The organism is Pseudomonadota bacterium, assembly GCA_040752895.1.
Lineage (GTDB): Bacteria > Pseudomonadota > Alphaproteobacteria.
Window position 1 is genome coordinate 88286 of sequence record JBFMHN010000001.1, and the last position, 451304, is coordinate 539589.

General features: G+C 60.6%; 453 protein-coding genes, 16 tRNA genes, 3 pseudogenes and 2 riboswitches (1 of these 474 cut by a window edge). Of the genes and pseudogenes, 262 read left to right on the forward strand and 210 right to left on the reverse strand.

The features are described from left to right. From AB1781_00445 to AB1781_00690, 50 genes and pseudogenes are all read left to right on the forward strand, one after another. Window positions 1–104: hypothetical protein (locus AB1781_00445; GenBank protein MEW5703049.1), on the forward strand; the 104-nt coding region annotated here is incomplete at its 5' end. Window positions 105–116: 12 nt separating this feature from the next. Next, window positions 117–266 (forward strand): hypothetical protein, encoded by a 150-nt coding sequence (locus AB1781_00450; protein ID MEW5703050.1) that lies wholly within the window; start codon window positions 117–119, stop codon window positions 264–266. Continuing rightward, window positions 265–340, forward strand: a tRNA-Trp gene (locus AB1781_00455). The genes AB1781_00450 and AB1781_00455 overlap by 2 nt, the downstream gene beginning before the upstream one ends. A gap of 47 nt (window positions 341–387) precedes the next feature. Beyond that, window positions 388–585, forward strand: coding sequence for a preprotein translocase subunit SecE (gene secE, locus AB1781_00460; protein MEW5703051.1), 198 nt, complete (start codon window positions 388–390; stop codon window positions 583–585). Window positions 586–587: 2 nt separating this feature from the next. Then, window positions 588–1118, forward strand: a complete 531-nt coding sequence (gene nusG, locus AB1781_00465; GenBank protein ID MEW5703052.1) for a transcription termination/antitermination protein NusG — start codon at window positions 588–590, stop codon at window positions 1116–1118. An 87-nt stretch (window positions 1119–1205) separates the two neighbouring features. Beyond that, window positions 1206–1634, forward strand: a complete 429-nt coding sequence (rplK, locus tag AB1781_00470; protein ID MEW5703053.1) for a 50S ribosomal protein L11 — start codon at window positions 1206–1208, stop codon at window positions 1632–1634. A 3-nt stretch (window positions 1635–1637) separates the two neighbouring features. Next, on the forward strand, window positions 1638–2339 hold the full coding sequence (gene rplA, locus AB1781_00475) for a 50S ribosomal protein L1 (GenBank protein MEW5703054.1): 702 nt from the start codon (window positions 1638–1640) through the stop codon (window positions 2337–2339). 300 nt (window positions 2340–2639) lie between these two features. After that, window positions 2640–3155, forward strand: coding sequence for a 50S ribosomal protein L10 (rplJ, locus tag AB1781_00480; GenBank protein ID MEW5703055.1), 516 nt, complete (start codon window positions 2640–2642; stop codon window positions 3153–3155). A 42-nt stretch (window positions 3156–3197) separates the two neighbouring features. Further along, window positions 3198–3575 carry a 50S ribosomal protein L7/L12 gene (gene rplL / locus AB1781_00485; GenBank protein ID MEW5703056.1) on the forward strand — a complete coding sequence of 126 codons (378 nt, stop codon included), beginning with the start codon at window positions 3198–3200 and terminating at the stop codon, window positions 3573–3575. 206 nt (window positions 3576–3781) lie between these two features. After that, entirely contained in the window at window positions 3782–7936 is a 4155-nt protein-coding gene (gene rpoB, locus AB1781_00490; protein ID MEW5703057.1) for a DNA-directed RNA polymerase subunit beta, read from the forward strand. Between the two features lie 41 nt (window positions 7937–7977). Beyond that, entirely contained in the window at window positions 7978–12135 is a 4158-nt protein-coding gene (gene rpoC / locus AB1781_00495; protein MEW5703058.1) for a DNA-directed RNA polymerase subunit beta', read from the forward strand. Window positions 12136–12413: 278 nt separating this feature from the next. Continuing rightward, window positions 12414–12785: a 30S ribosomal protein S12 gene (gene rpsL / locus AB1781_00500; protein MEW5703059.1), complete on the forward strand. Its 372-nt coding sequence runs from the start codon at window positions 12414–12416 to the stop codon at window positions 12783–12785. A gap of 19 nt (window positions 12786–12804) precedes the next feature. After that, window positions 12805–13275 carry a 30S ribosomal protein S7 gene (gene rpsG / locus AB1781_00505; protein ID MEW5703060.1) on the forward strand — a complete coding sequence of 157 codons (471 nt, stop codon included), beginning with the start codon at window positions 12805–12807 and terminating at the stop codon, window positions 13273–13275. Window positions 13276–13299: 24 nt separating this feature from the next. Beyond that, window positions 13300–15375, forward strand: coding sequence for an elongation factor G (fusA, locus tag AB1781_00510; protein MEW5703061.1), 2076 nt, complete (start codon window positions 13300–13302; stop codon window positions 15373–15375). A gap of 9 nt (window positions 15376–15384) precedes the next feature. Next, window positions 15385–16575, forward strand: a complete 1191-nt coding sequence (tuf, locus tag AB1781_00515; protein MEW5703062.1) for an elongation factor Tu — start codon at window positions 15385–15387, stop codon at window positions 16573–16575. Between the two features lie 57 nt (window positions 16576–16632). Then, window positions 16633–16941: a 30S ribosomal protein S10 gene (rpsJ, locus tag AB1781_00520; GenBank protein MEW5703063.1), complete on the forward strand. Its 309-nt coding sequence runs from the start codon at window positions 16633–16635 to the stop codon at window positions 16939–16941. A gap of 11 nt (window positions 16942–16952) precedes the next feature. Then, window positions 16953–17594 (forward strand): annotated as a pseudogene (rplC, locus tag AB1781_00525) (50S ribosomal protein L3). Between the two features lie 109 nt (window positions 17595–17703). Continuing rightward, window positions 17704–18324, forward strand: coding sequence for a 50S ribosomal protein L4 (rplD, locus tag AB1781_00530; protein MEW5703064.1), 621 nt, complete (start codon window positions 17704–17706; stop codon window positions 18322–18324). Further along, complete coding sequence (locus AB1781_00535; GenBank protein MEW5703065.1) at window positions 18321–18698, forward strand: 50S ribosomal protein L23; 378 nt, start codon at window positions 18321–18323, stop codon at window positions 18696–18698. Before rplD ends, AB1781_00535 begins: the two co-directional genes overlap by 4 nt. 3 nt (window positions 18699–18701) lie before the next feature. Next, on the forward strand, window positions 18702–19532 hold the full coding sequence (gene rplB, locus AB1781_00540; GenBank protein MEW5703066.1) for a 50S ribosomal protein L2: 831 nt from the start codon (window positions 18702–18704) through the stop codon (window positions 19530–19532). 16 nt (window positions 19533–19548) lie between these two features. Then, entirely contained in the window at window positions 19549–19827 is a 279-nt protein-coding gene (rpsS, locus tag AB1781_00545) for a 30S ribosomal protein S19 (protein ID MEW5703067.1), read from the forward strand. Between the two features lie 2 nt (window positions 19828–19829). After that, on the forward strand, window positions 19830–20204 hold the full coding sequence (gene rplV / locus AB1781_00550; GenBank protein ID MEW5703068.1) for a 50S ribosomal protein L22: 375 nt from the start codon (window positions 19830–19832) through the stop codon (window positions 20202–20204). 3 nt (window positions 20205–20207) lie between these two features. Next, the gene (rpsC, locus tag AB1781_00555) at window positions 20208–20891 is read left to right on the forward strand and encodes a 30S ribosomal protein S3 (protein MEW5703069.1); all 684 of its coding nucleotides are present in this window, start codon (window positions 20208–20210) and stop codon (window positions 20889–20891) included. 9 nt (window positions 20892–20900) lie between these two features. Continuing rightward, window positions 20901–21323 (forward strand): 50S ribosomal protein L16, encoded by a 423-nt coding sequence (gene rplP, locus AB1781_00560; protein MEW5703070.1) that lies wholly within the window; start codon window positions 20901–20903, stop codon window positions 21321–21323. After that, complete coding sequence (rpmC, locus tag AB1781_00565; GenBank protein MEW5703071.1) at window positions 21320–21529, forward strand: 50S ribosomal protein L29; 210 nt, start codon at window positions 21320–21322, stop codon at window positions 21527–21529. The genes rplP and rpmC overlap by 4 nt, the downstream gene beginning before the upstream one ends. Beyond that, entirely contained in the window at window positions 21522–21758 is a 237-nt protein-coding gene (gene rpsQ / locus AB1781_00570) for a 30S ribosomal protein S17 (GenBank protein MEW5703072.1), read from the forward strand. The genes rpmC and rpsQ overlap by 8 nt, the downstream gene beginning before the upstream one ends. 32 nt (window positions 21759–21790) lie before the next feature. Further along, window positions 21791–22159, forward strand: coding sequence for a 50S ribosomal protein L14 (gene rplN / locus AB1781_00575; GenBank protein MEW5703073.1), 369 nt, complete (start codon window positions 21791–21793; stop codon window positions 22157–22159). Window positions 22160–22170: 11 nt separating this feature from the next. Then, window positions 22171–22482: a 50S ribosomal protein L24 gene (rplX, locus tag AB1781_00580; protein MEW5703074.1), complete on the forward strand. Its 312-nt coding sequence runs from the start codon at window positions 22171–22173 to the stop codon at window positions 22480–22482. An 11-nt stretch (window positions 22483–22493) separates the two neighbouring features. Beyond that, window positions 22494–23036, forward strand: a complete 543-nt coding sequence (gene rplE / locus AB1781_00585; protein MEW5703075.1) for a 50S ribosomal protein L5 — start codon at window positions 22494–22496, stop codon at window positions 23034–23036. Window positions 23037–23052: 16 nt separating this feature from the next. Beyond that, window positions 23053–23358 (forward strand): 30S ribosomal protein S14, encoded by a 306-nt coding sequence (gene rpsN / locus AB1781_00590; protein ID MEW5703076.1) that lies wholly within the window; start codon window positions 23053–23055, stop codon window positions 23356–23358. A 21-nt stretch (window positions 23359–23379) separates the two neighbouring features. Continuing rightward, window positions 23380–23778, forward strand: a complete 399-nt coding sequence (rpsH, locus tag AB1781_00595; protein ID MEW5703077.1) for a 30S ribosomal protein S8 — start codon at window positions 23380–23382, stop codon at window positions 23776–23778. A 9-nt stretch (window positions 23779–23787) separates the two neighbouring features. Next, window positions 23788–24321 carry a 50S ribosomal protein L6 gene (gene rplF, locus AB1781_00600; protein MEW5703078.1) on the forward strand — a complete coding sequence of 178 codons (534 nt, stop codon included), beginning with the start codon at window positions 23788–23790 and terminating at the stop codon, window positions 24319–24321. An 11-nt stretch (window positions 24322–24332) separates the two neighbouring features. After that, entirely contained in the window at window positions 24333–24695 is a 363-nt protein-coding gene (rplR, locus tag AB1781_00605) for a 50S ribosomal protein L18 (GenBank protein MEW5703079.1), read from the forward strand. Window positions 24696–24740: 45 nt separating this feature from the next. Continuing rightward, entirely contained in the window at window positions 24741–25277 is a 537-nt protein-coding gene (gene rpsE / locus AB1781_00610) for a 30S ribosomal protein S5 (GenBank protein MEW5703080.1), read from the forward strand. Between the two features lie 12 nt (window positions 25278–25289). Next, a complete protein-coding gene (rpmD, locus tag AB1781_00615) occupies window positions 25290–25484 on the forward strand; it encodes a 50S ribosomal protein L30 (GenBank protein MEW5703081.1) in 195 nt (64 codons plus the stop codon). 20 nt (window positions 25485–25504) lie between these two features. Then, on the forward strand, window positions 25505–26005 hold the full coding sequence (gene rplO / locus AB1781_00620) for a 50S ribosomal protein L15 (protein ID MEW5703082.1): 501 nt from the start codon (window positions 25505–25507) through the stop codon (window positions 26003–26005). Then, entirely contained in the window at window positions 26005–27351 is a 1347-nt protein-coding gene (gene secY, locus AB1781_00625; GenBank protein ID MEW5703083.1) for a preprotein translocase subunit SecY, read from the forward strand. The genes rplO and secY overlap by 1 nt, the downstream gene beginning before the upstream one ends. Next, complete coding sequence (locus AB1781_00630; protein MEW5703084.1) at window positions 27348–27992, forward strand: adenylate kinase; 645 nt, start codon at window positions 27348–27350, stop codon at window positions 27990–27992. Before secY ends, AB1781_00630 begins: the two co-directional genes overlap by 4 nt. A gap of 143 nt (window positions 27993–28135) precedes the next feature. Further along, window positions 28136–28504, forward strand: a complete 369-nt coding sequence (rpsM, locus tag AB1781_00635; protein MEW5703085.1) for a 30S ribosomal protein S13 — start codon at window positions 28136–28138, stop codon at window positions 28502–28504. A 17-nt stretch (window positions 28505–28521) separates the two neighbouring features. Beyond that, a complete protein-coding gene (gene rpsK, locus AB1781_00640; GenBank protein ID MEW5703086.1) occupies window positions 28522–28914 on the forward strand; it encodes a 30S ribosomal protein S11 in 393 nt (130 codons plus the stop codon). Window positions 28915–29020: 106 nt separating this feature from the next. Beyond that, entirely contained in the window at window positions 29021–30037 is a 1017-nt protein-coding gene (locus AB1781_00645) for a DNA-directed RNA polymerase subunit alpha (protein ID MEW5703087.1), read from the forward strand. Window positions 30038–30041: 4 nt separating this feature from the next. Beyond that, entirely contained in the window at window positions 30042–30473 is a 432-nt protein-coding gene (rplQ, locus tag AB1781_00650; protein ID MEW5703088.1) for a 50S ribosomal protein L17, read from the forward strand. A 92-nt stretch (window positions 30474–30565) separates the two neighbouring features. Beyond that, the gene (locus AB1781_00655; GenBank protein ID MEW5703089.1) at window positions 30566–31987 is read left to right on the forward strand and encodes a DegQ family serine endoprotease; all 1422 of its coding nucleotides are present in this window, start codon (window positions 30566–30568) and stop codon (window positions 31985–31987) included. Further along, window positions 31984–33297, forward strand: a complete 1314-nt coding sequence (locus AB1781_00660; protein ID MEW5703090.1) for a replication-associated recombination protein A — start codon at window positions 31984–31986, stop codon at window positions 33295–33297. Before AB1781_00655 ends, AB1781_00660 begins: the two co-directional genes overlap by 4 nt. Next, window positions 33297–34292, forward strand: a complete 996-nt coding sequence (locus tag AB1781_00665; protein MEW5703091.1) for an RluA family pseudouridine synthase — start codon at window positions 33297–33299, stop codon at window positions 34290–34292. Before AB1781_00660 ends, AB1781_00665 begins: the two co-directional genes overlap by 1 nt. Further along, on the forward strand, window positions 34289–35008 hold the full coding sequence (locus AB1781_00670) for an ATP12 family protein (protein MEW5703092.1): 720 nt from the start codon (window positions 34289–34291) through the stop codon (window positions 35006–35008). The genes AB1781_00665 and AB1781_00670 overlap by 4 nt, the downstream gene beginning before the upstream one ends. 119 nt (window positions 35009–35127) lie before the next feature. After that, the gene (locus AB1781_00675; protein MEW5703093.1) at window positions 35128–36660 is read left to right on the forward strand and encodes an acyl-CoA carboxylase subunit beta; all 1533 of its coding nucleotides are present in this window, start codon (window positions 35128–35130) and stop codon (window positions 36658–36660) included. A gap of 79 nt (window positions 36661–36739) precedes the next feature. Next, on the forward strand, window positions 36740–38725 hold the full coding sequence (gene accC / locus AB1781_00680) for an acetyl-CoA carboxylase biotin carboxylase subunit (protein ID MEW5703094.1): 1986 nt from the start codon (window positions 36740–36742) through the stop codon (window positions 38723–38725). An 18-nt stretch (window positions 38726–38743) separates the two neighbouring features. Further along, window positions 38744–39163: a hypothetical protein gene (locus AB1781_00685; protein MEW5703095.1), complete on the forward strand. Its 420-nt coding sequence runs from the start codon at window positions 38744–38746 to the stop codon at window positions 39161–39163. 4 nt (window positions 39164–39167) lie between these two features. Beyond that, window positions 39168–39443, forward strand: coding sequence for an acylphosphatase (locus tag AB1781_00690; protein MEW5703096.1), 276 nt, complete (start codon window positions 39168–39170; stop codon window positions 39441–39443). Between the two features lie 3 nt (window positions 39444–39446). On the opposite strand, the gene lipB is transcribed toward AB1781_00690, so the two are convergent. Next, window positions 39447–40097 (reverse strand): lipoyl(octanoyl) transferase LipB, encoded by a 651-nt coding sequence (lipB, locus tag AB1781_00695; protein MEW5703097.1) that lies wholly within the window; start codon window positions 40095–40097, stop codon window positions 39447–39449. Window positions 40098–40199: 102 nt separating this feature from the next. Between lipB and AB1781_00700 the strand changes: the two genes are divergently transcribed. The 8 genes from AB1781_00700 to AB1781_00735 all read left to right on the forward strand — a co-directional run bounded on the left by AB1781_00700 (window position 40200) and on the right by AB1781_00735 (window position 46071). After that, window positions 40200–40286: transfer RNA gene (locus AB1781_00700), tRNA-Leu, on the forward strand. A 147-nt stretch (window positions 40287–40433) separates the two neighbouring features. After that, window positions 40434–41624 (forward strand): acetyl-CoA C-acyltransferase, encoded by a 1191-nt coding sequence (locus AB1781_00705; protein MEW5703098.1) that lies wholly within the window; start codon window positions 40434–40436, stop codon window positions 41622–41624. Further along, on the forward strand, window positions 41625–42224 hold the full coding sequence (locus AB1781_00710; protein ID MEW5703099.1) for a 2-hydroxychromene-2-carboxylate isomerase: 600 nt from the start codon (window positions 41625–41627) through the stop codon (window positions 42222–42224). Between the two features lie 78 nt (window positions 42225–42302). After that, a complete protein-coding gene (locus tag AB1781_00715) occupies window positions 42303–43208 on the forward strand; it encodes a hydroxymethylglutaryl-CoA lyase (GenBank protein MEW5703100.1) in 906 nt (301 codons plus the stop codon). Window positions 43209–43333: 125 nt separating this feature from the next. Then, complete coding sequence (locus tag AB1781_00720; GenBank protein MEW5703101.1) at window positions 43334–43900, forward strand: response regulator; 567 nt, start codon at window positions 43334–43336, stop codon at window positions 43898–43900. A 44-nt stretch (window positions 43901–43944) separates the two neighbouring features. After that, window positions 43945–44442 carry an Hpt domain-containing protein gene (locus tag AB1781_00725; protein MEW5703102.1) on the forward strand — a complete coding sequence of 166 codons (498 nt, stop codon included), beginning with the start codon at window positions 43945–43947 and terminating at the stop codon, window positions 44440–44442. Between the two features lie 85 nt (window positions 44443–44527). Then, entirely contained in the window at window positions 44528–44950 is a 423-nt protein-coding gene (locus AB1781_00730) for a DUF1489 domain-containing protein (protein MEW5703103.1), read from the forward strand. 116 nt (window positions 44951–45066) lie between these two features. Next, window positions 45067–46071 (forward strand): M48 family metallopeptidase, encoded by a 1005-nt coding sequence (locus tag AB1781_00735; protein MEW5703104.1) that lies wholly within the window; start codon window positions 45067–45069, stop codon window positions 46069–46071. Here AB1781_00735 and AB1781_00740 read toward each other — a convergent pair. Then, window positions 46068–46691 (reverse strand): transferase hexapeptide repeat family protein, encoded by a 624-nt coding sequence (locus AB1781_00740; protein MEW5703105.1) that lies wholly within the window; start codon window positions 46689–46691, stop codon window positions 46068–46070. The genes AB1781_00735 and AB1781_00740 overlap by 4 nt on opposite strands. Window positions 46692–46877: 186 nt before the next feature. Here AB1781_00740 and AB1781_00745 point away from each other — a divergent pair, with 186 nt between their 5' ends. The 3 genes from AB1781_00745 to AB1781_00755 all read left to right on the forward strand — a co-directional run bounded on the left by AB1781_00745 (window position 46878) and on the right by AB1781_00755 (window position 50305). Continuing rightward, a complete protein-coding gene (locus tag AB1781_00745; GenBank protein MEW5703106.1) occupies window positions 46878–48359 on the forward strand; it encodes a pyridoxal-dependent decarboxylase in 1482 nt (493 codons plus the stop codon). Between the two features lie 223 nt (window positions 48360–48582). Continuing rightward, window positions 48583–49845 carry a peptidoglycan DD-metalloendopeptidase family protein gene (locus AB1781_00750; protein MEW5703107.1) on the forward strand — a complete coding sequence of 421 codons (1263 nt, stop codon included), beginning with the start codon at window positions 48583–48585 and terminating at the stop codon, window positions 49843–49845. 13 nt (window positions 49846–49858) lie between these two features. Next, complete coding sequence (locus AB1781_00755) at window positions 49859–50305, forward strand: polymer-forming cytoskeletal protein (protein MEW5703108.1); 447 nt, start codon at window positions 49859–49861, stop codon at window positions 50303–50305. Here the strand turns inward: AB1781_00755 and AB1781_00760 are convergent. Beyond that, on the reverse strand, window positions 50281–51174 hold the full coding sequence (locus AB1781_00760; protein MEW5703109.1) for an alpha/beta hydrolase: 894 nt from the start codon (window positions 51172–51174) through the stop codon (window positions 50281–50283). The two genes, AB1781_00755 and AB1781_00760, sit on opposite strands and share 25 nt — an antisense overlap. Before the next feature lie 114 nt (window positions 51175–51288). Here AB1781_00760 and AB1781_00765 point away from each other — a divergent pair, with 114 nt between their 5' ends. Continuing rightward, window positions 51289–51828 (forward strand): TRAP transporter small permease subunit, encoded by a 540-nt coding sequence (locus tag AB1781_00765; protein ID MEW5703110.1) that lies wholly within the window; start codon window positions 51289–51291, stop codon window positions 51826–51828. A 3-nt stretch (window positions 51829–51831) separates the two neighbouring features. Continuing rightward, window positions 51832–53400 (forward strand): TRAP transporter large permease subunit, encoded by a 1569-nt coding sequence (locus AB1781_00770; GenBank protein ID MEW5703111.1) that lies wholly within the window; start codon window positions 51832–51834, stop codon window positions 53398–53400. Between the two features lie 3 nt (window positions 53401–53403). On the opposite strand, the gene AB1781_00775 is transcribed toward AB1781_00770, so the two are convergent. Continuing rightward, on the reverse strand, window positions 53404–55416 hold the full coding sequence (locus AB1781_00775; GenBank protein MEW5703112.1) for a lytic transglycosylase domain-containing protein: 2013 nt from the start codon (window positions 55414–55416) through the stop codon (window positions 53404–53406). Between the two features lie 152 nt (window positions 55417–55568). Between AB1781_00775 and dapA the strand changes: the two genes are divergently transcribed. After that, entirely contained in the window at window positions 55569–56444 is an 876-nt protein-coding gene (gene dapA / locus AB1781_00780; GenBank protein MEW5703113.1) for a 4-hydroxy-tetrahydrodipicolinate synthase, read from the forward strand. A gap of 6 nt (window positions 56445–56450) precedes the next feature. Next, the gene (gene smpB, locus AB1781_00785; GenBank protein MEW5703114.1) at window positions 56451–56924 is read left to right on the forward strand and encodes an SsrA-binding protein SmpB; all 474 of its coding nucleotides are present in this window, start codon (window positions 56451–56453) and stop codon (window positions 56922–56924) included. On the opposite strand, the gene AB1781_00790 is transcribed toward smpB, so the two are convergent. Next, window positions 56925–57587: a uracil-DNA glycosylase gene (locus AB1781_00790; GenBank protein ID MEW5703115.1), complete on the reverse strand. Its 663-nt coding sequence runs from the start codon at window positions 57585–57587 to the stop codon at window positions 56925–56927. A gap of 124 nt (window positions 57588–57711) precedes the next feature. Between AB1781_00790 and folK the strand changes: the two genes are divergently transcribed. The 11 genes from folK to parC all read left to right on the forward strand — a co-directional run bounded on the left by folK (window position 57712) and on the right by parC (window position 68170). Next, the gene (gene folK / locus AB1781_00795; GenBank protein MEW5703116.1) at window positions 57712–58233 is read left to right on the forward strand and encodes a 2-amino-4-hydroxy-6-hydroxymethyldihydropteridine diphosphokinase; all 522 of its coding nucleotides are present in this window, start codon (window positions 57712–57714) and stop codon (window positions 58231–58233) included. A 103-nt stretch (window positions 58234–58336) separates the two neighbouring features. Beyond that, the gene (rpoZ, locus tag AB1781_00800) at window positions 58337–58747 is read left to right on the forward strand and encodes a DNA-directed RNA polymerase subunit omega (GenBank protein ID MEW5703117.1); all 411 of its coding nucleotides are present in this window, start codon (window positions 58337–58339) and stop codon (window positions 58745–58747) included. A gap of 118 nt (window positions 58748–58865) precedes the next feature. Next, window positions 58866–61016 carry a bifunctional (p)ppGpp synthetase/guanosine-3',5'-bis(diphosphate) 3'-pyrophosphohydrolase gene (locus AB1781_00805; protein ID MEW5703118.1) on the forward strand — a complete coding sequence of 717 codons (2151 nt, stop codon included), beginning with the start codon at window positions 58866–58868 and terminating at the stop codon, window positions 61014–61016. Window positions 61017–61085: 69 nt separating this feature from the next. After that, entirely contained in the window at window positions 61086–61667 is a 582-nt protein-coding gene (locus tag AB1781_00810) for a DUF2062 domain-containing protein (protein MEW5703119.1), read from the forward strand. Beyond that, window positions 61660–62427, forward strand: coding sequence for a pyridoxine 5'-phosphate synthase (locus AB1781_00815; GenBank protein MEW5703120.1), 768 nt, complete (start codon window positions 61660–61662; stop codon window positions 62425–62427). The genes AB1781_00810 and AB1781_00815 overlap by 8 nt, the downstream gene beginning before the upstream one ends. Then, complete coding sequence (acpS, locus tag AB1781_00820) at window positions 62424–62837, forward strand: holo-ACP synthase (protein ID MEW5703121.1); 414 nt, start codon at window positions 62424–62426, stop codon at window positions 62835–62837. Before AB1781_00815 ends, acpS begins: the two co-directional genes overlap by 4 nt. 11 nt (window positions 62838–62848) lie before the next feature. Further along, entirely contained in the window at window positions 62849–63607 is a 759-nt protein-coding gene (gene lepB, locus AB1781_00825; GenBank protein ID MEW5703122.1) for a signal peptidase I, read from the forward strand. Further along, a complete protein-coding gene (gene rnc / locus AB1781_00830) occupies window positions 63607–64305 on the forward strand; it encodes a ribonuclease III (protein ID MEW5703123.1) in 699 nt (232 codons plus the stop codon). The genes lepB and rnc overlap by 1 nt, the downstream gene beginning before the upstream one ends. Beyond that, window positions 64295–65200, forward strand: coding sequence for a GTPase Era (gene era, locus AB1781_00835; protein MEW5703124.1), 906 nt, complete (start codon window positions 64295–64297; stop codon window positions 65198–65200). The genes rnc and era overlap by 11 nt, the downstream gene beginning before the upstream one ends. Before the next feature lie 2 nt (window positions 65201–65202). After that, entirely contained in the window at window positions 65203–65973 is a 771-nt protein-coding gene (gene recO, locus AB1781_00840; GenBank protein ID MEW5703125.1) for a DNA repair protein RecO, read from the forward strand. Next, window positions 65948–68170 (forward strand): DNA topoisomerase IV subunit A, encoded by a 2223-nt coding sequence (parC, locus tag AB1781_00845; GenBank protein ID MEW5703126.1) that lies wholly within the window; start codon window positions 65948–65950, stop codon window positions 68168–68170. The genes recO and parC overlap by 26 nt, the downstream gene beginning before the upstream one ends. Window positions 68171–68191: 21 nt before the next feature. Here parC and AB1781_00850 read toward each other — a convergent pair whose 3' ends face one another. The 4 genes from AB1781_00850 to hemB form a co-directional block, all read right to left on the reverse strand. Continuing rightward, window positions 68192–69328: a TRAP transporter substrate-binding protein gene (locus AB1781_00850; GenBank protein ID MEW5703127.1), complete on the reverse strand. Its 1137-nt coding sequence runs from the start codon at window positions 69326–69328 to the stop codon at window positions 68192–68194. Between the two features lie 31 nt (window positions 69329–69359). Beyond that, window positions 69360–70109 carry an arginyltransferase gene (locus AB1781_00855; GenBank protein ID MEW5703128.1) on the reverse strand — a complete coding sequence of 250 codons (750 nt, stop codon included), beginning with the start codon at window positions 70107–70109 and terminating at the stop codon, window positions 69360–69362. A gap of 67 nt (window positions 70110–70176) precedes the next feature. Then, window positions 70177–71328 carry a CoA transferase gene (locus AB1781_00860; protein MEW5703129.1) on the reverse strand — a complete coding sequence of 384 codons (1152 nt, stop codon included), beginning with the start codon at window positions 71326–71328 and terminating at the stop codon, window positions 70177–70179. A 36-nt stretch (window positions 71329–71364) separates the two neighbouring features. Beyond that, window positions 71365–72381: a porphobilinogen synthase gene (hemB, locus tag AB1781_00865; protein MEW5703130.1), complete on the reverse strand. Its 1017-nt coding sequence runs from the start codon at window positions 72379–72381 to the stop codon at window positions 71365–71367. A gap of 161 nt (window positions 72382–72542) precedes the next feature. Here hemB and icmF point away from each other — a divergent pair, with 161 nt between their 5' ends. Both icmF and AB1781_00875 read left to right on the forward strand, forming a co-directional pair. Next, window positions 72543–75848, forward strand: coding sequence for a fused isobutyryl-CoA mutase/GTPase IcmF (gene icmF, locus AB1781_00870; GenBank protein ID MEW5703131.1), 3306 nt, complete (start codon window positions 72543–72545; stop codon window positions 75846–75848). Window positions 75849–76005: 157 nt separating this feature from the next. Then, the gene (locus AB1781_00875) at window positions 76006–76452 is read left to right on the forward strand and encodes a winged helix DNA-binding protein (GenBank protein MEW5703132.1); all 447 of its coding nucleotides are present in this window, start codon (window positions 76006–76008) and stop codon (window positions 76450–76452) included. A 30-nt stretch (window positions 76453–76482) separates the two neighbouring features. Here AB1781_00875 and AB1781_00880 read toward each other — a convergent pair whose 3' ends face one another. Further along, window positions 76483–77382 (reverse strand): hypothetical protein, encoded by a 900-nt coding sequence (locus tag AB1781_00880; GenBank protein MEW5703133.1) that lies wholly within the window; start codon window positions 77380–77382, stop codon window positions 76483–76485. Between the two features lie 167 nt (window positions 77383–77549). Between AB1781_00880 and AB1781_00885 the strand changes: the two genes are divergently transcribed. Both AB1781_00885 and AB1781_00890 read left to right on the forward strand, forming a co-directional pair. Then, window positions 77550–77759 carry a hypothetical protein gene (locus tag AB1781_00885; protein MEW5703134.1) on the forward strand — a complete coding sequence of 70 codons (210 nt, stop codon included), beginning with the start codon at window positions 77550–77552 and terminating at the stop codon, window positions 77757–77759. A gap of 31 nt (window positions 77760–77790) precedes the next feature. Beyond that, on the forward strand, window positions 77791–79350 hold the full coding sequence (locus AB1781_00890; GenBank protein MEW5703135.1) for an alanine/glycine:cation symporter family protein: 1560 nt from the start codon (window positions 77791–77793) through the stop codon (window positions 79348–79350). 13 nt (window positions 79351–79363) lie between these two features. Here AB1781_00890 and AB1781_00895 read toward each other — a convergent pair whose 3' ends face one another. Then, the gene (locus AB1781_00895) at window positions 79364–79759 is read right to left on the reverse strand and encodes a MucR family transcriptional regulator (GenBank protein ID MEW5703136.1); all 396 of its coding nucleotides are present in this window, start codon (window positions 79757–79759) and stop codon (window positions 79364–79366) included. 393 nt (window positions 79760–80152) lie between these two features. On the opposite strand from AB1781_00895, the gene rpiB reads away from it, so the two are divergent. The 10 genes from rpiB (at window position 80153) to AB1781_00945 (ending at window position 87806) form a co-directional block, all read left to right on the forward strand. Next, on the forward strand, window positions 80153–80599 hold the full coding sequence (rpiB, locus tag AB1781_00900; protein MEW5703137.1) for a ribose 5-phosphate isomerase B: 447 nt from the start codon (window positions 80153–80155) through the stop codon (window positions 80597–80599). Between the two features lie 29 nt (window positions 80600–80628). Next, window positions 80629–81936 carry a serine hydroxymethyltransferase gene (glyA, locus tag AB1781_00905; protein ID MEW5703138.1) on the forward strand — a complete coding sequence of 436 codons (1308 nt, stop codon included), beginning with the start codon at window positions 80629–80631 and terminating at the stop codon, window positions 81934–81936. Window positions 81937–81981: 45 nt separating this feature from the next. Beyond that, window positions 81982–82440 carry a transcriptional regulator NrdR gene (nrdR, locus tag AB1781_00910; GenBank protein MEW5703139.1) on the forward strand — a complete coding sequence of 153 codons (459 nt, stop codon included), beginning with the start codon at window positions 81982–81984 and terminating at the stop codon, window positions 82438–82440. Beyond that, a complete protein-coding gene (gene ribD, locus AB1781_00915) occupies window positions 82424–83539 on the forward strand; it encodes a bifunctional diaminohydroxyphosphoribosylaminopyrimidine deaminase/5-amino-6-(5-phosphoribosylamino)uracil reductase RibD (GenBank protein MEW5703140.1) in 1116 nt (371 codons plus the stop codon). The genes nrdR and ribD overlap by 17 nt, the downstream gene beginning before the upstream one ends. A 7-nt stretch (window positions 83540–83546) precedes the next feature. Further along, window positions 83547–84134 (forward strand): riboflavin synthase, encoded by a 588-nt coding sequence (locus AB1781_00920; protein ID MEW5703141.1) that lies wholly within the window; start codon window positions 83547–83549, stop codon window positions 84132–84134. 14 nt (window positions 84135–84148) lie between these two features. Further along, window positions 84149–85291, forward strand: coding sequence for a 3,4-dihydroxy-2-butanone-4-phosphate synthase (gene ribB, locus AB1781_00925; GenBank protein ID MEW5703142.1), 1143 nt, complete (start codon window positions 84149–84151; stop codon window positions 85289–85291). Between the two features lie 5 nt (window positions 85292–85296). Beyond that, window positions 85297–85761, forward strand: a complete 465-nt coding sequence (locus AB1781_00930) for a 6,7-dimethyl-8-ribityllumazine synthase (protein ID MEW5703143.1) — start codon at window positions 85297–85299, stop codon at window positions 85759–85761. Between the two features lie 56 nt (window positions 85762–85817). After that, the gene (nusB, locus tag AB1781_00935) at window positions 85818–86291 is read left to right on the forward strand and encodes a transcription antitermination factor NusB (protein ID MEW5703144.1); all 474 of its coding nucleotides are present in this window, start codon (window positions 85818–85820) and stop codon (window positions 86289–86291) included. Then, entirely contained in the window at window positions 86266–87255 is a 990-nt protein-coding gene (gene thiL, locus AB1781_00940; GenBank protein MEW5703145.1) for a thiamine-phosphate kinase, read from the forward strand. Before nusB ends, thiL begins: the two co-directional genes overlap by 26 nt. 107 nt (window positions 87256–87362) lie before the next feature. After that, window positions 87363–87806 carry a hypothetical protein gene (locus tag AB1781_00945; GenBank protein ID MEW5703146.1) on the forward strand — a complete coding sequence of 148 codons (444 nt, stop codon included), beginning with the start codon at window positions 87363–87365 and terminating at the stop codon, window positions 87804–87806. A 14-nt stretch (window positions 87807–87820) separates the two neighbouring features. Here AB1781_00945 and thiC read toward each other — a convergent pair whose 3' ends face one another. Then, entirely contained in the window at window positions 87821–89647 is a 1827-nt protein-coding gene (gene thiC, locus AB1781_00950; GenBank protein MEW5703147.1) for a phosphomethylpyrimidine synthase ThiC, read from the reverse strand. Between the two features lie 99 nt (window positions 89648–89746). Beyond that, window positions 89747–89855, reverse strand: a riboswitch (TPP riboswitch). Window positions 89856–90014: 159 nt separating this feature from the next. Between thiC and AB1781_00955 the strand changes: the two genes are divergently transcribed. Beyond that, complete coding sequence (locus tag AB1781_00955; protein ID MEW5703148.1) at window positions 90015–92093, forward strand: sodium-translocating pyrophosphatase; 2079 nt, start codon at window positions 90015–90017, stop codon at window positions 92091–92093. Between the two features lie 58 nt (window positions 92094–92151). Here AB1781_00955 and bamE read toward each other — a convergent pair whose 3' ends face one another. Continuing rightward, window positions 92152–92595, reverse strand: a complete 444-nt coding sequence (gene bamE, locus AB1781_00960; GenBank protein MEW5703149.1) for an outer membrane protein assembly factor BamE — start codon at window positions 92593–92595, stop codon at window positions 92152–92154. A gap of 147 nt (window positions 92596–92742) precedes the next feature. Here bamE and AB1781_00965 point away from each other — a divergent pair, with 147 nt between their 5' ends. The 10 genes from AB1781_00965 (at window position 92743) to AB1781_01010 (ending at window position 98100) form a co-directional block, all read left to right on the forward strand. Further along, the gene (locus tag AB1781_00965) at window positions 92743–93300 is read left to right on the forward strand and encodes a ubiquinol-cytochrome C chaperone family protein (protein MEW5703150.1); all 558 of its coding nucleotides are present in this window, start codon (window positions 92743–92745) and stop codon (window positions 93298–93300) included. After that, a complete protein-coding gene (locus tag AB1781_00970) occupies window positions 93297–93848 on the forward strand; it encodes a DUF177 domain-containing protein (protein MEW5703151.1) in 552 nt (183 codons plus the stop codon). The genes AB1781_00965 and AB1781_00970 overlap by 4 nt, the downstream gene beginning before the upstream one ends. 75 nt (window positions 93849–93923) lie before the next feature. Next, complete coding sequence (gene rpmF / locus AB1781_00975) at window positions 93924–94109, forward strand: 50S ribosomal protein L32 (protein ID MEW5703152.1); 186 nt, start codon at window positions 93924–93926, stop codon at window positions 94107–94109. Between the two features lie 32 nt (window positions 94110–94141). After that, window positions 94142–95194, forward strand: coding sequence for a phosphate acyltransferase PlsX (plsX, locus tag AB1781_00980; protein ID MEW5703153.1), 1053 nt, complete (start codon window positions 94142–94144; stop codon window positions 95192–95194). After that, a complete protein-coding gene (locus AB1781_00985; protein MEW5703154.1) occupies window positions 95191–96165 on the forward strand; it encodes a beta-ketoacyl-ACP synthase III in 975 nt (324 codons plus the stop codon). Before plsX ends, AB1781_00985 begins: the two co-directional genes overlap by 4 nt. An 89-nt stretch (window positions 96166–96254) precedes the next feature. Then, window positions 96255–96566: an integration host factor subunit alpha gene (locus tag AB1781_00990; GenBank protein ID MEW5703155.1), complete on the forward strand. Its 312-nt coding sequence runs from the start codon at window positions 96255–96257 to the stop codon at window positions 96564–96566. 18 nt (window positions 96567–96584) lie between these two features. Then, a complete protein-coding gene (locus tag AB1781_00995; GenBank protein MEW5703156.1) occupies window positions 96585–97001 on the forward strand; it encodes a MerR family transcriptional regulator in 417 nt (138 codons plus the stop codon). 62 nt (window positions 97002–97063) lie between these two features. Continuing rightward, a tRNA-Pro gene (locus AB1781_01000) sits at window positions 97064–97140 on the forward strand. Window positions 97141–97278: 138 nt separating this feature from the next. Beyond that, entirely contained in the window at window positions 97279–97821 is a 543-nt protein-coding gene (locus AB1781_01005) for a hypothetical protein (GenBank protein MEW5703157.1), read from the forward strand. A 30-nt stretch (window positions 97822–97851) separates the two neighbouring features. After that, window positions 97852–98100 (forward strand): hypothetical protein, encoded by a 249-nt coding sequence (locus AB1781_01010; protein MEW5703158.1) that lies wholly within the window; start codon window positions 97852–97854, stop codon window positions 98098–98100. 13 nt (window positions 98101–98113) lie between these two features. Here the strand turns inward: AB1781_01010 and AB1781_01015 are convergent, their stop codons facing one another. After that, a complete protein-coding gene (locus tag AB1781_01015) occupies window positions 98114–99106 on the reverse strand; it encodes a glycosyltransferase family 9 protein (GenBank protein ID MEW5703159.1) in 993 nt (330 codons plus the stop codon). Window positions 99107–99349: 243 nt separating this feature from the next. Here AB1781_01015 and cutA point away from each other — a divergent pair, with 243 nt between their 5' ends. From cutA to AB1781_01040, 5 genes are all read left to right on the forward strand, one after another. Continuing rightward, window positions 99350–99685 (forward strand): divalent-cation tolerance protein CutA, encoded by a 336-nt coding sequence (gene cutA / locus AB1781_01020; protein MEW5703160.1) that lies wholly within the window; start codon window positions 99350–99352, stop codon window positions 99683–99685. Between the two features lie 115 nt (window positions 99686–99800). Next, window positions 99801–100262, forward strand: a complete 462-nt coding sequence (gene rplM, locus AB1781_01025; GenBank protein ID MEW5703161.1) for a 50S ribosomal protein L13 — start codon at window positions 99801–99803, stop codon at window positions 100260–100262. Window positions 100263–100270: 8 nt separating this feature from the next. Beyond that, the gene (gene rpsI / locus AB1781_01030) at window positions 100271–100774 is read left to right on the forward strand and encodes a 30S ribosomal protein S9 (protein MEW5703162.1); all 504 of its coding nucleotides are present in this window, start codon (window positions 100271–100273) and stop codon (window positions 100772–100774) included. Window positions 100775–100857: 83 nt separating this feature from the next. Then, the gene (argC, locus tag AB1781_01035; protein ID MEW5703163.1) at window positions 100858–101910 is read left to right on the forward strand and encodes an N-acetyl-gamma-glutamyl-phosphate reductase; all 1053 of its coding nucleotides are present in this window, start codon (window positions 100858–100860) and stop codon (window positions 101908–101910) included. Window positions 101911–101941: 31 nt separating this feature from the next. Continuing rightward, window positions 101942–102469, forward strand: a complete 528-nt coding sequence (locus AB1781_01040) for a gamma carbonic anhydrase family protein (GenBank protein MEW5703164.1) — start codon at window positions 101942–101944, stop codon at window positions 102467–102469. Here the strand turns inward: AB1781_01040 and phaC are convergent, their stop codons facing one another. Next, on the reverse strand, window positions 102470–104266 hold the full coding sequence (gene phaC, locus AB1781_01045) for a class I poly(R)-hydroxyalkanoic acid synthase (GenBank protein MEW5703165.1): 1797 nt from the start codon (window positions 104264–104266) through the stop codon (window positions 102470–102472). A 172-nt stretch (window positions 104267–104438) separates the two neighbouring features. Here phaC and AB1781_01050 point away from each other — a divergent pair, with 172 nt between their 5' ends. The 7 genes from AB1781_01050 (at window position 104439) to AB1781_01080 (ending at window position 111793) form a co-directional block, all read left to right on the forward strand. Continuing rightward, complete coding sequence (locus AB1781_01050) at window positions 104439–105722, forward strand: OmpA family protein (GenBank protein ID MEW5703166.1); 1284 nt, start codon at window positions 104439–104441, stop codon at window positions 105720–105722. Between the two features lie 85 nt (window positions 105723–105807). Then, entirely contained in the window at window positions 105808–107031 is a 1224-nt protein-coding gene (locus AB1781_01055) for an LL-diaminopimelate aminotransferase (protein MEW5703167.1), read from the forward strand. Then, entirely contained in the window at window positions 107028–108332 is a 1305-nt protein-coding gene (locus AB1781_01060; protein MEW5703168.1) for a homoserine dehydrogenase, read from the forward strand. The genes AB1781_01055 and AB1781_01060 overlap by 4 nt, the downstream gene beginning before the upstream one ends. 21 nt (window positions 108333–108353) lie before the next feature. Further along, window positions 108354–109343 carry a class II fructose-bisphosphatase gene (gene glpX / locus AB1781_01065; GenBank protein MEW5703169.1) on the forward strand — a complete coding sequence of 330 codons (990 nt, stop codon included), beginning with the start codon at window positions 108354–108356 and terminating at the stop codon, window positions 109341–109343. A gap of 10 nt (window positions 109344–109353) precedes the next feature. Next, complete coding sequence (recJ, locus tag AB1781_01070) at window positions 109354–111144, forward strand: single-stranded-DNA-specific exonuclease RecJ (GenBank protein ID MEW5703170.1); 1791 nt, start codon at window positions 109354–109356, stop codon at window positions 111142–111144. Window positions 111145–111212: 68 nt separating this feature from the next. After that, window positions 111213–111288: transfer RNA gene (locus tag AB1781_01075), tRNA-Glu, on the forward strand. A gap of 67 nt (window positions 111289–111355) precedes the next feature. Beyond that, the gene (locus AB1781_01080; protein ID MEW5703171.1) at window positions 111356–111793 is read left to right on the forward strand and encodes a DUF411 domain-containing protein; all 438 of its coding nucleotides are present in this window, start codon (window positions 111356–111358) and stop codon (window positions 111791–111793) included. Window positions 111794–111891: 98 nt separating this feature from the next. Here AB1781_01080 and AB1781_01085 read toward each other — a convergent pair whose 3' ends face one another. Further along, window positions 111892–112242, reverse strand: coding sequence for a DUF3147 family protein (locus AB1781_01085; protein MEW5703172.1), 351 nt, complete (start codon window positions 112240–112242; stop codon window positions 111892–111894). Between the two features lie 168 nt (window positions 112243–112410). Between AB1781_01085 and AB1781_01090 the strand changes: the two genes are divergently transcribed. From AB1781_01090 to AB1781_01100, 3 genes are all read left to right on the forward strand, one after another. Next, window positions 112411–113253: a sterol desaturase family protein gene (locus AB1781_01090; GenBank protein ID MEW5703173.1), complete on the forward strand. Its 843-nt coding sequence runs from the start codon at window positions 112411–112413 to the stop codon at window positions 113251–113253. Then, the gene (locus tag AB1781_01095) at window positions 113250–113846 is read left to right on the forward strand and encodes a hypothetical protein (GenBank protein MEW5703174.1); all 597 of its coding nucleotides are present in this window, start codon (window positions 113250–113252) and stop codon (window positions 113844–113846) included. The genes AB1781_01090 and AB1781_01095 overlap by 4 nt, the downstream gene beginning before the upstream one ends. Window positions 113847–114213: 367 nt before the next feature. Next, window positions 114214–114753, forward strand: a complete 540-nt coding sequence (locus AB1781_01100; GenBank protein MEW5703175.1) for a hypothetical protein — start codon at window positions 114214–114216, stop codon at window positions 114751–114753. 26 nt (window positions 114754–114779) lie between these two features. Here AB1781_01100 and AB1781_01105 read toward each other — a convergent pair whose 3' ends face one another. The 3 genes from AB1781_01105 to AB1781_01115 all read right to left on the reverse strand — a co-directional run bounded on the left by AB1781_01105 (window position 114780) and on the right by AB1781_01115 (window position 119320). Next, window positions 114780–116465: an acyl-CoA dehydrogenase family protein gene (locus AB1781_01105; GenBank protein ID MEW5703176.1), complete on the reverse strand. Its 1686-nt coding sequence runs from the start codon at window positions 116463–116465 to the stop codon at window positions 114780–114782. Between the two features lie 21 nt (window positions 116466–116486). Next, a complete protein-coding gene (locus AB1781_01110; GenBank protein ID MEW5703177.1) occupies window positions 116487–117296 on the reverse strand; it encodes a YiiX/YebB-like N1pC/P60 family cysteine hydrolase in 810 nt (269 codons plus the stop codon). Window positions 117297–117364: 68 nt separating this feature from the next. Continuing rightward, window positions 117365–119320 (reverse strand): methyltransferase domain-containing protein, encoded by a 1956-nt coding sequence (locus AB1781_01115; protein ID MEW5703178.1) that lies wholly within the window; start codon window positions 119318–119320, stop codon window positions 117365–117367. A 308-nt stretch (window positions 119321–119628) separates the two neighbouring features. Between AB1781_01115 and AB1781_01120 the strand changes: the two genes are divergently transcribed. Then, complete coding sequence (locus AB1781_01120; GenBank protein MEW5703179.1) at window positions 119629–119958, forward strand: hypothetical protein; 330 nt, start codon at window positions 119629–119631, stop codon at window positions 119956–119958. A 9-nt stretch (window positions 119959–119967) separates the two neighbouring features. On the opposite strand, the gene AB1781_01125 is transcribed toward AB1781_01120, so the two are convergent. The 5 genes from AB1781_01125 to AB1781_01145 form a co-directional block, all read right to left on the reverse strand. Then, entirely contained in the window at window positions 119968–120801 is an 834-nt protein-coding gene (locus tag AB1781_01125; GenBank protein MEW5703180.1) for a helical backbone metal receptor, read from the reverse strand. Beyond that, complete coding sequence (locus AB1781_01130) at window positions 120792–121535, reverse strand: glycerophosphodiester phosphodiesterase family protein (GenBank protein MEW5703181.1); 744 nt, start codon at window positions 121533–121535, stop codon at window positions 120792–120794. Before AB1781_01130 ends, AB1781_01125 begins: the two co-directional genes overlap by 10 nt. 81 nt (window positions 121536–121616) lie before the next feature. Next, on the reverse strand, window positions 121617–122906 hold the full coding sequence (locus AB1781_01135; protein ID MEW5703182.1) for a pentapeptide repeat-containing protein: 1290 nt from the start codon (window positions 122904–122906) through the stop codon (window positions 121617–121619). 102 nt (window positions 122907–123008) lie between these two features. Beyond that, the gene (locus AB1781_01140; GenBank protein MEW5703183.1) at window positions 123009–124265 is read right to left on the reverse strand and encodes a pentapeptide repeat-containing protein; all 1257 of its coding nucleotides are present in this window, start codon (window positions 124263–124265) and stop codon (window positions 123009–123011) included. A 262-nt stretch (window positions 124266–124527) separates the two neighbouring features. Further along, complete coding sequence (locus AB1781_01145; GenBank protein MEW5703184.1) at window positions 124528–125853, reverse strand: pentapeptide repeat-containing protein; 1326 nt, start codon at window positions 125851–125853, stop codon at window positions 124528–124530. 197 nt (window positions 125854–126050) lie between these two features. Further along, a riboswitch (cobalamin riboswitch) is annotated at window positions 126051–126247 on the forward strand. Window positions 126248–126560: 313 nt separating this feature from the next. Here AB1781_01145 and AB1781_01150 point away from each other — a divergent pair. From AB1781_01150 to AB1781_01170, 5 genes are read left to right on the forward strand one after another with little or no spacing between them, the layout of a single operon-like run. Then, the gene (locus tag AB1781_01150; GenBank protein ID MEW5703185.1) at window positions 126561–128573 is read left to right on the forward strand and encodes a TonB-dependent receptor; all 2013 of its coding nucleotides are present in this window, start codon (window positions 126561–126563) and stop codon (window positions 128571–128573) included. Then, complete coding sequence (locus AB1781_01155; GenBank protein ID MEW5703186.1) at window positions 128573–129403, forward strand: ABC transporter substrate-binding protein; 831 nt, start codon at window positions 128573–128575, stop codon at window positions 129401–129403. Before AB1781_01150 ends, AB1781_01155 begins: the two co-directional genes overlap by 1 nt. Before the next feature lie 5 nt (window positions 129404–129408). Continuing rightward, window positions 129409–130431, forward strand: coding sequence for an iron ABC transporter permease (locus AB1781_01160; GenBank protein MEW5703187.1), 1023 nt, complete (start codon window positions 129409–129411; stop codon window positions 130429–130431). Next, on the forward strand, window positions 130428–131225 hold the full coding sequence (locus AB1781_01165; protein ID MEW5703188.1) for an ABC transporter ATP-binding protein: 798 nt from the start codon (window positions 130428–130430) through the stop codon (window positions 131223–131225). Before AB1781_01160 ends, AB1781_01165 begins: the two co-directional genes overlap by 4 nt. Before the next feature lie 5 nt (window positions 131226–131230). Then, window positions 131231–131938, forward strand: a complete 708-nt coding sequence (locus tag AB1781_01170; protein ID MEW5703189.1) for an energy transducer TonB — start codon at window positions 131231–131233, stop codon at window positions 131936–131938. A 3-nt stretch (window positions 131939–131941) separates the two neighbouring features. On the opposite strand, the gene AB1781_01175 is transcribed toward AB1781_01170, so the two are convergent. The 6 genes from AB1781_01175 to AB1781_01200 form a co-directional block, all read right to left on the reverse strand. Next, window positions 131942–132814, reverse strand: coding sequence for an NAD(P)-dependent oxidoreductase (locus AB1781_01175; protein ID MEW5703190.1), 873 nt, complete (start codon window positions 132812–132814; stop codon window positions 131942–131944). 11 nt (window positions 132815–132825) lie between these two features. Beyond that, window positions 132826–133386, reverse strand: a complete 561-nt coding sequence (locus AB1781_01180; GenBank protein ID MEW5703191.1) for an ACT domain-containing protein — start codon at window positions 133384–133386, stop codon at window positions 132826–132828. Between the two features lie 39 nt (window positions 133387–133425). Beyond that, window positions 133426–133779, reverse strand: coding sequence for a DUF952 domain-containing protein (locus AB1781_01185; GenBank protein MEW5703192.1), 354 nt, complete (start codon window positions 133777–133779; stop codon window positions 133426–133428). Between the two features lie 3 nt (window positions 133780–133782). Further along, window positions 133783–134478 (reverse strand): glutathione S-transferase family protein, encoded by a 696-nt coding sequence (locus AB1781_01190; GenBank protein MEW5703193.1) that lies wholly within the window; start codon window positions 134476–134478, stop codon window positions 133783–133785. 127 nt (window positions 134479–134605) lie between these two features. Beyond that, window positions 134606–135355, reverse strand: a complete 750-nt coding sequence (locus AB1781_01195) for an isoprenylcysteine carboxylmethyltransferase family protein (protein ID MEW5703194.1) — start codon at window positions 135353–135355, stop codon at window positions 134606–134608. Window positions 135356–135379: 24 nt separating this feature from the next. Beyond that, the gene (locus AB1781_01200) at window positions 135380–136786 is read right to left on the reverse strand and encodes a VWA domain-containing protein (GenBank protein MEW5703195.1); all 1407 of its coding nucleotides are present in this window, start codon (window positions 136784–136786) and stop codon (window positions 135380–135382) included. A gap of 294 nt (window positions 136787–137080) precedes the next feature. Between AB1781_01200 and AB1781_01205 the strand changes: the two genes are divergently transcribed. The 9 genes from AB1781_01205 to AB1781_01245 all read left to right on the forward strand — a co-directional run bounded on the left by AB1781_01205 (window position 137081) and on the right by AB1781_01245 (window position 145748). Further along, window positions 137081–137263, forward strand: coding sequence for a Flp family type IVb pilin (locus tag AB1781_01205; protein ID MEW5703196.1), 183 nt, complete (start codon window positions 137081–137083; stop codon window positions 137261–137263). Between the two features lie 128 nt (window positions 137264–137391). Next, on the forward strand, window positions 137392–137892 hold the full coding sequence (locus AB1781_01210; protein MEW5703197.1) for a prepilin peptidase: 501 nt from the start codon (window positions 137392–137394) through the stop codon (window positions 137890–137892). Between the two features lie 12 nt (window positions 137893–137904). After that, window positions 137905–138759, forward strand: a complete 855-nt coding sequence (cpaB, locus tag AB1781_01215) for a Flp pilus assembly protein CpaB (protein ID MEW5703198.1) — start codon at window positions 137905–137907, stop codon at window positions 138757–138759. 12 nt (window positions 138760–138771) lie between these two features. Continuing rightward, on the forward strand, window positions 138772–140211 hold the full coding sequence (locus AB1781_01220) for a type II and III secretion system protein family protein (GenBank protein ID MEW5703199.1): 1440 nt from the start codon (window positions 138772–138774) through the stop codon (window positions 140209–140211). A 9-nt stretch (window positions 140212–140220) separates the two neighbouring features. Next, a complete protein-coding gene (locus AB1781_01225) occupies window positions 140221–140868 on the forward strand; it encodes a CpaD family pilus assembly lipoprotein (protein MEW5703200.1) in 648 nt (215 codons plus the stop codon). Beyond that, window positions 140849–142066, forward strand: coding sequence for an AAA family ATPase (locus tag AB1781_01230; protein ID MEW5703201.1), 1218 nt, complete (start codon window positions 140849–140851; stop codon window positions 142064–142066). Before AB1781_01225 ends, AB1781_01230 begins: the two co-directional genes overlap by 20 nt. After that, entirely contained in the window at window positions 142063–143772 is a 1710-nt protein-coding gene (locus AB1781_01235) for a CpaF family protein (GenBank protein MEW5703202.1), read from the forward strand. The genes AB1781_01230 and AB1781_01235 overlap by 4 nt, the downstream gene beginning before the upstream one ends. Continuing rightward, window positions 143772–144770 carry a type II secretion system F family protein gene (locus AB1781_01240; GenBank protein MEW5703203.1) on the forward strand — a complete coding sequence of 333 codons (999 nt, stop codon included), beginning with the start codon at window positions 143772–143774 and terminating at the stop codon, window positions 144768–144770. Before AB1781_01235 ends, AB1781_01240 begins: the two co-directional genes overlap by 1 nt. Further along, window positions 144771–145748, forward strand: a complete 978-nt coding sequence (locus AB1781_01245; GenBank protein ID MEW5703204.1) for a type II secretion system F family protein — start codon at window positions 144771–144773, stop codon at window positions 145746–145748. Window positions 145749–145768: 20 nt separating this feature from the next. On the opposite strand, the gene AB1781_01250 is transcribed toward AB1781_01245, so the two are convergent. Then, complete coding sequence (locus AB1781_01250) at window positions 145769–146632, reverse strand: tetratricopeptide repeat protein (GenBank protein ID MEW5703205.1); 864 nt, start codon at window positions 146630–146632, stop codon at window positions 145769–145771. A 48-nt stretch (window positions 146633–146680) separates the two neighbouring features. Between AB1781_01250 and AB1781_01255 the strand changes: the two genes are divergently transcribed. From AB1781_01255 to AB1781_01270, 4 genes are all read left to right on the forward strand, one after another. Beyond that, the gene (locus AB1781_01255) at window positions 146681–147280 is read left to right on the forward strand and encodes a TadE family protein (GenBank protein ID MEW5703206.1); all 600 of its coding nucleotides are present in this window, start codon (window positions 146681–146683) and stop codon (window positions 147278–147280) included. After that, entirely contained in the window at window positions 147277–147828 is a 552-nt protein-coding gene (locus AB1781_01260; GenBank protein ID MEW5703207.1) for a TadE/TadG family type IV pilus assembly protein, read from the forward strand. Before AB1781_01255 ends, AB1781_01260 begins: the two co-directional genes overlap by 4 nt. 137 nt (window positions 147829–147965) lie before the next feature. Further along, window positions 147966–148466, forward strand: a complete 501-nt coding sequence (locus tag AB1781_01265; protein MEW5703208.1) for a hypothetical protein — start codon at window positions 147966–147968, stop codon at window positions 148464–148466. A 255-nt stretch (window positions 148467–148721) separates the two neighbouring features. Continuing rightward, window positions 148722–150068, forward strand: a complete 1347-nt coding sequence (locus tag AB1781_01270; protein MEW5703209.1) for a sodium:proton antiporter — start codon at window positions 148722–148724, stop codon at window positions 150066–150068. An 8-nt stretch (window positions 150069–150076) separates the two neighbouring features. Here the strand turns inward: AB1781_01270 and AB1781_01275 are convergent, their stop codons facing one another. Next, window positions 150077–150904 (reverse strand): universal stress protein, encoded by an 828-nt coding sequence (locus tag AB1781_01275; protein MEW5703210.1) that lies wholly within the window; start codon window positions 150902–150904, stop codon window positions 150077–150079. Window positions 150905–151016: 112 nt separating this feature from the next. On the opposite strand from AB1781_01275, the gene AB1781_01280 reads away from it, so the two are divergent. The 5 genes from AB1781_01280 (at window position 151017) to AB1781_01300 (ending at window position 152415) form a co-directional block, all read left to right on the forward strand. Further along, on the forward strand, window positions 151017–151475 hold the full coding sequence (locus tag AB1781_01280) for a DUF192 domain-containing protein (protein ID MEW5703211.1): 459 nt from the start codon (window positions 151017–151019) through the stop codon (window positions 151473–151475). Between the two features lie 46 nt (window positions 151476–151521). Beyond that, window positions 151522–151598: transfer RNA gene (locus tag AB1781_01285), tRNA-Pro, on the forward strand. Between the two features lie 31 nt (window positions 151599–151629). Then, on the forward strand, window positions 151630–151911 hold the full coding sequence (locus AB1781_01290; protein MEW5703212.1) for an ETC complex I subunit: 282 nt from the start codon (window positions 151630–151632) through the stop codon (window positions 151909–151911). Window positions 151912–151980: 69 nt separating this feature from the next. Beyond that, window positions 151981–152057: transfer RNA gene (locus AB1781_01295), tRNA-Arg, on the forward strand. Window positions 152058–152202: 145 nt separating this feature from the next. Further along, the gene (locus AB1781_01300; protein MEW5703213.1) at window positions 152203–152415 is read left to right on the forward strand and encodes a hypothetical protein; all 213 of its coding nucleotides are present in this window, start codon (window positions 152203–152205) and stop codon (window positions 152413–152415) included. 18 nt (window positions 152416–152433) lie between these two features. Here the strand turns inward: AB1781_01300 and AB1781_01305 are convergent, their stop codons facing one another. The 4 genes from AB1781_01305 to AB1781_01320 all read right to left on the reverse strand — a co-directional run bounded on the left by AB1781_01305 (window position 152434) and on the right by AB1781_01320 (window position 155338). Next, a complete protein-coding gene (locus AB1781_01305; GenBank protein ID MEW5703214.1) occupies window positions 152434–153114 on the reverse strand; it encodes a DUF6134 family protein in 681 nt (226 codons plus the stop codon). Further along, window positions 153107–153910 carry a molybdate ABC transporter substrate-binding protein gene (gene modA, locus AB1781_01310; GenBank protein ID MEW5703215.1) on the reverse strand — a complete coding sequence of 268 codons (804 nt, stop codon included), beginning with the start codon at window positions 153908–153910 and terminating at the stop codon, window positions 153107–153109. Before modA ends, AB1781_01305 begins: the two co-directional genes overlap by 8 nt. Continuing rightward, complete coding sequence (gene hisI / locus AB1781_01315; protein MEW5703216.1) at window positions 153879–154286, reverse strand: phosphoribosyl-AMP cyclohydrolase; 408 nt, start codon at window positions 154284–154286, stop codon at window positions 153879–153881. Before hisI ends, modA begins: the two co-directional genes overlap by 32 nt. A gap of 89 nt (window positions 154287–154375) precedes the next feature. Continuing rightward, window positions 154376–155338 carry a zinc ABC transporter substrate-binding protein gene (locus tag AB1781_01320; protein MEW5703217.1) on the reverse strand — a complete coding sequence of 321 codons (963 nt, stop codon included), beginning with the start codon at window positions 155336–155338 and terminating at the stop codon, window positions 154376–154378. A gap of 228 nt (window positions 155339–155566) precedes the next feature. On the opposite strand from AB1781_01320, the gene AB1781_01325 reads away from it, so the two are divergent. From AB1781_01325 to AB1781_01355, 7 genes are all read left to right on the forward strand, one after another. Continuing rightward, window positions 155567–156844 (forward strand): ATP-binding cassette domain-containing protein, encoded by a 1278-nt coding sequence (locus AB1781_01325; protein ID MEW5703218.1) that lies wholly within the window; start codon window positions 155567–155569, stop codon window positions 156842–156844. A 3-nt stretch (window positions 156845–156847) separates the two neighbouring features. Next, on the forward strand, window positions 156848–157663 hold the full coding sequence (locus AB1781_01330) for a metal ABC transporter permease (protein MEW5703219.1): 816 nt from the start codon (window positions 156848–156850) through the stop codon (window positions 157661–157663). Between the two features lie 403 nt (window positions 157664–158066). Continuing rightward, the gene (locus AB1781_01335) at window positions 158067–159416 is read left to right on the forward strand and encodes a hypothetical protein (protein MEW5703220.1); all 1350 of its coding nucleotides are present in this window, start codon (window positions 158067–158069) and stop codon (window positions 159414–159416) included. An 11-nt stretch (window positions 159417–159427) separates the two neighbouring features. After that, a complete protein-coding gene (locus AB1781_01340) occupies window positions 159428–160342 on the forward strand; it encodes a metal ABC transporter substrate-binding protein (protein ID MEW5703221.1) in 915 nt (304 codons plus the stop codon). Next, on the forward strand, window positions 160339–161154 hold the full coding sequence (locus AB1781_01345; protein MEW5703222.1) for a metal ABC transporter permease: 816 nt from the start codon (window positions 160339–160341) through the stop codon (window positions 161152–161154). The genes AB1781_01340 and AB1781_01345 overlap by 4 nt, the downstream gene beginning before the upstream one ends. Before the next feature lie 73 nt (window positions 161155–161227). After that, complete coding sequence (locus AB1781_01350; GenBank protein ID MEW5703223.1) at window positions 161228–161629, forward strand: DUF2946 family protein; 402 nt, start codon at window positions 161228–161230, stop codon at window positions 161627–161629. Window positions 161630–161836: 207 nt separating this feature from the next. Then, the gene (locus AB1781_01355; GenBank protein MEW5703224.1) at window positions 161837–162796 is read left to right on the forward strand and encodes a transporter; all 960 of its coding nucleotides are present in this window, start codon (window positions 161837–161839) and stop codon (window positions 162794–162796) included. A gap of 38 nt (window positions 162797–162834) precedes the next feature. Here AB1781_01355 and AB1781_01360 read toward each other — a convergent pair whose 3' ends face one another. From AB1781_01360 to AB1781_01390, 7 genes are all read right to left on the reverse strand, one after another. Further along, window positions 162835–163143: a DUF3240 family protein gene (locus AB1781_01360; protein ID MEW5703225.1), complete on the reverse strand. Its 309-nt coding sequence runs from the start codon at window positions 163141–163143 to the stop codon at window positions 162835–162837. Then, a complete protein-coding gene (locus AB1781_01365; protein MEW5703226.1) occupies window positions 163140–166229 on the reverse strand; it encodes a CusA/CzcA family heavy metal efflux RND transporter in 3090 nt (1029 codons plus the stop codon). Before AB1781_01365 ends, AB1781_01360 begins: the two co-directional genes overlap by 4 nt. A gap of 3 nt (window positions 166230–166232) precedes the next feature. Beyond that, window positions 166233–167342, reverse strand: a complete 1110-nt coding sequence (locus AB1781_01370) for an efflux RND transporter periplasmic adaptor subunit (GenBank protein MEW5703227.1) — start codon at window positions 167340–167342, stop codon at window positions 166233–166235. 139 nt (window positions 167343–167481) lie between these two features. Beyond that, window positions 167482–168720, reverse strand: coding sequence for a TolC family protein (locus tag AB1781_01375; protein MEW5703228.1), 1239 nt, complete (start codon window positions 168718–168720; stop codon window positions 167482–167484). Between the two features lie 87 nt (window positions 168721–168807). Beyond that, window positions 168808–169101, reverse strand: a complete 294-nt coding sequence (locus AB1781_01380) for a hypothetical protein (protein ID MEW5703229.1) — start codon at window positions 169099–169101, stop codon at window positions 168808–168810. A 221-nt stretch (window positions 169102–169322) separates the two neighbouring features. Then, on the reverse strand, window positions 169323–170486 hold the full coding sequence (gene metC, locus AB1781_01385) for a cystathionine beta-lyase (GenBank protein MEW5703230.1): 1164 nt from the start codon (window positions 170484–170486) through the stop codon (window positions 169323–169325). Window positions 170487–170547: 61 nt separating this feature from the next. Then, window positions 170548–171288 carry a TerC family protein gene (locus AB1781_01390; protein ID MEW5703231.1) on the reverse strand — a complete coding sequence of 247 codons (741 nt, stop codon included), beginning with the start codon at window positions 171286–171288 and terminating at the stop codon, window positions 170548–170550. 123 nt (window positions 171289–171411) lie between these two features. Between AB1781_01390 and AB1781_01395 the strand changes: the two genes are divergently transcribed. Continuing rightward, on the forward strand, window positions 171412–172629 hold the full coding sequence (locus tag AB1781_01395) for a dicarboxylate/amino acid:cation symporter (GenBank protein ID MEW5703232.1): 1218 nt from the start codon (window positions 171412–171414) through the stop codon (window positions 172627–172629). Here the strand turns inward: AB1781_01395 and sseA are convergent. The 4 genes from sseA to bioD are packed head-to-tail and all read right to left on the reverse strand — an operon-like array spanning window position 172626 to window position 175918. Continuing rightward, a complete protein-coding gene (sseA, locus tag AB1781_01400) occupies window positions 172626–173483 on the reverse strand; it encodes a 3-mercaptopyruvate sulfurtransferase (GenBank protein MEW5703233.1) in 858 nt (285 codons plus the stop codon). The genes AB1781_01395 and sseA overlap by 4 nt on opposite strands. 34 nt (window positions 173484–173517) lie before the next feature. Further along, window positions 173518–174516: a cysteine synthase A gene (locus tag AB1781_01405; protein MEW5703234.1), complete on the reverse strand. Its 999-nt coding sequence runs from the start codon at window positions 174514–174516 to the stop codon at window positions 173518–173520. Between the two features lie 35 nt (window positions 174517–174551). Then, complete coding sequence (locus AB1781_01410; protein MEW5703235.1) at window positions 174552–175208, reverse strand: NUDIX domain-containing protein; 657 nt, start codon at window positions 175206–175208, stop codon at window positions 174552–174554. Then, window positions 175205–175918, reverse strand: coding sequence for a dethiobiotin synthase (bioD, locus tag AB1781_01415; GenBank protein MEW5703236.1), 714 nt, complete (start codon window positions 175916–175918; stop codon window positions 175205–175207). The genes AB1781_01410 and bioD overlap by 4 nt, the downstream gene beginning before the upstream one ends. A gap of 154 nt (window positions 175919–176072) precedes the next feature. Here bioD and AB1781_01420 point away from each other — a divergent pair, with 154 nt between their 5' ends. The 5 genes and pseudogenes from AB1781_01420 to AB1781_01440 all read left to right on the forward strand — a co-directional run bounded on the left by AB1781_01420 (window position 176073) and on the right by AB1781_01440 (window position 181977). After that, the gene (locus AB1781_01420; GenBank protein ID MEW5703237.1) at window positions 176073–177113 is read left to right on the forward strand and encodes a Gfo/Idh/MocA family oxidoreductase; all 1041 of its coding nucleotides are present in this window, start codon (window positions 176073–176075) and stop codon (window positions 177111–177113) included. A gap of 74 nt (window positions 177114–177187) precedes the next feature. Then, window positions 177188–177727, forward strand: coding sequence for an ester cyclase (locus AB1781_01425; protein ID MEW5703238.1), 540 nt, complete (start codon window positions 177188–177190; stop codon window positions 177725–177727). A gap of 50 nt (window positions 177728–177777) precedes the next feature. Further along, complete coding sequence (locus AB1781_01430; protein ID MEW5703239.1) at window positions 177778–179583, forward strand: acyl-CoA dehydrogenase family protein; 1806 nt, start codon at window positions 177778–177780, stop codon at window positions 179581–179583. Between the two features lie 70 nt (window positions 179584–179653). After that, window positions 179654–180649 (forward strand): annotated as a pseudogene (bioB, locus tag AB1781_01435) (biotin synthase BioB). A gap of 53 nt (window positions 180650–180702) precedes the next feature. Continuing rightward, window positions 180703–181977 (forward strand): adenosylmethionine--8-amino-7-oxononanoate transaminase, encoded by a 1275-nt coding sequence (locus tag AB1781_01440; GenBank protein ID MEW5703240.1) that lies wholly within the window; start codon window positions 180703–180705, stop codon window positions 181975–181977. Between the two features lie 58 nt (window positions 181978–182035). On the opposite strand, the gene AB1781_01445 is transcribed toward AB1781_01440, so the two are convergent. Beyond that, the gene (locus tag AB1781_01445; protein MEW5703241.1) at window positions 182036–183136 is read right to left on the reverse strand and encodes an alpha/beta hydrolase; all 1101 of its coding nucleotides are present in this window, start codon (window positions 183134–183136) and stop codon (window positions 182036–182038) included. A gap of 208 nt (window positions 183137–183344) precedes the next feature. Between AB1781_01445 and purU the strand changes: the two genes are divergently transcribed. The 4 genes from purU to AB1781_01465 all read left to right on the forward strand — a co-directional run bounded on the left by purU (window position 183345) and on the right by AB1781_01465 (window position 186925). Next, window positions 183345–184214 (forward strand): formyltetrahydrofolate deformylase, encoded by an 870-nt coding sequence (gene purU, locus AB1781_01450; GenBank protein MEW5703242.1) that lies wholly within the window; start codon window positions 183345–183347, stop codon window positions 184212–184214. Window positions 184215–184293: 79 nt separating this feature from the next. Further along, entirely contained in the window at window positions 184294–185493 is a 1200-nt protein-coding gene (locus AB1781_01455; protein ID MEW5703243.1) for an acyl-CoA dehydrogenase family protein, read from the forward strand. Next, window positions 185484–186515 (forward strand): phosphotransferase family protein, encoded by a 1032-nt coding sequence (locus AB1781_01460; protein ID MEW5703244.1) that lies wholly within the window; start codon window positions 185484–185486, stop codon window positions 186513–186515. Before AB1781_01455 ends, AB1781_01460 begins: the two co-directional genes overlap by 10 nt. Further along, window positions 186515–186925, forward strand: a complete 411-nt coding sequence (locus AB1781_01465; protein ID MEW5703245.1) for a DUF6285 domain-containing protein — start codon at window positions 186515–186517, stop codon at window positions 186923–186925. Before AB1781_01460 ends, AB1781_01465 begins: the two co-directional genes overlap by 1 nt. A 247-nt stretch (window positions 186926–187172) precedes the next feature. On the opposite strand, the gene AB1781_01470 is transcribed toward AB1781_01465, so the two are convergent. From AB1781_01470 to AB1781_01505, 8 genes are all read right to left on the reverse strand, one after another. Further along, entirely contained in the window at window positions 187173–188873 is a 1701-nt protein-coding gene (locus AB1781_01470; protein ID MEW5703246.1) for a methylmalonyl-CoA mutase family protein, read from the reverse strand. A gap of 3 nt (window positions 188874–188876) precedes the next feature. Continuing rightward, window positions 188877–189842: a methylmalonyl Co-A mutase-associated GTPase MeaB gene (meaB, locus tag AB1781_01475; GenBank protein MEW5703247.1), complete on the reverse strand. Its 966-nt coding sequence runs from the start codon at window positions 189840–189842 to the stop codon at window positions 188877–188879. Window positions 189843–189846: 4 nt separating this feature from the next. Beyond that, entirely contained in the window at window positions 189847–191283 is a 1437-nt protein-coding gene (locus AB1781_01480; GenBank protein ID MEW5703248.1) for an AMP-binding protein, read from the reverse strand. A gap of 37 nt (window positions 191284–191320) precedes the next feature. After that, entirely contained in the window at window positions 191321–191740 is a 420-nt protein-coding gene (locus AB1781_01485) for a cobalamin B12-binding domain-containing protein (GenBank protein ID MEW5703249.1), read from the reverse strand. A gap of 34 nt (window positions 191741–191774) precedes the next feature. Further along, window positions 191775–192485: a GntR family transcriptional regulator gene (locus tag AB1781_01490; protein MEW5703250.1), complete on the reverse strand. Its 711-nt coding sequence runs from the start codon at window positions 192483–192485 to the stop codon at window positions 191775–191777. Between the two features lie 144 nt (window positions 192486–192629). Then, a complete protein-coding gene (locus tag AB1781_01495) occupies window positions 192630–193289 on the reverse strand; it encodes a carbonic anhydrase (GenBank protein MEW5703251.1) in 660 nt (219 codons plus the stop codon). Between the two features lie 152 nt (window positions 193290–193441). Beyond that, window positions 193442–195175, reverse strand: a complete 1734-nt coding sequence (locus tag AB1781_01500) for a thiamine pyrophosphate-binding protein (protein MEW5703252.1) — start codon at window positions 195173–195175, stop codon at window positions 193442–193444. A gap of 95 nt (window positions 195176–195270) precedes the next feature. Continuing rightward, on the reverse strand, window positions 195271–196044 hold the full coding sequence (locus AB1781_01505; GenBank protein MEW5703253.1) for a DUF3750 domain-containing protein: 774 nt from the start codon (window positions 196042–196044) through the stop codon (window positions 195271–195273). 155 nt (window positions 196045–196199) lie between these two features. On the opposite strand from AB1781_01505, the gene AB1781_01510 reads away from it, so the two are divergent. Then, window positions 196200–196949 (forward strand): protein-L-isoaspartate(D-aspartate) O-methyltransferase, encoded by a 750-nt coding sequence (locus tag AB1781_01510; protein ID MEW5703254.1) that lies wholly within the window; start codon window positions 196200–196202, stop codon window positions 196947–196949. On the opposite strand, the gene AB1781_01515 is transcribed toward AB1781_01510, so the two are convergent. From AB1781_01515 to AB1781_01525, 3 genes are all read right to left on the reverse strand, one after another. After that, window positions 196946–197902, reverse strand: a complete 957-nt coding sequence (locus AB1781_01515) for a hypothetical protein (GenBank protein ID MEW5703255.1) — start codon at window positions 197900–197902, stop codon at window positions 196946–196948. The genes AB1781_01510 and AB1781_01515 overlap by 4 nt on opposite strands. A gap of 103 nt (window positions 197903–198005) precedes the next feature. Next, window positions 198006–198081 (reverse strand) — tRNA-Asn (locus tag AB1781_01520). Between the two features lie 201 nt (window positions 198082–198282). Continuing rightward, window positions 198283–198356 (reverse strand) — tRNA-Cys (locus tag AB1781_01525). 209 nt (window positions 198357–198565) lie between these two features. Between AB1781_01525 and AB1781_01530 the strand changes: the two genes are divergently transcribed. From AB1781_01530 to ilvD, 5 genes are all read left to right on the forward strand, one after another. Next, window positions 198566–199192, forward strand: coding sequence for a protein-L-isoaspartate O-methyltransferase (locus tag AB1781_01530; GenBank protein ID MEW5703256.1), 627 nt, complete (start codon window positions 198566–198568; stop codon window positions 199190–199192). Window positions 199193–199273: 81 nt separating this feature from the next. After that, window positions 199274–200659 (forward strand): TolC family outer membrane protein, encoded by a 1386-nt coding sequence (locus tag AB1781_01535; GenBank protein ID MEW5703257.1) that lies wholly within the window; start codon window positions 199274–199276, stop codon window positions 200657–200659. Between the two features lie 123 nt (window positions 200660–200782). Continuing rightward, window positions 200783–201427: a DUF2497 domain-containing protein gene (locus AB1781_01540; protein MEW5703258.1), complete on the forward strand. Its 645-nt coding sequence runs from the start codon at window positions 200783–200785 to the stop codon at window positions 201425–201427. Between the two features lie 85 nt (window positions 201428–201512). Further along, window positions 201513–204146 (forward strand): valine--tRNA ligase, encoded by a 2634-nt coding sequence (locus AB1781_01545; protein ID MEW5703259.1) that lies wholly within the window; start codon window positions 201513–201515, stop codon window positions 204144–204146. 58 nt (window positions 204147–204204) lie between these two features. After that, the gene (gene ilvD / locus AB1781_01550) at window positions 204205–205929 is read left to right on the forward strand and encodes a dihydroxy-acid dehydratase (GenBank protein ID MEW5703260.1); all 1725 of its coding nucleotides are present in this window, start codon (window positions 204205–204207) and stop codon (window positions 205927–205929) included. On the opposite strand, the gene xth is transcribed toward ilvD, so the two are convergent. The 3 genes from xth to erpA form a co-directional block, all read right to left on the reverse strand. Next, window positions 205914–206696 carry an exodeoxyribonuclease III gene (xth, locus tag AB1781_01555; GenBank protein ID MEW5703261.1) on the reverse strand — a complete coding sequence of 261 codons (783 nt, stop codon included), beginning with the start codon at window positions 206694–206696 and terminating at the stop codon, window positions 205914–205916. The two genes, ilvD and xth, sit on opposite strands and share 16 nt — an antisense overlap. 83 nt (window positions 206697–206779) lie before the next feature. Then, window positions 206780–207481: a DUF1003 domain-containing protein gene (locus AB1781_01560; protein MEW5703262.1), complete on the reverse strand. Its 702-nt coding sequence runs from the start codon at window positions 207479–207481 to the stop codon at window positions 206780–206782. Window positions 207482–207660: 179 nt separating this feature from the next. Further along, window positions 207661–208002 (reverse strand): iron-sulfur cluster insertion protein ErpA, encoded by a 342-nt coding sequence (erpA, locus tag AB1781_01565; GenBank protein ID MEW5703263.1) that lies wholly within the window; start codon window positions 208000–208002, stop codon window positions 207661–207663. 179 nt (window positions 208003–208181) lie between these two features. Here erpA and AB1781_01570 point away from each other — a divergent pair, with 179 nt between their 5' ends. The 14 genes from AB1781_01570 (at window position 208182) to AB1781_01635 (ending at window position 220355) form a co-directional block, all read left to right on the forward strand. Next, window positions 208182–209360 carry a deoxyguanosinetriphosphate triphosphohydrolase gene (locus AB1781_01570; protein ID MEW5703264.1) on the forward strand — a complete coding sequence of 393 codons (1179 nt, stop codon included), beginning with the start codon at window positions 208182–208184 and terminating at the stop codon, window positions 209358–209360. Further along, entirely contained in the window at window positions 209357–211114 is a 1758-nt protein-coding gene (gene argS, locus AB1781_01575; protein MEW5703265.1) for an arginine--tRNA ligase, read from the forward strand. Before AB1781_01570 ends, argS begins: the two co-directional genes overlap by 4 nt. Beyond that, window positions 211114–211881 carry an SPOR domain-containing protein gene (locus AB1781_01580; GenBank protein MEW5703266.1) on the forward strand — a complete coding sequence of 256 codons (768 nt, stop codon included), beginning with the start codon at window positions 211114–211116 and terminating at the stop codon, window positions 211879–211881. Before argS ends, AB1781_01580 begins: the two co-directional genes overlap by 1 nt. Beyond that, window positions 211868–212908 carry a beta-N-acetylhexosaminidase gene (nagZ, locus tag AB1781_01585; GenBank protein ID MEW5703267.1) on the forward strand — a complete coding sequence of 347 codons (1041 nt, stop codon included), beginning with the start codon at window positions 211868–211870 and terminating at the stop codon, window positions 212906–212908. Before AB1781_01580 ends, nagZ begins: the two co-directional genes overlap by 14 nt. Continuing rightward, entirely contained in the window at window positions 212905–213591 is a 687-nt protein-coding gene (locus AB1781_01590) for a site-2 protease family protein (GenBank protein ID MEW5703268.1), read from the forward strand. Before nagZ ends, AB1781_01590 begins: the two co-directional genes overlap by 4 nt. A gap of 16 nt (window positions 213592–213607) precedes the next feature. Next, window positions 213608–214417, forward strand: coding sequence for a ScpA family protein (locus tag AB1781_01595; GenBank protein ID MEW5703269.1), 810 nt, complete (start codon window positions 213608–213610; stop codon window positions 214415–214417). Then, entirely contained in the window at window positions 214414–215112 is a 699-nt protein-coding gene (gene scpB / locus AB1781_01600) for an SMC-Scp complex subunit ScpB (protein MEW5703270.1), read from the forward strand. The genes AB1781_01595 and scpB overlap by 4 nt, the downstream gene beginning before the upstream one ends. A gap of 108 nt (window positions 215113–215220) precedes the next feature. Continuing rightward, entirely contained in the window at window positions 215221–215472 is a 252-nt protein-coding gene (gene tatA, locus AB1781_01605; GenBank protein ID MEW5703271.1) for a twin-arginine translocase TatA/TatE family subunit, read from the forward strand. A gap of 44 nt (window positions 215473–215516) precedes the next feature. After that, entirely contained in the window at window positions 215517–215810 is a 294-nt protein-coding gene (gene tatB / locus AB1781_01610) for a Sec-independent protein translocase protein TatB (protein ID MEW5703272.1), read from the forward strand. Beyond that, the gene (gene tatC, locus AB1781_01615) at window positions 215797–216579 is read left to right on the forward strand and encodes a twin-arginine translocase subunit TatC (protein MEW5703273.1); all 783 of its coding nucleotides are present in this window, start codon (window positions 215797–215799) and stop codon (window positions 216577–216579) included. Before tatB ends, tatC begins: the two co-directional genes overlap by 14 nt. 67 nt (window positions 216580–216646) lie before the next feature. Further along, the gene (gene serS / locus AB1781_01620) at window positions 216647–217924 is read left to right on the forward strand and encodes a serine--tRNA ligase (protein MEW5703274.1); all 1278 of its coding nucleotides are present in this window, start codon (window positions 216647–216649) and stop codon (window positions 217922–217924) included. Further along, entirely contained in the window at window positions 217917–218699 is a 783-nt protein-coding gene (gene surE, locus AB1781_01625) for a 5'/3'-nucleotidase SurE (GenBank protein MEW5703275.1), read from the forward strand. Before serS ends, surE begins: the two co-directional genes overlap by 8 nt. After that, window positions 218689–219327 carry a protein-L-isoaspartate(D-aspartate) O-methyltransferase gene (locus AB1781_01630; protein ID MEW5703276.1) on the forward strand — a complete coding sequence of 213 codons (639 nt, stop codon included), beginning with the start codon at window positions 218689–218691 and terminating at the stop codon, window positions 219325–219327. Before surE ends, AB1781_01630 begins: the two co-directional genes overlap by 11 nt. Before the next feature lie 68 nt (window positions 219328–219395). Beyond that, on the forward strand, window positions 219396–220355 hold the full coding sequence (locus tag AB1781_01635) for a M23 family metallopeptidase (GenBank protein MEW5703277.1): 960 nt from the start codon (window positions 219396–219398) through the stop codon (window positions 220353–220355). On the opposite strand, the gene AB1781_01640 is transcribed toward AB1781_01635, so the two are convergent. Then, the gene (locus AB1781_01640; GenBank protein MEW5703278.1) at window positions 220323–221177 is read right to left on the reverse strand and encodes an ATP-binding protein; all 855 of its coding nucleotides are present in this window, start codon (window positions 221175–221177) and stop codon (window positions 220323–220325) included. The two genes, AB1781_01635 and AB1781_01640, sit on opposite strands and share 33 nt — an antisense overlap. A 190-nt stretch (window positions 221178–221367) precedes the next feature. Between AB1781_01640 and yajC the strand changes: the two genes are divergently transcribed. From yajC to AB1781_01660, 4 genes are read left to right on the forward strand one after another with little or no spacing between them, the layout of a single operon-like run. Then, complete coding sequence (yajC, locus tag AB1781_01645; protein MEW5703279.1) at window positions 221368–221709, forward strand: preprotein translocase subunit YajC; 342 nt, start codon at window positions 221368–221370, stop codon at window positions 221707–221709. Between the two features lie 39 nt (window positions 221710–221748). Beyond that, window positions 221749–223326 carry a protein translocase subunit SecD gene (gene secD / locus AB1781_01650; protein ID MEW5703280.1) on the forward strand — a complete coding sequence of 526 codons (1578 nt, stop codon included), beginning with the start codon at window positions 221749–221751 and terminating at the stop codon, window positions 223324–223326. A gap of 13 nt (window positions 223327–223339) precedes the next feature. Beyond that, entirely contained in the window at window positions 223340–224266 is a 927-nt protein-coding gene (secF, locus tag AB1781_01655) for a protein translocase subunit SecF (GenBank protein MEW5703281.1), read from the forward strand. Between the two features lie 10 nt (window positions 224267–224276). After that, complete coding sequence (locus tag AB1781_01660; protein MEW5703282.1) at window positions 224277–224654, forward strand: Mth938-like domain-containing protein; 378 nt, start codon at window positions 224277–224279, stop codon at window positions 224652–224654. A 54-nt stretch (window positions 224655–224708) separates the two neighbouring features. Here the strand turns inward: AB1781_01660 and AB1781_01665 are convergent, their stop codons facing one another. Beyond that, window positions 224709–225221 carry a urate hydroxylase PuuD gene (locus tag AB1781_01665; protein MEW5703283.1) on the reverse strand — a complete coding sequence of 171 codons (513 nt, stop codon included), beginning with the start codon at window positions 225219–225221 and terminating at the stop codon, window positions 224709–224711. Between the two features lie 153 nt (window positions 225222–225374). Further along, window positions 225375–225923, reverse strand: a complete 549-nt coding sequence (locus AB1781_01670) for a DUF4399 domain-containing protein (GenBank protein MEW5703284.1) — start codon at window positions 225921–225923, stop codon at window positions 225375–225377. 68 nt (window positions 225924–225991) lie between these two features. Between AB1781_01670 and AB1781_01675 the strand changes: the two genes are divergently transcribed. Then, window positions 225992–226849, forward strand: coding sequence for a squalene/phytoene synthase family protein (locus tag AB1781_01675; GenBank protein MEW5703285.1), 858 nt, complete (start codon window positions 225992–225994; stop codon window positions 226847–226849). 13 nt (window positions 226850–226862) lie between these two features. Here the strand turns inward: AB1781_01675 and trmFO are convergent, their stop codons facing one another. Together trmFO and uvrA are read right to left on the reverse strand one after the other, a co-directional pair. Continuing rightward, window positions 226863–228194: a methylenetetrahydrofolate--tRNA-(uracil(54)-C(5))-methyltransferase (FADH(2)-oxidizing) TrmFO gene (gene trmFO, locus AB1781_01680; GenBank protein ID MEW5703286.1), complete on the reverse strand. Its 1332-nt coding sequence runs from the start codon at window positions 228192–228194 to the stop codon at window positions 226863–226865. Next, entirely contained in the window at window positions 228191–231064 is a 2874-nt protein-coding gene (gene uvrA, locus AB1781_01685; protein ID MEW5703287.1) for an excinuclease ABC subunit UvrA, read from the reverse strand. The genes trmFO and uvrA overlap by 4 nt, the downstream gene beginning before the upstream one ends. 171 nt (window positions 231065–231235) lie before the next feature. On the opposite strand from uvrA, the gene ssb reads away from it, so the two are divergent. The 4 genes from ssb (at window position 231236) to AB1781_01705 (ending at window position 235264) form a co-directional block, all read left to right on the forward strand. Beyond that, window positions 231236–231697 (forward strand): single-stranded DNA-binding protein, encoded by a 462-nt coding sequence (gene ssb / locus AB1781_01690; protein ID MEW5703288.1) that lies wholly within the window; start codon window positions 231236–231238, stop codon window positions 231695–231697. A gap of 140 nt (window positions 231698–231837) precedes the next feature. Continuing rightward, the gene (gene gyrA / locus AB1781_01695) at window positions 231838–234570 is read left to right on the forward strand and encodes a DNA gyrase subunit A (GenBank protein ID MEW5703289.1); all 2733 of its coding nucleotides are present in this window, start codon (window positions 231838–231840) and stop codon (window positions 234568–234570) included. Window positions 234571–234575: 5 nt separating this feature from the next. Then, window positions 234576–235109, forward strand: a complete 534-nt coding sequence (gene coaD, locus AB1781_01700) for a pantetheine-phosphate adenylyltransferase (GenBank protein ID MEW5703290.1) — start codon at window positions 234576–234578, stop codon at window positions 235107–235109. 79 nt (window positions 235110–235188) lie between these two features. Continuing rightward, window positions 235189–235264: transfer RNA gene (locus tag AB1781_01705), tRNA-Lys, on the forward strand. A 118-nt stretch (window positions 235265–235382) separates the two neighbouring features. Here the strand turns inward: AB1781_01705 and AB1781_01710 are convergent. Genes AB1781_01710 through AB1781_01720 form a run of 3 tightly spaced genes read right to left on the reverse strand, consistent with a single transcriptional unit; the run spans window position 235383 to window position 237676 of the window. After that, complete coding sequence (locus tag AB1781_01710; GenBank protein ID MEW5703291.1) at window positions 235383–236162, reverse strand: hypothetical protein; 780 nt, start codon at window positions 236160–236162, stop codon at window positions 235383–235385. A gap of 53 nt (window positions 236163–236215) precedes the next feature. After that, entirely contained in the window at window positions 236216–236521 is a 306-nt protein-coding gene (locus AB1781_01715) for a hypothetical protein (GenBank protein ID MEW5703292.1), read from the reverse strand. Between the two features lie 21 nt (window positions 236522–236542). Then, on the reverse strand, window positions 236543–237676 hold the full coding sequence (locus AB1781_01720; protein MEW5703293.1) for a hypothetical protein: 1134 nt from the start codon (window positions 237674–237676) through the stop codon (window positions 236543–236545). 447 nt (window positions 237677–238123) lie between these two features. Here AB1781_01720 and AB1781_01725 point away from each other — a divergent pair, with 447 nt between their 5' ends. Then, window positions 238124–239017 carry an aldo/keto reductase gene (locus tag AB1781_01725; GenBank protein MEW5703294.1) on the forward strand — a complete coding sequence of 298 codons (894 nt, stop codon included), beginning with the start codon at window positions 238124–238126 and terminating at the stop codon, window positions 239015–239017. Between the two features lie 16 nt (window positions 239018–239033). Beyond that, window positions 239034–239525, forward strand: coding sequence for a cytochrome c (locus AB1781_01730; protein MEW5703295.1), 492 nt, complete (start codon window positions 239034–239036; stop codon window positions 239523–239525). Here the strand turns inward: AB1781_01730 and mgtE are convergent. From mgtE to AB1781_01760, 6 genes are all read right to left on the reverse strand, one after another. Next, entirely contained in the window at window positions 239489–240832 is a 1344-nt protein-coding gene (gene mgtE, locus AB1781_01735) for a magnesium transporter (protein ID MEW5703296.1), read from the reverse strand. The genes AB1781_01730 and mgtE overlap by 37 nt on opposite strands. A gap of 172 nt (window positions 240833–241004) precedes the next feature. Then, window positions 241005–241301, reverse strand: coding sequence for a GYD domain-containing protein (locus AB1781_01740; GenBank protein MEW5703297.1), 297 nt, complete (start codon window positions 241299–241301; stop codon window positions 241005–241007). A 25-nt stretch (window positions 241302–241326) separates the two neighbouring features. Continuing rightward, window positions 241327–241626, reverse strand: a complete 300-nt coding sequence (locus AB1781_01745; protein ID MEW5703298.1) for a GYD domain-containing protein — start codon at window positions 241624–241626, stop codon at window positions 241327–241329. A 391-nt stretch (window positions 241627–242017) separates the two neighbouring features. Continuing rightward, entirely contained in the window at window positions 242018–242281 is a 264-nt protein-coding gene (locus AB1781_01750; protein MEW5703299.1) for a hypothetical protein, read from the reverse strand. Between the two features lie 70 nt (window positions 242282–242351). Then, entirely contained in the window at window positions 242352–243383 is a 1032-nt protein-coding gene (locus AB1781_01755; protein ID MEW5703300.1) for a hypothetical protein, read from the reverse strand. Window positions 243384–243497: 114 nt separating this feature from the next. After that, the gene (locus AB1781_01760; GenBank protein MEW5703301.1) at window positions 243498–244028 is read right to left on the reverse strand and encodes a tetratricopeptide repeat protein; all 531 of its coding nucleotides are present in this window, start codon (window positions 244026–244028) and stop codon (window positions 243498–243500) included. A 125-nt stretch (window positions 244029–244153) separates the two neighbouring features. Between AB1781_01760 and AB1781_01765 the strand changes: the two genes are divergently transcribed. The 3 genes from AB1781_01765 to AB1781_01775 are packed head-to-tail and all read left to right on the forward strand — an operon-like array spanning window position 244154 to window position 246485. Continuing rightward, entirely contained in the window at window positions 244154–244894 is a 741-nt protein-coding gene (locus AB1781_01765; GenBank protein ID MEW5703302.1) for an SDR family oxidoreductase, read from the forward strand. Window positions 244895–244899: 5 nt separating this feature from the next. Beyond that, a complete protein-coding gene (locus AB1781_01770) occupies window positions 244900–245877 on the forward strand; it encodes an NADPH:quinone reductase (protein ID MEW5703303.1) in 978 nt (325 codons plus the stop codon). Next, complete coding sequence (locus AB1781_01775) at window positions 245877–246485, forward strand: tetratricopeptide repeat protein (protein MEW5703304.1); 609 nt, start codon at window positions 245877–245879, stop codon at window positions 246483–246485. The genes AB1781_01770 and AB1781_01775 overlap by 1 nt, the downstream gene beginning before the upstream one ends. A 14-nt stretch (window positions 246486–246499) precedes the next feature. Here the strand turns inward: AB1781_01775 and AB1781_01780 are convergent, their stop codons facing one another. Together AB1781_01780 and AB1781_01785 are read right to left on the reverse strand one after the other, a co-directional pair. Next, on the reverse strand, window positions 246500–247210 hold the full coding sequence (locus AB1781_01780; GenBank protein MEW5703305.1) for a GDSL-type esterase/lipase family protein: 711 nt from the start codon (window positions 247208–247210) through the stop codon (window positions 246500–246502). 109 nt (window positions 247211–247319) lie between these two features. Further along, entirely contained in the window at window positions 247320–247637 is a 318-nt protein-coding gene (locus AB1781_01785; GenBank protein ID MEW5703306.1) for a hypothetical protein, read from the reverse strand. Window positions 247638–247834: 197 nt separating this feature from the next. Between AB1781_01785 and AB1781_01790 the strand changes: the two genes are divergently transcribed. Next, window positions 247835–248590, forward strand: coding sequence for a DUF502 domain-containing protein (locus tag AB1781_01790; GenBank protein MEW5703307.1), 756 nt, complete (start codon window positions 247835–247837; stop codon window positions 248588–248590). On the opposite strand, the gene recG is transcribed toward AB1781_01790, so the two are convergent. Then, complete coding sequence (recG, locus tag AB1781_01795) at window positions 248587–250668, reverse strand: ATP-dependent DNA helicase RecG (GenBank protein ID MEW5703308.1); 2082 nt, start codon at window positions 250666–250668, stop codon at window positions 248587–248589. The two genes, AB1781_01790 and recG, sit on opposite strands and share 4 nt — an antisense overlap. Before the next feature lie 97 nt (window positions 250669–250765). Here recG and AB1781_01800 point away from each other — a divergent pair, with 97 nt between their 5' ends. Genes AB1781_01800 through AB1781_01810 form a run of 3 tightly spaced genes read left to right on the forward strand, consistent with a single transcriptional unit; the run spans window position 250766 to window position 255323 of the window. Continuing rightward, entirely contained in the window at window positions 250766–251029 is a 264-nt protein-coding gene (locus tag AB1781_01800; protein MEW5703309.1) for a succinate dehydrogenase assembly factor 2, read from the forward strand. Window positions 251030–251033: 4 nt separating this feature from the next. Continuing rightward, window positions 251034–254486 (forward strand): transcription-repair coupling factor, encoded by a 3453-nt coding sequence (mfd, locus tag AB1781_01805; GenBank protein ID MEW5703310.1) that lies wholly within the window; start codon window positions 251034–251036, stop codon window positions 254484–254486. Window positions 254487–254546: 60 nt separating this feature from the next. Beyond that, complete coding sequence (locus AB1781_01810) at window positions 254547–255323, forward strand: glucose 1-dehydrogenase (GenBank protein ID MEW5703311.1); 777 nt, start codon at window positions 254547–254549, stop codon at window positions 255321–255323. Window positions 255324–255467: 144 nt separating this feature from the next. Here AB1781_01810 and arsB read toward each other — a convergent pair whose 3' ends face one another. From arsB to AB1781_01830, 4 genes are all read right to left on the reverse strand, one after another. After that, complete coding sequence (arsB, locus tag AB1781_01815) at window positions 255468–256562, reverse strand: ACR3 family arsenite efflux transporter (protein MEW5703312.1); 1095 nt, start codon at window positions 256560–256562, stop codon at window positions 255468–255470. Then, window positions 256559–257083, reverse strand: a complete 525-nt coding sequence (locus AB1781_01820; protein MEW5703313.1) for an arsenate reductase ArsC — start codon at window positions 257081–257083, stop codon at window positions 256559–256561. Before AB1781_01820 ends, arsB begins: the two co-directional genes overlap by 4 nt. Further along, window positions 257080–257448: a metalloregulator ArsR/SmtB family transcription factor gene (locus AB1781_01825; GenBank protein MEW5703314.1), complete on the reverse strand. Its 369-nt coding sequence runs from the start codon at window positions 257446–257448 to the stop codon at window positions 257080–257082. The genes AB1781_01820 and AB1781_01825 overlap by 4 nt, the downstream gene beginning before the upstream one ends. Before the next feature lie 75 nt (window positions 257449–257523). Beyond that, the gene (locus AB1781_01830; GenBank protein ID MEW5703315.1) at window positions 257524–257943 is read right to left on the reverse strand and encodes a helix-turn-helix domain-containing protein; all 420 of its coding nucleotides are present in this window, start codon (window positions 257941–257943) and stop codon (window positions 257524–257526) included. A gap of 206 nt (window positions 257944–258149) precedes the next feature. Here AB1781_01830 and merF point away from each other — a divergent pair, with 206 nt between their 5' ends. Continuing rightward, window positions 258150–258353 carry a mercury resistance system transport protein MerF gene (gene merF, locus AB1781_01835; GenBank protein MEW5703316.1) on the forward strand — a complete coding sequence of 68 codons (204 nt, stop codon included), beginning with the start codon at window positions 258150–258152 and terminating at the stop codon, window positions 258351–258353. Next, a complete protein-coding gene (locus AB1781_01840; protein MEW5703317.1) occupies window positions 258350–258574 on the forward strand; it encodes a GDCCVxC domain-containing (seleno)protein in 225 nt (74 codons plus the stop codon). Before merF ends, AB1781_01840 begins: the two co-directional genes overlap by 4 nt. Before the next feature lie 12 nt (window positions 258575–258586). Here the strand turns inward: AB1781_01840 and AB1781_01845 are convergent, their stop codons facing one another. The 6 genes from AB1781_01845 to AB1781_01870 all read right to left on the reverse strand — a co-directional run bounded on the left by AB1781_01845 (window position 258587) and on the right by AB1781_01870 (window position 265032). Next, entirely contained in the window at window positions 258587–261223 is a 2637-nt protein-coding gene (locus AB1781_01845; GenBank protein ID MEW5703318.1) for a glycosyltransferase, read from the reverse strand. 108 nt (window positions 261224–261331) lie between these two features. Beyond that, window positions 261332–261910 (reverse strand): hypothetical protein, encoded by a 579-nt coding sequence (locus tag AB1781_01850; GenBank protein ID MEW5703319.1) that lies wholly within the window; start codon window positions 261908–261910, stop codon window positions 261332–261334. Between the two features lie 122 nt (window positions 261911–262032). After that, window positions 262033–262122, reverse strand: a tRNA-Ser gene (locus AB1781_01855). A gap of 66 nt (window positions 262123–262188) precedes the next feature. Next, window positions 262189–262818, reverse strand: coding sequence for a MarC family protein (locus AB1781_01860; protein MEW5703320.1), 630 nt, complete (start codon window positions 262816–262818; stop codon window positions 262189–262191). Between the two features lie 112 nt (window positions 262819–262930). Then, window positions 262931–263920 (reverse strand): hypothetical protein, encoded by a 990-nt coding sequence (locus tag AB1781_01865; protein ID MEW5703321.1) that lies wholly within the window; start codon window positions 263918–263920, stop codon window positions 262931–262933. Between the two features lie 224 nt (window positions 263921–264144). After that, window positions 264145–265032, reverse strand: coding sequence for a tetratricopeptide repeat protein (locus AB1781_01870; protein ID MEW5703322.1), 888 nt, complete (start codon window positions 265030–265032; stop codon window positions 264145–264147). Window positions 265033–265118: 86 nt separating this feature from the next. Between AB1781_01870 and AB1781_01875 the strand changes: the two genes are divergently transcribed. The 9 genes from AB1781_01875 (at window position 265119) to mazG (ending at window position 274098) form a co-directional block, all read left to right on the forward strand. Further along, the gene (locus AB1781_01875) at window positions 265119–266105 is read left to right on the forward strand and encodes a lytic murein transglycosylase (GenBank protein MEW5703323.1); all 987 of its coding nucleotides are present in this window, start codon (window positions 265119–265121) and stop codon (window positions 266103–266105) included. Window positions 266106–266147: 42 nt separating this feature from the next. Continuing rightward, complete coding sequence (locus tag AB1781_01880) at window positions 266148–267020, forward strand: septal ring lytic transglycosylase RlpA family protein (protein ID MEW5703324.1); 873 nt, start codon at window positions 266148–266150, stop codon at window positions 267018–267020. Between the two features lie 39 nt (window positions 267021–267059). Continuing rightward, on the forward strand, window positions 267060–268235 hold the full coding sequence (locus AB1781_01885; GenBank protein MEW5703325.1) for a D-alanyl-D-alanine carboxypeptidase family protein: 1176 nt from the start codon (window positions 267060–267062) through the stop codon (window positions 268233–268235). 38 nt (window positions 268236–268273) lie between these two features. Beyond that, entirely contained in the window at window positions 268274–268909 is a 636-nt protein-coding gene (gene tmk, locus AB1781_01890) for a dTMP kinase (GenBank protein ID MEW5703326.1), read from the forward strand. Beyond that, window positions 268906–270003 carry a DNA polymerase III subunit delta' gene (locus tag AB1781_01895; protein ID MEW5703327.1) on the forward strand — a complete coding sequence of 366 codons (1098 nt, stop codon included), beginning with the start codon at window positions 268906–268908 and terminating at the stop codon, window positions 270001–270003. The genes tmk and AB1781_01895 overlap by 4 nt, the downstream gene beginning before the upstream one ends. A gap of 53 nt (window positions 270004–270056) precedes the next feature. Then, on the forward strand, window positions 270057–271583 hold the full coding sequence (metG, locus tag AB1781_01900; GenBank protein MEW5703328.1) for a methionine--tRNA ligase: 1527 nt from the start codon (window positions 270057–270059) through the stop codon (window positions 271581–271583). A gap of 8 nt (window positions 271584–271591) precedes the next feature. After that, on the forward strand, window positions 271592–272380 hold the full coding sequence (locus AB1781_01905) for a TatD family hydrolase (GenBank protein ID MEW5703329.1): 789 nt from the start codon (window positions 271592–271594) through the stop codon (window positions 272378–272380). 5 nt (window positions 272381–272385) lie between these two features. Then, window positions 272386–273156, forward strand: a complete 771-nt coding sequence (locus AB1781_01910; protein ID MEW5703330.1) for an MBL fold metallo-hydrolase — start codon at window positions 272386–272388, stop codon at window positions 273154–273156. Window positions 273157–273252: 96 nt separating this feature from the next. Next, window positions 273253–274098, forward strand: a complete 846-nt coding sequence (gene mazG, locus AB1781_01915; protein ID MEW5703331.1) for a nucleoside triphosphate pyrophosphohydrolase — start codon at window positions 273253–273255, stop codon at window positions 274096–274098. 10 nt (window positions 274099–274108) lie between these two features. Here mazG and hflX read toward each other — a convergent pair whose 3' ends face one another. From hflX to AB1781_01950, 7 genes are all read right to left on the reverse strand, one after another. Beyond that, window positions 274109–275428 (reverse strand): GTPase HflX, encoded by a 1320-nt coding sequence (gene hflX / locus AB1781_01920; GenBank protein MEW5703332.1) that lies wholly within the window; start codon window positions 275426–275428, stop codon window positions 274109–274111. Continuing rightward, the gene (gene hfq, locus AB1781_01925) at window positions 275418–275690 is read right to left on the reverse strand and encodes an RNA chaperone Hfq (GenBank protein MEW5703333.1); all 273 of its coding nucleotides are present in this window, start codon (window positions 275688–275690) and stop codon (window positions 275418–275420) included. Before hfq ends, hflX begins: the two co-directional genes overlap by 11 nt. Window positions 275691–275742: 52 nt before the next feature. Next, complete coding sequence (locus tag AB1781_01930) at window positions 275743–276414, reverse strand: HAD family hydrolase (GenBank protein MEW5703334.1); 672 nt, start codon at window positions 276412–276414, stop codon at window positions 275743–275745. Beyond that, the gene (locus tag AB1781_01935; protein ID MEW5703335.1) at window positions 276374–277285 is read right to left on the reverse strand and encodes a D-amino-acid transaminase; all 912 of its coding nucleotides are present in this window, start codon (window positions 277283–277285) and stop codon (window positions 276374–276376) included. Before AB1781_01935 ends, AB1781_01930 begins: the two co-directional genes overlap by 41 nt. A gap of 61 nt (window positions 277286–277346) precedes the next feature. After that, window positions 277347–278723 (reverse strand): Trk system potassium transporter TrkA, encoded by a 1377-nt coding sequence (gene trkA, locus AB1781_01940; protein ID MEW5703336.1) that lies wholly within the window; start codon window positions 278721–278723, stop codon window positions 277347–277349. Between the two features lie 76 nt (window positions 278724–278799). After that, on the reverse strand, window positions 278800–280239 hold the full coding sequence (ntrC, locus tag AB1781_01945; protein ID MEW5703337.1) for a nitrogen regulation protein NR(I): 1440 nt from the start codon (window positions 280237–280239) through the stop codon (window positions 278800–278802). After that, window positions 280236–281342 carry an ATP-binding protein gene (locus AB1781_01950; protein MEW5703338.1) on the reverse strand — a complete coding sequence of 369 codons (1107 nt, stop codon included), beginning with the start codon at window positions 281340–281342 and terminating at the stop codon, window positions 280236–280238. The genes ntrC and AB1781_01950 overlap by 4 nt, the downstream gene beginning before the upstream one ends. 198 nt (window positions 281343–281540) lie before the next feature. On the opposite strand from AB1781_01950, the gene AB1781_01955 reads away from it, so the two are divergent. From AB1781_01955 to AB1781_01965, 3 genes are read left to right on the forward strand one after another with little or no spacing between them, the layout of a single operon-like run. Then, window positions 281541–282698, forward strand: coding sequence for a bifunctional 2-C-methyl-D-erythritol 4-phosphate cytidylyltransferase/2-C-methyl-D-erythritol 2,4-cyclodiphosphate synthase (locus AB1781_01955; GenBank protein MEW5703339.1), 1158 nt, complete (start codon window positions 281541–281543; stop codon window positions 282696–282698). A gap of 6 nt (window positions 282699–282704) precedes the next feature. Beyond that, window positions 282705–283193: a phosphatidylglycerophosphatase A gene (locus AB1781_01960; GenBank protein MEW5703340.1), complete on the forward strand. Its 489-nt coding sequence runs from the start codon at window positions 282705–282707 to the stop codon at window positions 283191–283193. Between the two features lie 6 nt (window positions 283194–283199). Further along, on the forward strand, window positions 283200–283700 hold the full coding sequence (locus AB1781_01965) for a CinA family protein (protein MEW5703341.1): 501 nt from the start codon (window positions 283200–283202) through the stop codon (window positions 283698–283700). Here AB1781_01965 and AB1781_01970 read toward each other — a convergent pair. The 11 genes from AB1781_01970 to tpiA form a co-directional block, all read right to left on the reverse strand. Beyond that, on the reverse strand, window positions 283697–284149 hold the full coding sequence (locus AB1781_01970) for a type II toxin-antitoxin system RatA family toxin (GenBank protein MEW5703342.1): 453 nt from the start codon (window positions 284147–284149) through the stop codon (window positions 283697–283699). The two genes, AB1781_01965 and AB1781_01970, sit on opposite strands and share 4 nt — an antisense overlap. Window positions 284150–284157: 8 nt before the next feature. After that, entirely contained in the window at window positions 284158–285075 is a 918-nt protein-coding gene (lipA, locus tag AB1781_01975) for a lipoyl synthase (protein MEW5703343.1), read from the reverse strand. A 7-nt stretch (window positions 285076–285082) separates the two neighbouring features. Then, window positions 285083–286483, reverse strand: coding sequence for a dihydrolipoyl dehydrogenase (lpdA, locus tag AB1781_01980; GenBank protein ID MEW5703344.1), 1401 nt, complete (start codon window positions 286481–286483; stop codon window positions 285083–285085). Continuing rightward, the gene (locus AB1781_01985) at window positions 286476–287771 is read right to left on the reverse strand and encodes a pyruvate dehydrogenase complex dihydrolipoamide acetyltransferase (GenBank protein ID MEW5703345.1); all 1296 of its coding nucleotides are present in this window, start codon (window positions 287769–287771) and stop codon (window positions 286476–286478) included. Before AB1781_01985 ends, lpdA begins: the two co-directional genes overlap by 8 nt. Window positions 287772–287796: 25 nt before the next feature. After that, window positions 287797–288855, reverse strand: a complete 1059-nt coding sequence (pdhA, locus tag AB1781_01990) for a pyruvate dehydrogenase (acetyl-transferring) E1 component subunit alpha (GenBank protein ID MEW5703346.1) — start codon at window positions 288853–288855, stop codon at window positions 287797–287799. Window positions 288856–288978: 123 nt separating this feature from the next. Next, entirely contained in the window at window positions 288979–289359 is a 381-nt protein-coding gene (locus AB1781_01995; GenBank protein ID MEW5703347.1) for a septum formation initiator family protein, read from the reverse strand. A 110-nt stretch (window positions 289360–289469) separates the two neighbouring features. After that, a complete protein-coding gene (eno, locus tag AB1781_02000) occupies window positions 289470–290750 on the reverse strand; it encodes a phosphopyruvate hydratase (protein MEW5703348.1) in 1281 nt (426 codons plus the stop codon). 22 nt (window positions 290751–290772) lie between these two features. Continuing rightward, complete coding sequence (gene kdsA / locus AB1781_02005) at window positions 290773–291618, reverse strand: 3-deoxy-8-phosphooctulonate synthase (GenBank protein MEW5703349.1); 846 nt, start codon at window positions 291616–291618, stop codon at window positions 290773–290775. Window positions 291619–291631: 13 nt separating this feature from the next. Then, window positions 291632–293263 (reverse strand): CTP synthase, encoded by a 1632-nt coding sequence (locus tag AB1781_02010; protein MEW5703350.1) that lies wholly within the window; start codon window positions 293261–293263, stop codon window positions 291632–291634. Between the two features lie 99 nt (window positions 293264–293362). Next, the gene (secG, locus tag AB1781_02015; protein MEW5703351.1) at window positions 293363–293689 is read right to left on the reverse strand and encodes a preprotein translocase subunit SecG; all 327 of its coding nucleotides are present in this window, start codon (window positions 293687–293689) and stop codon (window positions 293363–293365) included. A gap of 77 nt (window positions 293690–293766) precedes the next feature. Beyond that, window positions 293767–294522: a triose-phosphate isomerase gene (tpiA, locus tag AB1781_02020; protein ID MEW5703352.1), complete on the reverse strand. Its 756-nt coding sequence runs from the start codon at window positions 294520–294522 to the stop codon at window positions 293767–293769. A gap of 203 nt (window positions 294523–294725) precedes the next feature. Here tpiA and AB1781_02025 point away from each other — a divergent pair, with 203 nt between their 5' ends. Together AB1781_02025 and trpE are read left to right on the forward strand one after the other, a co-directional pair. Continuing rightward, window positions 294726–296615 carry a peptidyl-prolyl cis-trans isomerase gene (locus AB1781_02025; protein ID MEW5703353.1) on the forward strand — a complete coding sequence of 630 codons (1890 nt, stop codon included), beginning with the start codon at window positions 294726–294728 and terminating at the stop codon, window positions 296613–296615. 9 nt (window positions 296616–296624) lie between these two features. Next, window positions 296625–298151: an anthranilate synthase component I gene (gene trpE, locus AB1781_02030; protein ID MEW5703354.1), complete on the forward strand. Its 1527-nt coding sequence runs from the start codon at window positions 296625–296627 to the stop codon at window positions 298149–298151. Here trpE and AB1781_02035 read toward each other — a convergent pair. Then, entirely contained in the window at window positions 298148–298843 is a 696-nt protein-coding gene (locus AB1781_02035; protein ID MEW5703355.1) for a divergent polysaccharide deacetylase family protein, read from the reverse strand. The two genes, trpE and AB1781_02035, sit on opposite strands and share 4 nt — an antisense overlap. Here AB1781_02035 and AB1781_02040 point away from each other — a divergent pair. The 7 genes from AB1781_02040 (at window position 298830) to lexA (ending at window position 304377) form a co-directional block, all read left to right on the forward strand. Further along, window positions 298830–299132, forward strand: coding sequence for a hypothetical protein (locus AB1781_02040; GenBank protein MEW5703356.1), 303 nt, complete (start codon window positions 298830–298832; stop codon window positions 299130–299132). The genes AB1781_02035 and AB1781_02040 overlap by 14 nt on opposite strands. Before the next feature lie 279 nt (window positions 299133–299411). After that, complete coding sequence (locus tag AB1781_02045) at window positions 299412–299987, forward strand: aminodeoxychorismate/anthranilate synthase component II (GenBank protein ID MEW5703357.1); 576 nt, start codon at window positions 299412–299414, stop codon at window positions 299985–299987. A gap of 1 nt (window position 299988) precedes the next feature. Further along, the gene (gene trpD, locus AB1781_02050; GenBank protein MEW5703358.1) at window positions 299989–301020 is read left to right on the forward strand and encodes an anthranilate phosphoribosyltransferase; all 1032 of its coding nucleotides are present in this window, start codon (window positions 299989–299991) and stop codon (window positions 301018–301020) included. Window positions 301021–301025: 5 nt separating this feature from the next. Next, entirely contained in the window at window positions 301026–301844 is an 819-nt protein-coding gene (gene trpC, locus AB1781_02055) for an indole-3-glycerol phosphate synthase TrpC (protein ID MEW5703359.1), read from the forward strand. 10 nt (window positions 301845–301854) lie between these two features. Continuing rightward, window positions 301855–302331 (forward strand): cyclic pyranopterin monophosphate synthase MoaC, encoded by a 477-nt coding sequence (moaC, locus tag AB1781_02060; GenBank protein ID MEW5703360.1) that lies wholly within the window; start codon window positions 301855–301857, stop codon window positions 302329–302331. Window positions 302332–302333: 2 nt separating this feature from the next. Then, window positions 302334–303545: a gephyrin-like molybdotransferase Glp gene (gene glp, locus AB1781_02065; protein MEW5703361.1), complete on the forward strand. Its 1212-nt coding sequence runs from the start codon at window positions 302334–302336 to the stop codon at window positions 303543–303545. 115 nt (window positions 303546–303660) lie between these two features. Further along, window positions 303661–304377 (forward strand): transcriptional repressor LexA, encoded by a 717-nt coding sequence (gene lexA, locus AB1781_02070; protein MEW5703362.1) that lies wholly within the window; start codon window positions 303661–303663, stop codon window positions 304375–304377. A gap of 27 nt (window positions 304378–304404) precedes the next feature. On the opposite strand, the gene AB1781_02075 is transcribed toward lexA, so the two are convergent. Then, complete coding sequence (locus tag AB1781_02075; protein ID MEW5703363.1) at window positions 304405–306570, reverse strand: ComEC/Rec2 family competence protein; 2166 nt, start codon at window positions 306568–306570, stop codon at window positions 304405–304407. A gap of 91 nt (window positions 306571–306661) precedes the next feature. Between AB1781_02075 and gltX the strand changes: the two genes are divergently transcribed. Continuing rightward, window positions 306662–308062 carry a glutamate--tRNA ligase gene (gene gltX / locus AB1781_02080; GenBank protein MEW5703364.1) on the forward strand — a complete coding sequence of 467 codons (1401 nt, stop codon included), beginning with the start codon at window positions 306662–306664 and terminating at the stop codon, window positions 308060–308062. 112 nt (window positions 308063–308174) lie between these two features. Beyond that, a complete protein-coding gene (locus tag AB1781_02085) occupies window positions 308175–309497 on the forward strand; it encodes a citrate synthase (protein ID MEW5703365.1) in 1323 nt (440 codons plus the stop codon). A 17-nt stretch (window positions 309498–309514) separates the two neighbouring features. On the opposite strand, the gene lpxB is transcribed toward AB1781_02085, so the two are convergent. The 50 genes from lpxB to AB1781_02335 all read right to left on the reverse strand — a co-directional run bounded on the left by lpxB (window position 309515) and on the right by AB1781_02335 (window position 359792). Continuing rightward, complete coding sequence (gene lpxB / locus AB1781_02090; GenBank protein MEW5703366.1) at window positions 309515–310708, reverse strand: lipid-A-disaccharide synthase; 1194 nt, start codon at window positions 310706–310708, stop codon at window positions 309515–309517. Next, window positions 310705–311526, reverse strand: a complete 822-nt coding sequence (gene lpxI, locus AB1781_02095) for a UDP-2,3-diacylglucosamine diphosphatase LpxI (GenBank protein ID MEW5703367.1) — start codon at window positions 311524–311526, stop codon at window positions 310705–310707. Before lpxI ends, lpxB begins: the two co-directional genes overlap by 4 nt. Next, window positions 311516–312319 carry an acyl-ACP--UDP-N-acetylglucosamine O-acyltransferase gene (gene lpxA, locus AB1781_02100; GenBank protein ID MEW5703368.1) on the reverse strand — a complete coding sequence of 268 codons (804 nt, stop codon included), beginning with the start codon at window positions 312317–312319 and terminating at the stop codon, window positions 311516–311518. Before lpxA ends, lpxI begins: the two co-directional genes overlap by 11 nt. Further along, on the reverse strand, window positions 312316–312789 hold the full coding sequence (gene fabZ / locus AB1781_02105; protein ID MEW5703369.1) for a 3-hydroxyacyl-ACP dehydratase FabZ: 474 nt from the start codon (window positions 312787–312789) through the stop codon (window positions 312316–312318). The genes lpxA and fabZ overlap by 4 nt, the downstream gene beginning before the upstream one ends. Further along, a complete protein-coding gene (gene lpxD / locus AB1781_02110; GenBank protein ID MEW5703370.1) occupies window positions 312777–313805 on the reverse strand; it encodes a UDP-3-O-(3-hydroxymyristoyl)glucosamine N-acyltransferase in 1029 nt (342 codons plus the stop codon). The genes fabZ and lpxD overlap by 13 nt, the downstream gene beginning before the upstream one ends. A gap of 13 nt (window positions 313806–313818) precedes the next feature. Further along, on the reverse strand, window positions 313819–314370 hold the full coding sequence (locus AB1781_02115) for an OmpH family outer membrane protein (GenBank protein ID MEW5703371.1): 552 nt from the start codon (window positions 314368–314370) through the stop codon (window positions 313819–313821). Window positions 314371–314424: 54 nt separating this feature from the next. After that, window positions 314425–316698: an outer membrane protein assembly factor BamA gene (gene bamA / locus AB1781_02120; GenBank protein ID MEW5703372.1), complete on the reverse strand. Its 2274-nt coding sequence runs from the start codon at window positions 316696–316698 to the stop codon at window positions 314425–314427. A 26-nt stretch (window positions 316699–316724) separates the two neighbouring features. Then, window positions 316725–317861 (reverse strand): RIP metalloprotease RseP, encoded by a 1137-nt coding sequence (gene rseP, locus AB1781_02125; GenBank protein MEW5703373.1) that lies wholly within the window; start codon window positions 317859–317861, stop codon window positions 316725–316727. 39 nt (window positions 317862–317900) lie between these two features. Next, on the reverse strand, window positions 317901–319079 hold the full coding sequence (locus tag AB1781_02130) for a 1-deoxy-D-xylulose-5-phosphate reductoisomerase (GenBank protein MEW5703374.1): 1179 nt from the start codon (window positions 319077–319079) through the stop codon (window positions 317901–317903). Beyond that, the gene (locus AB1781_02135) at window positions 319076–319885 is read right to left on the reverse strand and encodes a phosphatidate cytidylyltransferase (GenBank protein ID MEW5703375.1); all 810 of its coding nucleotides are present in this window, start codon (window positions 319883–319885) and stop codon (window positions 319076–319078) included. The genes AB1781_02130 and AB1781_02135 overlap by 4 nt, the downstream gene beginning before the upstream one ends. Next, window positions 319878–320612, reverse strand: a complete 735-nt coding sequence (locus AB1781_02140; protein MEW5703376.1) for an isoprenyl transferase — start codon at window positions 320610–320612, stop codon at window positions 319878–319880. Before AB1781_02140 ends, AB1781_02135 begins: the two co-directional genes overlap by 8 nt. A gap of 2 nt (window positions 320613–320614) precedes the next feature. Beyond that, window positions 320615–321172 (reverse strand): ribosome recycling factor, encoded by a 558-nt coding sequence (frr, locus tag AB1781_02145; GenBank protein ID MEW5703377.1) that lies wholly within the window; start codon window positions 321170–321172, stop codon window positions 320615–320617. Continuing rightward, a complete protein-coding gene (gene pyrH / locus AB1781_02150) occupies window positions 321169–321945 on the reverse strand; it encodes a UMP kinase (GenBank protein ID MEW5703378.1) in 777 nt (258 codons plus the stop codon). Before pyrH ends, frr begins: the two co-directional genes overlap by 4 nt. 118 nt (window positions 321946–322063) lie before the next feature. Continuing rightward, window positions 322064–322990 carry a translation elongation factor Ts gene (tsf, locus tag AB1781_02155; GenBank protein ID MEW5703379.1) on the reverse strand — a complete coding sequence of 309 codons (927 nt, stop codon included), beginning with the start codon at window positions 322988–322990 and terminating at the stop codon, window positions 322064–322066. A gap of 69 nt (window positions 322991–323059) precedes the next feature. Next, window positions 323060–323875, reverse strand: a complete 816-nt coding sequence (gene rpsB, locus AB1781_02160; GenBank protein MEW5703380.1) for a 30S ribosomal protein S2 — start codon at window positions 323873–323875, stop codon at window positions 323060–323062. A 212-nt stretch (window positions 323876–324087) separates the two neighbouring features. Continuing rightward, entirely contained in the window at window positions 324088–327561 is a 3474-nt protein-coding gene (dnaE, locus tag AB1781_02165) for a DNA polymerase III subunit alpha (protein ID MEW5703381.1), read from the reverse strand. A 112-nt stretch (window positions 327562–327673) separates the two neighbouring features. Beyond that, the gene (locus AB1781_02170) at window positions 327674–328354 is read right to left on the reverse strand and encodes an ABC transporter ATP-binding protein (protein ID MEW5703382.1); all 681 of its coding nucleotides are present in this window, start codon (window positions 328352–328354) and stop codon (window positions 327674–327676) included. Then, entirely contained in the window at window positions 328347–329594 is a 1248-nt protein-coding gene (locus tag AB1781_02175; protein ID MEW5703383.1) for a lipoprotein-releasing ABC transporter permease subunit, read from the reverse strand. Before AB1781_02175 ends, AB1781_02170 begins: the two co-directional genes overlap by 8 nt. A 2-nt stretch (window positions 329595–329596) precedes the next feature. Next, a complete protein-coding gene (gene proS / locus AB1781_02180) occupies window positions 329597–330874 on the reverse strand; it encodes a proline--tRNA ligase (GenBank protein MEW5703384.1) in 1278 nt (425 codons plus the stop codon). Between the two features lie 109 nt (window positions 330875–330983). Beyond that, window positions 330984–331469 carry a hypothetical protein gene (locus AB1781_02185; protein MEW5703385.1) on the reverse strand — a complete coding sequence of 162 codons (486 nt, stop codon included), beginning with the start codon at window positions 331467–331469 and terminating at the stop codon, window positions 330984–330986. Between the two features lie 194 nt (window positions 331470–331663). Continuing rightward, on the reverse strand, window positions 331664–332242 hold the full coding sequence (locus AB1781_02190) for a DNA-3-methyladenine glycosylase I (protein MEW5703386.1): 579 nt from the start codon (window positions 332240–332242) through the stop codon (window positions 331664–331666). 12 nt (window positions 332243–332254) lie between these two features. After that, window positions 332255–332494 (reverse strand): DUF1467 family protein, encoded by a 240-nt coding sequence (locus AB1781_02195; protein MEW5703387.1) that lies wholly within the window; start codon window positions 332492–332494, stop codon window positions 332255–332257. Window position 332495: 1 nt separating this feature from the next. Beyond that, window positions 332496–332900 carry a methylmalonyl-CoA epimerase gene (gene mce, locus AB1781_02200; protein ID MEW5703388.1) on the reverse strand — a complete coding sequence of 135 codons (405 nt, stop codon included), beginning with the start codon at window positions 332898–332900 and terminating at the stop codon, window positions 332496–332498. A gap of 27 nt (window positions 332901–332927) precedes the next feature. Continuing rightward, on the reverse strand, window positions 332928–334598 hold the full coding sequence (locus AB1781_02205; GenBank protein ID MEW5703389.1) for a ribonuclease J: 1671 nt from the start codon (window positions 334596–334598) through the stop codon (window positions 332928–332930). 19 nt (window positions 334599–334617) lie between these two features. Beyond that, complete coding sequence (locus AB1781_02210) at window positions 334618–335388, reverse strand: type III pantothenate kinase (GenBank protein ID MEW5703390.1); 771 nt, start codon at window positions 335386–335388, stop codon at window positions 334618–334620. Further along, entirely contained in the window at window positions 335389–336165 is a 777-nt protein-coding gene (locus AB1781_02215) for a biotin--[acetyl-CoA-carboxylase] ligase (protein ID MEW5703391.1), read from the reverse strand. Next, window positions 336162–337619: an NADH-quinone oxidoreductase subunit NuoN gene (gene nuoN, locus AB1781_02220; protein MEW5703392.1), complete on the reverse strand. Its 1458-nt coding sequence runs from the start codon at window positions 337617–337619 to the stop codon at window positions 336162–336164. Before nuoN ends, AB1781_02215 begins: the two co-directional genes overlap by 4 nt. Before the next feature lie 22 nt (window positions 337620–337641). Then, window positions 337642–339156: an NADH-quinone oxidoreductase subunit M gene (locus AB1781_02225; GenBank protein MEW5703393.1), complete on the reverse strand. Its 1515-nt coding sequence runs from the start codon at window positions 339154–339156 to the stop codon at window positions 337642–337644. Between the two features lie 3 nt (window positions 339157–339159). Then, window positions 339160–341091 (reverse strand): NADH-quinone oxidoreductase subunit L, encoded by a 1932-nt coding sequence (gene nuoL, locus AB1781_02230; GenBank protein MEW5703394.1) that lies wholly within the window; start codon window positions 341089–341091, stop codon window positions 339160–339162. A 6-nt stretch (window positions 341092–341097) separates the two neighbouring features. After that, complete coding sequence (gene nuoK, locus AB1781_02235) at window positions 341098–341409, reverse strand: NADH-quinone oxidoreductase subunit NuoK (protein ID MEW5703395.1); 312 nt, start codon at window positions 341407–341409, stop codon at window positions 341098–341100. Beyond that, window positions 341409–342017 (reverse strand): NADH-quinone oxidoreductase subunit J, encoded by a 609-nt coding sequence (locus AB1781_02240; GenBank protein MEW5703396.1) that lies wholly within the window; start codon window positions 342015–342017, stop codon window positions 341409–341411. The genes nuoK and AB1781_02240 overlap by 1 nt, the downstream gene beginning before the upstream one ends. 21 nt (window positions 342018–342038) lie before the next feature. Then, window positions 342039–342527, reverse strand: coding sequence for an NADH-quinone oxidoreductase subunit NuoI (gene nuoI, locus AB1781_02245; GenBank protein ID MEW5703397.1), 489 nt, complete (start codon window positions 342525–342527; stop codon window positions 342039–342041). A 15-nt stretch (window positions 342528–342542) separates the two neighbouring features. Continuing rightward, window positions 342543–343553 carry an NADH-quinone oxidoreductase subunit NuoH gene (gene nuoH / locus AB1781_02250; protein MEW5703398.1) on the reverse strand — a complete coding sequence of 337 codons (1011 nt, stop codon included), beginning with the start codon at window positions 343551–343553 and terminating at the stop codon, window positions 342543–342545. Continuing rightward, the gene (gene nuoG / locus AB1781_02255; protein MEW5703399.1) at window positions 343546–345609 is read right to left on the reverse strand and encodes an NADH-quinone oxidoreductase subunit NuoG; all 2064 of its coding nucleotides are present in this window, start codon (window positions 345607–345609) and stop codon (window positions 343546–343548) included. The genes nuoH and nuoG overlap by 8 nt, the downstream gene beginning before the upstream one ends. Before the next feature lie 5 nt (window positions 345610–345614). Beyond that, window positions 345615–346904, reverse strand: a complete 1290-nt coding sequence (nuoF, locus tag AB1781_02260) for an NADH-quinone oxidoreductase subunit NuoF (protein MEW5703400.1) — start codon at window positions 346902–346904, stop codon at window positions 345615–345617. Continuing rightward, window positions 346904–347527 carry an NADH-quinone oxidoreductase subunit NuoE gene (gene nuoE / locus AB1781_02265; protein MEW5703401.1) on the reverse strand — a complete coding sequence of 208 codons (624 nt, stop codon included), beginning with the start codon at window positions 347525–347527 and terminating at the stop codon, window positions 346904–346906. The genes nuoF and nuoE overlap by 1 nt, the downstream gene beginning before the upstream one ends. Continuing rightward, window positions 347524–348702 (reverse strand): NADH-quinone oxidoreductase subunit D, encoded by a 1179-nt coding sequence (locus AB1781_02270; GenBank protein MEW5703402.1) that lies wholly within the window; start codon window positions 348700–348702, stop codon window positions 347524–347526. Before AB1781_02270 ends, nuoE begins: the two co-directional genes overlap by 4 nt. Next, window positions 348702–349325 (reverse strand): NADH-quinone oxidoreductase subunit C, encoded by a 624-nt coding sequence (locus AB1781_02275; protein MEW5703403.1) that lies wholly within the window; start codon window positions 349323–349325, stop codon window positions 348702–348704. The genes AB1781_02270 and AB1781_02275 overlap by 1 nt, the downstream gene beginning before the upstream one ends. Before the next feature lie 20 nt (window positions 349326–349345). Continuing rightward, window positions 349346–349897: an NADH-quinone oxidoreductase subunit B family protein gene (locus AB1781_02280; protein MEW5703404.1), complete on the reverse strand. Its 552-nt coding sequence runs from the start codon at window positions 349895–349897 to the stop codon at window positions 349346–349348. After that, window positions 349894–350259 carry an NADH-quinone oxidoreductase subunit A gene (locus AB1781_02285; protein MEW5703405.1) on the reverse strand — a complete coding sequence of 122 codons (366 nt, stop codon included), beginning with the start codon at window positions 350257–350259 and terminating at the stop codon, window positions 349894–349896. The genes AB1781_02280 and AB1781_02285 overlap by 4 nt, the downstream gene beginning before the upstream one ends. A gap of 235 nt (window positions 350260–350494) precedes the next feature. Further along, window positions 350495–350571: transfer RNA gene (locus AB1781_02290), tRNA-Asp, on the reverse strand. Window positions 350572–350669: 98 nt separating this feature from the next. Continuing rightward, window positions 350670–350746 (reverse strand) — tRNA-Val (locus AB1781_02295). Window positions 350747–350868: 122 nt separating this feature from the next. Then, window positions 350869–351144: an HU family DNA-binding protein gene (locus AB1781_02300; GenBank protein ID MEW5703406.1), complete on the reverse strand. Its 276-nt coding sequence runs from the start codon at window positions 351142–351144 to the stop codon at window positions 350869–350871. Window positions 351145–351291: 147 nt separating this feature from the next. Beyond that, window positions 351292–353703: an endopeptidase La gene (gene lon, locus AB1781_02305; GenBank protein MEW5703407.1), complete on the reverse strand. Its 2412-nt coding sequence runs from the start codon at window positions 353701–353703 to the stop codon at window positions 351292–351294. A 120-nt stretch (window positions 353704–353823) separates the two neighbouring features. Further along, window positions 353824–355089 carry an ATP-dependent Clp protease ATP-binding subunit ClpX gene (clpX, locus tag AB1781_02310; protein MEW5703408.1) on the reverse strand — a complete coding sequence of 422 codons (1266 nt, stop codon included), beginning with the start codon at window positions 355087–355089 and terminating at the stop codon, window positions 353824–353826. 211 nt (window positions 355090–355300) lie between these two features. Continuing rightward, window positions 355301–355915, reverse strand: coding sequence for an ATP-dependent Clp protease proteolytic subunit (locus AB1781_02315; GenBank protein ID MEW5703409.1), 615 nt, complete (start codon window positions 355913–355915; stop codon window positions 355301–355303). Window positions 355916–355965: 50 nt separating this feature from the next. Next, complete coding sequence (tig, locus tag AB1781_02320) at window positions 355966–357486, reverse strand: trigger factor (GenBank protein ID MEW5703410.1); 1521 nt, start codon at window positions 357484–357486, stop codon at window positions 355966–355968. 64 nt (window positions 357487–357550) lie between these two features. Further along, window positions 357551–357635 (reverse strand) — tRNA-Leu (locus AB1781_02325). A 204-nt stretch (window positions 357636–357839) separates the two neighbouring features. Next, window positions 357840–358127 carry a hypothetical protein gene (locus tag AB1781_02330; GenBank protein ID MEW5703411.1) on the reverse strand — a complete coding sequence of 96 codons (288 nt, stop codon included), beginning with the start codon at window positions 358125–358127 and terminating at the stop codon, window positions 357840–357842. A 186-nt stretch (window positions 358128–358313) separates the two neighbouring features. Beyond that, complete coding sequence (locus AB1781_02335) at window positions 358314–359792, reverse strand: NAD(P)H-hydrate dehydratase (protein ID MEW5703412.1); 1479 nt, start codon at window positions 359790–359792, stop codon at window positions 358314–358316. A gap of 165 nt (window positions 359793–359957) precedes the next feature. Here AB1781_02335 and AB1781_02340 point away from each other — a divergent pair, with 165 nt between their 5' ends. Then, a complete protein-coding gene (locus tag AB1781_02340; GenBank protein ID MEW5703413.1) occupies window positions 359958–361208 on the forward strand; it encodes a D-amino acid dehydrogenase in 1251 nt (416 codons plus the stop codon). Between the two features lie 33 nt (window positions 361209–361241). On the opposite strand, the gene AB1781_02345 is transcribed toward AB1781_02340, so the two are convergent. Next, window positions 361242–361318: transfer RNA gene (locus AB1781_02345), tRNA-His, on the reverse strand. Between the two features lie 384 nt (window positions 361319–361702). On the opposite strand from AB1781_02345, the gene AB1781_02350 reads away from it, so the two are divergent. Beyond that, complete coding sequence (locus tag AB1781_02350) at window positions 361703–362041, forward strand: P-II family nitrogen regulator (GenBank protein ID MEW5703414.1); 339 nt, start codon at window positions 361703–361705, stop codon at window positions 362039–362041. Between the two features lie 62 nt (window positions 362042–362103). After that, window positions 362104–363513, forward strand: coding sequence for a type I glutamate--ammonia ligase (glnA, locus tag AB1781_02355; GenBank protein ID MEW5703415.1), 1410 nt, complete (start codon window positions 362104–362106; stop codon window positions 363511–363513). Between the two features lie 90 nt (window positions 363514–363603). Here the strand turns inward: glnA and AB1781_02360 are convergent, their stop codons facing one another. Further along, a complete protein-coding gene (locus AB1781_02360) occupies window positions 363604–363984 on the reverse strand; it encodes an acyl-CoA thioesterase (protein ID MEW5703416.1) in 381 nt (126 codons plus the stop codon). Between the two features lie 87 nt (window positions 363985–364071). Here AB1781_02360 and parE point away from each other — a divergent pair, with 87 nt between their 5' ends. Then, window positions 364072–366057, forward strand: coding sequence for a DNA topoisomerase IV subunit B (gene parE, locus AB1781_02365; protein ID MEW5703417.1), 1986 nt, complete (start codon window positions 364072–364074; stop codon window positions 366055–366057). A gap of 302 nt (window positions 366058–366359) precedes the next feature. Here parE and AB1781_02370 read toward each other — a convergent pair whose 3' ends face one another. Both AB1781_02370 and AB1781_02375 read right to left on the reverse strand, forming a co-directional pair. After that, window positions 366360–367058, reverse strand: a complete 699-nt coding sequence (locus tag AB1781_02370) for an alpha/beta fold hydrolase (GenBank protein ID MEW5703418.1) — start codon at window positions 367056–367058, stop codon at window positions 366360–366362. 23 nt (window positions 367059–367081) lie between these two features. Next, window positions 367082–367624, reverse strand: coding sequence for a hydrolase (locus AB1781_02375; protein ID MEW5703419.1), 543 nt, complete (start codon window positions 367622–367624; stop codon window positions 367082–367084). Between the two features lie 173 nt (window positions 367625–367797). On the opposite strand from AB1781_02375, the gene AB1781_02380 reads away from it, so the two are divergent. Next, a complete protein-coding gene (locus tag AB1781_02380) occupies window positions 367798–369180 on the forward strand; it encodes a DEAD/DEAH box helicase (protein MEW5703420.1) in 1383 nt (460 codons plus the stop codon). On the opposite strand, the gene AB1781_02385 is transcribed toward AB1781_02380, so the two are convergent. Then, window positions 369177–371009: an ABC transporter ATP-binding protein/permease gene (locus tag AB1781_02385; GenBank protein MEW5703421.1), complete on the reverse strand. Its 1833-nt coding sequence runs from the start codon at window positions 371007–371009 to the stop codon at window positions 369177–369179. The two genes, AB1781_02380 and AB1781_02385, sit on opposite strands and share 4 nt — an antisense overlap. Window positions 371010–371020: 11 nt before the next feature. After that, window positions 371021–371605 carry an NAD(P)H-dependent oxidoreductase gene (locus tag AB1781_02390; GenBank protein MEW5703422.1) on the reverse strand — a complete coding sequence of 195 codons (585 nt, stop codon included), beginning with the start codon at window positions 371603–371605 and terminating at the stop codon, window positions 371021–371023. A 167-nt stretch (window positions 371606–371772) separates the two neighbouring features. On the opposite strand from AB1781_02390, the gene AB1781_02395 reads away from it, so the two are divergent. Beyond that, window positions 371773–372225 (forward strand): hypothetical protein, encoded by a 453-nt coding sequence (locus tag AB1781_02395; protein MEW5703423.1) that lies wholly within the window; start codon window positions 371773–371775, stop codon window positions 372223–372225. Between the two features lie 15 nt (window positions 372226–372240). Continuing rightward, window positions 372241–372567, forward strand: coding sequence for a frataxin domain-containing protein (locus AB1781_02400; GenBank protein ID MEW5703424.1), 327 nt, complete (start codon window positions 372241–372243; stop codon window positions 372565–372567). 131 nt (window positions 372568–372698) lie between these two features. On the opposite strand, the gene AB1781_02405 is transcribed toward AB1781_02400, so the two are convergent. Then, window positions 372699–372929 (reverse strand): hypothetical protein, encoded by a 231-nt coding sequence (locus AB1781_02405; protein ID MEW5703425.1) that lies wholly within the window; start codon window positions 372927–372929, stop codon window positions 372699–372701. A 156-nt stretch (window positions 372930–373085) separates the two neighbouring features. On the opposite strand from AB1781_02405, the gene fumC reads away from it, so the two are divergent. Further along, entirely contained in the window at window positions 373086–374486 is a 1401-nt protein-coding gene (fumC, locus tag AB1781_02410) for a class II fumarate hydratase (protein MEW5703426.1), read from the forward strand. A 16-nt stretch (window positions 374487–374502) separates the two neighbouring features. Here the strand turns inward: fumC and AB1781_02415 are convergent, their stop codons facing one another. Next, window positions 374503–374937, reverse strand: a complete 435-nt coding sequence (locus AB1781_02415; GenBank protein ID MEW5703427.1) for a hypothetical protein — start codon at window positions 374935–374937, stop codon at window positions 374503–374505. A gap of 246 nt (window positions 374938–375183) precedes the next feature. On the opposite strand from AB1781_02415, the gene AB1781_02420 reads away from it, so the two are divergent. Together AB1781_02420 and AB1781_02425 are read left to right on the forward strand one after the other, a co-directional pair. Next, window positions 375184–375681 carry an RT0821/Lpp0805 family surface protein gene (locus AB1781_02420; GenBank protein MEW5703428.1) on the forward strand — a complete coding sequence of 166 codons (498 nt, stop codon included), beginning with the start codon at window positions 375184–375186 and terminating at the stop codon, window positions 375679–375681. A 111-nt stretch (window positions 375682–375792) separates the two neighbouring features. After that, entirely contained in the window at window positions 375793–376389 is a 597-nt protein-coding gene (locus AB1781_02425) for a DUF4202 domain-containing protein (protein MEW5703429.1), read from the forward strand. Here the strand turns inward: AB1781_02425 and AB1781_02430 are convergent. Together AB1781_02430 and AB1781_02435 are read right to left on the reverse strand one after the other, a co-directional pair. Further along, window positions 376386–376799 (reverse strand): VOC family protein, encoded by a 414-nt coding sequence (locus AB1781_02430; GenBank protein ID MEW5703430.1) that lies wholly within the window; start codon window positions 376797–376799, stop codon window positions 376386–376388. The two genes, AB1781_02425 and AB1781_02430, sit on opposite strands and share 4 nt — an antisense overlap. 1 nt (window position 376800) lies before the next feature. Next, window positions 376801–378015, reverse strand: a complete 1215-nt coding sequence (locus tag AB1781_02435) for a glycosyltransferase (protein MEW5703431.1) — start codon at window positions 378013–378015, stop codon at window positions 376801–376803. Window positions 378016–378092: 77 nt separating this feature from the next. Between AB1781_02435 and AB1781_02440 the strand changes: the two genes are divergently transcribed. Further along, complete coding sequence (locus AB1781_02440; protein ID MEW5703432.1) at window positions 378093–379439, forward strand: AarF/ABC1/UbiB kinase family protein; 1347 nt, start codon at window positions 378093–378095, stop codon at window positions 379437–379439. A 3-nt stretch (window positions 379440–379442) separates the two neighbouring features. On the opposite strand, the gene AB1781_02445 is transcribed toward AB1781_02440, so the two are convergent. Together AB1781_02445 and AB1781_02450 are read right to left on the reverse strand one after the other, a co-directional pair. Next, window positions 379443–380078, reverse strand: a complete 636-nt coding sequence (locus AB1781_02445) for a TetR/AcrR family transcriptional regulator (GenBank protein ID MEW5703433.1) — start codon at window positions 380076–380078, stop codon at window positions 379443–379445. Continuing rightward, entirely contained in the window at window positions 380068–380778 is a 711-nt protein-coding gene (locus AB1781_02450; GenBank protein MEW5703434.1) for a tetratricopeptide repeat protein, read from the reverse strand. The genes AB1781_02445 and AB1781_02450 overlap by 11 nt, the downstream gene beginning before the upstream one ends. A gap of 140 nt (window positions 380779–380918) precedes the next feature. On the opposite strand from AB1781_02450, the gene AB1781_02455 reads away from it, so the two are divergent. After that, complete coding sequence (locus tag AB1781_02455) at window positions 380919–381359, forward strand: hypothetical protein (protein MEW5703435.1); 441 nt, start codon at window positions 380919–380921, stop codon at window positions 381357–381359. Window positions 381360–381411: 52 nt separating this feature from the next. Here the strand turns inward: AB1781_02455 and AB1781_02460 are convergent, their stop codons facing one another. Both AB1781_02460 and AB1781_02465 read right to left on the reverse strand, forming a co-directional pair. After that, window positions 381412–381783, reverse strand: a complete 372-nt coding sequence (locus tag AB1781_02460) for a phasin family protein (GenBank protein ID MEW5703436.1) — start codon at window positions 381781–381783, stop codon at window positions 381412–381414. 53 nt (window positions 381784–381836) lie between these two features. Then, the gene (locus AB1781_02465; protein MEW5703437.1) at window positions 381837–382124 is read right to left on the reverse strand and encodes a hypothetical protein; all 288 of its coding nucleotides are present in this window, start codon (window positions 382122–382124) and stop codon (window positions 381837–381839) included. Between the two features lie 370 nt (window positions 382125–382494). Here AB1781_02465 and AB1781_02470 point away from each other — a divergent pair, with 370 nt between their 5' ends. Continuing rightward, window positions 382495–383307 carry a Crp/Fnr family transcriptional regulator gene (locus AB1781_02470; protein ID MEW5703438.1) on the forward strand — a complete coding sequence of 271 codons (813 nt, stop codon included), beginning with the start codon at window positions 382495–382497 and terminating at the stop codon, window positions 383305–383307. Between the two features lie 46 nt (window positions 383308–383353). On the opposite strand, the gene AB1781_02475 is transcribed toward AB1781_02470, so the two are convergent. After that, window positions 383354–383839 (reverse strand): YajQ family cyclic di-GMP-binding protein, encoded by a 486-nt coding sequence (locus AB1781_02475; GenBank protein MEW5703439.1) that lies wholly within the window; start codon window positions 383837–383839, stop codon window positions 383354–383356. Here AB1781_02475 and AB1781_02480 point away from each other — a divergent pair. Both AB1781_02480 and AB1781_02485 read left to right on the forward strand, forming a co-directional pair. Then, window positions 383838–384017, forward strand: a complete 180-nt coding sequence (locus AB1781_02480; GenBank protein MEW5703440.1) for a hypothetical protein — start codon at window positions 383838–383840, stop codon at window positions 384015–384017. The two genes, AB1781_02475 and AB1781_02480, sit on opposite strands and share 2 nt — an antisense overlap. 95 nt (window positions 384018–384112) lie before the next feature. After that, window positions 384113–384355, forward strand: a pseudogene (locus AB1781_02485) (aminotransferase class I/II-fold pyridoxal phosphate-dependent enzyme). A gap of 15 nt (window positions 384356–384370) precedes the next feature. On the opposite strand, the gene AB1781_02490 reads toward AB1781_02485, so the two are convergent. Beyond that, window positions 384371–386272, reverse strand: a complete 1902-nt coding sequence (locus tag AB1781_02490) for an ABC-F family ATP-binding cassette domain-containing protein (protein ID MEW5703441.1) — start codon at window positions 386270–386272, stop codon at window positions 384371–384373. Window positions 386273–386471: 199 nt separating this feature from the next. Continuing rightward, window positions 386472–387839, reverse strand: coding sequence for a porin (locus AB1781_02495; protein MEW5703442.1), 1368 nt, complete (start codon window positions 387837–387839; stop codon window positions 386472–386474). Between the two features lie 174 nt (window positions 387840–388013). Here AB1781_02495 and AB1781_02500 point away from each other — a divergent pair, with 174 nt between their 5' ends. Beyond that, window positions 388014–388886 carry an extracellular solute-binding protein gene (locus AB1781_02500; GenBank protein MEW5703443.1) on the forward strand — a complete coding sequence of 291 codons (873 nt, stop codon included), beginning with the start codon at window positions 388014–388016 and terminating at the stop codon, window positions 388884–388886. A 30-nt stretch (window positions 388887–388916) separates the two neighbouring features. Here the strand turns inward: AB1781_02500 and AB1781_02505 are convergent, their stop codons facing one another. The 8 genes from AB1781_02505 to cysE all read right to left on the reverse strand — a co-directional run bounded on the left by AB1781_02505 (window position 388917) and on the right by cysE (window position 394395). Next, window positions 388917–389039, reverse strand: coding sequence for a hypothetical protein (locus AB1781_02505; protein ID MEW5703444.1), 123 nt, complete (start codon window positions 389037–389039; stop codon window positions 388917–388919). A 34-nt stretch (window positions 389040–389073) separates the two neighbouring features. Next, window positions 389074–389149, reverse strand: a tRNA-Met gene (locus tag AB1781_02510). A 63-nt stretch (window positions 389150–389212) separates the two neighbouring features. Next, window positions 389213–390349, reverse strand: coding sequence for a tRNA 2-thiouridine(34) synthase MnmA (gene mnmA, locus AB1781_02515; protein MEW5703445.1), 1137 nt, complete (start codon window positions 390347–390349; stop codon window positions 389213–389215). Window positions 390350–390353: 4 nt separating this feature from the next. Then, window positions 390354–390686, reverse strand: a complete 333-nt coding sequence (locus AB1781_02520) for a 2Fe-2S iron-sulfur cluster-binding protein (GenBank protein MEW5703446.1) — start codon at window positions 390684–390686, stop codon at window positions 390354–390356. Window positions 390687–390760: 74 nt separating this feature from the next. Continuing rightward, window positions 390761–392035, reverse strand: coding sequence for an IscS subfamily cysteine desulfurase (locus AB1781_02525; GenBank protein MEW5703447.1), 1275 nt, complete (start codon window positions 392033–392035; stop codon window positions 390761–390763). After that, a complete protein-coding gene (locus AB1781_02530) occupies window positions 391984–393108 on the reverse strand; it encodes a cysteine desulfurase family protein (protein ID MEW5703448.1) in 1125 nt (374 codons plus the stop codon). The genes AB1781_02525 and AB1781_02530 overlap by 52 nt, the downstream gene beginning before the upstream one ends. Window positions 393109–393139: 31 nt before the next feature. Beyond that, on the reverse strand, window positions 393140–393649 hold the full coding sequence (locus AB1781_02535) for an Rrf2 family transcriptional regulator (GenBank protein ID MEW5703449.1): 510 nt from the start codon (window positions 393647–393649) through the stop codon (window positions 393140–393142). Further along, window positions 393646–394395, reverse strand: a complete 750-nt coding sequence (gene cysE / locus AB1781_02540; GenBank protein ID MEW5703450.1) for a serine O-acetyltransferase — start codon at window positions 394393–394395, stop codon at window positions 393646–393648. The genes AB1781_02535 and cysE overlap by 4 nt, the downstream gene beginning before the upstream one ends. 208 nt (window positions 394396–394603) lie before the next feature. Between cysE and AB1781_02545 the strand changes: the two genes are divergently transcribed. Further along, the gene (locus AB1781_02545) at window positions 394604–395248 is read left to right on the forward strand and encodes an alpha/beta hydrolase (GenBank protein MEW5703451.1); all 645 of its coding nucleotides are present in this window, start codon (window positions 394604–394606) and stop codon (window positions 395246–395248) included. Here AB1781_02545 and AB1781_02550 read toward each other — a convergent pair. Next, window positions 395245–396342, reverse strand: coding sequence for an anhydro-N-acetylmuramic acid kinase (locus AB1781_02550; GenBank protein ID MEW5703452.1), 1098 nt, complete (start codon window positions 396340–396342; stop codon window positions 395245–395247). The two genes, AB1781_02545 and AB1781_02550, sit on opposite strands and share 4 nt — an antisense overlap. Before the next feature lie 81 nt (window positions 396343–396423). Here AB1781_02550 and tyrS point away from each other — a divergent pair, with 81 nt between their 5' ends. After that, window positions 396424–397692 (forward strand): tyrosine--tRNA ligase, encoded by a 1269-nt coding sequence (tyrS, locus tag AB1781_02555; protein ID MEW5703453.1) that lies wholly within the window; start codon window positions 396424–396426, stop codon window positions 397690–397692. On the opposite strand, the gene AB1781_02560 is transcribed toward tyrS, so the two are convergent. After that, window positions 397689–400781 (reverse strand): AsmA-like C-terminal domain-containing protein, encoded by a 3093-nt coding sequence (locus AB1781_02560; protein MEW5703454.1) that lies wholly within the window; start codon window positions 400779–400781, stop codon window positions 397689–397691. The two genes, tyrS and AB1781_02560, sit on opposite strands and share 4 nt — an antisense overlap. A 50-nt stretch (window positions 400782–400831) precedes the next feature. On the opposite strand from AB1781_02560, the gene AB1781_02565 reads away from it, so the two are divergent. Next, complete coding sequence (locus tag AB1781_02565; protein MEW5703455.1) at window positions 400832–403828, forward strand: bifunctional [glutamine synthetase] adenylyltransferase/[glutamine synthetase]-adenylyl-L-tyrosine phosphorylase; 2997 nt, start codon at window positions 400832–400834, stop codon at window positions 403826–403828. Then, a complete protein-coding gene (gene bcp, locus AB1781_02570; protein ID MEW5703456.1) occupies window positions 403818–404282 on the forward strand; it encodes a thioredoxin-dependent thiol peroxidase in 465 nt (154 codons plus the stop codon). Before AB1781_02565 ends, bcp begins: the two co-directional genes overlap by 11 nt. On the opposite strand, the gene prfB is transcribed toward bcp, so the two are convergent. From prfB to AB1781_02585, 3 genes are all read right to left on the reverse strand, one after another. Further along, window positions 404279–405419 (reverse strand): peptide chain release factor 2 gene (gene prfB, locus AB1781_02575; GenBank protein ID MEW5703457.1). Its coding sequence is split into 2 segments (ribosomal slippage): window positions 404279–405349 and window positions 405351–405419, totalling 1140 coding nucleotides; the frame shifts between segments, so codons are not numbered across the junction. The genes bcp and prfB overlap by 4 nt on opposite strands. Window positions 405420–405452: 33 nt before the next feature. Then, the gene (locus AB1781_02580) at window positions 405453–407927 is read right to left on the reverse strand and encodes a penicillin-binding protein 1A (protein ID MEW5703458.1); all 2475 of its coding nucleotides are present in this window, start codon (window positions 407925–407927) and stop codon (window positions 405453–405455) included. A gap of 57 nt (window positions 407928–407984) precedes the next feature. Further along, window positions 407985–409190 (reverse strand): N-acetylmuramoyl-L-alanine amidase, encoded by a 1206-nt coding sequence (locus AB1781_02585; protein ID MEW5703459.1) that lies wholly within the window; start codon window positions 409188–409190, stop codon window positions 407985–407987. Between the two features lie 467 nt (window positions 409191–409657). Here AB1781_02585 and AB1781_02590 point away from each other — a divergent pair, with 467 nt between their 5' ends. Next, on the forward strand, window positions 409658–411757 hold the full coding sequence (locus AB1781_02590; GenBank protein ID MEW5703460.1) for a ribonuclease E/G: 2100 nt from the start codon (window positions 409658–409660) through the stop codon (window positions 411755–411757). 22 nt (window positions 411758–411779) lie between these two features. Here the strand turns inward: AB1781_02590 and AB1781_02595 are convergent, their stop codons facing one another. Together AB1781_02595 and AB1781_02600 are read right to left on the reverse strand one after the other, a co-directional pair. Continuing rightward, window positions 411780–412928 carry a pyridoxal phosphate-dependent aminotransferase gene (locus tag AB1781_02595; protein ID MEW5703461.1) on the reverse strand — a complete coding sequence of 383 codons (1149 nt, stop codon included), beginning with the start codon at window positions 412926–412928 and terminating at the stop codon, window positions 411780–411782. Window positions 412929–412940: 12 nt separating this feature from the next. Continuing rightward, a complete protein-coding gene (locus tag AB1781_02600) occupies window positions 412941–414632 on the reverse strand; it encodes a gamma-glutamyltransferase (protein ID MEW5703462.1) in 1692 nt (563 codons plus the stop codon). Between the two features lie 67 nt (window positions 414633–414699). Between AB1781_02600 and AB1781_02605 the strand changes: the two genes are divergently transcribed. Next, window positions 414700–416052 carry a M48 family metalloprotease gene (locus tag AB1781_02605; protein MEW5703463.1) on the forward strand — a complete coding sequence of 451 codons (1353 nt, stop codon included), beginning with the start codon at window positions 414700–414702 and terminating at the stop codon, window positions 416050–416052. Between the two features lie 188 nt (window positions 416053–416240). Next, a complete protein-coding gene (locus AB1781_02610) occupies window positions 416241–416831 on the forward strand; it encodes a hypothetical protein (protein MEW5703464.1) in 591 nt (196 codons plus the stop codon). Window positions 416832–416836: 5 nt separating this feature from the next. On the opposite strand, the gene AB1781_02615 is transcribed toward AB1781_02610, so the two are convergent. From AB1781_02615 to thiS, 4 genes are all read right to left on the reverse strand, one after another. After that, window positions 416837–417967 carry a type III PLP-dependent enzyme gene (locus AB1781_02615; GenBank protein ID MEW5703465.1) on the reverse strand — a complete coding sequence of 377 codons (1131 nt, stop codon included), beginning with the start codon at window positions 417965–417967 and terminating at the stop codon, window positions 416837–416839. 91 nt (window positions 417968–418058) lie between these two features. After that, complete coding sequence (locus AB1781_02620; GenBank protein MEW5703466.1) at window positions 418059–418496, reverse strand: hypothetical protein; 438 nt, start codon at window positions 418494–418496, stop codon at window positions 418059–418061. Window positions 418497–418517: 21 nt separating this feature from the next. Next, window positions 418518–419054 carry a PAS domain-containing protein gene (locus AB1781_02625; GenBank protein MEW5703467.1) on the reverse strand — a complete coding sequence of 179 codons (537 nt, stop codon included), beginning with the start codon at window positions 419052–419054 and terminating at the stop codon, window positions 418518–418520. A gap of 179 nt (window positions 419055–419233) precedes the next feature. Continuing rightward, window positions 419234–420259 (reverse strand): sulfur carrier protein ThiS, encoded by a 1026-nt coding sequence (gene thiS, locus AB1781_02630; GenBank protein ID MEW5703468.1) that lies wholly within the window; start codon window positions 420257–420259, stop codon window positions 419234–419236. A gap of 199 nt (window positions 420260–420458) precedes the next feature. Between thiS and aroQ the strand changes: the two genes are divergently transcribed. From aroQ to aat, 4 genes are read left to right on the forward strand one after another with little or no spacing between them, the layout of a single operon-like run. Further along, the gene (gene aroQ / locus AB1781_02635) at window positions 420459–420917 is read left to right on the forward strand and encodes a type II 3-dehydroquinate dehydratase (protein MEW5703469.1); all 459 of its coding nucleotides are present in this window, start codon (window positions 420459–420461) and stop codon (window positions 420915–420917) included. Further along, window positions 420898–421335, forward strand: coding sequence for a biotin/lipoyl-containing protein (locus AB1781_02640; GenBank protein MEW5703470.1), 438 nt, complete (start codon window positions 420898–420900; stop codon window positions 421333–421335). The genes aroQ and AB1781_02640 overlap by 20 nt, the downstream gene beginning before the upstream one ends. 10 nt (window positions 421336–421345) lie before the next feature. After that, entirely contained in the window at window positions 421346–422689 is a 1344-nt protein-coding gene (gene accC, locus AB1781_02645; GenBank protein MEW5703471.1) for an acetyl-CoA carboxylase biotin carboxylase subunit, read from the forward strand. 33 nt (window positions 422690–422722) lie between these two features. After that, on the forward strand, window positions 422723–423337 hold the full coding sequence (gene aat, locus AB1781_02650) for a leucyl/phenylalanyl-tRNA--protein transferase (protein ID MEW5703472.1): 615 nt from the start codon (window positions 422723–422725) through the stop codon (window positions 423335–423337). Here the strand turns inward: aat and AB1781_02655 are convergent. The 3 genes from AB1781_02655 to AB1781_02665 form a co-directional block, all read right to left on the reverse strand. Next, window positions 423334–423708 carry a DUF2155 domain-containing protein gene (locus AB1781_02655; GenBank protein ID MEW5703473.1) on the reverse strand — a complete coding sequence of 125 codons (375 nt, stop codon included), beginning with the start codon at window positions 423706–423708 and terminating at the stop codon, window positions 423334–423336. The two genes, aat and AB1781_02655, sit on opposite strands and share 4 nt — an antisense overlap. 80 nt (window positions 423709–423788) lie before the next feature. Further along, window positions 423789–424247 (reverse strand): outer membrane lipid asymmetry maintenance protein MlaD, encoded by a 459-nt coding sequence (gene mlaD / locus AB1781_02660; GenBank protein ID MEW5703474.1) that lies wholly within the window; start codon window positions 424245–424247, stop codon window positions 423789–423791. Between the two features lie 34 nt (window positions 424248–424281). Next, complete coding sequence (locus AB1781_02665; protein ID MEW5703475.1) at window positions 424282–424629, reverse strand: NADH-ubiquinone oxidoreductase subunit NDUFA12 family protein; 348 nt, start codon at window positions 424627–424629, stop codon at window positions 424282–424284. A 279-nt stretch (window positions 424630–424908) separates the two neighbouring features. On the opposite strand from AB1781_02665, the gene AB1781_02670 reads away from it, so the two are divergent. Together AB1781_02670 and AB1781_02675 are read left to right on the forward strand one after the other, a co-directional pair. After that, complete coding sequence (locus AB1781_02670) at window positions 424909–428622, forward strand: vitamin B12-dependent ribonucleotide reductase (GenBank protein ID MEW5703476.1); 3714 nt, start codon at window positions 424909–424911, stop codon at window positions 428620–428622. A gap of 138 nt (window positions 428623–428760) precedes the next feature. After that, window positions 428761–429240: a RidA family protein gene (locus AB1781_02675; protein MEW5703477.1), complete on the forward strand. Its 480-nt coding sequence runs from the start codon at window positions 428761–428763 to the stop codon at window positions 429238–429240. A gap of 78 nt (window positions 429241–429318) precedes the next feature. On the opposite strand, the gene clpA is transcribed toward AB1781_02675, so the two are convergent. Together clpA and clpS are read right to left on the reverse strand one after the other, a co-directional pair. Further along, complete coding sequence (gene clpA, locus AB1781_02680; GenBank protein ID MEW5703478.1) at window positions 429319–431613, reverse strand: ATP-dependent Clp protease ATP-binding subunit ClpA; 2295 nt, start codon at window positions 431611–431613, stop codon at window positions 429319–429321. A gap of 3 nt (window positions 431614–431616) precedes the next feature. After that, on the reverse strand, window positions 431617–431943 hold the full coding sequence (gene clpS, locus AB1781_02685; protein ID MEW5703479.1) for an ATP-dependent Clp protease adapter ClpS: 327 nt from the start codon (window positions 431941–431943) through the stop codon (window positions 431617–431619). Window positions 431944–432263: 320 nt separating this feature from the next. Here clpS and AB1781_02690 point away from each other — a divergent pair, with 320 nt between their 5' ends. Beyond that, window positions 432264–433310: a D-alanyl-D-alanine carboxypeptidase family protein gene (locus tag AB1781_02690; GenBank protein MEW5703480.1), complete on the forward strand. Its 1047-nt coding sequence runs from the start codon at window positions 432264–432266 to the stop codon at window positions 433308–433310. 23 nt (window positions 433311–433333) lie between these two features. Here AB1781_02690 and pgmG read toward each other — a convergent pair whose 3' ends face one another. Genes pgmG through AB1781_02710 form a run of 4 tightly spaced genes read right to left on the reverse strand, consistent with a single transcriptional unit; the run spans window position 433334 to window position 437910 of the window. Then, entirely contained in the window at window positions 433334–434725 is a 1392-nt protein-coding gene (gene pgmG, locus AB1781_02695) for a phosphoglucomutase/phosphomannomutase PgmG (protein MEW5703481.1), read from the reverse strand. Beyond that, the gene (locus tag AB1781_02700) at window positions 434722–436050 is read right to left on the reverse strand and encodes a UDP-glucose/GDP-mannose dehydrogenase family protein (GenBank protein ID MEW5703482.1); all 1329 of its coding nucleotides are present in this window, start codon (window positions 436048–436050) and stop codon (window positions 434722–434724) included. Before AB1781_02700 ends, pgmG begins: the two co-directional genes overlap by 4 nt. A gap of 46 nt (window positions 436051–436096) precedes the next feature. Then, on the reverse strand, window positions 436097–436975 hold the full coding sequence (locus AB1781_02705; protein MEW5703483.1) for a UTP--glucose-1-phosphate uridylyltransferase: 879 nt from the start codon (window positions 436973–436975) through the stop codon (window positions 436097–436099). Window positions 436976–436989: 14 nt separating this feature from the next. Beyond that, window positions 436990–437910: an SDR family oxidoreductase gene (locus AB1781_02710; GenBank protein ID MEW5703484.1), complete on the reverse strand. Its 921-nt coding sequence runs from the start codon at window positions 437908–437910 to the stop codon at window positions 436990–436992. 466 nt (window positions 437911–438376) lie between these two features. On the opposite strand from AB1781_02710, the gene AB1781_02715 reads away from it, so the two are divergent. The 9 genes from AB1781_02715 to AB1781_02755 all read left to right on the forward strand — a co-directional run bounded on the left by AB1781_02715 (window position 438377) and on the right by AB1781_02755 (window position 443565). Beyond that, complete coding sequence (locus AB1781_02715; protein ID MEW5703485.1) at window positions 438377–438796, forward strand: MaoC family dehydratase; 420 nt, start codon at window positions 438377–438379, stop codon at window positions 438794–438796. Continuing rightward, window positions 438793–439227, forward strand: coding sequence for a MaoC family dehydratase (locus AB1781_02720; protein MEW5703486.1), 435 nt, complete (start codon window positions 438793–438795; stop codon window positions 439225–439227). The genes AB1781_02715 and AB1781_02720 overlap by 4 nt, the downstream gene beginning before the upstream one ends. 12 nt (window positions 439228–439239) lie before the next feature. Continuing rightward, window positions 439240–440409 carry an acetyl-CoA acetyltransferase gene (locus AB1781_02725; protein ID MEW5703487.1) on the forward strand — a complete coding sequence of 390 codons (1170 nt, stop codon included), beginning with the start codon at window positions 439240–439242 and terminating at the stop codon, window positions 440407–440409. 6 nt (window positions 440410–440415) lie between these two features. Continuing rightward, on the forward strand, window positions 440416–440832 hold the full coding sequence (locus tag AB1781_02730) for a Zn-ribbon domain-containing OB-fold protein (protein MEW5703488.1): 417 nt from the start codon (window positions 440416–440418) through the stop codon (window positions 440830–440832). A gap of 46 nt (window positions 440833–440878) precedes the next feature. Next, the gene (locus tag AB1781_02735; GenBank protein ID MEW5703489.1) at window positions 440879–441559 is read left to right on the forward strand and encodes an orotate phosphoribosyltransferase; all 681 of its coding nucleotides are present in this window, start codon (window positions 440879–440881) and stop codon (window positions 441557–441559) included. 23 nt (window positions 441560–441582) lie between these two features. Then, complete coding sequence (locus tag AB1781_02740; GenBank protein ID MEW5703490.1) at window positions 441583–441807, forward strand: hypothetical protein; 225 nt, start codon at window positions 441583–441585, stop codon at window positions 441805–441807. Window positions 441808–441923: 116 nt separating this feature from the next. Then, on the forward strand, window positions 441924–442421 hold the full coding sequence (locus AB1781_02745; GenBank protein MEW5703491.1) for a tetratricopeptide repeat protein: 498 nt from the start codon (window positions 441924–441926) through the stop codon (window positions 442419–442421). Between the two features lie 224 nt (window positions 442422–442645). Beyond that, the gene (locus AB1781_02750) at window positions 442646–443104 is read left to right on the forward strand and encodes a tetratricopeptide repeat protein (GenBank protein ID MEW5703492.1); all 459 of its coding nucleotides are present in this window, start codon (window positions 442646–442648) and stop codon (window positions 443102–443104) included. A gap of 83 nt (window positions 443105–443187) precedes the next feature. Continuing rightward, window positions 443188–443565, forward strand: a complete 378-nt coding sequence (locus AB1781_02755; protein MEW5703493.1) for a hypothetical protein — start codon at window positions 443188–443190, stop codon at window positions 443563–443565. Between the two features lie 6 nt (window positions 443566–443571). On the opposite strand, the gene guaA is transcribed toward AB1781_02755, so the two are convergent. Continuing rightward, complete coding sequence (gene guaA, locus AB1781_02760; GenBank protein ID MEW5703494.1) at window positions 443572–445119, reverse strand: glutamine-hydrolyzing GMP synthase; 1548 nt, start codon at window positions 445117–445119, stop codon at window positions 443572–443574. Window positions 445120–445185: 66 nt separating this feature from the next. Next, window positions 445186–446649: an IMP dehydrogenase gene (guaB, locus tag AB1781_02765; protein ID MEW5703495.1), complete on the reverse strand. Its 1464-nt coding sequence runs from the start codon at window positions 446647–446649 to the stop codon at window positions 445186–445188. A gap of 124 nt (window positions 446650–446773) precedes the next feature. On the opposite strand from guaB, the gene AB1781_02770 reads away from it, so the two are divergent. Then, window positions 446774–447277: a host attachment protein gene (locus AB1781_02770; GenBank protein MEW5703496.1), complete on the forward strand. Its 504-nt coding sequence runs from the start codon at window positions 446774–446776 to the stop codon at window positions 447275–447277. Here AB1781_02770 and AB1781_02775 read toward each other — a convergent pair. Next, on the reverse strand, window positions 447246–447965 hold the full coding sequence (locus AB1781_02775) for an RlmE family RNA methyltransferase (protein ID MEW5703497.1): 720 nt from the start codon (window positions 447963–447965) through the stop codon (window positions 447246–447248). The two genes, AB1781_02770 and AB1781_02775, sit on opposite strands and share 32 nt — an antisense overlap. 4 nt (window positions 447966–447969) lie before the next feature. Beyond that, window positions 447970–449016, reverse strand: a complete 1047-nt coding sequence (locus tag AB1781_02780; GenBank protein MEW5703498.1) for a Ppx/GppA phosphatase family protein — start codon at window positions 449014–449016, stop codon at window positions 447970–447972. 151 nt (window positions 449017–449167) lie between these two features. Between AB1781_02780 and AB1781_02785 the strand changes: the two genes are divergently transcribed. Further along, window positions 449168–449241, forward strand: a tRNA-Gln gene (locus AB1781_02785). 99 nt (window positions 449242–449340) lie between these two features. Next, a complete protein-coding gene (locus tag AB1781_02790; GenBank protein MEW5703499.1) occupies window positions 449341–449721 on the forward strand; it encodes a Rap1a/Tai family immunity protein in 381 nt (126 codons plus the stop codon). Window positions 449722–449737: 16 nt separating this feature from the next. Here AB1781_02790 and AB1781_02795 read toward each other — a convergent pair whose 3' ends face one another. Together AB1781_02795 and pssA are read right to left on the reverse strand one after the other, a co-directional pair. Beyond that, the gene (locus AB1781_02795) at window positions 449738–450832 is read right to left on the reverse strand and encodes a HAMP domain-containing sensor histidine kinase (protein ID MEW5703500.1); all 1095 of its coding nucleotides are present in this window, start codon (window positions 450830–450832) and stop codon (window positions 449738–449740) included. Window positions 450833–450960: 128 nt separating this feature from the next. Further along, window positions 450961–451304, reverse strand: partial view of a CDP-diacylglycerol--serine O-phosphatidyltransferase gene (gene pssA / locus AB1781_02800; GenBank protein ID MEW5703501.1) — the end only. It continues 472 nt past the right edge of the window; the window shows 344 of its 816 coding nt (coding positions 473–816); its start codon lies off the right edge, out of view — the gene reads right to left on this strand; it ends in the stop codon at window positions 450961–450963.

Below are 451304 nucleotides of genomic sequence, written 5' to 3' on the forward strand. Positions count from 1 at the left end.
CGAACCTGATCGTGCCGATCGCCATGGACGAAGGTCTGCGTTTCGCCATCCGCGAAGGCGGCCACACCGTCGGTGCCGGTGTTGTCACCAAGATCCTAGAATAGAAAGAAAAACGCTTGGGCGGGGCGAGCGCGGGCAGGCGCATCAAGCAAAGGGTAACGGCGCTGGCGGAAAGCTGGCGGAAGCGGCTTCGCTCCGTCGGCGTGATCCGGCATTTCGGGAAAAGACCGGCGGCGATTTCGGAGAACGAGTTTGGCGGCATTTAGGAGTGTAGCTCAATTGGTAGAGCACCGGTCTCCAAAACCGGGGGTTGGGGGTTCGAGTCCCTCCACTCCTGCCACCCGGTTGCGCGCGGTTGCCGCAGACGCAAGGGAACTGGTGTAGCAACTGATGGCGACGAATCCGGCTCAATTCATCCGACAGGTCCGTCAGGAGATTGCAAAAGTCACCTGGCCATCGCGAAAGGAAACGGGCATTTCGACAGCCATGGTGTTCGTGATGGTATTTCTTGCGGCGATTTTTTTCTTTGTGGTGGATCAGCTTTTGGCTTTGGGCGTGCGTTTGATTTTTGGATTTGGGGGCTAACGATGACGGCCCACTGGTACGTCGTGCACGTCTATTCCGGTTTTGAACGCAAGGTCGCGCAGTCCATTCGCGAGCAGGCAAAACTGAAGGATATGGAAGACGTTATCGAGGAAGTCCTAGTGCCGACGGAGGAAGTCGTCGAGCTGCGAAAAGGCACAAAGGTGAGTGCCGAACGCAAATTCTTTCCCGGCTACGTCCTCGTCAAAATGGGGATGACCAACGAAACTTGGCACCTCGTTAAAAACACGCCCAAGGTGACCGGGTTTCTGGGCACGAAAGGGACGCCGGCACCTTTGAGCGAAGAAGAGGTGAACCGGATCCTGCACCAGGTGAAGGAAGGGGTCGAGCGGCCAAAGCCTTCCGTGACATTCGAGGTGGGCGAAGAAGTGCGTGTTTCCGACGGTCCTTTCACTTCCTTCAGCGGGTTGGTGGAAGAGGTCGATGAAGAAAAAGCCCGGATCAAGGTCGCGGTATCGATCTTCGGGCGGGCGACGCCGGTTGAGTTGGAGTATTCACAGGTCGAAAAAGTTTGATGCGATTGAATCGCGTCAAAAGCGTTCGGCCGATTGCGCGGGAGGCCAGCCATGGTCGCACCGCACCCTTGGAGATCGAGGTCATAAATGGCAAAGAAGATTAGCGGATATATCAAGCTGCAAATTCCAGCCGGGAAGGCGAATCCTTCGCCCCCGATCGGGCCCGCTCTTGGCCAGCGCGGCGTCAACATCATGGAATTCTGCAAGGCCTTTAATGCAGGAACGCAAAACGTTGAGCCGGGTATGCCGATTCCGACGGTCATTACGGTCTATGCCGACCGCAGTTTTTCTTTCGTCACGAAGACGCCGCCGGCGAGCTATTTCCTAAAACGGGCGGCGCAACTCACCAAGGGATCTTCGGAAACCGGCCGCGTTGTAGCCGGCTCGGTAACGATGGCTCAGGTGCGTGAGATTGCCGCGAAGAAGATGCAGGATCTGAACGCGAACGACATCGAGGCGGCGGCGCGAATGGTGGCTGGTTCGGCTCGCTCGATGGGGCTTGAGGTGACGGAGTAGGGGATGTCGGAAAAAAACGGTAAACGAATGCGCAAGGCGCTCGAATCCTTGGATCGCGACGCGGTTTACGCCATCGCGGAAGCGGTCAAAATAGTCCGTCAGAACGCGACGGCGAAATTCGACGAGACGATCGAGATCGCCTTGAATCTTGGCATTGATCCCCGGCATGCGGATCAGATGGTGCGCGGCGTCGTCGAGCTGCCGAACGGCACGGGGCGCTTTGTGCGCGTCGCCGTCTTTGCAAAGGGGGAAAAGGCGAAGGAAGCCACTTCCGCCGGCGCGGATATCGTTGGCGCCGATGACTTGGCGGAAAAGATTTTGGGTGGCGAGATCAACTTCGATCGCTGTCTTGCGACGCCAGACATGATGGCCGTCGTGGGCAAGCTTGGCAAAGTCTTGGGCCCCCGCGGCCTTATGCCCAATCCAAAAGTCGGGACGGTAGCGGAGAACATCGCGGAAGCAGTGCATGCGGCAAAATCAGGCCAGGTGGAATTTCGCGCCGAAAAAAACGGGCTTGTCCATGCCGGTATCGGCAAGGCAAGCTTTTCCGAGGAAGCCTTGCTGCAGAACGTGAAGGCTTTTTTTGATGCGATTATGCGCGCGAAACCAAGCGGCGCAAAAAGTCACTACGTAAAGAAAGTTACCTTAACTTCGACGATGGGGCCGGGGATCCGGCTCGATATCGCAAGCCTGGGGCAGGGATAATGCCAACCGGGCAACGGTGTTCTTCGTATCCGGCAGAGCCGGTGCGACGAATAGAAGGTGCGGAATTTTCGCACTTTCATGCCTGTCCAAGACTGCAGGTGCCGCCGCGGAGTCCGCGACGGCTTAAGGGGCAACCACCTGCACAGACGGGAGCAAGCCGAATTCGAACGTCCATCGCGGGCGTTTTTACGGCTTGAACTTCTGGGACGGGGTAAGCGGATCTGCCGAAATCCGGCGGATTTATAAGTGTGGCGACGGATTGGCCGGTGGGTCCGTCCGTTCAATATACGGAGGCAAAAGGTGAACCGATCGGAAAAAGAACAGTTGGTCAGTTCGCTTCACGACGTCTTGATCGAGGCTCAACTCGTGGTCGTTATGCATCAGAGTGGCATGACGGTCGCCGAGTCCACCGATTTAAGGCGGAAAGCCCGTGAAGTGGGCGCCGGCTTCAAAGTAACGAAGAACCGGGTCACCCGCATTGCCCTCAAAGGCACGCCCTACGAAACCCTGGATTCGCTCTTTACCGGGCCTACGGCGATTACCTATTCGACCGACCCCGTGTCGGCCGCGAAGGTGGTTGTCGATTACGCTAAGGCAAACGAGAAAATCACCATTCTTGGCGGTGGGTTCGGAAAGGAAGTGCTCGACGAAGGCGGCATCAAGGCTTTGGCTGTGTTGCCGTCCCTCGACGAATTGCACGCCAAGCTCGTCTACCTGTTGCAAGCACCGGCCACGCGCGTTGTGGGCGTCTTGCAAGCACCGGCGGGTCAACTGGCGCGAGTCATGGGGGCTTACGGGGCCAAGGATGCGGCCTAGATCTACCGAGAAAACCAGAGTTCAAGCCGAGGAGAGATTGAAATGACGGATTTGGTAAAAATCGTTGAGGACCTCTCGAAGTTGACCGTCCTCGAAGCAGCGGAGCTGAGTAAGCTTCTCGAAGAAAAATGGGGTGTTTCCGCGGCAGCGCCTGTTGCGATCGCGGCGCCCGCCGCAGCCGTGGCGGCTGGCGCGGATGCCGTGGAGAAGGAAGAGTTCAGCGTCATTCTTGCCGTTGTCGGCGACAAGAAGATCAACGTCATCAAGGAGGTCCGCACGATTACGGGCCTTGGCCTCAAGGAGGCGAAGGACCTCGTGGAATCGGCGCCGAAACCTGTGAAAGAGGGCGTCAAAAAAGAAGAGGCCGAAGCGATCAAGAAGAAACTCGAAGAAGCGGGCGCGAAAGTTGAACTTAAGTAGCAATGGCCGCATCGGCCGAAGATTGACGGAGACGGGGCGTTCGGCGTTTGCCCCGTTCTTCTACCGTTACCAGGTGGCGGCCCGGCACGGCGATTAGCCGTACCGGGAACGTGCCTTTTTGTCACGACGCCGACCATGCTGGCCGGCTTGTGTATCTGGGGGGATTGGCTCTTCCCGGAGACTTAAGAAGGGTTTGAGAGGAAAGTATGGCTAGGTCTTTTACTGTCCGGAAGCGCATTCGCAAGTACTTCGGTCACATCCGAACGGTCGCGCCGCTGCCAAACCTCATCGAGGTTCAGAGAAGTTCGTACGAGCAGTTTCTTCAGGCGGAAGTGCGGCCGGCCGACAGGGAAGACATTGGTCTTCAAAGCGTATTCAAGAGCGTTTTCCCGATTTCCGATTTCTCGGAGCACTCGACGCTTGAATTCGTGGCCTACGCGTTCGAGGAGCCGAAATACGACGAAGAAGAATGCCGCCAGCGCGGCATGACCTTTGCCGCACCCCTTCGGGTTACGCTCCGGCTTGTCGTCTGGGATGTCGACGAGGAAACCGGCTTGCGCTCGATTCACGACATCAAGGAACAGGACGTCTACATGGGCGACATGCCGCTCATGACGTACAGGGGAACCTTCATTGTCAATGGGACGGAACGCGTCATTGTTTCCCAGATGCATCGTTCGCCCGGCGTCTTTTTCGATCACGACAAGGGGAAGACCCATTCTTCGGGCAAGTTTTTGTTTACGGCCAGAGTCATCCCCTACCGTGGTTCCTGGCTTGACTTTGAATTCGACGCTAAGGACATCGTCCATGTACGGATCGATCGGCGCAGAAAGTTGCCGGTCACGACTCTTTTGCTGGCATTGTCGGGCACCGAGGGTGAAGAGAAAAGCGATGGCGGGAAGGACGCGGAATCCGGTAACGCTCACGGCATGAGCGTCGAGGAAATCCTCGGCTACTTCTACGACACGGTGGTCTTTGCCCGCGCCAAGCGCGGCTGGCGGACCGACTTCAACCCGGACCGGATGCGGGGCACGAAACTTACGCACGACCTCGTCAACGCGCGCAGTGGCAAAGTTGTTGTCGAGGCGGGCACGAAGATCACGCCGCGTCTCATCAAGAAACTGCAGGAAGGGGGCTTGAAGGAACAGCTCGTCCTGCCGGAAGAATTAATCGGCCGTTACGTCGCCAACGATATTGTCAACGAAAGTACCGGCGAGATTTATGTCGAGGCCGGCGAAGAACTTACAACGGAAACTCTGGAAAAGCTGGACGAGGCCGACGTAAAGGAGATCCCCGTCCTTGCGATCGATCATCTAAACGTCGGTCCGTACATCCGGAATACGTTGATGATCGACAAGAATCGGACCCGCGAAGAGGCGTTGATCGACATTTACCGGGTGATGCGGCCCGGCGAGCCGCCGACGTTGGATGCGGCCGAGACGCTGTTCCATGGCCTTTTCTTCGACTCGGAGCGTTACGATCTCTCCGCCGTCGGTCGCGTCAAGATGAACTCCAGACTTAGCTTCCAGACAGAGGATACGGTCCGCATTCTTCGCAAGGAAGATATCCTGAAAGTCGTGAAAATCCTGGTGTCCCTGAAGGACGGTCGGGGTGAAATCGACGACATCGATCATCTCGGTAACCGCCGCGTGCGTTCTGTCGGTGAATTGATGGAAAATCAGTACCGGATGGGCTTGCTGCGGATGGAGCGCGCCATCCGCGAGCGGATGAGTTCCGTCGAAATCGACACCGTCATGCCCCATGACCTTATCAACGCCAAGCCAGCGGCGGCGGCTGTCCGCGAATTCTTCGGGTCGTCCCAGCTGTCGCAGTTCATGGACCAGACGAACCCGCTCTCGGAAGTCACGCACAAACGCAGACTTTCGGCGTTGGGTCCGGGCGGGTTGACACGCGAGCGCGCAGGATTCGAGGTGCGAGACGTGCATCCGACCCACTATGGCCGAATCTGCCCGATCGAAACTCCTGAAGGGCCGAATATCGGGCTTATCAACTCGCTGGCAACCTACGCCAGGGTCAACAAATACGGCTTCATCGAGACGCCTTACCGGCAGGTCGTCAATAAGAAGGTAACGAACGAAGTTGTCTATCTTTCGGCAATGGAAGAATCGGGCCATGTCATCGCGCAGGCGAACGCGCCGCTCGACAAGCAGGGCCGCTTCGTCGAGGACCTGATCAGTTGCCGGATGGGCGGCGAATTCCACATGGCGTTGCCGGAACGCATCGATTTGATGGACGTTTCCCCGAAGCAGCTCGTTTCGGTGGCGGCCTCTCTCATTCCGTTCCTTGAGAACGACGACGCGAACCGCGCGCTCATGGGATCGAACATGCAGCGTCAAGCGGTGCCCTTGATTCGAACCGAAGCGCCGCGTGTGGGCACCGGCATGGAAGATGTCGTTGCGCGGGATTCAGGCGTCGCAGTGGCCGCCCGCCGCACCGGCATCGTTGACCAGGTGGACGCCACCCGCATCGTCGTGCGGGCGACGGCGGAAACGTCCAGCGCCGCGCCGGCGGTCGACATCTACAACCTGCAGAAGTTCCAGCGTTCAAACCAGAACACCTGCATTAATCAAAGGCCCTTAGTGAAGGTCGGGGATATCGTCACAAAAAGGGACATCGTTGCCGACGGGCCTTCGACGAATCTGGGCGAACTCGCCTTGGGTCGTGACGTCCTGGTCGCCTTCATGCCATGGAACGGCTACAACTTTGAGGATTCGATCCTGATTTCCGAGCGGATCGTACGCGACGATACGTTTACCTCCATTCACATCGAGGAATTCGAGGTGATGGCGCGTGATACGAAGCTTGGACAGGAAGATATCACCCGGGATATCCCGAATGTCGGCGAGGAAACGCTTCGGCATCTTGACGAAGCCGGCATCGTCTATATCGGGGCTGAGGTGCAGGCCGGCGACATTCTGGTTGGCAAGGTGACGCCAAAGGGCGAGTCGCCGATGACGCCAGAAGAAAAGCTGCTCCGCGCGATTTTTGGCGAGAAGGCTTCCGATGTTCGGGATACCTCGCTTCGCGTGCCACCGGGAGTTTCCGGAACCGTCGTCGAGGTTCGCGTCTTCTCGCGCCGTGGCGTCGAGAAAGACGAACGCGCGCTCGCGATCGAACGTCAGGAAATTGAGCGTTTGGCGAAGGACCGCGACGACGAAAAGGCGATTCTCGAACGCGGCTACTATGGCCGGCTTCGCGAAATGCTGCTGAGCAAGGTCGCGGACCGCGGTCTGCGCGGTTTGAAGTCCGGCACCCGGCTGACCGAGGCGTTGCTTGACGAATATACGCCCAGCCAATGGCGGCAGATCAATCTGAAGAACGAAAAAATGATGTCCGAGATTGAAGCGTTGAATCGTCAATTTGACGAAAGCATCGCTCACCTCGAAGCGCGGTTTCTAAGCAAGGTCGAAAAACTGCAACGGGGCGACGAGATGCCGCCGGGGGTGATGAAGATGGTCAAGGTCTTCGTCGCCGTGAAGCGAAAATTGCAGCCGGGGGACAAGATGGCCGGTCGGCACGGCAACAAAGGTGTCATCTCGAGGATCATGCCGATCGAGGACATGCCTTATCTCGAGGATGGAACTCCAGTGGATATCGTCCTTAACCCGCTGGGTGTGCCGTCCCGCATGAATGTCGGCCAGATTTTCGAAACCCATCTCGGCTGGGCTTCCGCCGGCCTTGGCCGGCAGCTCGGTGAATTGCTGGACAAGGTGCGCAAAGACGGCAAATACCAGGAACTGCGCAAGGAGCTCGTAGAGTTATATGGGCAAGAGTTAAAACAGGACCTCAGCGAACTACCCGACGATGAGTTGGACGAACTCGCGGAGAGTTTGCGCCGCGGCGTTCCGATGGCAACCCCCGTCTTCGACGGCGCGAAGGAAGACGATATTGTCGAGATGCTAAAACGCGGCGGCCTCGACACATCGGGTCAGGTTACCTTGGTCGACGGACGAACGGGTGAGTCTTTCGATCGCAAAGTGACCGTTGGTTACATCTACATGATGAAACTGGATCACCTTGTGGATGACAAGATCCATGCCCGATCGATCGGTCCTTATAGCCTGGTGACCCAACAGCCGCTTGGCGGCAAGGCGCAGTTCGGCGGACAACGTTTTGGAGAAATGGAAGTGTGGGCTCTCGAAGCCTATGGTGCCGCCTACACACTCCAGGAAATGCTGACCGTAAAATCCGATGACGTTTCTGGACGCACGAAAGTCTACGAGGCAATCGTACGCGGCGACGACACCTTCGAAGCGGGCATCCCCGAATCCTTCAACGTGTTAGTGAAGGAAATACGGTCGCTTTGCTTGAACGTCGAATTGATCCAGAAGGAATATTAATTGATCGACAGAGATTCGATTGAGGGCCTTGGGAGACCCATATGAATGAATTAATGAGAATCTTTGGTCAGACGAACGTCGCCCAAAGTTTTGACCAAATCCGGGTTTCGATTGCCAGCCCCGAGCAGATTCGCTCCTGGTCGTATGGCGAAATTCGCAAGCCGGAAACGATCAATTACCGAACGTTCAAGCCGGAGCGGGACGGGCTTTTCTGCGCCCGGATCTTCGGGCCCGTGAAAGATTATGAATGCCTTTGCGGCAAATACCGCCGGATGAAATATCGGGGGATTATTTGCGAAAAATGCGGCGTTGAGGTGACCTTGCAAAAGGTCCGTCGCGAGCGCATGGCGCATATCGAGCTGGCTTCTCCCGTTGCGCACATCTGGTTCTTGAAGTCGCTGCCAAGCCGCATCAGTTCGCTGCTCGACATAATGCTGAAAGAAGTCGAGCGGGTTCTCTATTTTGAAAATTATGTCGTCATTGAGCCCGGGTTGACCTCGCTCAAGCTTCATCAGTTGTTGACGGAAGAGGAATATCTAAAGGCGCGGGAAGAATTCGGGCCGGATTCCTTTACAGCCTCCATCGGCGCCGAGGCGCTGCGGACGATGCTGGCGGCAATCGACCTTAAGTCGACGCTGGATACGCTGAAAATCGATCTCAAGGAGACAAATTCCGAGGCAAAGCGGAAGAAGATCGTTAAGCGCCTTAAGCTTGTCGAAGCCTTTCTCGGATCGGGCGCCAGGCCGGAATGGATGATTCTCGAGGTGGTCCCGGTCATTCCGCCGGAACTTCGTCCCCTCGTGCCGCTCGATGGCGGTCGCTTCGCGACGTCGGATCTGAACGATCTGTATCGCCGCGTGATCAATCGGAACAACCGTCTGAAACGGCTCATCGAGCTTCGGGCACCCGATATCATCGTTCGGAACGAGAAGCGGATGTTGCAGGAGGCGGTGGACGCTCTCTTCGATAATGGAAGGCGCACCCGACCGCTTGCCGGCGCCAGCAAACGGCCGCTGAAATCCCTTTCGGATATGCTAAAGGGCAAGCAGGGGCGTTTTCGCCAGAATCTTCTCGGCAAGCGGGTCGATTATTCGGGGCGTTCCGTTATCGTCGTCGGCCCGGAGCTTCTGCTCCATCAATGCGGCTTGCCGAAGAAGATGGCGCTCGAGCTTTTCAAGCCGTTCATCTATTCGAAGCTTGAACTTTATGGCATGGCGACGACGATTAAGGCCGCCAAGCGAATGGTCGAGAAGGAGCGTCCGGAAGTCTGGGATATTTTGGAAGAGGTCATTCGCGAGCACCCCGTCCTGCTCAACCGTGCGCCGACCTTGCACCGTCTTGGCGTGCAGGCATTCGAGCCGGTTCTCATCGAGGGGAAAGCGATCCAACTTCATCCGCTCGTCTGCACCGCCTTCAACGCCGACTTCGACGGCGACCAGATGGCCGTTCATGTGCCGCTTTCTCTGGAAGCGCAGCTTGAGGCGCGCGTGCTCATGATGTCGACGAACAACATCCTAAGCCCGGCCAATGGCAAGCCGATCATCGTGCCGTCCCAGGACATCGTGCTCGGGCTCTACTACCTCACGATGGAGCTTCCGAATCAGCCCGGCGAAGGCATGACTTTTGCGACGGTGGGCGAAATTCAGCAGGCGTTGGATGCTGCCGCCGTCACGTTGCATAGCCGGATCAAGGCCCGCTACAAAGACGTCGATGCCGATGGCAACCCGATCACCACGCGGATCGAGACAACACCGGGCCGCATGCTCCTTTCGGAAATTCTTCCGCGTCATCCGGAAGTCAAGCTCGACCTCATCAATCGGTTGCTGACGAAACGTGAAATCAGCCACGTTATCGATATCGTCTATCGCCATTGCGGGCAGAAGAATCTCGTCATCTTCGCCGATCGCCTCATGCAGATGGGGTTTGCGCATGCCTGCAGGGCGGGAATTTCCTTCGGGAAGGACGACCTCGTCATTCCGAAGTCGAAGGAAAAGTTCGTCCAGGATACTCATGACAAGGTAAAGGAACACGAACAGCAATACCTGGACGGTCTGATCACCCAAGGCGAGAAATACAACAAGGTGATCGATGCGTGGTCTCGCTGCACCGATATGGTGGCAGACGCGATGATGAAGGAAATTTCTTCGCGCGGAGACGGTAAACAGGTGAACGCGGTGTACATGATGGCGGACTCCGGCGCCCGTGGTTCCGCCGCCCAGATGAAACAGCTTGCCGGCATGCGTGGTCTGATGGCGAAACCTTCCGGCGAGATTATCGAAACGCCGATCATCTCGAACTTCAAGGAAGGGTTGACCGTTCTTGAGTACTTCAATTCCACGCATGGGGCGCGGAAAGGGCTTGCTGACACCGCTTTGAAGACAGCGAATTCCGGTTATCTGACGCGGCGTCTGGTCGACGTTGCCCAGGACTGCATCATCGTGGCGGAAGACTGTGGCACGATGGAAGGCCTTACCATCCGCGCTGTCGTCGAGGCGGGGAACGAGATTGTCTCGCTTGCCGACCGGATTTTGGGCCGTATGGCCGCTGAGGATATTGTCGCCCCCTTGAGCGGGGACGTCATCGTGCCGGCTGGTCAGATGATTGATGAGATCAACATCGAAGCAATCGACGAAGCCGGCGTTGAAGCCGTAAAGATCCGTTCCGTCTTGACCTGCGAGCTGGATAACGGGGTCTGCGTGAGATGTTATGGCCGGGACTTGGCTCGCGGAACGCCCGTCAATATTGGCGAGGCGGTGGGCGTCATCGCGGCGCAGTCCATCGGCGAGCCGGGGACGCAGCTCACCATGCGTACCTTCCATATCGGCGGCGCCGCCCAAAGAGGCGCCGAGCAGTCCTCGATCGAATCGCCCTACGATGCGACCATCAAGATCAAGAACCGGAGCGTCGTGATCGACAGCACGGGCCGGCTGGTCGTCATGAGCCGTAATACGGAGCTTGTGCTGGTCGATACGGAAGGCCGGGAGCGGGCCAATTTCCGCGTGCCCTACGGTGCCCGGCTTCTCATGGATAACGATGCAAAGACGAAGAAGGGCGATCGGCTCGCGGAGTGGGACCCCTATACGATCCCGATCGTCACGGAAAAAGAGGGGACGGCCCATTACGTCGACCTTGTCGAGGGTGTTTCGATACGTGAAGTTCTTGACGAGGCAACCGGCATCGCTAGCCGGGCCGTGACGGAATGGAAGCAGCAGCCGCGTGGTTCGGATTTGAAACCGCAGATCACGGTTCACGACAAGGCGGGGAATGTCATCATTCTGGCCAATGGCAAAGAGGCCACGTATTTCATGTCCGTTGGCGCCATTCTGAACGTCGAGGCGGGGGCCAAGGTGCACGCCGGTGATGTGCTTGCCCGAATCCCGCGAGAATCCGCCAAGACGCGTGACATCACCGGCGGCTTGCCGCGGGTGGCCGAACTTTTCGAGGCGCGGAAACCAAAGGAATACGCGATCATCAGCGCCATCGACGGCCGGGTCGAGTTCGGTAAGGACTACAAGTCGAAACGCCGCGTCACCATCGTGTCGGAGGGTAGCGAGGAGAACCAGGCCGAATACCTTATTCCGAAAGGCAAGCACATTACCGTCCAGGAAGGCGATCATGTGCGCAAGGGGGACCCCCTCATGGACGGCAACCCCGTCCCGCATGACATTCTGAAAGTGATGGGGCTGGAGGCACTTGCCGCCTATCTCGTTAACGAGATCCAGGAGGTTTATCGGCTGCAGGGGGTACGGATAGACGACAAGCATATCGAAGTGATCGTCCGGCAGATGCTGCAGAAAGTGGAAATCGAAGACTCCGGAGACAGCACGATGCTGGTCGGCGAACAGGTGGACCGCCTGGAATTTGCTCGCGAGAACGAGCGGATCGAGGCAGAAGGCGGCAAGCCGGCGGTGGCAAGCCCTGTCCTTCAGGGCATCACGAAGGCTTCGTTGCAGACGGGGTCCTTTATTTCGGCCGCCTCTTTCCAGGAAACGACCCGTGTCCTGACCGAGGCCGCGGTTTCGGCCCGCGTAGACAACCTGTTGGGATTAAAGGAAAATGTCATCGTTGGGCGGTTAATTCCGGCGGGTACGGGCAGCGTCGTGAACCGCCTGAAGGCGCTTGCCGCCAAGCAAGATCGCGAAGTGACGGCTGGCACAAAGGAACCCAAGGAGGTGGCGGCGCTTCCACCGGAGGGCTAGGGGCGATCGTCCGTCCGTTCGCAAGACGGCAAAAAACGGCGGAAAATTACGGATTTTTCTTGACGCAAGAAGGGGGGCGCTCCTAAACTGCGCCCTCTTTTGCGGCTGGTGGTAGGGGACCACCCTAGACGCAGCCGTGCGTTGATTATGGAATAACTAGCTTAAGCCGTCCGGGTCGGCGAAAAGAACCCGGAAAGAACAAGCGCCACGTCGTGTTGCGCTTGTTCGAAAAGTTCTTTGCGCGCATACGGCGGCGCCAGACGAGGAAATTTTGACGGATGCCAACGGTTAATCAATTGGTTCGCAAGCCCCGCGCAAGTGCGGTCGTGCGTAACAAGGTGCCGGCGTTGCAAGCGTGCCCCCAGAAGCGGGGCGTGTGCACGCGCGTTTATACGACGACCCCGAAGAAACCGAATTCCGCTCTCCGCAAGGTGGCCCGTGTGCGCCTCACGAACGGTTTTGAGGTCACGACCTATATTCCGGGCGAAGGCCATAACCTTCAGGAGCATTCCGTTATTCTTTTGCGCGGGGGCCGCGTGAAAGACTTGCCGGGTGTTCGTTACCACATCATACGCGGCACGTTGGACACCCAAGGGGTGACGGATCGCCGCCAACGCCGCTCGAAGTACGGCGCCAAGCGTCCAAAGTAAGAAAGAGTAAGAGGAAGTCATGTCCCGCCGTCATGCCGCAGAACGACGCGAGGTTTTACCGGACGCAAAGTATGGCGATCCGATTGCGATGAAATTCATCAATGCCCTTATGTATTCTGGCAAGAAGTCTATCGCCGAGGCGACCGTTTATGGGGCGCTCGATCAGATTGCTGAACGCAGCGGCAAAGATCCCCTGAAAACGTTCCATGAAGCTCTCGACAAAGTGAAACCGGCGATCGAGGTGCGTTCCCGACGGGTTGGTGGCGCCACCTATCAGGTGCCGGTCGAGGTGCGGGCGGACCGTCGCCAAGCTCTCGCGATTCGCTGGCTGATTGACGCCAGCCGCAAGCGCAGCGAGTCAACGATGGTTGAGCGGCTTTCGAGGGAAATCCAGGAAGCGGCCGAAAATCGCGGCAACGCCGTCCGCAAACGTGAAGATGTGCATCGCATGGCTGAAGCCAACAAGGCCTTCGCACATTATCGCTGGTAACGCGCGTTTCTAGGTATTTTTCAAATGGCCCGCAAGACCCCTCTCGAACAGTATCGCAACATCGGCATCATGGCTCACATCGATGCCGGAAAGACGACGACGACCGAGCGCATTCTCTACTACACGGGCCGTTCCTATAAGATTGGCGAGGTCCATGAAGGCACGGCAATCATGGATTGGATGGAACAGGAACAGGAGCGCGGCATTACCATCACGTCGGCGGCCACCACCTGTTTCTGGAAGGACCACCGCATCAACGTCATCGATACGCCTGGCCATGTGGACTTCACGATCGAAGTGGAAAGAAGTCTGCGTGTTCTGGATGGCGCAATCGCCGTTTTTGACAGCGTTGCCGGGGTTGAGCCTCAGTCCGAAACGGTCTGGCGGCAGGCCGATAAATACAAGGTTCCTCGCATTTGTTTCGTGAATAAGATGGATCGTATCGGCGCCGACTTCTTCCGTTGCGTTGAAATGATCGAGGACCGTCTTGGCGCCACCCCCTTGGTGACGCAATTGCCGCTCGGTATGGAGGCGGATTACAAGGGCGTTGTCGATCTTTTGAAGATGAAGACAATTCGCTGGAAGGAAGAAACCCTCGGTGCCGAGTTCGTCGAGGAAGACATTCCCGCCAGCCTCGTCGAACAGGCGAAAAAGTATCGCGCGAAGCTGATCGAAACCGCCGTTGAGCAGGACGACGCCGCCCTCGAAGCTTACCTTGATGGAACCGAGCCTGATTTTGAAACGCTGAAGCGCTGCATTCGCAAGGGGACTATTGGGCTTGTCTTCGTGCCGGTGCTGAACGGATCTGCCTTCAAGAACAAGGGCGTGCAGCTCCTGCTGGATGGGGTGATTGATTACCTCCCGGCTCCGACGGAGGTCGTGGCGATCAAAGGCCACAAGATGAACAGCGATGAACTGGTTGAACGCCACAGCGCGGATACCGAGCCTTTTTCCGCCCTTGCCTTCAAGATCATGTCCGACCCCTATGTCGGAACGCTCACCTATATCCGCATCTACTCCGGCGTTCTCGAAAGCAGTTCCCAAGTTCTCAACACGGTGAAGAACAAAAAGGAACGCATCGGCCGGATGCTGGAGATGCATGCGAACGCACGGGAAGAAATCAAGGACGCCTGTGCCGGCGACATCGTGGCCCTTGTTGGTCTAAAGGACACGACGACGGGCGACACGCTGAGCGATGCCAGCCATCCGGTCGTGTTGGAACGGATGGAATTTCCCGACCCTGTCATCGAAGTGGCGGTTGAGCCGAAAACGAAGGCGGACCAGGAAAAAATGGGGGCGGCCCTCGTTCGTCTGGCCGCCGAGGATCCTTCTTTCCGGGTCAGTGGCGACGAGGAGAGCGGCCAGACGATCATCAAGGGAATGGGTGAACTTCACCTGGAAATCATTGTTGATCGCATGCGGCGCGAGTTTAAGGTGGATGCGAACGTTGGCGCACCGCAGGTTGCTTACCGTGAGACAATTACGAAGGCGGTGGATACCGACTACACGCACAAGAAACAGACCGGTGGCGCCGGACAATTTGCCCGTGTGAAAATTCACTTCGAACCGCTTGAGCCGGGTGCGGGATTCCAGTTCGAAAACGCCATCATCGGCGGGTCCGTGCCCAGGGAATACATTCCGGGCGTCAAGAAGGGGTTGGAATCGGCGTGCCAAGCCGGTGTCATCGCGGGTTATCCCACCATCGATTTTAAAGCAACCTTGACGGATGGCGCTTACCACGACGTCGATTCCAGCGTGCTTGCTTTCGAAATCGCCGCCCGCGCCGCCTTTCGCGAGGGTGTACGGCGGGCTACCCCGCGTTTGCTCGAGCCCGTCATGCGAGTTGAGGTCGTCACACCCGAGGAATACATGGGCGATGTCATTGGTGACCTGAATAGCCGACGCGGGCAGGTTTCCGGAATGGACGCACGTGGCAACGCGCGCGTGATTACGGCGACCGTGCCTCTCGCAAACATGTTTGGTTATGTGAACTCGTTGCGCTCGATGACGCAGGGTCGCGCTCAGTACACGATGCATTTCGATCACTATGCACAAGTTCCGCAAACCATCTCGGACGAGATCCGAGCAAAGACGGCTTAGGGGGAGGCAATGGCGAAAGCGAAATTTGAGCGGACGAAGCCGCATTGCAACGTTGGGACGATTGGGCACGTTGACCATGGGAAGACGACGCTGACGGCGGCGATCACGAAGGTTTTGGCGGAATCTGGGGGCGCGGAGTTTACGGCGTACGACCAGATTGACAAGGCGCCGGAGGAGAAGGCGCGCGGGATCACGATTTCGACGTCGCACGTTGAGTACGAGACGGCGAAGCGCCATTACGCGCATGTGGATTGCCCTGGGCACGCGGACTACGTGAAGAACATGATCACGGGCGCGGCGCAGATGGACGGAGCGATTTTGGTGGTTTCGGCGGCGGACGGCCCGATGCCGCAGACGCGGGAGCACATTCTTCTGGCGCGGCAGGTTGGGGTCCCGGCGGTTGTGGTTTACATGAACAAGATTGACCAGGTGGACGACCCGGAACTTCTGGAGCTGGTGGAGCTTGAGGTGCGGGAGCTTTTGAGCTCGTATGATTTTCCTGGGGATGAGATTCCGGTGGTGAAGGGCTCGGCGCTGTATGCGCTGGAGGGGAAGGACGACGCGCTTGGCAAGGAATCGATTCTCCAGTTGCTGGCGGCGGTGGACGACTATATCCCGCAGCCGGAGCGTCCGAAGGACAAGCCCTTTTTGATGCCGATTGAGGACGTGTTTTCGATTTCGGGCCGCGGCACGGTGGTGACGGGGCGGGTTGAGCGCGGGGTCGTGAAGGTTGGGGAAGAGGTAGAGATTGTCGGGCTTCGGCCGACGGTGAAGACGACGGTGACCGGGGTCGAGATGTTCCGGAAGCTGCTGGACCAGGGCGAGGCCGGGGACAACGTGGGTTGCCTTCTGCGTGGCACGAAGCGGGAAGACGTTGAGCGTGGGCAGGTTCTGTCGAAGCCGGGTGCGATTACGCCGCACACGAAGTTCGAGTGCGAGGCCTATATCCTGACCAAGGAGGAAGGGGGCCGTCACACGCCGTTTTTCTCGAACTACCGGCCGCAGTTTTACTTCCGGACGACGGACGTTACGGGGTCGATTGTGCTGCCGGAGGGGACGGAGATGGTGATGCCGGGGGATAACATCAAGATGACGGCGAACCTGATCGTGCCGATCGCCATGGACGAAGGTCTGCGTTTCGCCATCCGCGAAGGCGGCCACACCGTCGGTGCCGGTGTTGTCACCAAGATCCTAGAATAGAAAGAAAAACGCTTGGGCGGGGCCTTTTGTGGCGCCGCGGGCACAGGGAAAACGGCCATGGATAGTCAAAACATACGGATCAGCTTGAAGGCGTACGATCACCGGCTGCTGGACCAGTCGACGAGTGAGATCGTCAGCACGGCGCGGCGAACCGGTGCAAGCATTCGTGGTCCGATCCCATTGCCGACGAAGATTGAAAAGTTTACGGTGCTGCGTTCGCCGCATGTGGATAAGAAGTCACGCGAGCAATTCGAAATACGAACACACAAGCGGATTCTGGATATCGTCGAACCGACGACACAAACGGTGGATGCGCTCATGAAGCTCGATCTGCCGGCGGGTATCGATGTCGAGATCAAGTTATAGGAAAAGCGATGATGCGAACCGGCCTTCTTGCGCAAAAGCTTGGCATGACCCGTCTTCTGACGGAGGGCGGCGACCACGTGCCCGTTACCGTATTGTGGGTGGACGGCTGTGAGGTCGTGGCGACGAAAACGCAGGAGAGGGATGGCTACACGGCGGTGCAGCTTGGCGTCGGTAAGGCGAAGGTGAAGAACGTATCCAAGCCTCTTCTTGGCCATTACGCGAAGGCAAAGATTGCGCCAAAACGCAGACTGGCCGAATGCCGGATTAGCCCGGACGCCGCGCTCGAAATCGGGGCGAAGATTCGGGCCGATCATTTCATCGCCGGTCAGTATGTTGACGTGGTGGGGACCTCGATCGGAAAGGGGTTTGCGGGCGCTATGAAACGCCATAACTTCCGTGGGCTTGAAGCCAGCCACGGCGTTTCGGTCTCGCACCGTTCCCATGGTTCGACCGGCAACCGTCAGGATCCTGGTCGCGTCTTCAAGGGTAAGAAAATGGCCGGTCATTTGGGCCATGCCCGAGTGACCGTTCAGAACCTCGTCGTTGTTTCGACGGATGCTGACCGCGGCCTCCTCTTCGTCCGTGGCGCTGTGCCGGGTTCGGAAGGCAGTTACGTGATGGTCCGGGATGCCGTGAAGAAACGGTTGCCGAAGGAAGTGTCGCAAGGGTCGAAGCCGACCGGATCGGATGCTTCGGGGGCAGATCCCGCGGGGGAGACGCCAGCAGGGCAACAGAAAAACGAGCGTAAGGAATAGCGTCCGCATGAAGTGCAAAGTCGTCAGTCTGGAAGCCGAGGACGTCGGTGAGATCGATCTCGCCGACGAGGTCTTTGGTGTTGCCGTGCGGCCGGATCTTTTGCAGCGCGTCATTGCTTGGCAACTGGCGCGGCGTCGGGCTGGGACCCACAAGACGAAGGATGCAAGCGAGGTGAGCGGCACCGGACGGAAACCCTGGCGCCAAAAAGGAACCGGGCGGGCGCGGCAAGGTTCGCTCCGTTCGACGCAGTTCCGCGGCGGCGGCACAACTTTCGGCCCGTTGCCTCGTGATCACGGTTTCCAATTGCCGAAAAAGGTGCGGAAACTGGCGCTTAAAGCGGCGCTTTCCGCCAAACAAGCCGAGGGCAAGATCGTCGTGCTCGATTCGACGCAGATGAAAACCGCGCGAACAAAGGAACTGGCAACCAGCTTTGACAAACTTGGCTGGTCGTCCGTTCTGGTGATTGACGGCCCCGAGGTGAATGCAAACTTCCGTCGGGCGACGCAAAATCTGCCTGGCGTCGATGTCCTGCCGCAACAGGGAATGAACGTTTACGACATTCTGCGTCGGGACCTTCTCGTGTTGACGAAGGACGCCGTCCAGTATCTGGAGGCACGGTTAAGATGATCGGGCGTAAGAAAGCAAAAGATAAGGAAACGCAAGAGGCGAAGCGTAAGGACGGCAAGGGCAAGAAAGAAAAAAGCAAGCCGCCTTCCGAGGGAGTCTATTGCGTTCTGCTGTCGCCGGTAATCACGGAAAAGGCAACCCTTGGCTCGGAACATGGCCAGGTTACTTTCCGCGTATCCCTTACGGCGACGAAACCGGAAATCAAGCAGGCGGTCGAAAAATTGTTTGATGTCAAAGTGCTGGCGGTGAATACGCTGCGTCAGAAAGGCAAACGGAAATCCTTCCGGGGCCGGCCTGGCAAGCGCGCCGACAGCAAGAAAGCGATGGTCACCTTGGCCGAGGGCCAGGCGATTGACGTGACGACGGGAATTTAGACGATGGCACTGAAAACATTTAAGCCGGTAACGCCTTCCCTGCGGCAGCTTGTCATCATTGATCGCTCAAAGCTGTGGAAGGGTAGGCCGGTCAAGAAACTGACGGAGGGGCTTTCCGAGAGCGGTGGCCGCAACAACTTGGGGCGGATGACGTCCCGGCATCGTGGCGGCGGACACAAGCGGCGCTATCGGATTATCGATTTCAAGCGCCGCAAGTTCGATATACCGGCGGTCATCGAGCGTCTCGAGCACGACCCGAATCGCAGTGCCTTCATCGCACTTCTTCGTTATGAGGACGGCGAAATATCCTATATTCTGGCACCTCAGCGTGTGAAAGTCGGCGACAAGGTGATCGCTGGCGAGAAAGTGGATATCCGACCGGGAAACGCGCTGCCGATGAAGAATATTCCGGTCGGCACGATCGTTCACAACGTCGAGATGAAACCGGGGCGGGGTGGTCAGATCGCGCGTTCCGCCGGCTCTTACGCCCAGCTCGTCGGCAAGGACACAGGCAACGCTTTGCTTCGGTTGGCGTCCGGCGAGGTACGGATGGTGCGAGCCGAGGGGATGGCGACGATTGGCGCCGTCTCGAACCCGGATCAGAAGAACGTCAAGTTCGGCAAGGCCGGGCGGATGCGCTGGCTGGGCAAGCGGCCGTCCGTTCGCGGTGTGGCGATGAACCCGATCGATCATCCCCATGGCGGCGGCGAAGGAAAGTCGTCCGGTGGTCGGCACCCCGTGACGCCGTGGGGCAAGCCGACGAAGGGCAAGAAGACACGCAACAACAAGGCGACGGATTCAAAAATCCTCCGCCGCCGGAAGAGCAAAAAGTAGAGAGAAGAGGTATTCCGTGGCACGTTCGGTTTGGAAAGGCCCGTTTGTGGATGGCTATCTGCTGAAGAAAGTGGAAGCCCGCCGCGCATCCGGCCGGAACGAAGTGATCAAGATCTGGTCGCGCCGCTCGACGATTCTGCCCCAGTTCGTCGGCCTTACCTTCGGTGTATATAACGGCCGCAAGTTTCTTCCCGTGCTGGTGACGGAAGAAATGATCGGCCACAAATTTGGTGAATTTTCTCCGACGCGCGTTTTTCACGGGCACTCGGGGGACAAGAAGGCAAAGCGAGTATAGAAATGGGCAAGAAAGCAGCCGCCCGGCAGCGCATGGAAAACGAGGCAATGGCCGTCGTTCGCAATTTGCGCACGAGTCCGCGGAAACTAAACCTCGTCGCGGAATCGATTCGCGGCAAGGACGCTTCCACGGCTCTTACCGAGCTTGCTTTCTCGAAACGGCGGATAGCGAAAGCCGTGCGGAAGGCCGTGCAATCGGCAATCGCCAACGCCGAGAACAACCATCAGCTTGATGTTGACCGGTTGTATGTCGCGGAAGCGACGGTCGGCAAGGGGTTGGTCATGCGACGCTGGAGCCCCCGTGCGCGCGGGCGTTCTTTTACGATCGCAAAACCGTTTAGCCACCTCACCGTCGTCGTTCGTGAGCGCAAGGAGTAGCGAATGGGGCATAAAGTCAACCCGATAGGGCTTCGACTCGGCATCAACCGGACGTGGGATTCGCGCTGGTATGCCGAGGACGACTACGGCCGTCTTCTTCATGAAGATCTCGAAATTCGACGGTTTCTTGAGAAGCGCCTGGTGCAAGCCGGAATCAGTCGAATTGTTATCGAGCGGCCGGCGAAAAAGGCGCGGATCACGATTCATACGGCGCGCCCCGGCGTCGTGATTGGCAAGCGCGGCGCGGATATCGAGAAGTTGCAGGCCGATCTTGCAAAAATGACGAACGGAGAAGTGCACATCAACATCGTCGAAATTCGCAAGCCCGAACTGGACGCGAAGCTCGTGGCCGATAATATTGCTCAGCAGCTTGAGCGTCGCGTCGCCTTCCGCCGGACGATGAAGCGCGCCGTGCAATCGGCGATGCGCCTGGGGGCTAAAGGGATACGGATCAACTGCGCCGGGCGTCTCGGCGGGGCCGAAATCGCGCGGACGGAATGGTACCGCGAAGGCCAGGTGCCTCTGCATACCCTGCGCGCCGATGTCGATTATGCGGTGTCCACCGCCTTCACGACCTATGGCACGTGCGGCATCAAGGTATGGATATTCAAAGGCGAAATTCTGGAGCGCGACCCGATGGCGCAAGATAAGCGTCTTGAGGAACAACAAACGGGTCATTCCCACTAGAGGCAACCGATGCTGAGTCCAAAACGCACGAAATACCGCAAGCAGCACAAGGGCAGGATTCACGGTCTTGCCAAAGGCGGTGTCGAGCTCAACTTCGGCGCCTTTGGGCTGAGGGCGATGCGCCCTGGGCGCGTCACGGCGCGGGAACTCGAGGCTGCTCGACGGGCGATTACGCGGCATATGAAGCGCGCCGGTCGGCTCTGGATCCGGGTTTTTCCGGACGTTCCGGTTTCGAAGAAGCCAACGGAAGTGCGGATGGGTAAAGGCAAGGGAAACCCGGAATTTTGGGTTGCCCGTGTACATCCCGGCCGGATTCTTTTCGAGGTGGACGGCGTACCGTTGAGCATCGCTCGGCATGCGCTCGACCTCGGCGCGGCGAAGCTTTCTATTCGCACGCGCTTCATCAGCCGTATCGAGGGAGCGCCCGGATGAAGCCGGCAGATTTGCGGACAAAATCGCTGGACGAGCTTAAAGACGGCCTTCTCGCCCTGCGAAAGGAGATATTCAATCTGCGCTTTCAGCAGGCAAGCGGCCAGCTAGAGGGAACGGCGCGCATGCGCCAGGCGCGACGCGATATTGCGCGCATCAAGACAGTGTTACAGGGAAGAGGTCAAATGGCGGAGAAATCGGATGCCTAAACGTATCCTTTATGGAATGGTCATCCGCGATGCGGCGGAAAAAACGGTTGTCGTTCGTGTCGATCGCCAGTTCCGTCACCCCCTTTATAAAAAGTTTATTCGTCGGTCGAAGAAGTACGCCGTTCATGACGAAGACAACCGTTGCAAGACAGGCGATTCCGTCCGCATTCAGGAATGTCCTCCGATCTCGAAGCGCAAGCGCTGGATCCTTCTTTCGGAATCCGCCTAAGCGGCGAGATGGATAAAGAGTAAGCACACGCCATGATTCAAATGCAGACAAACCTGGAAGTTGCGGATAATTCCGGAGCCAAGCGCGTCCAGTGCATCAAGGTTCTCGGAGGCTCAAAGCGCAAGTCCGCTGGCGTGGGAGACGTCATCGTCGTTTCCATAAAAGATGCGATTCCACGCGGTCGCGTGAAAAAGGGTGAGGTGCACCGTGCGGTCATCGTACGGACGGCCCACGGTATTCGGCGCCCGGACGGTTCTTTAATTCGGTTTGATCGGAACGCCGCGGTGCTGATCACGAAGCAGGGCGAGCCTATCGGTACGCGTATCTTCGGTCCTGTGACGCGCGAGCTTAGAATAAAAAAATTCATGAAAATCATATCGTTAGCGCCGGAGGTTCTGTAATGGGCGCGGGCATGAAAATTCACAAAGGCGATACCGTCATCGTTCTTGCCGGCAGGGACAAGGGCAAGAAGGGCGAGGTGCTGCGTGCCATTCCGAAAGAGAACCGGGTCGTCGTGCGGGGCATCAACGTCGTCAAGCGGCATCAGCGGCCCACGGCAAACAACCCCGGTGGCATTCAGGAAAAGGAATTGCCGATCCACGCGTCGAACCTCGCCCTTATCGACCCGAAAAGCGGCGAGCCGACTCGCGCAGGCTATAAATTTTTGGATGATGGCCGGAAAGTTCGCTTCGCGAAGAAGTCCGGCGAAGTGATCGATCGTTGAGGGACCGGAAGATGACGCGCCTGCAAGAACTCTATAAGAACGTAATTCAGCCGGGTTTGCGGTCAAAGTTTGGATATCAGAACGTCATACAGGTCCCGAAACTTGACAGAATCGTGATCAACATGGGCGTAGGCGAGGCTGCCCGCGAGGGTAAAAAGATTGACGCGGCGTTGACGGAACTTACGACCATTAGCGGGCAAAAGGCCGTCGTAACGCGGGCGAGGAAGTCGATCGCCATCTTCAAGCTTCGCGAGGGAATGAAAATAGGTTGCAAGGTGACCCTGCGACGGGACCGTATGTACGAGTTTCTCGATCGGCTGGTTACGATTGCGCTGCCGCGCGTTCGCGATTTCCGGGGCCTTTCACCGAAAAGCTTCGATGGCGACGGCAATTATACGATTGGTCTACGGGAGCAGATTATTTTCCCGGAAATTGATTACGATAAGGTGGACAAAGTCCGTGGCATGGATATCACGATCGTGACAACGGCGAAAACCGACGAGGAGGCAAAAGCGCTTCTCGAAGGCTTCAACCTGCCGTTCAGCAACGGATAAGCACAGAGGGTCATACATGGCGAAAAAAAGTGCCATTGAGCGCAACAAGAATCGGGCGCATCTAGTGAAACGTTTTGCGGTGAAACGCGCAAAGTTGAAGGCCATCGCGTGCGATGCGTCCTTTTCCCCCGAGGAACGGTTTAACGCGCGGCTGCAACTTGCCGCGCTTCCTAGGAATTCGGCCGCAGGGCGTTTGCGGAACCGTTGCGCACTGACGGGGCGTTCGCGGTCGGTTTATCGGAAATTCAAATTGTCGCGCATCGCGCTTCGGGATCTCGCCTCAAAAGGGCAGATTCCAGGCATGGTAAAATCGAGCTGGTAGCAAAGGCAAAGGAACCGATCAATGGCGATCAGCGATCCCTTAAGCGACATGCTGACGCGTATCCGAAACGGCCAACGTGCGCACTTGGATTCTGTTTTGAGTCCGGCCTCTAGGCTGTTGGCGGGCGTCCTGGATGTCCTTCAGAAGGAAGGCTATATTCGCGGTTATACCAAGCGGGAACCAAAGCAGGGTATCCGCGAAATCGAGATTGAATTAAAGTACCATGAGGGCGAACCGGTTATTCGCGAAATTCGACGTATCTCGAAACCGGGCTGCCGCGTCTACTCCGGCATCCAAGATCTCGCAAAGGTGTACGGAGGACTGGGCATTTCCATCCTCTCGACTCCGAAAGGTGTCATGTCGGACCACGAGGCCCGCGTCGCCCATGTTGGTGGCGAAGTGCTGTGCAAGGTGTTTTAGGACAAAATAATGTCGCGCGTAGGTAAAAACCCAGTGCTCGTACCAAGCGGCGTCGAAGTCGCGATCAACGGGCAGAACGTGATGGCCAAGGGCAAGCTTGGCGAACTCCATATTCTTCTTGCCGACACTGTCGCGATCTCGAAGGAGGACGGCAAGGTCTGGGTGAAACCCCGTTACGCCACGAAAGAATCCCGCCAGATGTGGGGAACGGCAAGGAACCTTATTCATTGTCTGGTAACCGGTGTCTCGAAGGGTTACAACGTGCGTCTCGAAATCAACGGCGTGGGTTATCGGGCGCAGGTTCAGGGCAAGGAACTCGTTCTTCAGCTGGGTTACAGCCACGAGATTCGTCATCCGATTCCGAAAGGGGTCACGATCAAGTGCGAAAAGCCGACGCAGATCGAGGTTTCGGGCGCTGATAAGCAGTTGGTTGGCCAGATCGCGGCGGAGATTCGCGCCTATCGGAAGCCGGAACCCTATAAGGGGAAGGGCGTCAAATACGAAGGCGAGTTTATCGTTCGAAAAGAAGGAAAGAAGAAGTAGGGCCGCATTCGATGAAGCGTTTGAAAAGCCAGTTTTTACGCCGCCGGCGCCGGGTTCGCTCGAATCTCCGGAAGAAGGGGCATGGTCGTTTGCGGCTTTCGGTCTTCCGGTCGTCGCAGCATATCTATGCGCAGGTTATCGATGACGCGAAGGGGGCCACTCTGGCGACCGCCTCCACCCTCGATAAGGAGTTGCGCGGCAAGCTGAAATCGGGCGGCGACGTAGAGGCGGCGCGGGAAGTCGGTAAGTTGCTTTCCTCTCGCGCCAAGACCTTGGGCGTTTCGGAAGTTTATTTTGACCGCGGCGGGTATCTTTATCATGGGCGAGTCAAGGCCCTTGCCGAGGCCGCGCGCGAAGGTGGTCTGAATTTTTAGCTGAATTGGCATGGATCGAAGATGGCGATAAACAGAAAATCGAAGATGGGGGAAAACCCGAGAGGTGAGCGGGGAAACCGCGAGGAATTTGAACTCGTCGAACGGCTTATCGCCATCAACCGAGTCGCCAAGGTTGTGAAGGGCGGTCGGCGATTCGGTTTCGCGGCGCTGGTGATCGCCGGCGATCAGAAAGGTCGCGTCGGCTTTGGTGCCGGCAAGGCGCGCGAAGTGCCCGAAGCCATCCGCAAGGCGACGGAACGGGCGAAGCGCAATTTGGTCCAGGTCCCGCTTCGCGAGGGCCGCACCCTTCATCACGACACGCAGGGCCGCTATGGCGCCGGCCGCGTCGTCCTGCGCGCTGCGCAGCCGGGAACCGGCATCATTGCCGGCGGCCCGATGCGCGCCGTCTTTGAGGCCCTCGGCATTCAGGACATCGTTGCGAAGTCGATTGGCTCATCGAATCCCCACAACATGGTGCGCGCGACCTTCGCCGCCTTGGCGCAGGAGCATTCCCCCCGCGCCATTGCCAGCCGACGCGGCAAGAAGGTGAACGAAATCGTCGGTCACCGGGATAGCGCGTAAGGAGCTTAAGCGATGGCGGCAAACGAATCCGGACGTCTGCGCGTCACGCAGATTGCAAGCCCGATCGGGCGGCCGAGAGATCAGCGCGAGACGCTGGTTGGTCTCGGCCTGAACAAGCTCCACCGCGTGCGCACGTTGGAGGATACGCCGGCCATACGGGGTATGCTGAAAAAGATTTCCCACCTGGTTCGGGTGGAAAAGGCATAGGCCAGAGAATAGGATTTGGGATGAAACTGAACGAACTCTCTGACCGGTCCGGTGCACGCCGCCCGCGCAAGCGTATCGGCCGCGGGATTGGCTCCGGGTCCGGCAAGACCTCCGGGCATGGCCATAAGGGCCAGAAGGCACGCAGCGGCGTTGCGATCAAGGGATTCGAGGGCGGCCAGATGCCGATTTTTCGGCGGCTGCCGCGCCGGGGTTTCTGGAGTCCAAACCGGAAACGCTATCAAGTAGTAAACGTGGGCCGGTTGCAGCAGGCGATTGACGACGCAAAGCTCGATCCGTCGAAGCCGATCACCGAAAAAATCCTTTGCGAGGCTGGGATTGTCACCCACCCTCATGACGGGATCAGATTGCTAGCCAAGGGTCATATTAAGGCAAAAATCGCGGTCGAAGTCAGCGGCGCCTCGAAGGCGGCAATCGCCGCTGTCGAGAAGGCGGGCGGCAGGGTTACGGTAACGATGCCCGTCGCGAGCGGTGAAGAAACCGGCGCGTCCGGAGAGAATTAATGGCGTCAGCCGCGGAACAGCTTGCCGCAAATCTTAATTTTGGTGCTCTGGGCAAGGCGAAAGACCTTCGCCGTCGGATTTGGTTTACGCTCGGCGCCCTGATCGTTTACCGGCTCGGAACCTACATTCCTATCCCGGGCATAGACCCGACCATTCTTGCTGGGCTTTTCCAGCAGAATGCGGGTGGCATCCTTGGCATGTTCGACATGTTTTCGGGTGGGGCGCTGGGGCGCATGACGATCTTCGCCCTCAACATCATGCCTTACATCTCCTCCTCGATCATCGTTCAGTTGATGACGACCGTCTCGCCCCACCTCGCCCAATTGAAGAAGGAAGGCGAAGCGGGACGCAAAAAGATCAATCAGTACACGCGTTATGGGACCGTGTTGCTCGCGGCCGTCCAGGCATATGGGATTGCTATCGGTTTGGAAAGCATGGCCGGATCGCAAGGTTCGGCCGTTATCGACCCGGGAGCTTTCTTTCGGGCGACGACCGTGATCACGCTGGTTGGCGGCACGATTTTCCTTATGTGGCTGGGCGAGCAGATCACGGCGCGCGGGATTGGCAATGGCATTTCTTTGATCATTTTTTCCGGCATCGTCGCCAATTTGCCGTCGGCGATGGCGGGCACGATGGAACTTGGGCGAACGGGAGCGCTTTCGACGGTCTTTATCCTGCTGCTGCTCGTGCTGATCGTTGCCGTCATCACCTTCATCGTCTTTGTCGAACGCGCCCAGCGGCGGATCATCGTCCAGTACCCGAAGCGCCAGGCCGGCAATCGTATGTATGGGGGCGAGGCTTCACATATGCCGCTGAAGCTCAACACCGCCGGCGTGATTCCTCCGATTTTTGCGAGTTCGCTTCTTCTCATGCCGGCTACGCTCGCCGGTTTTTCGGCCAAGGAAGACAGTGGAGATTGGCTGACAACGGCCGCCGCCTTTCTCGGTCATGGGCAACCGCTCTATTTGATCGTTTTCACCAGCCTGATCATTTTCTTCGCCTTCTTCTATACGGCTGTCGTCTTTAATCCCGACGATACGGCGGACAATCTGAAGAAGTTCGGCGGCTTTATTCCGGGTATTCGGCCTGGCAAGAATACGTCGGAGTATCTAGATTATGTGCTGACCCGCCTGACGGTCGTCGGCGCTATCTATCTAGCGGTTATTTGCATTCTGCCGGAAATTCTGATCTCCGAATATTCCGTGCCCTTCTACTTCGGCGGTACGAGCCTGTTGATTGTCGTGACCGTAACTTTGGACACCGTCGGCCAGATCCAATCCCACTTGATTGCCCATCAATACGAAGGACTGATCAAAAAATCTCGGCTGAAGGGGCGTCCGCGATGAATATCATTCTGCTTGGCCCGCCGGGCGCTGGAAAAGGCACGCAAGCGAAGTTGCTCGAAGAGAAGCGTAGCCTCGTTCATCTTTCGACCGGCGATATGTTGCGCGAGGCGATCGCCTCCGGTTCATCTCTCGGCAAACAGGTGAAGGAGATCGTTGAATCGGGAGCCTTGGTGCCGGACGCGATTATTATTCAGATGATCGCGGAGCGCATTTCGGCCTCGGACTGCGCAAAAGGGTTTATTTTGGACGGCTTCCCCCGAACCGTGCGGCAGGCCGAGGCCTTGGATGCGATGCTGGCGAGAAAAAGCTGGAAAATCGATCATGTCGTCGAGCTTGCCGTTGACGACGAAGCGCTCGTTCAGCGCATCTCCGGGCGATTCAGTTGCGTAAAATGCGGGGCAGGCTACCACGATACGTTTAAGCAGCCGAAGGTGGATGGCGTTTGTGACGTCTGTGGCGGGCGGGAGTTTAGCCGGCGTAAGGACGACACGCCCGAGACAGTGAAGGCTAGGCTAGAGGCCTACCATGCCCAGACCGCCCCCATCTTACCATATTACCGCAAACAAGCCGTTCTCCGAATGGTGGACGGCATGGCCGATTTCGAAAGCGTCGCGACCCAGATCCAGACGGCATTGGGATAGGGTGATAATGGGTAGATTGATTGACTTGGGGCTTATTGTTCCTATAATCGCGCACCTTTCCTGACTATCTGCATGATTTTGGAACACCCTTTGTTTGGCTTACGCTTTCCTTAAAAAGCCAAGGGGTTGGAGGAAATTTCGGCGTGGCACGTATTGCGGGCGTAAATATTCCAACGAATAAGCGGGTTGCGATTGCGCTGACCTATATTCATGGAATTGGTCGGACAAAAGCGCAGGAAATCTGTGAGAAGGTCGGGATTCCGATCGAGATGCGTGTCGCGCAATTATCCGAAGACGAGGTCATCCGAATTCGCGAGGCGATTGACCATAGTTACATCGTCGAAGGGGATTTGCGTCGAGAAGTCGGCATGAACATTAAGCGCTTGATGGACCTCGGGTGCTACCGCGGGCTTCGGCATCGGAAAGGGTTACCGGTTCGTGGGCAACGAACCCATACGAACGCGCGTACGAGGAAAGGACCGTCCCGGGCTATTGCCGGGAAGAAAAAATAGTTTAAAACGAGGAAGGCATGGCTAAAGCTGCAGCGCAGCGCCCACGCCGCCGCGAACGGAAGAACATCGCTTCCGGTGTCGCGCACGTGAGTGCAAGCTTTAATAATACGACGATTACGATCACGGATGCCCAGGGCAATGCGATTGCTTGGGCGTCAGCGGGAAGCGAGGGGTTCAAGGGCTCGCGAAAATCGACTCCCTATGCCGCCCAGATCGCCGCAGAAGCCGCTGGTAACCGCGCGAAGGAACACGGTATGCATACCCTTGAAGTTGAAGTGAAAGGCCCTGGAGCGGGTCGTGAATCTGCACTTCGTTCGCTCCAGGCGGTTGGTTTCACGATCACGGCCATTCGTGATGTGACGCCGATCCCCCATAACGGTTGCCGCCCGCGGAAGCGTCGGCGGGTTTAGTGACGTTATCAGTCGGGCGGGGTTCGAGGAACGGCCCCCTTCGGCAGACGTCGCATGAGGCAACTGCGTGCTTACGGAAGACGTTCCGTCGTTAGAGGTTGTCCACGTGATCCAGAAGAATTGGCAAGGCCTGATTAAACCGAACAAAATCAACGTCCGAGAGGGCGTAGACCCACGGCGGGAAGCTTCCGTCATCATCGAACCCCTGGAAAGGGGTTTTGGGCTTACGCTGGGGAACGCGCTCCGGCGAATACTGCTCTCCTCTCTTCAAGGTTCCGCCGTCACCTCGATCCAGATCAACGGGGTTCTGCACGAATTCTCCTCCATCCCCGGTGTTCGTGAGGACGTGACGGATATCGTCCTGAACATCAAGTCGCTTGCCCTTATCCTGCACGGCGAAGGCCCCAAGCGGATGATTCTCAAGGCAACTGGACCGGGTGAGGTTACGGCCGCGCAGATCGAGGGCGGCCACGACATCGAAATCATGAATCCGGACCTTGTCCTCTTTACACTCGACAAGGGCGCCTCCGTGACGATGGAACTGACCGTCAACAGCGGGAAGGGCTACGTGCCGGCCACCCAGAACCGGCCGGAAGACGCGCCGATCGGCCTGATTCCGGTGGATGCGCTCTACAGCCCTGTGCGCAGGGTGACGTTCAAGGTTGAAAACGCGCGCGTTGGCCAGATCACGGACTACGACAAGCTTTCCCTGCAAGTCGAAACGGATGGAACCGTCAAGCCGGATGACGCCGTGGCGTACGCGGCGCGCATTCTGCAAGACCAGCTTAATCCTTTTGTCACTTTCGAGGAGCCGGTTAAGCGGCCGGTAGTGGAAGAAACGACGGAGCCCGAATTCAATCGCAACCTGCTTCGTAAGGTGGATGAATTGGAGCTTTCCGTTCGTTCCGCGAATTGTCTGAAGAACGACAATATTCTCTATATCGGCGATCTCGTTCAGAAGACCGAGGCGGAGATGCTGCGGACGCCAAACTTTGGCCGCAAATCGCTTAACGAAATCAAAGAGGTGCTTACCCAGATGGGGCTGCACCTGGGTATGGAGATTCCGAACTGGCCGCCGGAAAACATCGACGAACTGACGAAGCGCCTGGAGGAGCCGTACTAATCCCATGCGACATCGTTTGAAAGGCAGGAAGCTTAACCGCACCCGAAGCCATCGCAAGGCGATGTTTTCGAACATGGCTGTGGCGCTTATCAAGCACGAACAGATTCAGACGACTTTGCCGAAGGCAAAGGATCTCCGCCCCGTCGTCGAAAAGCTGATCACCTTGGGTAAGCGCGGCGATCTTCACGCGCGTCGTCAGGCGCTGTCGGCGCTTGGGGACAGCAAGATTGCGGACAAGCTTTTCACAACGCTGGCCGAACGCTATGCGGATCGGCCCGGCGGCTACACCCGGGTTATGAAATCGGGTTTTCGTTACGGTGACGCCGCGCCGATGGCGGTAATCGAGCTGGTCGATCGGGACCCGGAGGCCAAGGGTCAAGATTCCGGCCCGGTGCAGGAACGGTCGGAGGAGGCTGCCGAAAGCGCTGGCGCGTAAGCCTGGCTGCGTTGTCGGAGAGGGAGGGGGCGGTCGGATGGGCTGCCCCTTTTTTATTCGTTTCATCGGCCGCCGCCCGAAGGAGGCGAGGATTGAAAAAACGGGCCCTTGTTTGCGTTTTTGCCGCAATGCTGGGCATGCCATGGATCGCTTTTTGCCTGTCTGGTCAGGCTCTGGCGCAAACCCGCCTCGCGCCGGAATCAAAAGAGCAAATCCAGATTTCCTTTGCGCCGGTGGTGAAAAAAGCGGCGCCCGCCGTCGTCAATATCTACACTCGAAAAATTGTTGAAGGGCAGGGTCTCCCCTTTTTCGATGACCCCTTCTTCCAGCGCTTCTTCGGAGAAGGGCAGGGCCCAAGGCGAAAACGTGAACAAAGCTCGCTCGGCTCGGGCGTCATCGTCCGGCCGGACGGCTTGATTATGACCAGCAATCACGTGATTGCCGACAGCCGGGAAGTAATCGTGGCGCTGGCCGACCGGCGGGAATTCCCCGCCGAAATCGTCATGGCCGACAAACGGACGGACCTTGCGGTTCTCCGGATCAAGACAGGCAACGAGGCGCTTCCCTATCTGGAGATGGGGGATTCCGACGATCTCGAGGTCGGTGATCTTGTGCTGGCCATCGGTAACCCCTTCGGCGTTGGACAGACGGTGACGAATGGCATCGTCTCGGCGCTTGCCCGCACGACGGTAGGGGTAACCGACTACCACTTCTTCATCCAGACCGACGCGGCCATCAATCCGGGGAATTCGGGGGGCGCGTTGGTGACGCTGGATGGGCGCCTGATCGGCATCAATTCCGCGATATATTCGCGCACGGGCTCTTCGATCGGGATCGGCTTTGCGGTCCCGACAAACATGGCGCGCACGGTCCTTCACGCGGCCGAGGGCGGCGGCCTGGTTCGGCCTTGGCTCGGGGCTTCGGGCCAAGCCGTTACCCGGGAACTTGCGAATTCCCTAGGGTTAGACCGACCCGTCGGGGTTCTCGTGAACGCCGTTTATCCCGGAGGCCCGGCGGATCGGGCCGGGGTCAAGGTCGGGGACGTGATCACCCGGATTGAGGGCCATGAGATATATGATCTTGAGACCCTTCGCTATCGGATTGCGACGATGACGCCGAATGCGAAAATTGATGTCTCGATTGTGCGAACCCGCCGGAATCAAGAATTGACGACCACTTTGATGCCGCCGCCGGAAGACCCGCCCCGGAACGAGACTCAACTCGACGGGGCCCATCCGTTTGCCGGCGCCAAGGCCGCCAATCTTTCTCCCGCCTTGGCCGAAGAGCTTGGCGTCGACGGCATGCGTCCAGGCGTTGTCGTTCTCGAAATCGTTCGTGGCAGCCCGGCCAATCGGATCGGCCTCGAGGTCGGCGACGTCGTGCTGAAAATCAACGACCAGGACATCAAGCTGGTAAAGAATTTGATGGATTCTCTTGCCAAGCCGACAACCACCTGGCGCATCACTCTTCGTCGGGGGGAGGACGTCTTTACGACGACCCTACAACAAAGGTGACGACCCTTTTTGAATCGCAGGCGCCAAAACCGTTAGCGGATCGCCTTCGCCCCAAACGGATCGAGGACGTCGTGGGCCAGGACCATTTGCTGGGTCCGGACGCGCCTATTGGGCGCATGCTGGCATCGGGGCATTTGGTTTCGATGATCCTTTGGGGGCCGCCGGGTTGCGGCAAGACGACGATCGCCCGGTTGCTGGCCGACCGTACCTCGCTTGACTTCGTCTCCCTCTCCGCCGTTTTTTCCGGCGTGGCGGATCTGCGGCGGGTATTCGATGTGGCGAAGAAGCGCCGCGCGGCGGGAGAGGGGACCCTCCTCTTCGTCGATGAGATTCACCGCTTCAACCGGGCCCAGCAGGATGGCTTTCTGCCTTACGTCGAGGACGGCACCGTCACTTTGGTGGGGGCGACCACCGAAAACCCCTCCTTCGAGCTGAACGCGCCGCTTCTTTCCCGCTGCCAGGTGCTCGTTCTAAGGCGGCTCGACGAGCAGTCCCTCAAAACCCTGTTGGAGCGCGCCGAGGCGGCGGAAGGAAAGAAAACACCGCTCGACCCGGACGCCCGCCACGCGCTTCTTGCGATGGCGGACGGCGACGGGCGTTTTCTTCTCAATCTGGTCGAGGACCTTTTCCTGCAGCCGCCGAAGCTGCTGCTCGATACGGCAGGCCTTCTCGCCGCCGTGCAGCGGCGCGCGCCCATCTACGATAAAGGCCGGGAAGGCCATTACAACCTCATCAGCGCGCTCCACAAATCGCTTCGCGGTTCCGACGCGGATGCCGCCCTCTACTGGCTGGCGCGCATGCTGGCGGGTGGGGAAGATCCCCTTTACGTCGTGCGCCGCCTTGTCCGCTTCGCGGTCGAGGACATCGGCCTGGCCGATCCCGAAGCCATCCATCAGGCCTTGGCGGCAAAGGATGCCTATGATTTTCTCGGTTCGCCGGAAGGCGAGCTTGCCGTCGCCCAGGCCGTCATTTACCTGGCGACCGCGCCGAAGTCGAACGCCGCCTACAAGGCCTTCGGTGCCGCCAACCAGGCCGCGGTCGAGAGCGGTTCGCTCATGCCCCCCCAGCATATCCTGAACGCGCCGACCCGGATGATGCAGGAATTAGGCTATGGCAAGGGCTACGTCTATGATCACGACGTGGCGGAAGCGGTCTCCGGTCAGAACTATTTTCCCGACGGCATGGAACGCCCCGGCTTCTATCGCCCTTCCGATCGCGGGTATGAGCGCTCACTTCGTGAGCGTCTGACGCGCTGGCTGGAACTTCGCGAACGCCTGGCCGGAAACAGAACGGAAGAAGAAAAAAGATAATGCCCAAGGTGCACTCCCGCGGCGTGGCGGCGGACGAAGGTGGACTTCGTCTGGATCGCTGGTTTCGTCGGCACTTTCCGGAACTGCCCCATACCCACCTGGAGAGACTGCTTCGCAAGGGCGAAGTCCGGGTCGATGGCCGGCGCGCGAAAGCGGGCCTTCGTCTCGAATCCGGTCAAACGATTCGCATACCGCCCCTACGGACGGTGGAACGGCCGTCTCAGGAAGTGAGACCGGCACCCTCGGCGGCCGAAGCCAAGGCCTTGCGGGCGCGTGTCTTATATAAGGACGCCGACATCCTTGCCATTGACAAGCCGGCTGGCCTTGCCGTGCAGGGAGGCACGAAAACCCGCCACCATCTCGACGGTATGCTGGAGGCGCTCCGGTTCGAAAAAAAGGAGCGTCCGCGCCTCGTCCACCGCCTTGACCGGGAAACAAGCGGCGTTCTGGTTCTTGCCCGCACGCCGTCCGCCGCCGCCTGGCTTGCGGCGGCTTTTCGTGAGAAAACCGCCATGCGCAAGGTTTACTGGGCGCTCGTTCGCGGCGTGCCCAGGCCACCAAGGGGTGAGATTACGGCGCCGTTGGCTAAATTGGCCCATGGCAAGCATGAGCGCGTCGTTGCCAGCGCCGCGGAAGGCAAGGTGGCGCGAACCCGTTACGCGGTTCTCGACCAGGCTGGCCAGAAGGCGGCGTGGCTTGCGCTCCTACCGTTGACCGGGCGGACCCATCAGCTTCGTGTCCACTGCGCGACGCTCGGAGTTCCGATCCTGGGCGACTACAAATACGGTGGGTCAGCGGCGCGGATCGAGGGGGCCGGGCTTGCCAAGCGGCTTCACCTGCACGCCCGGGCGATCGAATTTCCGCACCCCAAGAAGGGAAAGGTGCGGATTCTTGCGCCCTTGCCCGAGGACCTGCTGGCAAGCTGGGCCTGTTTTGGTTTCGATCCAGCGTTCAAGGGCGACCCCTTCGCCGACTTTGCTTCGGGTGTGTTGTGAAACGTTTCTTTAAAACGGCCGGTGTCAGGCAGGAGACGGAAGGCTTCGCGGTGACCCTTGATGGCAAGACGGTCCGCACGCCCTTCGGGACGGCCGTCGTTCTTGTCTCGCGCCCGCTTGCCGAGGCAATCGCTGAAGAATGGGAAAGCCAGGAAGCGGAAATCCAACCGCATCGGATGCCGCTTATGCGTCTTGCGGCTATTACTCTCGATCACGTTGCGGCGGCGCGCGAGACGGTCGTCGCCGAGGTGGTGAAATACGTGACGACGGACCTTCTTTGCTACCGGGTCGCCGAACCGTTGGAACTTGCCGAGCGCCAGCTGGCAGTCTGGCAACCCCTGCTAGACTGGGTGGCCGGTCGCTTCGATGCGCCCCTTGCCGTGACGACGGATATCGTCGCCCTTGATCAACCGGCTGCTTCCCTTGCCGCTCTTGAGGCGGCCGTCTCCGGCATGAACAACCTCCGTCTGACGGCGTTGCGCGAATCCACGGCGATTTGCGGTTCCTTGGTCCTGGGGCTGGCGCTGCTCGAAGCAAAGATTGACGCGGAAACCGCCTGGCAGATTTCTCAGCTCGATGAAACTTTCCAAATCGAGAAATGGGGCAGGGTTCCGGAGGCGGAGGCGCGGCGCAACGACCTCCGTGAAAATCTCGCCGCGGCCGAACGCTTTCTTGTCCTTGGCAACGATTCGCTGGCCCCGCTTTCAGGCAGTTGACGGCGTCCCCCGCCTCAGGTAGCTTCCGTCACAAGGCCTTCATATTCTTGAATAATCGGGGGCAGAGACCCTCGAAACCATCAAGGGTCCGGGCCGGCCTTGGCGGGAAGGTAGCGTTCATGAAAAACATCCTGGAAGAGCTCGAGCGCAAACGCGCCGCGGCGCGCGCCGGCGGCGGCAAGAAACGTGTGGCGGCCCAGCACGCGAAAGGAAAACTCACCGCTCGTGAGCGTCTTGAGGTTCTGCTCGATCCGGATTCCTTCGAAGAATACGACATGTTCGTCGAGCATCGGTGCGGTGATTTCGGCATGGACCAGCAGAAAATTCCCGGCGACGGCGTCGTCACCGGCCACGGCACGATCAACGGCCGCCTCGTCTTCGTTTTCAGCCAGGACTTCACCGTCTTCGGCGGCTCCCTCAGCGAAACCCACGCCGAGAAGATCTGCAAAATTATGGACCAGGCCATGAAGGTGGGGGCGCCGGTTATCGGGATCAACGATTCCGGCGGCGCGCGCATCCAGGAAGGGATTGCTTCGCTCGCCGGCTACGCCGATGTCTTTCAGCGAAACGTGGACGCTTCCGGCGTTATTCCGCAGCTCTCGCTCATCATGGGTCCGTGCGCGGGCGGTGCGGTTTATTCGCCGGCGATGACGGATTTTATTTTCATGGTGAAGGACGCCTCCTACATGTTCGTCACCGGGCCCGACGTCGTAAAAACGGTTACCCATGAAACGGTGACCCAGGAAGAGCTCGGCGGCGCCATTACGCATACGACGCGCTCGGGGGTGGCGGACCTGGCTTTGGAAAACGATGTTGAAGCCTTGCTGCAGGCGCGTCGCCTGATGGATTTCCTGCCGTCTTCGAATCGGGAGCCGCCGCCGACCTACCCAACATCCGATGCGCCGGACCGGGCCGAGGAATCCCTCGACACCTTGGTGCCGGTGCATCCAAACAAGCCCTACGACATGAAAGAATTGATCCTGAAAGTCGTCGACGAAGGCGATTTTTTCGAGATTCAGCCGACCTATGCGCAAAACATCCTTATCGGCTTTGGACGCATCGACGGGACGACGGTCGGCATCGTGGCCAATCAGCCGATGGTGCTTGCCGGTTGCCTCGACATCGATTCCTCGCGCAAGGCGGCGCGCTTCGTGCGTTTTTGCGATTGCTTCAACATTCCCGTCGTCACTTTTGTGGACGTGCCTGGGTTCCTGCCGGGAACCGGCCAGGAATACGGCGGCATCATCAAGCACGGCGCGAAATTGCTCTTTGCCTTCGCCGAGGCGACGGTCCCGAAAGTAACCGTCATCACGCGGAAGGCCTATGGCGGCGCCTACGATGTGATGAGCTCGAAGCATCTGCGTGGGGATGTGAACTATGCGTGGCCGACGGCTGAAATTGCCGTCATGGGCCCCAAGGGGGCGGTTGAAATCATCTTCCGGCAGGACGCGGGAAATACGAAAAAAATCGAAGAGCGAACGGAAGAGTACCGGAAGAAATTCGCCAATCCCTTTATCGCCGGGCATCGGGGATTCGTTGACGATGTCATCATGCCGCATAACACACGGCGGCGGATCAGCCGGTCGTTAGCCATGCTGAAGAACAAGAAACTCGATAACCCCTGGAAGAAACACCCGAATATCCCTCTTTGAACGGAAAGACAATCCCGTCCGTCTGCCGTACTGGGGGTGGGGGCGGGGCGGAGGGAATGCGTCAGGAAAACCGATGGCGATGTTCAAGAAAATTTTGATTGCCAACCGAGGGGAAATCGCTTGCCGCGTCATCCGCACGGCTCGCAAGATGGGCATCCGCACCGTCGCCGTCTATTCCGAGGCAGACCAGGACGCCCCTCACGTTCAGATGGCGGACGAAGCGGTTTTCCTTGGGCCGGCGCCTTCCGCAGAAAGCTACCTCGCCATTCCGAAGATCGTGAAGGCGGTCCTGGACAGCGGCGCCGAGGCCGTGCACCCCGGTTACGGCTTTTTGTCCGAAAACCGCGCCTTCGCCATGGCGCTGGCCAAGGCGAAGGTCGCCTTCATCGGCCCGCCGCCGGAGGCGATCGCCGCGATGGGGGACAAGATCGAATCGAAGAAGCTTGCCAGCGAGGCCGGCGTCAACGTCATCCCGGGCCATATCGGCGTCATGAAGAACGCGGAAGAGGCGGTCCGGCTCGCCAAGCAAATCGGCTACCCCGTCATGCTGAAGGCGACGGCTGGGGGGGGTGGCAAGGGTATGCGGATCGCGCAGAACGAAAAAGAAGTTCACGACGGCTTCCGTTCGGCCCAGAACGAGGCGAAATCCAGCTTCGGAGACAACCGGCTTTTCATCGAAAAATACATTACCGAACCGCGCCATATCGAGATTCAGGTGTTGGCGGACGGCTTCGGAAACGTCATCCATTTGGGTGAGCGGGAATGTTCGATCCAGCGGCGGCACCAGAAGATCATCGAAGAATCGCCGAGCCCGGCGATCAAACCTGCGACCCGCGAGGCGATGGGGAAGCAGGCGGTGGCCCTGGCGAAGCGGGTCGGTTACCGTTCGGCCGGCACCGTTGAGTTCGTTCTCGACGGGAAGGGAAATTTCTACTTCCTGGAAATGAACACCCGTCTGCAGGTTGAGCACCCCGTCACCGAACTCGTGACCGGTATCGATCTCGTCGAACAGATGATCCGCGTCGCGGCGGGCGAGAAGCTTGCCATCAAGCAAAAAGACGTGAAGTGGAAAGGCTGGGCGGTCGAGGCGCGCATCTACGCGGAAGACCCGCTTCGGAACTTCCTGCCTTCCATCGGGCGTCTCGTTCGCTATCGCGAGCCGTCCGGCGAGGGAGTCCGTGTCGACAGCGGGGTAATAGAAGGAAGCGAGATCAGTCTTTTCTACGATCCGATGATCGCGAAGCTGTGCACATACGGGCCCGACCGTGCGGCGGCGATTCAGCGCATGCGTGCGGCGCTGGACGCCTACTATATCCGCGGAATCAACCAGAATATTCCTTTTCTCGCCGCCGTCATGGGGCATCCGCGCTTTATGGCAGGCAAGCTCACCACGCATTTCATCGCCGAAGAGTTTCCAGAGGGCTTTACCGGCACCGTCCTTTCGAAAAAAAATCAGGAAATGCTGATTGCCGTGGCGGCGATGGCGCACCAGCGCTTCGCCGAACGTGCGGCTGCCGTCAGCGGCCAGATGCCGCGCCACGGCGCGGGGGTGGGTACGGAATGGGTCGTAATCCTGAACGGCGAGCATTGTCCGGTTTTTCTCAAGCCGGAACTGGACGGCTTCGACGTAACAATCAACGGGAAGATCCATGCCGTCCGCAGCCAATGGTCGTTGGGGTCGCCGATTTTTCAAGGCACCGTCAACGCCGAAGCCGTCACGGTTCAGATCGATCGCAACGGGGTTGGATTTCGACTAAGCCACGCCGGCGCGACGAACGCTGTGCTGGTCGTAACGCGGCGCGGGGCGGAGCTCGTCTCCCTTATGCCGGAGAAGGAGCCGCCAGACCTCTCGGGCTTTCTTCTTTCTCCGATGCCCGGCCTTCTTGTCTCCGTGGCGGTAAAAAAAGGCCAGGAAGTGAAGGCGGGAGAAGAGCTTGCCGTCATCGAAGCGATGAAGATGGAAAACGTTCTTCGGGCGGGGGAGGATTGCAAGGTGGCGAAGGTTCACGCCAAGCCGGGGGACAGCCTGAACGTCGATCAGATGATTCTCGAATTCGAAGTGTAACCGCCGAAAGAGGGCCTGGTGATACAAGCGCACGCCTTTTTTCGAAACGCAGCCCTGGCGTTTAGCGCCGGCGCCCTCGGGGGGCTTGCGAACGGCTTGCTTCTTTGGTTGTTGGGGACGGCGGGAATTACGGCGGCGCTTGGTGTTGCGGTTGCGCCGGAGATCACGCCGGCTTGGCTTTACCCGCGCCTGGTATGGGGCGGGCTTTGGGGCGGGCTTCTGTTGCTGCCGCTCCTTTCCAGATCACCGGTGCGGCGGGGGTTGGTCTTCGGATGCGCGCCTGCGCTCGTCCAGCTTTTTATCGTCTTCCCGTATAAACTCGGGCAGGGAATGGGCGGGCTTGCCCTTGGCGAGATGACGCCGCTCCTTGCCGTGGTCGTGAACCTTGCTTGGGGCATCGTCGCCGCCACCGCCTACCATTCGATCCGATCGAAATAAGTGCATGCAGAAGGTATTGCTTCGCATTCACGGGCGCGTGCAGGGCGTCTGTTACCGGGCTTGGGCGGTGGCCGAGGCGAAGAAACGGGGGCTTGCCGGGTGGGTTCGGAACCGTCGCGACGGAACGGTCGAGGCATTGATCGCGGGTCCCGAGGCCGAGGTGACCGGTATGATCGCCGCCTGCGAGGCCGGACCCTTGGCCGCCCAGGTCACGGAAATCGAGGTTCGGGCAACGGACGAGGAAGCCGGCGACGATTTCGAGATGTACCCCACCATCTAACCTTCACTTTCCGAACACTTCTTCGAAAGTTTCCTTCAGGGCCGTATCGACGTCCGCCATCGGGGCCGTAACGCCGAGATCGGCAAGCGAAGTGACGCCATAATTGGCGTCCGCAATGCCACAGGGTACGATTCCGCGGAAATGGTCGAGATCGGGCGCAACGTTTAGCGCAACCCCGTGGTAGCTCACCCAACGACGGACCCGCACGCCGGTCGCGGCGATCTTGTCCTCCTGGCCGGGCCGTCCGCCAAAGGGGCTCCGGTCTATCCAGATACCGATCCGCCCTTCTCGCCGTTCGCCGCGCAGGTCGAAGCGGGCGAGCGCGCGGAGTACCCATTCCTCGAGGTTATGAACGTAGCAGCGGATATCGGTTCCGCGGCGTTGTAGGTCAAGCATCGCGTAGCCGATCCGCTGGCCGGGGCCGTGGTAGGTGAACCGGCCGCCGCGCCCGGTCGGGTAGACTGGAAATCGGCCGGCTTCTAGCAACTCCTCCGGCCGGGCGCTGGTGCCGGCCGTATAAATCGGCGGATGTTCGAGCAGCCAGACCATTTCCGGGGCCTCGCCCGAACGGATGGCGGCGACCCGGGTTTCCATCGCCGCGACCGCTTTTGGGTAGGGAACGGGCTCCCTGCTGACACGCCATTCGATGGACATGGCGGGGAGGCCCCGAGCCCCCTTTGATAGAGCGTCCTTGCACATCATTTTTCGATTTGGTATTCCCCCGGTTGGCGAAAGGCAAGTGTCCTGCGCTGGCGGGCGGTCGTGGCGGAATAGGTAGACGCGCAGCGTTGAGGTCGCTGTGGGGGAAACCCCGTGGAAGTTCGAGTCTTCTCGACCGCACCATTCTTGAAGAAAATGGCTCATTAAGGCGCTCCATCCGGGTAAGGCCCAGGTTATTGAAAAGGCGTGGCGGCAGCCATGCGGGTGAGCGTCCAGGAATCCAAGGTATTGGCATAGGGACCGCAACCTAGAAACTGGAGAAAATCGGAAATGGCTAGCGATCCGATCGTTATCGTCGGCGGGATGCGAACCCCGATGGGCGGCTTTCAGGGCGAATTGAAGGACGTTACCGCGCCGGAACTCGGTGCGATCGCCATCAAGGGCGCGATGGAACGGGCCGGTGTCTTGCCGGCGGATGTCAAAGAAGTCATTCTCGGCTGCGTACTGTCGGCGGGTTGCGGTCAGGTACCGGCACGCCAGGCGTCCTTGCGGGCCGGTATTCCGGAAAGTTCCGGCAGCACGACGATCAACAAAGCCTGCGGCTCCGCCATGAAAGCGATCATGCTGGCGCATGACCTGCTGCGGGCCGGCACGAACGACGTCATGGTCGCCGGCGGCATGGAAAGCATGACGAACGCCCCTTATCTCCTCACGAAGGCGCGCGGGGGGTACCGCATGGGCCATGGCGAAGTGTACGACCACATGTTCTACGACGGTCTTCAGGACCCCTTCAAAGGCGGCAATAACCTGATGGGCGTGTTCGCCGAGAATACGGCGGAGAAGTACCAGTTCACGCGCGAAGCACAGGATGCCTTTGCCATCACCTCGCTGAAGCGCGCCAAGACGGCCGGAGAGGATGGCACCTTCACCGACGAGGTGGTGCCGGTCACCGTGAAGACGAAGAAAGGCGAGACGGTCCTTACCCTCGACGAGCAGCCGCGGTCGGCAGACCTTGGCAAAATCCCGAATCTGAAACCCGCGTTCCGCAAAGACGGCACGGTGACGCCAGCCAATTCCAGCTCGATTTCCGATGGCGGGGCCGCCGTCGTGCTGATGCGGCTTTCGGAGGCCGAGAAACGCGGGCTCAAGCCGCGGGCGAAGATTATGGCCCACGCGACCCATTCCCAAGATCCGGCGTGGTTTACGACGGCACCCGTCTTCGCCATCCAGAAACTGCTCGAAACAATCGAATGGGATGCGAAGGACGTTGATCTATATGAAATCAACGAAGCCTTTGCCGTCGTGACGATGGTCGCGATGCGCGAGCTGGATCTGCCCCATGACAAGGTCAACGTTCATGGAGGTGCCTGTGCGCTTGGTCATCCGATCGGCGCTTCGGGCTGCCGGATTCTGGTCACGCTGCTGAACGCGCTTGAGAAGTACGACCTTAATCGCGGGGTGGCGTCCCTTTGCATCGGCGGCGGCGAAGCTACGGCCATGGCGGTTGAGCGGCTGCACTAGATGGCGCCGGTCTTCTTCTATTTCGATTTCGGTTCCCCTTACGGTTACTTGGCCAGCAAGCAAATCGATGCAATAGCGGCGCGGCATGGCCGCACCGTTGCGTGGCGGGCCTTCCTGGTTGGGGCTGCCGCCAAGCTTGCCGGCGTCCCCTCGATCTTCGATCAGCCTCTCCGTGGGCCCTACATGGTTCACGACATGCAACGCTTTGCGCGGCTTTTAGGGGTGCCGCTCAAGATTCCGCCCGTTCTGCCGATGCGTTCCCTGACGGCAAGCCGCGCCTATTACTGGCTGTTCGACCGGGACGAGGCGCTTGCAAAATCTTTCGCCACGGCCGTCTTCGATGCGGAATGGGGGGAGGGGCGCGACCTTTCCTTCGAAGCGGAAGTGGCGGCAGTGGCGGCGACCCTTGGCATCGAAGCACCCGCCCTTCTCGCCGCCGTCCACGCGCCGCCCGTCAAAGAGCGCCTGCGTCAGGAAGTCGAGGAAGCCATGGCGAAGGGGGTATTTGGTTCGCCCTTCTTTCTGGTGGACGGGGAAGGCTTTTGGGGGGTGGACCGGTTGGATCAGGTTGAGCGGTGGCTGGAAAAAGGCGGTTGGTAATTCCGTTTTGCGCTCTTTGCGGATAGAATCGCCGGACCGCCCGCCATACGATGCCGGGACAGCAAGGAGAAAAGGCGGATGACGCTTCCCAAGACGGTTCGCATGGTCGAAGTGGGTCCGCGCGACGGGCTGCAAAACGAACCCGGCGCGGTGCCGACCGCCGTCAAGATCGCGTTTATCCATCGCCTCGCTGAAACCGGCCTGCGCAGGATCGAAGTCGGCGCCTTTGTGTCCCCGAAGGCGATTCCCCAGATGGCGGACAGCGCCGAGGTTTTAGCAGAGCTTCGTCAAACGCCGGACCTGCGTTATGGGGTTCTGGTGCCGAATGTAAAAGGGCTCGAGCGCGCGCTCGCCGCCGGTGCCAAGGAAATCGAGATTTTCGGTGCCGTCTCCGAAAGTTTCTCGCAGCGAAACATCAATTGTTCGATCGCGGAAAGTCTCGACCGTTTCGCGCCGGTCTGCGAGGCCGCGAAGAAGCATGGCATTCTCGTGCGCGGGGCCGTTTCCTGCGTGCTGGGTTGTCCCTATGAGGGCGAGATCGCGCCTTCCGCCGTCGCCGACTATTCGGCTAAGCTTTACGAGATGGGCTGCTACGAAATTGCGCTCGGCGACACCATCGGAACCGGAACGCCGGCCAAGGCAAAACGCATGGTCGAGGCGGTTGCCGCCCGCGTACCGGTCGAAAGCCTCGCCGCCCATTTTCACGACACCTACGGTCAGGCGCTGGCCAATCTTTACGCCGTGCTGGAGGAAGGGATCGCCGTCGTTGATTCCTCGGTTGCCGGGCTTGGGGGGTGTCCCTACGCGAAAGGGGCGACCGGTAACGTTGCGAGCGAGGACGTCCTCTATATGCTGAACGGCCTCGGCATCGAAACCGGCGTTGATTTCGATCGTCTGGTCGATGCCGGCCAGTTCATCTGCGATGCCCTTGGGCGGGAAGTTAATTCGCGGGCAGGGATGGCGGCCTTCCGGAAGCGCAGTTAAGCGCCTTATTCACAACACCTATAGATTGTATAATACGCATGTTTACTAAATGTAAACGTGTGTACCCCAGGCTCCACTCCCAATACCGTTAGCAGCTTGCGGCGAGGATGGGAGGAAAGCTGGACGTGGACCTTGGACCGCTTAACGTGCTCGTTGTCGATGACAACAAGCACATGGTGCAGTTGCTGAAGGCGATTCTCTATTCGCTTGGCGTGAAGAATGTCCGCGAGGCTTATGACGGCGCCGACGCCTTCATGGAACTCCGGAATTTCCCGGCCGATATCGTCTTTACGGATCTCGCCATGTCGCCGCTGGATGGGCTTGAGTTCACACGGCTTGTGCGGAATGCCAAGGACAGCCCGAACCCCTATGTCCATATCATCATGTTAACGGGGCATACGGAGTTCGTCCGTTTGCGCGCCTCCATCGACGCCGGGATAACAGATTTTCTGGCAAAGCCGGTTTCAGCGAAATCCGTTTACCAGCGCATTCTTGGCGTCATTCGCAATCCGCCATCCTTTGTTCGCGAAAAGAATTATTTCGGACCCGACCGCCGACGGTTCCGCGAAGATCGGTTGAAAAGCAACTTCCTGCAGCGCTCCCGGAATAAAAAAACAAACCCTGGGAGCGAGCAACAGCTTAGTGCCGAAGGTCTGTCCCAGGACGAAGTCAGCAGGCTTCTGCAGGGCTAATATCGAAAAACACAAACGCCAAACCAAGGGGCTAGCGTGACGCCATGAAAAACGACCCGCGCGAAAATCTGGTCATCCCCTCTGCCAATCTTCTTCGCGTCCGGTTGGGCGTGAAGAGCGAGGCGGATTTTGAAATCGACCCGGAAAAACTCCAACAGGCCGAAGCCGCACTGGAGGCGCTTTATGAAAGTTATCCCGCATGGGTAACCCCGGACGTGGATCGGATGGCCAGGCTTTTGACGGAAATGACGGGCCTTTCCGCCAAGGCGCAGGCCTCTCATCTGGAAGAGATTTTCGATCTTGCCCACAATATCAAGGGGCAGGGCTTGAGTTTCGGGTATCCGCTCATGACGCGGATTGGCGAGTCGCTCTGCGGTTTTCTTCGCAAGAAGAGGACAATGGACGATGCAACATTTCGGCTGATCGAGGCGCATATACAGGCGATGCAGGTGGTCCTGCGGGAGCGGATCCAAGATGAGAAAGAGCCGCTTGCCATGCAGACGGTATCCGCGCTTCAGGCGGTCGGCGCCCGCCTCGCGTGATTTTCCTCGCGTTTGCCTGAAGGGCTGCCGGCGGGCGTTTGACGGGTGCTGGCTTTCGAGAGTGGCTTCCCTCTAATATGCGGTTATGCCCCTTCATCTCGTGAAGATGGCGGTGGGGATCGAAGACGTCGATCAGCTTGCCGTTGTTCAGAAAAAACGCATGGCCTCGGCCCGTGCGGGGCGCGTGTGCATCCATACGCGCAACACACCCAGCCGGAGGGACGAACTCCTCGACGGCGGGTCGATCTACTGGATCATCAAAGGCTATATTCGCGCTCGCCAGCGCCTATGCGGGCTTGACCGGAAGGCGGATGAGGAAGGGCGGCATTACTGTGAAATCTGGCTTGATTCGAAGCTGGTGAGGACCCAACTCTATCCGAGGAAACCGCAGCAGGGCTGGCGCTATCTCGAAAAGGGAGGGGCTCCCGCCGACTTGGATTCCGGTGGTCTGGACGACAGCCTTCCGCCGGAGATGGCGGCGGAGTTGCGCGGCCTTGGTCTTCTTTAAGCGAAAGCCTATGCATGCCCCAAAAAAATAAAGTCTTCCGTCTGGCGATGCGTGCGAGCATCCTTCTACCGTTCGCGGCCTTTTTCTTTTCGGCTTGCGCCCCGACAACCCAACGTATGGCGGTCGACCCGAAGCTGGCCGAGCAGGAAGCGGAAATACAACGCGAGATCGCGATCGAACTATTCCAGAGGCACGAACGCCGCCTGTTCAGCGTTGCCTACCCGGTTCTTGTCGGCGGCCGTTCTTTTTGCAAGGACAAGGTGGCCCCGCAAGTCGGCGCGCGCGTTTCTACGATCTACGCTTATCCCGAAGAATTTCGGAAGGCGGCCCGCAAGGTTTTTGGCGATAGCGAAAAGCTGCGCGTCTCTCTCATCGCCCCGGGATCCCCCGCCGAGAAGGCGGGTCTCCGGGAAGGGGACGTTCTGCTCCGGATCGATGGAAAGCCGCTGCCAACCGGGGAAAAGGCTTCGGCCGAACTCGCGAAACTTTACGATGAAGTCGCGCAAAAGAAAACCGCGTTCACCCTGGACGTTGAACGCGGCGCGGCGGCAATTTCGATCACGCTTACCCCGGAAACTGGATGCAACTATCCGGTCTTGCTGGCGAATGACGATTCGTTAAACGCCTTTGCGGACGGGGCGCGTATCGTAATCATGCGCGGCATGCTCCGCTTTGCGGAATCGGATACGGAGCTGGCAACCGTCATCGCCCACGAGCTTGCCCACAACGTGATGGAGCACATTTCCGCCAAGCAGGGGAACGTCATGCTTGGCACGCTGGCCGACATTCTGGCGGCGCTCGGCGGGGTGAACACGCAAGGGACTTTCGGGCGCCTGGGGTCGGCAGCGTACAGCCAGGACTTCGAGGCGGAGGCGGATTATGTCGGCCTCTATATCATGGTGCTGAGCGGATTGGAGATCGAAGGAACGGCGCATTTCTGGCGACGGATGGCGGCTGCCCATCCGCAAGCCATTCAGTCGGGAGGGTTCCTCGCCACCCATCCTTCAACGCCGGAACGTTTCCTTGCGCTCGAACAGACGGTCAAGGAAATCAAGGCGAAGCAGGCGGAGGGAAAGCGGCTCCGGCCGGAAATGAAGAAGAACACAAAAGTAGGAGGCTAGCGGCGCTTTTCCTTGAGCGGCTTGGTGTCGCTTACGGGGTGTCGCGGCCGGTTGGGCTCCGGTGCTGCGAGCGCCGTCGTTGCCCGGCAGGTGGCAAGGGATTTTGCGGCAAGGGCCTGGTATTCCCGGGTTCCTTGGCTCTTCCAGGCGATTTCCGCTTCGGTAAGGTCACGTAAGACTTTGGCCGGGATTCCCGCCACCAGGCTGCGGGGCGGGACTTGAAATTCGGATCGCACGAAGGCCATCGCGGCGACGAAGCTTTCCTCGCCTATGACGGCGCCGTCCATGACGACGGCGTTCATGCCGACCAGCGCGTCGCGCCGCACGATACAGCCGTGCAGAACGGCCCCATGGCCGATATGACCGTTCGTCTCGACGATCGTCTCGCGGCCTGGAAAGCAGTGGAGGACGCAATTGTCCTGGATGTTTGCTCCATCGCCAATCGTGATTCGGCCGATATCTCCCCGCAAGGCGGCGCCCGGACCGATATAACAGCCCCGGCCCACAATCACGTCGCCGATCAGGGTAGCCGTCGGGTGAACGAAGCTTCGAGGATCAATGACGGGGATAATCCCTTCGAAGGCATAGACATTTGGCGCCTCGGGGGGTGGTTTTGCCACGGCCTGTCTCCACGGTGCTGTCCGGAGCGAGCATAGTATCGGGGCCGATGCCTGTCATGGGGTTTCCATAAAAAGCGGCTGAAATCTTGGGCTTTTTTCCTTTGGCACCGCAAAATTCCGGCTTGTTCCCCATGGCCCTTCGGGGCATAGTCCGCTCGCTTATTCCGACCGAGGAGGAGGGCCCGTTTGGACCGTTCAAAACTTCCCACCTCCGCCTTCATTGACCCTTACGGCAAGAACCGGGCGGAGATCGATGCGCTGGCGCATGAGGTGCTGGATCTCGTGCTTTCCCACGCGACGGACGCGCTAGGCCGCCCGCCGGTGCCGGGTAAAGTAGACTTGCCTGCCTCGGTTGCCATTCCGGAAGAGCCGGTCGCGAAGGAACGCCTGCTGGAAATGCTACGAGCGATTGTGGTGGGTTCCATGAACGCGGCGCATCCGGGCTATGTCGGCCATATGGATCCCATGCCGACGACGATGTCGGTGCTTGCCGATTTTGTCGCCTCGACGCTGAACAACAACATGCTAAGCGTCGAGATGTCGCCGGTCTTTTCGCGCATGGAGCCGCTTCTCCTGAAGGCGATCGCGAAAGAGTTTGGTCTTGGCGACGACGCCGGCGGCGTGCTGCTCAGCGGGGGAAGCCTCGCCAACCTGCAGGCGCTTGCCGTTGCGCGGAACCTCGCCTTTGATGCCCATGGAAAGGGGATCGCCGGTCTCGACCGGCAACCGGTCCTGTTCGCATCCGAAGCGGCGCACACCTCGATCCAGAAGGCGGCCATGCTGCTGGGGCTCGGCACGTCGGCGGTAATTCCGGTCGCGACAGCTGCCAATTCCATCATGGATATCGCAAGCCTCGAACGGGGTATCCTGAAGGCCAAGGCGGAAGGCAAGGCGCCATTTTGCGTGGTTGCGACGGCTGGGACGACGGTGACCGGCAACATCGATCCGCTTGCCGATGTGCACCGTCTGGCCAAGGCCCATGGCCTCTGGTTCCATGTGGACGCCGTGTTCGGCGGCGCCCTTGTTCTCTCCAGGAATCAGCGTTGGCGCCTGCAAGGGGTCGAGCTTGCCGACTCGCTAGCCTTCAATCCCCAGAAGTGGCTCTACGTTTCAAAGACCTGCGCGATGATTCTGTTCCGGGACGCTCGCCATCTGAAGAACACTTTTCGAATTCAGGCTCCCTACATGCAGGATCCGGACGACATCCTCAACCTTGGCGAGATCAGCGTTCAGGGAACCCGCTATCCCGATATTCTGAAACTCTGGCTTTCGCTTCAGCATATCGGCCGGGAAGGCTACGCCCACCTCATCGACGAGGCGTACCGTTTGACGGAACGCTTCGTAAAAGAGGTTCTCGCGCGCCCCTATCTGGAACTTGCCGCGCGTCCGGAACTCAACGTTGTCTGCTTCCGTGCCGTTCCAGAATGGCTGCCGCCCGATTCCCGGGACGCCTGGAACGAAAGCTTGCAAATCCACTTGCTGAAGGAAGGAAACGCCTTCCTTTCGTTGCCGCGCTTTCGTGGGGGGCGGTGGCTGCGGGCGATCCTCCTCAACCCCTATCTTGAAGAGGACGCGATCGTAAAGCTGTTCCAGCGCATCGATGCCTATGAGGCAACGGCCCGCCGACGCCTGCCTTCGCCCTGCCTGGCTGCCGAGAGCGGCCGTTGATCCCTTGCCAGGGGTCAATTGCGGCGTTTTTCATAAAAAAAGCCGGTTTTCCAACAAATGCGTCCCGAGATGAGGCTTGAACAAGGCCGCTCCTGCGGGTAGGTTTTCTAGGCGCGAAATGGCTGCAATAAGGGAAAGAAGTCACTACCTTTTAACAGGTTGGACTTTCCCTGAGACACTCAGGCCCTTTCGAGCGCGGCTCGCGCAGGGGGTTGGCAAGGCGATGACGGAGTTTATCCGGGCATTCTGTGGTGCTGTTTGCGCGCGTGCGGCGCGCTGGTGCCTAGTGTATCGAACGAAAATTCGCTCCCACCCGCTGCGGACACGTGCGCGGCGCTGGCTTACCGTTAAACTTCCGGCCTTCTTCCACCAGCGGGTCTTTCCGCAACGGCAGATCCTGATGCGCTCGAACGGCAGGGTCCGTTACGTTAATCTTTCCTATGGCGTTCAAGCCCTCATCCTGATCGCTGCGGTTGGGCTGGTTGGCTGGGGCGGCTATGCGACGAATGCCCTTTTCGCAAAAGACCGTGTTCTGGCGGAAAAGAACCAACGGATCGCCGAGACGCTGGTCGCCTATCGCAACCTTCTGGATCAGTACGCGGAATCCCAGGCGCGTTTTGCCGTTGCCGCCCACAACCTGGAGGCTAATCACAGCTACCTGCTCGGCATCGTGAAGCCGGACGCGGTCACGAAGGTAGGAGCCGAACGGGAACCCATGGATTCAGCCGAGAAGGCGCACCGCGCCGGGTTGGAGATGATCTACCAGGCCAACCAACGGCTCAAAGGCTGGATGGAAGAAATTTACGCTTCCCAGCACGATTTGGTGCGCTCACTTACCGAAAAAACGCGCGACGATTTGAGTGAAACGAAGAAGCTGATCGCCGGGCTGGGAATCGATGTCGAGCGCGCCCTTTCCGAAGGACTGGCGACCGAGCTTGGCCAGGGCGGCCCCTTTGTGGCTTGGCGCCCGGATTCGGTGCCGGAGGAAACGTTCCGGACCGATCTGGCAACGCTTGACCGAAACATTGACCGCTGGGAAGGGATGCAGCAGTTGTTGCGCACCCTGCCGCTCACGACACCCTCCGACAATTTCTATGTTACAAGCAATTACGGCAGACGTGTGGATCCCGTAAATGACCGGCCGGCCATGCATTACGGGATTGATCTTGCCGGTGCGCACAAGTCCCCCGTCTTGAGCACTGCGCCCGGCGTTGTCGTTTTTACCGGATGGAATGGAAAATACGGTAAGGTGGTGGAGATTGATCATGGCCGTGGGATACGTACGCGCTACGGGCACCTTCATATAATTAGCGTGAAGAATGGCCAACGCGTCGGTTTCCGTGAACAGCTTGGCTTGATGGGCAGCACGGGTCGCAGCACGGGCACCCATGTTCATTACGAAATACGGGTGAATGGCACGCCATACAATCCGATAAATTTTTTCAAGGTGGGAAGTCATGTTTTCAAAAATTGGGAAAAATCCTAGGCAGCTGAATGGAATGACCTCTGGCCTTTCGGACCCTTCCATTCCTTCCATCATCAGTGCCAATCTGCACATTTCCGGTGACCTTATCAGCAACGGCGATTTGCAGATCGATGGAATCGTGGAGGGTAATGTTCGCAGTCAGACCTTGACGGTCGGCGAAAGCGCCAAGATCACCGGCAACGTGGACGCGGAAAGCGTCCAGGTCCGCGGAACGGTTACCGGCCAGATCAGTGCGCGGACCGTCACCTTGACAAAAACCTCGCACGTCGTCGGTGATGTCATCCATGAGACGCTCGCGATCGATGCCGGGGCTTATCTCGAAGGCGCTTGCCGTCATGTCGAATCGACCCGGCCCGCCGTTGAGATGATCGGCAGGAGTTCGGTGTCCGTCGAGCCCGAGAAGGAAGAAGCGCTGGCCCAATCCTCCTATACGGCCTATTCCGGCGGGCGCTCGGCCTGATCGCCGTCCACTCGGCTTAAGAAACTTTCGATGGCAGCGAAGGGAATGGGGTCATCGGGAAGCGGTACGTGACCGCAATCCGGGACCGTTACCCGTATCAGGTCCGGTTTTTCCGCCGCCATCTTCTTGAACGTCTCTTTCGTCAGAATGTCGGAAAGGTCGCCACGCAACGCGAGCGTCGGCACGCTGCGAAGCGATCGGTAGAACGGCCATAAATTGACCGGCGGTTCCCGACTTGCGAGCATCGGTTTTACGATATTGATGTCCCAATCGAAGTGCATCTGTCCGTTCTTGCCTTCACGGTATGTCCGCCGCGCCAGTTTTTCCCAGCCCGCCTCCGTTTTGATCGAGAGAGTCGGCATGATGGCCTGCAAATACTTGGCGGCGGCTTGCCAGGTCGGTTGCGGGCGGTCTTTGCGGATATAGGCCACGATGCGTGCCAGCCCTTCCGCCTTTATGTCCGGCCCGACATCGTTCAGGATGACGCCGGCCAGAGCCGTGGGTTTTGCAGCGCCCATCGCCATTCCGAGAATACCGCCGAGCGAGGTTCCGACGATCACGACATGGTGCACGCCGGTGACGGCAAGCAAATGATGAATATCGTTCAGATAGGTGCGCGGCTGATAGTTTTGCCAGTTCGGATCGTAAGCCGACCGGCCGCGGCCCCGGTAATCCGGCGCAAGGATGCGTCGCTCGCCAGCTAGAAGCTCGGCAAATTCGCTGAAGTCGCTGGAGTTTCGCGTCAGGCCGCCGAGGCACAGCAAGGGCGTTTTCTTTACAAGCTGGCCGCCGTAGTCACGAAAATAAAGGCGAAGCCCGTCCTCGGACGTAAAATACCTTTCACGATAGCTTGGCGGTCCCTGGTTCATGTGGCAATTTTATTGCTTTGTAGCAGGTGGCGGGAAGGCGGGTTGCCCGCTGGCGAGGAATGCCGGTTTCCCCTATACATGGGCCGAACTTGGTAGTGCGGCGAAGAGGTTCCCATGACCTTTCTGGTGTGGCTTGCACAAGGTATTGACCGTTTCAACGACGCGATCGGGCGTAAGGTCGCCTGGGTTGGACTGGTCATGGCGGTGGTTCAATTCAGTATTGTCCTGATGCGCTATGTCTTTGAGGCAAGCGAAATCTGGCTTCAGGAATCCATCCTCTATATGCATAGCGTTCTGTTCATGCTGGGGGCCGGCTACACCCTTCTGCATAACGGACACGTCCGCATTGATATTTTTTACCGTGACGCTTCGCCGGAACGCAAGGCGTGGGCAGATTTGATGGGTATTTTCTTTTTCTTGCTTCCGGTCTGTGGGGCTCTTTTCTATATCGCCTGGCCCTATGTTATCGACTCGTGGGCCGTACGGGAAGGCTCGCGCGAGACGAGCGGTATCGAGGCCATCTATCTCCTGAAGACGGTTATTCCCGTTTTTGCGGCACTCGTGGTCCTGCAAGGGATTTCGATGGCCATTCATGCCGCCGCCGTGTTGACGGGGCACGAAAAACTACGGTTGGAATCACCGAGAAAGCTCTGACGCATGGGAGACTTTCTGAACATTCTGATGTTTGTCGCGCTCTGCGGGTTTCTTTTGATGGGCTTCCCGGTGGCTTTTACGCTCGCCGGTACGGCGCTCTTTTTTGCGGGCCTTGGCACTCTGCTGGGGGCATTCGATCCGATCTTCCTGACGGCTTTTCCGCAGCGGATTTTCGGCATCATGACAAACGATGTTCTCGTTTCTGTGCCGCTTTTCGTCTTCATGGGGGTGATGCTTGAGCGTTCCCACGTCGCCGAGGAATTGCTCGATTCGATGGGAATGCTGTTTGGATCGCTGCGCGGCGGACTTGGGATCTCGGTCACGATCGTTGGTGCGCTGATGGCGGCCTCGACAGGAATCGTAGGGGCGACCGTCGTGACGATGGGGCTGCTTTCGCTTCCCACGATGCTTCGACGCGGGTATGACCCGAAATTGGCGGCCGGCTCGATTTGCGCGGCCGGCACCTTGGGTCAGATCATTCCCCCCTCCATCGTGCTGGTTCTGCTCGGGGATGTGCTGTCGTCCGCTTACCAACAGGCCCAGCTTTCCCTGGGCAATTTTTCGCCGAGGGCAGTGTCGGTTGGCGATCTCTTTGCGGGCGCGATTCTACCCGGCTTGCTGCTGGTCGGGCTTTACCTTGTCTATCAGATCGGGCAGGCCGTCTTTCACCCCAAAACGTCGCCGGCCATCCCGGAGGCCGAGCGCGCCGCGGTCAGTGGCCGGCAGCTGGTCAGGCAAATTCTGCGTTCCCTCATGCCGCCTCTCGTCCTCATTGTGGCCGTTCTGGGTTCCATCCTAACGGGTGTTGCGACACCTACCGAGGCGGCCGCCGTCGGCGCCATCGGTTCGATATTGCTGGCCGGGCTCCGACTCGACGAAAGGCATGCGACGGTGATCCACGTGGCGGGCCTTGCGTTGGCTGGTCTTGTGCTGGTGGGCCTGACTTCGGCCGCCGGTATCGAGAGGGCGGCGCCGGGTCTCAAGATGGCCCTTCCGGCCATCGCGGCAATGCTTTGCCTGCTGGTTGCCGTTGGCGTGTTCATCGGCCTCAAGCGCGTCTTTGCCACCGAAATCCTGCAGGAAGTTTTACGTTCGACCATGCAGATCAGCTCGATGGTTTTTGTGATTCTGATCGGGGCCGCGCTCCTTTCCCTCGTCTTCCTTGGGTATGGCGGCGACGACATGGTGCACGCGTTTCTAGCCACGCTTCCAGGAGGAGCGATAGGCGCGGTGCTTCTCGTGATGGTCGTGATGTTTTTTCTGGGCTTTTTCCTGGACTTTATCCAGATCATCTTTGTCGTCGTGCCGATCGTTGCTCCCGTTCTGCTGAAGATGGGACTGGATCCGGTTTGGCTGGGTGTGATGATAGCCGTTAACCTGCAGACGTCGTTTCTGACGCCGCCGTTCGGTTTTGCGCTCTTTTACTTGCGGGGCGTTGCGCCGGAAAGCGTCACGACACTGGACATATACCGTGGCGTGATGCCTTTCATCGCAATTCAACTGCTTGGGCTTGGGATTGTCGCCTTCTTTCCCGGGCTCGCGACGTGGCTGCCAAAGCTTCTCTATGGATAAAGCTTAGCGCCGCAAGTCGTCGGATATCCGCAGGGCTGGATTCCCGCCATTCAACTTCAGACGGTAGATTTGCAGATTTTCGAAAATGCGCTGCACATAATTCCGTGTCTCGTAGATAGGTATGGACTCGATCCAGTCGATCGTGTCGGTATCCGATTCGCCGCCGGGGCGTCCGTACTCTCGAATCCATCTGTGGACCCGCGCCGGTCCGGCGTTATAGGCGGCAAGAGCCAAAATGTAGGAGCCGTTGAATTCGGTCAGCATCTGGTCGAGATAGGCGCTGCCGATTTGCAGATTGTAGACGGGATCGTTGAGAAGCCGCGTTTGTGAATAGTGCAGCCGAAGCGAACGCGAAACGGATCGCGCCGTTTGCGGAAGAATTTGCATAAGCCCATGGGCGCCAGCCGAACTGATGGCCCCTTGGTTGAGCTCGCTCTCCTGGCGGGTCATGGCTAGGATGAGGGCGGGCTCCGGCTTTACGTCCGGCAGATCGAGGATCGGATAGCCTTGATCCAAAAGGGGAATATTCGCACGTTGAGCCTGCTTGGTTACGGCGATGGCAAGGTCCGGACGTGCCAGCGAATGGGCGAGATCCGCGATCCAGGCATAGGCCTCCTCGGTCGTCGCTTTCGAGGCCAACTGGAGGAGAAAGGGGCGTATATATTTTTTTTCGCCGAGTTCGTTAAGCAAGCGCACGACCTGCGTTAGCGGGTTTGCCTCCAGAGTCTGCGCGGTTTCCATTGTCGGCTTCGGCGTTGAAGCGGGCGGGAGGGGAAAATGGCCGGCAACCCGTTCAACCGCCAACTGCCCATAGTAGGTCGTAAGGTACTGCGAAGCGATTTGGTACCAGTGGGCCTGTGTGCTGCGCGCACCTATGACTTCGGCCGCCCGCGCCGCCCAATAGGCGCCGCGCGCGCGGCTGATGGGATAACGGCTGGCTTCATGAAGTTTTGTGAAATGGCCGAAAGCGACCTCGGCGTCTTTTAGAAAACGCAAAGCGATCCACCCCGACAGCCATTCCGCCTCGGCGAAGGCTTCGCCAGCTTCGAGGCCGTGATTGCTGGTCAGGCGATAGGCTTCCGAGTAGTAGCCTTTCTGGAAGAGGTGTCGAGAGACGGCGATGCGTTCAACCCACCAAAGGTCCGGCCGAATCAAATCCGTGGGGGGGTGCTCCAGAATCTCCTGGGCCGATTCCAGTTTTCCTTTCCGTCGCCGCCAGCGGAGGCGTTCATATTGAAGGCCCGCGTGCGATTGCAGATATTTAGGGACACGCTGGACGGCGCCGTCGACATCCCAATCCATCCGCATAAGGCTGATACGCGCCAGGGCAAGGCTCCGGATGTCCGGGTCGACGCGGTACAGCATGCGCTGCGCTTCGGCGGCGCGATCGTTCCACAACAGCCGGTCGAGCCGCGCCGCGTGGTCCGCCTTATCCAGCAGGTCGCGATGCTTGGCGAGAAATTGGCGCTCCTCTTGTCGGGTGAAATTGGCGTGAATCCAGGTTTCCCGAAGATGCTTCTCGGCGGCTTCCTGGTCCCCCCTCCGTAAAAGCGCTTCACCAAGCAGGACGCGCCCGCGGGTCGTCACCGGCGGCTGGTCGGAAAACCAGGTGCGGATGGCGTCGTCCGGAAGGTTGCCGGGCATCGCTTCCTCGGCCCGCTGCCGGAGTAGACGTTGGTTTGGCCAATCGGGATGCTCGCGAAGGAAGTTCGCAATCTCGTCGAAGGAAGCGCCCGTTCCAGGTTGCGTGTAGTAAAGCCAGCGGATGGCCTCCGCTGGCAACGGGTTGTGGGCGAGGGAGGCAAGCACAAGCGCCTTTTTCCAGCGCTTTTCTTTGACTTCCACGAAGGCACGGGTGTAGGTACCGAAATCGGCGACCGAAAGAGGGGTCGCCCCTTCCTTCGGGACGGTCGCCGCCACCGCGGCAGGCAGAGAAAAAGACAGCAGGATAAAGAAGAATATGCCCGAGGCGATCCAGCCAAGAAAACCGGACGCCGGACATGTCGGTCGAAGCATGCGAATAGGGACCGTGGGCATCCCCCTCTGAAAGACGTGGAACGCAAGGTTTTCCATAGTACGGTCCCGGTCCAATTTCAACAAGCGCGCTCGCCCTTGCCGCAGGGAATGGGTGAGGTTATGTTCCGCGGGTAATCGATTAACGGTCCAAAATGTTTAAAGGTTCCTTTGTTGCGCTCGTAACGCCCTTCCGCGCCGATACCATTGACGAGAAGGCGTATCAGTCTTTCATCGAGTGGCAGGTTTCCGAGGGCACGCACGGTCTCGTGCCGTGTGGAACGACGGGCGAGTCGCCGACCCTGAGCCACGCGGAACACCGGCGGGTTATCGAGCTTTGCATCGAGGCCGCGAACGGGCGGGTGCCGGTCATCGCCGGGACGGGATCGAATTCGACGGCGGAGGCGATCGCATTGACGCGCCACGCCAAAGAGGCGGGCGCCGACGCGGCGCTCGTCATCACGCCCTACTACAACAAGCCCTCTCAAGAAGGGTTGTATCGGCACTACGAGGCGATTCACAACGCCGTTGATCTGCCGATCGTCATCTACAATATCCCTGGTCGGTGCGTGGTGGATATGTCGGTCGCTACGATGGCGCGGCTGGCGGCGTTGCCGAACATCGTGGGTGTGAAGGATGCAACGACCGATCTTGCGCGCCCTTCAGCGACGCGCCGCGCGATCGGGAACGATTTTTGCCAGCTTTCCGGTGAGGACGCGACAGCGCTTGCGTTCTTGGCCGAAGGTGGGCATGGCTGCATTTCGGTGACAGCGAATGTGGCTCCGAAGCCACTTTCCGAAATGCACGAGGCCTGGTGGAGAGGCGATATTTCCGCCGCGCGAAAAATTCAGGATAGCCTGGTACCGGTTCATGAAGTCATGTTCGTTGATACGAACCCTTGCCCCGTGAAATACGCCGTCAGCCTGCGGGGGCATTGCGGCGGCGCGCTGCGTCTTCCATTGGTCGAGGTTTCGGAAACGAACAAGGAACGGATTCAAAAGGTGCTGGAAGCGGCGGGGCTGCTTGCCTGACGGGGAATGGCAAGAGAACTTATCTCCACCGATCGCACCGTGGCGCAGAACCGCAAGGCTCGCTACAACTATCACGTGGAAGAAACCCTTGAGGCCGGAATCGTGCTTACGGGCCCGGAAGTAAAATCCTTGCGGCTTGGCCGATGCTCCCTGAACGAAGCTTTTGCCGCAGAAAAAGGTGGGGAGCTGCATCTTTTCAACATGCACATTGCGGAATACGCGCCCGCGCGTCAGGAGGACTTTTCTCCCACGCGTCCACGAAAGCTTTTGATTCACCGTCGCGAAAGAAACCGTCTTTTTGGCGCTGTAAAGCGGGAAGGCATGGCCCTTGTGCCGCTCGCGGTCTATTTCAACGCCCGCGGGATTGCGAAAGTGTCCCTGGGCCTTGCCAAGGGCAAGCGCAAGGTGGATAAGCGCGCGGACGAGAAGCAGCGGGAATGGCGCCGCCAGAAAGACCGTCTTTTAAAGGCGAAGTCTTGATCAGGTCGGGGTCATCTGTTTCCGCATATCGCGCATCACCGTCTCGAACATTTCTTCCGTCAACCGGCCCGTGTTCGTGTTGTAGCGCGAGCAATGATAGCTGTCGGTAAGGGTCAGCCGGTTGGGAAGCCGATAGCAGGCGCCGTGACGAAAGGGATAGGCGCTTCGCTTTAGGTTTAAGGCGGTTAAAATCGCCTCGTGTGCCACCCGTCCGAGGGCAAGCAGGAAACGAAGCCGCGGCATGGCGGCGACCTCGGCCGCCAGGAACGACCGGCAGGTGGCGATCTCGGCCGGTGTCGGGCGGTTTTCCGGCGGCACGCAGCGGACCGCGTTCGTGATGCGGCATTTCACGAGCCTAAGCCCGTCTTCGGGGGCGGCCCGGTATTCGCCGCGGGTAAATCCATATTTTCCGAGCAAGCGGTAGAGAAGTTCACCCGCGTAGTCGCCCGTGAAGGGCCGGCCCGTCCGGTTTGCTCCCTTCAAGCCCGGCGCAAGCCCTATGATCAACACCTCCGCGCTTAGAAGTCCAAAGGAGGGGACGGGTGCGTTGTGCCAGTCGGGATGCGCCTTTCGGTTTGCGTTCCGGAAGGTGACAAGACGCGGGCAATAAGGGCAGTCGAGCGCCGGATCGAGGGCGGCGGAAGCCGTTTTTTTGGAACACATCTTCGAAAGCGTTTTTCGGGTGGCCAACGTTCTATCGCCTTCCACTGGTCCATGGCGGGCGGCTATTCTAAGGCGTCGGGCCCGTCGTTCAACCGGGCGTAATAGGGGGCGAAAGGGTTTTTAGGTGATTCTGCTCGGTCTGGGTTCAAACCTGCCAACCGCGGCTTACGGAGGCCCGCGGGAAAATTGCGAGGCGGCGCTTGCCGCGCTGGCGGCGGAAGGGGTTGCCATCCTTCGCCGTTCCCGCTGGTACGAGAGCGCTCCGGTGCCGCCCTCCGACCAGCCGTGGTTCGTGAACGGCGTGGCGGCGGTGGCGACCGGGCTTTCGCCGGAGGCCTGCCTTGCCTTGTGTCACCGGATCGAACGCCGATTCGGGCGGGAGCGGCGGCAAAGAAACGCCTCCCGGACGCTCGATCTCGACCTCTTGGCCTGGGACGATCGCCGGCTCGAAGGCGGGAGCGCGGGAGTTACCGTGCCTCATCCGCGCCTTCACGAGCGCGCCTTCGTCTTGCTTCCGCTGGCGGAGGTGGTGGCTCCCGACTGGCGGCACCCGACGCTCGGCCTCACCCTTGAGGCGTTAATCCGCCGCCTGGCGCAAGGCCAGGTCGCTTTTCCGCTGCCGGGGGAAGAGGGTGAGGTGCCCTAACGGGGGGGCTTTATCGTCCTGCCACCTTGCACCCGACGCGGTGCAGCAATATATTCCTTCTTGTCCCGGCTTGTTCCGGCTGCTCCTGCCAAAGAGGTGTTTTATGGCCCGCGTCACGGTCGAAGATTGCGTTACCAGGGTACCCAACCGCTTCGAGCTAGTGGTTCTCGCCGTTCAGCGAGCCCGCGAGATTTCTGCCGGTGCCTCTCTCACCGTGGACCGGGACCGGGACCGGAATCCGGTCGTCGCTCTTCGGGAAATTGCCGATGGGACGGTGGACCTGGATGGCCTGCGGGCTGAAAGAGTGCGCTCGCTGCAAAAGCACGCGAAGCTTGAGGAGCCGGAGGAGGACATCCTTGAACTCGTCGAGCAGGAACAGCGCCACGCCGCCGAGGTGGGGGAAGCCGTTCCCAGTGAAGAGGCTGAAGAGGACGTCCTTTCCATTGAGGGAGAACCCGACAACGAAATGCTTGCGGCGGAGGCGGAAGAAGCTCCCCGACCGGACGAGGCGTGATCGGAGACGGCGCCCGGTTCTTGATCGGATGCCGCCGATATTTCCAACCTTCCGTTTTTTTATTCGTACGGCGGATTCGTTTCTCCCGCCTGAGGTTTTGAGGGAGGCATGATCGCCGATGATTCGGCAGTTCGAATTGGTGGAAGCCATCCGGGCATACGACCCTTCCGTCGATGAGGAGATGCTGAATCGCGCTTACGTTTTTTCGATGAAAGCGCATGGCGCGCAGAAACGCGAATCTGGCGACCTTTATTTTTCACACCCTCTCGAAGTGGCCGGCATCCTGACCCGGCTTAAATTAGGCGGCTCCTCCATCGCGACAGCTCTGCTGCACGATACCGTCGAGGATACGCTGACAACCGTTGAAGAACTCGAACGTCAATTCGGCCAGGAAGTTGCGCGCCTTGTTAACGGCGTGACAAAGCTGTCACGGATCGAGCTTCAATCCGACCGCACGCAACAAGCGGAAAATTTTCGAAAGCTTGTACTTGCGATGTCGGACGATATTCGCGTCTTGCTTGTCAAGCTTGCCGATCGTCTGCACAACATGCGGACGCTGCATTACATTCAGGACCCGGAAAAACGCCGCCGCATTGCGCGGGAGACGATGGAAATATACGCGCCCCTCGCCAACCGGATCGGTCTTCATGAAATGAAGGACGAATTGGAAGACCTGGCGTTTTCCGAACTGAACCAGGATGCCAGAAACTCCGTTCTTGCCAGGCTTAGCTATCTGCGCGAGGAAGGAGGGGCGAAAGTTCCGAAGATCGCTCGGGAACTCGAAGAAACGTTTCGCGGGGCCGGGGTTGAGGCGGCCGTCTCCGGTCGCGAGAAAAAGCCTTATTCCATCTGGCAAAAGATGGAACGCAAGAATATCAACTTTGAACAATTGTCGGACGTGATGGCCTTTCGGGTCGTCGTGAACGAAGAAGAAACTTGCTACCGGGCGCTTGGCATCCTGCATCGGCGCTACCGCGTCGTGCCTGGCCGCTTTAAGGACTATATCAGCACACCGAAACCAAACGGCTACCGCTCGCTTCATACCGGTGTCATCGGGCCCGAACGGCAGCGGATCGAGATTCAAATCCGCACCCAGAGGATGCAAGACATCGCCGAGCGCGGCGTCGCCGCTCACTGGCAATACAAGGACGGTCCGACCAGCAGCATGGAAGGCCGCCAATATCGCTGGCTTCGGGAGCTTCTGGAGTTGCTGGAGAACGCTTCCGACCCGGAGGAATTCCTCGAGGAAACCAAGCTCGACATGTTCCAAGACCAGGTCTTTTGTTTCACGCCGAAGGGGGATTTAATCGCCTTGCCCAGAGGTGCGACGGCGGTGGATTTTGCCTACGCGGTCCATTCAGAGATCGGGAACACCTGCGTCGGCGCAAAAGTGAACGGACGGATGCTTCCATTGCGCAGCCAACTGCACAATGGGGACCAGGTGGAGGTCGTTACGTCGAAAGCGCAAACACCGTCGCCGACCTGGGAACGGTTTACCGTCACCAGCAAGGCGCGGATGTCCATTCGCCGCTTTGTGCGCCTAGAGAAGCGCGGCCAATATGTCCAACTTGGAAAATCAATCCTGGAACGGATGGTTCAGAGTGAAGGGGCGGAGCTTAACGACAAGCTTTTCAAGGAAGTCTGCAAAAGTTTTCATTGCGCTGCCCCGGATGACCTGTACGCCGCGATTGGGGAGGGAAGATACACGGCGGAAGAAGTTTTCAAGGCCGCGTTTCCCGGCGTAAAGTCCTCTCGTTTCCGTGCCGCCAACGTGATTACGATCGGCCTGCGCAAGCGCAAGAAAAAGATTGGCGAAAATCCCGTTCCAATCCGGGGGCTCATTCCCGGAATGGCTGTACACTATGCCGGTTGCTGTTCGCCGCTGCCGGGTGACCGAATCGTCGGTATCGTGACGAAAGGGAAAGGCGTGATCATCCATACGATTGATTGCGAGATATTGCCAAGCTTTGACGAGCTTGCGGACCGTTGGCTCGATGTCGCTTGGAACGTCGGCGAGGGGAACACACCCACCTATATCGGGCGGGTCCATCTCGTCGTGCTGAACGAACCGGGTACGCTTGGCAATCTCTCGACCGTCATCGCAAGCCATGGGGCGAACATCAATAACCTTAAGCTCACGAATCGCTCGGCGGATTTCTTCGAGCTTGTCATTGACCTCGAAGTGCAAGACGTCAAGCATTTGACCCGTATTATCGCAGCGCTTCGCGCATCGCCCGTGATCAATTCCGTTGAACGTGCGCGTGGTTAAAAGAGAATAGCCGCCGCTGTCCGGCGCTCATGTCTTCATCCGATTATTTAAGGTGCCGAACGTCCCGCGATGCTCTTCAAACGACACCATAAACCGCACCCCATTCGCCGCCTGTACAATTTCCTTTGGCCGCGCTCAGGGTGGCGCCGATCTTTTAAATACCTGTTTCATCGGGTGGGTCGGCTGCAGGATACCCCCCATGGTATTGCGGCCGGCTTTGCAAGTGGCGCCGCCATTTCCTTCACACCTTTCATGGGATTTCATTTTGTCGGCGCGGCGTTACTGGCGTGGTTGACGGGAGGCAATTTGCTGGCTTCGGCCATCGGAACGGTACTCGGCAACCCGTGGACCTTCCCCTTTATTTGGTACTGGATTTACCACTTTGGAAATTGGATCTTACAGAACACGCCCGCCCAAGGCGCCCCGGAGGCATTGACGATTCAGTTGATCTTTCAGCATCCGGGTTGGCTGCTGTGGCCGATGACGGTTGGCGGTATTCCAACGGCAATTGTTGCTTGGGTTGTCTTTTATTGGCCCATCAAGAAAACCGTTGCGAGTTATAAGCGCCACCGGCACCTCCGCCGCGAGAAGGGCCGGCATCGGCGGGCGGCGCACTCCAAAACAAAAAAGCAGACCCGCGCCGGTGAGTGAACGCATTCGACTTGGGGTGAACATCGATCATGTCGCGACGCTGCGGAACGCGCGCGGCGGCACGCACCCGGACCCGTTGCGCGCGGTTTCCATTGCAGCCCGAGCCGGGGCCGATGGGGTTACGGCCCATCTCCGGGAGGACCGTCGCCATATCCGCGATGCGGATATCGTGGCGTTGGCGAGACAGGCCGAACTGCCGCTCAACCTTGAGATGGCGGCAACTTCTGCCATGCTCGAGACGGCGCTTGCCAATCGGCCGCACGCTGTTTGCCTGGTTCCGGAGAAGCGGCAAGAGTTGACGACCGAAGGCGGTCTCAACGTTCTCGCAGAAAAAAGCGGGCTTGCTGCCTATATCCAGACGATGGCATCGGCCGGTATCGCGGTATCGGTTTTCATTGACCCGGAGCACGGCCAGGTCGAGGCGGCGAGCCAACTCGGCGTCGCCGCAATCGAATTCCACACGGGGCGTTATTGCAACGCGGACGGCGCGGCGCGGGTGGCGGAGTTTGGCCGGCTCGTCATGGCCGCGCGATACGCCGCCAAGCTGGGTCTCGAATGCCACGCCGGCCACGGGCTTACCTTCGATACGGTTGGTCCCGTCGCCGCTATCCCGGAAATCGTTGAATTGAACATCGGCCATTTTCTGATGGGAGAGGCGCTTTTTACCGGTCTGGAGGCCAGCGTCCGGCGCATGCGCGTTCTCATGGACACGGCGCGCAGTACCCCTGTTCCGAAATCGGCGCGGCACGGTTCCGCATGATTATCGGCTTCGGGAGTGACCTGGTTGATATCCGGCGGATCGCGCGCACTCTCGACCGCTTTGGCGATCGCTTTCTCAATCGCGTTTTTACCGAAACCGAACGCTGGAAAGCGACCCAGCGGCCGAGCCGGCTCGCCGCCACCTATGCAAAACGGTTTGCCGCCAAGGAGGCTTGTTCAAAGGCGCTTGGCACGGGTTTACGGCGCGGAGTCTTTTGGCGTGATATCGGAGTCCTGAACAGCCCTTCCGGAAAACCGGTGATCGAACTTACCGGCGGCGCCGCCCGGCGCATGGTCGAGATCACGCCGCCGGGGATGGCGGTCGGGATCGAGGTTTCCTTAAGCGACGAATACCCCTATGCCCAAGCCAGCGTTATCATCTTTGCCGTCACCGCGGCAGACAAAACTTAAGGAAAACCAAAATGTCGGACAGGACGGCAAGATCCAGAAGAACAAGAGACGGTATATGGGAAACCGTTCGCACGATTCTCTACGCGATTCTAATCGCGCTTGTGGCGCGCACGGTTGCCTTTGAGCCATTTAACATTCCGTCCAGCTCGATGGTGCCTACGCTGCTGGTTGGCGACTATCTCTTCGTTTCGAAATATGCCTATGGCTACAGCCGCTATTCGCTACCGTTCGGGCTTTCGTTAATCGAAGGCCGGCTCTTCTTCACGCCGCCGGAACGCGGCGACGTGGTGGTTTTCAAGCTGCCATCGGACAACCGCACGGATTACATCAAACGAATCATCGGGCTGCCGGGCGATACGATTCAAATGAAGGAAGGCCGCCTTTATATCAACGGTACGGTGGTCGAACGGGAAACGGCCGAAGACTTCATGGTATCGGATTTCAGCGGCGCGCCGGTTGCCATCCGGCAATATACCGAAACGCTTCCGAGCGGCCGGCGCCATCGTATCCTGGAAACGTCCGACGACGGTCAGTTCGACAACACATCGGTCCTCAGCGTTCCACCTGGCCACTATTTCATGATGGGGGATAACCGCGACAACTCGCTCGACAGCCGGGCGCCGCATGGCGTCGGCTTCGTTCCCGAAAAGAACCTTGTCGGGCGGGCCGAAATCCTCTTTTTCTCGGTGGACGGCGAAACGCGCTTCTGGGAATTCTGGAAGTGGCCGTCCGCCATCCGGTTTCATCGTTTCTTTCAGGCGGTTGATTGATGGGCGCCACCTTCGCCTCGCTTGACGTGCTTTCCAAGACGCTTGACCACGCCTTTTCAAATCCGGCCTTGCTGGAAGAGGCGCTCACCCACCCGAGCGCCGGTGGTGACCAGCGGCCGGATTACGAGCGGCTGGAGTTTCTGGGCGACCGGGTGCTGGGCCTTATCCTGGCGGACATTCTTCTTTGCCGCTTTCCGGCCGAGCCGGAAGGCGCCCTTGCCAAGCGCCACGCGGCTTTGGCCTGTCGCGAGGCGCTGGTACGGGTCGCCGAGGGAATTGCCCTTGGGCGGTATCTCCGCCTGGCCGAGGAAGACGAGGGGGGGAAAGCGCGCGAAAGCCCCAGCCGTTTGGCCGATTCGCTGGAAGCGGTGATCGCCGCGCTTTACTTGGATGGAGGTTTGGTTGCGGCGCGGCGCCTTGTGGAGCGCGGCTGGCGGCCGTTGCTGGAGGAAATGCCGGCACCCCCGCAGGACGCGAAAACCCGGCTTCAGGAATGGGCTCAAGGGCGCGGGTTGTCGCTTCCAAAATACGAAACCGTCGAACAAACAGGACCGGCGCATCGGCCAACCTTTACCGTGCGGGTCACGGTTGGGGCCTTCGCTCCGGCCGTCGCCAGCGGTTCGACAAAACGCGTAGCCGAAACCGCGGCCGCGGCCGGGTTTTTGGCGGGGATTGAGGGGCAAAGCAATGGGAACTGAAACCGAGCGCCGTTTCGGTTTCGTCGCGGTTGTTGGCGCCCCGAACACAGGCAAATCGACCCTCATCAACCAGTTGGTTGGCGAGAAAGTCACCATCGTTACGCCGAAGGTGCAAACGACGCGAACGCTGGTCCGCGGCATCTGCATCGAAGGCGGCGCCCAGATCGTTTTCGTGGATACCCCCGGCATCTTCGTGCCCAAGCGTCGGTTCGAACGCGCCATGGTGGCGGCTGCGTGGCGGGGTGCGGCGGACGCCGATCTCGTGCTTCTCCTGGTTGATACCGAACGGGGTATCACGGGTGAGGCCCGGCACATTCTCGAGGGTTTGCGGAAGGCTGGCCGGAAAGCGATTCTCATCCTCAACAAGATCGACCGGATCCAGCGGGAAAAACTGCTTGGCCTTGCGGCGGAACTGAACGCAACCGGTCTTTTCACGGACACCTTCATGATCTCGGCCCTGAAGGGCGATGGCATTGACGACGTCCGACGCCATCTGGCCGCAAGCGTTCCGAGCGGTCCCTGGATGTTCCCGGAGGATCAGGTTTCCGACCTTCCCTCACGGTTGCTCGCCGCCGAGATCACGCGCGAGAAACTCTTTCTGCAGCTCCGCCAGGAACTTCCCTATTCTCTTGCCGTGGTGACGGAAAGCTTCGAGGAGCGCGAGCAGGGCGATATCCGGATCGAACAGGAAATCCTGGTTCAGCGCGTAAGCCAGAAGGCGATCGTACTGGGCGAGGGGGGGGGCCGCATCAAGGAGGTCGGCACGGCGTCCCGCGAAGAGCTGGAGGAAATTTTCGGAAAGCGCATCCATCTTTTCCTTCGCGTCAAGGTGCGGAAGGATTGGCTTGAAGATCCGGAACGTTACCGCGACCTCGGCCTGGATTATGATGCCTAATCATGGAATGGACAGACGACGGCATCGTTCTTAAGGCGCGCAAGCATGGCGAGACCGACGCCATCGTGACGCTTTTTACACGCAGCCACGGCCGCCATCTCGGAATCGTCCACGGTGGCGCCGGCCGCCGGCGGCGGGGGACCCACCAACCGGGCAACCTGGTCCGGGCGCGCTGGCGGGCGCGCCTGAGCGAACAACTGGGGTGGTGGAGTGCGGAGCTGGAGCGGAGTTTTGCATGCCTTTCCCTCGACGATCCCACCTCTCTCGCCGCCTTGAGCTCGGCCTGCGCAGTGGCCGAAACGGCGCTGCCGGAGCGCGCCCCCCACCCCAGGGCCTATGCCGGCCTGCTCGCCTTTCTCGAATCCCTTTCCACCGGCGAATGGCCCGCGGCTTATGTGCGCTGGGAAGTGCAATTGCTGGCCGAACTTGGCTATGGCCTTGATTTGAGCGCCTGTGCGGCGACGGGACAGGCGACGGACCTGCGGTACGTCTCGCCGAAATCCGGCCGCGCGGTTTCCGCCGCCGCCGGCGAAGCCTACGCCGAGCGGCTCCTTCCCTTGCCGGCGTTCCTGACCCAGGGCGGCTCCAGCCGGGATTTCGGGGCGATCCGGGATGGGCTCCTGCTCACCGGTCACTTCCTCGCCAGTCACGTCTTCACCGGGGGTGCCCACCCCGAACCTGCCGCCCGATCCCGATTTATTGCGTGCCTGGTAGAAAAAACCCCCACATCTGGTATAAATGGCGGCCATGCCGAAGGCCATTACCGTCCCTGACATTCGCGACGTTGGCTTCGCCGAAGCCCTCGGCGAACGCTATCTGGCCTACGCCCTCTCGACGATCATGTCGCGCTCGCTTCCCGATGTCCGGGATGGGCTCAAGCCCGTCCACCGGCGTCTTCTCTATGCGATGCGCGAGCTGCATCTCGACCCGGCATCCGGCTACAAGAAATGCGCTCGTGTCGTTGGCGACGTCATCGGTAAATATCACCCGCACGGCGACATTGCCGTATACGACGCCCTCGTGCGGCTTGCCCAGTCCTTCGCCGTTCGCTATCCGCTGATCGACGGGCAGGGGAATTTCGGAAACGTGGACGGCGATAACGCGGCCGCCATGCGCTATACCGAAGCGCGCCTGACGGCGGTGGCCGAGCTTCTTCTGGAAGGGATTGACGAGGACGCCGTCGATTTTCGCACTACCTATGACGGCGAGCTGGTCGAGCCCGTCGTCCTGCCTGCAAAATTTCCGAATCTTTTGGCGAACGGCGCTTCCGGTATCGCCGTCGGTATGGCGACGAGCATTCCGCCCCACAACGTCGATGAAATCGCCGCCGCCCTTTTGCATCTGATCCGCTTTCCGAAGGCAACGATTCCGAAACTGGTTGAGTTCTTGCCGGGGCCTGATTTTCCATCCGGCGGCATCCTCGTCGAAGAAACAGCCAGCATCCTGGACGCCTATCGCACGGGTCGCGGCAGCTTCCGTCTACGCGCGCGCTGGCATACCGAAGAGGGGGGGCGGGGCACCTATCGTCTCGTCGTGACCGAGATCCCCTACCAGGTGCCGAAGGCGCGCCTCGTCCAGAAAATCGCCGATCTCCTGCAGATGAAGAAACTTTCGTTGCTTGAGGATATCCGCGACGAATCGACCGAGGAGATCCGCCTCGTTTTTGAGCCGAAAAGCCGCAACGTGGACCCTGCCCTCTTGATGGAATCCCTTTTCCGGCAGACCGACCTAGAGGTTCGGATCTCTTTGAATCTCAACGTTCTCGACGCTTCCGGCGTGCCGCGTGTCATGAACTTAAGGGAAGCCCTGCAGGCCTTTCTCGATCACCGGCACGAGGTGCTGCTTCGGCAAAGCCGGTTCCGCCTCCAGAAGATCGAGGAGCGCCTCGAAATTCTGGAGGGCTACCGCGCCGTCTATCTCAACCTCGACAAGGTGATCCGCATTCTGCGCAGGGAGGAGGAGCCGAAAAAACCCCTGATGCAGGCGTTCAAGTTGACCGAGTTGCAGGTCGAGGCGATCCTGAACATGCGCTTGCGGGCTTTGCGTAAGCTCGAGGAAAAGCGAATCCAGGAAGAGTTCGACCGTTTGACGAAGGAAGGGGGAATCCTTCGCGGGCTTATCAAGGACAAGAACAAACGCTGGAAGGCAATCGCCGACGAAACGACGGAGGTTCGGAAACGGTTTTCTAAAAAAACGCCACTGGGCCGCCGGCGAACGACCTTCGGGTCGGCGCCCGAAGCGGTGGATCTTTCCTTTGAGACGATGGTCGAAAAGGAGACGATCACGGTCCTTTGCTCGGAGAAAGGGTGGATTCGGGCCGTCAAGGGAGACTCAACCGGCGAAAACGGCGTCAAGTACAAGGAAGGGGACGGCCCCAAATTCGAGGTACTCGCCGAGACAACGGACAAGCTGCTTTTTTTTGCTTCGAATGGGCGTTTCTATACGCTGGCGGGCGATCGCCTGCCAAGCGGCCGTGGCCACGGCGAGCCGGTGCGGCTGCTCGTCGATCTTGGGGGCGAGGACGAAATCATCGCCCTCTTCGTTCACAAGCCCGGCCGGAAGCTATTGGTAGCTTCCTCCGATGGGCACGGTTTCGTGACGAAGGAAGATGGTGTCGTGGCCCAGACACGGGCCGGCAAACAGGTGCTGAACCTGGCCGAAGGGGCGCGCGGGCATATGGTAGCGCCGGTCGAGGGCGATCACGTCGCCGTCGTCGGCGCGAACCGGAAATTGCTGATCTTTCCCTTGCGCGAACTTCCGGAGATGGGACGCGGCCGGGGGGTTATCCTCCAGCGCTATCGGGAGGGGAAGCTTTCGGACGCGAAGGCTTTTTCGCTGAAGGAGGGCCTTGGCTGGCGCAGCGGGGATCGTTCGCAGACCGTAGCCGGCCTCAAGAACTGGATCGGCAAGCGGGGCGGGGCCGGCCGCATCGTACCCAAGGGGTTCCCAAGATCGAACCGGTTCGGCTGAGAAAGACCTCGAGCGCGTTACTCAGCCGGCGTTTTCATTCCGCATCCGCAGATACCCGCCCTCCGCGTATGGGCTGTACGCCATGGCGGCGTCCCGGAAGGCAAGGAAGGAACGGTAGGTCCGGCCGGTGATGTCGTCGACCTTCTCAAGCTCGGCCAGCACCTCGTTCGACGCTTTCCAAAGGGCCTTCACGACATCGTCCGGGAAGTGCTTGATCTCGACCTTGTATTCCTTCTTCAGCGTTTTCATCGCCTCGGCGTTGCGCACGGCGTACTCGGCAAGCATCTCGTCGTTTTCCATCTGGCAGGCGGCGACGACGATGTCTTTCAGATGCTGCGGAAGCGTTTCGTATTTGTCCAGGTTGACCAGCAATTCAAGCGTCGTGCCGGCCTCGTGGAAGCCGGGTCCGTAGTAGTATTTCGCGATCTTTGGAAAACCGAAGGCAAGGTCGTTCCAGGGCCCGATCCATTCCGTCGCGTCGATGGCGCCGATCTGCAGCGCCGAGAACAGCTCGCTTCCGGAAATGTTGACGGCGGCGGCGCCGACACGGCGCAGAACTTCCGCGCCAAGCCCGGGCATCCGCATTTTCAGGCCTTTGAAGTCCGCGATCGAGCGGATTTCCCGGTTGAACCAGCCGCCCATCTGGGTGCCGGAATTGCCGGCGATGAAGCCTTTGACGCCGAACCCTGCGTAAAGCTCGTCCCAAAGTTCCTGACCGCCTCCGTAACGGATCCATCCGGTTTGCTCCGCCGCCGTCAGGCCGAACGGAACGGCGGAAAAAAAATTCGCCGCCTTCGATTTTCCTTGCCAGTAATAAGCGGCGGCGTGTGCGAGTTCCGCCACGCCCCTTGAAACCGCGTCGAAGCACTCGAAGGGAGGAACCAGTTCGCCGGCCGAGAACACCTTCACCTTCAACTCGCCTTCGCTCAGGCGGGTGATACGTTCCGCGCAGCGTTCGGCGCCGACGCCAAGACCTGGCATGTTCTTCGGCCAGGCGGTCACCATCTTCCATTCGTAGGTTTTTCGCTTGGCGACGGGGCCCGAGGAAGTTGCGGGCTTGGTCGCCGTCGAAGATACGCCGCTTGTCAGCGCATAGACGCCCGCCGCCCCGGTGGCGAGGCCGAGGCCGGCCCCGGTTAGAAAATCACGCCGTTTCACAGCTTGCTCCAGACTAAAGTTAGGAAGGGCATTATGATTCGAGTCTCTGCCAGCCGTTCTGGCTGAATCCTTCGAGCGGCTGAAAGCGGGCCTTGTACGCCATGTTCGGGCAACCGGCAATCCGATAGCCGAGGTAGACGTGCGGCAACCCCCTCGCGCGCGTTTGCTCGATCAGCCAGAGAATGAAAAGGGTGCCCAAGCTGCGCTTCGATTCCTGCGGGTCGAAAAAACTGTAAACGGCGGAAGGCCCATCCTGGAGCCAGTCGATGAGTCCGGCAAGCACGAGCGTCCTGTCCGGTTTCCGGAACTCGATCAGCCGGGTTTCCGGCAGGCAATCCTCGACGATCGTGCGGTAGTCGGAAAAGACCATCGCCGCCATATCGCCGTCGGGGTGCCGGGCCGTTTGGTAATCGCGGAACAACCGGAACTGTTCAACCGTCGCCTTCGCCGGACATTTCCTGGCATCAAGATCGGCATTGGCGTTCTGGATGCGGCAAAAAGTGCGGCTTGGAACGAATTCCTTGGCGAGGACGCGGACGGAAACGCAAGCCGAACAACCCTGGCAATCCGGCCGATAGGCAAATCGTCCCGTGCGACGAAACCCGGCCAGCGAGAGTTGGTCATAGCGTTCGCTGGCGTTCGGATTTCCAAGGTCAACGGCGACGCGGCTTTCGATGCGATCGGCGAGATAGGGACAGGGCAAGAGGGGCGTCCGGAAAACATACGTCTTTTTCCACGGAGCCCTGGATTCAGATTCGGAAACGTGCGCGTTTCTGCCCATCGGTACACATGAATGACTTTCTTTTAGCAGTACCGCGATTGCAAGGGCAGGACAAGCGAAAGGCCGCCTAGCGGCCGAATTCGCGAGTTAACTCTTCGCGGTTGCCGTCCAGCTCGGGTGCCTTCTTCCGTGTTTTGCCGTCCGGGAAGGCGGAAAACTTGATCGGGTTGCCGGCGGCCTGCAGGCACCCCGTCTTCGGGTTTTGGATTTCGATTACCATGTTGCGCGCCAGCACCTGGGGGTCCCGCAGCACGTCCGCGACCGTGTGGATGGGGCTTGAAGGCACGCCCGCCTGCTCGAGGAGAATAAGCCAGGCATCTTTCGGGCGGGCGGCGAGGACCGCCTCGATCTCGCCCGTCAGCGTCTCGACGTTTTCGACCCGCAGGGCGTTGTCCTTGAAACGGGAATCCTCGAAAAGGTCCGGCCGCTCAAGCGCCCGGCAAAGCCGGCCGTAGGTTTCCTGGTTGGCGCAGGCGATGATGAGGTAGTCGTCCGCCGCCTTGAAGGCTGCGAAAGGCGCAATCGAAGGGTGACGCGCCCCGAGCGGTCCCGGCACCTCCTTCGTCACGACGTACCGCCCGATCGCGTTTTCCAGAATCGCCACCTGGCTGTCCAGCATGGCGACGTCCACCTTTATTCCTTCGCCGGTGCGCTCCCGGTGGAAAAGGGCAGCGTTGACGCCGATCGCCGTGAAAAGACCGGCGGTGATGTCGCCGATCGAGCTGCCCACCCGCGTCGGCGGTCCGCCGGGATGGCCGGTGAGGCTCATGACGCCGCCCATCGCCTGGGCGACCATGTCGTAGGCCGGGCGGTGGGCGTAAGGTCCGCTGTGGCCGAAACCGCTCGTCGCCGCATAGATCAGCCTGGGGAAGCGGGCGTGCAGTACGTCCCACCCCAACCCAAGTTTTTCCATCGTGCCGGCCCGGTAGTTCTCGGCCAACACGTCGGCACCTTCCGCCAGGTCGAGGAACGTCGCCTTGTCATCGGCGCGCTTCAAATCGAGAAGGATGCTTTCCTTGCCGCGGTTCAACGAGGCGAAATAGACGGAGTCTCCGTTCCGGAAGGGGCCGAACCGGCGGGCGTCGTCGCCGCCGTTCGGTGGCTCGACCTTGATGACCCTGGCGCCCAGCTCGGCCAGCACCATCGTGCAATAGGGGCCGGCTAGCACGCGGGTGAGGTCAAGGACGGTGATGCCGGTAAGCGGCCCCAGAACTGTCATCGCCTTTTTTTCCTCCCGGGGTCGGTGCGGACGCGCTTACCGGCCCCTCAGCAGACGCGCGGCTTCCATGGCGGCATAGGAAAGGATCGCGTCGGCGCCGGCGCGCTTGAAGGCGAGCAGGCTTTCAAGCAGGACCCGCTCCCAATCCAGCCAGCCCGCCTCGGCCGCCGCCTTCAGCATCGCGTATTCGCCGCTGACCTGGTAGGCGAGGGTCGGCACCCCGAAGATATCCTTCGCGCGCCGGATGACGTCGAGATAGGGAAGGCCCGGCTTCACCAGGATCATGTCGGCGCCTTCGGCGAGGTCGAGGGCGATTTCGCGCAGCGCCTCGTCGCCGTTGGCGGGGTCCATCTGGTAGCCGCTCTTGTCGGTGCCCTTCAGATTTGCCGCCGAACCAATAGCGTCCCGGAAGGGCCCATAGAAGGCGGACGCGAATTTTGCGGCGTAGGCCAGAATAAGGACGGATTGAAACCCTTTTCCGTCGAGGGCGTCCCGGACGGCGCCGATGCGTCCGTCCATCATGTCGGAAGGGGCTATAACGTCGCAGCCGGCCTCGGCCTGCACGATCGCCTGCCGGCAAAGCACTTCGATCGTCGCGTCGTTGTCAACCGCGCCGTCGCGTAACACGCCGTCGTGGCCATGGCTCGTGAAGGGGTCGAGGGCGACATCGCAAACGACGCCAAGATCGAGTTTTTCTTTCTTCACGGCGCGAATTGCCCGGCAGATGAGATTCTCCGGGTTCGTCGATTCCTCACCCTCCGGCGTTTTCCGTTGTGGGTCGATTGCCGGAAAAATGGCGATGGCCGGCAGCCCAAGTTCAGCGGCTTCTTTTGCCGCCTCCACCAGAAGGTCAACCGTCAAGCGCGCCACGCCGGGCATGGACGGCACTGCCGTTCGCGTCCCTTTTCCTTCCTGCACGAAGACTGGCCAAACGAGATCGTCCACCCCAAGGCGGTGCTCGCCGACCAGCCGGCGCACCCAACCAGCCTGCCGGGTCCGGCGCAATCGCACCCGGGGAAAGCCCGCCGCCGTTTGTGGAAAATGCCGTTTCAAGCGCCCGAATCCTCTTTGCCTACCGACCCGCCGGCGAGTGATCTTGTAGCAAACTCGCAGATATATCACAGAGTTGGTATAATAAAGGTCGGATGATAGAAACAAGCCGAACGCCTCTGCAACCGGATTCCCTTCCGACGTAAGGCCGCCGGAGAACGCCCATGCCGCTACGCGCAAGGACGAAAGCGAAGAAGCGCACGACACCGGCTTCCGATGCCGCGGCCGCCGATGGGTTGATTCGGCCCTACAAGTCGCGCCATCTGGTCCGCTTCGTTACCGCAACCAGCCTTTTCGATGGCCACGACGCGGCGATCAACGTGATGCGCCGTATTTTGCAGGCCTCCGGCGTCGAGGTGATCCATCTCGGCCACAACCGCGGGGTGGACGAAATCGTGACCGCCGCCCTGCAAGAAGATGCGCACGCCATCGCCGTAAGCTCGTACCAGGGCGGGCACATGGAATTCTTCAAATACATGCTCGACCTATTGAGAAAGCGGGGCGGCGAACACGTCAAGGTGTTTGGCGGCGGGGGCGGCGTCATCGTCGCGGACGAGATTGACGAACTCGTGGAGTACGGCGTTGCCGCCATCTATTCGCCGGAGGACGGGCGGAGCCTCGGCCTTCAGGGCATCATCAACGACATGATTGAGAAGGCGGACGTGGATTTGAGCGCCAATCTTCCGACCGGCCTCGACGGCGTGCGGGAAGGAAATTGGCTGGACCTGGCGCGCACCCTGACCGGCATCGAAAGCGGGGCGTTGAGAAAAGGCCTGCAGAAAGAACTCCGCACGCTGGCGGCGAAGCACGCGGAAACGCCGGTTCTCGGCGTCACCGGGACCGGCGGCGCAGGGAAATCCTCGCTCGTGGATGAAATCATCCGCCGGTTCCGGCTGGACAACCCGGGTAAGGCCATCGCCGTTCTTGCCATTGATCCCTCGAAACGGAAAACCGGTGGCGCGCTTCTCGGGGACCGCATTCGCATGAACGCGATCACCGAAGGCGACGTTTACATGCGTTCGCTCGCCACGCGAGCCTCGACCGCCGAAATTCCGGAGGGCCTCGACGACATGATCGCGGCGTGCAAGGTGGCCGGCTTCGATCTCGTGATCGTCGAAACTTCCGGTATCGGCCAGGGGAACGCGGCAATCGTCGATCACGCCGACGCCTCCCTTTACGTCATGACGCCGGAATTCGGCGCCGCCAGCCAGCTTGAAAAGATCGACATGCTGGATCTTGCAGATGTCGTCGCCATCAACAAGTTTGACCGCAAAGGGGCGAAGGATGCGCTGCGGGACGTGCGCAAGCAGGTCCAGCGCGCCCGCCAGGCCTTCACGGCAGCCCCGGAGGAAATGCCCGTTTACGGAACGATCGCCTCGAAGTTCAACGACGAAGGGGTCACCGCCCTTTACGAAGGCTGCCTCGATCTCTTCAACGCCCGTGGGCTCGGCATATGGGAAACCCATTTTCCCCGGATGGCGGAGAAGACCACCCAGCCCCGCACGGTCATCGTGCCGCCGGCCCGCCAGCATTACCTTTCGGAAATTATCGAGGCCGTCCGCGGCTACCACACGAAAATGGCGACCGAGGCAATCCTTGTCCGCGAGCTGCAGCAGCTGCGGGCGGCGAGGCGGCTGCTCGGCGAAGCCGGGCAAAATCCGGCGCCGCTCGATCCCCTTATTGCCGAACGCGAAGAGGTACTCACGCCGGAATTCCGTACGCTCCTTGAGGAGTGGCCAGAAGTGAAGGCAGCCTATGAGAAGGAAGAATTTGTGGAGAAGGTCCGTGACCGTGAAATCCGGACCCCCCTTCATACGTTCTCGCTTTCCGGCTCGAAGATTCCGCGCGTGTCGCTGCCCCGCTTCGAGGACCATGGCGAATTGCTCCGCTGGCTGGGCAAGGAGAACCTTCCCGGCCGCTTCCCCTATACGGCCGGTGTCTTTGCGATGAAGCGCATGGATGAAGACCCGACGCGCATGTTTGCCGGCGAGGGCGATCCTTCCCGCACGAACGCGCGGTTCAGGTTCCTCTCGAAGGATTCCGCCGCCAAGCGTCTTTCGACGGCGTTCGATTCGGTCACCCTTTACGGGGCCGACCCGGACGAGCGCCCGGACATATACGGCAAGATCGGAAATTCCGGCGTTTCGATCGCCACGCTCGACGACATGAAGGCGCTCTATGACGGCTTCGATCTATGCGACCCGAAGACGTCCGTCTCGATGACGATCAATGGCCCGGCGCCCGCCATCCTCGCCATGTTCCTCAACACGGCCATTGACCAGCGGCTGGAAGCCTTCCGGCAACGCGCGGGGCGCGCGCCCTCGGAGCAAGAAGCGGCGAAGATACGCACCGAAGCGCTTTCCGTCGTCCGCGGCACCGTGCAGGCCGACATCCTGAAAGAGGATCAGGGTCAGAACACCTGCATCTTCTCGACGGAATTTGCCCTGAAGATGATGGCGGACACCCAGGAATACTTCATCCGCCACAACGTTCGGAATTTCTATTCCGTCTCGATCTCCGGCTATCATATCGCGGAGGCCGGCGCCAACCCGATCACCCAGCTTGCCTTCACCCTTGCGAACGGCTTCACCTTTGTCGAGGCTTACCTGGCGAGGGGCATGTCCATCGACGATTTTGCGCCGAATCTTTCCTTCTTCTTTTCGAACGGAATGGATCCGGAATATTCCGTCCTCGGGCGCGTCGCCCGGCGCATTTGGGCGATGGCCATCAGGTACAAATATGGCGGCAACGAACGCAGCCAGAAGCTGAAATACCACGTCCAGACGTCCGGTCGCTCCCTGCATGCAAAGGAGATGACGTTCAACGACATTCGGACGACCCTGCAGGCCCTGATCGCGATCTACGACAACTGCAACAGCCTGCACACGAACGCCTACGACGAAGCGTTCACGACGCCGACGGCGGAATCCGTCCGCCGGGCGATGGCGATTCAGATGATCATCAACCGGGAATGGGGCTGCGCCAAGAACGAGAACCCGAACCAGGGCTCCTTCTTCTTCGAGGAGCTGACGGATCTTGTCGAGGAAGCCGTGTTGGGGGAGTTCGAGCGGCTTTCCGAGCGGGGCGGCGTGCTGGGGGCGATGGAGACCGGGTACCAGCGGGGCAAGATCCAGGACGAATCCCTGCTGTACGAGACCCGCAAGCACGACGGAAGCCTGCCCGTCGTCGGGGTGAACACCTTCCTTAACCGGGAAGCGGTGGGCGCTTTGCCGACGCCGGACCTACAGCGTTCGACCGAGGATGAAAAGCAAAACCAAATTCGCCGCCTTCGCGAATTCCAGACGCGTCACGGCAAGGAAGCGCAAGCCTCTCTCGCCCGCCTCAAGGAAACGGCGATGCAGGATGGAAACGTTTTTGCAGTCTTGATGGCGGCGGTTCGTTGTTGCTCGCTCGGGCAGATCAGCCAGGCGCTGTTCGAGGTTGGCGGTCGATATCGCAGAAATATGTAAGAACATCAGTCGATTACAGATAAATTTTTCTTAAACCCATAAACACAAATTTAACCTTTCTGCGGCAGGGTAGCAGCGGGGCCGCCTCAACCGTGCGGCGAAGCCTAATGAAACGGAAGGGGAAGTTGTGCAGTCGGAATATCTGAATATTTTTTCGATGATCGAGCGGCTTCACCGGCGATTCCTGGACGTCGTGAAGAACGAGTTGGACCGCATCGGAATCACGGACATCAACAACGTCCAGAGCCTGATCCTTTTCAACGTTTCCGAAGAAGAGATGACCGTGGGCGAACTCACGATCCGCGGTTTTTATCTGGGGTCGAATGTCTCTTACAACCTGAAGAAGATGGTTGAGAACGGCTACCTCGTCCAAGAACGTTCCGCCCACGACCGGCGATCCGTACGCGTGCGTTGCTCGGAAAAAGGGCTCAAGCTTTGTCACACCTTGCAGGGCGTCTTCGACAATCACATTGCCGCGCTTGGCAAAGGTTATCTCACGACGGAAGATCTGGCGGCGGCGAACAAGACCCTGAAGCGGCTCGAACGGTTCTGGACCGACGCGCTTCGCTTCACCGCCGATGTCACTCTTGAGGCAGCCTCCTGACACGCCGCTTGCCGGCCTTACCGAAGAAGCTCACGTCACGAACCAGTCCATCAGCGGGTCGATTTCCGGATAAGGGAAACTGTGCGGCGCGTCGGCGAGCTCCCGATAGGTGATGCCCTTCGTGCGGGCTCGCAATTTTTCGACCGTCTCTCGCGCCGGGCCGATCGGGAAGATCGGGTCTGCCGTTCCGTGAACGATATAAAGGGGAATTCTCGGCATCGCCTCCATGTCGAAGGGCTTGGTGCCAGCGAGAAGGGCCAGCTTTCGAAATGGAACGCGTTTGCGGCAACCGAGAAGGGTGGCCGCGATGGCGCCGTCCGAAAGCCCGGCAAGCAAGGTTTCTTCTTTCGGGAGACCATAGTTCTCGCCCAGCTTTTCGATCATCAATTCGACCGGCTCGAAATCCTCCGCCGCCCACGTGGCGCCGTGGGAAGAGGGCGCATAGACGGCAAGCCTTCGGCGCGCCGCCGCAAAGACCCACTTCCAGATGAAGTTGCGCCCCTTCATGAAGGCGCCGTGCAACACGACCAGCATCGCCTGCCGTGGCTTTGGCTTATCCGGCGGAAGGTAGAAGGCCTCGTCGCCTTCCTCGAAGATCTCGCCTTTGTACTCGCGCGCGAAGATTGTTTTTTTCAACAACACGTTTGCCGCGTCCACTTGCAGTTTTAGCCGCACCACGTCCTCGAAACCGCGGATGGCGTATTGGCTGAAAACGGTCATCGCCTCCTGAAGCTCGACGAAAACGCGAACCAGGTCGGCGTCCAGCAGACTATCGGCGTGTTTTTCCAGGATGCGGAGCGTCGGCACCCACTTCTCGTGTGCCTCGATCTGGAGGGCGGCCATCTTTTTTGGGTTGTGAAAGGCGAGGCGGAACAGAAAATCGTCGATATCCTGCGCGAGTTGGCCCAGCCCTTCGGCGTTTTTTGTCACCCGAAACCTCGATGCGATGCGTGGCTGAACGGTGGCGGTTAGCATAGATAGCTCATCGCCGATTGCAATTTTGTTTTTATTGGTTGGCAGTCGCTATAGGCCGCTACAATGAGACCGCTCAAGGGGAAGGTGTTGTCCGGAACCCCGATATGGTAGAAGGCCGATTGATGGTGAAAGACCCCGGTTCCGGTGATCGCGAGGTCCTGATCGAAATCCAGCGCGTCGGCAACTCGGTCAGGGTGACGGCCATGGATACGGCAACGCTGGTGGAAGTCACGATCGTCGGATCGCCCCGCGAGACGGAAGCGCGGCTTAAGCAGATGGCGGTGCAGAAGTTGCGTTACGTGCTTGGAAAACGTGGGCACAGCACCGACTGAAGCGAGGGAAGGCAAGCAGAAGGCAGGCAAAATGGCGGCTCGCGCGATCCAAAAAGTCCGGGTTTTTCTTCTTTTCACTTTTTTCTTCGTTCTTTGGACCACCTTTCCCGCGCTTGCCCAGGCACCCGGCAGTCTTGACGCCAGGATCGACGCCATCCTGTCGCCGCTGGCCGACACCGTTTCCAGTGCGATTTTTTACGCCATTCCCGTCGGCGAGGCGCAGGTCCGCCTCATCGTCGTTTGGTTGATTGTCGTGGCGGTCAGCTTCACCCTCTACCTCCGCTTCATCAATCTTTGGGGGTTTCGCCATGCCGTCGACATCATGCTGGGGAAGTATTCGGACGCTTCGCAACCCGGCGAAGTTTCCCACTTCCGGGCGCTCTCGGCCGCCCTCTCTGGCACCGTCGGCCTTGGCAACATCGCGGGCGTTGCGGTTGCGATCGCCGTGGGCGGGCCGGGGGCTACGCTCTGGATGATCGTCGCCGGCTTCTTCGGCATGGCCTCGAAATTCGCGGAATGCACGCTTGGCGTGAAATACCGCGTCCTGCACGCCGACGGCACCGTGTCGGGCGGGCCGATGTATTACCTGTCGCGGGGGTTGGCCGAGATCGGTCTCCCCAGGCTCGGGCGCGGCCTTGCGGTCTGTTTCGCGATGGCCTGCGTCGGCGGCGCCATTGGCGCCGGGAACATGTTCCAGGCCAACCAGGCATACCAGCAGTTCGTCATCGTAACCGGCGGCGAAGCCAGCCTTTTCCATGACCAAGGCTGGCTGTTTGGTCTAATCCTTGCCGTCGTCGTCGGCCTTGTCATCATCGGCGGAATCAAAAGCATCGCCCAAGTGACGGCGCGAATCGTGCCTTTCATGGGGATCACCTACCTGCTGGCCGGGTTTGTCATCGTGGCCACGCACGCCGAGCGCATCCCGGCGGCGATCCTCACCATCGTCGAAGGCGCCTTTACGCCGGCGGCGGGTTTTGGCGGGCTGATCGGTGTCCTTATGATGGGCTTCCAGCGGGCGACCTTCTCGAACGAGGCCGGCATCGGCTCCGCCCCCATCGCTTACGCTTCCATACGCACGTCCGAACCCGTTTCGGCGGGCTTCCTGTCGTTGCTCGAACCCTTTATCGACACCATTATCATCTGCACGATGACGGCTTTCGTGATCGTGCTTTCGGGCGTCTATCTCGAGAAGGAAATTTACCTGGACGGCAACGCGCTGGGCGGCGTCTTGATGACATCGGCCGCCTTTGCGCAAACCATCGACTGGTTTCCGTATGTACTGGCGCTTGTCGTGACGCTCTTTGCCGTTTCGACAATCATCACGTGGTCCTATTACGGCTTGAAATGCTGGACCTATCTTTTCGGCGAGACGCGCAGGGTGGATCAGGCCTTCAAGGTGCTTTTCCTCGCGTTCACGGTGATGGGATCGGCGATGTCGCTGCGATCCATCATCGATTTTTCGGACGCCATGATTTTTGCGATGGCGTTCCCGAACGCGATCGGTCTTTACCTGCTTTCCGGGAAGCTGCGGGCGGATTTGCAGTCGTATTGGAAACGGGTCAAGGCGGGCGAAATCGCCCCTCGCAAATAGCTTTCGGGCGGACCTACTTGCGGGGCTTGCGCCCGCGCCTTGCCATTCCTTTACGGCCCAGGCCGATCTTCTTGGCGAAGTCGGAGCGCTGGATGGCATAGTTCGGCGCCACCATCGGGTAGTCTGCCGCGAGGCCCCACTTTGCGCGGTATTGCTCCGGCATCATGCCGTAGGCTGTGCGCAGATGCCGTTTCAGCATCTTCAGTTTCTTGCCGTCCTCCAGACAAATGATGTAATCCGGCGTCACCGATTTGCGGATCGGCACGAAGGGACGGGGCGGGGCGGTGTCCCGCGCGCTGGCGGCGCCAAGCGAATCGAGCGACCGGTATACCGTCTGGATGAGTTCGGGAATTTGCCCGGCGCTGAGGTTATTGAAGCCGACATAGGCCGCGACGATCTCCGTCGCCATGCGCAGCAACTCTGTCCTTGGCGCTTTCTCGGCGGAGGTGCCGGCGACCGTCTTTCCGAAGGTGTTTTCCAGAATCTGTTTCAAGCCGTCTCGTCACCCGCTTTGTTAGATATAAGGATGTATAGTATGGTAAATGTTACAATATAATAAAGTAAATAAATAGCTAAACCCTTAAAACAATGAAAAAATTATACGATTTTCGATCATTCCCCTTGGCGCGTCCCTCTTTTCTCTCGCAGAAACCTATTTGTTAGATTTTATTGATTCGTCCTCGAATTGACTTTAGGGGAAAGCCGTCGTTTTCTGCCAATGACAGGGGCGGCGGGCTGGTATGGGCACACGACATATGGTAGTTTTTCGTCCTTTCCACTCAAGTGCTGCCCGTTTCCGGCGATGCCCGTAAAGCCGATAGCGATCGCTTCCGATCACGCAGGGTTTGAACTGAAGGCGGTTCTGCGTGAGGAAATCAGGAAGATGGGATACGGCGTTCTGGATTTAGGTACGGACAGCGCCGATTCGGTGGATTATCCGGATTTCGCCGATGCGCTTGCAAAAGCGATTGGCAAGGGAGACGCGGATCGAGGGGTGCTTATCTGCGGGAGCGGATTGGGTATCAGCATGGCGGCGAACCGTTACCCGGAAGTGCGCGCCGCGCCTTGCGCCGGGGCGGAGTGGGCGCGTCTTGCGCGGAAGCATAACGATGCCAACGTGCTGGCGCTGGGGGCGCGGCTGATCGGGGCCGATACCGCCAAGGCGTGCCTGAAGGCGTTTCTGGAGACCCCTTTCGAGGGTGGTCGTCACGAACGGCGCGTTCAAAAGCTATCCAAGCGATCGTCATAAGAGACACAGACAAAGAAAGGCCGGTCCGGATGTCCGTCGTCAACGCCGCCCCCTCAAGGTTCTCGAGCAAGGAATTTTTTCTGGAAAACCTGGCCCATGAGGACCCCGCTATCTTCGCGGCGATCGAAGGCGAGTTGCATCGCCAGCAGAACGGGATCGAGCTGATCGCCTCCGAGAACATCGTCTCGCCGGCCGTGCTCGAGGCGCAGGGCTCGGTGCTGACGAACAAATACGCGGAAGGATACCCATCGAAGCGCTACTACGGCGGCTGCGAATATATGGACGTGGTTGAGGGGCTCGCCATCGAACGCGCGAAACAGCTTTTCGACTGTCCCTTCGCGAACGTACAGCCGCATTCCGGCGCTCAGGCGAACGGGGCTGTCATGCTTGCCCTACTCGAACCGGGGGATCCGATCCTCGGCATGTCGCTGGCGGCGGGCGGGCATCTCACCCACGGGGCGAAGCCGGCGCTTTCCGGGAAATGGTTCAACGCCGCGCAGTACGGTGTGCGAAAGGAAGACGCTCGCATCGATTATGACGAAGTTCTGCGCTTGGCTCGCGCACATAAGCCAAAGCTCATCATCGCCGGCGGTTCCGCCTATCCTCGGATCATTGATTTCGCGCGTTTCCGCGAGATCGCCGACGAGGTCGGAGCCTATCTGATGGTGGACATGGCACACTTTGCCGGGCTCGTCGCCGGCGATGTGCATCCGAGCCCGCTCCCTTACGCGGACATCGTCACGACGACGACCCACAAGACTCTTCGCGGGCCGCGCGGCGGCATGATCCTGAGCCGGGACGAAGCGATCGGAAAAAAAATCAACACGGCGGTGTTTCCGGGTCTACAGGGCGGGCCGCTCATGCACGTCATCGCTGCCAAGGCGGTCGCCTTCGGCGAGGATCTCCGGCCCGCCTTCAAGGACTATGCGCGCGCGGTCGTTGCCAACGCGGCGACCCTGGCCGAGACCCTTCGCGCGCGGGGGTTCGACATCGTTTCCGGCGGCACCGACACGCACCTTCTTCTCGTCGATCTGCGTTCGAGGAAATTGTCGGGCAAGGCGGCCGAGGAAACCCTCGAGCGGGCCGGCATGACCTGCAATAAAAACGGCGTGCCTTTCGATCCGCAGCCGCCGACCGTCACCTCCGGCGTCCGCCTCGGCTCGCCGGCCGCCACGACGCGGGGCTTCGGCGTCGAAGAATTCCGCCTGGTGGGGGGGTGGATTGCCGACGTGCTGGAGGGGTTGGAGGCGCACGGAGAAAGCAATTCGGCCGCTGAAACCGCAGCAAGGCAACGCGTCGAGGAATTGTGCCGTCGTTTTCCGATCTATGTGCGGTAGGGAGTTCGTGCCGGCGCCGCGTGCGCCGGCGAGGGGGAGATCGCTATGCGTTGCCCGTTTTGCTTTCATGAAGATACCCAGGTCAAGGATTCACGGCCGACCGAGGACAACTCGGCCATCCGGCGTCGTCGTTTTTGTCCAGCCTGCGGTTCACGCTTTACGACGTTTGAGCGTATTCAGCTTCGGGAGCTGACCGTCCTTAAGAAAAGCGGAAGGCGGGCGCCCTTCGATCGCGACAAGCTCGCGCGCTCCATACAGATCGCCGTTCGCAAGCGGCCGATCGAACAGGAACGGGTGGAACGGCTCATCAACGGCATCGTCCGTCGGCTCGAAAGCTCGGGCGAAAGCGAAATTTCTTCCGAGATCATCGGCGAAATGGTCATGGACGCGTTGGCCAGCCTCGACCAGGTGGCCTATGTCCGGTTTGCCTCTGTCTACCGGAACTTCCACGAAGCCAAGGACTTCGAGGAATTCGTTGGGAGGCTGAGTGCCGACGACGAATAACGACGCGGATTTTTGTCATATGCGGGCCGCCCTCGGCCTCGCCGGTCGGGCGTTGGGGGCGGTTGCGCCGAATCCGGCGGTGGGGGCTATCCTCGTGCGTGGCGGCCGCGTGGTGGGTCGCGGCTGGACTCAAATCGGCGGCCGACCTCACGCGGAAACCGAAGCTCTCGGGCGCGCCGGCGAAAAGGCGCGGGGTTCGACCGCCTACGTCACGCTTGAGCCCTGCGCCCATTGGGGGGAGACACCGCCTTGTGCGGATGCCCTGATCGCGGCCGGCGTCAAGCGTGCCGTCGTTGCGGTCGAAGACCCCGATCCTCGGGTGGCCGGGCAAGGACTCGCACGGCTTCGCGAGGCCGGGATCGAGGTCGTGCTTGGCGTGGCCGGGACCAAGGCGGCCGAACTCAACGCCGGATTCTTCCTCCGCGTGAAGGCCGCCCGCCCGCTTCTTACCCTGAAGACGGCGACCACTCTCGATGGCCGCATCGCCACCCGCGACGGAAAAAGCGAATGGATTACCGGCGAACAGGCCCGATGGGCGTCCCATGCCTTGCGGGCCAGCCACGACGCGATCATGGTCGGCGTCGGCACGGTCAGCGCCGACGACCCGATGTTGACCTGCCGGCTTCCCGGCCTCGAAGGCCGAACCCCGACCCGCATTATCGTCGATTCCCGGCTGCGCACACAGCTTACGAACAAGCTCGTCGCCACGGCTGACCGCATTCCGACCTGGGTCGTGGCCCGCGAGGACGTGGATAGCGCTCGCCGGAACGCGTTCGAGGATTGCGGGGTCGAGGTGCTGGGCATGCCGGTGGACGCGAACGGCTACCCGGACCTGGACGAGATGATGCGGGAATTCGGCAGGCGCGGCCTGACGCGCGTCCTTCTGGAAGGTGGCGGGCATTTGACGGCGGCGCTTTTCGCACGCAACCTGATCGACCGGATTGCCTGGTTCCGCTCGCCGGCCGTCATGGGTGGCGACGGGGTGCCGGTGGCAAGCGCGTTCGGCGTTGACCGCCTTGCCGACATGCCTACCTTTATACGAAAGGAAGCGAGGGCCGTCGGAGAGGATTTTCTCGAAATCTACCACCGTCGGCCATAGAACCGACATGTTCACAGGCCTTATTACCGATATTGGGCGCGTTCGCGCCATTGCCGGGCAGGGAGAAATGCGGGTCGAGATCGAAACCGCGCTCGATCTTTCGAACCTTGCCATCGGCGCTTCGATCGCCTGCGCCGGTGTGTGCCTTAGCGTGGTGGAGAAAGGCGCGGGTTGGTTCGCGGTTCAGGCTTCGGGGGAAACGCTGGCCCATACGACGGTCGGCGAATGGCGGAAGGGCAGAGCGGTCAATCTCGAACGCCCCTTGCGTCTCGGCGACGAGCTTGGCGGTCATCTCGTCGCAGGTCATGTGGACGGGAAAGCCGAGATTCTTGCCCGCCAGCCGGAAGGTGCTAGCCTTCGGTTCCGGCTCCGGGCGCCTGAAGAACTCGCCCCTTATCTGGCGCGAAAAGGCTCCGTCACGCTGGACGGGGTTTCGTTGACGGTGAACGGCATCGAGGGAACGGTCTTCGATGTCAACGTCGTTCCGCATACCCAACGTGTAACGACCTTCGGAATCGCGCAACCGGGCGATCGTGTAAATATGGAAGTTGACCTTCTCGCCCGCCACCTTGCCCGTCTTTTGGAGAGGGATTAGCTCGCGTGTCCAGCATGCCGTCCACGCTTTCCTCCGTTGCGGAAATTATTGCCGAAGCCCGCGAGGGCCGAATGTTTATCCTGGTCGACGACGAAGACCGCGAGAACGAAGGCGATCTTGTCATCCCGGCCGAGAAGACAACGCCGGAAGCGATCAATTTCATGGCGAAGCACGGGCGCGGCCTGGTTTGCCTTGCCCTGTCGTCCGGCCGCATCCGGGAATTGCGTCTGCCCCTGATGGGGAATCGGAACCAGGCGCGCCTGGAAACGGCCTTCACCATCTCCATCGAGGCGCGGGAAGGGGTGACGACCGGCATTTCCGCGGCCGACCGGGCCCGCACGATTGCCGTTGCCATTGACCCCACGAAGGGCGCCGAAGACATCCTGTCCCCCGGCCACGTGTTCCCGCTCGTTGCCCGGGACGGCGGCGTCCTTGTCCGCGCCGGGCATACGGAAGCGGCCGTCGACATTGCAAGGCTTGCCGGTCTCAACCCTTCCGGCGTCATTTGCGAGGTCATGAACGATGACGGCACGATGGCGCGGCTTCCTGATCTGCTTCGATTTGCCAAAGCGCATGGTCTAAAGGTTGGCACGATTGCCGATCTTATCGCCTACCGCCGTCGCAACGAGGTGCTCGTCGAGCGTGCCGCGGAAACCGAGATCGTTAGCCGCCACGGCGGCAAACTGCGGATGATCGTTTATCGCAACAAGGTCTCTGGAGCCGAGCACGTGGCGCTGATCAAGGGGGACCCGGCGGAAGCGGGGCCGGTGCCGGTCCGGATGCACGCCCTCAACGTTTTCACGGACATTCTGGGCGAGGACAGTGAAGGGCGCGGCAGCGAGTTTCAGGCAGCTCTGCGCTTGATCCGCAAGCGTAGACGCGGGGTTGCCGTCCTCATCCGGGAAGCGCTGCCGTCGAGCCTTTCGGAACGCGTGAAGCTGCGCCAGCGGAAAACGCAAGGGGCGCCCTCAGCCCCCCCCATCTCGAAAGCCACCGGCGAGCTTCGCGATTATGGAATCGGCGCGCAGATTTTGCTCGATCTCGGCATTCGGGATATGGTTCTGCTTTCGAACACCCGGCACACGATCATCGGTCTTGACGGCTATGGGCTTCGGGTCGTCGGCCAAGAGCCAATTCCAGTGGACGACGTGGAATAAAACGCATGACCGAACCGCCTTACATCTTGATTGTCGAAAGCCGCTTTTACGCGGATATCGCAGACGAACTTGTCCATGGTGCGCTCGCGGCTTTGGAAAAGGCGGGTGCGGTTTATGAACGTGTCGCCGTGCCGGGCGCTTTCGAAATTCCGGCCGCCATCGGCATGGCGATCCGTTCGCGGGAATTTTATTCGGGCGGGCAGCGTTTCGACGGCTATCTGGCGCTTGGCTGCGTCATCCGCGGGGAAACTTCTCATTACGATCACGTCTGCCAGGAAAGCGCGCGGGGCTTACAGGACTTGGTCGGGAAATACGCCATCGCGCTTGGCTATGGCATCCTGACCGTGGACAACCGAGATCAGGCGTGGGTTCGCGCCGCCGTCGACCAGCGGAACAAGGGTGGCGACGCCGCCCGGGCTTGTCTTCGCATGATCGAGGTCAAGCGCCATTTCCACCTTTATCCGCGATGAATTCGGATCCCCACAAAACCGACCCGGACCTCGCCGCATCGGGACCGTCGCATGCGATGCGGCAAAGCGCTGCGCGCCTGGCCGCCGTGCAAGCCCTCTACCAGATCGAATTGACGGGGGTCTCTATCGAGACGGTCATCAGCGAATTTCGCACCTATCGCCGGGGCGGCGTGCTCGAAGAGGCGCTGGCGCGCGCGAATCTTACCAAGTTCGAGGCGCTCATCCGTGGTGTCGAAACGCATAGGGGCGATCTCGACGCCAAGATCACCGCCGCCCTGGCTGAGGATTGGGCGCTGGAAAGGCTGGGGTCCGTGCTTCTGTCCATCCTGCGTTCGGCCGCCTTCGAGCTTCTGACCAGCAGGGACGTTCCAGCGAAAGTCATCATCAATGAATACGTTGACCTCGCCCACGCTTTTTTTGAAAAAAGCGAAGCGGGCTTCGTGAACGGGATTCTCGACCGGCTCGCCCGCGAGCTTCGCAAATTGGAAATGGAGCAGATAACCCGTGAACGGCCGTCGTCTTCCGGATGAATTCACGCTGATTGATCGGTACTTTGCCCCTCTTGCGAAGGGTTTCCCGGGCGCCTTTGCGCTGACGGATGATGCGGCGGTGTTTCGCCCCGAAGCCGGATGCGACATCGTGGCAACAACGGATACGATGGTCGAGGGCGTTCATTTCTTTCCCGACGATCCGCCCGCGCTTGTTGCAAGAAAACTTTTGCGGGTCAACCTTTCCGACCTGGCCGCAATGGGCGCGCGGGCGAAGGCGTATCTGCTGACGGTGGTGTTTCGCGCCGATACGGAAGAGGCATGGGTCGCGGCCTTTGCCCAAGGCCTGGCCGAGGATCAAGCGGCGTTCGGTGTTCATCTTGTCGGCGGCGATACGGTCGCAAGCGAGGGGCCAAAGACCTTCACCGTGGCGGCCCTCGGCGAGGTGCCGTCGGGGAAGGCGCTCCGCCGCGCCGGAGCGAAAATCGGGGATGACGTCTATGTGACGGGCACCATCGGCGACGCCGCCTTGGGCTTGGCCTGGGGCAAGGGCGAGCTTTCCTTCCTGGCGGCAAAAGACGCCGCCCATCTCCTCGGGCGCTTGCGCTTGCCGACACCGCGTCTTGGCATCGGTGGGGACCTGCTGGGCCTCGCCCACGCCGCGATCGACATTTCCGACGGCCTGGCGGCGGATTTAGGTCACGTCGCGGAACAATCCGGCGTGCGCGCGGCAATCGAAGCGGCGCGCGTTCCCCTTTCGGCGGCGGCTAAGGCCGCGCTGGCGCGGGAGGCGGCGTTCCTTTCGACGGTTCTCACCGGCGGCGACGATTATGAGCTTCTTTTTACGGCGAGCGCGGAAAGCGGAAAAGAAATTGCCTCCTTTGCCGCGAAGCACGCGACCCCCATCACCCGGATCGGCAGGATCGAGGAAGGGACGGGTGTCGAGGTGCGGGACGCGGCCGGAGAGCGGATACCCTTGGCCGAGGCGGGCTACCGGCACTTTTGAACACCGCCTATCGCGGCAGGCGTTAAGTAAAATTTACCAAATTGGTGGCAGACTATTTTCCTTCTGGCCTTCCGGGAGAAGGCTTGCGGGCGAACGAAGGAAAGGCCATGAAGACGAAACCACTTCGGGCGGCGGGCCTGCTCGGTGCAATTGCGCTTGCTTTGGCCGTCTTCTTAGCTTCGGCTTTCGTCGCGCAGGCCGCCGACGCCGCGGCGGAAGCCACCGACCCGAAACCCCAGTTTGTCAAGGTTGGCGACTTCGTCCTGCCGGTAATCCGCGAAAATCAGGTGACGCATCACGTTTTTCTTGCAGTCTCGGTCGAAGTCACCGGTGACGAGAAGAAAGCGGAAGTGGAACGGATGATGCCACGCGTCAAGGACGCCATGTTGCGCGAGTTGTACAAGCACATGTCGCGGCGGCGTAACCCGGACGCCGTCGAAGAAATCCTGGAACTTAAGCAGAAGCTCAGGAAAGTCGGCAACGAAATGCTCGAAGCCGCGGCGATCAACGCCGTTCTCATCGAGAACATGCTCGAACGCAAGATCCTGTAACCGCGCCGATTTTTTTATGCGGATTTGCTGAGCTTTTTTTCCGCGCGCTTTTTCTCTTTATAGATTTCGCCGCCGCCCTCGCGGAATTTTTGGGACATTTCTTTCATGCCGGCTTCCGCATAGGCGCGGACTTCCTGCGAGATTTTCATCGAACAGAATTTCGGCCCACACATCGAGCAGAAATGCGCGAGCTTCGCCCCTTCGGCGGGCAGGGTCTGGTCGTGGAACGCCGCCGCCGTTTCCGGGTCCAGCGAAAGATTGAACTGGTCTCGCCAGCGGAACTCGAAACGCGCTTTGCTGAGCGCGTCGTCACGCGCCTGCGCGAGGGGGTGACCCTTTGCAAGATCGGCCGCATGTGCGGCGATCTTGTAGGCAATCACGCCGGTTTTCACGTCGTCCCGGTCGGGCAGGCCGAGATGCTCCTTGGGCGTGACGTAGCAAAGCATCGCGCAACCGTACCAGCCGATCATGGCGGCGCCGATGGCGCTCGTGATGTGGTCATAGCCGGGCGCGATATCCGTCGTAAGCGGCCCCAAGGTATAGAAGGGCGCCTCGTTGCACAGGCGAAGCTGCTCGTCCATGTTGAACTTGATCTTCTGCATCGGCACGTGCCCCGGTCCTTCGATCATCACCTGGACGTCGAAGCGATGGGCGATTTTGCAGAGTTCACCCAAGGTCCGCAGTTCCGCGAACTGGGCCTCGTCGTTAGCGTCCGCGATGGAGCCGGGGCGCAGCCCGTCGCCAAGCGAGAAGCTCACGTCATAGGCCGCCATGATCTCGCAGATTTCCTCGAAATGCGTGTAGAGGAAATTCTGTTGATGATGGGCTAGACACCATTTCGCCAGGATCGAGCCGCCGCGCGAGACGATTCCCGTCATGCGCTTTGCCGTCAGGGGAATGTATTCCAGCAGAACACCGGCGTGGATCGTGAAGTAGTCAACGCCTTGTTCGGCCTGTTCAATCAGCGTGTCACGGTAGATTTCCCAAGTCAGCGCTTCCGCCTCGCCGTTCACCTTCTCGAGGGCTTGATAAATCGGCACGGTGCCGATCGGGACGGGGGAATTGCGAAGAATCCACTCCCGGATGTTGTGGATGTTCCGCCCCGTGGAGAGATCCATAACGGTATCGGCGCCCCACCGCGTCGCCCACACCATCTTGTCCACTTCCTCGGCTGCCGTTGAGGTGATCGCGGAGTTGCCGATATTCGCGTTGATCTTCACGAGGAAGTTACGGCCGATCGCCATCGGCTCGCTTTCGGGATGGTTGACGTTGGCGGGCAGGATGGCGCGCCCGCGCGCGATCTCGTCGCGGACGAATTCCGGCGTTACCTCTTCCGGGATGGCGGCCCCGAAGGATTCGCCTTCCCCGCGCGGAGTTTCGCGCAATTTCTCGCGGCCAAGACTCTCGCGGACGGCAACGTATTCCATTTCCGGCGTGACGACGCCGGCGCGCGCATAGTGCAACTGGGTGACGCGCCGGCCCGGCTTCGCCCGAAGCGGGGAATGGGTTTTGCCTGGGAAAAGTTGGAAATCCGCCTTCTCGCCGCGCCCTTGCCCGTTGTCCTCCGGGCGAGGAGAACGACCGGTATAGGGTTCGACGTCGCCTCTCGCCTCGATCCAGGGCTGCCGCAACGGGGGCAGGCCCCGCCGAATGTCGATCGCGGCTTCGGGGTCCGTATAGGGGCCCGAGGGATCGTAGATGCGCAAGGAAGGTTCGCCCGTCGCAAGCGCAGCCTCCCGCATGGCGACCCGAACCGACCGGGAATATCGGCTTTCGACGTATACTTTTTTCGAGCCCGGCAAGGGCCCCGTGGTTACCGTGAAATTGGTTGGCTTCAGCATCGAAGGATCTCCCCTTGAAGTGGCGATTCCAGGAGATCCGGGATTTGCGCAGTCGCGAACCTAAGCACGGCGCGCGTTCCAGGCGGTGCGCTTGACCGTGCAAGCATATGTTCCGTTCCCTACGCCGGTTCATCCGGATCAGGTTCAAAGGGTTGCAGGACAAAGCGCCCCGCCTCTCAACCCGTCATGGGTACCCCTAGGAACTTAGATATATCGTGGCGGTTTGATGGGTCGGGGTCAAGGGGCGAGAGGATAGTTGCGCGGCTTGCCCTATTCTGTCATTTTCCGCGCGATTTTGGCCATCTACCATGGCGGCGCTGCCGCATGAAAATGGCCGCTTGAGGACGACCCATCCAGGGGGAGAACGATGGAGAATTTGCTTTACTACGTCATCGCTTGCGGGGCACTGGCGGTGCTCTATGGACTTGTGACAAGCCGCCAGATCTTAGGCGCATCGGCCGGTAACGACCGTATGCGCGAGATCGCCGCCAGTATTCAGGAGGGTGCCGGCGCCTATCTCAACCGCCAGTACAGCACAATCGCCATCGTCGGCGTCATTATCGGGGCATTTCTCTGGTGGCAGCTCGGCCTCTATAGCGGGGTCGGCTACTTTATCGGGGCTATTCTCTCGGGGGCCGCCGGTTACATCGGAATGTATATCTCCGTCCGGGCCAACGTGCGGACGGCCGAAGCCGCCCGCCGCGGCCTGAACCCGGCCCTTCAAATGGCTTTTCGCGCCGGCGCGGTGACCGGCCTTCTGGTCGTGGGCCTTGGTCTGCTTGGGGTCGCCATTTACTACCTTGTCCTTCTGCAAATTGGGCTTGGCGGGCGCGACCTGGTGGTTCCCTTGGTCGCCCTCAGTTTCGGCGCTTCCTTGATCTCGATTTTCGCGCGCCTCGGCGGCGGTATTTTTACGAAGGGGGCCGACGTCGGCGCCGACCTCGTCGGTAAGATCGAGGCCGGAATTCCGGAGGACGATCCCCGCAACCCGGCGGTGATCGCGGACAACGTCGGCGACAACGTCGGCGATTGCGCCGGCATGGCGGCGGATCTCTTCGAAACCTATGCCGTCACGATTGTTGCCACGATGCTGCTGGCCGCTCTCTTCTTTAGCGGTGAGACGCAAACGCAAATGATGTTCCTGCCGCTTGCCATCGGCGCGGCCTGTATCGTGGGGTCCGTGTTGGGGACGTTCTGCGTTCGCCTCGGCAAAAGCGGGCGCATCATGATGGCCCTTTACAAGGGCCTGATCGTCGCGGCGGTTTTGTCGGCGGTTTTCATCGGCATCATCTTTCAGGCGTTCGGCTTTTTCGGGCAGGAGTTTCAAATCGGAGAGCGGGTCTTTAGCGGGCACGCGCTTTACTATTCCGCGCTTACGGGTCTTGTCGTGACGGGACTGCTCGTCTGGATCACGGAATACTATACCTCGACCCATTTCCGCCCCGTTTTGAGCGTCGCGAAGGCTTCGACGACGGGTCATGCGACAAACATCATCCAGGGGCTTGCCGTTTCCATGGAATCGACGGCGCTTCCGGTGCTCGTCATCTGCGCGGCAATCATCTTCACCTTCCTTAACGCCGGTATCTTCGGCGTCGCCATCTCGGCGACCGCCATGCTGGCGCTGGCCGGAATGGTGGTGGCGCTTGATGCCTACGGCCCGGTTACGGACAACGCCGGCGGCATCGCCGAAATGGCGAACCTGCCGGAAGACGTCCGCAAGACGACGGACGCTCTCGACGCGGTGGGCAACACGACGAAGGCGGTGACGAAAGGCTATGCCATCGGTTCGGCTGGTCTGGCGGCGATCGTTCTCTTCTCGGCTTACGTGGAGGACCTTCGGCACTATTTCCCCGATCTGGAGACGCCCTTCCGTCTGCAGGACCCCTACGTCGTCGTCGGTCTCTTCCTTGGCGGGCTGCTCCCCTATCTCTTCGGGGCACTCGCCATGATGGCGGTCGGACGTGCCGCCAGCTCCGTCGTGGTCGAGGTTCGGCGTCAGTTCAAGGAAATTATCGGCATCATGGAGGGTACCGCGAAGCCGGACTACAGCCGCGCCGTCGATTTTCTGACGCGTTCCGCCATTAAGGAAATGATTGTGCCTTCACTGCTGCCGGTGCTGGCCCCGGTCGTTCTCTATTTCGTCATCACTTCCGTGGCGGGACAGGCGGCCGCCTTCACAGCGCTTGGTGCCATGCTGCTCGGCACGATCATTACCGGTATCTTCGTTGCCATCTCCATGACGTCCGGTGGGGGCGCTTGGGACAACGCGAAGAAATACATTGAGGAAGGGCATTACGGCGGCAAGAATTCCGAGGCCCATCACGCGGCGATTACCGGCGATACGGTCGGTGATCCTTACAAGGACACGGCGGGCCCCGCCATCAATCCGATGATCAAGATCATCAACATCGTGGCGCTTTTGTTGCTGGCTATGCTGGCGGCTTAAACGTTACCGGAGACTCGTAAAAAGCCCCGATTCTTCGGGGCTTTTTTTTGCCTGGGAGCTATTTGGAAAGGTCTCCCATGCCACCGAGAAAGCGCTCGATGGCCGGAGGCTCCAAGCCAGGCGTCGGGGTCTCGCGGCCGACCGACTTGACGATCCAGCCGTCCCTGGCCTGGTAATGCCGGATGCGTTGGACGACGCCTTTCGTGTCGAAATCAATGGCCACGATCTTCCGGTCGATGATTTCCGGGTCGTGAAAGGACACCTTCCGCACCCGCTCGCTGATGTAATACCACGTGCGGTTGTCGAATGTCGCCAAAGCGGTGGGGGTTCCGATGATTTCCGCTACGTCCTCGCGGGTCTGCGTTCCCGGGCGGATGGTGGCAAGCGCCTCCGAGTCCAGCAGGTGGCCGCGAGTCGAGATGGTTGGGCTGCAGGCAGCCGCACCCAAGGTGCAGAAAAGAACTCCAAAAATCCGGAAAGACCGGAGGCGGTTGTGATTCATTTCCTCTAATTCGTCACTGGCAAGATGGGCGCCGATCTCGCATAATTCACCCCGTTCGGGATCGGTCGCGGGTGTTAGAGAAAAGCACCGGAGCGTGCGACATGTCAATCACAGGCGGTCCATCAGTGGCGCTTTGAGGGGGCAGGGGTGCTCACCAGACTGGTTCATCCACTCAACGTCGAACGGTCGGCGCGCCTTTTATACACGCGAATCGTTCAGCAGGCCCGTCGGACGGAATTTTATACCGCTCACGACGTGCCGGACACCCTGGACGGTCGTTTCGAGATGATCGCCCTTCACACCTTTCTCGTCCTCCACCGTTTGAAGCGGATGGGCGCTGAACCATTGGCGCAGGCGCTGTTCGACGTCCTATTTCTGGATATGGACGAAAATTTGCGGGAAATGGGGGTCGGCGACCTTTCGGTGGGTAAGCGGGTAAAACAGATGATCCGCGCCTTCTATGGACGCATCGCGGCCTATGAGGCGGGTCTGGAAGCGGCACCCGGCGCGCTGGAAGCGGCACTCGAGCGCAACCTCTATGGAACGGTGTGCCCAGGCCCGGAAGCCCTTGCCGGCATGGCGGCCTATCTTCGAAGGGAAGCCGCTGCCCTTGCCGGGCAGAATGGGACGATGCTTTCGAACGGAATTCTTTCCTTCGGGGTTCCGTCTGGCGCGGAGGCCGGGCGCCAGGAGACAACACCATGACACCGGCGGGCAAAACCGAAACAATCGAATTTTCACGGCCGGTTTCGACGGCGGGCATCACCGAAAAAGAGGCCCACTTTACGATCGAAGCCACGCCGGCGGAGTGCGCCGCACTTGCCGAACGACTCGGTTTAAAAGCGCTCACCCGTCTTTCGGCCGATCTTACGCTGGTGCCGGAGCGCAATCGACGGTTGTACCTGGAAGGTCATTTGACGGCGGACGTTGTTCAGGTTTGCGTCGTCTCGCTGGCCGATATCGCGGCGACGATCGACGAACGCTTCACGTTGCATTTTTCACCGGATGCCGTGCCGGAGGCGACGCCGGGAGGCGAAGTCACCGTCCTGGTTAACGCGGAGGATCCGCCCGAACCCCTGATCGGCGAAACCATTGATCTCGGAGAAGCGGTGACCGAACATCTGGTGCTTGCCTTGGATCCTTACCCGCGGTTGCCGGACGCCACCTTCGCCTATGCCTTGCCGGAAGCCCCCGACACGGAAGAGGCGGCTTCGCCTTTTGCCAAGCTGGCGGCCTTGAAGCCCGAGAGGTAAGATTTTCCAGGCCCTTGCCGGAGGCTGGTTTTTTGTTTAATTAGACCTCTCCCAAATCATGAAAAGAGAAGAACGATGGCGGTTCCAAAGAAAAAAACGTCGCAATCACGCAAGAATATGCGCCGTTCGCACCACGCGCTGAAGCCGGTCAGCCATATGGAATGCCCAAACTGCGGTGAATCGAAGCTTCCCCATCATGTTTGTGCTGCCTGCGGCCATTACCGCGATCGGGGCGTGTTGAAAAATAAAGAGGCGATCTGACCCTCGCGCGACAATCCGGAGGGACTGGACCCATGACTACGGCGATGGCGATCGCGCTCGACGCGATGGGGGGCGACTATGCGCCTGGTGTCGTCGTCGAGGGCGCCAGATTGGCTCGCGAACGTTTCCCAAACGTCCATTTCATCCTGTTTGGCGATGAACGGCGTCTGCAGCCGTTGGTTGCGAAAGACGCGCAGCTTCTCGGCCATTCCGAAATCCGCCATACCGATCAGGCCATCGCAAACGACATGAAGCCCTCGATGGCGCTTCGTAATGGCCGTGATTCGAGTATGCGCCTGGCCATCAACGCCGTCCACGACGGCCAGGCGGCCGGCGTCGTTTCGGCCGGAAACACGGGCGCCCTGATGGTGATGGCAAAATTTGTCCTGAAGACCTTGCCTGGAATCGATCGGCCGGCGATCGCGGGCTATATCCCCAGCATGCGGGGCGATGTCGTCATGCTGGACCTTGGGGCGAACGTGGAATGCAGCGCCAATAACCTCGTGCAGTTCGCCGTCATGGGGAACGTTTTTGCGCGCGCCGTCCTCGGTCTGCCGGAGCCGGTTGTCGGCCTGCTCAACGTCGGCGAGGAGGAGATGAAAGGCCACGAATATTTGCGTGATGCGGCGACCATTCTGCGGACCGAGGGATTCCCGGTGAAGTTTTATGGCTTCATAGAAGGCAACGACATCCTCGAAGGAAAAGTGGACGTGGCCGTTACCGATGGCTTCACGGGCAACGTGGCGCTGAAGACCGCCGAAGGGGTCTCGAAGTTCTATACGCAGATTTTAAAAGAAGCCTTCCAGAGTTCGCCGATGGCTCGCCTTGGATATCTGTTGGCCCGTTCCAGCCTTCGCAAGGTCAAGCGAAAGATGGACCCCAGGCGATACAACGGCGCCATGATGTTGGGTTTGAACGGCATCGTCGTGAAATCGCACGGCGGGGCGGATGCGCTGGGTTTTGCCAACGCCATCGGGGTAGCGATCGACATGGCGACCTTCGGCTTTAACGAGAAGATCACCGGCGCATTCGAGAAATTCAGCGCCGACGGTCTGGCTCTGAAGAAAGCGGCGACTCCCGCATGATGCGGCACTCGCGAATTGCGGGCTGCGGCTCTTACCTGCCGGAGCGCGTTCTAACGAACGCCGACCTTGCAAAATTGGTTGATACGTCGGACGAATGGATCGTCGAACGGACGGGCATCCGGAAGCGTCATGTCGCGGCGGATGGCCAAACCACGTCCGATCTGGCGACGCGCGCGGCCCAAGCGGCACTCAAGCACGCCGGTGTGAGGGTCGAGGACGTTGACCTAATCGTGCTGGCGACCGCGACGCCGGATTTTACCTTTCCCTCGACGGCGACCCAGGTGCAGGAGCGCCTTGGCATGACGCGCGGAGCGGCCTTCGACGTCCATGCGGTTTGTTCGGGTTTTGTTTTCGGGCTGGCGGTCGCCGACAATTTCCTTCGGCTTGGACAGGCAAAGACCGCCCTCGTGATAGGGGCGGAGACTTTCTCGCGGATTCTAGACTGGACGGACCGGCGCACCTGCGTTCTCTTCGGGGATGGGGCCGGGGCCGTCGTGCTCCGCGCCGAAGAGGGGCCGCCAAGCCAGGAAAAAGCAGGGATTTTATCCACGCACCTTCACTCGGACGGCCGCTACCGCGATCTTCTCTATGTGGACGGCGGGCCATCTGCCACCCAAACGGTCGGCCACTTGCGGATGGCTGGGCGCGAGGTTTTTCGTCACGCCGTTGTCAACCTTTCCAATGTTGTCCATGAGGCGCTTGATGCCAATGGCCTCAAGGCGGAAAATATCGACTGGATCGTTCCCCATCAGGCAAACCGGCGCATCCTCTCCAGCACGGCCAGGAAACTCGGACTGCCGATCGAGCGCGTGATCGTCACCATCGAGGAGCACGCGAATACGTCGGCGGCTTCCATTCCGCTTGCGTTGACAAAGGCGGTCGAGGATGGCCGTATTCAGCCGGGCCATCTTTTGTTGCTGGAAGCGATGGGTGGTGGATTCACCTGGGGTGCCGCGTTAACGCGCTGGTAGCGGCGGCCTCCCGGAAAATTCTCCTATTCGGTAATGTTGACGGCCATTTTCGTCCGGAGTAGGGTTCTCGCGAAATCAGGGGGCCGCTTATGGGCGAAAGTACGGTTACACGCGCACATTTGACCGAGGCCGTTTATCAGGAAATCGGTCTTTCGCGAAACGAGTCGGCAGAACTGGTCGAGTCGGCGCTGAAGTTGATTTCGGATGCGTTGGTGCGCGGCGAGCCGGTAAAAGTTTCCTCGTTTGGAAGCTTTTCCATCCGTCAAAAAGGCCGGCGCATTGGCCGCAACCCGAAAACGGGCGAGGAGGTGCCAATCCTGCCCAGGCGCGTTCTTGTCTTCCGCGCGTCGCAGGTCCTTAAGAATAGGATAAATAAGACACTTTCTGGAATCTCGCGTTAGGATTCCCAGAGGTTTTGAATGGTTGAATCGCTGAACCTGATGCCCACGCGTCGTGTTGGCAAGTCGGCGTCCGCGTTCCGTACCATCAGCGAAGTTGCCTCCGAGCTTGACGTTCCCCAGCACGTGCTTCGTTTCTGGGAAGGGAAGTTCACACAGGTCAGCCCGCTGAAACGGGGCGGCGGCCGGCGTTACTATCGACCGGAAGACGTCGCCCTGCTTCGCCAGATCCGCGCCCTCCTTTACGAGGAAGGGTACACGATCATGGGCGTGCAGAAACTTCTGCGAAACGGCGTCTATAAAAATGGCAAGCCCCCGGAGGACGCGGAGGAAACGTCGATCGAAGGTAATAGCGATCCGGCGAAGCGGGCGGAACTTTGCGCCGTTCTCGGCGAACTCGAAGACCTTCGGAACACGCTACGGAAACTTTGCGATTGAGGGGCACCTCCGTTGCGAAAACGGCGGATCGTCCTTATAGTGCGCCCGCGGCTTGCCCCGGTCGGAGCGTAGCGCAGCCTGGTAGCGCATCACACTGGGGGTGTGGGGGTCGTGGGTTCGAATCCCGCCGCTCCGACCAATTTCTCTAAACGAAACCATGGTTAACGACCGCGGCATACGGCGGCCTTTCGTTTGCGAGGCTTTTTTTCCAGATTTCCTCTGATATTCTTGGATTTGAAAGCCCATATAAACAGGCCCCGCGATTGGGCGTAAGACGATGCATTCGATTCCGATTTGGGTATCTGTTCTGGCGGTGATCGCAACGGCGGCGATCGCCTGGCTCACGTTCCTCTTGGTGAGGATCAACCGAAGGCTGACAGCATTCACGGGCGCCCTCGAATCCCACTCCACGCTTAGGCTGCGGCTGGCGCTCAAGAAGGAAAACATCCCCGTCGTCTGGTGGGATAAGACGGTTGAGCCGTGGCCGGTCGAAAACCTGCGCCATCGCAATCGCAGTGAGCTTACCCACGTCGTTCTCGGCGTTCCGGAACGCCTGCGCTGGGGCTCGGCCATGCGCCGTTACGTGGGGTTGCTGCTTGTCGGCATCTTCGGCGCCCTTGCCAGCGCGGTTTGGCTTTTCGACTTGGCGCCCTCTCTCGTCGAATGGGCGGCGGCCTGGCGGCGGCATCTTCTTTTTGCCGCTCTCGTCTTGTTCGGCTTTCTTTTCTTTTACGCGCTTGGCCAATGTTTCCGTAAACTTCTTGAGCGGGAACGCCTGCGGCCGGGCGTCCCGCCGGAGCAATCGCCGGAGGGGCGCTAGACGCGCTTGCGGACCGAAAACGGGGACGGGATGGAAATCGAGCGCAACAGCGTTTCTTTCCGCATTCTGGAGGAATTGTGTGCGATACCGCCGCCCGTGCGCGGCATCAGCGCCGTTATGCTGAACCGCAAATTCAGCGCGCCGCAGGCGGTTGCCGAACTCGAACAGGAAGGCCTGATCGCAGAGAGGCGCTGGGACAAGGGGTCGGGTGGAGTTCTGGTCCCGACCGAGGCGGGCAAGCGGCTTTACACGGCACTTGCCGGCGAAACCATTCGCTAGAAAGCCGCCGCCTTCAAGAATTGTCCGCCCAGGAGGGGGAACCCTTCGACTTCTGGCAGGCACAGCGTGCCCAAAGGGCGCGGGCGGCGGCCTCGACGGTCTCAAGGGGGAGGCTTTCCATGAGCGTGCCGGTGCTGCGCCCAATCTGGGAGATAAGTTCCTCCGCCGGGACCGCCGTCTCAGCCACGCCGGTGCATTCCCCCCAAGGCCCATAGACTTCTTTGCGGCTCGGCCCGAAAAGGCCAAGTGTCGGCACACCGGCCGCGGCCGCCAGGTGCATGAGGCCGGTGTCGTTCGCAATGAAAAAATGGCAGCGCTGAAGACAGGCGGCGGCCGTCAGCAAATCTCCCTTGCCGATGATGTCCACGAAATCCTGCGGTGGGATGACGTCGATGATTGTCCGCAGGATTTCCCGTTCCGAGGCGGTTCCGAAAAGGGCGATCCGGGCGCCGGGTAGCATGCCGTCCGGCGCAATCAGGCGTTTTACGAGCTCGACGTAGCGCGGGATCGGCCATTGCTTGCCTTCCCAACTCGTTGTCGGACCGAAGCCGATGACGGGCTTGCCGGTGGGGACCAGCTTGCGCGCCTTTTCATGGTGTTCCGCCGTTGTCCAGACGCGGGGGTTCGGTGTCTCCTGCGGGTCCCTAAGAACCCGCCCATACTGCTCGACCTTGTGCCCGCCCTTGCTGCGATGCCAGCGCTGGTAGATGTGCCGTTCGCGGGCAAAGAGGCCGAAGCTTAAAAGGGAAGACCGCATGTCCACGACGACGTCCCAACGATGGGGGGCACATTTCGCCCATAACTCCAGCCAGTGAAGGTCATAGGGGCGCTTGTGGATCAGGAGGATCTGTTCCAGCCTTGGAAGGGCTGGAAAAAGAGGCGCGGCCAACGGTCCGCAGGCGACCGTGAAGGACGCCTGCGGGTATCGCTCGAGGAGGTAGGAAAGAACCCCCGTCGTCAGAATAGCGTCCCCGATCCGCGTCGAGGTTACGAAGAGAACCTTCATCGCCCGATCCTTCGACCCATTATCTTCCATGCGAGGCCACGGCGTTCAACGCAAGGTTCGCGGCACAGGACGGGCTTTCGGCATCGGCAGGGTGAGTCGCCCCACGGACTTTTTCCTCTATGTATTTGTTCTGCCGACATTCCATCTTCGTGCGGAGGTGACCGGATGGTTATCCTAGGCTAGATTATCATGGTCACCAAGGAGCATTGGAGACCCGATTTGGTTTAACTGGCGGGGCATGCCTTGGACGGAAAAGATACGAATACCTTCTTCTTTCTTTACATGACGGCGGGCTCGAAGGCCGAGGCCGAACGGCTTGCCCGCGATCTTGTCGAGCGCCGTCTCGTCGCGTGCGCGAACGTCCTCGATCCAATCCAATCCTTCTATTGGTGGGAGGGCAAGGTTGCGGACGAACGCGAATCCATCGTCATCGCCAAGACCCAAAAAGCCTGTGTCGATGCGGCCATCGCCCGCGTTAAGGAAATCCATAGCTACGCTTGCCCCTGCGTCGTCGCCTGGCCCTTGAGCCAGGGCAATCCGGATTTCTTCGCCTGGATCGCCCGCGAAACCAGCCCTTAAAATCATATAATACCGCGCATCTATCCTTCTAATTTTAAAGGAAATTTCGTTGACAGCGGCGATTTTTCTGGCATACTCCGCGCCGGTATTTCAAACATTTTGCGTATGCGAGCCCATGAAAACTTTTTCAGCAAAACCGACGGACGTGAACAGGAAATGGTACCTGGTCGATGCGGAGGGGCTTATCCTTGGCCGGCTGGCCAGCCGTCTCGCCATGCGCCTACGTGGCAAGCATAAGCCAATTTATACGCCGCACGTGGATTGTGGCGACAACATCGTCGTCATCAACGCCGAGAAGATCAAGCTGACCGGCCGCAAGCTGGAGCGCGAGTTTTTCTATTGGCACACGGGTTATCCGGGCGGTATCAAGGAAAAGAACTTTACCCAACGGCTTCAAGGCGCGCGTCCGGAACGGGTCATCCTGACCGCGGTTCAGCGGATGATTCCGAAGGGGCCGCTCGGACGGGCGCAACTCCGAAAGCTGCATGTCTATGCGGGCCCGGACCATCCCCATACGGCGCAACAGCCAGAAACGCTCGACATCGCCGGTATGAATCCAAAGAACAAACGGGCTTGAGATACGCTATGACGGAGGAAAAAAAGACGCTGGAAAATCTGACCGAGCTTAAAGCCGCGGGACAAACCCATGTCGCCCCTACCATGCTTGGCGGGGGGCCTGTCTATGAACAGAAGCTCGATGGGCAGGGTCGGGCCTATGCGACCGGAAGGCGGAAGGACGCCGTTGCCCGGGTCTGGCTGAAGCCGGGCTCCGGCAAGATCGAGGTCAACGGCAAGAACGTCGAGCTGTATTTTGCGCGGCCGGTGCTCCGCATGATCGTTCGCCAGCCTTTTTCCATCGTCAATCGGGTCGACCAATATGACATCGCCTGCACGGTGAAGGGGGGCGGGCTTTCCGGGCAGGCCGGCGCCGTACGGCACGGCATCAGCCGGGCGCTCACCTATTACGAGCCCACCTTGCGATCGCTCCTGAAAAAGGGAGGGTATCTCACGCGCGACAGCCGCACCGTGGAGCGCAAGAAGTATGGCCGGAGCAAGGCGCGACGCAGCTTCCAGTTCTCAAAACGCTAATTCCCGGGGGAACCTCCTGATCGGAAAAGGGACGCCCATGGGGCGTCCCTTTTGCTATAACGGGAGGTTATCGGAGAGAAGGCATGAACGAAAACCCGAAGGCGATACGGATCGCCGTTCTTGGCGCCAGCGGTTACACGGGCGCCGAGCTGCTGCGGATTCTTGTCCGGCATCCGCGGGCGAAGATTCAGACGCTGACGGCCGATCGCCACGCCGGCGAGACCGTGGAGGCCGTTTTCCCCCATCTTGGCGGGCTTGGTCTGCCGCGGTTGATTCGGATCGCGGACGCCGATTTTTCCGATGTTGACGTCGTCTTCTGCTGCCTGCCGCACGGCGCCACCCAAGAGACGGTGGCGGCCTTGCCCGGGCACCTCAAGATTTTCGATCTTTCGGCCGATTTCCGGCTCGCCGATTCGGCGGCGTACGCGGAATGGTACGGGCACCCGCATCGAGCCGAAACGTTGCAGAAGGAGGCGGTCTACGGCTTGACCGAGCTTGCCCGCGAGGCGATCGCGAAGGCGCGTCTGATTGCGTGCCCTGGCTGTTACCCGACGTCGGCTCTATTGCCGCTGATGCCGCTTCTGGCCGAAGGCCTTATCGAACCCCGGGATATCGTTATCGATGCGAAGTCCGGTGTCAGCGGTGCCGGGCGGGCGCTAAAGGAGCAAAGCCTTTTCGCCGAAGTGGCGGAAGGCATCCACGCCTACGGCGTCGGTCGGCACCGGCACGTCCCGGAAATCGAGCAGGGGCTGGCTCTTGCGGCGGGCCGGGACGTGACGGTATCGTTTACGCCCCATCTCGTGCCGATGAACCGGGGCATCCTCTCGACGATCTATGTCCGGCTCGGGAAGAACGCGGCCGCCGCGGACTTAAGGGCCGCCCTCGCGAAGCGGTACGAAAAGGAATTTTTTGTGCGCGTTTTGCCGGACGGCGTCGCGCCGGCCACGCGGCACGTGCGGGGGTCCAATTTTTGCCTGATCGGCGTTTTTCCGGACCGGCTGCCCGATCGCGCCATCGTGATCTCGGCCATCGACAATCTCGTAAAGGGCGCTTCCGGCCAGGCCGTGCAGAATTTCAACCTCGTTTTTGGCATTCCGGAACCGACCGGGCTCGAACAGAAGCCCCTTTTCCCGTGAACGCGGGAACACTCTCCGGAGACGGCGAACGATGACTGGAAATATTTTTCCCTACCGGAATTGTCTGCCAAAGATTGCGGGGGATGCTTTCATCGCGCCGACGGCAACGGTGATCGGCGACGTCGAGATCGGTGCGCGCTCCGGCATTTGGTTCGGGGTCGTGATCCGCGGCGACGTGAACGAAATTCGCATCGGCGAACGCACGAACATCCAGGACAACACGGTGATCCACGTGACGCGAAACGGTCTTGGCACCTATATCGGGAACGGGGTCACCGTCGGGCACCTTGCCGTCCTGCATGCCTGTACGTTGGAGGACGGCAGTTTTGTGGGCATGAAAGCAACGGTAATGGATGGCGTCGTCGTCGAAGGCGGGGCAATGGTGGGCGCCGGCGCCCTCGTGACCCAGGGTAGGCGTGTCAAGCGGGGCCAGCTATGGGCGGGGAGCCCGGCGTGCCACGTCCGCGACCTTACCCGGGAAGAGCGGGAATTCCTGCCGGATACGAATGCCCATTACGTGGACCTCGCGGCCGAGTACCTGGCGGCGCTCAAGAAGTAATCAATCCACGCGGACCTTTGCGTAACTGCCGGGAGCGTCCTCGACCGGCTTCAACGCGCCGTCGCCCGGCGTGCGCGCCTTGACCTTCGCCCCGCCCTTCGGCGCAAGCCACTTGCCGAAATCCAACCACCAGGAACCGTCCGTCGCCTTGGCGATGGCCAGCCACTCCTCCGGCGAAGGCGGATTTTTCTCGGCCGTCCAGAAATTGTATTTCTTCTTGGTAGGCGGGTTCACGATTCCCGCCACGTGACCGGAAGCCGCCAGCGTGAAGTGCACATCGCCCTTGTAGATCTGCGTCGCGGCATACACCGATTTCCAGGGCGCGATATGGTCCTCCCGGCAGGCAAGAATATAAATCGGCAGGTCAATCTTCCGCAGGTCGATCGGCACGCCGCCCAGGTGGATCGCACCCGGCTTCACGAGCTTGTTTTCCAGGTACATGCGCCGCAGGTAAAAGCTATGCATGGCGGCCGGCATTCGTGTCGAATCGGCATTCCAGTAGAGAAGATCAAACGGGAAAGGTTCTTTGCCGAGCAGGTAATTGTTTACGACGAAAGACCAGATCAGGTCGTTCGCGCGCAGCATATTGAAGGTCGCGTTCATTTCGTGACCTTCCAGATAGCCTTGTTTTTCCATCTTCTTTTCGAGGACGCCGATCTGGGCCTCGTCGATGAATACGGAAAGCTCGCCGGGGTCTTCGAAATCCACCATCGCGGTGAGAAAAATGGCGCTATGGACGCGACGATCCTTTTTTGCGGCGAGGTAGGAGAGGGTACAGGCCAGCAAGGTGCCGCCGATGCAATAGCCGAGAACGTTGAGCTCCTTCTCGCCGGTCGCCTTTGCGATGGCGTCCATGGCTTCCAGCGGTCCTTCGAGCATATAATCCTCGAAGGTTTTATTGGCGAGTTTTTCGTCCGGATTTACCCATGAGATGACGAAGACGGTATGCCCCTTGTCAAGGGCCCACCGGACGAAGGAATTCGATTCGCGCAGGTCGAGTATGTAATATTTGTTGATCCAGGGCGGGATGATTAGAAGCGGCCGCTTGTAGACGTTCTCCGTCGTCGGCGAAAATTGCAGCAATTGCATGAGTTCGTTCTGATAGATCACCTTGCCCGGCGTGCAGGCGATGTTCCCGCCAATTTTGAAAGCCTCTGGATCCGTGTGCAGGATGCGAAGTTTGCCCTTACCGTTTTCAAGGTCCTTCAAAAGGTTGTTCAATCCCCGGACCAGGTTGTTACCCTTGCTTTCAAGCGTCGCCCGGAGAACCTCCGGATTCGTGAGCAAAAAATTTGTCGGTGCTATCGCGTCGACGAACTGGCGGGAGTAAAAATCAAGCTTCCGGGCAGTGTCTTCGTCCAGATCTTCGGCCTTCGAGACAAGGGATTGCGTCCACCTTGCCGTTAGCAGGTAGGACTGCTTGATGAAATCGAATAGCGGATTTTCCTGCCATTCCGGGCTTTGGAAGCGGCGATCGGATTCTTCGGGTTCGATGATGGGAGACGTCTCGATACCCATGGCGCGCCGCGTCGCGTGCTGCCAAAGGTTGAGGTAGTTCTGCCAAAGTTCCGCCTGGGCCTCGAGCAATTTGGCGGGGTTTGCCATCATCTTGGCCGTCATTTCGAGAAAGGCCGTGCCTATGCTCATCGGGACGGCCATGCCCGTGTCCCCTTCCTGGGCCTGTTTTGTAAGGAAATCCTCAACGATTCTCTGGCTCTTTTCAGCAATCTGCCGCAGATTTTCGGATAGTCTGCTAGAATCCGAGGGTTGTTTAGTGGAGTTCGGTTGATCGTTCATCCTGGATTCCCTTATGATTTATAAGGCGCTTTGCGGCTTGTCCATTTTCCGAGGACAGGAAGAAGCCATGCGTGCTTCTCAGATTGCCTCGTCGAGGAGGGTGTTCCCTGTCATGGAGACGTGTTTATTTAAGTCGAAGCGGATTTTCTTGCAAGCAAGGGCTTGCCTCTCTTTGCGAATTGCTCTGGGGGTGTTCCTTTTCACCTTGGCCGGGTGCAGCCAGGTCCCCGACGCGGCGAACCCCATCGAATGGTACAAGGGCGTCGCTGGCTGGTTTGAAGACGACGAGGCTTATGCGGAAGGGTCCGGGGCGCTCGATCTCGCCTTGGAGCGGGAACGGCAAGCTGCCGAGGATGAGGCTTTCCCGAACTTGAGCGAGGTGCCGCCAAGGCCGCCGGTCTATGATCCGGGGCAGGCGGCCGAAGTCACGAAAGGCCTGGTGGCGGACCGTGCGCGCGCACAATATTCGGACGAGACGATTCGCCTGCAGTCCGAGATGGACAAGGCCCTGCCACCGCCCCGGCCGAGGCCCGTTCCGAAAGAGGCGCCGCCACCAGCCGCCGCGCCTCGTTCGCCGGTGACGGTCGCCGGCGAGCTTTCCGAGCCGCGCCCGATGCCGAACGATTCCCTTACCCCCCTCGGCGAACAAACCGGCACGTTGACGGCAAAGGCGCCGCCGCCGCCCGTTTTTTCGCAGGCGCCCCAGCCGGGCGTGCCGTCGCGGCAGTCGGTGATGGCGTCTCCGCGTCCGACGGCGATTGCGCCGCGCCCTATCGCCCCGCCGGAGATGGTGGCGGCGTCGCTGCAGATTCCGAATTCGGAAATCGTGCCTTCCTTGCCTTACTTTCCGGCTAGCGCGAACGAATTGAACCAAACAATGCAGCAATACCTTACGCAGTCGGCGGCACGCACCTTGCCGGCCAATATGCAGCAAGAAGCGTTTTCGCCGCTGCCCGCCGGTCAGGCTCTTCCCCCTCTCGAAGAGCTGCCCCGGAATGGCGTTGCGGGGGGTGGCCTTGCGGCGCCCTCGGCACTCATCGCTTCGACGGCGCCCGGCGCGCCGCAGCCGTTGGAGACGTTCGACCAGACCACCGTCGGCATGTCCATGCTGGTGGCGACGATTCCCTTCGAGATCGGGTCCAGTTCGCTTGACGCAAACGACCGCGCGGTGTTGAACGACGTCGTCGGTCTGTTCCGCCAGAACGGCAGGTCGGTTCGGGTCGTCGGCCATGCCAGCAGCCGAACGCGGGATTTGGACCCGACGACGCACCAGCTCACGAACCTCAACGTTTCCGTTGATCGTGCGAACCGGGTTGCCAAGGAGTTGATGCGCCTTGGGGTTCCGCCGGAAAAGATCTATGTCGGCGCGAAATCAGACTCCGAACCGCTTTACTACGAGGTAATGCCGTCCGGCGAGGCCGGCAACCGGCGGACGGAAGTTTATATCGATTACTAGATTTGAGACGCAAACTTCCCTCCGCCCGCCCACGGGCCCTCCAGATGTAGGGGCCGGGGTAGGAGAGAGGTGATATTGGATGGAAATGGAACAGGAATTTCATAGGATCCGGCGGCTTCCGCCTTATGTCTTTGCCGAAGTGAACGCGATGAAGGCGAAGGCGCGCGCGGCGGGCGAAGACATCATCGACTTCGGCATGGGCAATCCCGATCGGCCGACCCCGCGCCATATTGTTGAAAAACTGATTGAAACGGTGCAGGACCCGAAAACGCACCGCTACTCGAACTCACGCGGCATTCCCGGCCTTCGTAAGGCGCTCGCCAATTATTACGCCCGCCGCTTCGGTGTCTCGGTCGATCCCGAAATCGAAACGATCGTGACACTCGGATCGAAGGAGGGCTTGGCCAACCTTGCCCAGGCGATTACCTCGCCCGGCGATATCGTGCTGGTGCCGAACCCGAGCTACCCGATCCATCCTTACGGCTTCATCATCGCAGGGGCGTCAATCCGGCACATTCCCCTTGGCCCGGACATGGGCGAGTTCATGAAGGGGCTTGAGCGGGCGGTCCGTCACAGCGTGCCGCCGCCGAGTTTGCTCGTGCTCAACTTTCCATCCAACCCGACCACCCAGGTCGTTGATCTGGACTTTTACGGCCAAGTCGTGGATTTCTGCCGGCACCATCAGATTTACGTGCTTTCGGACCTGGCCTACGCGGAGATCTATTTCGAGTGCGCGCCGCCGCCCTCGATCCTGCAAATTCCCGGGGCCAAGGATGTCGCGGTGGAATTCACCTCCTTGAGCAAGACCTACAACATGCCAGGGTGGAGGATCGGCTTCGCTACCGGCAACCGGCAGCTCATCGGCGCGCTCGCCCGCATCAAGTCCTACTTGGACTATGGCGCCTTCACGCCCATTCAAGTGGCCGGCGCGGCGGCGCTCAACGGTCCGCAGAACTGTGTCGAGGACATTCGCCAGACCTACCGCAAGCGCCGGGACGTGCTCGTGCAGGGCCTGCGGGGTGCGGGGTGGCAGGTACCTTTGCCGCCCGCCACGATGTTCGTCTGGGCGCCGTTGCCGGCATCCTTTGCCCATCTCGGCTCGCTCGAGTTCTCGAAGCTTCTGCTGCAGGAGGCGAAGGTCGCCGTTTCGCCAGGCTTAGGCTTCGGCGAATACGGCGAGGGGTATGTTCGCTTGGCCGTCGTCGAAAACGAGCACCGGACCCGCCAGGCGGTGCGGAACATCCGGACATTTCTTGCGTCTTCCGACGCCGTGCTCGAAAAGCTGCAACGAAAGGTCGCCGCGTCTTGAGCAGGGAAGTGAAGATCGCGATCGCCGGGCTTGGCACGGTTGGGGCTGGCACCTGTCGCATTCTGCGCGAACACGGGGAATTGCTTACCGAACGGTGTGGCTGCTCGCTCGTTGTCTCGGCGGTTTCCGCGCGCGACCGCAGCCGCGAGCGTGGGATCGATCTTCGGAACGTGCCATGGTTCGACGACCCGGTCCAGATGGCGGCGGAAGCCGACGCCGACGTCGTCGTTGAGTTGATCGGCGGCGCTGAAGGGATCGCGAAAGCGATCTGCGAGACGGCGCTCGGTCGTGGCCGCCACGTCGTCACCGCGAACAAGGCGATGCTCGCCCATCACGGGCTTTCGCTCGCCCGCCAGGCGGAAGAAAAGGGGCTGACCCTGGCTTATGAGGCGGCGGTGGCGGGCGGCGTGCCGATCATCAAGGCCCTGCGCGAGGGGCTTGCCGGCAACAAACTCCGCCGTATCTACGGCATCTTGAACGGTACAAGTAACTTTATTCTGACGGAGATGCGCCGGTCCGGGCGTGAGTTCAAGGCCGTCCTGAAGGACGCCCAAAGGCTTGGCTACGCCGAGGCCGATCCCTCCTTCGACGTGGACGGGATAGACGCCGCTCATAAGCTCGCCATTCTTGCTTCCGTCGCCTTCGGCTGCGAGATGGATTTTGCGGGCGTTTATACGGAAGGCATCCGGCATGTGAGCGCCCTGGACATCGTCTACGCCGAAGAACTCGGCTACCGGATCAAGCTTCTCGGCATCGTGCGGATGACCGAGGACGGGATCGAGCAGCGCGTGCATCCCTGCATGGTGCCGCTATCGGTTCCTATCGCCTATGTCGAAGGAGTCGACAACGCCATCGTCGCCGAAGGCGACTTCGTCGGAAACACCATGTTCGAGGGGCGCGGCGCCGGCGCCGGCCCGACGGCATCGGCCATCGTGGCCGACCTCGTGGATATTGCGCGCGGGAGAAGGCTTCCCACTTTCTCGGTGCCGGTGGGCCGTCTGGTGAAGGTCTCGTCGGCCCCGATGGAACGCCACAAGGGTGCCTATTACGTGCGGCTCATGCTGCTGGATCGCCCGGGCGTGATCGCCGATGTAACGGCGATCCTGCGCGACGAGAACGTTTCGCTGGAGGCGATGCTTCAGCGCCAGCGCGCGCCCGGCTCGGCCGTCCCGATCGTGCTGACGACGCACGAGACTAGCGAGGCCGCTATGCGCCGCGCGCTCCAGAAAATCAAACGCTTGGATACGATTGCAGAATCGCCGAGAATGATCCGCGTCGAAGCCTTCGACGACCGGTCATAGCGGAACGAACCGAGGGGGGAAATGGATATCAAGGGAACGTTGGAGCGCAACCTCGCGCTCGAAGTGGTCCGGGTGACGGAAGCGGCGGCCCTTTCGGCCTCGCTCCTCATGGGGCGGGGTGACGAAAAGGCAGCCGACCAGGCGGCGGTGGACGCGATGCGGGCGGCGCTGAACGGCGTCGCGATCGACGGCACCGTCGTGATCGGCGAGGGCGAACGCGACGAAGCGCCCATGCTCTACATCGGCGAAAAGGTCGGCACCGGTTCGGGCCCCAAGGTGGACGTGGCGCTCGATCCCTTGGAAGGGACGACGATCACGGCGAAGGGCGGGCAGAACGCGCTCGCCGTCGTCGCTATGGCCGAACATGGCGGCTTTCTGAATTCCCCCGACGTCTATATGGACAAGATCGCCGTCGGCCCCGGCCTGCCCGAGGGCATCGTGGACCTCGACGTGAGCCCAAAGGAAAACCTGCAAGCCCTTGCCAAGGCGAAGAAACTGGACGTTGCGGATCTCGTCGTCTGCGTCCTCGACCGGCCCCGGCATCACGCCCTTATCGCTAGCGTCCGCGAAGCGGGCGCGCGCATCATGCTGATTTCGGATGGCGACGTGAGCGGCGTGATCGCGACCGCGACGAAGGACAGCGGCGTCGACATCTACATGGGGGTGGGCGGCGCGCCGGAAGGAGTCTTGGCGGCGGCGGCTTTGTGCTGCATCGGCGGCCAGATGCAGGGCAGGCTGCAGTTCCGCAATGACGACGAACGCGCCCGGGGCGAACGCTGCGGCATCACGAATTTTGATCGCAAATATGGCTTGAGCGAATTGGCCAGGGGCGACGTCATGTTCGCGGCGACCGGGGTGACGAACGGCTCGATGTTGAGGGGCGTGCGGCGCTTCGCTGGCGGGGCCTATACCTATTCGACGGTGATGCGCTCGAAGACGGGCACGGTGCGGATGATCGAGGCAAGGCACAATTTCAATCGCAAGTCCGGCTTCGAGCCGGTAGATCGCTAAGTCTCTCGCGATGGCGGAGCCCGAGCCGGGCGAAAGTTTCCTGGGGGTCGAACGCTCGCTTTCGGGCAAGCGCTGGCGGGCGAGGCTTGCGGACGCGCGGGCCGGCATGGCGTTTTCCCAGCGGCTCGACGTGCCCGAGATCATCGGCCGCGTCATCGCCGCCCGCGGCATCAAGCTGGAAGAGGCGGAAAGTTTTTTCGAGCCGACGCTCCGCAGGCTTCTTCCAGACCCTTCTCTATTCAAGGACATGGAGAAGGCCGCCCACCGCATCGCGGAGGCGATCGCCAAGGGGGAACGCGTTGCCGTCTTCGGCGATTACGACGTGGATGGCGCTACCTCCTCAGCCCTTCTGGAGCGCTTCTTCCGGGTAGTGGGGGCGGCGCTCCGTGTCTATATCCCGGACCGCCTGAAGGAAGGCTACGGGCCGAACGCGCCGGCCCTTCTTCGCCTGCGGGAGGAAGGGGTTTCCCTCGTGCTCACGGTCGATTGCGGAACGACGGCTTTTTCGGCCCTCGAGGCGGCGGCCGAGGCTTCCCTCGACGTCGTCGTGATCGACCACCATATCGGCGAGCCGAGGCTCCCGAAGGCGTTCGCCGTCGTCAACCCGAACCGGCTCGACGAAACCGGCCGGAACCGTGAACTTGCCGCGGTTGGGGTTGCCTATCTTCTGGTTGTTGCGGTGAACCGGCATCTGCGGAAGTCCGGCTGGTATGGGGCGCGGCCCGAGCCCGACCTTCTCCAATGGCTCGACCTCGTCGCCTTGGGCACGGTCGCCGACGTCGCCCCCTTGGTCGGCCTCAACCGCGCTCTCGTCACCCAAGGCTTGAAGATGGCCGCCCGGCGCGGCAATCCCGGCATCGCAGCACTCGCCGACGTGGCGAGGCTCGACCAGCCGCCTACCGCCTACCATTTCGGGTTCCTTCTGGGGCCTCGCGTGAACGCCGGCGGGCGCGTCGGCGAGGCAGACCTTGGCGCCAGGCTGCTGGCAACCGAAGACCCGATCGAAGCGCGCGAGCTTGCTGGCCGTCTCGACGCCTTGAACGTTGAGCGCCAGCGGATCGAAGCGGAGGTCCTGGAGCAGGCGATCGCAAGAGTCGAAGCCTCGGCTGGCGGCGCGATCGCCTTTGTCTATGGGGAAGGCTGGCATCCGGGCGTTGTCGGCATCGTCGCCAGCCGGCTTCGGGAACGCTACAACCGGCCCGCCTTCGTCGCCGCGGTGACCGGGGATCGTGCCGCCGGCTCGGGCCGTTCGGTGCCGGGCGTTGATCTCGGCAGCGCCGTCCTCGCCGCCCGCCAGGCCGGCCTTGTCGCAACCGGCGGCGGGCACGTCATGGCGGCGGGCTTCACAGGCACCGCCCAAAACCTGCCGAAGCTCCGGGAGTTCCTGAACGACCGCATCGGCGGGGCTCTTGCCAGGCTTGGCTTCGTCCCTTCCCTTGACTTCGACGGGGCGCTTTCGCCGGGGGCGGCGACGGCCGAGTTCGTCGGCCTCCTCGAACGTCTCGCCCCCTTCGGCTCCGGCAACGCCGAACCGCGGTTCGCCTTTGCCAATGCCCGCATTGCCTTTGCCGACGTCGTGGGCACCGACCACGTCCGCTGCGTGATCACGGACGCCGCCGGCAGCGCCCGGCTCAAGGGAATCGCCTTCCGCGCCGTGGCGACGCCGCTCGGCCAGGCCCTGCTCGAAAAGGGCGGGGTGGGGCTGCACGTGGCCGGCCACCTGCGGGCCAACCGCTGGCAGGGGCGGGACGAAGTCCAGCTTTTCATCGAGGACGCCGCGAAGGCCCGCCCGGATGCCTAGGGAAACCTTTGGAAGGGCTTGATTTTAGGCCCTTTCCAGTTTAGACGTGGCGCCCGATCATGTGCTTCGTCCCCATCGTCTAGAGGCCTAGGACTCCACTCTTTCAAGGTGGCAACACGGGTTCGAATCCCGTTGGGGACGCCAACAAAATTTAGAAGTTATAATCGGGCGGCGTGCTAAGCGGTTTCCATTGAAAGGGTAAGGATACCAGATGCGTATCTTGGCACTTTTTTTGTTGCTGGCAACTCTCCTGCATATGGATTCCGCATCGGCCGCGAATCCGTCGAAGGATGCTGTCCTATACAAGAACCCGGGCTGCGTCTGTTGCGACGACTACGCCACCTACCTGAGGAAAAGGGGCATTCGGGTCACCGTCGAGGCGACGGAGGACCTTGCGCTTATCAAGCGCCGACACGGCGTGCCGGAAGACCTTGAGGGCTGCCATACCGTACTGCTGGATGGCTACGTCATCGAGGGCCACGTTCCCATGAAAGCGCTGGACCGCCTTTTCGCCGAACGCCCCAAAATCACGGGTATCGCCCTGCCGGGCATGCCGGAAGGTTCTCCGGGCATGGGTGGGGATAAATCCGGACCTTTTGAGGTTTATGCGTTCTCGAAAGGCGGCTCGAAAATCTACGCTATCGAGTAAACACCGGAGATACAGCCGGCGGCCGGCAATTCCAGGCCGCATTCCGTATCGAAAACGGATGGACCCGGAAAGCCGTTCCCGGCGACGGCAGGGCTTGCCTACAGGCGGATTCCGAACCTGCCCAGGATCGTCATGTAGGACCAATAGCTTGCGGCCGTGACTGCGATGGCCAACGCCAGCGAGACGGCGAAGCCGAGGTTGAACCGCAAGGCCAAGGGCAGCGCCACGAAAAAAACCAGGGATGGCAGTATCATCAACAGGATACTCCAACAAAGTCGCGCGACTTCGCTCTCGCTTCCGGTGTCGGCGTAAAGCCATAGAATGGCTAGCACCGAAACCAATGGAAGCGACGCCACGAGGCCTGCGAAAAGGGGGGAGCGTTTTGCGACTTCACCGATGGCGACCACCAACGCGGCCGTTATGGCGGTCTTGATCATGAGGTAGAGCATGTGCGAACCCTTCGGCAGGAGAATGGAACATCTTCATTTTAGTCGCCGAACTTAAGAGCGCGAAAGCGGCGTTTCCGTTGGCCGTGGCCGTTTTAGGTTGTTTGGCCTTGCGATCCGCCTATAAGCTGAAAAGATGCTGGCAAGACCCCGAGCAAGGTCCAGAGACCAATGCCCGACTTCCTGCAGGCCAACGAGCCCCTGATCCGCCTGGCCGCCTTCTTTGGCGTCCTTGTCGTCATGGCGACGTGGGAAGCGCTCGCACCCCGCCGCCAGCAGGCCGTTCCCCGCCGGACGCGCTGGCCCAACAACCTCGGCATCGTCGTCCTCAACACGGTGGTGCTCCGGCTGGCCTTTCCAATCGCCGCCGTCGGTTTTGCCCTTCTCGCCGAGGCCAAGGGCTGGGGCTTGTTCCACGCGCTTGCCATGCCTTGGTGGGTTGCCGTCGTTGCTTCCGTGATCGTGCTCGACCTTGCGATCTATTTCCAGCACGTGCTGTTCCACGCGGTGCCCGCGCTGTGGCGGCTGCACCGCATGCACCACGCCGACCTCGAGTTCGACGTCACCACCGGCCTGCGCTTCCACCCCGTGGAGATCCTGCTCTCGATGGGCATCAAGCTTGCCGTGATCGCCGCCCTCGGGCCGCCCGCCGTCGCCGTGCTGGTCTTCGAGGTGCTGCTGAACGCGACTTCGATGTTCAACCACGGCAATGTCCGTATCCCGGCCGGTATTGATCGCGCGCTGCGCTGGTTCGTGGTCACGCCGGACATGCACCGCGTCCATCACTCGATCCTGCCCCACGAGACCAACAGCAATTTCGGCTTCAACCTGCCCTGGTGGGACCGCCTGTTCGAGACCTATCGCGCCCAACCGGCGACTGGGCATGAGGGCATGACCATCGGCATCGAACAGTTCCGCAAACCCCGCGACCTGTGGCTCGACCGGATGTTGATTCAGCCGCTTCTCGGCCCGGCCAGCGGTTACCCGATCAACCGGCGGGAAGGGCCGGGATGAAAAGCCGGGATACTGGCTGCCACACCCATAGCTTCTTGGCCGGCGTCGTTGCGACGATGCCAGGAGCGAGCGTGAAGCGGGAGGGTTTGATGCCTCCAACGGGCGAACAAAGCTTGATCTATCTCAAGGAGACGGCGACCAAAAACCCATACATTGGAAACTTTCTGTTCCCGATCGGCCTACCCATAGGCGATCCCGAATACCCACTTGATCAGAAAGGAATAAGACGAATGAAACAGACTTCCATGGAAAGGCTTATTTCCATCGCCACTGCGGCGGTTGTTGTAGTGGGGATGGCAATCGCGGCGTCTGGTCATGCGCAGGCAGAAGAAGGAGCTACACCTTCTCCGCGTGACGGGCAGGGTCAAGGCATGGCGCCGATGCAGCAGCAGATGATGCAGGGCATGATGCAGCAAATGCAGAATTGCATGGGGCAAATGGGTGCTATGGGTGGCGACGTATCGCAAGATCAGATGCGCGCCCAGATGATGCAGCGCATGCAGTCCTGTACGACACAAATGCAATCCGGCAAAGGACAAGCTCCGAAGGACTCCAGCTCGGACCAGAAAGGTGCTCCTGGCGACCGGCGTTGAGCGATCAACACTGGCCGGCGTTTCCCTTGCGCCTAGAAGTATCCTATGGGGAATGAAATAAGATGAAGCGTCTCTTCATCCTGGACGGTGCCCGCCGCAGTACCATGGATGAACTGGCGGTGGAAACACTTGCCGCCAATAAGGTTCTGGTGTTCTGATGCTTACAACGGAGGCATCCGGATGATGAACGGCATGGAGGGAATGGGGTGGGGCATGGGCTTGATTGGCATATTAGTGGCCGCTCTTCTCGTCCTTGGAATCGCGGCGCTCGTAAAATATCTCCTTGGGAGCCGCGAATGACGAGTGGGACGGCAGAGAAAGAATGAACGCACGTTACCATCGGAATGTTGCATGGAGAGCATCTGTCATGGGTAGAGCACCGTTAACCGTTAAACGCCTGATTGTGGTGGGCGTCGCCGTCGCCGCGGCCGTGGCGACACTCTTAGCAAATGACCCGTCCTACGCCCAAGGACGAGGCGGAGCGGATAAGGCGCAGGGCAAATCGGATGGCGTCAAGGCCCCTTCGGAGAAGCGGCCTGACTTCTCTGGCCGGCCTGAATGGGCAACCAAGCCCGAAGATCCGAAAGCCCTTAAAGAGCAACGCCGGGAACAAGCCAAGGAGCGACGCAAGGCCGTTAAGGACGAGCTTGAAAAGGAAGATTCGAAAGCCCTTAAGGAGCAAGGCCGGGAACAAGCCAAGGAGCGACGCAAGGCCGTTAAGGACGAGCTTGAAAAGGAAGATTCGAAAGCCCTTAAGGAGCAAGGCCGGGAACAAGCCAAGGAACGACGCAAGGCCGTTAAGGACGAGCTTGAAAAGGAAGATTCGAAAGCCCTTAAGGAGCAAGGCCGGGAACAAGCCAAGGAACGACGCAAGGCCGTTAAGGACGAGCTTGAAAAGTCGGACTAGACCAGGTCCGGCCCCTGCTTTTCTTTCTAAGCGGGCATTTCCTCGTAGCCGACGACCCGTTCGAAATCCCGTTGCAACAGCGGTTCCGTGTCGAGGAGCTGGCTAGCGGCGTCGAAGTCGAGGGTGCGCCGGATGAAGCGTTTCGCGAGGCAGGCTTTTCTTCCGTCTTTCTTTTCGGCGAGATCGGCAGCCGCCTCTTCCAGCAGCAAGCACGCGGCGAGCAAGACCGCCATGCGGTCCATCAGGCGCCGCGCGATCCGCGAGGCAACTTCCGGGCTTTTGGTGGCCTGTCGGACGCCATCCGCGCAGAGGGCAAGCGCGCTCCGCAAAGGCTTGGCGCATTCTTCTTCCAGGGGGCTCTTGACCCCACCCAGGACGCCTTCGATGCGCGCCATGAACGCGCCGAAGCCTTCGCCGTTCCCCGCGACCAGTCGCAGCACCTCGAGCGCCTGAATGTTCGCCGTTCCCTCCCACACGGTAAGCACCTGGGCGTCCCGGAGAAGCCTGGGCGTCACGTAGTCTTCCGTGTAGCCGACGCCGCCCAGAACCTCGATCGCGCTGCTCGCGGCGCGGATCGCCTTCTCCGCCGTCCAGTATTTTGCCAGCGCCGTCGTCAGCCGCCGCCAGGGAAGTCGTTTGGCGTTCTTCTCCGATTCATCAAACGCGACCGCGGCCTCGAAGGCGAGGGTGAGGGAGGCCTCGGCGTTCATCTGGAGATCGAGCAGCACGCTCTGCACCATGGGAAAGGCCAGGAGGATTTTTCCGAAGGCCTGGCGATGGGAGGCGTAGGCGATCGCCTCCAGGAAGGCCCGTCGGCCGACGGCGGCGGCGGCGAACGCGTTGTGGACGCGGCTGTAATCGAGCGCTTCGAGCATGAGCCGCAAGCCCCTGGGCGGCGGGCTCACCTCGAAGGCGAACGCCCCTTCGAGTTCGATCTCGCCGGAAGCAAGCCCGCGCGTGCCGAGCTTCGTCTTCAGCCGCCGAATGCGGTAGCGGTTCGGGCTTCCATCCGCCAGTGCCTTCGGCACCAGGTAAAGACCGAGGCCTTCCGTCCCTCCCGGTGCTTCTTCCGGCCTTGCGGTCGCCAGCGCCACATCTGAATCCGGGTTGCTCGCAAACCATTTGAAGCCGGTAAGCCGGAAATGTTCGCCATCTCGTTTCGCAACCGTAGCCGTTGCGGCAAGGTCGCTTCCGCCGTCGAGCTCGGTCGCCCATGTGCCGCCGGTCAGCGCCTTTCCGTCCAGCCGGAGGAGTCCTTCGAGATAGTGCTTCGCCGCGGCTTTTTCGGGAAGCTTACCGAGGATATAGGCCACGGCGCCGGTGAGCGTCGCCGGGCAGTGGATAGAGATATCCGCCTGCGACAGCAGATATCCCATGAGGAAACTCATGAGAAAAGGCTCCGCCTTCGGTCCGAAGTTTAGGCCCACGATGCCCCGCGCATAAACGTCGCGGTGGATTTCCGCGTAAAGCGGGTTGTGGCGGACGCGGTTCGTGAGCCGGCCGAAGCGGTCGTGGGCTTCGAGCACGGGGGGCGCGAAGCGGTCCGTGTATTCCGCCTCGCAGTCTACGTCGCTTCCGACCCAGGCGCCGAAGGCGTGGAGTCTTTCCCCGTTCCGCGCAAGAAGGTCGGGCGCGCGGCGAGCAAGCAGCGTCTTCAGGTTTGGATCTACCGCGAAGAAATTCTGGCCTCGGGTTTCTTGCTGGTAGCGCATGGGCGGAACTCTTTTGCAACCCTACTTCACGGGTGCGCGCTCTTTGGCGATCGCTAGGATTCGCTCGTCGTCTTCCCAGACGAGAGACGTGTAATCGAAGCCATGTTCGATCGTCGGTTTTACAATCTGAAAATAGGGCGAAAGGTCGAAGTCGCGCGGCGCGAACAGGCTGTGATGCCGGATATGCAGAATATCGCGCGCGAAGTATCCGCCCTGCCGATGGGAATAAACCCAGTCCGTACAGACGATGGGGAGGATCGGGTAGCGCACCTCTTGGAAGGCGCGTGCGATCAGGGTCGAGCAGATGGCCCGCGTCGGGTCGCCGCTGCCCAGCGCCAGCATTCGCCGCCGCCAGCGGACCGGCACCGGCGGCGTCGGCCACAGATAGCGCAAGAGGTCAATGACGTTCTTTAGGTCGTATGCATGCCCCAGATTGGCAAGGGCAGATTCGATGACGCGCCTGCAATCGGCTTCGCTCAACCCGATCGGGCGGCAGATTCGCGTATTCAATTCCCCATATTTCGAGATTGGCACGGCGGTGACACCATGCTTGAGGTCCGCTTCGATCAGCGTTTTTGGTTCTTCGTTGTTGCGGGGTGGACCCAGCGCTTCGCCGATATAAAGTGCGGCGTGCGACCAGGTGGATTGCGTGAGATATTTTATCGCAACGCTTAAGCGCTGGTTCCCCTCGACGAGAAGAATATCGCCGGGCCTTAAGGTCGCCTGCAGCTTCTCGATCGGAGTGACGGAAAAGGGTTCGTATTTGCGCAACGGCTGCGCAAGGTAGTCGGCGAGGACTTTGCCGATTTTCTCGACCAGGCGATTGAGCATGGCGCTCGATCCTTAAGGCTTTGGCCGACCCTCTCCAAAGACCGCCAGCATAACGTGCTTTGAGCGCCTTACGCGACTCCGGCAAGCGCCGAAACGGGCATGGCTTTCTCCCTCGTCTCGCGTAGCGTAAGGCGTTCGACCGCCGCTTCCAGAATCATGCGCAAAAGATCCGCATAGCGAATCCCGCCGAATTCCGCCATCAGGTTGAGTTTTCCGTCCCAGCACCAGCCGGGATTCGGGTTTACTTCCAAGAGCTTGATCGTGCCGTGCGCGTCGGCGCGGAAGTCGAAGCGGGCGTAGTCCCGGCAGCCCAAACGCTCGAAAAGTTGCATCGAAGCATCGACGATCAACCGCGCCTTTTCCGGTTTGAGTTTTGCCTCTTGGTAGCGAATATCCTTCCAGTAGGGCGAATCGGGAAGCCACTTCGATTCGTAACCAAGGATACGCGGCAGGTTTGGATCGAGGCGGCTATAATCGACTTCGAGAACGGGAAGTGCCTGCAACTCCTGCCCGCTGTTGCCGATGATGCCGACGCTGTATTCCGACCCGGTAAGGAACTCCTGGGCGAGAACCGAACGGCCGGGCAGCGTTTCCTTGAGGCGTATGAGATAGGAGACAAGCTGTTCCGGCGTATAGACGACGGAGTCCTGCACGATGCCGATGCTGCTATCACCCAAATTCGGCTTCAGGATCGCCGGGAAAACAGAAGGCATCGTCGCCGACTGGTCTTCCGGCCTCATGTAGGTCTCAAGCGGCACCGGGATGTCGAGCGCGGCGGCTATGCATCGGACGAGCGCCTTGTCGTAACACATGGCGAGGCAGGCCGGTCCGGCACCGGTGTAAGGGATATCGAGCATCTCGAGGAGCGCTGGTACGTGCAGCTCTTGCAGCGCGTCGTTGTTGAAGCCCTCGTCACAGAGATTGAAGACGAAGTTCGGCTGGTCCTTCTCGAGGTCCACGTGAAGGGTGGCGTGGTTGTTGATGTAGTTGAACGCATATCCATGAAGCTCGGAAAGAGCGTCTTTCAGGCGCTGAACCGTGTCCATGTCTTCCGGATTGAACTGGCCGGCCTTCTTTACGGAGTCCGGAAGGCGGTGGTCGCCCATCACGACGGTGACTTTTCGGATGATCTTGCCGCGAATGGGTTTTGGATCTTTTTGCGGCGCGCTCGCTATCAGGAAAAAGCGCTTGGCCATCATGCCGAGATCTTGGTTTTGGGTGGATTCCGCCTCAAGCGTGGCGTGGGTACGAACGTTCTGGAAGCCAACGCGTTTCAAGACTTCGAGAATGCGCTCCTGGGAATAGAGGCGTTCGGCATAGAATTGGTCGGCGATAACGCCGCGTTCGGCGTGGACGACGACTTCGCGGGAGACAAGTCGGTCGCCGTCGGCGGTCAACGACCGTTCGCGGCAAACGAAATGGTTGCCGTCAATCCATTCCCAGGATCGGCGTTCGAGGTTCTTGCGCATCCAGTCGCCGTCCGTCAGGTCGAGCGCAATCGTGCCGTGGGACCGCAGGGCCTCCTTCACGGTCTCCAGCACCCGGATGTCGTCTTCTTCGTTGTCGAAGTAGCCGAAGGAATTTCCCATCAGCATGACGGCGTCGAAATTGCCGTTCTTCGAGCGGAAGGTCCGGGCGTCGCCTTCGTGGAAGGTGACCTTGAGGCTCGTCTTCATCGCCCGTCGGCGGGCGAGGCGAATGAGGTAGCGCGAACGGTCCACACCGACGACGTTCTCAAAGCCGCGGCGGGCAAGCTCCAGCGAATGCCGGCCTTGGCCGCAGCAGAAATCCAGGATCCGATCGGTCGGGCGCAGGGCCGTTGCCCGCAGCAGAATGTCCACCTCGCGGATGGTGTTGGCGTCGTTCTCGACGACGTCGCCGTCCGTTCGCAAATAAAGCGAATCAAAAAGGTCGCGCCACCATTCCTGGGGAAGGTGGCTGGCTAGGTCGGCCACCGGGCCGAGAAAGGCCCTGGACCGTGGTTTGGGAGAATTGGCTTTCGTGGAGGCAGTCGGTTTCGTCATGGGTCAGGTATAGCCGTGGAAAGTTGGATTGTGGGCCAGCGGGGTGTTCGCCAAGAGTAAGATCATTTAGCCAATCGCGTAAGTACGCCAACCTTCGTCAAAGTCAATAGGGAACCTTGCAGCTTCCGTTTCTCCAGGTTGTCCGACACTTTTTTTCCAGCCGCCTCGGCCGGGATAGGGGCGCAATTTGAACCGTAATTCTATCAAATAATATTCGCTATTTTAAAATAAAAAATAATAATAAATCATAAATCGTAAGCATAGTTTAAATATTGATTAACATGATTACTGTAGCCTGATTTCGGGTTTTGGAGGAACAGGCGATGCAATCCATTATGGATCGGAAAAGTTTCCGCGTTGTCCGAGCTTTCCTGTTGGGGCTGGCATTTGCGGTTGTGATTACACTGGGGGATGTTCCTTTCGCCTCCGGGAAGCTGGACCCCCTGTGGTCGTTCGGCTTGAACCAAATGGAGGTTGCGCCGGCGCAAATGGGGCCTTCGGCGACGTCGCCGGAAAAACGCCAGCCGGCTTTTGCCGGGCGACCGCCGGCGTTCGAGGGGGATGCGGAGGTCCAAGCGCGTGCGCGCCGGCTGATGACCCTGCTGGTAATCGCTTTTTTGCAAGAGGCGGGTCATTAGACCTCCGGCCTAGCTCGCCTCGCGCTGGATCCGTTCCGCGAAGTCGCGGAGATAGCAAAGCCCCTGGATGGCGCGCGAGCCATACCAGGAAGTCATCTCGCCATCGATCCGGGCAAGCCTGACCCCTTCGCAGGCAAACCGTGCCCGGAAGGCTTCTACGTCCGCGGGTGTGAAGGCGTAAGGCTCGCTTGGGAAAAGAACAAGGTCGGTCTCCTTCAGGCAAACCCTGCTGATTTCGATGGTGGGGTAGCGTTCCGGTCCTTCGTTGCCGACCGTTTGCCAGTGGAGAAGGGCCAGGGTTGCCGCGATATAGGTGTCGCGGGCGACCGTCATCCAGGGGTCCTGCCAGATGAGGTAAAGAACCTTTCGGTTTGGCCAGTCTTCGGCCGCCGCCGCCAGTTCCGCATAGGCTTCGAGGAAGCGGGCGGACAACCTTTCCGCTTCCGCCTCCCGGTCGAAAAGGCTTCCCATCAGGCGATAGAGAGGAAGGTTGTCGAGGGGCGCAAGCGGGTGCGTCACGATTACCTCGATGCCGGCTTCTGCGATCGCCTCCGCCATTGCTCTGGGGTTTTCATCCACGTTGACGATCGCATGGCTCGGCCGCAGCTCCTGCAAACGTTCCATCCGGATTTTCTTCGTACCGCCAAGGCTCGGCACGCGTGCGACCCCTTCTTTCGGATGGATGCAGTAATGGGTGCGCCCGACGATATGGTTGCCTAAGCCCAGATCAAACAGCAATTCCGTGACGCTTGGCACCAGCGAAACGATGCGCGCGTTTCCCTTGGCCGGCGCGTGAATGACGCCGCCGGCGTCCCTCCGGGTTTCTTCGGCCGCTATCGCCATCGCTCCGGCTCCGGGTAGTCCGTGAAAATGGCGTTGACGCCCCAGCCGCGCAGCACCCTCGCGCGTTCCGGGTCGTTCACGGTGTAGGCGAGTACGGCGTAGCCGCCGGCAAGCAGAAATTCGGTTTTGGCCTTGGTCAGCAGGTCGGCGTTCGGATGGACGGAAACGCAGCCCGAGGCCCGTTCGGCCAGGACCACCTCGTTCGGCACGTCCCGCACGATGAGGCCGCGCGGAAAGTCCGGCACGACAAGGGCGGCTTTGCGAAGGATCCGTGGCTGGCTTGCCGAGATCAAGGGCGGTGGTTTCGCGTTTGGCCAGAGATCTTGGAGAAGGGTGACGACAGCCTCCGCAACGGCTTCTTCTCTCTCCGCTTCGGCCTTGATCTCGACGTTTGCGAACAGGCCTCGCTCGGTGCAAAGGGCGACGAACGCGGCCAGTGTCGGCACCCGTTCACCGGCGAACTCGGGCGCGAACCAGGCGCCGGCGTCGAGGGCCGCGACCGTTTCGTAGGAGGTTTCGGCGACCTTGCCGCGGCCGTTCGTCGTTCGATCGAGGGTGGCGTCGTGGAGAAGGACAAGCTCGCCTGTTGCCGTCTGTCGGACGTCCACCTCGACCCAATGTGCGCCAAGATCGGCGGCGCGGCGAATGGCGGCGAGCGTGTTTTCAGGCGCGCTTCCGCTGGCGCCGCGATGGGCAATCACCGGATTGAGCCAGGGCAGGGGGCCTTGGGGCATGTGTCTTCTCCGTCAGGCTTTGCATGGCAAGCCTGGACGGCTTTTCGGGAAGACTCAAGACGGCGTTTCAAAAAAACGGTGTTACGCCGAGGCCGCCTCGCGGCCCAGTTCACCGAAGAAAGCCCCCTCCAGGTTGGCGCCGGTGATCGTCGTCTTGACCAGAACGACGTTTCGCAAATCGGCACCGCGCAGATCGGCCTGGCTCAGGTTGGCGCCCGTTAAATCCGCTCCCTGTAGGCAGGCGTCGAGGAGGGAAGCGCGGCTCAAATTCGTTGGCCAGATGCGGCCCGTGGAAGTGCCGTTCGGGTCCCGAAGCTCGACCGGGAAAAGCCGGGCGCGGCGAAGATTGGTGCCGCTCAGATCCGTTTCCGAAAGATTGGCGCCGGCCAGCATGCACCCTTCCAGGTTAGCACCCTGCATGGCCGCACCGGAAAAATCGGTCAGCTCGAAAAGGCTGTCGCGCAGATTGGTTTCCGAAAGGTTGGCCCCCTTGAGGCTGGCGCCGCTTAGGTCCAGGCCGGAGAGGTTGAGCCAGCTCAAGTCATACCCGTCCAGCACGGCCTGCTCGCCTTTCGCCCCACGTGTCGCGATCCATTTCTTATGGGAGAGAAGAATGGCCTCGACCGTCTTTTGTCGCAGTTCTGGCGCCGAGGGAAGTTTTGCCTTGTGAAGCTTGGCGAGGGACAGCGGAACGTCCACAATTTTGGCCGTTTCGAGATTGGCGTTCGTGAAGTTTGTCCCCATCACGTGTGTCTTGACGAGTATGGCGTTGCTCAGGTTGCAATTCGCAAGGTTGGTGCTTTCGAGGTTCGCGCTGGAAAGGTTTGCCTGGGTCAGGTTGGCGCCTTGAAGATCCGCGTTTTGAAGCCGGACCCCGATCAGGTTGGCGCTTTGAAGGTCTGCGCCGACGGCCGAGCACCCCTTCATGTCGGCGCGCGTCAGATTGGCGCCTCTTAGAATGGCCTCGTCCAGAACGGAATGACCAAGATTGCTGCCGACGATCTGCCAGCTGCCTTTCTCGCCCACGACGGCGAGGCGGCCTTCTCTCAAGTCGGCCTTTTCCAGCGTGGCACCACTCAGGTCGGCCTTGTAAAGATTAACGCCGTGCATGTCGGCGCTTTTAAGATTTGCGTTTTTCAGGACCGAACCGGAAAATTCCGCCGCGTACAGATCCGCTCTTTCGAAATTGGCGTCGGTCAGGTTGCAGTTTTTCAGATTCGCGCCGTTCAGGCTGGCCCGGCTTAAATTCACGCTCGAAAGGTCAAGGCCGGAAAGGTCGACTTTCGACAACTCGGCTCGCTTGCCGTCCGTCTTGCCCTGCAGCCATTTCTCGTGTTTCTGGATAAGCCCCAGGATTTCATGCGGAGTCATGTTGGTCCCCCTTCGAGGGCGAGGCGGAAGGGTTTTTCCTTTGCCGTCCCCTTAAAATACGAATGATCTCCCGGCCGGAGATCGGGAAATTGGCTCTGCCGGTCATGGGGCAGTCCCGCCGATCGGGATAGCCGCCAGTGTCGTGCATTCAAGGATCGCCCGCGTGAAAATCGTGTTCTTCAGGTCCGCTCCGCGGAAATCGGCCTGGGTCAGATTCGCGGCCGTGAAATCGGTCTCGGTAAGACGGGCATCGGTCAACGTTGCCCGGGTAAGGTTGGAAGGCCAAAGCCGCCCGGTTCGTTCGCCCAGCGCGCTCCGGATCTCGACCGGGACAAGCCGGGCCTTGGCAAGGTTGGCCCCCTTCAGGTCGGCGCCCGTCAGATTGGCGCCGGCGAGAAGCGCGCCTTTCAGGTCCGCGTTCCGAAGGTTGGCGTAAGAGAGATCGGCCAGTTCGAAGACGCCACGCCGAAGGTCCGCCCCGGTGAAATTGGTTCCCTTGAGGCTGGCGCCGCTTAGCTTGACACCGGCAAGGTTTTGATTGCTGAGATCGAGGCCGTCGAGGATGGCCCGTTTGCCGGTTTTGCCATGGCTTTTGATCCACTGCAGATGGCTCTCAAAAATCGACTCGAGCGATCCGGCCCGTTTTGCGAGCGAAGGCGGTAATTTTGCCCCGTGCAGGCCCACGGATCCGAGTATCGTATTCCTGAGATCGGCGGTGTCGAGGACCGCGTTGGAAAAATCCGCACCCGTCGCATCTGTCTGCCGAAGGGACGCACCGGAGAAATTTCCGCCGGAAAAATTTCCGCCCGTCAGCCCGGCGTTGGTGAGATTTGCGTCGTTCAACTTGGCGCCCCGCCAGTCCGCGTTTTCGATCTGGGCGTTGACCAGGGTGGCGCCCGTGAAGTCGCCGTCTTTGGCCGAACTTCTCCGGAGGTCGGCGCCGGTCAGGTTGGCACCCATCAGCTCGGCCTCGTCCAGATTCGAATCCGAAAGGTCGACAGAAATAGCGATGGCCTTCCAATCGTCCGATTCGCCCCAGACGGCGACGCGGCCTTCCCGCAGGTTCGCGCCTACCAGCTTGGCCCGCTTCAAGGTGGCCTTGTGCAGGTTGGCGCCTTGCAGGTCGGCGCCGGTGAAGTCCGCGTGCACGAGGTTCGCAAGCGAGAGGTCCGCCGTTGCCAGGCGGGCATTCGATAGGTTGGCGCCGTTCAGGTTACTGCGTTGAAGGATGGCGCCGCTCATTTCGGCCTGGCTCAAATTCGTATAGGAAAGATCCGCGCCGATGAGGTTGAGCCTGGCCAGGTTCGCCTGCTGGCCGCCGCTCTTGCCCTCGAGCCACCGTTCGTGCTTTCGAAGCAACCTTAAAATATCCTTAGGCAACATGGCCGACTCTCTCGACAAGCGCTTTCGTTGCGCGGAGGTAATCGCTTTTTTCGAAATGCTATAAGATCAAATTGCCTAAGTATTTCAATAAGTTTCGATTCGGATTCGCCTGAAATTTTGTCAAATTTTGTCTAAAATTTTTCCGATCCAGCGCAGCCGCGAGATAGCGGCGCTTTATGTGAAAGCCGGTTCGGTCGTTAAGAAAGATTAGCGAGGTAGGGGAAGGGGCGGCTCTCGGTCAGGCGGGCCGTTTTGCGGTTTCCGCAACGCTTTCCTCGATGACGCCGTTGAAGGGCAGGACGCCTTTGAACAGGACGCCTTCCAAATTAGCGCCCTCGACGATGGCGTCGATCATAATGGCGTTCTGAAGGTCTGCCCAGCGCAGGTCCGCGTTGCTGAAGTTCGCCGACGTCAGGTCGGCGTCGGCCAGGCACGCATCCAGAAGGGTCGCCCGGGTAAGATTGGCCGGCCACCAGCGGCCCGTCGTCTTTCCTCTCTGATCGAGAAGTTCCACCGGCACGAGGCGGCTCTTGCAAAGATTGGCGCCGGTCAAATCCGCCTCCATGAAGTTCGTTCCGGCCAGATGGCTGCCCTCGAGGTTGGCGCCTTGAAGAATGGCGCCGCCGAGGTCGGCAAGTTCGAACCGGCACCCGTGGAGGTCCGCCTCGGTCAGGTCGGCCCCCTTCAGGCTGGCGCCGCTGAAATCCGTGCCGGCGAAGGTTTTGTTGCTGAGGTCATAGCCGTCCAGATTGGCCCGCTCGCCCTCGCGTCCACGGCTTTCGATCCAGCGCAGATGTTCCTCCAGAACCGTCTTAAGGGGCTTGCTCGCTTTCTGGGGTTCGGTCGGAAGCTTCGCCTCGGACATGTTTGCCAAGGCCATGGGAACGTCCGTCAGGTTCGTTGTCGTAAGGTTGGCGTTTGTAAAATTGGCCCCCGTCACATGTGCCTTGACGAGGTTGGCGCCGTCGAAATTGCAGCCGGAGAGATTGGTGTCTCCGAGATTGGAGCTGGCCATGTTCGCTTTCGTCAAATTTGCGCCCTGAAGGTTTGCGTTCTGAAGCTTGACGCCGATCAGCTTGGCACCGCTAAGATCGGCGCCGACGGCCGTGCAGCCCTTCATGTTGGCGCGTGTTAGATTAGCGCCCTTCAGGATCGCGTCGTTCAGGATGGATTGACCAAGATTGCTGCCGACGGTTTTCCAGGTGCCGCGTTGCCGCGCATCGATGAGGCGGCCTTCCCTTAAATCCGCCTTTTCAAGATCCGCACCCGTCAAATCCGCCTTGTAGAGATTGGCGCCATGCAAATCGGCGCTCTTGAGGTTGGCGTTCTTCAGGATCGACAGCGAAAGGTCCGATGCGTAGAGGTCCGCTTTTTCAAGGTTGGCGCCGCTCAGGTTGCAGTTCTTGAGAATGGCGCCGTTCATACGGGCCTTGGCGAGGTTGGCAAAGGAAAGATCCAGCCCGGAAAGGTCCAGCGCGGAAAGGTTGGCCCGCTCGCCATCCGCTTTGCCGGCTAGCCACCTCTCGTGCTTCCGAAGAAGCCGAATGATTTCATAAGGTGTCAAAAGAGCACCTGCCGATCCAAGCCTCGCGTGCCGTTTTTCATCCCACAGGGAAAAATGCACCAGCCTAGTTTGATACGCCATGGCCTGTTAAGGAAGGACTAAGAAAACCAAAGACGCAGAAACGCCGGGAAGGGGACCCCAATTCCCGCCGCCTTTGCTTCACCGCGTCTTTCCGGTTGAGCGTCGCCCGAAACTTCGCTAGGGTTTCCTTCGACGGTTCCCCCATTTGGGGATGAGAAAGGGAACACGGTGCGACCCGATGGGTTCATGCCGTGGCTGCCCCCGCAACTGTATGCGGAAGATGCGTCCAAGAAAGCCACTGGGAAACTGGGAAGGCTGGACGCGAACGCTAAATCCGCAAGCCAGGAGACCTGCCGTCGAATGTCACCACCGTTGGGCGGGGTTGTTCCGGCGGCTGCGGGTTTCCGTAGACGGTGACATGGCTTCGTAAGAAGGATGTTGTCGGCTGCGGAGGGTCCCATTCGATGTTTTTTTCCGACGGCTTAATCTCTCGCGGGCGAGGGCGGTTGCTCTTGCGCGCCATCTCTTCTTCGTCACAGTTCTTCGGGGGCAGCAAACCTACCGTCCGCTTGTCCGTCACGGCATCGATCGCCGGGCGGGTGGAAAGAAGCGGAAGAACCCGGGCGCCTGATCGGGCCGGGTTCTCCCGTGAACGGGAAATCCCATTCACACAGACGGAGTCTGCAATGCCCACTTCAGTAAAAAGTTTTCTTGCGCCGAACTTCTTCCTACGCCTGAAACGCGGGACGGTTTTATTTCTCCTTTCTTCTCTGACCTTCCTGCCGCTGCCCGCCTTTTCGGCGGAGGGCGAGGAGGGGAAAGAGCCGGCCACGTCGACGCTTCCCGAGGTCGTCGTTACCGCCACGCGCATTGCAACACCCAGGGAGCAGGTTGCCTCCTCGATCACCGTGATCACGGCGGACGAGATCGCGCGTCGGCAATACCGCGTGATTGAAGACGCCCTGCGCTCCGTGTCGAGCTTGAGCGTCGTTCGCAACGGCGGCCCCGGTAAGAACACGGCGGTCTTTAGCCGAGGCAGCAGCGCAAACCATACGCTCGTCCTGCTCGACGGGATTGAGATGAACGATCCCAGCACGCCGGACGGCCGGATGAATTTTGCCGGTCTTCCGATCGAGGATGTCGAGCGGATCGAGGTTCTGCATGGGCCACAGGGCACTCTCTATGGTTCGGACGCGATCGGTGCCGTCGTCAACATCATCACGAAAAAAGGCTCGGGCGCGCCGACAGCGACGCTGAGCCTGGAAGGCGGCTCCTTCGACACTTTCCGCCAGATGTTAAATCTGCGCGGCGGGGAAAAGCTCTTCGATTACTCCGTCACTTTCCAGGGCGTTACGACCGACGGCGTCTCCGTCGCGCCGGCCCGTTTTACGCCGGCCGGAAGCGTGAAGGACAAGGACGGCTATGACAATCAGACCGTTTCCGCCAATCTGGGCATCACGCCGAACGAGATCCTCGCGTTCCGCTTCACGGGCCGCTTCACGGATCTTCGGAATGACCTCGACCTCAACGTCTTTCCCATCCAGGCGGACAACGACAGCCACGACGAAGAGGATCGCCTTTTCCTGGGCGGGGAGGCTTCCCTCTCGCTTTTCGAGGGCCGCAGCGAGCACCGCCTCGCCGCGACCTACACGGACTATAACCGGATCGTTCGGGACGATCCGGACGCCTTCAACCCGTTCGATTTCTTGCGCAGCAAAGCGGTCGGCGAGAAGCTGAAATTCGAGATCCAGAACGACTTCCGCTTCGTCGAAAACCATGTCCTGACGCTTGGCCTGGAGACCGAGGAAGAAAAAATCAAAACAAGCACGGATTCCGATAGCCTGTTCGGTCCGTTTACGTCCGCGGCCAAGGCGGACGTGCAGACGAACGCGGTCTATCTTCAGGACCAGTTTGCTTATCGCGACCGTTTCTTCGGGACGCTTGGCGTCCGGTTGGACGATCCCGACAGCTTCGGCTCGGAAACCACCTATCGCATAGCGCCCGCCTACCTGCACCGCGAGACGGGCACGAAAGTTCGCGGCGCCTATGCGAAAGGCTTCAAGGCTCCCGCCTTGTTCCAGCTTTTCGGTTCCTCGATCTCCGGCTTCGGCGTCTTTTCCGGCAACCCGAATCTGAAGCCCGAAGTCAGCCGGGGCTGGGAGATAGGTTTTGACCAAGGTCTCTTCGACCGGCGTCTGACCGTCGGCGTCACCTATTACGAGAACGACATCAAGAACCTGATCGAAGGCACTGCCACGACAAACCTGAACATCGGCAAGGCCGAGACGAAGGGGGTTGAGGTAACCGCCACGGCAAAGCTTCTCGAAAACCTCGACCTCGATGCGCGCTATGCTTATACGCGGGCGGAGAACAGCACGACCGGACAGGAACTTCTGCGCCGGCCCTTGCACAAGGCGGGTTTTGACTTTGCTTACCGGCCGATCACGGAACTCCGGCTCAACCTTGGCGGAACCTATATCGGCCGCCGCCATGACATCGACGCCCTTACCTTCGGACGCGTCAAGGGCGCCGGCTACTTCCTGGCCGATGTCGCCGCCACATACGACGTGGCGGAAGGGTGGCAGGCTTTCGGCCGGCTCGAGAACGCCTTCAGCCACAAAGTCGAAGACCCGGACGGTTTCGGGCAGCCGGGCTTTGCTTTCTTCCTGGGGCTGAAGAGGTCTCTGGAGATTTTCTGATGTTTCGATGGGGCGGTGCGTTCCTGGTTGTCGCTTTTGTCGGGGGGTTCCTCGCTCATGCGGCGGAAGCGCGGCCGGAACGCATCGTCTCCATCAATCTTTGCGCGGATCAACTGCTGCTTCTTCTGGTCGAGCCTTCGCGTATTCGCTCCTTGAGTTACTACGCCCTCGACCCCGAAGAATCTTATTTTGCCGAGCGGGCGAAGCCCTTTCCCATCAACCATGTGACGGCGGACGAGGTGCTGGCGTTCGAGCCGGATATCGTCCTGGCCGGCTCCTATACGAGTCGTTCGACGGTTGATCTTTTGAAACGAAGAGGAGTTCACGTTGTCGAGCTTCCGGTGCCGACAACGCTTACCGAGGTGCGCGCGCAATTTCTGGAGGTGGCGGAACTTCTGGACGCCCGACCGAAAGCCGAGGGCTTGCTTGCCGAAATGACCGAACGGCTGGAGGCCGTTTCCGCCCGTGTCAAGAATACGCAAAAACCGTTGGCGGCGGTTTATTTCGCGAACGGGCTGACGGCCGGCAAAGGGACGCTCATGGACGACGTCATGCGCGTGGCTGGCATCGAAAACCTGGCCGGTCGTTTGGGTATCGAAGGCTATGGCAGTCTTTCCCTTGAACGCCTGCTGGTGAGCCAGCCGGACATGATCATTCTCGGCCAGCTCTCGCCGGAGAGTCCTTCCCTTGCCCGCTTGGTGCTGGAGCATCCCGCCTTCCGGCTGTTGCACGCGCACGCGAAGACGGTGGCGGTGCCGCGCCGCTTGTGGACGTGCTGGGGGCCCTTTACGGCGGAATGGGTCGAGCGCCTGGCGGAGGCGCGGCCATGATGGGTATGCCAGCACCCGGAAAAACGGTCGGCAAGGCCGCGTCGCTTTTTCCGCTGGCGGGCGGGCTTTTCCTTCTCCTCCTGGTTCTTGCCGCGCTCTCCCTTTCCCTCGGCAAGGTGGACGTACCGTTGCGGGAAGCGATCCAAGGGCTGTTCGCGGAGGACCCGCCGCTCACCTCCGTCCTGCTTTTCGAAATCCGTCTGCCGCGTACGATCCTTGCGATCCTTGTCGGCGGCAGCCTGGGCCTTTGCGGGGCGGCGTTGCAGGGGCTTCTTCGCAATCCGCTGGCCGAGCCGGGCCTGATCGGGATTTCCAGCAGCGCCGCCTTGGGTGCCGTCTGCATGCTTTATTTTGGGTATGCGCAAGTCTTTCCGTTGGCGTTGCCGATGGGCGGCATCGCGGGCGCGCTTGTCGTCGTCTTTCTTCTCTATGGGATAGCGGGCCGCGATGCCAGCATCCTGACTTTGATCCTCGCAGGGGTCGCCATCAGCAGTTTTGCCGCGGCATTGACGTCGCTTGCCTTGAATCTGGCGCCCAGCCCCTATGCCGCCTACGAGATCGTGTTCTGGCTTCTTGGCTCACTCGCTGACCGCAGTTTCGATCACGTGATGCTGGTGGCGCCTTTGATGTTCCTGGGGTGGGTCTTGCTGATGAGTACGGGCCGCGCGCTCGATGCGCTTTCGCTTGGCGAGGAAACGGCGTCGACGCTTGGCTTTCATCTTCCGCGGGTGCGCTTTGCCGTCATCGTCGGCACGGCGCTTGCCGTCGGCGCGGCCGTTGCCGTGACCGGCGGCATCGCTTTCATCGGCCTTGTCGTGCCGCATTTGCTGCGTCCACTCGTCGGTCATCAGCCGAGCCGGCTTTTGGGCATCAGCGCACTCGGGGGTGCGGTTCTTTTGCTGGCCGGCGATATTGCGGTGCGCGTTTTTTCGCCGGGGCTTGAACTCAAGCTCGGCGTGCTGACAGCGGTGATCGGGGCCCCCTTCTTCCTGTATCTCATCCTCAAGACCCGGAGGGAGATGCGATGAGCCTGGTCGAGGCAGAGGCGCTCACGGTTCGCTTCCGCGATCATACCGTTCTCGATGGGACTGGTTTGGCGGCGGCGAAAGGCGAATTGATCGGCCTCATCGGCGAGAACGGCGCCGGCAAGACAACGCTGCTGCGCGTTCTTGCCGACCTTCAGCCGACGGAGAAGGGCGAGGTACGCTTCGCCGGCGATCCGCTCGGCCGCATCCCGAAACGCGTCTATGCCCGCCAGATGGCCTATCTTCCCCAGGCCGCTTCCAGCCACTGGCCGCTCGAGGTTCGCCACCTCGTGGCCCTTGGCAGGCTTCCCCACCGGAACCCGTGGCAGCGGCTGGCCACCGCCGATTTCGAACGTGTCGAGGCAGTCCTTCGCTGGACGGATACGCTGCACCTTGCCGCCCGCACGGTGACGACGCTTTCAGGCGGCGAGCGCGTGCGCGTCATGCTGGCCCGGGCGCTTGCTTCCGAGCCGAAACTCTTGCTTGCCGATGAGCCGGTCGCCTCCCTCGATCCCTATCACCAACTTCAGGTCATGGAGCTTCTCCGCGAGGTTGCAAAACGGGGCGCCGCCGTCCTCGTCGTTCTTCACGACCTCACGCTTGCGGCACGCTTTTGCGACCGGCTTTTGCTGCTGCATGCGGGCAAGGTCTTGGCGGAAGGCTCGCCGGCAAACGTGCTGACGCCGGCGAATCTGGAAAGGGCTTATGCGATCACCGCCGAGTTCGGCGAGCGCGAAGGCGAGCGCTACCTGCTGCCCTGGCGGCGGCTGGATCGAAAGCCCGGCGCGGCGGAGTGAAGCCGATGACGATCCCGCCGGTGCGCCTCGCCGCTTACGTCTTTTCGGCGGCTGTTCATGCCAGCATCGTCGGTGCTGCGCTGCTGGTGTCTGGCGATGCCCCGCCACGGATGACCGACGTGGCGGGATTCGAAGTCGAGGTCGTGGTCGAACTGCCTGGAGGGCTTTTGGAAAACGCTGCCGAGGACGCCTTCGATTCGGCGCCGTCGGAGGTGCGGGAAACTTCTCCGGACCGCGAAACAGAGGCAAAAGCGGAAGCGCACCCGCCTTTACGGGCGGCACCATCGGCAGCGCCGGCGCCTTCGGTCGAAGCGCCACTTTCGGAGCCGCCCGCCGAGGGCGAGCAGGGAGTCGAAACCGCGTCCTTGCCGGCGGAGTTCGTCCAGCCGGCCAGCGCGGCGGCGGCGAAACCGGCCGAGAAGGGGCCGAGCCTTGCCCCGAGGCCGCTTGCCAATCCGCGGCCCATCTATCCGAGGGAAGCGCGGCGGAGGGGCGTCGAGGGCCATGTATTGCTTCGTGTCGTAGTCGGCGAGAAGGGGATGAGCGAAGCCGTCACCCTGCTTGAGACGAGCGGCTATTCCGTCCTCGACGAGGCGGCGATCGCGGCCATCCGGAAATGGCGATTTGAGCCCGCCCGCCGCGGCGGCACGCCGATGACGGCAGCGATCGACGTTCCGGTCACTTTCCGGATCAACCGGGAAGAAGAAGAATAGGACTCAAGCGCTCCGCCGGAGGCGGGCGATCAAGCTAGACGTATCCCACCCTGCGCCGCCCATCTTGACGACGTCGGCGTAGAAACGGTCCACCAGCAGGGTGACGGGAAGCTCGGCCCCGATTTCCCTCGCCTCCTCGAAACAGATCGCCAAATCCTTCCGCATCCACTTTACGGCAAAGCCGAAATCGAACTCACCGGCCAGCATGGTACGGGCGCGGTTGTCCATCTGCCAGGATTGGGCGGCGCCCTTGGAGATGACCGCGGCCACTCTCTCCATGTCGAGACCGGCCCGATGGCCGAAATTCAAGCCTTCGGCGAGCGCTTCGAGAAGGCCAGCGGCGCATATCTGGTTCACCATTTTCGTCAATTGGCCGGTGCCGACGTCGCCCATGCGCTGGACGAAACGCGCGTAAGCCTCGATGACGGGTCTTGTGCGCTCGAAATCGGCTTCCGCGCCGCCGGCCATCACCGTGAGCTTGCCTTCCTTCGCCCCCGCCTCGCCGCCGGAAACCGGGGCGTCGAGAAAGCCGACCCCGCACGCCTTTCCCTTTTCGGCAAGCGCACGGGCGACCTTGGCCGAGGCGGTCGTGTGGTCCGCCAGGACGGCCCCTTTCCCCATGCCGGCGAAGGCGCCGCTTTCTCCAAGGACAACACTTCGCAGATCGTCGTCGTTGCCGACGCAGGTGAAGACGAAATCGGCGCCCTCGGCCGCCTGCTTGGGCGTCGTCGCCAGTTTTCCCGAATGCTTGGCGCACCAGCTTTCCGCCTTTGCCAAGGTGCGATTCACAACCGTCACGTCGTGGCCGGCGCGGGCCAGATGGCCCGCCATCGGAAACCCCATCACCCCAAGTCCGATGAAAGCAACCCGTGCCATGCCCTCGCCGTTCAGACTTTTTGCCAGTGGCAGGTGAGGCGCAGCTCCTCCGTCGTATTGACGACGGTTGCGATACAGGCTTCGGCGCGTTCTTCCGGAATCCAAACGGCGAAGCGGATCAAGTACTGAACGCCCTCGGCACGCGGAATTCTTTCAGCATTCAGGCCTATGATGTTCGCGTCGTACTGAACGAAAACCTCGGAAAGGCGTGCGATCAGGCCGGGGCTGTCGCCTCCGGTGACGCGGATGTAGTGGGTAAGTTTTCCGGACGGTCCATGCACAGCGGGAAGCTTGAAGGGGCTTACGGTGACTTTACCTTCACCGATCTCCGGCAATGCCTTTACCTCTTCCGCGATCGTTTCCGGCGTCACCGAATCGGGGATTTCGACGATGGCCGTAAACTCCGCCGCCCCGCCGAGGACGGCGAAGCTCGCGTCGCCCAGATTGGCGCCAAGCTCGAAGAGAAGGCCGGTAACCGCTGAAACCAGCCCCGTGCGGTCGGGGCAAAGGATGGAAACGAGGATGGTCTGCATCGTAAAAGCAAGCCGTTGCTGTGAAAGGGATCTCATCATGGGCGAAAAGCCGGGAGATGGGAAGGGATGGTGCCGGCCTCACGCCTCGGGCAACGAAGGAAAAACGTGGCGGCCCTCCTTATCCAATGGCAGGTCCAGCACCTCGACGACTGCCGCGACCGGCAAGGAGGCGTAGAGGTGGGGGAAGAGGCGCCCACTTCGCGAGGGCTCCCAGCGGAGCGCGTCGCCCACGGCGTCCACCCGCACGACGAGGAGCACGAGGTCTTTCTCGCCGGCGTGGTGGGTTGCCGTGCTTTCGGCGATTTGGGTGAGGTCGGAAAAATGAAGAAAGCCGTCGCGCCGGTCGTCCGCCGACCCGCCGTAGCTTCCTTCCGCCTTTGCCTTCACCCAAGCGGCGCGCGTGCAGGCGTGGAAGATATAGCGCGCTACCATCGGTTAGCAGGGGTACGCTTCGACGCTGCGCGCAAAGCCGCCGAAAAGGTCGAGCAGGCGTTCCCGCCACGCCCGGATGGGGTCGTCCTCGGCAAGCAGAACGAAAGGGCTTACGCTTCGCACCCATTGAAAGGCGCCGAACACGATGTAGTCAGCGTAGGCCGGGTGTTCGCCACACAGAAACAGCTCCTTCTCCAGGGTGTGGCGAAGAACGTCGAGACGCGCGTGCAAAGACTCCAGGCGTTTCTCGCGCGTCGCTTGAACATCCTCAAGCGGTTCGCCAAAGCGCTTCTCGCGGGACTGGCGGTAATAGTCGCGATCTTCCGGCCGGACGTGATCGAAGATGTCCTTGGCGAACATCGGGGAAAGTTCGGCCAGCAGGACGCGGTCCGTCCACGCGTTGATGAAAAGCGCTTCCCCCCGGGCGATCGAATTTCCGAAAAGGGGCGGGCGGTCGGGATAGGCTTCTTCAAGGTAGCAGGCGATGCGCCAGGAATCGAAGACGGTTTTTCCGCGATCCACGAGGACGGGCACGCGGTCCTGCCCGCTGAACGCGATCTTTTCCTTCTCCATGAAGCCGACCGGCACGATCTCGTCCGGCTCCAACCCCTTGTGGGCAAGCGCCATCCGCGTTCGCCAGCAGAAGGGGGAGAACCGGCGATCTTCAGCGCCCTGCAATTCATAAAGAACGCGTGACATTTTTTCTCCAAGGGTTGGCGGGTCCCACCCTAAGTCGCCGGTGGTAAAGGCGCAATCCTTGCGCTTTTACAAAAAAACCCCGCCCTTAGGGGGGGCAGGGTGAGGAGGGAACTTGCGATGGAAGGGGTCAATAAACCCCAGGGATCACCCGGGCCGTGCGGGCCTTGTAGGCTTCGTATTCGGGGAAAGTTTGCCCGAGGACGCTTTCCTCGTTCCGCATGCGCTGGATCTGAAGCGCGATATGAATCAACAGCAACAGAATGGCCAGGGGTGAAAAATAAATCACGATGGCGCCGATAACGGCGACTTCTTCAGCCAGGTAGAGCGGATGCCGAATGTGCGAATAAACGCCGTGCGTAACCAGTTCACGCGCTTCCGCCATGATACTGAACGAACGGCCAAGATAGCCGATGGCCACGACGGAAAAAGCGCTTCCAATCGCCACCAGGCCAAGGCCAAGAAGGCTTTGCCAAAGCGTTGCTTCCGGCGTCGGCAGGAGCACGATCGCCATCAGCAGAAAAGTGCCGGCCATGGCCGTAAGGCGTGGCTGAACGCCGGGCGCTTTCCGGATCGGCGGTTTGCGGATCAGAAACAATACGGCGATCAGCGACATAAAAAGCATCTTGCCAATCGTCGAGGCGGCTGCCGCAAAAATATGCACTTCCGCTTCCGTGGTTGCGAGGGGTTTTTCAAGCAGCCGAAGCAAGTCATGGCCTTCGGTCATGACAAGCAGCAGAAAATAGCCGGCGGGTAAAAAACCGCTAAGCTGGTTGAAAAGCGGGTGGTTCGTAACCCGCTGGAAAACAAGCTGCACCTGGCCGGCGGCCGATAAAAACGTATTCGTGAGTGGCGGGCTCGGGGTTTGAACTTCTTGCATGCCGGCTCCGTTCCGTTGCGGGGGTTATTTTGACAGCCGAAGTTCGGAAAGATGATTAGCGATCTCCTGGAACACCCGCTCAAGGGTCGCAGCATCCGGGGCATAGTGGTAGTAGGGGGCGCCCGGTCCGGAGGCGACGCTCTTCAGCAAAGCCTCTATCGTTCCGCCGCTGTTTGCGAATTGAATCGTATAGATGATGACGCCGCTTGCCTTGATGTTGTTGGCAAGTTGCAGAAGTCTTGGGTCCATTTGCGTCCCAGCGCCAGTGCCCAGGCCGAAGACCGCCTTGTAGCCGTCTCCCGAGCCGCCGGTATTCTCGCCATCCGTCAGCAGCACGATCGCCTGCTGGCGGGTGAATGTCGGGTTCGGGTCCGCTTGAGCGAAGGGTTCCCCCGGCATCAGCGCGCGCCACGCCCAGGCAAGCCCCGCCGGAATGTTTGTCACTCCCGTAGGCGCCGTCAGGGCGTTGATGGCGTTCAATACCCCGGTTTTTGCGTTCTGCATGGGTGTGATCCCGTGCGTCAGGCATGGCGTGCATTCCGAGAAAGAAACGGCGAGCGTGCAACGTGCGGAGCCCGGCACCGGCTCGCCTTCCGGGCCGACCGGCTGCCATCCGAACCATTGGACGCCGTTCTTCGTGACTTCATAGAGATCCGGATCCGCGTCGTCGAGCGCGTTGCCGTTGTGGAGGTAGCGTTGGTAGACGCAGCCTTTCCAGTCCGCCGGTGGGGGGGAAAAAAACGGTACCGGTGAATTGTTTGCGCGGTAAATCACCGACTGCGATACGCCGGTCAACGGATTCGTGAAAGGCGTCACCGGCGTCGTCGTGGTCAGCGCGGCGTTGTAGGCCTCGCCATTCCGCATGACGTTCACCTTTCCGTTCCATGGCACGAGACCGATCTTTAAAAGGGCCTTCGTTTCATCGGCGCCGAACAAGATGTTGACGAGCGCGGTTGCCGCGTTGCGCGCGGCCTGAATGCGCGTGCCGCCGCCTGTGGCGCTGCTCGTCATCGAACCGGACATGTCGATGGCAAGAACGACGTCCAGCATCTGGGTCTGGCGCGTCACCTCCGTCTCGGCCGACACGTTCAGCGTGTTAAAGCCAAAAATGTGCATGAAGGTCGTCGGAATCGTTGCCGCGGCGCTTAAGGTGATTACCTCGTTGTTGGCGTCGATCGCAAAATTTGGCCCGGTGACGGCGGCGCCGAGATAGCCGGGGGGGAAATTCGCGTTGAAGTACATTTGGATGTCGGCGTCTCGGTTAGCCGAGAACATGACCCGGCCGCCGGCCAGAGCCGCAGCATCCAGCGCCCGCGAAAGCCTGGCCTTCACGAGAAAGCCACGCGCCGCGTCGGTCGCGATGCCCAGAAAGCCGAGGGTCGGAAAGATGGCGGCCGCCAGGAAGATTGCGATGACCCCGCGGCGGTCCACTCCGAAAAGATGGCAACCCCGCTTCAGCCTTTGCCAACACGCCCGCATCGCCGGAACCTCAAGCAAATAATATGGCTGCACTTTAGGCATAAGCTATTAATGGAATCTTAAATCGCTAGGTATCTGTCGATATAATAAATATAAAATTTTATAATATTTTTATTTAAAAGTATTTATAAGTTTTATTTATTTTAAATAAAACGCCATTACTATTTAATTCTATTATTTTTACTTTCGGTTAATGAATTTATCTTATAAAAATACGCATCGCTCTCAAAAAGGAGGAAAAGAGCAATGGGTACGTTACTCAAACTTCTAAAGGATGAATCCGGCGCCACCGCGATCGAGTACGGCCTGATCGCCGCGCTCGTGTCGGTCGCCGCGATCGGCGCTCTGACCGCGATGGGCGGTTCCCTGAACTCGATGTTCACGGCCGTTTCCACCGCGCTCAACAACGCCATTTCACCGCCCGCATAAGGCGCGCGGCTGTTTAGGGCATTGGAGGCGGGGATGCAGATGGCGATTCGGATCTGCCGCGGCGTTGCGATGGGGATTTTCCCCTGTCCCCGACCTCCGTTCCCTTTCCGGCTTGGGAGGGCTTCGAGATGCTTTCGATGATCTTTCTCGATCAGGTAACGGTCATTGCGTTTCTGGGGCTGCTCACCTGGGCGGCGATCAGCGACTTTTACAGTTACCTTATTCCGAACCGCGTTTCCGTGGCGGCGGCCATTCTATTTTGCGCGCATGTCTTGGCGGCACTGCCGACGATCGATTGGATCGGCGCGTTACTCACCGGCGGGACGGTGTTCCTGGTCGGTGCCGCCATGTTTGCCTTTCGGCTGATTGGCGGCGGCGACGTCAAGCTGTTGTCGGCCGCCGCGCTGTGGGCCGGGCCGGAGCAGATTATCGATTTCCTTCTTGTCACGGCGCTGGCCGGCGGCCTGATCTCGCTCGCCATGATGACGGCGCTTCGTCTCTATCGGCCGGGGCCGGTGGAAGCCGCCGTGTCCTCGCCGCGTTTTTCGATGCGCAAGCAATACATTCCTTACGGCGTCGCAATTGCAACCGGTGGCTTCTACGTCGGCTTGCGTCTGCTGGCAGGGTAGGGGCAACGTCCGATGGCAAATGTTTTTGGTTTCCTAAACGTGCGCACCTTCGTCTTAATCCTGCTTGCAATCGCCCTTTCGGTTGGAACGGCGCTTTTCGCGCGGGGTTGGATGCATGCCGAGCGCGCGGCCCTCGCCGCTCAGCCGCAAGGCGAGCCAAAATCAGCCGCTCTGGAAATTCTGATCGTAGCGGAAGACATGCCGGCCGGCTCTTTCGTCAAGCCGAACCATCTGCGTTGGCAACCTTGGCCAGAGAAAAATCTCCTGCCAGTCTACATTGTCAGGGAAAATGGCGCGCTTGAGAATTTCATCGACACGGTCGTTCGCAGCGGAATCACGGCTGGTGAACCGATAACGGAAGGACGCATCGTCCGTCCCGGCGATCGGGGATTTCTAGCCGCGGTGCTTTCGCCTGGCATGCGGGCCGTCACGGTGCCGATCAACGCGACTTCCGGTATCGCAGGCTTCATCTTTCCGGGCGATCGGGTGGATCTAATTCTGACCCACGCCATCCGGCTGGATAAAGAAGAAAACGGCCCGCTGAAGCGGGCCAGCGAGACCGTGCTTCGCGATATCCGCGTGTTGGCCGTCGATCAGAAGACGGACGATCAAAACAGCGAAGTGAAAATCGCGCAAACCACGACCCTTGAAGTCACAACGAAACAGGCGGAAATGATCGCCATGCTGACGGAAATGGGAAAGCTTTCTTTAAGTCTTCGAAGCCTGGCGGAAGAAGAAGAACCGGACGCCAACAAGCGCAGGCGCCGTACCTATACATGGGACAGCGAGGTCAGCCCCCTCATCAACGGAATAACGACGGCCGTCACGGTTACGCGAGGGTCGGAACAAAAAGAAATTCGGTTTTGAGGTGATGCCGCGATGATGCGCACCGTTCTCGCCACTTTTGTCGGGTTTCTCATCTTTGCGGCGACGCCATCGGCGTTGCCGGTCTTTGCGTCTGTTCACGCCGAATTTGTTCCGGCGATGGATCAACCGGTCGAGCTTGAAATAAATGAAGGACAGCTCGTCCGTTTGCAGACAAACGCGGCCTCCGTCTTCATTGCAAACCCCGACATTGCCGATATCCAGGTGAAGTCACCCCGGATCGTATATCTGTTCGGGAAGAAAACGGGCGAGACGACACTCTATGCCGTGGACGATCGCGGCAATTTGCTCATCAATTCGAAAGTTCACGTCAGTCACAGCCTCGAGCGTTTGCGCCGCGCCGTGCACGATCTTTTACCGGGTAGCCCGGTGCAAGTGGTGTCCGTGGACGGCGCTCTTGTCGTGAGCGGCGAGGTGAGTTCGCCGCTGGAGGCGGAGGAGCTGCGTCGCCTCGCGGCGCGCTTCGTCAAGGAAGACGGCGAGCTCATCAACCGTCTCCATGTAACGGGGCCGAATCAAGTCAACCTTCGGGTCCGTGTTACGGAAGTTCAGCGCGAGGTTATGAAGGAATTCGGCATCAACTGGGACATCATGGGCGCCGGCGGTGACCTTGCCTTCGGAATTGCGACCGGCAGCCCGATCGCCACCGGCGGGGCTTCGCTTATCGGTAACGCCTTGGCGAGGGCCCAGACCTTTGGGCTGCGGCAGAATGCGACGAACAGCCTGTTCGGCGCCATTTCCTCGGGCGGGCTCGACCTAAACGCGCTGATCGACGCGCTGGAGGAAGAAGGGCTGATCACGATACTTGCCGAACCGAATCTCACCGCCGTCACCGGCGAGACAGCAAGTTTTCTAGCCGGCGGCGAATTTCCCATTCTGGTGCCGCAAAATCAGAACACGATTACGATCGAGTTCAAGAAATTCGGCGTCAGCCTCGCATTTACACCGACCATTCTCGATAATTCCAGGATCAGTCTTCGTGTCCGGCCCGAGGTCAGCCAGCTTTCGGAGAACGGCGCCGTCGTATTCAATAACGTCAGCGTGCCGGCGTTGACGACGCGGCGGGCGGAAACGACGGTCGAACTCGCCAGCGGCCAGACTTTCGCGATCGCCGGTTTGCTGCAGAACAATCTGCAAAGCTCTGTCAGCAAGTTCCCGGGTCTTGGCGACATTCCAATATTGGGCAGTCTCTTTCGTTCGACGCGTTTTCTCCGGAACGAGACGGAACTTGCCATCATCGTGACGCCTTACCTCGTCCGGCCGGTGTCCAGCGGGCAGGTATTGGGGGCGACGGATGGGCTTGCGATGCCGTCCGATTTCGAGCGCATCTTCGAAGGCAGACTCTTCGAAGAGCGCCCGCCGGAAAAAGGCGACATCGTTTCCAAGCCGGAGAAACCGCGCCTTGTCGGTCCGGCCGGCTTCTCGCTCGATTAGGAGAGGAAAATGCACCCAATTCGAAAAGCCGTGCTGGCAATTCCTCTTTTGGCGGTGGGCGCTTGCGCCACCGCTTCGGAGCGGGACTTTGCGGTTGGCGAGACGCCGAAGCGACTTGAGGTCGAGTGGTCCCGGAAAACGCATCTCGCCACCTTCGAGCTACGCGAGGCGGCGCTGCCCGAAACCGCGAAGGCGGAACTCGCCGGTTTCGTGCGGCAGAATTATGCCGGACCGGACGATCGCATCCTCGTCAACCCTGGTGTGGCGTTGGAGGAACGGCGCGATCTCTTGGAGGCGCGGGGGAGGGCTGTCCAGAACTTTCTGGCTGATTTGGGGTACGCCTCGAACGTGGTGTCTTCGAACGCCGGGGTTGAAGGCACCGTCATCGTGGCGGTCGAGCGTTACGCCGTGCGGCTCCCGGATTGTCCGGACCGGCGCCGGGCGCCGCCGCTGACGAACGCCGTCTCAAGCAATTATGGTTGCGCGAACGTGGTCAATCTTGGGCAGATGATTGCCGACCCGCGGGATCTCGTAACCGGTCGCGACCTTGGCCCGATGGACGGTATCTATGCCGCCTCGGGGGTCGAGCGCTACCGGAAGGGCGAGATCAAGGAACTGAAAACGGAAGAGACGACGGATGAAAACGGCGGCCAGTAACACGGTGAGAAAACCCGTTGCGGATCCGACGGTCGAGCCTTTTCTCGGCTTCGTGTCCGACGAGATGACCCACGAGACGCTCGCCCTTTTGGCAAAGCACGAGAAGTGGTCCGGTCAACGGGTTTTTCAGGGCGGGATCGTGGCGGCGATCGAGAGTCTGGCTTCGCGGCCCTCGCCCAAGCTGCTAATCGTGGACCTCTCTGGGTCGGATCAGCCGCTGGCGGATATCCATCGCTTAGCTGAGGTCTGCGAGGTCGGAACGGCGGTTGTCGCGCTCGGTATGACGAACGACGTTCCCCTGTTCCGCTCGCTCCTGGAGGCGGGCGTCGCCGACTATCTGGTCAAGCCGGTTACCTTCGAAACGTTTCAAAACACGATTAAAAATCTTTCTGGAAAGAAAACCGAAACCGAAGAGGGAGCCCCAGGCCGTCTCGTCACCATCGTTGGCGCGCGCGGCGGCGTCGGGGCCAGCACGCTTGCCGTCAGCACGGCATGGCTGATCGCCCACGAACAGAAGCGGCGGGTAGCGCTTGTTGATGTCGACCTTCAATTCGGCACCGTCTCCTTGGCGCTGGATATCGAACCGAGCCGCGGGTTTCGCGAGGCGCTTGAAAATCCGGAGCGCGTGGACGATCTCTTCGTGGCCAGCGTTCTCGTGCACGAAAGCGAGAACCTTTATGTTCTCGGCGCGGAGGAGGCTTTGGACGAAGATCTTGCCTTCGATCCGCAGGGGCTTCACCAGATGGTTCGAGAGCTCCGGCGCAATTTCGAGTGCATCGTCCTCGATCTGCCAAGAGTGCATGTGCTTCGCTATCTAGAAGTGCTTGCCGAATCCGCCGTTATCACGGTGGTCACGGACTTTTCCCTCGCCAGCATGCGGGATACGGTGCGGCTTCGCGCGTTGATCCGCGGCGTAGCACCGCGGGCGAAGCTCTCGATCGTCGTCAATCGAACGCGACCGGAAGACGGAAGCGATGTGCCGAAGCGGGCCTTCGAAGAGGCGATCGAGGCTCCGGTTGACGCGATCATCCCATACGACCGCAAGGCGGTTGCGCTTGCCAACCGTTCGGGCAAGCCGTTGTCCGCCGTCCTCACCGGTAGCCAGGTTGCCAAGGCATACCGCAAACTGAGCAGAACCCTGTCGGGGATAGAACCTATGGAGGCGGCTTCTTCCTTCGTGAAGCTGTTGAAGCGATGAAACCGCGCGCCTTTGGCAGGCGAGGGCTGGCAACGGTTCATCCTCTGGCTCCGGGCGGTGCGCCCGCGACCAGTGCGGAACGCGGCCGCGTCACCGTCGTTTCCATGACGGCGAAGGAAAAAACCGGCGGCGACGTCGTCGAATCCTTTTCTCAGCAAGCCGAAGTCAACCTTGAAGAAGCGTTCCTCCGTTTAAGGCCAACCGTGCGAAAACAGTTGGCGGAGATGGCAAGGCAGGGGGCAACGCGCGGCGCTCTTGCCAAAAATGTCGAGAAAATCGTTCAGGAATCCAAAAAGACGGACGAAGAAAAAACGCTCGTCGAACGCGACCTTGTCACGCTCCTTCTGAATGATCTGATTTCCTTCGTCGGCGTTTCCACCTCCGGTTCCCCGGGCCAAAGGGGCGAGGGGGGGCAGACGCGGGAGGGTCCGCCGGCGCCCGCCTCGAGCCGCTCGAAAGTTGAAGAGGCGAATTTGCGGGTGCGCCCCATCCTGCTGGATCGCCTTGACGTGGCCGCCGCCGCCGAGCTTTCGCGGGAAGAGCTTGCGAAGCAAATCGCAGGCGTGCTCGGCGAAATCCTGCAAGCGCTGGATATTCGCCTGAACCAGCTCGAACAGCGCGACCTCGTGACCTCTCTCGTCAACGACATGATGGGGCTCGGCCCGCTGGAAAAACTGCTGGCCGATGAAAGCGTCACCGACATCATGGTGAACGGCCCGGATCAGGTCTTCGTGGAACGTCGCGGCAAGCTTGAACTCACGGACGTCGTCTTCCAGAACGCGGCGCATCTTATGAACATCGCGACACGGATCGTCACACGCGTCGGCCGACGGATTGACGAAACGACCCCTCTCGTGGATGCCCGTCTCGAAGACGGCAGCCGCGTCAACGTCATCGTTCCGCCGCTAGCGATAGACGGCGGTTCGATTTCAATCCGTAAGTTTGCGCGAAACCGATTGACCGTTGACGCGATGGTCGCTCAAAAGAATCTGTCCGCGGCAATGGCGACGGTTTTGAAAATTGCCTCGCGTTCGCGGCTGAATATCCTGATTTCCGGCGGAACGGGATCGGGGAAAACGACTCTCTTGAACGCGCTCTCCGCGACGATAGATCCCGGCGAGCGGATCGTCACGATCGAGGACGCCGCAGAATTGCAGCTTCAGCAGCCGCACGTGGTTCGCTTGGAGACGCGTCCTTCCAATCTGGAAGGCGCCGGTGAAATCACGATGCGCGATCTTGTTCGAAACGCGCTCCGCATGCGGCCGGACCGTATCATCCTCGGCGAAATTCGCGGGGCAGAGGCCCTCGATATGCTACAAGCGATGAACACCGGTCACGAAGGTTCCATGTGCACGGTTCACGCGAATCGCCCGCGCGAAGCGCTGACCCGTATCGAAAACATGGTCGCCATGGGCAACGTGAATTTACCGGCGCGTGCAGTGCGCAATCAAATTGTCGAGGCGGTCGATCTCGTCATCCAGGTTAGCCGGATGCGTGACGGCGTGCGTCGCATCGTCAGCATCATGGAAGTCGTTGGTATGGAGGGGGAGGTCGTCACGACTCAGGAATTGTTTCGCTTCGACTTCGAAGGGGAAGGGGACGACGGGTTCCTGCGCGGCGAATTCCGTTCGACGGGCACGCGTCCGCACTTCCTTCCCCGGGCCGAAGTATTCGGCCTTGGGCGGGCTCTGATGGAGGCGGTGTGATGAATACGGTGCCCGCCAGCGACGAATTCTTGATGTTGGTGGTGCTGTTTGGGGTTGGCGGCGCGCTTATGGTGATCCTTCTGGCGATCGCCGGGATTCGCACCCAGCGCCGGCTGGAACGCCGGATCCAGAAGATCAACCGACGCACCGAGACGAAACCGGGCAACGTTCCGAAACCCGGTCTCCGGCGGGCGCGCACCTATAGCTCGATCGGTACGCTCGACCGGCTGCTTCGGCGCTGGCTTCCCAACCCCGCCGTGCTGCAACTCCGGCTCGAACGCACGGGCAAGCCACTTGTCGTCGGGGAATACGTCCTCGTCTGCCTCGTGCTGATCGTCGGCATTTCCCTGCTGGCGGCGAAGCTGTTCGGATTTCCTTTCTTGCTTGCGGTTTCGGTGGGCATTCTCGCCGGCGCCGCACTGCCCCACCTCGCCGTTGGCCGGCTGATCGCCAAGCGGAAGGATCGTTTCACGGCCCTTTTTCCGGAAGCGATTGATCTCATCGTGCGCGGCTTGAAGTCCGGTATGCCGGTTTCCGATTCGATTGCGACGGTCGGCCGCGAGATGGCCGAGCCGGTGGGAAGCGAATTTTGCCGCATCGACGAGCATATGCGGATGGGGCAGAACATGGATGAGACCTTGCAAGGCGCCGCCCGGCGGATCGATACGGCCGAATTCAAGTTCTTCGTCATCAGCCTTGCCGTGCAGCGGGAAACCGGCGGCAACCTGACGGAGACGCTGGAAAATCTCTCCGACATACTTCGCCGCCGCCGACAGATGAAATTAAAGGTGCGGGCCATGTCGTCCGAGGCAAGGGCCAGCGCCTACATCATCGGTTCGCTGCCTTTTCTGATGTTTGGGATTCTTTACCTGATGAATCCCGACTATGCGACGAAGCTGTTTACAGACCCCCGCGGGAAATTTCTACTGGGCGCCGGCCTCGTCAGCATGGGGGTCGGCATCACCGTCATGATGAAAATGGTGAGGTTTCGAATCTAGATGCCGTTCGATCCGAAATCCTTGGGCATGGCACCGGAGGACATCGTCGCCATTCTGGCCGCCGCCGCCGCCCTGGTCAGCGTCCTCGCCGTTTGGGTCGGGCTGATCGCCCGCGACCCGATGGCGCTGCGCGCCCGCGGACTGCTCGCCCGTCGCGACGAGTTGCGCGCGGGGTTTCTGGCGGCACCCCGCCGGCAGCATAGACGGGAACTCGGCCTTGGCCTGATGCGCAAAGTCGTGGCCCGGCTCAACCTCATGCGCTCGAACCAGGTGGATCGGGTCACGCAACGGTTGGCCCAGGCCGGCTGGCGCCGCCGCGATGCCCTGACCGTCTATTTGTTCATGAAAGCGGTTTTGCCGATCGTTCTCGGGGCGGTCGCGCTTTTTCTGATCTACGGGCTCAAGATCTTGGGTTCCGCCAGCCCGATGCTGAATCTTTTCTTTGCGCTGGCTGCCGTTCTGGCGGGGGCCTATGCGCCGGAAATTTTCGTGCAAAATCAGATCCGTCGGCGACGGCAGCAGATTCGTCTCGGCCTTCCGGACGGTCTCGATCTCATGGTCATCTGTGCCGAGGCGGGCCTGAGCCTGGACGCCATGCTGGAACGCGTCGCGCGCGAGCTTTCGCTTTCCTGGCCCGAGCTTGCCGAAGAAATAGGCCTGACGGCCGTCGAGCTTGGTTTTCTGCCGGAGCGGAAGCAGGCAATGGAAAATCTATCCGCACGCATCGAGATGACGGAGGTTCGCGCGCTGACGAACACGTTTGCCCAGACCGAACGCTACGGGAGCCCGCTTTCCCAATCCTTGCGTGTGCTGGCGAAGGAGTTGCGGACCGAGCGGTTGACGCGGGCGGAAGAAAAAGCGGCGCGGTTGCCGGCCATTCTTACCGTTCCGATGATCACGTTCATTCTGCCGGCGCTGTTTATCGTCCTGATCGGGCCGGCGATCCTCAAGGTCATCGATGGGTTGGGGGGCTTATAAAGATGGCCGCGCGGTCGCCTTCAATCATGGGCTCCCTTCGCGGCCGCACTTTCGCCGGTCGGCTGGCCGGTCATGACGGCGTTTACCCTGGCCGTCTCCGAAAGGGTCCGCAGGTGGCGATAATAGGCGAGGTTGCTTTGAACCGCGCCCTCCTTGAGGTCGATCCGTCCGACCTTCGCCGCCGCCTCGAAATCGCCGGCAAGACCATAGGCAAGGGCGAGGTTCTGTCGTTCCCGCGGACTTGCCGCCGAGTCGACGGCGACTTCCTGCAAAAGGCGAATGGCTTCTTTGTGTTTTCCGTTCAAGGCCAGCGAAAGCCCAAGGTTGTTACGGACGGAAAGGTTTTCAGGAGTCATGGACAGCGCCTTCCGGTAATTGGCTTGGGCGCGCGCGTGGTCACCCAGGCGATCGAGGGCGACGCCCATGCCATTGAGGGTGGCGGCATCTTCGCCTTGCCGTTCGGAGACTTGCCGGAATTCCTCGTAGGCCGCTTGCGGCTCGCTGAGCGCGAGCAGCGTGTAAGCAAGCTCGCGGCGGGCGTTTGCGTTTTCCGGTTCCAGGGCGAGGGCCGTGCGCAGGGCCGTGGCGGCGTCGCGCTTGGCGCCCATCGCGCTCAGGGTGAAGCCGAGTTCGACCAGGGGCTCCGCGCGCTTCGGGTCGAGCAGGTGGGCGCGCTGGTAGAGACCGACGGCCGAAGCGAGATCGCCGCCCGCCCGGGTGCGCGCCGCGACCCGAAGCAGGGTATCCACCGTCGCCGTTTCCGCGTCCGGCGAGGCGGGGCGGTTGCCATCCGCCGCGCATCCCCCGGCCAGCAAGAACAGGCCGAAAAGCCCGCAACCGGCGGCCCGACGAAAGGACGGCCAAAAAAGTTTTATCCAAGGCATGCCGGGGAAAAGCCTAGTGCGACTTCCCTTGCCGAAAGGTAAACGCCGATGCGGGAAGCGATCAAAAACATCTGGAATATCGGCAAATTGCTTCGCAGCGAGGGTGGTGTAACCGCGATCGAATTCGCCTTTGCGATGCCGATTGTGGCGGTGGCGCTGATCGGCCTTATCGAGTTCGCCATGATCATGTTCGTCACCACGCTGATGGAAGGGGGGCTGCGTGAGGCCGCCCGTTTCGGGATCACCGGCTTCGCGCCGGCGGGTGTTAGCCGCGAGCAACGTATCCTCGATATTCTGGCCGACCGTACGCTCGGCCTAGTGGACGTGAACCAGGCCGAGATCACGACCTTGATCTACCCGGCCTTCGACGATATCGGAAAGCCCGAGCCCTATACGGACGATTCGCCCGCCAACGGCAGCTACGACGCCGGCGAAGCCTTCGTGGACATCAACGGCAACGGCCAGTGGGACGCCGACATGGCGGCGGCGGGGGCTGGCGGGCCCGGGGATATCGTCGTTTACCGGATTACCTACGATTGGGAGATGCTGACCGGCCTCCTCGATAACTTTATCGGTCAGGGCGGTGCGATCCGGCTGACGGCCAGCATCGCCGTTCAGAACGAACCCTTCGAGGTGGCTGGGCCATGATGAAATGCTTCCTGCACCGCTTCCGGCGCGATCACCGGGGATCGCTCCTCGTCGAGACGGCCTTCGTCATGCCGCTTCTGGTCGTCATGATTTTGGCCGGCGTCGAGCTTACCCGCTATATGCTGTTGCAGCAGAAACTGGATGCCGTCGCTGTCACGGTGGCTGATCTCGTGGCGCAGCGCAAAGAAATCTCGGCGGCGACCGTCGATCGGATATTCCAGGCGACCAATCACGTCATCACCCCCTTCACGTTTGGGGCGAACGGCGCCGTCGTCGTGACATCGGTCAGCGCAAACGGCGGCGGGCCGGTCGTGGATTGGCAGCGCATCGGCGGCGGCACGTTTTCGGTTGCCAGCGCCATCGGAACTCCGGGAAGCGCGGCGACGCTTCCGGCGGGCTTTTTGGTCCGGAACGGGGAGAACGCGATCGTCGCCGAGGTGTTCTACAATTATTCACCCCTGCTGCGGACGGATTTCCTGACGAACCTGCAGATGTATCACCGATCCTTCTTCCGGCCGCGTTTTGGCTCCCTGAGCATGCTGCAATGATTTGCCTCCGGCCGTCTAACGCTTGACCGCGGCTATTATGGGCAAGGCCCGCTTCCGGCGGGCTTAACGGCCTGTTTAGATTTTTCCTCAATCCTATGTAGGGAATATCCTCGGAAGTGGGGGGTAGCGGTTTCGCTATGGGTTTTGCCGTTCAATCCGTTTTCGACGTGGCGCTTTGGTTCCTCGACCGGGCAAGGGCCGAGGACGGCTACCTGCCGCCCCAGAAATTGCAACGGCTTCTTTTCCTCGCCCAGTCGCATTACGCGCTCGAACGGGATGGGGAGAACCTGATGCCTGCCGTGTTCGTGACGGGCCTGCACGGGCCCATGGAGCCAAACGTCGTCCGCGCCTTCGAGCACGGCCGCCCGAACGTTCTGCCATGCGAGATGGCGGAAGAAACGGACGAATTCCTTTACGGCGTCTGGCGCCGCTTCGCCCATTTGAACGTGGAGCATCTGAACCAGCTCGTCGCCGGTATTTCCGGGTGCGATCAAGTTCTTGTCGCAGGCGAGGGAAGTGAAATTCCGATGCAGACGATTTATCGGACGCTGAGAGGGAAAAAACCGATACGCCTTGGCGTTCACAACGGAAAACCGATCCGCAGGTGGGTTCCCGGCGTGAAACCGGCTACGCAATGAATTGCCCCCGCCGTCGAAGTCGGAAAAGCCGCTGGAATCACGCAACGACGGCCGCCCTTTTCCGGCTCTCCTCAAATCGTTATAGTCCGGTACCGTTCCTGGCTGCGATCGTGGAATTCCGGGGCGAGATAGGATGAAGTGGTGCGGACGCCCTGGAATCGAAAAAATATTCTGCTTTTTCCGGGATGGGTTGCCAGCCTCCTCGCGCTTCTTTGGACGGCAGGGGCCGCGGCAAGCCCGGTCGAGGGCCCGCTTCTGGACAAGGCGCCCGGCTTTGACGGGGCGACGCTTGGCCTTGTCTGGGCCATTCCCTTCATCGGCATTCTGCTTTCGATCGCCATCTTTCCGCTCATCCTGCCGCGCCTCTGGCATCATCACTTCGGCAAGGTAAGCGCGTTCTGGGCGCTCGCCTTTCTGGGGCCGCTTACCTTCAACTATGGGTTGGAAATCGCCGTTCACGAGGTCGCCCATACCTTTCTGCTGGAATATTTTCCCTTTATCATCCTGCTGCTGGCGCTTTTCACGGCGGCTGGCGGCGTGCGGCTGCGCGGCAGCCTGGCGGGTTCGCCCGCCGTGAACACGGGCCTTCTTGCCTTCGGCACGATGATCGCAAGCTGGATGGGAACGACCGGCGCCGCGATGCTCTTGATCCGCCCGCTCCTTCGGGCGAACGAATGGCGGAAATACCGGGTCCACACGGTTGTCTTCTTCATCTTTCTGGTGGCGAACATCGGCGGGTCCTTGACGCCGCTTGGCGATCCGCCGCTCTTTCTGGGCTTTCTGAAGGGCGTCCATTTCTTCTGGCCGACGACGCATCTCTTCCTGCCGATGCTGCTGACGGCGGGCGTGCTGCTCGTCGTCTACTTCCTGGTGGACAGCTACTTCTACCAGCGTGAACCGAGCGCCAAAGTCACGCCCGAGCACGAGCGCCTTCGCATCGAAGGCTGGGTCAACATCCTTTGCATCGCCGGTGTCGTCGGCGCCGTCCTTCTGAGCGGAATCTGGCGTTCCGGCATCGCCTTCGAGATTCTCGGCACGCCGGTTGCGCTCGAAGGGCTCATTCGCGACGCGCTGCTGCTTGGCATCACCTTGCTTTCCTGGCTGCTGACGGACAGGAAAAGCCGCGAGGCAAACGGCTTCACCTGGTTCCCCATTGTCGAGGTAGCGAAACTTTTCGCCGCCATTTTCCTTACTATCATTCCAGCTATTGCCATTTTGAAGGCGGGCACCTCCGGCGCGTTCGGTCCGCTCATCGCTCTCGTCAGCACGCCGGAAGGCCCCAACAACCCGGCCTATTTCTGGATGACGGGGACATTGTCGAGCTTCCTCGACAACGCGCCCACCTACCTCGTCTTCTTCAATACGGCGGGGGGGGATGCCGATTTCCTGATGAACGCGGGGGCGGCGACGCTGCTCGCCATTTCTGCCGGTGCGGTTTTCATGGGGGCGAACACCTATATCGGAAACGCGCCGAACTTCATGGTGCGCGCCATCGCCGAAGACAGCGGCGTCAAGATGCCGAGCTTCTTCGGCTATATGCTGTGGTCGGGGGTTTTTCTGCTGCCGCTTTTCGTCGTCGTCACGTACGTCTTTTTTCTGTAACGGCCCCTTTAGTGGGACAAAAGCAACGGCACGCGCGTATGGGTCAGCGCGTGGTGGGTGACGCCGCCCAGCAAAAGCTCGCGCAGGCGTGATTTCCCGTAAGCCCCCATCACGACGAGATCGCAATCGAGATCTATGGCCGTCTGGCAGATGATCTTGCCCGTCTGGCTGTCGTCGGCCAGGTCCGAGCGCGTCTCGACTTTCACCCCATGGCGGGCGAGACGTCTCGCGACGGCGGCCCCGGGCACGTAGTCGTGGTCCGGCGGGTCCACCGTCAGCACGGTGACGCTTTCGGCAGTTTTCAGGAAGGGAAGCGCGTAACCGACGGCGCGGCCACTCTCAGGCGAGGTCTTCCAGGCGACCAGAATGCGCTTGCCGATGGTCTTGGGCGCATTCTCATAGGGCACGACGAAAACCGGACAACCCGCCAGCATCGGCAGGTGGTCCGGCAAGTGGAGCCGGAGCTTGTCCTCGAAACTTTGAGTGGGGGACTGGCTGATGATGGCGAGGTCCGCGAAGGGCGCGTACTGTACCAGCAGCTTGAGATGGATACCCCTCTCCGTGAAACACTCGGCCGATACACGATTTGCCTTGCAGTGATCCAGAAATTCCCTCTCGATGCACTTGGCTTCCTTGTGGTGGATTTCCGTCTCTTCGGCGAGGAAGCCAAGTGCGGCTCCCCGGCCGGTGACGGCGTTTGGCATATGGGCGGGCTCTTCCGTGCAGAGGCCGACGAGATGGGCCTCGAAACGCTCGGCCAGCCGGACGGCCGTTTCGATTCGCGCCTGGCGCTTCGGATCGTTGGCAAGGTGCACGAGGATGGTCTTGAAGGGCATATCGGATTTCCGTTTTTTTCGTGGCCCCCTTCCGGCGCGCGGTTTCCCGAAGGGCAGGAGGAAGGCTAACCTTACGTTCGGTCTATTGCAATTCGACAAACGGGGGGCGAGGTTGCCGGCGTTAACCCTGCTTCTGCTTCTCCTCGTCTTTGGCGGCGTTTTTCCGGTCGCCGCCGGAGAGCTTGCGCGCGAGCCCCTTATGCTCGTTACCGAAAGCGGCCGCCACGCCTTCGCGGTCGAGCTTGCCGATACGCCGGCCCGCCGCGAGCTTGGCCTTATGCACCGGCGGGAACTCGACCCCGATCACGGCATGCTGTTCGATTTCGGAAGGCCCCGGCCGGGCGTGGCCATGTGGATGAAAAATACCTACGTATCCCTCGATATGTTCTTCCTGGGCCCGCAGGGCGAGGTGCTGAAGATCGCGACCTCTACGACGCCGGGTTCGCTGACGCCGATTGCCGCCCCCCGCCCGGTCCGTGCCGTGCTGGAATTGCTGGCTGGCACCGCCAAGCGGACGGGTGCCAGGGTCGGCGACCGGGTGGAACACGGTATTTTCGAGAGGGAAGAATAGGGCCGCTTGCCGCTGGCCGCCGAATGCGTATAGTTCCCTTCGCTTACGGGGTGTAGCGCAGTCTGGTAGCGCACCTGCTTTGGGAGCAGGGGGTCGGGAGTTCGAATCTCCCCACCCCGACCACGCGAAAGAGAGAGGCTGCGAAAGGGAAAACATGGCAAGGGTCCGCATCTACAAGCCGGCGAAAACGGCGATGCAATCGGGGCTCGCCCAGACGAAAACATGGGTGCTGGCCTTCGAGCCGGAAACGCCCCGCGAAACGGAACCGCTCATGGGCTGGACGAGTTCCCGCGACACCCGCGCCCAGGTGGCGCTTCGTTTCCCGACCAAGGCGGCGGCCATCCAGTATGCTGAAAAGCACGAACACGCTTACCGGGTGTTCGAATCGCAGGCAAGCCGGCCGCGCCCCAAGAGCTACGCCGCGAACTTCAGATAACTCAAGCGCCTCACCGACATTTCCGGAATACCTACCGCGGCGCTATAGTGCCGATGGGAAATGGGTTTTGCGCCCTTAGCTCAGTGGATTAGAGCAACGGCCTTCTAAGCCGTAGGTCCCAGGTTCGAATCCTGGAGGGCGCGCCAACCCCCTTCGCATACGCCGTTATGCCGCCTTCCGGACGGCGTTAATCCTAAATTTAGGCAAGGAGGCCATAGTGTAGGCAAGGCGTCGCCGACGCCTTGCCTTCGAACGGCGCGAACGGCCAAACGTCGCGGACAGGATTGAGGGATGGAATATTTTCTCGAATATCTGAGCGTGAAGACCAGCGTCTACCTTTTTGCCGGCGCGTTGATTGCCGAGGCGCAGGCGGTTTTCTTCCTGTTCGCCGCCCTGTCGAAAGCCGCTTACAACAATCCGCGCCTGTGGATGCTGTTTTTCGGTTCGAACAGCGCCGTCGTCCTCGTGCTTTTGCTTGCCATGGTGGTGGCTCCGGTCGAGTGATTCCCCGCAACGGACGCTTTACTGCAAGGCGAAAGTGACCGGCGTGTTTTGCTTCGAAGGAAACGTGGCGAGGACCACGATTCCGTCGGCGCCGTACCAGAGCTTGCCGAGCACCGGCTTTCCCTTCCGCATCTGGGTCACCTCGTAGGTCCGCGCCAGGGTGGTGCCGCGGCCCGTCCTCACTTGCTCCTCGCCCAGGTATCGGACTTTGACTTCCTTCAGACGGCCCTTGAGGGGGCTGAAAATCCGATCGCCGTGGAGCGCCTTTTCGCACCAGACGGCTTGCGAAAGCAGCGGGGCTTCCACCTCCGCCATCTCGCCGTTCGTGCGCGTCTTGAAGCCGTGGCCGTTCGGCTCGACCGTTACATCGTACCGGCGGCCGTTGTCGGTGGTCTTTCCCTCGAAGCGACGGAGGGCGTCCGCCTCCCAAATCTCCTTCGATTGATGGCGGTAGTCGAGGACGGGTATCAAAAGAAACCGCGCCTTTGCCTTGATCAGCGTTTCGACCCGCGTGCGCGTGCCCTCGTGGTGAAAATCGATCCATATGCCGCCGATCGGGTCCTTTTCGTTGAAGACCTGGTAATGCAGCGGCGCTTGGGGGAGCGTGCAGGCCAAGGCAGGGGAAGGTGCCAGGGAAAGGCCGGCCCAGGCGAGCAGGAAAAGCGGCAAGCCTTTGCGGAAAGGGCCTCGCTTAGTCATCGCGGAAACCGAAAGTTTTGAAGATTTCCCGCACTTCCGGTTCGCGGAGGAAGCGGTAGAAATTCGTCACAGTCGGTTCTTCGCGCGTACCCACGGGCAAGACATGGTAGCGGATCGGCGCATGCATGGTTTCCGGAATGGTGGCAATTACCTTGACCTGGGTGCTGATGAGCGCGTCCATAGCATAGACGATACCGACGTCCGCTTCGCCCCGCTCGACCTGGGTTAACGCGTCCCGGGCGTCGCGTGCAAAAAGGAAATTCGGCGTCAGCTTTTCCCACAGGCCCAGTTGGCTTAGCGCTTCCTTCGCGTAAGCACCCGCCGGTACGGTCGCCGGATCGCCGATCGCGATGACGCGCCCGGCAAGGTTCCGCGTGATGTGCAATCCAAGCGGGATGCCAAGCGTGATCGGGCTGTTTTTCCTGGCAATAAAGACAAGGCCGCTGCCCCGGATGGCCGTCGCCTCGCCGGTTGTCCGGATGCCTCGGGTGGCAAGCGCCTCCTCCCATTGCGGCTGGTCAGTGATCAACGCATCGACCGGGGCTCCTTCCGCAATGCGTTTTTCGAGTTCGGTGATGGGGGCGAAGGTGATGATGACGGAGCCCAACCCCTTCGCCGCGAAGCGGTCGGAAACGACCTGAAGCACGTTCGTAAGACTGGTTGGCGCGTAAACGGTGACGGGCGTGGTCACCGTCTTGGCGAGGGAGGGGAACGCCCCGCCCATGGCCGCCAGGGCCAGAAGAAGGACAAGCCACCGGCGCGTCCTAGTCTTTGTAAAGTTCCTTCGGATCGACAAGGACGTCTTCCACGGTTTCGAGTTTGTCGCCGCGCCAGGCGCGGAAGAAGCAGCGCCGCCGCCCAGTGTGGCAAGCCACCCCTTTCTGATCGACGGTCAGTAACACAGCATCCCCGTCGCAATCGAGATGTAAATCCACCAGTTCCTGTGTCTGCCCGGAACTTTCCCCCTTCCGCCAGAGCTTTCTCCGCGAACGGGACCAGTAATGCACATGGCCGGTCGTAAGCGTCTTTTCAATCGCCTCCCGGTTCATCCAGGCCGTCATCAGGACCTCTTGCGTGCCGACCTGCTGGGCGATCGCGGGCACCAGGCCCTTCTCGTCGAAGACGATCGCTTCCAGAAGCTTCGGCAGGGCGGCGGCGGATGGTTTCGGCACCTTAAAAGGTCTCCAGGACCGGGTCTTTGGTCGGGTTTTCAGAGAGCCCCGATTTAGCCTTTGAGCCATGCGCCAAGGGAAAGGCCATGTCAACCGCTCCCTGCCGGGCGGAGGCATCGCGCGAGGTGGCTCGCGTTCTTCCGCATCATCTCGAAGTAAAGCTTGGGCCCGGGGACAAACCCGCTGCCTAACGGATCAAGCTCGTCCACGCGAAGGTCGGTACCCTCGGCCAGCCGATCGACGAGGGCCGAGACGAATTGCGGCTCGTGGAAGAGGCAGCGAAACCCGCCTTTCGCGATCGTTTTCCGAAGCTCGATGAGGCGGCGGGTGCCGGCGCGCTGTTCCGGATCGATGGCGATGGCTTCGGACGGGCCCAAGCTATAGCGGCGGTCGAGATAGGCGTAGGCGTCGTGAAAAGCGAGGTAGGGGATGCCGGCGATCGGTCTGAATTTTTCGGTCAATTCCGAATCGAGCGTCCGGAGCGCCAAGCCGAGCTTCGTCAGGTTCCGCCGGTAGATTTCTTCCCGGGCCGGGTCGGCCTCGGCAAGACGGTTGGCGATGACGGTGGCGGCGAGTAGGGCGTTTTCCGGGTCGAGCCAGAAATGGGGGTCTATCCGCATTTCCCCTCCGCGGTCTTCCTGGCTTCCTTCGCTCTCCCCGTCTTCCTCCGGCACCGCGTTCTCTTTGTGGCTGGCACGCGCCTTCAGGCGGTAGATTTCGGGCGCGTGCAGCAGGGCGTGAACCTTGCCCCCTTTCTCGGCCTCCAGCGCTTTGAGAAACTTCTCCAGAAAGGTCTCGAGCTCGGGCCCTGCCCAGAAGACAAGATCGGCCTTGGCCAGACGTCGTGCGCTGGAAGGCTTTAACGCATAGGCGTGCGGCGAAAATCCGGCTTCGAGGAGAAGGGTGGGCTCGCCAACGCCTTCCAGAAGGGCGGCGGCGAGGGAATGCAGGGGCGGGATGCTGACGACGACGTTGGGTGGCGCTTCCGCCCGCACCGGGAGAGTAAAACCGATAACATATACTAAAATATAAATAGCTCTTGATAAGTACATGTAAAATAATACTTTTTTGAAAAATTTCCTATAGTAGATCCTAGGGTGGAATCGAATTCTAAATCCTTTTTACTTTCGCAACTAAATACGTTACATTATATCATATATTAATTTAATGCATTGAAAATACGTAATTTATTATGTTTGGATAAAAAAACGCAAGAAATCGAAAAAAACACGATTTTTCCCGCCCCACCACCCGGCAAGGGGCATGATCACGGTCGTTGCATGACCGATGCCTTGGCCGTGGCGGCCAGGCTTTGTCAGGAACGGGGGGTGCGCTTCACCCCATTGCGGCGCCGTGTGCTGGAACTAATTTGGGGTAGTCATATACCGCTTGGCGCCTATGCGATCCTTGATCACCTGCAGGCAGAAGGGAAGCGCATCCGGCCGGCCACGGTTTACCGCGCCCTCGATTTTCTTAAGGATCAAGGCCTGGTCCATCGGATCGAGTCCAAAAATGCCTATATCGGTTGCGTTGATCCCGCCCGGTCCCATGCCGGGCAGCATCTGATTTGCCGGCGTTGCGGCAAAGTCACCGAACTCGACGACCGGGCGGTCGTGCTTACGCTGGCGAGCGGGGCCAGGGCGAAGGACTTCGAGCTTGAGGGGACGGCGGCCATCGAGGCACAGGGTTTTTGTCGGGATTGCCGGCCTGAAGAAGCCGTTCAAAAACCGACCTTTCCGTCGCTCGAAACGCCGTCTGCTGGGCCGGTCGCGGAGACTCCTCTCAAGCATGTCAGGCCGGCCGGCCGGCCTCTGATTGCGGCAAGGGGGATCACCGTCCGCCACGCCGGGGTGGACATTCTCGATCGCGTCGATCTTGCCGTGCACGCGGGCGAGATCCTGACGATCATCGGTCCGAACGGCTCCGGCAAGACGACGCTCGTGCGCGCGCTGCTAGGTCTCGTCGCGCCGGCGGCGGGCACGGTCTGGAAGGCGGCGGGCTTGCGCGTCGGCTACGTGCCCCAAAGCTTCGCGGTGGAGCCGAACCTGCCGCTTACCGTGCGGCGTTTTCTGAAGTTCGCCGACCGAAAAGAATCGGCGATCGAAGCGGCCCTCGACCGGATGGGGGCCGGGGATACCCTCGACCGTCCGATCCAGGGCCTTTCCGGCGGTGAGCTTCGCCGTGTCCTGTTGGCCCGGGCGATGCTGCGGAAGCCCGACCTTCTGGTTCTGGATGAGCCGGTACAGGGTGTCGACATCCTGGGCCAGGCCGACCTCTATCGCCGGATCAACGAATTGCGCGAGAAAGACGGCACCGCCATCCTAATGATCTCGCACGACCTTCGCCTGGTCATGGGGGCGACCGATGAGGTCGTTTGCCTCAACCATCACGTTTGCTGTGCCGGCTACCCGGAAGCTGTGAGCCGGCATCCGGAATACCTCGCCCTTTTCGGCGGTGCCGTGGATGCGAAGAACTTCGCCGTCTACACCCACCGCCACGACCACGTGCACGACGCGGCGGGGAACGTACTGCCGATTGCGGGCGCGGAGGAGAGCTAGAGAATGGACGAAATTTTGCTACGCGCGGTTCTCGCTGGCATCGGGGTCGCCTTTGTCACAGGCCCCTTGGGCGCTTTCGTCGTCTGGCGACGGATGGCTTATTTCGGGGACACGATGGCCCATTCCGCCTTTCTCGGGATCGCGCTCGGCTTTCTGCTCCATTTCGACGTGCTCATCGGCATCTTCGCAGCGGCGGTCGCCATCGCGCTCTCGCTGGCGTTCGCCGGCCGCCAGAAAGTATTGGCCACCGACACGCTGCTCGGTCTTTTCGCCCATGGCTCGCTTGCCTTCGGTCTTGTTGGGCTCGCCTTTCTTCAAGGGGTGCGCATCGATCTGATGGGCTATCTCTTCGGCGACATTCTGGCCGTGAGCGAAACGGATCTCATCTGGATATATGGCGGGGGCCTGATCGCGCTAGGCGTTCTTGCCGCCATCTGGCGTTCCCTTCTCGCCATGACCATCCACGAAGAGCTCGCCCGCGTCGAAGGCGTGCCGGTCCAGGCGACGCAAATCCTTTTCATGCTGCTGATCGCGTTGGTCATCGTCGTCGCGCTCAAGATCGTCGGCATTCTGTTGATCACCTCGCTTCTGATCATTCCGGCGGCGACCGCGCGCCGCTTCGTCTACAATCCCGAACCGATGGCGGTACTCGCCGCACTGATCGGCGTGGTTTCCGTCGCGGGCGGCGTCTTGGGCTCCTTCCAGTGGGACACGCCCTCCGGCCCCTCGATCGTGGTGATGGCGTTCCTGATTTTCGCGGCAAGCCTGCTCATCCCGATGCGTGGCCATTCGCAAGGCCGCTCAAAGGAAGCGGTGTGAGATGCCGGTAACCCGCCTCCATCAAGGACGAAAGACCTGGCCCGCCCTTTTCATGGCCGTGGTTTTGCTTCTGGGCGTGGCGCATGCGGGTTTGCACCTGGCCCTCGACAACGACGGGCATTTTAAAGATTCCGCCAAACATTTTTGCCCCCTTTCCACGATCGCGGCAGGGGACATGCCGAGCGTCCCGGAGTTGGGTTTGCCCGTTTCCGGCGATAGCAATCACCTGCGGCCGCCGTTTGAGCTTGCTGGCGGATTGACCGCCATTTCCTGGTCCCCGCGCGCGCCACCCACCGCCTGAGTTTCCTGTTGCCGCTTTGAACCGGAGCGCCTCGCCTCGGCCGCCGTCGAAGGCCGGGCGGGCGTTCCCTGTCATTCGCATACGAGAACTCAGGAGGGGGTCATGATTCCCAAACTTAAACTTATCCCGGCGGCGGGCCTGGCTTTTGCCCTCGCGTCGATGCCCGCCCTTGGCCAGACGCCGGACCTCAATCAAGAACAAGAAATTGCAAGCATCAAGAAGCAAATGGATGCCATGCGCAGTCTGTACGAACAGCAGATCCAGGCGCTCGAAACGCGGATCCAGACACTTGAGAAGCAGAAAACCGTCGAAAAATCTCCGTCGCAACCGGCGGTGCTGGCGGCGCGCCCTCAAGGGCTCGGCCGGGAATTTCAGATCGGGCTTTCCGTATCCACGGCGGCCGGCGGGTCGAGCGAGAACAACGAGGTCCTGTCAAACCTCCAGCGCGGCGAGCACGACCCGAACAAGAACGGTTTCACCCTGCAGAGCGGTGAGCTTTTCCTGGGCGGCAGCGTCAGTCCCGACTTTGATGCCCAGGCAAACATTATTTTCAAGATCGACGCCGAAGGCGAAACCTTGGTTGAGCTTGAGGAAATGTTTTTCGTGACGCGAACGCTGCCCTATGGCTTTCAAGTAAAGGGCGGGCAGTATTTCACGGAGTTCGGTCGCGCGAACGCCATGCATCTGCACCAGTGGGATTTCGTCGATCAGCCGGTCATTCTGTCGCGGCTGTTCGGACCCGATGGCTTGAGGAGCCAGGGCGTCCGCGTCTCCTGGCTGCCAAGGCTGCCGTGGTATTCCGAGTTTTTCCTCGGCGCGCAGAACGCGAAAGGGGAAACCGCCGTCAGCTTTTTGGGGAATGCGGGCGAGGAAATCGCAGGCTTCACGCTTGGCGACCGGCAAAGCCGCAATTTAAGCGACCTTCTTTACGCTGCTCGATGGCTGAATGGCTTCGATGTTTCCGACCGGTTGAGCGTGAATCTGGGCTTTTCCGGCCTCTATGGCCCGAACGCGACGGGAAGCGACACGAAAACCTACGTCGTTGGCGGTGATTTGTATGCCAAGTGGCAACCCGAAAGCACGCAGCGCGGTTTCCCGTTCGTGGCGTTTCATGCGGAAGCGCTCTATCGCAACTATGAAGCCGGCGACCCCGCACGGATACGTCTCGATGACTGGGGCGCCTTCGGCCAGGTCATTTACGGGTTTTCCCCTGGTTTGGCGTCCGGCCTGCGGCTCGATTTCGCGGGCAGCGACGGCAACGATCCAACGGATCCCTTCCGCGACACGCGCTGGCGGCTTTCCCCGAACCTGACTTGGTTCCCAACCGAATTCACCAAAGTGCGGCTTCAGTACAATCGGGATTGGGCCCAGTTCCTGCCAAACGATTCAGCCGACACGATCTGGCTGCAGTTCCAATTCTCGTTGGGCAGTCATTTTGCCCATACGTTCTAAGGGGGTGCCATATGTTGCGATTCCTTTGCATGTTTTTTCTGGTGTGGGGCGGCTTGATCGGTTCGGCTTGGTCGGCGACGGTCAACGTCGTCACGACGACGACCGATCTCGCCGCGATTGCCCGCGCGGTTGGAGGGAAAGACGTCGCCGTGCGGAGCCTGACCAGCGGCGCCAGCGACCCCCATTACCTAGCGGCCAAACCCAGCATGATTCGCGCCATCTACGAGGCGGACCTCCTGCTGCTCAACGGTGCCGAGCTCGAAAGCGGTTGGTTGCCGGCCGCCGTGCAGGCGGGCCGGAACCCGCGTGTTCAGCCGGGCCGGCCGGGCTATCTCGATCTTTCGGAGGCTGTGCGGCTGTTGAAAGTGCCGGAGGGGCCCATCACCCGCGCGATGGGCGACGTACACCCCTCCGGCAATCCGCACTACATGCTGGATCCTCGCAATGGGGCGCGGGTTGCAACCGCGGTCGCCGAGCGGTTGAAGGCGATCGACCCTACCCACGCCGACGCCTACCAGGCGCGGCTGGAAACGTTTCTTGATGCCTTGAACCGCCGCTTCGCGGACTGGCGGGACCGGCTTGCTTTCCTGCAAGGCCGCAAGGCGATCTCCTATCACAAGAGTTTGAGCTACCTTGCGGATGCTTTCGGCTTCGAAATCGTGGATCAAGTCGAGCCGCTGCCGGGGATTTCACCCACCGTTTCCCACCTTCAGGGGCTTATCGCCCGTATTCAGGCCGAGCAAATCGGGCTTTTGGTCATGGAAGCCTTTTACGAGCGCAGGTCTTCCGATTTTCTGAACAAGCAAACGGGGATTCGTGCCGTTGTTCTGCCAACCATGGTGGGGGCGACGCCCGGGATCGAAACCTATTTTGATCTTTTCGAGGCCATCGTCGACGCGCTGAAAGAATCGGGAGGTAAGACATGAGCATGTGGCAATTTCTGGCACCGGCCTTTCTCTTCAGCGTATTGCTGATCGTCACGCACACCTATTTCGGCCTGCACGTTCTGGCGCGCGGTATTGTCTTCATCGACCTTGCTCTGGCGCAGTTCGCGGCGCTTGGCGTCAGCCTCGTGTTCCTGGCCGGCGGGGATACCCATGGCGAGCTGGCGCTGCTGTCCAGCTTTGCTGTGGCGCTGGCGGCGGCCCTCGGTTTTTCCTTGTTGCGTCGCGTGCCTTCCAAAACGACCCGGGAAGTCGTCATCGGGATCGCTTATGTGGGAGCGACGGCACTCTCGGTGCTTGTGCTGAGCCGCTCCGTTCACGGCATGGAAGAATTGAAGGCGATCTTCAACGGCAACATCTTGTGGGTGAGCTGGCCGGAGGTCGGCATGGTTGCCACTTTTTACGCCGTCCTCGTGGTCTTGCATTTTGTTTTCCGGCGTCGGTTCCTTGTTCTCTCTTTTTCCTCGGGCCGGGAAGGGGAACCTTCGCTGGCATGGGAGTTCGCCTTCTTTGCTTCCTTCGCCGCCGTCATCGCGCTGGCCGTGAACGTCGCGGGTGTGCTCTTGGTCTTTGCCTTCCTGATCATGCCGGCGTTCGCGGCGTCCCTGCTGGTATCTTCCTTTGGCGTTCGCCTTGCGGTTGGTTGGGCGGCGGGCGCGGTGGGCAGCGTGCTGGGGCTTGGCCTCGCTTATGAAGCGGATCTTCCGGTCGGCGCGACGGTGGTCTCGATTCTAACCCTTTTGCCGGTGGCGGCAGCGTTGCTGGGCGTGATCCACCGGCGCCTGGCCGCCTGATTTAGCACCGAGCTTGCTTGCGCCGGTCGGGGGAGGGCTATAAAAATGTCGCGTAAAGACAAGCAGGTTCCGCATGCGAGGTTCTCTCTTCCGCAAAGTCGGCGGCACGCTCGGCCTTCTCGGTATCGTCTACCTCGTGTTGTCGGGCGCCGCGCAGGCGTCTCTGTTGTTGGCCGCTGCAAAGACGAACGCGACCAGCGATCTTGTGCAGGCACTTCAGGAAATCTGCGCAGCCTCCGGCCTTTGGCACGAAGGCGGGGAGGGGCCTGCCTCTCCCCACAAGCCGGCGTCGGCTGCCTGCACGCTTTGCTGCACGTTCGGCCATGCGTCACTTGGCCTTGGTCCGATTGTCCTTGGCCTACTTCCCGCCTTCGCGCCAGTTGCCTTCCTTCCGCTTAAGACGGACCGGCAAGCCGGCACCCTTTCCCCAAACCTTCCCCCCAGCCGCGCGCCACCTCTCTCCCGCGCATTCTGAGACGGCTGCTCGTCCAAGCCTTTTCTCGTTTTTACAAAATCTTTTTAGCGTCCCCGAGCGATGAGGGATGCTGGAGTTCGTGCAATGCGATTCGAACAATTATCTTCTTTCACCGCCAGTTCTTCCGGGTGTAGCCTTCGCCCCCCGAAATTCTTTGCGGGTTTTCTCACGCCAGCGGTAGCCTTTTGCGTCTGCTTCGGCATGGCCGTGCCGGCCTTTGCCCACCACCCGACGGTCGCACCCAGCGGCACGTCGCAGAACGCCGCCGGTCCGATCCTGACCATTCCGGCGACGACGCTGCCGGAAAACGGCTGGGGAGCCTCCATCAGCCTCGATTACCGGGATATCGACAACTTTTCGTCGGGCAGTCTTGAAGCGCTGGGCAACCGTGACATCGAGGCGCATGGCCTGAACGCCATCTGGCTTACCACCCTTGCCGTTGCCTATGGCGTGACCGACGACGTCATGGTAAGCGCCAGCCTGCCTTATATCCGGCGCACCAATGTCCGGGAGGTGCATAACCACATGGGCGTCCCGGAAATCCATGAGAACGGCGACGCCGGCGGCATTGGAGACCTCGCTTTGTTCGCGCAATGGCGGTTCCTGAATCTCCCGGTGGATGGATTCTCGGCCGCCGGCATTCTCGGCTTCAAGACGCCGACCGGAGAGACCGACGAAAAGACCGCCGGTGGCGATAGGTTCGAGACGGAATTCCAGCCCGGTTCCGGGTCGTGGGACCCGATCTTGGGTTTCGCCGTTACCCAGGAGATGGGGTCGTTCGCCGTGTCGTCGAACGTTATCTACCGGATCGCAACGGAAGGCAGCCATGCGACCAACCTTGGCGACGGTATGGAGGCGAACGTGGCGGTCGTCCGCCGTCTTGCCGGGGGTTGGCATGCCCATGCCGACGGTGCGCGCGAATTCCATTCCGCGTGGAGCGCCATTCTGGAACTGAACGGCGAATGGCGCGATCGCCAGGAAACGGCGGGGGTTGAGGATGCGCATAGCGGTGGCTACACGCTTTACCTTACCCCCGGCGTTCGCTACTCGGACGAAGGCGGTTGGTCGGCGTGGGCGGCGGTCGGCTATCCCGTTGCGGAAGGCCTCAATGGCGCGCAGGCGGGCAGCGGCGTGCGGCTGCTTTTCGGCGCGTCCAGGTCGTTCTGAATTTGCGGAAGCGCCGCGCGTTCAGGCGGTGCGGTCCACTATAATCGCCCGTGCTGCTCGACAGGCGTTACCCAGTAAATTCCTTGGCCGGCAACACCACTTCCATTCATGCGAAGGGCGGCAAGAACCAGCTCCACATCCGCATCCTCAAGCAGAATGTCCACACGCACACGCGGTGTGTAACCCACCACTTTGTCACGCACTGAAAGCAAGGGATCATGTTCCACTTGAGCGCCGTGGCCTTCAACATAACTGAAGGTGAAACCCTGCACTTGTTCAAGACTGCGCAACAGATCGGCCAGGTACTCCTGTGCGTTGGCATGTGTGATCATAGCCAGGTTTTTCATGATGTCTCTCCCGCCGCCTTCTGCAAGCGTTGCTCTATCCGTCCTTCCAACCAAGCGTACAAAGTCGGCAAGAGCAGCAGGGTGAGCAGCGTCGAGGTGAACAGACCGCCGATAACCACGACTGCCAACGGCCGTTGCAACTCAGAACCAGGCCCCGTGGCAACCAGCAATGGCATCAGACCTAGACTGGCAATCAGCGCCGTCATCAGCACCGGCCGCAAGCGACGTTCGGCGCCCTCTTGCACGGCTTGCAAGACGCTACGCCCGGCTTTGCGCAACTGATTGAAGTAAGCGACCATCACCACGCCGTTGAGCACGGCCACACCAAACAAAGTGATGAAACCCACCGATGCCGGCACAGATAGGTATAAGCCGGATAAGAACAAAGCTATCACGCCCCCAATCATGGCAAAGGGAATGTTGAGAATGATTAGCCCCGCCTGAGATAAGGAGCGGAAGGTGGTGAACAGCAGGAGAAAAATTAACGCGATGGAGATAGGCACGACCACGCTCAGACGAGCGGCGGCGCGCTGTTGATTCTCGAATTGACCGCCAAAGGTAACAAAGTAATTCGGCGGTAGTTCGACCTCGCGTTCAAGAGTGGCGCGAACCTCATTCACGAAGCCCACCACATCGCGATCTTCGACATTAGCCTGAACAACAATTTGGCGCCGGGCTGATTCGCGGATGATTGCTACCGGCCCGTCCACTTCCTTGATATCGGCTAGACTGCCCAAAGGAATTTTTTCTCCACTGGCGGTCTTCACCCGCAGCGCGCCGATTGCCTGGGGCGAGTCACGCGCCGACGCCGGGTAGCGCAACAGCACGCCGATGCGCTGATTACCCTGGATCACTTCGGTGACCACACGCCCGCCGATCGCCGTTTCCACAAGTTGGTTGATATCTTCGGCGTTAACGCCGAAACGAGCGATCGCCTGGGGTCGAATTTCTATTTGCAGATAAATCTGCCCGGATAGCTGGCTACGAAACACGTCCACTGCGCCGGGCACTTGGTTGACCAATGCTTCAATCTGCTTGGATTTTTCTTCCAGCACTTTGAGGTCATCACCATAGAGCTTGATGGCCATCGCCGCCCGCACGCCTGTAAGCATCTCGGAGACGCGCATGTCGATAGGCTGCGTGAAGGCATAATTGATACCGACGAAAAGATCGAGTTTTTCGCGCAATTGCTGTTCGAATTCCTCCACACTTACCGTCCACTGATCGCGCGGTTTAGTGACTAAAAAATTATCGGTTTGGTATAGGCCCATGGGATCTAGACGCAATTCATCGGCACCGGTGCGCGATACCACGCCAAGGACTTCGGGTATCTCCATCATGGCCTTCTGATACGGCTCATCCAATGCCAACGAGCGCTCAAGAGAAATACTGGGCAACTTCTCAATGATCACCACGGTGGTGCCTTCGTCCATCACCGGCATGAATTCCTCGCCGATAAAAGGAAAGAGGGCGGCCGCCAGCGCCAACATCGCCAACGCGCCACCAACGGCGACCTTCCGGTTTCCCAACGCCCAGCGCATCGTCGGCAGATAGACGAGCTTCATTGCCGCCAATGTTCGGCCATCGCCTTTGTGGCCGCCCTGCATCAACAGGCTTGCGAGCACCGGGATCACCGTCAGGGAAAGAATCAACGAGCCGATCAGGGCGAAAGAGATGGTTATCGCCAGCGGCCCGAACATTTTTCCCTCTAGCCCGGTAAGACTAAACAGCGGCAGGAACACAACGATAATTATGAGAATACCGGAGATCACCGGTGTGCTTACTTCTGCCACCGCACGGTAAACCATGTGCAAGCGGCTCACCCCTTTAGGCGCATGACTAAGACGAGTATGGATGTTCTCCACGACGACCACGGCGGCGTCCACCAGGATACCGACGGCGATAGCCAGCCCGCCGAGCGACATGAGGTTTGCACTCACGCCGAATAGTCGCATCAGGATGAACGTGAACAGTACCGACAGTGGTAATATTAAGGCCACGGTCAGGGCGGCGCGCAGGTTGCCAAGCATAACGATCAGCACCAGCAACACTAAAACGACCGCTTCGCCGAGAGCTTTTTCAACCGTCCACACTGCCGCGGTTACCAGTTCGGTGCGGTCGTAAAACGGCACGATGCGCACGCCCTCTGGCAACGCCGGTTTAAGTGTCTCCAGTTCGAGCCTGACCCCCTCGATGGTGCTGCGGCTGTTGGCGCCAAGACGCAGCAACACCAAACCGGTAACCACCTCGCCCTGTCCATCAGCGGTAACGGCGCCATACCGGGTCATGGAACTTATACGTACCTTGGCCACATCGCGCACATGCACAGGGATCCCGTCTTTGCTGGCGATGGTAATTGCTTGAATATTCTCCACACCGCGCAGCTGGCCCACCGTGCGCACCAGTAGGATTTCGTCATTGCGATTGATGCGATCGCCGCCGGCGTTCCGGTTGTTGGCTGCCAGCGCCATCTCCAAATCGTCAATGCCGAGCCCATGGGCCAGCAGAGCTTCTGGATCGGCTGCGACCTCAAACACTTTGACCTCGCCGCCGAGAGAATTGACGTCAGCCACGCCGTCGACAGTACGCAGGCGCGGGCGGATCACCCAATCCTGAATACGGCGCAGTTCCCGGTTGCTGTACCCGTCACCCTCCACGCGGTACATGTACCCCTCGCCAAGTGGCGTCGTAATAGGACCCAAGCCTCCTTCCGCTTCGGCAGGCAGATTTCCCCACACCTGATTAAGACGTTCGGCCACCTGCTGGCGCGCCCAGTAGATGTCCGTACCATCTTCAAAATCGATGATAATGACACTAAGTGCATATTTAGTTGTGGATCGCAGCACCGTCTGGCGTGGCAGACCTTGCATCTCGACCTCAATGGGGAAAGTAATGCGGCTTTCCACTTCCGTCGGCGACATGCCCGGCGCTTTGATGATTACCTGCACTTGAGGGGCTGAGATATCGGGGAAGGCGTCAATCGGTAGGCTGCGAAATGCCCACAGCCCGCCGATAGTAAAGGCGATTGCCGACAGCAGAACCATCAGGCGTTGCGTTAAAGAAAAACGAATCAGGAAAGCGATCATGGCCTATTTGTCTCCCTGATATTGCCAATGGGATTTCAGTTCCGCCACACCGCTGCTGACAATCTTGGTGCCTACCGCAACGCCTGTCAGGATAAAAACCCATCCATCCGACTCCATACCGGTTTCGACCGCCACCGGTTCAAAGCGTCCGTCCCCCAAGGCCTTGAATAAGTAAGTTTGATCACCGACCATAAACCTAGCGCTGGCCGGAACCATAAGGCCTGTCTTTGATGCGCCTGATAAAACAACCTCGGCAAACATACCCGGACGGAGCAACCCGTCGGGATTACCAAGCACAATGCGCCCGGCCAAAGTCTGACTTTTCTGATCCACTTCACCCCCCAGGGATTCCAGGCGACCTTGATACGGCTGACCGGGACGGGCCTGCACTTGGACCAGGGCCTCCGCCTCCAGCGCAATCTGGGGCAAGTTGGCCACCGGTATACGCACCTCGGCCCACAAAAGGGAAAGATCATCCACGTGAAAGGCAACTTCACCAGCGGAGAGAAATTGACCGGGTTCGATCTCGACGCCGGTGACCAGGCCATCAATGGGACTGGTCAGATCGAACTCCGCCAAACGGTCGGGAGCTTTGGCAAGCTGTTTAACCTGCTCATCCGAGAGTCCCGCAAGTGACAGAAGACGCCGGCGCGCCTCAAAGGTTGCGTGCGCCGCTTTGTATTCACTGTCCACCTTGAGCCAACGGCTTTCCGCCACAACGCCGTCTTTCCACAAACTTTCGATGCGCTTGCGTTCCGCCAGAGCCAATTCATACCGCGCCAGCGCCTCCAGATAGTCGGCCTGTGCTTGTCCGAGGTTGTTGCTGCGCAATCTGGCCAGCACTTGCCCCTTGCGCACATTGTCATGCGCCACAACCTGTAATGCGGTCACCATGCCGTCCACCACCGGCGCGACGCGATAGCTTTTACGCTGGTCTGCGCTTAGGCTTCCACTGAGACGAAGACGCGTATGACTCTCACGGACAGTCACGGCGTAGATGGCCAGATTCACGTTGGCCAATTGTTCCTTGGAAAGCTCCAGTACTTCGGCTTGCGCCATCGACGGGATTAGCATGAGAAACAAAAGCATCAATCGCGAGCTGAATTGGTTCATGACCATTTTTCCTGCTGGGCTAACATAAGAGAATGTCCGGCCGCCAAACGCAGTTCCGCAGCCTCAAGCGACGCTTCTTGGCGGGACTTTTTTTCGCCTTTAGGTTCGTCCGTGTGGGTATGCAATGGTTTCCTGCGCATCACAGCGTCTCCGCCCATGCCCCGAGACGACCGGCGGCGGCCAGCGCGAGGAACCACCTCCGCCACAGCTGGCCGCGAAGCGCGATGACGGCGGTCTCCGTGTCAAAGGTCTGGTTGAGTTGCACGAGATAGTCGATGGTGCCGATTTCACCGACCTGCAACAGCCGTTGCAGAAGTTCGGTCTGCCGCTGGAGGTCGGCGGTGCCGGTCGCTTCCCATTCTCGCCACGCCACTTGGGTTACTTCGTAGCTGCGGTAGGCGGAGCCCAGCCTGGCGGTCACCTGGCGGCGGATGTTGTTCAGCTCCCCTTCCGATGCTTGGGCGTCTTCCGAGGCAGCCGTCACCTCGGCGCGCCGTGAGTTCCGGATAGGAAGTGGAATCGAAAGGCGCAGACCGATGAGCGTTTCGTCATTGTCTCTGCCACCCCGGACGCCGATAGTCGGGTCTGGAAGCTGGTTCTTGCGCGCTACGCGCACGCCCGCTTGGGCGCGAAAGAGGGTGGCTTCCGCCTGACGAACCTCCGGCAGGTCGTTAAAGGTGATCGTGCCCAAGGCGGGCAGGCTTCCCGGTATGTCGTCCAGCCTGGGCCAAAGTGCGCCACGCTGGCCGGTGGCGGCAACCAGCTGTTCTTCGGTTTCCAACAGGTTCGTCTTTGTCTGCGCCGATTCGACGTTTGCCCGCTGCAGTTCCAGCCGGCTCGCCAGCAGTTCCGACCTTGGAAGGTCTCCCGCCGCATGCCGCCGGTCGGCCAGCGCGGCAAGTTCGGTGGCAAGTTTTTGCCGCCGGTCGGCCAGCGCGGCAAGTTCGCGACGCTGGTTATACTCGGCAAGGGCCGTCAGGAGTTCTGCCAGCAGATCACGGCGGGCCGCGTCCAACGCCGCTTCGGCTTCCATCAGCGCATAGCTTTCCGTCTTGGCCTGGGCGTTCCGTTTGCCGGACCAGTCAAGCGTCTGCGAAATACCGACATCCCTTGTTTCACTCTCGCCGTTCTCGTATCCGACTTCCAGTTCGGGATTGTAAAGCGGCGCCTCCGCGGCCTGTAGGCGCGCCCGCGCGGCTTGTACCCTGGCCGTGGCGGCGGCAAGCGTTGGGTGTTCGGCGAGTGTGCGCTGAATGAATTCGCGAAGGACGGGGCGTTGTCCTTCGGCGCGCGCGGACTGTATAAAAACATTTGGCAAAAGGACGCCAAGCAGAATCGCGGCGATCCACGTAATCCAACACGATTTCCATCGGTTCATCGGTCCGACTCCCACGGAAAAAAACGGCAGGGTCCGCGTCCGGTTATTCCGGGCGCGGCAGCCTATGGCACGTTGTTAAGGCGGGAGTTAGACGAGAGGCGGCGGTATGGAAGGCGCGTCGTTCCTGCCGTCGAGCAATATTTCAGCCGGCAGGAAGGCAGACTCAGGTGAAGGGTTTTGGCCAAATTCCACCGTTGCGGCGGCGATGGACCAATGCTGGGAAAGGTGATTTTCCGGATGGCCGATATTATCCAGCGGCGGCGCGTCCGGTCCGCTGATCATAGACTTGGCATGCGTTGCCGCAGGATCCAGATGCGCGATATCGAGGAAGGAAACATCGGCAAATCGAGCCACCAGCATGGCCAGAAGGAGCACAGCCACTCCCATTTGTTTCGGCCACCTTGAAAAGCCCAACACGGTCCGCATCGTTCCTTACGTTGCTTGTCGCCCCTTGCGGGCAACCTCGCCACCGAAGGCAAAAAAAGATGTAGGCCCCGATAAATAGCCGCTTTTCCCCAAACTTTCAACAGGCTGGTCGAATCTCCAGCCTCAGCTCGGCATTTTCTTGCCGCCTTTTCCGCCATCTGTAACCGCTTTGATTTTCATCTGGCGGCGTTCATCCGCTTGAACCCTTCGTTCAAGTCCTGGATCAAGTCGTCCGGGTCTTCGAGGCCGGCATGGATGCGGAGGGTGGGCCCGGCCTTCCACGTCGTCGCCGTCCGGATTTTTTCCGGGTGGATGGGCAGGATCAAGCTTTCATAACCGCCCCAGCTGTAGCCCATGGCGAAAAGCTTCATGTGGTCGAGCATGGCGGCGATCGCCTTCTTCGGAAACTCCTTCAACGCGAAGGAAAAAAGACCAGGTGCGCCGGTAAAGTCGCGTTGCCAGATGGCGTGGCCGGGGTCGCCCGCGAGGGCGGGGTAGAGAATGCGCGCCACCTCCGGCCGTTCTTGCAGCCACGCGCAGAGCTTGAGCGCGGTTTCCCGGTGGCGGTCGAGACGGACCCGAAGCGTGCGCAGGCCGCGAAGGGCCAGGAAACATTCCTCCGGGCCCGAGCAAGCGCCGAGATTCGCCGTCGTTTGCCGGATCGTCGCGTAGTGTTCTTTGCTTACCGTGATGACGCCGAGCATGGCGTCGGCGTGGCCGACGATGTATTTCGTCGCCGCCTGGATCGAGACGTCCACCCCGTGCGCGAAGGGCTTGAAATAAAGCGGCGTCGCCCAGCTGTTGTCCAGAATGACGACGGCCCCTTTTTCATGGGCCGCGCGCGCGATGGCGGGGATGTCCTGGACCTCGAAGGTAAGCGAGCCCGGTGATTCGACGAAGACGACCTTCGTGTTCGGTTTCAGAAAGTTTTTGATGCTTGCCCCGATGCCAGGGTCGTAATAGGTCGTCTCGACGCCATAGCGCTTCAACAACATGTCGCAAAAGTGTCGGGTCGGGCCGTAGACGCTGTCGGTGACCAGGACGTGATCGCCCGCCTTGAGGAAAGCCAGCAGCGACGCGGCAATCGCCGCCAGGCCGGAGGCCATGGCGATGGCGCGGTCGCCGCCTTCGATCTCGGCCACCGCTTCTTCCAGCGCAAACGTCGTCGGCGTGCCGTGCCGGCCGTAAAAAACGCCTTCGAAGGGGTGCTTGTCGAAGCGCTCAAGGGCCTCGACGGAAGGGAAGGTGACGGTCGAGGCACGGTAGATCGGTGGGTTGACGATCCCGAAGTTTTCCTCCGGTTTCCGTCCGGCGTTGACGATCCGCGTGTCTTCTCTCATCGGAAAGCCCCGTCCGTTCTTCCAGCAACAGGCTTAAAGAGTGCAGCGGGCAGGGTCAAGGTCATGGCTTTTTTATCCCGGCAAGTCGCCGCCGGCGTCGCTGCGCGGCTACCAGGTTCAGAGTCTCGACGGAAAGCGAGAAGGCAACGGCGAAATAGAGATAGCCCTTTGGAATCTCGAAATGCATGGCATCCGCCACCAGGGTCATGCCGATCAGCAGCAGGAAACTCATCGCCAGCATCTTGATCGTCGGGAAGCGGCGGACGAACTCGCTGACGGTGTTGGCAAGCAGAATCATTACGCCGATCGCGATGACGACAGCCGCAACGATCACCGCGAGATGCTTGGTCAGGCCGATGGCGGTGAGGATCGAATCGAAGGAGAAAACCAGGTCGAGCAGCGCGATTTGCCCGATGACGGCGAAGAAGTTTGGTTTTGCCGAGGCGCGTCCCATTTCTTCTGTCTCATCGCCTTCGACGGTTGCGTGAATTTCCCGCGTGCCCTTCTGCAGCAGAAAGAGGCCGCCGGCCAGGAGAATTAGGTCGCGCCAGGAAACCACGTGACCGTAAAGTTCAAAGAGCGGCTTTGTTAAACCGATGATCCACACCACGCCGATCAAAAGCGCAATCCGTAGAGCCAACGCCAGCCCGAGGCCAAGCAGGCGCGCCTTGGGGCGCTGGTCTTCCGGAAGCCGTTCCGTGATGACGCTTAAGAAAATCAGGTTATCGATCCCGAGGATGATCTCGAGAAAGGTAAGCGTCAAAAATCCGATCCAGAGATGCGGGTCCATTACCCATTCCATGGCTTAACCTCCTTTGCCTCCTTTGCGGAACGGCGCGATGCTAGCACACTTGGTCCGAAGCGTTGCCGGGTGATAGGGTTTATGCCCTCAAAAGGAGGCCCCCTCAAATTGAGGAAAACCCCCATGCCGCATTCCCACGCCATCGTCTTGCTGCTTTTGATCGTGCTCGGTGTTGTCGCGGGCGGTGTCGGCGGCTGGGTCTGGGGGGAGGCAATGCTTGGCGTCGCCTGGATCGGCGAGCTTTTTCTCAACGCGCTTAAGATGCTGATCATTCCCTTGATCATCGCCGCCGTGATCAGCGGCGTCGCATCCTTGGGCGACATCCGAAAATTGGGCCGCCTCGGTGGGATCACGGTCTTTTACTTCTTTTGCACGACGGGGATTGCCGTAGCGATCGGCCTTCTTCTCGTCAATCTCATCCAACCCGGCGCCGGTCTTGCCTTCACGGCGCCGGAACTGCCCGCGGCGATCGCGGCAAAAACGGAAGTGGGCCTTACGGACATTCTGCTTTCCCTCGTCTCGCCCAATTTGATTGCATCCGCCGCCGAGACCCAGCTTCTTCCCCTTATCCTTTTTTCGGTCTTGCTTTCCGCGGCGCTGACGACGCTGGGGCCGGCCGGCGAGCATGTCATCGGGCTTTTCAACGGGTTGAATGAGGCGTTGATGAAGCTCGTGGTCTGGCTCATGTACCTGGCGCCGGTCGGCATCTTCGCGCTGGTCGCCTCGCGGCTCGGACAGGCCGGGGGCGGGGAGGCCTTCCTCGGCCAGATTGCGGCTGTCGGCCTCTATGTAGCGACGGTCTTGAGCGGTCTTACCCTGCACTTTTTCGTACTGGTCGGCGTTCTCGTCGTTTTGGGCGGACGTGGCGGGGCTTATCTGGTCGGTCTGTTGCGGGCCCTTTTCACGGCCTTCGGCACGGCGAGTTCGTCGGCGACGCTGCCGCTCACGATGGAAGGCGCCCGCGAGCAGGGGGTGAACGAAAAGGCCGTCCGTTTCGTGCTGCCCCTGGGCAGCACGGTGAACATGAACGGCACCGCTCTTTACGAAGCCGCCGCCGCCCTCTTTATCGCCCAGGCCTATGGCATCGAGCTCGGCCTCGGGGCCCAGGCCGTCGTCTTCATTACGGCGACGCTGGCCGCCATCGGGGCAGCCGGAATCCCGGAAGCGGGGCTTGTCACCATGGTGATCGTGCTAACGGCGGTGGGCTTGCCGATCGAAGGGGTGGGCCTTCTGCTGACCGTCGATTGGTTTCTCGACCGTTTCCGCACGGCCGTGAACGTCTGGGGGGATGCGGTGGGTGCTGCCGTCGTGCACCGCTTCTTGCCTGATCACGGCCCTTAAGCCGAGATCTCGATCGGCAGATCGTCCCGGCTTCCCCATTCGGACCACGAACCGTCATAGACGGGCACGTTCTCGATTCCGAGCAGATAGAGCCCAAGCGCCACGACGCCGGCCGTTACCCCGGACCCGCAGCTTGTCACGATGGGCCTCGAGAGATCGATCCCGGCCTCGGCGAATTTCTGCCGGAGGCGTTCGGGTGGCAGCACCGTTTTTTCCTTGGGGTCTAGGATGTCCGGGTAGGGCAGGTTGATGCTTTTCGGGATATGGCCGGCGCGCAGGCCGGGCCGCGCCTCCGGTACCTGGCCCGCGTAACGTGCGGCGCTGCGGGTGTCTACAAGCTGCTCGCGCCCGCTTTCGATGTTGGCGAGAACTTGCTCGGTGTTTCGCACCAGGAAATTGTTCACCCGCGGCGTGAAGTGCCGCTTGTTTGGCTCGACCGGACGGTCGTCGACCGGACGGCCCTCACGGATCCATTTCGGCAAGCCGCCATCCAGCACGGCGACGTCCCGGTGACCGAAGACGCGGAACATCCACCACACGCGGGCGACGCTGACCAGGCCGGCGGCGTCGTAGACGATGATGCGGCTGCCATCACCAAGGCCGAGCGCGCCGACGCGGCTTGCGAATTTTTCCGGCGAAGGCAGCATGTTCGGGTAGGGGCTTCCGGTGTCCGCGATCTCGCCGATATCGAAGAAGACGGCGCCCGGGATATGCCTCTTGCGGTAGGCCTCTTTCGGGTCGAGGTTGGCGTCGGGAAGCTGGTTGGTGCCGTCCACGATCCGGATATCGGGGGCGTGGAGATGCTCGGCCAGCCAGGCCGTGCTAACCAAGGCGTCCGACTTGACGTAACTCATGAAAAATACCTCTCAACCATCTGATTCAAATAAATTATAACCAATATGGAGCCGGCAGCTTCTTGGCCCGCAGGAAGTCGGGGTTGAAGAGCTTGCTTTGATAGCGCGCCCCAGAATCCGTGATCAAGGTTACAATTCGATGGCCGGGGCCAAGTTTTCTCGCCACCTTCATCGCCGCCACGATGTTGATGCCCGAGGAGCCTCCAATCAAGAGTCCTTCCTTTTTGACGAGGTCGAAGATCAGGGGAAGCGCTTCCTGGTCGGTGACGCGAAGCCAGTCGTCGATCGGCGCCCCTTCGAGATTTTTCGTGATCCGGCCCTGGCCTATGCCTTCCGTGATCGATTCGCCCTCCGATTTGAGTTCGCCATGGTCATAGTAGCTGAATAGGGCGGACCCCATGGGGTCCGCCAGCACGATCCGGATCTTTTTGTCGCGTTCCTTCAGCGCCAGGCCGACCCCGGCCAGCGTGCCGCCGGTACCGACCGCGCAGGTAAAGGCATCGATCCGGCCTTCCGTCTGCTCCCAGATTTCCAGTCCGGTCGTCCGATAGTGGCCGTCCCGGTTGGCTATGTTGTCGAATTGGTTCGCCCAGATCGCTCCGTTCGGCTCCTTCTCGGCCAGTACCCTGGCCAGCCGCTCGGAGGCGGGCACGTAGTTATTCTGGTTCGCGTAAGGCACGGCCGGGGCCAGGTGGACTTCCGCCCCGCACATCCGCAGCATCTCGATCTTTTCCTTGCTTTGGGTCTCGGGCATGACGATGACCGTGCGGTAGCCAAGGGCGTTGCCGACCAGCGCCAGCCCGATCCCGGTGTTGCCGGCCGTGCCCTCGACGATGACGCCACCCGGTTTTAGAAGGCCGCGCGTCTCGGCGTCCCGCACGATGAAAAGCGCCGTCCGGTCCTTGACCGAGCCGCCGGGGTTGAGAAATTCCGCCTTGGCCAGGATTTCACAGCCGGTTGCCTCCGACGGGCCCCTGAGACGGAGAAGTGGCGTGTTTCCGATGGTGTTGAGCAATCCGTCCCGGATATCCATGCTGTGTCCACGCTTTTCCAGAATTCGGGCCTAGACTATCGGCCGGGCTTGCCCGGAATCAAGACGTTGTCCTCGATCCGCCGTGGTGCCCAAAGCGCGCGCACGGCATCCAGGTGAAGGGCCAGCCATTGCAGGGCGATGATCGTCATCGAGTTCCGTATACACCGCGCTTCCAGGCGCCGCATCGCCTCTTCGCGGGGTAGCACGAGAACGCGAATGTCTTCGTTCTCGTCGGCCAGCCCATGAATGCCGCCGGCATCCTCGAGGTCCATCCGCCCGCAGAAAAGCGTCATCGTCTCCGAGGTGCCGCCGGGGCTTACCAGGTAATCGGCGATCGGGATCAGGTCCTTGACCTCGCAGCCGGCTTCCTCGACCGCCTCGCGGCGGACGACGGCTTCGGGCGTCTCATCCTCCTCGATGATGCCGGCGACGATTTCGGTGACCCAGGAAGGGTAGCCGGCGACATGGGCGCCGATACGGAATTGCTCGATCAGCAGCACTTCGTCGCGGTCGGGGTCGAAGCCGAGTACGCCGGCGGCGTGTCCGCGCTCGAAAACTTCCCGCTTGATCTCGCCGCTCCAGCCGCCTTCGTGAAGCTCGTGGCGAAGGGAATAGGAATCGACGCGGAAATAGCCCTGAAAGACGATCGCCTTTTTCCGGATCTCGACTCGTGGCTTCTTCTCTTCGGTCATTGGCGGTCCGGCTTCGGTGTCTGTAGAAACAGCGGCGTCACAAGGTCGGGCGCTTCCCGCCAGGCCGCCAGGCCCTCGGCCAAGCGGGGAAGGGCCAGCACGGGCTGGCGGGGAAGGAAGCTCGCCAGGGTTTCGATGGTGTCCGAGAGCGCCACCGGCTGGTGGGCCGATTCGCTGACGACGACGGCGGCGATCTTCGCGCCGCCCCGTTCAAGCGCCAGCGCCGCCGTCAACGCATGGTTGAGACTGCCCAAATAGCTGCCGACGACGAGAATAACCGGGTAGCCGAGGGCCTGGATCCAGTCGAGGACGGTCTTCTTGTCCGTCAATGGCACCATGACGCCGCCGATTCCTTCGACAAAGAGGAAATCCGGCGGCTGGTCGCCGGAAAGCGGCGTGGTTTTGGAAAAATCGACCAATTTTTCGAAATCGATCGCCCGCTCTTCGCGTTTTGCCGCGAGGTGGGGTGAAATGGGATCCCGGAACCGCCACGGCGAGATGGCCACGATCCGTTCGGCTGCCGCGGCCACCCCAAGACTTTCGAGAAGAATGGCGCTGTCGCAGTTCTTGTCCCCGACGGAAAAGCCGGTGACGATCGGTTTCAGAAGCTCGACCCGGAACCCGTGTTCGCGCAGTTGTCGGGCGAAAAGGGCGGCGATGAAGGTTTTGCCGACGTCGGTGCCGGAAGAGGTGATAAAAAAAGATTGCATGGGAAATATTTCCGCCCATCTGATCCGGCCACCGGGGTCGCTGCCTGATGTAGCCAGCGATGGGTAAGGGAGTCAACGTGGCGCGGTGGGCGCGCTTTCGCTATGGCGCCGATACGCCACGGGATATAGGCTGGAAAAAACGCAAAGGAATTACATGGAAAAACTGCGAACCGCGGTCATCGGGGTTGGGTATTTTGGCAAGTTTCACGCCGAGAAATATTCGCGTCTTGCGCGATCGGCGTTTACGGCCGTCGCCGACGTCGAACACGATCGCGCCAAGGGTCTCGCCGGGAAATACGGCGTCGAGGCCGTTTCCGATTACAAAGACCTGCTGGGGCGGGTGGACGCCGTCAGCGTCGCCGTTCCGACGCCGCTCCATTACGAGGTCGCGAAGGCGTTTCTTTCGCACGGCGCCCACGTTCTGCTGGAAAAGCCGATTACGCAAAGTCTCGCGCAGGCCGATGAGCTGATCCGGCTGGCGTCGGAAAAGAAGCGGGTTCTTCAAGTCGGGCATCTCGAACGGTTTTCGGCAAGCCGTCTCGGGCTCGAAGGGGCTATCCGCGACCCGCTCTTTATCGAATGCAACCGCATCGCGTCTTTCAAATCGCGGGGGACCGACGTCAGCGTCACGCTCGATCTGATGATCCATGACATCGACATGATCCAATGTTTTGTGAAGGCGCCGGTGGTGGCCGTCGATGCGGCAGGCGCGCCGGTTTTTTCTTCCGAGGAGGACATCGCGAATGCCCGTCTGCATTTCGAGAACGGTTGCATCGCGAACGTGACGGCCAGCCGCATCAGCATGAAAAACGAACGCAAGATGCGCATCTTTCAGCACGACGCCTATATCATGATCGACTTCGTGAATAAAAAGGTGCTGATCGCCCGCAAGGGAAAAGGGGAAATGCTGCCCGGCGTCCCCAAAATTGACGTGGAGGAGCACACCTACGAAGAGGACGATATCCTCGAGCGGGAGATCGATGCCTTCCTGCAATCGGCGGCGGAAGGAAAACCGCCGCTTGTCAGTGGCGAAGATGGCCGGCGGGCGCTGGAAACGGCGCTGATGATCAACGAAAGCCTCCGGCAGCATTCCGGCCGAAACCCAGCCTTTGCGCTGGGCGCACCCGAAGCGAACGAGAAACGCCGCGAAACCGCCGGTTTTTCAGGGCTTGGCAAGGGTGCCGGGCGGCTTTGACATCGGCCGCCGCCGCCGCCAGAATAAAATCCGGTTTACGCGAAAATCTATAAAACAGGGGGGAGATAGGGGAAATGATCCGAACCCAGACCCGAGCGGTCCGCAAAGGCATGCCAACGATTTTTCTTGTCGCGCTACTTGCGATTTCGGCCATGGTTTTGGCGGGGTGCGAGCCGGGCACGGACGCTGCCGCGGTGAAGAAAGCGGAAGCAGCCTTCGATAAATGGCAGGGGGGCTGGAACACCCATAACCTTGACCTTCTCATGGAAGCGGTTGGTAGCCTGGAGGAATACCGGGACGTCACCCTTGCTCAGCCAATCGGCAAGGAAGATTTCCGGAAGCACGCCGAGGGCTTTCTCGTGGCGATGCCGGACGTGAATTTCAGCCTCGATGAAGTCACCATCACGCCGGACGGCAAGAAGATTTTCTGGCGCTGGACATGGACAGGCACGTTTACGGGCCCCTTGGGCGAAACGCCGCCGACCGGCAACAAAGTGGAAAAACTCACGGGCATTGATCTGCTCTACCTTGAAGACGGCAAGATCAAGAAGGTCAATATTTACTGGGATCAGCTCAACCTTTTGACCCAGATGGGATTGATGCCGGCACAGTAAGCTTCGTCCGGCGGGCGGAGAAGCCGGCGTATGTCCGAACGCAGGTGAACATGGCCAAAACAGGCGCCGCATCGCCAGGCGCAAGTTCCGAACATGCCATCGGCAAGGTGGAGATCCCAGACCTTGACGCGACCGGCTATGGGCTCGGCGCCGAACGCGTGCCTGGGTCCTTGCGGAACGCCAATTACTTTCGCCTCGATCCCGGCATGCGCAGAAGACTTAGGCTTTATCTAAGTCCGGAGGAGGGCGCTTGGGCCGAGCCTTTGCTGGACGAATTCGGTGCCCTTTGCGGCGGGCCGCTGGCCGAGCTGGCGGCGACCGCCAACAAGAACCCGCCCGTTCTCCAACAATACAACGAGCGCGGCGAGCGCGTGGACGCGATTGTCCTTCACCCCAGCTACGCGGAGATGTGCCGGCTTGCGTACGGCTTCGGGCTTTCGCAGATGAATCACCTGCCGGCCTTCCGGGGTCGGAAGGCAACGCCTAGCCGGCTGGTCAAGGCGATGGCGGGGACGCTTTTCGCCACGGCCGAGCAGGGGCTTTACTGCCCGATCTTCATGACGGACTGCCTGATCGGCATGCTTCGCGCCCACGCCTCGCAGGAAATACAGGCGAAGTTCCTGCCCAAATTCCTTTCCCTCGATCCGGACCACCTTTACCAGGGCGCCATCCTGATGACGGAAAAGTTCGGCGGCTCCGACGTCGGCGCCACCAAGACGAAAGCCGTCCAGGTGGATGGCGTGTGGCGGCTTTACGGAGACAAATGGTTCTGCAGCAACGCGAACGCCGATCTTTTCAGCACGCTTGCGCGCTATGACGATTCCGTTTCCGGCACGAAGGGTCTCGGCCTGTTCATCGTTCCGAAAATGCTGGACGACGGCCGCCGCAACGCTATCCGGGTGAACCGACTCAAGGACAAGCTCGGTACCCGCTCGATGGCGTCGGGCGAGTTCACCTTCGACGGCGCCGTCGCTTACCCGGTCGGTTCCCTGGAGAAGGGCTTCAAGATTCTCTGCACCATGCTGAACACCTCGCGCCTCGGCACGGCGACGATGGCGACCGGCGCCATGCGCCGCGCGCTGATCGAAGCGCTTCATTTTGCGCGAAGCCGCAAGACCTTCGGCCAGGCGCTTCATTGCCACGGCATGGTGCGGCGGGCGATCGTGGACGCTTGCGTCGAGACGGAAGGGGCGTCGGCCCTTCTCGCTTTTGCCTATTCGTTGTTCGACCGTTGCGACCGCGCCTCGTCGAATGCTCGTCTCGCGAAGCTATTGCGGATAGTGACGACCCTGGCCAAGCTCAACAATTCGGCAAAGGGGGTCGAGGTCGCCTCCGAGTGTCTGCAGGTTCTGGGCGGCGTCGGTTATATCGAGGACCGCGAGTCGGCGCGCATTTACCGGGACGCGCTTGTCCATCCGATCTGGGAGGGGACGACGAACATGCTGGCGCTCGACGTGCTGCGCGCGATCGAGAAGGAAGGGGCGGACGGCGCGCTTTCGGCGGAAATGGAAAAGATGGCGGGCAACCTCTCCCGGAACGAGACGCGTTCCATCTTCGAGCCGCTGCGGAAGGGCATGGACGAAACGCTGGCAGCTCTTCGCGAAAGCCTGCAGGGGGAAAAGGTGGCGCGGGAATACCACACCTATGGGCGTGCCTTCGAGCTTGCCGCCGAGGTTTCGGGCCTTGTCCTGCTGAACGAGGCCGAAGCCCGCCTGGTCGAGGAAAACGACGCCGGCGGCCTCGACCTTGCCAAAGCCTATCTCTGGAAACGGCGCCCCGCTTTCATGGCGCGGCTTTATGGAGAGGACGATCGCTTCGCGGTGGCGGACGGGCTGGTCCGGCGCCTATTTTCGTGAGCTTTGTGAAAAAATTGGTATAGTCGGCCCACTTGCGTTACCGGCGTTTTGTCATACGGATGATCCAAGAATGAGCGTGCATTCCTCTCAAGCCCTTGTGGAAAAGGTGGCGGAACGGTCCGACCGCGACGCCCTTCGGCACGACTGGAAAGTCGAGGAAATCCTTTCTTTTTTTGATCTTCCCTTCAACGATCTCCTGTTCGAGGCCCATCAAGTGCACCGGCGCCATTTCAACCCGAACACGGTGCAGATCAGCACGCTTCTCAGCATCAAGACCGGCGGCTGCCCGGAGGATTGCAAGTATTGTTCGCAAAGCGCGCGCTACCACACCGGGCTTGAAGCGGAAAAACTTCTGAAGGTAGATGAGGTCATTGCCGAGGCTAAAAAAGCGAAGGCGGCCGGCGCGACGCGCTTTTGCATGGGGGCGGCGTGGCGCAACCCGAAGGATCGCGACCTTCCCATCGTTCTAGACATGATCGGCGCCGTGAAGAAGATGGGCCTCGAGACTTGCGCGACGCTCGGCATGCTGACGGCGGAGCAGGCGACGGCGCTGAAAGAAGGCGGTCTCGATTACTACAACCACAACGTGGACACCTCGGAAGAATTCTACGGCGAGGTTATCACCACGCGGACCTATGGGGATCGCCTCGACACCCTGACGAGCGTGCGGGCCGCCGGCCTCAAGGTGTGCGCCGGGGGCATCGTTGGCATGGGCGAGGCAAGGCGGGACCGCGTCGGCATGTTGATGACGCTGGCGAACCTCCCGGAGCACCCGGAAAGCGTGCCGATCAATCTCCTGATCCGAATTCCCGGCACGCCGCTTGAAGCCTCCGGGAATTTTGACGCCGTCGAATTCGTGCGCACGATCGCCGTCGCCCGTCTTCTCATGCCGCGTTCCGTTGTTCGCCTGTCGGCCGGCCGCGAGCACATGGCGGACGAGATGCAGGCCCTTTGTTTCTTCGCGGGCGCGAACTCGATCTTCTACGGCGAAAAATTACTCACCGCCGGAAACCCGGAAACGGCCGACGATCGTGCCCTTTTCGAACGCCTCGGCCTGAAGGGCGAAGCGCCACCTGCGTGTCTTCGCGAACATTCCAATTGATAACGGACACGCCGCCGGTGGAAGCGGGGCGGCATCCGGAACATCTCTGGCTGCCATACACGCAAATGGCTTTGGCGCCACCGCCCCTTATGGCGGTGGCGACGGAAGGGGTGCGCATCCGCCTGCGGGACGGCCGCGAGCTTATCGACGGCACTTCCTCTTGGTGGACGGCCTGTCACGGCTATAACCATCCCCATATCCGCGACGCCCTCGTCCACCAACTGGGGACCCTGCCGCACGTCATGTTCGGCGGGTTGATTCACGAACCGGCCGCCCGCCTTGCCGACCGCCTGGTCAACGTCCTGCCGGCCGGGCTCGAGCGCGTCTTTTTTTCCGACTCGGGCTCCGTCGCCATCGAGGTCGCGCTCAAGCTTGCCGTTCAGTACTGGACGAACCGGGGCGAGAAGGGGCGGTCACGCTTCCTGGCCTTCCGGCGCGGCTATCATGGCGACACGCTGGGCGCGATGGCGGTTTCGGACCCGGCAACCGGCTTTCATGACCGCAGCCGCTTCGGCAGTTATGTTCCAGAGCATTTCTTCCTAGACGTTCCCGGCAACGGGGAAGAGAAGGCTGGCTTCGAGGCGTTTCTGGGCGCGCACGCAAGCGAGATCGCCGGTGTCATTCTCGAGCCGCTGGTCCAGGCGGCCGGCGGCATGAAATTCCATACCGGCGAAAGCGTGCGGTGGATAGCTAAGGCCTGCGCCCGCTTCGGCGTTCTTTTCATTGCCGACGAGATCGCAACGGGGTTCGGCCGCACCGGGCGGCTTTTTGCCTGCCAGGAGGCGGGCGTCACGCCGGATATCCTGTGCCTCTCGAAGGCGCTTACCGGCGGTACGCTGGCGCTGGCGGCAACCGTTGCAAGTGGGGCCGTGTTCGAGGCGTTCGCCGGGACGGACGTTGGGCACGCCTTCCATCACGGGCCGACCTTCATGGCGAACCCCTTGGCGTGCGCGGCGGCGAACGCCTCCCTCGACCTTTTCGAGCGCGAGCCGAGACTCGAACAGGTGGCGGCGATCGAAAAACAGCTCAAGAAGGAGCTTGCCCCCTGTCGCGCGCTTCCCGGCGTCGTCGATGTTCGGGTGAAAGGTGCTATCGGCGTCGTTCAGCTTGAACGGATCGAGGACGCCTATGGGTTGTGCCACCGTTTCGTCGAGGAAGGGGTTTGGGTCCGTCCCTTTGGCGACATGATCTACCTCATGCCCCCCTTCGTGATCGGGCCGGAAGACTTGCACCGTCTGACCGGCGCCGTCGTGAAGGTGGCGGGGGAATGGGCGGAAGGGAACGAAGCTTAAAAAAACCCCCGGCAGCGAACGCCGCCGGGGGCTCTCGAAGCGTCGCCTTAAGCGGCTCTTAAGCGGTCAGGAAGGCCTTCTTCAGGCGGTCGTTGACGAGGTCGGGCTTCTCCCACATCAGGAAGTGGCCACCATCCGGCACGTATTCCATTGTGTAATTGTTGTACCAAAGTGGCACGTCGTCCGACCAGACGGACGGCACGACCGGGTCACCCATGCCCCAGAGGAAGGTCGTCCGCAGGTCCGAGATCGTGTGGTCCAGCGGTGTCCACGGGTTGCTCGTGATGGAAAGATTCGCCCGGTAAAAGTTGAAGCCGCCGTGGATATTCCCCGGCTTCACGAAGTTGTCCGTGAGAATTTCCATCTCCTCGTCCGTTATCAGGTTCTTGTTGTAGGACCAGTGCGAGAAGAAGTGCTTGAAGTAAAGCTTGGTCGCCTTACGGCTGGAGGAGACGACGTCAACCGCCATGTCGAGTTGGTGGAACTGCGAATACCACGATTCCGGGAAGTGCGGGACGCTTAAGTAGCGCGGACCGAAGCCGGGAACGATGGGGTCGATGATGCAGGCTTTCTCCACCCGGTTCCGGTACTTGCGGACGAATTTATGGGCGACGACGGAAGCGTAGTCGTGGCCGACGATGAAAGCCTTGTCGATCTTCAGAGCGTCCATCAACTGGGCGTAATCTTCGACGACGTTGTTCAGATGGTAGAGCTGGACGTTCTTGAGATCGGGCTTTTCCGTGTCGCCATAGCCCCGCATGTCGGGCACGATGACGTCGAAATGCTTGGCGAGTTCGCCGATGTTCTTGTGCCATTCCCACCAGAAGCCCGGCCAGCCGTGCCACAGCATCAGCACCGGCCCCTTGCCCTCGCGGACGTAATGCATCTTGATGTTTTTCAACTGTACGGTGTGGTGCTTGAAGTCCGCCGGTTTTCGGATCGACGAAGCGGCGTACGCCTTTGAAATAAGACCATCCCCCTTAAGCCCTTGGAAAGGAAGGTTGGCACCGATAAAGGCGCCGGCGGTGGCGAGACCGGCGCGCTGGAGAAAGTGGCGGCGGCCGGCGTTCGAGATGCGGTCGAGCAAGCTGGCGTCTGCGAGGTCGCTGGCGGGCGCCCCCCCTTCGGCCAACCCGCGTGTGCGCTTCGTCTTGTGCATGGTGTTCCTCCCCTAGGGACATCGGGTTGCGAGGGAGGCCGGTCGGTTTCATTCTTCTTGCCCCCTCCGAGATGAAAATAACCAATTTTCTCCATCCTGAGAACCAGATTCCATACTTGGTGGTTCTGGCTTTAAAAGTTGACAATCAGAGCCTTAGCAGCGTTCCTTGATGAAGTTTAAATGCCCGAGTCACGGCAGGGGAAATGGCATGGCCGCCGATATCGGTAAAGAACGCTATATTCTCACAATTACCTGCCCGGATCGTACCGGCATCGTTGCGGCCGTCGCCGGCTTTCTCGCCAAGCAGGATTGCTTCATTGCCGAATCCTCCCACTTCGGCGACATGGTGACCGGCCAGTTCTTCATGCGCACGGTGTACTTGCGCGGGTCGGAAAGCCCGCCGCAGGCGACATTGATCGAGCAATTTTCCGCAATCGCCGGTCCCTTCCGGATGGATTGGGCCGTCTATGATGAAAAAGTGCGCCCGCGCGTCCTCATTCTGGTCTCGAAGCTTGACCACTGTTTAAACGACCTTCTCTACCGTTATCGAATCGGCGCCCTGCGAATGGAAATCGCAGCGATCGTCTCGAATCATCCGGACTTGGCCGATCTTGTGGCATGGCACCGGCTTCCCTTTCATCACCTTCCGGTCACGCGGGAGACGAAGTCCGAGCAGGAAGCGAAGATTCTGGCGCTGGTTGACAGCCATCAGGCGGAGCTCGTCATCCTTGCCCGCTACATGCAGGTCCTAAGCCCGGCGTTCTGCGAAAAACTGCCGGGGCGCATCATCAACATCCACCATTCCTTCCTGCCGGGGTTCAAAGGCGCAAAGCCCTACCGCCAGGCCCACGCCCGCGGCGTGAAGCTGATTGGCGCCACCGCCCATTACGTGACGGCCGACCTTGATGAAGGGCCGATCATCGAGCAGGAAGTCGAACGCGTTGATCACGCCGACACGATCGAGGAATTCGTCCATATCGGCCGCGACATCGAGTGCGTCGTGCTGGCGCGCGCTGTCCGCCACCACCTCGAGCGGCGTGTTCTCCTTTATGGGAAGAAGACCGTCGTCTTCCGCTGACGGCGAGAGGAAACGCCATCCCGCTCCCATAAAGCCGCAAGATAAGGTAGGTTTTCCGCATCATCCGAAGGGGCTGTCAGTGGTCGATTTCACCCTCTCCCCGGAAGTCCGGGATTTTCAGGCACGCGTTCGCCGCTTCGTCGCGGAACGGGTTCTGCCGCTCGAGACGGACCCGGCCTCCTTCGACGCGCACGAAAACATCGCCGAGGGCCCGCTCGAACGGTTGCGCCGGGAAGCCAAGCGCGAGGGTCTTTGGGCGCTCCAGATGCCGAAGGAAAGGGGTGGCCAGGGCTTTGGCATGGTCGGCTTGGCCATCCTTTATGAAGAAATGGCGCGCTCAATCTTTGGGCCGGTCATCTTCAATGCGGCCGCTCCCGACGACGGTAACATGCTTCTTTTGAACAAGGTTGGAACAGAGGCGCAAAAGGCGCGCTGGTTGCAACCGATCGTGGACGGCGAGGCGCGTTCGGCCTTCGCGATGACGGAACCGACCCCGGGCGCCGGCTCCGACCCCGGCGCCATGCAAACCCGGGCGACGAAGGAAGGCGCGAAATGGGTCGTCCGCGGGCGGAAGTGGTTCATAACAGGGGCGGGGGTCGCCAAGCATTTTATCCTTGTTGCCCGCACCTCGGACGATTCGAAAAAGGGGCTCACCGCCTTTCTCTTTCATGGCGATCAGCCGGGCTGGGAGATCGTCCGCCGGATTCCCATTCTGGGACCGGAGGAACATGGCGGGCATTGCGAGCTTCGCTTCGACGGACTCAAAATTGCCGACGAGGACCGCCTGCTCGCAGTGGGCGATGGGCTGAAAGTCACGCAAATCCGTTTGGGCCGGGCGCGGCTTACGCACTGTATGCGCTGGCTTGGGATGGCGAAGCGGGCGATGGAGATCGCCAGTGCGCACGTTCAGGCGCGCGAAAGTTTCGGTTCGAAATTGGCCGATCACGAAGGGGTGCAGTGGATGATGGGCGAGGCGGCGAAGGAGATCGCCGTCGGCCGGCTGTTGACGCTTCACGCCGCCTGGAAGCTGGACCAGGGGGATTTTGCCCGCAAGGAAGTCTCGATGGCGAAGATCCAGGTGGCGGATACCCTACACAAGGCGGTGGATACAGCGCTTCAGCTTTGTGGCGCGAAGGGCTATTCGAAGGATCTGCCGCTGGAGTGGATGTACCGCTATGCCCGTCAGGCGCGTCTCGTTGACGGCGCCTCCGAGGTGCACAAGATGGTGCTGGCCCGGTTCCTTTTCCGTGAGGGGGCGGCGTTCTGGTCGTGGGAGTGACGGCGGACGCCAACCACCGGCGGCTGGAAGATTTTCTGGCCTCGGCCGCCGATGCCGCCGCGGTCACGGTCCTGGCGTTGACGCCGCTTGCGGGTGGTGCCATCCAGGAAAACTGGCGCCTCGACGTCCGGCTTACGGGCGGTCCTTATGAAGGCGAGCGGGCCTGGGTGCTGCGCGCCACGGCACCCGCCAGGCTTCCCGACAGTCATTCCCGGGCAGAGGAATTCGCCCTTCTCAAGGCGGCCAAGGCGGCCGGCGTCACGGTGCCGGCGCCGCTTTTCCTGTGCCGGGATGCCGGCGTGTTCGGGCGGGATTTCTTCGTTATGGAACGCCTGCCGGGGGTGGCGGCTGGCTACCGCCTGGTGCGGGAGACCTCCCTCGACGGCGAGGGGCTTCTCCAGCAGTTGGGCACGGAACTCGGGCGCCTTCATGCCATCCGCCCGCCGCGCGAAGATCTTGCCTTCCTCGGCGCGCCGGACCCTTGGCCGGCGCGGGCGACGGCCCGCCGCATGGGGGAAGCGCTTAAAGCGCTTCCCGGCCTCCATCCCGTCCTCGAATGGGCGCTCCGTTGGCTTGACCTCGAAGCGCCGTCGCCGCAGGCCCTTGTCCTCGGCCATCGCGATTTCCGCACCGGCAATTACCTGGTGGCGGAAGGGGCGCTGACCGGTCTTCTCGACTGGGAATTCGCGAATTGGAGCGATCCCATGGAGGATATCGGCTGGCTCTGCGCCAAGTGTTGGCGGTTTGGCGCCGATGCGCGCGAAGCGGGCGGCATTGGCCCGCGCGAGCCCTTCTATCGCGCCTATGAGGAGGCTTCCGGCTTTCGTATCGATGCCGCCGCCGTTCCTTACTGGGAGGTCATGGCCCATGTGCGCTGGGCGGTCATCGCGTTGCAGCAGTGCGAGCGGCATTTGAGCGGTGAACTGCCCTCTCTTGAGCTTGCGCTCACCGGCCGGCTTGCGGCAGAGATGGAGTTGGAGATACTGGCGCTCATCGAGCGGCGGGAAAAGGGGGTGGCTTGATGCAGGACCGTCCCGACTCGGCCGGGCTTCTGGAAGCGGCGCTCGCGATCTATCGGCGCGAGCTTCTGCCGGAAATCCCGCCAGCCAAGCGTTACCTTGCCCTCATGGTGGCGAACGCTATGGGGATCGTGGCCCGCGATCTGGCGACGGAAGAGGAATCGCTTCGTGAAGAATGCAGGCGACTTCAAGGACTTGTTGGAATTTCTTTACCTGAAATTCAAGATTGCAAAACGCCCCGTCAGGAAGCGGAGGCGCTGAATCGCCGCCTGGTAGCGGCGATTCGCGAAGGGACATACGATGCCCCGAGCGCCGATCGCGAGAAACTGAAAGCCCACCTTCTTGCGACGACCCGTGAGAAGCTCCGCGCCAGCAACCCGAAATGCGTGACGGGAGAAGGGAAAAGCGAGTAGCGGGGGAAAATGCCAGGCCGAACGTCAACCGCGGGATCGTCCCTCGTTCAGAATCCGACCGGGAACTTAGCGCCCGGCGACTTCAAGATTCGGCAAATGCCGATTCCGCGGCCTAAAAAAGGCCGGTTTCTCGTTCGCAACCTCTGTCTTTTGTGAAACGCCGCCTAAGCAAGAAAAGGCGGCGACGAAAAACCGGCCGGGAAGAAATCCCCGGCCGGTTGGTTGTTTTTGCGCGGCAGTAGGTTGCCTAAAAGACCGGAGTTTCCCGGTAGGTTCCCCAAAGCTTCTTCAGGGTTTCGACGATGTCGCCCATCGAAGCCCCCGCCTTCACAAGCTCGATCGTGACTGGCATGATGTTCTTCGATTCGTCCTTGGCGATCTCAACGAGTTCCTTCAGCAACTTTTCAACCTTCGCGTTGTCCCGCGTCTTGCGGACGTGGTTGAGCCGCCCGATTTGCCGTTCGGCGGTCGATGGATCGTGAGGGTGCAACTCAATGTCGAACTTCTCGTCCTTTTCGGCGAATCGGTTGACGCCGATCAAGGGGTATTCGCCGCTTGCCTTCTTTATCGCCGTTTCGTAAGCGAAATCGGCAATCTGGCGCTGGAACCAGCCTTCCTCGATCAGTTTGACCGTCCCGCCGCGCTCCTCCACGTCGTCGAGGATGCGGAAAATTTCCTTTTCGAACTTGGTGGTCAGGTTTTCGACGAAATAGGACCCGCCCAAGGGATCGATGACTTGAGTCACGTTGGATTCCTCGGCGATGATCTGCTGGGTGCGGAGCGCGATCTTCATCGCCTCTTCCGTGGGGATGGCGAAAGCCTCGTCCATGCCGTTCGTGTGCAGGCTTTGGGCGCCGCCCAGGACGGCGGACAAGGCCTGCAACGCAGTGCGGATGACATTGACTTTGTATTGGGGTTTCGTCAGCGTCGCCGCCGCCGTTTGGCAGTGGAAGCGCAGCCGCATCGACTCCGGCTTTTTGGCGCCGAAGCGTTCCTTCATGATCTTTGCATAAACCCGGCGCGCTGCCCGGAACTTGGCAATTTCCTCGAAGAAGTCCCGCTGGCAGACGAAGAAGAACGCAAGCCTCGGCGCGAACTCGTCCACATCCAAGCCGGTTTTCGTCACTTCCTCCACGTAGGAAATCGTGTTCGCCATCGTGAAGGCGATCTCTTGAAGCGGCGAGGAGCCGGCTTCCGAGATGTGATAGCCGGAAATGTTGATCGGATTGAAGCGCTTCATGTTTTCGGCGCAGAAGGTGATGCAATCGCGGACAAGGCGCACGCTGGGGCGGATCGGGTAAATCCATTCCTTCTGAGCCATGTATTCCTTGAGAATGTCCGCCTGGACCGTGCCGGAAAGCCGGTGCGGATCATAGCCCCGCTTCTCGCCGAGCGCGTAATACATGGCGAGCAGTATCCACGCCGAGGGGTTGATCGTCATGGAGACGGAGATGTTTTCGAGGTCGATGTCGGCGTAAAGCGCCTCCATGTCGGCGAGCGTGTCGATGGCGACGCCCTCGCGGCCGACCTCGCCGATGCTCATCGGGTGGTCCGAGTCGTAACCCATGAGGGTCGGCATATCGAAGTCGGTCGAAATGCCGGTCTGGCCCTGGGCGATCAGGTATTTGAATCGCTTGTTGGTGTCCTCGGCGATGCCGAAGCCGGCGATCTGACGCATCGTCCAGGTGCGGCCACGGTACATGGTGGGGTAGGGGCCGCGGGTAAAGGGGTACTGGCCGGGAAGGCCGATGTCCTCGAGCGGGGTGTCCTGCACGTCGAGCGCCGTGTAGACGCGTTGCACCGGCAGGTTCCCGAAGGTGTAAAACTCTTCCTTCTGCTCCGGCTGGCGCTTGAGGAAGGACGCCAGTTCTTCCTTCTCCCACTCCTTTACTTGCTGCTCGAGCTGCTCGCGCGCCATGTTGTCCAAGGCCTGCTTTTCGTTAATCATGTCCTATTCCTCCATGCGGATCTCGGTGAGGAGATCTTGTGCCGCTGCGTACGGGGTCGTTTCATGCGCCATCATCCGTTTTATCAAGGCCGAAACTTTGCCGTCCCGGTGTTTCTGGAACTCGTCGCGTAAAAGTTCTTCGGCTGTCTTCAGCATGCGCCGTTCGGCGATTTGCCGCTTCCGTTCGGTGATCTCGCCCGACGATTCAAGGGCTTGTCGATGGCGTTTGATTGCCTTGACCAATTCGTCGATGCCTTCGATCTTCAGGGCGCTCGTCGCGATCACCGGAACCTGCCAGTTCGAAGCCTTCGCAACCGACAGGCCCAAGGTCATCATGCCTTTCAAATCGGAAATCGTCTTATTCGCGTCCGACCGGTCGCACTTGCTGACGACGTGAATGTCCGCGATTTCAAGGACACCGGCTTTGATCGCCTGGATGTCGTCGCCAAGGCCGGGGGCGGAGACGACGATCGTCGTATGCGCCGCCTGCACGATGTCCACCTCGTCCTGGCCCACCCCCACCGTCTCGATCAGGATGAGATCGAAGCCGGCGGCGTCCAGAATGTCGACCGCGTCCATCGTGGCCCGTGCCAGCCCGCCGAGATTGCCTCGCGTCGCCATGCTGCGAATAAAGACTCCCTTGTCGCCGGCAAGTTCGCTCATCCGGATGCGGTCACCAAGGATGGCGCCGCCGGAGAAGGGGCTGGAGGGATCGATGGCGATGACGGCGACCTTGCTGCCGGATTGGCGGATGGTTGCAATAAGCTTTCCCATGAGGGTCGACTTGCCGCTGCCGGGAACGCCGGTAATGCCGACGATGTGGGCCTTGCCGGTGTGGCGATAGATTTTGGCCAGAGCCGGCCGGCATTCCTCCTGACCGGCTTCCGCGCGCGTGATCATGCGGGCGACCGCCACGGTGTCGGCGGCCAGCACCTTTTCGACAAGCTCTTGGGAGGGGACAGCGCTCATCGGTTCATGATCCGCCCGATATTTTCTGCTGCATTTCCTGGAAGACCTTGCGGTCGTCGATCACTCGGCGGGCCTTGAAGTCCGTCCGCGGAATCGAATTCAGGGGCACGACCTCGACCTTCGTGCGCACGCCGAGGGTGCGCTGCAAGTTTTCGGCGATCTTGGTTCGGAAGGCGCCGAGGGCTTGTTCGCCGCGGTCGTGGACTTCCGGCAGGGCTTCCACGCGGACGAGCAGCTCGTCCATGGAGCCTTCGCGGCTTACGATGATGCGGTGTTCGCCGCCATAGCCTGCGGTCTTGTTGAGAATGGCATCGATTTCGCTTGGGTAGATGTTCTCTCCGCGAATCGTGAACTGATCGTCGATGCGGCCGAAAATGCCGTGCGGCAGGTGCGGGTAGGTCCGGCCGCAAGGTGCCGGGCCGTCGTACCGCCATTCCGTCAGATCGCCGGACAGCAGGCGGATCATCGGCTGCGAGGTGCGTTCGAGGTGCGTGTAGACGGGCGTTCCCTTCTGGCCGAAAGGCACCCGCCGGAAGGTGTTCGGATCGCACACTTCGCTATAGACGATGTCCTGCCACAACAGCATGCCTTCCGGGGTGCCCGCCGTGCCGGCGCAGTTCATCCACGGCGACATTTCCGCCATCGAGCCGGAGTCATAGACGTTTGCCCCATACAGCTCTTTGATCCTGTCGCGCACCCCCGGAATGGAAGCGCCCGGTTCGCCGGAAAAGAACAGGCACTTCAAGCCGAATTGTCTCGGGTCGAGCCCTTCGTCATGGGCAACCTCGGCCAGGTGCAGCGCGAAGGAAGGCGTGCCGTAAAAGGCGCTTGGCTTCATCTGGTTGAGCCAGTGGGCGGCGCGCGCGCTCATGCCGGCTGCCCCGGCGCCGAAGGGGAAGGCCTTCGCCCGCAGCCGCTCGGCCCCGATCAAGGCGCCCCACGAACCCAGGTAAAGGCTGAAGATGGCGGCGACGAAAATCATGTCGCCGGGGCGCATGCCCATGCCGTACATGATCCGCGCGTGGGCGTTTGCGATGGCGTCCCAGTCGCCGCGGCTGATGGCAAAGACAGTGGGCGTGCCGGTGGTTCCGGAGGTGCCGTGGATGTGGTGGATATCGGATTCCGGGATGCACAAATAATCGCCGAATTTCGGCGCCCGCGCCTGCGCTTCGCGCAGGTCCTTTTTCGTCACCACCGGCACCTTGTCCTCGAAGTCCTCGAGGGATTTCAGTTGATCGGGATGAAAGCCAGCCTCGTCCCACTTCCGTTTGTAGAAGGGGGATTTTTCATAGGCGTAGCGGGTGACGGCCTTGAGGCGTTCGAGGATCGCCTTCTCGCGGTCTCCGGGCGGCATCGTCTCGCGCTTCGGAAACCAGTAGGGGGAAGACGAATCCGGCAAATAGTCGGGATCGAATTTCGGTGGAAACGACCAGTATTCCATGTCCATGACGGCTTCTCCTCCCATCGCGCAGGGCCCGTCAGCGCGGGCCGCGCTCCTTGACCAGGCGGTGCATCGTTTCGATGATCGTTTGCGGGGGGGTATCCTGAAGCAGGATTTCCTTGACCCCGATTTTCTTGAGCGCCTCGATTTCCTCATCCGGGATGACGCCGCCGCCAGTCACGATGATGTCCTCGGCCTTGTTCTCTTTCAGCAGTTGAATGATACGCGGGAACACCGTCATATGGGCGCCCGACAGGATGCTGACGCCCAGGATATCCACGTCTTCCTGGATAGCGGCGCGAACGACATCTTCCGGTGTGCGATGAAGGCCGGTGTAGATAACGTCCATTCCGGCATCGCGCAGTGCGCGGGCCACGATTTTCACACCGCGATCGTGGCCGTCCAGTCCGACCTTCGCGATCAACACGCGGATGATATTTTTTGAATCCTTACTCATGGTTGGGTGCTCCCAGATTTCCTCGTTCGGTTTCTTATCGGATGGCTAGGGCCACGGCAACCTTGTCGGTGCCGGCGGCGTCTTTCTGTTCCTGCTTGCGCAGCACATGCCTTAGGGAAGTAGAGGCTTCTTCCACGTGCCGCTGGGCAAGGGTCTCCGCCTTCTCCGCATCGCCTTCGGCGATGGCGTTCAGGATGGCGTCGTGTTCCATCCAGACGTTCTCGCCATAGCCTTCGATGCGAAGCACGGCGCTCATGACGCGCCGGAGATGGTTGAGATAGAGACTCATCGTATCGGCGATGATTGCGTTGCCGGAAAGTTCGTAAATCAGGCGATGGAATTCCATGTCGGCGGCAATCAGCTTCGCGATCGAGCCGTTGGCGATCGCCTTCTGACCCTGGGCAACGATCCGCTTGCCGTGGGCGATGTCCGCCTCAGACGCCCGGCTGGCCGCTAGCCGCGCCGCCAGCCGATCAAGCGCGCCGCGGAATTCGTAGAGGGAGCGGACGAAGTCTTCCTCAAGCGGTGAAACCATCAGACCGCGGCGGCCGGAACGGCAGACGAAGCCCTGGCTTTTCAACAGCATCAAGGCTTGTCCTACCGGCTGGCGGGAGACGTTCAACTGTTCGGCGATGTTTTCCTGGGCGAGACGCTCGCCGGGGGCGAGTCGGCCGTCGCAAATGGCGTCCAACATGGTGGAGTAGACCTGTTCCATCATATGGGGCCGGACGTGAAGCTTGCGCAAGGAACCCCCGGTTACTGAATACAGTATACAAATAAACGACCTGTTCCGTCATGGCAAGAAATATTAATAATGTTTATTATTCAATGTACTAGACATCTATATGAAGGCCACCAGAACCGTTGTGTCAGGTCGCGTTGAACAAGCTCAGACCGGCGTATGGCGGTTCGGTCCCGGGGGCGCCACGGGGCCAAATGCCTTGGTTTCCGGGTCGCGGACCAGCAGCCGGCCGGTGGCGATGCCGAAATAGGCGCCGTGAAGCTCCAGGCTGCCTTCGGCAACCCGGCGGCGAATGGCGCCGAAGGTCATTAGGTTTGCCAGGCTCTGCTCGATCGCCGCGAGTTCGAGTTTTGTGAGGTAGTCGGAGCTCGGTTCTTCGCCCGGGTCCTCCAGCGTATCGGCGGCAGGCGCGATGATCGACATCCACTTGCCGATGAAGTCACCCGAGGAGAGCGGCGCGCTTTTTTCGGCGAAGGAGCGGATGCCGCCGCAGCGGGCATGGCCGAGCACGACGATATGCTTCACGCCCAGCGCCTGCACGGCAAATTCGAGAGCCGCGCTGGTGCCATGGAACTGGCCGTTGATCTCATAGGGCGGCACAAGATTGGCGACGTTACGCACCACGAACAGCTCGCCCGGCCGTGTGTCGAAGATCACCTCAGGTGAAACGCGGGAATCGCAGCAGCCAATCAGCAGGATTTCCGGGCTCTGCCCACCCTCCGCCAGCGCCTCGTAATGCTGGTGCTCTCGGGCGAAGCGGTCTCCGAGGAAGCTCTTGTAACCGTCAATTAACCGGTCGGGAAACATATGGCACTCCGTCTTGTTCAAGGTGCATCTCATTCAAGGTGCATCTCAGGCCGTTCGGATCGCGAAGCACGAAGGTGTCCGGGGCGACCGGTGCATCCTGGTGGAACCTGGACCCCAAGAAAATTTCTTTTAACGCGCTAACTATTTTTATCTTAGGCGCCGCGCTCTCGCCAGTCGCGTTCCACCTTGTCCCACGCCTCGAGGGCTTGGGTGTCCGGCACCCAGGCGAGACCCGCCTTGGCGTCGCCCGAGATCGCCTCGCGACTGACCAGCACGTCGAGGACGGCCGGCGCGTTCTTCAGGGCGCGGTCGATCGCATCGCCCAAGTCCTCGGGCCGTTCGACGCGTTCGCCATGGGCGCCCAAGGCGCGGGCGAGGGCGGCGTAGTCCGAGAAGCGCAGCTCGGTGCCGACGATATGGCCGTCATAGGTGACGCGCTGGTCGTAGCATTCGATGTTCCATGCCCCGTTGTTGGCGATGACGAAGACGACCTTCGCCCCATGACGGACGGCGGTATCGATCTCGATCGCGTTGAAGCCGAACGCGCCGTCGCCGGTGACGACAAAAACCTGGCGATCGGGAAGGGCAAGTGCTGCGGCGATCCCGAAAGGCACGCCCACGCCAAGGCAGCCGAGCGCACCCGGGTCCATGTAGGGGCCGGCCGAAAGGGCGACGCGGGCGAAGCTCAGGATATCGCCGCCGTCCGCGATGGTGATGGCGTCGGGGGCGATCTTTTCCTGAAGAATGCCGAGCAGGCGGTTCGGATGCATGCGGCCGTCGCTTCCCGGCTCGGCCGTTGCCAGCAGGCGGGCGAATTTTTCCCGTTTCTCGGCGTGCTTGGCACGCAGGCCTTCCAGCCATTTGCGGTCAACGGCGGATTTGCGGTTGCCGGCCGCCGCAACGATGGCGTTGAGCGCCAAGGCGGGCGAGGCAAGGATTTCCGCAATGCCCCGCCGGTTGTCGCGGAGTTCGGCGGCGTGTTCGGCCAAGCGCACGAAAGCGGCGTGCGGAAAAATAGCGGGCGAGCCATAGGCCAACTGGAAGTCGAGCTTGCGTCCGATGGTGAACACAAGATCGGCCTCGTTCATCACCTGTCCGCGCAGCGAGGAGACGACGGCGGGATGGTCGTCCGGCACCAGCCCCCGGCTTTCCGAAGTATCCAGGTAGACGGCGTCCAAGGCGTCGAGCAGGGCGATGACTTCACGCCCGGCCCCTCGCGCCCCCCGTCCGGAGATGACAAGCGGCCGTTTCGCGCCCCACAGCGCCGCGACCGCCCTTTCGACGGCGGCCGGGTCGGGGGGAAGAACCGGTTTCGGCTTGGCGCGCAGGTGTTCCTCGAAGACAAGATGGTCCGGCAGCGTCTCGCGGAGGAGATCGGTCGGGAAATCGAGATAGGCCGGACCCGGCTCGCCGCCATCGCCGGCGGCGCGCGCGAAAGCTTCGTCGAGAGCGGGAAGGACATGGGTCGCTTCGCGCACCGTTCGCGTATAGCGCGTGATCGAACGCAGGAGATCGATATGCACGAGGTCTTGCAGAGCGCCCATTTGCTCCTGGGGGCGAGGCGGCACGCCGGAAATGACGACGACGGCGGCGCGCGCGACATGGGCGTTCACGATACCGGTGATCGCGTTTGTCAGCCCGGGACCCGCCGTGACGAGGGCGACTGCCGTCTTGCCGGTCAGTTCGGCGTGGGCGTGGGCCATGTGCAGGGCGGCGCGTTCGTCGCGAACGTCGATGATGCGGATGCCCTGCCGCGCGGCTTGGTCCCAGATCGGCATGATGTGGCCGCCGCAAAGGCCGAAAACGCGGTCGACCCCGCGCGCGAGAAGGAATTCGACGATGCGGGCGGTAACGCTATCGCGTTGCCCGGGCTTCGGCGGCGCCATGCCGGTCTCCTCTCCCTGAATTATCCATATCTATTTGAATAGCTTGTATATTTTTACAATAGGACTCTAGGCGAATTTTTACGTCGTCTCAACGGCTATTCGTTTTTTGCCTGTACCTGCACGCCAGCCAGCGCGATGCGGCCCATGCCCGGTAACAGAAGGGCGGGATGGAAGGGATCGAAGCCGGCGCTTAAACCCAGAAGGTTCATCTCGAATCCTTCCCCTTCGGCGAACAGGACACCCACCATCCCGAACAGGGAAAACTGGTAGCCGGTTCCGCTGGGAGCGGCGGCGAGGAAGGCGCTATTGCCCAAATAGTCCTTGCCGATGGCGGTGGGCGGCAGACGCAGGCCGAGTTCCGGCACGGCCCTTCCGACATAGGCCGTGAAGGTGTTGCTGTTCGGCCCCGGCCACATACGGTAGTCGTCGGAGTAGGGATAGGCCGCGATCGCGGCTTTTACCTTCTCCAGCACCACCTCGGCCGGCTTGCCGCGCAGATCAAGCAGGATTTCTGGCGCCTGGCCGTACCAACGCCGGTCGGGCAAGTCCTTCTTCACAAACAGGACGGGCTTGTCGAAAAACCGATGCCAGCCAATCACCTGATAAACGGTAAAGGCCCCGGCCTCCGGCGGTTTGATGGCGATCCAGCTGTGGACTCCGAAAATACCCCGCCACGAAAAGGCGCGTGCTGCGTAAACCTGGAGAACGGCTTCCGGCGTTTTGGCGGGGTCCGGCGCGATGCCGACGCTTTCCCGGTTCGTCGCCCGCCAATTCGTTTCGAAGCCGAGATCCAGGGTCGCCCAGGCAAGCAATGGCCCCGCCGTGTAAAGAAGGGCGAAAAACAGAAAAATCCAATGCCAACCGCGCATGTGGGGATGCTAACATTCGCGTTGGCGTTGGCTCCACTGCTCATACGGCGGCTGCAAGCTGCCGCCGATTTATTTCTAAATTAATATATTAGAAAATCTTATTATTATATTGATATCGCTTGTTTTTATTTAACATTTTTCAATAAAGAACACCGATGGCGAAGGTAGGCTTCCGAACAAACAACCTTGCCGCGCTTTTGTTTTTGATGACGCTGGCCCTTGGGGCGGACACCGCGGACTATTATCTGGCGTTTCGCCAGGCGTTGACCTTGCGCATCGACGAGCGGGCCTTTCTCGCGGCGCCGGAAACCGGCGTTTCCATCCTCGATCGGCGGGTGATGGCGGCCATCGCCAACGTGCCGCGCCATCTCTACGTGCCGCCGCAACTTCAGGCTGTTGCCTACCACGACGTGCCGATACCCTTGGGCCACGGCCAGAACATCTCGACCCCCTTTCTCGTGGCCCTGATGACGGATTTAGCGGAGGTGACCCCCGACGACGTCGTTTTCGAGACCGGCACGGGTGCCGGTTACCACGCGGCGATCCTGGGCGAGCTTTGCCGCCAGGTTTACAGCGTCGAGGTCATTGAACCGCTTGCCGAGAAGGCGGCCGCCATCCTGAAAAACCAGGGCGTTCGGAACGTTGAAATTCGGGCTGGGGACGGCTATTTCGGCTGGCCGGAACGGGGGCCGTTCGATGCCATTCTCGTCAAGGAAGCGGTAGATCATCTGCCGCTGCCGTTGTTGGCGCAATTAAAGCCCGGCGGCCGCATGGTGATCCCCCTCGGTCCTTCGAACGGCATGCAGCAATTGACCATCGTCGAGAAAGACCTGACCGGCGCCATGCGCAAGCGGGCCGTGCTGGAGGTGCGTTTTTTACCTTTGCAGGGCGGCCGCCGGATCTAGCCGTTGACGGCCTTGCGCTCGATAAGCCAACGGCGACTTATGTCCACGATCCTATCCATCAGGGCTTGGTTGCCGGGCATCATGTGATCGGAATCGAGCGTGACGATGGTTTTTTGCTGCGGCGTCAACCGTTGCAGCCGCTCGACCGTCTCCGCCGGCATGCGCCGGTCGCCGTTGCCGTTGATCAGCAGGAATTCGCCCTTGAGTTTCGGCAAATGATAGGCGGGTTCGAGGTCGCGAAGGAAGAAAAGGGCAAGCGCGGTAAGCGGAACCCGCTTCCAGCCGGGCTCGCCGGCGAGGGCGACGCCCAGGATGGGGGCAAGGTCGGCACCGCCATAGGCGATGACCGAGGGGCCGACGGCCTCGCCGTGCAAGGCGGCCATGTGGTGGGCGGCCGGCAGAAAAAGCGCGCCGAGGCTAAAGCCCAGCAAGCTTGCCCGTCCGTCCGACCAGGCCTGCGCGCGGGTCCAGCGCAGGATGGAAAGGACATGGGCCGGTACCTCGCGGACGGCGGTGCGGGCGACAAAGACGCGCTTGAGCCAGCCGGCTTCGTACCAAAGATCGCGATCGAGAGGATAGTCGTAGCCGATGACCGCGTTGGCGCCGGCGTTTGGCACCTCGTAAATGCTCCGCATGCCGATATCGAAGCCGCCGAGCAGAACGACGCTTGGCACGCCGCCTTCGGGGATCGTCGCTGGCAGACTGAGCGAGATTCGTACCTGCGCGTGGCCGGGAACGACGAGTGTAATTTCCCGACAGTTGCGCCGGGGCTCGCAAGGCAAGGCGTCTTCGTGAACAAGGACGGGCGTGGCAACGTCGCGTTGAACAAGCGCGGCGCGGTCTTTCACGGCCTCGAAGCCAAGCCGGCCGATCAAAAGAAGAAAACCGGCCCCGCCAAGCAGCAGAACGCCCAACAGGACGGTCTTCGACTGTGGATTTTTCCTCCGACGCATGGTTTTGTCCGTTGCGCAGGGCCACGGGGCAGGGTCAAGGGATTGTCGCAGCTTTTGATGGAAAAGGAAGGGCCAGCCGGCTCAGCCGGCCCTTCCGGAAAATTGGCTCCCCGGGTCGGACTCGAACCAACGACCTAGCGGTTAACAGCCGCTTGCTCTACCAACTGAGCTACCGGGGATCACGCGGCCGGCCGAACGAAAGGCCTCACCGTATCAAGGCGCTATATAGCAGAGCTGCCTTCGCCTTGCCAGCGTCCGATCAGCCTTGTCGTTTGGCTAAGATAGACGTTTTGGCAGGCTGACTTATCTGGTGCCTTATGGGGTTTCGTCCTACGGCCAGGTTTTTGTGAGCGCCTGATCTTCCCTTTGTCATCGAGCGCTGGAGGCGCGGGCCGGGATCGAACCGGCGTACGCAGATTTGCAGTCTGCTGGATAACCACTCTCCCACCGCGCCAGTCCCCGGCCTCGAACGTCTTGGCTTGAACGTCTTGGAGAGGGGCAGAGATATAGGCCCTGGCCAAAGGACGGTCAAGCAAGGGGCCTTCTCCGGGAAGGCCCGTTTTCGAGCGCCGTTGTGCGATGGACGGCCGGAAAGTATAACCATTTTCCCAACCTCGTGGATCGAGAGCAGAAACGATGGATTTTTCCACAGCACGAAGGAACATGGTGGATTGCCAACTGCGGCCAAACCAGGTCGCCGATCCCGCCATTCTTGCGGCCATGCTTGAGCTGCCGCGCGAGCGTTTCGTTCCACCCAACTATCAGAGCGTCGCCTATATCGACGAAGATCTGCCGCTGGGCGGCGGGCGATACTTGATGGAGCCGATGGTGCTGGGCCGGCTCCTGCAGATCGCCGAGATCGGCCCTGAAGACGTCGTGCTCGCTATCGGGTGCGGCGCCGGCTATTCCGCCGCCGTCCTCTCGCGACTTGCCGGCACCGTTGTGGCGGTGGAAGCGAACCCGACCCTCGTGGCTACGGCGGGCGAACTTCTGGCCAAGCTCGGTTGCGACAACGTGGCCGTCATCGAAGGCCCCCTTGGAGAGGGCTGTCCGACCGAAGCCCCCTTCGACGTTATTTTTCTCGACGGCGCCGTCGCTGCCGTGCCGGATGCGATCCAGGCACAGCTGAAGGAAGGCGGGCGGCTGGTTAGCGTTCTGGCCGAGAAGGGCGGGGTTGGCCGCGGCATCGTCATGACCCGAAGCAAGGGCGGCATCGGCTGTCGGGCGATTTTCGATGCGGCAACCCCTTTCTTGCCCGGATTCGAAGCCAAGGAAGAGTTTGTTTTCTAGCGCTATTTATGTTTATATTTACTTGTAAATTTACATAGATCACTCTTTGCCGGCGACGATTCGAAATCTAGGGAGCGGAAATTGATCGGGGCAGTCCAAAGAATCTTAAGGGCTTATGCCTTTTTTCTTATTCTGTTTCTGATTTTCAGCGATGGAACTTCGGTTGCCGCCCAAACGATAGAACAGGCGCTTGCCGCTGCCTATCAGAACAACCCGACCTTGCAGGCAAAACGCGTTCAGTTGCGGGCGACCGACGAAGCCGTGCCGCAGGCCGAGGCGGGGTGGCGTCCGACCATCATGGCCAATGGGGAGATCGGGCGGACGCGGGTGGAAGGCAATCTCTTTGCCCAGTCGCAGGGCACGCAGTACCGCACACCGTCAAGCGTTGGCGTCACGGTTTCGCAGCCGCTTTTCCGTGGGGGACGCACGATCTATGGCACACGCGAAGCCGAGAACCGGGTGCAGGCCGAGCGCGCGCGCCTTCGGGTCGTCGAGGCGGAGGTGCTGCTCGACGCGGCCACGGCTTTCCTGGATGTCGAGCGGGACCAAGCGGTCGTCGAGTTGAATATTAACAACGAGCAGATCCTCCGTCGCCAGATGGAAGCGGCGAACGATCGCTTTGCGGTCGGCGAGATTACGCGAACCGACGTCGCTCAGGCCGAAGCCAGACTTGCCGGGGCCCGCGCCGACCGCATCCGGGCGGAAGGGAATCTGGCGGCTTCGCGGGCGGTCTATATGCGCGTGATCGGCGCCCCACCGGGCAAGCTGGTTGAACCGGTACCCTTGGGTAACCTACCGAAATCCCAGGACGAGGCGATTCGCTACGCTTCCGTTCAATTTCCGGGCGTCGTGGCGGCCGAGTTTGACGAAAAATCGGCCCAGCAAAGTGTTAACCTGGTGGAAGGCGAGCTGCTGCCGACGGTCTCGCTAAACAGCGAATTCAACAAATCCAAGGAACAGTTTTCAACCGTCGACGATACGGAGCGGGCAACGGTGAGCGCCCGCCTCACCATCCCCATCTACCAGGCCGGCTCGGTCTATTCGCGCCTGCGCGAAGCGCGCGAAGTGGCAAGCCAGCGGCGGACCCAGGTTGAAGAGGCCCGCCGCACCGCGACGGAAAATGCCACCCGCGCCTGGTCCGACCTGCAAGCTACGCGTGCCTCGATTATTTCCCGCCAGGCCCAGATCGAAGCATCGGCCATTGCGCTTGAAGGGGTGCATCAGGAAGCGCTGGTTGGTTCGCGCACCGTGCTCGACGTTCTGGATGCCGAGCAGGAACTTTTGGACGCGAAGGTATCCTTGGCTCGGTCTCGACGGGATGCCTTCGTGGCGGATTTTCGGCTCCGGTCCGCCATGGGTACGCTGACGGCGCAGGCCCTCAATCTTCCGGTTAAAATCTATGACGTAAACCAGCATTACGACGCGGTGCGCGGGCAGTGGATAGGCTTCGGCGGCGGTTCCGATTAGGCCGCCGCCCCCTCTTAGTGGCTTCTTATTCTGGCGTTTTTTCCGGAACTGGCTTAGGGTTAACCTATTCTTTTCCAGGATCGGTTATGGCTTGGCCGGTCGTGGACGGTTAGGTATGGGTGGATGACGAAAAATCCGGAAAACGAACTCGCCGCCGTAGAACATGAAGAACCCTCGATGGAGGAGATTCTCTCTTCCATCCGGAGAATCATTTCCGAGGATGAAGAAGGCGCGCCAGAAGCACCCTTGGCAAAGGCACCCCCTGCCTTGGCCGTGGAAGCCGGGGAGGCGGGTAGAGACGCTCCGGAGGCGGAGGACGCCGACGTCTTGGAACTGACCCAGATGGTTGCAGACGACGGTAAAGTTGTGAACCTTGCGGAAGGAAAAGAACCGAAGGTGGAGATGACGGCAAAGGCAGACGAACACGAAGAACGCCGAGAAAAAGCGCCGGTGGATAATACCGAGCTTGAGCTTCGAGATACGGAAGCGGCCCCATCGCCGGCTGCCGCCGCTGCCGATTCACTGCTTTCCGATGCGACGGTAACCGCCGCCACCCAATCCTTCAGCGCGCTCACAAAGGCCGTTACGAGAGAAGGCGGACCGGGAACCCGGCTATACGCCACCGCCGACAAGACCCTCGAGGATATCGTCAAGGAACTGCTGCGCCCGATGCTCAAGGAATGGCTCGACCAGAACTTGCCGACGATTACCGAAAAACTGGTGCGCAAAGAAGTTGAGCGCGCCGCTCGCCGGGCCGAAGAACTCTGACTTTAGGCAATTTGGACTACCTTGGTCGCGGCGTCCCGTGGCATACCCTCGTTTTGCTTGAGCCGCGAGGAAACGCACCGGAAAAATGAGCGAGCTGGACAAAACCTATCACCCCAAGGCGGTCGAAGACCGGCGCTATCGGGAATGGGAAGAGGCTGGCGCCTTTGCGGCTCATACGGACTCGACGAAGCCCCCCTTCACAATCGTGATGCCGCCGCCGAACGTGACCGGCAGCCTGCACATGGGGCACGCTCTCAACCATACGCTTCAGGACATCCTCACGCGCTACCACCGGATGAAAGGGTTCGATGCCCTGTGGCAACCGGGCACCGACCATGCCGGGATTGCAACCCAGATTGTCGTCGAGCGGCAACTGGCCAAGCAAGGGCGCACCCGCCACGACTTGGGGCGCGAGGCTTTTGTCGAACGCGTCTGGGAATGGAAGAAGGAATCCGGCGGCACCATCACGCGCCAGCTGCGCCGCCTCGGCGCCTCGCCGGATTGGGCGAAGGAACGCTTCACGATGGACGAAGGGCTTTCGGCCGCCGTGACAAAGGTTTTCGTGGCGCTTCATCGGGAAGGCCTCCTTTACCGGGACAAGCGCCTCGTCAATTGGGATTGCGAGCTTTTGACCGCGATCTCCGATCTCGAAGTGGTGCAAAAGGAAACCAAGGGCCATCTCTGGCATTTCCGTTATCCCCTGGAGGACGGCTCCGGCCATATCGTCGTCGCGACCACCCGGCCCGAGACGATGCTGGGCGACACCGCCGTCGCCGTGCATCCCGAGGACGACCGCTACCGCCATCTGGTTGGTAAGCGCGTCCTTCTGCCGATCGCCGACCGCCCGATCCCGATCGTGGCTGATGCCTACGCGGACCCTGGGATGGGAAGCGGTGCGGTCAAGATCACGCCGGCCCACGACTTCAACGATTTTGAAGTCGGCCGCCGCCACGACCTGCCGAGGATCAATATTTTCGATCCTCACGCCCGCCTGAACGAAGAAGCGCCTCCGGCCTACCGCGGCCTCGACCGCTTTGCGGCCCGCGAGAAAATCCTAACCGAGATAGAAAAGCTCGGCCTCCTGGAGCGCATCGAGGACCATACCCACGTCGTCCCACATGGCGACCGCTCCGGCACGGTCATCGAGCCCTACCTCACGGACCAGTGGTTCGTGGATGCGGCGAAGCTTGCGAAGCCCGCGATAGAGGCGGTCGAGCAAGGCAAGACCGTCTTCGTTCCGAAGCATTGGGAGAACACCTATTTCGAGTGGATGCGGAATATCCAGCCGTGGTGCGTCTCGCGCCAGATCTGGTGGGGACACCAAGTGCCGGCCTGGTACGGGCCGGACGGCGAAATCTTCGTCGAGGAAACGGAAGCCTTGGCCAAGGCTGATGCGGCGAAGCGTTACGGAAAGGAAACCGCGCTCACCCGCGACCCCGACGTGCTGGATACGTGGTTCTCTTCCGCGCTGTGGCCGTTCTCGACGCTCGGTTGGCCTCAAACGACGCCCGAGCTTCGGCGCTATTACCCGACGGATGTCCTCGTCACCGGCTTCGACATCATTTTCTTCTGGGTCGCGCGGATGATGATGATGGGTCTGCACTTCATGGGAGAGGTGCCGTTCCGCACCGTCTGCATCCACGCCCTTGTCCGCGACGCGTCGGGCCAGAAGATGTCGAAGTCGAAGGGCAACATCATCGACCCCCTGGAGTTGATCGAAAAATACGGCTGCGACGCGCTTCGCTTCACGCTGACGGCGCTTGCTTCGCCCGGCCGCGACGTCAAACTTTCGGAAGGGCGCGTCGAGAGCTCCCGCAACTTCGCGACGAAGCTCTGGAACGCGGCGCGCTATTGCCAATTGGCGGAATGCCGCCCCGATCCGGCCTTCGATCCGAAAGACGCCAGGCTCACCGTCAACCGCTGGATCATCGGCGGCGTCGTGGGGTTGAGCGAAACCATCGAGAAGGCGCTTGCGGCCTTTCGCTTCAACGAGGCGGCGGCGGCGCTCTACCAGTTTATCTGGGGCACCTTCTGTGACTGGTATCTCGAATTCACCAAGCCGCTGCTGAACGGGAAGGACGAAGCGGCGATAAGGGAAACCCGCGCTACGACCGCCTGGGCGTTCGACCAGTTGCTGCACCTCCTGCACCCGATCATGCCCTTCATCACCGAAGAGCTCTGGCAGAAGACGGGAAAACGGGAACGCCTGCTGATCCTCGAGGGCTGGCCAGACCTGGACCGTGGTTTGGTTGACCCGGTGGCGGTGGCGGAGATCGATTGGGTCCTGCGGCTGGTGACGGAGATCCGTTCGATCCGGTCGGGATTTCGCGTGCCGCCGAAGGAGAAGATATCGGTTGGCATCGAAGGGGCAAACGCAACCACACAGGCTCGCATGCAGGCGCACGAAGCTATCATCCAGACCCTTGCCGGCCTGAACGTGTTCAGCCGGGTAGAAGCGGGGGCGGGTGGCGCCATTTCCTTCGTGCTCGACGAGGCGACGGTCCGCGTCTATCCGGGCCAGGCCATTGAGGTGGACACCGAGAAGAAACGTATCGCAGAGGAACTTCGGGCGCTGGACGGCGAGGTGGCAAAAATCGAGAAGAAACTTCGGAATCCGGAATTTCTTGAAAAAGCGCCGGAGGAAGTTGTGGCCGAGCAACGCGAGCGCTTGGCCGAAGCCGCAAGCCAGCGCGCCAAGAAGCGAAGCTGGCTCGCATGAACGCCATCCCGGGGCTAGAATGCCGCGAGGCAAGCTCGGGCAGGGGAGGGACGCAACCATGACCCGCACATTCGATACGAAAAAGGAATTGCCAAGCCGTTACGTTTCGGTCGGGCCGGAAAGCGCGCCGCACCGCGCCTTCTATTACGCGATGGGCTTGACGGAGGAGGAAATCGCGCAGCCTTTCGTCGGCGTCGTGACGAGCTGGAACGAGGCGGCGCCATGCAACATCACGCTGCATCGCCAGGCCGAAGCCGTGAAGAAAGGCGTCAAGGCCGCCGGCGGCACGCCCAGGGAATTCACGACGATCACGGTGACCGACGGCATCGCGATGGGGCACGAGGGAATGAAGTCCTCTCTTATCAGCCGCGAGGTGATCGCCGATTCCTGCGAGCTTACGATGCGCGGGCATTGCTACGACGCGATGGTCGGGCTTGCCGGCTGCGACAAGTCGCTGCCCGGCATCATGATGGGAATGTTAAGGCTCAACGTGCCGTCCGTTTTCATGTACGGCGGCACGATTCTGCCGGGGCATTTCCATGGCCGCGACGTCACCATTCAGGACGTCTTCGAGGCGGTCGGCTCCTTCAGCGCGGGCAATATGTCGGCAGAAGACCTCCACGCGCTGGAATGCGTCGCCTGCCCCTCGGCCGGCTCCTGCGGCGGCCAGTTCACAGCCAACACGATGGCCTGCGTGTCGGAGGCGATCGGCCTCGCGCTGCCCGGCTCGGCCGGAATGCCGGCGTCTTACGATTCCCGCGACGCCTTTGCCGAGAAAAGCGGCGAGGTCGTCATGCGCTTGCTGCGGGAGAAAATCCGTCCGCGCGACATCGTGACCAGGAAGGCGCTCGAGAACGCCGCCCGGGTCGTCGCCGCTTCCGGCGGTTCGACGAATGCCGGGCTTCACCTTCCGGCGATGGCGAACGAAGCCGGTATTGATTTTAACCTGGAAGACGTCACCGAAATTTTCCGCAAGACGCCCTACATCGCGGACTTGAAACCCGCCGGCAAGTACGTCGCGAAAGACCTTTATGAAATCGGCGGCGTGCCGGTCCTGATGAAGGCGCTGCTCGAAGGCGGCTTCCTCCACGGCGAGTGCCTGACGGTCACCGGCAAGACGGTCGCCGAAAACCTGAAGGACGTCGTCTTCCCGACGGATCAGGACGTCGTACGGCCGACCGCGAAGCCACTGTCGCCGACCGGCGGTGTGGTCGGCCTCAAGGGCAACCTCGCGCCGCAAGGCGCCATCGTGAAGATTGCCGGCATGACGAAGCTGGAATTCCGGGGGCCGGCCCGTTGCTTCGACTGCGAGGAGGACGCCTTCGCGGCCGTTGAAAGGCGCGATTACAAGGAAGGCGAGGTTTTCGTCATTCGCTACGAAGGCCCGCGCGGCGGCCCTGGCATGCGCGAGATGCTGGCGACCACGGCGGCTATTTACGGGCAAGGCATGGGGAACAAGGTCGCCCTCGTCACGGACGGCCGTTTCTCGGGCGCGACGCGGGGGTTCTGCATCGGCCATGTCGGGCCGGAGGCCGCCATAGGCGGGCCGATAGCACTTCTCAAGGACGGTGACGTGATCGCCATCGACGCCGAAAAAGGGACGATCGATGTCGCGCTTTCGGACGCCGAACTTGCCAAGCGCCGCGAGGCGTGGAAACCCAGGGCGCCGAATCTCGGATCCGGCGCGCTCTGGCGCTACGCGCAAACGGTGGGCGACGCGGTAAAGGGGGCGGTGACACATCCCGGCGCCAAGGCGGAAAAACGCGCCTACGCCGACATCTGATCTTCAAGCTCGCACCAGATCGGCGTGTGGTCCGAGGGCTTTTCCTTGGCCCTTGGCCGCTTGTCGATGTCGCAGGCGAGAAGGCGGTCGGCGGCCTGGGGCGAAAGCAGCAGGTGGTCGATGCGAAGGCCCAAGTCCCGGTCGAAGGCGCGGCCCTGGTAGTCCCAATAGGTGAAGGCGAGTTTCTCCGGGTGCAGCCCCCGGAAGGCGTCGGTCAGCCCTGAAAAAAGAAGGGTGCGGAATTTGGCGCGCGAACGGGTGTGGTAAAGCGCGTCCCCCTCCCAGCCCTTGGGGTCGAACACGTCTTCCCCAGCCGGGATCACATTGAAATCGCCGGCCAGCACGAAGGCCTCCTCGGTTTTTAAAAGCGCGTCGGCGTGGCGCTTCAGGCGGTCGAGCCAACGCAGCTTGTAATCGAATTTCTCGGAACCGACCGGGTTGCCGTTCGGAAGGTAGAGGCAAGCGATGCGCACGCCCTTGATCCGCGCTTCGAGATAGCGGGCCTGGTCGTCCGCCTTGTCGCCGGGCAGCCGCCGTTCCAGCACCTCGATGGGGTGCGGGGAAAGGATGGCGACGCCGTTATAGGCCTTCTGGCCGACCACGGCGGCCTGGTAGCCGGCCGCCTCGATCTCGAGGCGGGGGAAGTTTTCTTCGACGGTCTTGATTTCCTGGAGGCAAACGACGTCCGGCTTCACGGCCTTCAGCCAGTCGAGGAGGTGAGGCAGCCGCGACTTGACGGAATTGACGTTCCAGGAGGCGATCTTCATTTTGAATCTATCATATTCTTTTTATTTAAATTTCGCTGGCGGTCCATCCAAGGACCCCATGCCGATTCGTTCCTCCGGCCATCTCACGGGCGGCGTTTCGCCACCTCGTCCATGAGTTCGATCTGAATCTGCTGAATCTCTACCAGCCGCTCCCATTGGCTTGACAGGAGATGGTCGATTTTTTCGTGGAGTTGCCGGATCTCGAGTTCCGCCTTGAGATTCACTTGATAGTCGTTCACCGACCGCATGCGATCCTTCGCCTCCTGACGGTTCTGGCTCATCATGATGATCGGCGCCTGGACAGCAGCCAAGCATGAAAGAAGCAGGTTGAGGAGAATGAAAGGATAAGGATCGAAGGGGCGCGCCAAGAGGACGATGCTGTTGATTGTCACCCATAGCAGCATGACGCCGAAAAATATGAGAATAAACCGCCAGCTTCCGCCAAAGGAAGCGAGCCGGTCGGACCAAATTTCGCCCGTGGTCCGATTCTTCTGAAAATCGTCGGCGACGTTGGTGGACAGAAGCTCGTGCTGCCTGAGGCTTTCGACCACGTCGCGTTCGATGACGGAGAGTTCACCTTTCTCCTGCTCTAGAAGCGATCGGATGGCGGCCGCCCGGAACTGGTTAAGGTCGGTTCGGCAAATATAACCGCCAGCCGACCAGTCGGGATGGTTCGGGCGAATCTGCGCGACGATGGCTTCCCGAATCAATTCTGCGGGAATCATCTCGGCGGCGCGCTTCGACTTTCCACATATTTGGCAGACAAAATAGCTAGTTTTTGTCATCGTGCACCGGCTTTCCCCATACGATCCTTCGACTGGCCCGCATGATATCGGAAGATAACCGGGCGGCGAATGATGCTGCCAAGGTTGTTCTGGGCGGAGGCGTTTTTTGGCCGGCCAGCGCCCATCCGCCCCGGACCATTTCCCGGTTGGATCGGCGAGTCTCGGTGGGGAAGCCGGGCCTAGCCGACCGAGAAGGAATTGCCGCAGCCGCAGGAGGTAGTCGCGTTGGGGTTGCGGATCGCGAAGGCCGAGCCGACCAGGTCTTCGACGAAGTCCACCTCGGCGCCGGCCAGGTATTCGCGGCTGATGCTGTCGATCACGACCCGGATTCCGTTTTGCGCGATCACGGTGTCGTCGTCGCTGGTGACGTTGTCGAAGGTGAAATTGTATTGGAAGCCCGAGCAGCCGCCGCCGGTGACGGCGATGCGGAGCATATAGCCGTCACCCGCTTCCTTGGTGACGAGCTCGGCTATGCGGCGGGCGGCGTTTCCTGAAATCGTCATCGGGGCTTGGTTTTCCATGGCGTCCATCTTAAGGCATCTTCTCGGCGGCGGTCCATAAAGCCGGTGGCCAGCTTTGGATGTGGGGGGCTTTCCGGATTTAATCAATGTTTTTAATCGGTTCCCCAGAGCGGCTTGGCGACGGGAAACGGCAAGCCGCCCGTTGCGCGGTGGTGTTGCTTCCGAGTAGTGTCCCGGCCATGGGAACGCTTGCCCCTTACGCCTGCGATCCGAACGCGAGCCGTGGCCGGCTTTACGCGGAGCCGGAAAGCACCATGCGGACGGTCTTTCAACGCGACCGCGACCGGGTCATCCATTCCACGGCCTTCCGCCGCCTCAAATACAAGACGCAAGTCTTCGTTTACCACGAGGGCGACAACTACCGGACCCGTCTCACCCATACCCTCGAAGTGGCCCAGATCGCCCGCGCCATCGCGCGCGCGCTTTCCCTGAACGAGGATATGGCCGAGGCGCTGGCGCTCGCCCATGACCTTGGCCATCCCCCCTTCGGCCATGCCGGCGAAACCGGACTGAACGATGCGATGGCGGAATTCGGCGGTTTCGATCACAACGCCCATACGCTTCGCATCCTGACCAAGCTCGAGCGGCGCTACGCGGAATTCGATGGCCTCAATCTCACTTGGGAGACCCTGGAAGGGGTCGTCAAGCACAACGGTCCGCTTACCGGGCCGCAGGTGGCGTCGTCGAAGAAGGTGCCGGCCGGCATTCTTGAATACGTCCTTCGCCACGACCTCGGGATCGGAAGTTTTCCTTCCACGGAAGCCCAGGTCGCATCCCTTTCCGACGACATCGCCTATCACAGCCACGACCTCGATGATGGCCTGCGGGCGGGCTTCTTCACGGTGGAAGAGGTGGCGGCACTTCCCCTCGTCGGCCCTCTGGTCGCCGAGGTGCGGGCGCGCTATCCGGCGATCGAGATCCGCCGGCTGATCCCCGAGACGATCCGCCGTCTGATCAACCACATGGTGCAGGACCTGATCCGCGAGACGGAAGGCCGCCTTGCCCAGGCGAAGCCGGAAAGCGCCGGGGCTGTCCGGGCGCTTGGTTTCCCGGTCGTCGCTTTCTCCGAGAAGGTCGCCAACGAGAACCGGAAGCTCAAGGAATTCCTGATGCGACGGATGTACCGCCACTACAAGGTAAACCGTATGGCGAGCAAGGCCCGCCGTGTCGTGAAGGAGCTGTTCGGCCATCTCCTCGACGAGCCGGAATGCCTGCCTACGGAATGGGAGGCGGAGGCGAAGCCCCTCGACCGGACAGGTCGTGCCCAGCTTGTCCTTGATTACGTGGCCGGCATGACGGACCGCTATGCGCTGGAGGAGCACCGCCGGCTCTTCGATATCTACGCGAATCCATTATGAATCTTTTCAAATATTTTCAGGCAGAAGTTCTCAATATAGTTGAGGAATTGGCGGTGGCGGGCGAGCTGCCGCCCGACCTTGATGCGACGAAGGTTGTCATCGAGCCGCCGCGCGAGGCCGCCCATGGCGACGTCTCGACCAACGCGGCCCTCGTGCTGGCCAAGCTGGTGGGAAAGAAGCCCCGGGAACTTGCCGAACGCCTGGCGAAGCTTTTGGCGGAGCACCCGGCGGTCGTAACGGCCGAGGCTGCCGGCCCCGGCTTCATCAATTTACGCTTGAGCGACGCCTTCTGGTGCGCCCGCCTGGCGGATGTCCTGGAAGCCGGCACGGCCTATGGGGATTCGAACCTGGGGCAGGCCGGGAAGGTGAACGTCGAGTTCGTTTCGGCAAACCCGACCGGACCCCTGCATATCGGCCACGGGCGGGGGGCCGTCATCGGCGACGTGCTGGCCACTCTCCTCGAAAAGGTCGGCTATCACGTCACCCGCGAGTATTACATCAACGACGCCGGCGCCCAGGTCGAAAAACTGGGGCGGGCGGCCTATGACCGCTACCGCGAGGCCTTGGGCGTCGCGGTAGCGCCGGACGCCTTCGACGCCACCTACCCCGGCGAGTATCTGAAGCCGGTCGGCAAGAAACTGGCCGAAAAATACGGCCGCGCATGGGTGAACGCGGCGCCGGAAGACCGCCTTCCCGTCTTCCGCGACTTCGCCGTCGCGGAGATGCTGGCGTTGATCCGGGAGGACTTGAAGGCGCTCGGCATTGTGTTCGATGTCTTTTCGTCCGAACGCGCCCTGGTGGAAGAAGGCGGCGTTGCGGCCGCCTTCGAGACGCTCTCGGCGAACGGCCTCATCTACGAGGGCATCCTGCAGCCCCCGAAAGGTATGGTGCCCGAGGACTGGGAACCCAGGCCGCAAATGCTGTTCCGCTCGAGAGATTTCGGCGACGATGTGGATCGGCCACTCCGCAAATCCGACGGCAGCTGGACCTATTTCGCCTCCGACATCGCTTACCACCTGGACAAGTTCCAGCGCGGCTTTGCCGCCATGATCGACGTCTGGGGCGCGGACCACGCCGGCTACATCAAGCGCATGCAGGCGGCGGTGAAGGCGATCACCGACGGCAAGGGCGACCTCGACGTCAAGGTGTGCCAGCTCGTCAACCTGTTCGAAGGCGGGGCTCCGGTGAAGATGTCGAAACGGTCCGGCGTCTTCGTCACGCTTGCCGACGTCGTGAACGAAGTCGGCAAGGACGTCGTCCGCTTCATCATGCTGACCCGCAAGAACGACGTGACTCTCGACTTCGATACCGAGAAAGTGCTGGAACAGACCCGGGACAACCCGGTTTTTTATGTGCAATACGCCTACGCCCGGGCCCATTCCGTGCTTCGTCATGCCAGGGAGGCGTTTCCCTCGCTCGACCTTTCGCCGATCGCGCTGGCGCGGGCCGCTTTTGGCCGGTTGACCGAACCCGGCGAGCTTGCTCTCATTCGCAAAATGGCGGACTGGCCGCGCCAGGTGGAGACGGCGGCGCGCTTCCATGAACCGCACCGGCTGGCCTTCTACCTTTACGAACTGGCCGGTGAATTTCACGGCCAGTGGAACCGGGGGAACGAGGATTCGGATTTGCGATTCCTAAGATTGGACGATCTCGAACTTTCCGCCGCCCGCCTCGGTCTCGTTTCGGCGCTGGCGATCGTGATCGCCTCGGGCCTTGAAATTTTCGGGGTCGAGCCGGTGGAGGAGATGCGCTGATGCCGCGGAGAGAGCCTTACGAACCAACCACGGCCCGCCGGTCCATTTTCCTGCGCGGCGGGTTCCTGGGCTTTCTTCTGGTCGTCGTCGCGTTTGGCGCGTTCGCCGCCGTCGTCTGGATTGCCTACGAGGAAGGGGTGAAATCCGGGGCGAAGACCGTCATTCCCATCGTCCGCGCCGAAAAGGAACCGGTCAAGGTGCGCCCCGAACAGCCCGGCGGCATGGATGTCCCGTTTCAGGACAAGCTTGTCTACGAAGGCATTTCGGAAGGGGTTGGCAGACAGGAGACGACCCATATGACACCGCCGCCGGAGGCGCCCGTAGCGCCACCCGCGGCGGCGGTGGAAACGGAAGCGGCCGTGGCGGCAGCCCCACCTAAGACCGAGGTTCTGCAGCTTCTGGAATCGGAAAAGAAAGCCGCCCCTGAGGTCGTTGCCATTGAGCCCTCCCAGCCGCCGCAGGAAACGGCGCCGCAGGCGGCCGAGAAGGCGGTCGAGAAGGCGGTCGAGCCGGCCGGGAAGCCTTTCCGCGTCCAGCTCGTCGCCCTGCGGTCGGAGGCGGAGGCGCAAGCCTTCTGGAGCCAGCATCAAAAATCGGAAAACGACCTTCTGGGCGCGCTCACCCTTCATGTCGAGCGGGCGGAGCTCGGCGAAAGGGGCACCTTCTTCCGCGTGCAGGCCGGTCCGCTGGCGGACGAGGCGGCGGCGACCGCGCTTTGCACCCGGCTGCAACAACGCAAGATAGGCTGTCTGGTTGTCCGGCCCTGACCGAAACCCCCCGAAGGCGCTTATCCTCGGCTGCCGGGGAACCGTCCTTAGCGAAGAAGAGCGCCGCTTCTTCCGGGAGGCGAACCCCTTGGGTTTCATCCTTTTCGAACGCAACTGCGCCGAGCCTGGGCAGGTCCGCGCTCTGGTTTCAGCGCTGCGCCTTTGCGTGGGGCGCGAAACCGCCCCCGTCTTGATCGATCAGGAAGGAGGGAGGGTGCAAAGGCTGCGGCCTCCCCATTGGCGGGAGGCGCCCGCCATGGCGCGGTTCGGCAGGCTTGCGGAAACGAAGCCCGAGGCCGCGCGGAAAGCCGTCTGGCTGAACGGCCGGCTGCTTGCCGGCGAACTGGCCGAGCTTGGGATTTCGGTCGACTGCGCGCCGGTGCTGGACCTGCTGGCCGAGGGCGCGGATCCCGTCATCGGCGATCGCGCCTTCGGGAACGATGCGAGCCTGATTTCCAGTCTGGGCCGGGCCTTGTGTGAAGGCTTGCTGGCCGGCGGCGTGCTGCCGGTCCTGAAGCATATTCCCGGCCATGGCCGCGCCCAGGCCGACAGCCACAAGGCGCTTCCCCGCGTCGAGGCTTCCGAGGCGGAGCTCGTGGCGACCGACTTTCTTCCCTTCCGGGAACTGGCCGATATGCCGCTCGCGATGACCGCCCATATTGTCTATGCCGCCTTCGACCGCGAAAGACCGGCAACGCTTTCCCCCGCCGTCGTAAGCGAAGTTATCCGCCGGCGGATCGGCTTCGATGGCTTCCTGATGACGGACGATATCGCGATGGGGGCGTTGGGGGGCCCGCTGGCGGTGCGCGCCGGGGCAGCCATAGCCGCCGGTTGCGATGCCATACTTCACTGCAACGGGCGGCTCGACGAAATGGCGGAGATCGCGGCTGCTGTCGGTCCCCTCGATCTGGCGGCGGCTGCCCGGCTTGCCCGCGCCGAAAGGCGGCGGAGCGCGGGAAGGGAAGGGATAAATTTGGATAGGGCGCGAAGCGAGTTTGCCGAACTCATGGGCGGGGTATCGGGATGAACACGGCGGAGATTCTCTACACGGCGTCCGTCTGGGTGGTGCCAGTCCTGCTTGCCATCACGCTGCACGAGGCGGCCCATGGCTTTGTGGCGCTTCGCTTCGGCGACGATACAGCGCTGCGCGCCGGCCGCGTCACGCTCAACCCGTTCCGTCACGTGGATGGCTTCGGAACGATCCTGCTGCCGGCGCTGCTCCTGCTTGTCCGCTCGCCCATTCTGTTCGGCTACGCGAAGCCGGTGCCGGTCAATTTTGCCAATCTCCGCACCCCGAAGCGGGACATGATCTGGGTGGCGGTGGCCGGGCCGGGGATGAATCTTCTGCTCGCCCTTTTCTCGGCGCTCGGCTTCCACCTCGTGCCACTGTTTCCGGAAGGGGGCCAGGGATGGCTTTCCGATAATCTTGAAAATTCTATTTTTATCAATTTGGTATTGGCAGTCTTTAATATGTTGCCTTTGCCGCCGTTGGATGGCGGCCGGGTCGTCATGGGTCTGCTTCCCTATGGGCTTGCCGTCCATTTTGCCAAGCTCGAAAGATGGGGGATGCCCCTGCTTCTTGGGCTGCTTTTCATTTTGCCGATGCTTGGCACGCTGATCGGCGTTAATCTAAACGTATTCACATGGCTCGTGCGCGTTCCCGCCGAAGCGGTATTCCGCATGATTCTCACCCTTGCCGGGCTGAATTGAGTATCAAAGAAGCTTGATGGAACTGGATAGCATCCTAGACAGTGCCGACAGCGCCTTCGAAGCGCCACCGATCGTCAATCGGGATGGCCAATTCGTCCTCAATCTGACGGGCTTCGAGGGCCCTATCGACGTTCTGCTTGCGCTGGCGCGGGAACAGAAGCTCGACCTTGCCCAGATTTCCATCCTGGAACTCGCCGACCAGTACCTCGACTTTATTATGCGAGTTCGCAAGGAACATCTTGAAATAGCTGCTGATTACCTAGTTATGGCGGCGTGGCTTGCCTACCTCAAGTCGAAGCTTCTCCTGCCGGAACCCGAGGAGGGCGAGGAAGGGCCGACCGCCGCCGAGATGGCTGAGGCGCTGGCCTTCCAGCTTCGCCGTCTCGAGGCGATGCAGGAGGCGAGCCGGCAGCTCTTTGGGCTGCCGCAGTTGGGTCGGGACGTTTTCGGCCGCGGCGATCCGGAAGGGATCACGGTGATCGGAAAGTCCGTTTACGACTTTTCGCTGTACGACCTTCTGAAAAGTTATGGCGAGACCCGCGATCGCAGTCAGCTCGGGATGCTGCAGATCGAACCGTCGAAGCTGATGACGATGGAAGAAGCGCTCCAGCGTCTTTCCACCATGCTTGGCGGCATGCCAGACTGGCAGACGCTTTCAAGCTACCTTCCGGAAATTCTGGAAGGCGACAGCACCCTGCGGCGGCGTTCGGCCATTGCCGCGACCTTCGCGGCGAGCTTGGAGCTTGTCCGCACCGGCAAGGCCGAGATTCGTCAGGAACGGAATTTTGGGCCCATCTACATCCGAAAGGCACCGGACGCGAAATGACTGACGGCTTAAGCCAGAATTTGCGAATCCTCGAAGCGGTTTTGTTCGCTGCCGCCGAGCCGCTCGACGATAAGACGCTTGCCGCCCGCCTGCCGGACGGCGTGGATCTCGATGGGCTGCTGGAGACGCTGCGCCGGGCCTATGCGAATCGCGGCGTGATGCTTGTCCAGGTGGGGGGCAACTGGGCTTTCCGCACGGCGCCCGATCTCGCGCCGATGTTGCAGGTGGAAAAAATCGTAAAACGCCGGCTGTCGCGGGCGGCGATGGAAACGCTGGCGATCGTTGCCTACCATGCACCGGTGACGCGCGCCGAAATCGAGGAAATTCGCGGGGTCGCCTTGGGTCGCGGTACGTTGGATCAGTTGCTGGAGGCGGGCTGGGTCCGTCCGATGGGGCGCCGCCGCACACCGGGCCGGCCGATGACCTGGGGGGTTGCCGACGCCTTCTACAGCCATTTCAACTTGGGCGGCCGGGACGATCTTCCCGGCGTTGAGGAACTTAAGGCAGCCGGCCTTCTCGACCGGCGGTCGGCCATTTCGATCTACGCCGGCCAGGCATCGGAGGAAAGCCTGCTGCCGCCGGACGAAGAGACCGACGCCGACATGACCGACATGGAAGAAGAACTCCTTGAGGAAGAAGGGGAGGCCGAGGAAAAGACGGCCGCCGCCGTCGCGCCGCTCGACGAGGCGGACTAGGCTTTGCCGCCCGGTCCGGGTGGCGTTGCGGGGGGTGCGCGTTTCTGACATGATCGGGAGCGGCCTTCAGGCGAAAGCCCTTTACCGCTTCAATCGGGAGCTTTTTGGATGAGCATCGGTGTTTGGCAGGTTGTTCTCATTCTGGTGATCGTTCTGATCATTTTCGGAGCCGGCAAGCTGCCGAAAGTGATGGGCGACCTTGCGAAGGGGGTGAAGACCTTCCGTTCCGGCCTTAAGGACGAAGAAGAAGGCGAGGGGAAATCCGGCGATGCCGGGGCGGCCATCGGGCAAAACAAGTCCTCGAGCGCGAGATCTTCCACCAAGGCCGGCACCAACAAGAACGGCGCCTCCAAGTCCTGAGCCCTTTCCCCGGAACGGCAAGCCATTAAACCGGGATAACTGGAATGTTTGACATCGGCTGGCCGGAATTGGCGGTGATCGCAATTCTGGCGGTCATCGTGATCGGACCCAAGGATCTGCCGATCGTGCTGCGGGCGCTTGGACGGTGGGCGGGCAAGGCGCGTGCGATGGTGCGCGAGTTCCGAAACGGCATCGAAGAAATGGCCAAGGAAGCCGAGCTGGACGCGTTGCGGAAAACCGCCTCCGGCGAGGCGGATAAGCCGCGCCTTGAGCCGAACGCCCCCGAAGACGTTCCTGGAACCACCCCGAAGGACTTTTCCGGCGATGAGCGCGGATGACGAGAAGAAGATGTCGTTGTTTGATCATTTGATCGAGCTTCGCAACCGTCTCATTCTGTCGGTGGCGGTCCTTCTGATCGCCTTCGTGGTCTGTTACGCCTTCGCCGAGCAGATCTTTGGCTTTCTCGTGCAGCCTCTGGCAAAAATCTACGACGAGCAAACCGGACGCCGGCTGATATACACCGGCCTGACGGAGGTTTTCCTCACCTATGTGAAGGTCGCCTTCTTCGCCGCTCTTTGCCTTTCCTTTCCTGTCATCGCCGGGCAAATCTGGGCCTTCGTGGCGCCAGGTCTTTATCGCCACGAAAAAAAAGTATTTCTGCCGTTCCTGACTGCTAGTCCGATCCTGTTCCTGGCCGGGGCGATGCTCGCCTATTACGGCGTTATTCCATTGGCTTGGCAGTTTTTTCTCAGCTTCGAAACGCCGAACGCGGTTAACGGCCTGCCGATCCAGCTTGAGGCGAAGGTGAGTGAATATCTCTCGCTCGTCATGAAGCTGATGTTCGCCTTCGGGCTTTGCTTTCAGCTTCCCATTGTTCTTACCCTTCTGGCTAGGGTCGGAGCCGTTAGCGCGGCCGGGCTGGCGGCGAAGCGGAAATACGCCATGATCGGCATCTTCATCATGGCTGCCATTCTCACGCCTCCCGACGTGATCAGCCAGGTGGCGCTGGCGCTGCCGATGCTGGCCCTATACGAGCTTTCGATCGTCGCCGTTCGTCTGGTTGAAAGGCGACGCCGCCAGCGCGATTCCAAAGCCGCGGCCGATTGAGCCTGGCGGTGGACGGCGAGGGCTTCTCCTCCTATAAAGTGGGCGCTTCTATGCGCGGCGGCCTTTCATGTTCGACCTAGCTTGGATCCGGGAACATCCCGACGCCTTCGACCGGGGGTTGACCCGCCGCGGTCTTGCGCCGCAGGCGAAAGACATCCTCGCCCTGGACGCCAAGCACCGCGCTGCTCAAACCGCGCTGCAGGAGCTTCGGGAAAGGCGAAACGCTGCTTCCAAGACCATCGGGCAGGCCAAGGGGAAGGGGGCGGATACCCGGGCGCTCGAGGCCGAGATGACTGCGCTTAAGGCGGACATGCAGAAAAAAGAAGCGGAAGAACGCGAGCTTGTTCAGCGAGTGATGGCCGCCCTTGAGGGTTTGCCGAACCTGCCGGCCGGGGACGTGCCGGACGGGCCGGACGCCAGCGCCAATCTGGAAGTCAGAGCTTGGGGGAAAAAACCGGAATTTCCCTTTGAAGCGAAAGAACATTTTGAACTTGGCGAAGCACTTGGCCAGATGGATTTCGAGCGCGCCGCCAAGATTTCAGGGGCGCGTTTCGTTGTGCTGAAAGGGGCGCTCGCCCGCCTCGAACGCGCGCTCGGCGCCTTCATGCTAGACCTTCATACGAAGGAGTTCGGCTACCGCGAGGTGAGCCCGCCCGTCCTTGTCCGCGAAGAAGCTCTCTTCGGCACCGGGCAGCTGCCGAAATTCGGTGAGGACCTTTTCCGGACGACGGACGGTCGCTGGCTGATCCCGACCGCCGAGGTGCCGCTGACCAATCTCGCGGCGGACGCCATCCTCGACGAGGAAAACCTGCCCATGCGCTATGTGGCGCTCACCCCCTGTTTCCGGTCGGAGGCGGGAGCGGCGGGGAAGGACACCCGCGGCATGATCCGCCAGCACCAGTTCGCGAAGGTCGAGCTGGTCAGCATCACCCGCCCGGACAGCTCGGCGGACGAACACGAGCGGATGACGCAAGCCGCGGAAGAGGTGCTGAAACGGCTGGAATTGCCCTACCGGGTAGTTGTTCTTGCGACCGGCGACATGGGCTTTTCGGCGCAGAAAACCTACGATATCGAGGTCTGGTTGCCGGGCCAGGGGCGTTACCGCGAGATTTCGAGCTGTTCGAACTGCGGCGACTTCCAGGCCCGGCGGATGAAGGCGCGGTTTCGCCCAAGGGTGGGGAAGGGCACCCGCTTCCTGCACACGTTGAACGGTTCCGGCGTCGCCGTCGGCCGCGCCCTGATCGCCCTGCTCGAGAACGGTCAGCAGGCCGACGGCAGCGTCCGGATCCCGAAGGCGCTTCGCCCTTACATGAATGGGATGGAGGAAATTACACCCGATGTTTAAATCGCCTCTCGATCTCAAGAAGGCCCGCATCCTCATCACGAACGACGACGGCATCGAAGCACCGGGCATTAAAACCTTGGAACGGGTGGCGCTGGGCCTTTCGGACGACGTTTGGGTGGTGGCTCCCGACCGCGACAAGACCGGCGCCGGCCATTCCGTCACCATCCGGACCCCGATCCATGTGAGGGAGGTTTCGCCCCGTCACTTCGCGGTCGAGGGGACGCCGACGGACTGCGTGCTGCTGGGCTACAAGGAACTGCTCGCCGACCGCAAGCCGGACCTTATCCTTTCTGGCATCAATCCCGGCAACAACATGGCCGAGAACATCACCTATTCCGGCACGATCTCGGCGGCGATCGAGGGGACGCTGTTGGGTATGCGGTCGATCGCATGGAGCCTGGCAAGGAGCAAGCCCATCCATTGGGAAACGGCGGAACGCTTCGCGCCGGATATCATTCGCAAGGTCGTTTCCATCCCATGGTCTTCCCACGTCTTGATCAACGTCAACATTCCCGGCCTGGCTCCGGACGCGATCACGGGCGTAAGGGCGACCCGTCAGGGACGCAGCAAGTTCGGGGAAGCGATTCGCAAGGACGTCGATCCCTTTGGGGAAGATATCTACTGGATTTTGGAAACTTATCGGCCAGCCGAGAACACACCCGGCACGGACCTCGAAGCGATTCGGGAAGGGGCGATTTCGGTCTGCCCCTTGAGCCTTAATCTCACGCATGAGCCGACGGTCGAAAAACTGAAGGAGCGCCTGGTTGAGGGTTGATCCGCGGCAGGTTCGTCTGATCATGGAACTCCGCCAGGCCGGAATCCAGGATACGGTCGTGCTTTCGGCCATCGAGCAGACGCCGCGCGACCTTTTCGTGCCGCCGACCTTTCAGGAAGACGCCTACGAAAACACGGCACTTCCCATCGCCTGCGGCCAGACGATCAGCCAGCCCCTGGTCGTCGCCATGATGACGGTGGCGCTGCGGCCCGGAAAACGCCTGCGGGTCCTTGAGGTCGGCACCGGATCTGGTTATCAGACGGCCGTGCTCGCGCGGCTGTTTCGGCGGGTCTATACGATCGAACGTTTTGCGGAGCTTCTGAAGGGGGCCAAGGCCAGGTTTGATTTGCTCGGCCTTCACAACGTCACGACGCGGCTTGGCGACGGCGCAAAAGGCTGGCCCGAACAGGCTCCCTTCGACTGCATCCTCGTGACGGCGGGGGCGACGGCGGTGCCGCCGGCGCTGCTCGAACAGCTGCGCCCGGAGGGCGTGCTCGTCATTCCGATCGGGACTTCCGGTGCGGACCAGCAGCTTCTCCGTATACGCAAGACGGAAACCGGCCTCGAACGGGAAGACCTCGGGCCCGTACGCTTCGTTCCGCTCGTCGCCGAGCCGCCGGTCCGCTAGCAAGCGGGCGGCTTTGGGTTGAAGCCATCGGCACCGCTACCTAGTATGGGAACGAACGGGGGAAGCAGATGCTCCGCAACCGTATGCGAAAAAGTTTTTTGCCGGGTGCGATGCTCGCGACGGTCTTCTTGATTGCCGGCTGCAGCGAACCCTGGATTACCGGCAAGGCGGTTGATTCTCGGCCGGTGGCCGTTTCCGGGCCGGGCACCGTCGTCGTTCAGAAGGGCGACACCGTTTACGGGATCGCCCGCAGCCACGACCTTGAAATTCGCGCCCTCATCGAGACCAACGGTCTTCACCCTCCCTATGCGTTGCAGGTCGGCCAGAAACTGCGGTTGCCCGGGCAGCGCAGCTATACCGTCCAGAAGGGGGACACGATTTACGGCATTTCGCGCCAATTCGGTGTCGACATGCGGGAACTCGTGCAACGAAACGGGATCGGCTCGCCCTATACGATCGCCGTCGGCCAGAAGTTGACGTTGCCGGATGGCGTTCGTCCCGTGCAAACCGCGCGGGCAAGGAAAGAAACGACATCGGGAACAAGTCAGGCGGTGGCCACCAAGCATGTGCCGCAACCGCCGCCGCGGGGACAAAGAAATTTCCTGATGCCGGTGGAGGGGAAGCTGATCGCCGGGTTTGGCCCGAAACCGGGTGGGCTCCACAACGACGGCATCAACATTGCGGCACCGGCGGGTACGCCGGTCCGGGCGGCGGAAAACGGGGTCGTCGTCTATGCCGGTAACGAGTTGCGCGGATTCGGGAACCTTCTGCTCATCAAGCACGCGGATAGCTGGATGACGGCTTATGGCCACGCCGACGCCTTGCTCGTCAAGCGCGGCGATGTCGTAAAGCGCGGCGAGAAGGTGGCAACGGTGGGGAAGTCGGGCAATGTCGATGTGACGCAACTGCACTTCGAGCTCAGGCAGGGTGCCCGGGCGGTGGACCCGTCGCGCTACCTCGCCGTCCGCAGCCTTCGGGAAGCGCCGAAGCAGGATTTAGCGGAGCGACTTGCCGAGACGCCCGGCTAAATCCTGGATGAATTGCCAAGCCACCCGGCCGGAGCGCGCCCCGCGCGTGACGGACCATTCCAGGGCCTCGCGGTGAAGTTTCTCGCGGGCAATGCTTAGGGCGTACCGATTCGCATAGGTCTCGACGATTTCGAGATAGGTGGGTTGGTCGCAGTTGTGGAACCCGATCCACAGTCCGAAACGGTCGGACAGGGAAATTTTTTCGTCCACGGATTCCCCGCCGTGAATCTCGATCGAACGCTCGTTCTCGATCATTTCCCTTGGCATCAGGTGGCGTCGATTCGATGTCGCGTAAAAGACGACATTCTCCGGCCGGCCTTCGACCCCGCCTTCCAGCACCGCCTTGAGCGACTTGTAGGCCGTGTCCTTGCCGTCGAAGGAAAGGTCATCGCAGAAAAGAATGAAACGCCGTCCGCTCTGGCGGAGAAGCTTCAAGAGGCGCGGCAGGGAAGCGATTTCCTCCCGGTGAACCTCGACCAGCGCGATCGCGCCTTTCTCCTCCGCGTTCACCGCCGCATGCACCGCCTTCACCAGCGAGCTTTTTCCGGTTCCTCTTGCTCCCCACAGAAGCGCGTTATTTGCTGGAAACCCTTGCGCGAAACGCCGCGTGTTCTCCAGCAACGCCTTTTTCTGGCTGTCGATTCCGCGCAAGAGATCGATGGCTACCCGGTTAACGGCCGCCACCCCCTCCATTTCGCCGGAATCGGCATGCCAGATAAAGGCATCGGCGGTGTTTCGCGGCGGCGTCGCGTCCTTGGCCGGCGCTATGCGATCCAGCGTATCGGCGATCTTCCGAAGAAGGGATTCGAAGCGATCTTCCATTCCCGAACCTTTCAATCCGACCGAATTCGGCCGGGTTCGAAATTTGTGCGATCATAGACGATCGGCAAGCGGCTGGGAAAGCTTCGATCCCGGGGGTTTTTGCCAAGTCTAAAGACCGGCCTCTTCTGCTTTGCAAGGCGGGGGCGGCACCGTTATGATCCGCGCAAACCGCAGAAGGAAGGAAGGTTCGATGCTGATTTCGCCCGCTTTTGCCCAAACCGGGGCCACGCCCAGCGGCCTCGAGATGTTCCTGCCGCTTATTCTGATTTTCGTGGTCTTTTATTTTCTTCTCATCCGGCCACAGCAGAAGAAAGCGAAACGGCATCGCGAGATGGTCGGCGCCCTCCGGCGAGGGGACAAGATCATCACGGCGGGCGGCATCCTCGGCACGATTGCAAAGATCGTTGACGAGAACGAGGTTCTGGTTGAAATCGCAGACAACGTACGCGTCCGCGTGGCCAAGGCGACGATTGGGGAGGTGCTTTCGAAACCGGAACCCGTGGCCAACGACGACAAGGCAAAATCGGATTAAAAAGCTTCCTGCAAGCCCGCCCCCTATTTCGGTGACCGGATGATCTATTTCGCAAAGTGGAAGATCGCGCTGATTCTCGGGATTTGTTTTCTCGGTTTCGTGTTCGCGTCGCCGAACGTCATCCGGGAAGGTGCGCTCGACGCTTTGCCCGACTGGCTGCCCCATAAGCGCATCAACCTTGGGCTTGACCTGCAGGGGGGCTCCCACCTTCTGCTTGAAGTGGACGTCGCGGCCGTCATACGGGAACGCCTCGAATTGCTTGTGGATAGCGTGCGCGTGGAACTGCGGAAGGCGCGCGTCGGTTATAAAAATCTGGGTGTCGAAGGTACGGCCGTCCGATTCGACCTGGTGGACTCCGCCCAATTACCGGCGGCGCAAAAAGCGGTCGAGTCGCTGGATTCCGACACCACGTTCCGCGAAGAGGCGAGCGGGCGCGTGTGGCTCAACTATACGGACAAAGCAATCCAGGAGCGCCGCCTGGCGGCCGTCGAGCAGTCCATCGAAATCGTCCGTCGCCGCATTGACGAGACGGGCACTCGCGAGCCGACGATTCAACGCCAGGGGACGGACCGCATTCTTGTTCAGCTTCCGGGCGTGAAAGACCCGGAGCGAATCAAGGCGCTGCTTGGCAAGACCGCCAAACTGAATTTTCATCTGGTTGATCTGTCAACCAACGTAGAAGAGGCCTTGGCCGGACGAATCCCGGCGGGCTCGCAATTGCTGCCTGCCGATGGTGCCGGCCCGGATGGAAAACCCATCTATTACGTCATCCGCAAGCGGGTCATGGTGTCTGGCGACACACTGGTGGACGCCCAGCCGACTTTCGAGGATGCCCAGCCGGTCGTTTTCTTCAAATTCGATTCGGTGGGGGCGAGGAAATTCGGGGAGGTGACGAAGGAAAATATCGGCAAGCCCTTTGCCATCGTGCTGGATAACAAGGTCATCAGTGCCCCGGTGATCCGTTCGGCGATCCTGGGCGGCAGCGGCATCATCAGCGGCCGCTTCACGGTGGAAGAAGTGAAGGATCTGGCGCTGTTGCTGCGCGCCGGCGCCCTTCCGGCACCCCTCGTGATTCTGGAGGAACGCACCGTAGGGCCGGGGCTTGGGGCCGACTCGATCCGCGCCGGCGAAATTGCTTGCGTGCTTGGTTTCGTGTTTGTCGTGCTTCTCATGTGGGGGATTTACGGCCGCTTCGGCCTCATGGCGGACCTGGCGCTCGTTGTAAACGTGGTGCTGCTCTTGGCCCTTCTCTCTCTTTTGCAGGCGACGCTGACGCTTCCGGGTATCGCCGGCATCGTGCTTACGATGGGGATGGCGGTGGATGCCAACGTGCTGATCTTCGAACGCATCCGGGAGGAGAGCCGAGCGGGGCGGACACCGATCTCGGCAATCGATGCCGGCTTCCGGCGCGCGATCATGACGATTATCGACTCGAATCTGACGACCTTCTTTGCCACGTTCCTTTTGTTCCTTTTCGGGTCCGGGCCCGTCAAGGGCTTTGCGGTGACGCTTTCCATCGGGCTTGTGACCTCGATGTTCACGGCCATCACCGTGACGCGGTTGATGATGATTGTATGGCTTCGCGCTACCAAACCGAAGACGTTGCCGCTGTTGTAGGACGAGGATAGAGATGTTGAACCTTCTTTCGAAGACGCCGAATTTCAAATTCATGCGCTGGCGCCTGGTTTTCTTCGCCTTCTCGGTGACGCTCATGCTGGGTTCGATTGGTTCCTATTTCGCGCGAGGCTTGAACTTCGGAATCGATTTCGAAGGCGGCATTCTTGTCGAAGTGCGGACACCAAAACCCGCTGACCTGGCCGCGATGCGCGGCACGCTTAACGGCTTGGGTCTAGGCGAGGTGGAGCTTCAGGAATTCGGCGCGCCGACGGATGTTCTCATTCGCCTGCAAATGCAGGAAGGCGGCGAGGAGGCTCAGCAGCGCGTCGTCGAGGCGGTGCGGGGCGTCCTCGGCAAGGACGTCGAATACCGGCGGGTCGAGTTCGTCGGTCCGAAAGTGGGCAGTGAGCTGATCCGGGCGGGGGTCATCTCCGTCCTTCTCGCGATGGCGTCGATAATGATCTATGTCTGGTTCCGGTTCGAATGGCAATTCGGCGTCTGTGCCGTGATTGCCCTTCTGCACGACGTTACCGCGACGGCCGGGATTTTTTCTCTCTTTCAGATGGAGTTCAACCTGACGACGGTGGCCGCTCTTCTTACGATCGCCGGCTATTCCATCAACGACACCGTGGTCATTTATGACCGGGTTCGCGAGAATCTGCGAAAATACAAGCGGATGCCGTTGGAGGAACTTTTCAACCTCAGCATCAATGAGACTCTGTCCCGCACCTTGCGGACCAGCACGACGACGCTGGTGGCCGTCTTGGCTCTTTACCTCTTCGGCGGCAAGGTCATTTCCGGCTTCAGCTTTGCAATGCTCTTTGGCATTATTGTTGGGACCTATTCGTCCATTTGCGTCGCGCTGCCAATGGTGCTCCACCTGAATATTCGCCGGGATGGCGAAGGTAGCGCGCAGGCGGTGGAGAAGGCGCCGGTCTGAGGAGGGCGCTTTGAATATCACGCCTCTCCTGCCGGAAGGCACGAAGATCATCCAGGCCTATGGCGACGGCCGTTTCCGTGTAAGCGGCAATGTTCACGAGGGTTCCGTTTTCGTCTTTTCACGCCACGTCCTCGCCTGGGAAGTAACACGGCCCGAGGCCGTCACGTGGGAAAGCTTCGGGCCGGTCATCGAGGCCGAAGAGGCGGTTGAGATTTTGCTGTTTGGATCTGGAAAGGAGACTTACCTCTTGCCGAAAGAGATACGCGCCCGCCTCCGCGAGCATGGCATCGCGGTCGAGACGATGGACACGGGCGCTGCCTGCCGGACTTACAACGTGCTGGCGGCCGAGGAACGCCGCGTGGCGGCCGCATTGATCGCGGTGGATTGATGAAAAAAAGGGGTGCCGCGATGGCACCCCCTTCGAAGGCGTGAAGCGCGTTTCCTAATAAAGGTTCTGCGCCGAAACCATTGCATAGAGCATCGGGATGGAAAGCGCGGTGTTCAACCGCGATGTCAGCATCGCGGTGCGGGCGGAAGCGGCTTTTTCCTGGTCGCTTGCCGACACCATGCCAAGCGCCCGTTTCTGGTTCGGCCAAATGATAAACCAGACGTTGAAGGCCATGATCAGGCCCAGCCACATGCCGATGCCGATCGCGGTTTGCTGGGTATCCCCGCTCTCCGTCAATCCAAGGGCCAAGGCGTTGGCGAGATAGCCGCTTCGCCAGGCCAGCAGCAGCCCGAAGACGATTGTCGCCAGCGCCGCCCAGCGAAACCAGAAAAGCGCCTTGGGCGCGATGTGCTTGCCGATGGCCGGTTTCAGTTCGGCCGGCAATGCCTTTGCCACGGGAATCTGGACGAAGTTGAAGTACCAAAGAAGGCCAATCCACATAAAGCCGCTCAGCACGTGCAAGTAGCGGATGAAAAAATCCGCCCACGTGGCGTTGAAGTATTCCATTTCGTTCCCCTTGCGCGCCGACTAAAGATTGGTGACGACGACCACCATCAGAATCGTCAGAACGACCCCGAGGGCAATTGTCCCGGTTAGTGATTCTAAAATTTTCATGGTTTTATCTCTCTCAAGCTTGGGTCCGGCCTCTCGGGCAATGTTCTATTCAAGACCGCGCGAGACGTCGGGGCGTTCTCCCCCGCTGCCTTTCGGAATTTTTGTGATGACTTCTTCTCTTTCCGGTTTCACCGTGATCGTGATCTTCTCCGAGAAAACCGGCGGATCGTGCGGTACGTGGTTGTGGTCGCCCAGCAGCAGCTGCAGGGTGTGCTCGCCCGGGTCGAGAGTCACGCGGATGTCCGATGCGCCGGAAGCGATGTGCAGGAACTGCTGGCCGCCCTGCATGTCTGCGTGGCCGGTTCTGTCAATCGCGGGTCCGGGTGGGATCGGCTTATCGAGCGGGGGCAGATCGGTATCAATCAAAAGATGAAGATGCCCGCCTTTCTCATTGACGGTGCCGGCCGGCGTCAGTTTCAGGCTTTCAAAGCCTCCGACAATGGCAAAGGTCTGCCGGACGGTTGTTCCATTTTTCGGCGTTACGAAGAAAACTTTCCCGATAGGCGTTTTCGGTTCACATCCCGTGAGTGTTATGGCCATCCCGACCATCACGCTCAAGCCCAATAGAACTATGAAATTCTTCATGATTTGCATTCTCATCAAATTCTGCCATTTCCGCTCACAATACATGCTAGCGTAAACGATCCATGTCCCTCGGGCAAATGGCAAGAAGCAGCCGATTTTCCTATTCTTACTGCGCGGGACAAGTTCGCCGCTTCGACCCGGACCGCTATCTCACCACGCTTTTCGCCCCGCAGGACCGCCGCGAGGGCCTGCACGCCCTTTATGCCTTCAACCTGGAAATCGCCCGCATCCCGGAAGTGGTGACGGAGCCTTTGATCGGCGCGATTCGCCTGCAATGGTGGCGGGAGACGATTGCGGACGTTTATGCGGGCACCCCGCAGCGGCACGCCGTCGTCGAATCGCTTGCCAAGGCCGTCACCGAGTGCGGTCTCACGCGGAGTTATTTTGATCGCCTGCTGGAAGCGCGTTCCTTCGATCAGGACCGCCACCAGCCCGCGAACCTCGCGGAGTTGAAGACTTATGCCGAGGCGACCTCGGTCAGCCTCGTTCACCTTGCGCTCGAAATTCTGGGCGTGGCGGCCAGCGCGGCGGTGGATCAGGCGGCCAGCGGAGTGGGTCTTAGCTGGGCGCTGGTTGGCTTGCTGAGGGCGGTGCCTTTCCATGGGCGCGCGGGCCGCCTTTATCTGCCGGCCGACTTGCTCGAAGCGAACAGGGTTGCGGCGCGGGATATTCAACTCGGGAAAGCCTCGGATCGCCTGGCCGGGGTCGCGCAAACGCTGGCTGGCGAGGCAAGGGCCGCGCTCGGCCGGGCGCGCGCCGTGAAGGCGGCCATTCCCCGGCACGCCTTGCCGGCCCTGCTGCTCGGCGCGTTGGCCGATTCCCATCTGCGTGTCCTTGAGAGGGCGGGGCATAACCTTTTCGACCCGCGCGTGCAGCGGCCTGCGCTCTTTCACGAAGCCGGGCTTTGGCTGCGCGCGCGAAAGGGCGACTACTGAACGCCGGTTCCGCCTATTCGGCAACGAGGGAAGAAAAAAGCCAGGCCTCGAGATCGCGAAGCGCCCGCGCCGCGGTTGCCTGCCGGCGTTCCTTCCGCGGCGCATCGGAAACAATCGGCGGAAAGAGACCGAAATTCACGTTCATCGGTTGGAAAGTCGCGGCATCGGCGTCTTTGGTGATGTGGTTGAGCAAGGCACCCAGCGCCGTCGTCGGAGGCGGCGGAATGGGTCGTTCGCCTTTTGCTTCCGCTGCGGCGAAGCGGCCGGCTAGCAAGCCGATGGCGGCGCTTTCGACATAACCCTCAACGCCGGTCACCTGGCCTGCGAAGCGCAAATAAGGCGCCTTTTTCAGCCGCAAGGCGCCATCCAAAAGCTTCGGGCTGTTCAGGAAGGTGTTGCGGTGCAGGCCGCCCAAGCGGGCGAACTCAGCTTTTTCGAGCCCCGGGATTTGCCGGAAAACCCGCGTTTGCTCGCCGTGCTTGAGCTTGGTCTGGAAGCCGACGAGGTTGTAGAGCGTGCCAAGGGCGTTGTCCTGGCGCAGCTGGACGACGGCGTATGGCCTCTGCCCGGTGCGCGGTTCCCGAAGGCCGACCGGCTTCATGGGGCCGAAGCGGAGGGTGTCGATTCCGCGGGACGCCAGCACCTCGATCGGCAGACAGCCTTCGAAATAAGGCGTCGTCTTCTCCCAGCCGTGGAATTCAGTTTTTTCACCAGCCAACAGCCCGGCGACGAAGGCCTCGTAATCGGCCTTCGTGAAGGGGCAGTTGATGTAATCGGCACCGTCTCCCTTGTCGTAGCGGGACTGGAACCAGGTCTTTTTGAAATCAATCGTCTCCCGATAGACGATGGGGGCGAGCGCGTCGAAGAAGGCAAGCGCTTCCTCGCCGGTTACTTCGCGGATCGCCTGCGCCAAAGAATCCGAGGTAAGCGGTCCGGTCGCCACGATGACGGCGCCCCAGTCCTTGGGCGGCAGGCCCGAAACCTCGCCGCGTTCCAGCGTGATCTTGGGGTGTTCCCCGATCGCCGCCGTGACGGCTTTCGCGAAGCCCTCGCGATCGACGGCCAAGGCGCCGCCGGCGGGCAGGCGGTGCCGATCGGCGGTGGCGAGGATGAGGGAGTCGCACCGCCGCATCTCCTCGTGCAAAAGGCCGACGGCATTGGCGGCGGCGTCGTCTGAGCGGAAGGAGTTCGAGCAGACGAGCTCGGCCAGGTTTGCCGTCACGTGGGCGGCGGTCGCCACCGCGGGCCGCATTTCATGAAGGACGACGGCAACGCCGGCCTTGGCGAGTTGCCAGGCGGCCTCGCTTCCGGCCAAGCCTCCACCGACGACATGGACGGCCCTCATGCGCGCTTCCGGGCCCGTTTCCGGGGCGGCTCGACCGGCTCTCCGCGCCGTCGGAGATAGGCTTTCAGGTAGTGGCCGGTATAGCTTTCCGGTGCTTCCGCCACCATCTCCGGCGTGCCTTCGGCGACGACGCGCCCGCCGCCGTCACCGCCTTCCGGGCCAAGATCGACGATCCAGTCCGCGGTTTTGATGACTTCGAGGTTGTGTTCGATGACGACTACCGTGTTGCCGGCATCGACCAGGGCATGGAGCACTTCGAGGAGCTTACGGACATCTTCGAAATGCAGGCCGGTCGTCGGCTCGTCGAGGATGTAGAGGGTGCGTCCCGTCGCCCGCTTGGCGAGTTCCTTCGCCAGCTTCACACGCTGGGCCTCGCCACCGGAAAGGGTGGTCGCCGACTGGCCGAGATGGACATAGCCAAGCCCGACGCGCTTTAAGGTCTCGAGCTTGTCGCGGATCGCCGGAACCGCCTTGAAGAAAATGGCCGATTCATCAACCGTTAGATCAAGAATATCTGCTATCGATTTGTTTTTAAATTTAATTTCTAGAGTCTCTCGGTTGTAACGCCGGCCCTTGCAAGTGTCGCATTGAACATAGACGTCGGGCAGAAAATGCATCTCGATCTTGAGGACGCCGTCGCCCTGGCAGGCTTCGCAACGGCCGCCCTTCACGTTGAAGGAGAAACGCCCCGGCTTGTAGCCGCGGGCGATCGATTCAGGCAAGTTCGCGAGCCAATCCCGGATCGGCGCGAAGGCGCCCGTATAGGTGGCCGGATTCGAGCGCGGCGTGCGGCCGATCGGCGACTGATCGATGTCGATGATCTTGTCCAGGAATTCCAAGCCTTCGATGCGGTCGTGCTCGCCGGGATGTTCGCGGGCCCCGTTCAGGCGGCGGGCGATTGCCTTGTAGAGGGTCTCGATTAGAAGCGTGGATTTGCCACCACCCGAAACACCGGTCACGCAAACGAAGGTGCCGAGAGGAAAGCGGGCGGTGATTCGCTTGAGGTTGTGGGCCCGCGCCCCGACGACACGGATCGTTTGACCGCTTCTTGCCGCCCGCCGCCGTTCGGGCAGGGGGATCCAGCGTTTGCCGGTGAGGTACTGGGCGGTCAAGCTGGCCGGGTTCGCAAACACCTTCTCGGGCAGGCCGGCCGCCACGACCCGGCCGCCGTGGACGCCGGCGCCCGGGCCCAAATCCACCAGGTAGTCGGCACTGCGGATTGCTTCCTCGTCGTGTTCGACAACGATGACCGTATTCCCAAGGTCGCGAAGCCGCTTGAGCGTTTCGAGCAGGCGCGCGTTGTCGCGCTGGTGTAGCCCGATCGAGGGCTCGTCCAGCACATAGAGAACGCCGGTCAGGCCGGAGCCAATTTGGGAGGCGAGCCGGATGCGCTGGCTTTCGCCGCCGGAAAGGCTGGCCGAGGCGCGCGAGAGCGTCAGGTATTCGAGCCCCACGTTCACGAGGAAACCCAGGCGTTCCTTGATTTCCTTAAGTATTCTGGCGGCGATCTCGCGCTTCTGCTTGGGCAGCTTCACTTCAAGCTCGGCGAACCAGCGCTGGGCCGCGAGGATGGACATCGCCGCCACTTCTCCGATGTGAAGGTCGGCCACCTTGACGGCAAGGGATTCCGGTTTCAGGCGATAGCCGCGGCAGGTCTCGCAAGGCCGCGCGCTTTGATAGCGGGCGAGGTCTTCCCGAAGCCAGCCGTCGTCCGTTTCGTTGAACCGCCGCTCGGTGTTCGGCACGACGCCCTCGAACGGCTTCCGCGTCTTGTAGGTCCGGAAGCCGTCGTCGTACTCCATGGTGACGGCTTCCTCGCCGCTGCCGAAGAGGAGGATATCGCGGATCGCCTGCCGGATTTCGACGAATGGGGTTTCCAGGCTGAACTTATAGTGCCTGGCAAGGCTAGAGAGCGTCTGGTTGTAGTACTGGGAGGAAGCGCCCATCCACGGGGCAATCGCCCCCTGGCGAAGGCTTTTCGTCTCGTCCGGCACGATGAGGAGGGGGTCGAAATAGAGGCTGTCGCCAAGTCCGTCGCAGGCCGGGCAGGCGCCGAAAGGATTATTGAAGGAGAAAAGCCTGGGCTCGATCTCTTCGATCGTGAAGCCGGAGACCGGGCAGGCGAACTTGGCCGAGAAAATCGCCGTCTCGCCCGACTTCTGTTCCTCGACGAAGAGAAGCCCATCGGCAAGCTCGAGCGCGGTTTCGATGCTGTCGGCTAGGCGCTGCGCGAGCCCCTCGCGCAGGATAAGCCGGTCCACGACGACGGAGATGTCGTGCTTCCGCTTCTTGTCGAGGGCGGGCACCGCGTCGATCTCGTGGAAGGCGCCGTCAATTTTCACGCGCTGGAAGCCGCGCTTGCGAAGCTCGTTGATTTCCTTCCGGTATTCGCCCTTCCGGCCGCGCACGATGGGGGCCAGCAGGAAAAGGCGGCTTTCCTTTGGCATTTCGAGGATGCGGTCGACCATCTGGGAGACCGTCTGGCTTTCGATCGGCAGCCCGGTGGCGGGCGAATAGGGCACGCCGACGCGGGCATAGAGAAGCCGCAGGTAGTCGTAAACCTCGGTCACCGTGCCGACCGTCGAGCGGGGATTGCGCGAGGTCGCCTTCTGTTCGATGGAAATGGCCGGCGACAAACCCTCGATCGTATCCACGTCCGGTTTTTGCATCAGTTCCAGGAACTGGCGGGCGTACGCCGACAGGCTTTCAACGTAGCGGCGCTGGCCTTCAGCGTAGATCGTATCGAAGGCGAGCGAGGACTTGCCCGAGCCCGAAAGGCCGGTGAACACGATCAGCCGGTCGCGGGGCAGGTCGAGATCGACGTTTTTGAGGTTGTGTTCCCGCGCGCCGCGGATGACGATTTCCGACATCATGCCGGGGCCACCAATGGTTGTAGGGTAATTTTCCAAGGAATATAAGGTGTTTGGGCCGGTCTTGCGACCCCCGAAAAGAGACGGTCGCGGATTCATTGCGGGCCGGGACGGAAGCCCCTATTTTCGCATTCGGCCGGCAGCGCCGGCGGCAACGGAGGGAGGAACGGTATGGCAGGCAGCGTAAACAAGGTGATCCTCATCGGAAATCTTGGGCGAGATCCGGAGGTTCGCACGACTCAAGACGGTACTGCGATCGTCCATCTTTCCGTCGCCACGTCGGATAACTGGAAAGACAAGGCGACGGGTGAGCGCCGCGAGCGGACGGAATGGCACCGTGTCGTCATCTTTAACGAAAAGCTTGGCGAGATTGCCCAGAAATACCTGCGCAAAGGCTCGAAGGTGTACCTGGAGGGCCAGGTCCAGAGCCGGAAATGGACCGGCCAGGACGGTAACGAGCGTTACACGACGGAAATCGTGCTGCCGCGTTTTCGCGGCGAGCTTACGATGCTGGACGCAAAGGGCGGGGAGGCGGTGCCGGCCCTCGAATCGGAGAGCGCCAGCATGGGCGGCGACAACCCGCGGGAGAAGGGCGGCGGGCGCGCCGATTTCGACGACGAGATCCCCTTCTGACCGGGGTCGGTTTCCGGCCCGCTTCGGCCATCGCGTCCGGTGGACCGGAGGGCATGAAATCTGTTATAATTTTCGTTTGGAGACGGCCCGGAAGCGGCTGCGAAGATTCTTTGTAACTATTTGAAAGAACTTTCTTTTTCGTGACAGCACCGGAACAGGCCCCCCTCGACATCGTGCCGATTGCGATCGAAGAGGAGATGAAGCGCTCCTACCTCGATTACGCGATGAGCGTGATCGTCTCGCGCGCCATCCCCGACGTCCGCGACGGCTTGAAGCCCGTCCACCGGCGGATCCTTTATGCGATGAAGGAGGCCGGCTACGACTGGAACCGACCGTACCGCAAATCCGCCCGCGTCGTCGGCGAGGTGATGGGTAAATACCACCCGCACGGCGACGCGGCGATCTACGATGCGATGGTGCGGATGGCGCAGACTTTCTCGATGCGGCTTATGCTGCTGGACGGGCAGGGGAACTTCGGTTCGATGGACGGCGATCCGCCGGCCGCCATGCGCTACACGGAAATCCGTCTCGCCCAGTCTGCCCATACGATGCTGGAGGACATCGACAAGCAAACGGTCGATTTCCAGCCGAGCTACGACGATTCCTCCGTTGAACCCATCGTTCTGCCGTCCCGTTTCCCCAACCTTCTCGTGAACGGTGCTGGCGGTATTGCCGTCGGCATGGCGACGAACATCCCGACCCACAATCTGGGCGAGGTGATCGACGCGGCCTGCGCGCTGATCAAGAACCCTAACCTCTCGATTGAAGAATTGATGGAGATCGTGCCGGCGCCGGACTTTCCCACCGGCGGCATCATCTTGGGCAGGACCGGCGTGCGCTCGGCCTATCACACGGGCCGGGGCTCCATCGTCATGCGCGGCCGCACCGCGGTCGAGGAGATCCGCAAGGACCGCGAGGCGATCGTCATTACGGAGGTGCCCTATCAGGTCAACAAGGCGCGGATGGTCGAACGCATCGCCGAGATGGCGCGCGACAAGCAGATCGAGGGCATCGCGGACCTTCGCGACGAATCGGACCGTCACGGCGTGCGGGTCGTTGTCGAATTGAAACGCGACGCCCAGGCCGAAGTCGTCTTGAACCAGCTTTTCCGCTTCACGCCGCTGCAGACGACGTTCGGCGTCAACATGCTGGCGCTGAACGAAGGCCGCCCGGAATTGATGAGCCTCAAGGTCGTGCTCGAGGCTTTCCTTCTTTTCCGCGAGAAGGTCATCACCCGGCGCACGGTCTTCGAGCTCGGCAAGGCGCGCGAGCGGGCCCACATCCTGGTCGGGCTGGCGATCGCGGTGGCCAATATCGACCCCATCATCGCCCTTATCCGTCAGGCGAAAGACCCCAACGTTGCCCGCGAACAACTGACCAAGAAAACCTGGCAGGTAAAAGACGTCGAACCGATCATCAAGCTGATCGACGAGCCGGGTCACCGGGTGAAGGACGGCTACTACAAGCTTTCCGAGGAACAGGCCAAAGCCATTCTCGAACTGCGCCTGCAACGGCTAACCGGGCTTGAACGCGACAAGATCGCCGGGGAACTGAAGGACCTCGTCGCCCAGATTTCCGAACACCTTGAGGTGCTGCGCTCGCGCGAGAAGCTTTTGAAAATTCTGCGTGACGAACTGCTCGACATCCGCAAGCGCTTCGCGACGCCCAGGCTTACGACGATCGAAGAAGGGGAGTTCGAGCAGGACATCGAGGACCTGATCCCACGCGAGGAGATGGTCGTCACGGTGAGCCAGAACGGCTACGTGAAGCGCGTTCCCTTAAGCACCTACCGCGCCCAGCGCCGCGGCGGCAAGGGCCGCGCCGGCATGGCGACCCGCGAGGAGGACTTCGTTACCCAGGTTTTTGTCGTCAACACGCACACCTCGGTCCTGTTCTTCTCCTCGACCGGCAAGGTCTACAAGCTCAAGGTTTACAAGTTGCCTCTGGGTTCCCCGCAGTCGCTCGGCAAGGCGATGGTGAACCTGCTGCCGCTCGGGCCGGGCGAGACGATTTCGACCCTGATGCCGCTGCCCGAAGACGAGGCGGACGTCGAAAGCCTGACCGTCCTGTTCGCGACGGCGAGCGGTTACGTCCGCCGCAACCGGCTTTCCGACTTCGTTCACGTCATGGCGAACGGCAAGATCGCGATGAAGCTTGAAGAGGGCGATCGCCTGGTCGGCGTGCGCACCTGCACGGAAGACGGCGACGTGCTTCTCTCGACGCGCTCCGGCAAATGCATCCGCTTTCAGGTCACCGACGTCCGCATCTTCAGCGGCCGCGCCTCGATCGGGGTAAGGGGCATCAAGCTTGCGAAGGAAGACCGGGTCATCGATATGTCGGTCCTTTACCACACGGCTGCCGAGACGGCCGAGCGCGAAGAATATTTGCGCGTCGCCGCTTTCCGGCGGCGGACCGCCGGCGAGCCGTCGGCGGAGGGCGAAGCGGTCGAGCCGTCGGACCCGGCACTTTTCGAGAAGATGGCGGCGGCGGAGGAATTTCTCCTCAGCGTCACGGAGAACGGCTACGGCAAGCGAAGCTCGGCCTACGAGTACCGGATCACGAAGCGCGGCGGCGTCGGCATCGTCGGCATTGACACCTCGGAACGTAACGGCCCGGTCGTCGCCACCTTCCCGGTCGCCGACGAGGACCAGATTTTGCTGATGACGGACAAGGGTAAGCTCATCCGCTGCCCGGTCAACGATATCCGCCGGGCCGGGCGTGCGACGCAAGGAGTGACGCTCTTCAAGGTGGCGAAGGGGGAGCACGTCGTCTCCGTGACCCGCCTCGGCGAGCAGGAGGGCGAAGTCGAAGCAGGCGAGAACCCGGATGCCGAGGCAGCCGATACCGACGCGCTTGCGGAAGGGGAGGCGTAACAGGCATGCACCGCATCGGCATCTACCCGGGTACCTTCGACCCGATCACGAACGGGCATTTCGACATCATCACGCGGGCGATGAAATTCCTCGACGAAGTCGTCGTCGCCGTTGCCGAAAACGCCGGCAAGGACCCGGTGTTCGCGCTGGCCGAGCGCGTCGAAATGGTTGAGGAGGAAATCGCCGTCCTCAACCACGCCGGCAACCGCATTCGGGTGAAGCCGTTCAGCAACCTTCTGATGCACTTCGCGATCGAGAACGATGCCTCCGTCATTCTGCGGGGCCTTCGCGCCGTCTCCGATTTCGAATACGAATTCCAGATGGCGGGCATGAACGCCCGCATCCACCCGCCGATCGAGACGGTCTTCTTGATGGCCTCCGAGCGCCACCAGTTCATCTCGTCGCGCTTCGTGAAGGAGGTAAGCCGCCTGGGCGGCGACGTGAGCCAGTTCGTGCCGCCTCGGGTGTTCGAGCGCCTGAAGGCGAAATCCGCCAAACGCGATCCGAAGAAGCTGGTTCAGACTTTCGAAGACAAATAGTGCAACTTCTCTTGCCTTTGGCGGCAAGATGGATTGAGTTAGCCGCCGGGGAGGGATATTCCTAGCGCCCAAGCTTCGTGAGCCCGTAGCTCAGTTGGCAGAGCATCTGACTTTTAATCAGAGGGTCGATGGTTCGAATCCATCCGGGCTCACCAGTTTTATAAATAGCATCAAGTAGTTATATAGACTTGAACCGACAGCGGTAGATCGAAAAATCCTTGTGTTCGCACTATGTCCGCAAAGTGGGGCCGACGGACATGGCCGCCCTAACGATCAGGGGCTAGAATTTAACGACACGTCATTCGATTTCAAAATAGGGAAACCTTCTTCATCCAACTTTTCCTGATTTCTATCCAAGAAAATAATAAACCGATCTACAATTTTCCATATAAGGCACACCGCTTTTGCGCGCTCCTTACCTGTTAGTGCACCCCATTTGCCATGCCGCTCATGCTTTGCTTGTTTGTACAAGAAAGTATGACAGCTATGGTCGAGTCGAAGCTTATCTTCTGCTTCCCGCAAAGCATGGTTTTTTTCTTTTGGGTAATTCGGCTGAACATGAATTCGTATCCTCTCTAATGTGCGAAAACAAAAGAAGCTCGTATCTTCTAATGATCTAATGGCCTCTCGGAGATCAGCCAATGCATTTCGAAGAGCCGCGTGTCGAATAGCAAGAGCGCCAACTGTTGCATCATCTAATGATCTTTCTGATTCTTTGTTTTCTACCTCCTTTACGCTAGGTCCATATATTTGCATTGTGCCGTGGTCGTTAATACACATGCCGCCAGTTATTTCTACGTCCCACCCGATTCCTTTGCGATATCCGAGAGCATCCACCTGTGATTTCATCACTTGGCCGACAATTAGATAAAGATCGTCAATGAATTCGGGGCTGTGTGAAGTTTCAACCTCAACAAGGATCTGACCCTTTCCAGAGAAGACCGTAATATGTGGAGATGTACCATCACTAAGAGAAATTGGATAAGTCCTCCGTGGAATAGTCACCCAGCTCCTTTCAGGGTGAACCCTGCCCGTGAAAATGAATTTGATCATTGTCGCCTCCAAGAGGCCGGGATCACTTGCAATTCAGCCAGCAGAGTTCGAAATCAGGCGCGCCCCTCTCTCAGAAATGTATCGACGCGATCTGCAAAACTCAAAATTCGGATGGCGATCTCGCTAAGATCGGTTTCCGATAGCTCATCAATTGTGCTGGCTACGTCACCTTCTCCGACGTTCAGGCGGTCCTCGATGTAGATCCAATCGCTCCGTAAGTCGTCCGGGAGCTTTTTCGACTCAACGGGCCACATTTCAGCATAGGCCGACTTCATGCGGTCGGCGATGCGCCCTGGGTGCGACACGAGAGATGAGATCGCTTTCGTCAATGCCTGAGAAACGTAATCGAGTCTGGCCATCTGATTCTCTGATTCTCGCGCTCAAACGAACAATGAAATCAACAAGATGATGGTCAATATCCATATGGCAACTTTAATGTGCCCGAATGCATTGCTTAGATCGGAAACAGCCCCCAATATTCTCTCGCGAAATTGTGATTCAGGATCTGGTACTTCCTCTTGCGCTTCGTCATATAAATCGTTTTCAAGTTCAAGGGAATTATCAGCCCATTTTGGCTCTGGCTTTTCTCCAACGGTAATGGAATCTAAAATTATTGAGCATGGTGGTGAATCTCGCTCGGTGGGAATGTAGGGTATGTAGTGGGTGTCAGGACGTAGTTCGCGTACATAAGAAATCATATTTTTTTCGAATAAGTGAGCCTGAACCACGACCTCTAAGGGAACATTCCCACCGCGCTGCCTAACTTCGTTTTCGAGCTCAGCTAGAGTTCCTTCTTTCACGTACATTTCGGCAAGTAAATAATCCTCATCCGGATCATGTTCGTCATATTTACGTAATTCATAATCTTGGAGCATCAATAGTCCAGCCAGATCATTCTTATACTCGCGGATATAGAGGTAGATTCGATCGAAAGATTGATCAGACTCGATCTCGTCCGGATCAGCTTCAATCGCAGATTCTATTTTCTTATTATCTGCTTCCCCTTTTTTAGCTACCAAGAATGTTTTGATTGAAGCTCTGCGTTTAATTTCAGCCCAACAAACTAGCCTAAGTTCTCGACGCTCTTCATATGGGCGTACTTCTCTCCGATGTGCCCATCGAAATTCGGATTGTTCTTTCTCGCTTAGCCCATCGAAATTTTCTCTTGCCCGCTTAGCCAAGTGCCGAAATTCGCGACGATTTCGACCTTTTTCTTTTTCCTCATCGTTTTCTCCATCTGGTTCTAGATTTTGTTCCTCTCTTTGCTCATCGAGTATGTCTTGAAGTGCGCCCCATTCATCTGTCTTTAGAACTTTATAGGTTCGTAAAAATTCATAGTCACTTACATGTAAGTATAAGTCGCACCACTCCTTAAAATAGGTGTGAGTCTTTTTACCTGTACCAGTGTATTCTTCGATGATTAAAGGATTGACGAAGACTCTTTTTACTTTTGACGAATCATCCTCGTTACGGGTTTCTTTCTGCTCGGTCTTGGATGTTTTGTCCTCGGTCATGTTTTCCCCGGCGAATTTCCTACCCAAAGACTAACTTCTTTTAAGCAACCCGGTCATCCTAAGCTAGGCTTAGGGTTTAAGAAATGTTTCCAATAGCCTGAACAGCTCGGAATCGTTGAAACATGGGGTAGGGAGCTGCAAGGTTATGGCAAGGTCACGCTCGCAGATACCGCACGTATGCGTCGGCTTCGGCCCTGATTGTTGCCGCTCTGTTGCTCACCGCTCGACGCACTCCGCTCCCCGCCCGCTTCGCATGCGCGAGCTCGCCGCGACCTTTTCCGTTATCTGCGCCGCCGGTCTGTGGTGGTTTTGGCCGGTCCCTCGGGGTGGTGCTACTTGCCGGAACTCGGTTACCATGGCCTTTGTGCCGAAGGGCAGGGCCCTTCCCGACAAACTTGGGCGGGGTGATCCGAAGGCCGTTCGAAAGCGGCGCGGAGAAGGAAACGCATGAACCGGAACCTTGACGGGACGGGGTGGCGGGTAAGGCCGATCGGCCTCGGCGCCATGCAGCTTTCCATCGCGGGGCGGCCGGATGAATCCCAGGCCTTCGCGGTCATCACCGCGTTCGTCGAAGCGGGCGGCAATTTCATCGACACCGCCAACGTCTACTGCCTGGACGATTCGGACATCGGCCACAACGAGCGCCTTCTCCACAAGGTGCTTACGCGGATCGGCGCGCAAGACGCCGTGCTGGTCGCCACAAAGGGTGGCCTGCGGCGGCCGAAAGGGGCGTGGGTAACGGATGGGAACCCGGAATGGCTGCGCGCCTCGTGCGAGAAGAGCCTTAAGGACCTGCAACGCAACGCGCTTCCCCTCTACCACCTCCACGCGGTGGACCCGGACGTGCCCTTCGAGGAATCGCTCGGGGAATTGATCCGACTTAAAGAGGAAGGAAAAATCCTGAACATCGGGTTGTCGAACGTCGATCGGGCGGAACTTAAGTTTGCGCTTGGCCGGACGGCGATCGCATCGGTTCAAAATCGCTGCAACCCGTTCTTCAAAAGGGATTTCGGCAGCGGCCTTATTGGTTTTTGCCAGGAACAAGGTGTTGCCTATATTCCCTTCGGTCCCGTGGGGGGCCATGGGGGCCATGTGCGATTGCCGAAGCATCCGCTCTTCCAGCGTCTCGCCAAGAAGCATGCGACGTCGCCCTATGGCGTCGCCCTGGCGTGGCTTCTGGAGAAAGGGAACCATATCTTCCCGATCCCGGGGGCGAGCAAGGTGTCGAGCGTGCGCGATTCGGCGCGCGCCATCCACCTGCGGCTCGAACCCGACGACGTTGCCGAAATCGACCGCCTGCCGGATCAGGAAGCCCATTCGTCCCGCACCTCTCGTGTCTAGGGCCGGCCGCCGGCGCTTGCCGTGGGTCGCGGCTCTTGCCGTGGCCGTGGCCGTCGCTTGCGCCGCCGGTCTGTGGTGGTTTTGGCCGGCCTCTCCGGAGCCGTGGGCCGATCCCGACGACGATCGCTTGGTCGCGCTCGGCAAGGTCGTTTATGAGGAGCGCTGCGCCGTTTGCCACGGCACACGGCTGGAAGGCGAGCCCGATTGGCAGACCCGCAAGCCGGACGGCTTGCTGCCGGCGCCGCCGCACGACGCGACCGGGCATAGCTGGCACCACCCGGACGCCCAGCTTTTCGCCATCACGAAATACGGCATCGGGCGGTTTGCGCCGCCGGGCTACCGCAGTGCCATGCCGGCCTTTGAAGAGGTTCTCACCGACGCGGAAATCTGGGCGGCGCTGGCCTATATCAAAAGCCATTGGCCGGCCCGCGAGCGCGCCTTTCAGGCGCAGATGAACCCGCCCGGCGCCGATCAGGGAAACAGGAAAAAGCCCGCCACCGTGAAATAGACGACCACGCCGATGGCGTCGAGGATCGAGGTGATCAACGGCGCGCTGGCCGTGGCCGGATCGAGGCGGAAGCGGCTGAGCAGGAAGGGCAGGGACATGCCGATGATGCTGCCGGCCAGGACGACGATCACCATGGTGAGCGCCACAACCAGGGCGATCTCCGGCGTTGCCCGGAAAACCCCGATCGGCGCGACGGCCACCGCCATGGTCAGGCCTAAGCCCAAGGCCACCAGCAGTTCGCGGCCAAGCATCCGTCCCCAGTCCCGGAGCACGACATCGCCCGTCGCCAGCGCGCGAACCATCAAGGTCGCTGTCTGGGAGCCCGCGTTGCCGCCGCTGCCGATCAGAAGGGGCAGGAAGAACACCAGCCCCACATAGGCGACGATGGTGTTCTCGAAATAGGCAATCCCCGCACCCGAGAACAGGTTCCCGAACACCAGGAGCGTCAGCCACATTACGCGCTTGCGGTAAAGCAGGCCGACATTCGCGTCCCGGACGCTCTGGTCCAGCTTGCCCACGGTGCCGACCTTGTAAAAGTCTTCCGTCGCCTCTTCCTGCAGGGTATCGAGGGCGTCGTCGTGGGTGACGATGCCGACCAGCCGGCCATCGCCGTCCACAACCGGAAGGGCTAGCACGTCGTAACGGGCGATCTTGTTGGCGACCTCCTCCTGGTCTTCGTTCACGCCGACGGCCAAGGTCTCGCGCTCCATGAGGTCGGCGATCTTGGTTTCCGGCGCCGCGAGAATGAGGTTCTGAAGACGGACCGATCCAATCAGCCGCCGGCCGGGATCCATGACGTAGGTGCGGTAGATCGTCTCCTTGTCCGGTGCCTCCCGGCGCAGCGCCTCCAGAGCCTGGCGCGCGGTCAGCTCGGGCAGGAGCGTCGCGTAATCGGAAGTCATGATGGCGCCGGCGGTTCCTTCTTCGTAGGCCACGAGTCGCCGTATATCTTCCCGCTCGGCCTGGGCGAGGGCGGGCAGAAGGGTTTCCTGCTGGTCCGGAGAAAGACGGTTGAAGAGGTCGGCCCGATCGTCCGCATCCATCTCGGTGACGATCTCGGCCAATTGGCGGCGGTCGAGGGAACGCGCCAGCGCCATCTGCGGTTCGGGCCGCAGATAGCCGAACACCTCGGCGCGGCGCGCAAGGGGAACCGAAAGCAAGAGATCGCGCGCCGTCTCTGGCGGCGTTTCTTCCAGAAACGCGGCCAGATCGACCGGGTGGGCGGTTTCCACGAAGGCACGGACGGCCTCGGGATTGTCCCGGTCGAGAAGCTCGATCGGATCCTTGGTGCGAATCTCTTCCGTCATGGTCCGCCTCCTTCGTGGGCTGCCGAAGCGCAACAGCCGGAAGCGGACCCCTGGGCGAAACCCTATGGGTCCTTATCTAGACCGGCCTGCCGAACCTGGCAGCGGGCGGAAGCCCGCGCTTCCGTCATGCTTGGTTTTATTGCTTCTTCCGCAAGGGGACTGTCCCCCGCCGTCAGGTTCCCTGGACGCCGATGCGTTGACCGGCTTTCTCGATATCGTCGCGCGTGAAGGCGCGCATCGTGATGAAAGAGCCAAAGCCGTTCATTCGGTACCAGATCGAGAAGGCGAGCATCGCCTCTTCGTCCTTCGCTTCAAGGAAGCCGACGAAATCGTATGGCCCCTGGACGTAGTTCGAGTATTCCATCCTGATGCCCAGTTTTTCGAACTGTTCATAGACGGTCTTCGTCCGATCGAGCTGTTTTCCGATCCAGTCGGGGCTGTGCTTTCCAAGCATGACGTATCTCGGCATGGCCGCTTCCTTTCCCCGTGGCGGGTTATTTCGTTTCCTGAACGCCGATGCGCCTTCCAATCGCCTCGAATTGGGGGCGCTGGAAAACCGGCAACGTCATCATCTCGCCGAAGCCGCTCTTCTTGTACCAGATCGAGAGCGCAAGCATGGTCTCGGCATCCGGCGCCTCGGCGACGTCGGCGAAGTCGAAGGGGCCTTGTGTGTAATTCGAGGACAAAATCTTGATGCCAAGCTTGGCAACTTGGGCGGCGACGATATTCGACCGTTCCGGCTGGCGGGACAGCCATTCCGAATTATGGGTGCCTAGAAGGACATATCGCAGCATGTTTTTTCCTCAATCTCCGTTTACTTTTCTGGAACTTCTTGTTTTTTCGGAACTTCACGCGGGCCCGAGTGCGGCCTCATGAAGTTTGGGATGTCGTACTGAGCCTTGTCGGTATGCAGCGGGGTGCAGGGGACTGCTTGGCCGACGTTCGGATCGAAGCAAAGCGTTGCCTGGGCCGGCTCTTTCGGCGCCGACGGATCGGCGGTTTGGGCTGGGACGTTGACGGCGGCGTCTTGGGCTGGCGTCCTCGGGCTTGCGTTTGGCGAATCCGCGTAGGCGAGGGGTGCGATCAAGAGGGCCGCGCCAAGGCTCAACGCCAGCGCCATTCGGGAAGATGGCCGGATTCTCGTCGTTTCCTTCCGCATTCTTCGCACCATACGAGATTTAGGCTTCAAAATAGCAAACCATCCTTCTTTAATGAAGAGGCTTTGGCCGACATCTTAAGCTTTTCGGTTTTTATGGCGGGCCTATATTTTGGATCATGGAAAGGAAAAAACCAGAGATGTCTGGAAAGACCATGCCGGAAAAACACCGCCGCAACCCAGTCGCCAAGAAGCTTCAAAGCCGCCGATACCGTCCAAAGGTTGCCGCGGATCGGACAAAATACAGCCGGAAGCGGAGACACAAGAAGCAGGAAGAAAATTCGAAATAGCACGTCGATCGTCCGCCGCGCCGCCTTTCTTCCGGCCCGGTTCCCCGTCTTGGGGAAGCGCGTATTCCCAAGCTTAGAGAGGCTTGCCGGCCAGACGTTCGATTTCGCGAATTCGTTCGACTCCCGAGTTCATTTCCGTCGTGATGAACGCCGCCCGCTCCATGGGCCCGCCGGTCCCGGCGTTCGGAAAAAGTGCGCGCCAGGCGTTCATCTTCACGGTAAGCGCGCAGAGCGACCCGCCGATAACGGTGTGGCTGCTTTTGATGAGCGCTTCGACCTCGCGAAAACGTTTGCCCGTGATTTCCCGCCACATGCCCTTCGTTTGATGGTCAAATTCTTCAAAGCGGGTCGTCACCGCGCGCATGAGTTTGCGGATTGCCCGTTCGGTCTGATCGCAAGCGTGCTGCAAGGTGCTGTCGCTCTGGAATTGCCGTTGCTTCCGGACCTTCTCCATCGCGACCAGAAAATCCTCGACCGTCGGCTGGATTTGGCTCAGGCATTCGCGGAAGTACGAGAGGGAAAGAAAAATGTCGCTGTAATCTTCGAGAAAATCCGGCACCTCCGAAAGCGCGATGTCCAGTTTCTGCGCCATGACTTTCAGTTTCTCGCGGGCCCGTTCGACCGAAGGCTTGCGGAAAAGCAGAATGACGTCCTGGTAGTTTTGAAACGCCATGTCGCCCTCGCCGTAGGTCTGTACGATCAGCGGGTGCGTGAAGGCGCGCATGTATTCCGTAAGTTCCTCTTTCTTCTTTTCCGAGAGCCTGAGTTCGGTGTAGTCCGTCACCGGAATGTTGCGCTCGCGAAAAAGGATTCGCAGGCTGTAGACGTCGTAACTGGGCAGGTCGGCCAGCCGGTTCAACAGGGCAAGGTCGGGATGGGCGGAGTCCGCCGGCCAGCCAAACGCCTTGGCAACCGATGCGATCGGGAGCTGACCGCTGCCGATGCGTTTTCCCTTGTAGATTTCAACGACGCTTTGGAGGCGCACGTTCTTGATCAGCCGCGCGCCCCGTATGGCGGGCGTTTGGAAGGGAACCACCGAAAGAGGAAGGATGAAAAGCGAATCCCGATCGAGGTCCGATGGAAGATTTGTATCTTGTTCCGGCATTCTGTGAAAATTCCGTAAGACCGAATGCGCGTGAAACGGTGAACCGTCACGTGGTGGTGATAACGGCCTTCTAGATGGCGTTTGGCACTGGCTTCTAACTGGCGGAAATATCGCTTATTCCCTGCCGTCCTCTTTTTTTGATCGCCATTCGGCGACCGCTTGCCTGGCTTGTTCCATTTCTTCCGGTTGCAGCTGTTGGGCGATGATATCGCGGGTGGTCTCGGCCTGGGTCCGCCCATCGCTTTTTGGGAAGCTGTCGCTTGCAAGGCTCATCCACTTATAGGCCTCGATGAGGTCCCGCTCGACTCCCTCTCCCAGTTGGTACATGCGTCCCAAGTTCAGCTGCGCCGCCGGGTGTCCTTGTTCGGCGGCGCGCCGGAACCATTTCGCGGCCTTCGCTAAATCCTGGGGAGCGTCTTCCCCGTTCAGATAAACGAGGCCGAGGAACCACTGGGAACGCACGTCTCCTCGCTCCGCCGCGGGGAGCAGGGAGACTTCAATATTTTCACCGGCAAGTTCCGTGGGATCGCTTTCGAAAGACAGGCTCGGCCAGAACCCCATTTCAAAAAAACCCCATAAAAGAATGGCGCCAAGCGTGGCGATCAGGCCGATCAGGCCGGCTTTTTGCAGCGAGGAGCTATCCATTTTCGTCTTTCCCAATTCTTCGTCCGACCGCAAGCCCCCGTTGGCCGGATTATGCTATCACAGCTTGTCCGGGGCCGTAACCGGCGAAGGCCGAAACCGAAGCGGGAAGCAAAGGGGGTTAAGGGATGAAAATCCGGGGATCGATCGTGCTTGTCACTGGGGCGAACCAGGGCATCGGTCAGGCCTATGTCCGTTCGCTTCTAGCGGCCGGTGCCGCGCGGGTGTATGGGGCGGATGTGCGTCTGGACTGGCTGGAGGAAGCGGCAAAGGCGGAAGAGAAACGCCTTGTTCCCATTTGCCTCGATATCCGGGACGGGGAAAAAGTCGCGGCGACGGCGTCGCGCTGCAAGGACGTCAATCTTCTCATCAACAACGCCGCTATCACTCAGCACACCGGCCTTATCCGCGCCGCCTCGCTCGATCGCGCGCACGCCATCATGGACACCAATTATTTCGGCACTCTTCAAATGTGCCGTGCCTTCGCGCCCGTGCTGAAGGCGAACGGCGGCGGCATGATCGTGAACGTGCTTTCAATCGCGGCCCTTGCCCATATCCCGCGCGTCGGCCCCTACAGCGCCTCGAAAGCGGCTGAACTCTCCATGACCCAAGGGGTGCGCGCCGAGCTTGCCGCCCAAGGTACAAAAGTGCTGGCGGTTCTGCCGGGCCCGGTGGATACCCCTATCTCCGCCCATCGGCCACTGCCCAAAGCGCCACCTTCCGAGATCGCCGAAGCCACGCTCGGGGCGGTCGAGGCGGAACGCGAAGAACTTTACCCGGACGCCATTGCACGGGAAGTTTACGAAAGCTTTCGGAAGGACCCGAAGGCGCTTGAGCGGCGCTTTGCCGCCCAGCTACCCGAGGCATGAACGCGATGCGCGCCGCCTGGTACGAAACGAACGGCCCCGCCAGGGAAGTCCTGAAAGTCGGCGAACTGCCAACGCCAAGCCCGGCCCCCGGCGAGGTGCGGGTCCGCGTTCATGCCTCGGGCGTCAATCCCTATGACGTCAAGGCGCGCAGCGGCCTTCGCCAGAAAATGACCGAGCCCCGGATCGTTCCCCATTGCGACGGAGCGGGCGTCATTGACGCGGTGGGCGAAGGGGTTTCGCAATCGCGCCTTGGCGAGCGGGTCTGGCTCTTCAACGCCCAATGGCAACGCGCCTTCGGAACGGCGGCCGAATGGGTCGCGCTTCCCGAGGCCCAGGCGGTGCCCCTTCACGAAGGGACGAGCTTTGCGGAAGGCGCCTGCCTTGGCATTCCTGCGATGACCGCCCACCGTTGCGTCTTTTCGGATGGCCTGGTGAACGGCCTGACGGTTTTGGTGACGGGTGGCGCCGGCGGCGTCGGCCGGTACGCCGTACAGTTTGCGAAGTGGGGGGGCGCAAGAGTGATCGCCACGGTGAGCGGCGCGGAAAAGGCAAAAATCGCCGAGGCGGCCGGGGCAGACCATGTGCTCAACTACCGAACGGAGGATATTGTCGGGCGGGTTGCCGACATCACGGGCGGCGGTGTCGACCGGATCGTCGACGTGGATTTCGGGGCCAACCTCGAAACCTCGTGCCGCGTCCTGAAGACGAACGGCGTCCTTGCGGCCTATGCCTCGATGGGGGCGCCGGAACCGAAAATACCCTTCTACCCCTTGATGTTCGGAAACGCGACCCTTCGCCTGGTTGCCGTTTTTCTGATCCCTTATGCCGCGAAACGGCAAGCGGTCGCCGACATTTCCCGTTGTTGCGCGGAAGGGGTGCTTGCCCACCGGGTAAAACGGTTCCCGCTCGATCGGATCGTTGAGGCGCACGAGGCGGTGGAATCGGGGAGGGAACTCGAACACGTCGTGGTGGAAACAACGTGATGCGTCGCGGCTTAAGCGGCTTGTTTTTAACCGCGGTGCTGCTGATCGGGCCCGTGGCGCCGGCATCGGCCGATATTGCGGAGGCCTACGCTGCTTACAATCGGGGGGAGTTCAAAAAAGCCTTCGCGGAATTTAGCGCCCTTGCCGAGAAGGGAAACTCCATTGCTCAAGCCAATCTTGGTTTCATGTACTACCGCGGCCAAGGCGTCGAGCAGAACTACGCCGAGGCTATCAAATGGTATCGGCGTGCCGCCGAGCGGGGCCGTTCCTGGGCTCAGTACAACCTCGCCGTGATCTACCATTTTGGCGAAGCCAACACCCCGGCCGATATTGCCGAAGCCGTGAAATGGTATCGCCTGGCTGCCGCGCAGGGCGACCCGGATGCCCGTTTCAACCTGGGCGGGCTTTACGAATTGGGTCAGGGTGTCGACCGTGATCTGGTGCTGGCCTATATGTGGTATGCGCTTTCGGTGGCGGTTTCTTTGCCCGGCGCAGATCAGGATGCGGCGGTTGAGAGCCGCGACGCCGTGGCGAAACAGCTGTCGCCGGCCGACCTAGAGCAGGCGAAAAAGCTTGTCACAGAATGGAAGCCGGCAAGCGCACCATGACGGGCGCGCCCTTATCAATGGCCTAAAGCCGTCAGTGCCACCGGGTAAATCTTGCGGGCCCATAGCTGGTGCATATGCTCCGACAGTGCTTTTCTGTCTTCGGTCAGCAACGAAAGGTCATGGGCTGCCATCCGCGACAGGTTTGTCACGCTGACATAACGCACGCCGGTTTGGTGGCTTACTTCATCGTTAATTTCGTTGAAACGGTTGATTTTTTGTCTGACGGATTCACGATCCGCCAGGTCATTTGCTTGAATAGCGGTCCAATCCGGTATGGAAAGCACGATCACGTGAGCCGGGTCGCCCTCGACAAGGGAAATGGCTTTTATCAGAAGATTGGAAAACTTTACACGGTAGTCTTCCGCCGTCACCCCGGCAACGATGTCGGCCGCGCCAATCTGCAAGAGAACAAGATTGTAGGGATACTGGAACTCGGGGCGATCGATTTCCGACACCAACCGTTCGGTTTTCATCCCTTCCTCGGCAAGATACTGTGGATCGCGGACCGAGAACCGCTCCTCTCGGAAAATGGTGACGACCTGCTGCGCCCAGCGTTGCGACGGGTTGATGGTCTTTGGTGCGGTATAGGCATCGCCCAAGACGAGAAAGCCGTATTCCGGCGGTGGCGGCGGCGATTTCGTGGCCTCGATCGAATCGCGAACGGCGAAATAGCCGAGAACAAGAACGGCAGCGAGAGCCAGGGCACGCAGAATTTTTTTGAGCATAATAAAATTTCTTCGCCGATTCCTAGGCGCTTAACCGGACCGGACGCTTTCTCTTTCTGGAAAAGTATATAATAAAAAGTAGAATGGTCCCGGGAATTCAAGCGAAATGTTATGGTTTCAAAGCGCCCGCCGGTGGCGTTCCGCTCTGCGCCGCTGTGACTGGGGGGCGCTGGGGGGAGATGGCCTGCGGGTAGCATTCGACGTCGCCCAAGGTTCGGTAACAATAGGTTTCACCCACGGCCTCCGAGTAGCAGGCTGGCTGGCCGGCCAGCACACGGGTAGGGTCGCAGTTTTTGTAAACGGCGACGGGCTGACCGGCCGCGTCGGTCGTTTGCGTTTGCGTGACGGTGGGTTTGAATACGTGCGAACAGCCGGCAAGAACGAAGATGAGCGTTAGCGCGACGAGGCGTTTTATGGACGCTGACATGGCCGAACCTTGAAATCCGCGGTACTCCGGGTTTTTTAGCGCGTGAAAGGTCAAGAAAGCGTTAACCCACGGTGCCCGTTGGGGTGGGCCGCCAAACCTTTCCTGGAAGGATCGGTGTTTCTGGCGCGGCGCTGGTTGCGATATTTGGAAGAACCAAGCACATTAACTACAAGCGAGAACATGCGACTAGGAAGGCAATGACAGAAAATCCACCCGCCGACAATTCGCCTGAGGCGCCGGCCGCTTCGCCCGAACCGGCGAAGGAGTCAAAGCGGCACCGTCTAATTGGCCGTCTTCGGACATATTTCTTTGCCGGGCTTCTGGTCACGGCGCCGATCGGCCTTACGGCATATATCGTCTGGATCTTCGTAAACTTCGTGGATAGCCGCGTCACGCCGCTGATCCCGGTGAAGTACAACCCGGAAACTTATCTTCCCATCAACCTTCCTGGCCTCGGCCTTCTTATTGTCCTGCTGATGATCACCTTGATCGGCGCCTTGACGGCCGGGTTCGCAGGCGACATCGTCCTTAAGACGAGCGAACGGTTGCTTGCCCGGATGCCGGTGGTGCGCGGCATCTACGGCGCCTTGAAGCAGATTTTCGAAGCGCTCCTTACGCACAAGTCCACGGCGTTCCGCAAGGTCGTCCTGATCGAATATCCGCGCCGCGGCATGTGGGCTCTCGGCTTTATCACCGGCAGCACGAAAGGCGAAGTCCAGAACGTTACCAAAGAAAGGGTCATCAACGTGTTTATGCCGACGACTCCGAATCCCACGTCCGGCTTTCTGTTGTTTGTGCCGTCGGAAGACGTGCACGAACTGACGATGTCGGTGGAGGATGGAATCAAGATGGTCGTTTCCGGGGGCATCGTGACCCCGCCGGATCGCCGGCCTTCCGAACTTCAGAAAAAGCCCATCCTTGCGAGTGGCGAAGCGGCCGGACCGCAGACCTAGCCGGACCGCAGATATTTTGCCGCCGCGTCCCGTTCGAAGAGATAGAGCAGAGTGCGAAGCGCCTTGCCGCGCGGCGTCTTGAGCTCGGGGTCTCGTTCGAGGAAAAGACGGACATCGTCGTAGGCCATCACCATCAGACCTTCGTGTAGCGCAAGGTCGGCGAGGCGGAAGAGGGGAAGCCCGCTTTGCCGCGTACCCAGCACTTCGCCGCTTCCGCGCAGGCGTAAATCTTCCTCGGCGATGCGAAAGCCGTCGTTCGTTTCGCGTAGTATCCGCAGGCGCGCCTTCGCCGTTTTCCCAAGCGGCGCGGCGAAAAGGAGAAGGCAGATCGATGCCTGGCACCCGCGCCCGATCCGGCCGCGCAGCTGGTGCAATTGGGCAAGGCCGAACCGCTCCGCATGTTCGATCACCATGACGGTCGCTTCCGGCACGTCGACGCCGACCTCGACGACCGTCGTCGCAACGAGAAGGCGCACCTCGCCTTCGAGGAACGCCGCCATGGCGGCGTCCTTCTCTTTTCCCTTCATCCGGCCATGGACTAGGCCGACGCGCGAACCGAAGGCGGCCTTGAGCGCCGCATGGCGTTCTTCGGCGGCGGCAAGGTCGAGAACTTCGGACTCCTCGACCAAGGGGCAAATCCAGAAGACTTTTTGTCCCTTTTGGACCGCCCGCCCGACGGCGGCGATAACTTCGTCCAGCCGTTCCAGGGGAAGGACCCGCGTGTCCACCGGCGGCCGTCCGGCTGGTTTTTCGGTAAGACGCGAAACCTCGAGGTCGCCGTAGACCGTCAGCGTCAGCGTGCGCGGGATGGGTGTTGCCGTCATGACGAGGGTGTCTACGGCGCGTCCTTTCGAGGCGAGAGTCAGGCGCTGATGGACGCCGAAGCGGTGCTGTTCGTCGATGACGGCGAAGGCAAGGTCGTGAAACGCGACTTCCTCCTGGAAAAGGGCATGGGTTCCAACCGCGATCGCCGTTTCGCCGGAGGCGAGGCCTTCGAAAATTTGCTGGCGCTGGGCACCTTTTTCGCGGCCCGTGAGGAGGGTGACCGGGACCCCGGTCTCGCCAAGCAGGGCCTGGATGGTGGCGAAGTGCTGGCGTGCGAGAATATCGGTCGGCGCCATCAGCACGGCCTGACCGCCCGCTTCGACCGCGTTCAGCATGGCGAGCAGCGCCACCACGGTCTTGCCGCTGCCGACATCGCCTTGAAGAAGCCGCAGCATGCGCTTGCTAGAAGCCATGTCCCGGTCGATCTCTTGAAGCGCCGTTTTTTGCGCGACCGTCAGTTGGAAGGGGAGGTCCGCGATCACCCGCTTGCGGAGAGACCGGTCGCCCTCGATCCGGCGGCCCTTGCCGCGGTGCTGATGCAGGCGCAGCAGGCCAAGCGCCAGCTGATTGGCGAGCAGTTCATCGTAAGCAAGCCGTCTCCGGGCCGATGTCATCGGCGCAAGATCGGCTTCGGATTGCGGACGGTGGGCAGCGAGGAGGGATTCCCGCCAGCCTTGCCAGCCTTCGCGTTCGCGCAGGCTTGCTTCCAGCCATTCCGGCAGTTCGGGCAGCTTTTCTAGGGCGGCCGCAATCGCCTTCGCCAGCGGCCTGCGGGTGAGGCCCGCCGTCAACGGGTAGACGGGCTCGACCTCGGGAAGTCTTGCTATCTCTTCCGGTTTGACGATGAGATCGGGGTGGACGATCTGCATGGCGTTGCGGAAGGCTTCGATGCGGCCGCTTACGATCCGCTTTTCCCCTTCCGGTAACTCGCGGCGAAGGTAGTCCGGTCGGGGGTGGAAAAAGACGAGCGTGAGCGTTCCGGTCTCGTCCGAGCAGCGAATCCGGTAGGGAAGGCGGCGGGTCGGCGGCGGTTCGTGGGCGTCGATCCGAAGCGTAAGCGTGGCGATCCGCCCCGGCGTCGCTTCCGCCACCTTCGGCGCATAGCGCCGGTCAACGATTGCGGTCGGAAGCAGCCACAAAAGATCAACAATATAGGGACCGGCGATTTGCTCGATCGCCTTGCCGATGCGCGGGCCGACGCCGGGAAGCCGCGTCACCGGGGCAAAAAGGGGAAACAGAATTTCCGGCCGCATCGTGCCTCAGGTAGAATGGCTGACAGAAAGCGGGTCTCGCTTTATACCCTAGTGCCAATCGAAACGCGCACCCAACGCCCGCCCAACGTCCACCACCATGGCCAATTTTTCCGATTTCCGCCTCAAACGGCTTCTTTTCTTGAGCCAGCGTCGGGGCACCCAGGAGAACGACCTCCTGCTCGGCCGGTTCGCCGAGCGAAACCTCGGCACCCTTGGGCCGGAGGAACTCGATCAGTTCGAAGCGCTCCTCGCCGTCGAGGACGCCAAGCTCTTCCGCTGGATCACTGGGCAAAGCCCCACCCCGCCGGAGCACGCGACACCGGTGATGCAGATGATTATCCGCTTTAATGAAGAGAACTAATAATTTGAAAAATATAAGTTTATCCGGTCGCCAAACGGTGGCCGCGCTGCCCGAGGGCGCCGACGCGCGACTGCTTACCGAACTCGCGGCATCGGGTCGGGCGAAGGCCATCCTTCACGTGGCGCGCGACGAGACCCGGATGATGGCCATGGCGGGTGCGATCCGTTTCTTCGCGTCCGATCTCGAAATCCGCCTTTTTCCGGCCTGGGATTGCCTGCCCTACGATCGCTCGCCCCCTCATGCCGCCGTCGAAAGCCGGCGGATCGAGGTGCTGACCGGGCTTGCCGCCAAGAACGGGGAAGCGTCGGGCATCCTTTTAACGACGGTGAACGCCTTGCTCCAGCGCGTGCCGCCGCGGGCGTCCTTCGCGAGCGCCACCCTTGAGGCGCGGGCCGGCGATCGGCTCAACCGGGAAGAATTCGTCCATTACCTTGAAAAGAAAGGTTATGGGCGCGCGGAAACCGTTATGGAGCCCGGCGAGTTCGCCATTCGCGGAGGCATTCTCGACGTCTACCCGCCGGGAACCGAGGAGCCGCTCCGCCTCGATTTCTTCGGAGATGAACTTGAAGGCATTCGCTTCTTCGATCCCATGACCCAGCGAAGCGGCGGCACGCTTGCCGGCTTCGTCTTTCGACCGATGAGTGAGTTTCTTCTGGATGAGGAAAGCGTTGCCCGCTTCCGCACGCGGTACCGCGAGGCCTTCGGCGCGGTGATGGGAACCGACCGGCTCTACGAATCCGTCTCGGAAGGGGTTCATTACCCCGGCATGGAACATTGGCTGCCGCTTTTCCACGACCGGCTCGAAACCCTCTTCGATTACCTGCCCGACGCCCTTGTCACGCTGGATCATCAGGTCGAGTCGTTGGCCACAGCGCGGCTGGAACAGATCGCCGAGTACTACGAAACCCGAAAGGCCCTGATGGAGGAGGGGGTCCGTGAAGGGGGCGATATCTATCACCCGCTTCCCCCTGCCGCCCTCTATTTGCGCGAGGACGAATGGCGGCAGGCTCTTTCGGCGCGGCCGCTTCTCGCCTTCACGCCCTTCGCTCAAGGGGTGGAAGGCGCAATCGAGGCGGACGGTCGGCCGCCCTTCGACTTCGCCGCTGCCCGTCGCGACCCGAAGGCGGATGTCTTCGCCGAGGTGCGGAAGCTGCTCGGCAAGGCGCGGGAGGAAGGCCGGCGCGCCATCATCACCGGCTTCAGCGTCGGTTCCAGGGAACGGCTGAAGGCGTTGCTCGAAGGTCACGGCATCGAAGGTCTGACACTTGCCGGAAGCTGGTCCGAGGTCGAGGCTTTGCCCCCGGATAGCGTGGCGCTCGTCGTGCTCGGACTCGAACAAGGCTTCCTCGCTTCCGACCTTGTTGTCCTAACGGAACAGGACATTCTCGGCGAGCGGATCGGCCGGCCTGCGAAACGGCGCGCTAAGGACGTGCTTAGCCAGGCTTCGAGCCTTGCGCCCGGTGATCTCGTCGTCCACGCCGAACACGGGGTTGGCCGCTACGAAGGCCTCGTGACCCTCAACGTGCAAGGCGCTTCCCACGATTTTCTCCGCCTTCTCTATGCGGGCGACGACAAGCTTTTCCTGCCGGTGGAAAATATCGAGCTGCTCTCGCGCTACGGTTCGGAAGAAGGGCTCGTGCCCCTCGACCGCCTTGGCGGGGTCGCCTGGCAGGCTCGGAAATCCCGGATGAAGCGCCGTATCCAGGACATGACGGCGGAATTGATCCGGGTGGCGGCGGACCGCGCCCTCAAGCCGGGGTTCGCGATGACGCCGCCGGAGGGCTATGACGAGTTCTGCGCCCGCTTTCCCTACCCGGAGACGGAAGACCAGGAGACCGCGATCGAGGAAACCCTCCGCGACCTTGCGGCCGGGCAGCCCATGGATCGGCTGATCTGCGGCGACGTCGGATTTGGCAAGACGGAAGTGGCGCTCCGCGCCGCCTTCATCGCGGCCAGGTCGGGGCACCAGGTCGCGGTCGTTGTGCCGACGACCTTGCTGGCGCGCCAGCATTTCGCGACTTTTCAAGCGCGCTTCGCCGGGTTTCCGGTGCGAATTGAACAGATCTCCCGCCTGGTGCCTCCCCGCAAGCAGGCGGAGATCAAGGAAAGGCTTAGCCGTGGCGGCTGCGACATCGTCATCGGGACCCATGCCCTTCTCGGAAAAGCGATCCGCTTCGCCGACCTTGGCCTCTTGATCGTGGACGAGGAGCAGCATTTCGGCGTTGCCCACAAGGAGCGGCTGAAGAAACTCTGCGCCAACGTCCATGTCCTCACCCTGACGGCGACACCCATTCCGCGAACACTTCAGCTTGCCCTTTCCGGCGTCCGGGAGATGAGCGTGATCGCAACCCCGCCGCTCGACCGTCTGGCGGTGCGGAGCTTCGTGCTGCCTTACGACTCCGTCATCGTGCGTGAGGCGATTTTGCGCGAGCGGCTGCGCGGCGGGCAAGTTTTCTATGTCTGCCCGCGCATCGAAGACTTGGCCGAGGTCGCGGAAAAATTGGAACGCCTGGTGCCGGAGATGCGTCTCGCGGTGGCCCACGGCCAGATGGCTTCCCACCATCTCGAGAAAGTGATGATCGACTTCTATGAAGGAAATACGGACGTGCTGCTTTGCACGAACATCATCGAATCCGGACTCGACGTTGCGACCGCGAACACGCTTATCGTCCATCGGGCAGACATGTTCGGCCTTGCCCAGCTTTATCAACTGCGCGGGCGCGTCGGCCGCTCGAAAAGCCGGGCTTACGCCTATCTTACCATCCCCCCCAACCGGATCCTGACGGAAGCCGCGACGAAACGCCTGCAGACGATGGAGGCGCTAGATTCCCTGGGCGCCGGCTTCCAGCTGGCGAGCTACGATCTCGACATTCGCGGCGCCGGCAATTTGCTCGGCGAGGAACAGTCCGGCCATATCCGGGAGGTCGGCATCGAGCTTTATCAGAATCTCTTGGAAGAGGCGGTCGCCGAGGCCCGGGGCGAGCGCGCGCCGGCTACGGCCGAGGAAGCCTGGACGCCGGAAATCCATCTCGGCATGCCGGTTCTGATTCCGGAAGCCTACGTCGCCGACCTTGGCCTTCGGCTCGAACTTTACCGCCGGATCGCCCGCCTTGGGAATCGAACCGAGATCGAGACCTTCGCGGCCGAGCTGATTGATCGCTTTGGACTCATCCCGGAAGAAGTCGAAAACCTGCTTGATACCATCGCCCTCAAGCAACTTTGCCGCGCGGCCGGGGTGGGAAGCCTGGAAGCCGGTCCCAAGGGGGCCGTCGTCACCTTCCATGAGAACCGCTTCGCACACCCCGAACGCCTTGCCGCCTTTCTCATGAGCGCGGTCGGGGACGTCAAGCTGCGGCCTGATCACAAACTGGTTTATCGCCGCGGCTGGGAAGACCTGAAGGAGCGTATGGCGGGCGTGCGCCATCTCGTCGAGAAGCTGGCGAAGCTTGCGGCGTGAACCGATGGTTGTCGGCTCGGAAGGGCCGTGAAAGAATGCGCGTTTGAAAGAGGGGCGGGGATGGCGTGCAACCTACCTTATGACTTGAGCGGTCAGTGCGCCTTTGTCAGCGGCGCCTCCAGTGGTTTGGGGAGGCATTTTGCGCTTGTGCTCGCCCGGGCCGGGGCGAAGGTTGCCGCCGCCGCCCGCCGGACGGAAAAACTGAAAGAACTCAAGGCGGAAATAGAAGCTTTCGACGGCCGCGCGATTCCGATCGCGCTCGATGTACAGGATGCGAAAAGCGTACGCCGGGCGGTCGCCACCGCCGAGACCGAACTTGGCCCCATCACCATCCTCGTCAACAACGCCGGCATCGCCATTCCGAAGGCCTTTCTCGACGTTACGGAGGCGGATTGGGATGCGGTCGTGGGGACAAACCTGAAAGGGGCCTGGCTTCTGGCTCGGGAGGTTGCCGCCCACATGGCCCGCTTAGGCCACGGCGGTTCGATCATCAACATCACCTCGATCATTGCCGAGCGCGTCGTCGGCCACAATGCGGCCTACGGGGCGGCGAAGGCGGGTCTTGTTCACCTCACCAAGGCGATGGCGGTCGAGCTTGCCAGGTATGACATTCGCGTGAACGCGATCGCGCCGGGCTACATCGCGACGGAGATGAACCGGGACTTCCTGAAGAGCGAGGCCGAAGCCGAAAAGCTGAAGAAACGCATTCCTTTGCGCCGGTTGGGCTCGCCCGAAGACCTGGACGGCGCGTTGCTGCTGCTGGCGTCCAAGGCATCCGCCTTCATGACGGGCACCGTCGTTACCGTGGACGGCGGCCAAAGCGTCAATTCGCTTTAATAGGGTCGCCTTAGGGGATCACGCCTCCTCCGGCATCTCGAAACCCAGGGAGCGGAGCTTGTTGATCGCTTCCGCCGGGGCCTGGCGCATGCGGCGGCCGTCTTTGCAGGCTTCCTTCAGAAGGGATAGGCCGGAAAGCGGGCCTCAAGGAACGGCGGGGGAGGCCTTCTCGTACCAGCCCCGGGTCGCCTTCGTGAAGCGTACGACCGAGAGCATGACCGGCACCTCGACGAGGACGCCGACGACGGTGGCGAGTGCCGCCCCCGATTCGAAGCCGAAAAGCCCGATGGCGGTGGCCACCGCAAGCTCGAAGAAATTGCTGGCGCCGATCAGGGCGGAAGGGGCGGCGACGCAGTGCTTGACGCCGAACAGACGGTTGAGCCCATAGGCCAGCCCGGCGTTGAAATAGACCTGGATCAGGATCGGCACGGCCAGCAGCAGTATGACGAGCGGTTGTTCGACAATGCGGTCACCCTGAAAGCCGAAGAGAAGGACAAGGGTGGCGAGCAAGGCGGTTAACGACACCGGGTGAAGGCGTTCGATGGTCCGTTGCAACGCTACCTCGCCATTCTTGGCCAGCAGCCTCCGCCGCCAGGCTTGGGCGAAGATGACCGGAATCACGATGTAGAGAACCACGGAAAGGAACAGCGTTTCCCACGGCACGACGATCGAGGAAAGACCGAGCAGCAGCCCCACGATCGGCGCGAAGGCGAAAATCATGATGGTGTCGTTCAGCGCGATCTGGCTAAGCGTGAAGTGCGGCTCGCCTTTCGACAGATGGCTCCAGACGAAGACCATCGCCGTGCACGGGGCGGCGGCCAGGATGATGAGGCCGGCGATGTAGGATTCGATCTGGTCGGCGGGCAAGTAGGGCAGGAAGATCCAGCCCACGAAGAACCAGCCCAGGGCCGCCATCGAGAAGGGCTTCACCGCCCAATTGATGAAGAGCGTCACCGAAATGCCGCGCCAATGAGCACCGACTTCGTGAAGGGCCGCAAAATCGATCTTGAGCAGCATCGGGACGATCATCAGCCATACGAGAAGGGCGACCGGCAGGTTGATCTGGGCGAGTTCCATGCGGCCGAAGGCGTGGAAGGCCTCTGGAAGAACGCTGCCGAGCCCGATGCCGCCCGCGATGCAGAGGGCGACCCAGAGGCTCAGGTAACGCTCGAAGAAACCGAGGGAGGCTTTCTCGAGCGCGATCTCGGCGGCGTCGGCCTGGCCCGTCGGGTCCGTCATGTGGCGCTTTCCTTGTTCGGTCCGGCTGCCGTCTTGCCGATGCGGTCGAGTTCTTTTTGAAGGGAAAGCGTGTCGAGGGAGGCAATCGGCAGGCTCACGAAGACCGAGATGCGGTTCCGGAGCATCCGGAAAACATCGTGAAAAGCGACGCGCGTTTCAGCCGTCGTGCCTTTGAAAGCGGCCGGGTCCGGCAGGCCCCAGTGAGCGGTCATCGGCTGGCCGGGCCAGATCGGGCAGACTTCGCCGGCCGCCTTGTCGCAGACCGTGAAGACGAAGTCGAGCTTGGGCGCCTCGGGTCCGGCGAATTCCGCCCAGTCCTTCGAGCGGAGCCCTTCCGTTCGATAATTCGCGAGCTTCAGCAGGTCTAGGGCGTAGGGGTTCACGCTGCCGGTGGGGTGGCTTCCGGCGCTGAAGGCGTGAAAACGCCCGCGCCCTTCCCGATCGAGGATGGCTTCGGCCAGGATGCTGCGGGCCGAATTACCGGTGCAGAGGAAAAGGACGTTGTAGGTTTTTTCGTTCACCGGCGTACGGTCCGCTTGGCGGAACGCCGCGGGGGGACGGCTTCGTTGGCGGGTCCGCACGCCTCTGGCGCGCCGCAGATTTCGCCCTGACAGCAGTTCTCGGTCAGGTAGCCGATCAGCGCGTTCATCGAGTCGAAATTCGCGCGGTAGAGAACGTTCCGCCCCTCGCGCTTGCTGGCGAGAAGACCGGCGCGGCGGAGCTGCGTCGCGTGGAAAGTCAGCATCGCCGGTGCTAGCTTGAGACGGCTTGCGATCTCGCCGGCGGCAAGGCCGGCCGGGCCCGCCTGGACGAGCAGGCGGAAAACACGAAGCCGCGTTTCCTGGGCGAGGGCCGCGAGCGAGGCAATGGCTACAGTTGTTTTCATATTTCTATAATTATTAAAATATTAGCGGCCGTCAAGCGGGAAGATCTGGAGGAGGCGGGCGGGGGCAGACTCGGTTCAGGGGCCCGTCTCGAACAAGGCATCGAAAATCGCGCAATCTTTCCCGGTCCCTCCGTTGCAGCGGGTCGCGATGGCGTCAAGCGCCGCGTCCAGCCGTTTCAGCTCGGCAATTTTTCGGCGCACGTCGGCGCGATGCCGGAGGGTCTCGGCTTTTACTTCGGTGCAGGTAAAATCTCCGCTGTCCGCCAATCCAAGCAGACGGCGCACCTCGTTCAGGGTGAAGCCAAGTTTCCTGGCACGGCGGATGAAAGTCATCCGCTTCATGTGCTGGCGGCCGTAGAGCCGATGTCCGCCGGGGCTGCGGGGCGGGGCCGGCATCAAGCCGGCACGTTCGTAGAAACGGATCGTTTCGACGCGGCAGTCGGCACGCTTCGCCAGAGAGCCAATGGTCAGTTCGACGGCGGAATTATCGGCCATCGCATTTCTCCTTGAATCGGTACCTGCTACAGGATCCATCCTACCAGACGAGCCGCGTTCGGGACCAAGATTCCTGGTATTTTAGGGGGATAAACGATGCCGAATTTGCGCCGCGTCGGAATCTTTAATGCCGACTGGCTGAAAGGCCGCAGAAGCAAGCCGGACATGGCGACGCCGCGTGCCGCGGGTCTTGGTCGGCCATCGCCATGAATTGGGACGCCTTGTTCAAGACCGGGGTGGTCGGCGGCGTGCTGGCGGGCGTTTGCTGCTTCACGCCTATTCTTGTTCTGCTTTTAGGCGCCGTCGGGCTCACGGCATGGGTAGGATGGGTGGATTGGGTGCTTCTGCCAAGCCTTGGCTTTTTTGTCGGGCTTACGGGCTATGCGTTTTACCGGAAGAGGCTGGAATGACGGAGTTGCGGTCCACCATTACTTGTCCCAAATGCGGCCATCGCGAAACCGAGGTCATGCCGACCGACGCCTGCCAGTTTTTCTACGACTGCAAGGGGTGCGGGGAATTGCTGCGCCCCAAGGCGGGGGATTGCTGCGTATTCTGTTCCTACGGGAACACGCCATGCCCGTCCGTTCAGGCCAGGCTGGGCGGAAAAGACAAGGGCTGCTGCGCGGAATGAGGGCGGCAGGCTTTAGGCGGCGCGCTTGGTTTCTGGGTACGCCGCGGCGGGTCCGGCGGCTACCAGGCCTGGCGAATTCACCGGGCGGTTGAACCGGCGCTGGGCTATTCGTTCCAGTCCATAGACCAGGGGCGCGCAAAGGAACGGCAGGCTCTGCACCAATAGCGTCGCAGCGAACACGTTGATCACGACCGCCTCGGTTCGGTTGGTGACGAACAGCGCGCTCGCTCCAAGCAGCAGCGCAAGTCCGGTGAGCGCCTCGGGCAGGGCCGGCCAATTGGTCCCCGTCCGTTTGACGCTTTTGGCGATGCCGCCTTTGTCCGTGCGTAGGAAAGGCAGGCTTATGTTGCGAAAGCCCTTGGCCACGCCGCGGGCGACCGTCATCTGGAGACTCATCGCCGCCAGCGCTGCGCCGAGAATCTGCTGCGGCGGCAGTTTGACCCGCACGCCATAGAGCAAACCGCAGTGGAGGAGGTTGACCGCAAACATCGCGAGGATCGGCAGCGTGAAAGGCAGGGTGGGGATCAGTACCCCAACGAACAGGATCATCGGTACCCACAGCAAGTTCATATAGGCCGCGAGCACGCCGAAGGCGTCCGACAGCCAGATGCTCCAGCCGGTGATGAACTGGAATTTTTGCGCCGGAGTCAGTTCACGGCAGCCCGGCAGCATCGCTCGCCAGTTCTTCCGGATGATCTGGACCGCGCCATAGACCCAGCGTTCGCGCTGGGTCTTGAATGCGGCGAAACTATCGGGAAGCATCCCCCGCCCATAGCGCCGGGCGGTGTATAGCGCGTGCCAGCCGGTCCGGTAGAGCCGGAGGCCAAGCTCGGTATCCTCGGTGATGGTATCGGTCGACCAGCCGTCCACCGCCTCGAACGCCCGACGGCGGATCAGCAGCATCGTGCCGTGGACGATGATGGCATTGTCCTCGTTGCGCTGGACCATGCCGATATCGAAGAAGCCGGCGTACTCGCTGTTCATTACCGATTTGAATACCGATTCCCCGCCGTCGCGGTGATCCTGCGGAGCCTGCACGAGAGCGATGCTAGGATCGGCAAAAGCCGGCACCAGGTCCTTGAGCCAGCTTGGATCGACGACGTAGTCGGCGTCGATCAGCGCGATCACTTCGGCATCGGTTGCGGTCTGGGTCATCGCCGCATTGAGGGCGCCGGCCTTGTAGCCCGCGATCTTCGGTAGATTTAGGAACTTGAACCGGCCGCCGAGATGCGCGCAATGCGCCTCGACGGGCTTCCAATACGCCTCTTCCGGGGTATTGTTGACGATGACGAGAACCTCGTAATCGGGGTAGTCGAGCGCGGCCAGGCTGTTCAGCGTCGCAATCAGCATCTCCGGCTTTTCGCGGTAGGCGGGCACGTGGACCGATACCTTCGGCGGCTGGTGGCCGGCCGGCGCCACGACCGGTCCGCGAAGGAGCCGCGTCGGTTGCCGGCCGAGCGTGATCTCGGCCACCTCGTGCACCTTGATCAAGGTCATCGCGGTGAGTGGGATCATCAGCAGGAAGCCGATGCCCCAGGCGATCGCCGAGCCGACATTCAGGTAGTTCTCGAAGGGGTAAAGCACGGCCATCGAGACACCGACCGCCAAGCCTTGCGCGGCCACGCTGACCGCCAGCGCGTGCGCGAAAGTTGGCCGCCGATGCGTTAGGGCAAAAGCGAGTATGCTGATGGCAAAGCCGATGGCGATAGCCATGGCTGCGCGCATGCGGTAGGGGTTTTCATGAGGGATCCCTTTGAGGGAGAACTTGGCGTTCCGATTGTCATCGAGAATTCCCCAATAGGCGCCGACGCTGCCTTCGGCTCCCTTCCAGGGCTGATCGATCGCCTCGACCACGTTGTAGGGAACGCCCCGGTGATTGGCTTCGCTGGCGAAACTGCTCAGCACCGTTGCTTGCAGCGCCCTCCCGGCGTTGGCCGCCTTGTTGTTGAATCCCTGGCTCGGCCAGCCGAACTCGGCGATGACGATCTTTTTGCCGGGGAAAGCCTTGCGCAGGTCTTCGTAGCGGTCCATCGCATAAGCGACGGCATCCTCCTCGGCGATGCCCTCCCAGTAGGGCAGGATGTGGGCGGCGATGAAATCAACTTCGGAGGCCAATTCGGGGTACTTCAGCCAGATGTCCCAGGTCTCGCCGGTGGTCACCGGCACGCGCACCTGTCGGCGCGTCTGGCGCAGAATCTGGATCAGATCCTCGACCGCCAGTTCCTTGCGTAGAATAGTTTCGTTGCCGACCACCAGCGCCCGGACGTTGGAATTGCGGTTGACCATTCGAACTGCGGCTTCCACCTCTTGGCGGGTAAACTCAGGGTCCTTGGAGACCCACGCGCCGGCGATGATCGAAAAGCCTTTCTGACGCGCCACCGCGGGGACTTTCTCGAAAATACCCGAGGAGGCGTATAGACGGATGCGTCGGGTCAGCCCGGACAGCGCGTCGAGGTCAGTGCCGACGCGTTGCAGGATGCGCTCGGCTTCGGCGTCGTCCGGGTTGCTCTTCCCGGGCGGAATAAAATTATAGGAGAGCGATTCAAAGCCACCCTCTATGTTCGGCGGCAAAATCGGCGTGTGGACCGCGTACGAGAGGAGTGCAGCGACCGCGGCGGCGATGCTGGCGGCCAGGAAAATTCTTTTCATCGGTAACTGCGCTCCATTTTACATCTGACCCTTGAGGGTGCTCATGCGGCGCCATATCGCCACCCTCTCAAACCGGGTGTCTCAGCGGTGCAAAATTTGATGCGTAATTTACGGTTTTGGGTAGGCGGTGTCCGGCTCAAGGTCTATTGGTTTGGGCGCCGCCGCCTTCGGCGCGGCCTGCTGCGGTTGCGGCTTCTGGGGCTGGGCGGTCGCCTTGGCCGATGGGTTTTTCCAACAGGTTTCGATACGTGCTTCCACCTCGCGCGCCGGCGCGCCGTCGGTTTCGACGAGAGAACAGCCGAAGGCTTCACCCAGGAACTTGGTGGAGCATCCGAAGGCGCCGTAAAATTTCAGGAACCCATCGGCGGCGATCAGGTCATCTCGCATCAGGACCTGGATAGTGCGCTTGCCGACCCAAGCGCACTCGGCGGAAGATGCGCGCGAGTCGCGGGGTGTTTGGCGCAGCGGCTGGGATGCCGGCTTTAGGATAGGGGCCTGGACGTCCGCCGCCGGAGTGGCGGGGGTTTGCTCGGACGATGCCGGCGAATCGGACGTTGGCGCGCCGGGCAACGTAGCCTGGGCAAGCGACTCCTCTGTCCTTGCGGCGCTTTTTTCGGCATAGAGAGCGACTGTCGCAGCGGCGGCGACACCAACAAGGGCGACCGCTGCGAATGAAATTCGAAACATCAGCCTTGGAAATCCTTGATCTTAGGGGCCAATATGTAAGCCAGCCTGAGCCGGCCTGCAAGTGCCGCCCGGACCGGGGTTCACCCTATTTTCAAGGGCCATTTTCAAGGGTAAGGGGAAACTGGCGGATGGGGTGGGATTCGAACCCACGAGACCCTTGCGGGTCTGCCGGTTTTCAAGACCGGTGCCTTCAACCGCTCGGCCACCCATCCGGGCAGAAAGGTAGGGGAGAACGCTTGGGTTGGAAACCGCTAGATGCAAGGGGGGCGGCATCCCTTTCAGCCGAAGATTCCGCTCGAACGCAGCCCGTCGAAGATGAACTGGACGGCCAAGGCCGCCAGCAAGATGCCGACCACCCGGCTGATGACGTTGAGGCCGGTCACGCCGAGAAGCTTGTAGACCTGGGTCGCGACCAGGAGCAGAAGAAGCGCGATCGCCAGCACCGCCAGCAGGGCGCCGATGACGATCATCTCCATCCAGAAATCCTTCCCGGCCTCGGCGCTGAGAAGCACGGCCGCGCCAAGCGCGCCGGGGCCGGCGAGCAGGGGGGTTGCCAGCGGAAAAACGGAGATGTCTTGCTTTTGGGCGGCCTCCTTGTGTTCGGCCTCCGTCGTCGAGGCGATGCCGGAGTGACGGGCGAAGACCATGTCGATGGCCAGCAGCAGAAGAAGAACCCCGCCCGCCGTCTTGAACGCCGGCAGCGTGATTCCAAGCGTCACCAGCACCGCATTTCCGAAAATGACGAAGATCATCAGCAAGAGCGTCGCGAGGGCGACTCCCTTGACGGCCATGGCGCGCCGTTCCTGTGCGCTGGCCCGCGGCGTCAGCGCCGCGAAAAGCGCCGCCACGTCGACCGGCCCGATCGTCGCAAAGAAGGTCGTGAAGGCAACCAGCGCCATTTCCAGCATGCCATCAGTCTATCGAAAGCCCGGGGCAGCGAATAGCCGGACCTCTTAAATGCGAAACCGGGGGAAGTTTCCTTCCCCCGGTGCAGAGTTTGCCTTTTTCTTGGTGCGATCGTCAGGCTGCCGCTTTGCCAGCCAATTCCCGATTCACCTTGCAGACGTAGCGTACGCTGAGGCAGTCCTGGGTTTCGCCCCAGCCGGTCTTGCCGTCGCACTCCCATTGCAGGAGCGCGCTATGGACGATGATGCCCGGCCAGGCTGACCAGTGCCAGGTGGAGACCGACTTGCCTTGGATACGGAACGTCTTGCCGCGAACGTCCTTGACCGTCACCTCGATCGCCAGCGGCAGAAGGCGGTCATCCCGTTCCGCGGACCCCGTGCCTTCGGCCAAGCCGTAGAGCTTACCGTTCTCGACGACATAACCGTGGAGAAGGGGGCCGACCTTCTTCGTGTTGAGGGGGTCGAAATAGGCAATGCAATGAATGGCGAGGTCTTTCCCGAAATGGGCGTGGAACCACATCATGTTGGGGATTTCCATCTCCGCGCGAATGCCCCAGCTGTGGTCCATCGTGGTGATGCAGTCCACCTTGTAGGACTTGCCGTAGAATTTCGCCTCACCGGTCACGTGCATGGATTGGTCGAAATGTCCCTTGTACGCCGACCGGCCCCAGCTATCGGGCGATTCTTCCTGCTGCTTGGCCGTAATGGGATCTTGTTTCGGGTCTTGAATGTCATACGGCTCCGTCAACCCCTTATAATGGATGTGAAACTCGGTGTCGTCGTAGCCGACGTAATCCACCTGGTATTCCATTGGGGCGTTGACCGCCTTCAGCGAGTAACCGTTTGGCAGTTGATAGTTGGAGAGATCCTTCTGGATCGGGAGATGTACGTGCTTGTCGTAATAGAACGCCTGACTCGCACTCTTGTTGAATCCCTTGTAGGCAAAGACTTCCGCTGACACGACCCCCAGATTTGGCCGGGCCAATATGTAGGCAGCCACCTGAAGCCCTTCTTTTTCAACGTGAAAGGGCAAATAGTTCGTTTCCGCCCATTGCGGATCCTCGGTGGTTGGTTTGTGGAACTGCATGTCTTTAGCGGTAATCATTCGGTCTCCCCTTCTTTCGGATCTTTCGGGCACACGCCTTGGATTTGGATGAACTGAATCTGAACTTGATTCATGCCATTATTTTAGCACGACCTTGTTTGCAGGATCTTCTCCTTATGATCACGGCATGATCACGGCGCCATCGTCGGCGACCGGTCTCGATCTATGACACCGCTTGCCAGTTTTTCAAGTAAAATCAAGCCTTGCAGGCCATTGCCTCGGCTTCAGGGCGCGGCCTGATTTTTTGAATGGGGGGTATCTAAATTTTTCGCCACGCTTTTCTTCGCTTCCTCGGGCTTCACTTCATTGGAAAGAGTCTTTTGCCAAGCGCGCGCCTCTTTCTTCGCCGCAACGATCTCGGCCAAGGACATCCGTTTTTCCAGATTGCGGCGTGCCGCATCGGCCTCCTTATGGCCGCGCGCCGCCGCGAGGTCGAACCAGCGATAGGCGCGGATGCGATTTGCTTTCTTGTCTCCCTTCGCGGCGTAGATTTTTCCAATCCGGTAACGTGCCTCTTTCGCTACGTCCGAAACTTTTACGTGCTTTGCGGCGTTGTCGTACCAGTGGATAGCCGCTTTCGCGTCGGGTGCGACCCCAATACCCTTTTCATAGGCCTCGCCCAGACGCAACTGGGCGAAGGCGTCGTCTTCGCCCGCCATCCCGCGGTAAAGACGTAGCGCTTCGGTCGGATTCTCCACGCCCTTTTCACCGTCGAAATAAAGATCGGCCAACCGTCTGCGCGCCGTCCCATGACCCTGGTCGGCGGCTTCGGCGAGAGAGGCGTTGCGGCCGGCGGCCGGGGGCATCAGCTCTTCCAGTTTTGCCTGCCGCTGCAGCTTTTCGGCCAGGCGGAACTGGGCTTCCGGGTCGCCTTTCTCGGCCTGGCGCTGGAGTTGTCGAACCTTTTCTTTTTCTTCCTTTGTGGTCGGCTCGACGCCTAAAAGGGTGGAGGATTTGAAGAAGTGTTGCCGCTTTGTGCCTTCTCCCTCTTTCGTTTTTTCTGCCACGAAATGCAGCGCCGGCAAGGGTAGCGCACGCGGGTCGGAAAAGCCGGTGGCCAAGGCCGGCCCCGCCAGAAGGATCGCGATCGCGAAAAGGCCAAATGGGCGCATGCGCTTTTCCTTAAGTTGCGTCAAGCATCGGCCGTGTGGCACAAACGTCTGACCCTCGGCCAAAAAACGCAAGGTAACTGCCTGGCATGACAAGGTTCTTCCAGATTCGTTTAGGAATCGTTGCCGCGATTCTCATGGCTTTCCTGGGCGGTTTCGCACCGCGCCCGGCGGTTGCGGAAGAGTTTTCCGCTTGGCTTTCCGCGCTTCGGGCGGAGGCGCTGGAAAAGGGGATTCGCGCCGAAATTCTCGATGCGGCCCTTAAGGACGCAGCGCCGATCGAACGCGTCATCGAACTGGATCGCAGCCAGCCGGAATTCACGCTCACTTTCGATGAATATTTGGCGCGCGTGGTGCCCGCCGCGCGGATCGAAAAGGGACGGGAAAAGCTGCGGGAAAACCGCGACATACTGACGGCCATCTCCAAGCGGTATGGCGTGCAGCCGCGTTTTCTGGTGGCGTTTTGGGGAATCGAGACGGATTTTGGGCGCCTGACCGGCGGTTTTTCCGTCATCCGGGCGCTTGTGACGCTGGCCTATGATGGTCGCAGAAGCGCTTTCTTTCGCAAAGAATTAATCGCGGCTCTTCATATTTTAAATGAAGGACATATCGCGCCAGACGCCATGACCGGATCGTGGGCGGGCGCCATGGGGCAGACCCAGTTCATGCCGACGACGTTCCGGCAGGCGGCGGTCGATTACGACGGAGACGGCAGGCGGGACGTCTGGACCTCGTGGGCGGACGCGCTGGCTTCGGCCGCCAACTACCTGGCGCAGTCCGGCTGGCGCGGGGATGAAACGTGGGGAAGGCGGGTCCGTTTGCCGGAAGGCTTCGATGCCTCGCTGGTCGGCCTTGGGGTGACGAAGTCGGTTGAGGCATGGCAGGCCATGGGCGTGCGTCGGGCGAACGGCGCAGATCTTCCGAAGGCGGAGATTTCCGGCTCGATCGTCCTCGCCAAAGACGGTCGCGGCCCCGCCTTTCTCGTCTACAGCAACTACCGGGCAATCCTGACCTGGAATCGGTCTACCTTCTTCGCCGTGGCGGTTGGCACGCTTGCTGACCGAATCGGCGATTGATAGAATACTAGATAACCTGTGGAAAACGAGGCGAAACACCAGATGAAGGAGCCGCGGCGTCCATATTTTTTCACCTACGGTATTGTTCTGGCCTTTGCTTTTGTGCTCGCGGCGTGCTCGGAGACGGAGCTTGCCTTCAACACCGCGAAGAAATTGGGCGATCAGACCAGCCAGCCGCTCTACAAGATCGGCAACCCTTATCAGATCGACGGCGTGTGGTATTACCCGGCCGTGGACCACACCTATACGGAGACGGGGATTGCCTCCTGGTACGGCGCCGATTTTCATCGGCGGCTGACGGCGAATGGCGAACTCTATGACATGAATCTTGTTTCAGCCGCCCATCGCACGCTACCGCTTCCCAGCATCGTGCGGGTTACGAACCTTGAAAACGGCCGCTCCTTGAAGGTGCGGGTGAATGATCGCGGTCCCTTTGCGCGGGGGCGTATTCTCGATCTGTCGCGCCGCAGCGCGGAACTCCTTGGTTTCCTTGAGAAGGGTACGGCAAAGGTGCGGGTTGAGATTCTGAAGGAAGAAAGCGTCCAGGTTGCCGACGCCATGCGAAGCGGCGTATCCATGCCGCCGCCTGGGGAATCGATCGTCTTTGCCGCCGCCCATGCGGAACCGGCGCCACCTATCGCCGCAATCCCGCTAGAACCCATCGTGACGACAGAAAACGTGAAGCCGACCCATATGTTTGTGCAGGCTGGCGCCTTTGCACAGCATGAAAACGCGACGACCGTCAGCACCCGCCTTCAAAAGTTTGGTGAGGCGAAAATCGTATCGGTTACCGTTGGGGATCAGGCGTTATATCGGGTTCGCGTGGGTCCCCTTGCCAGCGTCGAGGAAGCCGACACCATGCTAGATCAGGTGGTAAAAGCCGGTTACCCGGAAGCCCGGCTCATCGTGGATTAGCAATTTCGCCCCTCCCGCTTAAAACGACATAACAGGCTCATGCGCAAGACATCCTTCTCACGGTTTTTTTTCTTTCTCTCCGGCGGCATGGCCGGCATCGGCCTTCTCTTTTTCACCGGCTTGGCCGACGCCAAGGCGCAAACCATCCAGACGGAAGCAAAGGCGGCCATTCTGCTGGATGCCACGACGGGCACGGTTCTTTTCGAGAAAAACGCGGACGAGGCGTTGCCGCCATCCTCGATGAGCAAGATGATGACGGTTTATCTTGTCTTTCAGCGATTGAAGGACGGCCGTCTTTCCTTGGACGATAAATTCCACGTCAGCGAGTACGCTTGGCGAAAGGGCGGCTCCAAGATGTTCATCGAAGTCGGAAAGGAAATACGGGTCGAGGACTTGCTGCGCGGCGTCATCGTTCAGTCCGGAAACGACGCCGCGATCGTTCTTGCGGAAGGGGTGGCCGGCAGCGAGGAGGCGTTTGCGGCCGAGATGAACGAGGAAGGCCGCAGGATGGGCCTGACAAACAGCGTCTTCATGAACGCGACCGGCTGGCCGGCCGAAGGGCAGCACGTAAGTGTTCGCGACCTCGCGACGATCGCCCTCCACACGATCCGGGATTTCCCAGAATACTATGCCTATTACTCCGAGCGGGAGTTCATCTACAACGGCATCCACCAGCCGAACCGCAATCCGATTTTAAACGGCTCGCCGGGGGCGGATGGATTAAAAACCGGTCACACCGAAGAAATCGGATACGGGCTGACGGGTTCTGCCGAACGCGACGGCCGCCGCCTGATTCTGGCGGTGAACGGCCTGCCGAGCGAGCGGGCGCGTGCCCAGGAGACCCGCAATATTCTCGAATGGGGATTCCGCGAATTCAACAACTACGCGCTGTTCCAGGCAAACGAGGAAGTGGAGCAGGCTCGCGTCTGGTTAGGCGAGGAAAGCACGGTGCCGCTTGTCATTCAGGAGCCGCTCGTTCTCACCATGCCGCGAAAATCCCGTAACGCCATGCGGGTTTCCGTCGTTTATACCGAACCGGTACCGGCACCAATCGTGCAGGGGGCGAAGATCGCGAAGCTCGTCGTCCGGCTTTCCGAGGATGAGGATAACGTCATTACCGTGCCGTTGGTGGCCGGAAAGAACGTCGAGCAGCTTGGTTTCTTCGGGCGCCTCAGCGCGGCCACCAGCTACCTTCTCTGGGGCGTTTCCCGTTGACGCGGCAAAAGCCGTGGAATCTTTCGGGGTAGCGGCATATGGCGCCTGCAAAGTTCCTTACCTTTGAAGGCGGGGAGGGAAGCGGTAAAACGACGCAGATTATGCGGCTCTCCGACGCCTTGAAGGAAACCGGTCTCAAGGTCGTGACGACACGTGAGCCGGGCGGCTCGGCCGCGGGCGAGCGTATTCGTGAATTGCTTTTTGCCGCCGACGCCGACTGGGACCCCGTCGCGGAAAGTCTCCTGCTCAGCGCGGCGCGGCGCGACCATCTCCTGCAGACGATCTGGCCGGCCCTGGAAGGCGGAACTTGGGTGCTGTCCGACCGTTTTGCCGATTCGACCCTTGCTTATCAGGGCCATGGGAAAGGGGTGGACCCGGCCTGGCTTGAATCGCTTTACCGAACGGTGGCTGGAAATTTCGAGCCGGCGCTGACCTTCCTCCTGGATATTCCGGTCGCCGAAGGGCTCAAGCGGGCAGGGCGCCGGCAGGAAGGTAACAACCGTTATGAGAAAATGGATATCGCTTTCCACGACCGGCTGCGGCAAGGCTATCTTGCTCTTGCCGAGGCAAACCCGGCGCGCTTCGCCGTGATCGATGCGAGGGGCGATGTCGTGGCCGTTCAGGCCAGGATTCAAACCGTGGCCGCCGAACGCTTGGGAGTCCGGTTCCGTTGAGCAAATTGTTGCAACCGCTACCATCACCCTTGCCGCGGGCAAATCCGGAACTGCTCGGCCATGAGGGGGCCGAACGCCTGCTCGCGGACGCTTGGCGGTCGGGCCGCCTTCCACATGCCTGGCTGATTTCGGGCCGGCGCGGGGTGGGGAAGGCGACGCTGGCCTATCGCTTCGCCCGCTTTGTGTTGGCGGGCGGCGTGGCGGTGGACGCCAAGCCCTCTCTCGAACTTTTGGCGGACCATCCCGTGTTTCGGCGAACGGCTGCCGGTACCCATGCGGACCTTCTCACCGTCGAAAGCGAGTCCGAAGAAGGAAAGGCCCGCAAGCGGCGCGAGATCAATGTTGAGGAAAGCCGGCGCATCGCCTCTTTTCTTACGAAGACGGCGGCGGAAGGCGGCTGGCGGGTTGTCGTCGTCGACAGCGCGGATGAACTCAACCGGGCCGCCGGCAACGCCATCCTGAAGCTGCTGGAGGAACCGCCTGCTAAGACGCTCCTGCTGCTCGTCAGCCATAGCCCCGGCCGCGTGCTGCCGACCATCCGCTCGCGGTGCCGGCATTTGGCGCTGCGTCCGCTGGAAGAGGCGACGCTGGAGCGGCTTTTGCGCGGCTTCTGTCCGGAGCTGGAGACGGAAAACTGCGCTGCCCTTGTTCGCCTGGCCGAGGGTAGCATCGGACAAGCGCTTCGCCTGGCCGAGCTTGGCGGACTGGATCTCTATCGGGAATTAATGGCGCTTCTTAAGACCCTGCCCGAGATGGACGTGCCGGCGCTTCACGATTTTGCCGGCCGGTTAAGCGGTCCGCGGGGCGGGGAAGGCTGGTTCGTCGCGACGGACCTGTTGAGCCACTGGTTCGCGGAGCTCATCAAGCGCAACGCCCTTGGCCGCGAGATGCCGGAAATCATGGGCGGCGAGAACGCCCTTGGCCGGCGCCTGCAGGCCAGGGCGAACCTTGCGGAATGGGCGGAGGTATGGGAAAAGATGAACCGCCTCTCGGCCGAGGCGGAACGCAGCAATCTGGATCGCAAGCAGGTTCTGTTGAACATCTTTCACACGTTGGAAGGTGCCGTGCGGCAACCGGCCGGGCCGACCGGCTGAGGCAAGCCTTCGCGCCTGGCCCAGGGCCGAACCAGTCAGGAGGAGGGTGAAGGATGGCCGCGCCCAAAACCTTCTATGTCACGACGCCGATCTACTACGTCAACGACGTTCCCCATATCGGGCACGCCTATACGACGTTAGCTTGCGACGTGCTGGCACGTTTCCTGCGGCTCGACGGCTGGCAGGTCAAATTCCTGACCGGCACCGACGAACACGGCCAGAAAGTTGAGAAATCCGCCGCCGCTGCCGGCCTGGCGCCGCAGCCCTTCGTGGATAAGGTTTCCGGTAATTTCCGCGAACTCGCCAAGGCGATGAATTTCACGAACGACGACTTTATTCGAACGACGGAGCCTCGCCACAAAGAAGCCGTTCAGGCGTTGTGGAAAGAGCTGGAGAGGCGTGGGCAGATTTACCTCGGCAGCTATGCGGGCTGGTATTCCGTCCGGGACGAAGCGTTCTACGCTGAAGGCGAGCTCGTGAACGGCAAGGCGCCGACCGGCGCCGACGTCGAGTGGGTGGAGGAGCCTAGCTATTTCTTCCGCCTTTCCAACTGGCAGGGGAAGCTCTTGGAATTCTATGAGGCGAATCCGGGCTTTGTGGCGCCTTCCAGCCGTTTCAACGAGGTCGTGAGCTTCGTGAAGGGGGGGCTTCATGACCTTTCCGTCTCGCGTACCAGCTTTCAGTGGGGCATTCCGGTACCGGGGCACCCGGGCCACGTAACCTATGTGTGGCTGGATGCGCTTACGAACTACCTCACCTCCGTCGGCTATCCGGATACAGAATGTGTAGAATTTTCAACATTTTGGCCTGCAGATGTTCATATAGTAGGCAAGGACATCCTACGCTTTCACGCTGTTTATTGGCCGGCCTTTCTGATGGCGGCGGGGCTTGCCCCTCCAAGGCGCGTCTTCGCCCATGGCTGGTGGACGAACGAAGGGCAGAAAATCTCGAAATCCGTGGGCAACATCATTGACCCTTTGACGCTGATCGAGAAATACGGCCTCGATCCGGTGCGCTATTTCCTGGCTCGCGAAGTGCCGTTCGGCAACGACGGCGATTTCTCCCACCAGGCCATCGTGCACCGGATGAACGGGGACCTTGCGAACGATTTTGGCAATCTTGTCCAGCGCGTGCTTTCAATGGTGCACCGGAACTGCGAGGCGAAGATTCCATTCCCCGCGGAGTTGACGACGGCGGACGCGGCGCTGCTTGCGGCCTTATGCGAAACCCTTCCCGCCATGCGGGCGGAAATGCTGGATCAGGCATTCCATAAGGCGGTGATCTTGCTTTGGGAGCGGGTAGGGGAAGCAAACCGCTACGTGGACACGGCTGCACCGTGGGGGCTTAAGAAGAAGGATCCGGCCCGGATGCAGACGGTTCTTTACGTACTGGCAGAAGCGATCCGCCATCTCGCCATTCTCGTCCAACCCATTATGCCGGATGCGGGCGCGAAGATTCTGGACCAGCTCTCCGTATCCGAAAAGACGCGGAGCTTCGCCCATCTCGGGGCCGAGTACGCGCTTAAGCCGGGCGTGGCCATTGCCAAGCCCGAAGCCGTTTTCCCCCGATACGTGGACTAAGACGCCCGATGCTGGTCGACAGCCATTGCCATTTGAGCTTTCCCGACTACCGGGAAGACTTGTCCCAAGTGATGGCCAGGGCGGCAGCGGCCGGGGTCGGGTACATGCTCACGATTTCGACCAAGCTAAGCGAATTTCCGAACGTCCTGCGCGTCGCCGAGGCGCACGGAAACGTCTGGTGCACGGCGGGCGTGCATCCCCATGAGGCGGAGAAGGAAGGCGGAGAGGCAAGTATTGAGAGGCTGGTCGAACTTACCCGCCACCCGAAGGCCGTCGGCATTGGGGAAACCGGCCTCGATTACTACTACGTGCACAGCCCGAAGGCCCTTCAACAGGCTTCCTTCCGGGCCCATATCGGGGCGGCGCGCGAAGTCGGGCTTCCTCTTATCGTCCACACCAGGGACGCTGAGGAAGACACCCTTGCGATCCTTGGGGAGGAGATGAGAAAGGGACCATTTACCGGCCTTCTTCACTGCTTCACCGGCTCAGACAAGCTGGCCGAAGGGGCGCTTGCGCTCGGTTTCTACATCTCCTTTTCCGGCATCCTTACCTTCAAGAAGACGGAGGCGCTCAAGGCCACCGCGCAGAAGGTGCCGCTTGACCGGCTTCTGGTGGAAACGGACGCGCCCTATCTGGCGCCGGCACCTTACCGGGGCAAGCGGAACGAGCCCGCCTACATGGCCGAGACGGCGAAATTTGCGGCGAATTTACGCGGCCTCGACGCGACGGCCTTCGAAGAGGCGACGACGGCGAATTTTTTTCGCCTTTTCACGAAGGCCGCACGGCCGGAAGCGTAGACGCGATGCAGGTTCGGATACTAGGTTGCGGGGGTTCCGGCGGGGTGCCCTTGATCGGCGGCGAATGGGGTGCCTGCGATCCCGGGAACCCGAAAAACCGCCGGCTGCGAGCCTCAATCCTGGTCGAGAATCTGGGTACGGCCTTGCTTGTCGACACCTCGCCAGATTTGCGCGAACAGCTCCTTGCCGCCGGCGTCGGCCGGCTCGACGCCGTCCTCTATACCCATGCCCACGCCGATCATGTCCACGGAATCGACGACCTTCGCCCGATCAACCGCCGGATGCGGGCCTGGTTGCCAGCCTATGGCGACGCCGAGACGGTAGCGGAGTTAAAAGAGCGCTTTTCCTATGTTTTCGAGAAAAGTACAGAAGAGTTCAGGTCTTACAAGCCATGTCTTATTCCACATATCATTACAGGGCATTTTTCTATTGGAAATATTGATATTTTACCGTTTGAACAAGACCATGGCTTCGGTCGGACGAGCCTGGGCTTCCGGTTTGGGCCAATCGCGTATTCGACGGACGCCGTGGGCCTGACCGAGGCCGCTTTCGAAGCACTTCACGGCGTCAAGGTCTGGATCGTGGATTGCCTGCGCGAAGCGGATCATCCGACCCATGCCCACATCGAGCGAAGCTTGGACTGGATCAAGCGCGTGAAGCCGGAAAGGGCGGTGCTGACGCACATGAACCAGTCGCTGGACTATGCCATGCTGCGAAAAAGGCTGCCCGACGGCGTTGAGCCGGCCTATGACGGCATGGTTCTCGACGTTGCCTAATGTTACCTATTAATTTGTCATAATATCTATTATGCGATCTTTTCATCCCAGCCAGGCCAGCCTTCCCCTCGATCGGCTCCGCGATCGGACGGCGCCATGAGCAAGGCCCAAAAAACCGCCGACGGCGGCATCGGCCGCCTTCTCGACGTCATGCGCTGTCTTCGCGATCCCGAACGTGGTTGCCCCTGGGACCTTGAGCAGGACTTCACCTCGATCGCGCCACATACGATCGAGGAAGCCTACGAGGTTGCCCAGACGATCGCAGACGGTGATCTGGAGGCGCTTCGGGAAGAACTCGGCGATCTCCTCTTTCAGGTTGTCTACCACGCCCAGATGGCGGCGGAACTGGGCCGCTTTGGCTTCGAAGACGTGGTTGGCGCCATTTCCGAGAAGATGATCCGCCGCCACCCGCACGTCTTCGGCGAGGACCGGATCACTAACGCCCAGGCCCAAGTTCGTGCCTGGGAAACCTTCAAGGAGGCGGAGCGGGAAGAAAAAAAGGGCGGAGAAGGAGGAGGGCGAGCAGGCGCGCTGGAAGGTATTGCACACGCTCTTCCTGCCCTGCTGCGGGCCAGAAAATTACAGAAACGCGCCGCCCGGATCGGCTTCGATTGGGATTCGGTGGATGGCGTCTTTGCGAAGCTGGCCGAGGAGATCGCCGAAATCAAGGCGGAGCTGCCGCCGGCCGGGTCGGATAAACAGCCCGATTCCACGCGCCTTTCGGAAGAGGTCGGCGACCTGCTCTTCGCTTGCGTCAACTTGGCCCGCCATCTCGATGTCGAACCGGAATCAGCCCTGCGGGCCGCCAACGCGAAGTTCGAACGGCGGTTCGGACGGGTGGAGACGCTTCTGGCGGAGGTTGGTCTTGCCGTGGAAGGCGTCAGCTTGGAAAAGCTCGAGGAATTCTGGACGCAGGCGAAGGCGGAGGAAAGAAAAGCCTAAGTCCAAGAGCTCAGGCCTTGCCCTGATTCGCGAAGCGGGCGGCGTCCTTCGGTTCGAGCCGAACCCGGAAATGGGCAAGGTTTTCATCGTCGCGACGGCCCATCACTTCGCCGTGGCGGTAAAGCCAGGCGATGCGGGCGCCGTCGGAAAGCGGCACGGAGACCTCAAGCACGGCGAGCCTCTCCGCCAGCCGCTCGTCGAGCAGGGCGCGCAGGTCCTCGACCCCTTCCCCGCTGACGGCCGAAAGAAGAACCTGGTTCGGCGCGCGAGCGGCCCGGTTGCGGAGCGTTTCCCGCTGCGAAAGCTCTAACAGGTCGGCCTTGTTCAGAACCTCGATGACGTCTTGCTCGATGCGGTCTGCCATCCCAAGCTCCCGCAGCACGCGATAGACGTCCTCGCGTTGGGCAGCGTTGTCCGGGTGGGCGATGTCGGAAACGTGCAGGATGAGATCCGCCTCCCGCACCTCTTCGAGGGTGGCGCGAAAGGCGGCGACGAGTTGTGTCGGCAGCTCCGAGACGAAGCCGACTGTGTCCGAAACGATCACCCGCCGCCCCGAGGGGAGCGTTACCCCCCGCAGCGTGGGGTCGAGGGTGGCGAACAGCATGTCGGCGACGAAAACCCCGGCGCCGGTTAGCCGATTGAACAGGGTTGATTTGCCGGCGTTTGTATAGCCGACCAAGGCCAGGGTCGGGTATGGCACGCGCTTGCGGGCCTCGCGATGCAATCTCCGGGTGCGGGTGACCTTGGAAAGCTCCTCCTTTAGCCGCGTGATCCGCTCGCCAAGAATCCGGCGGTCGGTTTCGATTTGGGTTTCACCTGGCCCGCCCAGGAAGCCGAACCCACCCCGCTGCCGCTCCAGGTGAGTCCAGGAACGGACGAGGCGGCTTCGCTGATAGGAAAGATGGGCGAGTTCCACTTGCAAGCGGCCTTCCCGCGTGCGTGCCCGTTCGCCGAAGATTTCGAGAATCAGACCGGTGCGGTCGATGACCTTGCAACGCCATGCTTGTTCCAGGTTGCGCTGTTGAACCGGGCTTAAGGGGTGGTCGATGACGGCAAGGCCGATCGCGTCTTCTTTCACCCGTTCGCCCAGACGCTCAACGGTGCCGCGACCGAAAAGCGTGGCGGGTGTGGGACGGCCGAGGGAGATTATCTCTGCGTCAACAACCGTAAGGGAAATCGCTTGGGCAAGGCTTACGGCTTCTTCGAGACGGGCCTCGGCATGGCGCAAAAGACCATCGCCGTTTCCCTTCGGAAAAGGGTAGAGGACAGCGACGCGTTCGCCGGTCCCGGCTGGCCGGACGGGCTCTCCCCGCGATCCGTTACTCGGCATCCGTTTCGGCGGAGGTCTCGACGTTTTCCTTGCTTTCTTCAAAGAGCTGGAGCGGCCCCGCCGGCATGATCGTCGAAATAGCGTGCTTGTAGATCAACTGCACGTGGTTGTTCCGACGAAGAAGTACACAAAAATTATCGAACCAGGTAACGACCCCCTGAAGCTTGACGCCATTGATCAGAAAGACGGTAACGTAAACCTTGTTTTTCCGAATGTTGTTTAAGAAGACATCCTGAACATTTTGTGATTTTTCTGCCGTCATTTTTCGTCCCCGTTCTTCTTATTGTTTATTATTTTTACTATGCGCCCCTTCGCTACCGGTTATCGGCGCATGCGCTGATAAAGGGCGGAAGGTCCTTGCAGGTATCCACGACCCAGTCGGGCGCAAGGTCCCCGTATTCCTTGATATCAGGCAAGGAATTGTTCATCACGACGGCGGTCGCACCCGTGTTGCGGGCGAACTCGACATCGATCGGAAGGTCGCCAACCACCCATAGGTCGGGTCCCAAGGTAAGGCTTGTGTTGCGGACGGCATAGAGGGCGGCTTCTTTTGCCGGCTTGTCTTTTTTCGCCTCCCCTGCCCCGACGACGCCGGGCAAATATTTTTCCCAGCCGAGATGAGCGATCTCTTTCCTCAGCATCGGTCCCAGCTTGCTGCTCGCCACCCCCATGAAAATACGCATTTCATGAAGTGTTTCGAGCATCTCGCAGGCGCCCGGCATGCTTTTCAGCGTCTCGATGTGGCTTTCCGTGAACGCTTCGTAGAAAACGTCGTGGGCCTCGTGCCAGCGGTCGCCGAACAATTGGGGAAAGGCGTTTCGGAGAGAGCGGTTCATTCGACGCTGTGCCTGCGCCATCGTCCATGGCTCGTGGCCCATGGCGACCAGGGTGGCGTTCATCGCCCGGTGCATTCCCCCCCAACTGTCCACCAAGGTGTTGTCCCAATCAAAGAGAATTCCCCGTGGATAAGGCGGCTTTTTTTTCATGGGCGCCGGTTCTCCTTTTTTTGTTCGCAGTTAGTTTCTTTACATACCGGTGGAAGAGGCAGCCCGTCGTCTTCCCCGGTTTACCGCCGCCGATTACTTTATCATCAATTTTGAGAACCGGAAGCAGGAACGCGGTCGTGCTGGTCAGGAAGGCTTCCGCCGCGGCTTTGGCCTCGTCCAGATGGAAAGGACGCTCCTCGACCGGGATACCTTCCTCCATGGCGGCTTCGAGGACGCCGAGCCGCGTGATGCCGCTCAGGATGGATGGGTTGGCCGGCCGGGTGATCAGAATGCCTGCCGGCGTTACGATCCAGGCGTTGGTGGAGCTTCCCTCCGTGACGAAGCCTTCGGCGTCAACGAACCAGGCTTCATAGGCGCCCGCCTCGCGCGCTTTTTGTTTGGCGAGGACGTTGGGAAGCAGCGCGATCGTTTTAATGTCGCAGCGTTTCCAGCGAATATCCGGCACCGTGATCACGCGAACGCCCTCGCGTAACGTTTCCGTCGGCGGTAGGGCCGCCGGCCGGGCCGTCACGATCAGCGAGATCGCCGGACGCGAAGGGAAAACGTGATCGCGGCGAGCCACCCCGCGGGTTATCTGAAGGTAAAGAATTCCGTCACGGATTCGATTGCGCCGGATCACTTCGTGCAGAACGACCTTCAACGCCGGCCGCGCCATGGGGCCCTGCATCCGGAGTTCCGAGAGCGACCGTTCCAGACGGTCGAGATGGGGGTCTTCTTCCACCGGCTTCCCGTCGAGGATGGCGATAACCTCGTAAACCCCGTCGGCGAACTGGTAGCCGCGATCCTCGATGTGGACACCGGCCTGACGATGGGGCACGTAGCGGCCGTTTACATAAGCGATGCGGGACATGGATTCATACGTTGGTGGGGTTGCAGTCCAATTTTCGTGCCGCGCGCGCAGTTGCCATGGCTTAGAAAAATTCCAGGCCGACGGTAAACAGCTTCTCGACTTTTTTCACGGCGGCGGCGGCGGCAAAAAGGATGACACGGTCGCCGGCCAGGATCGTCGTGCCGCCGCGCGGGATGATGACCTGGTCCCCACGCACGATTACACCAATGAGAATCGAGTCTGGAAGGTCAATTTCGCGCAGAGGCTTGCCAACCAGGCTGGAGGTTTCCAGCGCGTCCGCCTCGATGATCTCGCCGCTTCCCTCGTAGATGGTGTAAACGCCGCGGATGCGCCCGCGCCGGACATGTTGGAGAATAGAGGAAACGGTGATGACGCGGGGGCTCACGACGGCGTCGATGCCGAGCCAGCCGACAAGGTTTACGTAAGCCTGGTTGTTGATCAGCGCGATCACCCGTGGACACCCCTGCCGCTTCGCCAGCAACGCGCTCAGGATATTCACCTCGTCGTCGTTCGTGACTGCGACGACCGCTTCGGCCGACCGCACGTTGATTTCTTCGAGAATTTCAAGATCTAGGGCGCCGCCCTGCAGAACCACCGTCCGGGTAAGTTGTTCGGCAACCTCCTCGGCGCGGGCGCGGTTGGACTCGACGAGTTTCGCGTGCACGGTGGGGTGGTTCTCTTCAATTTTCTGGGCCAGGAACAGGCCGACATTGCCGCCGCCCAGGATGGCCACCCGTCGCGCTTCCGGTTTTTCATGGCCGAACGCCTGCATGGCGCGGGCCACGTGCTCGGTTTCGACGATGAAATAGACGTCGTCGTCGGCAAGCATTTGATCTTCATCCGAGGGAACGATCAATTGCTCGTTTCGAATGATTCCGACGATGGTGATGGAAAGATTTGGGAAAAGTTCCGTCAATTGTCGCAAGGGCGTGTTGACAACCGGACAATCTTCGAGGCAACGAAGTCCGATCAGTTTTACTTTCCCTTCCGCCAACGGTGTCACGTCGAAAGCGCCGGGCACCTCCAGGCGACGCGCGATCGCATGCGCGACTTCGATTTCCGGCGAAATGATCACGTCAATGGGTAAGTGGTCGCGGCTGAACAAATCGGCCCACATGGGCTTTAGGTATTCCTGCTCGCGGATGCGCGCAATTTTCGTCGGCACCTTGAAAAGGGAGTGCGCAATCTGGCATGCGACCATGTTGATTTCGTCCTCGCGCGTCACCGCGATCAACATGTCGGCGTCTTTGAGGCCGGCCTGAACCAGAACGTCCGGGTGCGAGGCGAAGCCGACGATTGCTTGGACGTCGAGGGCGGACGCGGCGCGGTTGATGCGGTCCGGATCGCGATCGATGACCGTTACATCGTTGCCTTCCGCCGACAACTGGCGGGCGAGATTAAAACCCACCTGCCCGGCGCCACATATGACGATTTTCATGTTTCGAGGGGCGTTCTATTTTTCCAAGGGCGCGACGTGCAAAAAAACGAAGCCGGAGATCGGCCTTTCGCCAACGTTATTTTAGGCCGCGAACGACCGGAATGTCCAACTCGCGGATTTTCTTGCGAAGCGTGTTCCGGTTAAGACCAAGAATCTCGGCTGCCTTGACCTGATTTCCCCGGGTCGCGACGAGGGTAAAGGCGAGCAGCGGCTTTTCCACTTCGCGGACCACGCGCCCATACAGGTCGGGCGGCAGTTCCTCCATGCTTTCTCCGAAGGCGTTTTTCAGGTGCCGTTCGACGGCGGCGCCCAGACTTTCCGCCTCGGGCGGCGGCGGGACGGCCGGCGGGCGGAAATCGGCCAGTTCGGATTCAATGATGTCGAGACCGATGATCTCCTGGGAATAAAGGGCAACGAGCCGGCGAACGAGATTTTCCAACTCGCGCACATTTCCGGGCCAGCCGTGTTGTTTCAGCCGTTCCATCGCCGGCGCCTCCAACGCTTTCAGCGGTAACCCTTCGGTTGCCGCCTCCGCAAAAAAGTGTTGCACAAGCGCCGGAATGTCATCGGTACGTTCGCGAAGCGGCGGCAGGCGGATCGGAACGACGTTGAGGCGATAGAAAAGGTCTTCGCGGAAAAGCCCCTGGTTGACGAGCTGTTGCAGGTTACGGTGAGTCGCGGCGATGATGCGTACGTTTGCGCGGATCGGCGTTCGTCCGCCGACCGTCGTAAATTCGCCCTCCTGCAGGACCCGGAGAAGCCGCGTCTGCGCTTCGACCGGCATATCGCCAATCTCGTCCAGGAAAAGAGTGCCGCCTTCCGCTTGCTCGAAGCGTCCGACGTGGCGGTTGGCCGCCCCCGTGAAGGCACCTTTTTCGTGACCGAAAAGTTCGCTTTCGATCAACTCGCGGGGAATAGCCGCCATGTTGATTGCGACGAAGGGCGCGTTCCTGCGTTTGCCGAAGTCATGAAGGGCGCGGGCGACGAGTTCTTTTCCGGTTCCCGATTCGCCCGAGATCATGACGGTCAGGTCAGTCGCCATCAGGCGCGCCAGGATCCGGTAGATTTCCTGCATGGCAGGCGAACGCCCGATGAGGGGGAGTTGCTCTTCCGTCTCTCCATTCCCCGGTTCGGTCCCACGCGGCCGTTCGCGTACTGTGAGCGCACGTTCGACGACGTGCACGAGTTCGTTGAGATCGAAAGGCTTCGGCAGGTATTCGAACGCACCCCGTTCCGTTGCCCGCACGGCGGTCAGCAGCGTATTTTGGGCGCTCATGACGATGATTCGAAGATCGCTCCGCAGTTTTTTGATCCGCGGGATTAGATCGAGACCGTTCTCGTCCGGCAGAATGACGTCCGTGATGACAAGCTGGCCGTCGCCCTCGCTGATCCATTTCCAAAGGGTCGCAGCGTTGCCGGTCGAGCGCACTTGATAGCCCTTGCGGTTCAGGGCTTGTTCGATCACGATGCGGATCGCGCGGTCGTCGTCTGCCAGAAGAATGGTGGCCGCCGTCATTTGCTTTCCTTACCCCCCTCGTCCATCGGAAGCATGATGCGAAAGACCGTCCGATGCGGCGCGCTGTCGAACTCGATCACCCCGCCATGGCCGTCTATGATCTTTGCCACCAGCGCGAGCCCTAGGCCCGTCCCGTTCACCTTTGCCGTCACGAAGGGGTCGAAGAGATGCGGGCGAATCTCTTCCGGGATACCCAAACCGTTGTCGCGGACACTGACGGCGATCGGCAGCAAAACACGGTGGCTTCCGTTCGGGCTGCTTAAGCGCATGCCGTGCTGGTAGGAAGTCAGGAGAGCGATTTCCCCATTGGTTTCCGGTACCGCCTCAGCGGCGTTCTTCACCAGGTTGAGGAAGACCTGAATCAACTGATCCCGGTTGCCGGAAACCGGGGGCAAGGATGGGTCGTACACCTCAACGAAGCGGACGTGCCGGGCGAAGCCGTTCTGGGCGATCTGCCGAACGCGTTCGAGCACTTCGTGAATGTTGACCGGCCCGCGGCGAAGGGGAAGGCTTTCGGAGAAAGTCTCCATCCGGTTCACGAGCGTGCAGATGCGGTCCGTCTCGTCGCAGATGAGGCGCGTAAGCGCCCTGTCCTCGGGGCCAAGGCCCTGCTCTAAAAGCTGTGCTGCGCCGCGGATTCCGGAAAGCGGATTCTTCACCTCATGCGCCAGCATGGCGGCCATCGCCGCGACGGAGCGGGCGGCCCCTTTATGGGTGAGTTGGCGGTCGATCTTCTGGGTGACGGAACGTTCGTGGATGGCCAGTAAGAGATGGCCTTTCCAGTCAATGACGGGGGCGACTTGGATCGCAACGAGGCGGGACGCGAAACGCGGACCGCTCAAGTGGAGGTCGTATTCGAAAATGCTGCTTCCCTCTTCGCGCACCTGCTGGATCAGCACGAAGAGCGGGCTGTCGGCTGGCACGAGCCCTTCCAGGGGTCGCCCGAAAAGGTGGATTTCGCTGGCCTCGAAAAGCTGTTCGGCCGCTTGGTTTGCATACCGGATTTCGTTTTCCGGCCCGATTACGACGAGAGGGTTTGGCAGGCTGGCCAGGATGTTCTCGATCCCAAGCCGCCCCCCAGCCGCCGTTTCCATTCGTTCCATATGTGAAGGGCGCATTTTGTTATATACTTGATATAGATGAGTTTTTTATATAATCCGGCAAAGAATATGAGTATTTTTTAGGCAGTATATATAGTGCATAATTTTTATGCAATCCGGGCAATTTTTCCATCTCTTGGCAAATTGCTTGCCCCACGGCTAGGTTGACCCGGTCTTTTGTAGAGAGCCCATGAAAAAAATATGTCTGGTTGCATTGCGTTAATCGTTGCCGGTGGCCGCGGCCACCGGCTTGGCGGCGAGCGGCCGAAGCAGTACTTACCGCTGGGCGGCAAGGAAGTCCTGCGCCACACCGCCGAGACGTTCGCGACGCATCCGAAAGTGGTGGCGACGCGGGTCGTCATCCACCCCGACGATCGCGAGCTTTACGCGCACGCGACGTCCGGCCTTCCTCTGCTCGACCCGGTGCCTGGCGGCAAAACCCGACAGGAATCCGTGCGTCTTGGCTTGGAGAGTCTGGAACCGCGTCTCCCCGATTATGTCCTCATTCACGACGCCGCCCGGCCGTTCGTCCAGGCGGTGACGATCGAGCGTGTCCTCGAAGCGCTTGCCTCGGGCCCGGCGGCGATTGCCGCCATCCCCGTTTCGGACACGCTGAAACGCCAGACAGAAGGCCAGATCATTGGCGATACGGTCGACCGGACCGGCCTATGGCGGGCACAAACTCCGCAAGGGTTTCATTTCGCAGCCATCCTCGAGGCGCATCGGAAGGCAATGGGCAAGGACTTGACGGACGACGCCGCCGTAGCCGAAGCCGCCGGGATGCCGGTCCGGCTGGTCGCTGGATCGGAGGAAAACTTCAAGGTGACGACGCCGGAGGATTTTGCCCGCGCCGAGCGGATACTGCGTGGCGAGGCTGGCCTTCTTCGCGTCGGCCAGGGCTTCGACCTTCATCGCTTCGGTGTCGGCGATCATGTCATGATCTGCGGTGTTCCCATCCCCCACAGCCACGGGATCGATGCCCATTCGGACGGCGACGTCGGTTTGCACGCGCTGACGGACGCGATCCTGGGCACCCTTGGCGAGGGTGACATCGGCACCCATTTTCCGCCTTCGGATCCGAAGTGGCGGGGCGTCGATTCGGCTATCTTTCTGCAAGGCGCGCTCGCCCGGCTCTCGAAGCGAGGCGGCAGGCTTCGCAACCTCGACGTCACGCTCATTTGCGAGACGCCAAAGATCGGCCCTCACCGCGGCGCCATGGTCGCGCGCCTTGCCGTCCTCACCGGGCTTTCGGAAAACGCAATCAGCGTGAAGGCGACGACGATGGAGGGCCTCGGATTCATCGGGCGGCAGGAAGCCATCGCCGCCCAGGCCATCGCAACCGTCGTGCTTCCGGAATAGACGCCCTTGGAAACTTCACACAAAGCCCCTTCCCTGCCCTTTTGGCATCCGGCGTTCTGGATAGGGACGGCGTTCGGCATCGGCCGCCTCCCGTTCGCGCCCGGCAGTTGGGCGTCGCTTGCCGCTCTTCCCCTTGCCTGGGGCGTGACGGGCGCTTTCGGGCAGGCCGGGCTTGCGGTCCTCGCCATTCTTTTCGTACCGGTCGGGATCTGGGCGGCCGGCGTTTATGCCAGCGCCTACGAAAAGACCGACCCGCCCGCCGTCGTCATAGACGAGGTCGTCGCCCAATGGCTCGTGCTCAGCATGGTGCCGAGGGAAGTGCTTTTTTACGGTCTTGGCTTTTTTTTCTTCCGCCTCGCCGACATCCTGAAACCTTGGCCTATTCGCGCCATCGAGCGGGGCTTGCCCGGCGGTTTCGGCATTATGGCCGACGACGGGATGGCTGCGGTTTATGCAATCGCCGGGCTTCTGCTCGTGCGCTTCCTTCTCGGCTGACGGCACATGTTTTCAAGGGAATTGCTGGAAGAGACGCGGACACTTCTTCTGCTGTGCCACCGCCATGGGCTTCGCCTCGTCACGGCCGAATCCTGCACTGGCGGTCTCGTTACCGGCTGCTTGACGGAAATTCCGGGTGCTTCGAACGTGCTTGAACGCGGCTTTATCGTTTATGCGAATGAAGCAAAGGAAGCCCTGCTCGGCGTTTCGAAAAGATTGATCGAAACCCACGGCGCCGTCAGCGAGGCGGTTGCCCGCGCCATGGCGGAAGGCGCCCTTGCATCTGCCGGTGTGGATCTTTCCATCGCCACAACGGGGATCGCAGGCCCAGGCGGCGGGACGCAGGATAAGCCGGTCGGCCTCGTGCATCTGGCCACCGCCGCCCGCGGGCGCCCCACCCTTCACGCGCGCCACGTCTTTTCGGGCGACCGCACGGCGATCCGGCTGCACGCCGTGCAGGCGGCGATCGGACTTTTGAGGCGGCAAGCGGAAGGCCTCGTCTCTTAGGTCCCTTTTCCTTTTGGGACGCCGTAAATCGTATGCGCGCGGGCCTCGAAGGCCGCGACCAGCCGCCGCACCGCCTCATCGAAAAGGGGACCGGCTATTTTCTGGAAGAGGCGCGCGTGGAACTCGAAGTCGATGTAGAAGTCCAGGATGGAGCCGCCGTCCGGCGCCCTTTCGAAAACCCAGTGGTTGTTCAGGTGGCGCAGCGGGCCCTTCGTGTAGCGGACGTCGATCCGGTGCGGACGGTCGAAAACGTCAACGGAAGAAAAATGCTCGCGGAACATCTTGAAGCCGATGACAAGGTCCGCGTAGACCGTGTTTCCCTCGCGTCTTTCGATGCGCGCGGCCAGGCACCATGGAAGAAATTCCGGGTAGCGCTCGATATCGGCCACAAGGTCGAACAGCTGTTCCGGCGTGTAGGGCAGATGGCGCTTTTCGGCGTGGGTCGGCATGCGGCCGGTCAGTCGCCGGCAAGGCGTGCCTCGCGCGCCGTGCGCAGCGCTTCGAAGTCCTTGTCGGCGTGGTAGGAGGAGCGCGTCAACGGCGAGGAGGCGACCATCTCGAATCCCTTGGCCAGGGCGATCTTGCGGTAATCCGCGAAGATTTCCGGCGTGATGTAGGCGACGACGGGCGCGTGGCGCGGGGTCGGCTGCAAGTATTGGCCGATGGTGAGGAAGTCCACGTCCGCCGTACGCAGATCGTCCATGACCTGCAGCACCTCTTCCTTCGTCTCGCCCAGACCCACCATGATCCCGGACTTCGTGAAGATCGAAGGGTCGAGCCTTTTGGCCCGCTCAAGCAGGCGAAGGGAATGGTAATATCTGGCCCCCGGACGAATCCGCCGGTAAAGGCCCGGCACCGTTTCGAGGTTGTGGTTGAAAACGTCCGGCCTTGCCGCAATGACCGCCTCGATCGCGCCTTCTTTTCGCAGGAAATCGGGCGTCAGCACTTCGATTGTCGTTTGGGGGGCGCGCTTCCGGATTTCCCCGATGCAGCGAACGAAGTGGCTGGCGCCGCCGTCCGCCAGGTCGTCCCGGTCCACGGACGTGACGACGACGTGATGAAGCCCGAGTTCCGCTACGGCCAGGGCGACGTTCTCCGGCTCGTGCGGATCGAGAAGATCGGGCTTGCCGGTGGCGACGTTGCAGAAGGCGCAGGCCCGCGTGCACACGTTTCCCAGGATCATGACGGTCGCGTGCTTGTTGGCCCAGCATTCCCCGATATTCGGGCAGGCCGCTTCCTCGCACACCGTGTTCAGGCGAAGCCGGCGCATCAGGTTGCGGGTTTCGGCATAGGCGTGCGAGGTCGGTGCCTTCACGCGGATCCACGGCGGCTTCCGGAGCGGTTCGTGCGGGTGCAGGTTTTCGACGTCGCCCATCTTGCTCCTAGAAATGAATGGCCCGGCCATAGGCGTCAAGGACGGCCTCGTGCAGGGTCTCCGAAAGGGTGGGATGCGGGAAGATCGCGGCGATCAGCTCGGCTTCCGTCGCCTCCAGCGTGCGTGCGATCATATAGCCCTGGATCAACTCGGTCGCCTCCGCCCCGAGGATATGGGCGCCAAGCAATTCGCCGGTCTTCGTGTCGAACACCGTCTTTACTAAACCCTCCAGGGCTCCCATGGCGACCGCCTTGCCGTTTCCCCGGTATGGGAAGCGCCCGACCCGCACCTCATGTCCCGCCGCCTTCGCCGCCTTCTCGGTGAGGCCTACGCTTGCCACCTGCGGCATCGAATAGGTGCAACCCGGGATCCGCGTCACGTCGAGGGGATGGACGCCTTTCACGCCGGCGATCTTTTCGACACAGAGTACCCCTTCATGGCTCGCCTTGTGGGCAAGCCAGGGCGGGCCGACGAGATCGCCGATCGCAAACACCCCCGGTTCGCCGGTCTCGAGCCATTCGTTGACTAAAACGTGCCCTTTTTCGACCCGCACCTTTGTCCCTTCGAGGCCCAGGTCTTCGGTGTTTCCGGTGATGCCGACCGCGAGGATGGCGCGCGCCGCTTCGATCGTTTCTTCCTTGCCGTTTGCCTTTACCTTCGCCGTCAGGCGATCGTTGCCCTTCTTGATATCCACCACCTCGGCCTTCGTCAGAATGCGAATTCCCTGCTTCGTAAAAGCCTTGCGGGCAAGGTCGGAGATTTCCTCGTCCTCCGCAGGCAGGATGCGATCGAGAACCTCGACGACCGTGACCTCGGCGCCCAGGTTCCGGTAGAAGCTTGCGAATTCGATCCCGATGGCGCCGGAGCCGATGACCAGAAGCGATTTCGGAAACGCGGCGGGCACCATCGCTTCCCGATAGGTCCAGACGAGCTTGCCGTCCGGCTCTAGGCCGGGGAGCGTTTTCGCCCGGGCGCCGGTCGCCAGCAGGATATGCTTCGCCGCGACGGCGCGGGTTTCCGCCTTGGCTTTTGTAATCTCGATCTTCCCCTTGCCTTGAAGTCGGGCGCGGCCTTCGATGACGTCCACTTTGTTTTTCTTCAGAAGGTAAGCGACCCCCTTCGCAAGTTGATCAGCGACCGCCCGCGAACGCTTAACTATTTTCTGAATATCGAATTGTATCTCCTTGGCAGAGAAGCCGTAATCGTCAAGGTGCCGAAGAAGGTGGTGAATCTCCGAACAATGCAGAAGCGCCTTCGTCGGAATGCAGCCCCAGTTGAGGCAGATGCCGCCGAGATGCTTCTCCTCGATCACCGCCACTTTGAGACCGAGCTGGGCCGCCCGGATTGCCGCTACATAGCCGCCCGGCCCGCCGCCCACGATGGCGATGTCGTAATTCGGATCAGCCATAGCCGGCTTCCTTGAGAAGCATGCGGGCGGGCTCCTCGACATAACGCTTGAAGGCGGCCAGGAATTCCGCACCTTTTGCGCCGTCCACGACGCGATGGTCGCAGGTGAGCGTGGAGATCATCACCGTTGCGATTGCAACCGCGCCGTCCCGCACGACTGGCCGCTTCTCGCCGGCGCCCATCGCCAGGATACATGCCTGCGGCGGATTCAAGATGGCGTCGAACTGGCGGATTCCGAGCATGCCGAGATTCGAAACCGTGAACGTGCCGCCCTGGAATTCCTCGGGCCGCAATTTGCCGGCCCGCGCCTTCTCGGCAAGCACCTTCGCCTCACGGGCGATTTCCCGGACGGTTTTTGCCTCCGCCCCTCGGAGGACCGGTGTGATAAGCCCGCGCTCGGTTGCCACCGCCATCGCGATGTCCGCCCCTTCGTACTGGCGAATCGCTTTCCCTTCCCAGCTCGAATTCACTACCGGCACCTCCATCAGCGCCAGCGCCGCCGCGCGGATCAGGAAATCGTTCACCGACAACTTTTCCCTTTCTTCCAGCATATCGTTGGCTTGTTGCCGGATGGAAAGAAGCGCATCGATCGCGCAGTCGATTGAAAGGAAGAAGGTGGGAACCTCCTGGTGGACCTTTGTCAGGCGCTCGGCGAGCACGGTGCGAATATTCGTGTTCGGGATTTCCTTGGAAGACGGCATGGTGCCGGGGGCGCGCGGGATGGGCCGCCCTGGCAGAGGCATAACGGCCCGTCTCGACACGCTTTCGACGTCGGCCTTGACGATTCGGCCGTGGGGGCCGGTCCCCCGAACGGCGTGCAGGTCGAACCCGGCCTCCTTCGCCAGCCGCCTCGCCAGCGGACTCGCGAAGACCCGCGTGCCCGGCTTGGCGCTTTCCTGTCGGGGTTGGGCTTCCACCGTCCTTGGTGCGGCCGGTTTGGCTTCGGTGGGGGTTTGTGGCTTCGGCGCTTCCCGCGCCGCCGGCTTTTCTTCCGCCTTTTTCGGCGCGGCTGGCACGACGGGCACGGGTGCGGGTTCCGCCCCGGCAAGGGCGCCGGCGTCCTCGCCTTCCTCGAGAATCCAGGCGATCGGCGCGTTCACCCGAACCCCTTCGGTTCCTTCGGCAACCAAAATCTTTCCCAGGACCCCCTCGTCCGTCGCCTCAAGCTCAAGCGTCGCCTTGTCGGTCTCGATCTCCGCCAGCACGTCGCCCGCGGCGATTTTCTCCCCTTCCCGCTTTACCCAGCGCGCAAGCTTCCCCTCCTCCATCGTCGGGCTCAGCGCGGGCATCAAAACTTGCTTCGGCATGGCGTTACTAAGTTCGGACTTCGATCAGGATGTCGGTCAGGAGTTCTTCGCCGGCCGGTTCGGGACTCTTCTGGCTGAATTCGGCGGCTTCCGAGACGACCGCCTTTACTTCGCGATCGATTTCCTTCAGGCCCTCTTCCTTCACCTTGCCGGTGGCAAGCAATGTCTTGCTCAAGTGATCGATGGGGTCTCGTTTTTCTCGTATTTTTGCGACCTCCTCGCGGCTCCGGTACTTTGCCGGGTCCGACATCGAATGGCCGCGGTAGCGATAGGTTCGCATTTCGAGAAGCGTTGGCCCCTTGCCGGCGCGCGCATGGGCCGCCGCCTTTTTCACCGCTTTTTCGACCGCGAGAACGTCCATGCCGTCCACCCGTTCGCCCGGAATGCCGACGCTGTCGCCATGCTTGTACATATCGGTGATCGCCGAGGCCCGTTCGACGGCGGTTCCCATGCCGTAGCGGTTGTTCTCGATGATATAGACGACGGGAAGCTTCCAGAGAGAGGCCATGTTGAAGGCTTCGTAAACCTGTCCCTGGTTGGCAGCGCCCTCGCCAAAGAAGGTCAGCACGACGCCGCCGTCGTCTCGGTATTTGTGAGCGAAAGCGATGCCGGTGCCGAGCGGGGCCGTGGCGCCGACGATTCCGTGCCCGCCATAGAACCCTTTGTCGGGCGCGAAGAGATGCATAGAGCCGCCCTTGCCCTTGCATACCCCGTCGCGCCGGCCGGTGAGTTCCGCCAGGATGGTCTTGGCGTCGAGGCCGGCCCCCAGGGCGTGGCCGTGGCAGCGATAGGCGGTGACGTAGGAATCCTTCGGTGGCTCGATCGCCGCCAGCGCGCCTACGACGACGGCTTCCTGTCCGATATAGAGATGGCAAAAGCCGCCGATCAGGCCCATGCCATAAAGCTGCCCCGCCTTTTCCTCGAAGCGGCGTATGAGCAGCATCTGGCGGTAGAAGCCGAGCAGCTTCCCAGGTTCCGAAGGGGTTCCCCGACGGGCGCGACGGCGCCTCGCCAGTGCTTGCGCGACGTCTGCCTTTACCTTTTTCGTGGATTTTTTCGCGGCCATGCAACCCCAACCATGGGTGCTTTCTTAAGGCTAGAACTACGCGCCTGCGGCCGGAATTGCAAGGAAAACCGCGCTACAACATATTCATATTACAGAAAAAAATTAATATAAACTGAATTCAGGTTAATCTTTTTGCGCCGGAAGGCTGGCGGGTTGGTCGGCTTTCGCTTTCGCCGACGGCAACAGAAAGAGAATTTCATCCTCCCGGCCGACACTCAAGAGCCGGCGGGCTTGTTCGTCCAGCATATCGAGATCGAGATGATCCGGGTGCAAAAGGCGGACGCGGCTGGCAAGGGTGTTCCGTTCGAATTCCAGCGTATGAAGGGTCTCCTTCGCCTGTTCTAGCTGATTCGTGAGTTGCAGCCAGGCGAGAATCCCGCGTTCGCCTTGAATCGTGTGATAGCTGAAGTAAGAAACCGCCACGATCCCGAAAACGGGAACGACGATCTGTTTGGCGCGTGCGCGCAACTCGATCAAAAGCGACATGGAAATTAAGGGAATCATGCTGCTTTCGCGCCGTCAACACTTTTTCTTCATCGACGCCCCGCCTGCGGAGGCGACGCGGGTGTTTGCCCAGCGTCATGGATCGAAGGGGTAATTTACATCGGTGAAAGTCAAGTTGCCGTGCGCAGAACGGTTTGGCCGGCATAACGGCCGTTCGGCGTGAGTTCTTCTTCGATGCGGACAAGCTGATTGTATTTGGCAAGCCGGTCGGTGCGGGAAAGCGAACCGGCCTTGATCTGACCGCAATTCGTCGCCACCGCAAGGTCGGCGATCGTGGTGTCCTCCGTTTCGCCGGAACGGTGGGAAAGCACGGCCTTGTAACCGGCCTTGTGGGCAGTCTCGACCGTCTCCAGCGTTTCGGAAAGGGTGCCGATTTGGTTGGGCTTGATGAGAACGGCGTTGGCAACCTTGCGGGCGATTCCTTCCTGCACACGCAGCCGGTTCGTCACGAAAAGATCATCCCCGACGAGTTGAATCTCTGCACCCAGCGCCTTTGTCAGAATTTCCCAGCCTTCCCAGTCGTCTTCCGCCATGCCGTCCTCAATGGAAACGATCGGATGGCGCTTGACTAGATTCCGGTAGAAATCCACGAGACCATTCCGGTCGAATCGCTTCCCCTCGCCCCGAAATTCATAGACGCCGTTCTTGAAAAAGTCGTTTGCCGCCACGTCGAGGGCAAGCCCTATGTCCTCGCCCGGCCGATAGCCGGCCTTCTCGATAGCCTGGACAATGAAGCCGAGCGCTTCGTCGGCGCTTTTTAAATTTGGCGCGAATCCCCCTTCGTCGCCGACATTCGTATTGTGGCCCGCCTTCTTCAACTGCGCCTTCAGCGCGTGGAAAATTTCCGCGCCCATGCGAAGGCCGTCGGCGAAACTCGGCGCGCCGATCGGCATCAGCATGAATTCCTGAATGTCGAGGGGGTTGTCGGCGTGGGCGCCACCGTTCAGGATGTTCATGAGCGGCACGGGAAGAATCCGCGCATGGGCGCCCCCGATATAGCGAAAAAGCGGCAGACCCGCCCCGATCGCCGCCGCCTTGGCGACCGCCAAGCTCACGCCAAGAATGGCGTTGGCGCCTAGGCGCGACTTGTTCGGCGTACCGTCGAGTTCGACGAGGATGCGGTCGAGCGCCACCTGGTCTTCGGCGTCCATGCCGGAAAGGGCGTCGAAAATCTCGCCGTTCACGGCATCAACGGCCTTTTGCACCCCCTTTCCGCCATAGCGACTGCCGCCGTCGCGAAGTTCGACCGCTTCGTGGGTGCCGGTCGAAGCCCCCGACGGCACGGCGGCGCGGGCCATGATCTCGTTTTCAAGGCTAACCTCCACCTCGACGGTCGGGTTGCCGCGGCTGTCCAGGATTTCGCGAGCGTGGATATCGGTAATCGCCATCATGGAACGCTTCTCCCTGGGGAATTTAGGAAAACAAGATCGGTCGCGCCTTTGCGATCCGATCGAATTCGATCAGTTCCTCCAGCAGGGCCGGCAGCCTTGCCATCGGCACCATGTTCGGCCCGTCGGAGGGGGCGTTGTCCGGGTCGGGGTGGGTTTCCAGAAAGACGGCCGCCACCCCCACCGCCACCGCGGCGCGGGCGAGGACGGGCACGAATTCGCGCTGGCCGCCGCTTACGGTTCCCTGGCCGCCGGGCTGCTGGACGGAATGGGTGGCGTCGAACACGACGGGGAAGCCGTCGCGTGCCAGGATCGGCAGGGCGCGCATGTCGGAGACCAGCGTGTTGTACCCAAAGCTTGCACCGCGTTCGCAGACGAGGACGTTAGGGTTTCCCGCCGCCACAATCTTGTGGACGACGTTTGCCATGTCCCAAGGTGCCAGGAACTGCCCCTTCTTGACGTTGATGGCTTTTCCGGTCTTGGCGGCCGCCTCCAGAAGGTCCGTTTGCCGGCAAAGAAAGGCCGGTATCTGCAGCACATCGACGACCTCGGCAACGGGCCTGCATTGATCGGGCGCGTGAACATCCGTCAGCACCGGGCAGCCCAGGCGGGCGCGCACCTCGGCCAGGATGGCAAGCCCCTTGCCGATCCCGACGCCCCGCGGGCTTTTCCCGCTCGTCCGGTTCGCCTTGTCGTAAGAAGACTTGTAAACGAGGCCGATGCCCAGCTTGCCCGTGATCTTGACGAGCGCTTCGGCCGTCTCCAGCGCGTGGCTTTCGCTTTCGATCGCGCAAGGGCCGGCGATCAACGTCAGCGGCAGGTCGTTGCCGACCTTGACCTTTCCGATGGTGACATGGGCATGGCGTGTCATTGGCGGCGTCCGTTTACACCAGTCGCGACTGTTTTACAGCCGCTTCGATAAAGGAAGTAAATAAAGGGTGCGGTTCGAAGGGCCTGGATTTCAGCTCGGGGTGGAACTGCACGCCAATGAACCATGGGTGATCCGCGATCTCGATGATTTCCGGCAACCTGCCGTCCGGAGACATGCCGGAGAAGCGAAGGCCGACGGCGGCAAGCTGGTTGGTGTAGTTGATGTTCACCTCGTAGCGATGACGGTGACGCTCGTGGATCAGTTTCTCGCCCTTGTAGATTTCGGATACCCGGCTTCCAGGTTCGAGATGGCACGGATAGGCGCCAAGCCGCATGGTGCCGCCCAACTCGTCCTTCGCCGTTCGGTGAACGGTCGCCTCGCCCTGGGCCCATTCCGTCATGAGCCCGATGACCGGTTCCTTCGTCGGTCCGAACTCCGTCGAATTCGCTTCCCGAAGCCCCGCGAGGTGCCGGGCAATCTCGACGACGGCCATTTGCATTCCAAAGCAGATGCCGAAATAAGGCACGCGCCGTTCACGGGCGAATTCGACGGCGGCAATCTTGCCTTCCGAGCCGCGCTCGCCGAAACCGCCCGGCACGAGAATCCCATGCACGTCTTCGAGTTTTTGGACGGCGTTGCCGTTTTCGAAGATCTCGGAATCGATCCAGTCCAGGCTCACCCGGACATGATTCGCGATGGCGCCGTGATCGAGCGCTTCGATAAGGGATTTGTAACTGTCCAACAAGTTGACGTATTTGCCGACGATGGCGATCTTCACCTCGCCTTCGGGCGAATGGATTCGCGCGACGATGTCCCGCCAGCGGTTTAAGTCCGGTTGGCGGTCACGAGCGACGTTGAAATGACGGCAAACCTGCTCGTCGAATCCTTCCGCGTGGTAGCTTAAGGGAACCTCGTAAATCGATCCCACGTCTTTGGCGGGAATGACTGCCTCCTCGCGGACGTTGCAAAAGAGCGCAATTTTTCGCCGCTCGGAGGCGGGGATTTCGCGATCGCTCCGGCAAAGCAGGATGTCCGGCTGAATTCCGACGCTCAAGAGTTCCTTTACGGAGTGCTGCGTCGGCTTTGTCTTTAATTCGCCGGAGGACGGGATATATGGCAGCAGCGTGAGATGCACGTACATGGTGCGCTCGCTGCCAAGTTCGTTGCCAAGCTGGCGGATTGCTTCGAGGAAAGGCAACCCTTCGATGTCGCCGACCGTGCCGCCGATTTCGCATAGGACGAAATCCTCGTCCTTAAGATCGGCCAGGATGAATTCCTTGATGGCGTCGGTGACGTGGGGGATGACCTGAATGGTGGCTCCGAGATAGTCACCCCGGCGTTCCTTCGCGATGACGGAGGAATAAATCTTGCCGGTCGTGACGTTATCCGTCCGCCGGGAAGAAACGCCGATAAAGCGCTCGTAGTGGCCAAGGTCGAGATCGGTTTCCGCCCCGTCGTCGGTGACGTAGACCTCGCCGTGCTGATAAGGGCTCATCGTGCCCGGGTCTACGTTCAAATAGGGATCGAGCTTGCGAAGGCGGACCTTGAATCCGCGCGCCTGCAGTAGCGCGCCGAGCGCCGCGGAGGCGATTCCTTTTCCAAGTGAGGAGACCACGCCGCCGGTGATGAAAATGAACCGCGTCATGGAATTACAGCTTACCCGAAAAAGGGGGCCTGCCAAAAGCACCAAAAACAAAAGAGGCGGCAAAAACGCCGTTTCGGTTTTTGGAGCCTAAGCCCCGCGTCATTCGCCCAAGGGAGCGTTTGGTTCGGCCGCCGGTGCAATGGGCGCCACTTCAAGGGGAACCGCGGCGGGTTCCTTGATATCGAGAATCGACTGCGGTTTCGATGATTGGTTGGCGAGGATGGCCAGCGTAAGGCTTGTCACCATGAAAAGGGCGGCCAGGATCGCCGTCGTGCGGGTCAGCAAATTGGCCGTTTCCTTGGTCGTAAACAGGCTGCCGCCGCTGCCGCCAATTCCCAGGCCGCCGCCTTCGCTCTGCTGCAGCAGCACGACGCTCACGAGCGCAATCGCAAGTAAAAGATGAACGACGAGAAGGACCGTGGTCATTCGACTGGTTTTTCGCTGCTTTCTGCCATTTTTCGGCGGGCCGTCCCACGCCTTTTACTGAATTTTGCCTAGGAATGCTAGCCACAACTCGCAATTCGGCAGAATTCTTCGGCATCGAGACTGGCGCCGCCGACCAGAGCGCCATTCACCTCGGGCATTGGCAAAATATCTGGCGCGTTCTTCGACGTTACGGAACCGCCATAGAGGATACGCAAAGCGTCCGCCCCGCCGAAACGTTTGCCAAGGCGTGCCCGGATCCATGCATGCATGGCGCGGATATCGTCCGCCGCCGGCGTTTTTCCGCTGCCGATCGCCCAGACCGGCTCGTAGGCGATGACGGTGTTTTTGTCCGAAGCCCCATCTGGCAGGGAACCGTCAAGCTGCGCACCGACGATCGCCTCTGCCCTGCCCGCCTGCCGTTCCGCCGCGCTTTCGCCTACGCACAGGATGACGGTAAGGCCCGCGGTATGGGCCGCCCGCACTTTCGCCCGCACAAGGGCGTCGGTCTCCCGGTGAGCCTGGCGGCGTTCGGAATGGCCGAGGACGACGAAGCGGCATCCAATATCGGCCAGCATAACGGCGGCAATATCGCCGGTGTGGGCGCCCGGTTTTTCGGAATGGCAATCTTGTGCACCGAGAAGAATTCCGCTTCCCTTAAGCGCTTCGCCGACCATGCCGAGAAGGGTTGCCGGCGGGCAAAGGAGAAGGTCAACCTTCCCACGGTCCGCCGCCCGCCAGCGTTTGACGACGGCTTGGGTCAGTGCGCGCCCGGTTTCGCAAAGCCCATTCATTTTCCAATTGCCGGCGATTAACGGGCGTGGTGCATCAGCCATGTTGGTTTCCGGTGTCCCTGTTTCCCGCCAAATCGTTGAGGCGCCTGCGTAGCATAGGGCAAGCCCCCTTTCCAGTCTCGAAGGTGAACGTAAAACGCTCCATTCTGTGGTTGCGGGGGATTGGCGCCCTCTTTATCATGCGGCTGGCAACGGCTTGAATTCATGCCTTTTTTTTAACCCAACACCTCACCTCACGATTTCATATGCTGGCTTCGATCCGTAAACGCACAGCCTCCTGGGTTGTCAAAGGACTTCTCCTTCTCCTCGTCCTGAGTTTCGCGGCGTGGGGGATCGGCGATATTTTTCGCGGCGGACGCGAAAGCACGGTTGCAGAGGTCGGTGGCATCCGCATCACCGGCACCCAGTTTATGCGTGAATTTCAACGGGAAATTGACCGCATTCAGTATGTCTTCGAAGGCACCCTAACGACCGAACGGGCTCGCGAAATGGGCCTCGTGGACAATGCGCTCGACCGCCTGATTTCAGGCCTCGTCTTCGAGCTTGAAGCGCAAGCCCTCAGGCTCGCTACCTCGGACGCGCTGGTAGCTGTGCAAATTCGGGCCAACCCTTCCTTCCGTGACGGGTTCGGGGAATTCAGCGAGGAAGTCTTCTATCGCCTTCTGGCCGATAACCGGTTGACGGAAGAGGAATTCGTAAAGCTGGTTCGCTCTGGAATCCTGCGCAACCAGCTGACCGAAGCCGTCACCCACGGGACGGTCCTTCCGGAACGCTTGGGTGTGGCGCTTTTCAAGTTCCTGAAAGAAAAACGGGTGGCGGAGGTCGTCGAGATTCCAGCGAGTAAGGTGAAAGAGATTGGAAGCCCCGACGCGAACGCGTTGACAGACTATTATGAGGCCCATATCGGCACATATATGGCGCCGGAATACCGCGCTATCACGGGGATCATCCTTACCCCCGCCCACTTCATGGGCGAAGTCGATATCCCCGAAAAGGAACTTCGGGAAGAATACGAGAACGAGGCGCGCATCGGCGAACTCGGCATCCCGGAACACCGCGAAATCGAACAAATTCTTCTTTCCGATCAGGAAAGCGCCACGCAGGCGGAGGCGATGTTGGCTGCCGGCAAGACCTTCGAGGAAGTGGCAAGGGAAGCTGGAAAAATCAAAGAGGGCGTCAGTCTTTCTCTCGGCAACCACCCGCGCCAGAACCTAATTCCGGAGATAGCCGACACGGCCTTCCAGTTGCCGGAGGGCGCGATCAGCAAGCCCATCCGCAGCCCCTTTGGCTGGCACATCCTGCGCGTGAAAAAAATCGAGCCCAGTTCGACCCCTTCTTTCGAAGATGTGCGGGCCCAGATTGCCGAAGGGATTGCCCAGGACCGGGCGATCAACAGCCTGTATGCGGTTTCGACGCAGCTTGAGGACCTTCTCGCCGGCGGGGCTTCTCTCGATGCGGCTGGAAAGACGTTAAACCTTCCCATCTCTCATTTCGACAAAGTGACCGCCAAGGGGAAAGACGCAGCCGGGAAGCCGATAGCAAGCTTTCCCGACATCCAAGACTTTCTCGCGGTCGCCTTCAAAACGGCGGAAGGCGAAAACAGCGCACTTACGGAAACCAAAGAAGGTGGTTTTTTTCTACTGCGAGTCGACTCCATTACACCTTCGACGGCCCGTCCGCTGGAGGAGATTCGCGCCCAGGTGATCGCCGACTGGCAGGCGAAGGAACGGATGGGCAAGGCTAAAGAGACAGCGGCCTTGCTTGTTGCAGAGGCCGGGAACAAGGAAAGCCTCAAGACGCTTGCCCGCAATCGCGGCCTGGCCTTTACGGTATCCCGCCCCCTGGCCCGGGACGAAGAGGACGATGGTTCTGGCGTTACCGCCGAACTCGTTCGCGAGATTTTTGCGGCTAAGCCCGGCGCTGTGGTGATGGCACCGTCCAAAAACGGCTATGCCGTTGCCGAAGTGAAGAAAATTCTGGAAGCCGATATCGAAAAGGATACGAAAGCGCTTGAGGAAGTCCGGCAGGAAGCGCTAGAAGCGATGGCCGGCGACGTCCTCGATCAATACGCGGCCGCGTTAAGAAAAAAATACGGGGTAAAAGTGAATCGCTCCGCGATAGAAGCCGCGTTCTGACCGCGGGCGATGCGCATTCAGCCTGCCTTTTCCGATTTTGTGAAGAGCTACCAAGACAACCGCGCCCAGGTCGTGTGGACGGAACGGGTGGCCGATCTGGAAACGCCCGTTTCGGCCATGCAGAAGCTTGCCAAGGACGCACCGAACGGTTTTCTCCTTGAATCCGTCGAGGGTGGCGCCGTCCGCGGGCGTTACTCGTTCATCGGCATTCGTCCGGACGTTGTTTGGCGCTGTTTCGGAGACCGGGCGGAAATCAACGAGAACGCTGAAGCCGGCGGCGGTGATTTCGTTCCGGTTTCGGACGGCGCGCTGCGCTCGTTCCGCGCACTTCTGGCAAAATCCGCGATCGATTTACCCGAGGCATTGCCGCCGATGGCGGCCGGCCTTGTCGGGTACATGGGCTATGACATGGTCCGGTTGATGGAACGCCTGCCGGCCAAGAACCCGGACGGTATTGCCGGCCTACCGGACGGCATGTTCGTTCGCCCGACGATGATGGCGATCTTTGACAACATCGCCGATACGGCAACCCTGGTTACGCCGGTGCGCCCGAAGCAAGGGGTGACGGCGGAAGAAGCCTACGCGGCGGCGGAGAAACGCCTTCGTCAATGTCTCGGCACCCTTGAAGCAGGGCTTGCGCACGAAACCGTGGCGTCATCCGCCACCGGAGAAGCGCCCCCAATCACCTCGAACATGACGCGCGAGGCCTATCATGGGATGGTCGAACGGGCGAAGGAATACATCCGGGCGGGCGATGTCTTCCAGGTCGTGCCTTCGCAACGCTTCCAGCTTCCTTTTTCCTTGCCGCCCCTCGCCCTTTACCGGGCGCTTCGCCGGTTAAACCCCTCGCCTTTTCTTTTTCTGCTCGATTTCCAGGGCTTCGCGGTCGTTGGTTCCAGCCCCGAGATTATGGTGCGGGTACGCGACGGCAAGATCACGATCCGGCCCATCGCCGGCACCCGACGGCGCGGCGCCAACGCGGAAGAGGATCGCCGGTTGGCGGAGAACCTGCTGAACGACCCGAAGGAGCGGGCCGAGCACCTCATGCTGCTCGATCTTGGCCGGAACGACGTCGGCCGTGTGGCCAAGGTCGGCACGGTTCGCGTCACGGAAGAGATGGCCGTCGAACACTACTCCCACGTTATGCATCTGGTTTCGAACGTCGAGGGCGAACTCGACCCCAAATTCGATGCGACCGACGCGCTAATCGCGGGCTTCCCCGCCGGCACCGTTTCCGGCGCACCGAAGGTGCGGGCGATGGAAATTATCGAGCAACTTGAACCGGATCGCCGGCGTATTTACGGCGGCTGCGTCGGTTACTTCGCGGCGAACGGCGCGATGGACAGCTGCATCGCGCTTCGCACCGCCGTCGTCAAGGACGGAACAATGTATATTCAGGCGGGTGGCGGGGTGGTCGCGGACAGCGACCCGGAGGCGGAATATCAGGAGAGCCGCAACAAGGCGATGGCGCTTCTGCGCGCCGCGGAGGAAGCCCTGCGTTACGCCGCCCGCGGCAAGGAAAAGGCCTCTTCCTAGTTGGCGCTAGACCGCCGGTCCGGATCTTCGAGATGCCGGCGGACAATCGCGCTGACCGGTACCAGCGCGAAGCCTTTTCCTTCAAGGCTAGGCAGCCATTCCCGCAACGCCTTCAAGGTGATCCCATGGGGATGGCCGATCGCAATGGCCGACCCTCCTTTCCGGGCGAGCGCTTCGAGCTCGGCGAGGCTCTCTCGCAGATTTTCGATCGAGCGTATATTGTCGAGAAAAACCTGACGCTCGGCGAAAGGCACCCCGATTTCCTCGGCCACTCTCCTGGCCGCGGTTTCTGCCGTCGTCCTCGAATCGATGAACAGAAGGCCGCGTTTTTTCAGTTCTTTGAAGACGATGGCGAGGCGTGCCGGGTCTTTCGTGAACTTGCTGCCCATGTGGTTGTTGATCCCGACATAGTGATCGAAACGGTCGAGATCCCACCGCAGCCGTTTCAGCACCTCGTCCGGCCCCAACCGCGTGAGGAGCACTTGCGGACCCGGGTCTTCTCCCCCTTCCCCATCCGGCTCCATCGGGACATGGACCAGCAACTCGTGCCCGGCCGCCCGCGCCTTCGCCGTCAGTTTCGGCAAATTCTCCGCGTAAGGAAGAAAGGCAAGGGTAATAGGCGGCGGCAGGTCGATAGCGGCTTCCGTGCCCGCTTGATTGGGGCCGAGATCATCAAGGATGACGGCGATCATCGGCTTCGCCCCTGCCTCTGGCGCGGGCATGGCGTTTCGCATCCATTGCGGCACTGGCATTGGCGCTGGCACCGGCGCGGGTAGGGTCTCGACCCGGTTCGCGGGCTTGGGTAAAGCTTTACTCGGTGCGGGAACACTGGCCAAGATTTTAGGCGCCGCCGGCTTCTCCGCGAAAAAGAGCGCCACGCCGGCACCGAGCCCCAGCCCCAGCCCAAGGAAAAGAAAGGCGATGAAGATCGTTTTCCAAGGCCCCGCCAATTGTTTTTGCCACTTATGCATGTCGAAATGAACGGAGCATGAAGGAGGGTCCCTTCCCTTTATATATTTCTATATCTCACTTTTCGGCGTAAGTTTTCGGCCCTTGCCGAGACGGCCTTTTTGCTGGATGAGAAGGCGCGGTTGGCATCGGGAGTTTAAGTGACAATCATACTGACTTAAATATGCATTTATTAATATGGTTAACTTGATGTATACCATAAAATTAAAACTTTATATCTAATTATTTGTTATTTATAGAAATTAAATTATTTTAAGTTAATAATTAATATTATATATATAATGTATTGAAATGTTTCTATTAATTGATAATTACGACAGCTTTGTTTACAATTTATACCACTATTTTTGCGAACTTGGCGCCAAAATGGAAGTAAGGCGAAATGATGCCCTGACCGTCGAGGAAGCCCTCGCCCTTAACCCGGAGGGAATCGTCATCTCGCCCGGCCCCTGCGATCCGGATCGCGCCGGGATCTGCCTCGACCTGATCACCGCCGCGGCCGGCACCTACCCCATTCTCGGCGTCTGCCTGGGCCATCAGGCGATCGGCCAGGCCATGGGCGGCAAGGTCGTCCGGGCGCCGGTCCCGATGCACGGCAAGGTAAGCGAGATCCATCATACCGGCACCGACGTCTTCGCGGGCCTGCCCAACCCCTTCCCGGCGACCCGCTATCATTCCCTCGTCGTCGAGCGCAAGAGCCTGCCGGACTGCCTGACCGTAACGGCGGAAACCGAGGATGGTCTGGTCATGGGTCTCGCCCATAAAGAGCTGCCGCTTTACGGCGTCCAGTTCCACCCGGAAAGCATCGCCTCCGAGCATGGGCATGCCTTGCTCCGGAACTTCCTGAAACTGGCTTCCGGGGCCTGAAATGGTGCAGGAAAAAATCACCCTCCGGCCCTTTCTCATCAAGGTCGTCGGCGGCCAGACACTCGACGAGGCCGAAGCGGAGGCAGCCTTTCGCATCCTGATGGCGGGCCAGGCAACGCCGGCCCAGATGGGGGGCCTTTTGATGGCCTTTCGCATGCGCGGCGAGACGGTGGCCGAAATCACCGGCGCCGCCCGCGTGCTGAGGGCCGAGGCGCTCGCCATCCGGGCCCCGGAAGGCGCCATCGACACCTGCGGCACCGGCGGCGACGCCTCCGGCACCCAGAACATCTCTACGGCAACCGCGCTGGTGGTGGCCGGGGCCGGCGTGCCCGTCGCCAAACATGGCAATCGCGCTATTTCCTCGAAATCCGGCTCGGCCGACGTGCTGGAAGCCCTCGGCGTCAATCTGGCGGCCGATTTGAAGCAGGTGAAGCGCGCGCTTGGGCAAGCCAAGATTGGCTTTCTATTCGCGCCCCGCCACCACGAGGCGATGCGCCACGTGGCCGAGGTGCGCGAGGAACTCGGCACCCGGACGATCTTCAACCTGTTGGGTCCCTTAGCCAACCCGGCCGGTGCCAGGCGTCAGCTTCTGGGCGTCTATTCCAAGGCCTGGGTCGAGCCGATGGCCCGCGTGCTGAAAAATCTGGGGGCGACCCGGGCCTGGGTCGTTCATGGGAAAGATGGCCTCGACGAACTCACGACGACAACGACGAGCTACGTCGCCGCCCTGGCCGCGGGCCGCGTGCGAACCTTCGAGGTGACGCCCGAGGACGCCGGCCTGCCCCGGGCCAAACCCGAGGCGCTCAAGGGCAAGGACGCCCGGACCAACGCGAAGGCGATCCGCGATCTCCTTGATGGCCAAGAAGGGCCTTTCCGCGACATCGTTCTCCTGAACGCGGCGGCCGCCCTGATCGTTGCGCAGAAAGCAAAAAACCTGCGCGAAGGGGTCGCCCTGGCCGGGCAAGCGATCGCTAGCGGACGGGCGAAACGGGCGCTCGCCAAGCTTGTGGCGATCACCAACGGAAAGGGATGAGGCCGTTGCGCGGAACCCTGGGCCGCATCTGTCTCGAAAAACGCGAGCGTGTCGCCCGTCTGCGCGAGGTGCGGCCTCTGCCGGAGATGATCGTGCTGGCAGAAGCCGCGCCACCTGCCCGCGGCTTTCTCGCTTCCCTCGAAAAGGCTCGCGCCGCCGGCCGGTACGGCCTTATCGCCGAGATCAAGCGTGCCTCGCCCAGCCGGGGCGTCATCCGCGAGGATTTTGACCCGGTCGCCTTGGCCAGGGCTTACGAGGCAGGCGGTGCGACCTGCCTTTCCGTGCTCACCGACGAGCCCTGGTTCCAGGGTCGCGACGCCTATCTCACGGCGGCGAGGGAAGCCACCGGCTTGCCTGTCCTGCGGAAGGATTTTCTGCTCGACCCCTATCAGATATATGAATCCCGCGCTCTCGGCACCGATTGCGTGCTTCTGATCCTGGCCGCCCTTGGGGAGGAAGAGGCGCTCGGGCTCGAAAAGATCGCGCAGGAACTTGGCATGAGCGTCCTCATCGAAGCCCATACGGAAGCCGAACTCGAACAGGCGCTGACCATGAAATCACGGCTGATCGGCATCAACAACCGCAACCTGGAGACCCTAGAGGTCAATCTCGAGACGACGGAACGCCTGGCGCCGAGGGCATCAAAAAGCCGGCTTGTGGTATGCGAAAGCGGCCTTTCGACGCCGGCTGATCTCGCCAAAATGGCGAAGGCGGGGGTGACGACCTTCCTGATCGGGGAAGCCCTCTTGCGCGAAACCGACGTTGAGGCCGCGACCCGGGCGCTCCTCGCCGGGACCGCCGCTGAAGTGGCAGGAAAGGCCTAGGCTCGTATTTATGACCAAGGACTTCACGCATTTCGACGCCAAGGGAAACGCCGCCATGGTGGACGTCACGGCCAAGGACGAGACGGAACGGATCGCCACCGCCAAAGGTGCCGTTCTCATGCAGCCGGAAACCCTGCGGAAAATCCAGGAAGGCACCCTGAAGAAGGGCGACGTGCTCGCCGTCGCCAGGCTTGCCGGAATCCAGGGAGCAAAACGGACGGCGGAGCTCATTCCGCTTTGCCACCCCTTGGCGCTCACCGCCATCGAGGTCGAGTTAGCCTGCGACGCAGCCCGAAGCGCCGTCGAGATTACCGCCACCTGTCGGGTCAAGGCCCGCACCGGCGTCGAGATGGAGGCGCTGACGGCAGTCGCCGCGGCGGCGCTCACCGTTTATGACATGTGCAAGGCGGTGGACCGGGGTATCCGCCTGACGGACATCCGGCTTGTCTATAAATCAGGTGGAAAATCTGGAACTTATGAATCCTAGCAATGATATCTGTTGAAGAAGCTGTCGCCAGAATTCGGGCCGCCCTCGAGCCTCTGCCCATCGAGAGGATAGCCCTCGGCGAGGCCCTAGGCCGCGTCCTGGCGGAAGACCTGACGGCCGAACGGATGCAGCCGCCGCTCGCCGTCTCGGCGATGGACGGCTATGCGTTACGCGCTGCTGATATCGCTGTCGTGCCGGCGACCCTGGTCGTGATCGGTGAAAGCCGGGCCGGACAATCCTTCGAAGGTGAGGTCGGTACCGGGCAAGCGGTTCGGATCTTTACCGGGGCGGCCCTGCCGAAAGGAGCCGACATAGTCATCATCCAAGAAGTTACGAAAATGGCGAATGGCTCTGTTATTGTTAATGAAAACGCTCGTAATAGGCATTTTGTACGCTCCGCCGGCCTCGATTTCCAAAAAGGCGACGTGCTGCTCAAGGCGGGCCTGCGCCTGACCCCCCGCGCCCTTGGTCTGGCCGCGGCAATGAACCGCGCCCATCTGCGGGTGCGGCGCAAGCCAAGGATCGCCGTTCTCTCGACCGGCGACGAGCTAGTGGAACCGGGGTCGGCCCTCGCCTCCACCCAGAACGTCAACTCGAACGCCTATACGCTTGCCGCCCTCATTCAGAGCCTTGGCGGCGAGGCGACCGACCTTGGTATCGCCCGGGACAGCCGGGAATCCCTGCTCACCCTGGTGGCGAAGGCCAAGGAGGCGGATCTTCTCGTCACCTCGGGCGGCGCTTCCGTCGGCGATCACGATCTCGTACGCAGCGCGCTCGGCGAAGAAGGTCTCGAGCTTGCCTTTTCGGGGGTGGCAGCACGGCCCGGCAAACCAACGTTTTTTGGGCATCTCAAGGGAACCCCAATGCTTGGCCTGCCCGGCAACCCGGTTTCGGTCGCCGTCGGCGGCCTGATCTATCTGCGCCCGGCTATCGAAGCCCTGCTTGGCATGCACCCCGCCGGCGCGCCGCGCGAGACCGCCCGGCTGGCCGTGGCCCTTGAAGCAAACGGCCCGCGGGAAGCCTATTTAAGCGCAACCAGCGAATGGGCGGCCGACGGCGCGCGTCTCGTCACCCCCTTCTCCGAGCAGGACAGTTCCATGCTGGCCCAGACCGTTCGCGCCGATTGCCTGGTTATTCGGCGGCCCTACGCGGCTTCGGCCGAAGCCGGAGAAACCATTGAAATCCTCCGCTTTGACGGGCCGGGCTGCGGCTGACTGCCGGTCGGCTTCGCAAGCCCCCTCTTGACGCTTATCAAGAACTAAACTAGAACATGGAAAAAAGTTTTCCTTTTGTTCCATATTTAGAAACCCAAGTGTTGAGAGGCCTCGGATGTTGACGAAGAAGCAGCATGAGCTTTTGGCTTTCATTCGTCGGCGGCTTAAGGAAACTGGGGTGGCGCCCTCTTTTGACGAGATGAAGGTGGCCCTCGACCTCAAATCGAAATCCGGGATTCATCGCCTGATTACGGCGCTTGAGGAACGCGGCTTCATTCGCCGCCTGCCCCATCGGGCTCGCGCGCTCGAAGTGCTGAAATTTCCTGAGGCCAGTGGCGGCCCACGCCTTCTGGCCGACAGGGAAGAACGCGACGGCGGCATGGTTATCCAAGGTAATTTCCGCCCCCTGCACGCGGAACCGGACGAAATGGCGGATGCCGGCGTCATCGAACTGCCCTTGCTTGGCCGAATTGCCGCCGGTACCCCGATCGAGGCGCTGCGCGACCCGACGGCGGCAATCGGCGTGCCGGCCAGCCTGCTGGGCCCCGGCAATCACTATGCGTTGGAAGTGACCGGCGATTCGATGATCGAAGCCGGCATCTACGACGGCGATACGGCCATTATCCAGGAGTGCGATACAGCGGACAGCGGCAGCATCATCGTTGCCCTGATCGACGGCGAGGAAGTCACCCTAAAACGGCTGCGTCGGAAAGGCGCCTCCTCCATCGCGCTGGAGCCCGCCAACGCGCATTACGAAACGCGGATTTTCGGCAAGAACCGCGTGCGCATACAGGGCAAACTGGTCGGGCTTTACCGCCGGTATTTCGAATAGACCTCCAGGTATTTCCCTTAATTTCCCTTATTTTTCACGTTGCTTCGGGGCCAGCACCCAAGGCCGGTTTCCCCGCGCCGCCCGCACGCTTCGCACCCGCACCCCTTTTTTTCCGATCCAAACGGCATGCCCCCCGTCGCGCCAGAGGTCGAAGCGGTCGATCACTACCTTAGGCTCTGGGCAACTCCTTTTCGAGACCGGCTCACGGCTGACGAGAACGACGGCGACCGCGCAATCCTCGGCCAGCGTCCCGGCCTCGAAGACGAGGGCGACCATCTGCCCGGCGGCCTCGGCCCGGTAAAGGCACCCAAGCCCGTCACAGGCAAGCCGGCCGTCCTCACTCACGCCTTCCTTCGGCCATGGCAAAGGGACCGTTTCCCCTGTCATGCGAAGCCAGTTTTGGCCCGCAAAACGGGCCGCCTGGCGCGAGGAAAAACGGTAACCGCCACCCTCGGCCCGGACGGCGAACAGCTTGCCGTCGCCGGAAACCAGAACATCGGGTGGCGAGGAGAACGCAACCGTAAGAAGGCCGGCGGCAATTCCAAGAAAACCAAGGTAACGCCAGCGCCTTCGCCAAAGGCAGAGCCAAAGGCCGCCAAGGGTGAGGGCAAGGAAACCCGGCCCCGTCATGGCAGGCAGGAGCGCGACCGAGCCGGGCCAGCCGGCAACCGTTTTCGCCGTCCAAATGACGCCTTCCACCCCCCACCCCATCGGGACAAGGGCAAACGAATCGAAGCCAAACGGCATCAGCAGAAAAGCTATGACCGCCCAGGGCATGATCCAGAGGGCGGTCAGCGGCACGGCGACCAGGTTGGCGGCAAGCCCGTATTCGGTAAAACGGTTGAAATGCTGGATGGCATAAGGTGCCGTGGCCAAGCCTGCAACCAGGGTCGTGAGCCCTACCCCCATCAGGTAATAGCCGGTGCGCCGGAAGACGCCCCTTTTCGCCCTTTCCCCGATCCAGAACGCCCCCAGGCCCTCATAGACCGCAACGAGCGCCACGACGGCGGCGAAGGAAAGCTGGAAGGAAGCGCCAAGCAGGGCTTCCGGCTGGACAAGCAGGACGATGAAAGCCGCCCAGGCGATCAGGCGCATGGAAATTCCCGAACGATCCAGCAGCACGGCAAGCATAACGAGGCTCAGCATCACGAAGGCCCGCTGAGTCGGCACCGTCGCTCCGGCGATCTCGAGATAGGCGAAAGCGCCGAGAAGGGCGGCGACGGCGGCCCATTTCTTGATGTGAAAACGCAGGGCAATCGGCTCAACCAAGGCCAACAGGGCGCGGAGCGTGAAGAACAGAACGCCAGCCACGAGGCTGATATGCAGGCCGGAAATCGCCAGCAAGTGCGCAAGACCCGAATCCCGCATGGCCGCCAGCACGTCGTCGGAGATGGCGTCGCGCTTGCCGGTCATCAGGGCGGCGGTGATGGCACCTTCCGCACTGGGAAGAACCGCTAGGACGCGATCGAAGATTCGTTGGCGAACCTTTTCGACCGCCTCTCCCAACCCGCCGCGCTCTGCGGCCACTTCGCCTTCGGCTCCGCCGAGCGGCCCGACCGCAAAACCGACCGCGCCCAGGCCTTGGAAGAAGGCATAACGCTGAAAATCGAAATGGCCGGGGGCGGTCGGTGGCCGCGGCGGCGACAGCTTGGCTCGGACACGCACCGATTCGCCGATCTTCAAGCGGTCGCGTTCCTGATCCCGACGGAGACGGATGCGCACGCGCTCGGGTGTTGCTGCCGGCTCGATCCCTTCGATACGCGGCGAGGAGAGGGTGACTCGAAAAGCTTCGGGAAGGACTTCAAAAGAATGAATGCGCCCTTCGACGGTCACGAACCCGGTCTCTATTTCCAGCACGGGAGCGGCGACGAGGAGGGTTCGAATCTTGGCGGTGGCAAAGCCGATTCCCATCATCGCCAAAGCAAAAAAGAGAAGGCGCCAACCAGCGGATTTCCGGAATCCCACGACGGCGGCCAGAGGCCCCGCCGCCAGGAAAAACGCCAGCCAAAGCGGCGGCTCCACGGGCGAGAAGAAATAGATCGCGATTCCGAAACCAAGCGCAACCGGCAGCCACAATGGCCAGTTTGGGCGTTCCGCCGCCAGGTTGGCGAGGAAGGCTTCGAACGGCCCGCCCCCGGCCCGCCCCGTCTTTTCCGAAAGGCTCAAAGACCGGTCATCCACGAACGGGTCCATCCTCGGCTGTCCTGCTGCAAGTGCGGCTCGAATATGCTAAACACGCAACCTGATCAGCTTATGAGTTCCTCCACGCGTCGAAAAGCATAGCATGTCTGTTGTTACCCGCTTCGCGCCCAGCCCGACCGGCTATCTCCATATCGGAGGCGCCCGCACGGCCCTTTTCAACTGGCTTTATGCCCGTCATCACGGGGGCACCTTTCTGCTCCGGATCGAGGACACCGACCGCCTGCGTTCCACAAAGGAAGCGATCGACGCTATTTTTGAAGGCCTCCACTGGTTGGAACTGGATCCCGACGAAGAACCTGTTTACCAGTCGTCGCGGATGGACCGGCACGTGGCGGTCGCGCAGCAACTGCTGGAAACCGGACTCGCCTATTACTGCTATTGCACGGAGGCAGAGCTCACCGAAATGCGAGCGGCGGCAAAACAGGGCGGAAGGCCGGTCCGCTACGACGGGCGCTGGCGCGACCGCGATCCGTCGGAAGCGCCGCCCACGATCAAGCCGACCGTTCGTTTCAAGGCGCCGCTCGACGGCACAACCGTCCTCCACGACCTCGTCCAAGGAGAAGTAAAGGTCGAGAACGCGCAACTCGACGACATGGTGCTTTTGCGGGCGGACGGAACGCCGACCTATATGCTGTCCGCCGTCGTCGACGACCACGACATGGAAATCACGCATGTCATCCGCGGCGACGACCATTTGACGAACGCCTTCCGCCAAACCCATCTCTACCGCGCACTCGCCTGGCCGGTGCCGCAATTCGCCCATCTACCGCTCATTCATGCGCCGGACGGCGCCAAACTTTCCAAGCGCCATGGCGCCATCGGGGTCGCCGCCTACCGCGAGATGGGTATGCTTCCGGAAACGCTCCGCAACTACTTGCTCCGGCTTGGCTGGAGTCACGGGGATGACGAGATTATCTCAACCGCCCGCGCCATCGAATGGTTTGATCTTGCAGCCGTCGGCCGTTCCTCGGCACGCATGGATATGCAGAAACTCGAAAATTTGAACGGCCATTACATCCGCGAGGCCAAAGACAAACGACTCGTCGGACTCATTGCCCCGAAAATCGAAGACATCTTGGATCGGAATTTCACGAAGCAGGAAGAAGAACGCCTTTTGCGGGCGATGCCCGGCCTGAAGGCGCGGGCCAAGAACATCAATGAGCTTGCCGAGCACGCCGTTTTCTATGTGCGGCAACGACCCATTCCACTCGACCAAAAAGCGGCCGGCCTGCTGGACGCGGGAAGCCGGAGCCTTCTCGCCCGGGCAACGGGGCCGCTTATGGCGGCTGATCCTTGGACGGAAACGGCGCTTGAGGCTGCTATTCAGGCCTTCGCGGCGGCCGAAGATATCAAACTCGGCAAGGTTGCCCAGCCGCTTCGGGCGGCGCTGACCGGGACGACGGTTTCGCCGGGGATATTCGAAGTCATGGCGGTCCTTGGAAAAACCGAGACTCTAGATCGTTTGCGCGATGTAACCCCCTAGGATACCTTAAAGGGCCTGAAAAACCGGCTATTCGCCGGAAGCTTTTTCTCGGCACCTCAAAGGGTGTGGCAGGGTATGGAGACAGGCAGGCCAAGGGTAAGGAAGGATTGGAATGAATAAAAAAGACGCCGAGTCGAAAACGGGAAACACGTTCACCCTCATCGACAACCGGACAAATGAGAAGTACGAATTCCCGGTCCTCGACGGAACGGACGGACCCTCCGTCATCGATGTCCGCAAGATTTACTCCGAGACTGGCTGTTTTACCTACGACCCCGGGTTTACTTCGACCGCCAGTTGCGATTCGAAGATCACCTATATCGATGGGGACGCGGGCATCCTTCACTACCGCGGCTATCCGATCCAGGAACTGGCCGAACACAGTGACTATCTGGAAGTTTGCTATCTCTTGTTAAACGGCGATCTTCCAAATGCCGCGCAGAAAAAAGAATTTGTCTACAACATCACCTACCACACGATGCTGGACGAACGAATCCACTTTTTTCTGCGGGGATTTCCCCGTGCCGCGCACCCGATGGCCGTTATCTGCGGCGTCGTCGGCGGCCTTTCGGCTTTTTACCACGACAACCTCAATATCAAGGACCCGCACCAGCGGATGATCGCCTCCCATCGGCTGATCGCAAAGCTGCCGACGATCGCGGCGATGGCCTATAAATATTCGATCGGGCAACCCTTCATTTACCCGCGAAACGACCTCACCTATTGCGAGAATTTTTTGCGGATGATGTTCGCGGTTCCTTGCGAGGACTATAAAAAGAATCCCACGATTGCCCGCGCTCTGGATAAGCTCTTCATCCTTCATGCCGACCACGAACAGAATGCCTCGACTTCGACCGTCCGCCTGGCCGGATCAAGCGGCGCCAATCCGTTTGCCTGTGTGGCGGCCGGCATCGCTTCTCTTTGGGGGCCGGCACATGGGGGCGCCAACGAAGCCGTGCTCCGGATGCTGCAAAAGATCGAGACGAAGGATCGCGTGCCGGAATTCATCAAGCGCGCAAAAGATAAGGACGACCCCTTCCGCCTGATGGGCTTCGGTCACCGGGTTTACAAGAATTACGATCCGCGCGCAGCGGTCATCCGCCAGTCGACTTACGAAGTTCTGGACGAGCTTGGCATCCGCAACGAGCCGCTTCTGGAATTGGCGATGGAACTCGAACGCATTGCGTTGGAAGACGAATATTTCGTCGAGAAGAAGTTGTATCCGAACGTTGATTTCTATTCGGGGATCATTCTGAAGGCGATCGGGATTCCAACCACCATGTTTACCGTCATGTTCGCGCTGGGACGTTCCGTCGGCTGGATTGCCCAGTGGAACGAGATGATCGAGGACCCTGACCGGAAGATCGGTCGTCCGCGTCAACTCTATACGGGTGCGACGGAACGCCGCTACGTTCCACTCGAAAAACGAAAATAAGGCGATAATAAGGCGATTTAGCTTTCGGTTTTTTCGGCGCGTTTCTTCAGGAAACCCAGGATCGCCTTCGCCGCCCGATGGGAAGGCGGCTCGCCTCCCCCCCCCATCTGCAGCAGCGCTTGCCGAATCTCGTTTTTTTGCGTTTCCCGGGCGGTTGGGCTCTGCAAAAGGTGAACGAGCGTTTCGGCAAGCTTTTGCGGGTTGCAGTTCTCCTGCAAAAGTTCCGGAATAGCGGCGCGGCCCAAGATAACGTTGACAAGCGCCACATGGCGGATGCGCAGCATGCGCCGCAACAGCCAGGCCGTAACCGGGTTCACCCGATAGGCGACCACCATCGGAAGACCGGCTTGCGCCACCTCGACGGTCGCCGTGCCGGAAGCGACAACGGCGATCTCACTGGCGGCCAGCGCGTCCCATTTTTCCTGCTGATCCATCACAACGATAGCCGGGACTGCCCAGGCCGCCACCGCCGCCCGCACATCCTCGGCCACCGCCTCAACGGTGGGCACGGCGGCGCGCAGGCCCGGATAGCGTGCCTTCAGAAGGCTCAAGGTCTTACCGAACACCGGCAACAGACGAGAGGTTTCGGCGGGGCGGCTGCCGGGGAGCATGGCGATCATTGGCGCAAGTTGCGGGATTCCATGACGGTCCCGGAAGGACGGCCCGTCGCCCGAACCCGCACCGGATTCGATGGCGGGATGGCCGACGGCCACGCTCGGCAACCCCTCCTTCTCGAAAAGGCCAGGTTCGAAAGGAAGCAGCGTCAGCAAAAAATCGGTCACCTTCGCCAGCTTCTTCGCCCGACCAGGCTTCCATGCCCAGACCTGGGGCGCCACATAATGGATGACAGGAATACCCGAGCCCTTCAATCGGCGGGCAAGGTGGTAGCTGAAGGTCGGCGTATCGATTGTGATGACGGCGACGGGCTTGGCCTTCCGGATGGCGGCGACCGTTTCGCGGAGGCGCCGCAGGATGGCCGGCAGGTGCGGAAGGATCTCCATGATCCCAATCAAGGCGATGTCACGCATGGGGAAAAGCGGTTCGAGATCTTCGGCAAGCATGGCGCTGCCGCCAACGCCTTGAAACCTGACCTTGCCGTCCAGCAACTCCCGCATGGCTGCCATCAGGCGGCCACCGAGAAGATCGCCCGAAGGTTCGCCGGCAATCAGGAAGAAAGACGGCTCGACGGCCATGGCTCGTTCTTTGGTCATGAAGACACGGCAACACCGACCAGAAAAAGCCCGGCGGCGTCGGATGCTTGGACAATTTCATTTCTATCGATGATAAGCGAGCCGCCCGCCTCGACGGCGATACCGCGAAGGCCGGCCTTTACCGCCGCCCGCACGGTGACGAGGCCGATCGTCGGCAAATCCGCCCGGGCTTCCTGCTGAGGTTTTTTGATTTTTACCAGGACGCCGCCCGGCCCTGGACGTTGCAGTTGGCCGGCGCGCGCGATCAAGGCGTCCGTTCCTTCGATCGCTTCGACGCCAAGCACGATTCCCTGTTGGACGACGACGGCTTGCCCGACGTCGAAGGCGCCGATGGCGCGCGCCACCTCGATGCCGTGGGCTATATCGGTCTTGGCTTGCTTGTCCGGGACCCATTTGCCGAGCACGCCTTTCGGTGTGAGCAGCTCGTCGAGCACCTCTTCGGCGCCTACCACCCGAAACCCTTCTTCTTCCAGCTCCGCTATGATCGCCCGGAGAAGGCCATCGTCGCTAAACGATGCAACCCCTACTTTGGCCAACAATCTGGCGCCGCGAAAATCCGGCCTCAAAGAAGCAAGCGACGGCCGGCCGACCGGCCCGGCAAGTACGAGCTCCTCGACGCCGGCCTCGTGCAAGAGGCGTATCGCCGCACCGACGGCGCCGAGCCGCACCCAGGCATGGGAAACGTTCTCGACAGCCTTCGGGTCCGTGTGGCCCTTCAGTGCGAGAACGAAACACGCTCTCCCTTTTGCCCGGCACGCTTCGATAACCCGCACCGGAAGCGCCCCCCCGCCAGCGATGATCCCAAGTTTACTCGGCATGCCCCGCCTTGGGCTGACAAATGGACCGCGACGAATCCGCCTTGATGAAGTTAACGATGTCCTGAACCGCTTCGTGATCCTTAAAAAGCGTCGAAACATCGGCCAAGCGCTCAGCCATTGTGCCTTCCTCGGCAAACAGCAGGCGGTAGGCGTTGCGCAACGTGTGAATCGCGTCGCGCGAGAAGCTGCGACGCTTGAGGCCGATAATATTCAGCCCGGACAGATGCGCGCGATTGCCCATTACGGAACCGTACGGAATGATGTCATTCTCGACACCGGACATGCCGCCCACCATGACGTGCTTGCCGATCCGGACATACTGATGCACCGCCGAAAGCCCGCCAATGATGGCGTACTCGCCAACCTTTACATGTCCGCCCAACGTCGCGTTATTTGCCATGACGACGTGGTCGTCGACTTTGCAATCGTGAGCAACATGGGTCGCAATCATGAACAGGCAATGGCTACCAACGCGGGTCACCATCCCGCCGGCCTCGGTGCCGGGATTCATCGTTACATGCTCACGGATGATATTATGGCTGCCGATGATGAGCTCGCTCGGTTCACCCTTATATTTCATGTCCTGCGGGGGGTGGCCCAGCGAAGCGTATGGGTAGACCTGCGTTTTCTCGCCGATTTTCGTGCGACCGGCTACGACAACATGAGCGATGAGTTGGACGCCGTTGCCAAGCTCGACATCGGGGCCTATGCAGCAATAGGGACCGATCGTGACATCCTCGCCCAGTCTGGCTTTTGGATCCACAAGCGCGGTCGGGTGTGCAGAAATCGTCATTTGCGATCCAAAAGCATTGCCGAATAGGTCGCCTCGGCCATTACTTGATCGTTCACCTTGGCGACACCGCGAAATTTCCAAACGTTCGCCCGGCTATGCCGCTTTTCCACGTAAACCAGCAACCGATCTCCGGGAGTCACGGGACGGCGGAAACGGGCATTTTCAATCGACATGAAGAAAACCAGTTTGCCTTCCGCTTCCGAGCCCAAGCTGTGAACAACCAGCGAAGCCGCCGTTTGCGCCATCGATTCGATAATGAGGACACCCGGCATAATGGGTTGATTCGGAAAATGACCTTGAAAGCATGGCTCGTTCGCCGACACGTTCTTGATACCGACAGCGCTTTTTCCTGGCACGATATCCACCAAACGATCAATCATAAGAAATGGGTAGCGATGCGGCAGCATCTGCATGATGCGCTGAATATCGAGTTCGGTCGCTTCCTTCTTCTCTTCACTCACCGTTCGGATTCCTTTTTCTTTGCGAGCTTGCCCAGGATTGCCGTTTGGCGATGGTATTGAACAACCGGTACGGCGGGGCTGCCGCCGACGGTTTCACCCGGACCAACGTCCCGCATGACCCCGGCTTGCGCACCGATGCGCGCGCCGGCGCCGATTGTTAGATGCCCGGTCAAACCAGCCTGACCGCCCAGAAAAACATAGTTTCCGAGTTTCGAGCTGCCGGAAATTCCGACTTGCGCGACGACAACGCAGCCTTCCCCCAACCGCACGTTATGGGCGATTTGCACGAGATTGTCGATCATACACCCCTTGCCGATGACGGTATCCGCGCTGGCGCCGCGGTCAATCGTTGCATTGGCGCCGATCTCGACATTGTCTCCGATAAGGACGCGGCCCAATTGCGGAACCCGCAAATGCCCCTCGGGATCCGGCGCAAAACCAAAACCGTCCTGGCCGATCCGCGCGCCGGCATAGACCGTCACGCGAGAACCGACAAGGCAATGGCTGAGGGAAGCGCCGGCGCCGATTCGGCAATCGCTGCCAAGCCGTACGTTCGCTCCGATGACGGCGTTCGGCTCAATCCAACAACGCGGTCCGATTTCCGCGTTTGCGCCAATGACCACCCCTGCCTCCACGCAACATGTCGAATCCACCTTGGCCGTGGCGTGGACGCTTGCCGTAGCGGCAGTCCCGGCGACCAGAGGTGGCGACGGATAGAAGGCCGCCGCCACGCGCGCATAGGCGTGATACGGTTTTTTCGTCAACAGCAAGAGCATGCCGGTCGGCGCCCGATCCGCCATATCGGGGGGAGCAAGACAAAGACCGGCCCGGCTCTTTTCAAAAATCGGGACGTATTTGCGGTTGTCCAGGAAGCTCACATCGTTCGCTTCGGCTTCGTCCAGAGGCGCCACGTCCTCGAATTTCCGGTTTTTATCCGATCCCTTCGGCAGGGAAAGGCCGGCAACCTCGGCAACCTGCGCGAGGGTTAGAGGGCCTGCGGACGAAAAGAAACGAGGATCGGGCAAGCGAGGGTCTCCTTTATTTTGGAACCGTCACTTTCGGAAGCCTCTCGTCCAGGCGCTTCAACATTTCGTCAGTCATGTCGAAGACCTTGATGGCATAAAAAACGGCGGTGCTCGCCATTACCATGTTGAATCCCCGTTCCTGGGCGATTTCCGCCGAAAGTTCAGCGATCTTTTTCTGAATTTCCAGGTTGGCCTTCTCATGGGCTTCCCGGATTCCCGCGTCCTGTTTTTCAAAACTCTGGACCGCGGTCATGTATTTCTGCTGGAAAGCCTCTTGGCGCTGCTTGAAGACCTCCGGCGAGAGAAGCGTTTTCTGACGGGCGAGGTCGTCCCGCTCCTTCGTCAGATCGTCTTGTTTCTTGTCAAGCTCAGTCCGAAGCGATTCCTGCCGTTTTTGAAGCTCACCCCGAAGCTGATTGTAAACTTTTGCCTTGGAAACAATGGTCCCCATGTCGACGAGACCGATCAACGTTGGCGGCATCGTCTGCTGGGCATTGGCGGTTGGGATGCAGACGGCCAAGAACAGGAACGCGACGGCAACAAATAACGACCTGAGTATTTTCATAAAAAGACTTTCCTTGTTTTGCGATGTGTTCCCATTTCAGAGAATAGCTGTTTTCTAGAACGTTTGCCCAAAACTGAACCGGAAAAGTTGGGTTTGGTCGAAGCCTTCTTTGAGAATTGCGAAGCCAAGGTCGCCCCGCACCGGCCCAAAAGGCGAATCCCATAAGACTCCGAACCCGGCCGACATCCTCAAGCCCCCCTTGTCCCGTACCTCCGGACCGGTCGCATCGACAGCCGTCAAGCCACCTAAATCGACGAAAAGGTTGGTGCCAATTCCCGCTTTCTCAAAACCCAACGGTACCTTCAACTCGATCGAGGACGTGTACATGAACTCCCCGCCAAGGGCGTCGTCCGCCACGATATCACGTGGGCCTATGCCGCTGTTTCTGAAACCGCGGAGATTGGACCCGCCCAGGAAAAAACGATCGTTTATTCGTACTATCTTGCTGCTGGTCCGAAAAATGTACCCGACTTGGCTTCGTATGCTCGTAACCCATTTTTTATCGTCATCCAACGGCTGAAAATAACCGCCGCCCAATATATTGCGGAGGTAATCAACGTTGCCGCCAAGGCCAGCCAAACTGCTTACCAGGCTTACGTAATACCCTTCCGTCGTTTTTGCGACGCTGTCGCGGCGATCGTAGTTCAGGGTATGAATGATGGAGGACGTCGTGAAATTTCCCTGCTGGTCGATCACAAAACGGGAGGCATTGGAAGGTACGCCTCGAAGGTCATCGAGTTGGAGCGTGTATTGCCATCTTTCCCGCAAATGCTCGCTCAAGGCATAGCCGGCAGAGAAAGAGAACCCGACTTGATCCAATTCGAAGGAACTGAAATCCGTCTCGTCGAATTTACGTCGGAAGACTTCAAACCCCGTTTCGAGTTCCTTGCCAAGAAAATAGGGCTCTGAAAAACTTAAAGTCTGCTCTTCCCGTCTTTCCGCAAAGCTAATCTTCAGATCGACAAATTGCCCGGTACCGAGGAGGTTGCGCTCCTTAACGCCAAATTCCAGAAGCCCGCCCACCGATGTGGAAAAACCCACACCGATGCTGAAATCGCCGGTTGATTTTTCTTCGACCGCAACCTTGATGTTTGTCTGGTCGGATTCGTCCCCAGGTTCCGGAGTCACCTCAACCGTTTCGAAGTACTGCAGATTCTGAATGCGCTGTTTCGAGCGGCGCATTTTTGCGGTGTTGAAGGCTTCTCCCTCGCTAAAGCGCATCTCTCTACGTATTACCCGGTCAAGGGTGCGTTCATTGCCAACGATATTGATGCGGTTAATGTACGTCCGCGGTCCTTCCTTGATTTGATAGGTGACTTTGACTTTTCTGGCCTCGCGGTCCCGATCGACGAGTGGCTTCACATCGATGAAGGCGAAGCCATGCCCGCCCAAAGCATCCGTTATTTCATCAACCGTTCGATCTATTTTATCCGCGTTGTACCACTCGTCTTCGAGCGTTTTAACGCTTTCGCGCAACACGTTCGCATCAAAATTTTTCAACTCGCTTCGAATGCCGACGCGGCCAAAACGAAAACGCTTTCCTTCTTCCACTGTAAACGTGACGAAGAAAGCCTCTCGATCCGGTGTGATCTCGGCCACGGCAGAAACAACCCGAAAGTCCGCGTAACCGTTTCGCAAATAGAACCGGCGAAGCAATTCGCGGTCGAAGGTCAGCCGGTCCGGATCGTAGGTATCGTCCTGCGCCCAAAAACGATACCACGCCCACTCGTGCGTAAGAATGACGTCGCGTAGATCTTTGTTGGAAAAAAGTTTATTTCCAACAAAACTGATACGCCGGACTCCGGCGATGGACCCTTCCGTAATTTCATAAACCAGGGTAATCCGATTTTCCGAATGCTGGATAAGCTTTGGAACAACGGCCGCTGCAAAATAACCGCGCCGCCGGTAAAGTGTAAGTATGCGCTGGACCTCGCTTTGAACTTTTGTTCGTGAATAAACAGAGAGGCTTTTTAGTTGGATTTCCTTCTCAAGATCCTCATCTTTGATATTCTCGTTTCCCTCGAAGGCGACGTCACTGAGGATGGGGTTCTCCACCACATGGACGATCAGCGTGTTCCCCTGCCGCCGGATCGTGATGTCGGCAAAAAGCCCTGTCGCGAACAACCCCTTCAGGGATTGGTCCACCCGCACGTTGTCATAGGAGTCGCCGGCCCGGACCAGCATGTAGGAAAGCACCGTTTCCGGCTCGATCCGTTGCATGCCTTCGATACGGACCTGGTCGATGATTTCGCCCGCTTGAAATTCCTGTGCGTTTCCCTCCCCGCAAAGGAAAAAAATCAGCAGGGCTAGGGAAAAACCGCGCCGCATCCAGCAAGCGATAGCCTGCCAGCCAGTCAAGAGAAGAGTCCCCGCACGTAATCCGCCACCGGAAGACGGACGAGGTCGTTCCAGGTGGCGAAGATCATCAGCGTCAACACGAAAGCGAGGCCGAGGCGAGAACCGATCTCGCGCACCCTGGCGCTTGGCGGGCGGCGTAACATTGCCTCGATCCCGTAAAAGAAGAGGTGCCCTCCGTCCAGAAGCGGAATCGGAAGGATGTTGATGATCCCCAAATTGATGGAAAGGATCGCCATGAACCAAACCATGGTGGCGAGTCCCCCCCGCGCCGCCTCGCCGGACATTTGCGCGATTCCGATCGGGCCACTCAGATCTTCCGCCGTGCGGGTGCCGACGATCATCTGGGTGACGGCCTTGAGAGTCAGAAACGTGAAAGACACCGTTTCCTTTGCCCCTTCCCAGAGCGCCATGCCGGGGCCTTGGCGAACAAACACCACCCCGGCGCGGCTGATGCCAAGCTGGGGAATCAACCGCACGGCCCCGAACCGATCCTTCACCTCGACCATACGCGGCGTGACCGTAACGGTGACTTCTTCCCGGCCATTCCGTTCAACCACGAGCTCAAGTGGCGTGCCGGTATTCAGGCGAACGACACGTTGAATATCCTCGAAGCGGTTGATGGCGGTGCCGTCGATCCGCCGCATAATATCTCCGGGCTTGAGGCCGGCATCTTCGGCCGCGCTGCCCGGCTGTACGGTCCCGATGTCGGGCGGCGTATAGGGTTGGCCGACCAGCGCGAAAAGAAGCGCAAAGACAACGATAGCAAACAGAAAATTCGCGGCCGGCCCGGCTACTACGATCGCGGCCCGTTGGCTAAGCCGTTTATGGCTGAAGGAAACGGCCTTTTCTTCGGGCGTCAGAGCGTTTTCTTTTTCGCTCTCTTCCGGGGTTTCCATCTCGCCGAACATCTTGACGTAGCCGCCGAGCGGAAAAGCGCTGAATTTCCATCGCGTGCCAAGACGGTCGTGCCACCCGAAAAGTTCCGGCCCGAAGCCAATCGAGAACGTTTCGATCCGCACGCGGTTGCGTCGGGCAACCAAGTAGTGCCCCATCTCGTGGACGAAGACGAGTACGGTGAGGATAATCAGAAATGGGATTACATAATCCCAGATTCCGACGAGCAACTCGATCACGGCATTCGGTTCCCGATTGAGGCCCGTTGAAGTTCGAGCCTAGGTCAATCCCGAGGCATACCGACGAGCGGCTGCATCGATCTCGAAGACGTCTTCCAACGCACGAAGCTCTGGCATCACCAGATGCTCCAACGTCTGTTCAACAACCCGCGCAATATCTAGGAAGCCAATCTTGCCGGACAAGAATCCGGCGACGGCCACCTCGTTCGCAGCGTTCAGGATTGTAGGTGCGGCCCCTCCGCTTTGCAAGGACTGGCGGGCCAGGCGAAGGGCTGGAAAGCGTTCCGAATCAGGGTCTTCAAAAGTAAGTTGCTTGATCTTCCCGAGATCCAGTCGCGGCGACGGCGCGGAGATCCGTTCCGGCCACCCCAAGGCATAGGCAATCGGCGTACGCATATCCGGCATGCCCAGCTGGGCCAACACGGAACCATCCGCGTAGGAAACCATGCTGTGAATAACGGATTGCGGGTGAACGAGAATGTCAATCTGGTCTTTTTCGACCGGAAACAAATGGTAAGCCTCGATCAGCTCAAGCCCCTTGTTCATCATCGTTGCTGAATCCACCGAAATCTTGGCGCCCATGTCCCAGTTCGGATGCGCCACCGCCTGGGCCGGCGTTACCTTCGCCATCGCTTCGCGATCAAGCTGGCGGAAGGGTCCGCCCGAAGCCGTGAGCGTGATCCGTTCGACGGCGGCACTTTGCCGCATATCGAAGACCTGGAAGATGGCGTTGTGTTCCGAATCGACAGGCAGGAGCGTCGCCCTGCTCTTGCGGACTTCGGCAATCATCAGCTCGCCCGCGCAGACAAGGCACTCCTTGTTGGCGAGGCCGACAATGCCGCCGCGACGGATCGCCGTTAGGGTAGGTTTCAATCCGGCCGCGCCGACAATCGCCGCCATGACCCAATCCGCCGGGCGCATGGCCGCCTCGATGAGGGCTTCCTCGCCGGCCGCCACCTCGATGCCGGTGCCGGCCAGAGCCTCTTTCAATTCGCCATAGCGTTTCGGATCCGCGATGACGGCAAGCTTGGCTTTTAGTTGACGGGCCTGTTGGGCAAGACGACATACGTTGGTCTGTGCGGTCAACGCCTCAACCTTATAGACCGCCGGCGTCGCCCCGATCAGTTCGACCGTGTTGCAGCCGACCGAGCCGGTTGAGCCCAGAATCGTGATCCGCTTCGGCGCGAGGCGCGGCTTCGGCGCTTGTTGCAAGGTCATGGGAACACCCAACTTCCAGTCAGCCACTTGGCGAGCATGACAACCGGGGCTGCCGCCATCAAGCCGTCCAGGCGATCCAGCAGTCCGCCGTGGCCGGGAATGAGCGTCCCCGTGTCCTTTACCCCAAAATGCCGCTTTATGGCGGATTCGGCAAGGTCGCCGGTTTGGGCGACGATGGCTAGCACCGCCCCGAAACCGCCGAGAAGGACGGCCTTGGGCAAACCCAGTCCGCGCGCGACCCCCCATCCGGCTAAGCCTGCGCAAAAGATGGCGCCGAGAAGCCCCGCCCAGGTTTTGTTTGGGCTGATCGCTGGCGCAAGTTTGGCGCCTCCGATCGTGCGGCCGAAGACATAAGCCGCGACGTCGGTTGTCCAGACAACACTCAAGAGCCAGAAAAAAAGCGTCATGCCGGCGTTCGAATCGGCCCGCAGCCAGAGGCAGGCGATGGATGGAACGGCAACGTAGAAGACACCCCCGGCCAGCCAAACGGCATGCCCGCCCTCGCCGGAGCGGGCGGTGAGATAGAGGCCGGCCGCGCCCACCGCCAAAAGACCGACCGCCACCCGATCCGGACCGGCAATGGCGGCAGCCAGGATCAGGAGGACGAGCGCCAGAAGCATCCAGCCCATCGGCCGCACTTCTCCGCCGCCGCAAAGCCTCGCCCATTCATAGCTCATGCCGGCCGCCGCGAGAACGATCAGAAGCTCAAAATAAGGCGAGCCCAAGTAAACGATTGCAAGGACCGGCGGGACAAGAACGACGGCCGAGACAATCCGATGCAGGAGCGACGCGTTTTTTTTAGGCACCGGATGTGCCGTAGCGCCGCTCGCGGCATGCGAATTCCCGAATGGCATATTCCAGGTCCTCTTCCGTAAAGTCCGGCCAGAACTTATCGAGAAACACAAATTCCGTATAAGCAGACTGCCAGAGCAGGAAATTGCTGATGCGTTTCTCGCCGCTCGTCCGGATAAGAAGGTCGGGATCCGGTATGCCCGCCGTTTCCAGGTGGTCGGCGAAGAAGGATTCCGTGATCTCTTCAAGAGCGATCTCCCCGCGAACGGCTTTTTCCGCGATCTTCCGCGCCGCCGTGACGATTTCGCTGCGCCCGCCATAGCTAAGCGCAATGGTCAGGTTGACCGTCGTGTTCGCTTTTGTTTGCGCTTCGACGTCTTCGATAAGCTCAATGATGTCGGGTTCGAGCCGGTCGCGGTTTCCGATGATGCGCAAACGCACGCCGTTCTCCATCATCTCTGCCAGCTCGTTGCGGAGATAGAAGCAAAGCAGTCGCATCAGATCGCGGATTTCCTTGTGCGGGCGTTTCCAGTTTTCCGAAGAAAACCCAAAGAGCGTGAGATGGGAAATACCAAGTTTTCCCGCGGCCGTAACGGCGCGCCGCACGGCTTCAGCGCCGCGCTTGTGCCCTACCGTGCGCGGCAAATGGCGCGCCGCCGCCCATCGTCCATTGCCATCCATGATGATGGCGACGTGTTTCGGCACCGGGGTTATGTCGCCAATGGCGGGAAGCGGTTTCATGACTAGACGTGCGATATTTCCTTTGTCTTAAGCTCAAGGGCCTCGTCGATCTTTTTAATATAGTCGTCGGTCAAAGACTGGATTTCCTGGGAACGTCCGCGATGTTCGTCTTTGGAAATTTCGTGATCTTTTTCCAACTGTTTCAGCAGATCCATCCCGTCTCGCCGAATATTGCGGACCGCGATCTTCGCATGCTCGGAATATTTACCGGCAATTTTTGCGAGTTCCTCCCGACGCTCTTCGGTAAGCTCTGGAATGGGTATCCGCACGAGTTGGCCGTCCACGACCGGATTAAGACCGAGCCCGGATTCGCGGATCGCCTTCTCGACGGCCTTCACGTTCAGCTTGTCCCAAACCTGGACGGACAGCATGCGCGGTTCCGGCACGCCAATCGTGCTCAACTGGGTGATCGGCATCGGGTTGCCGTAGGCTTCGACAACGATCGGCTCCAGCAGGTTCGCCGAGGCCCGACCCGTACGCAGGCCGGTAAACTCCTTGCGAAGTGCCGTTAGCGCCCCTTCCATGCGGCGCTTGAGGTCTTCAGTGTGTGCTTCCGTCATGGGTTGCCCCTCTTTCCCTCGCCGTTATCGATGACCGTGAAATGCCCCTTGCCCTGAAGTACCTGCGCAAAGTTTCCCGGCTCATGAATCGAAAACACCACAATCGGAATCCCGTTATCACGGGCCAGAGAAACCGCCGAAGTGTCCATCACCGCAAGCTCACGCGAAATCACGTCAAGATAGGTCAGATGGTCATGGCGAACGGCATCCAGCACCTTATGGGGATCGTCGCTGTAGACGCCGTCCACCTGTGTTCCCTTGAAGATCGCGCCGCAGCCCATCTCCACGGCGCGTAAAGCCGCCGCGGTATCCGTCGTGAAGAAAGGGTTGCCGGTCCCGGCGGCGAAGATGACGACACGACCCTTTTCCATATGACGGGTGGCACGCCGACGGATATAGGGCTCGCAAATGCTTTCCATCGGGATTGCCGATTGCACGCGCGTCGGGACGCCAATTCGTTCCAGCGCGTTCTGGACGGCAAGGGCGTTGATGACCGTGGCCAGCATACCCATGTGGTCGGCGCTCGTGCGGTCCAACCCTTTCGCCGCTCCGGAAACGCCGCGAAAAATATTGCCCCCGCCGATCACGAGACAGGTCTCGATCCCCATGTGATGGACCTCGGCGATGTCCCTGGCGATACGGTCGAGCATCTGCGGCGCAATCCCATAGGACGTCGGCCCCATCAGGGCCTCGCCCGAGACCTTCAACAGCACGCGTTGGTATAGAGCGGACGTCGCGGCGGATTTTGCGGGTTCGGATTTTGCGGGTTCCATGGGCGCCAACCTATGCCGGTTTCTTCCGCTTGCCGGTGTTATTCGAGGACCGGTATTATTCGAGGGAAGGAAGGCCCCGGCATGATGGCACAAGCGCCAAAGGGACGCTAGCCATGCCTCAACGGCCGAGTTGCGCTGCGACTTCAGCGGCAAAATCGCTTTCCCGCCGCTCGATCCCTTCCCCAAGCACGAACCGGATGAAGCCCGCGACCCGGATTGGCGCGCCGATTTCTCTTTCGGCCGCCTGGATCGTCTTTCCCACCTTCGATTCGCCGTCGAGGATGAAGGTCTGCTCGAGCAGCACGGCCTCTTCGTAGAACTTACGAAGGCGTCCCTCGACCATTTTGGCAACGATCTCTTCGGATTTTCCGCTGGTTCGCGCTTGTTCCGCAAGCACTCCCCGCTCCCTTTCCAAGGTAGCCGGGTCGATACCCTCGATCGTGACGGACTGTGGGTTCGCCGCCGCCACGTGCATGGCAAGCTGCTTGCCGAAGGCCTGCAGCTTGGCTGCCTCGCCGGTCGATTCAAGGGCGACGAGAACGCCGATCTTGCCGAGATTTGGCGCCGCTGCGTTGTGAACATAAGCCACTACCACGCCGGGTTCCACTTTCAGCATCCCTTCGCGGCGGAGCGTCATGTTCTCCCCGATCGTGGCGACAAGTTCGATCAGCTTGTCGCCGACGGTCTTTCCCTCCGGCAGGCGCGTTTTCTGCAGCGTCTCGATGCCGACGCCACCCGTTGCAAGGGCAAGTTCGGCAACGGAACGGACGAAATCCTGAAACGTTTCGTTGCGAGCGACGAAGTCGGTTTCGGCGTTGACCTCGACCATGGCGCCACCACCAGGGCCGGTCGCGATCCCGATCAGCCCTTCGGCCGCGACACGGCCGGCCTTTTTCGCAGCCGCCGCGATCCCTTTTTTCCGCAACCAGTCGATGGCCGCTTCCAGATCGCCGCTTACCTCGGCCAGCGCCTTCTTGCAATCCATCATGCCGGCGCCGGTGCGGTCGCGAAGGGTCTTGACGAGTTGGGCGGAAATTTCGGGCATGGCGAAAGCCAAATTTGTTTCTAAAGAAATTCTTTTAACTATTTAATTTTTATTGTTTTTTTACAAGAATCAGTCAACCGGAGAGGCCTTTTCGACCGAGCCTTCCGGCAGGCCCGAAGTCGCTGGCGCCGGTTCCGCCAGGCTGGCGACCGGTTGCGTGGAGGCGTCGGCGCCAATGTCGTCACCGGATGCCCGCCGCTCCTGTTGCAGCCCATCGATGACGGCTGCCGCCATCAGGTCGCAATAGATGCTGATTGCCCGAAGGGCGTCGTCGTTGCCAGGGATCGGATGCGTGATCCCCTCCGGGTTGCTGTTGCTGTCGAGGACGGCGACGATCGGGATTCCCAGCTTGACGGCTTCTTTCACCGCGATTTCTTCACGGTTTGTATCAATGACGAAGAGGACATCGGGAAGACCGGCCATCTCCTTGATACCGCCCAGGGCGCGTTCCAGCTTTTCTTTCTCGCGGGTCAACTGAAGGGTTTCCTTCTTGGTCAGCAGCGTATTTTCGCTCGCCAATCGTTCCTCAAGGTCGCGAAGGCGCTTGATCGAACGCGAAATCGTCTGCCAGTTCGTCAGCATGCCTCCCAGCCAGCGGTGATTCACGTAGTACTGGCCGCAACGTGTGGCCGCTTCGGCGATCTTGTCCGTCGCCTGGCGTTTCGTGCCGACGAAGAGAACTCGGCCGCCCTCGGCGACGACGTCGCGGGTTGCCTTCATCGCCTGGTAGAGAAGCGGGACGGTCTCATCGAGGTTGATGACGTGAATGCCATTGCGGACCCCGAAGAGATAGGGCGCCATCTTGGGATTCCAGCGTCGAACGACGTGACCGAAGTGAACGCCCGCTTCCAGGAGCTGGCGCATCGTAAAGGTTGGGATCGTCATCAAAATCCTTCTCTTTTCCGGTTAAGCCTCCGCGGGGAAAACATCCGGGAAGAGCCATAAAAAGCCCATCCCCGACACCGGATCGGCCCTCATGGGTTTCGAAAAACCCTTGGGAGCCGTCTCCCGCGTGCGTAATTGACCGCGAGCTACATAGCCCGGCGGCGCCTTCATTTCAAGCAAAAAGGTTGAAAATACGGGAGGTTGGCTGGAGTCTAGCCGTCGCGGACCTCGACCACGCCGGGCAATCGGCGGATGGCCTCGCGGGTGGCGACGGAAAGTACGAATTTGCCGGGGATCCGCATTTCGACTTCTTCCGTTTGGCCGACCGGAAGGATCAGCTGAACGACGCCCCTTCCTTTCGCTTCCTTCGCCATCAGCGCCTTCAGGCCCGCAATCGGACGGTCATCCCGAAGTAGGATTTGAATCCTGCTCTCCGATTCGGCCGCCGTCTTGTCCAATGCCTCAATTCTGTGCGCCGCCATGCGGACGGCCTCCCCTTCCATCCGGGCATCCGCCGTCACCAGAAGCGGCGTGCCGGATTCCAGGAGTTCGCTCGCGTTCGCCAACAATTCCGAAAAGACGATGATCTCGTAAACGCCGCTCGAATCGGAAAGCTGAACGAAGGCAAAACGATTGCCCTTGGCTGAAGTCCGTTCCTGCTTGCCGATCACGGTGCCGGCCAGCCGCACGCGTTCCGTCGCGCCATTCGCAAGCCGGTCAAAAAGGTCCGCCGCCGACGTCACCTGCAGGCGCTGGAGCAGCTCCGCATAGGAGTCCAACGGATGGGCCGAAAGATAGAAACCAATCGCTTCGTATTCGCGGCGGAGGCGATCCATGGCATCCCATTCCGGCATCTCGGGCAGGGAAAAACCCGGCAGATCGTCGGCCGCTTCGCCGAACAGGCTCGCCTGGTTGGCCAGACGCGCCTGCTGGGTTGCGTTCGCATGGGCCATTAGACGGTCGATGGCGGCGAACAACTGGGCCCGGTTGGGATTCAACCCGTCGAAGGCGCCGGCCTGAACGAGGCTTTCAAGTTGCCGCTTATTCATCGTCCGAGGATCCAGCCGCGAGGCAAAATCGAAGATATTCCGGAAGGGGCCGTGGGCTTTTCGCTCTTCGATCACGTGCGCCATCGCATGGGCACCGACATTCTTGAGAGCGGCCAGCGCATAGCGGATGGCGGCCGCCCCTTCCGTCGCTCGCTCGACCGTAAAGACGACGCTGGAGCGGTTGACGTCGGGCGGCAGCAGCGAGATGTCAAGCCGCGCCAGCTCCTGCCGGAACCCGTTCAGCTTGTCCGTGTTGTTCAAGTCGAGAGACATCAGCGCCGCCATGAATTCGAGCGGATAGTTCGCCTTGAGATAGGCCGTCTGGTAAGCGACAAGCGCGTAAGCTGCGGCGTGTGACTTGTTGAAACCATAGCCCGCGAATTTATCGACCTGTTCGAAGATATGGGCGGCCTGCGTCTCGGGAACGCCCTTCGCGACGGCACCTTCGACAAAGTTTTGGCGCTGTGCCTCCATTTCGGCCTTGATCTTCTTGCCCATCGCCCGGCGTAGGAGATCGGCGGCGCCTAAACTGAAGCCAGAGAGCACCTGGGCGATCTGCATGACTTGTTCTTGGTAGATAATGACGCCGAAGGTTTCTTTCAGGATGCCTTCGAGAAGCGCGTGCAAGTAGTCGGGTTTTTCCAGCCCGTGCTTGCAGGCAACGTAACGCGGGATGTTGTCCATCGGGCCGGGGCGGAAAAGGGCGACGAGGGCGATGATGTCCTCGAAGCAGTCTGGTTGCAGCCGCTTGAGCACGTCCCGCATGCCGGAGCTTTCCAGCTGGAAGACACCGACCGTGTCGCCTTGGCCCAGCGCGGCGTATGTTTTGGCATCGTCCAGCGGCAACAGGGAAAGATCGAGCGCGATCCCCTGGTCCTTCAGAAAGTCAAGCGTGCGCGCAATCACGGTCAGAGTCTTGAGGCCGAGGAAGTCGAATTTCACGAGGCCGGCGGATTCGATGTATTTCATCGAAAACTGCGTCACCGGCATGTTCGAGCGTGGGTCGCGGTAAAGCGGGACCAGTTCTTCGAGGGGCCGGTCCCCGATGACGACGCCCGCCGCATGGGTCGAAGCATGGCGGTAAAGGCCTTCGAGCTTCATCCCGATATCGAGCAGCTTGGCGACGGTTGAATCCTCTTCCCGCATCGCCTGAAGACGCGGCTCGTGTTCGATCGCCTCTTCGAGGCTGACCGGGTTCGCCGGGTTGTAGGGAATGAGCTTGCAGATGCGATCCACTTGCCCGTACGGCATGCCGAGGACACGGCCGACGTCGCGCAACACGGCGCGCGCCTGGAGCGTTCCGAAGGTGATGATCTGGGCAACGCGATCCTGGCCGTATTTTTCCTGGACGTAGCGGATCACTTCGTCCCGCCGTTCCTGGCAGAAGTCGATGTCGAAGTCGGGCATCGAGATGCGTTCCGGGTTAAGGAAACGCTCGAAGAGAAGCCCAAAACGCAAGGGATCGAGGTCCGTGATCGTGAGCGACCAGGCGACGACAGAGCCGGCGCCCGAGCCTCGACCGGGCCCGACGGGGATGCCTTGGCCCTTCGCCCACTGGATGAAATCGGCGACGATCAGGAAATAGCCCGGGTAACCCATCCGGCTGATGACATCGATCTCGTAATCCAGGCGTTCCCGGTAATGTTTGCCCACGCGTTCCCGCTCGGCCGCCTCCATCCCTTCCGTAAAAACCTGGGTCGTCAGGCGTCTTTCGAGCCCCGCCGTCGCCTGACGGCGCAGCATGGCCGCCTCGCTTTCCTCCGCCGCCGTCGGAAAGGCCGGCAGGATCGGATCGCGGGTTTCCAAGAGAAAGGCACAGCGTTTCGCGATGACAAGGGTATTGGCGGCAGCCTCCGGCAGGTCCGCGTAAAGGGTCAACATTTCCTCGGCCGACTTGAAACGGTGATCGGGCGTGAGACGGCGACGGTCGCGGTCGGCGACGTGAACACCTTCGGCGACGCATAGCAGGGTGTCGTGGGCCTCAAACATCGCCGCGTCCGCAAAGAAGGCTTCGTTCGTGGCCACCAGCGGCAAATCGTAGCGATAGGCAAGCTCAAGGAAACCGGACTCCGTCGTTTCTTCCTCCGGCAGACCGTGGCGTTGGATCTCGATGTATAGACGGCCCGGGAAAATCTCGGCCAGACGCTGCACAAGCACCGCAGCCGCTTCCGCTTGGCCATCCAAGAGCAGCCGCCCGACCGGGCCCTTCGCCCCACCGGTCAACGCGACCAGGCCCTCGCTTGTCGAGGCGAGGTCCTCCAGGCTTACGTAAGGATCCGCCTCTTGCGCTGTTTCCAGATAGGCCCGGCTTACCAGCCGGGAAAGATTCCGGTAACCGGCTTTGCTTTGCACAAGAAGGACGACCGCGTCGGTATCGGCTTTTTTTCGCTCGCTCCTTTCGGAGCCGCCCTTGCCGTTCGCGAGACGGAGCTGGCAACCCAGGATTGGCTGCACACCGGCCTGGGCCGCGGCCAGCGAGAATTCCAGCGCGCCAAAAAGATTGTTCGTGTCCGTAACCGCAACGGCCGGCATCCGCTCTTTCCGGCAGCGCCGGATGATCTCCGGGATTTTCAGCGCCCCCTCCAGCAAGGAGTAGGCGCTATGCACGCGCAGATGAACGAAATTGGCCGGCGGCATTGTCTTCCTTTACGCGAAAATCCGGCTAAAAGGATTCCACAAAGCGCTATCCTTTGTCAGCGGCTGCCGAGGACGCCCGCCGACTTATCCACAAGAAACTTTTTGGCTCACCTCAATCGGTTGCAACGATACCGTCCCGCAGGAAAAGCTTGCGGTCCATCCGCTCCGCCAATTCCAGATTGTGGGTAGCGACAAGTGCGGCGAGTCCCGCCCCGCGCACCAGGCGGACGATCTCCCCGAAGACGGCGGACGCCGTCTTATGGTCGAGGTTACCGGTCGGCTCGTCCGCCAGAAGAACGGCCGGCTGGTTGGCGAAGGCGCGCGCGATGGCGACGCGCTGCTGCTCGCCGCCGGAAAGTTCGGCCGGCCGATGGGTGGTGCGCGCTTGAAGCCCGACGGCAGCCAGAAGCTCCGCCGCGCGCGTTTCCGCTTCCTCTCTGGAGGTGCCGTCGATCATCTGGGGAAGCATGACGTTCTCGAGGGCGGTGAATTCCGGAAGCAGGTGGTGAAACTGGTAGATGAAGCCGAGGTCCCGCCGCCGCGCCGCCGTACGTTCCCCATCGGAAAGGCGGCCGCAGGCGCGGTTGCGGATCCATACCTCACCCGCGTTCGGTCGTTCAAGCAGGCCCGCAATATGAAGCAAGGTTGACTTCCCGGCCCCGGACGGTCCCAGCAAGCCGACGATTTCGCCCGGCTGCACCTCGAGCGAGGCCCCTTGCAGCACAGGAAGGCGCACGCCGCCTTGTTTGAAGCTTCGTTCGATCTTTTCCAAGCGAAGAAGCGGGTCACTCATAGCGGAGCGCCTCGACCGGGTCCAACCGAGCGGCCCGCCAAGACGGGTAAAGCGTGGCGAGGAAGGAAAGAGCGAGACCCATGGCAACGATGCCGGTCACTTCCACCCAACTGATCCTTGCCGGCAAATGGGCGAGGAAATAGATTTCCGCCGCGAACAGCTCGGTGCCCGTCAACTTCTCGATCAAGCCGCGGATCCTCTCGATGTTGGTCGAGAAGGCGAGCCCAAGCGCCAGGCCAGCCAGCGTACCGGTCACCCCGACACTCGCCCCGCACAGAAAAAAGATACGCATGATCATGCCGCGCGTCGCTCCCATCGTCCTCAAAATAGCGATGGCCTGGCCTTTATCTTTCACCAGCATGATGAGACTTGAGACGATGTTGAAAGCGGCGACCAGGACGATGAGAGTCAGGATGAGGAACATGACATTCCGTTCAACCTGGATTGCATTGAAGAAGCTCGCGTTCGCCTGCTGCCAGTCGTAAATCCGTTTGCCGCTGCCAGCCGCGGCCACGATCTTCAAGCGAAGCGCGTCCACCTTGTCGGGATCGTCGGTCATGATCTCGAGTCCGGAAACCTGATCCTTCATCTTAAAGAAAAGTTGGGCCGCCTTGAGCGGCACGAAGACGAAGGAGCTGTCGTACTCGAACATGCCGACCTCGAAGGTGGCCACCACCGTATAGGACCGCATGCGCGGCACGGTGCCGAAGGCGGTGACGTTGCCCTGGGGCGAAATGAGGGTGAGCGAGTCGCCAATCCGGATGCCGAGCTTTTCCGCCAGGCGTCCGCCAAGCACGACGGAATCCTCCCCGCCAAAGTCCTCGAGGCTCCCTTCCTTGATGTTGGCGGCCACGATCTTGCGTGCGCGCAGATCCTCGGGCCGGATGCCGTGGATCATGGCGCCGTGGGCGGCGTTGTTGGCGGTCGCCATCACCTGCTCCTGGACGATGGGAGCGACCTCGATAATGCCCTCGATGACGAGGAGCTTTTCCTTGAGCGCATCGAAGTCTTCGAGAGGCGCCCCTATCCCATAGACAGTGAGGTGGCCGTTGAGCCCCAGGATTCGTTTCAGAAGTTCCTCGCGGAAACCGCCCATGACGGCCATCACGATGATAAGAGTGGCGATCCCAAGCGCTATCCCGAGAAGCGAAAAGCCGGCAATGATCGAGATGAACCCTTCCTGCCGCCGCGAGCGCAGGTAACGGCCCGCCATCATCCGTTCGAATGCCGAAAACGCCATGCTCAACCCGCGAGCCGCTGAAGCGCGGATTCGATCGAAAGCTCTTCGCTTTCGCCGTTCGCCCGCCGCTTGAGCTCGACAACGCCCCCCTTGACCCCGCGCGGACCCACGATGAGCTGCCAGGGAAGGCCGATCAGGTCCATCGTCGCGAACTTGACGCCGGGGCGTTCCTCGCGGTCATCATAGAGAACCTCGATACCCGCCATTTGAAGCCGTGCATAGAGGGCGTCTGCCGCCGCGGCGCACGCCGCCTCGTCCGGCCTTAGATTGATGAGGCCGACCCGGAAGGGCGCAACCGGTTCCGGCCAGACGATCCCCTTCGCGTCATGGGAGGCCTCGATGATGGCACCGACGAGACGGGAAATTCCGATCCCGTAGGAGCCCATTTCGACGACGACCGCCTCGCCGCCAGGCCCCGCCACCACCGCGTTCATCGCCTTCGAATATTTCGTGCCGAAAGAAAAGATATGGCCGACCTCGATGCCGCGGGCCTGGCGGAGCCTGGCCGCGGGCACCGGACAACCGGCGGGGTCGTGTTTCTCTTCCGTGCAGGCGTATAGGTTTTGGGCGGCCTCGAAGTCGCCGGGGGTAAGTTCATCGAGGGCGGAATCGTAGAAAACCTGGCTCTCTCCGGTCTCGGCCAGGATGTGAAACTCCTGGCTGAGGTTGCCGCCGATAGCGCCGGGGTCGGCGCGGACCGCGATCGCCTTAAGCCCCATCCGAGCGAAGGTGCGCAAATAGGTGCGGTACATATTCTCATAGGCCTGCTTCGCACCGTCGTAGTCGAGATCGAAGGAATAGTTGTCCTTCATCAGGAACTCGCGGCCCCGCATGACGCCAAAGCGCGGACGCACCTCGTCCCGGAACTTCCACTGAATTTGGTATAGATTTTTAGGTAGATCGCGGTAGCTTTTAATGTAATGCCTGAAGATATCCGTGATCATCTCCTCGTTCGTCGGCCCATACAGCATCTCGCGGTCGTGGCGGTCGCGGAAGCGCAGCATTTCCTTGCCGTAATCGTCGTAGCGGCCGCTTTCCCGCCACAACTCCGCCGGCTGGACGGTCGGCATCAGGACCTCCTGGCAGCCGGCGTGGTCCTGCTCTTCACGGACGATACGCTCGATCTTCTTGAGAACCCGGAGCCCGATGGGAAGCCAGGCGTAAATCCCGGCGCTGGTCTGCCGCACGAGGCCGGCACGCAGGCTTAGCCGATGCGAAACGATCTGGGCTTCGGCCGGGGTCTCTTTCAAGGTCGGAAGGAAGTAGAGGGACAGGCGCATGGGCTCTCGCGTGGCAAAAAAAACGCCCCCTACCAAGCCTGGCGTGGGCGGAAAACTCTAGGCAATGCGCAGCCTTAATGCAACGGCGGGCGTTAAGGCAAGGGCCGGCTTATTCCGTTTTTTCCTTGATCAGCCGCCGGCAGACCTCGGCCAACTCGTTCACGGATTCGGTGGCAAGCGGCTGGCCGTTGAAATACGCTTTGTCCCCTTCCACGGTAACGGCGCCGATCCGGGCTTCCGGACGGTAGAGTTCGGCCGTCGGCGGAACGCTGAAGCGCTTGTCGATCCGGACGGTAATGTCGATCGTGAAGTTCTCCGGCGGGACAATCTTGCCGACCCCTTCCGGATCGGCCGGCACGACCGGCTTGCCGCGAACGTCCACCCCCGGCCGATAGGCGACGTCCGGCGCCGGCACATGTTTCACGAGCTTGAGGCAATCGAGGCGGCCTACCGTCACCTGCTCGCCGCCCAGAATACGCGTGTCTTCGGCCGCCGCTGGGTAGGCCATGGCGAGCAGGCAAAAGCCGACAACGTCCATGGCGGCCCAAAGGCCTAAGGCTGCCCGTTCTTTCCATTCTGTTCGACAAACGATCATGGCGCAATTTTCCAAGCCTGCGGTGGATAATAGTTTAAGGCCCAAAGAAAAACGGCCGCGACGTTTGGTCGCGGCCGAGAGTTCAGGGAGGAAACGTCCAGAAAACAACCCTACTAGCCATGTAAATCACAAAGCAAAATCGTAAGGCCCATCACTGGATACCCCAAATTTTACATTGAACAATTAAAGAATAATTAATCGCGAGAAGATTTGCCTGCGTTCGTATGCATGTCCATCCCCCATGTCCAGGGTGGTTTTTCTTTTAGAACAATTGGATAAACCTGGCAGCGCCGGTCGTGAGCCCCTGGCAGATAGCCGGTCCCAACCAGAAATTCATTGACGATTTCCTTGCCGGTAAAAACGAAGGTCTTGCGGAATACTGGAACCCAGTCTTCCAAGGTTTTTGGATGCTTGGAATCCAGCCAGCCCGCGAAGGAACCGTGGGTTTCGCGCAAGCCCCGCAGGCGCCGGGCGTTCTCGATGACGGCCTCGATCTTCCGCCGGTTGCGAATGATGCCGGCATCGTTCATGAGACGGGCAATATCGCACGGCCCGAAACCCGCCACCCGGTCCACCGCGAAGCCCTGAAAGGCCTTTCCGAAGGCTTCGCGTTTCTTGAGGACCGTAAGCCAGGAAAGACCGGCCTGGTTGATTTCGAGGCAAAGCCGCTCGAAGAGTGCCGCCTCTTCCCGCGTCGGAAAACCATGCTCGCGATCGTGAAAGGGCCCGTGGACGGGATGGTTCTCCGCGACCTTGCAATAGCTTTCCGCCACCTTGGCGTTGCCTTACGTCGGCGCGCGAAAGGAAAGCAGGCCCGATTCCATGATGGCAAAGGCGATCAACCAAAAAAGGCCGGCCACCAACGTCGTTACGGCCATCTTGAGCCACATGCGCGGCTTGTCCGGTGCACCGGCCATATGCCCTTCCTCCAGCACCTCCGGCGGGCGCACGCCCCAGGGCAGCACCATGAAAAGCACGAGCCACCAGAGGATGACATAGATAAAAAGACCGTTGAGCCAGGTCATGTCATGCCTCTTCCAGCTCGACGAGGGTGCCGCAAAAATCCTTCGGATGCAGAAAAAGCGTGGGCTTGCCGTGAGCCCCCGGCTTCGGCACGCCATCGCCCAGGATACGCGCCCCGGCCGCCTTCAGCTTGTCCCGGGCGGCCAAGATGTCGGCGACCTCGTAGCACACATGGTGGATGCCGCCGGCCGGGTTCCGTTGGAGGAAGCTTGCGACCGGAGAGTTCTCGCCCAGCGGGTGCAGAAACTCGATGTTTGTGTTGGGAAGCCGAACGAAGACGGTTGTTACCCCGTTCGCCGGCATGTCCTTCGGCTCCGAAACCTCGGCCCCTAGCGTCTGCCGGTATAACGCGGAAGCCGCTTGCAGGTCCGGAACGACGATCGCCACGTGGTTTAACTTGCCAATCATGCGTTTTCCTCCCGTTGGAAAGCTATTCTAGCCCGAATCTTCAGCCAAGCGCACGAGATGGACTTCGACCTTGGATCGCTTGCCGCTGGCGTCCCGAAGATAGCGCTGCACCGCCAGGCGGACCGTGATCTCAATCTGTTCAGCGTTCATCCGCTCAGCCAGGGTCAACCCATCCAGCGCCTCCGCTGCGCGAATAGCCGCCTCCTCAAGGAGGCTTGCGTCTTTCTCCGGATCGAGCAGGCCGGGGGCGGTCACCTTCGGCGGCGAGACGAGAAAGCCTTCCCGGCTCAATACGGCGGTTGCCACGATCAGGCCGTCGCGGTGCATATCCCGCCGCCGTTTCATTACCCCATCCACGACCGGCACCAGCCGCTTCCCGTCAAGACCCAATCGGCCCGTCGGCACCCTATCCACCATTTCAGCGTGGTCCCGGGTGATCCGCAAGAGCTGGCCGTTTTCGACATAAAAGGCCGCCGGCACCTGACAGCTCTCGGCCAGTTCGACATGCGCCTTCAAATGGCGTGCTTCCCCGTGCATCGGAATGGCGAAGCGGGGCCGGACGAGGCCGTACATCCGCTTCAGTTCGTCCCGGGCCGGATGGCCGGAAACGTGGATATCGTTTCCCGCCGCCGTGATGACTTCAATCCCGTTCTGCACGAGTTCGTTCTGAAGGCTTGCGATCGCCTTCTCGTTGCCGGGAATGACACGCGAGGAAAAAATCACCGCATCCCCCGTCTCGAGCCGAACGTGCCGATGGCCGCCTCTCACGATCTGGGAAAGGGCGGCACGCGGCTCGCCCTGCGAGCCGGTGCAAATAAGGACGATTTTCTCCCGCGGCATATGCACCGCCGCTTCTTCGTCAAGGAAAGGCGGCAGATCCTTCAAGACGCCGGTTTCCCGCGCAACCGAGTCGATCCGTCGAAGCGAGCGACCGACCAAGGCCACCTCGCGCCCGTTCGCCCGGGCAGCGGCCGCGATCGAGGTAAGCCGTGCGACGTTCGTTGCGAAACAGGCCACCGCCACGCGGGCCGTGAAGCGGCTGATCAATTCCGTAAGGCTCTTTTTCAGATCCCCCTCTGAGCCGGACATTCCTTCGACGAAAACGTTCGTCGAATCGTTAGTCATGGCAAGCACGCCTTCCTCGCCCAACGCGCGAAGTGCGGCTTCGTCGGAGGGCGCCCCGATCAAGGGGTCGGGATCGAACTTCCAGTCGCCGCTATGAAGGACGGCCCCCAAAGGCGTACGGATGACAAGCGCGTTCGGCTCCGGGATCGAATGCGTCAACGTCAAAAAAACAATCTCGAAAGGACCGAGCGCGAGCGTGCCGCCGAGCCCGACCTCGTGAATGGGGACCTCGCCATCGAGCCGCGTTTCGGAAAGTTTGCGGCGCAGGAGTGCCGCCGTGAACGGTGTTGCAAAAACCGGGCAGCCCAGGCGGGACCACAGGTAAGGAACGGCGCCGAGGTGATCCTCGTGGCCATGGGTCAGCACGAGGCCGACAAGATCCTCCCGATGCGCTTCGATGAAGTGAAGATCGGGCATCAAGATATCGATCCCGGGTATGCTTTCGTCGGCGAAGGTGATGCCGAGATCCACCATCAGCCACTTACCGCCATAGCCGTAGAGATAGCAATTCATGCCGATCTCGCCAGCCCCGCCCAGCGGCAGGTAAAAAAGCTCGCACTTTTTCAACGGCATAGCGAACACCCCGGGTGCGTCATCTGCGGTTGTGCCGGTAGATCAGCGAAAGCCCCTTGAGGGTGAGGTCCGGCACCAGGTGTTCGATCCGATCCGTCGCCCCGGCGAAAAGGGGCGCCAGACCGCCGGTTGCCACGACCGTCATAGGCTCGCCGAACTCCTTCTGGATACGCGCGACCATACCTTCGATCAGCGACACGTAACCCCAATAGATGCCGGACTGCATGGCCGTTACCGTCGTCTTGCCGATAACGAAACCGGGATCGCGGATGGCGACGTGCGGAAGCTTGGCCGCCGCCAGGTGCAACGCCTCAAGCGAAAGGTTGATTCCGGGCGCGATGGCGCCGCCGCAATAGTCACCCTTCGCGTTGACGACGTCGAAAGTGGTTGCCGTTCCGAAATCGATGACGATAAGGGCCCCCGCAAACGCCCGATGGGCGGCGACGGCGTTCACGAGGCGGTCGGCGCCGACCTCTTCGGGCCGATCGGTTAAAATCTCGAGCCCGGGATCCACCCCCTCCTCGCCCACGACCATCGGCTCGAAATGGAAATAATCCCGACACAGCGCTTTCAAATGAAAAAGCGCGGCCGGCACGACGGAGGCGATGATCACCGATTTGATGTCGGCGGGCTTGCGGTTTCCCGTCGCCATCAATTGTGTCAGCCACACGGCGTACTCATCCGACGTCCGCACAGGGTTCGTCGAACTCCGCCACTGGGCAACGATTTCATCGCCATCGAAAATCGCAAAAACGATGTTTGTGTTGCCGGAATCGATCGCTAGCAGCATTCAATGCTTTCCAAAGACACCGACCGGGAACACATCCCCCGCCGTCACCCGGCTTGGACGCTTCTCCCCTTCCCGCAAGACGAGAAGCGCGCCATCTTCATCCAAATCCACGAAGGTTCCCTCGAAAGTTTCCTTCTCAAGCCGCACACGGATCGGTCCGCCAAGACCGACCGCGCGCTTCAGCCAGGCCTTGCGGATGGGCCGGAAGCCTTCCTCCTGCCATTCGTCGTAGCAATAGAGGAGGGCGCAGCCGAAGGCCTTGGCGAGTTCCGCCATCTCGGGGATTTCCACCCCCGCCGCGCGCAGCGAGGTGGCGGGCCATTCAACGCCTTCCGGGTGGGACGCAATGTTCACGCCCACGCCAAGGATGACCCAGCGCACGCCCTCGCCTTCCCCCATCACCGATTCGGCCAGGACACCGGCAATCTTCCGGCCATCCACCAGCACGTCGTTCGGCCATTTATAGCCGAGTGCCACCGTCTCGGCCAAATGGTCGGAAAGGAAGCTGCCCACGGCAAGAGCCGCCACGAAAGCAAGCTGCATGGCTTCCGTCGCCGGGCAAGTCGGTCGGAGGACAAGCGAGGCATAAAAATTCCCCTCGGGCGAAACCCATTCCCGCCCGCGCCGCCCGCGCCCTTTCGTCTGCGACGTTGCCCACAGAAGCGTACCATGTTCCGCGCCCGCCTCGGCACGACGGCGAGCCTCCGCGTTCGTGCTGTCGACTGGACCGAGCGCGAGTATCGTGAGCGAGCCGGGCTTCGCGGAAGCCGCGCTCATCCCGCGAAAAGGGCGGCGGCGGCAGCAGCGGCCCCGTTTAGAAGCGGTGCTGGGTAAGCGAAGAAAAAGAATGTCACCGCCGCCGTTCCACCCAGGACAAGCGCAAGCTCGCGCCCGATGGGCCGGTCAAAGCCTTCCGAAGGCTCCTCAAAATACATGACCCGGACAATCCGCAGGTAATAGTAAGCGCCGACGACGCTGGAAAGGACGCCGACAATCGCAAGCGTGTAAAGTTTGGCGTCGATCGCGGCCATGAAAACATAAAGCTTGCCGAAAAACCCGGCCAACGGCGGGATGCCCGCCATTGCGAACATGAAGATCGCCAGCGCCAGCGCCATCCCCGGGTTTGTTTTCGAAAGCCCGGCCAAGTCGCCGATTTCCTCTGTCGTGTGATCCTTCTGCCGCATGCAGAGGATGCAGGCAAAGGTGCCGACGTTCATGAAGAGATAGATTCCCATATAGATCAAAACGCCCCGCACACCCGCTTCCGTACCGGCGGCAAGGCCGACCAGCGCATACCCCACATGGCCGATCGAGCTATAGGCCATCAGCCGTTTGATGTTCGTCTGGTTGATCGCCGCCAAGGCACCCAGCACCATCGAAGCGATGGAAACGACGACGATGATTTGCTGCCACTGATGCAGAAGCCCCTCGAACGGCCCGATCAGCACGCGAAGCAGAAGACCGATGGCGGCGATCTTCGGGGCAACCGAGAAGAAAGCGGTCACCGGCGTGGGAGCCCCCTCGTAAACGTCCGGCGTCCACATGTGGAACGGCACGGCGGACACCTTGAAGGCGAGGCCCGCCAGCAGGAAGACGACCCCGACGACAACGCCAGCGGATGGCGTCTTTTCGCCGGCGTCCACTAGAAGGGCGGCAAGCGAATCAAAATTCGTCGCGCCGGTGAACCCATAGATCATCGAAGCCCCGTAAAGCAGCATCCCCGACGCCAGCGCGCCGAGGACGAAGTATTTGAGGCCGGCTTCCGACGAACGCACGGAATCGCGGCGAATGGCGGCGAGGACATAGAGGGAAAGGCTTTGCAGCTCAAGGCCGACGTAAAGCGAAAGCAAATCGTTCGCCGACAGCATCATCAGCATGCCCACGGCCGCGAAAAGAACCAAGACCGCGTATTCGAAACGGGCGAACCCTTCCCGCCGGTTATAGCCGTGGGCCAGAATCAGCGTCAGCGCCGTGCCGAAAAGCACGAGAAGCTTCATGAAGGCCGAGAAACTGTCCGAGAGATAGAGGCCGCCGAACGCCGTCGCACGCTCGTTCGTCACAGAAGGCACCATCAGGATCGCCACGCCAAGGGCAAGCACCGACGCCACCAGAACAAAGGCGGTTGAATTCCGCTTTTGGAAAACGCCGACCATTAAAAGCGCCATAGCCGTGCCGGCGAGAAAAATTTCCGGCAGCGCCAGCAGAAGGCTCGGATTGAGATCGGACAGCATCATTTTGAAACACTTCCTACGTTCATCGCGCGAGGAGGGCCGTTTCTTCCATTCCAATGCGCGCGAATTCGTACCGTTCCACCAGGTGGGCAACCGATTCGTGCAACACGTCGAGGAAAGACGCGGGATAAATCCCCATCCAGAAAACCAGCAGGACAAGCGGCGTAAAGATGAGTATTTCGCGCGGGCGTAAATCCAGAATCCCTTTCAGAGTATCCTTCGTGAGCTCACCGAAGATGACCCGCCGATAAAGCCACAGCATATACGCCGCGCCCAAAATCACCCCGATCGCGGCCAGGAACGCGACCCAGGTGTTGGCCTGAAAGGCGCCGAGCAGCACCAGGAATTCGCCGACAAAGCCACTGGTACCCGGCAAGCCCACGGAGGCCATCGTGAAGACCATAAAGACGAAAGCGTAAACCGGCATCCGGTGAACAAGGCCGCCATAGGTGGCGATCTCTCGGCTATGCATCCGGTCATAAACGACGCCAACGCAAAGGAAAAGTGCGGCCGAGACGAAGCCATGGCTAAGCATGACGATGATGGCGCCCTCCACGCTTTGCGTGTTGCCGGCAAAGATGCCGATCGTCACGAAACCCATATGCGCCACGGAGGAATACGCGATCAGCTTCTTCATGTCCTCCTGCGCAAGGGCGACAAGCGACGTGTAGATGATCGCAATAATGCTCAAGCTATAAATCAGGGGCGTAAAATAAACGGAAGCCTCCGGCAGCATCGGGATCGAGAACCGCAAGAATCCATAGGCCCCCATCTTCAGGAGGACGCCCGCCAGAATGACGGAGCCCGCCGTCGGCGCCTCGACATGCGCATCCGGCAGCCAGGTATGGACCGGCCACATCGGCACCTTGACGGCGAAAGAGGCAAGCAAGGCCAGCCACAGCCAATACTGCATTTCCACCGGCAGCCGGACCGTCAAAAGCGTCGGAATGTTGAAGGTGTCGGCGTAGAAATAAATCGTCAGGATCGCCAGCAGCATCAAGACCGAGCCGGCCAGCGTATAGAGGAAGAATTTGAAGGCGGCGTATATCCGACGCGCCCCCCCCCATATGCCGATGATCAGGAACATCGGAATCAGGACGCCCTCGAAAAACAGATAAAAGAGCACGAAATCAAGGGCGCAAAACATGCCCACCATGAAGGTTTCGAGCACAAGGAAGGCGACCAGGTATTCCTTGACGCGGGTCTTGATCGATTCCCAACTCGCCAGCACACACAGCGGCGTCAGCAGCGTCGAAAGCAGCACGAAGAAAATGGAAATACCGTCAACGCCCAGATGGTAGTTGATGTTGAGCGCCGGAATCCAAGCCACTTCTTCCTCGAACTGAAAAGCCGCCGTCGTTGTATCGAAGTTCGTCCACAACAGAAGGGAAACGGCGAAAGTAGCCAGCGACGTCCACAGCGCCACATTGCGGGCGTTCTGGTTCTGCGTTTCTCCTTCTCCGCGAATCAAAAGGATGAACGCCGCCCCGACGAGAGGGAGAAAGATAACGAGACTTAAAAGCGGCCAGTTCGACATCGCTTAGCCCGTCCTTCCGATCAGGTACCAGGTGATCAGGAACGCCACCCCGACCAGCATCGCAAAGGCGTAGTGGTAGACATAGCCGGTCTGGAATCGACTTGCCCGCCGCGCCAAGTTTAGTGCCGCCGCCGCAACGCCGTCCGGACCCACCCCGTCGATGAGGGCGCCATCGCCCTGCTTCCAAAGCCCGTGGCCAAGCCATTTCGCCGGGTTCACGAACAGCCGGTCGTAAAGCTCGTCGAAGTACCACTTGTTCAACAGGAAGCGATACATCGTCGGCAGGCGGCCGGCGAGCAGGCCGGGCAGTTTCGGCGCTGCCAGATAAAAGAGATAGGCGAGCGCAATGCCGAGAACCCCCATGCCGACCGGCAAAAGCTTTACCCAGTCGGGCACGTGGTGGGCGTCTTGAAGTGCCGAATGGGCCGGCAGCACGAAGATCGCATCACGCCAGAAGGCATCCATGCCGGCCCCCACGAAATACTCATACCCGATGAAGCCGGCGAAGATTGCTCCGAGTGCGAGAACGATGAGCGGTAGCGTCATCACCTTCGGCGATTCGTGCACATGGGCCATGACCTTTGCGTCCGCCCGCGGACTGCCGTGGAACGTCATCAGGATCAACCGCCAGGAATAGAAGGCGGTCATCGCCGCCGCTCCGGTTCCCAGCCAGAAGGCGTACTGGCCGGTGAGCGAATGGGCGGCAAAGGCAGCCTCCAGGATGATATCCTTCGAATAGAAACCAGCGAAGAAGGGAACGCCAGCCAACGCCAGGCTTCCGATCCACATCAAAGCATAGGTCAACGGTATTTTCTTCCAAACCCCGCCCATCTTCCGCATGTCCTGTTCGCCGGAAAAGGCGTGGATGACGGAACCCGCCGCGAGGAAAAGCAACGCCTTGAAAAAGGCATGCGTCATCAGGTGGAAGATGGAAGCGGCGTACGCCGAAACCCCGGCGGCGAAAAACATGTAACCAAGCTGGCTGCAGGTCGAATAGGCGATCACCCGCTTGATGTCGTTCTGAACGAGACCAATGGTGGCGGCGAAGAAGGCAGTCGAAGCGCCGACGATAGCGACGACGTCGAGCGCAATCGGCGAATATTCGAAAATCGGCGAGAGTCTCGCCACCATGAAGACGCCGGCCGTCACCATCGTCGCGGCGTGGATGAGGGCCGAGACCGGAGTTGGGCCTTCCATCGCGTCCGGCAGCCAGGTGTGCAAGCCAAGCTGGGCGGATTTACCCATGGCGCCCAGGAACAGCAGCAGGCAAAGGACGGTGATCGCGTCGAAGTCGCCGCCCAAGAAACGCAGGACGGTACCCGCCTTGTCCGGCACGCCCGAAAAAATGGCGTCAAACGAAACCGAATCGAACAGAAGGAAAACGCCGAAGATGCCAAGGGCAAAGCCAAAATCGCCGACCCGGTTGACGAGGAAGGCTTTGATCGCGGCCGCGTTCGCCGACGGCTTGTCGTACCAGAAACCGATCAGGAGATAGGAGGCAAGCCCCACCCCTTCCCAGCCGAAATAGAGCTGAATGAGGTCGTTCGACGTGACCAGCATCAGCATGAAAAAGGTGAACAGGCTCAAATAGGCCATGAAACGGGGAACCGAGCGATCCCCGTGCATGTAGCCGATGGAATAAATGTGCACCATCGCCGAAACGAGGTTGACGACAAGCACCATGACGGCCGTCAGCGTGTCGAATTTCAATGACCAGACAACGTCCAGCGTGCCCGATTCGATCCAGGAGAAGACGGGAATATGCTGCTCGTAGCCAAGGATGGCCACCTCGTAAAAGATGGGAACCGAGAGCCCCGCCGCGACCACCAGTGCGCCACAAGTCACGAACTGGGCGAGGTGATCGCCAAGCCGACGGCCGAAAAACCCGACAAGGATGGCGCCGAGAAGGGGCAGAAAAATGGCGGCCGAATACATCCGCGCCTAGCCTTTCATCAAGTTGATGTCTTCGACGGCGATCGAGCCGCGATTACGGAAATAGACAACGAGAATGGCAAGCCCTACCGCCGCTTCCGCCGCCGCCACGGTCAGCACGAGCATCGTGAAAATCTGCCCCACCATGTCGTGAAGGTGGGTGGAAAAAGCCACCAGGTTTATGTTCACCGCAAGCAGCATCAATTCGATCGACATCAGAATGACGATGACGTTCTTGCGGTTGAGGAAAATACCCAGGACGCCCACCGTGAACAGGATTGCGGCTACCGTCAGGTAATGGGTAAGGCCGATTGTCAGCATCAGATACCCTTCCCGGTTTCAACCTTGCGAATCTCGACGGCTTCTTCCCGCCGCTGTCCGACCTGGTCCCAGGGCCGTTGCTTCCGCACCCCGGGCCGCGTGCGAAGCGTCAGCACGATAGCCCCGATCATCGCCACCAGCAGAATGACGCCCGCCGCCTGAAAGAGGTAGATGTAATGCGTGTATAGAAGATCGCCGATCGCCTCGGTGTTTGTCCGCTCGCCAAGGCTGGGCGTCGGCATCGCCATGCCGGTCTCCGAGCTTAAGGCCCAGGTCCCGCCCACCAGAACAAGTTCCGCCAGAAGCACGAGGCCAATCAGAAAACCGATCGGCAGGTAATGAAGAAACCCTTGCCGCAGCTCGGCGAAATTGATGTCCAGCATCATGACGACGAACAGGAACAGGACCGCGATCGCGCCGACATAGACGATAATCAGGATCATCGCCAGGAACTCGGCCCCCATGAGAATGAAAAGACCGGCCGCGTTCGCGAAGGCGAGAATCAGGAAAAGGACGGAATGAACCGGGTTGCGTGCGCCGATCACCATGACGGCGGAGGCGACGGCGACGGTTGCGAAGGCATAGAAGGCGATTGCCTGAAGGATCATGGCCTGCTTTCCGGTTCTTTTCTAGCGGTAAGGCGCGTCTGCGTTCAGCCGTTCGGCCAGTTCGTCTTCCCAGCGATCCCCGTTCGCCAGCAACTTTTCTTTATTGTAGAGAAGCTCGGCATGGGTTTCCGTCGCGAATTCGTAGTTTGGCCCTTCTACGATGGCGTCCACCGGGCAAGATTCCTCGCACAAGCCGCAATAGATGCACTTCGTCATGTCAATGTCATAGCGTGTCGTCCGGCGGCTGCCGTCTTCACGCGGTTCCGCTTCGATCGTAATGGCCTGGGCAGGGCAGATCGCCTCGCAAAGCTTGCAGGCGATGCAACGCTCTTCCCCATTCGGGTAGCGGCGAAGCGCATGTTCTCCCCGGAAGCGCGGCGAAAGCGGGCCTTTCTCATAGGGATAATTGATCGTCACCTTGCGCCGGAACATATAGCGGAAGGTGAGCGCCAGGCCCCCTACGAGTTCGCTCAGGAATAACGCGCGCGCCGATCGATCGAGCATGGCCATGGTAAAACTCTCCAATCAGTTCGGCACTAGGCCGAACGCCACCAATACGCCCGCCGTCACCACGACCCAAAGAAGCGAAAACGGCAGGAAGACTTTCCAGCCAAGTCGCATGAGCTGATCGTAGCGATAACGCGGGAAGGTAGCCCGAACCCACAGAAAACAGAACAGGACCGCGGCAATCTTCAGCCCGAACCAAACCGGGCTAGGAATCCAGTTGAAGGGTGCGATGTCGAGCGGCGGCAGCCAGCCGCCCAGGAAAAGTACGACCGCCATCGCGCTCATCAAAATCATGTTGGCGTATTCGCCCAGAAAGAAGAGCGCAAACGGCATGGACGAATATTCGACGTTGTAGCCCGAAACCAATTCGGCTTCAGCTTCCGGAAGATCGAAAGGCGCCCGATTCGTTTCCGCCAGAGAGGAAATAAAAAAGATGACGAACATCGGCAGCAACGGAATCGCAAACCAGACTTTTTGCTGCGCAAGTACGATTTCCGAAAGGTTGAGCGAGCCCGCGCACAACAGGACCGTAATCAGAACGAACCCGATGGAAACCTCGTAGGAGACCATCTGGGCCGCCGAACGCAAGGCGCCCAGAAACGCGTATTTCGAATTGCTGGCCCAACCGGACATGATGATGCCGTAAACCCCGAGGGAGGAAATCGCAAAGAGATAGAGGATGCCGACGTTGATGTTCGCGAGCACGATCCCCTCGCCGAACGGGATAACGGCCCAGGCGACCAGGCTCAGCAGGAACGTCACCATCGGCGCAATCAGGAAGACGGCCTTGTTCGCCCGCGTCGGCAGGATCGTTTCCTTGAATAGCAGCTTTACGCCATCTGCGATCGGCTGCAGCAGTCCGAAAGGGCCGACGACGTTCGGACCTTTCCGAAGCTGCATCGCCGCGATCACCTTCCGTTCCGCGTACGTCAGGTAGGCGACCGCCACCAACAACGGCACGACGATGGCGACAATCTGCGCGACGATGATCGCGCCCGGCCATAGATAGTCGCTCCAAAGTTCAGCCATCGGTGCCTGTCTTCCCTTTCGGCGGCTGGAGAAACGCTTCCATACAGGCGGCCATCGTTGGCGAGGAGCGGCTGATGGGATCCGTCATATAAAAATTGGAAATCGGATAGGCGAAGGCAGCATTTGTCACCTTTCCTTCCGTTCCGAAGGCGCCCCAGGCGGCAGGGGTGACGGTTTCTTCCCTCGCGAAGACGGGGTTTGCCGCGACCATGCCTTCCCGGACCTGGGCCAGGTTGTTGTAAGGCAGCGTCTTGCCCAGGACCGCCGAGAGGGCGCGCAGGATCGCCCAGTCCTCGCGCGCCTCGCCGGGCGGGAAAAGGGCGAGGTTCGTCCGCTGGACGCGCCCTTCCAGATTAACATAGGTCGCGTTCTTCTCGGTGTAGGCAGCACCGGGCAGGATGACATCGGCTCGGTTGGCGCCGGCGTCCCCGTGATGGCCCTGGTAGATGACGAAGGCTTGGCCAAGCTTTTCCATCTCGATCTCGTCGGCGCCCAGCAGATAGACCGCCCGAATGTCGCCTCTCGCCGCCCCTTCAAGGATGCCCGCCGTGTCGCGGCCGCCCTTCTCCGGCACGAAGCCAAGGTCAAGACCGCCGACGCGCGCGGCGGCAAGGGCCAGGAAGTTGAAACCGTTCCACCCCTCGCCGATCATCCCGGTCTTTTCCGCGATTGCCCGGGCAAGGAAAAGAATCGCAGGCCCGTCGGTGCGCCGAAGCGCGCCCTCGCCCAAAATCAGCATCGGCCGCTTGGCGTCTTGCAGCGTCTTGGCGAAGGGATGGCGGCCCGAGGCAATGGCCTCCAGCGCCTCCGGCCCGGCGCCCAGATCCTCGACCGGATAGGTAAGGTCAAGCCGCGGCCCGACGGCAGCGATGGAAAAGCCTCCCATCAGGTAACGCTTGCGCAGCCGGGTGTTGACGAGAGCCGCCTCCCAGCGCGGATTGGTGCCGATGAGAAGGCAAGCGTCCGCCGCCTCGATGCCGGCGATCGTCGTGTTGAAACGGTAGCTTGCCGGGCAGGAAGGGTCGATCGCCGTGCCCGCCGGACGGGAGTCGAAATGGGGCGAGCCCAAGGCCCGCATCAGGCCTTTCAGCGCCAGCATGGATTCGCAATCGGCCAGATCGCCCGCGATCGCCGCTACCGCTTCGCCGGACAGCCCCGCAAGCCTTTCGGCAACCGCCGCAAACGCTTCTTCCCAAGTGACGGGGCAAAGCTTGCCGTCGCGCCGAACGTAAGGCCGGTCCAGGCGCTGGCGGCGGAGCCCATCGCAGGCAAAGCGCGTTTTGTCGTTGATCCATTCCTCGTTCACGTCTTCGTTGAGGCGAGGCAGGATACGCATGACCTCCTTGCCGCGGGCGTCGACGCGAATGGCGCTTCCCACCGCGTCCAGCACGTCGACCGATTCGGTCTCGCGAAGCTCCCACGGGCGCGCCGTGAAGGCATAAGGCTTCGAGGTAAGCGCCCCCACCGGGCAAAGATCGATCAAATTGCCCGAAATTTCCGTATTCACCGCCTGCTCGACATAGGTGCCGACTTCCATGTTTTCGCCACGCCCGGTTGCGCCCAGCACGGAAACGCCGGCAATTTCTTCGGCGAAGCGGATGCAGCGGGTGCAATGAATGCAGCGCGTCATGATCGTCTTGATCAGGGGGCCTAGATTCTTGTTCTCGACCGCGCGCTTGTTTTCCTGAAAGCGCGAGCGATCGAACCCGTAGGCCATCGCCTGGTCTTGCAGGTCGCACTCGCCGCCCTGGTCGCAAATCGGGCAATCCAGCGGATGGTTGATGAGAAGGAATTCCATGACGCCCTTCCGCGCCTTCTCGACCATCGGAGAATTGGTCCGGATCACCATCCCTTCGGCAACCGGCATGGCGCAGGAAGCGATCGGTTTCGGCGAACGCTCCATCTCGACGAGGCACATCCGGCAGTTGCCGGCGATCGAAAGCCGCTCGTGGTAGCAGAAACGCGGAATCTCGGCACCGGCCGCCTCGCACGCCTGAAGGACGGTCATCCCGGGGGCGACCTCGATTTCCTGTCCGTTGATTGTCAGTTTCGGCATCGTTCCTAAGCGGCCTCTGTGGCGCCCTTCATCTTGTTTTTGAGGATGCGGTGCTCGATCTCGGACCGGAAATGACGAATCAAGCCCTGAATTGGCCACGCCGCCGCATCGCCAAGCGCGCAAATCGTGTGCCCCTCGACCTCGCGGCTGACTTCTTCCAGCATGTCGATCTCGTCCACGTTGCCCTCACCCTTGACCAAACGCTCCATCACCCGCCACATCCACCCGGTTCCCTCCCGGCACGGCGTGCACTGGCCACAGCTTTCGTGCTTGTAGAATTGCGAGAGCCTGGCGATTGCCTTGATGATGTCCGTTGACTTGTCCATCACGATGACGGCCGCCGTTCCGAGCCCCGTCTTCGCTTCCTTGAGGCTGTCGAAGTCCATCCGCACGCTGTCGCAGATCGCCTTCGGGATGAGCGGCACGGAAGACCCGCCCGGAATGACCGCGAGCAGGTTGTTCCATCCGCCGCGGACGCCGCCGGCGTGTTTTTCGATCAGTTCGCGAAGGGGAATTCCCATCGCCTCTTCGACGAGGCAGGGTTCGTTCACATGGCCGGAGATGCAGAAAAGTTTCGTGCCGGTATTGTTCGGTTGGCCGATGCCGGCAAACCATGCCGGCCCGCGGCGCAGGATTTCGGGCGCGACGGCAATCGTCTCGACATTATTTACAGTCGTCGGGCAGCCATAGAGGCCAACGTTCGCCGGAAAGGGCGGCTTCAATCGCGGCTGGCCTTTCTTGCCTTCCAGGCTTTCGAGAAGCCCGGTTTCCTCGCCGCAGATATAGGCGCCGGCGCCCCGGTGGAGGTAGATGTCGAAGTCCCAGCCGGACTTGCAGGCGTTCTTGCCGATGAGCCCCGCCGCGTAAGCTTCGGTGATGGCTGCCTGCAGGCGTTCCGCCTCGCGGAAGAATTCGCCCCGGATGTAAATGTAACAAGCGTGGGCTGCCATCGCGAAGCCGGCGATAAGGCAACCTTCCAGAAGCTTGTGGGGGTCGTTGCGGATGATGTCGCGGTCCTTGCAGGTGCCAGGTTCGCTTTCGTCGGCGTTCACGACCAGGTAATGGGGCCGCGCCCCCACCTCCTTCGGCATGAAGGACCACTTCAGTCCGGCGCTGAAGCCGGCTCCGCCGCGGCCGCGCAATCCCGATTCCTTTATCTCCTGCACGATCTTCTCGCGCCCCTTCTCCAGCAGCGCCTTCGTGTTTTGCCAGTCGCCGCGCAGCCGGGCGCTCTTCAGGCCGCCGTCCTCGAGCCCATAGAGATTGGTAAAAATCCGGTCTTCGTCTCGAAGCATCAGCCCTCCCCCTTCCCGGCGGCGGTAAGCAGCGTCTTCGAACCCGATTGGGGCGCGCCACACCGACGCCCGGTTTGCGAGCCGGGCTTCGGTTTTTCGCCTTTTTTCAAAGCCTCCAAGATTTTCCGCGTGCTCTCGCCATCGAGGTCTTCGTAGTAATCGTCGTTGATCTGAACCATCGGCGCGTTCACGCAAGCGCCCAGGCACTCCACCTCGGTAAGGGTGAATTTTTCGTCCGCCGTTGTCTCGCCGCAACCGATGCCGAGCGTTTCCTTGCAGGCGCGGAGCACGTTATCCGAACCGCGCAGCCAGCAAGGTGTTGTCGTGCAGACCTGGACGAAGTTTCGACCGACGGGACGCAGGTTGAACATCGTATAGAAGGTCGCGACTTCGTAAACGCGTATCGGCGCCATCGAAAGCCGTTGAGCGACATGATCCATCGCCGCGCGCGGCAACCAGCCACCGGACTGGCGTTGCGCGAGGTCGAGCAGCGGGAGAACGGCACTCGCCTGCCGATCCGCCGGGTACTTGGCAAGGATGGCGGGAATTTTAGCCTCGTTCTCGGGCGAGAAAGCAAAGCTCGACGGCTGAACAACCGGCGTTGTTTTCACGGGCGCGCTCATCGGTCCACCTCGCCGAATACGATATCGAGACTGCCGATGATTGCGCTGATATCCGCCAGCATATGGCCCTTGCTCATCATGTCGAGGGCTTGCAGATGGGCAAATCCCGGCGCCCGTATCTTGCAGCGATACGGCCGGTTCGCGCCGTCGGCGACAAGGTACACAGCGAACTCACCCTTCGGCGCCTCGACCGCCGTATACGTCTCGCCGGCGGGCACGTGGTAGCCCTCCGTGAAAAGCTTGAAGTGATGGATGAGCGCCTCCATCGAGCGTTTCATTTCGGCGCGCGACGGCGGGTTGATCTTCGCGTTCGCGTTGTGAACCGGGCCGACCGGCATCTTTTCGAGACATTGCCGAATGATGCGCAGGCTTTGCCGCATTTCCTCGACACGCACGAGGTAGCGGCTGTAGCAATCGCCCTTCAGCCCGACGGGAATATCGAAATCCATCTCGGCATAGACGTCGTAGGGTTGCGCCTTGCGCAGATCCCAAGCGACGTTCGAGGCCCGCAGCAGGGGCCCCGTAAATCCCCAGTCGATTGCCTGCTCGGCCGTGACGGTGCCGATGTCCACCGTCCGCTGCTTGAAGATGCGGTTTTCGGTCAGCAAATTCTCGATATCACCGATAACCTTCGGGAAGCGTTCCGTAAATTCGTGAATGTCTTCCTCGATGCCGACCGGCATATCGCGGGCAACGCCGCCGGGACGGAAATACGCCGAGTGAAGGCGCGCGCCGGAAACCCGCTCGTAAAATTCCATGAGGATTTCGCGCTCCTCGAACGCCCACAGGAAAGGTGTCATCGCGCCGACGTCGAGCGCAAAGGCCGTAACGTTCAGAAGATGGTTCAGGATGCGCGTGATCTCGCTGAAGAGAACGCGAATATATTGACCGCGCGGCGGCACCTCGACGCCGAGCAGCTTTTCGACGGCCAGCGCAAAGGCGTGCTCCTGGCACATCGGCGAGACGTAATCGAGACGATCGAAGTAAGGGACCGCCTGCAGATAGGTCTTGTATTCGATCAGTTTCTCCGTCCCCCGGTGCAAAAGACCGATATGGGGATCCGCCCGCTCGACGATTTCGCCATCGAGTTCGAGCACAAGCCGCAAGACCCCGTGGGCGGCCGGGTGCTGGGGGCCGAAATTGATCGTGTAGTTCTGGATCCGGGCTTCCGCCATTAGCTGCCCTTTCCGTTTTTCTCGGGCGTCGCTTTTTCGTCCCCCGGCAGCAGAATCTCCGTACCCTCCCACGGACTCATGAAATCGAAGGTGCGAAATTCCTGGGTCAGTTTGACCGGCTCGCGGACAACGCGTTTCTGGTCTTCGTCGTAACGCAGTTCGACAAAGCCGGTAAGCGGAAAGTCCTTGCGCATCGGGTGTCCCTCGAAACCATAATCCGTGAGAATCCGGCGAAGATCGGGGTGCCCGGAAAAGAAGATGCCGTAAAGATCCCAGGCTTCCCGTTCCCACCAATTCGCGACGCTGAACACGCCAACGACGGAAGAAAGGGGCTCGTCCTCCGCCACATGGGTCTTCACGCGGATACGCTGGTTCTGGGTAAGGCTCAGGAGGTTGTAGACGACATCGAAGCGCTTCTCGCGTTCCGGGTAATCCACGCCGCAGATGTCCACCAACATCTTGAACTGGCAGCTTGCGTCGTCGCGCAGGAAAGTCAGCGTTCTGACGATCGAAGGAGACACCACCGTCAGCGTCAACTCGTCAAAAGCGACGGCGACTTCCAGGACGGCATCGGGCAGCGCCGCCTGGATAGTTCCGCCAAGTTCCTTAAGTGCCTTTTCCATTTCAGCGGCTTGCATCTCGATTAGCGGGCGATGGTGCCGGTACGGCGAATCTTCTTTTGGAGCTGAAGAATGCCATAGAGCAGCGCCTCCGCCGTCGGCGGACAGCCCGGAACGTAGATGTCAACCGGCACAATTCGGTCGCAACCGCGGACGACGGAATAAGAATAATGGTAATACCCCCCGCCGTTCGCGCAGGAACCCATGGAAATCACCCAGCGCGGCTCGGCCATCTGGTCGTAAACCTTGCGCAGCGCCGGCGCCATCTTGTTGACGAGCGTGCCCGCCACGATCATCACGTCCGATTGACGCGGGCTTGGCCGAAAGACGACGCCGAAACGGTCCAAATCATACCGGCTACAGGCGGAATGCATCATCTCGACGGCGCAGCAGGCCAGCCCGAAAGTCATCGGCCAAAGCGACCCCGTGCGCGCCCAATTCACGAGCTTATCCGCCTGCGTCACGATAAAGCCGTGATCGCTGATTTCCCGCGTAACGCGCCGCAAGATCGCATCCTGCTCAAAACCCGGAGGAACCGGGCGCGCCAAGGGGTCCGGCCGACCGGAAATGTTCATTCCCACTCCAATGCCCCCTTCCGCCACTCGTAAACGAAGCCGATGGTCAGCACGCCAAGAAAAACCATCATCGACCAGAAACCAAACAAGCCGATTTCACCAAGGCTTACTGCCCACGGAAAAAGAAACGCCACCTCAAGGTCAAAGATGATGAAAAGAATGGCTACCAGGTAAAAGCGAACGTCGAATTTTTTGCGCGCGTCTTCGAACGCCTCGAAACCGCACTCATAGGTGGAAAGTTTTTCCGTGTCGGGGCGCTGCGCCGCCAGAACGTATGAAGCAAGAAGGGCGGCGCCGGCGATGCCGCCGGCAATTCCCAGAAACAACAGGATGGGGAGGTATTCTTGAAGCAACGCTTCCATGAAAAACTCTTTCGACTGATCCAGCCCTTCTCGCCCGGATGGGCCCAAACCCCTTGAGGTACGGCCTACCCTTGGCGAGCGCGCGCCGAGTATAGCGGCCGGGGGTTATGGAAAAAAGAGCGTTTGACCGCCCGCGCCCTTAAGGTGTTTTGCCTCGCATGGATCGAGTAACACGCGCGTATATGCCACGGGGCGCCATACCCTATGGCTTACGAAAAACGGGAGGAACGCAAGGTGGCGGGAGTGACGGGGCTCGAACCCGCGACCTCCGGCGTGACAGGCCGGCGCTCTAACCAACTGAGCTACACCCCCTCCTTTCGAAGGCGGCCTCCTTACTCCTTCGGCCTCGGCGGTGTCAAGGCAAGGCGCTTGGCACAGCTTCGGAATCCCTGACAAAACTGAAACCGTCGTGGTGGGCGATGACGGGATCGAACCGCCGACCTTCTCGGTGTAAACGAGACGCTCTCCCTGACTGAGCTAATCGCCCGCGGTTGAATTTATACCCTTTTTCCGCCGCCAATCCTGGAAACATTGTCGGCCGCCCTTGGGCGGCCGACATCTTTAGAGACCGAGATCGAAAGCCATGAAAAGTGGCTTTGACTCAATGAGTTAATGGTTCACGGTGTCTTTCAACCCCTTGCCAGCCTTAAATTTTGGCTGCTTCGAGGCCGGGATGTTGATGGTCTCACCGGTGCGCGGATTGCGGCCCTTCGAGGCCGCGCGATTCGCAACGCTGAAAGTACCAAATCCAACGAGGCGAACTTCCTGTCCCCGCTTCAAGCTTTCGGAAATGATATCGAACACGCAATCGACGGCGCGCGTGCTGTCCGCCTTCGACAAGCTAGATTTATTTGCAACGGCTGCCACGAGATCGTTCTTATTCACGTCAACGCCCCCTTTGTAAGAGTGTATGGGCATCCCAATCAGGTACAAAGCGTAGGGAGTCTATGGTGCGCCGCCGGGCACGTCAATCCAGGAAACGCCCTTTTCTGCGGTTTTTTGAAGATCCGGAGTCGAAAATTTAAGGCCGAATCAATGCTTGACGACGCCGCCCACGTCACCCTGATCGGTTTTTGGTGAGACGGCCTCGATCTTTTCTTCTTCACGCCATTCGATCGGCGTCAGCGGTTTCGTCAGAGCATTTTGCAGAACCTCGTCCACGGTGCCAACCAAAATGAGATTGAGACCGCGCTTGATGTTCTGGGGAATCTCCACAAGGTCTTTTTCGTTATCTTTTGGAATCAATACGGTTTTCACCCCGCCGCGCAGGGCCGCCAGCAGTTTTTCCTTGAGGCCGCCAATCGGCAAAACCCGGCCGCGAAGCGTAATTTCGCCGGTCATGGCGACGTCCCTCCGTACCGCAATACCGGTGAGTGCCGAAACGATCACCGTGCACATGGCGACCCCGGCCGAGGGACCGTCCTTCGGGGTGGCGCCTTCCGGTACGTGGACGTGGATATCTTTCTTTTCGAAGATGTTCGGCGGCACGCCGATCGTGACCAGGCGCGAACGCACATAACTGCGGGCGGCTTCCACCGATTCCTGCATCACATCACCCAACTGGCCGGTGGGTTTTATTATGTTGCCCTTACCCGGCATCACGACGGCCTCGACGGTGAGCAACTCGCCGCCGACTTCCGTCCAGGCAAGTCCGGTTGCAACGCCGACAAGATCTTCAAGCTCGGTCTCACCAAAGCGGTACCGCCGAACGCCCGCATACTTCGGGAGATTGCGACAGGTGACAACAAGCCGCTTCTTCCGTTTCATCAGGATTTCTTTTGCCGCCTTCCGCATCAGGCCGGCGAGCTCGCGCTCGAGATTGCGAACCCCCGCCTCGCGCGTGTAGTAGCGGGTAAGATCCTTCAGCGCCTCGTCCGAGATGGACCACTCGCCTTTTTTCAAGGCGTTCGCCTTGATTTGCTTGGGAATCAGGTGGCGTTTGGCAATTTTGATCTTCTCATCTTCCGTGTAGCCGGGAAGCCGAATGATCTCCATTCGGTCGAGCAGAGGCTGCGGCATACGAAGCGTGTTTGCCGTCGTCACGAACATAACGTCGGAAAGATCGTAATCAACCTCCAGGTAGTGATCCTGAAAAGTCGAATTCTGCTCCGGGTCCAGCACTTCCAAAAGCGCCGAGGAAGGATCGCCGCGGAAATCGGCGCCGAGTTTGTCCACTTCGTCGAGAAGAAAGAGCGGGTTGACCGCTTTCACCTTCTTCATCGACTGGATGATCTTGCCCGGCATGGAACCGATATACGTCCGGCGGTGGCCGCGAATTTCCGCTTCGTCCCGAATGCCCCCCAACGAGACGCGAACGAAATTCCGCCCGGTTGCCCGCGCGATCGAAGCCCCCAACGAAGTCTTGCCGACGCCGGGCGGGCCGACGAGGCACAGGATGGCTCCGCGAATTTTCTTGGCGCGCTGTTGGATGGCGAGGTATTCGAGAATCCGCTCCTTGACCTTCTCCAGCCCATAATGGTCGGCGTTCAGGATGCGGGCTGCTTCGCGGATATCCCGCTTGATCTTCGAGCGCGTTCCCCACGGAATGCTCAGCAGCCAATCCAGATAGTTGCGCACGACCGTTGCTTCAGCCGACATCGGACTCATCGTGCGCAGCTTCTTCAGTTCCGCCGTCGCTTTCTCGCGGACTTCCTTGTTGAACTTGGTCTTGCGAATGCGTTCCTCGAGCTCGCTGATTTCGTCCCGGCCGTCTTCCGTTTCGCCGAGCTCTTTCTGGATCGCCTTCATTTGTTCGTTCAAATAGTACTCGCGCTGCGTCTTCTCCATCTGACGCTTCACGCGATTGCGAATCCGTTTTTCGACCTGCAGAACGCCGATCTCGGACTCCATCATTGCGCAAACCCGTTCCAGCCGCTCCGTCACGGAGACAAGCTCAAGCAGAGCCTGCTTCTCGGCAATCTTCAGCGCCAGATGCGCGGCGATGGTGTCGGCAAGCTTCGAGGGACTATCGATCTGGTTGATTGAAACCAGAACCTCGGGCGGAATTTTCTTGTTAAGCTTGACGTATTGCTCGAACTGGGCAATCGCCGCCCGGGTCAACGCTTCCATCTCGTTCGGCTCCCCGAGAATATCCTTTATTTCTTCCACGTGAGCCTGGAAGAACGGGTCTTTCTGGGTGGGCTGGAGAATGCGTGCGCGCCGCGTCCCTTCGACGAGCACCTTAACGGTGCCGTCGGGCAGTTTCAAAAGCTGCAACGCGGTGCCGATCGTGCCGACCGTGTAGATGTCGTCCAGGGTAGGGTCGTCCTTGGTGGCTTCCTTCTGGGTGACAAGCAATATCTGCTTGTTGTCCTTCATAACCTCGTCCAACGCCCGGACGGACCGATCCCGTCCCACGAAAAGCGGCACGATCATGTGAGGGAAAACCACAATGTCCCGCAACGGCAGGACCGGAAAAAGGGTACCCGTGGCCTGTTCAGTCATACGTGTTTCCTGTTACCTAAAGCGCATCCGGTAACCGGGTATATGGCCCTATCCGGGTCCCTTTTCGAGCCTTTTTTTGACTCCCTTTCGGGGAAGCGAACGGGCTTCCGGTAAACCGTCTCAAGCGCTTGTTTCGACGTCGGTCCGCCGGTCCGCGTAAATATAGAGAGGCTTGGCGCGGCTTTCGACCACTTCCCGATTGATTACAACCTCCTCGACCCCACCCAGGCTTGGAAGGTCAAACATCGTATCCAATAGATTCGCCTCCAGGATCGACCGCAAACCCCGTGCGCCAGTCTTGCGTAGAATCGCCCGCTCGGCAATCGCCTGAAGGGCATCCTCCGTGAAGGTCAGCTGCACGCTCTCCATTGCAAACAATTGCTGGTACTGCTTGATCAGGGCGTTCTTTGGCTTCGTTAAAATTTCCACCAGCGCCTTGATGTCGAGATCTTCCAGGGTTGCGATAACCGGCAACCGGCCGATGAACTCCGGGATGAGGCCGAACCGCAGCAAATCCTCCGGCTCGACGTCGCGCAGAATCTGGCCCGTCTGACGGTCGTCCGGCCCCCGAACATCGGCACCGAAGCCGACGGCCGAGCCTTGCCCGCGGGCCGAAATAATTTTTTCCAATCCGGAAAAAGCCCCGCCGCAGATGAAGAGGATGTTCGTCGTATCCACCTGCAGAAATTCCTGCTGGGGATGCTTGCGCCCACCCTGGGGCGGCACGGAAGCAACCGTACCTTCCATGATCTTGAGCAGCGCCTGCTGGACGCCTTCGCCGGACACGTCACGCGTAATGGACGGGTTGTCGGACTTGCGGGAAATCTTGTCCACCTCGTCAATGTAGACGATGCCGCGCTGGGCGCGCTCAACGTTGTAGTCCGCCGCCTGCAGCAGCTTGAGAATGATATTCTCGACGTCTTCGCCGACATAGCCCGCTTCCGTAAGCGTCGTCGCATCCGCCATCGTGAAAGGAACGTCCAGAATGCGCGCCAGCGTTTGCGCGAGCAGGGTCTTCCCGCAACCGGTCGGCCCGACCAGCAGGATATTCGATTTCGAGAGCTCGACGTCCTCCGACCTGGTGCCGTGGCTCAGCCGCTTGTAGTGGTTGTGAACGGCGACGGAAAGCACGCGCTTGGCGTGCTCCTGTCCAATGACGTAGTCGCTGAGGATCGCATAGATATCTTTCGGGGTGGGAACGCCGTCTTGGGATTTGGCAAGCGCGCCCTTGTTCTCTTCACGGATAATATCCATGCAGAGCTCGACGCATTCGTCGCATATAAAGACTGTTGGCCCCGCAATGAGCTTGCGGACCTCGTGCTGGCTCTTCCCGCAGAACGAGCAGTAAAGCGTGTTCTTCGAGTCGCTGCCGGCCGTCTTGCTCATGACGTCACCTTTTGTTCCCGCGCCAGCATGTTAGCCCTAGTCGATTTTCCCCTACAATGTCAAAATCTAGATGTTTGGGAACTGAAATCTAACCACAACAGGTAACAAAAAAGATAACGAAACAATCTTTCTTTTTTTATGGTCAATTTCTGGCGTTATCTAAATTTAACGTGAACCCGGATAACTCAATATTTCTTTATTATTCAAACAACTACTTCTCCGGGATAGGGCGACTTTTCACGACTTCATCGAGCAGGCCGAATTCCAAGGCCTCCCCCGGGGACAGGAATTTGTCCCGGTCAACGGCCCTTTCAATCGCATCCAGGGACTGCCCGGTGTGCTCGACATAGATTTGATTGAGACGGGCGCGTAAGGCCAGAATCTCCTTTGCCTGTATTTCGATGTCCGCCGCCTGCCCTTGGGCGCCGCCGGACGGTTGATGGAGCATGATCCGAGCGTTCGGAAGCGCGTAGCGCTTTTTCGGTTCGCCCGCGGCCAGCAGAAGCGAGGCCATCGAGGCCGCCTGACCGATGCAGACCGTGGAGACCGCCGGCCGGATGTATTGCATCGTGTCATAGATGGCAAGCCCGGCGGTGACGATGCCGCCTGGCGAATTGATATAGAGGAAGATGTCCTTGCCCGGGTTTTCCGATTCAAGAAACAGCAATTGCGCACAGACGAGGCTTGCCACGCCGTCGTCGATACCGCCGGTAAGGAAAACGATCCGCTCTTTCAGAAGGCGGGAAAAGATATCATAGGCGCGCTCGCCCCGGTTCGTCTGCTCGACAACCATGGGAATCAGCAGATTCATTTTCGTGTCGCCCATCGCATGCTCCCGGTTCTGAAACAAGGCGGACTTGCCGCCTCTTCGCTGTTCTAGCTCTTTGCCTTTTTTACCGCTTTCTTTTTCGCCTTGGCTGCCGCCGTTTTCGGCTTGCCGGGTTTGGCGCTTTTTTCCTTCTTCCCGGCTATCTTTTCCATAGTGGCCTGGACTTCGTTTATTAACTCATCGGGCGAGATGTTGCGAACCCTGATCTTCACCTTCTCGAGAAGAAACCGGACGACCTTGTCCTCGAAGAGAGGTGCCAGCAGCCGCTGCATAGCTTCGGAATTCTGCTGATAGAATTCGAACACTTGTGCCTCATGGCCGGGGTGGCGGCGCGCTTCGAGACCAATCGCGTCGTTGATGTCCTTCTGGGAAAGGGAGATGCTATTTTTTGAACCCACCTCGGAAAGCAAAAGGCCCAGGCGGACCCGACGTTCGGCAATCGCACGATATTCCTTTTTCAAGGTTTCGTCGTCCTTGCCTTCGAATTCGTCTTCCTGCGCATGGCCATGGTCGTGGTCATGGTCGTGGTCATGATCGTGGTCATGATCGTGGTCGTGGTCATGGTCGTGGTCATGATCGTGGTCGTGGTCATGATCGTGCGCATGGCCGCGGCGCTCCTTAATCTGCGCCCAGATCGATTCGAACTCCGCGTCCACCGCCCCCTGCGGCAGATCGAAGGGATGCCCTTCTGCCAACGCATCAAGGCATTCCCGTTTTTCGCGCACGTAAGCAACGTTCTTGTATTCCCGCTCGAGGCTTTCCCGCATCTCCTTGCGCAGCTCGTCCAGGGTTTCGACCCCGAAGGCCTTGGCAAGCGTGTCGTCCACCCCAACCGGCACGCGTTCGCGCACTTCCTGCACCGTCACGTCGAAGTGTGCCTCCTTGCCGGCCAGTTCCTTCGATGGATAGGGATCTGGGAAGGAAACCACCACGACGACGCTCCCGCCGGCCTCGGCACCAATCAACTGTTCCTCGAAGCCGGGAATAAAACGGCCGGAGCCAAGTTCAAGCTGATGCCCCTGGGCGGCGCCACCTTCAAACGGCTTGCCGTCCACCCTGCCCAGGAAATCAATGACGACGAGGTCTCCCTCCTGCGCCGGCCTCGCCTTGGCAAGGGGCTGGAAACGGCGCTGGCTGGCGGCGGCGTTTTCAAGCGCCTTCGCCACGTCCTCCTCGCTAACGATGGGCTCAAGCCTCTCGATTTCGATCTTCGAGAAATCCATGAAGGCAATTTCAGGAATAAGCTCGACGGTTAGCGTGAATTCCAAGTCCCTGCCATCGGGAAAGGCCGTGATCTCGGCATGGGGCTGCATGGCGGGTCTTAGGCTACGGTCTTTCAAAAGTTTTTTTGCGGTGTCCGTAAGAGTCTTCTGGACGATTTCCGCTAACACCGACTGGCCGTACTTGCCGCGAACCAACGACATTGGCACGTGGCCCGGCCGAAATCCCGGGAGGCGCACCGTCGCACAAAGCTCCTTCAGCTTCATGTCGACTTGTTTTTCCATATCGCCCGAAGGCACGATGACTTTGAATTCGCGTTTCAGGCCTTCGGCCTGTGTCTCCGTCACTTCCATAAGCTTCCCATTCCATGGAAAATCATGCGTCGGCCGCAAACCGACATCAAACGAAACTTGGTGCGGGCGGAGGGATTTGAACCCCCACGACTTACGTCACCAGAACCTAAATCTGGCGTGTCTACCAGTTCCACCACGCCCGCATGGGTACTCCCACCCCTACCGCGGCGTCAACCGGCCGACGCCCGCGGCTTATAGCACGGAAAGGCCTGGCGGCGAAGCGCGCCGCGCCAGCCAATAGCATCCGGTCATGCAATCGGCGAAAAGAAAAGCGAAAAAAGGGGGGAAGAGAAAAGCGAGAAGAGGTTCAAAATTTTCAGATGTAAAATCCGCTGCCTACGCACGTTTTAAGAAACGTATTCCGTATAGCGTTCCGTATAGCGTTCCGTGAAAGACGTCAAAGCCAGCATGCGCGGACCATCTTCCACGTCGCGATTGGCACGGCGGATACGCACCTGATACGTCACGTGAGGAATGCCGTAGGAATCGGTTCGGACGGAAAGCACTCGCGCCGTCTCTATGATGGTGCCCACGTGCGGGCAACGGAAGATGTTGCCGGCTTCGATGTACGACGCAGCGCCGTTGTAACCGTTGTGGCCGTTGTGGCCGTATAATTCTTTCAATTTCAGATTCATCAAACGTCACTCTCGCAAACACGTACCTGTGTTTTTATGCGGACGCATTGCTTTCTAACAAAAGAATAACCTTTCCACTTTAACAAAAGGTAAAAAGGCAGCTTCAAACTATATGAAATTACAACGAAAGTTCAGAGAGAACGAAAGTTCAGAGAGCCCGATTCGGAAATTATCGATTTGCCAAGGTTAACGGTCTTTCCACAGGTCTGACAACACCTTTGGTAAATTTTCTGGTAAATCTTCCGAAATAAGACCGGGCCCGATCCGCCCGGCCACCTCGCCCTGCAACCAGGCGGCGGCCGCGGCAGCCTCGAAGGGCGCCATTCCCTGGGCCAAAAGCCCAAGAACGAGGCCCGCCAGTACGTCGCCGGAACCGGCCGTGGCAAGGCTCGGGGGCGCGTTCCAGTTCAGCGCGGCCTGGCCGTCGGGAGCGGCGATGATGGTGTCGGCCCCCTTCAACAGCAGAACAGCTCCGCTCAGCCGGGCCGCCCGGCGGGCGCGGGTGAGCTTGTCACCGCCCCCCTCAAAAAGACGGGCAAACTCGCCTTCATGCGGGGTAAGGACGACCGGCCCTCGGATTGCCTTGAAAAGCGCGGCGGCCGAACCTTCGAAGACGGTGAGCGCGTCGGCGTCCAGCACGCAGGGCCTGCCGGTGGCGAGCGCCGCCAGTACCCTGGCCCGGGTTTCCTTGCCGAGGCCGCTCCCCGGCCCGAGCAGGAAGGCCCGCTTGCGAAGATCGGCGATGAAATCCTGAAAATCGCCTTCGCTTTTGACCGGGTGCACCAGCAGGCTTGGGCTTTCGGCGGCATAGATCGGCACCGCTTCGGGGGGACTTGCCACGGTCACCATACCGGCGCCGACCCGCAGAGCGGCGCGGGCGGCAAGACGGCCGGCGCCGGTCATGATGGCGCCGCCGACAACGACGGCATGGCCGCGGCTGTATTTGTGATCGGCGCCCCCCGGCCACGGATAGCGGTCCCGCCAAAGCACGGGGCCGTTCGCGAAAAGACTTGGGTGTATGCGGGCATAGGCCTTCGGCGGTACGCCGATATCGACCAACACGACTTCCCCGGCGTGTTCACGCCCCGGCAGCAGGAAATGACCGGCTTTCCTCGCAATGAAGGTGACGGTAAGCGTCGCCATCGGGGCGACGCCCAGCACCTCGCCGCTGTCGCCATGGACACCGCTTGGCACGTCCACCGAAACGCAAGGGAAAGAGCCTGCATTGATCGCTTCGACGACGGCCCGGACGACGCCATCGAGCGGCCGGTCTAGGCCGGCCCCGAAAAGCGCATCCACAACGAGACCGGCCCCGCTAAGGACTGTCGGCTCAAGCGAAAGGATTGCCGCTTCTTCCGCCTCGCCGCCCAGCCAACGCAGCGCGTTCGCTTCCGCCTCACCCTTCAGCGTCGGCACCCGGCCAAGCAGGGCGACGCGTACCGGCCATCCCTTCTCGCGCAGCTTCCTGGCGATGACGAAGCCGTCGCCGCCATTGTTGCCCGGGCCGCAGAGAACAACGGTTGGCCGCGGCGACCAGCGGCAGAGGATTTCACGGGTAACGCCGCTGCCGGCCGCTTCCATCAGCGCACCGCTCGATACCCCTTCCTCGGCGGCGGCGCGGTCGACCGCGTAGTTCTCGGCCACGCTGAGCAGCGCTGCATCCATCCTGGAGTCCCGTTCGGGTAGCGGTCTCGAAACCATGAGCCTTTAGGATAGCGTGAGCCCGGGTTGACTGTCCTGCGGAATTCTAGCCCAGGGAAAGCACCTGCGCGGCGCTTTCGGAATCGTTATATAGCGGGAAAGAGACATGGAACGTAGGAGCGACCTCCCGTGAGGGTTCTCATACTGGGAAGCGGCGTCGTCGGGGTTACGGCCGCCTATTACCTAGCCAGCGCCGGGCACGCGGTCACGGTGGTCGACCGCCAATCCGCACCGGCAGCCGAAACGAGCTTTGCGAACGGCGGCCAAATCTCGGCCAGCCTGGCCGAGCCATGGGCGAACCCCGAGGTGGTGCCCACCTTTCTCCGCTGGCTGGGGCGGAAGGATGCGCCTCTTGTTTTCCACTGGCGCGCCGATCCGACGCTTTTTCTTTGGGGGGTGCGTTTCCTCAGGAATTGCACGGCGAAGCGGTCGGCCGTCAACCTCGAGCGCGCCCTTCGGATCGCGCTCTACAGCCGGGCTCAGCTTGGCAAGATTCGGGAAGATACCGGCATTACTTACGACGAGCAGACGAACGGCATCGTGAAAATCTACCGCGAACGGCGTAGTTTTGATCTGGCCTGCCGACGGATGTTGGCAATGAACGCCTTCGGCACCGGCCTTCGCGCCCTCGACCGGGAGGCGTGCCTCGCCCTCGAACCGGCGCTGGCACCGTCCGCCGAGCAGATCGTCGGCGCCATCCATGCGCCCGAGGACGAAAGCGGAGACGCCCATTGCTTCACCATCAAACTGGCCGAAGAAGCCGGCCGCCGTGGGGTCCGTTTCCTGTTCGGGGAGACCGTCGAGAGGCTGCTTCCGGCGAACGGGCGCATTGAGCGGGTCATGACGAACCGCCAAACGCTTTCGGCCGATGCGATCGTTCTTTCCCTGGGAAGCGAAAGCCCGCTTCTTTTCCGTCCGCTTGGAATTCGTCTGCCTATCTACCCGGCGAAGGGCTATTCCGTTACCTTCCCGCTTCGCGACGGCAAACGGGCGCCTTCCCGGGGCATCACCGACGAGGACAAAAAGCTGGTCTTCGTCCGGCTGGGGGACCGCCTTCGAGTCGCAGGCCAGGTCGAATTCGCCGGCTACGATCGGCGGGTGGAGGCGCGCCGTTGCAAAACCCTGACCGAAGCCATGGAAAACCTCTTTCCCGGAGCCGCCGACCTCGGCCAACCGCAAGGTTGGGCCGGCCTTCGCCCGCTTACGCCGGATACCCTGCCGGTGATCGGGCCGACTCGTTTCTCGAATCTCTTCCTCAACACGGGCCACGGCACCTATGGCTGGACGATGGCGGCCGGATCGGGGCGCATCCTCGCCGATCTCGTGGAAGGCCGGCGGCCCGAAATCCGAATCGAAGACCTTGGCCTCAATCGCTTTTAAGCCGAGTAACCCGCTTTAAGGATTGGAAAAAATTGGGGCGAGTGACGGGGATCGAACCCGTGACCTCCAGATCCACAATCTGGCGCTCTAACCAACTGAGCTACACCCGCCGTTGAGGCGACCTGTGTAGACGTTTGCCAAGGAAACCGTCAAGCGCCGCCAGGGCGTCGAAACGCATCGAAGAAGTCCTTTCCGTGGCGGCGATCACTCTTGAATCGCACTTGATTCGCCGACCGATTCCCGTCACGTTAGCGTCCGCAAAGCAGGCCTTGACCTGCTCATAATATAGGCAGTTGTGCCATCAAAATAAGCATTTCGGGGAGCGGGGCGGTCGCCTTATTTGATTTTTCCGTGTTTTTTCAAGCCCTTTTGACTTGGCACGCTCCGTGCTTTTGCCAAACCGTAGGTGACACATCGGATGTGTTAGCCCCTGCCCGTTCACCAGAGGTCGCCCCTTCACGAACAAATACGCCCTCAATCGGATTCCGGCGCTCATGAAAAAAATCGAAGCGATCATCAAGCCCTTCAAACTTGACGAGGTAAAAGAGGCGCTCCACGAAATCGGCCTCAAGGGCATTACCGTGACCGAGGTCAAGGGCTTCGGACGGCAAAAAGGCCACACCGAACTTTACCGCGGCGCCGAATATGTCGTGGACTTTCTGCCGAAGGTGAAGATCGAGATCGTGCTCGACGACAACCTCCTCGAAAAAGCGGTCGAAGCCATCGTCGCCGCCGCCCGAACAGGACGCATCGGCGACGGCAAAATATTTATTTCCGAAATCAGCGACGCCATCCGGATTCGCACCGGCGAAACCGGCAACGAGGCCATTTAACACCCGCCTCTTAATCAGTAAATTCTCCTTCCATATATCCAATGCCACAGCAGGAAAAGCCCATGTCCGACGTAAAAAAAGTTCTCCAGATGATCAAGGACCACGACGTAAAATACGTTGATCTCCGCTTTACCGACCCACGCGGCAAGTGGCACCACACGGCGCAGACCGTCTCGACGATTAACGAAGACGCCTTCGTGGATGGGCTCATGTTCGACGGCTCCTCGATCGCCGGGTGGAAAGCCATCCATGAATCAGACATGACTCTGATGCTGGATCCAAAAACAGCCGTTCTCGACCCTTTCGCCGCCCAGACGTCGCTAATCATGTTCTGCAACATCGTCGACCCCTCGACGGGCCAGGGCTATGACCGAGACCCCCGTTCGACGGCGCATCTGGCCGAAACCTATCTAAAAAGCACAGGGATTGGGGACTCGGCCCTTTTCGGGCCTGAGCTCGAGTTTTTCGTGTTCGACGACGTCCGCTATAACGTCTCGATGAACCACACCTTCTACGCGCTCGACTATTCGGAAGCCCCCCACGCCACCGCAGCCGAATACGAGGGGGGTAACGTCGGCCACCGCCCGCCTATCAAGGGTGGTTATTTTCCCGTGCCGCCGGTCGATTCAATGGCTGATCTGCGCGCCGAGATGCTGACCTTCATGGGAGAAATGGGTCTTGATGTCGAAAAACATCACCACGAAGTGGCGCCCGGCCAGAATGAACTCGGCTTTCGCTTTGACACCCTCGTTCGCTGCGCCGACATGGTGCAAATCTATAAATACGTGGTGCACCAGGTCGCCCACGCCTATGGCAAATCAGCAACTTTCATGCCGAAGCCGATCTTTGAAGACAACGGGTCCGGCATGCACGTCCATCAGTCGATCCTCAAAGACGGCACCCCTACCTTCGCCGGCAGCGGTTACGCGGATCTTTCCGAAACCGCGCTCTACTATATCGGCGGCATCATCAAGCACGCTCACGCCCTCAATGCCTTCACGAACTCGACGACGAACAGCTACAAGCGGCTGGTGAAGGGCTTCGAGGCGCCGGTGTTGCTGGCCTATTCGGCGCGTAATCGCTCGGCATCCTGCCGGATTCCTTATGCTTCCAACCCGAAGGGCAAGCGCGTCGAGGTTCGTTTCCCCGACCCGGCCTCGAACCCCTACCTTGCCTTTGCAGCCATGCTGATGGCGGGCATCGACGGCATCCAGAATCGGATTCACCCGGGTGACCCAATTGACAAGAACCTCTACGATCTGCCGCCGGAAGAGCTTAAAAGCGTGCCGACGGTTTGCGGCTCACTGAGCGAGGCGCTCGACGCGCTCAAGGAAGATCACGCCTTCCTGACGAAGGGCGGCGTGTTCACGGAAAACCAGATTGAAGGCTATATCGACCTCAAGCGGGAAGAAGCGCTCCGCTTCCAGAACACCCCGCATCCCATAGAATTCGCTATGTATTACAGCGTGTAATAATAAATACTTAAATCTAGGTATGAAAAAGGCCGCCCAGGAGGGCGGCCTTTTTTTCAAGCCCGGCAGAGTGGCACCGGGTGCCAATCTTCAGGCCGGTGGCACTGGCCGGGGGTGGCGGTCGTCGTCAAGGGCCACCATCACAAAATTGCCCTCCGTCACTTTCATGGCCTCGCCGGAAGGAAAACGTTCCGCCCAGGTCTCGACATGAATGGTGAGCGAGGTCCGGCCAATGCTGAGAATCTTCGCGAAGCAGGAAACGATGTCTCCGACCAGGACCGGCAGGTGGAAGGTCATCCCTTCGATCGCTACCGTCGCCACCCGTCCTTTTGCCCGCCGCCGCGAGGCCATGCCGGCGGCAAGGTCCATCTGGGAAATGACCCAGCCGCCAAAGATGTCGCCGTTTGGATTCGTATCCGCTGGCATAGCAACGGCGCGAATCTCCGGAAGCCGGTCTTCCAACTTGGCCATGGTTTTTCCCCTTATGCCAAAATGTCGTAGCGAAGCCCACCTCAACATACCGCATCTTGCTTGCCCGGGAAATGCGTGCACCGCATAATGCCGCCCATGCCGAAATCCACTTCCAGGCCGAAGCGCGCCAGCCAAAGCTATTCGGCGAAGGACATCGAGGTTTTGGAGGGGCTCGAGCCGATTCGTCGGCGGCCCGGCATGTATATCGGGGGTACAGACGAAACAGCGCTCCACCACCTGGCCGCCGAAATTCTCGATAACGCGATGGACGAGGCGGTGGCGGGCTTCGCCAACCGGATTGAGATCGCGCTTGGGACCGACGGCGTCCTCACCACCCGAGACAATGGCCGGGGCGTACCGGTTGACGCGCACCCGAAGTTCAAGAAGAAATCCGCCCTCGAGGTCATTTTGACGACCCTCCATTCGGGCGGCAAGTTTGGCGGCGACGTCTACAAGACGTCGGGCGGCCTGCATGGTGTCGGCATTTCCGTCGTCAACGCACTTTCGGACTACCTTTTCATTGAAGTCGTCCGTGACGGCAAACGCTGGCAGCAGGAATATGCGCGCGGCGAACCGACGTCGAAGCTGGAAGCGATCGGTCCCGCCAAGAACCAGCGCGGCACCGAGGTCCGCTTCCACCCGGACCCGGAAATCTTCGGCAAGGAAGCGACCTTTCAGCCCGAACGGCTTTATCGGATGGCGCGGTCGAAGGCCTATCTTTTCCGCGGGGTTGAAATCCACTGGACGTGCGACCCGAAATTGCTGCGCAATTCGAAGGTGCCGCCCAAGGAAATTTTCCATTTCCCGGAGGGCCTGAAAGGCTTCCTCCAGGCAGCCCTCGACGGGCGGCCCGTCATCACTTCCTCTCCCTTCGCCGGCGAATCCGATTTTCCGAACCAGGCCGGACGCGCGGAATGGGCGGTCGGCTGGCCGGAAGACGGGGAAGGGTTTATCCACTCCTACTGCAACACGATCCCGACCCCGAAGGGCGGCACCCATGAGGCGGGCCTGCGCACGGCCCTGACCCGGTCACTCAAGGCCTATGGCGAACTTACCGGCAACCGGCAAGCCGCGCAGATCACGGCTGAAGACGTTGCGGAAGGGGCGGCGATCCTGCTTTCCATCTTCCTCAACAACCCGGAATTCCAGGGCCAGACAAAAGAACGCCTTTCTTCCCAAAACGCGCAACGCCTGACGGAAACGACGGTCAAAGATCACTTCGACCATTGGCTGAGCGGCGACCCGGAGACGGCGAATTTGCTGCTTGAGCGAATCGTCGAACGGGCGGGGGAACGCCTGCGCCGCCGCGAGGCGAAGGAGTTTTCCCGCAAGACCCCGACCCGAAAGCTCCGGCTTCCGGGAAAGCTGACCGATTGCTCCCGCAGCGGCTCGGAAGGCACCGAAATTTTCCTCGTCGAAGGGGATTCTGCCGGCGGCTCGGCAAAACAAGCCCGCAACCGCGAGACCCAAGCCGTGCTGCCGCTGCGCGGCAAGATACTGAACGTGGCCAGCGCCTCCGGCGAGAAGCTGCGCGCCAATCAGGAAATCGCCGATCTTGCCCAGGCGCTGGGTTGTGGAATGGGCGCGCAATGCGATCCCTTGAAGCTCCGTTACGAACGGGTGATCATAATGACGGACGCCGACGTGGATGGCGCCCATATCGCTTCGCTTCTGATGACGTTCTTCTTCCGGGAGATGTCGTCGCTGGTCGAAGGGGGGCGCCTCTACCTTGCCGCGCCGCCCCTTTACCGCTTAAGCCGTGGCGGCGAGACGGTGTACGCGCGGGACGACGCTCACAAGGACGCGCTTCTAAAGACCCATTTCAAGGGCAATGGGAAAGTCGAAATCAGCCGTTTCAAGGGGCTGGGCGAAATGCCGGCCGCCCAGTTGAAGGAAACCACGATGGACCCCGCGAAACGCACCCTCTACCGGGTGGTCCTGCCGAAGGAACCCGCCCTCAAGGAAGCGCGTGCGGTCGAAAGCCTGGTCGAAGACCTGATGGGGAGACGGCCGGAGCGCCGTTTCGCCTATATCCAGGAAAACGCCCGGTTTGTCGAAAACCTGGACGTTTGAAGGGGACAAAACCAGCCCGGAACATGGTAAATCCTGATCACATTCCGGTGAGGTCCCCTATCCGCTTTCCCAAACTTTCGATACCGTCATTGCACGGTGGTGACTGCCCTTTCGCCACCCGAGCCGGGTCGGTGCGCGTACGTATTTTTTAGTTCTCGTGCGCAATGACGAGTCCACCAAGGCCGGTAATGACCCCCGCGTCAGAGACCAAGCCAGTCATAGCATGCCCCCTTGTCATTGCTGGCCCTCTGACCGGGGGTCTGCGTTTTCCCCGACCGAAGCCGAAAAGCTTCCTCCTTAACTTAAGCCGCAAGCCATGCCCGCATGGCGGCGCTGACCGCTTGCGGCCGTTCCATGGTGGAAAGATGCCCGCATTCGGGCACGACGACCAAACGCGCGCCGGGAATAAGAGCCGCCATCTCCTCGTGAACGGGCAATGGCGTAAGCTTATCCTCGGCACCGCAGAGAATAAGGGTCGGGCAAACAACCCGCTTCAACATCTCGCGGCTGTCCACACGGCCAAGAATGGCGCGCTCCTGGCGAAGGAACGCTTCCTTGCCGACCCGTTCGGCCATGCCCATCACGGCCTGGACCAGGGTTTCCTCTCCAAGCCGGTCCGGATGGAGAAGATAGGGAAGCAGGCGCGGCGTAACCCCCTTGAAGTTTCCCTTTTCGGCCAGCGCCATCATGTCGAGACGGCGTTGCCGCTGGTTCGCATTGTCGGCCGTGAAATTTGTATCCAACAGCGCAAGACGGTCAACACGGTCGGGGCTCAAGCGAACCAGCGCCTGAGCCACGTATCCTCCCATCGAAAGGCCGGCGAGCGCGAACTTTGGCGGAGCGTCCCGCAGGACGGACGCCGCCATCCCTTCCATCGAATCGTCTTTCGTCAGGTCGGCCACAATAGGGTCCGCAACGTCCCGCAAATGGTCGGCCTGGTGGCGCCAAAGAGCCGCGTCGCAAAGCAGACCCGGCAACAGAACAAGCGGCAGGCGGGGCATGGTTCGGATCCTTTTTTTTCCGTTCAACGCACGAGTTTCGAGAGTTCCCGAAACTCCTCCGTTCCCGATCGCCGCAGCCATTCGAAGAAGACCATCTCGGCCGAAACGACGGGGATTCCGTTCTGCCGTATCCGTTCAAGGCCAAGGGCGTGGTTCGCGGCCGTCCGCGAGGCCGTGGCGTCCGCGACGACGAAGGGGTGATAACCCGCCGCGCTCAGGCCAACCGCCGTCTGTAGGACGCAAACATGGGCTTCGATCCCCATGAGGACAATCTGGGGACGCGCGAATTCCGCCAGTTTTGGGAGAAACCCCGGCTCCTCCGAGCAGGAAAAACAGGTCTTCTCGAAGGGCTTGCCCCCGGGGTAGAGCGCGCGAAGCTCTGGTACCGTGCCGCCCAGACCTTGCGGGTATTGCTCGGACATCAGCATCGGAATCCGCAGCCTGGCGGCGGCGCCCATCAGGAGAATGCCGTTCTTCAGCATGCCGCCGTAGCCATGGAGGGCGGCCACGAATTTCTCTTGTATGTCAACGATCAAGAGAAGCGACGTCTGGCGATCAAGCAGCATGGCGCCCCCCCTTTCCGGGCCCTCCCTAGTTGCCGCTAACCTAGCGGAAGCCCTCGTTTTCGCCAAGTGAGGCCCGTTTGGGAAATTGACAGACGCGCAAGAACGCCTACACTCCGCCTCAACATGCAGGGTGCATCTTTTTCTACTGGTCTTCTTCGCCCCGGTCGTAGCGAATGAGCTTTGCCGATCTCGGCTTAAGCGACGAGCTTCTGCGCGCCATCGAGGAATCCGGCTACGTCACTCCGACGCCGATTCAAGCGAGGGCGATCCCTTACGTGCTGATGGGGCGCGACATGCTCGGCTGCGCCCAGACGGGTACCGGGAAAACCGCCTCCTTTACGCTGCCGATGATTGATATCCTGGCGCAAAGCCGGGCCAAGGCGCGGATGCCGAGGGCGATCATCCTGGAACCTACCCGCGAGCTTGCCGCGCAAGTCGCCGAAAACTTCGACCGCTACGGCAAGTACCACAAGCTTTCGAAGGCGCTGCTTATCGGCGGCATTTCGCTGGCGCCCCAGGAACAGCAAATCGAGCGCGGGGCCGACGTCCTGATTGCGACGCCCGGACGCTTCCTGGACTGTTACGAGCGCGGCCTCCTGCTTCTCCACGACGTCAAGATCCTGGTTATCGACGAAGCCGACCGGATGCTCGACATGGGGTTCATCCCGGACGTGGAACGGATCGTCCGGCTGCTGCCGAAAAACCGGCAAACGCTTCTCTTCTCGGCGACGATCCTGCCGGAAATCCGCCGTCTCGCGGAAGCCTTCCTGAACGACCCGAAGGAAATTTCCGTCTCGCCGCCATCGACGGCGGCGGAAACGGTCGAGCAGTTCCTTCTTCCCATCGAGGAAAGCAACAAGGACGCCGCCCTCATTGAGCTTATCGAAAAAGAGAAGCCGAAAAGCGCCATCATCTTCTGCAACCGGAAAAGGCAAGTGGATGAACTCGCTTCGCTTCTAAAAAAGCGCGGGTTCGACGCCGCCCCTCTTCACGGCGACTTGGCCCAATCGAAGCGCACGGAAACCCTGGATACGCTCCGCGAGGGCGAGCTTGCTTTCTTGGTTGCCAGCGACGTTGCAGCCCGCGGCCTCGACATCATGAAGGTGTCCCACATCTTCAATTATGACGTGCCTGTAAATTCGGAAGATTACATCCACCGCATCGGCCGGACAGGACGGGCCGGCAGGGCCGGTCGCACTTTTATGCTGGTGACACCGGAAGAAGCCGAGCCGCTCGCCGCCATCGAACGCATGCTGGGAAAGGCGATCCCGCGGGTTGTTCGCGAAGGACGCTCCTCGCCCGAAATTCCTCTCGTGACGGACACGAAGCCGAAGCGAAAGAGGCAACGTGGCGGCCAGGGAAGGGCTCGCCGCGGTGGCGAGCCGAAACGGGAGGCGAATCCGCCTCCGAAAAAGCCGGTGGCGCAACCGCCGAAAGAACGTCAAGAAGCAATCAAACCACAGGGAGATGGGCCCGGTTGGGAAATCCCCGCCTTCCTGGCTGAACCGCCGCCGCAAGCGCAAGGTCCACGCCGCAAACGGCGCACAAAGGGCTAGCCCGCGGCCGCCGGTAGCGACGGCGTTGCCGTTTCTGATTCCATCTGACGCGCCCACATGGCGGCGTAAGGTCCTTGTGACGCAAGAAGGGCCGAGTGCTTGCCCCGCTCGACAATTTCGCCCCCATCAAGGACGAGAATTTCGTCCGCCCCCACCACCGTCGTCAGGCGGTGCGTGATGACAAGCGTCGTCCGGTTGACCGAAACCGCCTCAAGGCTTTCCTGAATCTCTTTTTCCGTATGCGAATCGAGAGCCGAGGTCGCTTCGTCGAAAAGAAGAATCCGCGGACGTTTCAAGATCGTCCGCGCGATGGCGACGCGCTGCCTTTCTCCGCCGGAAAGCTTTAACCCCCGCTCGCCCACGCGGGTTTGAAATCCGTCCGGCAGCGAGCGAATGAAGCCGTCAATCCGGGCCAGCCTCGCCGCCTCCTCCACCTCCTCCCGGCTGGCATCCGGCCGGCCGTAGGAGATATTATAAAAAATTGTGTCGTTGAAGAGGACGGTATCCTGCGGCACGATTCCGATGGCGGCGCGCAGACTTTTCTGGGTCACGTCGCGAATATCCTGCCCGTCAATCGTGACCCGCCCCCCATCTACGTCGTAGAAGCGAAAAAGAAGACGCGAAAGCGTCGACTTCCCCGCTCCGCTCGAACCGACAATGGCGACCGTCCGGCCTTCCGGCACCGTAAAGGAAACGTCCTTCAGGATTGCCCGTCGCGAATCGTAACGGAACCGCACGTTCTCGAAACGGACACACGCACCATCCATCCGAAGTGGCGCGGCATTCGGCTTGTCTTTTACTTCCCACTGCTCGCGCAGAAGGATGAACATCGACTCCATGTCGGTCAGCGCCTGCTTGATTTCGCGATAGACGGAGCCCAGAAAATTCAGCGGCATGTAAAGCTGGACAAGGTAAGTGTTCACCAGGACGAAATCGCCGACCGTAAGCGAACCTTGCACGATGCCAAGGCCGGCCATGATCATCACGGCCGTAATGCCGGCAGAGATGATTGTCGCCTGCCCGATGTTGAGAAGGGAAAGCGTCGTCTTGCTCTTGACGGCCGCCTTCTCGTACCGGCGAAGCGACTGATCAAACCGTTCCGCCTCGTGATCTTCATTTCCGAAATATTTCACGGTCTCATAATTGAGAAGACTGTCGATCGCTTTCGTATTTGCTTCGCTGTCCGTTTCGTTCATCCGGCGGCGGTACTTCGTTCGCCATTCCGTAATCAAAAGGGTAAACGTCGCATAGCCGACGATGGTGACGAAAGTGACCGCCGCAAACCAGACGTCGAACAACACCCACAGGATTCCGCAAACCAGCAGGATTTCGATCAAGGTGGGCAGCACGTTGAAGAGAACGAAGCTGAGCAAAAATTCAATTCCCTTCGTGCCGCGTTCAATCGCCCGGCTTAACCCCCCCGTCTGGCGTTCGAGGTGAAACCGCAAGGAAAGACCATGCAAATGCCGAAAGGTACGGAGAGCTGCCGCGCGGATGGCGCGTTGCGCGACCTTTGCAAAGACGGCGTCCCGAAGCTCGCCAAAGGCAAGGGCAAGCACGCGCAGAAGCCCGTAAGCGAAAAGGAGACCAAGCGGCAGAACGAGGACGGCGTTCGCGCCCCCGGAAAACGCATCGATGGCCGCCTTGTAAAGAAGCGGCACGGTGACGTTGACACCCTTGGCGACGGTCAGAAAGACAAGCGCGGCCGCCACGCGCCCGCGCAGTTCGAGGCTTTCCTTCGGCCAAAGGTAAGGAAGCAAGCTGCGAAGCGCACCCCACTCAAAACCAGAGGGCGGCGCGCTGGCGGAAGATGCCGAAAGCGAACGCATAGGCGGCCCCTTCAGGCGGCAAGTTTTCGAATCATGTCGGCCACTTTGGCCCCCAGCGTCTCGACGGTCTTTTGCTGCCCTGTATCCTTGAGGCCGCCCTCGGAATGGAAGGCGTGATGCGCCATGCCGACGGCGACCTGCTCGGGAATGAGCAGCACCTTGAGATTGCCAAGGATGGCGCGAACATGAACAAGCCCGCGCAAGCCCCCAAGGCCGCCGGGAGATGCGCTCATCAGAGCGGCGACTTTGTTCGCGAAGCAAGCGAGTTCGCCCGCTTCGCCAAGAGTCGGCCGCGAGGCCCAATCGATCGCGTTCTTCAAAGCCGGTGAGATGGAGCTGTTATATTCCGGCGAGGCAATAAGGAACCCCTGATGCGCCAGCATCAACTTCTTCAGTCTTCGCGCCCCTTCCGGCAAGCCCTCGGTCCGCTCGAAATCCTCATCGTAAAGGGGCAAATTAAGGTCGCGCAAATTAACAAGCGTCACCTCGGCACCGGCGGCGCGCGCGCCGCCGACGGCCACCTCGAGTAGCCTTACATTGTAAGACCCTTCGCGGCTGCTGCCCGAGAAGGCAAGAATCTTCGGTGTCATCGCCAACCTCTCTTAATCCACTCGCGTAATCCGGAGGATACATAGGACAGCTGCTTTCAACAAACTCCGCCGCCGCAAGCTCAGGAAGCCTTGCGCCTTTCGGTTGACGTCCGCGCGCGAGCATGGGAAGTCTAGAAGTCAGCTATCTGGGTTGGGCGCAAGGGGCTTTCGGGATGAGTTGGAAGGTGGCGTTTCCTTTGGCCGTCGCGGCAAGCCTTCTGGTTACCGCCTGCACTGGCACGATGCCACTTAGCCCAAGCAGCCGCTCGGATGATCCGATGGCGGCCAGCAACCCCGCCCCTTCCTTCGCACAATTTGCAGATATTCCGATACCTGACGAGGCATCAATGGACCTCGACCGCACGCTCATTCTGGGTTCGAACGATGCCTGGATCGGGCGATTGGTTGTACGCACGCCCAATGAAGCCGGAAAGGTTTATGATTTTTACCTTCAGGAAATGCCGAAATTCGGCTGGCAATTACTGACCGTCGTGCGCGCAGCACAAAGTCTTCAGACCTACCGGCGGGGCGAACGCGTTGCCACCGTCCAGATCACGCCGAACACGGTGAATGGCGCCGTCATCAACCTGACGGTCTCGCCGCAGGGCTTGCCTCTTTCTCCTTAGGCCGCAGGCGTTGGCATGGAAAAATCGCCCTTCGGAAAATTCATCGACGAGACACTCCGTTACATCCAGAAAAAGACCGAAGCCGCCCTCGGCCCCACGGCGACGATCGAACGCACCGAGGACACGCTCATTATCGAGCTTGAATCGGGTCAACAATACCTGCTGAACAGTCTCGACATCCGCCAAGGGATCGGGCTCGCGTCCCCGCTCTCCGGCCGGCGAGTCTTTTACTACGACAAGGGAAAGGACGGCTGGATCGCTATCCGGGACGGGGTTGATTTATACGACCTTCTGGAAGATGAGCTTTCGCAAATCTGCGGCGTTTCGTTCAAATTCAACTAGTCCGCAAAAACAAGAGGCGCCCCAATCGTCTTGGAGCGCCTCTTTTGTCCTCTTGCGAGAAGAGCGAAGAACGTAGAAGAAGCGCAACCCCTCGTTCAAAAAAGAAGCGTTGGCTGCGCGCTTGCCCGTACTTACTCGGTCGGGGCCGCCGGTTGGTCCATTTCTTCTTCGCTTGGCTGTTCTTCGCTGGTGGCAGGTTGTTCGCCTCCCATCATCTCTTCCGCGCCCTCTTTCATCATTTTGGCGCCTTCTTCCATTTTTTTGGTAGCATCCTTGTCTTCGCAAGCGGCAAGACCAACGGCAAGACCAACGGCAAGACCAAGAACCAGCCCCAGCCGTTTCAGATAAGAAAGAACGTACATGTTGCCCCCTTCAGGTGATGAAAAGCCCGCCATTATAACAAACGCCATAGAACACACCATGGGCTTCTTTGGCGAATAAACCCATCGCGGCAGCCGTTTGCGTGAAAGCCCGGCTATGGTACAAGGCGGGCTGGAACGTTAACCGAGGCTTCGCCCATGGTAAAAAAGACGGCCTACCGCATGGAAAGCGACTCGATGGGCAGCGTGCGTGTCCCCACCAATAGTTACTGGGGAGCCCAGACCCAGCGATCGCTTGAGAACTTCCGGATTGGCGGCGAGAAAATGCCAAAACCGCTCATCCGGGCGTTCGGCATCCAGAAGAAGGCAGCCGCACTCGCCAACATGGAGCTTGGCGCGCTCAGCAAGCGCCTGGGACGCGCCATCGTTGCCGCCGCCGACGAGGTGGCTGGCGGAGAGCTCGACGAACATTTTCCGCTGGTCGTCTGGCAGACCGGCTCCGGCACGCAAACCAACATGAACGCGAACGAAGTCATCGCGAATCGCGCCATCGAACGGCTGGGCGGAAAGTTGGGCTCCAAGGACCCGATCCACCCGAACGACCACGTGAACATGAGCCAGTCGTCGAACGATAGCTTCCCGACGGTCATGCACATCGCCGCGGTCGAAGAAATCCGTCGCGGCCTGCTGCCGGCGCTCGAGAATTTACGAAAGGCTCTGGCCGTCAAGGCAAAGAGTTTTGCCAAGCTTACGAAGATCGGGCGCACGCATCTGCAGGACGCGACCCCGCTTACCCTGGGCCAGGAATTTTCCGGCTACGTCACCCAGGTGGCCTACGGCATCGAGCGGGTGAAGGGCACGCTCCCCCGTCTCCTCCAGCTTGCCCAGGGCGGCACGGCCGTCGGCACCGGCTTGAACGCGAAGCAGGGCTTCGCCAAGGCCTTCGCGCGAAACGTGGCGAAAATCACCGGATATGGCTTCGTCACCGCGCCCAATAAATTCGAGGCCCTGGCCGCGCACGACGCCATCGTCGAGGCGTCGGGCGCCTTGAACACAGTTGCCGTCTCTCTCATGAAAATTGCGAACGACATTCGCCTGTTGGGTTCTGGGCCGCGCTGCGGCATCGGCGAGTTGATCCTGCCGGCGAACGAGCCCGGCTCCTCGATCATGCCCGGCAAGGTGAACCCGACCCAGACCGAAGCGCTGACCATGGTCGCCGCCCAGGTCATCGGAAACCACACGACGATCTCGGTAGCGGGCGCAAGCGGGCATTTTGAACTGAACGTCTTCAAGCCGGTCATGATTTACAATCTCTTGCAGTCCATCCGGCTTTTGGCGGATGCCTCGAACAGCTTCGCCGAAAACTGCGTCGTCGGCATCCAGGCAAACACAGCGCGTATCGAAAAGCTGCTCCATGAAAGCCTGATGCTGGTGACAGCACTCAACCCCCATATCGGCTACGACAACGCGGCGAAGGTTGCCAAGAAAGCTTACACGGAAGGAATGACGCTGAAGGAGGCGGCGGTTGCGCTTGGTCTGTTGACGGAGAAGGAATTCGAGCGGCTGGTACGGCCGGAAAAGATGACGGGACCCCGGTAATAAGGGGCTTGGCTTATTACGCCTCGCCCCTTTCTGCGCCGATCCGCTTAAGAGCGGCCCCCATTTCCGTGACCGCGGCGTCGAAAAACACATCGAGTTTTGCCCGCATCTTCGGCGAAAGCCGCACGAGCTTCGACCGGGCGTCTTTCGGGTTTCCGGTTTCCTCGATAAACCCCCGCGCGATCGCCACGTCGAGATACTTGCCGGCGGTGTGTGCGCTGCGGATGGCGCGCATGAATTTAAGCGCATCCGTCTTGCGGACGGGATCCTCTTCCCGCCAGACATTCGAGAGCAAATCCCAATAGGCGGTCGAGTAGAACTCCTTGTCATCCGCGAAGACGCCCAGCCAGTTCTCCGTAACCCGGTCGAGCATGCGCAAATATTCCCGACGCTGAGCGTCGTCGTATTTCAAATTCACCATGAACTTTCCCGCTTCACGATTCGATCCCATCGGCCGATCCAAGAAGATAAAAATTTATCTAAACATTATAATCAAAAATACACGCATATTATATAAATACTTGTCGCTTTCCGCACATCAAAAAAATTTTTATCGAAAAAAACATTTACGTAATAATAAGTTACAATAGCATAACATAAATTTATGTGTAAAAAATAATACTTATCTTGACAATATTTTTATATGTAGTTTTAATTTAGGTCGACATTTTCACCTGTCGAACAGGAGACACCCGTCATGACAAGGCGCTTCACAAAACCCCTTCTTGCAATTCCGCTCGCCCTTAGCCTTGGTCTTTCCGCCTGTGCAGCAAACACCGGACCAAAGGAAGGGCTCGGCACACTGCTCGGCGCCGGCACGGGTGCCCTTGCCGGCTCGCAAATCGGCAAAGGCCGCGGCCAGCTTGTCGCCGTCGCCGTCGGCACCCTGGCCGGCGCTTATCTTGGCAGCGAAATCGGAAAATCGCTCGACCGGGCCGACCGTCTTTACATGGCCAAAACCTCCGGCCAGGCGCTTGAAAGCAACCCGATTGGGCAGACATCCACCTGGGTGAATCCGGACAGCGGAAACACCGGTACCATCACGCCGACGCGCACCTACCAGGCAAATAATAATCGGTACTGCCGCGAGTTCCAGCAAACCGTGACGGTCGGCGGCAACACGGAACAGGCCTATGGCACCGCCTGTCGCCAGGAGGACGGTTCCTGGGAAATCGTTTCGCCTTCTGCCTCATAACTTCTCCTCTTGTCCCCCAAGCCTGGGCCCGGCGTGAAAGCCGGGCCTTTTTTTATTCCTGGCCGCCTTGCTCGCTTCAATTGGTCTAGCGTAGCCTGATAAGATATGCCGATGATTGAAAACGCTTTCCGCTTCGATACCGCCATTGCCGCCATCGACGCGGAAAATATGGAAGACCCGAACGTTGCGCTTCATGGGAGCCGTGAATTTCCAAAGGAGCTTCTTTACGCCATTCGCATGACGAAGTGGCTTGAGCGTTTCCGGCCGGACGCTTCCGAAGCGCTTCGTCTTGCCGTCCGCGCCCAGCACATCCGGCGTTGGGAAATCCCCCGCACCGATTACCCGGAAGGACGCATCGGCTATTTGAAGTGGCGGACGGCGCTGAAACATTTTCACGCCGAGCTTGCCGGGCGTTTGCTGAAGGAGGCCGGATACGACACGGCGACAATCGGCCGCGTGCAGGCGCTCATCCGCAAGGAACATTTGAAGCAGGACGAAGAAGCCCAGGCGTTGGAGGACGTCGTTTGTCTGGTGTTCCTGGAAAGCTATTTCGCGGAGTTCTCGGAAAAGCACGAAGAGGAAAAGGTCGTCGTGATCGTGCGGAAAACCTGGAAGAAGATGTCGCCGATGGCGCGCGAAGCGGCCCTCGAACTAGCACTTTCCACCCCGGCGCGCACCTTGATCGAAAAAGCGCTTGGGCAGGCTTAAGACGTCTTCACCAAGCCCTTCAGTTCGATCGTATTGCCGTCTGGATCTTCGATATAGATGGAGGGGCCAACGCCTTCCGCACCATAACGTTCCGTCACACCGCCGTGGCGCACGCCATGTTTTTCAAGGTGGGCCAGGATGGCGGGTGTATCGAAGGGCTGGATCCTGAACGCCACGTGATCAACGTTTCGCCCCTCCTTGGCCGGGGCGGCACCCCCCTTCCTCCCGATCGCGCCTTCGATATCCACGAGATCGATCAGCGCGCGGCCCGCCCGAAGCTGCGTCAAGCCGAACTCCTCGACCGTGCGCTCCGGCGTGCACCCGAGAACCTCCATATAGAAACGCCGCGCCCGCGCCGCGTCCGTGACGCGCAGGACGACATGATCTATCTCCAGGATGCGAAACGCCATGTCACCCCTGCCCTACGCCTGGTTCTTCCTTGGCGGGCTCTCCCTGCGTTCGCCCCTTCCACTCCCCGCCCCGTTTGTGCCAATGACGACGGGCCGAATCGAACGTCATCCCGCAGTAGAGCAGCGCGACGAAAGGAAGCAGGAAGCCGGTCCAGGCGGCTTCCCCGTAAAGCCGCAAGCTTGGGCGATAGGCGGCCGCCATCAGGACCCACGCCGCAAGGCCGAAGGCGCCCGCGCCGGCGTTTTCGTGCAGCCCGTAAAGAAGGACGAAGGTAGGCGGCAAAAGATAGGTCACCGTCATCCCGGCCAGCACGCCCGCAAGCCTCGCGGGCGAATGCCGAAGTTCAGTATAGGCCGTGCGCGCGACCATATGCCAGACCCCCGAAAGCCCGCCATAGGCGCGGATGCTGTGTGTTTCCAGGGTGAGGCCAAGCCAAATCGGACCATTCGCCTTGATCGCGCGCGCCAGGGCGCAATCGTCGATCAATTCATTCCGAATGGCGCCAAGCCCGTCCAAACGGTCCAGTGCCGCCCGCCGGACAAGCATGCAGCCGCCGGCGGCGGCGGCCATCGGCTTGATCGGGTCGTTCACCCATGAAAAAGGGTAAAGCATCTGGAAAAAGAAAACGAACGCCGGCAGCAAGAGGCGTTCCCAGAACGTCTCCGCCTTAAGGCGCACCATCAGGGAAACAAGGTCGAGCGCGCCGGTTTCCGCCTTGGCGACGAGGGCGCTTACATTATCCGGCGCGTGCGCGATGTCGGCATCCGTAAAAAGGAAATAGCCCGCCCCTTTCGCCGCGGTCTTCGCCTCAAGAAGCCTTCCCTGTTCCATCGCCCACACCTTGCCGACCCAGCCCTTCGGCAAGGCGCCGCTTCCGATCACGGTGAGCAAGCCTTCCTTGCCGAGAGCGGCGGCGGAAGCGCGCGCGCACCCGGCCGTAGCGTCGCTGCTGCCATCGTCCACGAGGATGATGGAAAACTTGCCCGGATAGTCCTGGACGAGAAGGGATCGGATCGCCTCACCGACGACGGCCGCCTCGTTCCGCGCCGGCACTACGGCGACGACCTCCGGCCAAACCGCCGGCTCGCGCAGGCCACGCGGCAAACGCTGATCGGCCCGCCAGAAATCACCGCGGAAGAAAACGAGATAAACCCAGATGGCGAAAGAAAGCGCGCCCAAAGAAGAAAGCAGTCCCGTCATCGAAAGTCCGCTCACCCATCCCCTGATGCTTCGCACTAACGTGCCCGATCTCCTATATAGTGCGAAGGAACGCGCAGCGCGCAAGGATGGAAATGGACGATCAGGAAACGGACAACTTTTCGGGGCGGATCAAGCGCTATGCGAAGGTAGGCGCCGCCGTCGGTGGGCTGGCGGCGGGTTTTGCCGGCAAGCAGTTTCTCGGCCGTCCGCTGGATCGCGGGCAGCACGCCCTTGAAATCCGCGCCGCCCTTGGCGGCCTCAAGGGGCCCTTGATGAAGGTGGCCCAGCTTCTTTCCACCATTCCCGACCTGCTGCCCCAAGAATACGCGCGCGAACTGACCGAACTGCAGGCAAACGCGCCCTCGATGGGCTGGCCTTTCGTGAAGCGCCGGATGACGAGCGAACTTGGGCCAGACTGGCTTGATAAATTCGAAACCTTCAAGCGCGAGGCGTCGGCGGCGGCCTCTCTCGGCCAGGTCCATCACGCCATCGGCCGGGATGGGCGTGAGCTTGCCTGCAAGCTGCAGTACCCGGACATGCGGGCCACCGTCGAGGCGGACCTCAAGCAATTGAAGCTTCTTTTCCAGATTTATCGCCGTTTCGATCGCGCGGTGGACACCGGCGATATCTTCGAAGAAATTTCCGAACGCCTCCGGGAAGAACTCGACTACCAGCGCGAGGCCCGTCACATGGCGCTCTACAATTACATGCTAAGGGACGAATCCGGCGTCCACGTCCCCAAGGCGGTGCCCGAGCTTTCGACGAAGCGGTTGCTCACGATGGACTGGCTTCACGGAGAGAAGCTGCTGGCCTTCAAGGACCGCGAGCCTGAGCATCGGAAGCAAGTGGCGTGCAACATGTTCCGCGCCTGGTATCTTCCCTTCTATGCCTACGGCGTCATTCACGGCGATCCACATTTGGGTAACTATTCCGTCCGCGAGGATTTCTCGATCAACCTGCTCGACTTCGGCTGCATCCGGGTCTTCCGCCCGCCGTTCGTGCAAAGCGTCATCGATCTGTACCACGCGCTGCGCGACGGCAACGAGGAACTGATGATCGAATCCTACAAAACCTGGGGGTTTTCCGATCTTTCCCGGGAGCTGATCGAGGTTCTGAACATCTGGGCCCGCTTCGTCTACGCGCCTTTAATGGAAGACCGCGTGCGGCCGATCGAGGAAACGAACGCCATCACCTACGGCGCCGAGATCGCGGCGAAGGTGCACGGCGAACTCAAGCGGCTTGGCGGCGTCAAGCCGCCGCGCGAATTCCTTCTTATGGATCGGGCAACGATCGGCCTGGGGTCCGTTTTCCTGCACCTCAAGGCGGAGATCAACTGGCACCGGCTTTTTCATGAGCTTGTGGACGGCCTCGATCTCCAGCGCATCGGCGAACGCCAAGAGGCGGCGCTTTGGCAGGCGGGTCTTTTCGAAAAAAACTAGGCCTCAGGAAGCGGGCGGCGAGCTCGGCGTTTCTTTCTTCGGCTTCTTCGACGGTTCCTCGCCGGGCCAGGGGAATTGCGTTTCCGCCCATTCCGCGCGCTTCAGCCACGTATCGAGCGCCGCCATCGTCTGGCCCTGGTCTTCCGTCTCGTCCGCAAACCAGACCTGCAGGACCGCGAAATAGACGACGGCCAGACCCTTGACGCGAAGCGCCCCGTGCAGGCCCGACGTCGAGACGCCGGCCCCTTCCAGCATCCACGCCATCGACAGCAGGTAACGACGAAGCCCAAAACCCATGGCGACGGGGTCGCAGACGGCATCGCGCAAGACGGCGGCAATCCCCTTCTTGTAGGGAGAAAGCGCGTCGAATCGCCGCATCAGGATCTCGAAAAGCCTGTCACGCGGGGAAGCGTCCGCATCTTCCTTTTCCATGCCCGCCAGGATTTCTTCATCGATGGCGCGCACGAAGGAATCGAGAATCGCCTCGCGCGAGAGGTGCCGCTTGTAAAGCTCGGAAAGCGAGACACCCGCCTTCCCCGCGATATCGTGGAGCGAAACGTTCCTCCAGCCCTTTGATACCGCCAGTTCGAGGGCCGCGGCCGCGATCGTCCTTGCCTCGTCTTGCTTGCTAGCCGCCATCCTGTGTTTTCTTCTCTCCAGGCGTGGGCGCCCACTCTTCGATCAGCTTCTTCGCAAGCTCGAGCTGGGCGGGGGCAAGGCTTGCGGCCGCCTTGTCCCGGTTACCCAGTTCCTGCTCGCGGTCTTCACCCGGCGGGAACGCCGCCGCCGACAGCGTAAACCATTTATAGGCCTGAATAAGATCTTTGTCGGTCCCCAGGCCCAACGCATAGATAGCGCCGAGATTGCTCTGCGCCTTCGCGTGGCCTTGCTCGGCCGCGAGACGGAACCACTGGAGGGCCTCCACGTCGTTCCGGCGGATTGGCCCTTGGCCAAAGGAATAGAGAAGGCCGATGTTGTATTGGGAACTCGCATCCCCTTGGGCGGCGGCCTGCTGGTACCATTTCAACGCTTCGAGAATATCTTTCTCGACGCCGTCGCCGTTCTCGTAAGAGATCCCAAGATTGTGCTGGGCGCGCAGGTGGCCCTGCGTGGCGGCGCGGCGGTACCAGGAGACCGCCTTGGCCAGGTCTTGCTCGACGCCTTTTCCGTTGTCGTAGGCGACGGCAAGGGTGTATTGCGCTTCCGCATCCCCCGCAACCGCCTTTTCCTTGGTCCGCTCAATGCCATTGAAGCCACGCCAGATGAGGAAGCCGAAGACGACGGCCACTACGGCAAGAAAGGCAATCAGTCCGCGCAAAAAGTGGTGCTGGAAAACCATGGAATGCCTCGCGTGGGTGCGCTGATCCCTTAAGAATATCCGATTTCCGTGGCACCTAGGCAATGCGTTTCCTGGGCATCTTTCGGAACGCCCTAGAAATCCGGCTTGATCGGTGGGCTTTTTTTGACCAAGAAGAGGGAATGGAAATCGCTAAAGTCGCTTACGGCGTTTCGATTGAGAAGGCAGGCAATCGCTTCGTCGTCACCTTCCCCGACTTCCCGGAAGCGAGGGCGGAAGCCGACGATTTTGCGGGCGCCTTCGATATCGCTTCCCGCTGTATCGAGGAAACCCTCGCGGAGCGTATCCGAAAAAACCAAGCCATCCCCGCCCCTTCCCTCGTCCTCGGCTGCAAAGTGACCCCGGGCGCCGCCATCGCCGCAAAGGCGCTTCTCCACAAGATTCTCCGGGAGAATGGCAAGACACCGACCGATCTGGCAGCCAAACTCGGAAAAGGCGAAAAGGAAGTGCTCGCACTGCTGGACCCTGACTGCACGTCGAACCCGGCGGAGTTGAGCGCGGCGATCGAGGCGCTGGGGGTAAAACTTGCCATGGCCGCCTGCTCGATCCGCGTGGGAGGCTAGCCAGGTTCCGTTACGGCGTCCGCGATTTATTTCTTCGCAGACAAAAGTACGCTCAACGCTCTTGCGCTTTTTGCAAAGGCTTCAGGCTTTCCGACAAAGCGCCCGACATCAGCTTCGGCAGCTTGCCGGCTTCCACAAGGTACTTGTCCGTCGTCTTCTGAAAGTAGTTTCCCTGAATCTGCAATATCTCTTCCACCGTTTTGCACCGACTCAGTTCCTGGCTCGCATTCACGGCATCGGACAGAACGTTCTTCGAATAGTTCAAGAGCTCGGTATTGAAACCCGACAGCCCGCGAAGCGCCGCGGCGGTCGTCTCGTTTGCCAGCGCCACCCAGCCGTCCATCCACGCCATGGACGCCGCCGACGTCCGGCCTTCGGCTTGCGGGGCTTTGGCGTTCTTCGCTTCTGATCTTTTTTCCGTCATGGGAATCTCCATTGATCCGCGGGCCTTGGGCCTGCTCTTCGTTTTGGCCAGGTCTAGCTTATCCTGCTGTAAACCAATTTCTGCGTAAGCTGACGCGCAAGCTCGCACTTCCGATCAAATTCGTCGCGAACGATCGGATGGGTTGCAAAAGAGAGGCTTTGCTTTTTCTCCGCCTCGAACGTGTTCAGGAAGGAATCGAACTCGCGGCCCAGATTTTCGAGAGTCTCCAGCAGTTCCTCCACCGTCCGAAAGGAGACATCGTTATATTCGACATACTCTTTCGTTACGGTTTTGCCGTTGGCTGTTTCGTGATTGAGAGATAGATTCGCTACGGTTGCCATTGTTGTATCCCCCCTCAAAAAAACGCTTGCCTTAGCGGCGATGCTATACCGTCGTAACGGCTGATACGTTGATTTAGGTCAATTGGGGCAAGACTCTCCGAAATCAAGGACGCTCACGAATCAAAAACGGCGCGCTGAGACGGCACGCTTGGAAGCACCGCACAACGGTGCCGCCCAACAAGTCCCGGTTGGTAAGCCCAAGTAAGATGATCGTTATGTTGCAGAGCGGCAGGCAGGCGCCCCCCTTCACGCGCGCCCCACCTTTCGCGCTTGCGAAGAAGCGGGGGTTGCCCCCCCTTGTATTTCAATATAAGAGACAGCATCTTGTTCTTTCATAAGCCTTTTACGGCTAAAAAAGAAAGAAGAAGGGATGCTGATTACTCCAAAAAAAGAGCGTCCCGTCGTTACCCCTCTCACTTGCGCCATCTGCAAGGAGAGAGAACGAACGGTCTGCGCGGCGGTGCCCACGGCAAACCTATCCGGGCTGGAGGGCTGCCGCCTCGGCGATCGCAACTTCAGCGCCGGAGACATCCTTTTCGAGCAGGGTCAAACCGCCGACAATCTCTATATCATCAAGAAGGGATGGGCGATCCTATATACCCTCACCCATCACGGGGAGCGCCAAATTCTGAATTTTGCCCTGCCCGGCGGAATGCTTGGCTTCCATCCCGATCTCGAGACCCCGATACCATACTCTCTGCAAGCCTTGACCCCGCTCACGGTTTGCGTCTTTCCGCAGAAAAATCTTCTCGAGTTTTTCCGCCAATCCCCGGACGCGGCCTTGCGTATGGCGGCCATCACGGTTAGCGAGGCGGAGTTCGCGTTTCAGCACTTGACGAATGTGGGCCGCCATTCGGCGCGCGAGGCCGTCGCCAATCTTTTGCTAGAGCTTTGCATGCGGGTGAAGGAGCGGATACCGGCGACGGGCGATACGATCGAGCTTCCGCTACGCCAGGAACACCTTGCGGACGCCCTCGGCCTCACCATCGCCCATGTGAACCGCACGCTGCGAAAACTCCGGGAAAACGGCGCGCTCTTGTTTCAGAATCAGGTCCTATGCATCCTCAACAAAGACCTTCTTATCCAGGAGGCAGGCGCCGATCCGGTAGAAATGCTGATAAAAATCCGGGATGGCCACCAGCGCCGCCAGGAAAGATTGAAAAAGGCGTTGATGGGGAAATAACCCCCTTTTCCCCCAACCCGAGAAAAAGAGAACTACCGGGGAAAACTTAGTCCCGGAAATTCACGTATTGAAGGGGCTGGACGATCTTAAGCCCCTTGATCCGCGCGATAGCTTCCTGCAGGTCGTCTCGCTTCTTGCCCGAGACGCGCAGCTCGTCCCCCTGGATGGCGACCTGCACCTTAAGCTTTGCGTCCTTGATCCCCTTCACGACCTCCTGGGCAAGGTCGCGGGCGATGCCCTGCTTGATGGTGATTACCTGGCGCAGCGTATTGCCGGAAGCCTTCTCGGGCTTGGCAAAATCGAGGGCGCCAGTGTCCACCTTGCGTTTTGCGAGGTGGCCGCGCAAAAGCTCCTGCACCTGCTTCAGTTTGAAATCGTCATCCGCCTTGATCGTCAGGGCTGCCTCGGACCGTTCGATCGAGCATTGGCTGCCCTTGAAGTCGTAGCGCGTCCCGATCTCGCGCATGGCGCTTTGAATGGCGTTGTCAACCTCGGCAAGGTCGGTGCGCGAAACGATATCGAAGGAAGGCATGAGAGAAATCCCGTTGGCCGAATTCGCCAAAATGGCACGAAAGGGCTGGTCGCGAAGACGTTTTGGTCTAAATCATTCACGTCTTCGGATCAAGGTGTTGGCTCAAAAACGAAAGGATATGGCTGTTTTTATTCGTTCCCGGTATTTTGCAACCGGCGCGTTGGCTATTCCGTTTTAGGAGACATCCAAGGGAACAAAGGCCAGCCGCTGTCGAAACCGGCATAGGCTAGCAGTTGGTTTTCATCTGGCACCGTTGCTATCTGGTTGTCCACTTCCAGCAACCCTTTCTTGCGCAGCATGGAAATCGGCGATCCGGTGCGCTGCAAGCAGCTCTGCGATATTTTGCTTAAGAGTTACGGGATTTACGTGCAACCGATCAACTACCCGACGGTTCCGCGCGGGACCGAGCGGATGCGAATAACACCTTCGCCGCTGCACAGCGACACCATGATCGACCAATTGGCAGAGGCCATGCACAGCGTGCGCCGTCAGATAAGTCTTCGCTGCGTGGCCTAGAAGACATTGCCGCGTTTAGGAAGCTGACCGGCTCTCGAGGTTGGCCTGTTCAAGGGCTTCGCTTGCGCGCAGCCAACGCTCTTCGGCGGCGGCAAGGTCACGCTCAACCTCGGCGCGCGTCTTCATAAGCTCGCTCACGGAAACGCCCTTCGGCACACCCGCCTCGTCTTGCAAAACGAACAACGTCCGGTCAATCTCGGCGCGTCGGCGCGAGAGTTGCTTCATTTCGGCCTCGGCCTGCTTGGCCGCCTGGCGCAGAGCCTGGTTGCGCTCGCGTGCCTTGGCTGCCATGCGCCGTTCGTCCCTTCGACTGGAACGTTCGGCCGGTTTTTTACTGTTTTCTGCCTTGTCCGCGCCACGGCCAAGCACCAGGTCACGGTAGTCGTCGAGACTGCCATCGAATTCCTTCACCGTGCCGTCGGCAACCAGCATAAGACGATCGGCCACAAGTTCCAGCAGATGCCGGTCGTGGCTGACCACGACAACCGCGCCGCTGTATTCGTTCAAGGCCTGGACCAGCGCTTCGCGCGCATCGACGTCTAGATGGTTGGTCGGCTCGTCCAGAATCAGTATGTGCGGCGCTTCCCGAGTGATTAGCGCCAGGGCAAGCCTCGCGCGCTCGCCGCCTGAAAGCCGGCGCACCTCCACATGTACCTTGTCACCCGAAAATCCGAAACGGCCGAGCTGGGCGCGCACCTCGCCGGTCCCGGCCGTCGGCAGCCAGCGTGTCATGTGCTGCAGCGGCGTTTCCTCGGGCGACAGTTCCTCGATCTGGTGTTGAGCAAAATAGCCGACCCGTAATTTACCGCTGGCCGTCATGCCTCCCGCCATCGGCTTCAGCTGACCGGCCAGCAGACGCGCTAACGTGGTTTTGCCATTGCCGTTGCGGCCTACCAGCGCGATGCGGTCGTCCGGATCTATGCGCAGCTTCACATGTGACAGAATGGGCGCGCCGGCAACATAGCCGACCGCGGCATCATCCAACGCAACGAGCGGGGGCCGCATTTCCTTTGGGCTAGGAAACCCGAAGACGAGCGAGGCGTCTTCGGCGCTCTCGGCGATCGGCTCCATACGGGAAAGGGCCTTCAGGCGACTCTGGGCCTGGCGCGCGGTATGCGCCTTGTAGCGCCAGCGGTCGACATAGGCTTGCAGCTTTTTGCGCTTTGCTTCCTGTTGGGTGCGCAGCGCCTCGGCCTGGGCCTGGCGGCCGCGCCTAAGCCGCTCGAACGCGTCGTAGCCGCCCGGATAGAGCGTAATCTTGCCGCCCTCCAGATGGAGAATGTGATCAACCACGCTGTTCAACAGGTCGCGCTCGTGGCTCACGACGATCAAGGTGGAACGGTACGTCTTCAGGAAAGACTCGAGCCAGATCTCCGCCTCGAGATCGAGGTGGTTCGACGGCTCGTCGAGCAGCAAGAGATCGGGCTCGGAGAATAGCAGAGCGGCAAGCGCCACGCGCATGCGCCAACCGCCGGAGAAAGAATCGAGGGGCCGGTGTTGCGCGTCTTCGTCGAAGCCGAGACCGGCAAGGATGCGGGCCGCCCGCGCCGGCGCGCGATGGGCGGCAATGGCATTGAGCCGTTCATGGAGTTCGCCCATGCGGTGGGGATCCGGTGTTTGCTCGACTTCAAGCAGCAGGCGCGCGCGCTCGGTATCCGCCGCGAGCACGGTATCGAACGGTGTCGCCGTGCCGGCCGGGGCTTCCTGGGCAACATAGCCGATTCGCGTTTCGCGCGGCGCCTCAACGGCGCCGTCGTCGGCCTCGGTGAGGCCGGCGATGAGCTTGAGCAGCGTCGATTTTCCCGCACCGTTGCGACCGATCAGCCCAATGCGGCTTTTCGGCGGCAACGAGGCGGACGCATGATCCAGGATGAGATGGCCACCCAGACGCACGGTGAGGTTATTAAGAACGAGCATGAAAAAAGACATCAAGAGGATGCATGGGTGCCCCCTGATAGCACATTCGAACACCGCCGAACACCGCAGGTCATCGGGAGCAAATACGGGGGACGGATTGAATTGTCCTTGGCCTTGCTTGGTCCTATCCCTGCCCCCCCTCCCAGGCGCTAACCCGGTCAACGCCAAAGGACGCTGAAGAAGGGCTATCGCGTTCTTCTTAGAAATCCACCTGGGCGCGGAGCATGAAGATCCGCGGGTCGTCGTCGCCGCGGAAGGTCTCGCCGGGAAGCAAGGGGCCTGAACTGCCGGTCGCCTGGTTATCGGTGTTGACCCAGATGTAGTTCGCCAGGAAGCGGACGTACGCGTTGGCGTACCAGTTAAGGCCCAAAGTGATGTTCTTCTCGCCGCCGCCGGTGACATCCTTGTCCGTAAGATCGATCGCGCTGTAACGCAGCGCGATCTCCCAGGCGCCGAAGCCGCCGTCCTCCAGGGAACGCGTCGGAACCACCCGGCCGAAAATGCCTTTGTTCGCCTCGTACTTCCGGGATTCGCCGGTCAGGAAGACGCTGACCAGGGCGTACCATCCCTTGAAGTCGAGGGTGGAAAGGGCCGCCCGGCTCACCGAGGAGCCCATGTATTCGCCCTGGAGCGAGAGGGGACCGTAAACGGTGGCCAGTTCCGCGCCGTAGGTCAGCACGTCGTCCACCTTGCCCGGAATCGTGCCGGTGTCGACGAAGCGGGTGGCCGTCAGATGGGATTCCGGGCGTTGGCGAATGCGAATGGCTTCGTCTTGCGGGTTCTTCCAGGTGACGGCACCGCCCAGGTGGATAACCTCGGTGGCCTCGTGCACCGGCGCAAAGGTCGCCCGGGCGGTCAGCGCATAGCCTTCGTCGCCTTCGTTGGCGACGTCGTTGGAGGCGCTGCCGCTGCCCCCCGTCGCCGCCAGGGTCCAATTGCCGCCGTTGGTGTTGGCGCCGACGCTGATCAGCCGCCCGGGGGCGAAGATGTCGGGGAGCGCGCGCTCCATGAAGGCAACGTTGGTGTCGCTCGTCAGCTGATCGAGGCTGAAGGGCTGCTTGAAGTGCCCGACGGTCAAGGTGACGGGCTTGAGCCCGCGATAGGCCAGGTAAACGTCCTGAAGCGCCACCCCGTCGTTTGCGAAATCGGCTTCGATCTTATACCCCCAGTCCCACAGCGCCCCCGCCCCCGAAAGGTAGACGCGGCGAAACTCCGTCCCGTCGCCGAGTTCGGTCTTGTCCTGGGTATAGGAGGTGTAGTCGGTCTGGACGCGGCCGTTGATCTTGAAGGAAAAATTACCGTCTTTCGACTGAACGCCGATGCCGCCCTTGGTCGTCACCTCGACGTCGCCGCCGGGCGCGGTCGGTTTCGTCTGCTTCGCCTGCTCCGCCCGGACCTGCTCAAGTTCCCGGCTGATGTTCTCCATCATCTTCTTCTGGATCTCAAGCTGCTGCATGAGCTGCTCGATCTGCTGCTGTTGGCCGGTCTGGGCAAAGGCCGGCAGCGCCGCAAGCACGCCGGCAACGGATAGGGCCGTCGTCTTGGCCAGAAAACGCGAGCGGTGCATGGCATTCATCCTTGTTAATTGTTGCAAAACTATGTGTTTTTATGTTATATTTTTAAAATATGCAACGAACAATGGCCCCGAAATTGCCCTTGGCCCCCCTACCCGCCGACGGCGTGCCACCACGGGATTAAGCCGCTTGCGAGTCATTGTTTTTTCTTCGGAAGGCATTGGGAAATGAACGTGACGCGCCCGCTCAGAAACGCCGTTTTCGGGATCCTTTTCCTGCTTAGTGGGGCCCTTGCCTTCCCGGCGGGAAGTCAAGAAACCTATATTACCGTCGCCTCAACGACATCGACGGAGGCTTCGGGGCTTTACGAGCACATTCTTCCAAAATTCAAGGAGGCGACCGGAATCAATGTGCGCGTCGTCGCCGTCGGCACCGGCCAGGCTATTGCCATTGCCGAAAAGGGGGACGCCGATGTGCTTTTCGTTCACGACAAGCCGTCCGAGATCGCCTTTTTGAAGAAGGGCGAAGGGATTGATCGTTACGATGTCATGTACAACGACTTTGTCGTCGTTGGCCCCAAGACCGATCCCGCCAGGATTGGGGGCATGAAAGACGTTGTCGCCGCCTTTGCCAAGATTGCCGGGGCGAAGGCGCCCTTTGTCTCGCGGGGAGACGATTCGGGCACCCACAAATCCGAACTGCGCCACTGGAATGCCGCCGCTATTAACGCGAAGAAGGCCTCCGGCAGTTGGTACCGCGAGGTGGGCTCCGGCATGGGGGCGACGCTAAACACGGCCGCCAGCATGGACGCCTACACGCTGGCGGATCGGGGCACATGGCTCAGCTTCGAGAACCGTCAGAATCTCGTTATTCTCGTCGAAGGGGATCCGCGGCTCTTCAATCAGTATGGGATTGCCCTCGTGAATCCGGCGAAGCACCCGCATGTGAAATTCGCAGAAGGCCAGGCCTTTATCGACTGGGTTCTCTCAAAGGACGGACAACGGACTATCGCGAACTACAAGATCGGCGGCGAACAACTCTTTTTTCCGAACGCAACCGGAACCGGCACCTGGCTGGAAATTTTGTCGAAAGAAAAATAGCTCGGAACAGAGCCTCGCGACGGCGGCCCCTTAGGCTTGGCGATCGGCGGGGCTGGCTTCGACCGAGTTTTCAGCCAGAGGCTGTTTTTCTTCAGCGAGATAGACGTAAATCATCGGCCCGATGAAAAGGGTGCACAGCATGCCGAAGGTCATGCCGGCACCGGTTTTGTGCCTTCTCTAACCAAGGTGGTAGCGGAGGAGGGATTCGAACCCCCGACACAAGGATTATGATTCCTCTGCTCTACCGACTGAGCTACTCCGCCATGAAGGCCGGTATTCTAACGGCAAAATTAGAGCGCTTTGAGTGCGGGAAGAAGGGGTTCTTGTCAAGCCGCCTCCGACGCCGTGGCGGTATCCGCCGCCGCCGCCACGATCCAGCCGCCGCCCAAGACCCGCTCGCCCCTGTAGAAGACGCAGGCCTGGCCGGGAGAGACGCCGTATTCCGGCATTTCGAGCGCCACCATTGCCCCCCCCTCGCCCTTCCCGAAGACGCGGGCTGCGTGAGGCTTTTCCGTCGAGCGGATCTTGACCTCGCAGCCGGTCTCTTCCGCGCCAAGGCCGGTCTCCCCAAGCCAATTCACGTCGCGCAAAACAATCCGCGTGCGCTTTAACGATTCCCTCGGCCCGACCACGACGCAGTTCGCGGCGGAATCGAGCCGCACCACGTAAAGGGGCTCGCCCCCGCCAAGGCCCAAGCCCCGGCGCTGGCCTACCGTGTAGCAGGCAATGCCGGCGTGACGCCCCAGCACGCGGCCGGCTTCGTCCACAATGTCGCCTTCACGCATCGCCTCGGGACGAAGCTTTTCGACCAGGCGGGCATACCGCCCGTCGGGAACGAAGCAGATGTCTTGGCTGTCCGTCTTTTCCGCCACCTCGAGCCCGAAACGGCGCGCCGCCTCGCGGGTCTCCGCCTTCGCCAAACCGCCAAGGGGAAAGCGCAGAAACCCAAGCTCGGCCTGGGTCGTGCGGAAGAGGAAATAGCTCTGGTCGCGGGCAAGGTCGGCGGCGCGGTGCATCTCGACCCTCGCTTCCCCCTCCACCCGCCTCGCGTAGTGGCCGGTGGCAAGGGCGTCGGCACCCAAATCTTTCGCCGTGCCCAGAAGATCGCGAAACTTGACGGTCTGGTTGCAAAGAACGCAAGGGATCGGCGTTTCGCCCGCGGCGTAGCCGTCCGCAAACTTCTCGATCACGTCCTCGCGGAAGCGGGACTCAAAATTGAGAACGTAGTGCGGGATCCGAAGCGTTGCCGCGACGCGCTTCGCGTCGTAAATGTCCTGGCCCGCGCAGCAGGCCTTCACCCGATGCGTTGCGGCCCCGTGATCATAGAGCTGCAGCGTGATGCCGACGACGTCGTAGCCTTCTTCCTTTAAGAGCGCGGCCGCGACCGAGCTGTCGACACCGCCCGACATGGCGACGACGATACGCGTGGCGGAAGGCTTCTTGTCGAGCCCCATGGAATTCATGAAATCACGCCCTTTGCCTATTCACGGTTTCCTTCGGCAAAGTCACCGTCAAACCGTCCAACCCTTCCGTTATTCGCACTTGGCAACCGAGACGCGACGTTTTCGTGACGCCGAAGGCAAGGTCCAGCATGTCTTCCTCGTCCTCGGAGGCTTCGTCGAGAAGTTCATGGAATTCCGGGGTCACGATGACGTGGCAGGTGGAACACGACAACGAGCCGTCACACGCGCCTTCGATCGGCACGTCGTTTGCCCGGGCGACATCGAGGATCGACTGGCCGACCTCGGCCTGGACCTCCTGACGCTTTCCGTCGGGGTAAAGGAAAATCATTTTCGGCATCGCCTGGGCTCGCTCTCCCGGTTCGAATCGGGCCCCTTAGATAGAAAGAACGAAAAGAAATGTCGAGAGCCAGTTTAACAGGCCGTCAAGGAGGCCTCCGCCTTGGGCACGCCCTGGCGACGCAGTTTTGCAACCTTTTCGACGAAGGCCCCGATCGCATGCGCGATCTCGGCCTCTGTCGTGAATCGGCCGATGCCGATCCGGATCGAGGCCCGGGCCAGCGCCGCGTCCACCCCCAGCGCCTTGAGCACGTAGGAAGATTCGCGCTCGGCCGAGCTGCAGGCGGAGCCCGTGGAAAGCGCCAAGTCCCTCAATTCCATCATCAGGGTTTCGCTGTCCACGCCTTCGAAGCTCAGGTTCAGATTGCCCGGAATGCGCGCGGCGAGCGAGCCGTTGACGGTGACCCCGTCGAGCGCACCGCGAAGGCCTTCGAGCAGGCGGGTGCGAAGGTCGAGGAGCCTTGCCGCCTCCGCCTCGCGTTCGGCAACCGCAACCGCAACCGCCGCCCCAAGGCCCACGCAAAGGGGTGTCGACAAGGTGCCGCAACGCAAGCCCCCCTCCTGGCCGCCACCGCTGAAAAGGGGTTCAAGCTTGACCCTCGGCTGGCGCCGGACGTAAAGCGCGCCGACCCCTTTCGGCCCGTAAAGCTTGTGGCCGGAAACGCTTGCCAGGTCGGCGCCGGCCTCCCCCACGTCAAAGGGTATCTTGCCGATGGCCTGCGCCGCGTCGGTATGGAAAAGGACGTTCTTCTCCCGGCAGATGGCCGCGATCGCGGCGATCGGCTGGATGACGCCGATCTCGTTGTTCACCGTCATGATGGAAACAAGCGCGGTCTTTTCCGTAATGGCGTCGCGCAAGCGGTCGAGGGAAATTTGGCCTTCGCCGCCCACCGGCAAGAAGGAGACGTCCACCCCTTCGCGCATCAAATCGCGAGCGCTTTCGACGACGCATTTATGTTCCGTCACGCAGGTGACCAGGTGATTCTTCCGCTTTTTATAGAAACGCAAGACACCCTTGATCGCGAGGTTGTTCGATTCGGTGGCGCCCGATGTAAAAACGATTTCCTTCGGCGACGCGCCGATGGCCGCCGCCATCTGTTCGCGGGCAAGGCCCACCGCCGCCTCCGCCTCCCAGCCGAAGGCGTGGGTCTTGGAATGCGGATTCCCGAATTTCTCGGTGAAGAACGGAAGCATCCGTTCCAACACGCGCGGATCCACCGGCGTCGTCGACTGGTAATCAAGGTAGATGGGGAGCTTGAGTTTGCCCCGGTTTTTCGATTTTTCCACCATCATCGTTTTCAGGCGGCCACCACCCGACGGGCGCGGCTGCGCGTATAGATTGCCTTCCATTCGCTCACGAAACGCTCGACATGGAAAGCCTCCGTCGCCCAGCCCAGGCTTACGCGAATGGTGGCGCCAGCTTCCTTCGGACTTGCCCCCATCGCCAACAAGACGTGGGAGGGCTCGACCTTCCCCGACGAGCAGGCAGCCCCTGCGCTGACCGCGATCCCGGCGAGATCGAAGGCCATGACCTGGGTTTCCGAAGCGACGCCGGGCATGAGAACGGAGGACGTGTTCGCAAGTCTGGGCGCGTGCTTGCCGAAAATCTTCGCTTCCTTCGCCACGGCAAGAACGCCTTCCTCCAAGCGGTCGCGAAGGGAGGTCAGATTCCGATAGGCCGCTAGATCCTCGGCCGCCAGGCGGGCCGCGACGGCAAAGCCTGCGATGCCGGGCACGTTTTCGGTGCCGGGCCGGCGGCCGCGTTCCTGCCCGCCACCCGCGACGGGCGCCGTGTAGGGCGCGCCTTCGCCCAGCACAAGGGCGCCCACCCCCGTCGGTCCGCCGAACTTGTGGCCGGAAAGGGTCAGGTAATCGGCCTCAAGCTTGGCAAGCGCCACCGGCACCCGGCCAACCGTCTGAACCGCGTCGCAAAGCAGATAGGACCCGTGGGCATGAACGATCTTTGCCGCCTGCGTTATCGGTTCGATAACACCGGTTTCGTTGTTCGCCGCCATGACGGAGACGAGCACCGGCCGCGGGTCCTTCGCCAAGGCGGATTCGAGGGCGGCAAGATCGAGAACGCCGTTCGCATCTACCGGTAGAATTTCCGCTTCCGGCATTACCTTGCGGATCGAATCGTGCTCGACAGCTGAAATGAAGTGGCGCTTCGGGCCGGCGCCTTGCAGGGCGAGGTGGTTCGCCTCCGTCGCCCCGCTCGTGAAGAGGACCCTCTCCGGCTTCACCGAGACGAGATCGGCAACGCGCTGGCGCGCCGCCTCGACCTTTTCCCGTACGGCGCGCCCGAAACTATGAACGGAAGAAGGGTTGCCGATCCATTCCAGCGATTCCGCAACCGCCTCGCGGACGGCGGGCTTCATCGGCGCCGAGGCATTGTAGTCGAGATATGTGACGACGGCCGCCATCCGGTTCACGCCATGACAATGGAAACGAAACTTACTCCGCCACCTGCTTCAGCTTGACGACATCGGCAAGAAGCTTGAGCTTTGTTTCTTCGGCCATCGCTTCCCGATGAACTTTTCCGCTCATTCCAAGAATGCGCTTTTCGCAAACGTCGTCCAGCGAAACCGCGTTCAAGAAAAGATGAATGTGATTGCCGAGCTCATCCCATAGATCGTGGGTGATGCAGCGCCCCCTGTCCTGCCGGCAGCCGGCGGGCGAGCCCAGCTTGCAGCGCGTGGCGCGGATCGGCTCGTCCACCGCGAAGATGATGTCGGAAACGCGGATCTTGTCGCGTGGATGGGCGAGCAAATAGCCCCCGCCCGGGCCGCGTACGCTGCGGACGATTCCGGCGCGGCGAAGCTTGCCGAACAACTGTTCGAGATAGGAAAGCGAAATTTCCTGGCGCGAGGCAATCTCGGAAAGTGCTACGGGCATCTCCGTGCCGAAGCTCGCAAGATCGACCATCGCGGTCACGGCGTAGCGGCCTTTCGTGGTGAGCCTCATGACGTTTTCCCCACGATTTGCCGTTCGTCGTTCGCTTCTGCCGCTGCTGCCTCGGCGCTCAAGCGTGCCTCAAGCCTGGCGACGCGCTCGGCCAGCGCGTTCAATTGCCCGTGCAGGCCGTCAATCGCCCCGATCGCCGGATCCGGCAGGTTGGCGGAAGGTGTTCCGTAAGCGCAGAACGCGTTCGGTTGGCTTGTTTCCCGCGCAGCGACGATGCGCGCCGGCACGCCGACCATCGTCACCCCAGCCGGCACGTCTTTGAGCACGACGGCGTTCGATCCGACGCGGGCCCCCTCGCCGATCGTGACGGGTCCTAGAATTTGCGCTCCGGATCCAACGATGACGCGATCCTGGAGAGTGGGGTGACGCTTGCCCTTTCCGGTCAGCGTGCCGCCCAGGGTCACGCTATGGTATAGGGTTACGTCGTTGCCGATTTTGGAGGTTTCCCCGATCACCACCCCCATTCCGTGATCCACGAAGAAACGCCTGCCGATTTTGGCCCCAGGGTGAATTTCAATACCGGTCAGGAACCGCCCAAACTGGGAGAGCAGCCGGCCGAGAAGGTAGAATTTATACCTCCACAACCAATGGGAGAGCCGGTGCAGCCGGACGGCGTGGAAACCGGGATAGGCAAGAATAACCTCAAGGCGGGAGCGGGCCGCAGGGTCGCGGGCTAGGATGGCATCGATTTCTTCAAGCAGATTCTTGAACATGGCCAAGTCCGACGTGATAGAATGTGTTGCTATTCGCGACCAATTACAATCACTTGCCGACTGTATCCGGTAAGAAGAAAAAGGTGGCCGCCGGTCGTTTAAAATATAGTTTTCATGAGTAATTTAATCAACTATTTCCTCGGTAAATACCATGGAAGGGTTGAAGTTTGGCGTAAATTGCAGCTAGCAGCGATCGGGCTTTCCAGCCGGATCGCCGAACGGGGAAGGAAGAAGGAAACGGATGCCGGAGGTCATTTTCAACGGCCCGGAAGGCCGGCTGGAGGGGCTTTACCACCACCCCAAGCAGGAGGAGACCGCGCCGATCGCGCTTTTGCTTCATCCCTATCCCCAGCAAGGCGGTACGATGAACAATCGTGTCATCTACCGGATGTATCAGGCCTTTACGCGGCAGGGCTTTTCGACGCTTCGATTCAATTTTCGCGGAGTCGGCCGCTCGCAGGGAGACTTCGACAACGGCACCGGCGAATTGAGCGACGCGGCGGCGGCCCTCGACTGGATGCAGAGTCAAAACCCGGGCGCCTCTCAGTGCTGGGTGGCGGGCTTTTCTTTCGGCGCCTGGATCGGCATGCAGCTTCTGATGCGCCGGCCTGAGATTTCCAGCTTCATCTCCGTAGCGCTCCCCGTCAATCTGTTCGATTTCAACTTTCTGGCCCCCTGCCCCGCGTCCGGCCTCATCGTCCACGGTCGGCAGGACGAAGTCGTCCCGGAGGAAGCCGTCGCCAAGCTTGCGAACAAGCTTGCGCACCAGAAGGGGATCAAGATCGACTACCGGGTCATTCCGGGCGCCGATCATCTGTTCAGCTCGAAGCTCGACCCATTGATCAAGAACGTCGAAAGCTATCTGAAAAGCGCGATGGAAGCCTAACGCTTCGGCGCGGCGTGAAAGACGCCGCCCGTTGCCGGGCGCGCGACGCCGGTCGTCGAAGGCAGCGTCAAGGGAAGCCCCCGAAGCGAACGAACGGCGAGGAAGGCGAAGGCTTCGGCTTCGAGCGAATCCCCGTTCCAGCCGACGATCTCAACCGGCGCCACTTCCGCGTTGATGCAATCGCGAAGCATGCCCATCAGCGCCGGGTTGCGCCGTCCGCCGCCGGTCACCAGCCAGCGCTCGACCGGCGAGGGGAAATACCGTTCGGCGGCCAGCGCCACGGTCCTCGCCGTCAGGGCGGTAAGCGTTGCGCTGCCATCCTCCGGCGAAAGCCCATCCAAGGATTTGATTGTGAAGGCGTTCCGGTCCAGCGATTTCGGCGGCGACCGCCAGAAATAGGGGTCTTCCAGGAAACTCTGCAGAAAAGCCTCGTTCGCCTTCCCCCGGTGGGCAAGCTTTCCGTTGCGATCGAAGGGCTGACCCGTCCGCGCCACCGCCCAGTCATCGATGAGAGCGTTGCCGGGGCCAGTGTCGAAGGCAAGCAGCGCGCCGCCGGCGCCTATCCAAGTGACATTCGCAACACCGCCAAGGTTAAGCACGGCCAGTGGGCGTTCGAGGTCTTGCGCGCGCGCCTGGTGGTAAAGGGGTGTCAAGGGCGCCCCTTCGCCGCCGGCGGCAATATCGGCCGATCGAAAATCGCAAACGACGTCGATGCCGGTGAGCCTGGCCAGCAATTCCCCATCGCCAATCTGGACGGTGCGGTGCTTCTTCGGCGCGTGCAGAATCGTATGGCCGTGGAATCCAAGAACGGCGACGTCGGCAGCCTCAAGGGGGGATACCTCAATGAGTTCCAGCGCGGCCTTGGCGTGCATTTGCGTGAGTTCTTCGGCGACCTGCCGGATTTTTCCCTTTCCCCCTCTGCTCCCAAGCACACCCCGCAACCGTTCGCGGAAGGCCGCCCCGTAGGGCTGCGTGGCGGCAAGCCCGTGACCGGCGACCCGTTCGCCGTCCGTATAGAGAAGGGCCGCGTCGATCCCATCCATCGACGTGCCGCTCATAAGCCCAAGCGCCCAGATCGGTTCGAAGTCTTCCATCGGCAAGCGTCCCCAGCCGCTCCATTGTCCCGTCCGGGCTGATTGTGTTAAATCAGCGCACTTCCGGCAAGGACGAAGCCCATGGCGAAAAGCCAATCCCGATCCGAATTCCTGACCAACGCGATCGAACGCGGGTTCATGCACCAATGCACGGACCTGGAAGGCCTGGATGCCCTGCTCCGGGCGAAGGCGCCGGTGAAGGCCTATATTGGCTTCGATTGTACGGCCGACAGCCTGCACGCCGGAAGCCTGGTGCCGATCATGCTGCTCCGCTGGTTTCAAAAGGCCGGCCACAAACCGATCGTGCTGATGGGCGGCGGCACCTCGAAGGTCGGCGACCCGTCCGGCAAGGACGAGGCCCGTCAGCTCTTGAGCGACAAGGAAATCGCCAGCAACCTGAAGGGCATTCGTACCGTTTTCGAGCGTTTTCTTGCTTTCGGCAAGGGGGCTGCGGACGCCGTCTTCGTCAACAACGCCGACTGGCTGGAGGAACTGCGCTATATCCCTTTTCTCCGGGAATACGGGCGCCATTTTTCCGTCAACCGGATGCTGGGCTTCGAATCGGTCAAGCTTCGCCTCGAACGGGAACAGCCTCTAAGCTTCCTTGAATTCAACTATATGGTCCTGCAGGCCTACGACTTCCTCGAGCTTGCCAAGCGGCACGACTGCCGGTTGCAGATGGGGGGATCCGATCAATGGGGCAACATCGTGAGCGGAGTGGAACTGGGTCGCCGGATCGAAGGGCAGGAGCTTTTCGGTTTCACCACGCCGCTCCTCACGACAAGCGCCGGCGCGAAGATGGGGAAAACCGCCCAAGGCAGCGTCTGGCTGGATGCCAAAAAACTTTCGCCCTACGATTACTGGCAATACTGGCGCAACACAGAGGACGCGGACGTCGGCCGGTTCCTACGCCTGTTCACCGAACTGCCCCTCGGCGAGGTCCGCCGCCTCGAAACCCTCCAGGGAAGCGAGCTCAACGAAGCAAAAAAAATCCTCGCCTCCGCCGTCACCGCCCTTTGCCACGGCGAGAAAGCGGCGGCGAAGGCGGCGGAAACGGCGCGCGAAACCTTCGAGACGGGGGGGCCGGCCGAGGGCCTTCCGGCGATCGAGGTGCCGAGGGCCGAGCTTGCAGCCGGCATCCCCGCCTTCGAGCTTTTCCAGCGCACCGGCCTTGCCGCCAGCAATGGCGAGGCGCGCCGCCTGATCCGCGGCGGCGGCGCTCGCGTGAACGATACCGCGCCGGAAAAAGAAACCGCCCCGATCACGCTCGACGACCTGGATAAAGACGGCGTCATCAAACTCAGCGCCGGAAGGAAACGCCACGCCCTCGTCCGCGTCGGTCGACCTTAAGGCTGCGGCTCAGGTTTCAATGGCGATCGGGGTTGCGGCGGCGGAGTGGTTCCGGTGTCTTCCTCGAAGACGTCGAAGAACTTGCGCAAGAAACCGGGCGTCAGCGCCGACAACGGGTTGATGGACACGTTCGGATCCTCCTCCGGCCCCTCGATTTTGTAGCTGACGGCGAAAACGCCCTGCCCTTCGCCGCCGACCAGGATTTCCCCGATCAAAGGGATTCGTCCGAATACGCTGTTGATCGTATAGGCCGGAATCAGCGTGCCGCGCACGTTCACGCTGTCCTCGACGTTGTTGATTTGGCCCTCGAAGGTGATGCCGAGCGAGGAACCGAAAGCACGCCCCTGCTCGATTGTGGTAAAGGCATCCGTGACCGTGAAGGGGACATCGAGCCGTGTAAACTCGACGCCCTTTCCCCGCAATATATCTAGAATGCCGGTAAGCGAGGCGACGGAAAGTAATTTTGCCAGCAGCGGTGTATTAAGGGCCTGAAAGTTCTTCATCTTGATTCGCCCGCGCAAGGGCACTTCCGGCTCTTCGTCGTCGTGGAAGGTGCCGGAGATCACGAGCTCGCCCCCCTTCAGGTTACGCCGAATGCCGAACGCTTCGAGAACGGCGCCGCCGGCGTCCTTCGAAATTACCTCCAGTTTTCGCACCTTCCCTTCCGAACGGACGGCCAGCTTCATCGTGCCGCGTTTCTCGAACTCGCCATCCAGAAGGATGGAATTCCAGCGCTTCCCATCGTATTGCATGGAACCGATAAGCCGGTCGATCTGCTGGGCGGGACCGAGGCGGACGCGGTCGATGGCAACCGAAAGGCTGAGCGGAGGCAAGGCAACCCCTGACTTTTCGCGTTCAAGCAACTTCTCGGCATCGAATCCGCGACCGACCAGGTTGACGTTGAATCGCCCGCCCGGGTCGCGCACGGCTTTTCCCTGAATATCGGTGACGCCGAATTTCAAGCGATCGATGCTTGCCCGTTCGATCGTTTTACCGTCGCCGGCAAAAGCAAAGGTACCTTTCGCATCCAGGCCATCGGCGGTGATATCAAGTTCGCGGATACGCCGGATTTTTCCCTTCACGAAATCAATCTGGATGTTTCCCTTTCCGGGCCGTCCAGCGGGCTTCGTCCATGTAAACCCGGGTATGGCAAGGGCTGAATCTTCGAGATCGAGAGCGATTGCCAACGCGCCCTTGCCGCCTTTCGACGTATAGGTAAGGTTCGTTTCCGTAGGACCGGAAAGAAAAGGAGCGCCGGAGAATCCGAACGCCTCGCGCTGCGTTTCCTCAAGCCTGCCCTGTAGCGTGTAGCGACTGTCGAAGGCCGCCTTGCTGGAAAAATTTTCCTCCCAACTGACCTTGGCCGGGCCGCCGGCCACCTTCGCCTCACCGGCTACGGCAAGCGTCTCGCCTTCAAGCTTAAGCCGGAGATTGCCTTCCTTGAGATCCACCCCGGGAATAGCGTCCTTGAAGGAAAGCCTCCGAAGCTCGGCTTCGGCGGCAACCTCGACATCCTCCAGGCGCAGGTCGTTCAGCAAGGGAAACGCGATGTGCAACAGGATCGCCGCCTCGCCATCGAAGCGATCCACGGAAAGACCCATTTTTTGAAGGTAGCGAAGTTTTGGACGATCGAGCGTCTCCAGAGCGCCGCGAACCGGTCCCTCGGCGGCAAGGTCAATCTTGGCGTGTTCGTCGCCGTTTTCCAGCCCATAGAGGTGGAGGGTTCCCGACGTGACTTTCAGCCCTTCGTGAGCGCCTTCCGTCACTGCAAAATCCATATTCCCGAGATCGAAGGTCGCCGTCCCGCCAACCCCCGTAACGGACGGGAAACCCTCGGCGTATACAACGTCAATGCCGTAATATTCCAACGTGCCGCTGACGGCGCCAACCTGCAAGGCGGGGTCGCTTTTCGAGTCGATGACCGCCTGAAAATCGGCGCGCGCCTTTTCAACGGCGCCCCCGGAAAGGTGTCCCTCGATCCACATCCGCGCGTTTTCGGCCATTCCTTGCGGCCACAAACGCGGCAAGTGGTTCACCGGCACGTGACGGGCTTCGACGCTGCCCTCCAGCCGCCCGCCGTCTCCGGAACTCTGCAGGGACGCTGCAAGCGTCGGTCCGCCGAGATCGACAAAAAGCTCCTCGACACCAAACCGCTCGAAATCGCCACCCATCTTTCCCTTCAAACGCGCGGCGGCGATTTCAAGGCCTTCGTCATAAAAACCTGGAACGACGATTTCTCCCTTGCCGGTTGAAAGATCGAAACGGATTTCCTCGAGCCGCCCATCCGAAAAAAGGGAAAGATCTAGGTTGCCGCTGACCGGAAGCCGAAGGCCAGACACTTGGTCGAGAAGCGGCACCGCCATTGCGAACATGGCCGGCACGACATCGCGAATCTGTACGCTTACGCGAAAATTCTCGGCCGCATAGCCGTAGTTCACCTCGCCGGTGAAACGGGTGCGTATCGCATTCATCTCAAGCTCAATCGCGTAACTGCCGGAAACTCCCTCCTCCTCGCGGCGAAGGTGCAAATCCACCCTTGGAAGCCACCAGGAAATTTCCAGCTTCTGATCCTCAATCCTGACATCCGCCCCGATAAGCCGAAGTTCCTTGAGATAGGCAAGGAAGTCCGACGTACCCGACGGCTTGAAAAAACTTGCCACCAGGGCACCGATGGCAGCCCCTTCGGGTGCAGCCTTGTCTTCCAGCTGGCGCACCAGCTTGAAAAGTGGGCTTTGCACCGCAATCCGCTTGGGCGCCAGAACGCCACGCGCCAGCGCCCGGAAGCTGAGCCCCATGGTGGCTTTTGGAATTTCCCCAACGACAGCGTTTTCCGCGTCCGTGACCTTCGCCCCGACAACGGCAAACCCGAGGCCGCCGACGATGCCTTCCCAGGTCAGCAGCAGGCGATCCATGCGCACCCGGTAAGAGCCGTCCTTCGCGCTCAAGGAAGCTTCCACGTTGTCTTTCAGAAAATCCAGCGGGATCGGGGCGATCGAAAGGCGGAGGGCAAACACCAGCCCGGCGACGATCAGGCCGAAGGCCATGAAGCCGATGATCTTGCAGAAAGCTCTCGAAATTCGGAGAATCACTCGGGCCTCATGTTAGAAATCCCCAGCGAAGCGGAAAACGGCTAGAAAATATGCAGCAATCCCCCCTTTTGTCCAATCCTGACGCCTGGCCGCGACCGGGCAGCGCCGAACGCGCCACGCTTGGGCGCACGCATTGGCTCGAACAGGCGGCTCGCGCATCCGATGCAGGGGTGAAAGCTTTTGCAAGGGCCTTCGCCGAAACCGCGGACGGCCGCAAGGTCTTGGACGCCATTTTTGGCAACAGCCCCTATCTCGGCGATTGCCTGCTGAAGGAGGTGGCCTTCTTTCAGGCGCTCCTTGCGGAAGATCCGAAGATCGTGGCCGAACGGCTTCTCCGCCAACTGCGGGAGGAAGCTTCTAACTCGCGCGATACCAACGGGTTGAAGCACCTGCTTCGCGTGGCGAAGCGAAGAAACGCACTGCTTGTCGCTTTTGCCGACATCGCAGGCCTTTGGACGGCCGAGGAAGTCATGGATCGTTTAAGCGCGTTCGCGGATACCGCCCTTGAACTTGCCGTGGATCACCTCCTGCGCGGCGCGATCGAAGAAGGCCAGATCGAAGGCGTCGCGCCCGAGCAACCGGCCAAGCGATCCGGCTTTGTCCTGCTTGCCTTGGGTAAACTTGGCGCGTACGAGCTTAACTATTCCAGCGACGTGGATCTCGTCGTTCTCTACGACCCGGAGCGCCTCACCTACCGGGGCGAGCAGGACATTCAGCGTTTCTTCGAACGGCTGACGCGTTCGCTGGTTACGCTCATCGAGGAACGAACGCCGGACGGCTATGTGTTCCGCACGGATCTCCGGCTGCGGCCGGATCCTGGCGCCACCCCGATCGCCATGTCCGTCGCGGCGGCCGAAGCCTACTATGAAAGCACCGGTCAAAATTGGGAGCGCGCCGCCTTCATCAAGGCCCGCCCGGTGGCCGGAGATCTGGAGGCGGGCGAAGCGTTTCTGAAACACCTGCAGCCGTTCCTGTGGCGCAAATTCCTCGATTTCGCTTCGATCCAGGACATCCATTCCATCAAGCGACAAATCGAAACTCATCGCGGCGGCCACACCATCGGCTTTGCTGGCCATAACGTAAAGCTTGGCCGCGGCGGCATCCGCGAGATCGAACTCTTCACCCAAACCCAGCAACTCATCTGGGGCGGACGGGTGCCGGAGTTGCGGGTTGAGAAAACCTGCGAGGCGCTCTCTGCCCTTGCCAAAGCGGGACGCATCGCGACCCGGGTGGCAACGGACCTGATCGAAAGCTACCGCTACCTTCGCCGGGTCGAACACCGCCTGCAAATGATCGAGGACAAGCAAACCCACAAGCTTCCCGAGGAGCCAGAACGCCTCGTGGAAGTCGCCGTCTTCCTTGGCTACGCAAACGCCGACGCCTTCAAGACAGAGTTGCACACACATCTGAACCGCGTCGTGCGCCATTCCTCCGCTCTCTTCCAGGAATCGCCGGCGCTTGGCGCCGAAGAAGGCAAGCTTGTCTTCACCGGCGGCGAAAACGATCCGGACACGGTTGAAACGCTGGAAAAAATTGGGTTTCAAGATGCCTCAAACGTCGCTTCCGTAGTGCGCGGCTGGCATCACGGCCGTTACCGCGCAACCCGCGCCGAACGCGCGCGCCAGATTCTGACCGAGCTGATGCCGGCCTTGTTGAAGGCGCTTGCGGGCACGGTCAACCCGACCGCCGCCTTCATGAAATTTGACGAGTTTCTTTCCCAATTGCCGGCCGGTGTTCAGCTTTTCTCGCTTTTTCAGGCGAACCCGGCGCTCCTTGATCTCGTCGCCGAAATTATGGGAAGCGCGCCAAGCCTGGCCGAAAATTTAAGCCGGCATTCGATCCTGCTGGATTCGGTGTTGGGAGCGGACTTCTTTGCCCCGCCGCTGAACAAGAAGGCAATGGCCGAAGAGCTTCGCCTCACGCTCAACCAGGCGCGCGATTTCCAGGATGTTCTCGACCTTTCGCGGCGGTGGACGAACGATTGGAAATTTCGTATCGGCGTCCAGGTCCTTCGCAATCTGTTGCCTTCGGACAAGGCGGGCGGACCGCTTTCGGATGTTGCCGAGACGGTCGTGGCCGCCTTGTTCGCATACGTCGAGAAAGACTTCATGGCACGCCATGGCCACTTTGCGGGCGGCGGCATGGCGGTTATTGCGATGGGGAAGCTGGGCGGACGCGAGCTTACGTTCCAATCCGACCTCGATCTTGTCTATGTCTACGACGTCCCGGAAGGAACGGAGCGGTCGGACGGCCCGCGCCCGCTTTCAGCCAGCCACTATTTCGCACGTCTTGGCCAGGCATTGAACAGCGCGTTGACCTCCATGACGGGCGAAGGAAACCTCTACGAAGTGGACATGCGGCTGCGCCCCACCGGTAACGCCGGCCCCTTCGCGACGAGCCTGGCCTCTTATCGGGTGTATTTCCAAGGCGCCGCCTGGACGTGGGAATACCAGGCGTTAACCCGGGCGCGCACGATCGCCGGACCAACCGCCCTTCGCAAAACGACAGAGAACGCCATCACGGAAGCCCTTCACCGGCCGATGGAGGCGGCAACCCTTCTGCGCGACATAGCCGAGATGCGCATCCGCATCGCGACGGCGCGGCCCGGTACCCATTTCTGGGATATCAAGAACCGCCCGGGCGGGCTGATCGACGTCGAGTTTCTCTGTCAATATCTGGTGCTTACTCATCTGGCGAAGCACCCCGAGATTCGCGACACGAACACCCTGCAGAGCCTTGAGCGGCTGCGGAAGGCCAAGCTGGTCGAGGCGGAAGCCGCCGAGACACTGACTGCGGCGGCGCGGTTCTGGCAGCGGTTGCTTGGCCTCCTGAGGCTTTCCTTCAACCAAGCGTTCGAGGAACACGACATGCCGGAAGGCCTGCGGCATGCCCTTCTCCGCGCCACCGAGTGCAAGAATTTCGCGGAGCTCAAGACGCAAATCGAAACGACGGCGGAAAACGTTCACCGGCTTTTCACGGAATGGGTTGCCGCGCCGGCAAGCCAGCTTCCACCAAAAGAGGAAAAAGGATCAACCCATGCCACTTAAAATCGGCGACAAAGCGCCCGACTTCACGTTACCCACGGACGGCGGCGGCACGCTTTCCCTCAAGAGCCTGCGGGGCAAGAAAGTCGTTCTCTATTTCTACCCGAAGGACATGACACCCGGCTGCACGAAAGAGGCCTGCGATTTTCGCGACGCTTACGCGGGCCTCCGGCGGAAAAAGGTTGAGGTCATCGGCGTCTCGAAGGACGGTCCCGCCCGCCACGACGCGTTCAAGGAAAAATACGCGCTGCCCTTCTTGCTTGCCTCCGACGAAAAAGGCGAAACGATCGCGGCCTATGGCGTTTGGAAAAAGAAAAGCCTCTATGGCCGGAGCTTCATGGGGATCGAGCGTTCGACCTTCCTGATCGACGCGAAGGGCGCCTTGCGCGGCATCTGGCGCAAGGTGAAGGTCGCCGGCCACGTCACAGAGATCCAAGCCGCGATCGACGCCCTTTAGCGTGGTTTTTCCGCTTCAACCCCGGCCGGCGGGCGGCCGCTTCCGACACGCTGGGCGAGGGACGCGGAAAGGAAAGGGTCGAGATTGCCCTCGAGGACGGCCGGTGCGTTGCCGGTTTCGACCCCGGTGCGCAGGTCCTTCACCATCTGATAGGGGTGCAGCACATAGGAACGGATCTGATGCCCCCAGCCGATTTCCGTCTTCTCCGATGCTTTTGCCGCCGCCTGTTCCTCGCGCTTTTTGAGTTCGAGCTCGTAAAGACGCGCGCGCAGCATGTTCATCGCTTCCGCCCGGTTGCGATGCTGGGAACGGCTCGACTGGCACTGGACGACGATGCCGCTCGGCAGATGCGTAAGACGAACGGCGCTGTCCGTCTTGTTGACGTGCTGGCCGCCGGCGCCCGATGAACGGTACGTATCGACCCGAAGATCCTTGTCCAGGACTTCAACCGCGATTGATTCGTCAATCACCGGATAAACCCAGACCGAGGCGAAGCTCGTATGCCGCCTGGCACTGGCATCGAAGGGAGAGATCCGCACCAGACGATGAACGCCGCTTTCCGCTTTTAACCAACCGAAAGCGTTCAGGCCAAGGATGCGGACGGTGGCCGATTTGAGCCCCGCCTCCTCGCCTGGGCTTTCCTCCAGCCATTCCACCTTGTAGCCGTGCCGTTCCGCCCAGCGGACATACATCCGAAGCAGCATTTCGGCCCAATCCTGGGATTCAGTTCCGCCGGCGCCGGCATGCACTTCAAGAAAGCAGTCGTTGGCGTCCGCCTCGCCCGAAAGCAGGCTCTCAAGTTCAAGCTTGGCGGCGCGAACCGATAAGGCGGCCAGGGCTTTCTCGGCGTCCTTGACGACGGCCTCGTCCCCTTCCGCCTCGCCCAACGCGATCAGTTCGACGTGATCGGCAAGCTCGCGCTCGATACCGCGGCAATCCTCGATCGCCTCGCCAAGCCGCGTCCGGCCCTTGAGAGTTTTCTGGGCGCGCTCGGGGTTGTCCCAAAGGGTTGGGCTTTCCGCCTCCCGAGTCAGCGCCTCGTAGCGCTTGAGGGCATTCTCCCAGTCAAAGATGCCTCCTCAGCAGCCCGAGCGACTGCTGAATGGCTTCGACATAGGCTTCGATCTCGGACCGCATGCGCCGGTTGCTCCGTTTCGATGGTAAGAGGGTTTAATATAGGCCGCCGGTGCCGTCCGTGGGAACGGTCGGCGAGGTGACGCCGGTGCTGCCGTTCAACACCGGCCCGCCCGCCTTCGGTTCGGTGCCGGGCTTGAAGGCCTCGAGGATGATGCCCCGATCGCCTGGCCGGGCCGGCAGGCCGGTTTGCGCATCCACCCGAATGAGCTGGATGCCGGGCGGAATACGGAAAGGTACGGCCGGCTTGCCGCGAAGCGTCGCTTCCATGAAGCCCCGGAAAATGGGAGCGGCGACGCGCGAGCCTGTCTCCTGGGGGCCTAAGGACCTCGGAGTATCGAACCCGGCGAAGACGCCGACGACAAGATCGGGCGAGAAACCGATAAACCAGGCGTCCATGCTGTCATTCGTCGTGCCGGTCTTGCCGGCGAGGGGTTTGCCCACCGCGCGGATGGTCTGTCCGGTGCCGCGCTGGACAACGCCTTCGAGCATCGAGACAATCTGGTAGGCGGATCCGGAGTCCGCCACGCGTTCGCTCGTGTCCGGCAATTCCGGCACCTCGCCGAACGATGGAACGCCGTTCGTTGTTGGTTCCGCCCCCCCTCGCGCGCTCTCGTCCAGCCATTGCGTCACAGCGCACCCCCGGCATTCCCGAGCGTCCTGCCGAAAAATCGTCGCGCCGTGACGGTCCTGGATGCGGTCGATGAAAGCCGGCCGGATGCGCTTGCCGCCATTGACCAGCATGGCGTAGGCGTTCGTTAACTTAAGCAAGGTCGTTTCGCCCGCGCCGAGCGCCATCGAAAGCGTGGGCGGCATGGCGTTCGTAATGCCGAAGCGTTTCGCCATGTCCACGACGGCCTCCATGCCAATCGTCTGGGCGAGACGTACCGTCATCAGGTTGCGCGATTTTTCAAGGCCCAGGCGCATCGTACTGGGGCCGTAGAATTTCTCGCCGTAGTTCTCCGGCTTCCACTTGCCCAAGCCCGGCCCCTGGTCGATCACGAAAGGCGCGTCGAGAATAAGGCTCGATGGCGTAAAGCCGGCGTCCAGCGCCGCCAGGTAAACGAAAGGCTTGAAGGCGGAGCCCGGCTGCCTGAGCGCCTGGGTTGCCCGGTTGAATTCCGATCTCTCGAAGCTGAAGCCGCCGGTCATGGCAAGGACTCGGCCCGTGTGGGGGTCCATCGCGACGAGGGCGCCCTCGACTTCCGGAATCTGACGAAGCGCGTAGGTGCCGGGCGGCGGGGTTACGCCTTCCTCCGGCGTGCGGTCGGCCTCGACCGCAACGACATCGCCCACGGCGAGCACGTCCGAGGGTTTTTCCACCTTGGGGCCGAGATATTCGCCTTTCAACCACGCCCGCGCCCACCGCATCTTCGCGAATGGAATCTTGCCCAGGCCGCCATCGGCAAAACCGATCCATGCCGCGTCCGCATCCAGGTTCAACACCGCGGCGAGCCGCCACTCGCCAAGCCCCTTCGGCGCGGGCACGGCGGCCAGCAGTTGCGGCCAGGTCGACTCCCGTTCGATTTTGGCGATGGGGCCGCGCCAGCCATGACGGCGATCATAGGCGAGGAGGCCGGCCCGCAACGTGTCCTCCGCTATCCACTGAAGCTTGGGGTCGAGCGTCGTGCGAACGGAAAGCCCCCCGTGATACAGCCCTGCCTCGCCGTAACTCTCAAACAGCGCGCGGCGCACTTCCTCGACGAAGAAATCCGCCGTCGCGAAGTCGGCCGCCCGGCGCTTGCTGGCAACGACAAGAGGCGACGCCTTCGCCGATTTCGCTTCGGAATGGCTGACGAATCCTTCCTCCTCCATCCGCGCGACGACCCAGTTGCGCCGCGCCGTTGCCGCTTCGGTTCGGTGAATGGGATGGTAGTTGTTCGGGGCTTTCGGCAACGCCGCAAGATAGGCGGCTTCTGCGATTGAAAGTTCATCGAGGGATTTGTCGTAGTAGTTGAGGGCCGCCGCCGCCACCCCGTAGGAACCGAAGCCGAGGTAAATTTCGTTCAGGTAAAGCTCGAGGATACGGTCCTTTGAAAAGGCTCGCTCGATGCGAAAGGCGAGAATCGCCTCCTTGATCTTGCGATCAAGGCTTAATTCGTTCGTCAGCAAGAAATTCTTGGCAACCTGCTGGGTGATCGTCGAGGCGCCCTGCGGCCGACGGTCCTGGCCCAGATGGGACAGGTTGTCGATCAGCGCCCGGGCAACGCTCAAAAAATCGACGCCGGGGTGCTGATAGAAATTCTTGTCCTCGGCGGCGAGAAACGCCTTGACGATCCGCTTTGGGATAGCCTTCACGGGCACGAAAACCCGCTTTTCGACGGCGTATTCGGCAAGCAAGCGCCCATCCCCCGCGTGAAAACGCGTAACGGTCGGCGGCTCGTAATCAGCCAACTGCTGATAGTCCGGAAGTCCTCTTCCAAAATAAAAGAAAACACCAAGGACAACCGCAAAACCGAGCATCCCCACAAAGGCGAGGATGACGATCAAATTAAAAAATGTGCGCACCATTCGCCTGCTATTCCACGCCATCGGCTGGAACCCGATGGGAAGAGTGACCTTTATAGCCTAGAGATGCCGTTCACTGAAGAACCGCTTGACCGCCGTCGTAACGGCGGCTGCCAGTCGGGAACGGTGCCCCGAATCCTGCAGAAGTTTCTCTTCCTCGCGATTCGAAAGGTAACCCATCTCCACCAAGACCGAGGGAACGTCCGGCGCCTTGAGCACCGCGAACCCGGCCGAACGGCGCGTATTCTGAACGAGACGCGTGGCCTTGCCCATCTCCTGAACAAGTAAATTGGCGAAATTGAGCGACGAATTCAACGAGTCTCGCTGGACAATATCGATCAGGATATTGGTCAACACCGGGTCGGCCCCCGAAAAATCCATGCCCGCGATGATATCCGACTTGTTTTCCCTGGCGGCCATGGCCGCCGCCTCCTTGTCGGAAGCCTGTTCGGAGAGCGTGTAGACGGAAGCCCCCCGGGTCCGGCGGTTGGGATGGGAATCCGCGTGCAGCGAAAGGAAAAGGTCGGCACCGGCCCGGCGGGCGATTGCCACGCGCTCGCGCAACGGTATGTAGATATCCCGCTCCCGCGTCAGCATCACCCGATACCGCCCTGTCGCCTCCAGCTCTGCCTTCAAGGCCTTGGCGACATCCAGGGTGACGCTCTTTTCGAGAAGGCCGGAACGGCTCAAGGCACCCGGATCCACCCCGCCATGGCCCGGATCTATGACGATAAGCGGCTTCGACGTTCCTTGCGGCACGGGCGGCGGCGCGACGGGTGCGGTCGCCTGCAACGGTGCCGACAGGGCGGCCGCTTCGCTGGTATCAACGAAGACTTCCTTGCTGGTCTCTCCGATATCGAGAACGAAGCGGTAACCGTGCGGCCCGATCGGGGTTAGGAGAAAGGCCTGCTTCACCGCGACCGGTTTTGCGACGTCGAGAACGACGCGCGAGGTTCCCGGCGTGAAAAGGCCATAGCGAAGGCTCTGGATCAGGCCCTTTTCCTGGCTGGCCGTCTCGGTCGGGATCTTCCAATCCATTTCCGGAAAATCGATGACGATCCGATACGGATTCGAAAGGGTGAAAACCCGGAAATCCACCTTCTTGGAAAGATCGAGAACAAAACGGGTCATGCCGAGATGTTCGCCGGTCCGCAAGCCGACGACCTCGGGCGCCGCAAGCGAGACCCCCGGCCACCAAAGGCCAGCCATCAGGAGCAGAAACGCCAAGCCCTTCACGCGACGCCTCACCACATCTAGAGTTCGCATGAAGCTTTCCATACCATATCTCGCGAACTTGTCGCAGTTTCTGGTCGGCTCCTTGCCATAAATCCGGAAATTTTTCAAGAAGATATATATTTTTCAATGAGTTGAATAATCCATTTGATGAATCGCCCGGGGGCAGCGTATGTTCGTTTCTGCGATGCATCGCAAAGCCGTTCGTCCCGATTTTGGTTTCAAGCCGGTCGTGACGAGGGCGCGGTGGCCGGTCTAACCGGGGCCCTATTCGACCAATTTCCCGGCAGCCGGCAGCGGCGTCAAGGTTTTGCGAGAAAAAGTTGAACCTAGGAATCGGCCAGACCCTGTTATGGGTTGGCTGCCGGAAGCGGCCCCGTCCTGACCCTTGGTGGTTGGCGTTCGACGGGTAAGAGCGCAGGCGCCGTCGATTTCGCAGATTCGCCCTTTCCGCTTTCGCCATCGCACGAAAGCTTGAAATGGCGTGGAGTTTTTGCCGAATGGCAAAGCGTATGCTGCTTGATGCGACGCACTCGGAGGAAACTCGGGTCGTCATCTTGGACGGCAATCGAATCGAAGAATTCGATCACGAAACTTCCACCAAGAAACAACTCAAAGGCAATATTTACCTCGCAAAGGTAACGCGCGTTGAGCCGTCCCTGCAGGCGGCGTTCGTCGAATATGGCAGCGGCCGACATGGGTTCCTTGCCTTCAACGAAATTCACCCGGATTATTATCAAATTCCCATCGCCGACCGCCGGGTGCTGCTCGAGGAAGAAGCGGCGATCCACGAATCGGAAGGTGCTGAGGAACGGACGGAAACGGGGCCTCGGTCTCCGACGCCGGCCGAAACCGACGATCCCGCCAAACCGGACATTGCGAAGCCATCGACGCCGGGCGAAGAATCCGCCCAACATGTCGAGACCGTTGGCGGCGACGAGCTGGAGGAAATGGCCCGGCGAAGCCGCCCCCATCGCACTTACAAAATCCAGGAAGTCATCAAGCGTCGGCAAATCCTGCTCGTCCAGGTCGTCAAGGAAGAGCGCGGCAACAAGGGCGCGGCGCTGACGACCTATATGTCGCTGGCCGGCCGCTATTGCGTGCTCATGCCGAACACGGCCCGCGGCGGCGGCGTCTCCCGCAAGATCACGAGTCAGGGCGACCGCAAGCGCCTGCGCGATATCCTGAAGGACCTTTCCATTCCGAAGGGCATGGGGGTCATCCTGCGAACCGCCGGACTTGAACGGACGAAGGCGGAAATCCGGCGCGATCTAAACTACCTGCTCCGGCTCTGGAACCAGGTCCGGGAATTGACGCTGAAATCCACGGCGCCGGCACTGGTCTATGAGGAAGCGAACCTCATCAAGCGAGCCATTCGCGATCTCTACCACAAGGACATCGAGGAAATTCTCGTTGACGGCGAGGAAGGCTACCGCCTGGCGAAGGAGTTCATGCGGACGCTGATGCCTTCCCATGCCAAGAACGTTCAACCCTACAAAGACCCCGACAACATCCCCCTCTTCCAGCGCTATCAGGTCGAGGCCGAGCTTGACGAAATCCACAGCCCGCGAATCGAACTCAAGTCCGGCGGTTATGTCGTGATCAGCCCGACGGAGGCCTTGGTTGCGATCGACGTGAACTCCGGCCGGTCAACGCGGGAACGCAACATCGAAGGAACCGCGCTGAAAACGAATATGGAAGCGGCGGAGGAAGTCGCCCGCCATCTCCGCCTGCGCGATCTTGGGGGCCTTGTCGTCGTTGACTTCATCGATATGGAGGAAAGCAAGCACCGCCGTCAGGTCGAGCGTTGCTTGAAGGACGCCATGCGAACGGATCGCGCGCGGATCCGTCTCGGCAAAATCAGTCCTTTCGGTCTTCTTGAAATGTCGCGCCAACGCCTGCGCCCAAGCCTGCAGGAAGCAAGCTCCGAAACCTGCCTCTATTGCGGCGGCAGCGGCGTTATCCGCTCGACGGAATCGACAGCACTTCATGTCCTGCGGGCGATCGAGGAAGAAGGTGTTCGCAAACGAAGCGTCGAGGTTACGGTTTATGTGCCGACGGATGTCGCCCTCTATCTGCTCAACCAAAAACGGGAACGTTTGGCGGAGATCGAGGCACGTTACAGTTTCCGCGTTGTTGTCGCGCGGGACGACGCCCTGATACCGCCCAACTTCCGGATGGAACACCTGAAGTCGGCCGGCGGCGAAAGGGCGGAAGTCATTGCGCCGAAGGCTGGAAGAGAGATCGAAAAGACTGGAAGAGAGACGGAAAAAGAAGGCCGTCGGCCCCGCCGCCGCCGGGATGGCAAAGAAAAGCAGGCAAAAGAAGAGGGTTACGCAACGAAGCCGGTAGAAACGAAGCCGGCCGAGGCAACGCCAGCTGCAACGAAGCCGGCCGAGGCAGCGCTAGCCGAACAAAAAGAAGGCAAAGAACAGCCTCGCAAGCGCCGCCGCCGTGGCCGCCGCGGCGGGCGACGGCGCAACCGTGCCAAAACCGCTTCGCAAGAAACCGCCGCTTCGCAAGAGACCGCCACCCAGCAGCCGAACGAAACGGACACTGGCGGCGATCAACCGCAAGAAAAGGCGGCTTCCTCGGCTTAGAGGAGGCCTGTTCGGTTCGCCCTCAAGACCGCCAGGCTTGCAGACGGTGGATGGCTTCCGCCATCGTGGCTTCGGCGCCGGCGAAGGAAAAACGAACGTAGCGGTTTCCCTCCTTGGGGTCAAAGTCGATCCCAGGCGTTGTCGCGACGCCGGTTTCTTCCAACATGCGACGGCAGAACCCCTCGCTATCGTCCGAAAATCCAGAAATGTCCGCGTAAAGATAGAAAGCGCCGTCCGCCGGAGCTAGTCTTTTAAACCCCGCCTTCGGCAATTCCTTTAGAAGCAGGTCGCGGTTTCTCGCATAAGCCGCAACGTAAGCATCGAGCTCGTCCGTACAATCGAAAACGCGCAGGGCACCATGCTGGGAAAGCGTCGGCGCCGAGATGAAAAGATTTTGCGCCAGACATTCGATCGAACGCAGAAGGGATTTCGGCACCACCATCCAGCCGATGCGCCAGCCGGTCATCGAAAAATATTTGGAAAAGCTGTTCACGACGATCGCCTCCGGATTGTACGCGAGCGCCGTCGCAGCCGGTTCCCCATACGTGATGCCGTGATAAATCTCATCCGATACGAGGCGGATACCCCGCGCCGTGCAGAACGCCGCCAGACCTTGGAGAGCGTTCGCATCCAGCATGGTGCCGGTTGGATTCGAAGGGCTGGCGAGGATCATCCCCTCAAGACGATCCGCGATCGGCTCGATCCCGGTGACCGTTGGCTGGAACCGATTTTCCGGTAACGCGCGGATGGGGACCGGCACGAGGTCGAGGGCGGCAAGAATGTTGCGGTAGGCGGGGTAGCCGGGTTCCGTGACGCCGACCCGGTCGCCGGGATCGAATGCGCTCAAGAAAGCAAGCAGGAACCCGCCGGACGCGCCGGTCGTCACTACGACGCGCTCGGGCGACACGTCAAGGCCATGGCGCGTCTTGTAATGCGCTGCGATTCGCTCGCGCAGGGCGGGCATCCCGAGGGCCTCTGTATAGCCAAGCGCGTCGCTGCCAAGGACCGCCTTCGCCGCTTCGATCACGGGCCGTGGCGCCCCGGTCCCCGGTTGGCCCACCTCGAGGTGCAGCACGGCCTCGCCCGCCGCTTCGCGGGTGTTGGCGGCGCGCAGGACATCCATCACGATGAAAGGTGGCACCGCGCCGCGTTTCGCGACCTTCAAGACCACTTCCGCGCCTCCTTATCTCCCCGTGCCGAGGCCGGCGCCCGAGCCGCGCGGCTCGTTCTTGATCTCGCAATTCTCCGGCCCCAGACGAACGCCCTCGCGGCAGGCGACCGCGTTCACGCGACCGAGCGCTTCAACGACCTTCGTCCGGTGGTTGCGCTCCAAAAGCCCTCCATGCCCTTCGCTGCTCAGTTTTTCCTCGACGGCAACGGCGTCCGGAAGACCGGCATGATGAACGCGGGCCGCAGTCAGGGCTTCCGCCAAGGAGCGCCCGCCAAGCAGCGTTTCCGCGGCAACCTGGACGAGCGCCGAGATCGAAGGCGCTCCGCCGGAGGGAACGGCAAGAAAAATGGGTTCCGTTTCGGTATAGGCCGGCGCCGTGCCTTCCGTGTAATCCAGCGGATCCTCCTTGCGCATTTTCAGCAGCCCGGTTTCCTTCGCGTCCGGCTCGGAAAGGCGCATTCGGCCTATGTGGCGCATCACGAGAACGGGCGCCAGCGCGATGTCGCTTCCCGCCGCCATCGGGGCGGCGAAGAGAATGCCCGTGCCGGGAATCGCCCGGCCGGTGCCAAAGGGGCGATTCATGGTGTGCGCGCAAAGCACCGCCAGGCCCTTTCGATCGACAACCACATAACCGGTCGTGGCCGTTTCGTCCGGATAGCTGATCGGTGCAAACGGCAACCGCTCGACCGGCAAATGGCTTCGCGGATCGTAATCGGCCATCCAGTCCTCCCGGCCCCCCTTGGCATCCGCTCCGGCAAAGGCCCGCATGCCGACTTCGGCCAGAAGATGGGGAATATCGTCCGTCGAGGCCTTCCGGTAACGATCGCCTTGCGTCAGCATTTCCCACATGCGCAAGACGACGCGGCCGCCGGTGCTGTCGACCGTGTATAGGGTCTCCTCGTCAAAGCGGGTGGCAAGCGGCGACTGCCACTCGGCACGCAACCCGCCGAGAGCTGCGTGATCGAGCACCCCGCCCACCGTCGCGGAAGCGGCAACCAGTTTTCTAGCGATCGCGCCCTGATAGAAGGAGGCCGGCCCCAGCGAACGAACGTGCTTCAGTGTGCTGACAAGTTCCAGCTGAGAAAGGCGGTCGCCCTCGTGCAGGATCGTCCCCTCGAAATTTGCGAACAGGTGGCGGGCCTCTGCATCGGCAAGCAAGCGCGTGGAATCGCGTGCCAGGTCCTGCCCCAGCGCTCTCGAGACGCGAACCCCGTTCTTCGCATACTCCTCCGCCGGCAGCAGAAGGTCGCCCCATTCCTTGCCCCGGTAGCGCAGATGCAGAGCGGCCATCCCGGCCACGTTGCCGGGGACGAGACCCGGCTCAAGATCGGAGCGCGCCGGAAGCGGTTTCAGGAAATCGAGAACCACGACCTGTTGGTTTTCCGGGTCATGGACGACGCAGATGCCGCCGCCGCCAAGGCCGGCGGCCGATGGATAGGTGACGGCCAGCGAGAAATAGAGCGCAACCGCGGCATCCGCCGCCGTACCGCCAGCCGCCAGCACGTTTCTGGCGGCCAGGGTTGCAAGCGGCTCGTCCGCAACGACCGCTCCGAAAAAGGCGTTGTCGAGGTTTGCAAGGAGACGGGGAGCGATGGCGTCCTTTGGGGCTTCCCGTGGTTTTTCAAACTGTTCCAGCCACTCCGGCGTCTGACCGCTGCCAAATTCGCACGCCCCAAGTGCGAAAAAAAGGCAGAGAATAAGCAAAAGGACGCCATATTGACGGTAGAGACCTCTGTGCCTACGTTTAGGCTCAGGGGCTGGAGATCGCATAGTGTTTTTTCGTTTCATCTGCCTCGTCAGCGCAATTCTAGTCTGTACCGTCGGCTGGGCGCCGGAGAGTTGGGCCCAGCAGCGCATAAGTCTTATTCGTGACGCTGAAATCGAACGTATCATCCAAGGCTACGCTACGCCACTGTTCGAGGCCGCGGCACTCGACCCGGCGGCGGTTCAGATCCACCTTGTCAGCGACCCAACCCTGAACGCCTTCGTCGCCGGCGGTCAGCATCTTTTTCTCAATACCGGTCTCCTGATGCGGGCGGACAACGCCAGCCAGCTGATGGGGGTCATCGCCCATGAAACGGGACACATCGCAGGCGGCCATTTGATACGCGGTCAGGAGGCCATGCGCAACGCCGGAACGCAAATGCTGCTTGCCGTGCTATTGGGGATAGGCGCTGGGATCGCGTCCGGCAGCGGGGACGCGACAACCGCCATCCTTTCCGGTGGAAGCAGCGTGGCGACACGCGGTTTTCTCCAATTCAGTCAAGGCCAGGAAGCGGCGGCAGACCAGGCCGGGCTTGGCTATCTCGATAAAACAGGTACATCCGCTAAGGGGTTTCTGGAATTTCTGGAAATTCTCGAGAAGCAGGATCCCCTGAATTCGGATCGCCGGGACCCTTACGTGCGAACGCATCCCCTGACCCGCGATCGCGTGGATTTCGTCCGCAACCATGTCCTGCAAAAAAGCGCGCCCCCGGAGAGTCCGCTTTCGCCGCAAGGCTTACGCGATTTCGAACGCATGCAAGCGAAGCTTATCGGATTCATGGAGCCGTTTCGGACCGTCCTCAAGCGCTACCCGGAAAAAGACACGAGCGAGGCGGCCCGTTATGCGCGGGCCGTCGCCTATTATCGGCGGGGCGAGCTTGATCGCTCGGTGCCGCTGATCGACGACCTGATCGCGGAAGAACCAACGAATCCTTATTTTCACGAGCTGCGCGGCCAGATGCTGTTCGAAAATGGCCGCCTCGCGGAAGCGTTGTCTTCCTATACGGAAGCCGTCCGTTTTGCGCCCGAATCCGTTCTGCTGCGGATAGGGCTTGCCCATATCCAGCTTGAGACCGGAGACGTCCTCCAGAATCGTTCCGCCATGGGAAACCTTCTCTATGCCGCCGACCGGGAGCGCGACAACCCGGAACTCTGGCGCCTGCTTGCCATCGGCTACGGGCGCGATCAGGAATTTGGGATGAGCGCCCTTTCGCTTGCCGAAGAGGCGATCTCGATTGGCGACAAGGTGACCGCCGTTCAGCAGGCAACCCGCGCCCAAAAAATATTGGACCGCGGGTCGCCCGGCTGGATTCGAGCCCAGGATATCAAGATTGCAGCAAACACGCTGCCCGACCCATGAACCCGGCGGGCGGGCATGGTGGAAGCCGGCCTAAAAAAAACGCGGCGGATAGTCTTCGCCCCCTTATCTTCCCGCTTCTTACCCTTAGCGCTTTTCTGCCAGCCGCCTGCGCATCCGGGCCGGAACTTCCCAGCCCGTCGCCTGGCTTCGCCCAAGCCGGTCTCCCCGGCGACTGGCTGCCAGACCCGATGACGGCCAGCTCCGGCGTTGCTTTCATGACGAAGGACGGCATCCCGGCCGTGAAGGTCGATTCGACGGCGGGCCACGCCTTCGCCAGCCGCCGGCTGGATAGCCCCCTGATGGCCGCCCCCTATCTGCGGTGGGCCTGGTACCTGGAAACCACCCTTTCAAACGCGAACATTCCGCACCTTTCCAGTGCCGCGGCGCCGGCCGGCAACCCGCTTCGGCTGCGCGTGGGCTTCCTGGGCGGCCGACCGGAGAAGGAGAACGCATCTTCAGCGCCATGGACGGTGGTAGGCGTTCCCCCTCATGACCGGCTGGTCGATCTTGTCTGGGAATGGCAGACCACCGACCCGCCGCACGGAGACGACGCTATCGGCCTTCGCCCGGGTTGCACCGTCCCTTGCGTCGCGTTCAGAAAGGAATACGAGGACGTCGGCCAATGGCGGCTGGAGGCGGCCGATCTGGAATCGATTTATCGCCGCTTCTGGCCGGAGGATCGCTTGGCCGAGGCGCGAGTCGTCTTCATCGCGTTCCTGCCGGCCCCCTCGCCGATGCCCTTGGCCGGTTATCTGGCCGATCTCGACCTTGGGCGGTAAAGGGGTCAGATGTAATAGGCCTTAAGCGGCGGTATGCCGTTGAACCCAACCGTTGAATAGGTCGTCGTATAGGCGCCGGTTGCCAGAAGCTCTACCCGGTCGCCGGCGGCAAGGTTAAGCGGCAGCTCGTAATGGGTCTTCTGGTAGAGAATATCGACGCCGTCACAGGTTGGGCCGGCCAGGATCACCGGGCCGACCGGGCCGCCGTCGTGCGGCGTGCGGATGTCATAGGCGATGGCCTCGTCCATCGTTTCGGCGAGCCCGCCGAATTTTCCGATATCCAGGTAAACCCAACGGACGGTGTCGGTTTTGGATTTCTTCGCCACCAGCACCACCTCGCTCTGGATGATGCCGGCCTCCGCCGTGATGTAACGACCGGGTTCGATCATGAGCTCCGGCAATCCTTCCGTATAGTGACGCGCGATGGACTCCTTGATGGCGTTCGTATAGGCCTCGACCGGCGGCACGTGGGCACGGTAGCGGGCCGGAAGGCCGCCGCCAAGATTGAGCAGCTTTAAAGAAATTCCCGCCGCGCGCAAGCGTTCGAAAAGCCGCCCTGCGGTGGCGATCGCCGGCTCCCACTGCGCAGGATTCGTCTGTTGCGAGCCAACGTGAAACATCACGCCGTAGGGAATAACGCCAAGTTCCCTTGCTTCGCGCAAAAGATCATACGCCATTTCGAAGTCGCACCCGAATTTCCGCGTGAGCGGCCAGTCGGCCCCACTTTCCGAAACCCAGATTCGGCAACAAACCTTGGAGCCGGGGGCGACGGCGGCAAGTTTTTCGAGTTCACCTTGGCTGTCGAACGCAAAAAGACGAACCCCGAGATCGAAGGCCGCGGCAATCTCGGATCGCTTCTTGATCGTGCTGCCGTAGGAAATCCGTTCCGGCGAAACGCCGGCAGCGAGCGAAGCCCGTATCTCGGGAACGCTTGCCGCATCGAACCCGGCGCCGAGGCCGGCCAGCAGCGAAAGAACCTCGGGGGCTGGGTTCGCCTTCACGGCATAGTAAACGGCGATATTCGGCGCCAGCCTCTTAAGCGCGCGGTATTTCTCCGCAACGACATCAAGATCAACCACGAGACAAGGCAAATCCGGCCGTTGTTCCGCGAGAAACCGAAGAATTTTTTCCGACATGAAAAGTCGTCCCGCAGCTGGGAGGCAACAGCGGACGGCTTTTAATGAAATTGAGCCCAGATGCCAAGCGGGAATTCTGTTTGGCGGGCGGTTAAAGTTGCGTCGCCAAGTAGCGGATGCCGACGATGAGCCCGGCGCCCAGGACAACAAGGCCCATAACCTTCAGAAAGGTTAGAACAACCGCGCCCTTGAAGCGCTTCTGCTCCTTCTGGATGATGGCGCGCTTTTCCGCCTGCTTCTTCTGGACTTTCCTCTCGGCAAGTTTGGCTTGCACATCGGTGCGCGCCTGGCGTTTGCGCTCAAGGGTCTCCGCGTTTTCTTCGTCGATCTTGCTGCCGCGGAAGATGGTCCGCGAATTGACCCTTTGCGTCGCTTCGTCGAAGCTTTCCTCGATCACTCGAACGGCGCTGTAACGGCGGCCCTCGTCGATGCGGCGAGCTTCCGAAAGCGCAAGGCTACGGCTATCGAAAATCGAATCGATCTTCCATTCGCCGTTTACAAAGGTATGAATTTCATAGCTGACGATCATGCGCCATCACCCAAACGGATTCTATTCTCCATGTTTCGGGTTCTTCATATAGTTTGTGCCGCCAAGGACGAGCGAAATCGCCTCGCCATCATCACTGAGCGGCAGCAAGATGCTTCGACACAAGACGCTTTCGCCTTCGACGCTCTTAAAGCTGTCGCCGTAGGAAATCGGAACGCCCTTGCGCAGCACTTCCTTGACGTAGCAGCTCGCCCGCTCGAGCAGGCTGCTTTTCCGAAGCTCCGAGACGTGAAGATTCTCACAAGGCGCTCCGTAGCATGCAATCAGCTCCTTACCCACGTAACGCAGGATGGGGTTCTGTTCGTCCTCGCTCACGTCTAGAATAAAACAGTAGGGCCACATGTCGGCGATATCGTCGGAACGAATATCGCTGAGCGAAGGGTAGGAACGATCCCCCGTGATTCCCCGCCAGTAATCCAGCAGGCGAAGAACAAGACGGCGTTCCTTGCCAGGCCGCCGTTCCGGAGCCGGCTGGGTTCTCTCGACGTTCGTTTCGCCGGTTTTCTTACCCGATTCCGCGGGTCTTACTGTTTCCGACATTTTGCCCTCCTGCCCTACTCGACCTTTAACAAACGCACGGCTTTCCGGCGTTGGCGCTATGCGCTTCAAGACGCCAAGGGGCTTAAGCTTTGCCATTTATGGCCGAGATAAGATTAATAATATGTAAAATTAGGCGAAAAAATGGGTCTCCGACTCTGCGGAAGGCATTGGAGTCGTTGTTAAATAAGACCCGCCAGGGGCGAGGAAGGGTCCGCGTAACGCTTCTTCGGCATGCGGCCGGCAAGATAGGCAAGCCGCCCCGATTCGACCGCCAGCCGCATGGCACGGGCCATGCGGACGGGATGTTTCGCTTCGGCGATCGCCGTGTTCATCAGCACGCCGTCGCAGCCAAGCTCCATCGCAATCGTCGCATCCGAGGCCGTGCCGACGCCGGCATCCACCAGCACCGGCACGCGCGACTGCTCGATGATCAACCGGATGTTGACGCGATTTTGGATGCCAAGCCCGGAACCGATGGGGGCCGCCAGTGGCATGATCGCCGCGCAGCCGATCGCCTCAAGGCGCTTGGCCATAACCGGGTCGTCGCTGCAGTAGGCCAGCACCTGGTAGCCTTCCTTCACCAAAATTTCGGCCGCCTTCAGGGTTTCCAGCATGTCGGGATAGAGGGTCTTTTGCTCGCCGAGAACCTCGAGCTTCACCATCTCCCATCCCCCGGCCTCGCGGGCTAGACGAAGCGTGCGAACCGCCTCCTCGGCCGTATAACAACCCGCCGTGTTCGGAAGATAGGTGTATCGCTTGGGGTCCAGGTAATCGACAAGTCTTGGCGCCGAGGTGTTCGCAACGTTGACGCGGCGAACGGCGACCGTGACGATATCGGCTCCCGACGCTGCAATGGCCGCCGCCGTTTCCTCGAAGTCACGGTATTTTCCAGTTCCGACAAGAAGCCGCGAAGAAAATCGGCGGCCAGCAAGCATGAACGAGTCTTCTTCCGCGACCGCCGCGGCGGACGTCGCCGCATCTCCAACGCCTCCCCCGATGAAATGGACGATCTCCAGTTGATCGCCGTCAGCGACAGGCGTCTCATCGTAAGCCGAACGCGGCACAACCTGAAGGTTGTGCTCAACCGCTACCTTCCGGCGATCGATGCCAAGCCGCTCAAGGACGGCCGCCACGCTTACGGGGGGGGCAAAACGCCGCTCTTCCCCGTTTACCGTGACCCGCGTTGTCGCTGCCCTTGCTTCCATTGCCCCTGGTTCCTTAACTTTTTTCAAATCGAAGGACCCTTTCGAGCCGAATATGGCGCGCCTTTCGGCCGGCTTCAATCGGCCCGCCGCCACGGGCATATTTCCGCATATTTCTTAGTGATCGGAAGGCATTGCGCCTTTTCGCCCGCGTGCTATAACCCCCCCCAGTAAACACGATTGAAACCGTGGAAGGCGCGCGATGCCCTCCTCTATCTTGATCCTCAACGGGCCCAATCTCAACCTTTTGGGAGAGCGGGAGCCGGAAATCTATGGAACGGAAACCCTGGCCGACATTCGGGCGGCCACGGCCGCTGTCGCCGCCGAGCTTGGGCTGGCCATCGAATTCCGGCAATCGAACGCCGAGGCCGAACTCCTCGCCTGGATTCAGGAAGCGCGGAAAGGCTATGCCGGCATTATTATCAATGCGGGTGCTTTCACGCACACATCGATTGCTATCTACGATGCGCTCCTGTTATGTGAAAAGCCCATCATCGAGGTGCATTTGTCGAATATTTTCCGGCGCGAGGCTTTCCGTCACCATTCCTACGTCGCGCCGGCGGCACACGGCTTGATTTGTGGATTCAGCGGGCATGGCTACGCGCTCGCCTTACGGGCAATGGCAAGGATTTTGGACTCGGATGTACGGCTTCAAACGTAGACACCGGATTAACCGCGACCTCGTCCGCGAGCTTGTTGAGCTCCTGGAAGAACATGGGCTTTCCGAACTCGAATATGGGACCGCCGGCTGGAATATCCGCGTCGCGCGCGGAGGCGGAAAAACGACCAAGAGGAAAACGCCGGCCCCAGGCCGGGAATCCGCCACCGATTCCCTGGCCGATCACCCCGGCGCCGTCACTTCGCCGCTGGTCGGAACCTCTTATCTCTCAAGCGAGCCGGGTGCGCCGAATTTCGTGAACGTCGGAGACGAAGTGAAGGAGGGGCAAACGCTTCTTCTTGTCGAAGCGATGAAGACGTTCAACCAGATTCGCGCCCCGCGCAACGGCAAGGTCACGCAGATACTTGTTCAAAACGGCCAGCACATCGAATACGGCGAAGTGCTGATGGTGCTGGAATAGCGCACAACCCATGTTTGAAAAAGTTCTGATCGCCAACCGCGGAGAAATCGCGCTCCGCATCCACCGCGCCTGCCAGGAAATGGGGATTCAGACGGTGGCGGTGCATTCGACGGCGGATGCCGATGCGATGCACGTTCGGCTCGCGAACGAGAGCGTATGCATCGGCGGCCCGGCGCCGCATGAAAGTTATCTGAACATTCCGGCGATTCTGTCGGCGGCGTCCGTAACGAACGCGTCCGCCATTCACCCGGGCTATGGGTTCCTTTCGGAAAACGCGGATTTTGCGGCGATCGTCGAGGAACACGGCTTCACCTTCATCGGCCCAACGTCGGAGCACATCCGTCTGATGGGCGATAAGCTCGCCGCTAAAGCCGCCATGCGCACCCTCGGCGTTCCCGTCGTGCCGGGCTCCGAGAAGGCGATCGAGGACATCGATGAGGCAATGCGCGTCGCCGAGGACATCGGCTATCCCATTCTCGTGAAGGCGTCCCATGGGGGCGGCGGACGCGGCATGCGGATCGCGGCTTCGTCGGCGGAACTGCGCGCAGCGATTTCTACCGCACGGGCCGAAGCCAGCAGCCACTTCAAGAACGGCGCGGTCTATCTCGAAAAGCACTTGATGAATCCCCGGCACATCGAAATCCAGATTCTCGCCGATACCCACGACAACGTCGTGCATTTCGGCGAGCGAGACTGTTCGCTGCAACGTCGCCACCAGAAGCTGTTGGAAGAAGCCCCCTCGCCGGCGCTGAACGCTGACCAACGCGAGAAGATCGGCGCCGCCGCATCGGCGGCCATAGCCAAGCTCGGCTACCGTGGCGTCGGCACGCTGGAATTTCTATACACGGACGCAGCCTTCTATTTCATCGAGATGAATACGCGCCTGCAAGTTGAACATCCGGTCACGGAAATGATTTCCGGTGTTGATCTCGTGCGCGAGCAAGTCCGAGTCGCCGCCGGAGCGCCTTTGGGGTATCGCCAAAGCGACGTTCGTTTGCACGGACATGCCATCGAATGCCGAATCACCGCCGAGAACGCCAAGACCTTCGTCCCCTCACCCGGCCGCGTCGACGACTACCACCCGCCGGGCGGGCTGGGCGTGCGGGTTGACTCGGCCCTCTACGCTGGCTGCACAATCCCACCCTACTACGACAGCCTGATCGCCAAGCTGATCGTCCATGGCCGCAGCCGGAACGAAGCTCTTATGCGGCTGCGCCGAGCCCTCGATGAATACGTCATTGGGGGCGTTCAGACGACAATCCCGCTTTTCCAGCGCCTGATCAAGAACGGGGATTTTCTGAACGGCGATTACGATGTTCACTGGCTTGAGCTTTTCGTCGCTCAGGAGAATTAGACGCCGGCCCAAAGGCCATGCCAGAATTCGTTCATGAAGATCCAGCCGGAACTCTTGTTGCGCACTTACGCCGCCGGGATTTTTCCGATGGCGGAACACCGGCATGCCCCAAACCTCTTCTGGGTGAATCCCCAATTTCGCGGCATTCTGCCGCTGGACCGTTTTCACGTGCCGCGGCGGCTGCGGCGGACGTTGCAAAAAAATCGCTTTCAAATCACGGCGGACAGGGCGTTCGAGGCGGTCATCCGGGCCTGTTCCGAATCCACGCCCGAACGGCCCGACAGCTGGATCAACGGCACCATCATCGAAATCTATTGCGCCCTGCATCGGGCGGGCCACGCCCACAGCATCGAATGCTGGCGGGAGGATAGGCTTGTCGGGGGGCTCTATGGAGTCGCCCTCGGCGGCGCCTTTTTCGGCGAGAGCATGTTCAGCCGCGAAACGGATGCGAGCAAGGCGGCCCTCGTCCATCTTGTTAGCCGGCTAAGAAGGGGCGGCTTCGAACTTTTGGATGCTCAGTTTGTTACGGATCATCTGCGCCAGTTCGGCGCGGTGGAGATTTCGCAAGCCGAATTCCACGTTCGTCTCACCCAGGCCCTAAAGCGCAACGCCCGTTTTCATCCCGACCCGGAAGAAACCGCCGGCTAGCCGCCCAGGCAGTCCAGCACCCAGACGTCGTAAACGGGATGTTCGAGGGCGGAAAGCGCCGGGCTTGAGGCAAACATCCAGCCGCGAAAAAGCTTCTTCGGTTCGTCGTCGAGCTGGATATCCCGAATAACAAGATAGGCGGCGCTTTCCGGCAACTCCTCCGGTGGGCGTTTGTCGCAGGCCAGCGCCGTAATTTCGAGCGTGCCGAAACGAACCGGCCGGTTGAGGGGAGCTTCGACCGTCGAGACGCGGGCGGTGATTTTGTCGAGTCCCTGAAGAAGAACGCCGCTCGAAGAAGAATCCCCGAAGGCGCCCCCGGAAACGAAGAGAAGAGAAAAGAACGCCGCCCAGGCAGACGCCCACCGAAACATCGGCCATCTTCCTTGCTGACACTCCATGTCTTTCACGCAAAAGCCGGCGACGTTGGGAAAAAAGTCAACAAAGGAGAGAACTATTCATCCGCCTGTGGCTTGCTGAACAGGAATTGGCCGATGATCTGCTCGAGGCCGAACGGCGCCTGGGTGAACTTCACTTCACCGCCGGGTTTAATGAAGTTCTCCTCGCCTCCCGGCACGAGGGCCAGGTATTTGCCGCCGAGAAGGCCCTCGGAGGCCACTTCGGCAACCGTGTCGGTGGTCAATTGAATATCGGAGTCCACGGTCCAGCGAACGACGGCAAGGTAGGTTTTCGTATCGAGCCTCTGTTCGAGTACGGTCCCGACCGTGATGCCGCCGATCTTGACGTCGGCCCCGGTTTGCAGGCCATCCACGCGGTCGAATTTACCCCACATCTCATAGCTGTCCCCAGCCCGCATGCTCTCGCCTGTGTAGGTGTATGCAAAAACCAGAAACAGCGCGGCCACTATCAGAACCACGCCGCCCATCACCGTTTCCACTATGTTCCTTCGCATTGGTCCTGCTCTCCCGTTTTCCTTCAGTCGCGCTTTAACTAGGCCGCCATGCTTCGTAAGCCTCTGCCGTGTGGGTAATTTTTTCAAGAGTGCCGTGCGGTTGATAAGCTGCCGGCGTACCCGTCGGGTTCGGCGCGTGTTCCTGCCGCCAGGGCATCCGCGTCGTTGATTTCTCGAAAGGAGGTTCGTTAATCATGTGGCTAAGCCAGGCGTGCCACATCGGCGGCGTCTTTGATCCTTCCGCGCTACCCTTGTAAATCACCCAACGCCGCTCGCGCCGCATGTCACCGCGCCGCCGCATCCGATAATAGCGATTTCCGAATTCGTCCTTACCGACGAAGCGGCCGCGAAAAACCGTCAAAAGCCAAGTGCCGAAAGTCATGACCTGGAACACCCAAGCGATGGGTTGCGGGTGGGATTGGAACGCCGGGGCATATATGGCATCGGATTCTATAGCCGTCCAGCCCCAGACCGTCGGACCGGGTATGGTTTCGATGCGCTCCGGGCTTTCTTTCCCCCAGCGGCCGGGGATTTTCTTAAAAAATAGTTTCGGTATTGATTTTTCCACAATATGTGGTTAAGCCTTCAATCTCTGGGGGGCTGCGCTAATTTTTGCGCAAAATATGGTATTCCGCGGCCTTTCCGATAAAGAGGGGGAAACATGCGGATTTCGCGCCGTTATACGACCGAAGGCACCTCGCCATACGAAACCATTGCCTTTCATAGAACCGCCAGCGACATCCGCAACCCGGACGGTGCCACCGTCTTTCGCCTCGACGACATCGAAGTACCCAAGGCCTGGTCGCAAGTGGCCTGCGACATCATCGCCCAAAAATATTTCCGCAAGGCCGGCGTGCCGGCGCGGTTAAAAGCGATACCGGAGGAAGATGTCCCGGAATGGCTGTGGCGCCACGAGGCCGATCACGAGATGCTCAAGCGCCTGCCGCCGGCAAAGCGTTACGGCGGCGAGACCAGCACCCGTCACGTCACGGACCGGCTGGCCGGCACCTGGACCTATTGGGGCTGGAAAGGCGGCTATTTCGATAGGGAGGCCGATGCCCGGGCCTATTTCGACGAAATGCGCTACATGCTGTGCTGCCAAATGGGGGCGCCCAATTCGCCCCAGTGGTTCAACACGGGGCTGCATTGGGCCTATGGCATCGACGGCCCCGCCCAGGGTCATTACTACGTCGATTTCGAGACCGGCACGCTTGTCGCTTCGCGATCGGCCTATGAGCATCCTCAGCCTCACGCCTGCTTCATCCAAAGTGTAAGCGATGACCTCGTAAATAGCGGGGGAATAATGGATCTTTGGGTCCGTGAGGCGCGACTTTTCAAGTATGGTTCCGGCACCGGAAGCAATTTTTCGAAGCTGCGGGGTGCCGACGAAGCGCTGTCCGGAGGCGGCAAGTCCTCCGGCCTGATGAGTTTTCTCAAGATCGGTGATCGGGCGGCCGGCGCCATCAAGTCCGGCGGCACCACCCGGCGCGCCGCCAAGATGGTGACGGTTGACATCGACCACCCGGACATCGAGGACTATATCAACTGGAAGGTCAGGGAAGAGCAGAAAGTCGCCGCCCTGGTGGCCGGCTCAAAGCTCTGCAACCGCCACCTGAACGCCATCATCCACGCCTGCCATGCCGAGCGCAGTCTTGGCGACGCCCGGTTCGAGCCGAAGGCGAACGAGGGCTTGCGTGAAGCCATACGCGGCGCCCGCCACGCGCTGATCCCGGACAACTATATTCAGCGCGTCATTCACTTCGCGCGGCAAGGCTATACGGAGATCCGGTTCGCCACCTATGACACGGACTGGCAATCCGAAGCCTATACCACTGTCTCGGGCCAGAACTCGAACAACTCCGTCCGGCTGACCAACGCCTTCATGGAACGGGTGCTCGCCGACGGTAAATGGGAGCTGATCCGCCGGACGGACGGCAAGCCCCACCGAACGATTCGTGCCCGGGACCTTTGGGAGCAGATCGCCAACGCCGCCTGGGCCTGCGCCGACCCTGGCGTCCAGTTCGACACCACGATCAACGAATGGCACACCTGCCCCGCGAGCGGTCGGATCAACGCCTCGAACCCGTGCTCGGAATACATGTTCCTGGACGACACGGCGTGTAACCTTGCCTCGCTCAACCTGATGACTTTCCGCTCGGCGACGGGCCACTTCGACGTCGAGTCCTTCACCTATGCCGTGCGGCTGTGGACGATCGCGCTGGAGATTTCCGTGCTCATGGCGCAATTCCCGTCCCAGGAAATCGCTCAGCGTTCCTATGAATACCGGACGCTTGGACTCGGCTATGCCAATCTCGGCGGCCTTCTGATGGCAAACGGCATCGCCTATGACAGCGACGAAGGCCGGGCCACCTGCGCCGCCATCAGCGCAGTCATGACCGGTGTCGCCTACGCGACTTCCGCCGAAATGGCGGGCGAGCTTGGCGCCTTTCCACGATTCGCCGAGAACTCCGAGGAAATGCTTCGGGTGATCCGCAACCACCGCCGGGCCGCTTATGGCGAGAGGGAAGGCTATGAAGGGCTTACCGTGAAACCGGTTCCCCTCGACGCCGAGACTTGCCCGGATGAAAATCTCGTTCAGGCGGCGCGCGAAGCCTGGGACCGGGCGCTTGAGCTCGGCGGTCAGCACGGCTACCGCAACGCCCAAACCAGCGTTGTGGCGCCGACCGGCACGATCGGTTTGGTCATGGATTGCGACACGACCGGAATCGAGCCCGATTTCGCGATCGTCAAATTCAAGAAGCTCGCCGGCGGCGGTTATTTCAAGATCATCAACCACACGGTGCCGGTGGCGCTTGCCACGCTTGGCTATTCGGAAGCCGGGATCGAAGCGATGGTGCGATATGCGGTCGGCCACGGCACGCTGGAGGGCGCCCCCGGGATCAACTTCGACACGCTCCGTGTGAAGGGTTTCACGGAAGGCATTCTGACAAATCTCGAAAAGGCACTGGCGAGTGCTTTCGACATCAAATTCGCCTTCAACAAGTGGGCGCTGGGCGAGGAATTCTGCCGCAGCGTTCTTGGATTCGACGAAAGCCAGATGAACGACCCGACTTTCGATCTCCTGCCGGCCATGGGCTTTACCCGGCAGGAAATCGAGAAAGCGAACGCGTATTGCTGCGGCGCCATGGCACTGGAGGGCGCGCCAGGCCTGAAGAAGGAGCATCTGCCCGTCTTCGATTGCGCCTCGCCTTGCGGCCGCCTAAGCCAGCGGTGCCTTTCCGCTGAAAGCCACATCCGGATGGTCGCCGCCTCTCAATCCTTTATCTCGGGCGCCATCTCGAAAACGATCAACATGCTGAACACGGCGACCGTCGAGGACTGCAAGAACGCCTATCTGCTTTCCTGGAAACTGGGCCTGAAAGCGAACGCCCTTTACCGCGACGGCTCGAAACTTTCCCAGCCCCTGAGCACCGCCGTTTTCGAAGATCTGGAAGAAGAAGATGCGACGGCGGCCGAGGAGCGGCTTGAGGAACTGGCCGGAGCGACGGTGCCGGCCCAAACGGTGGCGCTCGCCGAACGCCTCGCCGAACGCATTGCCTCGACCCGATCGAAACGCGACCGGCTTCCCCAACGGCGCAAGGGTTACACGCAGAAGGCTCTTGTCGGCGGTCACAAAGTCTATTTGCGGACCGGGGAATACGAAAACGGCGCGCTTGGGGAAATTTTCATCGACATGCACAAGGAAGGGGCGGCCTTCCGCAGCCTGATGAATAATTTCGCGATCGCCATCTCGATCGGCCTGCAGTACGGCGTGCCACTTGAGGAATTCGTTGAGGCCTTTACCTTCACGCGGTTCGAGCCGTCCGGTCCGGTCGAAGGGAACGACGCCATCAAGATGGCGACCTCGATCCTGGATTACGTCTTCCGCGAGCTGGCCGTTTCCTATCTCAGCCGTTACGACCTCGCCCACGCCAAGTCGGAGGATCTTCTGCCGGACAGCCTCGGCATTGGGAATGCGGAGGGCAGCTTGCCGTCGCTCGGCAGCACCAACGAAAGCGATGTCGCCGCCGTTGCCAGACTCGCAAGCCGCGGCTATCTCCGCAAGAATCTTTACGTGTTAAAAGGCGGACGCCATGGCCATAACGCGAAACCGGAAAAAGAGGTCGTGCTGGCCGAAGCCTTGTCCGCCGTGAAAGCCCAGGCAGGCGGCGTTGCTTCCGAGATCACCACGACCCAGGTCGCGGTGGACATGGCGGCGCAAGTTTCCATGCACGTCGAACGGGCGAGCATCTCGACGGCGCGCCTTAAGGGCTACGAGGGAGATGCCTGCGGGGAGTGCGGCAATTTCACGCTGGTCCGCAACGGCACCTGTCTTAAGTGCAACACCTGCGGAGCGACCAGCGGATGCAGTTGAAGCACTAGCGAATTCGACTTCCTCCCTGAAGACTTGAGGGGTGCAATGTTATGCACCCCTCTTTTTCTATAAAATCGCCGTCTGGACCGATTCCACGTAACGGCCTATCCTTTCCGGCAATCAAGAAGAGGGAAAGCCATGACGAAGGCCCCACAAACACCGGAAGAGCGGTTGCACACCCTGGCGATCCAGCTGCCGGAACCGGCGCCGCCCCTCGCCCACTACCTTCCCTTTATCGTCACCGGAAATCTTGTCTTCGTTTCTGGCCAGATCGCCATTTGGGAAGGCAAAATGCAATTCGAGGGAAAAATCGGCGAAACCCTTGGCCTTGTCGAAGCGCGGCAAGCCGCCCGTGTCGCCGTCCTCAACGTGATTGCCCAGGTAAAAGCGGCCGCCGGCGGTGACCTTTCCCGCGTTCGGCGTTGCATACGCCTGGGCGGTTTTCTGAACACGACGCCCGCCTATACGGACCATTCAACGATTATGGATCATGCCTCGGACGTGCTCACGCAAGCCTTTGGAAAAGAGATCGGGGCACATGCCCGTTTCGTCGTCGGCGTGAATGCCCTGCCGAAGAATTCGCCGATTGAGATTGAGGGTATTTTCGAGATTGCTTGAACGACGGCAGGCAATACCGGACTTCCCGTCGCAGCCCCTTCCGAAACGTCGTCGGAGCGTGAATCTTCAGGCTTTTTGCTAATCGACGAGTTCGGAGTTCGCCTTGCGGCCTTTTGAGACCATCCCCTTCGGATAGGCGAAGACCAGCCCCGCGTCGTCAACGTCGATACGGACGCAACCGCCCTTCTCAAGCCGCCCGAAGAGCAATTCCTCGGAAAGTGCGCGCTTCACCTTTTCTTGAATGACGCGGGCAAGCGGGCGGGCGCCATATTGCGGGTCGTAGCCCTGCTTTGCGAGCCACGCCCGCGCCGCCTCCGTAAGCTCGATCGAAACGCCGCGATCGGCAAGCTGCGCCTCAAGCTGCATGATGAACTTGTCGACGACCTTCGCCACGATTTCCAGCGTCAGGCTTGCAAAAGCGATCGTTGAATCCAAACGGTTGCGGAATTCCGGCGTAAACAGCCGTTCGATCGCTTCCTGGTCGTCCCCTTCCCGTTTCGTCCGCTCGAAGCCGACGGCGTGTTTCGTCATTTCCATTGCACCGGCGTTTGTTGTCATGATCAGAATCACGTTCCGAAAGTCGGTCGTCTTGCCGTTGTGATCCGTAAGTCTGCCGTGATCCATGACCTGCAGCAGCAGATTGAAAAGGTCCGGGTGCGCCTTTTCGATTTCGTCGAGCAAGAGAACGGCGTGAGGGTGCTGATCGATGGCGTCCGTCAAGAGGCCCCCCTGATCGAAGCCAACGTAACCGGGCGGTGCCCCGATCAGGCGCGAGACCGTATGCCGCTCCATATATTCCGACATGTCGAAACGTACGAGCTCGATACCGAGCGTAAGGGCAAGCTGGCGGGCCACTTCCGTCTTGCCAACCCCGGTCGGACCGGAAAAGAGATAGCAGCCGATCGGCTTCTCCGCTTCGCGCAAGCCGGCGCGCGCCAGCTTGATTGAACTTGTCAGGGCGGCAATGGCCGTGTCCTGGCCATAAACCATCGTCTTGAGATCCCGTTCCAAGTTGCGAAGCGATTCCTTATCGTCCTTCGTGACCGATTTCGGCGGGATGCGTGCGATGCCGGCAACAATCCGCTCGATGTCCTTGACGCCGAGCTTTTTCCGCCGCTTGCTTTCCGGCAGAAGCATCTGCGAGGCCCCCGCCTCGTCAATGACGTCGATTGCCTTGTCCGGCAGGCGACGGTCCGCGATGTAACGGGCCGAAAGCTCGACGGCCGCACGAATCGCCTCCGCCGTATAGCGCACGTGGTGATGCTTCTCGTAGTAGGGCTTCAGCCCATGAAGAATCTTGATGGTGTCTTCTTTTGAAGGCTCGTTCACGTCGATCTTCTGGAAACGGCGGACAAGCGCTCGGTCCTTCTCGAAATAGTTCCGGTATTCCCTGTAGGTCGTCGAGCCGATGCAGCGCAGATTACCGCTGGCCAAGGCCGGTTTTAAAAGATTCGAGGCGTCCAAGGAACCTCCGCTCGTTGCGCCGGCTCCGATCACCGTGTGAATTTCGTCGATGAAGAGAATCGCGCCCGGAATGGAATCAAGCTCGGCCAGCACGTCCTTGATCCGTTCTTCGAAGTCTCCGCGATAACGGGTGCCGGCCAAAAGCGAGCCCATGTCGAGCGAGTAGATCGTCGTACCCCGAAGCACTTCCGGCACATCGCCCTTCACGATACGGCGGGCGAGGCCCTCGGCGATCGCCGTCTTGCCCACGCCCGGATCGCCGACATAAAGCGGGTTGTTCTTTGTGCGCCGGCAAAGAATCTGGACCGTACGCTCGACCTCTTTCTCGCGGCCGATCAACGGGTCCACTTTCCCCGCCCTGGCCTTTGCGTTCAAATTCACGCAATAGGACTCCAACGCATCGAAGCCGCCGTTCTTGGCGGCGTTTCCCTCATCCTCTTCGGCGCCGCGCGGGGCGCGCGTCTCGGAATTTTCCGGAACCTTCGCAATGCCATGAGAAATATAATTCACAGCATCCAACCGCGACATGTTCTGCTGCTGCAGGAAATAAATGGCGTGGGATTCTCGCTCGGCGAACATCGAAACCAACACATTGGCACCCGTCACCTCTTCGCGGCCGGCTGACTGGACATGAATGGCCGCACGCTGAAGTACGCGCTGAAAACCCGCTGTCGGCTTAGAATCGCCAGAGCCTTCGCGAACAAGAAAGACCAGGTCGTTATCGAGATAGTCGATGAGATCGCGACGAAGCCGCTCGAGATCCACGCCGCAGGCGCGCAAGACCGCGACCGAGTCCCGATCTTCGGTCAGCGCCAGCAGGAGATGCTCAAGGGTTGCGAACTCGTGGTTGCGTTCGCCGGAAAGCGCCAGCGCCCGATGTAGACTTTGTTCTAGGTTGCGGGAAAGCAAGGCCTACTCCTTCTCCAGCGTGCACTGCAATGGGTGCTGGTGTTGGCGCGCGAAGTCCACGACCTGCTGAACCTTGGTCTCGGCTACCTCATAGGTATAGATACCGCAACGGCCTACCCCACGTTGGTGAACCTGCAGCATGATCTGCGTGGCTTCTTCCCGGTCCTTGCTGAAGAAGCGCTCGAGGATATGAACAACAAATTCCATCGGCGTGTAATCATCGTTCAACATCAAAACCTTATACATGGACGGCGGCTTTGTTTTCGGCCGGGGTTTGACGACGACGCCGGGAACGGGTTGGGTATCGTTATGAGATGGGTTTTTGCTCATCGCCTCAAAACCAGGGTTTTGATTCCGTTGTCAACTTATCCGCCTTTACAAGCTAACCTAATGATATACAATATATTATTATGTTTAAGCTGTCGCTACAAACTGGAATTCGCCGTTTGGACCTTTCAGTATGATCTTAAGTAGCTTAAGTGAAAATTAAACCTGAAACGCCACCTTCTTCTTTGTTCCCCTTGGAAAAATAACTCCTCGGGAAAAATAAAGGGTTTCAGCGCCCGCCGAACCGGCCAGAAATAGGGGACAAAGCCATTCGCACCTTTCGCCAAATCTGCCGCGTTTTCTGGGTCGTCACGGTTTTCGCAGTGATCCTGTCGCCCGGATCCGGGCTTGCGGCCCAGAAGGCCTCGATCATCATCGAAGCCGGAAACGGCGCCATCCTTCAGGGCGAGGCGATCGACACCGCCGTCTACCCTGCTTCTCTCGTCAAGATGATGACCCTCTATCTCACCTTTGAATCCTTGAAGGAGAGGAAGCTTTTTCCCGGCACGCGCCTTGAAGTCTCCGCCCTGGCCGCTCGCCAGTCCCCCTCGCGCATAGGCCTCCGGAAAGGGGAGACGATCACCGTTCAAGAATCGATCCTGGCCCTGGTCACGAAATCGGCGAACGACGCCGCCGTCGTCCTGGCGGAAGCCCAGGCTGAAAGCGAACGCGATTTTGCCGTTCGCATGACCGCCAAGGCAAAAAATTTGGGAATGGCGAAAACACAATTCCGCAATGCTTCCGGTCTTTACCACCGCGAACAGGTGAGCACGGCGCGCGACCTTGCCCTTCTCGCCAACGCGCTTATTCGCGATTTTCCCCAATACGCCCCTTTCTTTTCCGTCAAAGAATTTCGCTTCCATGGGCGTATCTACCGGAATCACAACGAGTTCTTGAAAGACTACCCTGGGGCAGATGGCATCAAGACCGGCTATCTACGGGCGTCCGGTTATAACCTGGCCGCTTCCGTAAGCCGCGGGGAAAGGCGGCTCATTGGAATCGTGCTCGGCGAAGAATCGGCCAAAGAACGGAAACGGCGCATGACAGCGCTTTTCGATAAAGGATTCGGAACGGCCGCCGCCCTGGAACGGAGTTGGGAAATCCAGGTAGGGGAAGCATCCCGTCTCACTACGGCGCACCTGGTTGCGTCGAGCGCGGCACGCCGCGTGCCCGACTTGCTGCACCGGGCAAGCCTCACGATTTCGCCGATCCGGCGCGGACATAACGTCGTCTACCGCGCTCGTTTCCTGGGCATCCGGGAAGATCTTGCGCGAATAGCCTGCGACAATTTGAAACAAAACGGCATCGCCTGTGACGTTGTCTCTCCGTTCGAGGCGAAGCTCGCCGCGCACGTCTGGACAAATTCCTGATAGCAAGGCAAACCCGGCAGACGCTAAAAGACCGGCACATCAATGCCAGAGGCGCGAAGTTCGGCGGCAAGTTCCGACTTTAGGCGCCCAAGCGTTTCCACGTCCTTCGCTTCGGCCCGAACGACGAGAACGGCCTGCGTGTTTGAAGGCCGAAGCAGCCACCAGCCGGCCGCCGTCTCGACCCGAACGCCGTCCACGTCATGAACCACAACGCCTTCCTTCAAAGGCCGCCGCCGGAGGCGGGCTTTCACTTCCTCCAGCACGGCGAATTTCCTGTCGTCCGGACACGGCAGGCGAATTTCCGGCGTGTTCACGGTGGCAGGAAGCGCGTCTCGCATATCGGCAAGGCTTTCCTTCGACCTAGAAACGATGTCAAGCAGCCGGACGGCGGCATAGAGTGCATCGTCGTAGCCGTAATAGTGATCCGCAAAAAAGATGTGGCCGCTCATCTCGCCGGCCAGCGGCGCTTTCATTTCCGCCATCTTGGTCTTGATCAGGGAATGGCCGGTCCGCCACATCAAGGGCTTTCCGCCAAGGCGCGAGATCTCCTCAAAAAGGGTGCGGCTTGCCTTCACGTCCGCGATGATGGAAGACCCGGGACGCGTTTTCAGGACATCCTTGGCAAAAACAACCATCAATTGATCCCCCCACAGGATGCGCGCCTTCCCGTCCACGACGCCGATGCGATCCCCATCCCCGTCGAAGGCGATCCCGAGATCGCAGGCTTCCTTCCGAACGGTTTCCCGAAGTTGTTCCAGATTCGCTTCCACCGTGGGGTCCGGGTGATGAACCGGAAAGGTGCCGTCGATTTCCGCGTTGAGAAGCAGATGGGTGCCGGGAAGCCGCGCCGCCAATGCCGCCATAGCCTCGCCCGCCGCCCCGTTGCCGGCATCCCAGGCAACCTTCAGGGGGCGGGTTCCGTGATAGTCCTCGAAAAGGCGCGCAACATAGGCGTCGAAACAAAAATTCTCGGCGACGCTGCCCTTCCCTTCCGTGAAATTTCCTTCCGCGACGGTATGGCCGAGCGCCTGGATCGCCTCGCCAAAGAAGGACGCCCCGTCCCGCACCATCTTGAAGCCGTTATGGTTCGGCGGGTTGTGCGAGCCGGTGATCATGATCGCGCCATCCGCGACGGCCGTCTTCCCGGCGAAGTAAAGCATTGGCGTCGGTCCGCGCCCGACACGGTGAACTTCGGCACCCGTCGCAACCAACCCCTCGACAAGTGCCGCCTCAAGCAAGGGTGAGCTTAGCCGGCCATCGTAGCCAACCATGACCTTCGCCCCTTCCGGGCGGGCAAGCAGCGTGCCGAAAGCTTGCCCGATGGCGCGGGCGTCCTCAGCGTCAAGCGTCTCGCCGATAACGCCGCGAATGTCGTATTCGCGCAAGATCGAGGGGTCGAGCCGATGGGCGGTCATATGGCCTTGGGCGACTCAGGCCTTGGGCGACCGACGGATTGATAATCAAAACCGGCCTCGGCCATTTCCAGCGGGTTGCAGACGTTCCGAAGGTCCACGATGACCGGCCGCCGCAGGCAGGCCTTCATCCGTTGAAGATCAAGGCTGCGGAATTCATTCCATTCCGTGAGAATGGCAAGCCCATCCGCGCCTTCCATCGCCTCATACGCATCTTTGCAATAGGTGACGCCCTTCAGCACTTTCTTTGCCGCTTCCATCCCTTCCGGGTCGAAGGCGCGCACCTTGATACCCATCGCCTCCAGCGCCGGCACGATATCTAGGCTTGGGCTTTCCCGCATATCGTCCGTGTTCGGTTTAAACGTGAGGCCAAGAATGGCGACAGTCTTGCCGGCGGGCTTCGGACCAATCGCCTCAAGAATGCGCTCCGCCATGCGTTGCTTGCGCTTCGTGTTAACGTCGACCGCCGCCTCGATCAGGCGAAGCGAAAGCCCGGCCCGCTTCGCCATCTCGATCAGGGCGCGCGTGTCCTTCGGAAAGCAGGACCCTCCATAGCCCGGCCCCGGATGGAGAAACTTGCGCCCGATCCGGCCATCAAGCCCGATACCCTTCGCCACCTCGTGCACGTCGGCCCCGACCTTCTCGCAAAGATCCGCAATCTCGTTCACGAAAGTCACCTTCATCGCAAGAAAGCCGTTCGAGGCGTATTTCGTGAGCTCCGCCGTCTCCAGTGTCGTGAACAGGATGGGCGTTTCAATCAGGTAAAGCGGCCGATAAATCCTGCTCATCACCTCGCGGGCGCGTTCCGATTCGGCGCCGATGATGACCCGATCCGGCCGCATGAAGTCATTAAGCGCCGATCCTTCCCGAAGGAATTCGGGGTTCGAGACGACCTCGACGTCCTTGTCTGGCGCAAGCTCGCGGAACATCGCCTGCACTTCCCTTGCCGTGCCGACCGGTACGGTCGATTTCATAACGACAACGGTATAGCCATCCAGCGCCTTCGCGATGGTCTCAACCGCACGGCGAACATAGGTGAGGTCCGCGTAGCCGTCCCCATGGCGGCTGGGGGTGCCTACGGCGATGAAAACGGCGTCGGCACTCCCAGCCGCCGCGACGGTATCGGTCGTGAAAGAAAGCCTGCCCGCCTTCAGATTCGTGGTGACAATTTCGGTAAGCCCAGGCTCGTAAATCGGAATTTCCGCTTGGGTAAGCTTTTCGATCTTCGCCGCGTCCTGATCGACGCACACAACATCGATACCGAATTCGGAGAAACAAGCGCCGGAAACGAGCCCCACATAGCCCGTGCCAATCATCGCTATTCGCATTTGTCCTCTCAGAGACCGACCTGCCGCCGGTCAGACGTATAAAAATTCAGCCCTTTTTAGCATAGCCTTCGAGGATGGCGTGGATAGTTTCATGAAATTCGCCGCGCCCGAGCGCAAACGCGATGTTCGCCTCCAGGAAGCCCAAACGGTTTCCGCAATCGAAGCGCTTGCCCTCGAACCGAAGGCCATGGAAAGGCGTCCTCCCGATCATGCGCGCCATGGCGTCCGTCAACTGGATTTCGCCGCCCGCGCCGCGCTGCCCATCCGCCAGGAACCCGAAAATCTCCGGCTGCAGAATATAGCGGCCGATGATGGAAAGCGTCGAGGGCGCTTCGGCCGGGTTGGGTTTTTCGACAAGGCCTTGAACCTCGGCAAGCCTGCCATCATCCGCCCCCACCTTCAAAACGCCATAACGCCGCGTCTCTTCGCGGGGAACCTCCATTACGGCGACGACGTTACCGCCTTTCTCCTCATAAACATCGAGCAGCTGCTTTAGGCAAGGTGTTCTTGCCTGAACGAGATCGTCGGGCAGGAGAACGGCGAAGGGCTCTTGACCGACCAACTCGCGCGCGCACCAAACTGCATGGCCAAGGCCCAGAGGCTCCGGCTGCAAAGTGAATACGAGTTGTTCCGGCCGCGGAAGATAGTCCGTCACCGCCGCCACCGCCTCCGTCTGGCCTTTCGCGGTAAGCGCGTGGACAAGCTCCGGGTCGGGGCGAAAATGCGCCTCGATTGCCTCCTTGCCGGGCGCCGTCACGAAGATGAATTCCTCGATCCCGGCGGCACGGGCTTCCTCCATGCCATACTGGATCAACGGCCGGTCGACGACCGGCAGCATCTCTTTCGGAATGGCCTTCGTGGCCGGCAGAAAACGCGTGCCGAGGCCGCCAACCGGAAAGATCATCTTACGAACGGGCTGCCGCATTTCCCCAAAGCTCCCTATATGGGGTCCCAGTGAAAGACGTCCGCCGATCGCTCGAGCGGGTAGAGCAATTCGCGAAATGCCTTCGGCAATTCCTCGGCGATTTTCTCCGGCGTCCAACCTTCGGCGCGGTGCATTCTTGCCAACGGCCTGGGCTGGCTCATCAGGAAAATCTCGTTCTTCCGCACGGCGAAGATTTGACCCGAGACGTCCTTGGCGGCGTCACTCGCCAGAAAGACCGCCATCGGCGCAATTTTCGCCGGCGTCATCTGTTTCAGTTTTTCCACTCGGGCTTTTTGTTCCGGCGTTTCCGTCGGAATCGAATCGATCATGCGGCTCCAGGCGAAGGGAGCGATGCAATTCGAACGGACGTTGTAGCGCGCCATGTCGAGCGCAATCGAACGCGAAAGGGCCGCGATACCAAGCTTGGCCGCCGAATAATTTGCCTGACCGAAATTTCCGATGAGTCCCGAGGTCGACGTCATGTGAACGTAGGCACCACTTTCCTGATCGCGGAAATGAGGAGCGGCGGCACGCGAGACCAGGAAAGAGCCGTTCAAATGAACGTCGAGGACGGCGCGCCATTCCGCCTCTTCCATCTTGTGAAAGATGCGATCCCGAAGGATACCGGCGTTGTTGACAACGCCATCAATCCGCCCGAAGGCACCCACGGCGGCGGCCACCATGCTCTCAGCGCCCTTGGCTTCCGTCACGCTGTCGGTATTGGCAATTGCCTTGCCGCCAAGCTTACGGATTTCATCGACTACCCGTTCGGCCGCCGTCCTATCGTCACCCTCGCCGGCAAGCGAAGCGCCGACGTCGTTGACGACGACGGACGCCCCCGAAGCGGCCATAAGAAGCGCTATCTCCCGGCCAATGCTACGGCCAGCACCGGTGACGAGAACCGCTTTACCGGTCAGCATCTTGCCCGTTTCCATGCACTCCCTGCCTTTTCGCCTCAGCGCCGGACTTTAATGTTCGCGCGGCTCCGACTTGTCAAGCAGCCCGATCCGCCGGTCTTTTCAGCCAAATCCTTGTTTACACTTATTACGCGAGTATGTAGGCGAAAATTCCTTATTTATTAGGAGATTTTTAATAAGTTTGGATAAATATTACTCACATTACTCAACCATAACGTGTTGAGTTGCGGCGGAGCGAAGCGGGCCGGAATTCGAGACGAAAACGGCTCTTCGCCGAGCGCATTTCACCTTCGGAGGAAACGCGAAGAAATTCTCACCCCCCTCGTCGGTAACCTCTCCCCCCTTAAGAGAGTCCGACATCCTTGAAGGCCCCGCTACCCCCCTAGCGGGGCCTTTTTTTCTGCGTCGCGCGGCTTGCCTTCCTTTCCACCACCCCCTAGCATCGGCCGCGATTAAGTCTGGACTTTCGATGCCGAAACGGCGGATGACGATATACACCCCTTTCAAGCAACTCGAAGTCGGCCGCGTTTTTCCCGTTCCTCCGGCAAGCTTTTTCGTCACAGAGGAAATCGTGGACGCCTATCTCGAAGCAACGGGAGACGATACGCCCGCTTTCCGGAAAGGCGCCGAACCCCGCCCGGCGCCGCCGACGCTGGCCGCCGTCTATATGCTCGACGCACTCGGCCATTTTCGCAACCCGCCAGGCGGCATTCACACCAAGCAGAGCTTCAAATTCCATCGGCCGGTCTATGTCGGCGACAGGCTGGAAAGCGAGGTGCGCATTCTCGAAAAATATTCAAAAAAGAACCGGGACTACGTGGCAATGGAGATCGTGACCCGGAATCAGCGCGGCGAATTGGTCACGAGCGGCATCATCACGCGAATTTGGGGTAAGGAGCCGTGACGGACGGACACGGTAAAAGCCACGGCGGAACCCGGCTCGGTGACCCCATCCCGGAACGTCGCCGGATCGTGACCCAGGCCGAGATCAATCGCTACGCCGAGGCTTCGGGCGACCGCAACCCGCTTCATACCGACCCGGAATTCGCCAAACAAACGCTTTTCCAACGTACGATCGCCCATGGGCTGCTGATCCTTTCTTTCCTTTCCCAGGCGATGGCGGCATGGGATTGGAAAGGTTGGGCGTTCGGAGGCGCGCTTGACGTTGCGTTCCTCGGTCCCGTCTATCCTGGCGAGGAAGTCGTCGTCCGCGGCAAGGTCATCGCTTTCGAGGTGGCCGAGGATGGCGTTTACGCCATTTGCGAGGTCGCCTGCGCGGTCGGCGAACGGACGGTCATCGCGGGCACGGCGCGGCGCCGGCTCGCCGACGCATAAGGAAAGAACATCATGGGAAACCGTCGGCCGGTGATCGTCGGGATTGCGGACGCGCCTCTGGAGAACGGGGTCCTTGCCGGCGGCGCGAACGATCTCGAGATCCAGGCGCGGACGGCCAAGGCCGCCCTGGACGAAGCCGGTCTTACGCTTTCCGATGTGGACGGGCTTTTCACCGCCGGCCTCTGGGGCATACCGGGACCCGGCCAGTTCCCCACCCTGGCCCTGTCCGAATATCTCGGCATTCGGCCCAAGTTCAGCGACGGCACGAATATCGGGGGTTCCGCCTTCGAAGCCCATCTCGGGCACGCCGCGATGGCGATCGAGGCCGGTCTCGTCACGGTTGCCCTCATCACCTATGGCAGCACCCAAAAGAGCCTGAAGAGTCGCGACCTGAAAGGCCGCCCGGCCGTGCTGAATTTCCAGTTCGAAACGCCCTATGGCCTTCCCACGCCGGTCGGCGCCTATGCGATGGCTGCCCGCCGCCATATGCACGAATACGGCACCACCCCGGAAGCCTTGGCCGAGATCGCCGTCGCGACGCGGAAATGGGCCATGAAGAATCCGGCCGCCATGATGCGCGAGCCTTTGACCGTGGACGACGTGCTGAAAAGCCCGATGATCGCCGACCCGCTGCACCTTCTCGATTGCTGCCTGGTGACGGATGGCGGCGGCGCCATCGTGGTAACGACGGAGGCCCGCGCCCGCGATCTCAAGACGAAGCCGATCCATGTCCGCGGCCACGGTGAATCGCAGACCCATCTTACGATCGCCGCGATGCCGGACCTAGCTACCCACACGGCGGCGGTCGAAAGCGGCAAGCGGGCGTTTGCGATGGCCGGCATCGGCCCGGACGGCATCGACGTCGCCCAGATCTATGATTCCTTTACGATCACCGTCCTGCTGACGCTGGAGGCGCTCGGCTTCTGCGGCCGCGGCGAAGGTTCGGCTTTCGTGGCAAAAGGCCGTACGGCGCCGGGTGGCGCCTTTCCGATGAACACGAGTGGCGGCGGCCTCTCCTACGCCCATCCCGGCATGTTCGGGATATTTCTCCTGATCGAGGCGGTCCGCCAGCTTCGCGGCGAGGCCGGTGAACGCCAGGTCGAGGGCGCGCGAACGGCAATCGCCCACGGCACCGGCGGCGTCCTGTCCAGCGGGGCAACCTGCATCCTTTCGAATCATTGAGGCGTCATGACCGAAAAGCCGCTCCCCGTCGTCGATCCCTCAACCCGTCCTTTCTGGGAGGCGGCGAAGGCGCACCGCCTCGTCCTCCAACGCTGCCGGGACTGCGGGACGCATATCTTCTACCCCCGGGCAAATTGCACGGCTTGCTATTCCGACCGGCTGGAATGGAAAGAAGCCGGCGGCGAAGGGACGGTCTATAGCTATACGATCGCCCACCGGCCAGCCGGACCCGCCTTCAAGGAAGACCTTCCCTACGTCGTCGCGATCATCGCGCTGGAGGAAGGCCCCCGGATTTTGAGCAATATCGTGACGAAAGACATGGCAAACGCCGCGGCAAACGTCGCCATCGGCAGCAAGGTCCGTGTTATCTTCGAGGACGTGACGGAGGAAATCACGCTCCCGAAATTCGTTCTAACGGCCTAAAAAAGGGAACGGCGGCGGCAAAACCCGGGAAGGAGACAGCAAGACTTTGACGAACGCTCAAGACATCGGGCGGATTACGGCGGAAATCCTGCTCGGTATCGAAGCCATCGCCTGCCGCCCGGCGGAACCTTTCCGGCTCACCTCCGGCTGGGCGAGCCCGGTCTATGTGGATTGCCGGAAGCTGATTTCCTTTCCGCAAGAGCGCCGCGAAATCCTGCGGCTTGCGATCCAGACTCTGGGTGCCGCGGCGGGGCCGGACGCCTTTGACGCCATCGCCGGTGGCGAAACGGCTGGAATCCCATACGCCGCCTGGCTTGCCGATCGGCTGGACCTGCCGATGCTCTACGTCCGCAAGAAGCCGAAAGGCTTCGGCCGCATGGCCCAAATCGAAGGGCATTTCGCGGAAGGCGCGCGTGTCCTCCTGGTCGAAGACCTCGCCACCGACGGGAAAAGCAAGCTGCAGTTCTGCGAAGCCCTGCGCAAGGCGGGTGCCGACGTCGCCCACGCCTTCGTCGTCTTCCACTATGGTATTTTTCCCGAAGGCATCCAGGCCCTGAAGGCGGCCGGCGTACGCCTGCACGCGCTCGCCACCTGGTGGGACGTGCTGAAGGTGGCCGAGGAAAAAAGAACCTTCCCGGCGCAGGCCACCCACGAGATCCGCGCCTTTCTTGAAGACCCGCAAGGCTGGTCGGCCGCCCATGGCGGCACAACCGCGCCGGTCTCTTAAGGCCGCGAGCCGCCGCAAGCCATATGTCCGATCTCGAAACCATTCAAGACCTGCTCGATGCGATCGCAAAGATCGAGGACGCGCTGGCCCCGCCAGAGCGCGACCTTTATGTGGAGCTTCGCCTTCGCTGCACGGAAAGCGCGATGGTCCGGGTCGGAGACGCCCGTTCGCTCGAGGTGATCCTGCGAAACGTCGGGATCCGAAACAAGCTTGGGCTTAAAATCCAACCCGATCGCGGCGGTTCCTAGGCTTCAAGAAAGCGTGAAGGCTTGTGTTTTCCTTCTTTTGCCGGTCTTCTCTATAATCTCTATAATTCTTAAAAAAAGAGACGCTATCCGGATTTGAAAACAATCAGGAAACAATCATGCGCACCCTCTTTTTCCGCATAGCGGCCATTTGCCTTCTGCTTCCCGGGATCGCCCATGCCGGCCTTAAGGAGGCGGGCGAGGCCTATGACCTTGGCAACTACCAAATAGCCTTTCAGGCGTTTCAGAGCCTTGCCGAGACCGGGAACGGCCTTGCCCAGAATCGGCTGGGCGAGCTTTACCGGGACGGCAAGGGCACGAAAAAAAGCCCAAAAGAAGCGGCGACCTGGTTCGAAAAGGCGGCGGAGGCCGGTACCATCAACGCATACGCAAACCTGGCCCGAATGTATGAAGAGGGCCTTGGCGTCGAGCAGGACCGCGTCCAGGCCTTCAAATGGTATTACCTCGGCCGCACGCGGATCGAGAACGCCGAGGCGCTTCGGCGGCTAATCCCCAAGATGGACCCGGTGGAGAGAGCCAAAGCCAAGAACCTGGCCCGCGATCTTGGCGTCCGGCGCCCTTCCTTTGGCAGCATGCTGCCCGCACTCCGCCTCTAATCGGTTCAAAGCAACCGATGCCCATGCCTGCGATATCCATGTCTTTTGAAACAATCGGCCGCTTCTGGCTGGAACAAGTCAGGGGCCCGTTTTCCCTCCGGGCCGTTCGCGAAGTTTGTGGAACGCCCTGATCCGGTTGACCGGGCGGTTGCCTTTTGACGCAAAAACGCGTTATTTTCCGGCCCACGGCCAGACAAGGAGAAACGTTGCGTATATCCCTTCCTATGGCACTCGCGTGCCTGATCCTCCTGACTCTCCCGGCCCACGCCGGCTATGACGAAGGAAACGAAGCTTACCAGCAAGGTGACTATCAAGCGGCGTATCGCGAATGGCTGTCGCTCGCGGAAACCGGCGAGGCGCGCGCTCAGAATAAAGTAGGCGTGCTCTATGCGACGGGCCGTGGCGTGAAACGCGAGCCCAAGACCGCCCTGCAATGGTTCCTAAAGGCCGCCGAACAAGGCAACATGGATGCCCACATCAACGTTGGGCGCATGTACGAGCAGGGCCACGGCGTCGCCCGCGACCGGCCGAAAGCCTATCTCTGGTATCATATGGCGGCACGGACGACGAAGGGGAAGGAAATGCGCAACCGCCTGTGGAACGAGATGGACCCGAAGGAACGCAAGGAAGCCAGGCTCCTGCGATCACGGTCGGAACGCTACCGCCCCTTTCAGGCATATTAGTCAGGCATTACCCCCCTTCGACCAAGGGCCGGCTGACTGGCGTCCTTCATCCAGATACGCTAACCTTCGCCGTTAGGCTGGTCATGAAACGCATTTTCGCCGTTTCGGTGGTGTTTTTTCTTGCCACGGCGCTCCCCGCCGCGGCTGGGTGGAAAGGCACGGCCAACTTTTACACACAAGCGGAAGTCTATGCAGCGGAAGTGCCGGTCGGCCAATATCTGAGCTTCGGCAATCCCATCCATTTTAGGTACTGGAAAGAAGACGCCGATCGGCCGACCGGTGAGAAAATCGCCTATAACGGTGTCGTTCAAGCGATTTCGCTCGAGGGCACGTCGCGTATGCAAATCCAGATTTTCTTCGGCCGAGCCAGCACCAAGACGGCGGAAGGCGTTCTTTACCTCGAATGGGAAGAAACACCCGAGTCCAAAGAGACGCCCTGGTGGCAATTCTGGGGGTGGTAAGGCGATCTACTCCCACTCGATGGTGCCGGGCGGTTTCGAGGTAACGTCGTAAACCACCCGGTTGATGCCGCGCACCTCGTTGACGATGCGGTTTGCGACGCGGCCCAGAAAATCGTGATCGAAGGGAAAATAATCGGCCGTCATGCCGTCGGTCGAGGTAACGGCGCGAAGCGCGCAAGCGTATTCGTAGGAGCGTTCGTCTCCCATGACGCCAACCGTGCGCACCGGCAGCAGCACGGCAAAGGCCTGCCAGATCGCGTCGTAGAGACCGGCGTTGCGAATTTCCTCCAGGTAGATTCGATCGGCCTTGCGGAGGATCGTCAGTTTCTCGGGCGTGATCTCACCGGGTATGCGGATGGCAAGCCCCGGCCCCGGGAACGGATGGCGACGAACGAAATCCTCCGGCAGGCCAAGTTCGCGCCCTAGCACGCGCACCTCGTCCTTGAAAAGCTCGCGCAAGGGCTCGACCAGTTTCATCCGCATCCGTTCCGGCAAGCCGCCCACGTTATGGTGAGACTTAATCGTGACGCTTGGCCCGCCGGTGAAGGATACGGACTCGATCACGTCCGGATAGAGCGTGCCCTGCGCCAGAAAGTCGGCGCCGCCGGCTTTCTTCGCCTCTTCCTCGAAGACGTCGATGAAGGCCGCCCCGATAATTTTTCGTTTCTGCTCGGGATCCGTAACGCCTCGAAGTTTCTTCAGGAAAAGATCCGCCGCCTCCCGGTGAACGAGCGGAATGTTGTAGTGGTGCGAGAAAAGCGAGACGACCTCGTCCGCCTCGCCCTCGCGCAAGAGGCCAGTGTCCACGAAGACGCAAACGAGCCGTTCCCCGATCGCCTCATGGAGCAGGAGGGCGACGACGGAGGAATCGATCCCGCCGGAAAGACCCAGGATGACGCGCCCCTTCCCCACCCGTTCGCGGCAGCTTTCGATGGTGCGCGCATGGAAAGCGCGCATTGTCCAATCGCCCTGGCAACCGGCAACGCGATGCGTGAAATTCTTGAGCAACGCAGCGCCCTGCGGCGTGTGCACGACCTCGGGGTGAAATTGCACCCCGTAGAATCGGCGGCGATCATCGGCAATGGCGGCGAAGGGGGCGCCTTCGCTCGTGCCGACGACGCGGAATCCCTCGGGCAGGCGGACAACGCGATCGCCGTGACTCATCCACACCTGCTCGCGGGCACCCTTCCGCCACACGCCATCGAAAAGCTCGCAAGCGTCCGTCACGGTAAGAAAGGCGCGGCCGAATTCCCGATGGTCCGAGCTTTCCACCTCGCCGCCCAGCTCGGCGCACATCACCTGTTCACCATAGCAGATGCCAAGCACCGGCACGCCGAGCGCGAAGACGGCCCGGTCGGGGCGCGGCGTCGCAACTCCGGTGACGGAGGCGGGCCCGCCGGAAAGAATGATCCCCTTCGGGGCAAAGTCGGCGAGCGCGGCGGACGTCATGGAGAAAGGGTGGATTTCACAGTAGACGCCGCTTTCGCGCACGCGCCGCGCGATCAACTGGGTTACTTGGGAGCCGAAATCGAGGACGAGGACGCGATCGGTCATTCGCTTAGGCCCCAGCCCGCGCAAACGCTCTTTTCCCGAAAAGGACGGGGGCGCTGGGATCGGCGATCAACTGTCCTGCCGGTAATTTGGCGCCTCGCGGGTAATCGTGACATCGTGGACGTGACTTTCGCGGTGGCCCCCCTCCGTCACGCGGAGGAACTCGCAGTTCCGGTGCATCTCTTCGATCGTCCGGTTGCCGGTATAGCCCATGGCGGCGCGCAAACCCCCGAGCAGCTGATGAACGACGCCGGCGACCGGGCCTTTATAAGGAACGCGGCCTTCGATGCCCTCGGGAACCAGCTTCAGAAGGTCCGCCACCTCCTGCTGGAAATAACGATCGGCCGAACCGCGCGCCATGGCGCTCACCGAGCCCATGCCGCGGTAGGATTTGTAGGACCGGCCCTGGTAGAGAAACACCTCGCCGGGCGTTTCGTCCGTCCCGGCAAGCAAGGCCCCGATCATCACGCACGTGGCCCCCGCTGCCAGCGCCTTCGCCAAATCGCCGGAGAAACGGACGCCGCCATCGGCGATGATCGGCACGTTCCGCTTCTGGCATTCCGCCGCCGCTTCCTGAATAGCCGTAAATTGCGGAACGCCGACACCCGCAACGATGCGCGTCGTACAAATCGAGCCCGGGCCTATCCCCACCTTCACCGTATCCGCCCCGGCATCGATCAACGCCTTCACGCCTTCCGCCGTCGCCACGTTTCCGGCGATGAGCGCCGGCGCCTTCGGTAACTGGCGAATGCGGCGAACGGTATCCAGCACGCCTTTCGAATGGCCGTGGGCGGTGTCCACCACCACGACATCGGCGCCGGCATCCGCCAACGCCTCGGCCCGCGCGACCCCGGCGTCACCGACGCCGGTTGCGCCGCCGACCCGAAGCCTGCCCTGCCCATCCTTATTTGCATTCGGGAAAGCCAGGCCTTTTTCGATGTCCTTGACGGTGATCAACCCGATACAGCGGTAATCGTCATCCACGACAAGCAATTTCTCGAGCCGGTGCTGATGCAGCAGACGCTTCGCCTCGTCCACGTCGACGTTTTCACGAACGGTGATCAGCCCATCTTTCGTCATGAGCTCGGAGATCGGCTGGCGCGGGTTGCTGGCAAAGCGAACGTCCCGGTTGGTTAGGATTCCGACCAGGCGCTTCGTTTCTCCCTCGACGACGGGAATGCCGGAAATGCGATGGTCCTCCATCAGCTTGAAGGCATCCGCCAAGGTACGTTCCGGCGCAATCGTGATAGGATCGAAGACAATCCCCGATTCGAATTTTTTTACCTTGCGGATTTCATCGGCCTGGCGCTCAATCTCCATGTTCTTGTGAACGATGCCAAGCCCGCCCAGTTGCGCCATGGCGATCGCCATAGCGCTTTCTGTGACGGTATCCATCGCGGCGGAAAGGAGCGGTATGTGCAGGCGAATGGTTGGGGTGAGCCGAGTGCTCGTGTTGACTTCAGCCGGCAGGACTTCGGATGCAGCGGGCTTCAGCAGAACGTCATCAAAGGAAAGGGCTTCCTGAAGCCGCATATTTTCTCCCGGGCTGGTTGGCGGGTAATATAACCATCCTTTGCGGCTTGCCAAGGCCATTCGGCCAAAGGCGGCGAAACCGGCCAAAAGGCCACTTGGGCACTTAGCTGAAGATGCAGTTTGGATGAACGATATGCCAAGACAAACGCACGAAAAAACCTGGGTTCTGATCGCCGACGGCGCCCGCGCCCGGATCTTTGTTCAGGCCGCACCGGGAGGGGCGCTTGAGCCGGTTCTCAAGGAGGAAGACGCGAAAAGCCGTCTGCACACCCGTGAACTTGGCGCCGACAAGCCCGGCCGTACCCACGAGCGCATCGCCGACGGCAGCCGCCACGCGCTGGCGCCCCGCGTCGATTGGCACGTGTTCGAGAAGCAGCTTTTCGCGGAGAAAATGGCGAAGATCCTCGACCAGGGCGCGGCGCAGAAATCTTACAACCGCCTCGTCCTGGTCGCACCGCCGAAGGCCTTGGGCGAGTTGCGCGAGGCGATCGGCAAGGCGGCGCGGGAAAGCGTCGTGAAGGAAATCGCCAAGGACCTGACGCCGGTGCCGCCGCACGAATTGCCGGCGCATCTGGAGGACGCCCTGCGCTTCGCGCCTAATCCACGTCCCGGAAACCCAAGGCAATAACATAGCTTTCCGCCGAATCCGACCGGCTGGCGGGCGGCTTCGCATGCCGCACGAGGCGGAACCGCCGCTTCATCTGGTTGAGCAGTTCCACCTCCGCCCCGCCCTTCAGGACCTTCGCGAGAAAGGCACCGCCCGGAGCCAGCACCTCCTCGGCGAAGGCAAAGGCGGCCTCGCAAAGGGCCATGACGCGCAAATGGTCGGTCGCCGCGTGCCCGGTCGCCGGGGCGGCCATGTCCGAAAGCACGACATCGGCCGCACCGTCGAGGATGGCACGGATGCGTGCCGGCGCCTCCGCGCTCAGAAAATCGAGCGTGAGGATCGTAACGCCCGGAATCGGGTCCATCGGGTTCACGTCCACCGCGATAACCTTGCCGCCGCCGGGGCCGCCACCGGGGCCGTCCGCAGTCCCCACCCGTTCGGCGGCAACCTGGCTCCAGCCGCCGGGAGCGGCACCCAGATCCACGACCCGCAGGCCGGGTTTCAGGAAACGGAATCTTGCGTCGAGTTCAATCAGCTTGAAGGCGGCCCGCGACCGGAAGCCGCGCTCTACGGCCTCGGCTACGTAAGGGTCGTTGAGCTGCCGCTGGAGCCAGCGCGTGGAGCTTGTCTTGCGCCCGCGGGCCGACTTGAGCCGCGTAGTAAGCCGCCTGCCCTTTAGCCGCGCATCCCCGCTTCGCCGTCCGCGCATCGGTTTAGGAGGCCAGCGCGGGCAAAGGCCACGTCCCGATCAGGCTTTTCAGGATGCCTTCCCGGATGCCGCGGTCGGCGACCCGGAGCCTTGGCGCAGGCCATGTTCTCCAGATCGCCTCCAGAATAGCGCAGCCCGGAATGACGAGGTCGGCGCGCCCACGGCCAATGCAGGGGTTCGCGATCCGTTCCTCAAGCGTCGTATCCAGCAACTGGGCGGCAAGGCCGTGAAGGCCGTGAACCCTTTCCCGCTCGAGATAGCTGCCGTCCACGCGCGAGCGGTCGTAGCGCTTGAGGTCGAGCAAAATGCCTGCCAGCGTTGTCGTCGTGCCCGAGGTGCCCAGCATCTGGACGCCCCCTTCCGCGATGCGTCGGGCGATGCCGTGCGCCGCGTCGAAAGAACAAAAGCGCAAGGCAAGCTCTTCCACTATGCTGGCATAGGCTTCATGACCGAACCCTGTGGCTCCCCGCTCCTCGGCCAGCGTCACGACCCCGACCGGAAGCGAGAGAAAGCCCTCGATGCGGTGGTTGCCTTCTCCATCCAGCCGCGCCCAGGTCACCTCGGTGCTGCCGCCGCCGATGTCGAAGACGAGCGCCCAGCCATCGCCGGGAACGATCAGCTCGGCGCAGCCGGCAAAGGTAAGCGCTACTTCCTCTTCCGGTGAAATGATCTCGAGGGGAAGCCCGGTAGCCTTGCGGACGCGGGTCACGAATTTTGCCCCGTTGGTGGCACGGCGACAGGCCTCGGTCGCCACGCAGCGGAATTTCGTTACGTGGTGACCATGGAGTTTCTTCGCGCAAACCTTAAGCGCGCCGATCGTCCGCCGGACCGCCTTTTCGGAAACGCGGTTGCTTGCGGAACAGCCCTCGCCCAGACGCACGATGCGGGAGAAGGAATCCACGACCCGGTGGCCCGTCCCCTCCGGCCGAACGATCAGAAGCCGGCAATTGTTGGTGCCGAGGTCAAGGGCGCCGAAGCAGGGCACACGGGGTGCCTGCTCGGGTCCTACCGGGGACCGATCCGACCGGTCCGAAGAAAGAAATTTCGCCAAGGCTCCTGCCCTTCCCTACGCGAGGCCACCCCACCCCGCCAGACCTTAGCGCAAGGGAAAGCAACGTCAAAGCCCCGCCCGGGAAGGCCCCGCCCGGACTGGGGGTTGTTCAAAGCTTGAAGCGCATGCTAGGAAATCTGGCCTTCCCGCTTGGGGGATAGTTTAGCGGTAGAACTCTCGGCTCTGGACCGAGCGACCCTGGTTCGAATCCAGGTCCCCCAGCCAAATCTCACTTTTCGCCGAATTGGCGGGCGTCTCTTCCCCCCTTTGTCGGGATCACCCGCCGGGACTATACTTAAAGCCACACAGTAAAGAGGGTCCAAGATGCGGGTTCCACGGCTACCACAGAAACGGCCGCTACAGAAAACAAGGGGTGCGGTCGGGGCTTGCCTCCTTGCCACCGCCATCGCCGTTCTTGCGGTTGCGGCCCCCTCGCCCGCCACATCCCAGGATCTCGACCACGCGACCTTCGGGCAATTCCTCGCCGTCTGCAACACGGACGTGCAAAGCTGCGACGCTTTCATCGCCGATACCGACGAGATGCTGTTTTGGCTCGAAGACAGCTATTGCTGGCCGGAGGGCACGACCTTCGCGACGGCCAAGGCGTGGCTGTTCGATTGGGCCGCGCGCCACCCCGAGACGCACCAGCTATCGGCGGGGGCGGCTGTGGAACGCGCGCTCATGGAACTTTTCCCCTGCTCTTGACCGGCCGCTCGCCGGTTCAGCCCGCCAGGGAGACGACGATGGACTTGCCCTTGTCGAGGCGGATGACCCGTTCGGCCGGGAAAGTGATGGTGACGCTGGTCCCCTTGCCCGGCGTGCTTTCGATTTTCAGCCGGCCGCCGTGCAACTGAGCAAACGAGTTCGTAAGCGGCAGGCCGAGCCCGGTTCCCTGATTCTTGCTGGCAAACGCGTTGCTCACCTGCCCGAAGGGCTCCAGCACCTTCTCGATGTTTTCCGGCGCGATGCCGACGCCGGTGTCCCGCACGATCAGGACGAAATCGCCGTTCATGGTCACCCGCGCAACCGTCGTGACAAGGCCGCCCTTCGGCGTAAATTTGATCGCGTTCGTCAGCAGGTTTATCAGAATCTGGCGAAGCTTTCTTTCGTCCACGTACAGCGTCGGCAACGGCGATTCGATCTCCGTCGCCAGGCGAATGCATTCCGCCTCGGCGCGAACGCTCACCAGGCGCAAGGATGCCTCGATGGCGTTCCTTACGTCCACGACGCGTTCGTCCAGGGTCGCCTTGCCCGCCTCGACCCTCGCCATCTCCAGAATCTCGTTGATGAGTTCGAGAAGATGCGCGCCGCTTTCGTAAATGTTCCCGGCGTATTCCTGATATTCCGGCTTTACCTTTCCGAAGACCTCGTCCCGGATCAGTTCGGCAAACCCCATGATCGCGTTCAGGGGGCTGCGCAATTCGTGACTCATCTGGGCGAGAAAGGTGGTTTTTGCCTGCGAAGCGTTTTCGGCGCGGCGGGTGGCGCCGAGCAAGCTTTCCTCGATGTTGTCGCGACGCTTCGATTCGCGCCAATAGAGCCAGAAGAACGCCGTCAGGATGATGATATAGATCAAGGTGATACCGGCGATTTCGAGCCGCAGCCGATCAGCCGCGTCAAGCGCGGCCCTTACCTCGGGCAAGCCGGAGCCGCTGCCCGCCGCCGCGACAGGCCTTAAGGTCGCGTAGTAATCGCCGAGTTCCCACCCGGCGAGACCGACCGCGATGGCCATCGCGACGAAGATGGTAAAAATGAGCAAACCATGGCTGAGCCAAGGGGTGAAAAACCCCGCACCAGCCTTCGTTTGGCTATTCACTGGTGTTTGCAAGCCGCTACCCCCATGCCGCGACACCGACTGTCCACCGCCAAGAAGTAGCTAAGAAACCTTAAAAAAAAGCTTAGATTTTCCAGGTAAACCGCCGGTTTTGTCAGGAAATCCGGCGATTACCCCGCAGTTCCGCCTTCGTCTTCGTCGCCCAGCCCGGCCTCGCTCGCGTGGAGGCGTTCCGTCTCTTTTTTCAAGACGGCATGGGAGCGGACGCTGAGCGGGATGCTGGCCAGGTAAAGAATGGCAAGCGCCGAAAGCGTCGCCCAATATTCGCTGGCGACAAACGCCGCCACCAGGCCGACGAATAGAAAGGTCGGCAAGACGTATTTGTGCGGCACCTTGAAATTTTTGAAGGAATAGGTCGGAACGCGGCTGATCATCAGAGCCGAGACGCCAAGCAGGAAGATGGCGGACACGATCGGACGGTCCAGAACCCCCTGCCCGAAAACGAAGGTCAGCA

Bases quoted from the DNA above. Each gene is read 5' to 3' on its own strand.
- nusG (MEW5703052.1), top strand. From the start codon at position 588: ATGACGGCCCACTGGTACGTCGTGCACGTCTATTCCGGTTTTGAACGC.
- rplK (MEW5703053.1), top strand. From the start codon at position 1,206: ATGGCAAAGAAGATTAGCGGATATATCAAGCTGCAAATTCCAGCCGGG.
- rplA (MEW5703054.1), top strand. From the start codon at position 1,638: ATGTCGGAAAAAAACGGTAAACGAATGCGCAAGGCGCTCGAATCCTTG.
- rplL (MEW5703056.1), top strand. From the start codon at position 3,198: ATGACGGATTTGGTAAAAATCGTTGAGGACCTCTCGAAGTTGACCGTC.
- rpoB (MEW5703057.1), top strand. From the start codon at position 3,782: ATGGCTAGGTCTTTTACTGTCCGGAAGCGCATTCGCAAGTACTTCGGT.
- rpoC (MEW5703058.1), top strand. From the start codon at position 7,978: ATGAATGAATTAATGAGAATCTTTGGTCAGACGAACGTCGCCCAAAGT.
- rpsL (MEW5703059.1), top strand. From the start codon at position 12,414: ATGCCAACGGTTAATCAATTGGTTCGCAAGCCCCGCGCAAGTGCGGTC.
- rpsG (MEW5703060.1), top strand. From the start codon at position 12,805: ATGTCCCGCCGTCATGCCGCAGAACGACGCGAGGTTTTACCGGACGCA.
- fusA (MEW5703061.1), top strand. From the start codon at position 13,300: ATGGCCCGCAAGACCCCTCTCGAACAGTATCGCAACATCGGCATCATG.
- tuf (MEW5703062.1), top strand. From the start codon at position 15,385: ATGGCGAAAGCGAAATTTGAGCGGACGAAGCCGCATTGCAACGTTGGG.
- rpsJ (MEW5703063.1), top strand. From the start codon at position 16,633: ATGGATAGTCAAAACATACGGATCAGCTTGAAGGCGTACGATCACCGG.
- rplD (MEW5703064.1), top strand. From the start codon at position 17,704: ATGAAGTGCAAAGTCGTCAGTCTGGAAGCCGAGGACGTCGGTGAGATC.
- AB1781_00535 (MEW5703065.1), top strand. From the start codon at position 18,321: ATGATCGGGCGTAAGAAAGCAAAAGATAAGGAAACGCAAGAGGCGAAG.
- rplB (MEW5703066.1), top strand. From the start codon at position 18,702: ATGGCACTGAAAACATTTAAGCCGGTAACGCCTTCCCTGCGGCAGCTT.
- rplV (MEW5703068.1), top strand. From the start codon at position 19,830: ATGGGCAAGAAAGCAGCCGCCCGGCAGCGCATGGAAAACGAGGCAATG.
- rpsC (MEW5703069.1), top strand. From the start codon at position 20,208: ATGGGGCATAAAGTCAACCCGATAGGGCTTCGACTCGGCATCAACCGG.
- rplP (MEW5703070.1), top strand. From the start codon at position 20,901: ATGCTGAGTCCAAAACGCACGAAATACCGCAAGCAGCACAAGGGCAGG.
- rpmC (MEW5703071.1), top strand. From the start codon at position 21,320: ATGAAGCCGGCAGATTTGCGGACAAAATCGCTGGACGAGCTTAAAGAC.
- rpsQ (MEW5703072.1), top strand. From the start codon at position 21,522: ATGCCTAAACGTATCCTTTATGGAATGGTCATCCGCGATGCGGCGGAA.
- rplN (MEW5703073.1), top strand. From the start codon at position 21,791: ATGATTCAAATGCAGACAAACCTGGAAGTTGCGGATAATTCCGGAGCC.
- rplX (MEW5703074.1), top strand. From the start codon at position 22,171: ATGAAAATTCACAAAGGCGATACCGTCATCGTTCTTGCCGGCAGGGAC.
- rplE (MEW5703075.1), top strand. From the start codon at position 22,494: ATGACGCGCCTGCAAGAACTCTATAAGAACGTAATTCAGCCGGGTTTG.
- rpsN (MEW5703076.1), top strand. From the start codon at position 23,053: ATGGCGAAAAAAAGTGCCATTGAGCGCAACAAGAATCGGGCGCATCTA.
- rpsH (MEW5703077.1), top strand. From the start codon at position 23,380: ATGGCGATCAGCGATCCCTTAAGCGACATGCTGACGCGTATCCGAAAC.
- rplF (MEW5703078.1), top strand. From the start codon at position 23,788: ATGTCGCGCGTAGGTAAAAACCCAGTGCTCGTACCAAGCGGCGTCGAA.
- rplR (MEW5703079.1), top strand. From the start codon at position 24,333: ATGAAGCGTTTGAAAAGCCAGTTTTTACGCCGCCGGCGCCGGGTTCGC.
- rpsE (MEW5703080.1), top strand. From the start codon at position 24,741: ATGGGGGAAAACCCGAGAGGTGAGCGGGGAAACCGCGAGGAATTTGAA.
- rpmD (MEW5703081.1), top strand. From the start codon at position 25,290: ATGGCGGCAAACGAATCCGGACGTCTGCGCGTCACGCAGATTGCAAGC.
- rplO (MEW5703082.1), top strand. From the start codon at position 25,505: ATGAAACTGAACGAACTCTCTGACCGGTCCGGTGCACGCCGCCCGCGC.
- secY (MEW5703083.1), top strand. From the start codon at position 26,005: ATGGCGTCAGCCGCGGAACAGCTTGCCGCAAATCTTAATTTTGGTGCT.
- AB1781_00630 (MEW5703084.1), top strand. From the start codon at position 27,348: ATGAATATCATTCTGCTTGGCCCGCCGGGCGCTGGAAAAGGCACGCAA.
- rpsK (MEW5703086.1), top strand. From the start codon at position 28,522: ATGGCTAAAGCTGCAGCGCAGCGCCCACGCCGCCGCGAACGGAAGAAC.
- rplQ (MEW5703088.1), top strand. From the start codon at position 30,042: ATGCGACATCGTTTGAAAGGCAGGAAGCTTAACCGCACCCGAAGCCAT.
- AB1781_00665 (MEW5703091.1), top strand. From the start codon at position 33,297: ATGCCCAAGGTGCACTCCCGCGGCGTGGCGGCGGACGAAGGTGGACTT.
- AB1781_00675 (MEW5703093.1), top strand. From the start codon at position 35,128: ATGAAAAACATCCTGGAAGAGCTCGAGCGCAAACGCGCCGCGGCGCGC.
- accC (MEW5703094.1), top strand. From the start codon at position 36,740: ATGTTCAAGAAAATTTTGATTGCCAACCGAGGGGAAATCGCTTGCCGC.
- AB1781_00690 (MEW5703096.1), top strand. From the start codon at position 39,168: ATGCAGAAGGTATTGCTTCGCATTCACGGGCGCGTGCAGGGCGTCTGT.
- lipB (MEW5703097.1), bottom strand. From the start codon at position 40,097: ATGTCCATCGAATGGCGTGTCAGCAGGGAGCCCGTTCCCTACCCAAAA.
- AB1781_00705 (MEW5703098.1), top strand. From the start codon at position 40,434: ATGGCTAGCGATCCGATCGTTATCGTCGGCGGGATGCGAACCCCGATG.
- AB1781_00710 (MEW5703099.1), top strand. From the start codon at position 41,625: ATGGCGCCGGTCTTCTTCTATTTCGATTTCGGTTCCCCTTACGGTTAC.
- AB1781_00715 (MEW5703100.1), top strand. From the start codon at position 42,303: ATGACGCTTCCCAAGACGGTTCGCATGGTCGAAGTGGGTCCGCGCGAC.
- AB1781_00725 (MEW5703102.1), top strand. From the start codon at position 43,945: ATGAAAAACGACCCGCGCGAAAATCTGGTCATCCCCTCTGCCAATCTT.
- AB1781_00730 (MEW5703103.1), top strand. From the start codon at position 44,528: ATGCCCCTTCATCTCGTGAAGATGGCGGTGGGGATCGAAGACGTCGAT.
- AB1781_00735 (MEW5703104.1), top strand. From the start codon at position 45,067: ATGGCGGTCGACCCGAAGCTGGCCGAGCAGGAAGCGGAAATACAACGC.
- AB1781_00750 (MEW5703107.1), top strand. From the start codon at position 48,583: ATGACGGAGTTTATCCGGGCATTCTGTGGTGCTGTTTGCGCGCGTGCG.
- AB1781_00755 (MEW5703108.1), top strand. From the start codon at position 49,859: ATGACCTCTGGCCTTTCGGACCCTTCCATTCCTTCCATCATCAGTGCC.
- AB1781_00760 (MEW5703109.1), bottom strand. From the start codon at position 51,174: ATGAACCAGGGACCGCCAAGCTATCGTGAAAGGTATTTTACGTCCGAG.
- AB1781_00765 (MEW5703110.1), top strand. From the start codon at position 51,289: ATGACCTTTCTGGTGTGGCTTGCACAAGGTATTGACCGTTTCAACGAC.
- AB1781_00770 (MEW5703111.1), top strand. From the start codon at position 51,832: ATGGGAGACTTTCTGAACATTCTGATGTTTGTCGCGCTCTGCGGGTTT.
- AB1781_00775 (MEW5703112.1), bottom strand. From the start codon at position 55,416: ATGCTTCGACCGACATGTCCGGCGTCCGGTTTTCTTGGCTGGATCGCC.
- dapA (MEW5703113.1), top strand. From the start codon at position 55,569: ATGTTTAAAGGTTCCTTTGTTGCGCTCGTAACGCCCTTCCGCGCCGAT.
- smpB (MEW5703114.1), top strand. From the start codon at position 56,451: ATGGCAAGAGAACTTATCTCCACCGATCGCACCGTGGCGCAGAACCGC.
- AB1781_00790 (MEW5703115.1), bottom strand. From the start codon at position 57,587: ATGTGTTCCAAAAAAACGGCTTCCGCCGCCCTCGATCCGGCGCTCGAC.
- rpoZ (MEW5703117.1), top strand. From the start codon at position 58,337: ATGGCCCGCGTCACGGTCGAAGATTGCGTTACCAGGGTACCCAACCGC.
- AB1781_00805 (MEW5703118.1), top strand. From the start codon at position 58,866: ATGATTCGGCAGTTCGAATTGGTGGAAGCCATCCGGGCATACGACCCT.
- AB1781_00810 (MEW5703119.1), top strand. From the start codon at position 61,086: ATGCTCTTCAAACGACACCATAAACCGCACCCCATTCGCCGCCTGTAC.
- acpS (MEW5703121.1), top strand. From the start codon at position 62,424: ATGATTATCGGCTTCGGGAGTGACCTGGTTGATATCCGGCGGATCGCG.
- lepB (MEW5703122.1), top strand. From the start codon at position 62,849: ATGTCGGACAGGACGGCAAGATCCAGAAGAACAAGAGACGGTATATGG.
- rnc (MEW5703123.1), top strand. From the start codon at position 63,607: ATGGGCGCCACCTTCGCCTCGCTTGACGTGCTTTCCAAGACGCTTGAC.
- era (MEW5703124.1), top strand. From the start codon at position 64,295: ATGGGAACTGAAACCGAGCGCCGTTTCGGTTTCGTCGCGGTTGTTGGC.
- recO (MEW5703125.1), top strand. From the start codon at position 65,203: ATGGAATGGACAGACGACGGCATCGTTCTTAAGGCGCGCAAGCATGGC.
- parC (MEW5703126.1), top strand. From the start codon at position 65,948: ATGCCGAAGGCCATTACCGTCCCTGACATTCGCGACGTTGGCTTCGCC.
- AB1781_00855 (MEW5703128.1), bottom strand. From the start codon at position 70,109: ATGGGCAGAAACGCGCACGTTTCCGAATCTGAATCCAGGGCTCCGTGG.
- AB1781_00860 (MEW5703129.1), bottom strand. From the start codon at position 71,328: ATGACAGTTCTGGGGCCGCTTACCGGCATCACCGTCCTTGACCTCACC.
- icmF (MEW5703131.1), top strand. From the start codon at position 72,543: ATGCCGCTACGCGCAAGGACGAAAGCGAAGAAGCGCACGACACCGGCT.
- AB1781_00875 (MEW5703132.1), top strand. From the start codon at position 76,006: ATGATCGAGCGGCTTCACCGGCGATTCCTGGACGTCGTGAAGAACGAG.
- AB1781_00885 (MEW5703134.1), top strand. From the start codon at position 77,550: ATGGTGAAAGACCCCGGTTCCGGTGATCGCGAGGTCCTGATCGAAATC.
- AB1781_00890 (MEW5703135.1), top strand. From the start codon at position 77,791: ATGGCGGCTCGCGCGATCCAAAAAGTCCGGGTTTTTCTTCTTTTCACT.
- AB1781_00895 (MEW5703136.1), bottom strand. From the start codon at position 79,759: ATGGCGACGGAGATCGTCGCGGCCTATGTCGGCTTCAATAACCTCAGC.
- rpiB (MEW5703137.1), top strand. From the start codon at position 80,153: ATGCCCGTAAAGCCGATAGCGATCGCTTCCGATCACGCAGGGTTTGAA.
- glyA (MEW5703138.1), top strand. From the start codon at position 80,629: ATGTCCGTCGTCAACGCCGCCCCCTCAAGGTTCTCGAGCAAGGAATTT.
- nrdR (MEW5703139.1), top strand. From the start codon at position 81,982: ATGCGTTGCCCGTTTTGCTTTCATGAAGATACCCAGGTCAAGGATTCA.
- AB1781_00920 (MEW5703141.1), top strand. From the start codon at position 83,547: ATGTTCACAGGCCTTATTACCGATATTGGGCGCGTTCGCGCCATTGCC.
- ribB (MEW5703142.1), top strand. From the start codon at position 84,149: ATGCCGTCCACGCTTTCCTCCGTTGCGGAAATTATTGCCGAAGCCCGC.
- AB1781_00930 (MEW5703143.1), top strand. From the start codon at position 85,297: ATGACCGAACCGCCTTACATCTTGATTGTCGAAAGCCGCTTTTACGCG.
- nusB (MEW5703144.1), top strand. From the start codon at position 85,818: ATGCGGCAAAGCGCTGCGCGCCTGGCCGCCGTGCAAGCCCTCTACCAG.
- AB1781_00945 (MEW5703146.1), top strand. From the start codon at position 87,363: ATGAAGACGAAACCACTTCGGGCGGCGGGCCTGCTCGGTGCAATTGCG.
- thiC (MEW5703147.1), bottom strand. From the start codon at position 89,647: ATGCTGAAGCCAACCAATTTCACGGTAACCACGGGGCCCTTGCCGGGC.
- AB1781_00955 (MEW5703148.1), top strand. From the start codon at position 90,015: ATGGAGAATTTGCTTTACTACGTCATCGCTTGCGGGGCACTGGCGGTG.
- bamE (MEW5703149.1), bottom strand. From the start codon at position 92,595: ATGAATCACAACCGCCTCCGGTCTTTCCGGATTTTTGGAGTTCTTTTC.
- AB1781_00970 (MEW5703151.1), top strand. From the start codon at position 93,297: ATGACACCGGCGGGCAAAACCGAAACAATCGAATTTTCACGGCCGGTT.
- rpmF (MEW5703152.1), top strand. From the start codon at position 93,924: ATGGCGGTTCCAAAGAAAAAAACGTCGCAATCACGCAAGAATATGCGC.
- plsX (MEW5703153.1), top strand. From the start codon at position 94,142: ATGACTACGGCGATGGCGATCGCGCTCGACGCGATGGGGGGCGACTAT.
- AB1781_00985 (MEW5703154.1), top strand. From the start codon at position 95,191: ATGATGCGGCACTCGCGAATTGCGGGCTGCGGCTCTTACCTGCCGGAG.
- AB1781_00990 (MEW5703155.1), top strand. From the start codon at position 96,255: ATGGGCGAAAGTACGGTTACACGCGCACATTTGACCGAGGCCGTTTAT.
- AB1781_00995 (MEW5703156.1), top strand. From the start codon at position 96,585: ATGGTTGAATCGCTGAACCTGATGCCCACGCGTCGTGTTGGCAAGTCG.
- AB1781_01005 (MEW5703157.1), top strand. From the start codon at position 97,279: ATGCATTCGATTCCGATTTGGGTATCTGTTCTGGCGGTGATCGCAACG.
- AB1781_01010 (MEW5703158.1), top strand. From the start codon at position 97,852: ATGGAAATCGAGCGCAACAGCGTTTCTTTCCGCATTCTGGAGGAATTG.
- AB1781_01015 (MEW5703159.1), bottom strand. From the start codon at position 99,106: ATGAAGGTTCTCTTCGTAACCTCGACGCGGATCGGGGACGCTATTCTG.
- rplM (MEW5703161.1), top strand. From the start codon at position 99,801: ATGAAAACTTTTTCAGCAAAACCGACGGACGTGAACAGGAAATGGTAC.
- rpsI (MEW5703162.1), top strand. From the start codon at position 100,271: ATGACGGAGGAAAAAAAGACGCTGGAAAATCTGACCGAGCTTAAAGCC.
- argC (MEW5703163.1), top strand. From the start codon at position 100,858: ATGAACGAAAACCCGAAGGCGATACGGATCGCCGTTCTTGGCGCCAGC.
- AB1781_01040 (MEW5703164.1), top strand. From the start codon at position 101,942: ATGACTGGAAATATTTTTCCCTACCGGAATTGTCTGCCAAAGATTGCG.
- phaC (MEW5703165.1), bottom strand. From the start codon at position 104,266: ATGAACGATCAACCGAACTCCACTAAACAACCCTCGGATTCTAGCAGA.
- AB1781_01055 (MEW5703167.1), top strand. From the start codon at position 105,808: ATGGAACAGGAATTTCATAGGATCCGGCGGCTTCCGCCTTATGTCTTT.
- glpX (MEW5703169.1), top strand. From the start codon at position 108,354: ATGGATATCAAGGGAACGTTGGAGCGCAACCTCGCGCTCGAAGTGGTC.
- recJ (MEW5703170.1), top strand. From the start codon at position 109,354: ATGGCGGAGCCCGAGCCGGGCGAAAGTTTCCTGGGGGTCGAACGCTCG.
- AB1781_01080 (MEW5703171.1), top strand. From the start codon at position 111,356: ATGCGTATCTTGGCACTTTTTTTGTTGCTGGCAACTCTCCTGCATATG.
- AB1781_01085 (MEW5703172.1), bottom strand. From the start codon at position 112,242: ATGCTCTACCTCATGATCAAGACCGCCATAACGGCCGCGTTGGTGGTC.
- AB1781_01090 (MEW5703173.1), top strand. From the start codon at position 112,411: ATGCCCGACTTCCTGCAGGCCAACGAGCCCCTGATCCGCCTGGCCGCC.
- AB1781_01095 (MEW5703174.1), top strand. From the start codon at position 113,250: ATGAAAAGCCGGGATACTGGCTGCCACACCCATAGCTTCTTGGCCGGC.
- AB1781_01100 (MEW5703175.1), top strand. From the start codon at position 114,214: ATGGGTAGAGCACCGTTAACCGTTAAACGCCTGATTGTGGTGGGCGTC.
- AB1781_01105 (MEW5703176.1), bottom strand. From the start codon at position 116,465: ATGCGCTACCAGCAAGAAACCCGAGGCCAGAATTTCTTCGCGGTAGAT.
- AB1781_01110 (MEW5703177.1), bottom strand. From the start codon at position 117,296: ATGCTCAATCGCCTGGTCGAGAAAATCGGCAAAGTCCTCGCCGACTAC.
- AB1781_01115 (MEW5703178.1), bottom strand. From the start codon at position 119,320: ATGACGAAACCGACTGCCTCCACGAAAGCCAATTCTCCCAAACCACGG.
- AB1781_01125 (MEW5703180.1), bottom strand. From the start codon at position 120,801: ATGGCGATAGCGGCCGAAGAAACCCGGAGGGACGCCGGCGGCGTCATT.
- AB1781_01130 (MEW5703181.1), bottom strand. From the start codon at position 121,535: ATGCCCCAAGGCCCCCTGCCCTGGCTCAATCCGGTGATTGCCCATCGC.
- AB1781_01135 (MEW5703182.1), bottom strand. From the start codon at position 122,906: ATGACTCCGCATGAAATCCTGGGGCTTATCCAGAAACACGAGAAATGG.
- AB1781_01150 (MEW5703185.1), top strand. From the start codon at position 126,561: ATGCCCACTTCAGTAAAAAGTTTTCTTGCGCCGAACTTCTTCCTACGC.
- AB1781_01155 (MEW5703186.1), top strand. From the start codon at position 128,573: ATGTTTCGATGGGGCGGTGCGTTCCTGGTTGTCGCTTTTGTCGGGGGG.
- AB1781_01160 (MEW5703187.1), top strand. From the start codon at position 129,409: ATGCCAGCACCCGGAAAAACGGTCGGCAAGGCCGCGTCGCTTTTTCCG.
- AB1781_01165 (MEW5703188.1), top strand. From the start codon at position 130,428: ATGAGCCTGGTCGAGGCAGAGGCGCTCACGGTTCGCTTCCGCGATCAT.
- AB1781_01170 (MEW5703189.1), top strand. From the start codon at position 131,231: ATGACGATCCCGCCGGTGCGCCTCGCCGCTTACGTCTTTTCGGCGGCT.
- AB1781_01175 (MEW5703190.1), bottom strand. From the start codon at position 132,814: ATGGCACGGGTTGCTTTCATCGGACTTGGGGTGATGGGGTTTCCGATG.
- AB1781_01180 (MEW5703191.1), bottom strand. From the start codon at position 133,386: ATGATGAGATCCCTTTCACAGCAACGGCTTGCTTTTACGATGCAGACC.
- AB1781_01185 (MEW5703192.1), bottom strand. From the start codon at position 133,779: ATGGTAGCGCGCTATATCTTCCACGCCTGCACGCGCGCCGCTTGGGTG.
- AB1781_01190 (MEW5703193.1), bottom strand. From the start codon at position 134,478: ATGTCACGCGTTCTTTATGAATTGCAGGGCGCTGAAGATCGCCGGTTC.
- AB1781_01195 (MEW5703194.1), bottom strand. From the start codon at position 135,355: ATGCAAGAAGTTCAAACCCCGAGCCCGCCACTCACGAATACGTTTTTA.
- AB1781_01205 (MEW5703196.1), top strand. From the start codon at position 137,081: ATGGGTACGTTACTCAAACTTCTAAAGGATGAATCCGGCGCCACCGCG.
- AB1781_01210 (MEW5703197.1), top strand. From the start codon at position 137,392: ATGCTTTCGATGATCTTTCTCGATCAGGTAACGGTCATTGCGTTTCTG.
- cpaB (MEW5703198.1), top strand. From the start codon at position 137,905: ATGGCAAATGTTTTTGGTTTCCTAAACGTGCGCACCTTCGTCTTAATC.
- AB1781_01220 (MEW5703199.1), top strand. From the start codon at position 138,772: ATGATGCGCACCGTTCTCGCCACTTTTGTCGGGTTTCTCATCTTTGCG.
- AB1781_01225 (MEW5703200.1), top strand. From the start codon at position 140,221: ATGCACCCAATTCGAAAAGCCGTGCTGGCAATTCCTCTTTTGGCGGTG.
- AB1781_01230 (MEW5703201.1), top strand. From the start codon at position 140,849: ATGAAAACGGCGGCCAGTAACACGGTGAGAAAACCCGTTGCGGATCCG.
- AB1781_01235 (MEW5703202.1), top strand. From the start codon at position 142,063: ATGAAACCGCGCGCCTTTGGCAGGCGAGGGCTGGCAACGGTTCATCCT.
- AB1781_01240 (MEW5703203.1), top strand. From the start codon at position 143,772: ATGAATACGGTGCCCGCCAGCGACGAATTCTTGATGTTGGTGGTGCTG.
- AB1781_01245 (MEW5703204.1), top strand. From the start codon at position 144,771: ATGCCGTTCGATCCGAAATCCTTGGGCATGGCACCGGAGGACATCGTC.
- AB1781_01250 (MEW5703205.1), bottom strand. From the start codon at position 146,632: ATGCCTTGGATAAAACTTTTTTGGCCGTCCTTTCGTCGGGCCGCCGGT.
- AB1781_01255 (MEW5703206.1), top strand. From the start codon at position 146,681: ATGCGGGAAGCGATCAAAAACATCTGGAATATCGGCAAATTGCTTCGC.
- AB1781_01260 (MEW5703207.1), top strand. From the start codon at position 147,277: ATGATGAAATGCTTCCTGCACCGCTTCCGGCGCGATCACCGGGGATCG.
- AB1781_01265 (MEW5703208.1), top strand. From the start codon at position 147,966: ATGGGTTTTGCCGTTCAATCCGTTTTCGACGTGGCGCTTTGGTTCCTC.
- AB1781_01275 (MEW5703210.1), bottom strand. From the start codon at position 150,904: ATGCCCTTCAAGACCATCCTCGTGCACCTTGCCAACGATCCGAAGCGC.
- AB1781_01290 (MEW5703212.1), top strand. From the start codon at position 151,630: ATGGCAAGGGTCCGCATCTACAAGCCGGCGAAAACGGCGATGCAATCG.
- AB1781_01300 (MEW5703213.1), top strand. From the start codon at position 152,203: ATGGAATATTTTCTCGAATATCTGAGCGTGAAGACCAGCGTCTACCTT.
- AB1781_01305 (MEW5703214.1), bottom strand. From the start codon at position 153,114: ATGACTAAGCGAGGCCCTTTCCGCAAAGGCTTGCCGCTTTTCCTGCTC.
- AB1781_01320 (MEW5703217.1), bottom strand. From the start codon at position 155,338: ATGTACTTATCAAGAGCTATTTATATTTTAGTATATGTTATCGGTTTT.
- AB1781_01325 (MEW5703218.1), top strand. From the start codon at position 155,567: ATGACCGATGCCTTGGCCGTGGCGGCCAGGCTTTGTCAGGAACGGGGG.
- AB1781_01330 (MEW5703219.1), top strand. From the start codon at position 156,848: ATGGACGAAATTTTGCTACGCGCGGTTCTCGCTGGCATCGGGGTCGCC.
- AB1781_01335 (MEW5703220.1), top strand. From the start codon at position 158,067: ATGATTCCCAAACTTAAACTTATCCCGGCGGCGGGCCTGGCTTTTGCC.
- AB1781_01340 (MEW5703221.1), top strand. From the start codon at position 159,428: ATGTTGCGATTCCTTTGCATGTTTTTTCTGGTGTGGGGCGGCTTGATC.
- AB1781_01345 (MEW5703222.1), top strand. From the start codon at position 160,339: ATGAGCATGTGGCAATTTCTGGCACCGGCCTTTCTCTTCAGCGTATTG.
- AB1781_01350 (MEW5703223.1), top strand. From the start codon at position 161,228: ATGCGAGGTTCTCTCTTCCGCAAAGTCGGCGGCACGCTCGGCCTTCTC.
- AB1781_01360 (MEW5703225.1), bottom strand. From the start codon at position 163,143: ATGAAAAACCTGGCTATGATCACACATGCCAACGCACAGGAGTACCTG.
- AB1781_01365 (MEW5703226.1), bottom strand. From the start codon at position 166,229: ATGATCGCTTTCCTGATTCGTTTTTCTTTAACGCAACGCCTGATGGTT.
- AB1781_01370 (MEW5703227.1), bottom strand. From the start codon at position 167,342: ATGAACCAATTCAGCTCGCGATTGATGCTTTTGTTTCTCATGCTAATC.
- AB1781_01375 (MEW5703228.1), bottom strand. From the start codon at position 168,720: ATGAACCGATGGAAATCGTGTTGGATTACGTGGATCGCCGCGATTCTG.
- metC (MEW5703230.1), bottom strand. From the start codon at position 170,486: ATGAGAGAAGACACGCGGATCGTCAACGCCGGACGGAAACCGGAGGAA.
- AB1781_01390 (MEW5703231.1), bottom strand. From the start codon at position 171,288: ATGGAATGGGTAATGGACCCGCATCTCTGGATCGGATTTTTGACGCTT.
- AB1781_01395 (MEW5703232.1), top strand. From the start codon at position 171,412: ATGCCGCATTCCCACGCCATCGTCTTGCTGCTTTTGATCGTGCTCGGT.
- sseA (MEW5703233.1), bottom strand. From the start codon at position 173,483: ATGAGTTACGTCAAGTCGGACGCCTTGGTTAGCACGGCCTGGCTGGCC.
- AB1781_01405 (MEW5703234.1), bottom strand. From the start codon at position 174,516: ATGGATATCCGGGACGGATTGCTCAACACCATCGGAAACACGCCACTT.
- AB1781_01410 (MEW5703235.1), bottom strand. From the start codon at position 175,208: ATGACCGAAGAGAAGAAGCCACGAGTCGAGATCCGGAAAAAGGCGATC.
- bioD (MEW5703236.1), bottom strand. From the start codon at position 175,918: ATGCAATCTTTTTTTATCACCTCTTCCGGCACCGACGTCGGCAAAACC.
- AB1781_01420 (MEW5703237.1), top strand. From the start codon at position 176,073: ATGGAAAAACTGCGAACCGCGGTCATCGGGGTTGGGTATTTTGGCAAG.
- AB1781_01425 (MEW5703238.1), top strand. From the start codon at position 177,188: ATGATCCGAACCCAGACCCGAGCGGTCCGCAAAGGCATGCCAACGATT.
- AB1781_01430 (MEW5703239.1), top strand. From the start codon at position 177,778: ATGGCCAAAACAGGCGCCGCATCGCCAGGCGCAAGTTCCGAACATGCC.
- AB1781_01445 (MEW5703241.1), bottom strand. From the start codon at position 183,136: ATGCACAAGACGAAGCGCACACGCGGGTTGGCCGAAGGGGGGGCGCCC.
- purU (MEW5703242.1), top strand. From the start codon at position 183,345: ATGGCCGCCGATATCGGTAAAGAACGCTATATTCTCACAATTACCTGC.
- AB1781_01465 (MEW5703245.1), top strand. From the start codon at position 186,515: ATGCAGGACCGTCCCGACTCGGCCGGGCTTCTGGAAGCGGCGCTCGCG.
- AB1781_01470 (MEW5703246.1), bottom strand. From the start codon at position 188,873: ATGATTAACGAAAAGCAGGCCTTGGACAACATGGCGCGCGAGCAGCTC.
- meaB (MEW5703247.1), bottom strand. From the start codon at position 189,842: ATGAGCGCTGTCCCCTCCCAAGAGCTTGTCGAAAAGGTGCTGGCCGCC.
- AB1781_01480 (MEW5703248.1), bottom strand. From the start codon at position 191,283: ATGGAATACTGGTCGTTTCCACCGAAATTCGATCCCGACTATTTGCCG.
- AB1781_01485 (MEW5703249.1), bottom strand. From the start codon at position 191,740: ATGAGTAAGGATTCAAAAAATATCATCCGCGTGTTGATCGCGAAGGTC.
- AB1781_01495 (MEW5703251.1), bottom strand. From the start codon at position 193,289: ATGTTTCCCGACCGGTTAATTGACGGTTACAAGAGCTTCCTCGGAGAC.
- AB1781_01500 (MEW5703252.1), bottom strand. From the start codon at position 195,175: ATGGCGCCGCCGAAGCCCGGGCAACGCGATAGCGTTACCGCCCGCATC.
- AB1781_01505 (MEW5703253.1), bottom strand. From the start codon at position 196,044: ATGCGCGGTTGGCATTGGATTTTTCTGTTTTTCGCCCTTCTTTACACG.
- AB1781_01510 (MEW5703254.1), top strand. From the start codon at position 196,200: ATGGCGAAGGTAGGCTTCCGAACAAACAACCTTGCCGCGCTTTTGTTT.
- AB1781_01515 (MEW5703255.1), bottom strand. From the start codon at position 197,902: ATGCGTCGGAGGAAAAATCCACAGTCGAAGACCGTCCTGTTGGGCGTT.
- AB1781_01530 (MEW5703256.1), top strand. From the start codon at position 198,566: ATGGTGGATTGCCAACTGCGGCCAAACCAGGTCGCCGATCCCGCCATT.
- AB1781_01540 (MEW5703258.1), top strand. From the start codon at position 200,783: ATGACGAAAAATCCGGAAAACGAACTCGCCGCCGTAGAACATGAAGAA.
- AB1781_01545 (MEW5703259.1), top strand. From the start codon at position 201,513: ATGAGCGAGCTGGACAAAACCTATCACCCCAAGGCGGTCGAAGACCGG.
- ilvD (MEW5703260.1), top strand. From the start codon at position 204,205: ATGACCCGCACATTCGATACGAAAAAGGAATTGCCAAGCCGTTACGTT.
- xth (MEW5703261.1), bottom strand. From the start codon at position 206,696: ATGAAGATCGCCTCCTGGAACGTCAATTCCGTCAAGTCGCGGCTGCCT.
- AB1781_01560 (MEW5703262.1), bottom strand. From the start codon at position 207,481: ATGACAAAAACTAGCTATTTTGTCTGCCAAATATGTGGAAAGTCGAAG.
- erpA (MEW5703263.1), bottom strand. From the start codon at position 208,002: ATGGAAAACCAAGCCCCGATGACGATTTCAGGAAACGCCGCCCGCCGC.
- AB1781_01570 (MEW5703264.1), top strand. From the start codon at position 208,182: ATGGGAACGCTTGCCCCTTACGCCTGCGATCCGAACGCGAGCCGTGGC.
- argS (MEW5703265.1), top strand. From the start codon at position 209,357: ATGAATCTTTTCAAATATTTTCAGGCAGAAGTTCTCAATATAGTTGAG.
- AB1781_01580 (MEW5703266.1), top strand. From the start codon at position 211,114: ATGCCGCGGAGAGAGCCTTACGAACCAACCACGGCCCGCCGGTCCATT.
- AB1781_01590 (MEW5703268.1), top strand. From the start codon at position 212,905: ATGAACACGGCGGAGATTCTCTACACGGCGTCCGTCTGGGTGGTGCCA.
- AB1781_01595 (MEW5703269.1), top strand. From the start codon at position 213,608: ATGGAACTGGATAGCATCCTAGACAGTGCCGACAGCGCCTTCGAAGCG.
- scpB (MEW5703270.1), top strand. From the start codon at position 214,414: ATGACTGACGGCTTAAGCCAGAATTTGCGAATCCTCGAAGCGGTTTTG.
- tatA (MEW5703271.1), top strand. From the start codon at position 215,221: ATGAGCATCGGTGTTTGGCAGGTTGTTCTCATTCTGGTGATCGTTCTG.
- tatB (MEW5703272.1), top strand. From the start codon at position 215,517: ATGTTTGACATCGGCTGGCCGGAATTGGCGGTGATCGCAATTCTGGCG.
- tatC (MEW5703273.1), top strand. From the start codon at position 215,797: ATGAGCGCGGATGACGAGAAGAAGATGTCGTTGTTTGATCATTTGATC.
- serS (MEW5703274.1), top strand. From the start codon at position 216,647: ATGTTCGACCTAGCTTGGATCCGGGAACATCCCGACGCCTTCGACCGG.
- surE (MEW5703275.1), top strand. From the start codon at position 217,917: ATGTTTAAATCGCCTCTCGATCTCAAGAAGGCCCGCATCCTCATCACG.
- AB1781_01635 (MEW5703277.1), top strand. From the start codon at position 219,396: ATGCTCCGCAACCGTATGCGAAAAAGTTTTTTGCCGGGTGCGATGCTC.
- AB1781_01640 (MEW5703278.1), bottom strand. From the start codon at position 221,177: ATGGAAGATCGCTTCGAATCCCTTCTTCGGAAGATCGCCGATACGCTG.
- yajC (MEW5703279.1), top strand. From the start codon at position 221,368: ATGCTGATTTCGCCCGCTTTTGCCCAAACCGGGGCCACGCCCAGCGGC.
- secD (MEW5703280.1), top strand. From the start codon at position 221,749: ATGATCTATTTCGCAAAGTGGAAGATCGCGCTGATTCTCGGGATTTGT.
- secF (MEW5703281.1), top strand. From the start codon at position 223,340: ATGTTGAACCTTCTTTCGAAGACGCCGAATTTCAAATTCATGCGCTGG.
- AB1781_01665 (MEW5703283.1), bottom strand. From the start codon at position 225,221: ATGGAATACTTCAACGCCACGTGGGCGGATTTTTTCATCCGCTACTTG.
- AB1781_01670 (MEW5703284.1), bottom strand. From the start codon at position 225,923: ATGCAAATCATGAAGAATTTCATAGTTCTATTGGGCTTGAGCGTGATG.
- AB1781_01675 (MEW5703285.1), top strand. From the start codon at position 225,992: ATGGCAAGAAGCAGCCGATTTTCCTATTCTTACTGCGCGGGACAAGTT.
- trmFO (MEW5703286.1), bottom strand. From the start codon at position 228,194: ATGAGGGCCGTCCATGTCGTCGGTGGAGGCTTGGCCGGAAGCGAGGCC.
- uvrA (MEW5703287.1), bottom strand. From the start codon at position 231,064: ATGTCGGAAATCGTCATCCGCGGCGCGCGGGAACACAACCTCAAAAAC.
- ssb (MEW5703288.1), top strand. From the start codon at position 231,236: ATGGCAGGCAGCGTAAACAAGGTGATCCTCATCGGAAATCTTGGGCGA.
- coaD (MEW5703290.1), top strand. From the start codon at position 234,576: ATGCACCGCATCGGCATCTACCCGGGTACCTTCGACCCGATCACGAAC.
- AB1781_01710 (MEW5703291.1), bottom strand. From the start codon at position 236,162: ATGATCAAATTCATTTTCACGGGCAGGGTTCACCCTGAAAGGAGCTGG.
- AB1781_01715 (MEW5703292.1), bottom strand. From the start codon at position 236,521: ATGGCCAGACTCGATTACGTTTCTCAGGCATTGACGAAAGCGATCTCA.
- AB1781_01720 (MEW5703293.1), bottom strand. From the start codon at position 237,676: ATGACCGAGGACAAAACATCCAAGACCGAGCAGAAAGAAACCCGTAAC.
- AB1781_01725 (MEW5703294.1), top strand. From the start codon at position 238,124: ATGAACCGGAACCTTGACGGGACGGGGTGGCGGGTAAGGCCGATCGGC.
- mgtE (MEW5703296.1), bottom strand. From the start codon at position 240,832: ATGACGGAAGAGATTCGCACCAAGGATCCGATCGAGCTTCTCGACCGG.
- AB1781_01740 (MEW5703297.1), bottom strand. From the start codon at position 241,301: ATGCCGAGATACGTCATGCTTGGAAAGCACAGCCCCGACTGGATCGGA.
- AB1781_01745 (MEW5703298.1), bottom strand. From the start codon at position 241,626: ATGCTGCGATATGTCCTTCTAGGCACCCATAATTCGGAATGGCTGTCC.
- AB1781_01755 (MEW5703300.1), bottom strand. From the start codon at position 243,383: ATGCCGGAACAAGATACAAATCTTCCATCGGACCTCGATCGGGATTCG.
- AB1781_01760 (MEW5703301.1), bottom strand. From the start codon at position 244,028: ATGGATAGCTCCTCGCTGCAAAAAGCCGGCCTGATCGGCCTGATCGCC.
- AB1781_01765 (MEW5703302.1), top strand. From the start codon at position 244,154: ATGAAAATCCGGGGATCGATCGTGCTTGTCACTGGGGCGAACCAGGGC.
- AB1781_01770 (MEW5703303.1), top strand. From the start codon at position 244,900: ATGCGCGCCGCCTGGTACGAAACGAACGGCCCCGCCAGGGAAGTCCTG.
- AB1781_01775 (MEW5703304.1), top strand. From the start codon at position 245,877: ATGCGTCGCGGCTTAAGCGGCTTGTTTTTAACCGCGGTGCTGCTGATC.
- AB1781_01780 (MEW5703305.1), bottom strand. From the start codon at position 247,210: ATGCTCAAAAAAATTCTGCGTGCCCTGGCTCTCGCTGCCGTTCTTGTT.
- AB1781_01785 (MEW5703306.1), bottom strand. From the start codon at position 247,637: ATGTCAGCGTCCATAAAACGCCTCGTCGCGCTAACGCTCATCTTCGTT.
- AB1781_01790 (MEW5703307.1), top strand. From the start codon at position 247,835: ATGACAGAAAATCCACCCGCCGACAATTCGCCTGAGGCGCCGGCCGCT.
- recG (MEW5703308.1), bottom strand. From the start codon at position 250,668: ATGCGGCCGGAAATTCTGTTTCCCCTTTTTGCCCCGGTGACGCGGCTT.
- AB1781_01800 (MEW5703309.1), top strand. From the start codon at position 250,766: ATGGCCAATTTTTCCGATTTCCGCCTCAAACGGCTTCTTTTCTTGAGC.
- AB1781_01810 (MEW5703311.1), top strand. From the start codon at position 254,547: ATGGCGTGCAACCTACCTTATGACTTGAGCGGTCAGTGCGCCTTTGTC.
- arsB (MEW5703312.1), bottom strand. From the start codon at position 256,562: ATGACGGACCCGACGGGCCAGGCCGACGCCGCCGAGATCGCGCTCGAG.
- AB1781_01825 (MEW5703314.1), bottom strand. From the start codon at position 257,448: ATGAAAACAACTGTAGCCATTGCCTCGCTCGCGGCCCTCGCCCAGGAA.
- AB1781_01830 (MEW5703315.1), bottom strand. From the start codon at position 257,943: ATGGCCGATAATTCCGCCGTCGAACTGACCATTGGCTCTCTGGCGAAG.
- merF (MEW5703316.1), top strand. From the start codon at position 258,150: ATGAATTGGGACGCCTTGTTCAAGACCGGGGTGGTCGGCGGCGTGCTG.
- AB1781_01840 (MEW5703317.1), top strand. From the start codon at position 258,350: ATGACGGAGTTGCGGTCCACCATTACTTGTCCCAAATGCGGCCATCGC.
- AB1781_01845 (MEW5703318.1), bottom strand. From the start codon at position 261,223: ATGAAAAGAATTTTCCTGGCCGCCAGCATCGCCGCCGCGGTCGCTGCA.
- AB1781_01850 (MEW5703319.1), bottom strand. From the start codon at position 261,910: ATGTTTCGAATTTCATTCGCAGCGGTCGCCCTTGTTGGTGTCGCCGCC.
- AB1781_01860 (MEW5703320.1), bottom strand. From the start codon at position 262,818: ATGCTGGAAATGGCGCTGGTTGCCTTCACGACCTTCTTTGCGACGATC.
- AB1781_01865 (MEW5703321.1), bottom strand. From the start codon at position 263,920: ATGATTACCGCTAAAGACATGCAGTTCCACAAACCAACCACCGAGGAT.
- AB1781_01870 (MEW5703322.1), bottom strand. From the start codon at position 265,032: ATGCGCCCATTTGGCCTTTTCGCGATCGCGATCCTTCTGGCGGGGCCG.
- AB1781_01875 (MEW5703323.1), top strand. From the start codon at position 265,119: ATGACAAGGTTCTTCCAGATTCGTTTAGGAATCGTTGCCGCGATTCTC.
- AB1781_01880 (MEW5703324.1), top strand. From the start codon at position 266,148: ATGAAGGAGCCGCGGCGTCCATATTTTTTCACCTACGGTATTGTTCTG.
- AB1781_01885 (MEW5703325.1), top strand. From the start codon at position 267,060: ATGCGCAAGACATCCTTCTCACGGTTTTTTTTCTTTCTCTCCGGCGGC.
- tmk (MEW5703326.1), top strand. From the start codon at position 268,274: ATGGCGCCTGCAAAGTTCCTTACCTTTGAAGGCGGGGAGGGAAGCGGT.
- metG (MEW5703328.1), top strand. From the start codon at position 270,057: ATGGCCGCGCCCAAAACCTTCTATGTCACGACGCCGATCTACTACGTC.
- AB1781_01905 (MEW5703329.1), top strand. From the start codon at position 271,592: ATGCTGGTCGACAGCCATTGCCATTTGAGCTTTCCCGACTACCGGGAA.
- AB1781_01910 (MEW5703330.1), top strand. From the start codon at position 272,386: ATGCAGGTTCGGATACTAGGTTGCGGGGGTTCCGGCGGGGTGCCCTTG.
- mazG (MEW5703331.1), top strand. From the start codon at position 273,253: ATGAGCAAGGCCCAAAAAACCGCCGACGGCGGCATCGGCCGCCTTCTC.
- hflX (MEW5703332.1), bottom strand. From the start codon at position 275,428: ATGCCGAGTAACGGATCGCGGGGAGAGCCCGTCCGGCCAGCCGGGACC.
- hfq (MEW5703333.1), bottom strand. From the start codon at position 275,690: ATGACGGCAGAAAAATCACAAAATGTTCAGGATGTCTTCTTAAACAAC.
- AB1781_01930 (MEW5703334.1), bottom strand. From the start codon at position 276,414: ATGAAAAAAAAGCCGCCTTATCCACGGGGAATTCTCTTTGATTGGGAC.
- AB1781_01935 (MEW5703335.1), bottom strand. From the start codon at position 277,285: ATGTCCCGCATCGCTTATGTAAACGGCCGCTACGTGCCCCATCGTCAG.
- trkA (MEW5703336.1), bottom strand. From the start codon at position 278,723: ATGAAAATCGTCATATGTGGCGCCGGGCAGGTGGGTTTTAATCTCGCC.
- ntrC (MEW5703337.1), bottom strand. From the start codon at position 280,239: ATGACGGCGGCCACCATTCTTCTGGCAGACGACGACCGCGCGATCCGC.
- AB1781_01950 (MEW5703338.1), bottom strand. From the start codon at position 281,342: ATGGAACGAATGGAAACGGCGGCTGGGGGGCGGCTTGGGATCGAGAAC.
- AB1781_01955 (MEW5703339.1), top strand. From the start codon at position 281,541: ATGTCTGGTTGCATTGCGTTAATCGTTGCCGGTGGCCGCGGCCACCGG.
- AB1781_01965 (MEW5703341.1), top strand. From the start codon at position 283,200: ATGTTTTCAAGGGAATTGCTGGAAGAGACGCGGACACTTCTTCTGCTG.
- AB1781_01970 (MEW5703342.1), bottom strand. From the start codon at position 284,149: ATGCCGACCCACGCCGAAAAGCGCCATCTGCCCTACACGCCGGAACAG.
- lipA (MEW5703343.1), bottom strand. From the start codon at position 285,075: ATGGGCGACGTCGAAAACCTGCACCCGCACGAACCGCTCCGGAAGCCG.
- lpdA (MEW5703344.1), bottom strand. From the start codon at position 286,483: ATGGCTGATCCGAATTACGACATCGCCATCGTGGGCGGCGGGCCGGGC.
- AB1781_01985 (MEW5703345.1), bottom strand. From the start codon at position 287,771: ATGCCCGCGCTGAGCCCGACGATGGAGGAGGGGAAGCTTGCGCGCTGG.
- pdhA (MEW5703346.1), bottom strand. From the start codon at position 288,855: ATGGCCGCGAAAAAATCCACGAAAAAGGTAAAGGCAGACGTCGCGCAA.
- AB1781_01995 (MEW5703347.1), bottom strand. From the start codon at position 289,359: ATGATTCCCTTAATTTCCATGTCGCTTTTGATCGAGTTGCGCGCACGC.
- eno (MEW5703348.1), bottom strand. From the start codon at position 290,750: ATGATGGCGATTACCGATATCCACGCTCGCGAAATCCTGGACAGCCGC.
- kdsA (MEW5703349.1), bottom strand. From the start codon at position 291,618: ATGACACGCCATGCCCATGTCACCATCGGAAAGGTCAAGGTCGGCAAC.
- AB1781_02010 (MEW5703350.1), bottom strand. From the start codon at position 293,263: ATGACGCGGTTCATTTTCATCACCGGCGGCGTGGTCTCCTCACTTGGA.
- secG (MEW5703351.1), bottom strand. From the start codon at position 293,689: ATGACCACGGTCCTTCTCGTCGTTCATCTTTTACTTGCGATTGCGCTC.
- tpiA (MEW5703352.1), bottom strand. From the start codon at position 294,522: ATGGCTGATGCACCACGCCCGTTAATCGCCGGCAATTGGAAAATGAAT.
- AB1781_02025 (MEW5703353.1), top strand. From the start codon at position 294,726: ATGCTGGCTTCGATCCGTAAACGCACAGCCTCCTGGGTTGTCAAAGGA.
- trpE (MEW5703354.1), top strand. From the start codon at position 296,625: ATGCGCATTCAGCCTGCCTTTTCCGATTTTGTGAAGAGCTACCAAGAC.
- AB1781_02040 (MEW5703356.1), top strand. From the start codon at position 298,830: ATGACGGCGATCATCGGCTTCGCCCCTGCCTCTGGCGCGGGCATGGCG.
- AB1781_02035 (MEW5703355.1), bottom strand. From the start codon at position 298,843: ATGATCGCCGTCATCCTTGATGATCTCGGCCCCAATCAAGCGGGCACG.
- AB1781_02045 (MEW5703357.1), top strand. From the start codon at position 299,412: ATGTTTCTATTAATTGATAATTACGACAGCTTTGTTTACAATTTATAC.
- trpD (MEW5703358.1), top strand. From the start codon at position 299,989: ATGGTGCAGGAAAAAATCACCCTCCGGCCCTTTCTCATCAAGGTCGTC.
- moaC (MEW5703360.1), top strand. From the start codon at position 301,855: ATGACCAAGGACTTCACGCATTTCGACGCCAAGGGAAACGCCGCCATG.
- glp (MEW5703361.1), top strand. From the start codon at position 302,334: ATGATATCTGTTGAAGAAGCTGTCGCCAGAATTCGGGCCGCCCTCGAG.
- lexA (MEW5703362.1), top strand. From the start codon at position 303,661: ATGTTGACGAAGAAGCAGCATGAGCTTTTGGCTTTCATTCGTCGGCGG.
- AB1781_02075 (MEW5703363.1), bottom strand. From the start codon at position 306,570: ATGGACCCGTTCGTGGATGACCGGTCTTTGAGCCTTTCGGAAAAGACG.
- gltX (MEW5703364.1), top strand. From the start codon at position 306,662: ATGTCTGTTGTTACCCGCTTCGCGCCCAGCCCGACCGGCTATCTCCAT.
- AB1781_02085 (MEW5703365.1), top strand. From the start codon at position 308,175: ATGAATAAAAAAGACGCCGAGTCGAAAACGGGAAACACGTTCACCCTC.
- lpxB (MEW5703366.1), bottom strand. From the start codon at position 310,708: ATGACCAAAGAACGAGCCATGGCCGTCGAGCCGTCTTTCTTCCTGATT.
- lpxI (MEW5703367.1), bottom strand. From the start codon at position 311,526: ATGCCGAGTAAACTTGGGATCATCGCTGGCGGGGGGGCGCTTCCGGTG.
- lpxA (MEW5703368.1), bottom strand. From the start codon at position 312,319: ATGACGATTTCTGCACACCCGACCGCGCTTGTGGATCCAAAAGCCAGA.
- AB1781_02115 (MEW5703371.1), bottom strand. From the start codon at position 314,370: ATGAAAATACTCAGGTCGTTATTTGTTGCCGTCGCGTTCCTGTTCTTG.
- bamA (MEW5703372.1), bottom strand. From the start codon at position 316,698: ATGCGGCGCGGTTTTTCCCTAGCCCTGCTGATTTTTTTCCTTTGCGGG.
- AB1781_02130 (MEW5703374.1), bottom strand. From the start codon at position 319,079: ATGACCTTGCAACAAGCGCCGAAGCCGCGCCTCGCGCCGAAGCGGATC.
- AB1781_02140 (MEW5703376.1), bottom strand. From the start codon at position 320,612: ATGAAACCGCTTCCCGCCATTGGCGACATAACCCCGGTGCCGAAACAC.
- frr (MEW5703377.1), bottom strand. From the start codon at position 321,172: ATGACGGAAGCACACACTGAAGACCTCAAGCGCCGCATGGAAGGGGCG.
- pyrH (MEW5703378.1), bottom strand. From the start codon at position 321,945: ATGGAACCCGCAAAATCCGAACCCGCAAAATCCGCCGCGACGTCCGCT.
- tsf (MEW5703379.1), bottom strand. From the start codon at position 322,990: ATGCCCGAAATTTCCGCCCAACTCGTCAAGACCCTTCGCGACCGCACC.
- rpsB (MEW5703380.1), bottom strand. From the start codon at position 323,875: ATGACGATCCCAACCTTTACGATGCGCCAGCTCCTGGAAGCGGGCGTT.
- dnaE (MEW5703381.1), bottom strand. From the start codon at position 327,561: ATGCCGCCGGCCAATTTCGTTCATCTGCGCGTGCATAGCGCCTACTCC.
- AB1781_02170 (MEW5703382.1), bottom strand. From the start codon at position 328,354: ATGAGTGACCCGCTTCTTCGCTTGGAAAAGATCGAACGAAGCTTCAAA.
- AB1781_02175 (MEW5703383.1), bottom strand. From the start codon at position 329,594: ATGGCGTTTTCGGCATTCGAACGGATGATGGCGGGCCGTTACCTGCGC.
- proS (MEW5703384.1), bottom strand. From the start codon at position 330,874: ATGCGCCTGTCCCTCTACTTCCTTCCGACCTTGAAAGAGACCCCGGCC.
- AB1781_02185 (MEW5703385.1), bottom strand. From the start codon at position 331,469: ATGATCGTTTGTCGAACAGAATGGAAAGAACGGGCAGCCTTAGGCCTT.
- AB1781_02195 (MEW5703387.1), bottom strand. From the start codon at position 332,494: ATGACCTGGCTCAACGGTCTTTTTATCTATGTCATCCTCTGGTGGCTC.
- mce (MEW5703388.1), bottom strand. From the start codon at position 332,900: ATGATTGGCAAGTTAAACCACGTGGCGATCGTCGTTCCGGACCTGCAA.
- AB1781_02205 (MEW5703389.1), bottom strand. From the start codon at position 334,598: ATGCCGTTGAAAAAGTGCGAGCTTTTTTACCTGCCGCTGGGCGGGGCT.
- AB1781_02210 (MEW5703390.1), bottom strand. From the start codon at position 335,388: ATGCTGCTAGCGATCGATTCCGGCAACACAAACATCGTTTTTGCGATT.
- AB1781_02215 (MEW5703391.1), bottom strand. From the start codon at position 336,165: ATGAGCGCGGCTTCCGCGAAGCCCGGCTCGCTCACGATACTCGCGCTC.
- nuoN (MEW5703392.1), bottom strand. From the start codon at position 337,619: ATGCTGTCCGATCTCAATCCGAGCCTTCTGCTGGCGCTGCCGGAAATT.
- AB1781_02225 (MEW5703393.1), bottom strand. From the start codon at position 339,156: ATGTCGAACTGGCCGCTTTTAAGTCTCGTTATCTTTCTCCCTCTCGTC.
- nuoL (MEW5703394.1), bottom strand. From the start codon at position 341,091: ATGTATTCGGCCGCCATTTTTCTGCCCCTTCTCGGCGCCATCCTTGTC.
- nuoK (MEW5703395.1), bottom strand. From the start codon at position 341,409: ATGCTGACAATCGGCCTTACCCATTACCTGACGGTAGCCGCAATCCTG.
- AB1781_02240 (MEW5703396.1), bottom strand. From the start codon at position 342,017: ATGATCCTTCAGGCAATCGCCTTCTATGCCTTCGCAACCGTCGCCGTC.
- nuoI (MEW5703397.1), bottom strand. From the start codon at position 342,527: ATGGCCATGCTCGATCGATCGGCGCGCGCGTTATTCCTGAGCGAACTC.
- nuoH (MEW5703398.1), bottom strand. From the start codon at position 343,553: ATGGCTGAACTTTGGAGCGACTATCTATGGCCGGGCGCGATCATCGTC.
- nuoG (MEW5703399.1), bottom strand. From the start codon at position 345,609: ATGCCGAAACTGACAATCAACGGACAGGAAATCGAGGTCGCCCCCGGG.
- nuoF (MEW5703400.1), bottom strand. From the start codon at position 346,904: ATGCTTCGAGACGAAGACCGGATTTTTACCAATCTCTATGGGCTCGAG.
- nuoE (MEW5703401.1), bottom strand. From the start codon at position 347,527: ATGAGCGCGCCCGTGAAAACAACGCCGGTTGTTCAGCCGTCGAGCTTT.
- AB1781_02270 (MEW5703402.1), bottom strand. From the start codon at position 348,702: ATGGCGGAAGCCCGGATCCAGAACTACACGATCAATTTCGGCCCCCAG.
- AB1781_02275 (MEW5703403.1), bottom strand. From the start codon at position 349,325: ATGGAAAAGGCACTTAAGGAACTTGGCGGAACTATCCAGGCGGCGCTG.
- AB1781_02280 (MEW5703404.1), bottom strand. From the start codon at position 349,897: ATGAACATTTCCGGTCGGCCGGACCCCTTGGCGCGCCCGGTTCCTCCG.
- AB1781_02285 (MEW5703405.1), bottom strand. From the start codon at position 350,259: ATGGAAGCGTTGCTTCAAGAATACCTCCCCATCCTGTTGTTTCTGGGA.
- lon (MEW5703407.1), bottom strand. From the start codon at position 353,703: ATGACTGAACAGGCCACGGGTACCCTTTTTCCGGTCCTGCCGTTGCGG.
- clpX (MEW5703408.1), bottom strand. From the start codon at position 355,089: ATGAGCAAGACGGCCGGCAGCGACTCGAAGAACACGCTTTACTGCTCG.
- AB1781_02315 (MEW5703409.1), bottom strand. From the start codon at position 355,915: ATGGGCGACACGAAAATGAATCTGCTGATTCCCATGGTTGTCGAGCAG.
- AB1781_02330 (MEW5703411.1), bottom strand. From the start codon at position 358,127: ATGAATCTGAAATTGAAAGAATTATACGGCCACAACGGCCACAACGGT.
- AB1781_02335 (MEW5703412.1), bottom strand. From the start codon at position 359,792: ATGGATGCAGCGCTGCTCAGCGTGGCCGAGAACTACGCGGTCGACCGC.
- AB1781_02350 (MEW5703414.1), top strand. From the start codon at position 361,703: ATGAAAAAAATCGAAGCGATCATCAAGCCCTTCAAACTTGACGAGGTA.
- glnA (MEW5703415.1), top strand. From the start codon at position 362,104: ATGTCCGACGTAAAAAAAGTTCTCCAGATGATCAAGGACCACGACGTA.
- AB1781_02360 (MEW5703416.1), bottom strand. From the start codon at position 363,984: ATGGCCAAGTTGGAAGACCGGCTTCCGGAGATTCGCGCCGTTGCTATG.
- parE (MEW5703417.1), top strand. From the start codon at position 364,072: ATGCCGCCCATGCCGAAATCCACTTCCAGGCCGAAGCGCGCCAGCCAA.
- AB1781_02370 (MEW5703418.1), bottom strand. From the start codon at position 367,058: ATGCCCCGCCTGCCGCTTGTTCTGTTGCCGGGTCTGCTTTGCGACGCG.
- AB1781_02375 (MEW5703419.1), bottom strand. From the start codon at position 367,624: ATGCTGCTTGATCGCCAGACGTCGCTTCTCTTGATCGTTGACATACAA.
- AB1781_02380 (MEW5703420.1), top strand. From the start codon at position 367,798: ATGAGCTTTGCCGATCTCGGCTTAAGCGACGAGCTTCTGCGCGCCATC.
- AB1781_02385 (MEW5703421.1), bottom strand. From the start codon at position 371,009: ATGCGTTCGCTTTCGGCATCTTCCGCCAGCGCGCCGCCCTCTGGTTTT.
- AB1781_02395 (MEW5703423.1), top strand. From the start codon at position 371,773: ATGAGTTGGAAGGTGGCGTTTCCTTTGGCCGTCGCGGCAAGCCTTCTG.
- AB1781_02400 (MEW5703424.1), top strand. From the start codon at position 372,241: ATGGAAAAATCGCCCTTCGGAAAATTCATCGACGAGACACTCCGTTAC.
- AB1781_02405 (MEW5703425.1), bottom strand. From the start codon at position 372,929: ATGTACGTTCTTTCTTATCTGAAACGGCTGGGGCTGGTTCTTGGTCTT.
- fumC (MEW5703426.1), top strand. From the start codon at position 373,086: ATGGTAAAAAAGACGGCCTACCGCATGGAAAGCGACTCGATGGGCAGC.
- AB1781_02415 (MEW5703427.1), bottom strand. From the start codon at position 374,937: ATGGGATCGAATCGTGAAGCGGGAAAGTTCATGGTGAATTTGAAATAC.
- AB1781_02420 (MEW5703428.1), top strand. From the start codon at position 375,184: ATGACAAGGCGCTTCACAAAACCCCTTCTTGCAATTCCGCTCGCCCTT.
- AB1781_02425 (MEW5703429.1), top strand. From the start codon at position 375,793: ATGATTGAAAACGCTTTCCGCTTCGATACCGCCATTGCCGCCATCGAC.
- AB1781_02430 (MEW5703430.1), bottom strand. From the start codon at position 376,799: ATGGCGTTTCGCATCCTGGAGATAGATCATGTCGTCCTGCGCGTCACG.
- AB1781_02440 (MEW5703432.1), top strand. From the start codon at position 378,093: ATGGACGATCAGGAAACGGACAACTTTTCGGGGCGGATCAAGCGCTAT.
- AB1781_02445 (MEW5703433.1), bottom strand. From the start codon at position 380,078: ATGGCGGCTAGCAAGCAAGACGAGGCAAGGACGATCGCGGCCGCGGCC.
- AB1781_02450 (MEW5703434.1), bottom strand. From the start codon at position 380,778: ATGGTTTTCCAGCACCACTTTTTGCGCGGACTGATTGCCTTTCTTGCC.
- AB1781_02455 (MEW5703435.1), top strand. From the start codon at position 380,919: ATGGAAATCGCTAAAGTCGCTTACGGCGTTTCGATTGAGAAGGCAGGC.
- AB1781_02460 (MEW5703436.1), bottom strand. From the start codon at position 381,783: ATGACGGAAAAAAGATCAGAAGCGAAGAACGCCAAAGCCCCGCAAGCC.
- AB1781_02465 (MEW5703437.1), bottom strand. From the start codon at position 382,124: ATGGCAACCGTAGCGAATCTATCTCTCAATCACGAAACAGCCAACGGC.
- AB1781_02470 (MEW5703438.1), top strand. From the start codon at position 382,495: ATGCTGATTACTCCAAAAAAAGAGCGTCCCGTCGTTACCCCTCTCACT.
- AB1781_02480 (MEW5703440.1), top strand. From the start codon at position 383,838: ATGAGAGAAATCCCGTTGGCCGAATTCGCCAAAATGGCACGAAAGGGC.
- AB1781_02475 (MEW5703439.1), bottom strand. From the start codon at position 383,839: ATGCCTTCCTTCGATATCGTTTCGCGCACCGACCTTGCCGAGGTTGAC.
- AB1781_02490 (MEW5703441.1), bottom strand. From the start codon at position 386,272: ATGCTCGTTCTTAATAACCTCACCGTGCGTCTGGGTGGCCATCTCATC.
- AB1781_02495 (MEW5703442.1), bottom strand. From the start codon at position 387,839: ATGCACCGCTCGCGTTTTCTGGCCAAGACGACGGCCCTATCCGTTGCC.
- AB1781_02500 (MEW5703443.1), top strand. From the start codon at position 388,014: ATGAACGTGACGCGCCCGCTCAGAAACGCCGTTTTCGGGATCCTTTTC.
- AB1781_02505 (MEW5703444.1), bottom strand. From the start codon at position 389,039: ATGACCTTCGGCATGCTGTGCACCCTTTTCATCGGGCCGATGATTTAC.
- mnmA (MEW5703445.1), bottom strand. From the start codon at position 390,349: ATGAATTCCATGGGGCTCGACAAGAAGCCTTCCGCCACGCGTATCGTC.
- AB1781_02520 (MEW5703446.1), bottom strand. From the start codon at position 390,686: ATGCCGAAAATGATTTTCCTTTACCCCGACGGAAAGCGTCAGGAGGTC.
- AB1781_02525 (MEW5703447.1), bottom strand. From the start codon at position 392,035: ATGGAAGGCAATCTATACGCGCAGCCGCGCCCGTCGGGTGGTGGCCGC.
- AB1781_02530 (MEW5703448.1), bottom strand. From the start codon at position 393,108: ATGGCGGCCGTCGTCACATATCTCGACTACAATGCCTCGGCGCCGATG.
- AB1781_02535 (MEW5703449.1), bottom strand. From the start codon at position 393,649: ATGAGGCTCACCACGAAAGGCCGCTACGCCGTGACCGCGATGGTCGAT.
- AB1781_02545 (MEW5703451.1), top strand. From the start codon at position 394,604: ATGCCGGAGGTCATTTTCAACGGCCCGGAAGGCCGGCTGGAGGGGCTT.
- AB1781_02550 (MEW5703452.1), bottom strand. From the start codon at position 396,342: ATGGAAGACTTCGAACCGATCTGGGCGCTTGGGCTTATGAGCGGCACG.
- tyrS (MEW5703453.1), top strand. From the start codon at position 396,424: ATGGCGAAAAGCCAATCCCGATCCGAATTCCTGACCAACGCGATCGAA.
- AB1781_02565 (MEW5703455.1), top strand. From the start codon at position 400,832: ATGCAGCAATCCCCCCTTTTGTCCAATCCTGACGCCTGGCCGCGACCG.
- bcp (MEW5703456.1), top strand. From the start codon at position 403,818: ATGCCACTTAAAATCGGCGACAAAGCGCCCGACTTCACGTTACCCACG.
- AB1781_02580 (MEW5703458.1), bottom strand. From the start codon at position 407,927: ATGGTGCGCACATTTTTTAATTTGATCGTCATCCTCGCCTTTGTGGGG.
- AB1781_02585 (MEW5703459.1), bottom strand. From the start codon at position 409,190: ATGCGAACTCTAGATGTGGTGAGGCGTCGCGTGAAGGGCTTGGCGTTT.
- AB1781_02590 (MEW5703460.1), top strand. From the start codon at position 409,658: ATGGCAAAGCGTATGCTGCTTGATGCGACGCACTCGGAGGAAACTCGG.
- AB1781_02610 (MEW5703464.1), top strand. From the start codon at position 416,241: ATGACGGCCAGCTCCGGCGTTGCTTTCATGACGAAGGACGGCATCCCG.
- AB1781_02615 (MEW5703465.1), bottom strand. From the start codon at position 417,967: ATGTCGGAAAAAATTCTTCGGTTTCTCGCGGAACAACGGCCGGATTTG.
- AB1781_02620 (MEW5703466.1), bottom strand. From the start codon at position 418,496: ATGATCGTCAGCTATGAAATTCATACCTTTGTAAACGGCGAATGGAAG.
- AB1781_02625 (MEW5703467.1), bottom strand. From the start codon at position 419,054: ATGTCGGAAACAGTAAGACCCGCGGAATCGGGTAAGAAAACCGGCGAA.
- thiS (MEW5703468.1), bottom strand. From the start codon at position 420,259: ATGGAAGCAAGGGCAGCGACAACGCGGGTCACGGTAAACGGGGAAGAG.
- aroQ (MEW5703469.1), top strand. From the start codon at position 420,459: ATGCCCTCCTCTATCTTGATCCTCAACGGGCCCAATCTCAACCTTTTG.
- AB1781_02640 (MEW5703470.1), top strand. From the start codon at position 420,898: ATGTACGGCTTCAAACGTAGACACCGGATTAACCGCGACCTCGTCCGC.
- accC (MEW5703471.1), top strand. From the start codon at position 421,346: ATGTTTGAAAAAGTTCTGATCGCCAACCGCGGAGAAATCGCGCTCCGC.
- aat (MEW5703472.1), top strand. From the start codon at position 422,723: ATGAAGATCCAGCCGGAACTCTTGTTGCGCACTTACGCCGCCGGGATT.
- AB1781_02655 (MEW5703473.1), bottom strand. From the start codon at position 423,708: ATGTTTCGGTGGGCGTCTGCCTGGGCGGCGTTCTTTTCTCTTCTCTTC.
- mlaD (MEW5703474.1), bottom strand. From the start codon at position 424,247: ATGCGAAGGAACATAGTGGAAACGGTGATGGGCGGCGTGGTTCTGATA.
- AB1781_02665 (MEW5703475.1), bottom strand. From the start codon at position 424,629: ATGACTTTCGGCACTTGGCTTTTGACGGTTTTTCGCGGCCGCTTCGTC.
- AB1781_02670 (MEW5703476.1), top strand. From the start codon at position 424,909: ATGCGGATTTCGCGCCGTTATACGACCGAAGGCACCTCGCCATACGAA.
- AB1781_02675 (MEW5703477.1), top strand. From the start codon at position 428,761: ATGACGAAGGCCCCACAAACACCGGAAGAGCGGTTGCACACCCTGGCG.
- clpS (MEW5703479.1), bottom strand. From the start codon at position 431,943: ATGAGCAAAAACCCATCTCATAACGATACCCAACCCGTTCCCGGCGTC.
- pgmG (MEW5703481.1), bottom strand. From the start codon at position 434,725: ATGACCGCCCATCGGCTCGACCCCTCGATCTTGCGCGAATACGACATT.
- AB1781_02700 (MEW5703482.1), bottom strand. From the start codon at position 436,050: ATGCGAATAGCGATGATTGGCACGGGCTATGTGGGGCTCGTTTCCGGC.
- AB1781_02705 (MEW5703483.1), bottom strand. From the start codon at position 436,975: ATGCGGCAGCCCGTTCGTAAGATGATCTTTCCGGTTGGCGGCCTCGGC.
- AB1781_02710 (MEW5703484.1), bottom strand. From the start codon at position 437,910: ATGGAAACGGGCAAGATGCTGACCGGTAAAGCGGTTCTCGTCACCGGT.
- AB1781_02715 (MEW5703485.1), top strand. From the start codon at position 438,377: ATGACGATATACACCCCTTTCAAGCAACTCGAAGTCGGCCGCGTTTTT.
- AB1781_02725 (MEW5703487.1), top strand. From the start codon at position 439,240: ATGGGAAACCGTCGGCCGGTGATCGTCGGGATTGCGGACGCGCCTCTG.
- AB1781_02730 (MEW5703488.1), top strand. From the start codon at position 440,416: ATGACCGAAAAGCCGCTCCCCGTCGTCGATCCCTCAACCCGTCCTTTC.
- AB1781_02740 (MEW5703490.1), top strand. From the start codon at position 441,583: ATGTCCGATCTCGAAACCATTCAAGACCTGCTCGATGCGATCGCAAAG.
- AB1781_02745 (MEW5703491.1), top strand. From the start codon at position 441,924: ATGCGCACCCTCTTTTTCCGCATAGCGGCCATTTGCCTTCTGCTTCCC.
- AB1781_02750 (MEW5703492.1), top strand. From the start codon at position 442,646: ATGGCACTCGCGTGCCTGATCCTCCTGACTCTCCCGGCCCACGCCGGC.
- AB1781_02755 (MEW5703493.1), top strand. From the start codon at position 443,188: ATGAAACGCATTTTCGCCGTTTCGGTGGTGTTTTTTCTTGCCACGGCG.
- guaA (MEW5703494.1), bottom strand. From the start codon at position 445,119: ATGACCGATCGCGTCCTCGTCCTCGATTTCGGCTCCCAAGTAACCCAG.
- guaB (MEW5703495.1), bottom strand. From the start codon at position 446,649: ATGCGGCTTCAGGAAGCCCTTTCCTTTGATGACGTTCTGCTGAAGCCC.
- AB1781_02770 (MEW5703496.1), top strand. From the start codon at position 446,774: ATGAACGATATGCCAAGACAAACGCACGAAAAAACCTGGGTTCTGATC.
- AB1781_02775 (MEW5703497.1), bottom strand. From the start codon at position 447,965: ATGCGCGGACGGCGAAGCGGGGATGCGCGGCTAAAGGGCAGGCGGCTT.
- AB1781_02790 (MEW5703499.1), top strand. From the start codon at position 449,341: ATGCGGGTTCCACGGCTACCACAGAAACGGCCGCTACAGAAAACAAGG.